This window comes from Agarivorans sp. QJM3NY_33 (assembly GCF_050870865.2).
Taxonomy (GTDB): Bacteria; Pseudomonadota; Gammaproteobacteria; order Enterobacterales; family Celerinatantimonadaceae; genus Agarivorans.
In genome coordinates, this window is record NZ_CP194039.2 from 2,970,655 (window position 1) to 3,432,027 (window position 461,373).

The 461,373-nt window shown below is 45.1% G+C and carries 410 protein-coding genes, 8 tRNA genes, 11 pseudogenes, 1 riboswitch and 1 other annotated feature (1 of these 431 only partly in view); of the genes and pseudogenes, 185 read left to right on the forward strand and 244 right to left on the reverse strand.

All coding sequences use genetic code 11. The features are described 5' to 3' along the window. On the forward strand, nt 1-940 hold the 3' portion of the coding sequence (locus ACRRSY_RS13365; protein ID WP_432452717.1) for a peptide ABC transporter ATP-binding protein. It extends 71 nt beyond the left edge of the window; 940 of the gene's 1,011 nt are visible here — the last part of the coding sequence; its start codon lies off the left edge, out of view; it ends in the stop codon at nt 938-940. Continuing rightward, nucleotides 933-1,727, forward strand: a complete 795-nt coding sequence (locus ACRRSY_RS13370; protein WP_432452716.1) for a peptide ABC transporter ATP-binding protein — start codon at nt 933-935, stop codon at nt 1,725-1,727. The genes ACRRSY_RS13365 and ACRRSY_RS13370 overlap by 8 nt, the downstream gene beginning before the upstream one ends. Nucleotides 1,728-1,766: 39 nt before the next feature. On the opposite strand, the gene ACRRSY_RS13375 is transcribed toward ACRRSY_RS13370, so the two are convergent. Together ACRRSY_RS13375 and cra are read right to left on the reverse strand one after the other, a co-directional pair. After that, complete coding sequence (locus ACRRSY_RS13375) at nt 1,767-2,630, reverse strand: PEP-CTERM/exosortase system-associated acyltransferase (protein ID WP_432452715.1); 864 nt, start codon at nt 2,628-2,630, stop codon at nt 1,767-1,769. 324 nt (nt 2,631-2,954) lie between these two features. Next, nucleotides 2,955-3,941, reverse strand: coding sequence for a catabolite repressor/activator (cra, locus tag ACRRSY_RS13380; protein WP_432452714.1), 987 nt, complete (start codon nt 3,939-3,941; stop codon nt 2,955-2,957). Nucleotides 3,942-4,197: 256 nt separating this feature from the next. Between cra and fruB the strand changes: the two genes are divergently transcribed. From fruB to fruA, 3 genes are read left to right on the forward strand one after another with little or no spacing between them, the layout of a single operon-like run. Next, nucleotides 4,198-5,337, forward strand: coding sequence for a fused PTS fructose transporter subunit IIA/HPr protein (gene fruB / locus ACRRSY_RS13385; RefSeq protein ID WP_432452713.1), 1,140 nt, complete (start codon nt 4,198-4,200; stop codon nt 5,335-5,337). Between the two features lies 1 nt (nt 5,338). Then, complete coding sequence (pfkB, locus tag ACRRSY_RS13390; protein ID WP_432452712.1) at nt 5,339-6,280, forward strand: 1-phosphofructokinase; 942 nt, start codon at nt 5,339-5,341, stop codon at nt 6,278-6,280. 19 nt (nt 6,281-6,299) lie between these two features. Next, on the forward strand, nt 6,300-8,036 hold the full coding sequence (gene fruA / locus ACRRSY_RS13395; RefSeq protein ID WP_432463395.1) for a PTS fructose transporter subunit IIBC: 1,737 nt from the start codon (nt 6,300-6,302) through the stop codon (nt 8,034-8,036). A 798-nt stretch (nt 8,037-8,834) separates the two neighbouring features. Here the strand turns inward: fruA and ACRRSY_RS13400 are convergent. Continuing rightward, entirely contained in the window at nt 8,835-10,463 is a 1,629-nt protein-coding gene (locus ACRRSY_RS13400; protein ID WP_432452709.1) for a methyl-accepting chemotaxis protein, read from the reverse strand. A gap of 856 nt (nt 10,464-11,319) precedes the next feature. Between ACRRSY_RS13400 and ACRRSY_RS13405 the strand changes: the two genes are divergently transcribed. Continuing rightward, the gene (locus ACRRSY_RS13405) at nt 11,320-12,726 is read left to right on the forward strand and encodes a glycoside hydrolase family 1 protein (protein ID WP_432463396.1); all 1,407 of its coding nucleotides are present in this window, start codon (nt 11,320-11,322) and stop codon (nt 12,724-12,726) included. A gap of 189 nt (nt 12,727-12,915) precedes the next feature. Here ACRRSY_RS13405 and ACRRSY_RS13410 read toward each other — a convergent pair whose 3' ends face one another. Together ACRRSY_RS13410 and ACRRSY_RS13415 are read right to left on the reverse strand one after the other, a co-directional pair. Then, the gene (locus ACRRSY_RS13410) at nt 12,916-13,455 is read right to left on the reverse strand and encodes a hypothetical protein (RefSeq protein WP_432459590.1); all 540 of its coding nucleotides are present in this window, start codon (nt 13,453-13,455) and stop codon (nt 12,916-12,918) included. 145 nt (nt 13,456-13,600) lie between these two features. Continuing rightward, a complete protein-coding gene (locus tag ACRRSY_RS13415) occupies nt 13,601-15,286 on the reverse strand; it encodes a sodium:solute symporter family protein (RefSeq protein ID WP_432452706.1) in 1,686 nt (561 codons plus the stop codon). A gap of 985 nt (nt 15,287-16,271) precedes the next feature. Between ACRRSY_RS13415 and ACRRSY_RS13420 the strand changes: the two genes are divergently transcribed. The 3 genes from ACRRSY_RS13420 to ACRRSY_RS13430 are packed head-to-tail and all read left to right on the forward strand — an operon-like array spanning nt 16,272 to nt 20,988. Beyond that, entirely contained in the window at nt 16,272-18,194 is a 1,923-nt protein-coding gene (locus ACRRSY_RS13420) for a PrkA family serine protein kinase (protein ID WP_432452705.1), read from the forward strand. 18 nt (nt 18,195-18,212) lie between these two features. Continuing rightward, on the forward strand, nt 18,213-19,481 hold the full coding sequence (locus ACRRSY_RS13425; RefSeq protein WP_432452704.1) for a YeaH/YhbH family protein: 1,269 nt from the start codon (nt 18,213-18,215) through the stop codon (nt 19,479-19,481). Nucleotides 19,482-19,488: 7 nt separating this feature from the next. Further along, nucleotides 19,489-20,988 carry a SpoVR family protein gene (locus ACRRSY_RS13430; protein WP_432463397.1) on the forward strand — a complete coding sequence of 500 codons (1,500 nt, stop codon included), beginning with the start codon at nt 19,489-19,491 and terminating at the stop codon, nt 20,986-20,988. Nucleotides 20,989-21,310: 322 nt separating this feature from the next. Here the strand turns inward: ACRRSY_RS13430 and nhaD are convergent, their stop codons facing one another. Both nhaD and ACRRSY_RS13440 read right to left on the reverse strand, forming a co-directional pair. Further along, entirely contained in the window at nt 21,311-22,726 is a 1,416-nt protein-coding gene (gene nhaD / locus ACRRSY_RS13435; protein ID WP_432459592.1) for a sodium:proton antiporter NhaD, read from the reverse strand. Between the two features lie 40 nt (nt 22,727-22,766). Then, on the reverse strand, nt 22,767-23,936 hold the full coding sequence (locus ACRRSY_RS13440; RefSeq protein WP_432463398.1) for a diguanylate cyclase domain-containing protein: 1,170 nt from the start codon (nt 23,934-23,936) through the stop codon (nt 22,767-22,769). Between the two features lie 107 nt (nt 23,937-24,043). Between ACRRSY_RS13440 and ACRRSY_RS13445 the strand changes: the two genes are divergently transcribed. Together ACRRSY_RS13445 and ACRRSY_RS13450 are read left to right on the forward strand one after the other, a co-directional pair. Next, nucleotides 24,044-25,258 (forward strand): aminotransferase class V-fold PLP-dependent enzyme, encoded by a 1,215-nt coding sequence (locus tag ACRRSY_RS13445; protein WP_432463400.1) that lies wholly within the window; start codon nt 24,044-24,046, stop codon nt 25,256-25,258. After that, nucleotides 25,251-25,658 (forward strand): SufE family protein, encoded by a 408-nt coding sequence (locus ACRRSY_RS13450; protein ID WP_432459595.1) that lies wholly within the window; start codon nt 25,251-25,253, stop codon nt 25,656-25,658. Before ACRRSY_RS13445 ends, ACRRSY_RS13450 begins: the two co-directional genes overlap by 8 nt. Nucleotides 25,659-25,662: 4 nt before the next feature. On the opposite strand, the gene ACRRSY_RS13455 is transcribed toward ACRRSY_RS13450, so the two are convergent. From ACRRSY_RS13455 to ACRRSY_RS13470, 4 genes are all read right to left on the reverse strand, one after another. Continuing rightward, on the reverse strand, nt 25,663-25,923 hold the full coding sequence (locus tag ACRRSY_RS13455; protein WP_432459596.1) for a hypothetical protein: 261 nt from the start codon (nt 25,921-25,923) through the stop codon (nt 25,663-25,665). 185 nt (nt 25,924-26,108) lie between these two features. Next, nucleotides 26,109-26,549, reverse strand: coding sequence for a hypothetical protein (locus tag ACRRSY_RS13460; protein WP_432452697.1), 441 nt, complete (start codon nt 26,547-26,549; stop codon nt 26,109-26,111). Nucleotides 26,550-26,840: 291 nt separating this feature from the next. Next, the gene (locus ACRRSY_RS13465; protein WP_432452696.1) at nt 26,841-28,577 is read right to left on the reverse strand and encodes a sodium:solute symporter family protein; all 1,737 of its coding nucleotides are present in this window, start codon (nt 28,575-28,577) and stop codon (nt 26,841-26,843) included. Further along, a complete protein-coding gene (locus tag ACRRSY_RS13470; RefSeq protein WP_432452695.1) occupies nt 28,578-28,829 on the reverse strand; it encodes a DUF4212 domain-containing protein in 252 nt (83 codons plus the stop codon). It abuts the gene before it with no gap. Between the two features lie 390 nt (nt 28,830-29,219). Between ACRRSY_RS13470 and ACRRSY_RS13475 the strand changes: the two genes are divergently transcribed. Both ACRRSY_RS13475 and ACRRSY_RS13480 read left to right on the forward strand, forming a co-directional pair. After that, nucleotides 29,220-29,903 (forward strand): tRNA (adenine(22)-N(1))-methyltransferase, encoded by a 684-nt coding sequence (locus ACRRSY_RS13475; protein ID WP_432452694.1) that lies wholly within the window; start codon nt 29,220-29,222, stop codon nt 29,901-29,903. Nucleotides 29,904-30,051: 148 nt separating this feature from the next. Then, on the forward strand, nt 30,052-31,353 hold the full coding sequence (locus ACRRSY_RS13480; protein ID WP_432452693.1) for an inosine/guanosine kinase: 1,302 nt from the start codon (nt 30,052-30,054) through the stop codon (nt 31,351-31,353). A gap of 20 nt (nt 31,354-31,373) precedes the next feature. Here ACRRSY_RS13480 and ACRRSY_RS13485 read toward each other — a convergent pair whose 3' ends face one another. From ACRRSY_RS13485 to ACRRSY_RS13500, 4 genes are all read right to left on the reverse strand, one after another. Further along, nucleotides 31,374-33,389: a putative bifunctional diguanylate cyclase/phosphodiesterase gene (locus ACRRSY_RS13485; RefSeq protein ID WP_432463401.1), complete on the reverse strand. Its 2,016-nt coding sequence runs from the start codon at nt 33,387-33,389 to the stop codon at nt 31,374-31,376. Between the two features lie 23 nt (nt 33,390-33,412). Next, on the reverse strand, nt 33,413-33,895 hold the full coding sequence (locus ACRRSY_RS13490; RefSeq protein ID WP_432463402.1) for a YfiR family protein: 483 nt from the start codon (nt 33,893-33,895) through the stop codon (nt 33,413-33,415). A 71-nt stretch (nt 33,896-33,966) separates the two neighbouring features. Then, nucleotides 33,967-36,021 (reverse strand): TonB-dependent receptor plug domain-containing protein, encoded by a 2,055-nt coding sequence (locus ACRRSY_RS13495; protein WP_432463403.1) that lies wholly within the window; start codon nt 36,019-36,021, stop codon nt 33,967-33,969. A gap of 349 nt (nt 36,022-36,370) precedes the next feature. After that, nucleotides 36,371-37,312, reverse strand: a complete 942-nt coding sequence (locus tag ACRRSY_RS13500) for an alpha/beta fold hydrolase (protein WP_432463404.1) — start codon at nt 37,310-37,312, stop codon at nt 36,371-36,373. Between the two features lie 152 nt (nt 37,313-37,464). On the opposite strand from ACRRSY_RS13500, the gene ACRRSY_RS13505 reads away from it, so the two are divergent. Then, nucleotides 37,465-37,833, forward strand: a complete 369-nt coding sequence (locus ACRRSY_RS13505) for an RNA-binding S4 domain-containing protein (protein ID WP_432463405.1) — start codon at nt 37,465-37,467, stop codon at nt 37,831-37,833. Between the two features lie 331 nt (nt 37,834-38,164). Here ACRRSY_RS13505 and fusA read toward each other — a convergent pair whose 3' ends face one another. Together fusA and ACRRSY_RS13515 are read right to left on the reverse strand one after the other, a co-directional pair. Then, a complete protein-coding gene (fusA, locus tag ACRRSY_RS13510) occupies nt 38,165-40,249 on the reverse strand; it encodes an elongation factor G (protein ID WP_432463406.1) in 2,085 nt (694 codons plus the stop codon). A 581-nt stretch (nt 40,250-40,830) separates the two neighbouring features. Next, nucleotides 40,831-41,172: a YajD family HNH nuclease gene (locus tag ACRRSY_RS13515; protein WP_432452686.1), complete on the reverse strand. Its 342-nt coding sequence runs from the start codon at nt 41,170-41,172 to the stop codon at nt 40,831-40,833. A 141-nt stretch (nt 41,173-41,313) separates the two neighbouring features. Between ACRRSY_RS13515 and ACRRSY_RS13520 the strand changes: the two genes are divergently transcribed. Next, nucleotides 41,314-41,898: a hypothetical protein gene (locus ACRRSY_RS13520; protein WP_432463408.1), complete on the forward strand. Its 585-nt coding sequence runs from the start codon at nt 41,314-41,316 to the stop codon at nt 41,896-41,898. A 40-nt stretch (nt 41,899-41,938) separates the two neighbouring features. Here ACRRSY_RS13520 and ACRRSY_RS13525 read toward each other — a convergent pair whose 3' ends face one another. The 6 genes from ACRRSY_RS13525 to ACRRSY_RS13550 form a co-directional block, all read right to left on the reverse strand. Continuing rightward, complete coding sequence (locus ACRRSY_RS13525) at nt 41,939-43,120, reverse strand: glycosyltransferase (RefSeq protein WP_432459605.1); 1,182 nt, start codon at nt 43,118-43,120, stop codon at nt 41,939-41,941. Beyond that, a complete protein-coding gene (locus ACRRSY_RS13530; RefSeq protein WP_432459606.1) occupies nt 43,117-43,842 on the reverse strand; it encodes an acyltransferase in 726 nt (241 codons plus the stop codon). The genes ACRRSY_RS13525 and ACRRSY_RS13530 overlap by 4 nt, the downstream gene beginning before the upstream one ends. A 291-nt stretch (nt 43,843-44,133) precedes the next feature. Further along, the gene (locus tag ACRRSY_RS13535) at nt 44,134-45,552 is read right to left on the reverse strand and encodes a lipopolysaccharide biosynthesis protein (protein WP_432463409.1); all 1,419 of its coding nucleotides are present in this window, start codon (nt 45,550-45,552) and stop codon (nt 44,134-44,136) included. After that, the gene (locus ACRRSY_RS13540) at nt 45,539-46,504 is read right to left on the reverse strand and encodes a glycosyltransferase family 2 protein (RefSeq protein WP_432452681.1); all 966 of its coding nucleotides are present in this window, start codon (nt 46,502-46,504) and stop codon (nt 45,539-45,541) included. The genes ACRRSY_RS13535 and ACRRSY_RS13540 overlap by 14 nt, the downstream gene beginning before the upstream one ends. Beyond that, on the reverse strand, nt 46,504-47,508 hold the full coding sequence (locus ACRRSY_RS13545) for a glycosyltransferase family 2 protein (RefSeq protein ID WP_432452680.1): 1,005 nt from the start codon (nt 47,506-47,508) through the stop codon (nt 46,504-46,506). The genes ACRRSY_RS13540 and ACRRSY_RS13545 overlap by 1 nt, the downstream gene beginning before the upstream one ends. Before the next feature lie 155 nt (nt 47,509-47,663). Continuing rightward, the gene (locus ACRRSY_RS13550; RefSeq protein ID WP_432463410.1) at nt 47,664-49,085 is read right to left on the reverse strand and encodes an O-antigen ligase family protein; all 1,422 of its coding nucleotides are present in this window, start codon (nt 49,083-49,085) and stop codon (nt 47,664-47,666) included. Between the two features lie 44 nt (nt 49,086-49,129). On the opposite strand from ACRRSY_RS13550, the gene ACRRSY_RS13555 reads away from it, so the two are divergent. Beyond that, on the forward strand, nt 49,130-50,092 hold the full coding sequence (locus tag ACRRSY_RS13555; protein ID WP_432463411.1) for a glycosyltransferase family 2 protein: 963 nt from the start codon (nt 49,130-49,132) through the stop codon (nt 50,090-50,092). Between the two features lie 151 nt (nt 50,093-50,243). On the opposite strand, the gene ACRRSY_RS13560 is transcribed toward ACRRSY_RS13555, so the two are convergent. Both ACRRSY_RS13560 and ACRRSY_RS13565 read right to left on the reverse strand, forming a co-directional pair. Further along, nucleotides 50,244-50,816 carry a histidine phosphatase family protein gene (locus tag ACRRSY_RS13560; protein WP_432463413.1) on the reverse strand — a complete coding sequence of 191 codons (573 nt, stop codon included), beginning with the start codon at nt 50,814-50,816 and terminating at the stop codon, nt 50,244-50,246. Nucleotides 50,817-50,890: 74 nt separating this feature from the next. Continuing rightward, nucleotides 50,891-51,823, reverse strand: coding sequence for a Gfo/Idh/MocA family protein (locus ACRRSY_RS13565; RefSeq protein ID WP_432452676.1), 933 nt, complete (start codon nt 51,821-51,823; stop codon nt 50,891-50,893). Between the two features lie 506 nt (nt 51,824-52,329). On the opposite strand from ACRRSY_RS13565, the gene ACRRSY_RS13570 reads away from it, so the two are divergent. Next, the gene (locus tag ACRRSY_RS13570) at nt 52,330-54,027 is read left to right on the forward strand and encodes a carboxylesterase/lipase family protein (protein ID WP_432463414.1); all 1,698 of its coding nucleotides are present in this window, start codon (nt 52,330-52,332) and stop codon (nt 54,025-54,027) included. A gap of 208 nt (nt 54,028-54,235) precedes the next feature. Here the strand turns inward: ACRRSY_RS13570 and ACRRSY_RS13575 are convergent, their stop codons facing one another. From ACRRSY_RS13575 to ACRRSY_RS13605, 7 genes are all read right to left on the reverse strand, one after another. Further along, a complete protein-coding gene (locus ACRRSY_RS13575; protein WP_432463415.1) occupies nt 54,236-54,370 on the reverse strand; it encodes a hypothetical protein in 135 nt (44 codons plus the stop codon). 748 nt (nt 54,371-55,118) lie between these two features. Continuing rightward, on the reverse strand, nt 55,119-56,126 hold the full coding sequence (locus tag ACRRSY_RS13580; protein ID WP_432463416.1) for a DUF2955 domain-containing protein: 1,008 nt from the start codon (nt 56,124-56,126) through the stop codon (nt 55,119-55,121). After that, nucleotides 56,104-57,168 carry an HlyD family secretion protein gene (locus ACRRSY_RS13585; protein ID WP_432463417.1) on the reverse strand — a complete coding sequence of 355 codons (1,065 nt, stop codon included), beginning with the start codon at nt 57,166-57,168 and terminating at the stop codon, nt 56,104-56,106. Before ACRRSY_RS13585 ends, ACRRSY_RS13580 begins: the two co-directional genes overlap by 23 nt. A 216-nt stretch (nt 57,169-57,384) precedes the next feature. Next, the gene (locus tag ACRRSY_RS13590) at nt 57,385-58,026 is read right to left on the reverse strand and encodes a glutathione S-transferase family protein (protein WP_432463418.1); all 642 of its coding nucleotides are present in this window, start codon (nt 58,024-58,026) and stop codon (nt 57,385-57,387) included. Between the two features lie 503 nt (nt 58,027-58,529). Further along, nucleotides 58,530-59,144, reverse strand: a complete 615-nt coding sequence (locus tag ACRRSY_RS13595; RefSeq protein ID WP_432463419.1) for a LysE family translocator — start codon at nt 59,142-59,144, stop codon at nt 58,530-58,532. A gap of 365 nt (nt 59,145-59,509) precedes the next feature. Further along, on the reverse strand, nt 59,510-59,704 hold the full coding sequence (locus ACRRSY_RS13600) for a hypothetical protein (protein ID WP_432463420.1): 195 nt from the start codon (nt 59,702-59,704) through the stop codon (nt 59,510-59,512). Then, nucleotides 59,698-59,955, reverse strand: coding sequence for a hypothetical protein (locus tag ACRRSY_RS13605; protein ID WP_432463422.1), 258 nt, complete (start codon nt 59,953-59,955; stop codon nt 59,698-59,700). Before ACRRSY_RS13605 ends, ACRRSY_RS13600 begins: the two co-directional genes overlap by 7 nt. A 94-nt stretch (nt 59,956-60,049) precedes the next feature. Here ACRRSY_RS13605 and ACRRSY_RS13610 point away from each other — a divergent pair, with 94 nt between their 5' ends. Beyond that, on the forward strand, nt 60,050-60,958 hold the full coding sequence (locus tag ACRRSY_RS13610) for a THxN family PEP-CTERM protein (protein ID WP_432463423.1): 909 nt from the start codon (nt 60,050-60,052) through the stop codon (nt 60,956-60,958). A gap of 192 nt (nt 60,959-61,150) precedes the next feature. Here the strand turns inward: ACRRSY_RS13610 and ACRRSY_RS13615 are convergent, their stop codons facing one another. Together ACRRSY_RS13615 and ACRRSY_RS13620 are read right to left on the reverse strand one after the other, a co-directional pair. After that, nucleotides 61,151-62,329: a hypothetical protein gene (locus ACRRSY_RS13615; protein WP_432463424.1), complete on the reverse strand. Its 1,179-nt coding sequence runs from the start codon at nt 62,327-62,329 to the stop codon at nt 61,151-61,153. Then, nucleotides 62,329-63,105: an outer membrane lipoprotein-sorting protein gene (locus tag ACRRSY_RS13620; protein ID WP_432463425.1), complete on the reverse strand. Its 777-nt coding sequence runs from the start codon at nt 63,103-63,105 to the stop codon at nt 62,329-62,331. The genes ACRRSY_RS13615 and ACRRSY_RS13620 overlap by 1 nt, the downstream gene beginning before the upstream one ends. A 196-nt stretch (nt 63,106-63,301) precedes the next feature. Between ACRRSY_RS13620 and ACRRSY_RS13625 the strand changes: the two genes are divergently transcribed. Genes ACRRSY_RS13625 through ACRRSY_RS13635 form a run of 3 tightly spaced genes read left to right on the forward strand, consistent with a single transcriptional unit; the run spans nt 63,302 to nt 67,351 of the window. After that, nucleotides 63,302-64,294: an AvrD family protein gene (locus ACRRSY_RS13625; RefSeq protein ID WP_432463426.1), complete on the forward strand. Its 993-nt coding sequence runs from the start codon at nt 63,302-63,304 to the stop codon at nt 64,292-64,294. Then, the gene (locus ACRRSY_RS13630; RefSeq protein ID WP_432452667.1) at nt 64,291-65,013 is read left to right on the forward strand and encodes an ATP/GTP-binding protein; all 723 of its coding nucleotides are present in this window, start codon (nt 64,291-64,293) and stop codon (nt 65,011-65,013) included. Before ACRRSY_RS13625 ends, ACRRSY_RS13630 begins: the two co-directional genes overlap by 4 nt. A gap of 16 nt (nt 65,014-65,029) precedes the next feature. Next, nucleotides 65,030-67,351 (forward strand): efflux RND transporter permease subunit, encoded by a 2,322-nt coding sequence (locus ACRRSY_RS13635; RefSeq protein ID WP_432463427.1) that lies wholly within the window; start codon nt 65,030-65,032, stop codon nt 67,349-67,351. 316 nt (nt 67,352-67,667) lie between these two features. On the opposite strand, the gene ACRRSY_RS13640 is transcribed toward ACRRSY_RS13635, so the two are convergent. Both ACRRSY_RS13640 and ACRRSY_RS13645 read right to left on the reverse strand, forming a co-directional pair. Further along, complete coding sequence (locus tag ACRRSY_RS13640) at nt 67,668-68,339, reverse strand: response regulator transcription factor (RefSeq protein WP_432452665.1); 672 nt, start codon at nt 68,337-68,339, stop codon at nt 67,668-67,670. A gap of 397 nt (nt 68,340-68,736) precedes the next feature. Then, nucleotides 68,737-69,651 carry a PhzF family phenazine biosynthesis protein gene (locus tag ACRRSY_RS13645; protein WP_432463428.1) on the reverse strand — a complete coding sequence of 305 codons (915 nt, stop codon included), beginning with the start codon at nt 69,649-69,651 and terminating at the stop codon, nt 68,737-68,739. Nucleotides 69,652-69,747: 96 nt separating this feature from the next. Here ACRRSY_RS13645 and ACRRSY_RS13650 point away from each other — a divergent pair, with 96 nt between their 5' ends. The 4 genes from ACRRSY_RS13650 to ACRRSY_RS13665 all read left to right on the forward strand — a co-directional run bounded on the left by ACRRSY_RS13650 (nt 69,748) and on the right by ACRRSY_RS13665 (nt 72,330). Then, a complete protein-coding gene (locus tag ACRRSY_RS13650) occupies nt 69,748-70,698 on the forward strand; it encodes a LysR family transcriptional regulator (protein ID WP_432463429.1) in 951 nt (316 codons plus the stop codon). A gap of 219 nt (nt 70,699-70,917) precedes the next feature. Further along, entirely contained in the window at nt 70,918-71,241 is a 324-nt protein-coding gene (locus ACRRSY_RS13655; protein WP_432463430.1) for an antibiotic biosynthesis monooxygenase family protein, read from the forward strand. Further along, on the forward strand, nt 71,234-71,623 hold the full coding sequence (locus tag ACRRSY_RS13660) for a hypothetical protein (protein WP_432452661.1): 390 nt from the start codon (nt 71,234-71,236) through the stop codon (nt 71,621-71,623). The genes ACRRSY_RS13655 and ACRRSY_RS13660 overlap by 8 nt, the downstream gene beginning before the upstream one ends. Next, entirely contained in the window at nt 71,605-72,330 is a 726-nt protein-coding gene (locus tag ACRRSY_RS13665; protein ID WP_432463431.1) for an ArsR/SmtB family transcription factor, read from the forward strand. Before ACRRSY_RS13660 ends, ACRRSY_RS13665 begins: the two co-directional genes overlap by 19 nt. A gap of 52 nt (nt 72,331-72,382) precedes the next feature. On the opposite strand, the gene ACRRSY_RS13670 is transcribed toward ACRRSY_RS13665, so the two are convergent. Next, nucleotides 72,383-73,321 carry a DMT family transporter gene (locus ACRRSY_RS13670; protein WP_432463432.1) on the reverse strand — a complete coding sequence of 313 codons (939 nt, stop codon included), beginning with the start codon at nt 73,319-73,321 and terminating at the stop codon, nt 72,383-72,385. Between the two features lie 138 nt (nt 73,322-73,459). On the opposite strand from ACRRSY_RS13670, the gene ACRRSY_RS13675 reads away from it, so the two are divergent. Then, nucleotides 73,460-73,924 carry an Lrp/AsnC family transcriptional regulator gene (locus tag ACRRSY_RS13675; RefSeq protein ID WP_432463433.1) on the forward strand — a complete coding sequence of 155 codons (465 nt, stop codon included), beginning with the start codon at nt 73,460-73,462 and terminating at the stop codon, nt 73,922-73,924. A gap of 92 nt (nt 73,925-74,016) precedes the next feature. Here ACRRSY_RS13675 and ACRRSY_RS13680 read toward each other — a convergent pair whose 3' ends face one another. Then, nucleotides 74,017-76,491 (reverse strand): molybdopterin oxidoreductase family protein, encoded by a 2,475-nt coding sequence (locus ACRRSY_RS13680; RefSeq protein ID WP_432463434.1) that lies wholly within the window; start codon nt 76,489-76,491, stop codon nt 74,017-74,019. Between the two features lie 386 nt (nt 76,492-76,877). Here ACRRSY_RS13680 and cobA (ACRRSY_RS13685) point away from each other — a divergent pair, with 386 nt between their 5' ends. The 7 genes from cobA (ACRRSY_RS13685) (at nt 76,878) to narL (ending at nt 86,579) form a co-directional block, all read left to right on the forward strand. Further along, nucleotides 76,878-77,687, forward strand: coding sequence for a uroporphyrinogen-III C-methyltransferase (gene cobA / locus ACRRSY_RS13685; RefSeq protein ID WP_432452656.1), 810 nt, complete (start codon nt 76,878-76,880; stop codon nt 77,685-77,687). 44 nt (nt 77,688-77,731) lie between these two features. Then, complete coding sequence (gene nirB / locus ACRRSY_RS13690) at nt 77,732-80,272, forward strand: nitrite reductase large subunit NirB (protein WP_432463435.1); 2,541 nt, start codon at nt 77,732-77,734, stop codon at nt 80,270-80,272. A gap of 27 nt (nt 80,273-80,299) precedes the next feature. Continuing rightward, on the forward strand, nt 80,300-80,626 hold the full coding sequence (gene nirD, locus ACRRSY_RS13695) for a nitrite reductase small subunit NirD (RefSeq protein ID WP_432463436.1): 327 nt from the start codon (nt 80,300-80,302) through the stop codon (nt 80,624-80,626). Between the two features lie 105 nt (nt 80,627-80,731). Continuing rightward, complete coding sequence (locus ACRRSY_RS13700) at nt 80,732-82,201, forward strand: NarK family nitrate/nitrite MFS transporter (protein ID WP_432463437.1); 1,470 nt, start codon at nt 80,732-80,734, stop codon at nt 82,199-82,201. Nucleotides 82,202-82,289: 88 nt separating this feature from the next. Continuing rightward, nucleotides 82,290-84,062 (forward strand): protein kinase domain-containing protein, encoded by a 1,773-nt coding sequence (locus ACRRSY_RS13705; protein WP_432463439.1) that lies wholly within the window; start codon nt 82,290-82,292, stop codon nt 84,060-84,062. A gap of 20 nt (nt 84,063-84,082) precedes the next feature. After that, on the forward strand, nt 84,083-85,882 hold the full coding sequence (locus ACRRSY_RS13710) for a type IV pili methyl-accepting chemotaxis transducer N-terminal domain-containing protein (RefSeq protein WP_432452651.1): 1,800 nt from the start codon (nt 84,083-84,085) through the stop codon (nt 85,880-85,882). A 49-nt stretch (nt 85,883-85,931) separates the two neighbouring features. Next, nucleotides 85,932-86,579, forward strand: coding sequence for a two-component system response regulator NarL (narL, locus tag ACRRSY_RS13715; RefSeq protein WP_432452650.1), 648 nt, complete (start codon nt 85,932-85,934; stop codon nt 86,577-86,579). 80 nt (nt 86,580-86,659) lie between these two features. Here the strand turns inward: narL and ACRRSY_RS13720 are convergent, their stop codons facing one another. Next, nucleotides 86,660-87,433, reverse strand: coding sequence for a substrate-binding periplasmic protein (locus tag ACRRSY_RS13720; RefSeq protein ID WP_432463440.1), 774 nt, complete (start codon nt 87,431-87,433; stop codon nt 86,660-86,662). A gap of 250 nt (nt 87,434-87,683) precedes the next feature. On the opposite strand from ACRRSY_RS13720, the gene ACRRSY_RS13725 reads away from it, so the two are divergent. Together ACRRSY_RS13725 and ACRRSY_RS13730 are read left to right on the forward strand one after the other, a co-directional pair. Further along, the gene (locus ACRRSY_RS13725; RefSeq protein WP_432463441.1) at nt 87,684-87,809 is read left to right on the forward strand and encodes a hypothetical protein; all 126 of its coding nucleotides are present in this window, start codon (nt 87,684-87,686) and stop codon (nt 87,807-87,809) included. 848 nt (nt 87,810-88,657) lie between these two features. Then, nucleotides 88,658-90,748, forward strand: coding sequence for an RICIN domain-containing protein (locus tag ACRRSY_RS13730; RefSeq protein ID WP_432463442.1), 2,091 nt, complete (start codon nt 88,658-88,660; stop codon nt 90,746-90,748). Nucleotides 90,749-90,942: 194 nt separating this feature from the next. Here ACRRSY_RS13730 and ACRRSY_RS13735 read toward each other — a convergent pair whose 3' ends face one another. From ACRRSY_RS13735 to ACRRSY_RS13770, 8 genes are all read right to left on the reverse strand, one after another. Beyond that, a complete protein-coding gene (locus ACRRSY_RS13735; protein ID WP_432463443.1) occupies nt 90,943-92,103 on the reverse strand; it encodes a PQQ-dependent sugar dehydrogenase in 1,161 nt (386 codons plus the stop codon). A 186-nt stretch (nt 92,104-92,289) separates the two neighbouring features. Beyond that, nucleotides 92,290-93,990 (reverse strand): ABC transporter ATP-binding protein, encoded by a 1,701-nt coding sequence (locus tag ACRRSY_RS13740; RefSeq protein WP_432452645.1) that lies wholly within the window; start codon nt 93,988-93,990, stop codon nt 92,290-92,292. A gap of 14 nt (nt 93,991-94,004) precedes the next feature. Then, the gene (locus ACRRSY_RS13745; RefSeq protein WP_432452644.1) at nt 94,005-95,081 is read right to left on the reverse strand and encodes an ABC transporter permease; all 1,077 of its coding nucleotides are present in this window, start codon (nt 95,079-95,081) and stop codon (nt 94,005-94,007) included. Between the two features lie 26 nt (nt 95,082-95,107). Further along, entirely contained in the window at nt 95,108-96,046 is a 939-nt protein-coding gene (locus tag ACRRSY_RS13750) for an ABC transporter permease (protein ID WP_432452643.1), read from the reverse strand. A gap of 81 nt (nt 96,047-96,127) precedes the next feature. Beyond that, nucleotides 96,128-97,912 carry an ABC transporter substrate-binding protein gene (locus ACRRSY_RS13755; protein WP_432463444.1) on the reverse strand — a complete coding sequence of 595 codons (1,785 nt, stop codon included), beginning with the start codon at nt 97,910-97,912 and terminating at the stop codon, nt 96,128-96,130. A gap of 576 nt (nt 97,913-98,488) precedes the next feature. After that, the gene (locus ACRRSY_RS13760; protein WP_432463445.1) at nt 98,489-98,698 is read right to left on the reverse strand and encodes a hypothetical protein; all 210 of its coding nucleotides are present in this window, start codon (nt 98,696-98,698) and stop codon (nt 98,489-98,491) included. 483 nt (nt 98,699-99,181) lie between these two features. After that, entirely contained in the window at nt 99,182-99,805 is a 624-nt protein-coding gene (locus ACRRSY_RS13765; protein ID WP_432463446.1) for a hypothetical protein, read from the reverse strand. Nucleotides 99,806-100,025: 220 nt separating this feature from the next. Further along, complete coding sequence (locus tag ACRRSY_RS13770) at nt 100,026-100,508, reverse strand: hypothetical protein (protein ID WP_432463447.1); 483 nt, start codon at nt 100,506-100,508, stop codon at nt 100,026-100,028. A gap of 1,044 nt (nt 100,509-101,552) precedes the next feature. Between ACRRSY_RS13770 and ACRRSY_RS13775 the strand changes: the two genes are divergently transcribed. Next, entirely contained in the window at nt 101,553-101,783 is a 231-nt protein-coding gene (locus tag ACRRSY_RS13775) for a DUF2798 domain-containing protein (RefSeq protein ID WP_432463448.1), read from the forward strand. A 92-nt stretch (nt 101,784-101,875) separates the two neighbouring features. Here ACRRSY_RS13775 and ACRRSY_RS13780 read toward each other — a convergent pair whose 3' ends face one another. The 13 genes from ACRRSY_RS13780 to ACRRSY_RS13840 all read right to left on the reverse strand — a co-directional run bounded on the left by ACRRSY_RS13780 (nt 101,876) and on the right by ACRRSY_RS13840 (nt 118,658). Continuing rightward, nucleotides 101,876-102,568 carry a hypothetical protein gene (locus ACRRSY_RS13780; RefSeq protein WP_432463449.1) on the reverse strand — a complete coding sequence of 231 codons (693 nt, stop codon included), beginning with the start codon at nt 102,566-102,568 and terminating at the stop codon, nt 101,876-101,878. Next, entirely contained in the window at nt 102,561-102,968 is a 408-nt protein-coding gene (locus tag ACRRSY_RS13785; RefSeq protein WP_432463450.1) for a hypothetical protein, read from the reverse strand. The genes ACRRSY_RS13780 and ACRRSY_RS13785 overlap by 8 nt, the downstream gene beginning before the upstream one ends. Nucleotides 102,969-102,971: 3 nt before the next feature. After that, nucleotides 102,972-103,787 carry a hypothetical protein gene (locus ACRRSY_RS13790; RefSeq protein WP_432463452.1) on the reverse strand — a complete coding sequence of 272 codons (816 nt, stop codon included), beginning with the start codon at nt 103,785-103,787 and terminating at the stop codon, nt 102,972-102,974. 519 nt (nt 103,788-104,306) lie between these two features. Beyond that, nucleotides 104,307-105,365 carry a glycosyltransferase family 4 protein gene (locus ACRRSY_RS13795; protein ID WP_432463453.1) on the reverse strand — a complete coding sequence of 353 codons (1,059 nt, stop codon included), beginning with the start codon at nt 105,363-105,365 and terminating at the stop codon, nt 104,307-104,309. Between the two features lie 13 nt (nt 105,366-105,378). Beyond that, entirely contained in the window at nt 105,379-105,930 is a 552-nt protein-coding gene (locus tag ACRRSY_RS13800; protein ID WP_432463454.1) for a hypothetical protein, read from the reverse strand. A 1-nt stretch (nt 105,931) separates the two neighbouring features. Beyond that, entirely contained in the window at nt 105,932-108,055 is a 2,124-nt protein-coding gene (locus ACRRSY_RS13805; RefSeq protein ID WP_432463455.1) for an LruC domain-containing protein, read from the reverse strand. A gap of 1,079 nt (nt 108,056-109,134) precedes the next feature. Further along, the gene (locus ACRRSY_RS13810; protein ID WP_432463456.1) at nt 109,135-110,544 is read right to left on the reverse strand and encodes a sigma-54-dependent transcriptional regulator; all 1,410 of its coding nucleotides are present in this window, start codon (nt 110,542-110,544) and stop codon (nt 109,135-109,137) included. A gap of 21 nt (nt 110,545-110,565) precedes the next feature. Beyond that, complete coding sequence (locus tag ACRRSY_RS13815; protein WP_432463457.1) at nt 110,566-113,649, reverse strand: PAS domain S-box protein; 3,084 nt, start codon at nt 113,647-113,649, stop codon at nt 110,566-110,568. 24 nt (nt 113,650-113,673) lie between these two features. Beyond that, nucleotides 113,674-114,612 (reverse strand): phosphate/phosphite/phosphonate ABC transporter substrate-binding protein, encoded by a 939-nt coding sequence (locus tag ACRRSY_RS13820; RefSeq protein WP_432463458.1) that lies wholly within the window; start codon nt 114,610-114,612, stop codon nt 113,674-113,676. Nucleotide 114,613: 1 nt separating this feature from the next. Continuing rightward, on the reverse strand, nt 114,614-115,312 hold the full coding sequence (locus ACRRSY_RS13825) for a hypothetical protein (protein WP_432452626.1): 699 nt from the start codon (nt 115,310-115,312) through the stop codon (nt 114,614-114,616). Further along, on the reverse strand, nt 115,309-117,438 hold the full coding sequence (locus ACRRSY_RS13830; protein WP_432463459.1) for an SLBB domain-containing protein: 2,130 nt from the start codon (nt 117,436-117,438) through the stop codon (nt 115,309-115,311). The genes ACRRSY_RS13825 and ACRRSY_RS13830 overlap by 4 nt, the downstream gene beginning before the upstream one ends. Nucleotides 117,439-117,449: 11 nt before the next feature. Beyond that, nucleotides 117,450-118,274: an OmpA family protein gene (locus tag ACRRSY_RS13835; RefSeq protein ID WP_432463461.1), complete on the reverse strand. Its 825-nt coding sequence runs from the start codon at nt 118,272-118,274 to the stop codon at nt 117,450-117,452. Nucleotides 118,275-118,295: 21 nt separating this feature from the next. After that, the gene (locus ACRRSY_RS13840) at nt 118,296-118,658 is read right to left on the reverse strand and encodes an STAS domain-containing protein (RefSeq protein ID WP_432463462.1); all 363 of its coding nucleotides are present in this window, start codon (nt 118,656-118,658) and stop codon (nt 118,296-118,298) included. A gap of 669 nt (nt 118,659-119,327) precedes the next feature. On the opposite strand from ACRRSY_RS13840, the gene ACRRSY_RS13845 reads away from it, so the two are divergent. The 8 genes from ACRRSY_RS13845 (at nt 119,328) to ACRRSY_RS13880 (ending at nt 128,749) form a co-directional block, all read left to right on the forward strand. Further along, nucleotides 119,328-120,764 carry an alanine/glycine:cation symporter family protein gene (locus tag ACRRSY_RS13845; RefSeq protein ID WP_432452622.1) on the forward strand — a complete coding sequence of 479 codons (1,437 nt, stop codon included), beginning with the start codon at nt 119,328-119,330 and terminating at the stop codon, nt 120,762-120,764. Nucleotides 120,765-121,436: 672 nt separating this feature from the next. Beyond that, entirely contained in the window at nt 121,437-122,243 is an 807-nt protein-coding gene (locus tag ACRRSY_RS13850) for a polysaccharide deacetylase family protein (RefSeq protein ID WP_432464721.1), read from the forward strand. A 226-nt stretch (nt 122,244-122,469) separates the two neighbouring features. After that, nucleotides 122,470-122,901, forward strand: coding sequence for an NAD-dependent epimerase/dehydratase family protein (locus ACRRSY_RS13855; RefSeq protein WP_439033325.1), 432 nt, complete (start codon nt 122,470-122,472; stop codon nt 122,899-122,901). Between the two features lie 200 nt (nt 122,902-123,101). Beyond that, entirely contained in the window at nt 123,102-124,064 is a 963-nt protein-coding gene (locus ACRRSY_RS13860) for a hypothetical protein (RefSeq protein ID WP_432463463.1), read from the forward strand. A gap of 39 nt (nt 124,065-124,103) precedes the next feature. Then, nucleotides 124,104-125,477 carry a hypothetical protein gene (locus ACRRSY_RS13865; protein ID WP_432463464.1) on the forward strand — a complete coding sequence of 458 codons (1,374 nt, stop codon included), beginning with the start codon at nt 124,104-124,106 and terminating at the stop codon, nt 125,475-125,477. A 55-nt stretch (nt 125,478-125,532) separates the two neighbouring features. Further along, a complete protein-coding gene (gene ribA, locus ACRRSY_RS13870) occupies nt 125,533-126,615 on the forward strand; it encodes a GTP cyclohydrolase II RibA (protein WP_432463465.1) in 1,083 nt (360 codons plus the stop codon). Then, entirely contained in the window at nt 126,603-128,051 is a 1,449-nt protein-coding gene (locus ACRRSY_RS13875; RefSeq protein WP_432463466.1) for an asparagine synthetase B family protein, read from the forward strand. The genes ribA and ACRRSY_RS13875 overlap by 13 nt, the downstream gene beginning before the upstream one ends. Continuing rightward, complete coding sequence (locus ACRRSY_RS13880) at nt 128,048-128,749, forward strand: arylamine N-acetyltransferase (protein WP_432463467.1); 702 nt, start codon at nt 128,048-128,050, stop codon at nt 128,747-128,749. Before ACRRSY_RS13875 ends, ACRRSY_RS13880 begins: the two co-directional genes overlap by 4 nt. A 45-nt stretch (nt 128,750-128,794) precedes the next feature. Here ACRRSY_RS13880 and ACRRSY_RS13885 read toward each other — a convergent pair. Next, nucleotides 128,795-129,081 (reverse strand): annotated as a pseudogene (locus ACRRSY_RS13885) (ISAs1 family transposase); the annotation flags it as partial. A 283-nt stretch (nt 129,082-129,364) separates the two neighbouring features. Here ACRRSY_RS13885 and ACRRSY_RS13890 point away from each other — a divergent pair. Next, nucleotides 129,365-130,449, forward strand: a protein-coding gene (locus ACRRSY_RS13890) for an IS3 family transposase (RefSeq protein ID WP_432462919.1) whose coding sequence is annotated in 2 segments (ribosomal slippage) — nt 129,365-129,614 and nt 129,614-130,449 — 1,086 coding nt in all. Because the reading frame shifts where the segments join, the coding sequence is not laid out codon by codon here. Nucleotides 130,450-130,491: 42 nt separating this feature from the next. Next, nucleotides 130,492-130,836: pseudogene (locus tag ACRRSY_RS13895) on the forward strand (transposase); the annotation flags it as partial. A gap of 137 nt (nt 130,837-130,973) precedes the next feature. On the opposite strand, the gene ACRRSY_RS13900 reads toward ACRRSY_RS13895, so the two are convergent. The 3 genes from ACRRSY_RS13900 to ACRRSY_RS13910 form a co-directional block, all read right to left on the reverse strand. Next, nucleotides 130,974-131,477, reverse strand: a complete 504-nt coding sequence (locus ACRRSY_RS13900) for a hypothetical protein (protein WP_432463468.1) — start codon at nt 131,475-131,477, stop codon at nt 130,974-130,976. After that, the gene (locus ACRRSY_RS13905; protein ID WP_432463469.1) at nt 131,455-131,745 is read right to left on the reverse strand and encodes a hypothetical protein; all 291 of its coding nucleotides are present in this window, start codon (nt 131,743-131,745) and stop codon (nt 131,455-131,457) included. The genes ACRRSY_RS13900 and ACRRSY_RS13905 overlap by 23 nt, the downstream gene beginning before the upstream one ends. An 87-nt stretch (nt 131,746-131,832) precedes the next feature. Further along, nucleotides 131,833-132,132 (reverse strand): phage integrase N-terminal SAM-like domain-containing protein, encoded by a 300-nt coding sequence (locus ACRRSY_RS13910; RefSeq protein WP_432463470.1) that lies wholly within the window; start codon nt 132,130-132,132, stop codon nt 131,833-131,835. Nucleotides 132,133-132,280: 148 nt separating this feature from the next. Between ACRRSY_RS13910 and ACRRSY_RS13915 the strand changes: the two genes are divergently transcribed. After that, a complete protein-coding gene (locus ACRRSY_RS13915) occupies nt 132,281-132,565 on the forward strand; it encodes a hypothetical protein (RefSeq protein WP_432463471.1) in 285 nt (94 codons plus the stop codon). 634 nt (nt 132,566-133,199) lie between these two features. Further along, the gene (locus ACRRSY_RS13920; RefSeq protein WP_432452620.1) at nt 133,200-133,448 is read left to right on the forward strand and encodes a DUF3297 family protein; all 249 of its coding nucleotides are present in this window, start codon (nt 133,200-133,202) and stop codon (nt 133,446-133,448) included. 558 nt (nt 133,449-134,006) lie between these two features. On the opposite strand, the gene ACRRSY_RS13925 is transcribed toward ACRRSY_RS13920, so the two are convergent. The 4 genes from ACRRSY_RS13925 to ACRRSY_RS13940 form a co-directional block, all read right to left on the reverse strand. Beyond that, nucleotides 134,007-135,818, reverse strand: a complete 1,812-nt coding sequence (locus tag ACRRSY_RS13925) for a sugar transferase (protein ID WP_432463472.1) — start codon at nt 135,816-135,818, stop codon at nt 134,007-134,009. A gap of 9 nt (nt 135,819-135,827) precedes the next feature. Continuing rightward, entirely contained in the window at nt 135,828-136,910 is a 1,083-nt protein-coding gene (locus ACRRSY_RS13930; protein ID WP_432463473.1) for a glycosyltransferase, read from the reverse strand. A gap of 29 nt (nt 136,911-136,939) precedes the next feature. Then, nucleotides 136,940-138,370 carry a Wzz/FepE/Etk N-terminal domain-containing protein gene (locus tag ACRRSY_RS13935; protein ID WP_432459630.1) on the reverse strand — a complete coding sequence of 477 codons (1,431 nt, stop codon included), beginning with the start codon at nt 138,368-138,370 and terminating at the stop codon, nt 136,940-136,942. Between the two features lie 183 nt (nt 138,371-138,553). After that, the gene (locus ACRRSY_RS13940; RefSeq protein ID WP_432463474.1) at nt 138,554-140,314 is read right to left on the reverse strand and encodes an IucA/IucC family protein; all 1,761 of its coding nucleotides are present in this window, start codon (nt 140,312-140,314) and stop codon (nt 138,554-138,556) included. A 94-nt stretch (nt 140,315-140,408) separates the two neighbouring features. Between ACRRSY_RS13940 and ACRRSY_RS13945 the strand changes: the two genes are divergently transcribed. Genes ACRRSY_RS13945 through ACRRSY_RS13980 form a run of 8 tightly spaced genes read left to right on the forward strand, consistent with a single transcriptional unit; the run spans nt 140,409 to nt 152,301 of the window. Next, entirely contained in the window at nt 140,409-141,671 is a 1,263-nt protein-coding gene (locus ACRRSY_RS13945; protein WP_432463475.1) for an MFS transporter, read from the forward strand. Between the two features lie 27 nt (nt 141,672-141,698). Then, nucleotides 141,699-143,918, forward strand: a complete 2,220-nt coding sequence (locus ACRRSY_RS13950; RefSeq protein WP_432463476.1) for a TonB-dependent receptor — start codon at nt 141,699-141,701, stop codon at nt 143,916-143,918. Between the two features lie 10 nt (nt 143,919-143,928). Beyond that, nucleotides 143,929-144,699: an ABC transporter ATP-binding protein gene (locus ACRRSY_RS13955; protein ID WP_432452612.1), complete on the forward strand. Its 771-nt coding sequence runs from the start codon at nt 143,929-143,931 to the stop codon at nt 144,697-144,699. Then, the gene (locus ACRRSY_RS13960; protein WP_432459634.1) at nt 144,696-145,658 is read left to right on the forward strand and encodes an ABC transporter substrate-binding protein; all 963 of its coding nucleotides are present in this window, start codon (nt 144,696-144,698) and stop codon (nt 145,656-145,658) included. Before ACRRSY_RS13955 ends, ACRRSY_RS13960 begins: the two co-directional genes overlap by 4 nt. Next, the gene (locus ACRRSY_RS13965; protein WP_432463477.1) at nt 145,651-147,585 is read left to right on the forward strand and encodes an iron ABC transporter permease; all 1,935 of its coding nucleotides are present in this window, start codon (nt 145,651-145,653) and stop codon (nt 147,583-147,585) included. The genes ACRRSY_RS13960 and ACRRSY_RS13965 overlap by 8 nt, the downstream gene beginning before the upstream one ends. After that, complete coding sequence (locus ACRRSY_RS13970; RefSeq protein ID WP_432452609.1) at nt 147,566-148,189, forward strand: nitroreductase family protein; 624 nt, start codon at nt 147,566-147,568, stop codon at nt 148,187-148,189. The genes ACRRSY_RS13965 and ACRRSY_RS13970 overlap by 20 nt, the downstream gene beginning before the upstream one ends. After that, entirely contained in the window at nt 148,186-150,960 is a 2,775-nt protein-coding gene (locus ACRRSY_RS13975) for a GNAT family N-acetyltransferase (protein WP_432463478.1), read from the forward strand. The genes ACRRSY_RS13970 and ACRRSY_RS13975 overlap by 4 nt, the downstream gene beginning before the upstream one ends. A gap of 9 nt (nt 150,961-150,969) precedes the next feature. Next, nucleotides 150,970-152,301 (forward strand): lysine N(6)-hydroxylase/L-ornithine N(5)-oxygenase family protein, encoded by a 1,332-nt coding sequence (locus ACRRSY_RS13980; protein ID WP_432463479.1) that lies wholly within the window; start codon nt 150,970-150,972, stop codon nt 152,299-152,301. Between the two features lie 505 nt (nt 152,302-152,806). Here the strand turns inward: ACRRSY_RS13980 and ACRRSY_RS13985 are convergent. Continuing rightward, on the reverse strand, nt 152,807-153,643 hold the full coding sequence (locus ACRRSY_RS13985) for an MBL fold metallo-hydrolase (RefSeq protein ID WP_432463480.1): 837 nt from the start codon (nt 153,641-153,643) through the stop codon (nt 152,807-152,809). 280 nt (nt 153,644-153,923) lie between these two features. On the opposite strand from ACRRSY_RS13985, the gene ACRRSY_RS13990 reads away from it, so the two are divergent. Both ACRRSY_RS13990 and ACRRSY_RS13995 read left to right on the forward strand, forming a co-directional pair. Continuing rightward, complete coding sequence (locus ACRRSY_RS13990) at nt 153,924-154,439, forward strand: hypothetical protein (RefSeq protein ID WP_432463481.1); 516 nt, start codon at nt 153,924-153,926, stop codon at nt 154,437-154,439. Nucleotides 154,440-154,528: 89 nt separating this feature from the next. After that, the gene (locus tag ACRRSY_RS13995) at nt 154,529-154,834 is read left to right on the forward strand and encodes an NIPSNAP family protein (RefSeq protein WP_432461120.1); all 306 of its coding nucleotides are present in this window, start codon (nt 154,529-154,531) and stop codon (nt 154,832-154,834) included. A 21-nt stretch (nt 154,835-154,855) separates the two neighbouring features. Here the strand turns inward: ACRRSY_RS13995 and ACRRSY_RS14000 are convergent, their stop codons facing one another. Continuing rightward, complete coding sequence (locus ACRRSY_RS14000) at nt 154,856-155,425, reverse strand: flavodoxin family protein (RefSeq protein ID WP_432463482.1); 570 nt, start codon at nt 155,423-155,425, stop codon at nt 154,856-154,858. A gap of 351 nt (nt 155,426-155,776) precedes the next feature. Between ACRRSY_RS14000 and ACRRSY_RS14005 the strand changes: the two genes are divergently transcribed. Then, nucleotides 155,777-156,253, forward strand: a complete 477-nt coding sequence (locus ACRRSY_RS14005; RefSeq protein ID WP_432463483.1) for a GNAT family N-acetyltransferase — start codon at nt 155,777-155,779, stop codon at nt 156,251-156,253. Nucleotides 156,254-156,397: 144 nt separating this feature from the next. Here the strand turns inward: ACRRSY_RS14005 and ACRRSY_RS14010 are convergent, their stop codons facing one another. The 3 genes from ACRRSY_RS14010 to ACRRSY_RS14020 form a co-directional block, all read right to left on the reverse strand. Beyond that, on the reverse strand, nt 156,398-156,853 hold the full coding sequence (locus ACRRSY_RS14010) for a GFA family protein (RefSeq protein ID WP_432463484.1): 456 nt from the start codon (nt 156,851-156,853) through the stop codon (nt 156,398-156,400). 41 nt (nt 156,854-156,894) lie between these two features. Continuing rightward, nucleotides 156,895-157,278 (reverse strand): VOC family protein, encoded by a 384-nt coding sequence (locus ACRRSY_RS14015; protein WP_432463485.1) that lies wholly within the window; start codon nt 157,276-157,278, stop codon nt 156,895-156,897. Nucleotides 157,279-158,335: 1,057 nt separating this feature from the next. Further along, nucleotides 158,336-159,271, reverse strand: a complete 936-nt coding sequence (locus tag ACRRSY_RS14020; protein ID WP_432463486.1) for an alpha/beta hydrolase — start codon at nt 159,269-159,271, stop codon at nt 158,336-158,338. Between the two features lie 31 nt (nt 159,272-159,302). On the opposite strand from ACRRSY_RS14020, the pseudogene ACRRSY_RS14025 reads away from it, so the two are divergent. The 4 genes and pseudogenes from ACRRSY_RS14025 to ACRRSY_RS14040 all read left to right on the forward strand — a co-directional run. Beyond that, a pseudogene (locus ACRRSY_RS14025) lies at nt 159,303-159,488 on the forward strand (hypothetical protein); the annotation flags it as partial. A gap of 303 nt (nt 159,489-159,791) precedes the next feature. Continuing rightward, complete coding sequence (locus ACRRSY_RS14030; RefSeq protein WP_432463487.1) at nt 159,792-160,115, forward strand: hypothetical protein; 324 nt, start codon at nt 159,792-159,794, stop codon at nt 160,113-160,115. A 173-nt stretch (nt 160,116-160,288) separates the two neighbouring features. Then, nucleotides 160,289-161,373 (forward strand): IS3 family transposase gene (locus tag ACRRSY_RS14035; protein WP_432463339.1). Its coding sequence is split into 2 segments (ribosomal slippage): nt 160,289-160,538 and nt 160,538-161,373, totalling 1,086 coding nucleotides; the frame shifts between segments, so codons are not numbered across the junction. A 13-nt stretch (nt 161,374-161,386) separates the two neighbouring features. After that, on the forward strand, nt 161,387-161,596 hold the full coding sequence (locus ACRRSY_RS14040) for a hypothetical protein (protein WP_439033326.1): 210 nt from the start codon (nt 161,387-161,389) through the stop codon (nt 161,594-161,596). Nucleotides 161,597-161,834: 238 nt separating this feature from the next. On the opposite strand, the gene ACRRSY_RS14045 is transcribed toward ACRRSY_RS14040, so the two are convergent. Next, the gene (locus ACRRSY_RS14045) at nt 161,835-162,329 is read right to left on the reverse strand and encodes an AAA family ATPase (RefSeq protein ID WP_432463489.1); all 495 of its coding nucleotides are present in this window, start codon (nt 162,327-162,329) and stop codon (nt 161,835-161,837) included. A gap of 105 nt (nt 162,330-162,434) precedes the next feature. Between ACRRSY_RS14045 and ACRRSY_RS14050 the strand changes: the two genes are divergently transcribed. Further along, nucleotides 162,435-162,653 carry a hypothetical protein gene (locus tag ACRRSY_RS14050; RefSeq protein ID WP_432463490.1) on the forward strand — a complete coding sequence of 73 codons (219 nt, stop codon included), beginning with the start codon at nt 162,435-162,437 and terminating at the stop codon, nt 162,651-162,653. Between the two features lie 265 nt (nt 162,654-162,918). Here the strand turns inward: ACRRSY_RS14050 and ACRRSY_RS14055 are convergent, their stop codons facing one another. From ACRRSY_RS14055 to ACRRSY_RS14070, 4 genes are all read right to left on the reverse strand, one after another. Next, nucleotides 162,919-163,380, reverse strand: a complete 462-nt coding sequence (locus tag ACRRSY_RS14055) for a DUF2867 domain-containing protein (RefSeq protein ID WP_432463491.1) — start codon at nt 163,378-163,380, stop codon at nt 162,919-162,921. A gap of 216 nt (nt 163,381-163,596) precedes the next feature. Beyond that, on the reverse strand, nt 163,597-163,911 hold the full coding sequence (locus ACRRSY_RS14060; RefSeq protein WP_432452593.1) for a helix-turn-helix domain-containing protein: 315 nt from the start codon (nt 163,909-163,911) through the stop codon (nt 163,597-163,599). Beyond that, on the reverse strand, nt 163,898-164,230 hold the full coding sequence (locus tag ACRRSY_RS14065) for a type II toxin-antitoxin system RelE/ParE family toxin (protein WP_432463492.1): 333 nt from the start codon (nt 164,228-164,230) through the stop codon (nt 163,898-163,900). The genes ACRRSY_RS14060 and ACRRSY_RS14065 overlap by 14 nt, the downstream gene beginning before the upstream one ends. A gap of 367 nt (nt 164,231-164,597) precedes the next feature. Beyond that, nucleotides 164,598-165,149 (reverse strand): hypothetical protein, encoded by a 552-nt coding sequence (locus ACRRSY_RS14070; RefSeq protein WP_432452591.1) that lies wholly within the window; start codon nt 165,147-165,149, stop codon nt 164,598-164,600. 258 nt (nt 165,150-165,407) lie between these two features. Between ACRRSY_RS14070 and ACRRSY_RS14075 the strand changes: the two genes are divergently transcribed. Together ACRRSY_RS14075 and ACRRSY_RS14080 are read left to right on the forward strand one after the other, a co-directional pair. After that, complete coding sequence (locus tag ACRRSY_RS14075) at nt 165,408-165,587, forward strand: hypothetical protein (RefSeq protein ID WP_432463493.1); 180 nt, start codon at nt 165,408-165,410, stop codon at nt 165,585-165,587. A gap of 152 nt (nt 165,588-165,739) precedes the next feature. Further along, a pseudogene (locus ACRRSY_RS14080) lies at nt 165,740-166,114 on the forward strand (group II intron maturase-specific domain-containing protein); the annotation flags it as partial. Between the two features lie 76 nt (nt 166,115-166,190). Here the strand turns inward: ACRRSY_RS14080 and ACRRSY_RS14085 are convergent. Further along, nucleotides 166,191-166,478 (reverse strand): hypothetical protein, encoded by a 288-nt coding sequence (locus ACRRSY_RS14085; RefSeq protein WP_432463494.1) that lies wholly within the window; start codon nt 166,476-166,478, stop codon nt 166,191-166,193. A 66-nt stretch (nt 166,479-166,544) separates the two neighbouring features. Next, nucleotides 166,545-167,774, reverse strand: coding sequence for an ISL3 family transposase (locus ACRRSY_RS14090; RefSeq protein ID WP_432463495.1), 1,230 nt, complete (start codon nt 167,772-167,774; stop codon nt 166,545-166,547). 756 nt (nt 167,775-168,530) lie between these two features. On the opposite strand from ACRRSY_RS14090, the pseudogene ltrA reads away from it, so the two are divergent. Then, a pseudogene (gene ltrA / locus ACRRSY_RS14095) lies at nt 168,531-169,861 on the forward strand (group II intron reverse transcriptase/maturase). A gap of 68 nt (nt 169,862-169,929) precedes the next feature. Here ltrA and ACRRSY_RS14100 read toward each other — a convergent pair. The 7 genes from ACRRSY_RS14100 to ACRRSY_RS14130 all read right to left on the reverse strand — a co-directional run bounded on the left by ACRRSY_RS14100 (nt 169,930) and on the right by ACRRSY_RS14130 (nt 176,153). Further along, complete coding sequence (locus ACRRSY_RS14100; RefSeq protein ID WP_432463496.1) at nt 169,930-170,223, reverse strand: putative quinol monooxygenase; 294 nt, start codon at nt 170,221-170,223, stop codon at nt 169,930-169,932. Nucleotides 170,224-170,649: 426 nt separating this feature from the next. Further along, nucleotides 170,650-170,898 carry a hypothetical protein gene (locus ACRRSY_RS14105; protein ID WP_432463497.1) on the reverse strand — a complete coding sequence of 83 codons (249 nt, stop codon included), beginning with the start codon at nt 170,896-170,898 and terminating at the stop codon, nt 170,650-170,652. Nucleotides 170,899-171,740: 842 nt separating this feature from the next. Beyond that, on the reverse strand, nt 171,741-172,436 hold the full coding sequence (locus ACRRSY_RS14110) for an SDR family NAD(P)-dependent oxidoreductase (protein ID WP_432463498.1): 696 nt from the start codon (nt 172,434-172,436) through the stop codon (nt 171,741-171,743). A gap of 217 nt (nt 172,437-172,653) precedes the next feature. After that, nucleotides 172,654-173,112 (reverse strand): transposase, encoded by a 459-nt coding sequence (locus tag ACRRSY_RS14115; protein WP_439033327.1) that lies wholly within the window; start codon nt 173,110-173,112, stop codon nt 172,654-172,656. Between the two features lie 717 nt (nt 173,113-173,829). Further along, nucleotides 173,830-174,186 (reverse strand): Imm8 family immunity protein, encoded by a 357-nt coding sequence (locus ACRRSY_RS14120; protein ID WP_432463499.1) that lies wholly within the window; start codon nt 174,184-174,186, stop codon nt 173,830-173,832. 20 nt (nt 174,187-174,206) lie between these two features. Then, entirely contained in the window at nt 174,207-174,677 is a 471-nt protein-coding gene (locus ACRRSY_RS14125) for a GNAT family N-acetyltransferase (protein WP_432463500.1), read from the reverse strand. A gap of 246 nt (nt 174,678-174,923) precedes the next feature. Continuing rightward, nucleotides 174,924-176,153 (reverse strand): ISL3 family transposase, encoded by a 1,230-nt coding sequence (locus ACRRSY_RS14130; RefSeq protein ID WP_432463495.1) that lies wholly within the window; start codon nt 176,151-176,153, stop codon nt 174,924-174,926. Nucleotides 176,154-176,267: 114 nt separating this feature from the next. Here ACRRSY_RS14130 and ACRRSY_RS14135 point away from each other — a divergent pair, with 114 nt between their 5' ends. Further along, a complete protein-coding gene (locus tag ACRRSY_RS14135; RefSeq protein ID WP_432463501.1) occupies nt 176,268-177,248 on the forward strand; it encodes an integron integrase in 981 nt (326 codons plus the stop codon). A gap of 215 nt (nt 177,249-177,463) precedes the next feature. Here the strand turns inward: ACRRSY_RS14135 and ACRRSY_RS14140 are convergent, their stop codons facing one another. Then, nucleotides 177,464-178,375 carry a DMT family transporter gene (locus ACRRSY_RS14140; RefSeq protein WP_432452589.1) on the reverse strand — a complete coding sequence of 304 codons (912 nt, stop codon included), beginning with the start codon at nt 178,373-178,375 and terminating at the stop codon, nt 177,464-177,466. Between the two features lie 698 nt (nt 178,376-179,073). Between ACRRSY_RS14140 and ACRRSY_RS14145 the strand changes: the two genes are divergently transcribed. Together ACRRSY_RS14145 and ACRRSY_RS14150 are read left to right on the forward strand one after the other, a co-directional pair. Beyond that, complete coding sequence (locus tag ACRRSY_RS14145) at nt 179,074-179,904, forward strand: hypothetical protein (protein WP_432463502.1); 831 nt, start codon at nt 179,074-179,076, stop codon at nt 179,902-179,904. 75 nt (nt 179,905-179,979) lie between these two features. Then, the gene (locus ACRRSY_RS14150; RefSeq protein ID WP_432463503.1) at nt 179,980-180,513 is read left to right on the forward strand and encodes an adenylate kinase; all 534 of its coding nucleotides are present in this window, start codon (nt 179,980-179,982) and stop codon (nt 180,511-180,513) included. A gap of 60 nt (nt 180,514-180,573) precedes the next feature. Here the strand turns inward: ACRRSY_RS14150 and ACRRSY_RS14155 are convergent, their stop codons facing one another. Then, nucleotides 180,574-181,476 carry a LysR family transcriptional regulator gene (locus ACRRSY_RS14155; RefSeq protein WP_432463504.1) on the reverse strand — a complete coding sequence of 301 codons (903 nt, stop codon included), beginning with the start codon at nt 181,474-181,476 and terminating at the stop codon, nt 180,574-180,576. Between the two features lie 181 nt (nt 181,477-181,657). Between ACRRSY_RS14155 and ACRRSY_RS14160 the strand changes: the two genes are divergently transcribed. The 9 genes from ACRRSY_RS14160 (at nt 181,658) to ACRRSY_RS14200 (ending at nt 190,082) form a co-directional block, all read left to right on the forward strand. Beyond that, nucleotides 181,658-182,983 (forward strand): aspartate aminotransferase family protein, encoded by a 1,326-nt coding sequence (locus ACRRSY_RS14160; protein WP_432463505.1) that lies wholly within the window; start codon nt 181,658-181,660, stop codon nt 182,981-182,983. Nucleotides 182,984-183,030: 47 nt separating this feature from the next. Beyond that, nucleotides 183,031-183,795: an ABC transporter substrate-binding protein gene (locus ACRRSY_RS14165; protein WP_432452584.1), complete on the forward strand. Its 765-nt coding sequence runs from the start codon at nt 183,031-183,033 to the stop codon at nt 183,793-183,795. Between the two features lie 11 nt (nt 183,796-183,806). After that, nucleotides 183,807-184,469 carry an amino acid ABC transporter permease gene (locus ACRRSY_RS14170; protein WP_432452583.1) on the forward strand — a complete coding sequence of 221 codons (663 nt, stop codon included), beginning with the start codon at nt 183,807-183,809 and terminating at the stop codon, nt 184,467-184,469. Nucleotides 184,470-184,484: 15 nt separating this feature from the next. Beyond that, on the forward strand, nt 184,485-185,231 hold the full coding sequence (locus tag ACRRSY_RS14175) for an amino acid ABC transporter ATP-binding protein (protein WP_432464723.1): 747 nt from the start codon (nt 184,485-184,487) through the stop codon (nt 185,229-185,231). Further along, entirely contained in the window at nt 185,228-185,923 is a 696-nt protein-coding gene (locus ACRRSY_RS14180; protein ID WP_432452582.1) for a CoA transferase subunit A, read from the forward strand. Before ACRRSY_RS14175 ends, ACRRSY_RS14180 begins: the two co-directional genes overlap by 4 nt. Continuing rightward, the gene (locus ACRRSY_RS14185) at nt 185,910-186,557 is read left to right on the forward strand and encodes a 3-oxoacid CoA-transferase subunit B (RefSeq protein WP_432459656.1); all 648 of its coding nucleotides are present in this window, start codon (nt 185,910-185,912) and stop codon (nt 186,555-186,557) included. Before ACRRSY_RS14180 ends, ACRRSY_RS14185 begins: the two co-directional genes overlap by 14 nt. Continuing rightward, entirely contained in the window at nt 186,554-187,828 is a 1,275-nt protein-coding gene (locus ACRRSY_RS14190) for an ArgE/DapE family deacylase (RefSeq protein WP_432459657.1), read from the forward strand. The genes ACRRSY_RS14185 and ACRRSY_RS14190 overlap by 4 nt, the downstream gene beginning before the upstream one ends. Beyond that, nucleotides 187,825-188,997 (forward strand): acetyl-CoA C-acyltransferase, encoded by a 1,173-nt coding sequence (locus ACRRSY_RS14195; protein ID WP_432459658.1) that lies wholly within the window; start codon nt 187,825-187,827, stop codon nt 188,995-188,997. The genes ACRRSY_RS14190 and ACRRSY_RS14195 overlap by 4 nt, the downstream gene beginning before the upstream one ends. Before the next feature lie 386 nt (nt 188,998-189,383). Further along, complete coding sequence (locus tag ACRRSY_RS14200) at nt 189,384-190,082, forward strand: TapB family protein (protein ID WP_432463506.1); 699 nt, start codon at nt 189,384-189,386, stop codon at nt 190,080-190,082. A gap of 201 nt (nt 190,083-190,283) precedes the next feature. On the opposite strand, the gene ACRRSY_RS14205 is transcribed toward ACRRSY_RS14200, so the two are convergent. From ACRRSY_RS14205 to ACRRSY_RS14235, 7 genes are all read right to left on the reverse strand, one after another. Next, nucleotides 190,284-190,838 (reverse strand): hypothetical protein, encoded by a 555-nt coding sequence (locus ACRRSY_RS14205; RefSeq protein ID WP_432463507.1) that lies wholly within the window; start codon nt 190,836-190,838, stop codon nt 190,284-190,286. Continuing rightward, on the reverse strand, nt 190,835-191,332 hold the full coding sequence (locus ACRRSY_RS14210) for a hypothetical protein (RefSeq protein WP_432463508.1): 498 nt from the start codon (nt 191,330-191,332) through the stop codon (nt 190,835-190,837). The genes ACRRSY_RS14205 and ACRRSY_RS14210 overlap by 4 nt, the downstream gene beginning before the upstream one ends. Before the next feature lie 456 nt (nt 191,333-191,788). After that, on the reverse strand, nt 191,789-192,910 hold the full coding sequence (locus ACRRSY_RS14215) for an SIP domain-containing protein (protein WP_432459662.1): 1,122 nt from the start codon (nt 192,908-192,910) through the stop codon (nt 191,789-191,791). A gap of 85 nt (nt 192,911-192,995) precedes the next feature. Further along, the gene (locus ACRRSY_RS14220; RefSeq protein WP_432463509.1) at nt 192,996-195,029 is read right to left on the reverse strand and encodes a TonB-dependent receptor; all 2,034 of its coding nucleotides are present in this window, start codon (nt 195,027-195,029) and stop codon (nt 192,996-192,998) included. A gap of 112 nt (nt 195,030-195,141) precedes the next feature. After that, nucleotides 195,142-196,374 (reverse strand): MFS transporter, encoded by a 1,233-nt coding sequence (locus ACRRSY_RS14225; RefSeq protein WP_432463510.1) that lies wholly within the window; start codon nt 196,372-196,374, stop codon nt 195,142-195,144. 210 nt (nt 196,375-196,584) lie between these two features. After that, on the reverse strand, nt 196,585-197,466 hold the full coding sequence (locus ACRRSY_RS14230; protein ID WP_432463511.1) for a helix-turn-helix transcriptional regulator: 882 nt from the start codon (nt 197,464-197,466) through the stop codon (nt 196,585-196,587). 591 nt (nt 197,467-198,057) lie between these two features. After that, the gene (locus tag ACRRSY_RS14235) at nt 198,058-199,047 is read right to left on the reverse strand and encodes a transposase (protein WP_432459666.1); all 990 of its coding nucleotides are present in this window, start codon (nt 199,045-199,047) and stop codon (nt 198,058-198,060) included. A 177-nt stretch (nt 199,048-199,224) separates the two neighbouring features. Between ACRRSY_RS14235 and ACRRSY_RS14240 the strand changes: the two genes are divergently transcribed. From ACRRSY_RS14240 to ACRRSY_RS14265, 6 genes are all read left to right on the forward strand, one after another. Continuing rightward, complete coding sequence (locus ACRRSY_RS14240; protein ID WP_432459667.1) at nt 199,225-199,794, forward strand: TetR/AcrR family transcriptional regulator; 570 nt, start codon at nt 199,225-199,227, stop codon at nt 199,792-199,794. A 114-nt stretch (nt 199,795-199,908) separates the two neighbouring features. Beyond that, complete coding sequence (locus ACRRSY_RS14245) at nt 199,909-201,270, forward strand: alpha-amylase family glycosyl hydrolase (RefSeq protein WP_432459668.1); 1,362 nt, start codon at nt 199,909-199,911, stop codon at nt 201,268-201,270. A 492-nt stretch (nt 201,271-201,762) separates the two neighbouring features. Beyond that, on the forward strand, nt 201,763-202,785 hold the full coding sequence (locus ACRRSY_RS14250; RefSeq protein WP_432463512.1) for a hypothetical protein: 1,023 nt from the start codon (nt 201,763-201,765) through the stop codon (nt 202,783-202,785). A 3-nt stretch (nt 202,786-202,788) separates the two neighbouring features. Next, complete coding sequence (locus tag ACRRSY_RS14255; protein WP_432463513.1) at nt 202,789-203,154, forward strand: hypothetical protein; 366 nt, start codon at nt 202,789-202,791, stop codon at nt 203,152-203,154. A 62-nt stretch (nt 203,155-203,216) separates the two neighbouring features. Then, nucleotides 203,217-203,567 carry a hypothetical protein gene (locus tag ACRRSY_RS14260; protein WP_432463514.1) on the forward strand — a complete coding sequence of 117 codons (351 nt, stop codon included), beginning with the start codon at nt 203,217-203,219 and terminating at the stop codon, nt 203,565-203,567. Between the two features lies 1 nt (nt 203,568). Next, nucleotides 203,569-203,931, forward strand: coding sequence for a hypothetical protein (locus ACRRSY_RS14265; protein ID WP_432463515.1), 363 nt, complete (start codon nt 203,569-203,571; stop codon nt 203,929-203,931). Nucleotides 203,932-204,246: 315 nt separating this feature from the next. Here ACRRSY_RS14265 and ACRRSY_RS14270 read toward each other — a convergent pair whose 3' ends face one another. Then, nucleotides 204,247-205,617, reverse strand: a complete 1,371-nt coding sequence (locus ACRRSY_RS14270) for a formimidoylglutamate deiminase (RefSeq protein ID WP_432463516.1) — start codon at nt 205,615-205,617, stop codon at nt 204,247-204,249. Nucleotides 205,618-205,774: 157 nt separating this feature from the next. On the opposite strand from ACRRSY_RS14270, the gene hutC reads away from it, so the two are divergent. From hutC to ACRRSY_RS14310, 8 genes are all read left to right on the forward strand, one after another. Next, nucleotides 205,775-206,530 (forward strand): histidine utilization repressor, encoded by a 756-nt coding sequence (gene hutC / locus ACRRSY_RS14275; RefSeq protein ID WP_432463517.1) that lies wholly within the window; start codon nt 205,775-205,777, stop codon nt 206,528-206,530. 544 nt (nt 206,531-207,074) lie between these two features. After that, nucleotides 207,075-208,622 carry a histidine ammonia-lyase gene (gene hutH / locus ACRRSY_RS14280; protein WP_432463518.1) on the forward strand — a complete coding sequence of 516 codons (1,548 nt, stop codon included), beginning with the start codon at nt 207,075-207,077 and terminating at the stop codon, nt 208,620-208,622. Between the two features lie 115 nt (nt 208,623-208,737). Beyond that, nucleotides 208,738-209,961, forward strand: a complete 1,224-nt coding sequence (gene hutI, locus ACRRSY_RS14285; protein ID WP_432463520.1) for an imidazolonepropionase — start codon at nt 208,738-208,740, stop codon at nt 209,959-209,961. After that, nucleotides 209,954-210,781, forward strand: a complete 828-nt coding sequence (gene hutG / locus ACRRSY_RS14290) for an N-formylglutamate deformylase (protein ID WP_432463521.1) — start codon at nt 209,954-209,956, stop codon at nt 210,779-210,781. Before hutI ends, hutG begins: the two co-directional genes overlap by 8 nt. 1 nt (nt 210,782) lies before the next feature. Next, nucleotides 210,783-212,789 (forward strand): urocanate hydratase, encoded by a 2,007-nt coding sequence (locus ACRRSY_RS14295; protein WP_432463523.1) that lies wholly within the window; start codon nt 210,783-210,785, stop codon nt 212,787-212,789. A gap of 16 nt (nt 212,790-212,805) precedes the next feature. After that, nucleotides 212,806-213,087, forward strand: a complete 282-nt coding sequence (locus ACRRSY_RS14300; RefSeq protein WP_432463524.1) for a hypothetical protein — start codon at nt 212,806-212,808, stop codon at nt 213,085-213,087. Between the two features lie 541 nt (nt 213,088-213,628). Further along, complete coding sequence (locus tag ACRRSY_RS14305) at nt 213,629-214,936, forward strand: YjiH family protein (RefSeq protein ID WP_432463526.1); 1,308 nt, start codon at nt 213,629-213,631, stop codon at nt 214,934-214,936. 281 nt (nt 214,937-215,217) lie between these two features. After that, entirely contained in the window at nt 215,218-216,102 is an 885-nt protein-coding gene (locus ACRRSY_RS14310; RefSeq protein WP_432463527.1) for an alpha/beta hydrolase, read from the forward strand. 158 nt (nt 216,103-216,260) lie between these two features. Here the strand turns inward: ACRRSY_RS14310 and ACRRSY_RS14315 are convergent, their stop codons facing one another. From ACRRSY_RS14315 to ACRRSY_RS14325, 3 genes are all read right to left on the reverse strand, one after another. Continuing rightward, nucleotides 216,261-216,743, reverse strand: coding sequence for a tetratricopeptide repeat protein (locus ACRRSY_RS14315; RefSeq protein ID WP_432452556.1), 483 nt, complete (start codon nt 216,741-216,743; stop codon nt 216,261-216,263). A gap of 115 nt (nt 216,744-216,858) precedes the next feature. Beyond that, nucleotides 216,859-217,257, reverse strand: a complete 399-nt coding sequence (locus tag ACRRSY_RS14320) for a GFA family protein (RefSeq protein WP_432452555.1) — start codon at nt 217,255-217,257, stop codon at nt 216,859-216,861. Between the two features lie 137 nt (nt 217,258-217,394). Then, on the reverse strand, nt 217,395-218,279 hold the full coding sequence (locus ACRRSY_RS14325) for a LysR family transcriptional regulator (protein ID WP_432463528.1): 885 nt from the start codon (nt 218,277-218,279) through the stop codon (nt 217,395-217,397). Between the two features lie 98 nt (nt 218,280-218,377). Here ACRRSY_RS14325 and ACRRSY_RS14330 point away from each other — a divergent pair, with 98 nt between their 5' ends. Further along, complete coding sequence (locus ACRRSY_RS14330) at nt 218,378-218,995, forward strand: LysE family translocator (protein WP_432463529.1); 618 nt, start codon at nt 218,378-218,380, stop codon at nt 218,993-218,995. A 190-nt stretch (nt 218,996-219,185) separates the two neighbouring features. Here ACRRSY_RS14330 and ACRRSY_RS14335 read toward each other — a convergent pair whose 3' ends face one another. Beyond that, nucleotides 219,186-220,613, reverse strand: a complete 1,428-nt coding sequence (locus ACRRSY_RS14335) for an esterase-like activity of phytase family protein (protein WP_432463530.1) — start codon at nt 220,611-220,613, stop codon at nt 219,186-219,188. 421 nt (nt 220,614-221,034) lie between these two features. On the opposite strand from ACRRSY_RS14335, the gene ACRRSY_RS14340 reads away from it, so the two are divergent. The 12 genes from ACRRSY_RS14340 to ACRRSY_RS14395 all read left to right on the forward strand — a co-directional run bounded on the left by ACRRSY_RS14340 (nt 221,035) and on the right by ACRRSY_RS14395 (nt 231,880). Further along, nucleotides 221,035-221,685, forward strand: a complete 651-nt coding sequence (locus ACRRSY_RS14340) for a CoA transferase subunit A (protein ID WP_432452551.1) — start codon at nt 221,035-221,037, stop codon at nt 221,683-221,685. Nucleotides 221,686-221,690: 5 nt separating this feature from the next. Continuing rightward, nucleotides 221,691-222,350, forward strand: a complete 660-nt coding sequence (locus ACRRSY_RS14345) for a 3-oxoacid CoA-transferase subunit B (RefSeq protein ID WP_432452550.1) — start codon at nt 221,691-221,693, stop codon at nt 222,348-222,350. After that, nucleotides 222,347-222,697 carry a cupin domain-containing protein gene (locus ACRRSY_RS14350; RefSeq protein ID WP_432452549.1) on the forward strand — a complete coding sequence of 117 codons (351 nt, stop codon included), beginning with the start codon at nt 222,347-222,349 and terminating at the stop codon, nt 222,695-222,697. The genes ACRRSY_RS14345 and ACRRSY_RS14350 overlap by 4 nt, the downstream gene beginning before the upstream one ends. A gap of 35 nt (nt 222,698-222,732) precedes the next feature. Next, nucleotides 222,733-223,548 carry an SDR family NAD(P)-dependent oxidoreductase gene (locus tag ACRRSY_RS14355; protein WP_432452548.1) on the forward strand — a complete coding sequence of 272 codons (816 nt, stop codon included), beginning with the start codon at nt 222,733-222,735 and terminating at the stop codon, nt 223,546-223,548. 23 nt (nt 223,549-223,571) lie between these two features. After that, nucleotides 223,572-224,522, forward strand: a complete 951-nt coding sequence (locus ACRRSY_RS14360) for a 3-hydroxyacyl-CoA dehydrogenase family protein (protein ID WP_432463531.1) — start codon at nt 223,572-223,574, stop codon at nt 224,520-224,522. A gap of 17 nt (nt 224,523-224,539) precedes the next feature. Further along, nucleotides 224,540-225,505: a cyclase family protein gene (locus ACRRSY_RS14365; RefSeq protein WP_432452546.1), complete on the forward strand. Its 966-nt coding sequence runs from the start codon at nt 224,540-224,542 to the stop codon at nt 225,503-225,505. A gap of 90 nt (nt 225,506-225,595) precedes the next feature. Next, the gene (locus tag ACRRSY_RS14370; protein ID WP_432452545.1) at nt 225,596-226,783 is read left to right on the forward strand and encodes an acetyl-CoA C-acetyltransferase; all 1,188 of its coding nucleotides are present in this window, start codon (nt 225,596-225,598) and stop codon (nt 226,781-226,783) included. A 93-nt stretch (nt 226,784-226,876) separates the two neighbouring features. Then, entirely contained in the window at nt 226,877-227,821 is a 945-nt protein-coding gene (locus tag ACRRSY_RS14375) for a 3-keto-5-aminohexanoate cleavage protein (protein ID WP_432452544.1), read from the forward strand. 149 nt (nt 227,822-227,970) lie between these two features. After that, complete coding sequence (locus ACRRSY_RS14380; RefSeq protein ID WP_432463532.1) at nt 227,971-228,945, forward strand: LysR family transcriptional regulator; 975 nt, start codon at nt 227,971-227,973, stop codon at nt 228,943-228,945. 135 nt (nt 228,946-229,080) lie between these two features. Beyond that, nucleotides 229,081-230,568 (forward strand): sodium:solute symporter family protein, encoded by a 1,488-nt coding sequence (locus tag ACRRSY_RS14385; RefSeq protein WP_432452542.1) that lies wholly within the window; start codon nt 229,081-229,083, stop codon nt 230,566-230,568. A 390-nt stretch (nt 230,569-230,958) separates the two neighbouring features. Next, nucleotides 230,959-231,381, forward strand: coding sequence for a VOC family protein (locus ACRRSY_RS14390; protein ID WP_432459683.1), 423 nt, complete (start codon nt 230,959-230,961; stop codon nt 231,379-231,381). A gap of 46 nt (nt 231,382-231,427) precedes the next feature. Then, nucleotides 231,428-231,880: a DUF1499 domain-containing protein gene (locus ACRRSY_RS14395; RefSeq protein WP_432463534.1), complete on the forward strand. Its 453-nt coding sequence runs from the start codon at nt 231,428-231,430 to the stop codon at nt 231,878-231,880. A 62-nt stretch (nt 231,881-231,942) separates the two neighbouring features. Here ACRRSY_RS14395 and ACRRSY_RS14400 read toward each other — a convergent pair whose 3' ends face one another. Further along, complete coding sequence (locus ACRRSY_RS14400; protein WP_432463535.1) at nt 231,943-233,319, reverse strand: PLP-dependent aminotransferase family protein; 1,377 nt, start codon at nt 233,317-233,319, stop codon at nt 231,943-231,945. A gap of 102 nt (nt 233,320-233,421) precedes the next feature. On the opposite strand from ACRRSY_RS14400, the gene ACRRSY_RS14405 reads away from it, so the two are divergent. Then, on the forward strand, nt 233,422-234,315 hold the full coding sequence (locus ACRRSY_RS14405; RefSeq protein WP_432463537.1) for an EamA family transporter: 894 nt from the start codon (nt 233,422-233,424) through the stop codon (nt 234,313-234,315). 360 nt (nt 234,316-234,675) lie between these two features. After that, entirely contained in the window at nt 234,676-234,993 is a 318-nt protein-coding gene (locus ACRRSY_RS14410) for a hypothetical protein (RefSeq protein WP_432452537.1), read from the forward strand. Between the two features lie 134 nt (nt 234,994-235,127). On the opposite strand, the gene ACRRSY_RS14415 is transcribed toward ACRRSY_RS14410, so the two are convergent. The 3 genes from ACRRSY_RS14415 to ACRRSY_RS14425 are packed head-to-tail and all read right to left on the reverse strand — an operon-like array spanning nt 235,128 to nt 238,030. After that, complete coding sequence (locus ACRRSY_RS14415) at nt 235,128-236,117, reverse strand: diguanylate cyclase (RefSeq protein WP_432452536.1); 990 nt, start codon at nt 236,115-236,117, stop codon at nt 235,128-235,130. A gap of 58 nt (nt 236,118-236,175) precedes the next feature. Next, entirely contained in the window at nt 236,176-237,360 is a 1,185-nt protein-coding gene (locus tag ACRRSY_RS14420) for an MFS transporter (protein ID WP_432452535.1), read from the reverse strand. Nucleotides 237,361-237,397: 37 nt separating this feature from the next. Beyond that, on the reverse strand, nt 237,398-238,030 hold the full coding sequence (locus tag ACRRSY_RS14425) for a LysE family translocator (RefSeq protein ID WP_432452534.1): 633 nt from the start codon (nt 238,028-238,030) through the stop codon (nt 237,398-237,400). Between the two features lie 1,212 nt (nt 238,031-239,242). On the opposite strand from ACRRSY_RS14425, the gene ACRRSY_RS14430 reads away from it, so the two are divergent. The 3 genes from ACRRSY_RS14430 (at nt 239,243) to ACRRSY_RS14440 (ending at nt 241,513) form a co-directional block, all read left to right on the forward strand. Then, a complete protein-coding gene (locus ACRRSY_RS14430; protein WP_432463538.1) occupies nt 239,243-240,199 on the forward strand; it encodes a helix-turn-helix transcriptional regulator in 957 nt (318 codons plus the stop codon). Nucleotides 240,200-240,314: 115 nt separating this feature from the next. Continuing rightward, on the forward strand, nt 240,315-240,548 hold the full coding sequence (locus ACRRSY_RS14435; RefSeq protein ID WP_432463539.1) for a hypothetical protein: 234 nt from the start codon (nt 240,315-240,317) through the stop codon (nt 240,546-240,548). Nucleotides 240,549-240,595: 47 nt separating this feature from the next. Then, nucleotides 240,596-241,513, forward strand: coding sequence for an MFS transporter (locus ACRRSY_RS14440; protein ID WP_432463540.1), 918 nt, complete (start codon nt 240,596-240,598; stop codon nt 241,511-241,513). A gap of 320 nt (nt 241,514-241,833) precedes the next feature. On the opposite strand, the gene ACRRSY_RS14445 is transcribed toward ACRRSY_RS14440, so the two are convergent. Together ACRRSY_RS14445 and ACRRSY_RS14450 are read right to left on the reverse strand one after the other, a co-directional pair. Continuing rightward, the gene (locus tag ACRRSY_RS14445; protein ID WP_432463541.1) at nt 241,834-242,070 is read right to left on the reverse strand and encodes a hypothetical protein; all 237 of its coding nucleotides are present in this window, start codon (nt 242,068-242,070) and stop codon (nt 241,834-241,836) included. A 237-nt stretch (nt 242,071-242,307) separates the two neighbouring features. Next, nucleotides 242,308-243,210 carry a LysR family transcriptional regulator gene (locus ACRRSY_RS14450; protein ID WP_432463542.1) on the reverse strand — a complete coding sequence of 301 codons (903 nt, stop codon included), beginning with the start codon at nt 243,208-243,210 and terminating at the stop codon, nt 242,308-242,310. Nucleotides 243,211-243,301: 91 nt separating this feature from the next. On the opposite strand from ACRRSY_RS14450, the gene ACRRSY_RS14455 reads away from it, so the two are divergent. Further along, nucleotides 243,302-244,285 (forward strand): NAD(P)H-binding protein, encoded by a 984-nt coding sequence (locus ACRRSY_RS14455; protein ID WP_432463543.1) that lies wholly within the window; start codon nt 243,302-243,304, stop codon nt 244,283-244,285. A 354-nt stretch (nt 244,286-244,639) separates the two neighbouring features. Here ACRRSY_RS14455 and ACRRSY_RS14460 read toward each other — a convergent pair whose 3' ends face one another. The 4 genes and pseudogenes from ACRRSY_RS14460 to dinB all read right to left on the reverse strand — a co-directional run bounded on the left by ACRRSY_RS14460 (nt 244,640) and on the right by dinB (nt 247,910). Next, nucleotides 244,640-245,629, reverse strand: coding sequence for a transposase (locus tag ACRRSY_RS14460; RefSeq protein WP_432463544.1), 990 nt, complete (start codon nt 245,627-245,629; stop codon nt 244,640-244,642). Nucleotides 245,630-245,712: 83 nt separating this feature from the next. Continuing rightward, nucleotides 245,713-245,892, reverse strand: a pseudogene (locus ACRRSY_RS14465) (transposase); the annotation flags it as partial. A 235-nt stretch (nt 245,893-246,127) separates the two neighbouring features. Then, nucleotides 246,128-246,436 (reverse strand): cupin domain-containing protein, encoded by a 309-nt coding sequence (locus ACRRSY_RS14470; protein ID WP_432452527.1) that lies wholly within the window; start codon nt 246,434-246,436, stop codon nt 246,128-246,130. A 406-nt stretch (nt 246,437-246,842) separates the two neighbouring features. Further along, a complete protein-coding gene (gene dinB, locus ACRRSY_RS14475) occupies nt 246,843-247,910 on the reverse strand; it encodes a DNA polymerase IV (protein WP_432459691.1) in 1,068 nt (355 codons plus the stop codon). A 179-nt stretch (nt 247,911-248,089) separates the two neighbouring features. On the opposite strand from dinB, the gene ACRRSY_RS14480 reads away from it, so the two are divergent. The 3 genes from ACRRSY_RS14480 (at nt 248,090) to ACRRSY_RS14490 (ending at nt 251,608) form a co-directional block, all read left to right on the forward strand. Then, nucleotides 248,090-249,964, forward strand: a complete 1,875-nt coding sequence (locus tag ACRRSY_RS14480; RefSeq protein ID WP_432459692.1) for an MOSC N-terminal beta barrel domain-containing protein — start codon at nt 248,090-248,092, stop codon at nt 249,962-249,964. A gap of 55 nt (nt 249,965-250,019) precedes the next feature. Next, nucleotides 250,020-250,475, forward strand: a complete 456-nt coding sequence (gene gloA / locus ACRRSY_RS14485; protein WP_432459693.1) for a lactoylglutathione lyase — start codon at nt 250,020-250,022, stop codon at nt 250,473-250,475. Between the two features lie 167 nt (nt 250,476-250,642). Beyond that, nucleotides 250,643-251,608, forward strand: a complete 966-nt coding sequence (locus ACRRSY_RS14490) for a sensor domain-containing diguanylate cyclase (RefSeq protein ID WP_432459694.1) — start codon at nt 250,643-250,645, stop codon at nt 251,606-251,608. Here the strand turns inward: ACRRSY_RS14490 and ACRRSY_RS14495 are convergent. The 6 genes from ACRRSY_RS14495 to ACRRSY_RS14520 all read right to left on the reverse strand — a co-directional run bounded on the left by ACRRSY_RS14495 (nt 251,592) and on the right by ACRRSY_RS14520 (nt 258,118). Beyond that, a complete protein-coding gene (locus tag ACRRSY_RS14495) occupies nt 251,592-252,221 on the reverse strand; it encodes a protein-methionine-sulfoxide reductase heme-binding subunit MsrQ (protein ID WP_432452522.1) in 630 nt (209 codons plus the stop codon). The genes ACRRSY_RS14490 and ACRRSY_RS14495 overlap by 17 nt on opposite strands. 10 nt (nt 252,222-252,231) lie before the next feature. Next, complete coding sequence (msrP, locus tag ACRRSY_RS14500) at nt 252,232-253,239, reverse strand: protein-methionine-sulfoxide reductase catalytic subunit MsrP (RefSeq protein ID WP_432452521.1); 1,008 nt, start codon at nt 253,237-253,239, stop codon at nt 252,232-252,234. Between the two features lie 53 nt (nt 253,240-253,292). Next, entirely contained in the window at nt 253,293-254,564 is a 1,272-nt protein-coding gene (locus ACRRSY_RS14505) for a CinA family nicotinamide mononucleotide deamidase-related protein (RefSeq protein WP_432463545.1), read from the reverse strand. Between the two features lie 14 nt (nt 254,565-254,578). Next, nucleotides 254,579-255,631 (reverse strand): low-specificity L-threonine aldolase, encoded by a 1,053-nt coding sequence (gene ltaE / locus ACRRSY_RS14510; RefSeq protein WP_432452519.1) that lies wholly within the window; start codon nt 255,629-255,631, stop codon nt 254,579-254,581. After that, a complete protein-coding gene (locus tag ACRRSY_RS14515; RefSeq protein ID WP_432452518.1) occupies nt 255,628-256,464 on the reverse strand; it encodes an SDR family oxidoreductase in 837 nt (278 codons plus the stop codon). The genes ltaE and ACRRSY_RS14515 overlap by 4 nt, the downstream gene beginning before the upstream one ends. 634 nt (nt 256,465-257,098) lie before the next feature. Continuing rightward, nucleotides 257,099-258,118 (reverse strand): LacI family DNA-binding transcriptional regulator, encoded by a 1,020-nt coding sequence (locus tag ACRRSY_RS14520; RefSeq protein ID WP_432452517.1) that lies wholly within the window; start codon nt 258,116-258,118, stop codon nt 257,099-257,101. A gap of 198 nt (nt 258,119-258,316) precedes the next feature. Here ACRRSY_RS14520 and pdxH point away from each other — a divergent pair, with 198 nt between their 5' ends. Next, nucleotides 258,317-258,970: a pyridoxamine 5'-phosphate oxidase gene (pdxH, locus tag ACRRSY_RS14525; RefSeq protein WP_432459700.1), complete on the forward strand. Its 654-nt coding sequence runs from the start codon at nt 258,317-258,319 to the stop codon at nt 258,968-258,970. Here pdxH and ACRRSY_RS14530 read toward each other — a convergent pair. The 6 genes from ACRRSY_RS14530 to ACRRSY_RS14555 all read right to left on the reverse strand — a co-directional run bounded on the left by ACRRSY_RS14530 (nt 258,960) and on the right by ACRRSY_RS14555 (nt 268,876). Next, nucleotides 258,960-260,900, reverse strand: a complete 1,941-nt coding sequence (locus ACRRSY_RS14530) for a transglycosylase SLT domain-containing protein (RefSeq protein ID WP_432463546.1) — start codon at nt 260,898-260,900, stop codon at nt 258,960-258,962. The genes pdxH and ACRRSY_RS14530 overlap by 11 nt on opposite strands. A gap of 35 nt (nt 260,901-260,935) precedes the next feature. After that, nucleotides 260,936-262,507: an ABC transporter ATP-binding protein gene (locus ACRRSY_RS14535; protein WP_432463547.1), complete on the reverse strand. Its 1,572-nt coding sequence runs from the start codon at nt 262,505-262,507 to the stop codon at nt 260,936-260,938. Between the two features lie 10 nt (nt 262,508-262,517). Next, nucleotides 262,518-263,570 (reverse strand): ABC transporter permease, encoded by a 1,053-nt coding sequence (locus ACRRSY_RS14540; protein WP_432463548.1) that lies wholly within the window; start codon nt 263,568-263,570, stop codon nt 262,518-262,520. 2 nt (nt 263,571-263,572) lie between these two features. Then, a complete protein-coding gene (locus tag ACRRSY_RS14545) occupies nt 263,573-264,664 on the reverse strand; it encodes a microcin C ABC transporter permease YejB (RefSeq protein WP_432459704.1) in 1,092 nt (363 codons plus the stop codon). 6 nt (nt 264,665-264,670) lie between these two features. Continuing rightward, the gene (locus tag ACRRSY_RS14550; protein ID WP_432463549.1) at nt 264,671-266,443 is read right to left on the reverse strand and encodes an extracellular solute-binding protein; all 1,773 of its coding nucleotides are present in this window, start codon (nt 266,441-266,443) and stop codon (nt 264,671-264,673) included. Nucleotides 266,444-266,668: 225 nt separating this feature from the next. Beyond that, nucleotides 266,669-268,876 carry a putative bifunctional diguanylate cyclase/phosphodiesterase gene (locus ACRRSY_RS14555; RefSeq protein WP_432452510.1) on the reverse strand — a complete coding sequence of 736 codons (2,208 nt, stop codon included), beginning with the start codon at nt 268,874-268,876 and terminating at the stop codon, nt 266,669-266,671. Nucleotides 268,877-269,147: 271 nt separating this feature from the next. Here ACRRSY_RS14555 and hpf point away from each other — a divergent pair, with 271 nt between their 5' ends. The 5 genes from hpf (at nt 269,148) to ACRRSY_RS14580 (ending at nt 276,208) form a co-directional block, all read left to right on the forward strand. Then, on the forward strand, nt 269,148-269,522 hold the full coding sequence (hpf, locus tag ACRRSY_RS14560) for a ribosome hibernation-promoting factor, HPF/YfiA family (RefSeq protein WP_432452509.1): 375 nt from the start codon (nt 269,148-269,150) through the stop codon (nt 269,520-269,522). Between the two features lie 86 nt (nt 269,523-269,608). Beyond that, nucleotides 269,609-269,735: a sequence feature (Phe leader region), on the forward strand. Between the two features lie 14 nt (nt 269,736-269,749). Continuing rightward, nucleotides 269,750-271,753, forward strand: coding sequence for a 3-deoxy-7-phosphoheptulonate synthase (aroF, locus tag ACRRSY_RS14565; protein ID WP_432452508.1), 2,004 nt, complete (start codon nt 269,750-269,752; stop codon nt 271,751-271,753). Between the two features lie 211 nt (nt 271,754-271,964). Then, nucleotides 271,965-272,951 (forward strand): thrombospondin type 3 repeat-containing protein, encoded by a 987-nt coding sequence (locus ACRRSY_RS14570; RefSeq protein ID WP_432463550.1) that lies wholly within the window; start codon nt 271,965-271,967, stop codon nt 272,949-272,951. Between the two features lie 26 nt (nt 272,952-272,977). Further along, nucleotides 272,978-274,285: a hypothetical protein gene (locus tag ACRRSY_RS14575; protein ID WP_432463551.1), complete on the forward strand. Its 1,308-nt coding sequence runs from the start codon at nt 272,978-272,980 to the stop codon at nt 274,283-274,285. A gap of 126 nt (nt 274,286-274,411) precedes the next feature. Continuing rightward, nucleotides 274,412-276,208: an alpha/beta fold hydrolase gene (locus ACRRSY_RS14580; RefSeq protein ID WP_432459710.1), complete on the forward strand. Its 1,797-nt coding sequence runs from the start codon at nt 274,412-274,414 to the stop codon at nt 276,206-276,208. A gap of 160 nt (nt 276,209-276,368) precedes the next feature. Here ACRRSY_RS14580 and ffh read toward each other — a convergent pair whose 3' ends face one another. Next, complete coding sequence (ffh, locus tag ACRRSY_RS14585; RefSeq protein ID WP_432452504.1) at nt 276,369-277,763, reverse strand: signal recognition particle protein; 1,395 nt, start codon at nt 277,761-277,763, stop codon at nt 276,369-276,371. 390 nt (nt 277,764-278,153) lie between these two features. Between ffh and ACRRSY_RS14590 the strand changes: the two genes are divergently transcribed. Together ACRRSY_RS14590 and ACRRSY_RS14595 are read left to right on the forward strand one after the other, a co-directional pair. Then, a complete protein-coding gene (locus tag ACRRSY_RS14590) occupies nt 278,154-278,948 on the forward strand; it encodes a cytochrome C assembly family protein (protein WP_432463552.1) in 795 nt (264 codons plus the stop codon). 68 nt (nt 278,949-279,016) lie between these two features. Next, nucleotides 279,017-280,297, forward strand: coding sequence for an HlyC/CorC family transporter (locus ACRRSY_RS14595; protein WP_432452502.1), 1,281 nt, complete (start codon nt 279,017-279,019; stop codon nt 280,295-280,297). Nucleotides 280,298-280,514: 217 nt separating this feature from the next. Here ACRRSY_RS14595 and luxS read toward each other — a convergent pair whose 3' ends face one another. The 23 genes from luxS to recA form a co-directional block, all read right to left on the reverse strand. Beyond that, complete coding sequence (gene luxS, locus ACRRSY_RS14600; protein WP_432452501.1) at nt 280,515-281,024, reverse strand: S-ribosylhomocysteine lyase; 510 nt, start codon at nt 281,022-281,024, stop codon at nt 280,515-280,517. 52 nt (nt 281,025-281,076) lie between these two features. After that, nucleotides 281,077-281,688: a hypothetical protein gene (locus ACRRSY_RS14605; protein ID WP_432456169.1), complete on the reverse strand. Its 612-nt coding sequence runs from the start codon at nt 281,686-281,688 to the stop codon at nt 281,077-281,079. A gap of 19 nt (nt 281,689-281,707) precedes the next feature. After that, nucleotides 281,708-283,285: a glutamate--cysteine ligase gene (gshA, locus tag ACRRSY_RS14610; RefSeq protein WP_432463553.1), complete on the reverse strand. Its 1,578-nt coding sequence runs from the start codon at nt 283,283-283,285 to the stop codon at nt 281,708-281,710. Between the two features lie 86 nt (nt 283,286-283,371). Continuing rightward, nucleotides 283,372-286,221, reverse strand: coding sequence for a M16 family metallopeptidase (locus tag ACRRSY_RS14615; RefSeq protein WP_432463554.1), 2,850 nt, complete (start codon nt 286,219-286,221; stop codon nt 283,372-283,374). 24 nt (nt 286,222-286,245) lie between these two features. Further along, a complete protein-coding gene (locus ACRRSY_RS14620; RefSeq protein ID WP_432452498.1) occupies nt 286,246-286,737 on the reverse strand; it encodes a YqaA family protein in 492 nt (163 codons plus the stop codon). A gap of 82 nt (nt 286,738-286,819) precedes the next feature. Next, a complete protein-coding gene (locus tag ACRRSY_RS14625; protein WP_432463555.1) occupies nt 286,820-287,626 on the reverse strand; it encodes a rhamnogalacturonan acetylesterase in 807 nt (268 codons plus the stop codon). 35 nt (nt 287,627-287,661) lie between these two features. Next, nucleotides 287,662-288,282: a beta-phosphoglucomutase family hydrolase gene (locus tag ACRRSY_RS14630; RefSeq protein WP_432452496.1), complete on the reverse strand. Its 621-nt coding sequence runs from the start codon at nt 288,280-288,282 to the stop codon at nt 287,662-287,664. A gap of 605 nt (nt 288,283-288,887) precedes the next feature. Beyond that, nucleotides 288,888-290,021, reverse strand: a complete 1,134-nt coding sequence (locus ACRRSY_RS14635) for a sodium ion-translocating decarboxylase subunit beta (protein WP_432452495.1) — start codon at nt 290,019-290,021, stop codon at nt 288,888-288,890. Between the two features lie 10 nt (nt 290,022-290,031). Continuing rightward, on the reverse strand, nt 290,032-291,807 hold the full coding sequence (oadA, locus tag ACRRSY_RS14640) for a sodium-extruding oxaloacetate decarboxylase subunit alpha (protein ID WP_432452494.1): 1,776 nt from the start codon (nt 291,805-291,807) through the stop codon (nt 290,032-290,034). A 19-nt stretch (nt 291,808-291,826) separates the two neighbouring features. Beyond that, nucleotides 291,827-292,069, reverse strand: coding sequence for an OadG family transporter subunit (locus ACRRSY_RS14645; protein WP_432452493.1), 243 nt, complete (start codon nt 292,067-292,069; stop codon nt 291,827-291,829). A 713-nt stretch (nt 292,070-292,782) separates the two neighbouring features. Beyond that, a tRNA-Arg gene (locus ACRRSY_RS14650) sits at nt 292,783-292,859 on the reverse strand. 52 nt (nt 292,860-292,911) lie between these two features. Beyond that, nucleotides 292,912-292,988, reverse strand: a tRNA-Arg gene (locus ACRRSY_RS14655). A gap of 11 nt (nt 292,989-292,999) precedes the next feature. Further along, a tRNA-Ser gene (locus ACRRSY_RS14660) sits at nt 293,000-293,092 on the reverse strand. Between the two features lie 47 nt (nt 293,093-293,139). Further along, nucleotides 293,140-293,216, reverse strand: a tRNA-Arg gene (locus ACRRSY_RS14665). A gap of 48 nt (nt 293,217-293,264) precedes the next feature. Further along, nucleotides 293,265-293,341, reverse strand: a tRNA-Arg gene (locus tag ACRRSY_RS14670). Nucleotides 293,342-293,394: 53 nt separating this feature from the next. Further along, nucleotides 293,395-293,471 (reverse strand) — tRNA-Arg (locus ACRRSY_RS14675). A gap of 50 nt (nt 293,472-293,521) precedes the next feature. After that, nucleotides 293,522-293,598: transfer RNA gene (locus ACRRSY_RS14680), tRNA-Arg, on the reverse strand. 11 nt (nt 293,599-293,609) lie between these two features. Next, nucleotides 293,610-293,702 (reverse strand) — tRNA-Ser (locus ACRRSY_RS14685). Between the two features lie 778 nt (nt 293,703-294,480). Beyond that, nucleotides 294,481-294,660: a carbon storage regulator CsrA gene (gene csrA / locus ACRRSY_RS14690; RefSeq protein ID WP_137671596.1), complete on the reverse strand. Its 180-nt coding sequence runs from the start codon at nt 294,658-294,660 to the stop codon at nt 294,481-294,483. 104 nt (nt 294,661-294,764) lie between these two features. Further along, nucleotides 294,765-295,979: an aspartate kinase gene (locus ACRRSY_RS14695; protein ID WP_432463556.1), complete on the reverse strand. Its 1,215-nt coding sequence runs from the start codon at nt 295,977-295,979 to the stop codon at nt 294,765-294,767. Nucleotides 295,980-296,017: 38 nt separating this feature from the next. Continuing rightward, nucleotides 296,018-298,639 carry an alanine--tRNA ligase gene (alaS, locus tag ACRRSY_RS14700; protein WP_432463557.1) on the reverse strand — a complete coding sequence of 874 codons (2,622 nt, stop codon included), beginning with the start codon at nt 298,637-298,639 and terminating at the stop codon, nt 296,018-296,020. 141 nt (nt 298,640-298,780) lie between these two features. Continuing rightward, nucleotides 298,781-299,230: a regulatory protein RecX gene (locus tag ACRRSY_RS14705; protein ID WP_432452490.1), complete on the reverse strand. Its 450-nt coding sequence runs from the start codon at nt 299,228-299,230 to the stop codon at nt 298,781-298,783. Between the two features lie 36 nt (nt 299,231-299,266). Next, the gene (recA, locus tag ACRRSY_RS14710; RefSeq protein ID WP_432463558.1) at nt 299,267-300,310 is read right to left on the reverse strand and encodes a recombinase RecA; all 1,044 of its coding nucleotides are present in this window, start codon (nt 300,308-300,310) and stop codon (nt 299,267-299,269) included. Nucleotides 300,311-300,474: 164 nt separating this feature from the next. Here recA and mutS point away from each other — a divergent pair, with 164 nt between their 5' ends. Then, nucleotides 300,475-303,057 (forward strand): DNA mismatch repair protein MutS, encoded by a 2,583-nt coding sequence (gene mutS / locus ACRRSY_RS14715; RefSeq protein ID WP_432463559.1) that lies wholly within the window; start codon nt 300,475-300,477, stop codon nt 303,055-303,057. Nucleotides 303,058-303,129: 72 nt separating this feature from the next. Here mutS and rpoS read toward each other — a convergent pair whose 3' ends face one another. From rpoS to rlmD, 14 genes are all read right to left on the reverse strand, one after another. Further along, complete coding sequence (rpoS, locus tag ACRRSY_RS14720; RefSeq protein WP_432456168.1) at nt 303,130-303,984, reverse strand: RNA polymerase sigma factor RpoS; 855 nt, start codon at nt 303,982-303,984, stop codon at nt 303,130-303,132. A 145-nt stretch (nt 303,985-304,129) separates the two neighbouring features. Beyond that, the gene (locus tag ACRRSY_RS14725) at nt 304,130-304,933 is read right to left on the reverse strand and encodes a peptidoglycan DD-metalloendopeptidase family protein (protein WP_432463560.1); all 804 of its coding nucleotides are present in this window, start codon (nt 304,931-304,933) and stop codon (nt 304,130-304,132) included. Nucleotides 304,934-304,937: 4 nt separating this feature from the next. Continuing rightward, on the reverse strand, nt 304,938-305,516 hold the full coding sequence (locus ACRRSY_RS14730) for a YqaA family protein (RefSeq protein ID WP_432452486.1): 579 nt from the start codon (nt 305,514-305,516) through the stop codon (nt 304,938-304,940). Beyond that, a complete protein-coding gene (locus tag ACRRSY_RS14735; protein WP_432452485.1) occupies nt 305,513-306,154 on the reverse strand; it encodes a protein-L-isoaspartate(D-aspartate) O-methyltransferase in 642 nt (213 codons plus the stop codon). The genes ACRRSY_RS14730 and ACRRSY_RS14735 overlap by 4 nt, the downstream gene beginning before the upstream one ends. After that, complete coding sequence (surE, locus tag ACRRSY_RS14740) at nt 306,154-306,912, reverse strand: 5'/3'-nucleotidase SurE (protein ID WP_432456167.1); 759 nt, start codon at nt 306,910-306,912, stop codon at nt 306,154-306,156. The genes ACRRSY_RS14735 and surE overlap by 1 nt, the downstream gene beginning before the upstream one ends. Next, nucleotides 306,890-307,945, reverse strand: coding sequence for a tRNA pseudouridine(13) synthase TruD (truD, locus tag ACRRSY_RS14745; RefSeq protein ID WP_432463561.1), 1,056 nt, complete (start codon nt 307,943-307,945; stop codon nt 306,890-306,892). Before truD ends, surE begins: the two co-directional genes overlap by 23 nt. Next, nucleotides 307,946-308,425, reverse strand: a complete 480-nt coding sequence (ispF, locus tag ACRRSY_RS14750) for a 2-C-methyl-D-erythritol 2,4-cyclodiphosphate synthase (protein ID WP_432463562.1) — start codon at nt 308,423-308,425, stop codon at nt 307,946-307,948. Beyond that, nucleotides 308,422-309,129, reverse strand: coding sequence for a 2-C-methyl-D-erythritol 4-phosphate cytidylyltransferase (gene ispD / locus ACRRSY_RS14755; protein WP_432463563.1), 708 nt, complete (start codon nt 309,127-309,129; stop codon nt 308,422-308,424). The genes ispF and ispD overlap by 4 nt, the downstream gene beginning before the upstream one ends. Before the next feature lie 26 nt (nt 309,130-309,155). Next, a complete protein-coding gene (gene ftsB / locus ACRRSY_RS14760; RefSeq protein ID WP_432452482.1) occupies nt 309,156-309,440 on the reverse strand; it encodes a cell division protein FtsB in 285 nt (94 codons plus the stop codon). 383 nt (nt 309,441-309,823) lie between these two features. Further along, on the reverse strand, nt 309,824-311,122 hold the full coding sequence (eno, locus tag ACRRSY_RS14765; protein WP_432452481.1) for a phosphopyruvate hydratase: 1,299 nt from the start codon (nt 311,120-311,122) through the stop codon (nt 309,824-309,826). A gap of 65 nt (nt 311,123-311,187) precedes the next feature. Further along, a complete protein-coding gene (locus tag ACRRSY_RS14770) occupies nt 311,188-312,819 on the reverse strand; it encodes a CTP synthase (RefSeq protein WP_432463564.1) in 1,632 nt (543 codons plus the stop codon). Between the two features lie 134 nt (nt 312,820-312,953). Continuing rightward, entirely contained in the window at nt 312,954-313,775 is an 822-nt protein-coding gene (mazG, locus tag ACRRSY_RS14775; protein WP_432463565.1) for a nucleoside triphosphate pyrophosphohydrolase, read from the reverse strand. 154 nt (nt 313,776-313,929) lie between these two features. Next, nucleotides 313,930-316,149: a GTP diphosphokinase gene (gene relA, locus ACRRSY_RS14780; protein WP_432463566.1), complete on the reverse strand. Its 2,220-nt coding sequence runs from the start codon at nt 316,147-316,149 to the stop codon at nt 313,930-313,932. Nucleotides 316,150-316,199: 50 nt separating this feature from the next. Beyond that, a complete protein-coding gene (gene rlmD / locus ACRRSY_RS14785) occupies nt 316,200-317,510 on the reverse strand; it encodes a 23S rRNA (uracil(1939)-C(5))-methyltransferase RlmD (RefSeq protein WP_432463567.1) in 1,311 nt (436 codons plus the stop codon). A gap of 94 nt (nt 317,511-317,604) precedes the next feature. Between rlmD and barA the strand changes: the two genes are divergently transcribed. Then, a complete protein-coding gene (gene barA / locus ACRRSY_RS14790; protein ID WP_432463568.1) occupies nt 317,605-320,382 on the forward strand; it encodes a two-component sensor histidine kinase BarA in 2,778 nt (925 codons plus the stop codon). Between the two features lie 55 nt (nt 320,383-320,437). Here barA and ACRRSY_RS14795 read toward each other — a convergent pair whose 3' ends face one another. From ACRRSY_RS14795 to lepA, 8 genes are read right to left on the reverse strand one after another with little or no spacing between them, the layout of a single operon-like run. Continuing rightward, the gene (locus tag ACRRSY_RS14795) at nt 320,438-320,737 is read right to left on the reverse strand and encodes a hypothetical protein (RefSeq protein WP_432452475.1); all 300 of its coding nucleotides are present in this window, start codon (nt 320,735-320,737) and stop codon (nt 320,438-320,440) included. A gap of 16 nt (nt 320,738-320,753) precedes the next feature. Beyond that, the gene (acpS, locus tag ACRRSY_RS14800; RefSeq protein WP_432452474.1) at nt 320,754-321,128 is read right to left on the reverse strand and encodes a holo-ACP synthase; all 375 of its coding nucleotides are present in this window, start codon (nt 321,126-321,128) and stop codon (nt 320,754-320,756) included. Nucleotides 321,129-321,131: 3 nt separating this feature from the next. Continuing rightward, on the reverse strand, nt 321,132-321,872 hold the full coding sequence (pdxJ, locus tag ACRRSY_RS14805; protein ID WP_432452473.1) for a pyridoxine 5'-phosphate synthase: 741 nt from the start codon (nt 321,870-321,872) through the stop codon (nt 321,132-321,134). Nucleotides 321,873-321,897: 25 nt separating this feature from the next. Continuing rightward, nucleotides 321,898-322,605: a DNA repair protein RecO gene (gene recO / locus ACRRSY_RS14810; protein WP_432452472.1), complete on the reverse strand. Its 708-nt coding sequence runs from the start codon at nt 322,603-322,605 to the stop codon at nt 321,898-321,900. Between the two features lie 3 nt (nt 322,606-322,608). Beyond that, on the reverse strand, nt 322,609-323,508 hold the full coding sequence (gene era, locus ACRRSY_RS14815; protein WP_432452471.1) for a GTPase Era: 900 nt from the start codon (nt 323,506-323,508) through the stop codon (nt 322,609-322,611). After that, nucleotides 323,505-324,179: a ribonuclease III gene (gene rnc / locus ACRRSY_RS14820; protein WP_432456165.1), complete on the reverse strand. Its 675-nt coding sequence runs from the start codon at nt 324,177-324,179 to the stop codon at nt 323,505-323,507. The genes era and rnc overlap by 4 nt, the downstream gene beginning before the upstream one ends. A 10-nt stretch (nt 324,180-324,189) precedes the next feature. Beyond that, on the reverse strand, nt 324,190-325,104 hold the full coding sequence (gene lepB / locus ACRRSY_RS14825) for a signal peptidase I (RefSeq protein ID WP_432452470.1): 915 nt from the start codon (nt 325,102-325,104) through the stop codon (nt 324,190-324,192). A 1-nt stretch (nt 325,105) separates the two neighbouring features. Beyond that, the gene (lepA, locus tag ACRRSY_RS14830; protein ID WP_432452469.1) at nt 325,106-326,905 is read right to left on the reverse strand and encodes a translation elongation factor 4; all 1,800 of its coding nucleotides are present in this window, start codon (nt 326,903-326,905) and stop codon (nt 325,106-325,108) included. A gap of 981 nt (nt 326,906-327,886) precedes the next feature. Here lepA and ACRRSY_RS14835 point away from each other — a divergent pair. Genes ACRRSY_RS14835 through ACRRSY_RS14855 form a run of 5 tightly spaced genes read left to right on the forward strand, consistent with a single transcriptional unit; the run spans nt 327,887 to nt 334,116 of the window. After that, entirely contained in the window at nt 327,887-329,443 is a 1,557-nt protein-coding gene (locus ACRRSY_RS14835) for a cytochrome ubiquinol oxidase subunit I (RefSeq protein ID WP_432452468.1), read from the forward strand. Between the two features lies 1 nt (nt 329,444). Next, nucleotides 329,445-330,581, forward strand: coding sequence for a cytochrome d ubiquinol oxidase subunit II (cydB, locus tag ACRRSY_RS14840; protein WP_432452467.1), 1,137 nt, complete (start codon nt 329,445-329,447; stop codon nt 330,579-330,581). Nucleotides 330,582-330,591: 10 nt separating this feature from the next. Further along, the gene (gene cydX, locus ACRRSY_RS14845) at nt 330,592-330,702 is read left to right on the forward strand and encodes a cytochrome bd-I oxidase subunit CydX (protein ID WP_432452466.1); all 111 of its coding nucleotides are present in this window, start codon (nt 330,592-330,594) and stop codon (nt 330,700-330,702) included. A gap of 28 nt (nt 330,703-330,730) precedes the next feature. Further along, on the forward strand, nt 330,731-332,446 hold the full coding sequence (gene cydD, locus ACRRSY_RS14850; protein ID WP_432463569.1) for a thiol reductant ABC exporter subunit CydD: 1,716 nt from the start codon (nt 330,731-330,733) through the stop codon (nt 332,444-332,446). Continuing rightward, nucleotides 332,443-334,116 carry an amino acid ABC transporter ATP-binding/permease protein gene (locus ACRRSY_RS14855; RefSeq protein WP_432463570.1) on the forward strand — a complete coding sequence of 558 codons (1,674 nt, stop codon included), beginning with the start codon at nt 332,443-332,445 and terminating at the stop codon, nt 334,114-334,116. The genes cydD and ACRRSY_RS14855 overlap by 4 nt, the downstream gene beginning before the upstream one ends. 180 nt (nt 334,117-334,296) lie before the next feature. On the opposite strand, the gene ACRRSY_RS14860 is transcribed toward ACRRSY_RS14855, so the two are convergent. Next, the gene (locus ACRRSY_RS14860; RefSeq protein WP_432469366.1) at nt 334,297-334,389 is read right to left on the reverse strand and encodes a hypothetical protein; all 93 of its coding nucleotides are present in this window, start codon (nt 334,387-334,389) and stop codon (nt 334,297-334,299) included. A gap of 331 nt (nt 334,390-334,720) precedes the next feature. On the opposite strand from ACRRSY_RS14860, the gene ACRRSY_RS14865 reads away from it, so the two are divergent. Then, nucleotides 334,721-336,379, forward strand: a complete 1,659-nt coding sequence (locus ACRRSY_RS14865; protein ID WP_432463571.1) for a SulP family inorganic anion transporter — start codon at nt 334,721-334,723, stop codon at nt 336,377-336,379. Here ACRRSY_RS14865 and ACRRSY_RS14870 read toward each other — a convergent pair. The 5 genes from ACRRSY_RS14870 to rpoE all read right to left on the reverse strand — a co-directional run bounded on the left by ACRRSY_RS14870 (nt 336,376) and on the right by rpoE (nt 339,458). Then, nucleotides 336,376-336,564 (reverse strand): CopG family transcriptional regulator, encoded by a 189-nt coding sequence (locus tag ACRRSY_RS14870; protein ID WP_432452462.1) that lies wholly within the window; start codon nt 336,562-336,564, stop codon nt 336,376-336,378. The two genes, ACRRSY_RS14865 and ACRRSY_RS14870, sit on opposite strands and share 4 nt — an antisense overlap. A gap of 260 nt (nt 336,565-336,824) precedes the next feature. Continuing rightward, nucleotides 336,825-337,292 carry a SoxR reducing system RseC family protein gene (locus tag ACRRSY_RS14875; protein ID WP_432463572.1) on the reverse strand — a complete coding sequence of 156 codons (468 nt, stop codon included), beginning with the start codon at nt 337,290-337,292 and terminating at the stop codon, nt 336,825-336,827. Next, nucleotides 337,276-338,286 carry a MucB/RseB C-terminal domain-containing protein gene (locus tag ACRRSY_RS14880; RefSeq protein WP_432463573.1) on the reverse strand — a complete coding sequence of 337 codons (1,011 nt, stop codon included), beginning with the start codon at nt 338,284-338,286 and terminating at the stop codon, nt 337,276-337,278. Before ACRRSY_RS14880 ends, ACRRSY_RS14875 begins: the two co-directional genes overlap by 17 nt. A 32-nt stretch (nt 338,287-338,318) precedes the next feature. Next, on the reverse strand, nt 338,319-338,858 hold the full coding sequence (locus tag ACRRSY_RS14885) for a sigma-E factor negative regulatory protein (protein WP_432452459.1): 540 nt from the start codon (nt 338,856-338,858) through the stop codon (nt 338,319-338,321). Nucleotides 338,859-338,879: 21 nt separating this feature from the next. Next, nucleotides 338,880-339,458 (reverse strand): RNA polymerase sigma factor RpoE, encoded by a 579-nt coding sequence (gene rpoE, locus ACRRSY_RS14890; RefSeq protein ID WP_432452458.1) that lies wholly within the window; start codon nt 339,456-339,458, stop codon nt 338,880-338,882. Between the two features lie 200 nt (nt 339,459-339,658). On the opposite strand from rpoE, the gene nadB reads away from it, so the two are divergent. After that, nucleotides 339,659-341,272: an L-aspartate oxidase gene (gene nadB / locus ACRRSY_RS14895; protein ID WP_432459727.1), complete on the forward strand. Its 1,614-nt coding sequence runs from the start codon at nt 339,659-339,661 to the stop codon at nt 341,270-341,272. Nucleotides 341,273-341,347: 75 nt separating this feature from the next. Here nadB and ACRRSY_RS14900 read toward each other — a convergent pair whose 3' ends face one another. Both ACRRSY_RS14900 and ACRRSY_RS14905 read right to left on the reverse strand, forming a co-directional pair. Next, nucleotides 341,348-341,761 carry a hypothetical protein gene (locus tag ACRRSY_RS14900; RefSeq protein ID WP_432463575.1) on the reverse strand — a complete coding sequence of 138 codons (414 nt, stop codon included), beginning with the start codon at nt 341,759-341,761 and terminating at the stop codon, nt 341,348-341,350. Next, nucleotides 341,733-341,978, reverse strand: coding sequence for a succinate dehydrogenase assembly factor 2 (locus ACRRSY_RS14905; RefSeq protein ID WP_432452455.1), 246 nt, complete (start codon nt 341,976-341,978; stop codon nt 341,733-341,735). Before ACRRSY_RS14905 ends, ACRRSY_RS14900 begins: the two co-directional genes overlap by 29 nt. Before the next feature lie 156 nt (nt 341,979-342,134). Here ACRRSY_RS14905 and ygfZ point away from each other — a divergent pair, with 156 nt between their 5' ends. After that, entirely contained in the window at nt 342,135-343,079 is a 945-nt protein-coding gene (gene ygfZ / locus ACRRSY_RS14910) for a tRNA-modifying protein YgfZ (RefSeq protein ID WP_432452454.1), read from the forward strand. A gap of 141 nt (nt 343,080-343,220) precedes the next feature. Further along, nucleotides 343,221-343,433: a DUF1289 domain-containing protein gene (locus ACRRSY_RS14915; protein ID WP_432452453.1), complete on the forward strand. Its 213-nt coding sequence runs from the start codon at nt 343,221-343,223 to the stop codon at nt 343,431-343,433. Nucleotides 343,434-343,489: 56 nt separating this feature from the next. On the opposite strand, the gene pstB is transcribed toward ACRRSY_RS14915, so the two are convergent. The 11 genes from pstB to ACRRSY_RS14970 all read right to left on the reverse strand — a co-directional run bounded on the left by pstB (nt 343,490) and on the right by ACRRSY_RS14970 (nt 354,172). Continuing rightward, nucleotides 343,490-344,239, reverse strand: coding sequence for a phosphate ABC transporter ATP-binding protein PstB (gene pstB / locus ACRRSY_RS14920; RefSeq protein ID WP_432463576.1), 750 nt, complete (start codon nt 344,237-344,239; stop codon nt 343,490-343,492). A 9-nt stretch (nt 344,240-344,248) separates the two neighbouring features. Next, nucleotides 344,249-345,091, reverse strand: coding sequence for a phosphate ABC transporter permease PstA (gene pstA / locus ACRRSY_RS14925; protein ID WP_432463577.1), 843 nt, complete (start codon nt 345,089-345,091; stop codon nt 344,249-344,251). Continuing rightward, complete coding sequence (gene pstC / locus ACRRSY_RS14930; RefSeq protein WP_432463578.1) at nt 345,091-346,020, reverse strand: phosphate ABC transporter permease subunit PstC; 930 nt, start codon at nt 346,018-346,020, stop codon at nt 345,091-345,093. Before pstC ends, pstA begins: the two co-directional genes overlap by 1 nt. Nucleotides 346,021-346,095: 75 nt before the next feature. After that, nucleotides 346,096-346,911 (reverse strand): phosphate ABC transporter substrate-binding protein, encoded by an 816-nt coding sequence (locus ACRRSY_RS14935; protein ID WP_432463579.1) that lies wholly within the window; start codon nt 346,909-346,911, stop codon nt 346,096-346,098. A 212-nt stretch (nt 346,912-347,123) separates the two neighbouring features. Continuing rightward, entirely contained in the window at nt 347,124-347,558 is a 435-nt protein-coding gene (locus ACRRSY_RS14940; RefSeq protein ID WP_439033328.1) for a YcbK family protein, read from the reverse strand. 297 nt (nt 347,559-347,855) lie between these two features. Further along, complete coding sequence (locus ACRRSY_RS14945; protein WP_432463580.1) at nt 347,856-349,580, reverse strand: L,D-transpeptidase family protein; 1,725 nt, start codon at nt 349,578-349,580, stop codon at nt 347,856-347,858. A gap of 109 nt (nt 349,581-349,689) precedes the next feature. Beyond that, nucleotides 349,690-350,229: a DUF924 family protein gene (locus tag ACRRSY_RS14950; RefSeq protein ID WP_432459733.1), complete on the reverse strand. Its 540-nt coding sequence runs from the start codon at nt 350,227-350,229 to the stop codon at nt 349,690-349,692. A 108-nt stretch (nt 350,230-350,337) separates the two neighbouring features. Next, entirely contained in the window at nt 350,338-350,790 is a 453-nt protein-coding gene (locus ACRRSY_RS14955; RefSeq protein WP_432463581.1) for a hypothetical protein, read from the reverse strand. Beyond that, complete coding sequence (locus ACRRSY_RS14960; protein ID WP_432452444.1) at nt 350,787-351,413, reverse strand: helix-turn-helix transcriptional regulator; 627 nt, start codon at nt 351,411-351,413, stop codon at nt 350,787-350,789. Before ACRRSY_RS14960 ends, ACRRSY_RS14955 begins: the two co-directional genes overlap by 4 nt. 518 nt (nt 351,414-351,931) lie before the next feature. Next, a complete protein-coding gene (locus tag ACRRSY_RS14965) occupies nt 351,932-352,921 on the reverse strand; it encodes a transposase (RefSeq protein ID WP_432459735.1) in 990 nt (329 codons plus the stop codon). Between the two features lie 270 nt (nt 352,922-353,191). Further along, nucleotides 353,192-354,172 carry a DMT family transporter gene (locus ACRRSY_RS14970; RefSeq protein WP_432459736.1) on the reverse strand — a complete coding sequence of 327 codons (981 nt, stop codon included), beginning with the start codon at nt 354,170-354,172 and terminating at the stop codon, nt 353,192-353,194. A 265-nt stretch (nt 354,173-354,437) separates the two neighbouring features. Here ACRRSY_RS14970 and ACRRSY_RS14975 point away from each other — a divergent pair, with 265 nt between their 5' ends. From ACRRSY_RS14975 to ACRRSY_RS15000, 6 genes are all read left to right on the forward strand, one after another. Then, complete coding sequence (locus ACRRSY_RS14975) at nt 354,438-355,331, forward strand: LysR family transcriptional regulator (protein ID WP_432463582.1); 894 nt, start codon at nt 354,438-354,440, stop codon at nt 355,329-355,331. Between the two features lie 225 nt (nt 355,332-355,556). Continuing rightward, complete coding sequence (locus ACRRSY_RS14980) at nt 355,557-356,534, forward strand: LysR family transcriptional regulator (protein WP_432452440.1); 978 nt, start codon at nt 355,557-355,559, stop codon at nt 356,532-356,534. 269 nt (nt 356,535-356,803) lie between these two features. After that, on the forward strand, nt 356,804-357,658 hold the full coding sequence (locus tag ACRRSY_RS14985; RefSeq protein ID WP_432463583.1) for an ABC transporter substrate-binding protein: 855 nt from the start codon (nt 356,804-356,806) through the stop codon (nt 357,656-357,658). 73 nt (nt 357,659-357,731) lie between these two features. Continuing rightward, a complete protein-coding gene (locus tag ACRRSY_RS14990) occupies nt 357,732-358,652 on the forward strand; it encodes an amino acid ABC transporter permease (RefSeq protein ID WP_432463584.1) in 921 nt (306 codons plus the stop codon). Nucleotides 358,653-358,699: 47 nt separating this feature from the next. Continuing rightward, complete coding sequence (locus ACRRSY_RS14995) at nt 358,700-359,452, forward strand: amino acid ABC transporter ATP-binding protein (protein WP_432464724.1); 753 nt, start codon at nt 358,700-358,702, stop codon at nt 359,450-359,452. Between the two features lie 35 nt (nt 359,453-359,487). Continuing rightward, nucleotides 359,488-360,723 (forward strand): MalY/PatB family protein, encoded by a 1,236-nt coding sequence (locus tag ACRRSY_RS15000; RefSeq protein ID WP_432463585.1) that lies wholly within the window; start codon nt 359,488-359,490, stop codon nt 360,721-360,723. 416 nt (nt 360,724-361,139) lie between these two features. Here the strand turns inward: ACRRSY_RS15000 and ACRRSY_RS15005 are convergent. Further along, a pseudogene (locus ACRRSY_RS15005) lies at nt 361,140-361,498 on the reverse strand (transposase); the annotation flags it as partial. Nucleotides 361,499-361,534: 36 nt separating this feature from the next. After that, nucleotides 361,535-362,764, reverse strand: a complete 1,230-nt coding sequence (locus ACRRSY_RS15010) for a hypothetical protein (protein WP_432463586.1) — start codon at nt 362,762-362,764, stop codon at nt 361,535-361,537. A gap of 779 nt (nt 362,765-363,543) precedes the next feature. Here ACRRSY_RS15010 and ACRRSY_RS15015 point away from each other — a divergent pair. The 4 genes from ACRRSY_RS15015 (at nt 363,544) to tatC (ending at nt 366,927) form a co-directional block, all read left to right on the forward strand. Beyond that, complete coding sequence (locus ACRRSY_RS15015; protein ID WP_432463587.1) at nt 363,544-365,586, forward strand: PhoX family protein; 2,043 nt, start codon at nt 363,544-363,546, stop codon at nt 365,584-365,586. A 74-nt stretch (nt 365,587-365,660) separates the two neighbouring features. Next, nucleotides 365,661-365,876 (forward strand): twin-arginine translocase TatA/TatE family subunit, encoded by a 216-nt coding sequence (gene tatA / locus ACRRSY_RS15020; RefSeq protein ID WP_432452432.1) that lies wholly within the window; start codon nt 365,661-365,663, stop codon nt 365,874-365,876. Nucleotides 365,877-365,878: 2 nt separating this feature from the next. Continuing rightward, nucleotides 365,879-366,187, forward strand: a complete 309-nt coding sequence (gene tatB / locus ACRRSY_RS15025) for a Sec-independent protein translocase protein TatB (RefSeq protein WP_432463588.1) — start codon at nt 365,879-365,881, stop codon at nt 366,185-366,187. Then, on the forward strand, nt 366,184-366,927 hold the full coding sequence (tatC, locus tag ACRRSY_RS15030) for a twin-arginine translocase subunit TatC (protein ID WP_432463590.1): 744 nt from the start codon (nt 366,184-366,186) through the stop codon (nt 366,925-366,927). The genes tatB and tatC overlap by 4 nt, the downstream gene beginning before the upstream one ends. Nucleotides 366,928-367,172: 245 nt before the next feature. Here the strand turns inward: tatC and ACRRSY_RS15035 are convergent. Together ACRRSY_RS15035 and ACRRSY_RS15040 are read right to left on the reverse strand one after the other, a co-directional pair. After that, nucleotides 367,173-368,202: pseudogene (locus ACRRSY_RS15035) on the reverse strand (transposase). A 359-nt stretch (nt 368,203-368,561) separates the two neighbouring features. After that, nucleotides 368,562-369,591 (reverse strand): annotated as a pseudogene (locus ACRRSY_RS15040) (transposase). A gap of 316 nt (nt 369,592-369,907) precedes the next feature. Here ACRRSY_RS15040 and ACRRSY_RS15045 point away from each other — a divergent pair. From ACRRSY_RS15045 to ACRRSY_RS15055, 3 genes are all read left to right on the forward strand, one after another. Further along, entirely contained in the window at nt 369,908-370,153 is a 246-nt protein-coding gene (locus tag ACRRSY_RS15045) for an alkaline phosphatase (RefSeq protein ID WP_432463591.1), read from the forward strand. A 10-nt stretch (nt 370,154-370,163) separates the two neighbouring features. After that, entirely contained in the window at nt 370,164-371,729 is a 1,566-nt protein-coding gene (locus ACRRSY_RS15050) for an alkaline phosphatase (RefSeq protein ID WP_432464725.1), read from the forward strand. A 63-nt stretch (nt 371,730-371,792) separates the two neighbouring features. Continuing rightward, nucleotides 371,793-372,512, forward strand: coding sequence for a hypothetical protein (locus ACRRSY_RS15055; RefSeq protein ID WP_432463592.1), 720 nt, complete (start codon nt 371,793-371,795; stop codon nt 372,510-372,512). A gap of 50 nt (nt 372,513-372,562) precedes the next feature. On the opposite strand, the gene ACRRSY_RS15060 is transcribed toward ACRRSY_RS15055, so the two are convergent. The 9 genes from ACRRSY_RS15060 to ACRRSY_RS15100 form a co-directional block, all read right to left on the reverse strand. Then, a complete protein-coding gene (locus tag ACRRSY_RS15060) occupies nt 372,563-373,225 on the reverse strand; it encodes a Vat family streptogramin A O-acetyltransferase (protein ID WP_432464727.1) in 663 nt (220 codons plus the stop codon). A gap of 115 nt (nt 373,226-373,340) precedes the next feature. Next, a complete protein-coding gene (locus ACRRSY_RS15065) occupies nt 373,341-373,799 on the reverse strand; it encodes an N-acetyltransferase (RefSeq protein ID WP_432463593.1) in 459 nt (152 codons plus the stop codon). Nucleotides 373,800-373,885: 86 nt separating this feature from the next. Then, nucleotides 373,886-374,389 carry a YgjV family protein gene (locus tag ACRRSY_RS15070; protein WP_432463594.1) on the reverse strand — a complete coding sequence of 168 codons (504 nt, stop codon included), beginning with the start codon at nt 374,387-374,389 and terminating at the stop codon, nt 373,886-373,888. Nucleotides 374,390-374,472: 83 nt separating this feature from the next. Continuing rightward, nucleotides 374,473-374,838, reverse strand: coding sequence for a cupin domain-containing protein (locus tag ACRRSY_RS15075; RefSeq protein ID WP_432463595.1), 366 nt, complete (start codon nt 374,836-374,838; stop codon nt 374,473-374,475). A gap of 132 nt (nt 374,839-374,970) precedes the next feature. After that, the gene (locus tag ACRRSY_RS15080; RefSeq protein ID WP_432463596.1) at nt 374,971-375,387 is read right to left on the reverse strand and encodes a lysozyme inhibitor LprI family protein; all 417 of its coding nucleotides are present in this window, start codon (nt 375,385-375,387) and stop codon (nt 374,971-374,973) included. A 250-nt stretch (nt 375,388-375,637) separates the two neighbouring features. After that, complete coding sequence (gene araC / locus ACRRSY_RS15085) at nt 375,638-376,525, reverse strand: arabinose operon transcriptional regulator AraC (RefSeq protein ID WP_432452421.1); 888 nt, start codon at nt 376,523-376,525, stop codon at nt 375,638-375,640. 81 nt (nt 376,526-376,606) lie between these two features. Beyond that, entirely contained in the window at nt 376,607-378,106 is a 1,500-nt protein-coding gene (gene araA / locus ACRRSY_RS15090) for an L-arabinose isomerase (RefSeq protein WP_432452420.1), read from the reverse strand. Between the two features lie 16 nt (nt 378,107-378,122). Next, nucleotides 378,123-378,848 (reverse strand): L-ribulose-5-phosphate 4-epimerase, encoded by a 726-nt coding sequence (locus ACRRSY_RS15095; protein WP_432452419.1) that lies wholly within the window; start codon nt 378,846-378,848, stop codon nt 378,123-378,125. After that, the gene (locus ACRRSY_RS15100) at nt 378,848-380,521 is read right to left on the reverse strand and encodes a ribulokinase (RefSeq protein WP_432459748.1); all 1,674 of its coding nucleotides are present in this window, start codon (nt 380,519-380,521) and stop codon (nt 378,848-378,850) included. Before ACRRSY_RS15100 ends, ACRRSY_RS15095 begins: the two co-directional genes overlap by 1 nt. 397 nt (nt 380,522-380,918) lie before the next feature. Between ACRRSY_RS15100 and chvE the strand changes: the two genes are divergently transcribed. The 3 genes from chvE to mmsB all read left to right on the forward strand — a co-directional run bounded on the left by chvE (nt 380,919) and on the right by mmsB (nt 384,791). After that, complete coding sequence (gene chvE / locus ACRRSY_RS15105) at nt 380,919-381,977, forward strand: multiple monosaccharide ABC transporter substrate-binding protein (protein WP_432452417.1); 1,059 nt, start codon at nt 380,919-380,921, stop codon at nt 381,975-381,977. Nucleotides 381,978-382,051: 74 nt separating this feature from the next. Next, nucleotides 382,052-383,584 carry a multiple monosaccharide ABC transporter ATP-binding protein gene (gene mmsA / locus ACRRSY_RS15110; RefSeq protein WP_432452416.1) on the forward strand — a complete coding sequence of 511 codons (1,533 nt, stop codon included), beginning with the start codon at nt 382,052-382,054 and terminating at the stop codon, nt 383,582-383,584. A 1-nt stretch (nt 383,585) separates the two neighbouring features. Then, entirely contained in the window at nt 383,586-384,791 is a 1,206-nt protein-coding gene (gene mmsB / locus ACRRSY_RS15115) for a multiple monosaccharide ABC transporter permease (protein WP_432459749.1), read from the forward strand. 93 nt (nt 384,792-384,884) lie between these two features. Here the strand turns inward: mmsB and ACRRSY_RS15120 are convergent, their stop codons facing one another. The 7 genes from ACRRSY_RS15120 to fucO form a co-directional block, all read right to left on the reverse strand. Next, a complete protein-coding gene (locus ACRRSY_RS15120; RefSeq protein WP_432463598.1) occupies nt 384,885-386,936 on the reverse strand; it encodes a methyl-accepting chemotaxis protein in 2,052 nt (683 codons plus the stop codon). A gap of 549 nt (nt 386,937-387,485) precedes the next feature. Next, the gene (locus ACRRSY_RS15125) at nt 387,486-388,289 is read right to left on the reverse strand and encodes a hypothetical protein (RefSeq protein ID WP_432463599.1); all 804 of its coding nucleotides are present in this window, start codon (nt 388,287-388,289) and stop codon (nt 387,486-387,488) included. Further along, nucleotides 388,282-388,866: a sigma-70 family RNA polymerase sigma factor gene (locus tag ACRRSY_RS15130; protein ID WP_432452412.1), complete on the reverse strand. Its 585-nt coding sequence runs from the start codon at nt 388,864-388,866 to the stop codon at nt 388,282-388,284. Before ACRRSY_RS15130 ends, ACRRSY_RS15125 begins: the two co-directional genes overlap by 8 nt. Beyond that, the gene (locus tag ACRRSY_RS15135; protein ID WP_432459752.1) at nt 388,850-390,670 is read right to left on the reverse strand and encodes a vWA domain-containing protein; all 1,821 of its coding nucleotides are present in this window, start codon (nt 390,668-390,670) and stop codon (nt 388,850-388,852) included. Before ACRRSY_RS15135 ends, ACRRSY_RS15130 begins: the two co-directional genes overlap by 17 nt. Nucleotides 390,671-390,777: 107 nt before the next feature. Continuing rightward, nucleotides 390,778-390,939 (reverse strand): hypothetical protein, encoded by a 162-nt coding sequence (locus tag ACRRSY_RS15140; RefSeq protein ID WP_432452410.1) that lies wholly within the window; start codon nt 390,937-390,939, stop codon nt 390,778-390,780. A 15-nt stretch (nt 390,940-390,954) separates the two neighbouring features. Next, nucleotides 390,955-391,131: a hypothetical protein gene (locus ACRRSY_RS15145; RefSeq protein WP_432459753.1), complete on the reverse strand. Its 177-nt coding sequence runs from the start codon at nt 391,129-391,131 to the stop codon at nt 390,955-390,957. A 66-nt stretch (nt 391,132-391,197) separates the two neighbouring features. Then, nucleotides 391,198-392,346 (reverse strand): lactaldehyde reductase, encoded by a 1,149-nt coding sequence (fucO, locus tag ACRRSY_RS15150; protein ID WP_432452409.1) that lies wholly within the window; start codon nt 392,344-392,346, stop codon nt 391,198-391,200. A gap of 328 nt (nt 392,347-392,674) precedes the next feature. On the opposite strand from fucO, the gene ACRRSY_RS15155 reads away from it, so the two are divergent. Further along, nucleotides 392,675-395,158: a cation:proton antiporter domain-containing protein gene (locus ACRRSY_RS15155; RefSeq protein WP_432463600.1), complete on the forward strand. Its 2,484-nt coding sequence runs from the start codon at nt 392,675-392,677 to the stop codon at nt 395,156-395,158. Between the two features lie 394 nt (nt 395,159-395,552). Next, nucleotides 395,553-396,356, forward strand: coding sequence for a substrate-binding periplasmic protein (locus tag ACRRSY_RS15160; protein WP_432459755.1), 804 nt, complete (start codon nt 395,553-395,555; stop codon nt 396,354-396,356). Nucleotides 396,357-396,422: 66 nt separating this feature from the next. On the opposite strand, the gene ACRRSY_RS15165 is transcribed toward ACRRSY_RS15160, so the two are convergent. Beyond that, on the reverse strand, nt 396,423-397,469 hold the full coding sequence (locus tag ACRRSY_RS15165) for an NAD(P)H-dependent flavin oxidoreductase (protein ID WP_432459756.1): 1,047 nt from the start codon (nt 397,467-397,469) through the stop codon (nt 396,423-396,425). An 842-nt stretch (nt 397,470-398,311) separates the two neighbouring features. Between ACRRSY_RS15165 and ACRRSY_RS15170 the strand changes: the two genes are divergently transcribed. After that, nucleotides 398,312-400,228 (forward strand): methyl-accepting chemotaxis protein, encoded by a 1,917-nt coding sequence (locus tag ACRRSY_RS15170; protein WP_432452405.1) that lies wholly within the window; start codon nt 398,312-398,314, stop codon nt 400,226-400,228. A gap of 255 nt (nt 400,229-400,483) precedes the next feature. On the opposite strand, the gene ACRRSY_RS15175 is transcribed toward ACRRSY_RS15170, so the two are convergent. After that, on the reverse strand, nt 400,484-401,257 hold the full coding sequence (locus tag ACRRSY_RS15175; protein ID WP_432452404.1) for a PEP-CTERM sorting domain-containing protein: 774 nt from the start codon (nt 401,255-401,257) through the stop codon (nt 400,484-400,486). Nucleotides 401,258-401,743: 486 nt separating this feature from the next. On the opposite strand from ACRRSY_RS15175, the gene ACRRSY_RS15180 reads away from it, so the two are divergent. From ACRRSY_RS15180 to yqfB, 4 genes are all read left to right on the forward strand, one after another. Continuing rightward, the gene (locus ACRRSY_RS15180) at nt 401,744-402,229 is read left to right on the forward strand and encodes a GNAT family N-acetyltransferase (RefSeq protein WP_432452403.1); all 486 of its coding nucleotides are present in this window, start codon (nt 401,744-401,746) and stop codon (nt 402,227-402,229) included. A gap of 259 nt (nt 402,230-402,488) precedes the next feature. Then, nucleotides 402,489-402,638: an NUDIX domain-containing protein gene (locus tag ACRRSY_RS15185; protein WP_439033329.1), complete on the forward strand. Its 150-nt coding sequence runs from the start codon at nt 402,489-402,491 to the stop codon at nt 402,636-402,638. Beyond that, nucleotides 402,623-402,802, forward strand: coding sequence for a hypothetical protein (locus ACRRSY_RS15190; protein WP_432459757.1), 180 nt, complete (start codon nt 402,623-402,625; stop codon nt 402,800-402,802). Before ACRRSY_RS15185 ends, ACRRSY_RS15190 begins: the two co-directional genes overlap by 16 nt. Nucleotides 402,803-402,963: 161 nt before the next feature. Next, a complete protein-coding gene (gene yqfB / locus ACRRSY_RS15195) occupies nt 402,964-403,293 on the forward strand; it encodes a N(4)-acetylcytidine aminohydrolase (protein WP_432459758.1) in 330 nt (109 codons plus the stop codon). A gap of 215 nt (nt 403,294-403,508) precedes the next feature. Here the strand turns inward: yqfB and ACRRSY_RS15200 are convergent, their stop codons facing one another. The 19 genes from ACRRSY_RS15200 to ACRRSY_RS15290 form a co-directional block, all read right to left on the reverse strand. Continuing rightward, nucleotides 403,509-404,279, reverse strand: coding sequence for an adenosylcobinamide-GDP ribazoletransferase (locus tag ACRRSY_RS15200; protein WP_432459759.1), 771 nt, complete (start codon nt 404,277-404,279; stop codon nt 403,509-403,511). Then, the gene (locus ACRRSY_RS15205) at nt 404,276-404,875 is read right to left on the reverse strand and encodes a histidine phosphatase family protein (protein WP_432459761.1); all 600 of its coding nucleotides are present in this window, start codon (nt 404,873-404,875) and stop codon (nt 404,276-404,278) included. Before ACRRSY_RS15205 ends, ACRRSY_RS15200 begins: the two co-directional genes overlap by 4 nt. Before the next feature lie 44 nt (nt 404,876-404,919). Continuing rightward, entirely contained in the window at nt 404,920-405,501 is a 582-nt protein-coding gene (locus tag ACRRSY_RS15210; RefSeq protein WP_432459762.1) for a histidine phosphatase family protein, read from the reverse strand. Next, complete coding sequence (locus ACRRSY_RS15215; protein ID WP_432459763.1) at nt 405,498-406,796, reverse strand: cobyrinate a,c-diamide synthase; 1,299 nt, start codon at nt 406,794-406,796, stop codon at nt 405,498-405,500. Before ACRRSY_RS15215 ends, ACRRSY_RS15210 begins: the two co-directional genes overlap by 4 nt. Continuing rightward, a complete protein-coding gene (locus ACRRSY_RS15220) occupies nt 406,789-408,306 on the reverse strand; it encodes a cobyric acid synthase (protein WP_432459764.1) in 1,518 nt (505 codons plus the stop codon). The genes ACRRSY_RS15215 and ACRRSY_RS15220 overlap by 8 nt, the downstream gene beginning before the upstream one ends. Beyond that, the gene (locus ACRRSY_RS15225) at nt 408,290-409,351 is read right to left on the reverse strand and encodes a hypothetical protein (protein ID WP_432459765.1); all 1,062 of its coding nucleotides are present in this window, start codon (nt 409,349-409,351) and stop codon (nt 408,290-408,292) included. Before ACRRSY_RS15225 ends, ACRRSY_RS15220 begins: the two co-directional genes overlap by 17 nt. 5 nt (nt 409,352-409,356) lie before the next feature. Then, on the reverse strand, nt 409,357-409,878 hold the full coding sequence (gene cobU / locus ACRRSY_RS15230) for a bifunctional adenosylcobinamide kinase/adenosylcobinamide-phosphate guanylyltransferase (protein ID WP_432452394.1): 522 nt from the start codon (nt 409,876-409,878) through the stop codon (nt 409,357-409,359). Next, a complete protein-coding gene (gene cobD, locus ACRRSY_RS15235; protein ID WP_432463601.1) occupies nt 409,862-410,917 on the reverse strand; it encodes a threonine-phosphate decarboxylase CobD in 1,056 nt (351 codons plus the stop codon). Before cobD ends, cobU begins: the two co-directional genes overlap by 17 nt. Before the next feature lie 115 nt (nt 410,918-411,032). Beyond that, on the reverse strand, nt 411,033-411,989 hold the full coding sequence (gene cbiB / locus ACRRSY_RS15240) for an adenosylcobinamide-phosphate synthase CbiB (RefSeq protein WP_432452392.1): 957 nt from the start codon (nt 411,987-411,989) through the stop codon (nt 411,033-411,035). Continuing rightward, entirely contained in the window at nt 411,979-413,346 is a 1,368-nt protein-coding gene (gene cobA / locus ACRRSY_RS15245; protein WP_432463602.1) for a uroporphyrinogen-III C-methyltransferase, read from the reverse strand. Before cobA (ACRRSY_RS15245) ends, cbiB begins: the two co-directional genes overlap by 11 nt. Then, on the reverse strand, nt 413,339-414,127 hold the full coding sequence (gene cobM, locus ACRRSY_RS15250) for a precorrin-4 C(11)-methyltransferase (RefSeq protein ID WP_432452390.1): 789 nt from the start codon (nt 414,125-414,127) through the stop codon (nt 413,339-413,341). Before cobM ends, cobA (ACRRSY_RS15245) begins: the two co-directional genes overlap by 8 nt. Further along, complete coding sequence (gene cobJ, locus ACRRSY_RS15255; protein WP_432452389.1) at nt 414,127-414,936, reverse strand: precorrin-3B C(17)-methyltransferase; 810 nt, start codon at nt 414,934-414,936, stop codon at nt 414,127-414,129. The genes cobM and cobJ overlap by 1 nt, the downstream gene beginning before the upstream one ends. Before the next feature lie 57 nt (nt 414,937-414,993). Next, the gene (locus ACRRSY_RS15260; RefSeq protein ID WP_432452388.1) at nt 414,994-416,619 is read right to left on the reverse strand and encodes a cobalamin biosynthesis protein; all 1,626 of its coding nucleotides are present in this window, start codon (nt 416,617-416,619) and stop codon (nt 414,994-414,996) included. A 6-nt stretch (nt 416,620-416,625) separates the two neighbouring features. Beyond that, complete coding sequence (cobI, locus tag ACRRSY_RS15265; RefSeq protein WP_432463603.1) at nt 416,626-417,417, reverse strand: precorrin-2 C(20)-methyltransferase; 792 nt, start codon at nt 417,415-417,417, stop codon at nt 416,626-416,628. Beyond that, complete coding sequence (cbiE, locus tag ACRRSY_RS15270) at nt 417,414-418,664, reverse strand: precorrin-6y C5,15-methyltransferase (decarboxylating) subunit CbiE (protein WP_439033330.1); 1,251 nt, start codon at nt 418,662-418,664, stop codon at nt 417,414-417,416. Before cbiE ends, cobI begins: the two co-directional genes overlap by 4 nt. Continuing rightward, a complete protein-coding gene (locus ACRRSY_RS15275) occupies nt 418,664-420,475 on the reverse strand; it encodes a cobalt-precorrin-5B (C(1))-methyltransferase (RefSeq protein WP_432459769.1) in 1,812 nt (603 codons plus the stop codon). Before ACRRSY_RS15275 ends, cbiE begins: the two co-directional genes overlap by 1 nt. Beyond that, entirely contained in the window at nt 420,468-420,614 is a 147-nt protein-coding gene (locus tag ACRRSY_RS15280) for a hypothetical protein (protein WP_432459770.1), read from the reverse strand. Before ACRRSY_RS15280 ends, ACRRSY_RS15275 begins: the two co-directional genes overlap by 8 nt. Before the next feature lie 148 nt (nt 420,615-420,762). Continuing rightward, nucleotides 420,763-420,896, reverse strand: a riboswitch (cobalamin riboswitch). Between the two features lie 27 nt (nt 420,897-420,923). Then, nucleotides 420,924-421,838, reverse strand: a complete 915-nt coding sequence (locus tag ACRRSY_RS15285) for a PocR ligand-binding domain-containing protein (protein WP_432452383.1) — start codon at nt 421,836-421,838, stop codon at nt 420,924-420,926. Between the two features lie 128 nt (nt 421,839-421,966). Continuing rightward, a complete protein-coding gene (locus ACRRSY_RS15290) occupies nt 421,967-422,785 on the reverse strand; it encodes an MIP/aquaporin family protein (protein WP_432452382.1) in 819 nt (272 codons plus the stop codon). A 583-nt stretch (nt 422,786-423,368) separates the two neighbouring features. Here ACRRSY_RS15290 and pduA point away from each other — a divergent pair. From pduA to ACRRSY_RS15385, 19 genes are read left to right on the forward strand one after another with little or no spacing between them, the layout of a single operon-like run. Next, complete coding sequence (pduA, locus tag ACRRSY_RS15295; RefSeq protein WP_432452381.1) at nt 423,369-423,650, forward strand: propanediol utilization microcompartment protein PduA; 282 nt, start codon at nt 423,369-423,371, stop codon at nt 423,648-423,650. Then, nucleotides 423,650-424,456: a propanediol utilization microcompartment protein PduB gene (pduB, locus tag ACRRSY_RS15300; RefSeq protein WP_432459771.1), complete on the forward strand. Its 807-nt coding sequence runs from the start codon at nt 423,650-423,652 to the stop codon at nt 424,454-424,456. The genes pduA and pduB overlap by 1 nt, the downstream gene beginning before the upstream one ends. Nucleotides 424,457-424,475: 19 nt before the next feature. Continuing rightward, nucleotides 424,476-426,140 (forward strand): propanediol dehydratase large subunit PduC, encoded by a 1,665-nt coding sequence (gene pduC / locus ACRRSY_RS15305; RefSeq protein WP_432452379.1) that lies wholly within the window; start codon nt 424,476-424,478, stop codon nt 426,138-426,140. An 11-nt stretch (nt 426,141-426,151) separates the two neighbouring features. Further along, nucleotides 426,152-426,805, forward strand: a complete 654-nt coding sequence (locus tag ACRRSY_RS15310) for a propanediol/glycerol family dehydratase medium subunit (protein WP_432452378.1) — start codon at nt 426,152-426,154, stop codon at nt 426,803-426,805. A gap of 13 nt (nt 426,806-426,818) precedes the next feature. Further along, nucleotides 426,819-427,337 (forward strand): propanediol dehydratase small subunit PduE, encoded by a 519-nt coding sequence (gene pduE / locus ACRRSY_RS15315; RefSeq protein ID WP_432452377.1) that lies wholly within the window; start codon nt 426,819-426,821, stop codon nt 427,335-427,337. Nucleotides 427,338-427,384: 47 nt separating this feature from the next. After that, the gene (locus tag ACRRSY_RS15320) at nt 427,385-429,223 is read left to right on the forward strand and encodes a diol dehydratase reactivase subunit alpha (protein ID WP_432459772.1); all 1,839 of its coding nucleotides are present in this window, start codon (nt 427,385-427,387) and stop codon (nt 429,221-429,223) included. After that, nucleotides 429,210-429,578 carry a glycerol dehydratase reactivase beta/small subunit family protein gene (locus ACRRSY_RS15325; protein WP_432459773.1) on the forward strand — a complete coding sequence of 123 codons (369 nt, stop codon included), beginning with the start codon at nt 429,210-429,212 and terminating at the stop codon, nt 429,576-429,578. Before ACRRSY_RS15320 ends, ACRRSY_RS15325 begins: the two co-directional genes overlap by 14 nt. Nucleotides 429,579-429,581: 3 nt before the next feature. Beyond that, nucleotides 429,582-430,280, forward strand: coding sequence for a BMC domain-containing protein (locus ACRRSY_RS15330; protein ID WP_432452374.1), 699 nt, complete (start codon nt 429,582-429,584; stop codon nt 430,278-430,280). Continuing rightward, nucleotides 430,277-430,906, forward strand: a complete 630-nt coding sequence (locus ACRRSY_RS15335; RefSeq protein ID WP_432452373.1) for a phosphate propanoyltransferase — start codon at nt 430,277-430,279, stop codon at nt 430,904-430,906. The genes ACRRSY_RS15330 and ACRRSY_RS15335 overlap by 4 nt, the downstream gene beginning before the upstream one ends. Before the next feature lie 14 nt (nt 430,907-430,920). Next, nucleotides 430,921-431,427, forward strand: coding sequence for a PduM family microcompartment protein (gene pduM / locus ACRRSY_RS15340; RefSeq protein WP_432463605.1), 507 nt, complete (start codon nt 430,921-430,923; stop codon nt 431,425-431,427). Nucleotides 431,428-431,430: 3 nt separating this feature from the next. Further along, nucleotides 431,431-431,718, forward strand: coding sequence for a EutN/CcmL family microcompartment protein (locus ACRRSY_RS15345; protein WP_432452371.1), 288 nt, complete (start codon nt 431,431-431,433; stop codon nt 431,716-431,718). 6 nt (nt 431,719-431,724) lie between these two features. Next, nucleotides 431,725-432,762, forward strand: coding sequence for a cob(I)yrinic acid a,c-diamide adenosyltransferase (locus ACRRSY_RS15350; RefSeq protein ID WP_432459774.1), 1,038 nt, complete (start codon nt 431,725-431,727; stop codon nt 432,760-432,762). Between the two features lie 2 nt (nt 432,763-432,764). Next, a complete protein-coding gene (locus ACRRSY_RS15355; protein ID WP_432452369.1) occupies nt 432,765-434,165 on the forward strand; it encodes an aldehyde dehydrogenase family protein in 1,401 nt (466 codons plus the stop codon). A gap of 21 nt (nt 434,166-434,186) precedes the next feature. After that, on the forward strand, nt 434,187-435,302 hold the full coding sequence (locus tag ACRRSY_RS15360; RefSeq protein WP_432459775.1) for a 1-propanol dehydrogenase PduQ: 1,116 nt from the start codon (nt 434,187-434,189) through the stop codon (nt 435,300-435,302). Further along, on the forward strand, nt 435,299-436,696 hold the full coding sequence (locus tag ACRRSY_RS15365; RefSeq protein WP_432463606.1) for a 4Fe-4S dicluster domain-containing protein: 1,398 nt from the start codon (nt 435,299-435,301) through the stop codon (nt 436,694-436,696). Before ACRRSY_RS15360 ends, ACRRSY_RS15365 begins: the two co-directional genes overlap by 4 nt. A 3-nt stretch (nt 436,697-436,699) precedes the next feature. Continuing rightward, nucleotides 436,700-437,248, forward strand: coding sequence for a BMC domain-containing protein (locus ACRRSY_RS15370; protein ID WP_432459778.1), 549 nt, complete (start codon nt 436,700-436,702; stop codon nt 437,246-437,248). Nucleotides 437,249-437,267: 19 nt separating this feature from the next. Continuing rightward, nucleotides 437,268-437,615, forward strand: coding sequence for an ethanolamine utilization microcompartment protein EutS (gene eutS, locus ACRRSY_RS15375; RefSeq protein WP_432452365.1), 348 nt, complete (start codon nt 437,268-437,270; stop codon nt 437,613-437,615). A gap of 1 nt (nt 437,616) precedes the next feature. Continuing rightward, entirely contained in the window at nt 437,617-438,054 is a 438-nt protein-coding gene (locus tag ACRRSY_RS15380) for a EutP/PduV family microcompartment system protein (RefSeq protein WP_432452364.1), read from the forward strand. 11 nt (nt 438,055-438,065) lie between these two features. After that, on the forward strand, nt 438,066-439,247 hold the full coding sequence (locus tag ACRRSY_RS15385) for an acetate/propionate family kinase (RefSeq protein WP_432463607.1): 1,182 nt from the start codon (nt 438,066-438,068) through the stop codon (nt 439,245-439,247). A gap of 281 nt (nt 439,248-439,528) precedes the next feature. Here the strand turns inward: ACRRSY_RS15385 and ACRRSY_RS15390 are convergent, their stop codons facing one another. From ACRRSY_RS15390 to ACRRSY_RS15420, 7 genes and pseudogenes are all read right to left on the reverse strand, one after another. Next, on the reverse strand, nt 439,529-440,053 hold the full coding sequence (locus ACRRSY_RS15390; RefSeq protein WP_432463608.1) for a phosphoribosyltransferase: 525 nt from the start codon (nt 440,051-440,053) through the stop codon (nt 439,529-439,531). Nucleotides 440,054-440,767: 714 nt separating this feature from the next. Further along, nucleotides 440,768-441,175, reverse strand: a complete 408-nt coding sequence (locus ACRRSY_RS15395; protein WP_432452361.1) for a GFA family protein — start codon at nt 441,173-441,175, stop codon at nt 440,768-440,770. 281 nt (nt 441,176-441,456) lie between these two features. After that, the gene (locus ACRRSY_RS15400) at nt 441,457-442,083 is read right to left on the reverse strand and encodes a DJ-1/PfpI family protein (RefSeq protein WP_432463609.1); all 627 of its coding nucleotides are present in this window, start codon (nt 442,081-442,083) and stop codon (nt 441,457-441,459) included. 344 nt (nt 442,084-442,427) lie between these two features. Further along, nucleotides 442,428-443,402 carry an alpha/beta hydrolase family protein gene (locus ACRRSY_RS15405; protein WP_432452359.1) on the reverse strand — a complete coding sequence of 325 codons (975 nt, stop codon included), beginning with the start codon at nt 443,400-443,402 and terminating at the stop codon, nt 442,428-442,430. Nucleotides 443,403-443,791: 389 nt separating this feature from the next. Then, nucleotides 443,792-444,784 (reverse strand): transposase, encoded by a 993-nt coding sequence (locus ACRRSY_RS15410; protein ID WP_432463610.1) that lies wholly within the window; start codon nt 444,782-444,784, stop codon nt 443,792-443,794. Nucleotides 444,785-444,869: 85 nt separating this feature from the next. Further along, nucleotides 444,870-445,601, reverse strand: a pseudogene (locus tag ACRRSY_RS15415) (transposase); the annotation flags it as partial. Nucleotides 445,602-445,865: 264 nt separating this feature from the next. After that, complete coding sequence (locus ACRRSY_RS15420; RefSeq protein ID WP_432463611.1) at nt 445,866-446,747, reverse strand: LysR family transcriptional regulator; 882 nt, start codon at nt 446,745-446,747, stop codon at nt 445,866-445,868. A 141-nt stretch (nt 446,748-446,888) separates the two neighbouring features. Between ACRRSY_RS15420 and ACRRSY_RS15425 the strand changes: the two genes are divergently transcribed. Continuing rightward, the gene (locus ACRRSY_RS15425) at nt 446,889-448,148 is read left to right on the forward strand and encodes an adenylosuccinate synthase (protein WP_432463612.1); all 1,260 of its coding nucleotides are present in this window, start codon (nt 446,889-446,891) and stop codon (nt 448,146-448,148) included. A 149-nt stretch (nt 448,149-448,297) separates the two neighbouring features. Beyond that, a pseudogene (locus tag ACRRSY_RS15430) lies at nt 448,298-448,648 on the forward strand (adenylosuccinate synthetase); the annotation flags it as partial. A gap of 219 nt (nt 448,649-448,867) precedes the next feature. On the opposite strand, the gene ACRRSY_RS15435 reads toward ACRRSY_RS15430, so the two are convergent. Beyond that, nucleotides 448,868-449,602 (reverse strand): hypothetical protein, encoded by a 735-nt coding sequence (locus ACRRSY_RS15435; RefSeq protein ID WP_432463613.1) that lies wholly within the window; start codon nt 449,600-449,602, stop codon nt 448,868-448,870. Between the two features lie 87 nt (nt 449,603-449,689). Continuing rightward, nucleotides 449,690-450,388 (reverse strand): hypothetical protein, encoded by a 699-nt coding sequence (locus ACRRSY_RS15440; RefSeq protein ID WP_432463614.1) that lies wholly within the window; start codon nt 450,386-450,388, stop codon nt 449,690-449,692. Between the two features lie 365 nt (nt 450,389-450,753). Between ACRRSY_RS15440 and ACRRSY_RS15445 the strand changes: the two genes are divergently transcribed. Then, nucleotides 450,754-450,999 (forward strand): phage integrase N-terminal SAM-like domain-containing protein, encoded by a 246-nt coding sequence (locus tag ACRRSY_RS15445; protein ID WP_432464729.1) that lies wholly within the window; start codon nt 450,754-450,756, stop codon nt 450,997-450,999. A 162-nt stretch (nt 451,000-451,161) separates the two neighbouring features. On the opposite strand, the gene ACRRSY_RS15450 is transcribed toward ACRRSY_RS15445, so the two are convergent. Next, nucleotides 451,162-451,701: a hypothetical protein gene (locus tag ACRRSY_RS15450; protein ID WP_432463615.1), complete on the reverse strand. Its 540-nt coding sequence runs from the start codon at nt 451,699-451,701 to the stop codon at nt 451,162-451,164. After that, the gene (locus tag ACRRSY_RS15455) at nt 451,698-452,054 is read right to left on the reverse strand and encodes a DUF805 domain-containing protein (RefSeq protein WP_432463616.1); all 357 of its coding nucleotides are present in this window, start codon (nt 452,052-452,054) and stop codon (nt 451,698-451,700) included. The genes ACRRSY_RS15450 and ACRRSY_RS15455 overlap by 4 nt, the downstream gene beginning before the upstream one ends. 218 nt (nt 452,055-452,272) lie before the next feature. Between ACRRSY_RS15455 and ACRRSY_RS15460 the strand changes: the two genes are divergently transcribed. Further along, entirely contained in the window at nt 452,273-453,328 is a 1,056-nt protein-coding gene (locus ACRRSY_RS15460) for a helix-turn-helix domain-containing protein (RefSeq protein ID WP_432463617.1), read from the forward strand. A 91-nt stretch (nt 453,329-453,419) separates the two neighbouring features. Here the strand turns inward: ACRRSY_RS15460 and ACRRSY_RS15465 are convergent, their stop codons facing one another. The 4 genes from ACRRSY_RS15465 to ACRRSY_RS15480 form a co-directional block, all read right to left on the reverse strand. After that, the gene (locus tag ACRRSY_RS15465) at nt 453,420-454,913 is read right to left on the reverse strand and encodes a sensor histidine kinase (protein WP_432463618.1); all 1,494 of its coding nucleotides are present in this window, start codon (nt 454,911-454,913) and stop codon (nt 453,420-453,422) included. Further along, a complete protein-coding gene (locus ACRRSY_RS15470; protein ID WP_432463619.1) occupies nt 454,903-455,604 on the reverse strand; it encodes a response regulator transcription factor in 702 nt (233 codons plus the stop codon). The genes ACRRSY_RS15465 and ACRRSY_RS15470 overlap by 11 nt, the downstream gene beginning before the upstream one ends. A gap of 62 nt (nt 455,605-455,666) precedes the next feature. Further along, the gene (locus ACRRSY_RS15475; protein WP_432463620.1) at nt 455,667-456,365 is read right to left on the reverse strand and encodes a spondin domain-containing protein; all 699 of its coding nucleotides are present in this window, start codon (nt 456,363-456,365) and stop codon (nt 455,667-455,669) included. Between the two features lie 9 nt (nt 456,366-456,374). Beyond that, nucleotides 456,375-457,073, reverse strand: coding sequence for a spondin domain-containing protein (locus ACRRSY_RS15480; protein WP_432459795.1), 699 nt, complete (start codon nt 457,071-457,073; stop codon nt 456,375-456,377). 469 nt (nt 457,074-457,542) lie between these two features. Between ACRRSY_RS15480 and ACRRSY_RS15485 the strand changes: the two genes are divergently transcribed. From ACRRSY_RS15485 to ACRRSY_RS15505, 5 genes are read left to right on the forward strand one after another with little or no spacing between them, the layout of a single operon-like run. Beyond that, nucleotides 457,543-458,328, forward strand: coding sequence for a transporter substrate-binding domain-containing protein (locus ACRRSY_RS15485; RefSeq protein ID WP_432452342.1), 786 nt, complete (start codon nt 457,543-457,545; stop codon nt 458,326-458,328). Nucleotides 458,329-458,341: 13 nt separating this feature from the next. After that, nucleotides 458,342-459,010 carry an amino acid ABC transporter permease gene (locus ACRRSY_RS15490; protein WP_432452341.1) on the forward strand — a complete coding sequence of 223 codons (669 nt, stop codon included), beginning with the start codon at nt 458,342-458,344 and terminating at the stop codon, nt 459,008-459,010. A gap of 11 nt (nt 459,011-459,021) precedes the next feature. Further along, the gene (locus tag ACRRSY_RS15495) at nt 459,022-459,672 is read left to right on the forward strand and encodes an amino acid ABC transporter permease (RefSeq protein ID WP_432452340.1); all 651 of its coding nucleotides are present in this window, start codon (nt 459,022-459,024) and stop codon (nt 459,670-459,672) included. After that, the gene (locus tag ACRRSY_RS15500; RefSeq protein ID WP_432456161.1) at nt 459,665-460,387 is read left to right on the forward strand and encodes an amino acid ABC transporter ATP-binding protein; all 723 of its coding nucleotides are present in this window, start codon (nt 459,665-459,667) and stop codon (nt 460,385-460,387) included. Before ACRRSY_RS15495 ends, ACRRSY_RS15500 begins: the two co-directional genes overlap by 8 nt. 39 nt (nt 460,388-460,426) lie before the next feature. Further along, entirely contained in the window at nt 460,427-461,254 is an 828-nt protein-coding gene (locus ACRRSY_RS15505) for a MurR/RpiR family transcriptional regulator (protein ID WP_432452339.1), read from the forward strand. The last annotated feature ends 119 nt before the right edge of the window (nt 461,255-461,373 follow it).

Below are 461,373 nucleotides of genomic sequence, written 5' to 3' on the forward strand. Positions count from 1 at the left end.
TCGAGTCAACTTAACCATTGCCGAGGGAGAGATCAAAGCTTTAGTTGGCGAATCCGGCTCAGGGAAAAGTCTGATTGCCAAGGCTTTACTTGGTGTGACCAAACCCAATTGGAAGATCAAGGCTGACCGGATGCACTTGGGCGATATCGACCTGTTATCGCTCAGTGCCCGCCAACGCAGAAAAGTACTCGGCAATGATATTGCAATGATTTTCCAAGAACCGAGCTCCTGCTTAGACCCTTCGGAAGAAGTCGGCAAACAGATCGAAGAAGCCATCCCTTGCCATAATATCAAAGGCGGCTTTTGGCGTCGTTTTCAATGGCGTAAAAAACAAGCGCACGCGCTACTCCATAAAGTGGGCGTAAAAGACCACCATAAAGTAATGCGTAGCTATCCTTACGAATTATCCGACGGCTTATGTCAAAAAGTGATGATAGCCATGGCCATTGCAGGTCAACCAAAACTACTGGTAGCAGACGAGCCTACCACCTCGATGGAAATTACCACCGCCAGCCAGATCCTGCGTTTACTCGACAAGCTCAATAAATTGAATAACACCGCGATTTTATTGATCAGTCATGATTTAACGACCTTAGCTGGCTTAGCCGATACCATTAGTGTGATTTATTGTGGCCAAATCGTTGAAGTGGGCAGCGCAGAGCAAGTTACCAATGATACTCGGCATCATTATACCTCGGCGTTATTAAACTCTGCGCCAAAATTTGACCATCCCTTCGAACACAAGAGCTTTTTACCTGGCTTACCAGGGTCGATCCCTGCGCTACAGCACCTGCCGATTGGTTGCCGACTTGGCCCTCGATGCCCTAAAGCACAACGAGAGTGTGTGATTCAACCTAAGTTGAAAAAGGTTAAAGGTCATCTATTTGCTTGCCACTACCCACTGAACATGGAACCAAAGGTCGTCTCTGATAATGGATAAATCAAAAATGGGGAACTTATTACAAGTTCGTCACTTATCACAACATGTTTATGTTCACAAAGGTTGGCTTAGTCGACAACGAGTATCTGCTATCGACGACATTAGCTTCGGCTTAAATATGGGCGAGAGTTTGGCGATTATTGGTGAAGCTGGCTCAGGAAAATCAAGCCTTGCCAAGGTATTGACCGGTATCAATAAACCGAGTCAAGGAGATATATTCATTCAGGGCGAAGCACTACAATTTGGTGATTATACACGTCGCTGTCGCTTAATTCGGATGATTTTTCAGGATCCCAGCAGCTCACTCAATCCACGTTCAAATATAGGACGCATTTTATCCGCCCCCTTAAGCTTAAATACCGAGCTTTCGGCTCAAGAGCAGCAACAAAAAGTAATGGCGACACTTCGATTAGTTGGGCTATTGGAAGAACATGCCGAATTCTATCCTAATATGTTATCCAGTGGGCAGAAGCAACGGGTTGGACTCGCAAGGGCTCTAATACTCAACCCTAAAATCATCGTGATTGACGAAAGCATTGCCGCACTTGATGTTTCAGTTCGCGCCCAAATAATCAACCTATTATTGGGCTTACAACGCCGTTTTGCCATCAGCTACATCTTTGTTTCAAACGACTTAGGCCTTGTACGCCACTTCAGTGACAAGGTACTGGTCATGCAACAAGGAAAAGCCGTTGAATTTAAAGACACCGAAGATTTTTTCACCCACCCAGAGCATGAATTAAGCCAACGCCTACTGTCGGCCTACCAAGATGCAATTCGCAAGTAAATCTTGGGCAGGTCTATAAAGCTCGGTCAGGGACTCACATTAGCGGTCGTTACGAAATAAAAGCCTTTCTTGAGCATCCATAATCCTTGTCATGGAAAGAGATTGCAGGACTTCTCTTTCAATCATGTCCATTAGAGGCTGGAGAGTAATTGGCAAGTCACTCCGTATCTTTTCCGCGGTAATATAATACGGCGCGCGCTGGCCATGGTATTCAACCACAGGTCCTATCTGTTGAAATTTAATGCCAAGTAAAGCCGTACTTCGAGCAAGACGAGGCTCCATCATGACATAAGCGTGCCGAACATGTTGTTGCTCAGCTAACACTGTTGCCGCTAAATACATGCTAGCCGTGATAAAAGGAAAACAACGTAATTCTTCTTCATACAATTCAGCAACGTTAATCCCGCCAATAGCTGAATCTTGAAACTTATCAGCCTTACGACGTCTAAAGGTTGAACGTAAGGCTAACCTTGATATTTCACAGATGTCTGCTCGGTCAAAGTTATCAGGATGCAACTTTTCATCGGTGATGGCACCTCGACAATACTTTTCTAGTGGTAACAATTGTGAACCAGAAGGGGCCACGACTCTCACCGTACTTGCATAACTATTGGAAGACAAATGACGAACTAAACAGTAATCAGAATATTCATCAAATTCGTCCCGCTCTTGCTTTAAGGCATTGACCGGCTCAAAATTTAGTTCCTCACAGTATACATCATGACGCAAACGATAAACTTGGTGCACATCTTCATCATTCAGCGCCACCATCGGCTTAAAGTAATTTTCGTAATGCCTGGCTATCTCAACGGCTTTTTTCTTCGCCATTTGCCGAGTCGCATTATTGCTGGGTAAACCGACGACTTTTCCTTTTATACTGGTCGCTAATATATTTTCTTTCAATGGCTAAATCCTTACTCCATTAAGTGATTTATGGTTTAAATAATTCAAACGCTTAGACATTGATACTACCTTACTTAATTGATGTATAGTTTTTTTTGACAACCAATAGGCTCAACTCAAATCGCTTCATCAATTGTTAAAAAACATAATAAATTGAACTTAATGTCAAGATAGGAACATCTAGTGAAGCACAGCCAATCTTTTAAAATGACTTTCCGGTGCTAACTTGAATCAAAAGAAAAAGGAACCGCTATTCGTCAACTAATCGACAACATCGCTTAATTGGAGTAACGGCTGGGGCGTAAATGAGAAAGGAGTGTTGGACTAGCTGCGTTTAACTAACTTGCGAGGAACGACTTCCACACCAGTTTGGTATTTCCCGCTGACCGCAGCAAAAGCCAGATATAAGATCTTTTCTGCAATGAGTTCGAGTTGTTGCGGCAACGATTGCACGCTAATGGTTAACATATCAAGTAAGGCGTGGTCACCAAAAGTCGCTAACTTAACCTTACTCGACAGCTCTGGATGGCTCACTAATACGTCCATCACACCTTCAAATAAAATATAAGACGTTGTCACAATACCTTCCGGTAATTGACCCTCTGCTAACCAACGATTAATAATGCTTCGGCCCTGTTCTCTGCTAAAACGATCACCATAACAGATCTGACTATCAACCTGAGGCTCGCTCTTAGTAATGGCAGCCAGAAAGCCCTGTTCCCGCTCTTTAGAAACGATTAAATCATACGATGCAGCCACTAAACCAACACTGTGACATCCTAATTCAATCAACGACCGAGTTAACGCTGCAGCACCGTCAAAATCTTCACTAATCACACTACAAAAGTGTTCATCGTTGAACATCCGGTCAACAGCAATAACTGGGACCCCTTGATTTTGTACGCTTAAGTAAAAATCATCAGAAGCGGGTAAACAGCTTGCGACAATCAGCACATCAATTCGCCGTCCAATCAAACTGCTCACCACAAGCCGTTCGTTATCTGCACTATCATCGCTACAACAAATAATAAAATGATAGCCTTGCTTTCGGGCATCTCGTTCAAGCAACTTAGCGAGTTTAGCGTAACTGCTGTTTTCCAAGTCAGGAACAATTAAACCGAAGGTTTTACTCGCCCCCCCTCTGAGTAGGCTCGCGGCATGGTTAGGCTGATAATCATGTTGCCGAACAATATCAAGTACCCGTTGTTGTGTCTTTAAACTAATCCGGTACTTATCTGCCTTACCATTAATGACGTAACTCGCCGTCGTTTTGGATACCCCTGCCAACGAAGCTATTTCATCTAGTTTCACACGTTTACCCTTTACCAATTTGCGAATAAAAAAGGATCGAGCGTGATCTTGATCTCTTTTTGTTAACAAATACTTTGAGAATAATTGCAACTCTAGCTGAATCGATTCAGTATGTCACCATTAGTTTGAATATAGCTCAATTAGCCAGTTCAAACTTTTTTTTAAAACAATGGGCTGAATCGGTTCAGCTGATTAGCTTGCTAACCTATACTAAGTAGACTAACTAGTAAGTACCAAGATCATAGGAGTGATTCTGATGTTAACGCTTTCCCTAGAAAATATATGCCTTAATCAACAGGCGCAAGATAAGCAAGCAGCGATAAAAAAAATCGCAGCTGCGCTACAAGCAGAAGGCTTTATTCAAGCCAAATATGTCGAAGGCATGTTACAACGTGAGCAAGTTAACTCTACTTATTTAGGTAATGGTATTGCCATTCCGCATGGCACCACCGATACCCGTGACCAAGTCATCCAAACTGGTGTCTCGGTGCATCACTTTCCCGAAGGTGTTGACTGGGGGGATGGCAACATCGTTTATTTGGCCATTGGTATTGCTGCTAAGTCAGGTGAACACCTGATGATCCTAAAGCAGCTTACCAAAGTGCTTTCGGTGGATGGGGCAGAAGAGCTAATCAAGAATGCTAAAGACAGTAGCACCATTATGAATCTAATTAATGGTGATACCCAGTTAGAAATTGAATTTGATGCCTCACTCATCTTAGAAGATTTTCCAGTCCAAAGCATGGTACAGCTCAATGCCGTTGCCGCCGGCACTCTTAAAAATAAAGATTTATTAAACCAACAAGGTATTGCGACTAGCCTTGAACAAGCAGCGACCTACTTAGGTAACGGATATTGGCTGAACTGTGTTGCCAAAGGAGCGTTACGCAGTGGTATATGTGTCATCAAGGTACAAGAGCAATTCCAACATCATAATAAACCAGTAAATGGCTTAATCATGATCAGCGCCGCCAATGCCTGCTATCTACCAGCACTCAAATTTTTAGGTCAACAAGTCTATCAAGATCAATTAGCTGCTGTCGCAAAACTAAGTAAAGTCGAACTCATCACCAGCCTTACCGAAAATAAACTTGCCGGAGCCAATCCAGCGCAAAGTGATGGAAATGTTGCGATATTCCAAATCGTTAACCCACACGGTTTACACGCTCGTCCCGGCGCGTTACTCGTGGCAGAAGCAAAAAAATTCAAATCCAATATCACGGTGGTGAACGTCGATAGCGAAGCGCCAGCAGTCAATGCTAAAAGTCTAATGAAAGTAATGACCCTTGGCGTTAAATATCAAAGTAAATTGCAGTTCACTGCCGAAGGTGAAGATGCTCAAGAAGCATTAAAAGCCATTGGCGAAGCTATCGCGGCAGGCTTAGGAGAACTCTAAAATGAGTCAAGCTAAAGCAGTGTTATGTATCACCCTTAACCCAGCATTAGACCTGACGGGTTCATTAGAGAACATGACCGTCGGCAGTGTCAATAATGTCACTGAAGCAAATCTGCACCCTGCGGGTAAAGGCGTAAATGTAGCGAAAGTACTTGCAGACCTAGGCGCACAAGTCTGTGTTAGCGGATTTTTAGGGAAAGATAATGCCGCAGCTTTCGAATGCTTATTCGAACAAAGCCAGATCCGCGACGAGTTTATTCGAGTCGCCGGTGAAACGCGTACCAATGTTAAAATGGTTGAAGCAAGTGGCCAAGTCACAGACTTAAACTTTCCAGGTTTTAGTGTGGATGCAGCGGATCTATTAGCTTTTGAGCAATCACTTGAGCAACTATGTGAACAATATTCTCATGTAGTATTTGCGGGAAGTTTAGCCAAGGGCATAGAACTCAGCGATTTTGAAGCGTGGATTAATCTCGCCAAAAGCAAGGGATGTACGGTCTTAATTGATACCTCAGGGGCTGCACTGAATACAGCCATTGCCACCGCTCCCAACATGGTAAAACCAAACCAAGATGAGTTAGAAGACTGGTGTGGAACAGCATTAAACAGTATTGATAAACTAAAAGAAAAAGGCCAAGAACTTGCTGATTTAGGGATTGAGCACGTGCTGATTTCTCGCGGCGAACATGGCTCATTATGGCTTAACCAAAACCACTGGATGCAAGCCACGCCTCCATCAATGAATGTAGTCAGTACCGTAGGAGCAGGCGATACTTTTGTTGCCAGTTTCTGCTGGGGCTTACTCAATCAATCCAGCGCGAAAGAATTACTTCGCTTCGCCAGTGCCATGTCGTCTCTCGCGGTCAGTCAAACGAACGTTGGTTTGCCTAGCCAAGAAGCATTGGACTCGGTTCTGCAACAAACTACTATTACGCAAATGTAAACAGACCAAGGAATTGTATATGAATACCATTATTGTGACCGCATGCCCCAGTGGCATTGCAAATAGCATAATTACAGCCGGTCTACTCGAGCAAGCCACGAGAGAGAAAGGTTGGAAAAGTGTAATTGAATGCCACTCAACGGTTCAAGATTGCCAGCGCTTAGCTCCGGCAGATATTGATAGTGCAGAATTAGTGATCATTGTTGCTGACCCGCAGTGTTACGCTGATTTAGACTTGGCGCGTTTCAATAACAAAAATGCTTATCTAGCGTCAGCAAGCGAAGTCATCGATAACCCTAAAGAATTCTTGAGTGCAGCACAAAGCAGAGCAACCGCTTTTGTTGCACCCAAAATAGAAGCACAGGCACCCGCGGCATCAAGCCAATTGAAAGTGGTTGGTATTACCGCTTGTCCCACTGGTGTTGCACATACTTTCATGGCTGCAGAAGCACTTGAAGACTTTGGTAAGAAACAAGGTTACCAAGTTAAAATTGAAACTAGAGGTTCAGTTGGTGCGAAGAACCAACTTAGCGAAGCTGAAATAGCTGAAGCTGATTTAGTTATTATCGCGGCCGATATTGAAGTTGATTTAGCGCGCTTTGACGGTAAAAAGTTACATAAAACGTCAACCGGAATCGCCCTGAAAAAAACCAAAGACTGCTATGCTACAGCCATCGCTGACGCTAAAGTTTACCAGCACTCAGCAAAATCAAGTAGCTCTGAAGGGACTGCTAAAGCTGAAAAAACCGGTGCCTACAAACACTTGATGACGGGTGTATCACATATGCTACCGGTTGTGGTAGCTGGTGGTCTTTGTATTGCGCTTTCGTTTATATTTGGTATCGAAGCATTTAAAGAAGAAGGCACCTTAGCCGCAGCCCTAATGACCATTGGTGGCGGTTCTGCTTTTGCATTAATGATCCCTGTATTAGCTGGTTATATCGCCTACTCAATTGCGGATAGACCCGGTTTAGCCCCTGGTTTAGTCGGTGGTATGTTAGCAAGTTCAACTGGCGCCGGTTTCTTAGGTGGTATTTTAGCTGGTTTCATTGCGGGTTATTTAGCGAAATGGCTCATCGAAAATATTAAATTGCCAAATTCGATGGAAGCACTCAAACCCATTTTGATTGTCCCCTTCCTTGCGACCTTAGCGGTTGGCCTTATCATGATCTACGTGATTGGTAGCCCAGTAGCAGCAGCAATGACCAGTTTGACTGATTTCTTGAACAACATGGGTTCAACTAATGCGGTATTACTCGGTATCATATTAGGTGCAATGATGTGCTTCGACTTAGGTGGCCCAGTCAACAAAGCGGCGTACACCTTTGGTGTAGGTCTATTATCAACTCAAACCTACGGTCCTATGGCAGCCATCATGGCAGCGGGTATGGTTCCAGCCTTAGGCATGGGTTTAGCCACCTTCCTTGCACGTAATAAATTTATTGAAAGTGAGCGAGAAGCAGGCAAAGCCTCATTTGTACTTGGCCTATGTTTCATCTCTGAAGGTGCTATTCCATTCGCAGCGAAAGATCCAATGCGAGTGATTCCAGCATGTATGATCGGCGGAGCGGTAACTGGTGCCTTATCGATGTTATTCGGTGCGCAACTATTAGCGCCTCATGGCGGATTATTTGTACTCTTTATTCCAAATGCTATTTCACCCGTATTTCTTTACCTAGCTGCTATTGCGGTCGGTACAGCAATTACCGGTTTCGGATACGCGTTTGTTAAAAAATCGGATACGGCAATCAGCTAATTCTAATTCAACATGATTAGAATCACTGAGTGAAATCTTAAAAACGGAAACCCACATTGGTTTCCGTTTTTTTATGCTTCTTACAACACTTCATATGACAATTCCCATTAACACTAAATCCAGCAGCTAATAGGCATCAAACCGTTAGCAATAGCTCTGGTATTAAGACAGGCGTATCGAAACAACTTCTGGGGCTAGTATTATTTTACTTCAGCGATGAGGTATGACTTTGTTACGATAACTTTTAATCGAGTTTAGCTTGAACCACGATAGATAATAACATCGTGATTTAAGCACCTAACGAACCCGTTCTGCGCAAATCATCACTGTATTAAGCAAAACGAATAGCGAAAATTACCTGGAAATTTCAGCTGGAAGTGTAGAGGAAAATTAGCACTCTTGGCTTTTTAAAAGAGAAATTGCTTCGGTAGACTTGACTGCCTTACAAGGTCTCACATGACCCGAACTCGGAATACTGAGCCCGTGAAGCGTGATAACCAGCAAATTCTATTCGTTATTTTTTCATCCGTGTATTTAAAGCCGACGCCAGATCAGTTGATAGAAAACAAGCTTAGGTTGAAAAGAATTTAGCTCAAAATAAAGCGAACCAGTTGCTCCAAGGCAGTCACCGTAAAATAGCTTAAGGTCTGAGCGACGACAACTGATAATGAGACCAATCATGACTAAAGATATGAAAGGTCTCGAGCCTCAACTGATTACGTAGTATGAGCTACTACATATGAGCCAGCGTGACGCTCCGCCTCTAAAACGCCTTAAATTGCAAAACAACGGTATCGCTTAACCACTGACCTTGAACCGGTTCATTTGCTGGCTTAACAAATTCGCTAATTCTAATGCGGAGTGGGCGTCTGCTTGTGACTCCGTCGAATTTTCTAAGTTTAGTTTAGTTTTATCTGCTAATTCTGTGAGGTTACGGTTAATATCTTCGGTCACATGGCTCTGCTGCTCTGTCGATGCAGCTGTAGAAGCAGATACCTCTGACACCTTAGACGTTGACTCAAGGATTTGCGTTAATGCTTGCTGGGTTTGTCCAGCAAGTTCAACCGTACCTTCAGCGTCAACCGCGCCCTTATTAATTGCTTCAACCGCTTGAGTCACGCCACTTTGCAAGGCTTCTATCATTTTTTGAATATCTTCAGTGGATTGTTGCGTTTTACTCGCCAAGCTTCTGACTTCGTCAGCGACCACCGCAAAACCTCTTCCTTGTTCTCCCGCTCGCGCAGCTTCAATCGCGGCATTCAGTGCCAACAGGTTAGTTTGCTCGGCAATTCCACGGATAACATCGAGTACCGAAGCAATACGATCAGAATCCTTGGAAAGAAGCTCAACCACATTAGCTGCGTCTTGAACAGATGTTGACAATAAGGTGATATGTTCAACAGATTGTTGAGTAATATTTTGTCCCTGCACTGTTTGCGCATTAACCGTATTAATTTCCTCCGCGGTGTGGCCCGCATTACTGGCCACCTCTCTGATGGCAGCGGCCATTTCTGTTACTGCCGTTGCAATCATTTCCACCGACTGGTTTTGCTCCAAACTCACTTCTGCTGTTTGCTGTGATTTATCATTTAGGCTGCTAATCGATGAACTTAAATCATTGGCCTGTGCTCTCACTGAACTGATCAATCTATCTAACAATTCGACAAATTGATTAAAACTATTCGCTAATCCCGCGATTTCATCGCGACCTTTAACCTCCAATCGTTGCGTCAAATCGCCCTCGCCTTGAGAGATATCCCGAATTCTTGATGTCACCACATTAATCGCGTCAACTAACATTTTAGGGCCAAAATAGGCTAGTAATACCGCCAAAATAACAGAAGAAATCCCCACAAAGCTCAATACATTCATGTTTGTATCTACAGCAACGTCCGAAGCTTGATTAATATCATCAGCAATCGCTTCAGCGGCTTCGGTCGCAACATTGTATAATTCCCGCAAATTTTGAAAATGCTCATAGCTGGCTTTCTGACTTAGAGCTTCCGCATCAGCCAGCTGATTTGCTTTCAGCAATGAGAAGACTTGCAAGCTAGTTTGTTTCCAAAGCTTATACCTTTGGTCAAAGTTCTGAAGCCCTTGATTCGCCTGAGGATAATCAGCTAATAAAGCTTGAAATTTGTGCATTCGATCTTCGGCTTGTTGCGCGTTTTCATTAAAATCATCTAAATATTGAGCAAGCTGATCACTTGACTTCATTGCTTCGAGTTCAGCTACCCGAGCCTGATATAGATCCCGATCAGCGTTAAGTACCGAAGACATAGCCGGGAGAATCTTTCCACCAAGAGCATCTAAACTTTCAGAAGTTTTTACACCCATATTCATACCAATTAGCCCAACAACAACCAGTAAAATGGCATTCACCACAAACACTAATGAGTATTTAAACCTTAAGCTTCCAAAATTCATTTCATTACCCCTTATCCACTCTCTTCCCTAATCTATGCTGAATAATATTTATTATTTTTTAACAAGATTATGATTAAAAGATTTAACTATCATCACATCCAACATCATAAGATAAAATTTGACGCCCACGCCTTACCCTCATTAAACCCTCGCTAATCTACTTCTAAGCATATGGTCATTTTTTAACAGATAAAAAGATGGATAAAATGTAGCTAACTAAATTATAGGCAATAACAAAAAGCTAGGATAAAAAGATAGTTTGATATCAGGATAGTTATCCATGAAAATCATGTGAAAAACCAAAATTTATGTTTAAATCCCTTCATTTTCAACAAACTAGCCTCCTGTATTGTTTGATTAGTTATTTTCAAAATAAACGGCTTAATTCACATTTTTTATTTAAAATAATTAGCATAATTCACTTCGAAACAATGAAGGTTATCCTTTGCATCATTTTAAAAATTAATTTTAGATGTCAAAATTTTAGGTAGAGAACAAACTCAACAATAATCATATTTATCTACAATTGAAATCATCAAAAGAGTCAAGGGAATTAACAGAGTTAATCAAGACATTTACAACTAAAGAAACCTTTCCTTCCGCCAATAAAACGCAACAACCAAGACCTTTTTTACTCGGCGCATGCTAGCTATCAAAGCGCTTCCGTCACCTATACAAAAATCGAAGAGCCTATTTGTGCTTCTCTTTAATTTGTAACGATTATCCGCAAAACCATTCATTAGCCAATCTAATCCATAAGGCGTTTAAATTAGGTTGTACCACTATTTGTTTATTTTTAAATTAGCGTATCTTATCCAGCATTCATGCATACCACCATTTAAGTAGGGAGAGAACCATGGCTTTTCGTTTTCCTGATACATTTCTATGGGGCGGAGCAACCGCAGCTAATCAAATTGAAGGCGCCTATAACGCCGATGGCAAAGGACTGTCAACATCAGACATCCAACCGTATGGCACCTTTGGTGAATTAAAGCCTCGAGTTGAGGGAGACTTCAACATAAAAGACAACGCCATTGATTTTTATCATCGCTATCCCGAAGACATCGCATTGTTTGCCGAGCTTGGTTTCAGCTGTTTTCGCTTATCCATAGCCTGGAGTCGGATCTTCCCCAAAGGCGACGAGCTAGAGCCAAACCAGCAGGGGCTCGAATACTACGACAAAATTTTTGATGAATTAGAAAAACACAACATCACTCCACTGGTAACCCTCTCCCATTATGAAATGCCTTTACATCTCGCTCAGCATTATCAGGGCTGGACCAACCGAAAACTCATTGAGTTCTTTGAACGTTATGCAAGCACTGTTTTCTCTCGATATGGTGATCGGGTTAAACATTGGCTAACCTTCAATGAAATTAATATCACGCTACATGAACCTTTCACTGGAGCCGGCATTCCGCGAGGAACAGATCCACAAAACCTTTATCAGGGGATCCACCATCAACTGGTCGCCAGCGCAAAAGCCGTGAAAGCCTGCCATCAACTGGTCCCCAATGGAAAAATTGGCAATATGATGTTAGGCGCAATTCAATACCCTCTCACCAGCCATCCAGATGATATCTTCGAAGCCTTACAACAAAATCGAGAATGGTTATTTTTTGGCGATGTCCAAAGCCGTGGTTATTACCCAAGCTACATTTGGCGAAAATTCAAACAAATGGGCGTAAAGCTAGACATAACCGAAGCTGATAAAGAAGCCTTAACTGAGACCATTGATTTCATTTCCTTTAGCTACTACATGACGGGATGTGTCAGTGTTCATCAAAGTGATATGGCCTTTACTGATGAAGATATACTCAAAATGGGCTGCAATCCTTATTTGGAATCTTCAGACTGGGGTTGGCAAATTGACCCCAAAGGGCTCCGCATCGTGCTAAACCTCCTCTATGACCGCTATCAAAAACCTCTATTCATTGTCGAAAATGGACTTGGCGCAGTTGATACGGTCAATGAAAATGGACAGATAGAAGACGACTATCGAATAGACTACTTAAACGACCACTTATATCAGGTGGGTGAAGCCTTACAGGACGGCGTGGAGATCATGGGTTACACCAGCTGGGCTCCAATTGACTTGGTGAGTGCCTCAACCGCACAAATGTCTAAACGTTATGGTTATATCTATGTCGATAGTGATGACCAAGGGCAAGGGAGTCTATTGAGAAAGCGCAAAAAAAGTTTCTTTTGGTATCAAGATGTAATCCAATCGAAAGGAGAAAACCTTACTCCCCCAACAAAATAACAAGCAAATCATCGCTTCAATGTGAGTCGCACTCACCATCACTCTATATAAACGACGCCAGATAATTATGACGTCGTTTTTTTTATTCACTGACTTGAGAAGCAGCATTCAGCAAACCAGTGACATCAAACCCGAAGGACCTCTGCCGCTCAAGAGCTAAGTTTTCCCCAAGCACACTGTTCCAGCAGCCTAATCTTTAAGGGTCAAATCAGCATTTAATTGTTCTGCGGACTCTCCCGCCAAATTGTACAATTCGCGTAACTCAATGAAGTTTTGATAGCCTCGATTCAGACTCAATTGCTCAGCCTTTGTTGATTGACCTGAATCCAACAAGTAAAATACCTCCGAACTACTTTGTTGCCAACGCGCGAAGTACGTTTCAAAAACCTCCAATCCTTGTAAAACTTCAGGAAAATCTCTTAGCAATATCAAAAAATTCAGCATTCCTTGTTTCGCTTGTTGGGCATGCTGATGATGAATATCCACATAATGTTGCTGCTGAGTACTTGCTAATGAAATCGCTTCTAACTCTGCAGTTCTCGCTTGATAAAGATGTCGGTCAGCATTTAAGATCTCCTGCATCGCTGGTAGCAATTTGGCCTCAAGTACATCTATCGACTTGCTATACCGAACGCCGATATGACTGAGGATTAACAACACCATGCTCACAAGCAAAACGTTGATCACCAAAACTAATCCATACTTGAATTTTTTAGCGTCTAAATCCATAGGGTGCAGCTCCTCTCATATTTGATAAGCCAAGTAGCGTCAACAGATAAGCTGAAAGGGGCCTATCCAGCTTGAGTTCGGTTGTTAAACGATAGCTAAATTTATCAAAAATAGACTCAAAACATTGAACCTTATCGTCAACAAACTAAGCTGGCGGTCGCCTTAGTTCCGCAACTAAACTCTGAACCGATTCAGGCGCATCCTGCGTACAATGATGCACCAAGAAAGCCACCGCAAAATTACTTAGCATTCCCAGTGCGCCAATTCCCTCTGGTGAGATCCCAAACCACCAGTACTCTGGAACATTAGCCGTCGGCTCAATAAATTTGAAGTAACTAATATAAGTAAGCGTCAAACTCATCCCAACCAACATACCGCTCAACGCACCCAGCCGATTCATCTTCTTAGAAAATATCCCCATAACCATAGCTGGAAAAATAGAACAGGCAGCTAAACCAAACGCATAAGCAATAACCTCTGCAACCAAAGCTGGTGGATTAACACCCAAATATCCAGCGGTTAAAATTGCCGCGCAAACACTCATTCGCGCCCACTTGAGCTCTTGCTTATCAGTTAAATCAGGTTTGATTATGTGTTTGCCGAGATCATGAGCAATGCTACTTGCAATAACCAGTAATAAACCTGCAGCAGTTGACAAAGAAGCTGCCAAACCTCCCGCTGCTACCAAGGCGATAACCCAATTGGGCAAACTCGCCAGCTCTGGGGAGGCTAATACCACCATATCTTGATTAAGATAAACTTCATTGCGCTCATCACCACTATAGAATAAATGCTCGTCACCATTAACGTCCTGCCATTCAACAAGCCCCGTTTGTAGCCAGTTATTCAACCACTGTGGTTCTTGCGAAACCTCAAGTTGCAGCGGCTTCTGGGGATTAATCGACTCGATGATATTTAACCTGGCAAAAGCAGCTACAGCGGGGATTGCAGTGTAAAGCAGCGCAATGAAAACCAGGGTATATCCCACAGATGAACGGACTTTTTTGACCCCAGAAACGGTAAAAAAACGGGTAATTATATGCGGTAAACCAGCAGTCCCCATCATTAAGGCCAGTGTAACAAAACCAATATCGATCAATGATTTATGACCACTGGTAAACGAAGCAAGACCGAGTTCAAGGGATAAAATATCTAGCCTATCCAGAACATACTGTTCTGGTTGTCCAAGTAAGTGGCTACCTAAACCCATTTGCGGTAGATACTGGCCAGTTAAACTAAATGAGGTGAGAAATGCGGGGACTAAAAAAGCAAAAATAAGTAAGCAGTACTGAGCAACTTGAGTATAAGTCACCCCTCGCATGCCTCCCCATACGGTGTAGATAAACATAATCACCATCCCGAGCAACACGCCAAGATTCATGTTTACATCTAAAAACCGAGAAAACACCAGACCAATACCCCGCATCTGTCCCGCGATATAGATAAATGAAATAAACACAATACAGATAACCGCCACCAGCCGAGCTATACGCGAGTAATAACGTTCGGCGATGAAATCCGCGATCGTTATTTTTGCAAATAGCCGTAGGTAGGGCACTAAACAGAGCGCTAATATGACATAGCCACCGGTCCACCCCATCAAATAAATACCGCCATCATAACCAGCAATAGAGATGAGCCCAGCCAAGGATAAAAACGAAGCCGCAGACATCCAACTGGCCGCCGTAGCAATACCATTAGTGACCGGATGAACCTGCGCACCAGCGAGGTAAAACTCGCGCGTCGTATTGGCCTTAGTCCAAATAGCAATGATCATATAAGAGGTAAAACTACAGCCTATAAATATAAAGACCCAAGTTTGAATACTCATTTTCGCCCAACAAGCCGTGTTCTACACGATGATTTTAAATTGGCAAACATGGTTTGATGTCTCACCAATAAAACACGGCATTCGTTAATAATTTGTTAAAAAATAGAGCTTAATCGAAGGCTTGAAACTTAGACTTTGGTATATTGTAGCTTAGCTTGCCCCATAGACCGCACAACTTGGAATAACAAAAAACACAACTCATTGTTTTTTATATCCAATTTATAAAATATAAGCTAACTAATTCTTTAGTCTAAATGCTTACTTCAACGGTTAATATTGGAGCGCCGCAATGCTTAGAGAAAGGTAAACTACATTTTCTTCTATTTATTTAAGGCATAAAAAAAGCTCTCGCAAAGCAAGAGCGAATGGAAACGTGCTTTTTGTAAACCTTCAACACTACTCCCCTCGATGCAGTGCTCGCCGACCAAAGCTGGAAGGTTTAAGCCACCCCCTAAAAATAACATAGCAAACGCTCATAGCAACATTTTATTTACAGTAATTTAACGTTATTTGAGCTATATAACATCGTGACTAAGTGAATCACCCGATCGATTTCATTGTTCACAGCGTATAAAACGTCAGTGAAAGGCACACATGAACTTGTCAAGAAAACGATGAAATTGTTGGTTTAAATTTAGTACAAGGTTTCTCTGGTTCAATCATATATGCAACATCATCCAGTAATATACCTTGCAACACACAAACAATAGGACTTAAATATCGGTTAAATCTTACGCTGTTAGTCGCCGTTGCTTCACCAGCGATGACATCAATAATGGCCGATTAGCTGGACTGTTTTTCATCTTCGTATGGTCTTAGCAGCAAACCTTGGTGCATTGAAACATCAGCGATTTGTTACAAAAAAATGCTTATTTTTTATTAATTTATTTTTGTCATGGTATAAACTTACTTTAACGCTTCATCAAATTTATTGTTTCTAAATACTATCTGTTATCAAGATAGCTTGTTTTAGGGGGCCTAGGCTATGAGTATTTTTGACCACTATCAACAGCGTTACGAGCAAGCTCAGGAAGAAGAGCTCACGCTCAATGAATTCTTAACTCTATGTAAAAATAATCCCAGCACTTACGCCAGCGCAGCAGAGCGTTTACTGATTGCCATTGGCGAACCCCAAATGGTAGATACTTCCAAAGATCCACACCTCAGTCGGTTATTTTCGAATCGAGTAATTGCTCGTTATCCAGCCTTTAAAGAGTTTTACGGCATGGAAGATAGCATTGAGCAAATCGTCTCTTACCTGAAGCACGCCTCTCAGGGATTAGAAGAACGTAAGCAAATACTCTACTTACTCGGTCCTGTTGGCGGGGGTAAGTCATCGCTTGCCGAAAAACTTAAAGCTTTAATGCAGCTCGTTCCCATTTATCGGATTAAAGGTTCTCCAGTAAACGATCATCCTTTCTGTTTATTTGATGCGAATGAAGATGGTGACATTTTACAGCGAGAATACGGGATTAATAAACGCCATTTAAAAACGATTATGTCACCTTGGGCCGCAAAACGCCTTCAGGAATATAACGGTGATATTAGCCAATTCACAGTGGTAAAAAGTTTCCCATCCATCCTTCAACAGGTGGCTATCGCTAAAACCGAACCAGGAGATGAAAATAACCAAGATATCTCATCCTTAGTGGGCAAAGTCGATATTCGTCAACTAGAACACTATGCGCAAAATGATCCCGATGCCTATAGCTTCTCCGGCGCTTTATGTCGAGCCAATCAAGGTTTGATGGAATTTGTTGAAATGTTTAAAGCCCCTATCAAGGTATTACATCCGTTGTTGACAGCAACCCAAGAGGGGAACTTTAATGGTACCGAAGGCCTATCGGCAATTCCATTTGAAGGCATTATCCTCGCTCACTCAAACGAATCAGAATGGCAAAGTTTTAGAAACAACCGCAACAATGAAGCATTTTTAGACCGTGTTTACATTGTGAAAGTGCCCTACTGTTTACGAGTCAGTGAAGAAATAAATATTTATCAAAAACTATTAGATAATAGTGAGTTAAATACCGCTAAATGTGCCCCTAGCACCTTAGAACTGTTAGCCCAGTTTTCAGTCTTATCGCGATTGAATGACCCCGAAAACTCTAGTATTTACTCTAAAATGCGGGTATACAACGGAGAAACTCTGAAAGACACCGATCCGAAAGCGAAGTCTTATCAAGAATACCGGGATTTTGCAGGGGTGAATGAGGGAATGGAAGGTCTATCGACGCGCTTTGCCTTTAAAATTTTGTCGCGCGTATTTAACTTTGACACCACCGAAGTTGCAGCAAATCCAGTCCATTTATTCTATGTCTTAGAACAACAAATTGAACGCGAGCAATTCAGTCAAGAGCTGGCCGATCGCTACCTCGAACATTTAAAAGGCTACTTAATTCCTAAATATGTAGACTTTATTGGCAAAGAAATTCAAACCGCTTATCTCGAATCTTATTCAGAATACGGGCAGAATATTTTTGACCGCTATGTCATTTATGCTGATTTTTGGATCCAAGATCAAGAATATCGAGACCCAGACACCGGACAGTTATTTGACCGAGCAGCCTTAAACGCCGAGCTTGAAAAAATTGAAAAACCCGCAGGGATTAGTAACCCTAAAGACTTCCGTAACGAAATCGTTAACTTTGTATTAAGGGCTCGAGCCAGCAATGATGGCAAAAATCCAAGTTGGACCAGTTATGAAAAACTGCGTACCGTCATTGAGAAAAAAATGTTCTCTAATACCGAGGACTTACTACCCGTTATTTCTTTCAATGCTAAAACCTCCGTTGATGACCAACAAAAACATGACGACTTTGTTGACCGTATGATGGAGAAAGGGTACACCCGGAAGCAAGTACGCTTGTTATCTGAGTGGTATTTACGCGTTCGTAAATCTTCATAGATTTGATGGAGGGCGTCAATGGCTCATTTTATCGATCGACGTTTGAATGGTAAAAATAAAAGCGCGGTGAACCGCCAGCGCTTTATTCGCCGCTATAAAAGTCAAATTAAGCGGGCGGTGAATGACGCCGTTAATCAACGTAGTATTCAAGACTTAGAGAACAGCGAAAGCATTAGTATTCCGCATAAAGATATTAGTGAACCATTTTTCCATCAAGGCGAAGGAGGCCATCGTCAGCGAACTTTACCAGGCAATGACCAGTTTGGAACCGGAGACAAAATAGACCGTCCAATGCAAGAGCAAGGCGGCGGTTCAGGTGATGGTGAAGCCAGTGATCAAGGCGAAGGCACTGAAGAATTTCAATTTACCATTTCCAAAGATGAATATTTAGATATTCTATTTGACGACTTGGAGCTCCCCAATCTGCAGGAGACCGATGTAGACAGCATTGTTGAATACCGAACTGCTCGCGCTGGCTATACCAATGACGGTGTGCCTGCCAATATCAATATTGTGCGATCCTTGCAAAACTCTTTGGCTCGAAGGATGGCTATGGGGGGGGATAAACGTAAGCAACTTAAACAGTTAGAACAAGAACTTGCAGAAAAAATTTTAGATCCACTCGTAAACCAAAGAGTAATAGAACAATTAAAACAAGATATCGCTAACTTAAAAAAACGTTTAGCAAAGATCCCTTTTATCGATACTTTTGATCTTAAATTCAACAATTTTGCGAAATACCCCGTACCGAGTACTCAAGCCGTTATGTTTTGTTTGATGGATGTTTCAGGTTCGATGGACCAAGCAACCAAAGACATCGCCAAACGATTCTATTTACTCCTATATCTATTCTTAACTCGTAGCTATAAAAAGATAGAAGTGGTGTTTATTCGCCACCACACTCAAGCAAAAGAAGTTGATGAACATGAGTTTTTCTACTCTCAAGAAACCGGAGGCACGATTGTTTCTAGTGCGCTGACTTTAATGGATGACATCATCAAAGCGCGTTACCCCAAAGAGCAGTGGAATATCTATGCGGCTCAGGCATCAGATGGCGATAATTGGGCCGACGATTCACCCAAGTGTCGAGAATTGTTGGAAAAAACGCTACTTCCACTCAGTCGCCACTATTCGTACATAGAAATCACCAATAGAGCCCATCAAAGCTTATGGCATCAGTATGAGCAACTCAGTGAAATCTTCCCAAACTTCTCTATTCGTCATGTAAAAACGGCCGAAGAAATTCTGCCAACCTTTAGAGATCTCTTTAAAAAAGCCACAGCGTGAGGCCCACATGAGCAAAACTAAGATGTTGCCCGATGGACCAGATTGGACCTTCGAGATGCTAGAAAGCTATCATCAAGAAATAGCCAAGGTAGCTGAACATTACCAACTAGAGACTTATCCAAATCAGATTGAAGTCATCACTGCCGAGCAAATGATGGATGCCTACTCCAGTGTCGGTATGCCAATCGGCTACCACCATTGGTCTTACGGCAAAAAATTCATTCAAACCGAACAAACCTATAAACGGGGACAAATGGGTTTAGCTTATGAGATTGTGATTAATTCCGATCCTTGTATTGCTTATTTAATGGAAGAAAACACCATGCCTATGCAGGCTTTAGTGATCGCTCACGCCTGTTTCGGTCATAATAGTTTTTTCAAAAATAACTATCTCTTTAAAACTTGGACCGATGCTAGCTCGATTATTGATTACTTAGTTTTCGCAAGAAACTACATTAGCAAATGCGAGGCTCGTCATGGCGTAAATGCGGTTGAAGATCTATTAGATTCCTGTCATGCATTAATGAACTATGGAGTTGACCGCTATAAACGCCCGAGCCCGATATCTATGGAAGAAGAAAAACTACGGCAGGATTCCAGAGCCGAGTATTTACAAAGTCAAATCAATGAGCTGTGGAAAACCATTCCAACGAAACAAAATAGTGATCCCCAAGCTAAAGGTCGTTTCCCGGTATCACCTGAAGAAAATATTTTGTACTTTGTGGAAAAACACGCACCTCTATTGGAAACGTGGCAACGAGAAATAGTTAGGATCGTGCGTAAAATTAGTCAATATTTTTATCCTCAGAAACAAACCCAAGTGATGAATGAGGGTTGGGCTACCTTCTGGCACTATACCATCACCAATCACTTGTTTGATCAAGGCTTAGTCAGTGAACGATTTATCTTAGAAATATTACATAGTCACACCAGCGTAATATTGCAACCCAACTATAACAGCCCATACTTTAATGGCATAAACCCCTACGCATTAGGCTTTGCCATGATGACTGATATTCGTCGGATCTGCGAGTCTCCAACAGAAGAAGATAAACGCTGGTTTCCAGATATTGCCGGGAAAGATTGGTTAACAACCTTACACTTTGCAATGCGCAACTTTAAAGATGAAAGTTTTATCAGTCAGTTTCTATCGCCTAAAGTCATTCGCGATTTAAAACTATTTACGCTTGATGACAATGAACATAAACCTTATTTAAAGGTAAAAGCAATACATGATGAGCAAGGCTACCAGCAAATTCGAGAAGCGCTCAGCTCACAATATAACCTAAGTAACATCGAACCAAATATTCAAGTATATAATGTTAACTTACGGGGTGACCGTTCACTAACCCTTCGCTACGTTCCTCATCAGGGCATTCCTTTAGCCAAAAGTAAACATGAGGTACTCAAGCATCTACATCGATTATGGGGCTTCGATGTAATACTTGAACAAGTTGATGAACAAGGAAAAGTAAAGCAAATTGCACGCTGCCCTAATCCAGAATAGCTGCCAAAGGAATGGGCGACATATATTCTAAGGGGAATTAGCTTCAGCAAAAATAAATTTATTTGCGACCTCACCAGCAATTAAGCTTTTAAGGTCTGTTTTTATTCAAGATAAAAATTTTAATCTCTACAAGCGGTATCAAGCAAAGCAAACAAATACCGCTTTAACAGAGTATACGGCCCTACTGGCAATGTATAAACGTATAAGCCCCCTACTCCCTAGAGTGCGTGACTGCGGTCAGTAGAAACCGAGAAACCGTTTGATGGCTAGAATTAAAAGATTAACAGGCTGAATAAAACTGGTATTTCAAGCAACAAGCCCCTCAAAATAACGAAGCATTAAGTAACAAATGGCAATAAATCGAGGCCACGTAACCCAGCGCAATCACCGGACTCCAGCGCAGGTGGCTAATAAAACTATAGTGACCACGGGCTTGCCCCATCAGCGCCACACCCGCAGCAGAACCGATAGATAATAAGCTTCCCCCAACCCCAGCAGTTAAGGTCACCAATAACCACTGTCCCAACACCATATTGGGCTCCATAGTGAGGACCGCAAACATTACTGGAATGTTATCCACAATTGCACTCAACACGCCAATCGCAATATTTGCGTGAGTTGGCTCCCATCGCTGATACATCAGAGAAGATGCCATCTCCAAATAACCAATAAATCCAAGCCCTCCGACGCAAATAACCACCCCATAAAAAAACAACAAGGTATCCCACTCGGCTCTAGCAACCCGGTTGAATATATCAAAAGGCACTACGCTACCAAGAGCTTTTAAGCGTGCATCATCTCGTTGAGCAATCGCATTCACCGCTTTTTTATGTAAGCTAGAAGCTAAGGTTTTACGTAAAAAGAAACCAAAGAACTGCAGATAACCGAGCCCCATCATCATGCCCAACACAGGCGGCATATGGAATAGACTATGACCTAATACAGCGGTAGCAATCGTCACCAAAAACAGCAGTACAATTCTTTTTGCGCCACGTTTTAGCTCTACCGTTTCATTTTCAGCTTCCACAGAGTCTGCTGAAACAAACACCGACATGATGATGGCAGGAATCAAAAAATTCACCATCGAAGGTAACAATAAGTCAAAAAACTGAGAAAAATGAACCAATCCTTTTTGCCACACCATCAGCGTTGTAATATCACCAAAGGGACTAAAAGCGCCTCCCGAATTGGCACCAATCACAATATTGATGCAGGCTAAATTAATGAATTTGCTATTGCCATTAGCCACCTTCATTACTACTGCGCACATTAACAAAGCCGTCGTCAGATTATCGGCGACCGGAGAGATCACGAAGGCCAAACTTCCCGTTAGCCAAAATAATTGACGATAACTGAGCTGCTTACGAACCAGCCAGGCTCGCAGTACATCAAACAGCCGCCGCTCTTCCATCGCATTGATATAGGTCATCGCCACCAACAAAAACAGCATCAACTCAGAAAACTCAAGTAAATTGTGCCTGAAAGCCTCAGTGACGAGGTGCTCTTGGCCAGAGCCTCGATAATAGATAGCAATTAAAAACCAAATTAAGCCTGCAGCAACCAATACTGGCTTAGATTTTCGTAAATGAATCACCTCTTCGCTCATCACCAATAAATAGGCAACAATAAAAATAACCAAGGCGCCATAACCTAACCATGAATCGACCAAATTACTATTTTCAGCGGCATTTACAGTTAAAGAAAAAACACATAATAGCAAGAATAAAGGGGCCCGCATCCAATCCAACTCCTAAGTGAAACCGAATATATTCAAAAACTTAACGGCCGTAGCTCAAAGCTACCGGACTACGATGGTTATTCATGGCATGTTCAGCTTTCATCAGTAATTGTTCAACAGTCATCACGGAACTATCGATACAAGCCACCCCAAATCTCGTTTCCAGTTGTAAGTCCTCAGCAAAACGACTCCAAAATTCTGTACTCAATGCAGTCTGCATACGTTCTGCGGTATCGAGCGCTTGATAAAGGCTTGTCTCAGGTAAACCAATAACAAACTTGTCTTGTTGATAACGAGCGATTAGGTCTACTTTTCTAATCTTAGGATGCAATAGATTTACCATGTTAATCAGAAGCTTATCGGCTTCTTCTTGCCCCAGCGTATCTTGGTAGTTAAAAAAATGATTAATTTTTATTAAGATGACAGAATAAGCATTTTGATAACGAGAGCTTCGTTCGATTTCTGTCTCGGAGAATCGTTTAAAACAGGTCTCATTTGCTAAGCCAGTTACAGGATCAACCTCTACTACTGGCGATAATGATTCATCATCCGCAGCTCTAGCGAAATACTGTTCGCTAAACAGTTGTAATCCCTGTTCAGCAATATATTGATTACGCCATAATTTATGCAATAAAAAGATCCCGACAACCAACAGCACATAAACTAAACCCATGGTTGAAAGTATCGAATATGCCCATTGGCCCAAGTGCAGGGAAGAGGCCTGAAAATCGATATATACCACAAATCCGCCAGCAATACTTATCATGCTATGTGCCAATACTATTGGTATATAAATAGTTGTGAGTAACACCGGTAAACTAAAAATCAACCAGAAAGGTAAAACAAGGACAGAATGGTTAAAGAGTAATAAGCAGAGCAACAGGCAGTGCTGGCAGAACATCGCAAGGACAAAAGCCGATACCTCTTTTACGCTAAGGATCTGCTGACCAAACCAGCCTAATATAACTTGAATAAACAACCAGCAAGCAAGGGCTCCAGTCGCCTGCCAATCTGCGACCACCCACCAAGCTTGTAATAAACCGGTTTGTGTAAAAAAAAACAACACACTCAATGCATATATCACTTGAATACCAGCCAGCCGACGACACTGTTGTAACCACTTCATCTCGCGAAATTGACTTTCCTGACTCGGCTGAGCAAAGCCAAAATAGACTTTTTGCCAAGTAACTAAGCTTGAAGACTGTGGCATCTTATCTGTAACTCCATTACTAAAATCAAAGATAACATCGATATAGGCTAGTGTAGAATCTCCGCTACCGATACAATAACCGCTTTATTTGCTATGGTAAGACAACTGTGACTTCAGCTAAACAGCATATCTATCGGCGGTATTTTCCGTCTTTAAACCGCGAAAACCAACAGCTTACCTATTTGGATAGTGCGGCATCGACACAAGTTCCTGAAGCCGTGCTCAACGCGATTCAAAACTACTACCAACACGGTCATGGAAACGTTCATAGAGCGAGTCATCAATTCGCTCGACAAGCCACCAATGCCTTCGAATCAGCCAGAAAGACCATTGCTGAATTTATTGGTAGCAAAGCTGACAACATCATTTGGACCAGCGGCACCACCCAAGGCTGTAATATGCTAGCGAATGGCTTAGCCTATAGCTTAACCGAGGGTGATGAAATTTGGGTGAGTGAATTAGAACATCACTCCAACCTCGTCCCTTGGCAACAATTAGCAGCCAGAACCCGTGCCACTCTTAAGTGTATACCTATATTAAATAATGGTGATATTGATATAGATAATTTTAAAGAACACTTTAGTGAAAAATGTAAAATTTTAGCGATCTCTCACGTCTCCAATAGCATTGGGGCGCTGTTGCCTATTCCAGAACTAGTCCGACACGCGCAACAATACGGCGCAAAAGTGATTGTTGATGGCGCTCAGGCGATCGCTCATCTAGATGTTAACGTTGAGCGTTTAGGCTGCGATTACTATCTTTTTTCTGGTCATAAAGTCTATGGTCCAACAGGTATTGGAGTACTTTATGGAAAAACGGAAGCCTTGGAAGCCTTACAACCAAGTATATTTGGCGGAGAAATGATCAGCCAAGTGAGCTGCGAAACAAGCACTTGGAATCGTCTGCCCTACCGATTAGAAGCGGGAACACCGAACATTGTGGGGGCCATCGGTTTAGCCGCAGCCCTAAAATTTTTAAAGCAGTTTCCGCTCAAAGAACGTTTAAATCACGAACGCAGCCTATTAAATTACGCACTAAAAAAGCTAAGAGAACACCCCAAGGTCGAGCTGATTGGGACGCCAATGATGCGTGTTGGTTTAATTTCCTTTGTTCTCAAAGGGATCCATCCTCAAGATGCTGCGACGCTGTTCGACCAGTATAATATAGCGCTACGATGTGGCCATCATTGTGCGATGCCTTTAAGTAAAAAACTCGCCAAACAAGGTAGTATTCGTCTGTCTCTAGGGCTCTATAATACTCAGCAAGAGATCGATAAACTCATCGAGGCAATAGACAATATCATGGAGCTATTTGATGAGTAATACACCGCAAATCGGTTTAACTTTAGAGCATATAGAGCAAATTTTTCAGCCATGCCAATCTTGGGAAGAACGTTACCGACAATTGCTATTATTAAGCAAACAGCTTCAACCGATAGATCCGCAATACCAGACCGAACAACACAAAGTTATTGGCTGCGAAAGCGACGTATGGCTGCATTACCATCAAGGTCAACTACAAATAGATAGTAACGCTCGAATCATCAAAGGCTTACTGGTGATCTTGCTGGCTTGCATTGCTGAATACCCTCAACAAACAGAACCAGCCAAAATCTTATTCCGTAAGACCTTAACCCAATTGGGTTTAGCTCAGCACCTCAGCGAATCGAGAAACAATGGCATTACTGCCATATGGCAGCAAATAAACACCAACGGTTGCTAATCAATTATTCTTCACTAGGAATGGTGTATTGGCGACGTTTTTTGGTTTTAATGATCACTTGTGGCTTAGAAGCACCTTCCTCAACCACCGCTCTATATTGACTTCTTGGAATAGACTCGGCTGTAATTTTTGGCTTAACTAAAACGTTTGGCTTAGCTGGCTCAGGAGGACGACCAGCAACAACATATTTAAAACCGCAATCACGGCATGCCATTAAAGCAGGTTTATGTCCACCACAAGATGGACATACTTGATTAGCACTCACGACTTAATCCTATAAAAATAATAGATAAAAGTAACAAACACCAATTGTATTGGATTGGCTGCATTTAATCACAACAAATTAATCATTTAATGATCTAGAAACCAGTTTTTGACATCAAAGAACCGAATGAATGCACTGCATCTTGTTGCACACCAAAGAAGTATATTCTCTCAATTAGGTGATATTTAACGCACGGTTTGACTGTAGAATTCGCTGATATATTTGCCACCTTTAATATTAGCGATGATACGTAGTTTATAGCTATTTCCCTGATTAGGGATCAAACTCCGCAATTCAGTGCTACGCTGCCAATAATAAGGGCTATCTTTCATTTCCATGGGATAAGCGGTAACCTGATCCGAACTATCAACCAAGAATAAAGTGGCTTGGTCTAAAGGAAAGGTTGAGTTCACTTCCGTGACTCCCGCTTGATCAGAGATATTTAAACGAAAATCACCCGATTGCAAAATACATTGTTGATTAATAATATCGCAATGACCATAAGTACTGAGCTGAATCACTCTATCCTTACCCGCGTCATGCTCTAAATAAATATCAGAAGCAATGTAGCCGCCGATAGCCAAAAATGGCATCACCAGTATCGCCAACTTAGTATGTTTGTTCATTTATACATCCTGTATTTGGAGCTTTAAAATTGGACACTCTGTAGCAAAACTGATTGTCTGGTTTTGAGTATTTGAAAACCATCACTACGTAAAAATGCCCAACAATTTTTAACACCTCATGATAGAACGGCGATTTGCCTCTGCTATCAACAATCATTGATCGTAAGTCATCTTAAACCTGAATAGACCTATCAGTATCTGGTTCTAAGGATTCATAATATGGTCATTTAAGATAAAGAAAGGCTCCAACTAGGGAGCCTTTTGCTTCACTAAGTTCAATCAATACTCGAATTAATGGTCGTGTGCCGCCCCCGCACCATGCGGTATACGGAAGTTTTCCACCATATCTTGAATATGTTGCGGCGCGGGTCCTGTGACCTTGCAAACTGCAAAAGCAACGGCAAAGTTAACTAAAGCCCCAACAACACCAAAGGCATTAGGCGAAATTCCCAAGAACCAATTGGGAGCCATATCACCCAAGAAAGAGGTACCCGGAATAAACATAATGCCCTTATGCTGGAATACGTACAGCATAGTCACGCCAATCCCCGAACACATGCCTGCAATCGCTGCTGTGCCACTCATTTTCTTGGCGAAAATACCCATCATCAACGCAGGGAAAATAGAAGACGCAGCTAAACCAAAGGCCAATGCCACCGTACCTGCGGCAAATCCAGGCGGATTTAAACCGAGATAACCCGAGACAAGAATGGCTAAGGTCATCACAATACGACCCGCTAGCAACTCATTTTTATCCGAGAGATTGGGCGTTAACACCCCCTTCATCAAGTCATGAGATATAGAGGAAGATATCGCCAATAATAGGCCCGCCGCCGTAGATAGAGCTGCAGCCAAACCACCCGCAGCAACTAAGGCGATCACCCAATTAGGCAAATTCGCAATGGCTGGATTAGCAAGCACCATAATATCACGGTCCACTTTCACCATCTCATTTGCGCCTTTATCGGCCACATACTGAATTTTGCCATCACCATTTTTATCTTCAAATTTTAGCAGCCCAGTTTGCTCCCAATCTTTAAACCACTGAGGACGCTCATCATATACCAGATTGTTATCCGCTGAAGGAACAATGGTATTCATCAAATTAAAGCGAGCCATGGCGCCTACTGCTGGTGCCACAGTGTAAAGAAGCGCAATAAATACTAAAGCATAACCTGCCGAAGAACGAGCCGCTTGCACCGTTGGTACGGTGAAGAAGCGCATAATCACATGCGGTAAGCCCGCAGTACCGATCATTAACGACATGGTGTAGGCAAACATATTCAGCGTGCCTCCCATATTATCAGTGGTATACTCTTTAAAGCCTAAATCAGTGACCACCATATCCAACTTATCCAACAGGTATACACCACTGCCATCAGCCAAAGTGCTCCCTAAACCAAGCTGCGGAATAGGATTACCCGTTAACTGCAAAGAAATGAATACTGCCGGAATCGTGTAAGCAAATATCAACACACAATATTGAGCAATTTGCGTATAAGTGATGCCTTTCATCCCACCTAACACCGCATAAACCCAAACGACCGCCATACCGATATATAAGCCGTTATCGTATTCCACTTCCAAGAAACGGGAAAAGGCCACACCCACCCCTTTCATTTGACCGATAATATAAGTTAGTGAAGCAATGATAAGACATATAACTGCAACAATTCGTGCCCCCCTAGAGTAATATCGATCAGAAATAAACTCCGGTACGGTAAATTTACCGTGTTTACGCATATAGGGTGCTAACAACATTGCCAATAATACGTAACCCCCGGTCCAACCCATTAAAAATACCGAGCCACCATATCCAAGGAAGGCAATCAAACCTGCCATAGAAATAAACGATGCGGCACTCATCCAGTCGGCGCCAATTGCCATCCCATTCTGGATCGGTGTTACCCCACCACCAGCCACATAAAAATCGCTAGTTGATGAGGCGCGAGCCCACCACGCAATAGCAAAATAAAGCCCAAATGAGCCAAATACGGCGATGTAGGTATAGAGTTTTAACTCGTCCATTTATGACTCCTTCACATGGTATTTTTTATCGAGCTTATTCATTTTGGCGGTATACCAAAAAATTAAAGCGACGAAGGTATAAATTGAGCCTTGTTGCGCAAACCAAAAACCTAATTTATATCCACCTAAACGGATCTCATTCAACGGTTCAACCAATAACAAGCCAAAACCAAATGAGACCACGAACCATATGACGAGACAGATAAATATCAAACGCAAGTTTTCTTGCCAATATGTAGTCTGTTCTTCCATGACATTTCTCCAAGCAATCTAGGTCACGCATTGCTGATTGTAGGGTGACTAATATGTTGCATTATTGTTAATGGCCAAATTTGATTTAAATCAACTTCTTTGCTGTAGCAATAGATCCGATATCAAATCAATTCAAGCCTACCGAATAAAAACTTAACAAATACTTAACAGGACAGGTATTAATCTTTAGTCTAAAGCTTTGCGAAATTGACTAAAAGTGAGAGCTCGTCGCACTCAAATAGGCCATATTTGGCACCAAAGATCACTTCAGATAACGAGGTTTAACCAAGCAAGCAATAGAGACTGGCTTCAAGCTAGGAGTGGTGGGCTAAAATAGTTGCCAATAAAGGCTAGAAATATACTATAGCGTGGTTTATTTAGGGGATTATCGTGAAACTCAACCGCCGCTTAGCATTTATTGACCAACTGATCACTCAGCACTACCGTGATATATGGGACTGCTGCTGCGATCACGGACAACTGGGAGCCCAATTACTACAACGGGAGATAGCCGGGACGGTGCACTTCGTCGATCAAGTTTCCACGATAAGCGCCCAACTAGAACAACAATTACAACGATTTTTCCCGTGCAACAAGTCTCATTCGAGTCCGAAGTGGTTAGTTCATTGTATTGATGCTGGCGAGCTCCCATTAAGCGCGGCTCATCCAAGCCAAACGGAGGAGCTGATTATCATTGCAGGTGTCGGCGGCGAATTGTGCATCCAGCTGATTGATAGCATTTTATCGAAACATCCACAGCGGCCGCTAGAATTCATTCTTTGCCCAGTCCATCACCAATACGAATTACGCGAATTTTTAGCCAAGAAGAAACTGGCATTACTCAGTGAACATCTAATTGAAGACAAACGGCGCTGTTACGAAGTGCTGCATGTGAGCACAACTGCAGGCCTTAACATTAGCCCAATCGGTCAGCAGATGTGGCAACTAACGAATCCCGAGCATCGACGTTATCTATTAAGGACTATTCAGCATTATCAGCGAATGAGCCAAGCCTCGGCACATCCTGCCTTAAGCCAGTATCAAGCTTTACTCGAGCCAGATGAACATCAATAAAAGGTGAAATCACCTCATTTTCATCGCAAAGAGGTGTATATCAATTCAAAAAGTCACATTTCATACAGCCTGTGGTAAAATCGCGGCCGCTCAACAAGGTAGCAGCTAAGCTGCTAAAACAAGCACTATTGAAACAAGCGACTTTTGCATGAAATTTCCTGGCCAACGTAAATCCAAACACTATTTTCCGGTAGAGTCTCGCGACCCTTTAACCAATTTGCTGGATCCGGTGCAACGCCCGCAACATACCCACATTACAGGCATCGATCAAACCTTAGTGGATATAGAGGCGCATGTTAGTGAAGACTTCATTCAACGCCATAACTTAGTGAAGGGAAATTCTTTGCTGATTGATGATGAGGCCGCGAGTCTTCTCTATCAGGAGCTACAAGACGCTCAGCTGATTAGCGCTGAATTTGCTGGTGGTACTATCGGTAATACACTGCACAACTATTCTACTTTAGCTGATGGTAGATCGGTGATGTTTGGCGTGATGAGCAAGAACATCACCATTGGAGATTACGCTTACCGCTACTTATGCAACACTTCTTCGCGCGTCGATCTTAATCATTTAGAACCAGTTGCCGGTCCTGTTGGGCGTTGTTTTACCCTCATCACTGAATGTGGTGAGCGAACTTTCGCCATCTCTAAAGGCGACATGGATAAGCTCAGTCCCCAGCACATTGATGAACAACTAATTAAATCTGGTGCCGCCTTAGCTTTAACCGCTTATTTAATGCGAGCCGGGAATGATCCGATCACTGATGCGGCAATGTTAGCGATTGAATATGCACATCAAGCCGAAGTCCCAGTGGTACTAACGCTCGGCACTCGCTTTTTAATTGAAGATGATCCTCAATGGTGGCAAAAATTTATCGCAGAGCATGTCACTGTATTGGCTATGAATGAAGAAGAAGCAGAAGCCTTAACTGGACACAGTGATATATTACAGGCTTGCGAAACCGCTTTAGAATGGTGTGATTTGATCCTTTGCACCGCTGGGTCCCGTGGTTTATTCATGGCCGGTTATACCGACGAAAATCATAAACGTAGCACCACACATACCCTGTTACCCGGCTCTATTCCAGAATTCAACCGCTATGAGTTTTCTCGGCCCATGTTGCGCCAACATTGCCAACAAGCAGTCAAAGTATATTCACACATAGCCCCATTTATGGGCGGTCCCGAAAAAATAACCAATACCAATGGTGCGGGTGATGGGGCGTTATCGGCACTACTACATGATATGGCGGCTAACGTTTTTCATCGTACAAATGTACAACAATCCAGTAAACACCGTTATCAAGCCTTAAGCTATTCCTCATTTGCGCAAATTTGTAAATACGCAAACCGAGTCAGCTATGAAGTATTGGCCCAAGATAGTCCTCGACTATCCCGTGGTTTACCGGAGCGTGAAGAAAGCCTAGAAGAGGCTTATTGGGAACGCTAAGCGCCCCAATATAGCGTTATCTACAAGGTTTTTGCTTGTAAATAACGCTCGTAAAAGGCCTGCTTAGGAAGCGGCCTTGACATAAAGTAACCTTGTCCATAATCGCAACCAACGTCAGCAATATATTGCCTTTGCAACTCTGATTCCACCCCTTCAGCAACCACTTTCAAGTCTAAATGGTGGGCCATCGTAATAATTCCCTTCACCAACGCTGCGCTATCTTTATTGTTCTCTAGATGCTGAATGAATGAACGGTCTATTTTTAATAAATCAATATCCAACTGCTGTAGATAAGCCAAAGAAGAATAGCCAACGCCAAAATCATCGATAGCCACATCGATGCCTTGTTGATGTAAAAGCGTCAGTTGCTGCTTAATCGAAGCGTTGGTTTTCATCAGCACATTTTCGGTGATTTCAATCATAATACTATGTTCTGGTAGCTCATAGGCTCTGACTTCCCGTAGCCAATCGTCAATCCAAATACCGCCGTCATCAAACTGCGATGGTGAGGTATTCACACTAATTTGTATTGGTAAATACCCTTGCTGACGCCAAAGGCTAATCGTTGCAACCGTTTCGTGCATCACCCATGCACTAAGTTCTCGGATCAAACCAGAATCTTCCGCAGCAGCAATAAATTCTCCAGGACTAATCAAACCTCTTTCAGGGTGATTCCAGCGTAATAAGGCCTCTGCTTTACTAACTCGCTCAGTGTTTCCAGTGGTGCTAACGGCAACAATCGGCTGAAAATATAACTCAAACTGCTGCTCGTTTATGCCTGTTCGTAATTCCTCTAACAACTTACGTTTTTGTTGCGCCTCAATTTGCATTTCTGAAGAGAAAAATTGATAACAATTGCGACCACGACTTTTAGACACATACATCGCTTGATCGGCGTGTTTCACTAATTGCTCTACACTATCGCCATCTTGCGGATAAAAAGTGATCCCAATACTACCGCTCACATAAACAGCTTCGTGTTTAATATTAAAACGTTTCGCTAAACCTTCTAATACCGTTTCTGCAATCCCTGTTATCCGTTCTTTATTACTGACCCCTTCAATAACAATAGTGAATTCATCTCCACCTAAACGAGCGACTGTATCCTGCTCGCGCACACAACGTAGTATTCGTTGCCCTGCTTGGCCCAACAAAATATCACCATAATCATGGCCCAAAGTATCGTTTATTTCCTTAAACCCATCTAAGTCGATGAATACAATAGAAAAACTCACATTGCTCTTGACTAAACCTTGAATTTTTTCATAAAAATATCGACGATTAGGTAAGCTAGTTAAACCATCGGTATAGGCATACTCCAAGAGTTGGTTGTTGACACTTTCCAACTCTTGAGTGCGTACCTTCACTTGAGTTTCTAACTTGCGGTCCCGAGCCTCAATCGTTTCTAACATACTGTTAAAGCATTCGGTCAAGTTGGCGACTTCATCCCCCGAGGATTGCTGCGCGCGTAAACTATAATCATTACTCGAAGTGACTCGCTCGGCAACATCGGTCAAATGTAATAAAGGCCGTAAAAATCCGCGCTGCAAAAATAATGAAAAAAACCAACTTAAACCAAAGGTGATAAGCAGCAGAACCACTAAAAATTGACCATAAAATATGATCCGTTGCTCGATATAACTCTGATTGGCCGAGAGGCTCAACTCTCCATAAATTTGTCCATCCATCACCAATAAACTAGAGGTTCGGATAATCGCACTGGGCTGCTGCTCTAAAGCAACAGAGTCTACAGGACTAACCACGCTCGCAATCAGCTGCTGCTGTGAATCAAATATTTCAGCTTTAACCACATCTTTGCGTAACAACAATGGTTTAATTAATTCGTGCATCGACTCTTGGTCATCAAACAGCAACGCTGCCGTCACGTTCGGCGCGATAATATTAGCCAAGTTTTGTAAGCCCTGCTGTTGCTCACGCTTAGCGCTGACCAACTCATAAGCACTAAAAACCCCAGCGACCATTAGAGTTGAGAATACTGCCATACTCATTAGAATAAATAGCAGTTTTTTACTCATTGTATTCATTAGAAAAAAAGCTCTCATTGAGCCCCCTCACTGATAACTCGACTGAGCCTCAATACTTTGGAACTCATCACAATACCAACCTCTTTGAGTGCATCAGGAGCGACTTCGAAGCGGATTTTACCGGATAGTAAAAAAAATCGGATATGTCCACCGTACTTAATAAAATCAGCGGTTTCTCCGACCAACATGGTATGTCGAAATAAATGCTTATCGAGTGCTTGCCATGGTGCTCGATAAGCTGCACTTACAAATAGCAAGTTACATTGGGACATCGCTTGATGAACCAATTCGACATGACTGACGGTAATAGGAAGACCATGTACAGTTTGCCCCGCCAAGACATCTTCAGCCACCGTTACAAAATGCAAATCAGGACTACATAGCTGAAACGAGCCGCGCAACGCAGCTTGACCCGACCATTCGCTATATCGGGCAAAGTTAAATGTAAAGCCAGCTTTCAATGCGATTTCTGTGTCACTGGCCTCAACCTGATTCATAAACAAAGTCAAGCCACAAAACAACAGCAAAGTGAGCAGGCAACGCTTACCCAGAACAGCAACCATCTAGATTAGAACTCAGCCGACAATCTGAGCACCACTGTTTTATCTATATAATGTGGTTGAGTGTATGTTTCAGAAGTATTTCTATATTCCAAGTGCTCTCCGGCTAATAAGTTTTTACCACTTAAAGATAACCCAGTCTGGGGGGAAAACTGCCAATGCCAAGTCACATCCAGCGCATCAAAATTATCGGTTCGATAGGCATCACTACACAGTGAACGAAATAAACCAAACAGTGAATGTTGCTTAAACAGCTGCCAACCCGCCTTTACAAAAAATTGTCGGCTGTCAGAATCAAAGCCAATCGCTTCACTCGTCCCCTCTTGCAAACGATAACGATATGCCATTTGACTATAACCAAATTCACTTCTAAAGCGCCTATTCGGCCGCCATGACAGTACCGCTTCTCCCCCTTTAGTATTCAAATCCGCATTAGACACAATATCAAGCTCTACCTGAGACTCAGTTAATAACTGCTGCGCCTCTGCAAATTGCCCACTAGCCAGTAAACTAGCAATACTGTCAATATCAATACTGTTAGTATTCGGAGTAACTGCAATCACATTTCTGGATTGGGTGTGGAACAAAGCTAAATCAAAGGACCAATTGTGTCTGCTAAACCGATATCCTAGCTCGTAAGACCGTGACTTTTCGGGTTGGACCGATTGATTACCATTGAGCACAGTGCGCACCATATATTGATCAATCGCATCAATACCAGTGGTAAAATAGTCTGCCACTCGACTACCGTTCACCGCAGAATCAGAATCGAATTCGGTTAAAGACGGGATCCGTACCGCTTTTGAAACTGCAGCCCAAACCACTTGCTGCTCGCTCGGCTGCCAAAGCAAACGAGCGGCAGGCTGATTCTCCCAACTGGTCAAGCTATTGTGCTCCAATTTATTGCCAAAAATCACCGTCAAGTGATTGGGCACTAAAGCATACTGAGCCTGAATGAAGGCTCCATAATAGCGTAAATTATCTATTCCTCGATCATTACTGATGAGCCAATTTTCTTCATAGGGCAAATCATTATTACGATAGTTCAAGCCCCAGTCTAATTGCAGATCACCAAAAGCAGAATTCATTTGGTAGTCAATATCGAGCGACTTAAAATGTTCATTCAAATAGAGTTGCTGACTATCTTGATGTCCCCAAGAGAGCTGTAACATTTGATTAGAGCGGGTCGACAAGCGATGCTCTAAACGAGCCATTAGGCGCAGATCATCACGTTTAAAACGATCTTGATAAAAGGTATTCTGGTTCACCTCTTGAGACAAAGCTTTTAGATTTTGTCCAATATTGGTGTGGGTATAACTAAACTGAGTCAAAATCGATAAATCATCACTTGGAGCAATGTCTAAGCGAAAACCAGCGGAGCCCTGCTGTGAATCATCATTCGCCGTGAGATCTAAACCACGCTTAGAAGTATCGGCATCGCGAATGCTGCCATAGACTCGATAACTCCCGTCATTACCAATGTCGTCACCATAACGCATATCAACATCATAATTTAATTGATCACCACGACTGACCTGAACCAAAGCCGTTCGTGTATCAATACTGTTTTTGGTAATGATATTAATCACGCCATTAACCGCGTTATTTCCCCACAATAAACCACCTTGACCACGAATAACTTCAATGCGCTCAATATCATACAGAGGGATATCCAACGCTTCCCAATATACGCCAGCGAACATCGGATTATAAACACTCTGGCCATCGACCATCACCAATAACTTACTGGTATAGCGGCCAGCAACACCACGGGCAGTAATCGCCCATTGATTACTATCTAACTGCCTTATTTGTATCCCCGGAACCAACTTTAGCGATTCCGCGACAGAAACCGCTCCGGAGGCTCTAATATCTTGCTTGCGAAGAACATAAATCGATGCAGCAGTGCTAAAAGCTGATTGAGCGCGCTTCATTGCAGACGTCACCTGTACGTCTGTGTCCATTAAAGATTCTAAGTCAAGACTTGAAAGAGAATTAGCCACAGCACTCACACTGGCCGTCAACAAACCAAGCACATAACATGCGCTATACTGTAACTTCAACGAGACAACTCCTAGTCATTTAAACTGTCCATAAGGGTCAACTTAGCGATTTATTGAGAACATTAAGAGTAAATGCCCACAAAAGTCTAATTTTTAATTTACAAAAAATTGATGATATTTACCTACCTAGAATTAAGCAAGCAATATGCGTGATTAATTACCGTTAAGTCAGGGCCGTACGTCTTTTAGGTGATTTTAAGGACTTAACCATTCATTTTCCGAGCGAAATCATAACATGACCTTTCACAACTAAGCCTCAGAAAGCGAGCGACAGACTTGGAGGCACAAATAAATCTTATTCATCGAAATAATCAGCTTATTTAACAGATGAACAATCCAAGGCGAATAATTAAGAGTGGCATTGTTCCAATTGTTGCGCTGCCAGCGCTAACACACATCGGCTTACCAGCGCCACTTGCTCAATCTGTAACAAGTGCCCCTGATCGGCTAAACGAAGTACTTTGCTGTACTTCGGATTTAAATGACTTTCGGCAAAATCAGCATTTTTGGGATCAACCAAATCATCTTTAGAACCCTGAACCACAATGGTAGGAATTTTTAAGTTCGCTAATAGGCGGTCTGAATGGCGTAAACCAGTTGCCAAGGCATACATATCCAAATTCGAATGGTTAAGCACTTGACCAAACTCAAAAAGGCCTAACAACGAGTGACCAACACCACTTCGTGCAAAACGATTATACCAACGCGGCTGAGTTAGTTCAGCACTAAGACCACCAGCCAATAACAACAATCCATCGACTTCAGCATTACTGCTAGCTAACAGAGGAGCCAAAGAGGCTCCCCAAGAATGTCCCACAACAATCAGCGGCAATTCAGGGTGTTGTTGCTTGAGTTGCTTTATCAGCGGACGAATATAATGAACTTGCTGTGAAAACTCAGAGATCGGCTTAGCCACATCCAAATATTGAGACTGCCCCCAACCCGGCCTATCAATACTGACCACCAATACTTTACTGAGCAAAGGAGATTGGCTAATAAAATAAGCACTATCTTCCCACGAACCAGGAGTGCCATGGATCCACAGCATAACCGCCTGTTGGGCGACACCATTACTATGAACACTCAAACTAAAGTTATCTTCCTTTAGCTGATAATGTTTGATGGCAGGATCGACTAATACCGTATTATCAATAAACTGTTGCTGCGTTTGCAGTGCTTTGGGCATCCAACCGCAGCCTTTCAGTGTAATGCTCATCAGCAAAAAAATAGGCCAATTTATCGCAACAGATAAACGACATCGACTAAATATGGCTAATAAATTTAGCTTCACGAGAGTCCCTTGTTTTAATTTATAAGAATCGGTCTATGAACTAGAAAGCTTAAGTTCAGGTTTTCTTTCAAAACACCGCCTTATCACTGCACTTGACCGTCGCAACTTGCATCGCCATACTTTGACGCAAAACCCTTAAGTGACAATAAAAGATGACCGAATCACGTATACCAACGGAAGAAATTGAAGTCGAAGCCCTTGAAGTCCTGATCAGCCAACAACCTATCGAGCTATACAAAGTATTGAAAATTGGGAATTTGGTCAATGGTGGTGGCGAAGCGAAGATGGTCATCGCTGAAGGGTATGTAGGACTAAACGGTGAATTAGAGCAACGTAAACGAAAAAAAGTCTACGCTGGAGACATCATTGAATTTAACGGTCAATATTTAGTGGTGGTCTGTGATGAGCAAGCTAAACCCTCAGAACAACAATCAAGTATTACCACACCAACTCCGCCGAAGCAAAACCAAACAGTTATTGCAACCAGTGCCAAAACCGGCCGCCGCTCAATTAAATTCTAAAAGCGATTATGCTGATTAATGCGCGCATGGTGAGGCAAGCGCATACGGCAACATTGCCAACAGAAATTCTTATGGTTATACCAATCTGATTGATCATATGAACAACTTGTTGCGCGAAATAAATCTGCCGATAACGAAGCATCAGACACAGTAACGAGTGGCTCTAATTACAAAATACATCACGCAGTTAGCGGTGATTTATACCAGCAAGAATGAACAGATTATTTATTAGATAAGTATTCTACAACAGTAACAATTTGGTCGTTCGTTATATTTATCTTAGACAAAAAAAAGCCGCTCTTTAAGAGCGGCTTAGTACTAAAAAGTTAGCTTACTTCTTAGCTTGTCTCTCTTTCTCTGCAGCAATTACAGTTTCAGCCACGTTTTGTGGTGTCGGTGCATAGTGCGAGAATTCCATTGAGAACTGACCACGACCAGAAGTCATGGTACGTAGTGAACCAATGTAACCAAACATTTCTGCAAGAGGAACATCTGCTTTAATCCGTACGCCAGTAACACCCGCTTCTTGGTCTTTGATCATGCCACGACGACGGTTCAAATCACCAATCACATCACCCACGTGATCTTCTGGAGAGAATACGTCAACTTTCATGATCGGCTCAAGTAATTGAGGACCCGCTTTTGGCACAGATTGACGGTAAGCGCCTTTCGCTGCAATTTCAAAAGCAATTGCTGATGAATCCACGGCGTGGAAAGCACCATCATAAAGCTCAACTTCCATATCAAGTAATGGGAAGCCAGCTAATGGGCCTGTTTCCATCATGCTTTGGAAACCTTTCTGAACTGCAGGCCAGAATTCTTTAGGAACGTTACCACCAACAACCGAAGAGGTGAAGGTGAAACCAGAACCAACTTCGCCAGGCTTAATACGGTAATCAATTTTACCAAATTGACCAGAACCACCAGACTGTTTCTTATGCGTATAGCTATCTTCAATTGCTTGAGTAATCGTTTCACGGTAAGCAACCTGTGGTTGACCAACAGATAGGTCTACACCGTAGGTACGCTTCAAGATATCAACTTTAATATCTAAGTGAAGTTCACCCATACCTTTAAGGATGGTCTCACCTGAATCTTCGTCAGTTTCAACTTGGAACGATGGATCTTCAGCAACCATTTTACCGATAGCAATACCCATTTTCTCAGTTGAACCTTTATCTTTCGGTGCAACCGCAATCGAAATCACAGGAACTGGGAATACCATAGGCTCTAAAGTACATGGGTCTTTAGGATCACATAAGGTATGACCCGTTTGAACATTTTTCATTCCCACGATGGCGATAATATCACCAGCTTGAGCTGAAGTAAGCTCATTACGGTCATCGGCTTGCATTTCAACCATACGACCAACACGTTCAGTTTTACCAGTGAACGAGTTAAGGATGGTGTCGCCTTTGTTTAATTTACCTGAGTAAATACGCACGAAGGTTAATGCACCAAAACGGTCATCCATAATTTTGAATGCCAAAGCTTTAAAGGTTTCATCAGCCGAAACAATTGCGTGATTGCCAGTTTCTTCGCCTTCTTCGTCCATCAAAGGTTGAGGATCAACTTCTGTTGGAGATGGTAAGTAATCAACAACCGCATCAAGAACTAACTGAATACCTTTGTTTTTGAAAGCGGAACCACAGTAAGTTGGGAAGAAGTCCATGGTACGCGTACCCTTGCGGATACACATCTTCAGTTGCTCAATAGTCGGCTCTTCACCTTCCATGTAAGCTTCCATTAGATCGTCATCTTGCTCAACCGCAGTTTCAACTAACATTTCACGATATTCTTCAACTTTCTCAAGCATGTCTTCTGGAATATCAGTGATTTCGTAGTTTTCTGGAAGACCAGTGTCATCCCAGATGTAAGCTTTACGGCTCAGTAGGTCAACAACACCAGTAAAGTCATCTTCAATACCGATCGGTAAAACCATGACTAACGGGTTCGCCGCAAGTACGTCTTGAGTTTGCTTAACAACACGGTAGAAGTCAGCACCCATACGGTCTAGTTTGTTCACGAAAATAATACGTGCAACTTCAGATTCGTTCGCATAACGCCAGTTAGTTTCTGACTGAGGTTCTACCCCACCAGAACCACAGAATACACCGATACCGCCATCAAGCACTTTAAGTGAACGGTATACTTCAACGGTGAAGTCAACGTGTCCAGGAGTGTCAATAACGTTGAAGCGGTGATCGTTCCAGAAACAACTTACTGCAGCAGACTGAATGGTAATACCACGCTCAGCTTCCTGTTCCATGAAGTCAGTGGTAGATTCACCATCATGCACTTCACCAGTTTTGTGGATCTGGCCAGTTAGTTTTAGGATACGCTCAGTTGTGGTAGTTTTACCCGCATCAACGTGAGCAAAGATACCAATATTTCTATATTTTGATAAATCAGCCATTGTTCAACTCTAATCAATTGTTTTTCAAATTCGGCGGGGAGTATACCACTACTGTCGCACAAGGCGAGAGGGTGAACTGTATTTGAGCGATTTATTGCGAAATTTCTTAAAAAAAAACTGACAAATTAAGCCTTAAAGCGACAAATGACTCCAGAACTATCATTTTCGCCCCCTTAAATACCGTATTTAGCCTATTTTCGTAATGTTTAACTCTCCGCTGCCCAATACTGAGCATAGCCGCCCTTATAGCCAACGCAAATTTGTTATCTAACCTAGCAATACCTCAACTTGAAGGGCAAACCAAGAGGCTTATGGTGATATATAACACCGTTAAACCAGCAATAATGCGCATTAGAAGCACTTTACAATCAAATGCAATTCAAAATTCTTATCTCAACATTCTATATAAAATTTTTATCAAGCTAAGCTGACCAAGCAAGCACCGATTATGATCCGAAAAGTTAACGCTAAGCAGGCCCTTAGGGCTTCATTCAGCGCGACGAATTATCTCAAATTTAGTTGGAAGCCATTGCTAGTTAAATTCGGAATGAACAGATCTGAGCATTCAATTCGCCTTAGCGCTACTTTTTCTGGTCCATCATGGCCTTTAAACTCGCGAAAGGATTACTGGTCGCCAAATCCTGTTTTAGATCACTGCCCGCTTCCACGCTAGAACCGTATTGTGCGGCTTCAGTGTATTTAGAATGCTCATGGTCATGGCAATATAAACATAACAACTCCCAATTTGAGCCATCGTTGGGATTATGAGTATGATCATGATCGATATGGTGAACGGTGAGCTCTCGTAAATTTGAATAAGGAAATTCGCGTGCACATCGTCCACAGACCCATGGGAACAATTTCAGTGCTTTCTCTCGATAACCCTGTTCTAGCTTCGCATAATTATTTGGAATATTGGCCATTTTCTCTCTCCAGCGTTTTTTGAAAATATTATAGCAATCCCCAGCCTCGAACAAACAAAGTCGCGAATTAATAGCTTATCGCTATTCCCAAAATTCAAAACTTAAACCACAATTAAAAATATCAATAAATTAGGAGGCTCAATGCCATTCGCTGTAACTCGTATTCAATGTAATCGCTGTGATTGCTGCACCCACTCAAAGGAAGTCAATGCTTGGCGAGTTTATTTACATCATGGTTTAGCGATACCTCTGCGAAAAACCCTAGGCTGGTGCCAACAGTGCAATCATTTAGTAAACGCCGAAAAGTTTCGAGATATTGATGCCATCGTTGAAGACATGGCGAGCCTGGTGCAGCAAGTCTCTATCTTAGAACAAACGCTAAAGACCAATTATTGGCAACGTCTCTTTAATAGGAAGTTACGTCAAACCAGAAGAAACCGTGTTGAAATGCTACTCACCCTAGCCGCCGAACTGGACATGTCAAAACAACACGCCTATCGAGCTAAATGTGAAAATTGTGGATCTTTAGATCTCAACACAATCTCTTCGTCAATCAATATTACAAAGCATTATTGGCTTCACCATGATGAGCCAGCCATTGCGACTGGACTTATCCACCCAGCTTGTGGCGGAGAGTTTATTGCGACCCCAGCGTTTACGTCTCGACTAAACATCAACTCCCCCCACAAAATCAGCAATAAGCAGTCAGGTATTGGATTCGTTTAACAAGCTCAAAGCCAGGCTGCTTCTACTCAGTTTTAGCAATTTAACAGGACAATAACTGATTCACCTGCTGAGCTCTTTCATACCAACTCTCGGAGCGTACATACATCCGCTGAAAAGAGGTACGTCGGCGCTGCAAAGCCATTGGCGTTTGTAAGCTATCTTCCAGTGCTCGCACAATTTGATGGACCTCCTTCGCTTGAGTCACCATCCCCAAGTAGGGCTTAAGTGCCGGGAAAGGCGTACTCACTATCGGCCGACCCGCCGCTAAATATTCACGCAATTTAAGCGGATCACAAGCAGCAATTTGCTTACAGTTGCGAAAGGGTAACCAAGAAACCTGCCAATGCTGGACATAACATGGCAACTGCTCATGTGGCACCGCTGCATGCACTTCAATATTGGGGAGCGCTTTAAAGGCCGATATATCGGTTTGCACATCGCCAATAAAGATGAAACGCCACTGTGGTAGGGCCTTGGCAACTTTTACAATCAGCTGTATATCTAACCAAGCTGCGATACTGCCATAAAATCCGGCAACTGGGCGCGCTTCTTTAACGAGCGCGGGTGCAGGGTTGGATGGATGTACAAATAATTGATAATCCACGCCGTGGGCCAGCATTCTCGTTTTTGCAGCAAACTTAGCGTCTTTTGAAAATTTGGCTCTGAGCATTTCGCTAGCCACCAATACATGATCCGCTTTAGCGACTAACTGTTGTTCGCAGCGACTCACATGCTGATGGTCAACCCCAGCTAAGGCGCTAAAGTCATCGCCACAATAATAAATAACTTGCTGCTCATTTAAGTGACCTAAGAGATCGACGGCAGTGGGCAGGGCCAGCCAAAGGTCGGGATGCTTGATCCCGATCCGCCTCACTTGCCGAGCGACCTGCGCCTTTAATAAACAGCGGTTAATCCAACGAAACAAAGTTGAACGAGGCGCTGGAAAAGCAATTGGCGACATCACATGAATGTTGGACGGTTTAACGACCCCCGTTGCAGCCTTGCCAAGCTGGCCCTGATGCTGAGAATAACGATTCCCCAGCATCGATTTAGCCTTCTCGAACAATCGTTTTAGATCTCGCCAGCTTAAACGAGGGCGACGTAAACCAATAGAATTAATCCACAAAATACGATGGTCTTTGGCCAGCTCCGTGATCACATGCTGACTGCTGCTTGGATGACGCTGCCAGTCTTCACCAAATACAATAAGGTCGCGTTTCATGATGAGTACTCCTCTAATGATTTAATCACTTTGGCAGGTACCCCTGCCGCAAGCACATTCGCTGGCAAACTCTTGGTCACCACACTCCCTGCTGCAACCACGGTACCGCGGCCAATACTCACCCCCGCCATGACCGAAACACCAGTGGCGAGCCAAACATCATCTTCCAAGATCACGTCGCCAACTTGACTGGCCTCTTCAGCCAAACCCTGAGCCCGCTTTTTAGCATTAAGCGGATGGCCCGGATAGCCCGCGATAAAACAACGTCCAGCGATCCGCACGTTATTACCCAAGCTCACAACTCTTCCAACCGCAATGGTGGTTTGCCATCCCACATCCACATTGTTAGCAATGATGAGTTGCGGCGTTTGTCCTGCAGTGCAACGCCCACTAAAGGTGCTGGCTCCCGAGATCCGACAATGATTGCCCAAACTCACCTGCAAACCTTCACTGAGCAGCGGCATTCCGCCATATAGATACAGCGCTTGAGACGGCCCCTGCGTTTTACTTCTAAATAGTGGTGTCCACCAACACACTCGAACACAAGCCTGCAACAGCGCGCTTAAGCTGGTATGCAGACGATATAAACCGCTAAATAGCAATGGCACTTTAGGCAATTGAAATAAACGGAAAGCCTTTAAGACTCGAAATAGCAGCCTCGCAACTGGCGATTCTCCTTGCTTGAGCCAAAGCTTGGTGCGTTGTATATAAGTCGTTGTCATGCTGTTTTCCCCATCGGCAATATTGCATTTTGCGTTTCTATAGATGGTTGTTGCAGCTACCATGCCAAAAAAATAAAACCTTTAGATACAGATGCTTATATGATTATTCTAGTGATTTTTGCAAAATGAAAATCCTCCTTTAAAGACCCGCGGAATTAGGCGGATGGGTGCACAAACCAGCGAGATCTCGCTCATCCCAAGCCCAAGCTTGCAAACCATCAGCAAAACGCGCTCAGGCGATAAAAATGTAGAATTCAATAACGAACATCAGCCACAAGAGGTCAAGAGCTTCTAATCACAAACCAAAGTCCTTGCACGTAGGCTTATTAGACGGGTACTGGCCACAAATAACCAGAATAAGGCCAAATGAGGTAACAGGTAAAACCATAGTGAGCCCGCGACAAATGGCAATAACACGAATACAACTAAAGGAGGTATAAAGCTAAACAATAAACGAGCTAAGGGATAAGCGAGCGGCTGTAAGCGTAAACTGACCCAAGTGAACAGGATGAATCGCGCGGCAAACACCAAATTGCTAGCAACCACTAGACCCCATACTCCCCAACGAGGGATCAAACAATAATACAGAACCAAGGCAAACACCGCGGCTAATGCATTAATGCGTGGTAACCAAACCGGACTATTCGGTAAATAACATCCGATATCGGTCACCGAGGTCGCAAGTTTAAAACCCAACGCCAGCAGCATTAACGGCAACCAAATCAGTCCCTGCAAATAATCGCTGGGTAAAACCCAGGGTAACAGCGGTGGAGCAAAAATCATGGCTAATAATAGCAAGCTGAAAATAATCAATAGCAAGCGCTGATGAATTTGTAATACTTGTTGCGGCCCATTTTGTTTCTTTAAAACCTTAAAACGACGGGGTAACCACCAACTTTCTACAATACCAAACCCGAGTGCGGTGGCCTCCACCACTTTAATCATAATCGCATAACGGGCTAAGGTCTCACTCCCTAGCCACTCGGCCAGTAATAAGCGATCTAGGCCATGCATCACAAACAGTGATAACGACGCACCAATTAAACACACTTGATAAGTTAGGGTTTGTTTCACCAAAAAAAAGTCTAATTTCAGTTTGAGCTGCGCTCGACAGCAGCCTAGCCCAATCGCTAAACCCAAAGCATTAGCGCAAGCACTGGCGATGAGCACCGAATCGATTCCCCAACCGTGTTTCAATCCCCAGAAGGTGATCAGCACTTGTGCAGCCGTTTGGCAAATAACTAAATAAAAGTAGCTCACGGCGCGCATTTCAATACGCAACCAAATCATCAGAGGCTGCAGTCCAATAGAAAAGGTAATGACTGCTGCAATCAAACACCACTGCGCCGTAACGAGTGTATCAAAAATAGCAAAGGGTAGATGAGCCAGCAGGCTCACGGTTAAACAGGCTAATACCAAGCCATAACAGAGGCTGAGTAGTACTGACGACGACAACAAACGTTGACGACCAGCATCATCCTCGCAATCTGGGTAAAAACGAGGCAATGCACCAGCGCTAATTTCCAACAAGGAGCATAAGGAAAAAATCACCACTAAGCTCTCTAACAAACCATACTCAGCCAAGCTCAAATAATGGGTAGTCACTGGTAACATCATCAGACCAGCTCCCTTTTGTAACAACATCAATAAGCCATAGATGCCCATTTCTTGAGTGGACTGTTTCAGCGCAAGCAATTTATTCCACAGCATAGTTGGCCTTCCCCGCTCGAAGACGCAACAACCACAAAGCCCATTCTCGCTTATGCCATTTGATATAACTGGCAACAAAATAATCTTTAGCCATTGGCTCAAAGGCGTTCATCAAGCGGTATTTATCGATCAAATGGCGGGTGAAGCGCCAGTAACACAGCAAATCACTCCAACTCACGTCGGTGCGCAGCTGTAAAAAAGCATGCCGACAGAGCATTTGTAAACAGAGCGGCGCAGCCACCGTAGTTAAGTTGGCCAGTTCGATCCGCTGCATAAAATCAGCAATGGAGCACATTCGCGCGTGCAACCTTTGTTTATCGGCACCCGGCTTGCGGCAGATCCCTTGAGGGTTATGTCGATAGTGGTAATGAGGCTGCTCAACATGACACACCTTGGTGGCTAATATTTCCGCCATATAAGAAAATATTTCATCTTCAAACCACTCTCCTACCGGAAATTCAAGCGCGTGTTGTAATACAAACTGACGCTTAAATAGCTTATTGCACACTGAAGTATTTTCAATAATTTCACGATGCTGGTACTGCTCTACATGTTGCTCAGAAAACTTAGTAAAACCACAGCTCACCCAGTCTGCATCCTGAGCCAAAGCCTGCTGTAATAAATCTGCATACATTGCTTTGGCAACAAAGTCATCGCTATCGACAAAAGCCAAATAACGACCTTGGGCATGTTTGATCCCAATATTTCTTGCTTGTGCCAATCCAACATTGCTTTTTAAATTAAGCAAGGTGATCGCCAATGAACTTTGCGCACTAAACTTTCGAACCAACTGATAGGAATCGTCAGGTGAGGCGTCAATCACCACTATCACTTCTATAGATTGGAGGATTTGTTCACTTAAACTATTTAAACATTGCCACAAATAAGCTTCGGTATTAAACACCGGAACAATCACCGATACCATCGGCGCAGAGCTGGTAAGTACTGGCATTATTTCACTCCCTGAGGCATAAATTGCGCAAGTTGTAAGCTATCGACAAAGTGCTGTTTTGCTTCGCGACTTTTCACCCAGTAACTCAGCAAAGCAATCCTCAAAGCAGAGCCTCGAAATTTTAAATAACGACTCACTTTGTAATCTTGCGGTATCGAAATACACAAACTCAGCAGCTTGTACTTCTCTACCAAATGGTCAATAAAACTGAAAAATCCCACCAGGTCGATCGCCGATATCTTATAGTACAAGGCACTGAGGGCATGGTTGGCTAAGCAACGCAGCAAATCCTCTGCGTGGCCGGCTATCGCCCCACGCCGCTCCATGTCGGCTAGAAATCTAGCCAACATCAACTGCTTATCATAAAGGTTAAAACGGCCATGGTTATCACCTCGGCACAAGCCTTGAGGACTCATCCGATAGTTATAGAGTGCTTGCTTCACCTGAGCGATATGCTCAGTGGCAAAGCGCGCGGTATATGCGAAGGGCTCATCTTCAAAAATTACATTGCTATAAAAGTTAATCTGTTTTGAAACAAGGTAAGCTCGTCGAAATAACTTATTAGTGACATAGGTATCGTCATAATATTCTTGGGTCGGTAATAGCTGGTAAAAGGTGTGGTTATCATTCACCTCAAAGCTGCGCATCTGGCAACTGACCACATCAGCCTGACTTTGCAAAGCCTTACAGAACATCAGTTCAAACATATTGGCCTCAACATAGTCGTCGCTATCGACAAAACCAATGAATTCACCTTGGGCTGATTGCATGGCAATATTTCGCGCCATCGATACCCCCACATTTTGCTCTAATACAATCTTTCGAAAGCGTTCTGGATACGCTAAGCAAAATTCACCAGCAATCGCGGCACAGTTATCTGGCGAGCCATCGATAACCACTATTACCTCAATGTGCGCCAAGCTTTGGTTGGCTAACGAGCTAAGACAGGTCGCCAAGTATTGTTCTGATTTATAGACAGGGACAATAATCGATACGTTATACATAAGCCTATCCTCTTTACCGCAGCGCCACCTTGCCCAGTCACTGCAGAAATAATCAACGGGTCATAACAAGGAATAGAGCAAAAGCCGGACCAATAACGTATTAGGCATTTAATTCAGTGAGTTAGGTTAGATAAATGTAGTCATAGGATTTGTCTCTAGCTGGATTTTGCATTCTGCAAAGCTTGTCTAAGTAATTGCGCCATGGCCACCACCAAGCCAGTGAAAATATACACAGGCCAGGTAAACCCTTGGGTTAAGAAAGTACCCGATACAATAGTGCCCAACAATCCGGCCAATACTCCTTCAGCACAAGCCTGCAAACCCAAGTTTCGCGGCTCAATACAGGCACTCAATTGCTGCAGATTACGCTGCGCCAAACGGCAGATCTTAAGGATGAGCGTACAAAAAACCGCAAATCCCAAGAAGCCCGTTTCGGCCAATACGCCAAACCAAGTGCTATGAACCGCATGATTTTTACCGTCCCAGTGATTTGAAAAGAAGTAATAATTAGCATAAAAATTATCAATCCCCACACCAGTGATCGGATTATACAGCGCCATCTTAAAGGCTGCTTGCCAGGCATAGATCCGCCCCATTGACGATTCATCAATCCCCGACTCCGCCGCGCCACCAGAACTTCGCTCAGACACCCCCGCCAATACAAATAAAATTGCCATCGCACATCCCCCCAAACACAGCAGCAACAGCTTATTCTTCACTCTACGCCAAGCAAATACAGCACTAATGGTTGCGATCCCCAGCAAGCCGCCACGACTCTGGGTGGCCAAGATTGCCATGATGAGCGCCAGCATGCTGGCAATAGCCAATAGCCGTAGCAGCCAATTTCCACGTTTTAAACTGAAAGCCATGGCAAAACCTAAAGGAAACAACAGCGTTAAGGCTAAATCATTGGGATCTCCCAGCACCGAGCCCATTGAGCGACCAATGGTAACGCGAGTCCCCTCCACCATTTCGATACCCGCGGCGGCATTTTGCAAAGCAACTATCGAGATCAACAAACCACAGCAGAAGAAGGCAATAGCCGCTTTGACGATGTCTTCAGGTCGACGTAACAACCAAGCAATCGCCACCGTCATCAAACCGATTTTACTAAAGACCCCATTAAAATAGGCCATCGCAACGGGTCGGCTACTGGCAAAAATAACCCCAATGGCACACAACAGTATAAAGGCTAATAACCAGCTCAATTCGCGACTCCAATAGATTTGCAATTTGCGAGACAAAGCTAAATGCCAAGCTAAACTGGCCAAAGAAGCAAGCGCTAAAAGCTGCGGAATGCGTAATGCGTAGAGCGCAGGAAAAGCCTCATGTAAGCGGAAAAAAGAGAAACAAACGAAGCCCAACACGACCCAAAATGGCTGGCGAATGACCACTACCACCGCCACAGGAATCAAAGATAATATTATGGGGATCAGTGGGTTAGAAAATTTTATCCATACCAAGCCCAGTAATAGGCAAACCATGCAACCAAGCAATAACTGGCTCACATGACGAGGACACGGGGTACGGCTTGGAGACTCTGAAAACATCACACTTCTCTCTATGGCATAAGTCATGCTTATACCAAGCTATAAGCAAACTCAGTACCAAGGACAACAACATGCCTTCAGCTAAGCACTTTGTTCAAGCCAATTTCGCGCAGCCTATATGTTCGGTGATCATTCCCAGCTACAACTGCTTAACCTATTTAAAACAGGCGCTCATCAGTGTTCAACTGCAAGCCATTGCAGATCTCGAGATCATCGTAGTGGATGACAACTCTAACGACGGCACCTGGCAGTGGTTGCAAAGCCAGCAAGCGACGCTCAGCAACTTAGTCTGTATTAAACAGCAGGGCAATGGCCCCGCTCATGCCAGAAACGTGGCCATTGATGCGGCGAAAGCACCACTAATTGCCTTTCTTGACGCGGATGATTGGTGGTTAGAAGGCAAGTTGCAACGTCAAATTGCTTTTCATCAGGCGCATCCAGAGTTAAGTTTTAGCTTTACCGATTATCGCCACATAGGGCCCAAAGGAGAAGACCGTGGCACCTGTTTCGAATTTTGGCCAAATTACCAAGATCAACGACAACAAACGCTAGGCTATCGCATTAAGAACGATGCCGCCGCAAGCCTATTTGCTGAGAATGTGGTGGGAACCTCCACAGTGATGGCCTCACGCTCAGCCTTACGCCGCTGTTTCGCTTTTGATGAACATTTACCTTCAGCCGAAGATTGGGATCTATGGTTAAAATTAGCCTTACATGGTCCAGTCGCGGTCAGTAATCACTGCGATTGCCATTACCTAATGCGCGATGGTTCAGAAAGTAGTAAAAGTGAGCAGCGCTTAAAAGCAATGAACATCATTTACCAACGTTATGCGGCCAACTTTGCAAGCAATACCCTTTCTGTTTTAAGTCAAGCCAAAGCGCGGATTGCCACCGCTGAAGCCGAACTTTATAACGATGAACAACAACGACTACTGGCCATCGGCGCTCGACTCAAGGCGCTCTATTATTCACCCAGCAAACGCCATTTGTTTGAAACGCTAGCCGATACCCGTAACTTGCTACTGATACGCTAACAAAATCGCAAACCTAATGGCAGCGTTACGCTCATCGTAAGCATCTAAATCTGCCCAAGAGGACAGTCAACAAAGCTGAACAGACAGAACCTCGCGGCACGCATTCGAAATAATGAGTCAAGCGATAAGCGTGCTTAAACGAGCCAAATTCTCACTGGTGATTTGCTCTGGCATCATTGGGAGCGGTTAAGCGACTCAGCCCCCAATGAGAAGAGCTGCTTGCCTGCAACTTCCAGCCGCGTTTAACCAGCTGCTTACGCATAAAAAATTGTAAGTAACCGTGACCAAACACTGCCACCTTTTGATGCTCTTCGGCTAAACATATGACCAACTCAGCGGCCAAACAAGCGCGCTGTTTCGCTTCGCTATAAGATTCGAAAGGCCCCTTCAACCCTATCGTCCATAACAAGCGGTTTAGATAAAGCCAATAATTTGCTTTGATTGTAAACGGCAGTTTATAGCGAGGAATTTCCATTTCCCTTAAGAGTTTATAGGTTTTGGGAGGTTGGTCTGTACAACGAATCGCCGATTCCACGGCTCGTTTAAGATCACTACCAACCACATAATGCGACTCAAGCTGTGACTTTAGCTGTTGTGGCGGCAGACTATCAACCAGCAATCCTGAGTGATGGTATTTTCTCACCCAAGCCACAAAGCCAGCCGCAGAGAGTTTCGGGTAAACTGCAGCGCTGGGTTTTCCATGACGAACCAATACTATTTCCAAGATTTAGCCTAATAAAGTTAACAGCAAGACCAATGACCAGAGCAAGGCCTTCCTTCAATGATGTTTAATTCGAATCAGTCACAGTTTTTAAGACTCAACTTTTCACACAAGCGATCCGCGAGACGGTGAGTCGCAATATTTCTTTCGATAATGGCAGAAGAAAGTTGCCCCTTGGCAACCACAGTCAACCAATCGTCGACCATCGCAGCAAAACCTTTACTCTCAAGCATTGGCACCCAGTCCTTTTGCATCAGTTTAGTCTCGATATTGTTTTGCCAATACTTGCCTTCGGTAAAGGAATTAAATTCGAATGCGCGATCTTCATAACAAGCGGTCAGCCGTTCCGAAGTTTGACCAAATTGGCGATTCATCGAAGCATGGAATAAACACGCCCCAGTTTGCCATTGCACATCAATCCGAGCTAACTGCTCGCCCTGCATTTGCCAAGTCAGATAGACATCATCCAGATCAGCCTTGGCGGCAAGGTTGACACTATCAAGCGGGTGAATGAAATCATCAAAAATGAAGCTGCGGATCTCGCCCGGTAGGTGATGACGATTTTTTTCCCAACGCAAGGCCTGCAAACTGCCAATATTAGCTTGAGCGAGTTCCGGAATATATTGGTTAAACAAAGGAACATGACGCCGATTAAACCCCAAATAAAGTGGCAGTCTCTTTTGGGCTGCTAGCTCATAGAGCTGTTCCACTTCGATGGCACTGTCACTCAATGGCTTATCAACGAAGGTTGGAATGCCCTGTTTTAAAAAAAAAGTCGCGATTTGAGCATGTGCCGGAGTCGCGGCATGGATCATTACCGCATCGACCTGAAAACGAGGCAACTCTCGATAATCCTGACAATACTCCGCCACCCGAAAGGTTTTTGACAACTGTTTGAGCGTGTCTGTATTACGGGTGCAGAATACTAAATCAAGCTTGGCTAATTGAGTTATAAACGGTAGGTAGGCTTTCTGGGCGATATCACCCAAACCAATCATCGCAACTTTCATGTTTATCCCTTTTAATCATTAACGCCAGAATTGACTAAGCGCGTCTTATTAAAAAGGAATTATGGTAACCGATAATTACAATCAAAGACACTCGCTATTTACCTGAATTTAAACAAAAAATAATCTGTTAGATAATTTTGAATAACATCCCTTGGCCGCCGTCAAGCCCCCACATGGCATCCAAAAAGAAAATAAATTGATGCGCCACAAATAGGTCCATACTGGTCACTAACGCGGCAAAGGCAAAGCTACAAAGAAGCAAAGAAGCAAAGAAGCAAAGAAGCAAAGAAGCAAAGAAGCAAAACATAGCCTTAAATAAACGGAGATGATACTCACGATTTATGGTAACACTTTGTAAGTTATCGTAACAATCACAGCCCCCTCACACTTCAACAAAGCCGCACCCTTTAACTAATTACTCGCACCATATTGTAAACACTTACCTCTTTTCGCCAGATATAGTCGAGCAAAACTAAAAACATAAACTCGACTGAATAGGACAAGTTATGAAACTCTGTGCACGCAAAATAATACACTTATGTGCCGCCTTACTCATCGCCATATTAATGGCAGGATGTAATGATGATCACTCGCAAACATTTCCTTACCAAGGTGTCGCACTACAAGAAACCCAATATGGTTTTGTGGAAGGTTTCGAAAGCCAAGAAAATAACACCATTGGCTGGCTAGGGCTCCCTTACGCTCAGCCCCCCATCGGTGAATTGCGCTGGAAAGCTCCGCAAAGCCCTGAAGCATGGCATGGCACTTTGCAGGCAAAAGCATTTAAAGATGGGTCAATACAAGGAGATAACTCCGAGAATGCGACAGGCAGTGAAGATAGCCTGTACCTGAATATTTGGCGTCCCAACACGGCAGACAAAGACTTACCAGTGTTGCTGTTTGTCCATGGCGGCGGCAATCGAAGCGGATCACCAAAAGAGTTTATTGGTGACAAGTTAGCTGAAGCGACAAACAGTATCGTGATATCAATCGATTATCGCTTAGGGGCCATAGGCTGGTTTAGACATCCGGCGTTAAAAAGTGGCGATCTGGCGAGTGATTCTGGCAACTTTGGTCTGCTTGATATTATTCAATCGCTGAAATGGGTGAATCAAAACATCAGTAGCTTCGGGGGCGATCCCGGTAACGTGACCCTAGCCGGTCAATCTGCTGGTGCGAGAGATACACTGGCACTGATGATCTCGCCCCTTGCCAGTGGATTATTCCATAAAATATTGGCACTCAGTGGCGGCATGACCACTTCCGAGACAAGTGCTGGTGACGCTATCGCACAACAAGCCGTGATCCAGCTAGTCATCAATAATGGCGAGGCAGATAACCAAGCAGATGCCATGATCTGGATAACTCAACACGAAGATTTTGCCGCTTACTTAAGAGCGCAAGAAGCAGATAAATTTCTCGCTTTATATGGCCCAGCACCGATCAAAATGGCACCTTTCCCACACTTGTTTAAAGATGGCTATGTACTCCCTGCTGAGGGTTTTGAAGTACTTAAAACCGGTCACTACAACAAAGTTCCGGTGATGCTGGGCAGCGCGCAACAAGAATTTGCTATTTTTGCGCTAACCGATCCTGAATTTGCCCCATTACTTAGAGGATCGCAAGATCCCGATTTACTGGACTCTTATGGCACCGCAATGCATTACGGCAGCAACATCTACGCGGCATTCAATGTGGAAAATGTGGCCGACCAACTGGTAGGGAATCCAGACCAGCCTCCGGTATTTGGTTACCGTTTTGCTTGGGGCACAAGGTCTGGCGTGGTGAAATCACCAGCAGACACGCTTGGTTTATCCGCGACTCACGGCGCTGACATGGACTTTATAACGGGTCAATGGAGTAGTGGTATGAATCAGTGGTTCAATAGCGCGTTCTATTTCGACGAAAACCAACCAGGACGTGATGCTCTAAGCGCTGCAATGATGGCATATATAGGCAACTTCCTGCATACCGACTCGCCGAATGGTGAAGACCTCACAGAGTGGCAAGCTTATAGCGTGCAGCATCAAATCATGCGTTTAGATGCAGATCTTGGCACTTCGATCATCGCAATGTCTGATGCTGTCTACGACAAAAATCAAGTTGATGCAGAAATGCAAACGGACTTAGCTTCCGATGAGTATCATTATTATATCGATAAGATTATTTCCGGACGTTTCTTCTGGGATCTTTGGATGGAGTAAACTTAAGCCGTATCCGCTATCGCAGTCAGCGAAAATTCAGCTGACTGTTGCGGGGCCAAAACTGACAGCATACACATCCGCCATTCACTTCGCCTATAGATAGTTTGCTGCGATCAGACTCATCTTCTTAAAATCATGTCCCCCTAGGAACTGCCAAGCGCTCCCAATTGAATTAGCTTTTTGTTTCGACAGCGAATTGCTTCGGTTGCTAAAAAAACAACGCTCCTCGACTCAAGCGATCACGACCTTGAAGATCGAGCACTGCATTTCGACAAGGAGGATGAGGACTATCGCGTTCATTATCTAACTCACCCAGCAAAATCGTCGGTTTTGTTGCAAGCACAGTATTCAATCGCCTAGCAGAAAAAGCTGAATACTATAAGGGCATTCTTGCTCAAATATCATCTGCGTATACCAGCCCGCATTCGCCGCGACGATGCGCCTCACTTTGAGTTGCTGAGCAAACAGAACAAAACGGTGAGCAGTTTGGCCACCAGCTGAGAGATCAAACTAGTCATAACTTTGAACGGTAAGCTGAAAATAAGACACCGCCTCATTTAAAATCCTATGAAAATTCATGCCGTTAATTCAAGCACCAAGCGGTCACTTTGTAACGCCAATTTTGACACATTCATAGTAATAGGCTTAAGCATACCAGCCAAATTGTAAGACCAAAAACTAGGGTAATCTCGCTTCGCGTAACGTGGTATTAGCACCAATAGATTATACCGCTGGGCGGCCACTGTCCAAGCATCACTATACCCTATCGCATTTCAAGCGGCGCCCGGCAGCACCTGCAACACCTTACTTGTCTCATCATAACCACGAGATAAATAGTATAAAATTCGATGCTATACTCATCTTTCCCCTGACCACCAGCGAGCCTAAATGAGCCTAAGGCTGCGGATAACTGAACCGCATCGGCTATCACCAACAACGAATAAAAAACCATTATCCGGGCGAAGATGTGTTTCAAATAAAGTCCTTATAGTGATAAACAATGGCCTATCTGCGCAACACAAACCACCTAGAGTTGAGAGACCGACCTCGGAATCTATATGCTATGTAGCCTTGATAAATAACTTAAGTCTTTAACAACGCTTACCGCTAAGCGGTCTGGCTAAATTTAAAATCAAAGCGCCAATAAAAATAGCGGTAGCAATAGCAAGCAAACGCATCAGTTCAGCGGATAATGACTCCACACCTTGATTTTTGATGATTTGATAAGTTAGCACCGTAAAATTTGTAAATAAGAGCTGGTAAATACTCAAGCGACATTGGCATCGAATCGCATAACAAGCCAGCTGAATACCACAGAACAGGCTAGCCGCTAAAACAAGCCAGTTGGGGAAATCAAGCATAAACAGTAACATTACTGGTACCGTAAACAATATACCTGTAGCCGTGGTCACCAACCTATTGTGACTAAAGGTTCTATGTTGTTCAGGGATTGGCATTTTAATCATGCTACTAATGGTAATCGCGATCAGCATCGATTGAGGGCTGCCTGTCCCAATTAAGGCCACTAATACCAAACTCATAGCGCTTGCTTTAAATACAATCAGAGCAAGGTGCACACTCACTGGTTCATCACTTTTCTGATCTGGTAAAATATCGCGCTGATCACCAGGAAAAATCACAAAACTGAGAAATGTCACCACAATTGCAATGCCAAGCCCTTCAAACATTAACCATGGCAGGACACTCACCGATAAACCCATCTGTTTACTCATCACCGCCATGATGATGACCACAATCAGAGTTAAGGTGGATAAAATATCTTTAGGATTTTGATGACTCCGATAATAGCTCCAAAAAACTAAAGACCAGCAGAACAACGCAAAACCGCTGGGTGAATCGAGCAAGGTCTCGCCGAGAAACACCACCACAAAACTAACAAAGAACAGCATTAAGAGTACTTTCAACAACAGGCTAAGCGGTGGCTTAGAAGGCATCAGTGTCAGAAAAATCACCACAAACATCGGTGCTAAAATCGGCAAATCGCCCCCCTGATACTGTAAGTAAAACAGTAATAATATAGGAGCAAATACTAAGCGAATGATCGGGTTAGCGGCACTACGAAACATAAGTCCATACACTCACAAGCACCATCCAAATACCAGCCAGCCATTCTGCAAACTTGTTTTGTCCAGTCAAGAAAGCAACCGTGGCCTGTGAACCATAGCGAATGTTGGATGGGACTTGATTGTCTGCAAAAATAATGTTCACCGGATAGCGCTGAGCACCTAAAGCGCTAATATCCGCGCTTAAAAAACCGGTGCTTTGGTCGATATTATTGCTCCCTCCAGTCCCCCAACCAATGCTATCAACTTGCCCCAATAAAACACGACCAGGTAATGCATCAAGTACAATTTCAACACTTTGGCCAACCGCTATATGCTCCAAGGAGTTTTCCCTCACCAGCGCTGAAATCCAGACACCGCGTGGATCAATAAAAGTAAGCATTGGAGAACCGACCGTCGCTTTTTGGCCAACGCTCAGCTGAAGATTGGTCACCACACCATGAGAAGGAGCAATCACTTTGGTTTTTTGTAAATCTAACTGCGCTTTTTCTAAGTTTGCCATGGCAGACAAAATTTGTGGATTGTTGCTCCCTTCAGGACCAAGGTTGTATCTGGCTTGAACCAAGGACGCTTCTGCTGCTTCAAGTGCGGCTTGACTACGATCCCTAGACTCTGTGGCATTATCTAAATCAGCTTTACTTAATACCCCTTTCCTAGCCAGTTCAAAGATACGGGCCGCTTGCTCTCGGGCATTATCACGAGCGGCTAAAGCATCCACAACTTTTGCTTGTGCAACTTCAACTGCCGCGGTATTCGCCCCAATATTTTGCCCTGCAATAGCTAAACTAGCTTGGGCGGCGTTGAGGTTAATTTCATAATTTCTGGGGTCAATCTCAAACAATACATCGCCCCCGTTCACGACCTGATTATTAGCCACCTTCACTTCAGTGACATTCCCCGATACTTCAGGAGAAATTCTCACTAAATAAGAATGCACTCTGGCGGAGCCTGTCATCGGAGTCACACGATCAGCCCATAGGCTGTATAGCCAAATAAACAGAATCAAACCAACAATATAGAAACTCAACTTTTGTGATGATTTTTCAGCAGCTGACATGCTTTAACTTCTCTAAGGATTAAAGTAATCATGCTAATTGAGCAGCTGCATTACATCAAGTGGTACGTATTGTCGGCGGTAAGGTCAATTCTATTATGCCTATCCACCATGCTATATCCTGATTGTTGATTGGCGGATGTCTTACGAACCTAATGGTAACCCTCGCTTAGTAGCGATTTAAGCGTTCAACCAGCGCCAGCTTAAATAAACTGAATTTTAATACGCTTCACGCGCTTTCAACTCGCTAAAATCACTCATGATCCATTTTTTATAACCACGCCGACATCTTAAGCGTTGATACCATTGTGTCACTTTGGGCGGGAGCGTTATCTCTAATCCTTGGGATGTTAAGCGATAAAGAATAGAGCCAACACAAATGTCGGCAAGTGAAAGCGATGAACCAGCTAAATACGGACTCTCATTGAGCCTTTGCTCAAGAATATTTAAACATGCCTCGCATTTTTGTAATTGATGATTAACCTCCACCATATTCCGTTGGTTTACTGGCATTCGATAATACCCCCAAAATGTTCCCATAAACGCGGGCTGGAAAAGTACCTGTGACCAGTCCATCCAGCGCTCGTATAAAGAACACTGATAAGGATCTTGAGAATGCCATTGAGGATAACCGTAACTCGCGGCCAAATACCGCAAAATACTGTGTGACTCCCAAATCACTTTATCACCATCAATCAGGACAGGAACTTTCTTCATCGGATTTAGTTTTGAAAATTCAGCGGCATCTAAACCACCAAATCGCCCCCCTAATTCAATATGCTGATAAGAATTGCCTAGCTCTTCAAGAAACCACAAAACTTTTTGAACATTAAATGATGTCGTTCTTCCGTAAATTTTCACCTAACCATCCATTAAAAAGAAGACCATAAGTAGATCTCTATCATCCAAAATCAGAGTCGATATAACTACGACATCCCCAATTCAAAGGAAACTAATCAAGATCCACTGACCCCTCTTAACTCACCATTTAAACTGCGCAGCGGTAGAGCTTGGCATGTTCTAGCAGAGACTCACCCGCTAAGCCAATAGCAACATCTTCGGCTTACAGCATTTCCTCAGGATTACCGTAAACGTAAACCAGACATACTTCGCGAGTGTCTTTACAAACAGCTTGAATTTCTAGTCTACGATAACCATCTGGCTGATGAACCCGCTCAAATCACTCCATTTCCGCCAAGGCTTAGTGGCTCGCTGTTTGCTGTCGCGCCACAAGTACATAGATGTTGACCAAGGGAGGCTCAGAGCGACTTCGACACTCACTAGATTGTAACCACAATGAATCGTCAGAGCATCGACCAGCTGCAAGTCTGAAGGTTTAATACCTTCAACCCGAGAATAAGGACTTAACGGCTACTTAAGGCGAGAGCCCCTGATGCGCCGACTAAAATACCACCACTAATTCGATTCACTACATTTAATTTTGCTTTTCCTGCACGCAAAACCTTATTTGCAGAGAAGGCATATAACATCACCATCGTAAAATCTAATAATGCCATAGTAGGACACATAATAGCCATTTGCGAAAACACTGGCTGAGTAGTATCAATAAATTGAGGAAAAAAGGCAGTAAAAAACACGATCGCTTTGGGATTGCCAGCTGCCACCATAAAACCCGACACGTAGAGTTTAGAATTTGAAACGTTTTCTAAATGATCATCCCTTTTGAGCTTACTTTCTGAAGCAAACAACATCTTCACCCCCATATAAAACAGGGTTGCCGCGCCCAACCACTTAATCACATCAAAGGCCGCTTCAGAATTAGCAATAATTACTCCCAAACCAATCGAAACCAAAATCATTTGAATGAAATTAGCGCTAATATCCCCAAGGGCGGTAAATATGGCTCTTCTCACACCGTAATTAATGGAATGAACGATACCAAGAAAAACACTTGGGCCCGGTGTCGCTGTCAGCACCAACGATGCAGCAACATATGCGAACCAAACATCAACACTCATAAAACATCCCGACTTCATTTTACTTACATCTCTAAGATGGTAACTCATTTAATGAAGTGAAGCACGAGCACTGTACGAGAATGCGTAAGTTCACGACGACTGTGTCAATGGTATTCGGCCCCGATTGCAGTGAACAGACAAGGCTAAAGCGATTCTATCAAAAACCAATCTCGACTAAACTCGCACGCATTGCTTCACCGGAACAGTCAGCCCATCGTCCACAACAAGAAGCTCAATGCATTTATTTACATACCTCTGGTCCAATGCAAGCCGGTAAACTTAAGGCCACATGACTTAAGCCATATTACCGTTTAAATGAACCGATATTGGTCATATGGTTTTACTATTGTCTAAAATGGCTTCCACTAAGGCATTATCACCGCGCCAATGACGAAGTTGGTGTATTCTTTACCTTCAATAATTTTATAAGCGGCTTGTTTTACTTCTAGAGCCAACCGCTCTATACGCTCAGCATCATAGTCAAGCCCAAACACCTCTTGATTGAGCAAGGCTAAACCCAATAGTCTCCGTAGACCAAGCCAACACTTTAGAGTCACCATCCAGGCTCCGCCTGATTCACCATCTGTACAATCTCAAGTGAGGTTTTTATCTGCGAGTGATAACCCCCTTGCAGCAACAGTAAAGTTTTATCTTCTTTCATTGAATAATGAAGAGGCAGGTCTGAGCCCAAGAAATAGATCCAACTTGAATTTTTAACCGATGCTTGGCCAACAACCATGATCAAAAGACTTTGATTTGAAGTGTCAGTAAATTTTACACCACGCTCACTAAAATGTAATACTATATACATAAAGCATTGTTTTTAAAGGGTTTAAAATGTTGGCCTCATATTTGCATTTACTGGAATCATATAAAACTCCTAAATGAACCAATAGATGAGCAACATGAATAAATTTAAATTAACTTGTATCGCATTAGGCTTAGGTTTTTCAAGCATTTCAGCAAACGCAGTTCTAATTACAGATTGGGATTACCTAAACGATGCTGGCTTCGGCACTGATTATACTTCAGAAGCTGGCGACGCAACAGGTGTGACTGCAACGGGTGCTACTTTAGACCAATTTGATCCACTTTTTAGTGGTGAACTCCCTAAAACATTGTCTTGGGGTCAACCTTATAAAGCGGTGAACCCAAACGAATTGCAAAGCTCTTTAGCAATTGACGATCCTAAAACTGGTTCAGTAACCACCAGTGTTGTAGATGGTGTTGGTGCCTTAGCTTTCTCTGAAGGTACAGGTTTAACCCATGAAAACTGGGGTGTAACGGGTGATACTTTGGTATCGGCAACCTTATTCGACGGTTTGTTTTTAGCCCCAACCGCGCCAGTGTCATTGCCTCCTACAGCTGCACCAGCTCTCCAATTTCAAATTCAATTTGAAGAAACCTACAACCACCCTACTGGCGGCACATGTGAATACGGTAGTACTCTAGACGGTGAAGTTGGTATCAATCAATCTGGTTGTGCCGATTTATTCACCATTATATTAGATGATGATGTTTCTTTCACTCAAGATGGTGATGCTATTTTCTTAAGTAATAGCTTCATTATCCCAGCAGACGGCTTAGACGACTACGAATATACCTTAACAACTCGTTTGCTCGGTCTAACATTTGTTGAAAATGTAGATTGTCCTGTAGGTAAAACCTGTATCGGTTTCTTAACTGAAGAAGATGATACCAATACCCTTGAAGCTGCATTTGCTATCTCAGCTAGAGAAGTGACAGAGCCTGGTACTTTAGCTATCTTTGGTTTAGGTTTATTAGGTTTGGCTGGCTTACGCCGCCGTGCTTAAGACCGAATAAAAATGATGCGAAGAATTTAGCATCATTAGTTAAGATGAAAAGCGCAGCCCCCTGTACTGCGCTTTTTTATTTTCAAATTTTATATGTAGAAGCTTTATTCGAAGCCAGTGGGCTGCTTTCGACAACAGCTGTTTGGCTCTGATGTTTATCAAGTGAGCCAAGACGAGAAAAGTTCGACGCGACTAAAAGTAATACTCGAGTCCCAGTGATAAGTAACTGTCTTTGCTCATGTAGAAAATCGGCTCAGTGGGTGACATGGCCGATAACCAGAACCCTTCTGCCACCCAACGAAAATGATTACTCACCCGACCTGACGCGGTTAATTGATATAGCTGCGAGTTTTTTTTAAGATCAAACAGGCCCGACAACAATAACTCCGTGTCACTGACATCGTTTGCCTGCCATCGAAGTCCTACAAACAAATCGTGATTATAAAGCGTTGGCGGTGCCTGAGTGTCCCGATTATCCCAAGTATACTCGGCAATCAATCCCAATTGTCCCGGGCTAAATTCAAAGCCGTATAGGGAATACTCCGCCCCAGTGACCAACGTCAAATAATTTTTACCTTCTCCATGTTTAGCAACACTTTCCCATTTCCACAACAGGTCATCTCTGGTCCACTGCAGGCCTAATCCGAGCTGAGTCATAGTGGCGTAAGACTGAAGTAGCTGAGCACCGTCATCGAGCAACATCGGCTCTCGGCTATTCCCATTGAATAAGCTAATCCCAAGATCTAGCTCGTCTCGCCAAAATGCCACTCTGGCCGCCAAATCCAGATTGCGCTTACCGTCAGAATAAACAATCTCTTCACCCACCGGCTTCCCCGGAGACAAACGTTGCTGCGGTTCGCGAAATGGTCTCACTTGATGAAACGGCAACAACAATAGCTGTGCTTCCCCCCACTGAGGCCAATACTGAAAGTGCAGCATCGGCTGACCAATCTTCTCGTCGTTACCTAACGCTATCCGCCCGTCATACTGATTTACGATATTGATTGGCTGATAGACTTCGGTAACCCCCCAGTAAACGGTATCAATACCGACCGTCACCGAATAACGCTGCGCATTATAAGCAATGTTCGCCTCACGCCAGTTCCCAAAAATCACATCAGCTTGTGGCTCATACCGTGAATAAGGTGCCAGCAGAACATTCCAGCCATCGTCATTCCACCACTTCAACTTAGGCGCTAAGGTAATTTTCGGATTAAAGCGATGGCAACACTGTTCTGCTGATAGCGGCGCTTCTGCGTATACTTCGCCTGCCAGACCCGCATAGCCTTCCAGCATCATCTCTGCCGAGACATCCCCGACATAAAAGGCCATCAATACACAAGCCAGACACCTCATGCTTTTAACCATCATCAATTATGCCTGTAAGCCCGCTGCAACTGTCTGGGGTCGAACTGACTTTCAGGGAGCGTTAATCCCAAGCGATAGTCCTGCCAGGTAAGCTCGGTGGTGCGTTTCGAAATTAAGTTCTCCATAAAGGCAATATGTGGACGCCAGTAGCGATCTTCATATTGCTTATACTCTCTCAGAGAAAGCTTCTTAAGTGGTGTTCCTTTGCGATCGAAATATTCAATCTTGCGTGGCTGGTAAATGGACTGATCGATCCAGGCAATCAATTTAGAGTAACCGGAATTCACATATTGTGGATAACAGGCCAGCAACCAGTAACGATGCTCACCTTGCACTGTTTCACCCACCAGTTGATAGCGATATTTATCCAACTCCCACGAACTCATATCTTCATAGGCAAATTCACTTCCCATAAATGGGCCGGAGCGATTATTCGACGAAATCCGCTTCACTCGCTTAATGGACGGCAAATACAGCCACTGATCATCCGCTTCAATCGCATGGCTAAAAGTCAGTAAACTGGTCCCGGCTATATCGCGAGGCGCTTTAAAATAGGTAATGATTTTATCACCCTCATCAGCCTGCTCTTTACCTTGCACCGTCAGTTGGCGCTGCACTGCGTCACCATTGGCGGCTGTAATCGTCATTTCAACCGTCGCAGTGTAAGACTGATAACCACTATCTCGATTCACCATCTCGGTTGCGATATCCAAACCAGTGGGTTCTTGGCCAAACGCCAGGCTCGATATCATTAATAGCAGCAGTATGCTTTTTATCATGTTTCCTCCTTGATGCCATATCCCCATATTCAACGTTGAAATATGAACAGGCAGTAAACATACATAAGTTGTTGAAAAACTTAACCTGTACGATCAGACAGGTTTATTCAGACAAGCGGACAGGATAAAAATATAAGCAAAGCAGCTAGCATGATTTTCTCAAATAACTGTTCGTATGTTAGGAGTAGAAACCGAAATGGAAGCTGAACCAATCTTAGAACAAGGATGTACACTCATTCCACATATCGATGATGCACTCGGCCCCGCCGCACAACGTTATTTTGGCGAGGGATATAAAAAAACCCAGTATCGGTGCAACGTCAAATACACCGCCAGCTTCGCCGAAGGGACCATCGCGATTGATTACCGAACCGACTGGTCACAAAAGAAAAAAGTCAGTAGCCGCCCGCCCCACCTGAGTACTATCGATGCGTTTCTGGTTGCGGGTCGAATTGCCTGTGAGCTGCTCAGACGAGAATTCAACTTAAGCGAACAACAGACATCCCAGGCATGGATCCGACACTTGTCCATCAAGGCTGGCAGTGAAGCTTTAGAGGATCTGGTTGCCGTTCCGCTCAGCACCCGGCTGATAAAATCGGTGACCGACAACAACAGTATGTTTGGGGTTCTCAGTCATTTCAAAACAGTCTTAAAAACAATGGAAGTTGAGATCATTATTGACCACCCGCCGGGTATTGACAGCCACACGGTGAATGCGGCTCCCTTAAACGCTGAAGAGTATTTCATCGATGAGTTCCGGGAAAGACACTGCGAACTATACAACAACAGCTTTAATGATAAATCCTGTGCAGTTTCTTGTGAACTCACCCTACAACGACCGGGAAAGCAATTCAGCGGGCTGATGGGCCATTATCCACATGCCCTGATGATTGTGGATTGGTTAACCAGCTTCGCTCAGCTTTCACAATTAGTGATGTATCGTTTAGATAATGTGCAACGAAACCAAACCAATAACCTGTGGATGCGTTCAGTCAAAATCACTGCCCCGTACCCAATTATTCCCCAGCAAAAACATACCCTTACTTTACGAAGTACGCGCAACTCGCTAATCAACAAAAATCACGAACAATGGCGTCTTGCTACCGTTTCAGGCTCTATTGCCAGCCATCCGGAATTCTCACTTAGCGCCAAGCTTTGCCACTCACTTCCCCAAGGAACAATCGCATGAAAATTGCCATATCAGGAACCTATTCAACCGGGAAAACAACCCTAACCGAAGCGCTCGCCATTGCAACTGAGATCCCCAGAACTCAGGCCAGAACGATGCGGGAAATCCTGCCGGATGCAGTTCCAGGAAAAACTCTGGAACAATGTAAACCCTTTGAGTTACTCACCCTTGGTTTAAGCAGACTAACCGAGCGGATGATTAACGAAGAACAGTTTGGTGATCGTTTTTTTTCCGACGGTTCTAGCCTTCACGAATGGGTATATGGTGCCGCCAGATTAGAAACCGGAATTAATCCATCTGAAAGTGACTTGCTGTTAGCCCTAAAACGTATCGCAGGCGCTCCTTATGCCTCACTTCACAAAGGCTATATTGAAGCATTTGGCAATGTCGCCAAACGCCATGCAAAAAAAACCTACAGCCAATTTGTCCATCTACCGATTGAATTTGATTTGGTCGCAGATGGTCACCGACCGGTCTCCGAAGTATTTCGTCAGCTCTCCAATGATCTGTTACTGAATACACTCAAAGAACTGAATATCCCGTACATTGTCGTCGGTGGTGAGCTGCGAGAACGTCTGCTCACCATTGCGCAACACTTTCACCTACCGCTACGCATGGATCCCGATGAGGCGATCGAAACCGCAGTCAATAAAGTCAAGGCGGAAGCGATCGAAATCGAAAATCATCGTCTGTCGGTCCTTGCCGCTCAACAAGCTTAAACATAGGATATAAATCATGATTAATTGGACTAAAAAGCGTGCCTGGCTGGCGATTTTTGCTTGGCTTGCCACCCTGGCGGTAGCCTTTATTGGCCTTGGTAAACTGACACTGAATAACGACTATAAGGTGTTCTTCAGTAAAGATAACCCCGATCTGGTTGCCTTCGAACAGATTGAAGATAAGTACAATAGCAATGACAGCGTATTAGTGGTACTCAGACCCAAATCTGGCGACATTTTTCAGCCCGATGTACTGCAAACCATCATCGAGCTCACCGAGCAAGGCTGGCAAACCCCCCATTCTTACCGAGTCGACTCCGTTAGCAACTATCAATATACCCGCGCCGTCGATGATGAACTGCTGGTCGAGGATTTCATCTCATCAGATGAACTTCAACAGCAAACTGTACTGGCGGATAAAAAGCAATATGCATTACAACAACCCGAGTTGCTCAATCGCTACCTCGCAGCCGATGCTAAATCGACAGCAATCAACGTACTGGTTCGGCTTTCAGTCGATGAACAGTCGGAAGAAGTGCGAGAAATAGCCCAATTCTGGCAAGATCTGATTGCTCAAACTCAAGAGCAACACCCAGAGATCGAATTTTACCTGACTGGTCAAGTGATGCAGAATGATGCCTTTGGCGAAGCCTCGCAGCGAGACATGGGCAGCCTCGTGCCCATCGCATTGTTACTGATCATTCTGGGTACCGGAATCTATCTGCGCAGCATCTGGAGTTCTGTCGTAATCACGCTAGCTATCTTATCCTCGATCTTTATAGCTCTTGGCGCAGCCGGCTGGCTGGGCATCGCCATTACCTCACCTTCGGCTTCCGCACCTATCATTATTTTGACCATGGCGGTCGCCGACTGCATCCATTTTCTGCAAGGCTTCAAAAAAGCCCAACTCGACGGCAAGGCAAAACCGGAAGCCATCGCTGATGCAATGGCCAAACACCGATTGCCCATCATACTCACCAGCTTAACAACTGCCGTTGGCTTCCTATCGATGAACTTCAGTGATTCACCACCGTTTAATGACCTTGGCAACATCACCGCCATGGGCGTTTTTGCCGCTATGCTGCTCACCCTGTACTTCGCCCCAGCCTTACTGGTCGTTCTCCCCTTGCGCAGGCCCCCAGCACATCAGCAACAATGGTTAAGCAGGCCCTTAACAAAACTGGCCCGCTGGACAATCAAAAATCCGGCATTAAAAATTGCAGCGGTGCTAATTTTCAGTTTAGTGATTGCCGCCAACCTGGTCCGCAATAAAATCGACGATACTCTGTTCGAGTACTTCGATGAGAGTTATGCGGTTCGACAAGCCAATGATTTCACCTACGCCAAGCTCACAGGCGTCGCCAGTATTCAATTTGCGCTCCGCCCCGAAGGCGGCGAAACGGTCACCTCACCCAACTTCTTGCAAAAACTGGATGCCTTTGTCACCTCGGCCCGTGATACTGATGGCGTCTATCACGTCCAGTCACTCACCGACATCATGAAACGGCTCAATAGCAGTCTGCATAATGATGATCCCAGTTACTATGTTTTGCCACAGGATCCGCAACTGTCTGCACAAACGCTGCTACTTTACGACATGTCGCTCCCTTACGGACTCAACCTGAGTAATCAGGTCGCATTAGATAAAAAAGAGTTACGGATCATCATCACGGCCAAAAAGATGTCTTCGAATCAACTGGTCGTGCTGGAATCCAATCTAAGAAAACAGCTCTTAGAACATTTTAATGCCACCAGTATCAGCCCGGGTGTTAGCGCAGACATCATGTTTGCCCATATTGGCTACCGCAATAATATCAGTATGCTCACTGCTTCTGTGGCCGCCTTAGTACTCATTTCCCTGCTGATCGGCATCATGCTGCGTTCGGTCCGACTCGGCCTTATCAGTATCTTACCGAATATTCTTCCCGCCTCGATTGCTTTTGGCGCCTGGGGAATGATGGTTGGAGAAGTTGGCTTGAGTTTATCGGTCATTGCCAGTATGACCTTGGGGATAGTGGTCGACGATACCATTCACCTCCTGTACCGCTACAATACACTCCGCAAGTCGGGATATTCAGAACAAGAAGCGATTCAATCCTCGGTCAAACATACCGGGCTCGCCATCATCGGCACCAGCCTGGTGCTGAGTCTTGGTTTCTTGGTCCTCGCCTGCAGCAGCTTCAAGATGAATGCAGATATGGGACTCATGACCGCCATTACCATCTTAATAGCATTGGTCCTCGATCTGCTGCTGGTCCCTGCAATGCTAAAAATAACCAGCGCTAAAAACCGGCCAATCGAGTCAAATGAGCAGGCAATCGGGCTACCTTTGGGATAGTACCGAACTAAAAAGTAAGGGCTCGCTCACCGAGCGGCCCGCTACTTTTGATGACATTGCTTGCAGCACCGATGATTCATTGAGACCAAGCCGCCTCGCCAGAATGCAAGCGACACAAACAATGGAGAAGCATAAAAAATCGACAATAAGAACTATCTAAAGCGTTCAGCGAAAGGCGGGGCGTAGTTTTTCCTTGCAACAATAATTGAGCAGAATTTGCGTCATTCTGAAAACGGCATACCGCACAGCATCATCAAACATGTTTATCTGGAAAAATAGACTGTCAGGATTCAAGCCACATTAGCAGCAGCTTATTTTATCCGTCACACCAGCCTTGCTCAATTGCCTTGGCAACCGCATGTGTCCGATTATGGGTACCCAGCTTTTTATAGATGTTCTGCAAATGATACTTTACCGTTCTCTCACTGATATTAAGTAATCGACTGATTTCCCAGTTACTCTTCCCCATTTTTAACCAAGGCAATAACTCCTGTTCTCGCTGAGTCATCAAGCTCGGCTTTGACGCCACTTCACGCGCCTTATTTTCGCAAATACTCTGGCGTACCATATTAAGATGCGGGCTTAACAGGTAAAGCGCATTTATTTCGTCACTCGATGGTTGCCGCTCACCAAATGACAATAAGAACATGCTGCTCTCTTTCCCTTGACGACCTGAGATAACCAAACGTTTACCATAATCAGGATGGACGATGGGATCCATCAATACCGAAATACTGCGCGAGTGAGTGCGTGCGGCAGAAAATAAGGGATCGCTGGCCAGTGACCGAGCGCTAAAGCAGCGAACAAAATGCTGCTGTGAAAAACCAAAGCAAACGGGCGCACTAGCGCTTTCCTTAGACAATGAACCTAATATACTAAAATCAAAAGATATTTCGTTTTTCAAAGCGCTAAACCAATCTTGAAAATCTTCATCCTTTTGTACTTCGGTTAACTGGTGTGATAATTCAAACAGTTTCTGCTTATCCATAAGCACTATTGATACCTACCGAGCCGAGTGACTTTAACAAGCTCAAATCTGTATAAGCATCTGAGTCATTGATGCTGGTATGTATACCCGCTCCTAGCTTTGCATTCAAGGCCTTATTGACAAACAAAGTATTATTGAAAATAAATCCATGACTCAAAGCCGCCACTTTAAATGCTAGCGATCCGGGAAAAATCGCTGTATGTCATATCTGTCGCTTACATATTTGAGCGTAGCATGCTCTTTTAGCGGACTTTTCTAGGATCTCCTGAACCCAAAATTTCAGCTTATTCAGAGCCAAGTCATCGACATTTTATTGATCTGGAGACAAGCCATTGGCTTGCCCCTTGATGCGAATACCGATGCAATCGCGCCAGTGGTCCCTGTAAATAAAATGTCACTATAACAAAACATCCACTTGCTTCATCAACTTGCCATAACCGCCAGCCATCAAGCCCTGGATTTGTCCATCCCTTGCAACAATAAGCTCTACTGAAATCTGACTCAGAGACGCAGGCTGCATGTACTTCCCTTGCTCGATGGTGATTGAAGATTGCTTAAGCCCGAGATAATCATGCAATAGACAAGCTAAAGGTCCCGCTGCCATTCCTGTTGCCGACTCTTCGTTAATCGCAAAGCGCGGCGCGAACATCCGGGTCGTCGCATCTTTAGTGGTGGCTGCAGCATCAGTGGTAAAAACATAATAACCAATAAGCTCAAGCCTCTCGCTAATCTCAGAAATTTTGGCAAAGTCTGGGCTTAGCCGAGCCAGTCTAGCTCCCTCTGACACCCCGACCATAGCAAAACTGTTGCCCGTATTCACAACCATAGGCTCAATACGCGGATCCAAATCGGCGGCATCCAAGCCCAATGAATCAAGAACGTCCTCAAGCGTCACCCCCTTAGGGTTCCAATCCCGATGGTTCAGATAAGTGGGTGCCACCTGTTCCATGTAGGCAGCCCCATTTTTGATCATAATCTTACGCGAACCATCCACGGTTTCTTTACTCGACTCTCCTTGCGTAATCCTGCCTGTTTCAGCTAAGTAAGAAAATGTTGCGATAGTTGCATGACCACAATGAGCAATACGGCGATTAGGCGTGAAAAAGTCAAGCTTGAACGCTGCAGTATTCGACTGAGAGACAAACGCGGTCTCAGACAAGCCGATTTGAGACGCAATATCTAACATGTCACGTTCACTCAAGCCATCGGCGTCCAGAACCAGCCCCGCAGGATTGCCACCACAGCCTTCAACGACAAAACCATTCACAATTTTTGCTGGTATTTTTCTAGCCATAACATGAGATCTATTCATATAAACATCCTGTTTTATCGTATCTATAAATTGTTAGCGCTTATAATAAAACCAAAGATATCCTTAAGAACACTCATAAAGACATGAGGCAAATTCATGAATAAATTCACGGACGAAACCGACAAAGAGACCGTCAATCGATTAAGCCAGGCGGCCCCCTTACTCGCGGCGATCGTTGACGAGCTAAACTTTACCAAGGCTGCCGAGCGGCTCAATGTACAACAGTCTGCAATCAGCCATAGAGTCCGGGCATTGGAAGAAAAACTTGGGCTCACCCTTTTCGAGCGCAGCACCAAAAATCTTCGTCTGACAGCTGCAGGAAAAATACTCTGTGAAGCAGCACGACAGTCCATGTCGGTCTGGCAACCCGCATTAGATAAGCTCGAAAAAAACCAAAGCGCTGACCAGATTAGACTTTCTTTACCTTCTTCTCTCGCCATGAAATGGGCGATCCCAATTTTGCCAAATGCAAGCTCAGAGGGACTATCAATATCGCTTGAAGTGAAAGACGATTTGACTGACTTTCGTCATGATGATACCGACGCAGCCATCAGATTCGGCGTCGGCCCCTACCCCGGCTTACATGCAATTCACCTGACTCACTGCAAAATACAAGCCGTGGTCAGTCCTCGCTTCCTCAACGGTGTCGTAGACCAAAGCGAACAAGCCTTACTCGAGCAAAAAATGTCACTATTGTCAGACCGACGAGGGGCCAAAGACAATACTGGTTATCACTGGCAAAACTACTTCGAAAAAACCGGCTCTCTCATCGAACCCTTCACCTGCAAACATCAATTTGATCGGGCCGACCTAATGATTCAGGCCGCGGTTAGTGGTATGGGGATTGGTCTGGGCAGAACATTACTGATAGAAAATGACCTGAAGGCGGGTTTTCTAAAAACACTTGGCCCTTCAGTGAACATCGAGTCCAGTTACTGGCTGGTTTGTTCGGCTAATTTTGCGCAAAGCAAACGCTTTAAGCTGCTGCAGCATTGGCTCAAAAAGGAAATTCAAGCGACGGTCAATCAATCTCATGCCATTCAATAAACATCGATATGCAAGCAAGGCGGAACACTATCCTTGCTTACGAATGACTCGGGGAGCAGGTCGCTTCATCGGCAAACATCCATCAATTTAGTGCCGCCCCCAAATCTGCCATCACCGCGACCCATGCATCCGGGCGTGCATATTTCGCTACCTAACGAAGCAAGCCTCGGCAAACCGATTATAGTACCCGGCATTCACACACAATTGATGAGCGACCCAATGATTGCCGTAATTTTTGAAGCCAAAGCCAAGCCAGAACAACAACAGCGTTACTTTCAGCTGTCGGCAGAGCTAAAACCCTTACTCTCTGATATAGATGGATTTATTTCTGTAGAGCGTTTCACCAGCCTCGCGGACCCAGAGAAATTTCTATCCCTATCCTGGTGGCGCGATGCAGAATCGATTCGCCAATGGAAAACAAATATGCAGCACCAATCGGCGCAAACCGAGGGCTATCAGTCGATTTTTTCTTTTTATCAGATCCAAGTTGCCGAAGTGATTAAAGATGATTCATCAAACACCAAAGGAAAGCACAATGTATGATATTCATGTCTGTTTAAAAAATCAGCCCGGACAACTGGCGGCATTAGCAAGTCTGCTTGGCAGCCATGGCGTGGGCCTTGAAGGCGGCGGGGTATTTTCCAGCGCGGGTCAAAGCCATGCTCATTTTCTGGTGGAAGATGGCGAGAAGGCAAAACAAGTATTACAAAGTCACGACTTGCAAGTCATCGGCGTTTGTAAACCACTGATCAGAAAACTAAAACAAGAGCGCCCCGGAGAGCTGGGTGAAATTGCAGCAAGCCTCGCCAATATTGGGGTAAATATTGTGACCCAGTACAGCGATCATGCCAACCGCTTGATCCTGATTACAGATAATTTTAAGCTGGCCGAACAAGCCACCAAACAATGGACCGTCAACGCTTGAGCAGCCACCCGCATCTTTCTCAGCAAAATGTTGAAGATAATATTCAACCCGTCTCAATGGCAGCACTTGCTGCTGCCCTATCGGATGTCTCCAGAGTCAAAATTATTTGCGCCTTAATGGATGGTCGGGCCTGGACCGCTACTGAGCTGAGCGTGATAGCAGATATTGCGCCCTCCACCACGAGTGCTCATCTTGCTCGACTGCTCAAGGAAGCATTGATTAGCTGCCTGTCTCAAGGGCGGCATCGCTATTACCGCCTCGCGGGTGCGGATGTCGCCAATCTGGTTGAAACGCTGATGGGCGTCTCCTGGAAAAGAATCGAACCGCCCAAAAGTCGAACGCCAATTGAATTAAAGCAGGCCAGAACCTGTTACGACCACCTCGCTGGTGAACTGGCGGTCAATATTTATGATGCGCTGCTCAGCAATCAGTGGCTAGAGAAAGATGGGCAACACTTAAGCCCCTTGGGAAAGCAAAAATTTGCAGATCTTGGGCTAAACCTCCAGCCAAAAACCAAGCGTAAATACTGTTGTCCTTGTTTAGACTGGAGCGAGAGGAAATACCACCTTGGCGGCCACCTGGGCGCAGAACTCTTCAGCTGCTTCGAGAATCGCGGCTGGCTGATTCGCGTCAGCGGATATCGAATGGTGAACATCTCGAAAACAGGCCGGCAAGCTTTTAAAAAATTATTTGCGATTACCGTCTAGCCAGCGAAGGCTAATGCAAATCTTCAGCGAACAATGATCAGCTGGGCAGGACTCACTGCCGCTTGCTAAAAATACCACTGGCAATCAGTACTCCAGCGCTCACCAATAGCAGCCCCACGATGGAATAAACCTCGATCATTTCGCCCAAAACAGGAACCGCTATCAAGGCCGCTAAAACAGGGGTAAAGGCACCAATCGCGGCCATGTTTTCGGCTCCCAAGCGTTGAATGGCAAAGCCATAACTAAAACCCGTGAGCAAACCGACCAATAAGCTTTGCACCAAAAACTGCCACGCTAACATCTGCCATGGCGTGTCCACTAACTGACTAGACACCAAACCAGTCGACCATAACAACAGCAAAACCAGCACCGAAACCAGTCCCATCAAAGCCGTAGAAACCAGCGGCGGCAGGCCAGCTATCCGTAAACTCACCGTATAAATCGCCCAAAAAAGACTCGCGGCAAGCAACAATAAGTCGCCAATCCAAGTTCCAGCAGGGGCCGTGAGCAAAGATAAGCTAAAGAGGACCACGACGCCCAGAGTCACTAGGCAGAGACCGATTTTACGTTGAATGCTCACCCTTTCTTGATAAAAAACCACCGCCAATAAAGTCACAAATAGCGGATAAGCCCCCAAAATTAATAAACCGGCATGGGAGGCTGGAGCGTACTTAAGACCGGTGGCGCTCAAATAGAAAAATGGCACGCCCGCACCGGCAACTATCCCCAATAACAGCGTTGGCGAAACACCTTTCAGTAAGGCTCTCGAGCGCCATAAAATAGGCAGCAGCAACAGCGCTGGCGGCGAATAACGCAACAAGCCAAGGTCAAAAAAGCCTAAAGAATTGGTCACCCCGGCCCGCATGCTCACCAGCCAGAAAGCCCAAATAGAAATACTCACCAGAGCGGTGAGTAAACCATAACGAAACGCCCCGCCAGTGGCATACTGTTTATAGTGGGGGGCGGTGTTGGAGCTGCAAGTATCAGACATAACGCTTTCCTTATGGCGTACCGAAAGTCTATTATCCAGCCAATATGGTGAGCATGTCCTTGCAATATCCAACCCAAATTTTGAATAAATTGCTATACTATGCCAAATTACCCTTCCTAATATTAATAGTATGCCAAAATGAACAAAACAGACATCGAGATCTTATCCCGACTGCAAGACGATGGACGCCTCACCAATGTCGCCCTCTCGGAGCAGATTTGTTTATCGCCCTCGCCGTGTCTGCGACGCGTAAAACAATTAGAGCAAAGTGGCGTGATTCAGGGCTACCACGCGCGCGTTGATCGGCAAAAAGCGGGCTTCTCGATGACTATTTTTGTAGAGGTACGACTGAACACCCATGAAGTTAGCGCCCATACGGCTTTTGAAACGGCGATGATCGACATGCAAGACATCGTTAGCGCCCATCTGGTTTCAGGCACCGCCGATTATAGTCTGGAAGTTGTGGCGATTGATTTAAATGATTACGAAGGTATTTTAAAACGCCTGCAAGGACTCCCCCATGTGAAGGATATCCAGAGTCACGTCGCGATCCGTTGTGTGAAATCAGCGGCCCCACTGCCGTTGACAAAGGTGAGCCGGTAACGGATAAAACGTGGCGGCTGCTGAAGTACTTTTGGCAAGCTTAACTTGTTGCAGCTTACGCAAATAGCACACCGCTGCGCTTCAGCGGCCACTCATTGAGCCAGTGCCATCATGTCTTGCTCAAGCTCCGCCAGCGGCTTGTCCTCGGCGAACCATGCCATCACCTGCTGCATGGTGGGTTCTGCGATCCCTTGATTGGCGGCCAGGTAAAGCCAGCTAAGCTGGTTGTTATCGATTGCCGCGCAGAGCCGATGGTTTGCGCTGGCCGCCTGAATGGTTCTGCTGCGCGCTGTCGTGAGCGCAAGATGAATGCGTTCATCGAGCCCTTGCAGGCTTTGTTGACTCTCGATTTGATACAGATAAGCACCTGTGGTTTTTCGTCTCACCCAATAGTCAATCTGGCCAAGTTCGACAGGCTCTCGAACCAACAACAGCGCAAAGCTGCTCATCGGACAGTCGGCAATTTTAACCGGCGTAAATTTAAACTCCGGCTGCCCCGACAAGCGATCCGCTCTTGCGTCAATCAAGCCCCCCGGCTTGCTGTTCGACGCGGTCAGTTCATTCCAGTGGATCGGCACAAAAACTTCATCGCGCCGCATCGATGTCGTTTCAATCACTCGGCTCATACAATCGCCATGGCGATTACTCACTTTTGCCAACAGCCCATGTGTTACTGCATATTTTTTCGCCGTATCGGGATGCACCAGCAGATAAGGCTCTGGCATATGTGTGGCCAGTCGCGCAGACAAACCGGTTCGAGTCATGGTATGCCAATGATCGCGAGTTCGTCCGGTATTCAAAATCAGCGGGAAATCTGCGCAGACTTGAATTGATGGCGCGCGATAAGTCACCGCTACAAAGTTAGCTTTTCGATTGGGAGTATAAAACCTGCCATCTTCAAACAGCCGCTGATGACTCACGGAGCGTTGCTGTTTCAACACCGGCCATTGTTGCGGCAGTAACTGCTGGTATTCGCTGCCGCTAAGATGACTCAAACCTGCCAGATTTAAGTCTCTTTCAAAACCTTGATTATCCAGCGCGGTGAGCGCCGCATGCTCTTTAAATACCGCCCCTTCATGGGCGTAGCTAAATTGTTCTTTAAACCCCATCCTCTGCGCCACCTGTGAAATAATCCACCAGTCGGGTTTGGCCTGCCCCGGGCTGGCTAATAAACGCCGCTGGCGAGAGATCCGACGTTCCGAGTTAGTGACCGTTCCCGACTTTTCACTCCAGCCCTGCGCCGGCAGTAATACATCGGCAAACTGCGTCGTTGCGGTTTTTTCGATGCAATCGGAGACGACGACAAAGGGGCATTTTTCAAGGGCCCGTTTAATTTTACTGCTATCGGGCAAACTCACCACTGGATTGGTCGCCATGATCCACAGCGCTTTGATTTTGCCGGCAGCGATGGCCTCAAACATATCCAGCGCTTTTAGTCCCGGCTCGGTGGCCATGTGCTCGGCCTGCCAAAAGCTGGCAACCCGCTCAATATCCTGCGGATTAAACTCCATATGCGCGGCTAAGGTATTGGCTAAAGCCCCAACTTCCCTGCCCCCCATGGCATTGGGCTGGCCAGTGATGGAAAACGGCCCGCAGCCGGGTTTACCAATTTTCCCGGTGGCTAAATGACAGTTAATAATACTATTAACTTTGTCAGAGCCCTGCGAAGACTGATTCACCCCTTGAGAATAAATGGTAAGCACCCGCTCGGTGCGAGCAAAAGCCTCAAAAAATGCCTGACATTCGGCTTCACTGAGGCCAATGTCATGCACCGCCTGAGCATCACTGCTGGCCGAGGCATAAGCCTGCTCAAAGTGCTGAGTATGTTGGGCAATAAAGTCCTGATCAAGCTCACCCTGCGCCGCCAGATAAGCCAATAATTGATTAAACAGTACCACATCGCTTCCCGGTGCAATCGCAAGATGCAGATCGGCAATATCGCAAGATTCGTTGTTGCGGGGATCGATCACAATGACTTGAAGCGCTGCATTGTTCTGTTTCGCCACAATTAATCGCTGAAATAACACCGGATGGCACCACGCCAGATTAGACCCAACTAAAATAACCAGCTCGGCTTGCTCGATATCCTGATAGCACACCGCAACCGTATCCATGCCAAATGCCCGTTTCTGCCCCACCACCGCCGAGGCCATACATAAACGGGAGTTACTATCGATATTTGCGGTTCCCAGAAAACCCTTGATCAGTTTATTCGCCACATAATAGTCTTCAGTTAATAGCTGCCCAGAGACGTAAAATGCCACGGCATCGGGGCCGTGCTCACCAATGATTTGGCTAAACTGCTCTGCAACCCGATTTAAGGCATGCTCCCAGTCGATGTCCACAAAGCCATCAGGCTGCTTCAGTTGCGGCGACATTAATCGCCCATCGTGAATCACCGTATCGCCAAGCGCGATGCCCTTGGTACACAATTTCCCAAAATTTGCCGGGTGCTGTTGGTCTCCTCTGATCTCTAAACGACCACTGGCGAGCACTCTTGCCTCTACACCACAACCCACACCACAATAGGCACAGGTGGTTTTTATCCATCCTTCCACGTCTCTCATAAGTAACCTCAAAGACCAACATTAGAGAGAATTAGAGCAAATACCATTCCAAATCAATGAAAACAACAAAAAACAAATTAAAGATGTTTTTAATCAGCATCTTGAATTAACAACTACCACTAAAGTGGTAGCTGCATAAGGACCTGCCATCTACCTATTTAGTTGTAGTTTGGTCGATTATAAATAATCATCGCACCTTAAATGCCCATAATCATTATTATTTGAAAAACCCAAGCTTCACACTCAAAGCTGAAAATTCAAAAGTAAATAATATAAATAATTGATAAACAACAATAAATATAAAGCAAAACGAACATATAGCTAGCCTTGGCACTCATATTGCGTTGAGTGAAATATGAATTTTATAAAACGCAGTGGTGGCCGCAATGCATGTCAATCAATCACTTTATGGTGTGGTTTCTTTAGTCGGCGCAGGCCCGGGCGATCCGGAGCTACTGACGCTAAAGGCACTCAAAACCATTCAGGCTGCCGATGTGATTGTCTATGACAAGCTGGTCAGTCAGGAAATACAAACGCTGTTCCCCGCTGGGGCAGAACAAATCTGCGTCGGCAAAGCCAAAGGCAAGCACAGCTATCAGCAGGATCAAATCAACCGTCTTCTCCGCGATTATGCCCAAAGAGGTTACCGGGTATGTCGCCTCAAAGGCGGAGATGCTTTGGTGTTTGGCCGCGGCAGTGAAGAAATGCTCTATCTTGCCAGACACGGTATTCAAGTGAATGTGGTGCCGGGCATTACCGCTGCTTCTGGCTGCTCAACTTACGCCAACATTCCCCTCACCCACCGAGGCCTTGCGCAAGGCTGCAGCTTTATAACTGCGCATGCCGAACAGTCACTCGATGTGAACTGGCAAGCGCTAGCACAATTGAAGCAAACCCTGGTTATCTATATGGGATTAAGCAAAGTCAGGCTGATCCAATCTCAATTAATGCGCTACGACATGGATCCGGCCACGCCGGTCGCCATCATTGAAAATGGCTGCACCGCCAAACAAAGACAGTTTATCGGTCAATTAGATGGCTTGGAAAACCTCGCCAGCAAACATCAGCTAAAGTCTCCTGCGCTGATTGTAATTGGCAAAGTGGTGACGCTTGCTTCGCAATTAGCAACTCTGGAACAAGACCATCTTCTCCAGTTTTCCAGCCCAGCAACACAACAACTCTCGTTAATCGCCTAAACCTCGGGTCAATGAGTCGATTTAATTAAAAAGGAATTTGCATCATGAATAAGCAAAAAATCATCGTGGTTGGCAACGGAATGGTTGGTCACAAATTTATTGATCTGCTGCTGCAAAGCCAAGCCGAAGATCTGGAGATCCTGACCTTCTCGGAAGAACCGCGCCTGGCTTACGACCGGGTCCAGTTAACCGCCTATTTTTCCGGAAAATCTGCGGAGGATCTGGCCTTAACCAGCGAAGGCTATTATCAACAGCACGGGGTCAATTATCTGCTGAATGAAAAAGTCACTGCGATTCACCCCGGCAATAAAACTATCCAAACCGCCTCGGGACGCGAAGAGTCCTACGACAAGCTGATATTGGCAACCGGCTCCTATCCGTTTGTACCGGCTATTCCCGGTCATGATCGGGAGCATTGTTATGTCTATCGTACTCTCGAAGACCTCGATGCCATCGCTTTGGCGAGTCAGTCCTGCAAGTCCGGCGTGATTATCGGCGGTGGATTGTTGGGACTGGAAGCCGCCAATGCCATCAAAAATCTGGCATTAGAGACTCACGTGGTAGAATTTGCCCCACGCTTGATGGCAGTACAACTCGATCAGGATGGGGGCGACTTACTGCGCCATAAAATCGAAGCATTGGGCGTGCAGGTACATACCGCTAAAGCCACCACCGAAATCGTTGACGGCGAACAGTCTCGCTACCGCATGAATTTTGCCGATGGCTCTTATCTCGAAACCGATATGATCGTATTCTCCGCGGGGATCCGTCCTCAAGATAGCTTAGCCAAAAATGCCGATATTCAGATTGGTCCCCGTGGCGGCATCGTGATTAACAATTTCTGCCAAACCAATTTCGAGGATATCTACGCCATTGGCGAATGTGCCCTATGGCAGCAGCGTATCTTTGGTCTGGTAGCACCCGGCTACCAAATGGCCAAGGTGGCGGCCCAACATCTGCTCGGTCAGCCCGAGCCCATGGAATTTACCGGTGCCGACATGAGCACCAAATTGAAGTTACTGGGGATCGATGTGGCCAGCATTGGCGAGGTGCATGGCGCAACGCAAGGGGCGCTCTCCTATACCTACAAAGACGATATTGAACAAGTCTACAAGCGACTGATTGTCTCGGCAGATAAACAAAAAATTATTGGCGCAGTGCTGGTTGGCGATACTCAAGCCTACGGCAATATTTTACAACTACAGCAAAATAACTTGGCACTGCCGGAAAATCCATCGGTACTGATCCTGCCCAACGTTGCCGAAGATCAGTCGCCAGGCTTAGGTGTTGATGCGCTGCCCGACAGTGCGGTGATTTGCTCCTGCTTCGACGTAAGCAAAGGCCACATCAAACAGGCGGTTGCTGCAGGCTGCAGTTCGATGGCCGCACTCAAAGAAATGACCAATGCCTCCACCGGATGTGGCGGCTGCAGCGCGCTGGCCAAGCAAGTCTTAGACAGCGAACTGGCAAAATCAGGAGTTGAAGTGAATAACCACATTTGCGAACACTTCGCCTATTCTCGCCAGGAACTGAGTGATCTGATTCGGGTCAATCAAATCAAAACCTTTGAGCAATTGCTCACAAGCTACGGTTCAGGCTTAGGTTGTGAGATCTGCAAACCCACGGCGGGCTCTATCCTCGCCTCCTACTGGAATGAGTATATTTTGCAGGATCAGCATATCGAGCTACAGGATACCAACGATATCTACCTGGGCAATATGCAAAAAGACGGGAGCTATTCAGTGGTGCCAAGAATACCTGGCGGAGAAATCACTCCCGAAAAACTAATTGTCATTGGTCAGGTGGCCTGCGAATTTCAGCTTTACACCAAAATTACCGGTGGCCAGCGCATCGATTTATTTGGCGCTCAACTCAACGACTTGCCGCAAATCTGGCAGCGTCTGGTGGATGCCGGTTTTGAAACGGGTCATGCCTATGGCAAATCCTTGCGGACGGTTAAATCTTGCGTGGGGAACAGCTGGTGTCGTTATGGTGTGCAAGATAGCCTGGGCTTCGCCATTGATCTGGAAAACCGTTATAAAGGCTTACGCTCTCCGCATAAATTAAAATTTGCCGTCTCGGGTTGCACCCGGGAATGTGCCGAAGCACAATCCAAAGACATTGGCATCATCGCCACAGACCAAGGCTGGAATTTATACGTCTGCGGCAACGGCGGCATGCGCCCCCGACATGCTGATCTTTTTGCGACTGATTTGGATGATGCCACGCTGATCCAATATGTCGATCGCCTGTTGATGTTCTACATACGCACCGCCGATCGACTCCAAAGAACCTCTGTCTGGTTAGAAAATCTAGAAGGCGGCATCGACTACCTCAAGCAAGTGATTATCGAAGATAAACTCGGCCTGAACGCCGAATTAGAACAGGCCATGGCCGCCACCATCAGTCAATATCAGTGTGAATGGAAAACCACCCTTGAGTCACCCGACAAATTAAAACGTTTTAATCACTTCATTAACAGCGACGAGCGGGATGAAAACCAGCGCTTTATCAGTATTCGCCAGCAGAAATGTCCTGATCTCAAGATAAACCAATTAGCAATTGACGTTGCCACCGTTAACTAATACCACCAGCCCTGAGGAGAATATGCCATGGATAACTGGCTCACTATTTGTAAGAGCGAAGATATTGCGCCCAACACCGGTGTATGCGCTAAAGTTGGCGATAATCAGGTTGCGATCTTTCTCAGCAGCCGAACCAACAGTGTACACGCGATTACCAACTTCGATCCCTTTGGGAAAGCTAACGTACTTTCCCGCGGCATCATTGGCACCATCAACGATCGCCTGTGTGTCGCGTCCCCCCTATACAAACAGCACTTTGATCTGCACACCGGAGAGTGTCTGGAACAACCAGAAATTCAACTACACACCTATCAAGTTCGAATCAATCAAGGTTCTATCGAAATCAAACAATAGACAAGACAGCCTCATCCCCCATAACGAACTGAACAAGCTGACCCAGGCTTCAGTTATGGGCGGGATGTCGCGTTCTAAAAAATACTAGTTATATAGGGAAATATTATGGATAGCACAAAAATTTCACTCCTTTCCTTTCAAGGAAAAATGAAAACCCTCCATCTCAGCTGGATGGCATTTTTTATTACTTTCGTAGTTTGGTTTAACTTTGCACCTTTACTGCAAGCGGTAAAAGTCTCGCTGGGATTATCAACGGAAGAAATCAAAACTTTACTGATTCTAAATGTAGCGTTAACCATCCCCGCCCGAGTCCTGATAGGCATGTTTACTGATCGATTTGGGCCTCGCATCGTTTATTCGGCCCTATTAGCCATTTGTTCCATCCCCTGCTTTATGTTTGCTTTTGCCGACTCATTTATTCAAGCGGCAATTGCTCGTTTCTTATTGGGCTTCATCGGTGCTGGATTTGTGATTGGGATCCGCCTTGTTTCTGAGTGGTTTCCTCACCACCAACTAGGGATGGCTGAAGGTATTTATGGGGGCTGGGGGAACTTCGGCTCTGCCGCTGCAGCGTTTACGTTGCCAACACTAGCGCTAATTTTTGGTGGAGATGACGGTTGGCGTTATGCCATTGCCATCACTGGTTTAATGAGTTTATTGTTCTCGTTTGTATTCTTCTTTAACGTTAGCGATACCCCTAAAGGGGCGACCTATTTCAAACCAAAACACCTATCGGCCATGGAAGTGACATCCAAAGGTGATTTCTTCCTGTTACTCGCCATGAAAGTACCGATGTATGCAGTGCTTGCTTTACTGGCATGGAAATTATCTCCGGGTGGTGTGGGAATGCTAGAGCAATGGGTCGTCAACTCAATCTATATGGGTTTAATTGGGCTTTATGTCCTCGATGCTCATCAGGTATGGAAAGTAAATAAATCGGTATTTGTGGAACCTGTTGAAGCGATCCATCAATACAAATTTAAACAAGTGGCAGTATTAAACTTACTATACTTCGCCACCTTTGGTTCTGAGCTTGCGGTGATTTCTATGTTGCCATTATTTTTCTCTGAAACCTTCGAACTGTCGCCAGTGGTCGCCGGGATGGTTGCCTCAGCGTATGCCTTCATGAATTTAATGTCGCGACCCGGCGGCGGCTTAATTTCCGATAAATTTGGTCGTAAGCTTACCCTGCTGATTTTAACCGCCGGATTAGCCGTGGGTTATTTTCTGATGGGAAATGTCAATGCCCAATGGCCTTTATGGTTAGCCGTTGCCGCTGCCATGGCGTGCTCATTCTTCGTACAAGCGGGTGAAGGCGCGGTATTTGCCACGGTGCCCTTGATTAAACGTCGTATGACTGGACAAATTGCAGGCATGACCGGGGCTTATGGTAATGTGGGAGCGGTAGTCTATTTAACCATTCTTTCGTTTGTGGAATATCAGACTTTCTTTTATGTCATCGCATGTACCGCGGTTGTCGGCTTTATCGCACTGATGTTTATGGAAGAGCCAAACGGTAAAATCGCTGAAGTAAACGATGATGGTAGTGTCACTTTAATCGATGTTTCCAACTAAATATCGCGACATCATCGCCAAGCGATTGATATAAAACACTCAAAGCTCGAATGGCAAGCCCATCGAGCTTTTATCTACGAGCCAATTTATGAACCAGAGTGAGTCAGGAATACAGCGAATGTTGGGCGCAGAAGGGGCGAATTGGATAAGTTTTTCCGGTCACTCCAGCCAAGGGGTCCGCGATCAAAACCAAGATGCATTTATCGTCAAATCGCCATTGAGCAGCGATGAACTCACCTATAAGGGCATTCTTGGATGCATCGCTGATGGCGTGAGCTGCAGTGAACAAGGGCAGCGTGCAAGCCATACTGCGGTCACTCAATTTGTCAGCGACTACTATTCAACACCGGTCAGTTGGAGTGTGAAACATGCGGTGATGAAAATTCTCAAACCTCTAAATTATTGGCTCTTTTCACAAGGAAAACCCCATCTGCAACACAATGGCATGATCACCACATTCAGCGCCATTATTTTTAAATCAAATACCGCCCACCTATTTCACGTAGGAGACAGCCGAATTTATCGATATAGAGATCAGCAACTAACCCTGCTGACTCGAGATCATCAACGGATTGGCATTGGCACAAACGGGGTATTAACACGCGCCTTGGGAATGGATGAGCACCTAGAAATCGACTATCAAAGCTGTTTACTTCAAGCAGGCGATCGATTTGTGCTAACCACCGATGGGGTTCACGAATTTATTCCAGATGAGCAATTACAGCCGTTACTTTGCCAGTCACTGCCAATAACCTGTCTCAGCGAGCAAATATGTCAGGCGGCGCTGGAACGAGGCAGCAGCGATAATACCAGCTGCATTGCTTTTGAAATACTCAACTTAAGCAAATATGATCTGTTAGAACACCAACAAATACTACTAGCTAGAAACATCCCACCAGCACTAAGCGAAGGGCATGTTATCGACCATTTTCAAGTACTGAAAGTGCTCTACGAAGGCAGTCGAAGCCATCTGTATCTGGCAATGGATAAGATTGCCAATCAAAAACGAGTCATTAAAGTCCCTTCACTGAATGCACAAGACGAGCGCGCGACCCTCCAGCGATTCGCCAACGAGTATTGGATTGCTTCTCAACTGCAAAACCCTCGCATCATGAAGATGTATCCTTGCCCCGCAACCAGCGACTATCTCTACCAGATCTGTGAATATATCGAAGGGGTGACGCTACGCCAGTGGATGCTTGATAACCCTTGTCCGTCCTTAAGAACCGTCAGAGAAATATTGAAAGAAGTGATTGCTGCTTTACGGGTTTTGCAGCGCGCCGATATGGTTCATCGAGATCTAAAACCAGAAAACATTATGCTGATGCACGGCAATTTGGTAAAAATTATAGATTTTGGCACGGTCGAGGTTAAAGGCGCCTTGGAAGCCTTGCCTGAAGTAAACCAAGCGCTCCCCTTGGGTTCGGTGAATTACACCGCACCAGAATACATAAATACAGGCCAAGCCACAATTTACTCGGATCTATTTTCCGTCGCCGTGATCGGCTATGAAATGTTATGTGGGAACCTGCCTTTTAAAAGCTCGTCACAACAAAATATCCAACACGCTAGACAAATAAAATGGGCCTATCGGCCAATACAACAGAGCCGTTCTGATATCCCATTATGGGTGGATTTAGCGTTTGCAAAAGCCACTTCCCCCCAGCCAAATCAGCGCTACTCAGCCTTGGGGGATTTTATCACTGATATTTATAGCCCTAATATGGCACTATCTAAACGAACAGAAAATAGACCTTTATTAAAACGAAATCCGTTGTTGTTTTGGAAATGTCTGGCCTTATTCGCTAGTGTGCTCTCGGTTATCGAAGGGCTTTTACTTTTATCACAGAGAATACAATAAACATTGCTATGGTTGCATTAGTGTTTCATAAATTTGGTCGCTCCGTTGTACTTCGAATTACGTCGATGATGATTAGCGTGATTTTAATGGCATTCATCAGCATTTTTTCTTCGATGTATATGTCTCAAATCAGCGAGAATGACGGAAAAGCCATCAACCTCTCGGGCTCGCTACGCATGATGAGCTACCGGATCACGACCCAAGCCGCCACCTTACAAAAGTCGCCCAATCAACAAAACCAGCAAAAAGTACAAGCTCTGATACAACGTTTCGAAACCTTATTTAGCGACCCGGTCCTTAAAAAGGATTTCATACGTTTTAACGAAATCGAACTACAACAAGAATACCAAGCCATTCGTCACAGCTGGCAAACCGTGATCAAGCCGCAATTAGCCAATGCCGATCAACATTTCGACTTAGAGCGATTTTTGCCCACCTTAGAATCCTTCGTCGAGAACATTGACCAGCTGGTTTACGGCTATCAACAAGTACTAGAAGAGCGCCTCGCTCTACTGAAGATAATTCAAACCGTAATGCTGTCGATTACTTTGCTGCTGATTGGTTTATCCTTGTATTCGATTCATCGACATATTGCACAACCACTCAAGGCATTAACTGCGGTTGCCGAAGCCTCATCCAAGGGAGATTGGAGTAAACGCTGTCATATTGAACGTGAAGACGAATTGGGGCTGTTGTCGCAAACCATCAATCAGGCTCACGACAGTATTCAAGCAATCCATCGAGACCTAGAACAACGGATCCACAATAAAACCATCCAGTTGAGTCGAAACAATGAAATTTTAACCTTTCTGTATAACGTGGCTCAGCAGGTAAATCAGTCGCATCTCGGCCAGCTTGCTTTTCGCGCTATTCTTGAGGAATTATGTTTAGTGAGCGAACGAAAAAAAATTGAGCTCAAACTATTCGCCAATGACTATCAGTTGCCCTATCAACATATTATTGTTGACCACCAAAGTCCTCCAGAGCAGCACTCTGAATCTACAGCGATCAGCACCTTTATCATCGAGCGGAACAATACCCAATTTGGCGAACTTATCGTAGCAGATGATCCCAGTGCTCCCTTAGAAGACTGGCAACAGAATTTATTACATTCCCTGGTCGATCAATTCGCAATCGCCTTAAGCTTAACCGAGCAACTCAATCAACAACGACGCATCGCCTTATTGGACGAACGGTCGATCATCGCCCGCGAGCTGCACGATTCATTAGCACAATCCTTGTCCTATTTAAAAATACAAGTCACCCGTATCGAAAAAGGCCTACAAGACGTTGATGTTCCAGAACAGGTGAGCAAACCGGTAGCAGAGCTTAAGGAAGGCCTCAGCTCAGCCTATCGACAATTGCGCGAGCTGCTCACGACATTTCGTTTGCAAATTGGCAATGGTGGCTTAAAGGCAGCACTGACCGATACCATCAAAACCCTCGCAGAGCGCAGTGACATCGATATTCGCCTTGACTACGACTGCACGCACGTACCTTTTGAGCCCAGTGAAGCCATTCATATTTTACAAATCACCAAAGAAGCCTTACAAAATGCCATCAAGCACTCCCATGGCTCGTTGGTCAGCATATCGTTGATTGAAAAGTCAAATAAATCAATTGAATTGTTGATCAAAGATAATGGAATTGGTATCAAAGAGATGGCGCTAAAATTAAACCATTATGGAACAGAAATTATGCAGGAGCGTTGTCATTCCTTACATGGCGAATTAACCATCCGCTCCCCTGATACGATGGGAACCGAAGTCGGTCTAACTTTCCTGCCAAATTATCTGAGTAAAGTCGAGAAAAATGCTTAATCTGCCTGAATAGCGTTAAGCCGAATGAACTTGTGACAAGGAGTGTAATGTGAGTACAAATGCAGCAACGGTGATGTTAGTCGATGATCACCCGCTATTTCGTAAAGGCTTACAGCAACTGATTGCCATGGAAGATGATCTGGTGGTACTGAGCGAGTATAACAATGGCTCGGACGCCATCATCGGGGCACTTCACGATGATCCTGATTTAATTATTTTAGACCTGAATATGCAAGGTATGGATGGCTTAGAAACCGTTCGTTTAATGCGTGAACAACACATCACCGCTCGCATTGTGATGTTAACTGTATCTGACGCCGAAGATGATGTATTAGCCGCCATTGAAAATGGAGCCGACGGTTACTTACTCAAAGATATGGAACCAGAAGACATTGTTGAAAACATTAAACAAGCGGTATTGGGAAAGCTGGCCCTATCTGATCGTCTGACTAAAGTTCTCGCCCAATCATGGCACAAACCCAAGCAACAGCCAGATGAAAACTTACTGGAAAGCTTAACTGGCCGAGAATCCCAAATTTTGATACTGATCGCCAAAGGCATGAGTAACAAACTGATTGCCCAAGAACTACGAATTACGGATGCCACCGTGAAAGTCCATGTAAAACACTTACTCAAGAAATTAAACTTACGCTCACGCTTAGAAGCTGCGGTTTGGCTGAAAGATCAGCAATTGTAAAAAACAGAAATAAACTAAAGCCTTAAACGAGATTTCGATTAGTAGCTCAAATTTGATCCCACTATTTCCGCTCAAAAGGCTTACTGGGGAATATTGTGTTTTTGCAGGATTTGCTTATACCGAGCACCCGATTTAAATTTTTTCAATTCATCAGAAAACTGCTTCACGAATGTTCGCTCAACATTTTGCTGATTAAACGCGATATAGAAATGCGTAGAGTCGATGGGATTAGCAGTAAGGGCAGCCACACGATCTTCAATGCCGAGAGTCTTGGCTAGAAACATCCCAGTGAGGTAGTCGCACACCGTGTAATCAATTCGCCCCGCGAACAATTTTTTCAAATTTAATTCCTCCCCGACGACCAGTTCATAATTATTTTCTTTTTTGACAAATTCCCAGAGGGCTTCACTATATTTGGTATCAAGCGCTAAACCAATCCGTTTCCCCTTCAAATCATCAAAGGAGTCAAATTTCAGTTTTCCAACATCAGCTCTACGGATAAAAAACACCCATCGGGCATCTAAGAGATGTTCATCCGGGTAATGAAAAAGCGCCTCTCTATCCTTGCTTTTCATAATCGTATAAAGGCTATCCGTTTGGCCAACTTTGAGCATACGCAAGGCTCTTGCCCACGGATAGATGGTATTCTTGTAATCAACGCCCATGTTCTGAAATACTTCAGCCACGATTTCCGAGACCACTCCCCCAACTTCTCCGTTTTCAAGCTTATAGACGTAAGGCGGAAACTCAGGGGAGGCAACTCTAAGCAAAGTCTGAGCTTGCGCCAACAAAGAAACAGGTAAAGTCAGCCAGCACATCAGCAAAAAAAAGAAAACAGATTTTGTCATATTCATTAACCCCCTTAATTCAAAACAACGAATAAGCTATCGGAAAAAACTGGGGCATCGGGTCACCAGCCACTTTTTCACACTGGGAAGACTTATCAAAATAACCATTCCATCATCAGACTACAGACCCGTTTAACTAAATATAATTCTAAGCCAAAACCATATGACCCGCACAAAATAGTTAAAAATGTGTACGATAATGTTAAAGATAAGATAATAAACGATTGGCAAGCAGTTAAAGATCAATGATGGTGAGATGAAACAGCAGCATGTTTTCATCGATGAAACCGAGCCTTACACGGTTAAATATAAGCGAGCTGAGCTGATGGCTCAGCGCCAACAAACTCTAGGGACGCGTATCGATGCTTCAACCATTGATTGAACAATAAACAGTGAGACTCCTTCGACAAAGCGTAAACAGCCAAGGTCCTACGTATTAATGGACAGCGCTTGTATAAAACAAACTAAGATCACACGAAATAATATAAAACAATCTTTATCCACTCATATCAAAGCCAAGCTTCAAGCAAAACAGCTATAAAAATCAAATAACTTAAAGTGACTACTAATAAATGCCCACTCATCAAGGGGGTTGTTAAATACTGTTCGCCTCCGCGCCCAGTTATTAGAGCAAATAGTCTAAACACCTTAGGGTTAACCCATATTCTATAAAACCAATAAGAATAAAAATTAATAATTTATGCGCAAGCTGTTACGTTTTAAAAAAAATAAAAACAAAAGACTACTGATTTCAAAAAATATAAAACGAATAAATCAATCACTTAAAGATTAACTCTTGGTAATTAGTAAGAAAATAAATAAAGAGGTAACACAAACAACCTGCCATAACACCAAGTGAGGTATAAAAATTTCTGGCAGAATCTATCCAGCGAGTTTCACCAACAACCAAGATCGATTATAAGTCATTGATTTTTATATTAAAAGATACGCCTAACAGGTAAAGTGAAAACTCACACCTGGTGTTCAAATGAACCCATTCACTTTGTCTTTCATTTATATGAACAAACAAGGTTGTTTGCTATTTATATAATAAGTATTTTCATACTATAAATAATAAAAAACCATGCATAAATCACACATGCTTACTCTTATATGCGTTCAAGATCTCAAAATAAAAGCTTGTATTTGATAAATTACTCACACCGAAAACATCACTTATAAATAAAAACTTCGGTTACACAATTGAACTTATAAATGGAGTATATAAACTTGAATAGATTACGAACCAAAAAAATAATATCAAGCCTCGTGACAGGTGTCAGCCTGTTCCCCTTAGCTCTACACATTCAAGCCGCAGAATACTGTAAAGACCAACCTGTTGACGGCGCTATATATAAAATAGTCAATGTTGGTTCTGAATTATTGCTTGCCGCAGAATCAGATTCAGAAAATGCAAATGTAGTAATTGAAAACAATGCAGGAAAAAACTCGCAACGCTTCTATTTAAACTACCAATCCAGCACTCATTATTGGACGATTCAAGCATCCAACACCGATTATGCGGCGAGCGTTAAAGATAGCTCGAGTAGCAACGGTGCAACGGTTCGACAAGAAGCATATGATTTTGGCGATAATCAACAATGGGAGCTCAAGCAAGCCACCTCAGGTGATTACATAGGTGCTTACAAAATTGTAAATAAAAAGTCGTCATTATCTTTAAGTGCTAACGGTACCAGTAACGGTTCAAATGTTCGCCAAGAAAACGACAGCAATACCGATACCCAACGTTGGTGGCTAGAGCCTGTAACCAGCAGTTGTTCTGGCTCAGCGGTGACCGAAAGCGTGGTGCTCAATGGCTCGGCTGGAGATGGCATCGTCAAATTAAGTTGGAATGACTCGAATACCAACTCAAATTACCAAATTTACCAAGATACCGACAGTGATCCTTCTGGTCGAACTCGCATTGCCAGCGTGTCGCCAAGCACCCTGAGTTACACAGCTTCCGGTCTACAAAACGGCAAAACCTATTACTTCTGGGTTAAATATACCAACAGTGATGGCGGCTACTCGAACTCATCGATGTTTAGTGCTACTCCCAAAGCTTCATCTTCTGGTGGCTCTAACGGCGATTCGTCCAGTTCTGCTGCTGCCCCAACGGCCGACGCAGCCAAATATGCAGGAGCCAACAGCGAGCCTAGAACCAACGGCTACCCTTCTTTTATTAAGAGTACCGTGAGCGGCGCAACCGTCGTATCTAGCTTAAGTAGTCTATTAAGTGCAATTGATAAAGCCAGCGCTGGTGATGTGATTTACATCCGTAGCGGCACTTATAAACCGTCTTCGCCAATTATTATCGACAACGATGGCTCCTCCTCTAAAACCATTGTGCTCAGTGCATACCCAGGGGATAACCGACCCGTCTTAGATTTTTCTGCAATGTCTGAAAGTGGTTCAAACCGCGGTATCGAAATGAAAGCCGATTACTGGCACATCTACGGCTTTGATATTAAAAAAGCCGGTGACAACGGTATGCATATGACTGGATCGCACAATACAGTTGAATTTATGGCTTTCTATGAAAATGCCGATACTGGCTTACAAATAGACAGCAATGCTGCGTACAACTTCATCAAAAATTCAGACTCTTACTACAATGCAGACTCTTCATTAGAAAATGCGGATGGTTTTGCGGCGAAGTTAGGTGTGGGTACCGGTAACTATTTCTACGGCTGCCGTGCTTGGCAGAACTTAGATGATGGTTTTGATGGATACTTGCGTGACAACGGCAGCAGCATCACCACAACCCATGAATATTCTTGGATGATCCGAAACGGTTATCAAAAGAATGGTTCAGAAGGTGTGGGCGACGGTAACGGTTTTAAAACGGGTGGTAGTGACAATAAAGATCTTGCCCACAACGGCATTTACATTAACACCATCTCTGCCGATAACACGGCTGACGGTTACGACCAAAACAGTAACCGTGGTGAAGTCACCATCTACAATGCGATATCCTACAAGAATGCACGCAACTATGGTTTAGGTGATGGCAGTAGTCGTCAACTTAAAAAACTCACCATCAAAAACAGTATTTCTTTAGATGGTGACAGTAGTGACAAACTTGACGCAGCATCAACAAGCATCAGTAAAAACGGCTGGCAAAATGTATCAACCTCTTCTTCTGACTTTGTAAGTTTGAACGTGGATGACCTACTGGCTGACCGTCAAGATGATGGTAGCCTGCCAGTGGTTGATTTCTTCCACCTGAAAAGTGACAGTGATTTAATTGATGCAGGGACCAATGTTGGTTTGAGCTACAACGGCTCAGCGCCCGATATCGGTGCTTTCGAATCGAACTAAGCATAACTGTTTAACACTGGCTTCATCTAAAGGGGACACATTGCTGTCCCCTTTTTCTATCTTTCTTGGATAACAGACTTCGAGACGGACTCACCCGTAACGAGTCTTTAAGCGTGCATAACAAGACACACAAAGAACTTCCCTTGATAATGCTCCGAACAGCGATCTCAAGTTAGAATGCTTATCGAGAACAACTACTTGGGATTTATTTTGTATAAATTGCCACTATCAGCGGTGAAGTAAAGATAACCTTGTGGATCCGCCGTTAAGGCTCTAATTCGCTCGCCCAAGTCTTCAAATAAACGTTCTTCTCCCACAGGCATGCCCTGTTGGTTCATAATGATGCGATTCAGATGTTGCAGTTTTAACGCCCCACTGAATAAATCTCCTTGCCAGGCTGGAAAGGCGGCGCCTGTATAACTGAGTAACGAACCGGGTGCAATAGAGGGAATATACACTTTAAGGGGCGAATTTATACCCGCTAGGGTTTCAGCCTCGCCCACCTTGAGCGGCCCCCAATACTCTTGACCATGCGAGGTAAGCGGCCAGCCGTAATTCCCTCCTGCTTCAATTAAATTAAGCTCATCGCCACCACGAGGGCCGTGTTCTATTGCCCACAAGCGATTGAACTTTCGGTCAAAAGCCAAGCCTTGCGGATTGCGATGACCATAACTATAAATGGCGTCGTCGACTTTGCTGTTCGCCACAAATGGATTATTGCTCGGCACGCTACCATCGAGGTTCAAGCGCAATATAGTCGCGGCGTGGTTCAGAGTATTTTGCCCGTTATCTCTGTTTCCGCGATCGCCAATAGAGAAGTAAATATGTTGCTGGGGATCAAATGCGATACGGCTACCATAATGGCGATTGGTAGCGCTCACAGAATCCGTGACCAACAAATCCTGCCAGTTAATCATCTGCACTTGGCCAAAGTCATTTATCACAATGTTGGCTTTGGCTAAGCTGGTGACCCCGCTATTGTTTTTTGGTTTGCTGTAGGTAAAGTAAAACCAGCCGTCGGGGCCTTTAACCACATCTAGTAAGCCACCTTGACCTTGCGCCCAAATGGCGGGCAAGCCCGATATTTTTTGCCACGCTTGCTGACCAGCCTGGGTTTTAGTGAGATCGACACTGAGTAACTCACCATGACGTAAGGTCACCAGTAAGGTCGACGAGTTTAACCAAGCCATTGCCCAGGGCGTACCGGGCAGCTGAACCAGCTTTTCCACTTGCAGTATATAGTCTTTGCTGGCCTGTAGTTGCAGTTTTTGAGCCGCCGAAACGCACCACGTAACGGCCCATAACAAACAAAGCATAACTTTAAACAACTGACTAAATACGGATGAGTTTGGCATAACACACCTCCTATAAAAGTGGCGCCCACTAAGCAGTTTGAATATGTCGCTTGATCATAGATCTAACGCAAAACTCAAATAGTGACAAGTCCTTGAACCATCCTCCCAATAATCAGCCCGCATTGCCCTTAAAACAAGCCGCCCCGCATTAACCTAAGGAGGCTTATTTTGGTTAAGAAGTGGCGGCTACGCAAATAAAGCCGCCTCTCTCATTGGGTCTTTAGGTATCGCAGAAATTAATTTTCGGGTGTATTCATGTTGTGGATCGGCATAAATACGGTCTGAATCACCAATCTCAACAACTTTGCCTTGTTGCATTACCATAATTTGATCGGAGATGTGTTTAACCACCGACAAGTCATGAGAAATAAACAAATAAGAAATTTGGAACTCGTCTTGTAAATCTTGGAGTAAATTCAAGACCTGCGACTGAACTGACACATCGAGGGCGGAAACCGATTCATCGCAAATCAGCACATCGGGTTTCAAGGTTAAACAGCGGGCTATCGCAATCCGTTGACGTTGACCTCCAGAAAATTCATGGGGATACTTGTTAAACGCACTTTTGGGCAGACTCACCCGCTCTAAAAGTGATTCAGCCATTTGTCTACGGTCTGCTTTATCCTGACCAATCCCATGCAGTAACATCGGTTCCATCAATATTTGGCCGACCGTGAATCTCGGATTTAGAGAAGCGTAAGGATTTTGGAAAATAATCTGTACCCGGCGTTTCAGCGGTTTAAACGCCTCATCGGACATTCCCAGAATTTCTTCTCCCTTAAAAAAAGCATCCCCAGACGTCGCATTAAGCAGACGCATAATGGTATGACCCACGGTAGATTTACCCGAACCAGACTCTCCTACGATGCCTAAGGTTTTACCACGTTGTAATTGAAAGGACACCCCATCCACAGCTTTTAATTGCTTGCGATGAAACAATCCTGTCTTAATATTAAAGTACTTACATAGGTTATTCACCTCAAGCACTACCTCTCCCGTTTCCTGATATCCTCGGGCTCGCTCTGAGGGAAGCTGATAGGGCTCGTCTTGCAGGAAGTCATCAATCACAGCCAGTCGCTCGGGCCTATAGTCAAGTGTTGGACGACAGTTCAAAAGGGCCTTGGTGTATGGGTGCTGCGGTTGCGTAAAAATAGACTTAATGTCTCCTTGCTCGCAAATCACACCATGGCGCATCACAATCACTTGATCGGCAAATTCAGCGACCACGCCAAGATCATGGGTGATAAATAACACCGACATCTTGTGCTTTTTTTGCATTTTGGCCAACAGATCCAGAATCTGTTTCTGAATCGTCACATCCAGCGCCGTGGTTGGTTCGTCGGCGATCAACAGCTTGGGTTCACAGGCAATCGCCATCGCGATCATAACCCGTTGTTGCTGGCCACCCGATAACTCATGTGGATAAGCATGAATACGATTTTCCGGATCGGGCAAGCCCACTTCGGTCAACAAATCAATCGCTTTGCGCTTCGCGGACTTTTTGCTAATGTCTTTGTGTTGCAACAAGGTTTCAATGATTTGGTTACCAATGGTGAACACTGGATTGAGCGAGCTCATCGGCTCCTGAAAAATCATCGCAACATCGCCACCGCGTAATTTACGTAAAGATTTTTTCGACATGCTTAACACGTCGCTGCCATCAAATTCTATCTCACTTTCAGAAGAAATTAAGGTATTGGAACTTGGTAATAATCCCATAAGCGCCATTGAAGTCACTGATTTTCCAGACCCTGATTCACCAACCAGCGCAACGGTCATATTTCTTGGGATCTCGAAATTAACCCTTTTTAGGGCGTGAAATAGACGACCATCTTCCAATCTAAAGTCGACGCTTAAGTTTTTAACATTGAGTAAGGAACTGTCCATTATATTCTCCACCGTTACTTCACTTTAGGGTCTAATGCGTCACGCAAGCTATCGGTCAATAAGCTAAATGCAGTCACCAGAATCGACATAAACACAGTAACGGTAATCATTTGCCACCAATAACCTTGTATCAACTCTGCTGGCACCTCCGCTAACATAGCCCCCCAACTGGTTTGGGTGATATCAACCCCAAATCCAAGGAAGGAAAGTACCACTTCCGATTTGATCATCCCCACCGTGAGAATGGAAAACTGTACCAATAACAAGTGACTCACATTGGGAAGAATATGCAAAAACATTTTGCGAACATGGCCCGCACCAATGGCATCCGCGGCTTGCACATACTCACGATGCTTATGTTTCATAAACTCGGCTCGCATCACACGAAATACCGATGTCCATGAAGTCACGGCAAAGATGATGATCAAGGTATCAATGCCTCGAGAAAACACCACCGCAAAAGATAACAGCAATAACATCTCGGGAATGGAAGTAAAGATGCTGTAAAACCACATCAGCAGATCATCAACCCACTTACCGAAATAACCCGCAATCGCGCCTAAAATAGTACCAATAATAATCGCGCAAAAAGAGCCAAACAGCGCCACAGTCACCGACACTGAAGTTCCTTTAATGGTTTTTTGTAAAATGTCGCGTCCACGACCATCCGCCCCTAAGATAAGAGAATGGGCTTTTTCTATGGTTTCGGTTTCATATTGCTCGGCATTCGAACTGGCTTCCGCCATCAATGCCGCCAAAGGGTCGTCGGCAGCATCGGCAATCTCATTTTGAGCGCTCGGAGATTCCGAATAACTAACAGCTTTGACTTCAGCGCCACGCGCTTCCCAAGTCGCAAAACTTGGCGGTGCATGGGGTAATGCAATTTCTTCGCGCCAATTTTCACCCGCAAGATTCATCCATCCAGCGAGTGATAACAATAAGTATAAACTGACAATCATCAAGCTAATATAACCGACTTTGTCGTTTTTTAGCCGTTGCCAGCCGAGCGTCCATAAACTTCGGGTATGGGCATCTTCTTGTTGCACCACATTTTCTAGTTCGATAGCAACATCGTTAGTTTGATATTTCACGGTCTATTCTTCCCTACCTTACATTCCTAATTTAATTGCACGCGTGGATCGACCAGCTTATAAATCAAGTCCGCAAGCAGATTAAAAATCATAATGGTAATCACGAGATAGATGGTAATGGCTTTAATCACAGGAAAATCACTGGCATTAACTGCTCTTAGTATTTCGTTGCCTAAACCGGGGATACCAAAAAACCGTTCGATCAACACCGACCCAGTGATCATATAAGGTAAGGAAGACATCACTCCCGTAACAATCGGAATCAGTGCATTACGCATCACATGTTTTAAAACAACGGTTCTCTCCGACAAACCCTTTGCTCTCGCAGTACGAACGTAATCGTTGTTCATCTCTTCAACAAAACAGGTACGATAAAAGCGCGTGTCTGGTGCAATGCTCACGGCAACCCCAATCAATAGCGGTAGCGGTATATAAATCAGGAAGTTTTGCCACATATCATTGCCCCAGCCGAACACTGGAAACCATTGCATTTTATAGGCAAGAAAGTATTGCCCGGCGATGATATACACCAAGATACTGATCGACATTGCAACCGTTGAAATAATAGTCACAGTACGGTCATAAGCGCTGCCGTTGTAGTAAGCGACAGATGCGGCAAACAGCAGTGAGAAAAACAGTGAACACATTTGCCAAGTCAACAACAGCATCACCGATGGACCAATGCGACTATTGATGATCTCAGAGACAGGCTGTTGGGTTGACCAAGAGGTGCCAAAGTCCATACTGATCACTTGCTTAACAAAAATCCAGAACTGTTCAGGCAGACTTTTATCCAAGCCTAATTGAGCATGAATGCTGGCCAGCATCTCATTACTCAGGCTTTTCCCTGCCAAAATATAAGATGGATCACCGCCAACCAGGGTGTACAGTGTAAACAGTAGCAACATCACCCCAAGCAAGGTGGGGATCATTTGCCAGCTGCGGCGAATAACATAAGAAAGCATGCAGTCTCCTCGAGCAAAAAAACATCAATACAACGCACCTCATGGTGAGTTGTATTGAATAATACAGATGAAATAGAACGGTTATTTGTCTACTTCTATGTAACGCCAAGGAGCTTGCATAATTGGATGGGTTTTATAGCCATGAACATTTTTGTGAGACACATAGCTACGTACCCGCGTGTCGCCAAAAATGTAGGGCTGGTACTGTACAACCAGTTTATTCATATGGTCATAAAGCTTCTGTCGCTTCTCTCCATTTGGCAGGCTTAACGCTTCTTCATAATCTTTATTAAAGGCGGGTAAGTTAAACGCTGCAAAATTAGAATCACCTTTATTGGGACCATAAAACATCTGCATGAAATTCTCGCCATCAGGGTAGTCGGCACTCCATGCCAATCCCCACATCTGCAATTTACCTTCACGGTTGGCTTTTGACAATTCAGGCCATTTACCGGGTTTGAACGAGAGTTTTATTTTAAGCGAATCAAAATCTTGCTGCCAAAATTCATTCCATTCACGGTCAACAGCAGAAGTGGTGGTTCCCATTTGAACCGATAATGGCGAACCATCCGGTAGGGTACGGTAACCGTCGTCACCGATTTTGTAACCCGCTGCATCCAATAATGCATTAGCTTTTGCTGGGTTATATTTCACTGAACTTTTTACTTTAGGATTATGGCCTGCAACCCCTTCTGGGATCGCATATTCTACAGGAACCGCCTGCCCACGACGAATTCTGGCAATCGTTTCATTAATCGGAAAACCCATGGCAATTGCACGGCGTAATGCAATGTTAGCAGGGGTATAGCCGCCAACAACGGGATCTTCCATATTAAAGAAGTAAAATACAATTTCGAGTATTTTACTACGTTGCAGGGTAATGCCTTCATCCACATATTTTTGTGCTAATTTCACATCCAGCGGGTCGTTAGGATTCATCACTAACGCTTCTTTCAGCGCGGGTTGGGGAATCATATTCAGATCAAGCTGATTATTTAAAAAAGCAAGCCAGGCGGGTTGTTCCTCTTCAATAATACTAATGTTGATGTGCTGCATTTGTGGCAAAGTTTTACCATGCATCTCTTGAGCAACCCGAACAGAAATTGGATCGCTCGGATCAGGCTGATAATTAAACACCGATTTACGGAAATTTGGGTTTGCGTCTAGGGTAATTTTACTGCCCGGTTTCCACTCTGTGAGCATGTATGGACCGGTTCCAACCGGATGCGCATTGGTATTTGCGGCATTGGCTTCAATCACTTCTCGTGCAACAGCGCCAAAAGTGGGCATTGCCAAAATAGTCGCAAAATTATAGTTCTTGCTGGTTAGGTTCAATTGTAAGGTATATTTATCTAACGCTTTAATACCTTCAATCTGCGTGTCGTAATTCAGCGCACCATTACCAGCTTGGGTGACCATTTCATCGGTACCAACAAACTTGCCATCAACCAGATAGCTCTGTGGCGAATTAATGGTTTTATCGAATATCCGTTTCAAGGAATAAACGTAATCAGCAGCAACCAGCTCTCTCTTTTTACCTTTAAACGCGGGGTCATCTGCAAAATAGATCCCCGATTTTATTTTAAAAGTATAGGTTTTTCCGTCATTCGTAATAGTTGGTAAGGCTTCAATGGTATTAGGAATAAGCTTAATCGGGCGAGCAAGGTAGTCATAGGTGAGTAAAGAGTCGTAAATATTTTCAATGACTTTACCGGAATAAATATCAGAAACTTTCGCAGGGTCAAAGCCCGTTGCTGCAAGTTCGAATGCAACATTGAGTGTACTTTTACTTTCTCCAGCATACAGCGAACAAGAAGCTAGCATCGCCGCAGAGAGCAGGCCTATCTTATAGAGTTTGTTCTTCATTCGATCCTCTTCATATTAAGTTGTTAGGTAACTAATTGATATGACATAGCAAATAACAAGCCATCTCCTTTTTTCTTTTCACAGACTCTTTAACTTATACAGTTTTGTTACATTTCCAACAGACTCATCACTCACCTTGTCCGAGTCTACCGGTACATGTATATACAACACGTTGTATTATATAGGTCTTTGCTATCGCCATACAGCCAATATCTTGTAAGGTTTTTGTTTAGACATATTTATGACGAGTCGCCCAAATTCGACATGTTCCGTTGAGTGTTTCACTGAATTGGCTCACAACACCCTGCAAATCGCACCAAGTTGGACGTTTCCAATTGAAAGCAACGCGATAGATAACCACCTTAAGAACCACTTATGTTCACCGCTTGCAAACTGCAATTTTTTCCATTGAGACAAAAGCTTAAAAAAATCCACATAGCAAAATAAACTGCCTCACTTACTGATAGCACCTTCTGGCTCAAAAGACCCAAACACTAAACCAGCTATTAGTTTCCTTCCATTTTTATCCCAAGCTCAAGCCAATGAAAGGCATTATTCAGTGCTGCGGCGTACCGCCTAAATATTATACTTATCAGTATCGATAACAAAAGCACCAGAAGCCAAAGCCGCTTCATAAAATTGCTCAAGCTGTTTTCGGCTATCAGCAGTAAAAGCAACATGTATAGGTGACTGTTGTAGGCGACCTTTCCCAAACCACAACTCTGGTTTTCCATTCTTTCCGAAACCTCTCGCGCCATCAAACGCCACTATCTTCTTAATGCCCAATGGAGTAAGCGCATTGGAGTAAAATTAATTACGCTTTGTTAAATCTGATACTGAAAATCCAATGTTCACAGTCATATCCTTTATGCTTCTGATGCCTAGCCATAATACTCTGCTAGTGAAAGTAGCGATATTCAGTATTTCAGACGGCTTCAACAAACTAGCTCGACACGCTTAGCTGCAATGCTTTCCAAAACAGAAGAATCATGACAAATGAAACTGACCAAAAATATAGCGGTTTAGACGACTGCTAAGGCAACTCGTGTCATTTCAAGAGTTGCCATGGATGTCTACCTAATTTTACGTCATGTTGTGATTTAAGAATTACTTTAACCATTGTCATTTAACAACCTACGATTTAACCCAGCGACATTCACAAGCCGTTAATTCAAAGCAGTTAATTCAAGTTAATTCAAGTTAATTCAGACAGCCATGATAAAAACCTACGGTTATTTACATTAACGGAGCCTTGAGGTGGATGTCTTGTTATATTTTATGTTCTACGAGTATACACCCAGCAAACCAAGCGCTTGCATCTTCAATCACAATGTCACTTATGTATAAAGTTGCTTTGAACTCATCGCCAACAATTACTTGAGCGTTATTCTGAATAGTTTCAATTCGTTGTTCCAATATCTCATGCGACCTTTTAGTAGACGAGTCATCAGCAGCAGAGTAAAAAGTAAATGCACCAAATTCCATTGAAGACTGCAACTTCTTTCGTTTTAGAACGCCAGTAATTCTTTTTAAATCTGATTCATATTGTGTCTTATTAAATACTCTGTTCTTTACTTCAATTACGGCTCTAGGAGCTCCTTTTGCCCACCAAAGTAGAAGATCAAAACGTCCGCCGGATCGTATATCTCTATGAATTCGACCTTTACCAACAGCTCCAGCATAGTCAAGAGCATCGTATGCACCGTTTTCAATCGTTACATACTTATTGCCTTTTGCTTGATGCAAACACCGCGCAACAGTTGTTGTTATAAAGTACTCAGGAGCCCAACAAACCCAGTCCCCGCCAGACATATCACAGTATTCGTTTTGTGCCAATACAACACCTTCAAGACATACATCTACTATTGTCAATCTTGATATTCGACCTTTCAAATTTTCTCCAAGTAATTAACAGCTTCTGATAAAAATTTAATTTAGACACCAATTAAATTTAGACACCCATGATAAAAACCTGCGGTTATTTACATTAACTGAGCCTTGAAGTGGGTATCTTGTTTTTTTGTTGTTGTTTCTTTGTTGTTTTTGACGAAAGCCAAAACCTGTTCAGACCATTGCAGCCATTTTGCGGCTTGGAATAAGCGACTCCGTAATTTTATTTCAGCCCCAACAAGCGCCAGAATGATTTTTTTGGACTCTCTGGTTGAGGGATCAGCCGACCGAATTCATTCAGTAATTCAGCATTTAGAGAAGCCGCAATTTCGAGCAATGCAGAGACTTCATTGGCTGTTGAATTAGTGATGGTAATTTCATTATTTTCAAAGTGAAGCTCAACAACATTGTCTTGATTTTCAAGCTTTAAAAAGAACAAGTGCTCTCGGCAAGCGTCCTCAACAAGTGACTCAAACTCACCTTTATCGTGAATGTCATTCATTTCATTTATTCGAGTGACCATTTCACCCACAGATTCCATAAACATGGGATCTGTGGCTCTGAATAGCTTTGCATTCAAGTCAGCTTCAAGCATGGCTTCATGCAAAGCTAAAGGCCCATCCAGTTCACATTGTTTGTTATTACGTTTTATCTTCAAAACTTTCTCCGTTAAATACAGTTTTAAAAGCGCAGTTAATTTAGACACCCATAATAAAAATCTATGATTATTTGCACGGTCAAATAGTTGAGACGACCATTTTATTATTTATAATTTTGACTACTGCTAAATTTCGAGGAATTGCTTCTACACATATTCTCATTTTTTAGCTATCCTTGCGCATAGCTATTATCTTTACTGTTTGTATTACGCAACTTTTCATAAACTCACCACGGAATGATTCCACATCTTTTTGCATTTTTTCCAACTCTAATGCTTTGATAGAATATTTATTAAGTGCATTTCTGTAAACGACCCTTAATTCATTTTATGAATTTTTTCCGATTGATTTATTATTAAATTTCTCCTTTAGCTTAACTTTATATAAAACATCATTGATAACTTCTTCTTCATTTTTCTTGAATAGATGAAAATCAACCAAAGCAGTCCATGTAACCATACAACCAAATTCAGCCTCAATAGTAATACTGTCCTTATTTTTACGACCAGTCGGGACATTTTCTCCAGTATTATTATTTGCTATTTGGTTCTGATGAGTAAATAAAGTTGGTTGTTCTATACGACATGTTTTATTCCAAGATATGCATGAGTTACCACAGGGCTGCCCCTTTTTACAAACCTTTGCGAAAGCGCTTGTCGAAAGTAAAATAAAAAATGTATTAAAATATTCATAAAACCTGCTGGGCTAGCTAACAGCTTCTCTGAAGAAAAAAAACCTTGTTATCATACGGGAGTCGACCTTATTTCATCCATTAATTGTTCAATAGCATATCACTACTTTTTAATAATTTCAGATAGTTAGCACATAAATTGATAGTAAAGTCATATTCAAGGATGCATTCATTGCTAGCAACAAGGCATTGCATAAACACAGCAAAAGCTTGACCCGGATCACCATTTTATTTAACATCCCGCGTCGAAAAAATTTTAGGTCGGTATGGTTATTCCGGCCCTCCCCCCTCGGTGAGATCTAGTCGCGATTGGCGAACCCACGGCACTAACCTTTAATTAGGATGGTGCAGCGGTGTATTTAATCATGTCCTAAGCATCATCCATGACTTGGATGAAACCATGCAAAACCCAAAAACCATTATTATTGCTCAGTTCCTCATTTCATTAATGATGGCGTTCTTAATGACCGGCATTTTCAGCTTTATCGAATTAGGCTTTAACGCACAATGGCTGAGTATCTGGCTCGAGCGTTTCCTACTGGCCTGGCCGATTGCCTTTTTACTTTCACTGGTGGTCAGTAAAGTTTCCTTTGGTATTGCCCTGAAACTCACGGCCTCGCGCGAAACCTGAGGCAGGCTACTCACAAGCCAGGACAACTGCGTTTTTGGCATGTCGGCAGGCGAATGAGATTGAACCAGCATCCGCCTGCTCAGAAGCTAAATTTAGTCCACGAGTTGCTGATAACGCTCGGCCAGGCGCTGTTTCAATGCATTTAGCATGCTGCGTTCTATTTCCTGTTCCAATTCGTCGCTGTCGTCATCCACCAACAAACTCTCGATGGTGGCCATCAGTGATAACAGCAAGTGATGATTTTCAGCATCCCAGTACCATTGGTCAGCGTCCTGCAACAGGCCAATTAACTGGGATCGCTGGTTGAGCAACTCACTCAGTTTCAGTTGACACTGCGTATGGTAAGCGGCGCGGTTGGCTAGCTGCTCGGCGAGCTCTGCTAACCAGACCGGATCCTGAGCTTCAAACATGTAAAAACAGCGTGACCAGTCATTTTTATCTTCAATCGCCTGTAATAGGCTCTCTAAGGAATAGAGCTGGTGATTTTGCGGCTGCTGAACCTGTACATGGCCGTGACCATCGCAGTGATAAACGGGCGCTAAAAACCGATACTGCTGTAAGTGGGCCACCGGATCTTCAATCTCGGCGGTGCTGGCAAACCGCGAGTCCATGGCCGAGCGCTGGGCTTGATGAAGCTCACTCAGCATTTGCTCGATCCGCCTGAATAAGGGCGCTCCCTCATTACAACCGGCAAACCGTAGCTCGGCTTTAAGGGTGGGAAGTAGCTCCAACAGCGCCGCGATTTGCGCACTGGCAGCGGCTTGCCCGAGGTTTTGCTCATTCATATTTTTTCACCCTTAAACGATATTCGGCATAGGGATGGGCCGATACCTGAATCCTGATCCAAGTGTGCGGCAGTTCCACCAGCACATGGTCTCCCGCCGCCTGTTGTTGAGCTTGGTAGCCCTCGCCTCCAAGCGAGTAGCCAGCGTCCCCCTCCAGTGAATCGATGGCAATCGAGAATTGATCGCCCGCAAAACCAAGGATGAAGTATTGATTTTCGTGCTCGCCCCCCACAATATCCTGAACCTGAAAGGGCTGGGCCGGCGACTCGATATTCAGGTAATAGTAATCTCGGCTCAGCCCTTGAACATGACGTAACAGCTGGGTATCGGCGGCCGACAACGGCCAGCTTGCCACGCTAAGTAAGGCCACCAGCAATCCACTGCATAAACCGGCGTTCATGATTTAACTCCCAAATAACACGTATTGTTGCGGCGTTTCAAAAAATTGCAGCGGATTATCACCATCCGGCTGCAGCTGCAGCGCATTGAGGATCCAGGTATCGATGGGTGGCATGTAGTTTTCATCCACGCTCAGCTTCAGCCCGTCCAGCCAAATGCCAACCTCGGGCTCGGAAGCATGTTGCAAGATATTTTCAAGCGCCACCGCGCTATGCCAATGGGTTTCATCCATAACCATCACCTCACTAATAATACTTTCGCGGAACTTCGCCAGACTGGGGATGACGATGCTGCAGATTAAAGCCTGCACATTATTCGGCTGAATTTGTTGCCAATCGAGTTGCTCGTTGTAGCGCAGATAGTGACAAAACAGCTGCACAAAGGCAGCCAGTGCCTGTGGCTCCCGAGTTTTACTCAGGATGAAAAAAAACGGTTTGCCGGCTTCGTAGATCAAGGGATTATAAATAAGCTCTTGCGCTTGACCTTGGCTCAGCTTGAGCATGATGTTTTCACATAATGCCGACTCCGCCAGCAACTGAGCCAGTGGTGCCTGCCAAAAGGCGTCTGGCTCCAAGCTATCGTCAATCGTGAGACTATCACTCAACTCGAAATGCTCGTCCGCTGCAGCATCGGCTTGCTCCGACCCGTATTGATGGCGAAAACACCCCACAGGCTGGCCATCTTTGAGCCATTGCAGCAGCTCGCGGATTGGCTTTAGTTTGGAAGAATATGGCGCACGAAAATGTAACTCGGCTTCAATATCTTTGAGCAGATATGCCGCTTGTTTGAGAAGATTTGCTTGGCTCTGTATCAGACTCACCGCGGTTCCTTATTCACTCACGCTCCATGAAACCCTGATTAGGGCTGACTGAGGCCAACGGCGGCCTCAAACACTAATCATAAAGACAGAGCACTAAGCTTGCATTGATTTGACCCCGCAAGCTGCTCAAACCAAGCATCACTGGCGGTTTTGGCTTTGCCAGAGTTGCCGATAGAGAGCTTCAAATTGCGGCAATACTGCCTCTGCAGAATAATGCTGTGCCACAGTTTGCCTCGCCCGAGCGCTCAACGCATGCTGTAGCTGAGTGCTATGCTGCCACTCCAGCAAACATTTGACCCCGCAAGCTGCTCAAACCAAACGTCACTGGCCGCTTTAGCTTTGCCAGAGTTGCCGATAGAGAGCTTCAAACTGCGGCAATACTGCCTCTGCAGAATAATGCTGTGCCACTACAGTTTGCCTCGCCCGAGCGCTCAACGCATGCTGTAGCTAAGTGCTATGCTGCCACTCCAGCAAACATTTGACCCCGCAAGCTGCTCACACCAAGCATCACTGGCGGTTTTAGCTTTGCCAGAGTTGCCGATAGAGAGCTTCAAATTGCGGCAATACTGCCTCTGCAGAATAATGCTGTGCCACGGTTTGCCTCGCCCGAGCGCTCAACGCATGCTGTAGCTGGGTGCTATGCTGCCACTCCAGCAAACAATCCCGCCATTGGCTGCGCTGAAATTGCTCAAATAGGAAACCATTCACCCGATGTTGGATTAACTGACCCAAGGCGCCCACATTAGTGGCCATCACCGGGATCCCCCGCGCCATGGCTTCCAGCGCCGCTAAGGGTAAACCTTCGTGGCGCGATGGCATGCACAATAAGTCGATATTCGCCCAATGATTGCTCATGGCAGATTTTCGGCCATGAAAGACGAGGTTCGCTAAAGGGGGGAGATTTGCCTGTTCAAACCAGTCGCCTTCCCCGTACACCGCAAAATCAAACTGCGGCAGCGCCTTGGCTAAGTCATAGAAACGATCGGGACCTTTCACCTGAGTTAAGCGCCCAACCAATGCGATGGTCGGGCTGCGATTCACGCTTGCCAGGCTGGCCCTTGCTGCGGGTAACTCAACAAAGTTATTGATGACTTGGCAAGACGCCGCCACCCGGCTGGCGATTGGCTGGCTCACCGCAATGCGTTGCTGCGACAGCCACGCGCTATAGCGATCCGCAAAATCATACAGTGCTAAACGACCCTGGCAGGCTTCACCCGCATGAAAGCTGGACACCAGCCTGATGGGCTGAAACAGACGCACCAAGCGGGCGACAATACTGGCCTTGTAGCCATGACTATGCACCACACAAGGCGAATAATCATTCAACGCTCGGCGCAGTGTTCGTATCGAACCATCCAGCACCAGCCAAGCCACCTGATGCTGATTAAGCTGGGCCAGCATCGGATGGTCTGGTTGATAGGCGCGCCACAATATCACACAAACCGGATGCCTGCGCTTGGCCAGAGCCTGAGCTAAATTGACCACGTGGCTTTCAATCCCGCCGACCGTTTGGCTGTCGATAAACAGCCAAATCGCCTGAGTTTGCGGGGGAGTATCACTGCTTCGATAAGTTTGCATCGGCGCTACTCAATTAAAAGTTAAAAGTCAGGGTTTGTGTCCCAAACTCAGCCAAGCTCAGCTGCTGCTGAACGCTGTTCACATTTCCCGAAGACAACTGCCATACTTCGGCAATTAACAGCGAAGCATGGGCCGGTACGGTCAATTGCAGCGCCATTTGCGAAGCACTGATTTGGCCTCGCCATAAACAAGAGCTGTATTCGATGCTGCCACTGTCGGCATTTTTCCAATGAGTGCAAATATTTAGATAAGCACGCTCGCCTTGCGAATAGGGGTAGCGAATGTTCAGCTGCCGCTGCTGCTGATTAACAAAACTAAAATTTTCGGCAACCTGGAGCTGCTCAAGGCTACTCACCACAGGCGCAGGTTCTGGGCTGGGCGCCGGTGGCTCGACGGTTGATGGCTGCTCTACTGGTGCAGGTTCAATCGGCGCTGCGGGCTGCTCGTTATTCTGATTATTTGCAGGGGCGCTGTCACTGCCACCACCACAGCCCACCATTAGTAAACTGGTCGCCAAGATTGAGCTATAAAACAGTCGGTTTGTGATTTGTGTAAAGCCAGTCATGTTACTTCCCCTCTTGTTGATAAATTAACTCGCTACGCGCATTTTCTAATAAGTACCAATCACCACTTTCTAAACCTTCGCTTTGTGCATATTGCAAAAACTGTGGATAGGCATCGGCAACGCTGACTCGCTCGAAGGGATACTGCCAGTTATAGGGCACAATAATCGCCCAGGGCAGGCCATTAGCAGTTTGGTAATAACTGCCCGAAGATGGATTTGAACTGTCATCGAAACTTCCCCAAAGGCTATCGCTGGCTTGGGTACTTGGGCTTTGATTTTTCACATGCACTTCTAAACCACGCGCTGGCGAGTCACTAAAATAGGGCTCGCGTGAATGTTCGGTAGCAAAAATAAAAGGGTCAAACGGCGCACTTGGCAGGCTCGCCAAATCAAGCCCTTCAAGCAAGGGTAAATGCACTTTAAAATGGAGCTGCCCCGCCCCTTCACAATCGCTTTGAGTTTTGTAAAAATCACATTGATTTTGCGGATTAATGTACTGGCGCACATCACTCGCAATAATCGCCACAATCTCATCACTGGCTTCGTCAATTACGCTGTGTGCTTGCAGCTCGCCATTGATTTCAAAACGGATGGTAGCCCTGTCGAGCAAACTTTTAGCGAGGCCCGGAATACGAATGGCAAAACCATTATGAAAGCTGGCACCCACCGCCCGCACCTCACCCTGCAACTCAATACGGGCGACCTCTGCATTGTTAAAGCTAAGCACTTTGGTTTGCAAATTCACCACTAAATCGTTCAGATCGTAGTCGCCCGCTGCGGGCCAGTTATCTTCAAAGGCAACCGTGGCATAGCCATCGGCACTGGGGTAGTAACTCACCTGAGTCGCCGCATCCCCCACATAAATTTGATAATCTTCCACCTCTCCGTCGGGCGCCCCGCCAGTGGCTTGCACCCCAGCGACCGAGCTAACTCTAAAGCGAGCCCAACGCTCGCCACTGGTATAGCCTTCGGGGATAGAGACCAACAAAGACTGAACACCGGGATCCACCGCTTGGTCATTCAAGATCTGCTCTTGAACGTCAAATACGCCGTTCCCATTGAGATCGATCCAGCCATTCAAATAGCCTTCGCCAGAACTATCTACTTGCAGTACAAAATCTAAACCCACCTGCAGAGCGGTGACAAAGGCGATACCGTCTTCATCATCCAACAAACGAGAACTGTCATCGCTGGCTGGATAAACATAGGCATCCATTTCCCCATCCACCCGCTGACCGAGGCGAATGCCCCCGGCCACCAACTGGTGTCTGGCGCCGTTTTCGGCCAAACGGGTGCCAAAACTTGACGGTGCATCGCCAAAGTCGATGTTGGCATCATCTTCCGCGACAATTGGTGCGATGGCGCAACGCGCACCATCGTTATTACTCGAAGCGGGGCCCTGGGCATATCGCAGTGCGGTAGGCTGTGCTGCACTAATGTCGATTTGAAAAATTAAACCATCACTATTACGGCTAATGTAGAGATTACCGTCTACATCAAAATACACTGCGCCAAAGGTGCCAGTTTGACCGACCGTTGCTAACGACTGGCTGCTACCATCGTTGGGATCAATCCGCCATAACACCCCCTTATTATCAACGCTATACAGCATGCCGTTGTCGGGATGAAAGGCCATATCAAAGATCCGCAGGTTTAGCGCGGCCCCATCAACGATCCGTTGCATACTCAAATAGTCAGCATCATTGGGGGCTAAAGACACCCGGTACAGACCGCGATCCACCCCACTGCGATACAAATAGTGGGCGTTTTCATCCACCGCCACATCTCCCACATAAAAACTCACCTGACTATCGATGCCATTCCAATTCAGACTGAGCGGCTGCAGCTGATAGTCGTCACCAATTTTGGCCAGCGTTTGATGTTGGTAACTCCAGGCGTAGAGGTGATCGTCATGCAGGTTAAAACCGATAGCGTTCAGTTTGCCGCTGGTCCCCATATCAGAAGAGAGGTTTTGGTAATGACCAGTGGCTAAATTCACACCAAAGAGCTGTGCAACGTTTTGCTGCACTAAAAATGCCTGCGTCGGGCAAGTTGAGAATGCCGCCCCATAGCTACTCATTGGTGAGCAGAGCAAGGCCAAGGCGAGAGGTTTCCAAGGTTTCATAATCCATCCTGTCTGTGCTGAGTTAGATACCGATAGCCCTTGGATAGCAAAAGCCAAGCCAGATCCATAATGAACTGATTTAACTAGATATTACTCGGATTTATAAAATAGTATTCAGTTAGCCTGAAGGTAGATTCGCAAACTGCAAAAACCAGCATAGCTTAAACTTGGTTGGTCATTTGGCGACGATTTAAGCGGAATTAAACAGCCAAACCAAGCTTAAGTCGAGTCCAAGCGTTAAGCCTTATAGACCCAAATTAACACTGAGGCCTTCCTTAAGCCTTAAGCGCTAGAAGCTAGAAGCTAGAAGTTAGAATTAAAAGTGGGGCTTCCCTGAACCCTAAACCTTAGGCCTTGGGCGCTGGCAACTAAAATAAAAGTGGGGACTCCTTAAGCCTGAGCCTTAAGCGCTAGAAGCTAGAAGTTAGAATTAAAAGTGGGGCTTCCCTGAACCCTAAACCTTAGGCCTTGGGCGCTGGCAACTAAAATAAAAGTGGGGACTCCTTGAGCCTGAGCCTTAAGCGCTAGAAGCTAGAAGTTAGAATTAAACGTGGGGCTTCCCTGAACCCTAAACCTTAGGCCTTGGGCGCTGGCAACTAAAATAAAAGTGGGGACTCCTTGAGCCTGAGCCTTAAGCGCTAGAAGCTAGAAGTTAGAATTAAACGTGGGGCTTCCCTGAACCCTAAACCTTAGGCCTTGGGCGCTGGCAACTAAAATAAAAGTGGGGACTCCTTGAGCCTGAGCCTTAAGCGCTAGAAGGTAGAATTAAAAATGGGGGCTTCCTTGGGCCTTAAACCTTAGACCTTAGGCGCTGGAAGCTAGAGTTGAGAATAGGACCTTAATACCAATCTAATTCATTATATGAGCAAGCTATGGCGCAGAATAAATCTGCCAATAACGAGCCATGAAGCGCAGTCACTCGTGGCTCTAATTACAATATACATCAAACGGTTAGCGGTTATTTAGGCGAGCAAGAATGAATAGATAATTCCTTAGATTGGTATAAGCCTTAGAAATTGCGGCCCCATGAGCGAGCCGCATAATTGAACCATCAATTTTCTAAAAAATACCATCGAGGCTTAAAGCTCGGTCTCATCCCAAGTCTGCTTTTTACGGTAAATGGTGGATGGACTCACATCTAACAGCTCTGCGGCCTTGGGGATATTGCCATCACAATGATCGATGGCATGCTCAATCGCCTCTTTCTCGGTGAGCCACAGCGGCTGTATTTGATACTGGCTACCATGATTGCTCGGCAATTCACTGGTCGCCACTTCCTCCGCATGGCGACCATCGGCACCAATCGCGCCTTCCGGAATTAATTGATTCAGCGGCGGCGGCAACTGGCTGGCTAACACTTCTTTACCATCGTGCAATACGCAAATATTGCGGATCACATTTTGTAGCTGCCGAACATTACCCGGCCAATCATAATTGCTGATGATGGTCGCGCTTAAGCTGGAAAAACGTCGAAATTGCTTGCCTTCTTCCTTGGCATAGCGGCGCAAAAACTGTTGCGCAATGGCTGGTACATCCAGACCCCGGTCACGCAGTGGCGGTAAGTGGATCGGCACCACATATAAACGGTAATACAAATCTTCCCGAAAGCGACCCGCTTGAACCTCTTCCCAGGGATCGCGATTGGTCGCGCACAAGAAGCGCACATCAACCTGCTCTTCTTGACTGCCACCCACTTTTTGAAAACGCCCAGTCTGCACAAATCGTAATAACTTGGTTTGCAGATCCATGTCCATTTCACCGATTTCATCGAGAAACAGGGTGCCACCATTAGCCTGCACAGCAGCCCCTTGCCGCGCCGAAGAGGCACCGGTAAAAGCACCTTTTACATGGCCGAAGATCTCGCTTTCCATGAGATCTTTAGGAATTGCACCGCAATTGAGGGCAATAAAAGGTTTATCGGCCCGCTGTCCCTGTTGATAAATCGCCTCGGCGCAAACTTCTTTACCTGTGCCACTTTCGCCAGTAATAAACACCGTTGCCTTACTGGCGGCCACAGCTTCAATCATTCGATAGACATTCTGCATCGCCAAGCTGCCACCAATAAAGCCATGGAAACGCTCACGCCCGGCGTCCGCCTGATAGTCCTCGACTAAGGATTTTAGTTTATGTAATTTAAGCGCATTGTTTACCGTTACCCGCAAGCGACTCGCGTCGAAGGGTTTTTCGATAAAGTCCACCACCCCCAAACGCATCGAATCAACCGCCACATCGACCGAGCCGTAGGCGGTAATAATAATCACCGAAGTTGGCAGGCTGCGCTCTACCATCCATTCTAAAACCTGCATGCCACTCATATCGGGAAGATTGAGGTCAAGTAACATGACCTGCACCGATTGCTTAGAAAGAAATTCGATAGCTGCGCCACCAGTGGCGACTCGTTGAAGTTTAAGCTCGTCTTTGCTGAGATAAGCCTGATAGGTAGCGGCCAGTGTGGCACTGTCTTCCACCAACAAAACCGAGGCTTTCATATCACTTCCCATGTACCGTCCTCAACTTGCTAAGTTTTGTTCATATTGTTTAATCGCATCCATGGTTGCGCCAAGCACCGCATCAAGCTCAGCGACAGGCGCTTTTAAACTTGCCGCATCGCCAGCCTTGGCAGCCAATTCAATGGCTAATGCTAACTGGCGTACTTTTTCTCCGCCAAAGGTTGCGAGGTTGCCCTTCATGGTATGTGCCGCCAGCGCCAACTGCTCAAACTGCTGTCCGGCAAACGCCTCTTTAATGGCAAGCGCCTGTTGCTCGGTTTCCTGATAGAGCAGCGACAACATCAGAGGCAAAGCCTCCATCCCCGCATCTTTAACTAGTTGATCCAAAACCTTAAAATCGATCATTGGTAAAATAGGATCGCTCTCAGGCTGAAGCGCAGTATCGCTTTTCTGGTCTTGATTTAATAATGCAAGGGGCTGATCCACCGTGCACGTAGAAGGCTTAACCTTGTCCGCTTCGAGCCTTGAAGCATGAAACCATTGGATTAGTTTAGCCCGAAGTAAGGCAATGTCGATAGGCTTAGTGATGAAATCATTCATACCTGCGCTAAAACAAGCTTGTTTGTCTTCGGCAAAGGCATTGGCGGTCATCGCAATAATCGGCGTATTTTGGTTGAGTCCAGCGTGATTACGAATCTCCCGCGTTGCACTAACACCATCCATCACCGGCATTGCCATATCCATTAAAATCACATCGAAGTGCTGCTGTTGGCATAGCTCTACCGCTAATTGACCATTTTCAGCACAATCAAGTTGCTGCACCACATCTTTGAGCACCTGGCTCACCACGGTGCGGTTCATCGCGCTATCTTCCACTAACAAGACTCTGGCGGTGAGTGCATCTAAATGCTGGTGCGGATCCAATACATCTTCGAGCTGAACCGCAGGCGCCGCGCGACCTTTGAAAGGAAACTCAACACAAAAAGTGGTGCCCTCCCCAAGCTGACTTTCCACGGAGATCTGCCCGCCCATTTTCTCGACCAACTGCAAGCTAATCGCCAAACCCAATCCAGTTCCCGAATAACGCTTGGTTGAACCACTCTCTACTTGATAAAACTCTTCAAACAAACGTGCTTTGTCTTCGTCACTAATCCCGATCCCGGTATCTTTTACCTGCAATACTAAGCCCTTATGCTGGCTGCAGTGTAAAGCCAGACTCACCCCACCTTGCTGGGTGAATTTGATCGCGTTACCCATTAAGTTAAATACAATTTGACGAAAACGGAGGGGTTCACCGAAGTATTCCGACATAACCTGCGAGTCAACATCGAGTTTAAAGCTAAGAGATTTTTGTGCCGCGGTGGTACTAAACAATTTAACGATGCTTTGCAGCACCTTCACCGGAGAAAACCATTCGTTATTGAAGTCTAATTGGCCCGCTTCAATTTTTGAGAAATCTAAGACATTGTTCACTAAGGCCATCAGGGTATGGCCAGCTTCATGACCAACATCCACGAAACTTTGCTGTTCCGCACTCAACTCTGTTTCCTTCAAGATCTGATACATATTGATAATAGCGTTCAAAGGAGTGCGAATTTCGTGACTCATGCTTGCTAAAAAACGGCTCTTGGCAAGGCTGGCAGCTTCGGCATCGTGTTTCGCTCTTTCCAGAGACTGTTCAACCGCTTTTTGTTCACTCAGATCGGTAAAATGTGCGACATAATGGCTTGGTTTTCCTTGGCTACCTTTGACTGAGGATATGCTTAACCACTCTGGTAATAATTCACCATTTTTACGTCGATTGACAATTTCACCAGACCACTCTCCCTGTTCGCGGATCCCCTGCCACATCTGTTCAAAGAAAGCCTTGTCATGCTGACCAGAGCTTAATAAAGAAGGTTGTTGTCCAATCGCTTCCTCGGCCGAATAACCGGTAATATGAGTAAAAGCTTTATTCACGCGAACAATCTTAGAGTACCGATCGGTCATAAATATCGCTTCATTAGCATCGAAAGCGCACGCGGCCAGTTGCAACTCTTGCTCAGTCCGTTTCTTGTCGGAAATATCTCGCATAAAGGCAGTAAAAATAGTGTTATCGCCCAGCTCCACCGCACTGATGGTCAACTCGGCCAAAAACTCATGTCCCTCTTTATGCAAAGCTGGCAACTCTAAACGCTGGCCAAGTACCGGCGCTTCGCCGCTTTCTCGAAAATGCTGCATACCCTTGCGATGCGCCTCACGAAAAGCCTTCGGTACAATAAATTCCGCCAGCTCTTGGCCAAGCATCTCATCACGGCTATAGCCAAACATCCGCTCGGCACTCTGGCTAAATTCCAGTACGTAACCATAGCGGTCGGTGGTGATCACTGCGTCCATCGCCGAGGCGATGGTCGCGCTTAGCATCGACTGATTTTTCTCTAATTCCAAAGCCAGTTGCTGCTGCACATTGATAGCTTGCTTAAACTCAAGATGAGATTGCTCCAAGGCTGCCGACATCTTATTGAAGGCACTGGCAACTTCAGAAATCTCATCATGACCTTTGACCGCCAATTGAAAACCTGGCCCCACCTGAGCAATGGTTTTTGCGGCATCCCGTAAGCCACCCAACTGGCGCGTTAAATAGGTCCCCAACAAAAAGGAAAATAGCGCCACTAACGCAATTTCCAATACCGCAATGCCAACCCCAAATGAACTCGCTTCACTAATCAAACCATGCAGACCATGATCATAAATGCCCACATCAATTTCACCGTATAAGTGATTGGCGGCGATGACTTCAATGTGAGTATTAAATACTTTGTGGACATGGTCTCCCAGCTCAGGATTATTGGCTGGGTCTTCATTGGGATCGGCCCCCGACTGAGCCAAAACGCGCTGCTGCTCATCGCGAATAATCACGTAGGCCACATCGCTCTGCGAAGCGAATTCTGAGGCAAGGCTATCGAGGGTGGCGATATCTGTGGTGATCAGCGCATTTTTAGTACTTGAGGCGAACAAAGTAGACATCATTCGCCCATGTTGTTCAACTTGCATCTCATTGGAGTCGTAGAGCCAACCAATGCTGCTATACACCAAAATCGCTAATAGCACTGATTCGATTAAGGCGACCCCTAATACGGTTTTTGCTTTAAAGCTCAATGCCATCGCAATTTTAATCCTCAAGTGACCCTATTTAGTGATCGGGGTTCCAATATTTAGTTGGCGTACGTCATCCCAATCTTGGTCCTTAGCACTGACAAAACCGTCGATATTCAATTCGGCGAGTAAGGGTTGGTCATCCGGTTGTTCAGCGAGCCCTATCAGCGCTTGCTGTACTGCAGAACTGACCGCCGGAGCCACTCGCGGATGAACTGCGATGGCGTGGGGAGTAAAACCAGCTGACGTCCAAAGGATCCTCAACTGTTTTGAAATTGCAGGATCGATGCTGGCAAAGGTTCGAGGAATACCGCCACCTGCCGGATATAAACCCGCAGCAACCGCCCGATAAACCGAATCGTGAGAGCCCACATACTTCGACTTAAAGTCTAATTGTTGTTGAGCTAAATAACCTCTTATCACCACACTAGCAGCGAAAGCTTGCGGTGCAGGGAAAGCCAAGGTGTCGCCCGATAATTGCGCAATATTTTGGATCTCACTATCGGCCCTCACCACCAGGATCCCCTGCAGCGTTTTATCCTTTGATTTAGCCAAGGCTTGATAACCAGGATTGGCTGAAAACACCTGATAATGGTAGGGATTCATATAAGCAAAATCATAGTCGCCGTTCGCTAAGCGTTGCTCAAATTCAGGAATGCTCGGCGCGGTTTTAAACGTTAAGGGATAGCCACTGGCAAGACTCACCGCATCCAGCAACGGCCCCCATTGCTCTACCAAACGAGTCGCTGATTGCTGCGGCACAATACCAAAAGAGTAAGTTTTTTGTACCGCTTGTGCATTTAAAGAAAACAGCACAACTAACAGCAGACACAGTAATAATAGGGTCGCTTTAAGCTGAACCTTACGTTGTGCCCAGTACCGTTTTCCCTTTAACACTAAGGGTTTTTCTGCTGGCTTTTGCTTGGTCAAGTTTTCCGTCACTCCATCGACGATTTGTATATTCGAAAACATATCACACCCTTATTGAAAGTAGTTGAGAATTAACAAGAAATCTTCTTAGATATTGACTAAATCGAGGGAATAATATGGTAATTCGTGAGGACTCTCTCAATAACTCGGCTTTTAAACTCGGATTAAAGCGATCGTTCATCACAACCCCCAATAAGCGCACATCTTCTAGCTTTAAATCGTTCACTGCGGTTTGAAATGCTGGCCGGGCGGTCACCCCAGCCAACACCGTTAAAATGCAGGCATCACTGGCCGCTAAAGCGCGTTGCGCCGAAACATTACCGCCGTTGTTTTGATTGATCGCCGAGGTGTCAATCAAGATCAATTGATAGTCTTGCTTCCAAGCTTCAATCTGTTGTTCGATATACCCCGGCTCTTTGAGTTTAAGTAATGAGGCCTTATCCAGAGGAGCTGGCAAATAATCCACCAGCGAAGATGGGTCTTTCACCACTCCTTTCACTTCACCTCGGTCCCAACCCAAGTCAAATAAGGGGCAATCGAAGCGCCGTGGATGATGTAAATTAAAGTCCACCACTAATACCGAACGCCCTGCGCCTGCGGCGCGTTTAGCGATGGCATCCACCAACGTTGATACGCCCTCTCCAGGTTGGGCAGCACTCACCCCGATGCAACTATTTTGATGATTCGGTAGTCGTTGATAGACCCGCTCTAGTTCTTGATAAGTTGAAGGTAATGCAATCATAGGAACCCCAATAATGCGCTTACAGAAATCAATCTAAAGACATCTTCTAGCCCTTGACGAGCTTTTACCCAGCCACTTTCGGCACGCGATGGAATATATACGGTGTCTCCTGCACGGATCACCGGTAACAGGCTGAAATCACCAGTTTTCGAAAATTCGAGCAAGTCAAAAGTTCGCGCCTGATCCTTACAACAAGATAGGTTCACCACGGTGATTTTTTGCGGATAGCCCTCACTATCAATCCCACCCGCTTCGGCTAACAGGTCTAATAAGGTCATCTCATCATTAAAGCGGTAACGACCCGGCTTACTAACGGAACCTAATACCCGTACTGTGCGCTCCTTCTTTTCAGACAACCAGTTGCGGTTTTTTTCTGGAATATAAATCGAATCACCGGGAACCACTTTGGGTAATATCGACTCATCGCCCGTTTCGAAGTACAAAGCTAAATCGAGTTTCGATACCGACGCATGTTTACCATTACGATGACTAATCCGTACATTACTAATATCAGCCTGCTCTGAAGGACCATCGGCGGCGGCAAGAATGTCTAAAAAGTGCATACTCGGGTCAAAACGATAGCGGCCAGGTGCCACCACTTGACCAAATACATAGATTGAATCTTCCGAACTTTGGCGCACCCACTGCGATTTATTATCACTTGGGTCATCGGGTAGTTGCGGCACCATAATAGTAGTGCCAGCCACGATCCGCGGCATCTGTTGATTGTTTATCTCGCCATTAAGGTAGGCGTTTAAATTAAAGTTAACCGAGCGGGTCGTGCCACCAGCATCACTGAATAATACGGTGATCTTGGCCATGTCTGCGTTTGGTTTTGGGCCGCCGGCATGCGCCAAAAGATCCATCAGATTCATTTCGTCAGCCCACTCAAAACGACCGGGCCGATTAACTTCGCCCATCACTTTTACCGCTTGGTTCGGTGACACCTTGGTCCATGATTTTTCATTTAAATCGGTTTTTTCGGGCACAAAAATCGCGTCACCCGCCATGATTCTAGGCAACTGAGCACTGCGACCTTCGGTAAAAGACTGCAAATCAAAACGTTCTACCGCGCCACTGCTACGAATAATTCGAATTTGTCGGGTTTCGGCAAAGCGACTCGGCCCACCGGCATTCGCTAATACATCTAAGAACCCCGCCGCTTGATTGCCTTCGTAGGCACCAGGTTTGAACACTTCCCCCATCACATACACCGTATTCGCGCCCGCTTTAATCTCCTCTTCCTGCTTCGGTACAAAAATGGTGGTGCCCGCAGTTAAGCTCAGCAACAAATCGTTATCGCCAGTATCCAGATAGCGTTTCAGATTAAATAACTTAGGTTCTCCGTCAATAATCACCCGAATTTGCTCTACGCTGGCATAACGAGTCACCCCGCCAGCGCGCATTAACATATCCACTAAATTAGCTGAACTTTTATAAGAAAAACTCCCTGGATTATAAACCTCGCCAAATACTTTAACCGCGGTGCGGTCTTCAGCGGCATCACCATTGTCGTTCAAACTATTCGGATCAAAATCCACCGCCACATTGCCAATTTTCGGCGATGCAGGAACAAATAATACATCGAGCGAATGCAAGCGAGGCAACGCAGCCAAATCGCCCGAATCGAGATATTGTTTGTAGTTAAATACCTGCGGCTGACTAAAACTAGCCCGGCGGAGTTGCAAGCGATCTAGCTGAGCACCAGCCCGTAAGCCACCAGCCGCTTGAATCGCCATCTGCACCCCAGCGCCTTCAGCAAGAACCACTTCACCTGGTTTATCAACAAAGCCCAATACACTAATCCGAATTCGACGCTCCTCTAGCAATACTCGCAAACCAGCCAAGTCTCGGTAAGCGTTGGACAATTCTCGCTTAATCTTTTGTTGCATTTGTGCTTCGGTAAAACCGGACACCATGATTGGTCCCACTTCAGGCAGTATCAACCGACCATTGCGATCCACTTCAAAACGTTTGTCTAGGGAGGTTTCGCCCGGGAGAACAATTCGAACCACATCGCCAGGTTGAACTTGAGGATTGGCAGCATTGGCTTCGAACATCATGAACATATTGATCACTAAACCAATGAGCATCCAAGCGGGAAGTGGAATTTTGCTAATTTTCATAATGCGATTCCTTATTCTGCGGCAGCAAAACGCGGCATGGCGTTGCTAGGATAGGAGTCAATCAGACTCACGGTGACACGTCGGTTAGAATGGCGAACCTCATCGCTATCGCCAGTAAAGTAGGGCTGAGAATCGGCGGCGGCTTGTAGCTTAATCAACGAATGCGGCATGCCTAACTCCACCATGTAGTCGGCCACTCGTTGCGCTCGTGCCAAAGACAAATCTTGCTTATAAGCCTGATCGCCCTTGCTATCACTGTGTCCGGTGATCATCAGCGATAACTTGCTAGCAACAATGATTGGCGTTAAACGGCTGAGCTGATCGCGATAAGCTGGTGTAAGTTCGCTGGAATCGAAGGCAAACTGGTTATTACTGTTTAGCGCATCACTAATGCTCACCATGAGCCGCGATGACTGAATCTGCCCAAAACTATCAGTTTGACAAGCGCCACTTTGTAAGACTCGGTCGAGCCGCTGCTCTAACATTGCGAGAAAATGCTGCTGTATTTCTAAGTCATTGGCGGCATCTAGGGTTAAACCACCTTCCAGTTCCCGAATGATCCGTTGTTGCTGACTGCGCGCCTGTGCCACTGAGGCTGGGAAACACAGTTCAGCACCTTCCAAAACCAGTAAGTCGAGCTGGTGTTTGGTCAGCACTGACTCAAACTGCAAGCCGTGTTCCGGACCAATTTCACTCTGCTGGAGACTGCCGCTACTGCCATCTAACCAAGCTAAAATACTCAACTGGTGCTCAGCAAAACCGCCTCGACCCTGCTTTGGCCAAGAACTACAACCCGAGCCAATCAATAACAACAGACCTATCACAATACAACGCATGGCAGACTCCTTGAGTTTCAATTAAGCAGCTATCGACGACAATGATTGGTGCACGCTGGCGCTTGACGGTAAGGTATCAAACATGGTGATAATTTGATTAACTCTTAGCATCATCAATAAATCGCGAGGTTGTTGCTGAGCACCACAAATAATCAAATGTCCGCCTGCGGCATGAATCCGCTTAAACATAAATACCAAGGCGCCAATACCAGAAGCATCCAATTGGCTGACTTGAGTCATATTCACCACAATGACCTTGTTGGCCGAACTCTGACAAAGATCTTCAAAGACATGTTTATATTGGCCACATGAGCTGGCGTCTAAGGCACCTACGATGGATGCGGTAATATCACCTTGAACGGAAGTTGTTAGTTGCATATTCATAATTAGCTCCACAAAACATTTGTTCTCGACGGATTTATTGCCAATATCATGCCAATGAATATATAGCTTTAAATATCAATTAATTACATAAAAACAGAGACCATAAACAAAGGGTTTTCAGAAGCAAAATCGCAGCTTTTGCAATATGCAAAAGCTGCGCTTAGGGATTCTTTGCTTGGAGCAAACACTGAGGGTTAATCTGGCTCAACAAACATGCCAAAGACCAGTGGAGATCATATTGCAACATCCAGCAGAGTTAAGCAGTGAACTTTTGTTTTGCTGGTAATTGTTGCGCACTAATAAAAGGGATGGCCGAATGCTAACCAAATAAAATACGGCTCGTGCCAAGAACGAATCAAAATAGCAATGCTGCTCTTGTTCGTACCTCTCGATTGTTTTTATATTTAATTTACCGCAGTTGTTATTTTATTGTTGTTTTTGTTATCCTTTTGTTTACTTCTGAACAAACTCACGATTCGAGCAAGCTGCTTCATCTCTCCCTGAGCAACGGCCTGTTTTTATTGGGTACACAGCTGCAATCACTAGTCGAAGAAAGATATAACTTTTAGCACAAATTGACTTCAAGTTATGGCATGCATTATGCTCTGCGAAATTTTTTGCGCGGTAGCTACTGGGTAATAAAGCTTATTTATTTTAGGAATCAACAAAATGGAATTAATAGAGTCATTTTTTGGGGTCATTGGTGACCTCACTTGGGGATGGGCACTTATCCCGTTTCTGGTAATCTTAGGTTTGTTTTTCACCTTGGTCACAGGATTTGTTCAATTTAGATTTTTTGGGCGGATGTTCCACGTTCTTTTAAACAAAAACCAAACCGCTGGCAAAAATGCGATTTCTGGTCGTGAAGCGCTACTACTCTCTGTGGGTGGCCGCGTGGGGGGTGGTAATATCGCTGGCGTTGCGGTTGCTATCACTTTAGGCGGACCGGGTGCGGTATTCTGGATGTGGGCCATTGCGCTGGTAGGAATGGCGACCAGTCTGATCGAATGTTCACTGGCTCAGCTTTACAAACGTAAAGAAGGCAACGCCTTTCGTGGCGGCCCCGCTCGCACCATCATTCATGGCCTTGGAGAGGATTACAAATGGCTGGCCTATGTTTATGCGGTTTGTTTGATCGCATCATTTGCAATCGGATTTAATGCCTTCCAAGGCAACACTGTGGCTGGTGCTGCGCAAGACAGTATGGGCATTGACCGTATGTGGAGTGGCATTGTTCTGGCTGTTATCACTGGTTTCATCGTTTACGGTGGGATTAAACGTATCGCAAAAGTAGCAGATGTGATTGTGCCTATCATGGCCGTTGGGTATGTGGCGATGGCACTGATTGTTATCCTGCTCAACATTACTGAAATTCCAAGTGTTATCTATTCAATTGTATCCAATGCTTTTGGTTTTGAAGAAGCGGTTGGTGGCGGTATGGGCGCAGCACTGGCACAAGGTCTACGCCGCGGTCTGTTCTCTAACGAAGCAGGTCTTGGTTCTGCACCAAACGTTGCCGCTACGGCCGATGTAACCCACCCGATCAGTCAGGGGATTACTCAATCACTTTCAGTATTTATTGATACGATATTAATCTGTAGTTGTACTGCATTCATCATCTTACTTGGTGATGTTTATGTACCTGGTGCTGCCAATATCGACGGAGTGGTGTTGACTCAGCAATCGCTAGTCTCTCATGTCGGTGAATGGGCCAAGTATTACCTAACCGCTGCGATTTTACTGTTTTCAATCAGTTCGATTATCTACAACTACTACCTTGGTGAGAACGCAATCACCTTTATGTCGAAGAGTAAAGCTGCGCTGCATTCACTACGTATGTTTGTGGTTGCGATGGTATTTCTCGGTGCCGTTGCGCCAGCAGCAACATCGGTGTTTTTCTTCTCCGATCCGATGATGGGTGTTTTGGCAATTGTGAATTTATTAGCGCTGCTGATGTTATTCCCGACCATTACCCGTTTATTAAATGACTACAAAGCACAATTAAAGGCAGGCATAGAACACCCTGTATTTGATCCTGCCAAGTTCTCAGACCTAGATATCGATCACAAAGCTTGGGATAAAGCCCGCTTGAAGACTGACGCTTAAACCCGAGAGTTGAAGCAAGGAAACGCTCAACTCGAGATATCGAGTCACAAACTTTCGGGAAAATACTATTTGGTGTTTTCATGGACATGGTTCATTTCGTCTGATGGCTATCTTCGATAGCTTTAAATGAACCATGTTCTGAAGCTTCAATTTCAAGATTAATGAGCGCAGTATCTCTAAAACCGCGCCGCTTGGAACTATCTGCGGACGATAAAGTTTACTCGTTTACAATGAATGTTGATCATTATTGCTTTAAACAAACTGTTGGGCATCCGTGATCTATCCCATTCGCGCCCCGTTCTGAGGTAGAATAAAAGCTCTACGACTAAGCTGACGATGTTTTTTGGCTTAGCTTTTCTAATGTATAAGGGTCGGACAATACACCTAAGGAGTTTAATGTTTGGAGACTCTTCTTTTAACTTCCTTCTTGAGGTGTCATGGTTCACTTTGCTAGCGGTTGTATTCACTTAACTCAGTGTTCAAAATTAGTGGTGCAGATCAAAACCTTGGCTAACCTGGACATTGAACAAGCACACTAACATTGGCAATGCCTGTTCGACACAGATAGAGATAGTGTATAATTAGCTACTTTGCCCAAAAATTACTGTGGCAGGGTTGGAGGCAATACCATTAATATTAGATATTGATAACGGAAAGAATCGAAAATTGGCAATGGTAAGAGATCAGTTTGAAAGCAATACTTGGTGGTCAAAAAACATACCTTGTCTTCACAGAGTTCATGATGAGCTACCTATCAAAGGAGCTCAAAGCATCCAAAACACGCTAGGAATGAGTATCTCCCTACCATTGTTAGATCAAAAAATACAACAGTTATTAAATGTTGTTTTGCAGTCAAATCAAAGAAATAACCTAAAGCAGAAGATACTATTAACATTCGATGATGGTCATAAAGACATATTACAAACCGTTCCCCTTTTACTACGCTATCCAAATATCCAACCCATATTATTTATTACTGGCAATCAGTTAAGAGGTGATACCCGACCATTACCTTTAACGGCCCTTTATACATGGTGCTTTGCTCATCATAAAGATCCAAATAGTTTAAAAGAAGAACTAGGGTTTGATCGCAGATCCTTAAAGTTACTTTCCGAGGAAAAGCAGCGGATAGTTTTAGATAAATCCGGAGTAGATTTAAATCCGGACGGAGAACAAATGGTGGATCACAAGGACCTTGATTTCTTGATTAATAACAATTGGTTAGTTGGTTATCACGGAAGTCATCATTGTGATCTTCGAATTCATCAACCTCATGAATTAAAATCACTTTTTAAAGAAGATTACAAATTACTCAGCAATTTAGATTATATGCCTTGGTTAGCGTGGCCAGAAGGACGCTGGAACAACCAGCTGTACACAATGGCCAAAGAGATAGGCTTTGATGTGCAATTTGGTCTTAAGGGAGAAAAAGGTATAGGGACAATACCTGAAATTATGGCCAGAGAAATTTGGAAATGACAAAAAAGTACTCATAACCGGAAGTGCCAGCTTTCTAGGTGAAAGTGTATGTCGAGAAATATCTGAAGCTGGGTATCAAACAAAGGAGTTTGATATTTGTCGTGGTGACGACATCATGAACTTTGACCAAGTATTAGATGCATTGAGAGACTGTGATATTTGCATTCATCTGGCCGCAGTGTCTGATTAGTATGAAGCTGATGCTAAGCCAAAACAATGTTATGAAGTGAATGTAAATGGCACTCGCAATATTGCACGCGTGTGTCTCAAGACAAATACCAGATTGCTTTACGCATCCACATGCTGTGCTTACGGCAATAACAATGTAGCCGTATCGGATGAAAATAGTCCGGTTGCGCCCACAGAGTTATATGCAGAAACAAAACTGCAAGGTGAAAAGGTCATTGCTAACATTAATTGCGAATATAATATATTACGTCTTGCAACATTTTATGGGCCTAAGATGCGAAACTCACTGGCAACATCCGTTTTTTTAAGCAGAACGCTGAGTGGGGAACCAATCGAAATTCATGGTGATGGGCATCAAACCAGATGTTATACGCATGTGGATGACATCGCTTCCAGGATTCGTGTTGTATTAGAAAGTCCTTATGCGCCTAAATCATCAATATTTCTGAAAAAATCTCATATTCGGTGAATCAGCTAATAAATGCGATATATAAAGTTACAGGAATAAAACCGATTACAAGAAATGTCGAAGACAGAGCAGGTCAAATAAAGTCGAGTGTTATCAAGTGTGAACGTCTTAAAGCATTAGATTGGCAGCCGAAATGGGATTTAATTTCTGGTTTAACTAATTGCATGAATGAAATTAAGTAGAAGAAAGATAGTAGACTAATGAAAGAAGAAGTATTTATTGTCACTGGTGGTTTTTTTGATGGATCTTCCGAAGGATATATAGGCAAAGTTATTTTGACTAAAGGGGAAGGAGACGTATTGCTGCGATTTGAAACATCAATGATAACGGAGCCTCCTACGCCTGCTCTAAGAGTTAAAAACAAAGGCTTTGCTGGAGGAAGTATTCATAAAAACTTGCTCTGGTTATGCAGTCCAAATCAAGTATTAGCTTATTCTCTGCCAGATCTGGAACTGAAGCAAGTTATTGATGATAATTTATTCAACGATTTACATTATGTTCTTGCTGAAGATGATGGCTTATATATTGTCAATACGGGCTTAGAATCGCTCGATCACTTTGGCTATGATGGAGCGTTGAAAGAGCGCAAACTTCTTACTAGCGATGAGAGAACAGTGCAACGGACAACCTCTGGCCCTGAGTTTAGAGTCATCGAATCTAAACCTCATTTTATGCACGCTAATTATTGTTTTAGAAGAGATGATGGCCATTTATTACTTACCTTTGTACGACAGAGAAGAATAGTTAATACCAGTGATTGGAGTTGGGCATCTTCCGAATATTCAGCACCTATTCACGAAGGTTTTATTGCTCGCTACTCGCCAATTGGTAAAGATTGTTTATGGGTTACAACGGTGCCTGGAGAAGTTATTGCTAGTGATCCAAAAAATGATGAACTAGTAAAAAAATGGGTTCTAAATGAAAATGATGTTCCACCCGGATGGACTAGAGGGCTTTGTATCCTTGAACATGGTTTTCTGGTTGGAACGACAAAAATTAGGGCCAGCAATGCAAAATATCACACTGGTTGGACTCAGAGTGCTATTGAAAGTAGCCGATCGACAATTTCGTATATTCCTTTCAATAATCATCATCGTACAGTTGTTGTGGATGTATTAAACGAACGAATTTCAAAAATTTTCTCAATCTTACCATTGGAATAATAATTAAGTGGCGTGATTTGTATCAGAAAGGAAAGTAAGTTGCAAACCTATAATTGTAATTCATTCTCTCTTATTATTGGTGTGATATGTGGTTCAACTACTCAAGTTGAACCACTTTTAAATGATATCAATAATCTAATAAAGCTTCCTTACTTGATTGATATTGAAGTACATATTCTCGCAAATGGAGAGAAATGCAAAGATATCAATTCATTGTTAAAAAGCATATTTAATGTATCTGAATCGCTAAAATTTAGAGTGCATGAAAGTGGACAAAACTCGATTTTACCTATCGGCCAGGCTCGTTCTAAATTACAGAAATTAGTAGGGACGAGAATGAAAAATAAGGAAAGTTCTTATGCATGGATTTTAGATGATGATATGAGAATCCCTGATAGAGCGAGTGCTTATTTGACTTGGCTACCTGCTTTTAAAGATAAGGGGGTTGATGTCTTAGTCGGCAATTTTAATGGCAGTTCTCCTAACCCTCCAGCGCATGGAATAAGGGTACAGCTTAATGATGTTATCCATAATTTAAAATGGCTGAATAGCTTGCCTGATGACACTAAGCTACTCAATAGAGAACATGAGAATAAACAATTCAGGCTTAAGTACTCCGATTATTATTATGACTTGAGTAGAAAACACCGTGAACATTTAGAAATTCCCTACTGGATAGTTCCTGAGTATGAAGGTGAAACCGTCGGTAATGCCAAGCAGAGAATAATAAAAAATGTAGGAAAAATTCTTACGGGCGAGCCATTTTTACGACCTCTTGATGTATCAGTGTCAGAAAACCCCCTTGAGGACTCTGAACCTTCATGTAATCGAGGGGGCAATACATTTATTTTAACCGCAGAAGCATTGACGAATACGCCAAATGCCATCATGTTAACCAATGGAGAAGAAAACCGCCGTTCTGACATGATATGGGCAGTTATCAATAAGTATTATCATAATTTCACGATTCATTCGATATCATTTCCTGTCTACCATCATCGCTATGTTAATGTAAGCCCTAGTTTTAGCCTCAGTAAGACAATATCTGAAATTAGAGGATCGGCGCTATACGCGGCTATGCTTTCTTTTTTCCAGTCTCACCAAAAGCCTAGTTGGGAACAATTAAAAAATAACGGGAGTAATGTATCAAAGTTGTACTTTAGATATATCAACAACCGCCTAAAATTGTATAAAGATAATTTCAAAGAAATAAATCTCCAGTTAGACATTATCGAATCAGAATATATCTCTGACGAAAAGGGTTTTAATAATGTAATAAATTCATTGAGAGATTGGATAAGTGAAGAAAATTTCGAAAAAATAAAAGCACCAGTGATTGAATCAAGCAACTCAATTGATATTGTAGAGTTTGTGAAATCACTTGACTATCAAATAGAATCTTTCAATGAATAGTATTTTGGGTCTCATATTGATATAAAAATTGGGATTAATTTAAAAAGTAGGTTTTATGCTTAAATCAATAAATAACTGGTGTGATTTACCCACGCCAATGGGTACATTTCGGATGTACGATAGTGGAGATGAAGGAATACGAATCATCAGCTATGGTGATATTTATTCATTAACAGAAGGATCATTGTTGCGAATGCATTCTTCGTGTCTCGCATCAGAAGTATTTGGCGCAATAGACTGCGACTGTGCAGATCAATTGAGAGAAGCAATGAAGCTGATGGCACATGAGCAAGGTGGTCTGATCGTACATTTGCATCAAGAAGGCCGTGGTCTGGGGTTAGCGCGGAAAATCAAAGCTGTTCATTTAATGCAGTATCAAGATTTAGATACACATGAGGCATTTGAAAAACTTAAATATGAACAAGATATACGAACTTACTTTCCAGTTGTTAAGTTATTAAAACACTTAGATGTTGGTCATGTTCGGCTATTATCGAATAATCCTAGAAAAATTGCATTTTTGCAGGAAAGTGGCCTAAAAGTTACTACATTAAATACTCACCCAAATATCCGCCCAGAGAATGCTGAATATTTAGCGACCAAAAATGACAAGCTCGGGCATATGTTACCGTTGGAAAAATTATCTAAGGGTAAAGTTGAATTTTACCATTCCGATCAGCCATGGGGAGAGTTATCTAACTTCTCCAAACATTCCATTTTCCTTAAGAACAAAATTTGGCCTACAGTTGAGCATTATTATCAAGCTCAAAAATTCTCAGATACAGAAAATGAAGAGCTGATTCGACGTGCAGCGACTCCAACATTAGCCAAACAGTTATCTCGAAATATCTCAGCGTCATTGATCCGACAGGGTTGGCCTAGTATTAAGCAAGAGATCATGCTTGAAGGGTTAAGAGCCAAGTTTTCACAACATCCTGACTTAAGAGAACTTTTATTGTCTTCTGGGGATCAGCTTATTGCTGAACATACTGAGAATGATCCCTATTGGGGCGATGCAGGTGATGGCTCTGGAGCAAACCATTTGGGAAGGTTACTCATGAAGCTGCGCATAGAGTTAAACGCTCAGGCTGGAAGCTTGCACAATACTGTCAATAGGAGGGAAATGTGTGTGGAATAGTTTTCCTCGATGGGCCAAATGCTGAGCATAGATTAGCGGCCTGCATTGATAAGATAAATCACCGAGGTCCAGACGAAATGAATATCTGGAAGCAATCAGATAAAGCTTTGGGGTTTACTCGGCTTGCGATTAATGGTCGGGGAGAAACTAGCAGGCAGCCATATTTTGATGGTGATTGGGTCGGTGCTGTTAATGGTGAAATCTATAATTACAAAGAACTAATCAGTGAATACGAGTTGCCTGTTTCGTACGACAATGACACGCAAGTGCTTTTGCCTCTTTATCAAAAATGTAATGCTTCTTTAATAAACATTCTTGATGGTTTTTATGCTGCGGTCTTATATGATCATGAAAATAAAAAGCTTATAGTTTTGAGGGACTATATAGGAAAGAAACCACTTTTTTACGGTTGCTCTGGAAGCGAATTCTTTATTACGAGTGAATTAAAAGCTATAAGCTCGATTTGTTATTTTAAGACAGTGCCAAAGGGACTTACTCGCTTCAATTTGCAAACTAGAGAAATTTCCGAAGTGGTTGAGCATCAGTTTCCTGACACGATATGCCAAGATGATGTGGAAACGATATTGCATGAAGCAGTAAGAAAGCGTCTTCCCGTAGCCCCCCAACAAGTCGGTCTTTTTTTAAGTGGAGGGTTGGATAGTTCAATCATTGCTGCTGAAGCTTCTAAATTACGAACAGATATTACGTACTTCACCCTTGGAAGCGAGGATAGTGAAGATAGCCTGATGGTAAAAGAGGTGGTTAAATCACTTGGATTAAAAAATGTTCGGTTTATTTCTACCCCCACAGATGATTTATTAGAACAATATATCGAAGAAGTGGTTCGTATTACTGAGAGCTTTAACCCATCCATCATTAGTAACGGTTTGGCGACATATATGCTAGCTCAGGCAGCAAGAACTGAGGGTATTAAGGTTGTGCTGACCGGAGAAGGGGCTGATGAGCTATTTGGCGGTTATTTCAATTATTTAGAACCAAATGAATTAGTCGTTCGTCGCAACCAATTGATATCTGATATGCATTACACAGAATTAAGACGTTTGGATCTCTGTACTATGGCACATAGTGTCGAAGCGAGATGCCCTTTCCTTGATAAATCAGTTATTAGCTTGAGTGACGGTTTACTATTTACTGATATTTATGCTGATGGATTTAACAAAGCGATATTACGAAAGACTTACCAAAACCAGTTGCCAAAATTGATCATTGAACGCCCAAAAGTTTCTTTTGATGTAGGTAGTGGAATTCGAAAATTAGTCGTTCAATTTTTAACGCGTAATGGAAGAAGCGAAAGAGAAGAACTTCAACAGATTTGGGCTAGATACTATGAGAATAAAGTGCTAGATAAATATTTTTATCGTTATCCAGCTTTTGATTCTGCAATTGATCGTAGAAGAGGAGATTCACATAGATGAAAATAAGATCGGCACATAATAATGATATTGTTGAATTAGAAGCATTGCTTCTCAAGCATTTTCGAGAAGAGCCTTTTCATAATTTGTATCTTCTTTATGGCAAAGAGCCGTTACCTCATAAATATGGTGGAACGTGTTCCGATAAAACACTCAGTTTTATTGATGCTGCTTGTGCTCTGGGTTTTGATGCAAAACTACATACTGGAGCCATTGGTGGAAAAGAAATTCACCGACTAGTCTGTGCTCAGATTGGGAATCGTACATTTTTTGCCGATGTTGGTAATGGTTGGCCATCATTAAAGTTATATCCCACCGATGAAGAAATCAGTTACTCATGTTTTGGTATGAAGTATCGTACATGCATAGCTGATAATAAAATTTCTGTATTTCATACACGAAACAGAAAAGAGTATTTGCAACTGGTTATAGATATACGCCCTCGAGAAGAAAAAGCAATTAAAGAAGATATTGATATACGATTTACTAGTGGTATTACTTATCCATTTAGCAATAGCCTTCGTTTTTCATTAATTGTTAACAATAAGTTCCTATTTTTAAGAGGTGATCGTTTAGAAATATATTCAGATAATGAGTTTCTAGAAGTTAGCGGGATTGAGAAAGAAAGCTTACCATGGCTATTAGAGGAAAAATTTGAATATAAATCATCTAATTTATTCGAATATCTTGTTAGTGTATAAGTATGGCTCTTCACCGAATGTAGTGCAGGGTGAGAGCGTGAGTGGTCACTTTTTGCTCTCACCCCGTGAGAACCCTGCCGATAGCACTTGTTCGGGGTAAGCAGTATTCATTGCCGCGATGTTCTGCTTACGCCTGATACTCGCCTTTTTACCTGTTTCCTGTCGCAGCAAGTTCAGCGCCATATGGCGGATAATCGCCAAAAGCTCTGCGGCGTTCTCTCAGTAGATTTGACAATTGTCTTCGCTAAACGACGTATCAAGCACCAGTGAAGGCTGTTTTCAATACCCCAATGGCCTCGCACTGCGTCAGCGAATTGCGCTTTGCTTAGCTCTGCGGTTATAAATTGGAGGATTACCTGCCGAGCTGATGTAGTAGCGGTGGGAATAAACTAGACACCCATTCTAAAAACAAAAACTTTCACACTCTCGATAGCCAAAAATTATTGAGACACCCACTCTAACTCGTGGGACAAAATCACATAGACAGCCATGACCATCAGCTATTGAAATGTTCAAGTGGCTGTCTTGTTTTCAGTCCTGGATGGGTAATCCCCCCGAAAATTAATCGCATGCAAAAGTAGAATTTTCTCGTATAGTAAATACAGGAGATTCAACATGAAAAAGTCACGTTACACGGACAGTCAGATCTTATCTATTCTCAAGCAGGCTGAGGCTGGTACACCTGTTCCTGAGCTCTGTCGTGAGCATGGAATGAGCAACGCAACCTTTTACAAGTGGCGTTCGAAATACGGTGGTATGGACGCATCCCTTATGGCGCGGATGAAAGAACTCGAAGATGAAAATCGACGGCTTAAAAAGATGTATGCGGAAGAACGCCTTAAAGCAGAGGTGATCTCAGAGGCGATGGCAAAAAAGTGGTGAAGCCCTGTGAGCGTCGATTGATGGCTCAGCGTTCGGTGGCGAACTATCACATCAGCATTAAAAGTGCATGCTATTGGTTTGGGATCAGCGAGACCTGCTATCGCTATAAATCGAAGCTTCAACCTGAGAATGAGTTGATAGCTCAAGAGTTAGTAACGCTGTGCAACAGTGAAGACTGCTCTGACTGGGGCTTTGGCCTGTGTTTTCACCATTTGCGGAACGTTAAAGGGTATACATGGAACCATAAGCGGGTTTATCGGATCTACTGCGAATTGGCTCTAAACTTACGTATTAGGCCAAAACGACGCCTGAATCGCCATACGCCAGAGCCTCTTAAAGAGCCGATTAAAACAAACCAAGTTTGGTCCGTGGACTTTATGCATGATCAGCTATCTGATGGCCGGAAGTACCGTTTATTCAATGTGATAGATGATTACAAACGTGAAGGTCTGGCGTCAGAACCTGATTTTTCAATGCCCACAGTACGAGTCACTCGGATCTTAGAGCAGCTCATCGAACAACGAACCAAACCTGTTGCGATCCGCTGCGACAATGGTCCTGAGTTCATTAGCCATGCGTTTATTAAATGGGCCAACAACCACGACATTCGAATCGATTATATTCAGCCAGGGAACCCACAACAAAACGCGTATATAGAAAGGTTCAACCGTACTATGAGGTTTGGCTTAGTGAGTAAGTATTTGTTTGACACACTTGAAGAGGTTCAAGATCGGGCGACCCAATGGTTATGGTTCTACAATCATCAACGACCACACCTTGCAAATGGAGGGTTCCCACCACTAAAAACGGCAGCATGAATTCTACGAATAAATGCGGTTAATAATGGGAGGATTACCGAAGCGCTTCTGGCCCTCGAACAATTTGGTGACCAGTGGGATGATAAATACCCACAGATAAGCCGCTCTTGGACAGCGCATTGGGATAATTTAAATACATTGTTCAGCTACCCTCAGGACATTCGTAAAGCCATTTACACGACGAATGCGATAGAGTCCTTGAACAGTGTGATACGCAAAGCGACAAAGAAGCGTAAGCTATTCCCCACGGATGAATCAGCGAGGAAAGTTGTCTATCTTGCAATTATGGATGCATCGAAACGCTGGTCGATGCCAATAAAAAACTGGCGACAGGCTCTCAATCGCTTTATGATTATGTTTGAAGACCGACTTACTGATTACTTGTAACCCAAAGCAGTTACACAGAATTATTTACAGGGTCCTAATTTATGCATAGCTGGTTCCTTTGCGATGGTTCTCTCTTGGTCGAAAGATCTGATCGCAGAACCAGCTTTTAGTTCCCTTCTTTTTATCCCGAGTTCAGGTTAAGTATTAATGTCACAATAGTTATTGATATCAAATGCTTTAAAAACAAGTTTTTTCTTACCCATCATCATAAAGTAACTCCCATTCATACCTAAATAAATGAATATTGTGTCTTCCTTCATACCTTTTAATTTCTGAAGCCTATATCCACAAAATTCAACATCTTCATTTAAGCTTGCAGCAATCTTGAAATTTTCAACCTCAACAAGTTTTTCAAATTCATCAACTGCATAATCTTTATCTAAATATTTGATTAAAGATACAGAGTACTCTTTAACATCGTCTATTGAACTGTCACGAGTATCCCAAACAGAGTACCAAACCTGGTTATATTCGGTACTATATGCATTCTGCTTTAAAACTAAATGGCTTTCATTATTCATCGTCAAAGGCGCTATTGATATAAAATTTAACTCTGTATCCCCTGAATGTGCTTTAACTATAAAAATAAAAACAACAACAATACAAAATAAAGTAGTTTTAATCACTCGTTGATAATTCATATGTCATATTTCCTATTTCTAATGCAAAGAGTGCCCTAGCTACAGCGCCCTCCACCGGTATCATGTTAGTTAAAACCATTGTAGTAATATCGGTTCCGGCAGACATTATTGAAACCCCTGTTTGGTGCCAAATTGCGTAATAATTGTTCAATTGTAAAACTGCCACTTTTTGAATCATTGGCTCTGGCATTCCTTTCAAGCTTGGTAGTAACAACTCTATCTGTTCCGCTGTCATATTAGGGAGCATATCTAACAGTTCATTTTGCATCTTTCCTACAGACAAAGCATCTCTAACTTTATTAACCGCGTTATAAATAGTTAGTAAGTCATTTCCTTTTGAAGCAAGCTCAATAAGTCAAACAAGACACCCACCCCAACTACTCAAACGCAGCCCCATGGAATACAAGACCAAGAAGAAGACTTGATAGCGGTCTAGCTTCACGGTGCTCCACGAATGGGAGCGAATGAGTTGGGCAAAATAGGCCTTTAAATCAGCGGTACTTAAGGTATCTGGGCAGCGGTCAAAGTGGGCAGAAATCCGACGTACCGCACGCGAGTACGCATCAATAGTAGCTGGTCGTTTCCCTTGTAAGGTTAAATTGGTAAGGTGTTGTTTATATAAAACATGATAACGATGTTGTTGGGTAGGGTTCATGCTGCATACTCCGGTTCATCACGACCGATTGACCGTGTAACATTGAGTATGAGATATCAGGTGTTATGCACTCTGCCGCAGAGCGGCTTCGTTCAACAAGTTAATCAACTACGCGCCTGCAGCGCCGGTTATTGAGGCGTTATATTTAATGAAAATTTATACCGTAGATACAGCTGGGTGGGCTGAAGCTCATGAAAGTGCTGAAAGCTTAGAGAACTCTATTGAATACATCGATATATCTAACAATGAATATATCGCAATAGATGATGCTGGTTTTCTGTATGAGTGGAATGAAAATTCGAATAGTCATTGTGGCTATGAGGTTAAACGCACAAGCAACAAGGATCTTTTGCTTCTAGCTAAGATACAAGGGAATATGTCTAATGATCCATTCAAAATACCCGAATTCAACTCCGAACTGCGACATTCTTAATTCTCAAGCCGCCTCCATTATTTCTTTGAAAAAGTAGAGATGGTGCTACTAGGCCTTATTTTATCTAGTGCGCGAAAGAATAAACTAGATAATAAACTAGACACCCATTCTAAAAACAAAAACCTTTCACACTCTCGATAGCCAAGATTACACTTTTAAATCCCATCATCTTCGCCGAGTAGCGCAAATGAACAAGGGAGCAAAGTTGAAGTCTGTTTGAGCGTAGTGTTTACTTCAACGCCCTTGAGAATGAGCAACGCAGGGTTTAAGAAGATGCAGGGCGAGCTTTCTTTTTGCTTAGCTAAGCTTTTACACAGAACGGGACAGAAACATGTTTGAATATGATCAACCTTTATTGTCATACTCCTACCTTTGACTCGCGTAATGTACCTGAAACGATCAAATTTTATTGTCCTCCAACAGGAACCAAGCTGATCCGCAAATCAAGTCAACATCGATAGGTGCTTCTAGCGAGTAAAGACACCAGAACCATGATCGACTATTCGTTATTTGTTCGCCTTTAGCTCGTTTCAAATTTTAGACAAATCGTTACTTTAACGATTTGTCTAAAATCTTGAGCGTCAGTCTCGCATTGTCTACAATAGGCCACTTTTATTTATTTCAGGTCATAAACATGAGCGACACAAACTCAAAGCCAGCCTTACCCGATCGCCTTGCAGGCAACCCTCGCAGCCCACATCATGTAGCAGAGTGTTTCGAACACGACATCGGTATTCGATTGAACGGTAAAGAGCGCAATAATGTTGAAGAATATTGCATTAGTGAAGGCTGGGTAAAAATACCATCACCTAAAGCCTTAGATCGTCGCGGCCAACCTATCCTCATCACGCTCAAAGGAACGGTTGAAGCCTTCTATATTTAAGCCTTTTATAAACCACGACTTGCTATCAATAGTTCAAGCTTGAAATAACTTAGCTTTTCAGTTGCATAGCTTGTCGAGCCCTTTGCTCTGCTTCACATCTTCGATGCTGGAATCATATTGCAGATCCACCAAAGCCAAGCCAGTAATATCCAGACTTACACCCACAGAGCGTTCTGCAATAAAATTGCCTTACTGGCCCTTCCCCGCAACGACCACCCATAAGGTTTTCACTAATACACTCAAGTCTTGATATAACCAACTGCTGCAAACTCTGGAATAAAGAAAGCGCATCATGCTGCGATCCGCAAGGCCTTACTGGCCCTTCCCCGCAACGACCACCCATAGAGTTTTAAGTAATACACTCAAGTCTTGATATAACCAACTGCTGCAAGCTCTGGAATAAAGAAAGCGCATCATGCTGCGATCCACAAGGTCTTACTGGCCCCTCCCCGCAACGAGCACTCATAAGATTTTAAGTAATACACTCAAGCCTTGATATAACCAACTGCTGCAAGCTCTGGAATAAAGAAAGCGCATCATGCTACGATCCACAAGGCCTTACTGGCCCTTCCCCGCAACGACCACCCATAAAGTTTTAAGTAATACACTCAAATCCTGATATAACCAACTACTGCACTGGCTTAAAGAAAGCGCGTAACGGTGATCATAAGCAAGTTTTTGCTTTACATCTTCGATACTGGAATCGTATTGCAGATTCACCTGAGCCAAACCAGTAATACCTGGCTTGAGACCCACGGTTCGTTCGCTATAAAACGGAATGGCCTGCTCCAGGGTTTGATAAAAGGCCGGACGTTCCGGCCGAGGCCCCACCAATGACATATCCCCTCGGATCACATTCCATAACTGCGGCAACTCATCGAGCCGAGTCTTGCGCAGCCAGCGCCCTACCCGCGTGATCCGGCTATCTTGTTTAGTAGCCCATACCGCGCCACTGGCTTGTTCGGCATCGGCGCGCATACTGCGAAATTTAATAATCGAGAATAGTACGGCCCGATCCTCGGCGATTAAACCCACTCGCGTTTGTTGATAAAACACCGGCCCCTTGCTATCAAGTTTGATGGCCAAGGCAATCAAAGGAAATAAGGGACTCACCAATAGCAACAATAAACTAGCCGCAAACATATCGAAGCCGCGTTTCAAGACCACCACCCAAGGATTTAGTAAGTGAGTAAAGTAGTGTTTCTTAATCTTCTTGTAGCCATAGTCAATACAACCCAACATGCTGGAAAAGTGTCCTTCAACGAGGTAATTCAAGCTGCCAATCGGCCCTGGAAACTTTAACATGGGTAACATCCTCGGCAGCGCAGCCAACAAATAAGCACTGAGCTGTAAGGCCAATAAAGCCATAAAAACCAGAGAATGTGAGGCGAGCAGCAGTGAGCCAAGCAAGCTGCTTAACATCAAAAATGGAATGGTCACCCGCAATGCCTTACCTGAAAAAAAGGTAAAAGCCACCCCTTTGAAACGTGGTAACAACATGTGGCGTAGCCGGATCAACTGTTGCAAATTGCCTGCGCCAATTCGTTTTCTACGGCTGCGATCCTGGCTGTCGGCCGCGTGTTCTAACTCTAAAGCGCGAATATTTGGCTCGTATACCGCTCGGTAGCCCTGCGCCACAATATCCATGGGGATCACAAAATCATCATTTATAGTATCTTCTGGCATCGCTCGAAATAAACGCTGCTTAATCAGATAAAAAGCGCCGTGAGCCCCCAGCGGTGCCCCCATGTCGGCTTCGCAACGTTTCACCTGCCGCTGATAATTCCAGTACGCTTGTTCGCCCACTGAGCCGGGGCTTAACAGGTGATAATAACCACACACCACTCCCACATCATCCTGAGCAAAGTGACTGGCAGCAATCAGCAGCGCATCCACCGAAATTAACGCCGAGACATCCGACAGCGCCACGATGTCGGCACCACTTTGGGCGATGTGTTGATTGAGCACCGCCACCTTACCGCTATTTTGCGGCTGCTCACAAACCTCGAAACTAAAATTACAAAATGCTAATTGTGCGATGGTTTCTCTAGCCACCGTCGCTGTTGCATCGCTGCAGCCATCACACACCACTTTAATGCTTAAGCGCTCATCGGGATAATCCAGAGTGGCCAAATTAATCAGTTTTGCCGCGACATAGTCTTGCTCGTTGTAGGCAGGGATCAGCAACTCAATGCTTGGCAATTGCTCATCGTTAAGCGAGCGATGATATTTTCGAACCACCGCCACTGGCTCCTGTGGTTCTGCCTTACCAGCCAACTGACTCAGTAACTTGAGCAACAAGGGATAAAGCGCATGGTGATAAACGACCAAGAACATCGATATCAGAGTCAAGTAAGTGAGAATGGTCATAGTAAGCTCCTATAAGTAACGATGACGTAAAGCTGCATAATTGCGGGCGGTGGTTCGTAAATCGCCCGCCTGTTTAACGAACTGGCGCGGATTGCCTGTCGCTTTCAGTGCCAATTGCTGCTCCAAGGCTTGCGCCATCGCAAAGGCTGAACCGGGCTCCACCAAAGTGCCAGTACGTGGACACAGGGCTTCGGTTGAAGCCCCAACATTGGTCACCACTGCCGGAATGCCGCAGGCTTGCGCTTCGAGGATCACCAACGACAAACCTTCAAAATAAGAAGGTAAACAAAACAAATCGAGCGCTTGATAAAACTGCGGCATTGATTCGATGGCGCCAAGAAAATGCACTCGCGCTTGTAATTTCAAAGCCATCACCAAACGTTGTAGCGCCTGGCGTTGGCTACCATCGCCGGCAAACACCAAATGTACGTCTTGGGGCAAACTATTGAGGGCTTCAATCAATACCGCCTGACCTTTTTCTGGCTCTAAACGACCCGCACAACCAATCAATCGAGCCTGTATTGGCAAACCTAGTAGCTGGCGAGCTAAGTGTTTGTCTCCCACCGCGAAGCTGTGAGTATCGACGCCGTTTTTAATCACTTGCACTTGTTCATCGTTAAAACCCAATGCCGACTTCAGCTCACTCGCCACCAAATTGGCATCGGCGACGATCATCGGCCGAACCCATTTCAGCGCGAAGGATTGCAGCATACGACGCCGCCGCTGGCGCAGATGCCAGGCGTCATGTTCTGTATGAATCACCACTTTAACCCCGGCTAAACGCGCTGCGATACCGCCGTAAATTAATGGCCCGATGTGGTGAGTATGCACCACGGGGACAGCCCAACGACGAAACAGCTTCACCAGCTTCCATAGGGTGCTAAGGCGAAATCCCGGCTGCTTATTTAAAAACATCAGGCGATTGGCATAGGGGCGCAGCCGCGGCCAGTCTTGCAAGGCCTGCTGCTTGGTGCCTTCCAAGGAAATAATCACCCCTTGCTCGTGCGCCTCTTCCATCCGTTGTAAATCGAGCGCCATGGTTTCGATGCCACCCGGCTGTAGGTGCTGTACCACTTGGATCCAAATACTCATAAGTTGTTCCTCTTAAGCACAATAGGCTGTTAATTCGAGTGAGACAGTGGTGGAATACGGCTAAGCACCGTCACTCCGGCGATATCTTCGATGTCTTTAATGGTGCGTAAACTGGGGTCGGCCAGTTCAGCCAATAGCGCTAAACTGAACCCCGTCACGATCCCAGCCACCAGCCCGGCAAGCACAAACAACCACATTGGCAGCGTAGAAGGCCCACTGGGAGTAAAAGCACGATCGATAATTTTAATCCGGTCGGATTGTTCAAATACCCCTAAAGCGCCCGTCACTTGAGCCATCTCGTAACGTGTCAGCATGTTTTCATACAGGCTACGTTTAACTTTAAGATTACGATTAAGGATCCGCAGTTGTTTCTCTTGCTCACCCACCGAGCCAATTTGCTGCTGCAGCGAGCGAGCTAAACTGCGTAATTGTGAGACTTCTTCGGCGAGGGCATCGACTCGCTGGCGAGCGATCATTAAGGCTTCAACTTGCACGATCAACATCTCCCCATTGGATTCGGTCAGGGAAATTTGTTGCTGTAATAAGGCCGAGCTATCCGTGTTCGAAATCGAGGACTGAGGTAAGGATAAGACTTGTTCACGCTCCTGTTCGAGATGGCGCAATACCCGTTGCAGCGCTTGTACCTTGGAGTGACCTTGGGTATAACGCGACATGAGGGTGGCCAGCTCGGCACGATTCATCACGATCTGCTCTTCGAGTCGAGTCAGGACCGGGTTGGTGCGAGAGAGTTGCTGATCAATACTACCTAAACTTTGTTTTGCACCAGCAAGTTCTGCTTCTCGCTCAATCAAACGTTGACGGATCTGCGACAAACGCTGGGTATTAGCCGCATGTTGCTCGGGTAAACCATCGGCATGCAGGGTGCGGTAATCCGCTAAGGCTTCTTCGGCCTCTTCTAAAGCAAAACTACTGGACATTAAATGCTCCCGCAGAAAACGTTCTGATTCTTTAATCGAAGAACGCTCTGGCGCGAGTAACTGCTCAATAAAATGTGAAGAGACGGTTTCCAGTAATTCACGCATCCCCTGCGGATGCGCTGAGCGATAATCAATCCGAATTAAGTCCTTGCCCACTTGACGCACTGTGAGCGCCGCCGATAAACGGTTAATCACCTGCTGCTTTTGCTGTGGACTGTCACTCTCGACCATCAAGCCTTGTTCAATGGCCACTTCAGTTAACACATGCCGACTATGTAATAAGGTCGTCAGGGCTTCCATCCGGCCCTCTAGATTTGCCGACACCGCTAAATCTTCCAGAAAAGGATTTAAACTAGCGGTTTCTTGCACCAACATACTGGTATGTGAAGCATACTGCTTCGCGGAGAACAACGAGACTAAGACACCACAAATGGGCATCAACAGGATCGGCATGACGATAAGATAACGTCGACGCCATAAGGCATCCACAATCAAATATAGTCTTGGTAATAATTCGCCCATGCCACTCTCCGTCTGAATTCAAGAGAGTTATAGCCAAAATCATGCCATTAATAATTACTTAAATAAAACAATGAATTAAAGACAAGAAATGATTTTTAATTAGGCGAGTTTGCAGATTGCGAAGCCGTAAAATAAACGCCCAGACCGATGGCTTTAAATCCGCTATCGGTCTGAGAAATTAAATTAAACACACAGCGGATTAGTGATCGGCTGACCAATTTCTGGCAATGGTCGTTGCTCACTATCGCCGTAGCCAATCTTAAAGCGCACTCGATTCACACATAGTTTCTCGATCTCGGGTTTCAATAAATCAAACATCTCAAACCGTTCCTGCAACTGCGGGTGTGCCGCTTGATAGCTGCGGATTTCATCGGCTAAATAGCGATAAAACTGTGTTTCATCAATCCCAAGGCTAATTAACTTGGGTGACACAAAACGCAATACCGTGACAAAATGGCCCGTTAATAAGTCGTGGATCAAGTAATGGGCGGGCAAGCGGGTCAAGTTCTGGCGGATCGCCTGCGGCAAGCGATTAAGTTCTGGGAAATCTTGGTCTATCAGACGTAAGTCGCCATGAAAATCTTTAATCAAGCAGCCAACGGGTTGATGGCCTTGCAAGGCCAAGGTAATATTTTGACCGTGCGCCACCAAGGCCACTCCATAGCGACACATCAAATGATATAACGGCACCACCACATGCTTAAACAGCTTTCTGAGCCAGGCTTCGGCGCTCAAGCCCGAGAGTTCGATCAAGGTAACAATCGCCGCCTTGCCTTGACTATCGGTTTGCATCAACGTGGCCATTGACATCGGACGCTGCTGCTCACTTAATACACTCTCGGCACGTTCACGCCAAATACAACCGAGCATTTCTTGATAACGATAACTCCCTCCTGCGACTTGTTGCTGATAAGGCTGCGGGCAAAATACCCCCGCAACTTCTTGCTGTACCCTCAGTCCCAGCTGAGCAAACAAGGGATCTTGAATGGTTAACTGGGCCAACCATGCCGACAGCTTGGGCCCCTGCACGATAAATTTGCCAGGAATACCGCGGTAACAGGAGGTATTTAAAATCGTTAATGCCGTTTTCACGTCATAACGGACCCTTGGGTCAACGGCGCTCAAGGTACGGATTGATTGCTGCGCCAGCCAATCACCAGTAACAGGACCCAAATCAATCGCGTCGCCATTGGCAAACCATTCGGCAAATTGCCCAACTAAAAAGCGCGACATTTGCCAGGGATGAACCGCCATAATCAAGAACTGATCGCGATTCTTCGCGGGCAATTTATTGATCAACGCCAGATACGCTTCACTCCCCAGCACCTCTTCAAGCAAGCGCTGTGGACTCAAACCTTCGGCAAAACCCACCTCACAATGTTGCTTGTTCAGCGCCAAATAATGGAGTTGAAATGCCCGACCTGATTCCGGCGAATACAGCGCTAACTCCGCAGCCCCCCAACCCAAGCGACCCTTATTGGCAATCGCCTTAGGGTGCGCGTCTAAATAACGTTGCCGAGAGGTTTCATCCATAGTCACCAGCGCATCACTGGCTAAGTTTCGCAGTTGAGTAATGCGCAACATATCGCTGTATAGCGTTTGTTGAATTTCTTCTAATAGGCCTGCGAGATTAATATCGTTAATTTGAATTTGCGACTGAATATCAATCAACAACTGACTTGCACTCGGCGCTAAACCGTCGCTGCATTGAATACTATCAGGCGTAATGATAAACATGCCCCAAATGCTTTGGCTCGCCTGAAAATCCCAGTGGCGCGAGGCAGTCACCAGACGCCAATTCGTCAGCTTGCTCGCCACAGCATGACCTTCGCACACAGCTGGCGACCGAGGTTCAAACGCTAAACGTTCCTCAAAATGTAACTCACTCAATATCTTAGCGACTAGTTGTTGACTCGCTAATTGCCAAGCACGGTGTTGTGTCATGGTGGTTCCCTACTCGCTTTTTTTTGAAATACACAATGAAATTTATTTGTTAAAAACATCATCAATATATTGACAAACTACCTTAAAATCAACAATGATAATACAAACCATTATCATTAAGATTAACAAGTTAATGCTGTATCGCTGTTTACTCATCGCTTTGGGATTAAACCAAACTCTGCTACTTGCCTTGTTGCCAAACATTGCAGCATTAAAGGGTTTGCAGGGATCGGAACAGGGTCTAGGACTGATTGCGGCGGTCGTGAATGTTAATTTAATTAGCTTTTGGTTGGGAAGCGGTCTTTGGGGCAAGTGGCTGCCAAAACTGGGGATCCGCTTCTGTTCACGCATCACCATCAGTGGCTTTATCCTTGCAAATCTGTTGTTTTACTTCGCCTTGCTTATACCAACAACGCCTTCGCTACCGGTAATGGCACTGGCACGCTTAGCGCTAGGGCTATTTAGCAGCGCTTTTATTATATTGGCGCAAACCCATTTGGCGATTACAAAACAAAATGGCTTAGGCCAACTCGCTAAAACCAGTGGCGCAATTACTCTCGGTCGCTTACTCGGCCCAAGCTTAGTATTACTGCCTTTTAGCATGCAGTACTTACTGCTAATCCCCCTGATTTTAGTGCTACCCTTACTAATCAAGCAACTGTGCGAAAAGGCTGAAAATCAGGTCGATTTTGCCAAAGATTTCCCCCTCCAGACATACTCAGGCAAGTCCCCTCGTGAACAAGCCAAAACCAGACGCCGCCCCAATCAGCTGAAACTAATTTTGCTCAGTGCGCTATTGATGACTGCCTTGGTGAGCACACTACAATTCTACCTGTTGCCACTATTGCTCGACTTAGGCTATCAAGGGGAACAGGCCTCAAGTTTATACGCCTCCATCTTGTTATACATCAGCATCACCTTACTGATCTCTCAGTTACTTTTAATCCCTTGGTGGTCAAAACAACAACGCCCACTGGCCCCCATTTTACTGCTGTGTTTAGCACTTGGGTGCCTGCTACTTAGCCTCTCGGTTGGCCTCAGCTCAAGCGGGGCACAACAACCATGGCTGATATTACTCGCAGGGCTAACCAGCCTGACCCTTGCAGTTTCTGGTTTCCCGGTTTGGTACAGCCAGTTAGCACTGTCCCAATCATCGAGTTTGAGCGAACGGAGTCGACGCAGTGGCTCTTTGTCGCGGGCTCATAGCAGTGGTTACTTAGTCGGTAGCGCCGTATCGAGCAGCTGTTTGTATTTCAGCATTCCCTTATTAACGCCCATTTGGGTATTCGCGCTTGGGCTGGTGGCCTGTGTATTGTGCCTCCAGCAATACCTGCGCCCTGCCACCCAAGTTATTTAATGATGTCACTTTAGTTCAAGGAATCGAATGAACAAATTAACGCCTTTAACAGCCAAGTTGAGCCCCATTGCATTATTGTTAATGGCTTCAAGTGCTCAAGCCGTCACCAACCTGGACACGATGGTGGTCACTGCCAGTCGGACCGATACCGCAATCGCCGATGTAGCAGCCACCATGTGGGTGATTGACCAGCAGCAAATTGAACGCCAAGTGAACGCTGGCGCCGATTTAAAAACCGCACTCGGTCGATTGATCCCAAGTTTTGACTTTGGCGGTGAGGGTCGAACCAATTACGGTCAAAACTTAAGGGGACGCTCGGCATTAGTGATGATCGATGGTGTGTCACTCAACTCAACTCGAGCCATTAGCCGCCAGTTAGACAGTATCGACCCTTTCAATATTGCTCATGTAGAAGTGCTCTCCGGCGCGACCGCGATTTACGGCGCGGGAGCCGCTGGCGGTATCATCAATATTATTACCAAGAAGGCCAGCGTCGGCCCTGCCGAAGTAGCGCTCAACTTAGCGGGTTCATCTGGGTTTAACAATAGTGATGACCAGAATAAAAAACTGGCACTCAGTGTGGCTGGCGGCTCAGAAAAACTGCGCGGCCGTTTATCTGCCGCCTACCAAGATAGCGGCGCAGCCTATGATGCCAACGGTCAGATGATTTTGCCAGATATCACCCAAACTGACTTACAGTTTAATCAAAGCATCGACATCATGGGCAATCTTGAATTTGAACCCGATAACCAGCAACTGCTGTCGTTAAGTGCGCAATATTACAACAGCGAACAAGATAGCGACTACGGCACCTATTTAGGACCAAATCTCGCCGGGATTTTTGGTCGGCCAGATCTAATTTCGGTGCAACAAGGCTTGTCCCTTGAAGAACAGCCATCCACCGAACGGGTCATGGTGAATGGTCAATATCAGCACCACAACATTCTGGGCCAAACGCTGATGGCGCAACTGTTTTACCGCAGTGAGTCGATGCAGTTTTTTCCTTTTCCTTCTATTTATCGGGTGACCGGCTCCCCCTTAGCTGGCAATAGCTATCCGATCTATGGTGCGTCTCTTCAAGAAACCGATGTATTTGGCGGCAAACTGGTATTGGTGAAAGACTTTGATCAGGTTCAGCTCACTTACGGCATCGATGCAGAATCAGAATCATTTTCCGCCAAACAGCGAATTTACGATGCCAATACCGCACTTGCTTCTGGCGGTCTCAACTTTAAACAGACCCAAAACCTGCAGCGCTACCCCGATATTGACACCCTCAATATCGCAGCATTTTCCCAAGCCAAGTGGGAAGTGAATAACGATTGGTCTCTGTCGGGTGGATTCCGCTATCAGCACATCGAACATGAAGTCGGTGACATTGTAGGCCTCTTACAGCAACACCTGTCAGCGATTGGGATGTATAACGATCCGGATGTGATTAAAGGAGGTAAAAGTGATTATAATGAATTGCTATTTAATCTCAGTGCCATCTATAAAATCGACCACCAGCAGCAAATTTGGGCTAACTTCAGCCAAGGTTTCAACTTGCCCGATCCCGCGAAGTATTACGGGAACGGTAACTACGATGGTACCTATGGCGATGGTCCAAACTTAATCAACAGCATTAATGTGGCCGACAATCGACTCAGCGGCGTAAAAACCAATGCCTTTGAACTTGGTTGGCGTAAAACCAGCAGTAACTATGATCTACAAGTTGCCAGCTACTATTCGATCTCCGACAAAACGACCTCCTACAACAAAAGTACCCTAGCCGTGGTGGTTAACGATGACCAACGCCGAATTTATGGTATTGAAAGTCAGGCAAACTACTACTTCGACAATAACTTCTACACCGGTCTGCAAGCACATTTAATCAAAAGCGAAACCCAAAGCAATGGTGCCTGGAACAAACTCGCGGCAGAAGAAGCGAGTCCTTCTAACGGTAGCTTAAACCTTGGTTATGACAACCAAGCTTACGGCGCTGAATTACAATGGCAAACCTTGGCCGACTACAGTGATGATCAAGGTAGCGAGCTTCATGGTTACTCACTGGCAAACCTAAACGGCTACTACGCACTGCAGCTGGGACAGGTTAACTTTGGGATCCAAAATCTGTTTAACAAAGATTACGAAACCCTATGGAGTCAGCGCGCACAGATCCTTTATAGCAGCTTGTCAGCCTCGGAGTTATTTACCTACAAGGGTAAAGGCACCACCTTCTCAGTTAGCTACAACGCCGTTTTCTAAGGATAACTCATTGTTAAGCTTCCATAACATTTCCCTCCAATTGGGGGGAACAACCATTCTTAATAGCATGAGTGGTGAAATCATCGAGGGCTCGATCACTGCGTTGATCGGACCCAATGGTTCAGGCAAAAGTAGTTTATTGTCGGTATTAAGCGGTTTAGTCCGTCCCTTACAGGGCGAAGTTGTATTGCAAGGACAGGCGCTACAATCCATTCCTCGCGCCCAATTGGCGAAACAGCTGGCACTGCTGCCACAACGTAATCCGGTTCCGGCCAGCCTAAGCGTCTCTGATCTGGTCACCTTTGGTCGTCACCCACATCGGCCGTGGTACCAACGCTTAAATGCCAGTGACAAGCAACTCATCGACTGGTCAATGCATGAAACCGGGATCGGTGACTACGCCCACCGCCAACTCACCGAATTATCGGGTGGTGAATTGCAACGCGCCTGGCTGGCCATGGTATTAGCCCAGGACACGCCAGTGGTGATGCTCGACGAACCCACCTCTTGGTTAGACATCTCCCATCAATTAGCCTTGCTTAAAATAGTGCAGCGACTCAATCGTCAATATAAAAAAACCATCGTTTGGGTATTACATGATCTCAACCAAGCGAGCCGTTATAGCGACCGAGCCATTCTCATCAACCAGGGCCGCATCGTTAGCCAGGGCCCGGTAGCTCAAGTGATCAATGCGACCTTGATCAGTCAAGTTTATCAAACGCCAGTACGGAGCCACCAAATCGGCCAGCAGCATGTCCTTTGGCCAGAGGAGCAGCTATGAGCCGCATATTCAAAGGCGCTTACCGAAGACAATTGAAGTGCTTACTGGTGCTCGGTGCATTACTTAGCAGCTCTAGCCAAGCGGCACCAGTGCAGCTGTGTTTAGCCAGCTGCATTCACTTAAACCACAGCGCCCAACGGGTGGTCGCCTTAAATTGGTCGGCCGCAGAGATGCTCTTAAGTTTAGGTGTCACACCAGTTGGCCTGACCCAAAATGCCGGCTACCGAAAGTGGCAAACCAACCACCCCGAGCTGCCTGAACAAGTGACCGAACTAGGGCGACGTCAAGAGCCAAATTTAGCAGCCATTGCACAACTAAAGCCCGACCTTATTATTGGTTACGAATTTCGCCATGCTCGCTTATTAAGCGCTTTGGAACAGATTGCTCCCACGCTCATCTATCAGCAATTTCCTCATCCACAGCAAGCAGATTTTAACTATTTCGAGCACTCGCAGCGAGTATTTCGCCACATCGCTCAAGCGCTTGGCAAAACCGAACAAGCCGTGCAACAACTCAAAGCGATGGATGAGCGTTTCATGCAGCTGAAACAACAACTCGCCACTGCCGGTTTAGCCAATTATTCAGTCAGCTATGCCAAATTTGTTGGCATGGGTTATGGCTTAAGAGTATTCACACGAGACAGCTTAGCTGGCGCGGTCGCGCTGCAACTAGGCTTACGCTATCAATGGCAAACTGGCTTACCGGGAAAAGACTTTACTCACTTGCAACTCGAGCAATTACCTCAGCTCAAGCATAGCCATTTAATTTTGGCGGGAAATCAGGCCGATGGCGAGCGAATGACCCTTTCCCCTGTTTGGTCTAAGCTGCCCTTTGTGCAAGCACAACGCTTTTCTAAGGTGACTCCTTTATGGAGCTTTGGCGGCCCAGAATCAGCTATCAGAATGGCAGAGGCTTTCACTCAATCACTGTTAGATTGGCAGGAGCAACAACATGGTTAAGCCACTACTATCAGTATCTTCACTGATGCTACTGAGCATCGCCGTCTATTTTCTAAGTCGCCCGAATATTGCCCCGGCTGATTTGGCTCAAGCCATGCTTGACTATGTGTGGCTGCCCACCGCTGCCATGGCCTTGCTCACCGGCGCGCTATTTGCCAGTTCTGGCTTATTCATTCAAACCACCTTAGATAACGATTTTGCTTCACCCTCAACCTTGGGTATTTCCGCCGGTGCCTTATTAGGTGCAGTGTTGGTGCGGGTACTGCTCCCCGAAGCCGGACTCAGCCTGTTATGGGGCGGCGCATTGCTCGGCGCAGCCTTATTATCCCTATTAGTCTTGACGGTCAGCCAGCTAATTGGTGGCGGTAAGCTGCCTGTGGTACTAATTGGTATGGCGCTGGGCCTAGGTGCTGGCGCGGTCTCTTCATTACTATTGTTGTATTTTGAAAACCAAACCGACGGCCTGTTCCTATGGGGCAGCGGTCAGGTCTTGCAAACCAATACCGAACTACTCAAACAAACGGCATTGCCTATCAGCCTTACTTTATTGATAGGTCTCCTAGCCTTACCACGACTGGCCTTATTTCTATTAGGCGATACCCACGCCAGCGCCTTAGGCTTAGCGGTGAAACGCTGGCGTTGGGCGATTTTATTGCTGGCGATCAGTCAGGCTGCCCTTGCCACCGCACTGGTGGGTATGGTTGGTTTTGTCGGTTTAATGGCACCCCACCTCGCCCGCTTAGTATTACGCGCCAGTCATACGCGCCAAGCGATGCTACTACAATGGCTGCTCACCATGATACTCGGAGCAGTATTAGTGCTGGCCGCCGAGTGGTGTTCACGTAGCCTGTTATTCTTAGGCTATCGTCTACCTACGGGGGCATTTACTGCGCTGCTCGGAGCCCCTTACTTTATTTACTTATTATTCCAAAAATCTGGCAGGGCCTTAGCGGCTACGGAAACCCAAACCATCGCCTTAAAACCACTAATCCATGCCCGCGCCCAATGGGTACTCGGTGGCTTAATACTGCTACTCTTGGCCACTTTAACGCTTTGCCTAAAAATGCCGGGAGAACTTGGCGCAAGCTGGGTAAACCAGCGGGTATTACTAGCAGGGCTAGGCGGTTTTGGCCTCGCCTGCGCCGGAACCTTACTGCAAACCCTATTTAAAAACCCGATGGCGAGTCCCGATATATCCGGCGTGAGCGCTTTTGCTGTCTTATTAATTGCCTGCGTATTAGTGATTTATCCCGGCGCCGGACAATTCAGCCTTACCATCGCAGCTTTAGTTGGTGCGGGCCTGGTGATTGGCTTGTTATCTTGGGGATTAAAGCAGCAGTTAAGTGTCTCGCAACTGGCCTTGTTTGGCATTGTAATCTCCGCCTTTGCCGGCACAGCCACCCATATTCTACTCACCTTTGGCAGCTCGACCGCTTCTGTCACCATGATGTGGTTAGCGGGCACCACCTATGGTGCATCGACTGATCGGATCTTACCCTTAGCGGTGGTTCTCCTACTCAGCCTCGGCAGTATTGTGCCATTCCTGCGCAGTTTAGATATTTTGCCGCTGGGCGAAATTATTCCCCGAGCCGTCGGGATCCCTTTGCAACATCAGCGACGCATCTTACTGATTGTATCGGCGCTACTCACTGCCATTTGTGTTTCCAGCATTGGCGCAATTAGCTTTGTTGGCTTACTGGCGCCGCATTGCGCCCGCCTTCTAGGATTATACCGTCATGTTCAGTTGCTCCCGGCCGCGGGCCTAACCGGAGCTATTTTACTAATTTGGGCCGATGGCTTAGGCCGCAGCCTATTGTCACCGAACGAAATCCCCGCTGGCTTAATGGTGTCCGTCATCGGCAGCCTGTACTTCTTATTATTGCTATTTATTGGATATCGAAAAAATAATGACCGAGCTACTCAATAGTCTGAATCGTCGGGTGTCTTATCATGTACATGAAATGGGCTTTCCCGCGCCCAATCCAAGCCAACTGCAACAAATCTTGCAGGCAGCCATGAGCACCCCCGATCACGGCAACTTGAACCCGTGGCACTTTTTAGTGATCGAACACCAACAGATCGGGGAATTAATCGAGCACTTACAGCAAGCTTGGCAGGATTCTGAACAAGACTTAGATCCGCAACGCGCCAAACGCCTCGCCAACTACTTAAAGCAGGCACCAAGCATGATATTGGTGTCGGCGGCACTCCAACCGCATAGCAAGATCTCCGAGCAGGATCAAATCTTGTCGGCCGCAGCCGCCTGCCAAATGATTCTGCTGGCAGCCGATGGGCTGGGTTTTGGTGGCGTATGGTACAGCACCGATGCGGTCTCACTCCCCAAAGTGAGACCGCTACTGGGCTTGCAACCACAGCATCACCCGGTAGGCTTTTTGATCTTAGGCACGCCGCTCAATCCTCGACAAAAAAAACGCAAAGATGCTCGAACTTACACCTTTCAATGGCAAGGGGCTGGCCAGCTCAGCCCTTGGCTAAATCACTCGTCCAGCAAACAGGAGGCAAATAAGTGAACACTCATCCGCTAGGCCAACAAGCTTTCTTCAATAGCCTACTTGTTGAAACCACTAACAAACACTTGGAGGGTAATTCGGTATTCCTGCCGCTTTGTCCAAGCCAGACCCTAGAGTTGAAGCTTAGCTATTGCTCCCCTGCGTGGCGTCATCGTTATACGGGCAAAATCATCTTACATCAGGCAGAGCAGCAGCAAATCATTGACTTTTCTCAAGCCCTAGATTTAGTGCTCGAGCAGCTCTATCCCGAGATTGACGAGCAGCGAAAACAAAACTTTCGGCAACGCATATGCGGATCGCAGCAATCAATTATAGAAGCGGAAGCAGCCCTCGCCGCCCGCTCAGAGGATTCGACCGAGCAATTTATTCATGCCGAGCAAAGTCTCACTGCTGGTCATAGCATGCATCCAGCGGCGAAAAGTTGTGAGCCTTTAAACGCCCAGCAACAACGCCAATATCTGCCAGAACATGCAGGCCAATTTGCCATAGAATGGTTTGCAGTCCATCAACAGCACTTCGTTGGCCAATGTTCACTCGGCCAACCAGAGCAAGACAGTACAGGTACAGCGCAAACCGAATTACAGCGTGTTCAGCAACAACTATTGGCCTTTTTTCAGGCCAGTTTTGCGCAGCAACCTGAGCTTGTGGCGCAAGCACAATTGGGCCAAGAGTGGTGGCCGCTGCCGATGCACCCCTTGCAGGCGCAGGCCTGGCGCAATAGCGATTCAGCCACACAACTGTCAGCGGTGGTGAAAGATCTGCAACTGAATTCGACAGGCTGGACCGCCACCTCATCAACACGTGCCATCTATCACCCTCAGCTCCCATGGATGCTCAAGGTCTCATTACCAGTCAAACTAACCAATTCATTGCGCCTACTATCCAGTACCGAGGCCGAGCGCGGCATTCAATTTAGTCGGCTGTTGCAAACTCGCAGCGGTCAAGAGTTGCAACAACGCTTAGCAACCACCTGTTTTATGGAAGAACCCCTGTGGGCTGCGATCGCCGATCAGCATGGCAATGTGCTCGACTTAAGTCTGAGCTGCTTACGGCAAAACCCTTTCTATCAAGCAAGCGATGAAGCGCAAACGCTCGACCCAGCTAATTACTATCTATTAGCCAGTGCCAATCAGACCAGCCTAGCGCAACCTTCGGCACAGACCTGTCGATGGATCCGAGGCTATGCTGAACAACAAAACTTAAGCCAGCAGAATGCGGCTCTAGTCTGGTTTTCGGCCTTCATGGACCAGGTGATTGCCCCGCTGTGTATTGCCCGCAGCGATTACGGAATCGTGTTGTTGGCGCATCAACAAAACATTGTTTTGCAAATTGAGAATAACCTGCCAGCAGGAATGGCCTACCGCGATTGCCAGGGCATCGGCCTAACCGATCTTGCCCTAAAACGCTTTAAAGAAGAGCTTAACCAGCAGTCGCCCGCCTATTTTATGCCAGCGCAACAGCTTAATCCCTTCCATGCTTATTACTTGATTGGCAACACCCTCCTCAACACCATTGCGGCAATTGGCGCCGAGGGCTTGATAAGCGAGCAACAATTATGGTCTCTCTGCTGCGATAAACTCTCGGCGCTACGCGCAGCTCGGCCAAAAGATAGCTCCTTCTATGACTATGTATTGGACTCACCCACGCTGCATTGGAAGCGTAATTTTTATTGCTTCTTGGCCGATCATAACGAAGCCACGCTCAGTGATCCCAGTCGAATCTATTGCGACATTGCCAATCCCTTACAGCTGAGCGCAGCACAACCACAAAGCCATAAAACCTTAGCAGGTGGCCGCCAGCTGTGTTTTACAGACGAGCAAACGAGTGCTGGTCGTCTTGAATTCAGCGTACGAGAATACGGCCAAACCACTGCTCAGGGCAAAGCACTGTTGCACCAACGGCAATGCCATCTGGATTTAAGGCTTGTTAGCGATGCACCACACAGTGATGATTTAGTTTGGTGGAGCGCCGCCGAGCATGCTTTTTACCAGCTCAAAGCAAGCCACTTACAAGCAGACTATTTCCCCGAGGCTGCCAGCGCTCATTTAGAAGCCTCCAGCCAAGGCGAAACGGGGCCCTGCTTGAGCCTGCATCAATTTTTACAAATTGCCCCGCTATGGCGAGAGCCACAAGCCGAGTTGCCACCCACTCAACACTTAACGGCTGCCAATGGCATTGAGCACCCACGGCGTCCCAACAAACCCACTGGCCAAGTATTCACCCGTTACTACTATCATTTGAAGCGACAACTAAGCTTTCGAGTGATCGATCAACAGCGCGACTTGAATAGCTTTCATCACTGGCACAACCACCCCATGATCGCCCCCGTTTGGGAATTAGCTGGCAGCCTTGAACAACATGCAAGCTATCTAGAACAGATGCGCTCAGATCCTCACCAATACGCGGTAATTGGCGAATTTGATGGCGTGCCCTTTGGTTACTTCGAGGTTTACTGGACCCCTGAAGACCGTTTAGGTCCCCATTATGCCTATCAGAATTATGACCGAGGAGTACACATTTTGGTGGGCAATTTCGATTTTCGCGGCGGTGTTTATTTTGATACCTGGGGCTGCGCAATTATTCAATATTGTTTTCTTGATGATCCGCGAACCCAGCGGGTGATGGGCGAACCACGCGCAGATAACCATCGCGTGGTTAAAATCACCGAGCGCTTAGGCTTAGAAAAGCAATTTGAGTTTGATTTTCCACACAAACGAGCCGCATTACTACAGTGCGAGCGAGAACGTTTCTTTAATCAGTTTGTAATCTAGAGGTTTCGCATGATGAATACACCAGCATATGATTTACTGGGCATTGGCATTGGCCCGTTCAACCTCAGCATTGCAGCGCTTGCCAGCAGCAAAGCGCAGCTCTCAACTTTATTTTTAGAAAAACAAGCCCGCTTTGCCTGGCATCCCGGCATGCTGCTAAGTGATGCAAAAATGCAAACCTCTTATTTGAAAGATTTAGTGACGAGTGTCGATCCCACCAATCCCTATAGCTTTCTTAACTATTTAGTGAGCCAACAAAAGCTCTACCCCTTCATTGCCTCGGGTCAGTCGGTTATTTCTCGTTTAGAGTTTTCCGACTATCTGTCATGGGCGGCGCAGGCACTGCCCAATACCCAATTTGATCATGAAGTTCAGTCGGTGAGCTTTGAGCAAGGTCGGTTTACCCTGGAAACCAAACAACAGCGCTTGCATAGTCGCCATTTGGTGATCGGCACTGGCACTCGCCCCAAGATGCCCGATTTCTGCCAAGCCTTAGTCAACGATACTTGTTTTCATGCCAGTGAATTGGGCCTTCGTAAACCCAACTTAAGCGGCAAACGAGTGGCGATTATTGGTGGCGGACAAAGCGGCGCCGATATATTTCAACATGTTTTTGATGGTGAGTTTGGCAAAGTCAGTCAATTAACCTGGGTATCGCGCAGACCAAACATCGAAGTTCTCGATGAAAGCTGCTTTACCGACCAATATTTTATGCCCGACTACGTTAATGGTTTCTACTCACTGCAACAAGACATCAAGAATAGCGAGGTAGCACGCCAAAAATTCACCAGCGATGGCATCACTAACGATTGCCTCTTGAGCATTTACCAGCGCCTTTATCATGACCGCTATGTACTTAGAAATCCGCCTTGGTGGTCGATTCAGCCAAATCGCAGCTTAACTTCACTCAGCGATCACAACACTGGCTATCAACTGCAGCTCAAGCATGGCCTGAACCAGAATACGACCCAACTGGACGCCGACGTGGTGATCCTCTGCACTGGCTACCAACGCGCCCTTCCTCCCTGCATCGCCGAGCTCAGCAAGTTATTTGAGCGCGATACGGCTGGTCAAATTCAGCTAAACGCCGATTTTGATGTGAACTGGCAGGGCCCCAGTAAAAACCGCATTTATATGGTGAATGCCGGACTGCATAGCCACGGGATCGCCGAACCACAACTAAGCTTAGCCAGTTGGCGAGCGGCCAAAATTCTCAACCATGCCAGCGAGCAAAGCTTATATAAGATCGAAGAAAAGCACAGTATGATCGACTGGGGCCTCAGCCCTTCAAGTCTAGCCAGCCGCCATCAAAGCGCCACGCTGTCGGCGATTAACGCTTAATCGAATCATAAAGCAATCGCTCAAGTCATTGAGCGATTGCACTTAAACGCGACGAACCCATGATAGCGATTTGACAGCCAAGGCATCAATTGGTGCCTTGGCTGCTAAACTGAACATTTTACCGTTATAGCGTATAGCCATGGGAAAATGAGCCCTTAACCGAATTTGTAGCATACTACCAATAGTCGCGGCTGCTTTTTGAGGAGTGTAAGGCTTGTGTACTACCAGTAGGATATAAATATTGATTGCGTACCATTGGGAATCACGAGCTATGGGCTTGGTTTTTCCGCCCGTATTTATAAATAGGAATGCCCCCCCTAGTAAAGCTGAGCAAGGCTTTGAACTTTGTAACAAAAGCCCAAACATTGCCAAGCCTAGCGGGTGATTGTTGATTGAAAGAAACTAAACAAGTGATTCACTGAAAATGCTCATCTTCATTTTATCTGCTCGCTGATTATTCTAAATGCGCCATTTTGTTATCAGTCGATACTTATCGCAAAACCATCTATGAGAAGTCAAGAGACAAACCAACACCAACATCTACCACATGGCTTGATTTAGACAAATTTATTTTATACTCCAAGCTTGTGCAATGACATGGGTGAATCGTTTCTATATTCTGCTCACTGAAGTATTTTAATGTGCCTACCGCTTGAAGTTCACTTGGATTCATAAGATGAAAACCGCCAATGACATCGATCACTCGCTCATCACCGCAAACCTTTTTTGCGTATTCGATAATATTACAAATCCCGGAATGAGAACATCCAGTAACAATCACTAGGCCCTGTGATGATTTATAGACGAGTGCGGAGTCATCCTTCACATAATCATCGACCATTGAGTCTAAGTGCTCACACCGACCAATTGGTTCGATATTTTCAAAATTATTCGCTCTTTCTATCTCACCTAAAAATACAATGTGCTCAGTAATCCATAATGGTTCAGTGACTAAACGTGTATTGAAATACCGAGCTAATCGCTTACGATCTAAACTTGAACCGATGTCATCACCTTCATATTCTTTATATGAAAAAGCATCTGGATGAGCGATAAGTGTTGGATGGGGATAGTTAAAATGTTCAGCTTTTGCTTCGGAGTAATATTTCACAAGAGGAACTAAACCACCAGTATGATCATTATGCCCGTGAGAAATAACCACATAATCAATATCCATAAGAGATTCATTCATTTTTTGAGCGTTTTTTATCAAAATATCTGAATATCCCACATCAAATAATATCTTGGTATCACCCTCGCGAATTAAATATGAAACAGCGGGCTCAGCCAAAAAATAACGATCAATGATGGTGTTGTTATCGACTAAAACTTTCAATTCCATAATTTAATTCTCAGCGACCATTTTGAGCTTGGAGTGTATCAACAAGATACACCTGAATATAAACAATATCGAACTTAACCTATCCTTCATTCGCTTTAATTTCACTTAAGTAATCATCAACATAAGTTGTTTGGCAAAGAAACAAAAATAAAGTAGTGTCTAGAGTATCAGCTAGTGATACTGACAGCGCAAAAAGATGACGAGGCACCATCAGTCATTCTAAAGAGAAACCATCGTCGCCATCGAAACTCAATCATCGAATTCAAAGTTAAGGATAAAGATGAAAAATTTACTCATATCATTCCAACTCATTTCTGTTTTTCTACTACTCGGCTGTGGTCAAGGAGATTCAGGCGACAGCAATCCAGTTGCTACGGCAGAACAAGCGCTACAAAACCACGTATGGCGTCTGTACTCTGAGCAAAAAGGAAATAAGCTGACCCTCTATCCCATTGAAAAAATACAAGATAAAGACAACGATGGAAGCGACGAGCTATTTTCCAGAGACTACTACTATCTTTTCCGAGACGGATGGGTATACCAAGCGACAGAGCTACATGTAATTCAAGACGACGGTTTCGATCAAGATTATATGGCTTCCATCGAAGGTAAACTCTATGCCTTGGGCGGTTCCTACTATGAGATAAACGAAAGCAAACTGACATCTTACGAACAAGATTGGAACTATAGCTTAGAGACAGATGGGTTTACCCTCACATTGGGAGACACCCAACAACGCTTTGTGTTAGATAAAAATTATACCACCCAAGCGATTATCGAAGCGCCGTCGCAATAAATTGCGATGAGACAAACATCGTCAACAATAAGTAAGTTGTTGCACAATATTTAGTTTTAAAAAACAATCTAAACTGGAGTTCAAAATTGATGATCACTTGCTATCTGAACTATGTAATTGACCCGAAAAAAGCAAAGGAATTCGAAAAATATGCAAAGATGTGGATCCCTTTGGTCGAAAGGTTTGGTGGTCAACACCATGGCTATTTCCTACCGTCGGAAGGCGCTAACAATATTGCCTTAGCCCTATTCAGCTTTCCCAGTCTAGCCATATATGAAGACTATCGGACTAAATCCTTGGCCGATCCAGAGTGTATTGCAGCCTTTCGATTTGCTGAAGAGACGGACTGTATTGTGAGTTACCAACGCAGTTTTTTCCGCCCTGTATTTAAATAAGCATCCCTATGAAACTTAGGCTTAACCGTCAACTTTATTCAATCGGAACAGCAAATTTGAAACTCTTTGTCCCAAATATTTCGCGGTTGCGAGATCAACGGGATTGACCTGATCGTGACGACTTTGCGCCACAAGCCCAAGCTGACAACCGAGTCGATTTAAGCCATCATTTCGATAACCATCAGCGGTATCTAAACCAAGCCAATACATCCCATGTTGGCTCGCCAGAATCGTTAAATATTGCAAGGTACTCGACTGATCACCATTTAAAGCGCTGCCACAAGTGAAGCCAGCTGCCAGCTTATTAGCCCACTGTTGCTCAGACCAATACTCACTGCTCGCATCGGCAAATGCTTTAAATTGTGCCGAGACCCCGCCCATATAAGTTGGCGTTCCCATGAGCAATGCATCACAACTCAGAATCGATTCAAATAATGGTTTATTCTGAAACCTGCCCGCTATGATTTCTTTCCCCGTAATACAATGCTCAAGCACCTCAATACAAGCTTGTGTTTTCAGTCCCTCAATAATCGCTTGCGCTAATTGTCGCGTGATATCAGTTTTGCTGTAATAAACAACGGCTACTTTCATCTTTTTTGCTCCTGAACAGTTAATATTCAGCAGCATAAAACCTCAAGTCAACTTAAGGTCAAGAGTTTTTGGAGCGAGTTAAGAGTTTAAAGCGCTATAGATACATAGTACGAAGGCAGATACATTTTGAACGAGCAGTCGTCCCTGTTTCCCAATGTTGCCAAACAAACAAGCCAGTTAAGATCGTGAGCCCGCTCTGCTTCGCTGTCCATAGAGCCATCTCATACAAATTTAAATGCTGGAGATTTTAGCGTGGACTCACTTTTATATTCACCCCAATCTTGTTAGGCTGAAGCCATGGCTTTACCAATATTTAACAAAGAGTTAAGTATCAATATATTCGAGGACTAGATGCCAATCATTGAAAAATATAGCGCCCAACGGGCGCAACAAGTGAGTGGCTTAAGTGTTAAACCTGAACAAGCCATATTTGCCATTGACAATGTCTCTGGGTTAATCGCAAAACTTGCAGCGCATGAACACCCGCACCTCGTCATCGTTGAAGATCAAGTGGTCGGATTTTTCATCCTGGATTTAGCGTATAGCGCAAGTTATGACTTTTGTCCGCCAGACTCATTAGGGATCCGCTCATTACTCATAGACCAGCACTCTCAGGGCAAAGGCATTGCAAAAAAAGTACTCTTACAACTCCCCAATTATATCGAGAAAGTTTACCCATCTTTTAGAGCGCTATATTTAACCGTGAACTGCCGAAATAAAGCAGCCTATCAATGTTACGCACAATGTGGTTTTCAAGACACCGGAGATTTGTATCGAGGAGGGCCTGCTGGGCCGCAGCACATCATGAGCTATAAAATGCTGGTGTAACACAGAAACGAGTTAAGCGTTGATGGTGTAACGTGGCGAGCAACGCCACCATCCTACCAAACCATTGTGACATAAACACTAAACCCAAAATAAGCCGGAAAATACCAAGCGTTGAATCGGTCTTAAACGCTTGTATGCGTGCGCTTACTCCGATAATTTCAACCATTCAGATTCCGAAGGCATTGTGGCAAACTTTTCGACGTTGTCGCAGATAAATGCCTCATCCCAGTTTGCTCGCGAATTAACGTAAACATGAGCCTTGATTGTCGTTGCTAAATCTTCAGACATCAAACCAACTGGTACCCAATATGTGTCTTTGCTAGAGCTTATGTTTGGTACAGGGCTTCCACAACATTGGCAAAACTCCGATTTAAAACCTGAACTTGAAACATAACGACTAATAGAATTTGTCCCCGAAAGCCATTTAAAACTATCAGCTCTGACGATTAAAGCTGAATTCGATGACGCCCCAGATACTTTGCGACAAAGCGAACAATGACACTGATAAATCGGAGGTAAGATACCAGATAATTCAAACGACACCTCGCCACACAAACAGTTACCTTTCAAACTCGATCTCCTTAATCGAAAAGTACGCATAACATCGCAAATCAGCCGTGCCGCTTTTTGCGTCGGCTGAATTAGCCTTGTGATGCTTTTCCCTCTTTTTTGTATTCAACATATTCTGCAATCAAACCGTCTGGATGCTTCACTCGCATGTTCTTCCCTGTTGGAACCGATTTTGGGTATTCCAAAATGGTTGAATCATATGCTGTAAGAAATTCCAAAAACTCATCTATTGAATCCACCAAGAACGTAACCTTCGTTTCTATAAATGGTTTCAGGCGGTCTGCAGATCCTGAAATCAACAAAATTGAACCAACCATTGCTAATTCAAGATCTTTTTCCGAATAGTTGAACTTCAGTTCACATTTTTTCCCGAAGAGTTTTTCATAGAAATGAATAGAATGTTCTAACTCTGCTGAGCCAACAAATATTCTTGTGAGAATTTTGTAAATCTGCATTTATATATATTCCTGTTGTTCGATTTCATAGCATAACGCCCGCATCTAGTGAATCCACTCATAATTTCCTTTCAAAACAATAAATAGACGCACATCGCCCTATCTGAACTAATGAATTTCGCCAAAAACACACCTTCACAGATAGATAAGAAAGAGATTCTTAGCGATGTGCGATATCCAAATTCTACAGCAAACACTGGCTAACCAGTGTCCAAATATTCACAAAAACAACTTAATTATCTGATACTTGCTACCGAATCCGTTCTCGACGGCGCTGAATTGACCCTGACCACAATTGGTCGTTCACTTGAAACAAATACTACCGTAAAACATTCAATTAAGCGCATCAACGGACTCCTCGGGAACCACGCCCTTCATCTAGAAAAAGACGCTATCTATAAATGGCATGCTCGGCAGATTTGCGGAGCTAATCCCATGCCTGTATGCTAGTCGATTGGACTGATGTACGAGAGCTACTACGTTACATGACTTTACGTGCGTCGATTGCTGTTAAGGGACGAGCGGTGACGGTATACAGCAAGCCTTCGAATATAAACAGTACAACTCACCCAACAGTCACCAACTCTTCTTGAACAAACTGCAAACCATACTCCCCGATGGGTGTGTTCCGATCATTGTTTCCGATGCTGGCTTTCGAAATACCTGGTTTCGACAAGTAGAAAGTAAAGGCTGGTTTTGGCTCGGCCGAGTCCGGGGCGAAGTCTCTATCAAACTTCCCAACCAACCCTGGTGTTGGAACAAAACTTTTTATTCTGAAGCTACCAACAAACCACACTTTATTGGCGAATGTGAGTTGGCAAAGCCCTCCCCACTTAAGTGTTCTGCTTACTTATACAAGGGCCACCCCAAAGGCAGGAACGGGAAGTGCGGAAGCATCGGCGCTACCACATTCGAGAGCAACAATATTGATGGGCAATCATAGAATATCAACGGTTAACGCACTTCTGTAGGATGACAGAATTATGAGGAGATCCGCCAGCACCCGAATAGGTGTCGGCTGTGCGACACCTATTCTTATTGTATGGTGATTTTTTAATTAGTTAAGTACAAAGTCACCAATCACTTTAACTAACTCTGGTTTTATAGGTAATTCAGGTTGATTGTATGTTTGAAAATTGGATTGCCTATCAAGAGTAGCCTCTTTGAAAATGTGATTCATTTTTTGAATTACAACTTTATCTGCATTTTTATTTGCTGCTGCAAGTTTATCAGCATCCATTAAGCTAACTTGAATATCTGTAGAGCCTTGAACAATTAATACAGGTTTATTAAGTTTAGCAATTTCTTTTTGTGGATCGTATTTAAGCCAAGAAATCATATAAGGCTGCAAGCGTTGACGAAACAAAGAGTTTAAAAATACAGGAACATTTTCAACTGTTTCACCTTGCGATAGTTTATCTAAGATAGATGTTGATTGCTCTATAACAACAGGCGATTGAGATTTTAACTGTTCTCGTATTATTTGATCTATTGGTTGTCCTGCACCTGCTATAGATATAAATTTATCTACATTATTTTTCTGTGAAGCAACCATACCGATTAAAGATCCCTCGCTATGACCAATAACAACTACTTTTTTAAAGTTTCTTAAATTATTCAGGTATTCAACCCAGCTATTAGCATCATGAATATAGTTTTCAAAACGTAATTCATTTTCCTTTAACCCTGAACTTTTACTTTCACCAACACCTCTTTTGTCATACCTTAACGATGAAATCCCTATTTTCGCAAGTTGAACAGCCAACATTTTTAAAGAGTTATTTATCATTGTTGGGTTATTGCCATCTCTATTGGTTGGTCCTGAACCTGCAATAATTAATACTACTGTTTTAGAATCTTTAAAATCGTTTGTCAGTAGAGTCCCCTCTAACTTACCCATACCTGTTTCAATGCTCACAATTTTTTCTATTGCAGTTGCGAATGAATTAAAACTAGTGAATAGCCAAAGTAATGTAATAAAAAATAATTTCATAATGCTCCTTATATTTAAAAACCCATAGTTTTATCAGGCGAATTCCATCCGTAAACGGGCGGTTTTATCTGTTGTAAGATGAGGAAAAGAAGTACGACGAAGATCTGAATATGTGATAACAGAGCCGCGAATACGCTGGGCAATTAACGAGTTTCGCTGGTTGAGTCACTCTGCGGGACTCAAAGATTTACGAGGGGAGCCTACAGCGCCTTGGTAAAGTTTAACCTACAATTACAGGATACTTTATGTCCTTTTCTTTAAAGAAATCCGCCAACATTAAGAACCAAAAACCCAAATTTTTTCAATTTTTAACTCATTACTCTGATTTTAATTTATCGCCAGTTTAAGCGGACTAAAATAGTTGGCTAAAATGTGGATCGAAGCGAAACTGAGCCAACTGTTTTAATTCCGTTTAAGTACCTTGTTGAACGAAGCCGCTCTGCGGCAGAGTGCATCACATCAGATATCTCATATTCAATGTTACGCGGCCAATCGGTCGTGATGAATCGGAGTATGCAGCATGAACCCTACCCAACAACATCGTTATCATGTTTTACATAAACAACACCTTACCAATTTAACCTTACAAGGGAAACGACCAGCCACCATTGATGCGTATTCGCGTGCGGTACGTCGGATTTCTGCTCACTTTGACCGCTCGCTCGATATCTTAAGCCCCGCACAAGTCGGCTTAGTGATAAGCATGACCCAGCAAGCCCGCTATCAAGTATTCTTCTTAGTATTGTATTCAATGGGACTGCGCTTGAGCGAGGCCTTACACTTAACCATTCATGATATTGACCGTCATAGTAGACACCCACCCCAAATAACGAAACGCTTGTAATAGCCTAAACTATCAATAGTGATTTATTTGGGGAATTATCATTATGCCTCAGTCAAGACGCTCGCAAGTGAGCTTATCGGTGACATCGACAGTGGCGAAAGTGGTAATCCCCCCGAAAATTAATCCCATGCAAAAGTAGAATTTTCTCGTATAGTAAATACAGGAGATTCAACATGAAAAAGTCACGTTACACGGACAGTCAGATCTTATCTATTCTCAAGCAGGCTGAGGCTGGTTCACCTGTTCCTGAGCTCTGTCGTGAGCATGGAATGAGCAACGCAACCTTTTACAAGTGGCGTTCGAAATACGGTGGTATGGACGCATCCCTTATGGCGCGGATGAAAGAACTCGAAGATGAAAATCGACGGCTTAAAAAGATGTATGCGGAAGAACGCCTTAAAGCAGAGGTGATCTCAGAGGCGATGGCAAAAAAGTGGTGAAGCCCTGTGAGCGTCGATTGATGGCTCAGCGTTCGGTGGCGAACTATCACATCAGCATTAAAAGTGCATGCTATTGGTTTGGGATCAGCGAGACCTGCTATCGCTATAAATCGAAGCTTCAACCTGAGAATGAGTTGATAGCTCAAGAGTTAGTAACGCTGTGCAACAGTGAAGACTGCTCTGACTGGGGCTTTGGCCTGTGTTTTCACCATTTGCGGAACGTTAAAGGGTATACATGGAACCATAAGCGGGTTTATCGGATCTACTGCGAATTGGCTCTAAACTTACGTATTAGGCCAAAACGACGCCTGAATCGCCATACGCCAGAGCCTCTTAAAGAGCCGATTAAAACAAACCAAGTTTGGTCCGTGGACTTTATGCATGATCAGCTATCTGATGGCCGGAAGTACCGTTTATTCAATGTGATAGATGATTACAAACGTGAAGGTCTGGCGTCAGAACCTGATTTTTCAATGCCCACAGTACGAGTCACTCGGATCTTAGAGCAGCTCATCGAACAACGAACCAAACCTGTTGCGATCCGCTGCGACAATGGTCCTGAGTTCATTAGCCATGCGTTTATTAAATGGGCCAACAACCACGACATTCGAATCGATTATATTCAGCCAGGGAACCCACAACAAAACGCGTATATAGAAAGGTTCAACCGTACTATGAGGTTTGGCTTAGTGAGTAAGTATTTGTTTGACACACTTGAAGAGGTTCAAGAGCGGGCGACCCAATGGTTATGGTTCTACAATCATCAACGACCACACCTTGCAAATGGAGGGTTCCCACCACTAAAAACGGCAGCATGAATTCTACGAATAAATGCGGTTAATAATGGGAGGATTACCAAGTTCCATCATCCAACGTTTAGGGATAAACGAAGCGCAGTGGCTGACTTTAAGCGGTGAGTTTGAACGGCACTTTTCTGGCGCAGTCGGTCAAGAAAGCTTGCTTAGGCAATACCATCAGCATATGGGGCATAAACGAACGGCCGGTTTAAGTTGCAGCAAACGTTTGTTAAATCGCGCTTAAGCGCGAGCTTGCTTTCGAACTATGTCTGAACCATCAGCTTTGCTGAGGCGTGTATTGGCCCAGAAATCATCAAGATGAGTGATTAATGGTGAATTCAGCCACCAATCAGCATGATTAACGCCTGAGAACTAAATGATTGCAGTGGTGTTCACTTCACTAATACTGTTACTGTCCTGTAGTTTTTATCATGGATGTCCTTGCTCTTCCCAGTGAGTGCATTTTCCGTAGCAGCGCCTTGTTATGCATTTTGTGTCACTTTTGTAGTATTGAAACCTTCCTCTGATGTTGGTGCCACAAAATATTTTGTAACCTGCTCAAACATATCTGGTGTATCAGTTGCTGCTCTTTCTGGCTGCTCTTTGCGTCTTTTTCCAATCTGTTTTAGGCAGACTTCATTTGGCAAGTCGATGTATATCAAATTATGTGGCGCTTCGATCTCGGAGAAAATACTCCGAAACCAATTTCTTTGCGAAAGAGTGTTTGCCGGAAAATCCATAACCACATTAGTTCCCGTAGACAATATGGATTGAACAAGTTTTTTAATCTGCGGCTTAAGTAGATTTGAATATTCAATATAATCATTTAGCGATGAAATTCTATTTGGATAAAGCGACGCAAGCCATTCATCTTCTGAAAGCAATACTGCGTTACTTTCCTGTGCGATTTCAGCAGCTCTTGTAGACTTTCCTGAACCCATTTTTCCACAGAAAAAAGTCAAAGATCCTTTGTTCATAGTTTCTCTCTATTTTAATGCATAGACATAATGATTCCCTGGTGAAAGTGTCGACCTCCTGCGTTTGTCGTGGGGATTACCGTCATAACAGAACAGGAGATCGACATGTCTAAATCTAGCACGTTTTTCATTGGACTAGACGTTCACAAAGAAACCACAGATGTCGCTTATTGTGTTGATAACTCGAGAGATGAGCCTATTTACCATGGCACCATCCCCACCAATATTCGCTCTTTCAACAAACTTATCAAAAAATACAAAGACTTGGCTACTCATCTTTGTATAGTTTATAAAGCAGGGACTGAAAACAAGACATCCATTTAAACATTTCAATTGCTGATAGGCATGGCTGCTTATGTGATTTTGTCCCACGAGTTAGAGTGGGTGTCTCAATAATGCCACACGAGTTAGAGTGGGTGTCTCAATAATTTGGTTGGGATGGGTGTCTTGTTTGACGCTCTCTTGTTTGACGCTCTTGGCCCCGCCGACACCAACACCGTTTTACTATAGAAAGGAGCATCGGGCTTGTTCAACACCCGAATAAGGTGTCGGCTGCGCAATACCTATTCTTATTTGTTGTATTTTACCTTTAACCACTGGCCAAACGAACACGAACTAAAGCATTACGAGCAATCAAAATATGAAATGGAAGAATGGTCTTAAGGTAAATTTTACCGCCTATATTATTTGTACGCACCCATGTAGATAAAAACACCCTTCCATTTTGAGATATTACGGACACTCTAAAATTTAAATGTTTATCGTTAAAACCAGCAATCAATTCTTGATTATTTTCAACTTCAACAGGAAAGAACCCTACTTTATCTTTTGCTTCGGGACCATCGCTTGAAAGACCAAAGGGAGAAGTTACCAAATTTCTAATACTAACTAGAAAGCGAGCCCAAACAGGAAAATCCGCGATGATTTCCGCCGCATGACGAGGCGTCAAATCAGACTTTACGGAAAAACAGTCTATAAAATCCGTAGCTCTAATTCGTTTACTCAGAAGACTGCTCAATGGAAGTTCAGTTGCAATAACTTTATTCATCATGTCCATTCTTAATTTTAATGTAAAACGTCCCAATAGAGGGGGGAATAGTTATACTTTACTTTTTTACTAACTCAAAAAACTGAGAGTGGTTTTGGTTGCCTTTAAAGCGAATAAACCACATGCGCCCAATTGCGCAGGTGCCAATTTAACCACCGAAAACACCGCCGCCGATTGATACCAAAACTGCTAAGGAATCGGGTCGAATGCTGCTGTTTGTTATAGCTCAGCGATATGTGACAAAGTTTCTGGGTGACTCTGAACCAGCTTTAGAAGGGTGACAGCTTGTCCGTTTGGAGCACTACGTCCTTGCTCCCAGTTTTCCAATGTTCGAGATGATGTATGCAGCAAACGAGCGAAAACACCACGTGACATATTAAACTGCTCACGAATACTCACAATTTCATCAGGTGAGATATTTAAATCGCTAATATCGTTAACTTGATGGGTTTTAAGGGTAAGCTTGCCCTCTGAGTGCTCTTTCGCTTCAACAAGAGCGGAACTTAATTCTGCAAATAGGTCACGATTGCTCATTGCGCCACGCCTCCATAAAAGACTTTAACTGTTTCTTTTGTTCTGCGGTCAAGTCTGACATTTCATTTTTGCCATAGATAGTTAGCAAGTAGAAACGCCGCTTATCATCGAGGAAGTAATAGATCACACGTGAGCCTCCACGCTTACCTTTGCCTTTACTTGCAACTCGAATCTTTCGCAAACCAACTGTACCTTGAATCGCATCCCCCTGCTTAGGGTTGGACATTAACTCAGCTTGAAAGAGTCTGAACTCTTCATCACTGAGGTATTCATTTCGGTACTTTTCAAAGATGGTTGATTCGACAAATACGCTTTTCATACAGAAAGTGTACGCAACTAGCGTAGAGAAGGCAAACTCTACGTATAACTCCCCAAATAAATCACTATTGATAGTTTAGGCTATAAAGGCGTTTCGTTAGTTGGGATGGGTGTCTTGTTTGACTGACTGCGAATTAAGGTGTCGGCTGCGTGACACCTATTCTTATCTGTTAGTTACAACTTGTTATTTTCCAGTTCAGATATCCTGTCTTTTAGCTTGTCTAACCTTCTTGAGTAAAGGAAAAAACCAATTTGAGAGAATATTATTGCAACATAGAATAGATTATCTTTGTGTTCAGCGGAAGAATCATTCCAAAGCCAAATCGCAAAAACAGTGACAGCTACATATGAAAGAACATTATAAATCATTAGTGTAACTCCGAAGTTAATAGCACACTACGATTCGCAAGTTCTCTATTCACTTTTTTAAGCTCTGACTTGTTAAAAGCAACAGCACCCCAAATCACTAACATAGCTAAGCCACTACGACCAAACTTTCCTTTTGCAAGGGACTTCTCATATAGATCTTTAATACCCAAACTGGATGCACCAATCCCAACATAACTAACGAATGTATCTAAAAACTCATGAAAGCTCTTGTCATTCTGTAGCTCTTTATTCGTCATGGACCACACTCCATACTGTGAATTCAAAAATGTCGCATCCAATGCCCCAGTGATAAGTTTCCCCATCAATGCTCGATTCGATACACTCCGAATAATTTTCATTGCATCGATTCGCTGTTTTTGACTTAGATGCCTATACAAAATCATAGAGCAAATTGCATCGGTTTCATTCTTTCCTCCTCCGACAAGTAACTCCGGTCGGAAACCGATAATTTTTGCAAGGGTTCTTAATTGCTCTCGCTCACTCGATGGTAAGTTGTAGGGCAGTTTACTGATTGAAATTACACTAGCCATTTATGCCTCCGTGCATATTTTTTGATATAAAACTTAAGGTCGCATATCTCTCCTACGATATACGACGTATATTTTTCGAATACTAACCCTGCTTTAAAGGGTAAATAGCACAGACTTCACGCCAAATTGCCACCTTTAGCACCAAAAACTAGACATCATGATCCCCTGGTGAAAGTGTCGACTTCCTGCGTTTATTGTGGGGTCGTCAAACTAGAGCCACACTGTTAAATGCAAGTCATAACAGAACAGGAGATCGACATGTCTAAATCCAGCTCGTTTTTCATTGGACTAGACATTCACAAAGAAACCACAGATGTCGCTTATTGTGTTGATAATTCAAGAGATGAGCCTGTATTCCATGCCACCATCCCCACCAATACTCGCTCTATCGATAAATCTATCAAAAATACAAAATCTTGGCTACTCATCTTTGTGTAGTTTATGAAGCAGGGACTAAAAACAAGACATCCACTTAACCGACTGAAAACAAGACAGCTACTTGAACATTTCAATAGCTGATGGTCATGGCTGTCTATGTGATTTTGTCCCACGAGTTAGAGTGGGTGCCTCAATAATTTGTCAATAATTTGCGTCTAACAAACCGTAACTGGGGCGTGTCGATGGGCTATCAGCTATTTAAAGTAAGCCAATACTTGCGAGGATGGATAAACTACTTTGGGATCGCGAATTGCTATCAACTGTGCGTAGATCTAGATCACTGGATAAGGCGCAGAGTGCGAATGGCCTACTGGCGACAGTGGCGAAAACCGAGAACCAAAGTAAGAAATCTGATGCGTAGAGGAGTACATGTTCAAGCCGCGGTAGCCTGTGGCATAACCAGTAAAGGCCCATGGAGAAGTTCAAAAACACCGGGGATCCAGCAGGCATTATCAAATGCTTACCTAGCATCCCAAGGTCTATTTGCGCTTCGAGATGGATGGATTAAGCTTCACCATTCCAAGTGAAACGCCCTGTGCGGAGCCGCATGCAGGGTGTTGTGGGGGCTGGAGGTTAGATTCCTCCGGCTACCCGATTATTTGTTTAAATAAACGAGCCTAAGAACGCTAAATTTAATATAAAAATAAACACCAACGTCACACGTATTGGCCATTTATAACGATTACCAATAATTAAATTAGTAGCGAAGAGTATGATAGAAGCAAAACCAAACACCAGAGAAGCTCCAATTATTACCCCACCACTATTGCCTCCTTTAAAAAACTCAAACAATGTAGGAGGTAAGTTTTGATAGTTGATTATAAGAAACCACATCCACAAACAACTCAAAACACCAACAATTAAACCAGATATTTCAATTTTAACCAGCATAATAAAAAGCCTATTTTATCTTTATCTAAATAATTAATTGAGGGCTAACTGTATAAAGATGGCTCTTCACCGTTCTTGGTGGAAAGTCATATCAAGCCCTCCAAAGTGAAATAAAATAGCTCGCTTAAAGCGTTCTTTATTTCTAAAACCCATCGAACGTATTTTTAGGCGCTGAATGTTTCCATTTATCGCTTCCGCTAAGCCATTTGATACCTTATAACGCATCGCATTGATGATGCCCTTTAAGTGCGTTTTCACGGTTTCTGCTGCTGTCATCATCGGCCTGATTTGACTGACCTTTATGAGTGCCAACCAATCATTCCAAGCCGCTTTGGCGTTAGCTGCATCGCCATACCAAATGGCTCTTGCTTGCTCTTTGAATATCCAGCTCAAGCCAGTATTTTGCATCATTTTGGCCAGCGCATTCACTCTTTCTCTCAATGTCCCATGTAGGTGGCTGTTTCGTTTTAACCATCCATACCGTGTTTGGTGGCACTCTCTTTTTAAATGCTGGGGCAACGCCATGAGTTCGCTTTTTCTCACTTCATTCACCGCTTTAGTGAGCACCTTTGCGATATGAAAATGGTCTATGGCTATCATTTGCTTAGCCCGCTCACCGAAGTAGTCATATGCTGCGTTTATATATGCTCTGCTCATGTCCATCGATATGGAACGTGTAACCATTGTTGACTCAGGGGGCAATGCCTTAAAGCAAGCTGATAAGCTCAGGCCTGTTCGACCGTCTTCAACCGATATCACCTGACCATCACGATTGGATAATACCGTGACATAGTCATGGCCTTTCTTAAATGCCGTTTCATCGACCAACAGGTCTTGGTAGTTCATGGTGGTTCTGGCTGTCAGACCGCGTTGAACGGCTCGTGCCATAATACGGTCGATGGCTCCCCAGCTAAGCCGATAGGTTTTACTCACCGCGTATAAGGAACTGACTTTAAGCATCTCTATAACGCGAGCCTCAAACAGCTCTGTGTAGCGACTGTTACTTGTCGCCCAAGGCACTTGAAGTGTTTGCACTCCATGCTCTGGGCAATCAGCTCGAGGGACTTCAGCCTCAATACGTGTTTCAAACTGACAGGTATCTAAATGTCGCCAAACCCGCCGCCGAGTATCGTGTCGACGAACAGCCTTACCGCAAGAGGGGCAAGCCGTTAATGAAGCTCGGTCATAGTCAACGCGTACGGTGATGGTTTGGGTTGACTCATTGAGTTCAACAGATGAAACAGCCCAAGGATGAGTTAATCCAAGAATGGATTGATAAAGCGTCGTGTCTTGCATGGTCGCGAGGTATTCATGAACGTTTACTTATTATCTCGCTCATTAATGTTTGTTGAAAGTGTTTCCACTACATTCGGTGAAGAGCCATAAAGATCTATCTAGTGAACTACTACAGCCAAAGACACATAACGCCAGCTTAAGCGGACTAAAATAGTTGGCTAAAATGTGGAGCGAAGCGAAACTGAGCCAACTGTTTTAGTTCCGTTTAAAGCCCTTGTGTACGCTCAGCATGGGCATGAACTAATGAGGTGAAAGTCCTCTGTAGGAAGGTCACCGTTTAATAACACTTTGATTATTAAACGCTAACTACTAGCGAATGGCAAGGGCGTTACCGTGAGGGAATGTCTGAAGGAAGCCGGACGCAAATCTGCGAGCTGATGAACAAAAACATCATATGAGGCGTAGGCTGGAGGCGAGTTGGCACAAGACAACGAAGCCATGTGATCTAACGGCCACCGTAAATGATGCAGCAGTGCAGAGAAAGAGAAAGTGCATGTTCTACTTCTTATAAACAAAGAGTGGGGAGATCTGCTTAACAAGCGATCGTATAACTCACTAGCTTGGCCGCTAGTTCAACAGGCCTGGCACTTAAATCTCATCAACTTAAGTGAGCAAATACGATGAACAACGATAGCGCTATTTGGGGTAACTCAAACGGTGATTAAGCAGAAGTCAGCAGACGGCATAGTAGCCCAACGCCCATCGTAATGGTTGGGACACGGTGAAGGCCTGAACACTTAGAATAAAGGAGGAGCCTTGTTAAACTTGAACACCCATTCGCCGTCCGGCGTAGATGCGATTCAGCGTAATAACTCGCAGCCAACCTTTAGCCAACATCTATTCGAACATATGCTAACGCGGCAGAATATTCAGCTCGCGTGGCAAGGTGTTCGAGCCAATAAAGGGGCTGCTGGAGTGGATAACATGTCCATTGATGCATTTCCTTCTTGGGCAAAACTACACTGGAAGCAGGTTGCTGCTGCGCTGCGTAATGGCCAGTATCAGCCTAAACCGGTTCGCCGTGTGGAGATTGACAAACCCGATGGCGGTAAACGCCAACTGGGGATCCCAACGGTGCTAGACCGTGTTATTCAACAGGCCATAGCTCAAGTGCTTACGCCCATTTTTGACCCTAGTTTCTCAGCTAATAGCTTTGGATTTAGGCCAAACAAGAATGGGCAGCAAGCGGTGAAGCAAGTTCAAGGCATCATCAAGCAAGGCCGACGTTTTGCGGTAGATGTGGATTTATCTAAATTCTTTGACCGAGTTAATCATGACTTATTGATGAGTAAACTGGGTCACCGAATGCAAGATAAGCGCTACTTACACTGATTGGAAAATACCTGAGAGCGGGTTTTATCCATAACCAGTGCTATCAGGAAAGTCGAGAAGGTGTACCGCAAGGGGGACCATTATCGCCCTTGCTGGCCAATATCATGCTCGATCCATTGGACAAAGAGCTGGAAAAGCGAGGGCACAAGTTTGCTCGTTACGCCGATGATTTTACCATTTTGCTGAGAAGTCAGCGTGCGGGTGAACGAGTGCTTACGAGCATTAGTAGCTTCTTGCAACGGCGCTTAAAACTTGTGGTTAATACAGCCAAAAGTCAGGTGGTTAAAACGGCGAAGAGTAAGTTCTTAGGGTTTACCTTTAAAGCGGGACGGCTGCAAATTCACGCCAAAACGTTACACCGTTTTAAACAACAAATTAGGCGTCTAACAAACCGTAACTGGGGCGTGTCGATGGGCTATCAGCTATTTAAAGTAAGCCAATACTTGCGAGGATGGATAAACTACTTTGGGATCGCGAATTGCTATCAACTGTGCGTAGATCTAGATCACTGGATAAGGCGCAGAGTGCGAATGGCCTACTGGCGACAGTGGCGAAAACCGAGAACCAAAGTAAGAAATCTGATGCGTAGAGGAGTACATGTTCAAGCCGCGGTAGCCTGTGGCATAACCAGTAAAGGCCCATGGAGAAGTTCAAAAACACCGGGGATCCAGCAGGCATTATCAAATGCTTACCTAGCATCCCAAGGTCTATTTGCGCTTCGAGATGGATGGATTAAGCTTCACCATTCTAAGTGAAACGCCCTGTGCGGAGCCGCATGCAGGGTGTTGTGGGGGCTGGAGGCTAGATACCTCCGGCTACCCGATTAGATCTTTTTCATGAATGAAACTTCTGTAGGTGAATCTAACCAATGTTCAAATTTGGCAGCAACTGCCTTAGTATGCTCTTGATTATGATGATTTTCTAAAGCTACTTTATTCAACCACTCTTCGTACAAATAAATGTAATTAGCGCACTCTGATTCATGAAGTTCAAATCTTATGCAACCCTCCTCACTACGCGTTGCTTCTAGCATACTCAAAAGTTCTGATTTTGCTGACTCAAAGAATTCTTTCTTCGGTGTGATTTTTGCAAATATAAATGTATTTCTGTTTGTCATGTTTTTCCTTAATTACAAATTAACGATGCTAGAGATCTAACAACTTTTTAGATAATTATTGATATTGGCCTGCTGCTTACACACTTAGCCTTTATTCATATTGTTTTAAACTTGAAATCACCAACCAATTTATTTAATAACAGTAACTTAGCAATCTATTGCCCCATTGTAAATAAAACGCTTCGATTCTTTAATTTAGTTATCACGGTAAATTTAGCTAACCTTTTTAGCACAAAGTGAAGCCTCTAAATTGTATTTTGAAATGACAATCAATGCAGCAACAGACCTGACATTTAAAACCGTACATATCCGAGCGAGGATCTAACGCCTAATTAACAGGCAAAAAGTAGTTGGCTAAAATAGGTGAACGGAGTGAACAAAAAGCCAACTGTTTTTTGTCCTTGTTTAATTTCTTGTTATGTGAATTTAAAGCCAAGGTAATTCCCCGTGTTTATCAGTGAAAGTATGAGCAATTGCATGGTATATAACAGGATCCTTTTCTTTCCAATGTCTCCAAGCAGCGGATACACCAGCGCCTAAACCACGATTGTTACCGTAATCACTGCCTTTATCTTTTAGGATTTCATTGAGTGAAGATAAAGATATTTGAATTTTTTTAGAATATAAAGCTATAGCTAGCTCGCCAATAAAATCATAAACTTCCGTTTTATTCATCTAATTTAATTCTCCGAGATTTGATGTGGACTATTCACATAACGCCGCACTAAGCGGACTAAAATAGTGGGTTAAAATGTGTAGCGAAGCGAAACGTAACCCACTGTTTTAGTTCCGTTTAAGTGCCTTGTGTACGCTCAGCATGGGCATGAACTAATGAGGTGAAAGTCCTCTGTAGGAAGGTCACCGTTTAATAACATTCTGATTATTAAACGCTAACTACTAGCGAATGGCAAGGGCATTGCCGCGAGGGAATGTCTGAAGGAAGCCGGACGCAAATCTGCGAGCTGATGAACAAGAACATCATATGAGGCGTAGGCTGGAGGCGAGTTGGCACAAGACAACGAAGCCATGTGATCTAACGGCCACCGTAAATGATGCAGCAGTGCAGAGACAGTGCATGTTCTTATCTGGGGAGGTCTGCTTAACAGGCGATCGTTAAACTCACTAGCTTGGCCGCTAGTTCAACAGGCCTGGCACTTAAGTCTCATCAACTTAAGTGAGCAAATACGATGAACAACGATAGCGCTATTTGGGGTAACTCAAACGGTGATTAAGCAGAAGTCAGCAGACGGCATAGTAGCCCAACGCCCATCGTAATGGTTGGGACATGGTGAAGGCCTGAACCTGAAAATCAATGAGGAGCCTGTGCAGCTCATTGTCTCCGTATCCGACCGGACTGAGGAGTCATGGCGCAAAAAAACAGAAGCCATCATTGGAATGCAAAGGAGCTAATCGGCCGTTGTATTTTAACCGTTTTCAGGAAACGCCCTGTGCGGAGCCGCATGCAGGGTGTTGTGGGGGCTGGAGGTTAGATACCTCCGGCTACCCGATTAAATTGCTTACCAAGGTAGCTCACCTGTATCCAAACTTATATAGTCTCGTGTTTTTAGTTTGTTGCATTTCACCATCGCCAGTAATTTTTTTGCTGATAATTCTGGTGTCATGTCAGCATCAGTTGAAGCCATTTTGGTTAATAGTCGTCCCGGGTGTATCGCAACAACTCGAATATTCAAATCTTCTAGATCATCAGCAAGGCAAAGTGTAAGCATATTCTGTGCGGCTTTACTTATGCGATAAGAATATGAGCATCCTGAACCTTTAGCTGCTAATTCAGACTGCATAGTTAATGAGCCTCTACGAGAACTGATATTGATTACAAGGGAATTATGCTTTCTTTTTAAAGCAACTAAAGCCCCCTTAACTGTCGCTAAGACACCTATACAATTAGTTTCAAATTCTTTACGCAAAAACTCAGATTTCGTAGATTCTAGCGTTGGGGCTTTTGTACCCGAACCAGCATTGTTGATAATAACATCTAAGGATATATCGCTTAACCACTCATTTAATAACACTTCATATTTATTAGTGGTCACGTCGCAAATTAAAACATTTGCGTTAGGTAACTCTTTAAGTAAATCAATTTTTGAAGATTCAGTACGTACTACTAAATACAATTCATAACCACAGGCAGAAAATTGTTGTGCTAATGCTAAACCTAACCCTCTATTTGCACCTGTTATTAATACAGAATTCATAATACTCCATTGCAATTTAACAGTATATTAATATGCAAATTCCCATCTTTCACGCATGCGAAGTTACCACCTATCACGCACCACAGAAATTCACATATCCTTTAATATTTAAATTTATCAACAGCATACCAGTCAATCATCATTTTGACCATGCGTGAAAGATGGTAATGCATTTGCAGAAAGATGGGAACCAAATTAACTGTATAAATATGGCTCTTCACCGTTCTTGGTGGAAAGTCATATCAAGCCCTCCAAAGTGAAATAAAATAGCTCGTTTAAAGCGTTCTTTATTTCTAAAACCCATCGAACGTATTTTTAGGCGCTGAATGTTTCCATTTATCGCTTCCGCTAAGCCATTTGATACCTTATAACGCATCGCATTGATGATGTCCTTTAAGTTCGTTTTCACGGTTTCTGCTGCTGTCATCATCGGCCTGATTTGACTGACCTTTATGAGTGCCAACCAATCATTCCAAGCTGCTTTGGCCTTACCTGCATGGCCATACCAAATGGCCCTTGCTTGCTCTTTGAATATCCAGCTCAAGCCAGTATTTTGCATCATTTTGGCCAGCGTATTCACTCTTTCTCTCAATGTCCCATGTAGGTGGCTGTTTCGTTTTAACCATCCATACCGTGTTTGGTGGCACTCTCTTTTTAAATGCTGGGGCAACGCCATGAGTTCGCTTTTTCTCACTTCATTAACCGCTTTAGTGAGGACCTTTGCGATATGGAACGTGTAACCATTATTGACTCAGAACCAGGGACTGAAAACAAGGCAGCCACTTGAACATTTCAATAGCTGATGGTCATGGCTGTCTATGTGATTTTGTCCCACGAGTTAGAGTGGGTGTCTCAATAATTATTTTTTTGCGATATGAAAATGGTCTATGGCTATCATCTGCTTAGCCCGCTCACCGAAGTAGTCATATGCTGCGTTTATATACGCTCTGCTCATGTCCATCGATATGGAACGTGTAACCATTATTGACTCAGAAGCAGGGACTGAAAACAAGACATCCACTTAACCGACTGAAAACAAGGCAGCCACTTAAACATTTCAATAGCTGATGGTCATGGCTGTCTATGTGATTTTGTCCCACGAGTTAGAGTAGGTGTCTCAATAATTATTTCTGTGACTTGAATAGTGCCATTTTAGGGTTAACCGATAAATGTCTAGTGCCCCTGACATTCCGAAGGACCGGATAGTCTCAGGCAGCGATAAGATCGCACTAAGAGAGCCTCTATATGTGTTTGCTGTAAACGATGATTTAACAGCTAACTGACAAACGAAGTAGATGCATTTGTTGATTGATTTTAATTTGACTGCAAGAGCAGTCAAATAAGTTAGGCTCGCCTATTGACTACCCGGAGGCTCATATGTGTTAGGGTTGCTTTACCACGGAAAGCAACTGAAACTTACAGGCCTTATTTGACCACTTAACTTTGTTGCTACCTCAGTCCATGATTTTGAACCATTAGCGTGAACAAGTAACTTTGATATTCGATTTTTTATAACATTCCAATCAAATTCTTCAAGGATTAAAGTCGGGGGTGAAAAACAATTTATTGGTCGATAACTTAAAGCACTAGGTGATGCAACATAAAACTCAAAAAACACACTGCCTGCTTGATGATTTTCAAAGCACAAATCTAATTCAATCAAGATATCGAAGTTTTCAAAATCTTCTGGGTAACCAGAATCAGAAGGCTCTAATTGATCACTTGATATGCCAAGTAGCTCGATATTCATAGGTAACCCTAACGCCGTAATCACGCGCTTGTCGCGTGCATTGCCTTGTTAAGTTTGAGCTCCATAGGCTGATAAACCAAGCCTGCTGATTCTCCCACTTCGCCACTGCACTCAAAACCATAATTTTCATAAGCGGTCACTGAAGATAGTGACGCGCTGACGGTAACAGTATCAACCTTCACATGATTTAGGGCGGATATAAGCAGCTTTCTTCCAATGCCGCTTTTCTGGGATTCGGGGCTAACAAAAAGCATCGCAACATGGCGTCCTTCCTTTAACTCGATGACACCTTTGATATTTTTGTTGTTCTCAGTAACCAGCATCAAGTTATCGCCTTTCATCCTATCGAGGAATGCATCGCGCGCAGCGATATTTGAAAAGGTTTTAATCCCCTCATCAGACAATGTGCCTGCAACTGACTGCAAAAAAGAGTCCATGCAAATTGTACTTACAGCTTCAAGGTCCTTCTCTTCCATCTTCCTGATAATCATCAATGTCTCCCAGAAACTTAACGCTAAGTAGGCCGCACGTGCGGTCTATCCCATTCAATGAGCGCGCGTCCTATCACAAAAAACATGATCTTCATCACGTTCGCTCATCAATTTATGATTTGATATTAACCCATTGTCTACCTTAGTTTTTTACTCGGAATCAATCAATCGTCGATCCATTTCTATCATTGATTACTTTGACAAATGACGCAAACGAAACAAAAAATACTGTATGTATATGGCTCTTCACCGTTCTTGGTGGAAAGTCATATCAAGCCCTCCAAAGTGAAATAAAATAGCTCGCTTAAAGCGTTCTTTATTTCTAAAACCCATCGAACGTATTTTTAGGCGCTGAATGTTTCCATTTATCGCTTCCGCTAAGCCATTTGATACCTTATAACGCATCGCATTGATGATGCCCTTTAAGTGCGTTTTCACGGTTTCTGCTGCTGTCATCATCGGCCTGATTTGACTGACCTTTATGAGTGCCAACCAATCATTCCAAGCCGCTTTGGCGTTAGCTGCATCGCCATACCAAATGGCTCTTGCTTGCTCTTTGAATATCCAGCTCAAGCCAGTATTTTGCATCATTTTGGCCAGCGCATTCACTCTTTCTCTCAATGTCCCATGTAGGTGGCTGTTTCGTTTTAACCATCCATACCGTGTTTGGTGGCACTCTCTTTTTAAATGCTGGGGCAACGCCATGAGTTCGCTTTTTCTCACTTCATTCACCGCTTTAGTGAGCACCTTTGCGATATGAAAATGGTCTATGGCTATCATTTGCTTAGCCCGCTCACCGAAGTAGTCATATGCTGCGTTTATATATGCTCTGCTCATGTCCATCGATATGGAACGTGTAACCATTGTTGACTCAGGGGGCAATGCCTTAAAGCAAGCTGATAAGCTCAGGCCTGTTCGACCGTCTTCAACCGATATCACCTGACCATCACGATTGGATAATACCGTGACATAGTCATGGCCTTTCTTAAATGCCGTTTCATCGACCAACAGGTCTTGGTAGTTCATGGTGGTTCTGGCTGTCAGACCGCGTTGAACGGCTCGTGCCATAATACGGTCGATGGCTCCCCAGCTAAGCCGATAGGTTTTACTCACCGCGTATAAGGAACTGACTTTAAGCATCTCTATAACGCGAGCCTCAAACAGCTCTGTGTAGCGACTGTTACTTGTCGCCCAAGGCACTTGAAGTGTTTGCACTCCATGCTCTGGGCAATCAGCTCGAGGGACTTCAGCCTCAATACGTGTTTCAAACTGACAGGTATCTAAATGTCGCCAAACCCGCCGCCGAGTATCGTGTCGACGAACAGCCTTACCGCAAGAGGGGCAAGCCGTTAATGAAGCTCGGTCATAGTCAACGCGTACGGTGATGGTTTGGGTTGACTCATTGAGTTCAACAGATGAAACAGCCCAAGGATGAGTTAATCCAAGAATGGATTGATAAAGCGTCGTGTCTTGCATGGTCGCGAGGTATTCATGAACGTTTACTTATTATCTCGCTCATTAATGTTTGTTGAAAGTGTTTCCACTACATTCGGTGAAGAGCCATGTATATACAGATAAAAAGTGCGCGACATGTCAAACACACCATTGCGGCTCCAGCAGCGATTTAGAAATACGATTTATCAGCACCATTACAGTATTCGCACCGAGCAAACCTATTGGTATTGGATAAAACGTTTTTTGTATTTTTATCACAAGCAGCACCCAGCAAAGCTCGGAGCTGCTGATATTGAACGATTTCTAACTCACCTAACGGTCGATAGGCAAGTCGCTCCGGCGACTCAAAACATCGCATTTAATGCCTTCATGTTTCTCTATAACAAAGTACTACGTATCGAAATGATTGGAATTCAGGCGAAACGCTCGAAAAAACAAGTCAACATTCCCGTAGTTTTTACTCGAGCTGAAGTGAGCCAAGTGATTGCGAATTTACCCGCGGATTATCAGATCATGGCTTCACTGCTTTACGGTTCGGGACTAAGACTCAGTGAATGCTTGAGATTACGGATTAAAGACTTAGATTTTGATCAAAATACAATCACCGTACGGCAAGGCAAAGGAAATAAAGATCGCGTAACTTTGTTACCCCCTAACTTGATCCCAAAGCTTCGCGATAACATTCTCCTGAGCAAAAGTGTTTTTGCTCACGATATGAGTCTACATTATGCTGGAACGACGATGTCTTACGCGTTAGCCCGTAAGTATCCACATTCTCAACGGTCGTTTTCTTGGCAGTTTTTGTTTCCTTCAACTCGCCTGTGTATCGACGCTAGAACAGGTGAGCTCAAACGCCATCATATTCATCATAGTGTGCTCCAAAAAGCCGTCACCAAAGCCGTGCATAATGCCGGAATAAATAAGCCTGCAAGTTGCCATACCTTTAGGCACAGTTTTGCCACCCACTTATTAGAACAAGGGACTGATTTAAGAACTATACAAGAACTACTTGGCCATCAAGATGTAACAACGATTGAGATTTACACGCATGTTATCGGTCGTTATACCACGGGCGTCAAAAGCCCTTTAGAGTGCTTGGTTCAAGTTGCAAAATAGATGACCGATGAAAAAGCATCAAGGCGCTTATGCATGAGAGGGTCGTTCGTAAGAAGACCTAACACGTTTTGGAACACCAACGAGTCAGTACGCCCTAAGCCACTTCGGGACAAGAGCGACACAACTGATATCCACTGCCCCTCAACAAACTTCGGATTAAAAATCACTGCACATATACGGCAGCGCAATAACTGTCGATAACAAGGGTGAAGTCATCATCCTGTCACTGCTGGCGGCACTTCTTTAGGTATTTTAGGCTTGCGCTCTTGGCTTAAATAAACACCAAAGAAAATAACCCCTACCGCAACCCACTGAGTCGTTTCCAAACGTTCGCCAAGCAGCAACATCGAAAAAATCAATGACAAAGCCGGCAATAGATTGGCGTAGCCTGCAGCGGTTGAAGCCTTTACATGAGTCAAAGAATAATTATATAAGCCATACGCACCTAATGTGACCACCAGCCCTAAATACACAATGGTGCCAACCGATGCCAATGACACCTGCTCAGGCCACTCAGAAACAAATGCTAAGGGGAAGAAAAATATAGCGCCGCAAAAACTTTGTAGTGCAGTTAATAAAAAAGCCGAGTAACGTTTGGTGAGATGTTTAACCAACAACGTGTAACCAACGGCAGTACACATTGCCAAAAATTCAAGGAAATTCCCCAATATCGCATTAGGTGCTTGCAGGCTATTTTCGCCAGTTACCGACATCCATACCACACCAACAACGGCGATCATAAAACCAGTCCATTGTTTAAGGGTATTCCTTTCCCCTAAAAAAAAGAACGCCGTGACCGCAACCATTAACGGTAACATGGCCGTAATCATGCCCGCTTGCCCGGCGCTAGTATAAATCAGCGCTTGAGACTCAAACAAAAAGTACAAACATGGTTCAAAAAACGCCATCCCCATGAGAAACTTCCAATCACCCGCTTGATACTTAAAGTCTTGCCTTAACCAAGGCCAAACGACCAAAAATGCAGTCGTTCCAATACTCATTCGCAAAAACACCACGATCATTGGTGCCATTTCATTAACTGCAACTTTCAAGGCAATAAAAGAACTGCCCCACAACACCATCGCGAGTAACAATGCCAAATGCGCACGCAAGGTGGATGTTTCCATAGCAACTCCTATCTAAAATGAAAGTAACCAAAAAAATGCGGCAATCGCCTAGCTTATACCGTTCGCATTTGTGGCACATAGTAAGGGAACCTGATATGCCTAATACACAAGTAAAAGTGATGTCTCTATTCAAGCTTTTCTTGCCCGAATATTATTTCAGAGTGATAGAGACTAGGTTAACAAAGATAAATTTGAGGCATCTTGGAAAATGCCAGTCGGCGAGTATACATTTTTATTGCATAAAAATTCAACTGTATAATTCGAAGCAATGCGCTTACTCAGCCTCATCCTTGAAACGAAATCAGCAATGGCTCGGTGACGAGCTAGCCAAGCTTGCATTTGAGTCAAGCAATTGAATATTAAAATTATTGTCAAAAATCCATAAGCCTTGGTTAATTTACTCTTAGCATTCGCAAATCATTCGCATTTAAGCATCAAACACTTATAAAATAGCTGTGACTTGTGTCATGCTGTTTACGAATGAATTTCTGGCAGTATCAAGGTTACCGCCAAGCCAAATAACAAAGATGTCGAATTTCTGCACACTCAAAACTGAGTGTTTGAATAACTATAAGAGGTGAATATTGAAAGCACATCGAATCAAAATTGCTCGGTTCATCACCGCAATCATTTTGCTCACTCCCATGATGTCTTGGGCTGGTCAGGCCTTAGTGCATGTTCCGGGCACCACTGTATCCATGACGCCTCCTGCAGGTTTTACGCTGTCTAACAGTTTTTCAGGCTTTGAAAATTTGACAACACATTCCAGCATTGTGATTGCCGAGCTCCCCGGAGACGCCTACGCTCAACTACAAATACTCTTCACTGATGCCGCGATTGCAAAAAAGGGCTTCGCCACAAAAGGGATCCAGATAAGCAAACGTCAAAACATCAAAGTTGGCGCCAACAGCATTCCATTGCTATCGGGAAATCAGCATATTAATGGCATAAATGTTGTTAAATATATAAGTCTACTCGATGGGAACTCAAGCGTTCTGATTAACTACAATCTTTTAAACCAGGAGCAGCTGAGCGAAAATGACGTCATAAAATCACTACAATCCATCTCACTTTCTGCAGCTGAACCGCTTGAAACAAAGTTGCAAAACTTACCCTTTAAATTTACAGCATTCTCTCCCTTTAAAGTCGTGGATGTACTGCTTGGCAGCTCCGCCTTACTCACCACTTTCGACGGTAGCGATCCAAGCGGCAATTTACCGATCATGGTCCTTGCAAGCTCACAAGCTCAACACAACATTGGTGATATTAAGCCTGCTGCAGAACAATTTTTGAAATCGACGACTGGTTTTCAGGATGCCCGCATTACCAACGCTCAGCCCGTTAAATTTGCGAACTTAGACGGATACAAAATACAAGCGACTGCTGGCGATAAAACAATTGTTCAATATCTAGCAATGAAAGAAGACGGAAGCTATCTGCGCCTCGTCTCAACAGGAGCCACGCAGAAGATAACAGAACTAGTAAATGCCATTCAATTAGTCGCCGATTCAATGACTTTGACCCCCTAAACGACTGAATAGAAGCAACAACGCAGGCGACTCGGTGTTGCTTCTACCAGAGATCGATCAGCTCAAGAGTTCACCATGCAACGTATCAATATTATAGGGACCAGCGGCAGCGGTAAAACTGCCTTTAGCAAACAATTAGCGAAAGCCTTGGCTTACCCGCATTATGAGATGGATGCGATGTTCTGGAAGTCCAATTGGACTAAATCCACCGATCCACAACTATTCGCAGCGATTACTGCCGTTACCGAGCAAGAAAACTGGGTTTTAGATGGCAACTATAATCGAACGATCCCAGTGAAATGGGCCCATGTTGATACCGTAATTTGGCTCGATTATTCACTCCGCAGAACCTTATTTCAGGCGGTAAGACGGGCGTTGAGCCGCAGCTTACATCGCCAAGAACTATGGCAGGGAACTGGCAATCGAGAAAGTTTTCGAAAAAACTTTATGAGCCGAGATTCGATAATACTTTGGACGCTAAGAACCTATCGAAGCAATCAGCGCTATTACCAACAACTGATGCATACCAACACCTACCAACATATCAAATTTATTCGCTTAAGCTGCCCTAAACAAACCTCAAAATTTATTGCAGAACTGAATCAATAGGCCGCAGTTTTATGTTGTTACATTTATGTCTCGCAGATCCGAACAGAGCCAAGCAGGGGATTACAGAGGTTTAGGGACCGCGGGTAGGTTTTCCTTTAATAGCTTAATAAACTGATTGCCTGACCAACTTCGCTTATACACTAAGCCAAAGCTGTAGTTCACTGCGGGTTTAAAAGGACGAATTGCGACTTTATCCAGATTAGCTAAGTCATAAGCGGTAATGGGGTTAATCAGGCTCATTCCCACATTGTGTGCAACCAAAGAACAAATCGCGGCAATATTTGCCTCGGTTTTCCCAGAAATTCGAATATTACTCTTAGCAATATGCATTAACAGCTGGTCCGCCGCTAAGTTAGGTTGATTGGGGATCACCAAATGTTGATCCTTAAAATCATCGGTAGATATTTGCGCCTTATTGGCAAGCGGATGTTTAATGGGGACCAAACAGACCGCCTCCACTTCACAAATTTTATCCACAATCAGCGTTTGACTACTAACAGGCAAGGTAACAAAACCGGCATCAAACTGCCCCGCCTCTACAGCCCGCACCACCTCTGAACTCGTCAAGATGTCGAAAGAGATATTATATCCAGAGTTAATGCCTAACACCGCCGCAATCACTTGTGGTACAAAAGCAAAACCCAAACCGGGCACCGCAGCTAAGCGGATCCTTGATGCACCAAACTCACGCAAAGCCACAATACTATGCTTCATCTCTTCAAGGTTACCCAGTAGGCCGAGTATTTCGCCATATAATTCATCGGCTTCCGGAGTGGTGATGAGACGCTTTTTATATCGAGTAAACAAAGGCATCCCTATGTTTTCTTCGAGTAAGGCCAAGGAACGGCTCACCCCAGATTGAGTAATGCCTAAATCTTTTGCAGTACGAGTCGCCGTTCCTGTTTCATAAAGCACTTTAAAAATAATCAGTGATTTCAACGAATTTAAATTAATTTGCGACATATCCTGCCCTTATTTTGGATGCGAATGCGGGATTTCAATACTAAATAGTATCACTCAACATATGACTAAAAGTCATCAATTAATGAAAAAACATTATAATTTACAATATTAAATTCCTTCTTATAATCGATCTTGTATTGCGGAAAACCAATATTTTTCAAACACGGATGTGAGGGGTGTAATGACAACAAATAATGCTTTGTTTTATCAAACTAGTGATGATGCGCCATTGATTGATCGTGCTGATGGTATCTATCTTTGGGACAATAACGGTAAACGCTACATTGATGGCTGTTCCGGCGCGATTACTTGTAATATGGGTCATAATCATCCAGCAATTAAAGCAGCGATGAAACAACAACTAGAGACGATAGCCTTCAGCTATCGCACCCAGTTTGAAAATCAGGCGGCGATTGATTTAGCCAATCAGTTGGTTGAAATAACCAATCATGACTTAGATAAAGTGTTCTTTGTCGGCAGCGGTTCAGAAGCCGTAGAAAGTGCGATTAAACTCGCTCGCCAGTACTTTTTTGCACTTGGGCAAACCCAACGTCAGCATTTCGTGTCACTGCGACCGTCCTATCACGGCAGCACCTTGGGAGCCTTAGGCTTAACCAGTTATCAACCGCTAGAGCAGCCCTTTAGCAGCATTATTAATTCGGCAATTAAAGTGCCCTCACCCGATCTTTACCGCTATCCACAAGCCTCACAGCAACTCCATATTGAAGCGGTATTGGGCGAAACTGAAGCGGCGATCAACGAGGTAGGCGGTGAAAACATTATAGCCATCGTACTCGAGCCCGTTGGCGGTGCCAGCACCGGTGCAAGAATGCTTACTCAGCAATATTATGATGGTATTCAACAACTTTGCCAGCGCTTCGGCTGCTTACTTATTCTTGATGAAGTGCTCTCAGGGATGGGGCGCACAGGCCAATGGTTAGCATATCAACACTGGGATATAAAACCCGATATTGTCGCCTTGGCGAAAGGCTTAGGTGCCGGTTACTACCCTATCGCAGCAATGCTGGCGAGACAAGAATTGGTCAGCCCCGTCCTTGATAGCGGCGGGTTTCAACATGGTCATACTTACGCAGGGAATCCATTAGCTTGCGCGACAGGTCGCGCCATTATTCAAGCAATGCATGACGAGCAAATCGTAGCCAATGCCGCCAAACAAGGAGCTTACTTGCGCGAGAAGCTCGATCAATTACAAGATTACCATCCGATGATTGGTCATGTTCGAGGGATTGGTTTACTACAAGGTGTTGAATTTGTTCAAAACCGACAAACTAAACAAGCATGGCCAGCCGAATTCAATATTTTTGCGCAGATTACCAATATTGCGAAACAAATGGGCTTATTAATCTATCCCCGTCGCAGTCTCAACGGAGTCGCAGGCGACCATATCCTGATTGCTCCTCCACTAACCGTCACAAGTGAAGAAATCGATTTAATTGTTTCGTTATTTAGTGATGCTTTACACAAGCTCGAACAGGCCTATTTATAGCAGCTGTATACGCCTTAATTTACATTCGATATTAAAAGGAAATTAATATGTTTTTAAGAATACTACTAAGTGCATGTCTAAGTTTGGGATTAACACTATCGGCTCACGCCGAGGATGGGATCGCCAAGGTAAAACAAGACAAACAACTCAGTTTTGCCCTAAGTGGGGCCTACCCGCCGTTCAACTATGTTGATGACAACGGTAAATTGGTTGGTTTTGATGTTGAAATTGGTCAAGAAATAGCGCGTCGGATTGGTGTTGAAGGTAAACCCGTTGCCACCGCCTGGGATGGGATTATTGCGGGTCTGTTGGCCAAGCGCTATACCACCATCATTGGCTCCATGGCCATTACCGAAGACCGCCTAAAAACTATCGACTTTTCGCAACCCTACTATCGCTCTGGCGCGCAACTATTTGTCAAAAAAGGCGCTAAAACAATGAACATAGAAGATCTCAAAGGCAAAAAAGTAGGGGTAACCCTAGGCACCACCTTCGAGGCGTGGTTACGTAAAAATGCTCCTGAAGTCGAAGTTCGTACCTATAAAGGCGTTCCGCAACTGATTATGGAAACTCAATCAGGCAGACTTGCTGGATTTGTCTCCGACCGAATGACGGGTTTAATGGCAATTAAACAGCATGATTTCAAGCTGCAGATGGCTGGAGAACTGCTCTACCCTGAATTGATTGGTATCGCCCTCAATAAAGGAAACCCAGAGTTGCTCAAGGCAATTAATAGCGCCATTACCGAAATGCAATCTGACGGTACTTATACCCAGATCAGCCAGAAGTACTTCGGTACCGATATTCGATAAGGAGTGAATTCATGTTTGACTGGGCTATCATCATAAAATATATGCCCGTGCTTTCTGAGGCGGCAATTCTCACCTTATATATCGCCATCGTGGCGCTTGCTTTAGGCTTAGCGTTTGGTTTGATTGCGGCATTGGCAAAGGTCTCTAATAATCTACTATTCAGAGCAATCGCCAACTTCTATATTTGGTTAATTCGCTCGACCCCATTATTAGTACAACTGTTTCTTATTTACTATGGATTGCCCCAGTTTGGACTTGATTTATCCCCCTTCTTGTCTGGTGTACTTGGTTTAGCGCTCAATGTGGGCGCTTACAATGCCGAAACCATAAGAGCTGGCATTCAATCGATTGGACAAGGCCAAACAGAAGCAGCCAAATCAATCGGAATGAATCATGCGCAAACCATGCGGCGCATTATTCTTCCGCAAGCGCTGCGCAATATTATTCCGCCTTTAGGAAACAATTTTATTATCTTAATCAAAGATACCTCTCTGGTTTCCACGATTACGCTGGTTGAACTCACCATGAAAACGCAACAATTAGTTGGAACCACCTATAAGCCATTTGAGCTCTACCTCGCGGCAACCATGCTGTACGCCGTCATGACTAGCGTCACCGCCGCCTTACTGCACAAATTAGAACGACACCTGCATCAAAAAACCACGAGGAGCTAAGGAATGGCCAACTCCATTGTAAAAATCAACGCCCTAAAGAAAAGCTATGGTCAACTAGAAGTGCTTCGTTCGGTCAACTTAGATGTAAACGCAGGGGAAGTGATTGTCATCATTGGTCCTAGCGGCTCAGGCAAGAGCACTCTGTTGCGTACCATGAACCATTTGGAGACCCCCAGCGGAGGTACCATTATCGTGAATAACACGCTCGTAAATGACGATAATCTCAGCGGGAAAATGCTCGAACATCATTTATGTAAAGTTCGGACTAACTTAGGCATGGTTTTCCAGCACTTCAACTTATTCCCGCACATGACGATCCTCGAAAATATAATTGAAGGCCCAACCATTGTGCTCAAACAAGCCCGCCAAGAAGCGACTCGTCGAGCCATCAAATTACTGGAAAGTGTCGGTTTAGCCGACAAACAAAATGCTTATCCAGACATGCTTTCTGGTGGTCAAAAGCAGCGCGTTGCGATTGTCCGAGCGTTAGCGATGAACCCAGCGGTTATGCTATTTGATGAACCCACATCGGCTCTCGATCCCGAACTGGTCGGCGAAGTACTGGCGGTTATAGAACAGTTGGCTCGCGATGGTATGACCATGCTGATTGTGACTCACGAAATGAGTTTTGCACAAAAAGTTGCTGACCGCGTGATATTTATGGACGGTGGTTACATCGTTGAAGACGGCACACCAGAGCAATTATTTGGCAATCCTCAGCATCAGCGAACCCAGCAATTTCTAGCGAGCATTCATTCATGAACAAACAACAAACATTGCAGCAAGCAATTGCAGTAATCCCCGAGGGTGCGACAGTTATGGTGGGCGGTTTTGGTTGCCCAGGAACCCCTTTCACCCTGATCAACGAATTATTACGCCAAGGGCAGCGTCATTTAACCTTAATCAAAAACGATGCCAACGAGAGTGGTATTGGGATCAGTAAACTTATCGAAAATGGTCAGGTCGATAAACTAATTACCACCCATCTAGGTTTAAATAAACCGGTGATCGACTTGATGAATAGCGGCCAATTAGAAGTTGAATTTCACCCGCAAGGCATTCTCGCCGAAAAGATCCGTACTGCCGGAGCTGGCAGCTTTGGCTTTTTATCTGATATTGGGCTCGATTCAGAAATCACCTTACCGGAACAGCTTTTGGAATGGCAAGGACAGCGCTATAAAGTTGAAATGGCGCAAAGCGCAGAGTTTGCCTTATTGCACGCAGCCCAAGCCGATCACTACGGCAACTTAATGTATCAGGGGTCGGCGATCAACTTCAGTCCCTTAATGGCGATGGCAGCAAACCATGTGATTGTAGAAACCGCTGATTGCCAAGAACCCGGGAGCCTTAATCCAAATCACATTCATACGCCATCGGTATTTGTGAGCAGTTTAGTGCCATTAGCCGCATTATCTGATGAATACGGAGCACTTTCTCACCATGTCAAATATTAGTCGAATCGTCGAACGAGCCGCGCGCGAGATACAAGCCGACACCGTCATCAATCTTGGGATTGGTTTACCAGCTAAAGTTGTCGAGTTTTTACCAAAGGAATTAAACATTTTAATCCATTGCGAAAATGGCGTGCTCGGCGCCGCCGAACAACCGAAACCGGAGGATATAGACCCCTTCGTGATAGACTCCGCCGGGAACTATATTTCAACTTGTCTCGGCAGTAGCTATTTCGATAGTGCTGTATCTTTTGCGATGATCCGACGTGCAAAACTGGATTTAACCATGATTGGGGCGTTTGAAGTGGACCAAGCCGGTAACTTAGCCAACTGGAAGATCCCGGGGCGTTTTTCGCCGGGCATCGGCGGCGCGATGGAGCTTGCACAAAAAACCCCGCGTATTGTGGTATTGATGACCCACTGTGACAAAAAAGGCCAGCCTAAAATTCTAAAGCAGTGCCGATTACCACTTACCGCAAGACACTGTGTATCGCGGATTATTACAGATAAGGCGGTGATGGATGTGACCCCGCAGGGTTTAGTGCTTAGAGAAAAAGCCAGAGACATAAGTCTACAGCAGCTGATTCACTTCACCGAAGCTGATCTTATCATTCCAGAACAAATAGGTGAGCTATGAGCTTTAATCAATGTGAACAAGCCATTCTCAATAGCTGCGAGCAACTCTTCGAAGATACCCTCTCTTTCACCGAAGACATGGTCCGACAATACGGTGTACTCAACCATGAGCAAGGTGTTCTAGATATTGTTGAAAGACAGCTCTGCGCCTTAAAACTTCCGGTGGAACGTGTCGCAATGAAGCATAGTGATATGTGCGGTCACGCCCTCTATGCCCCCGTGCCATGGGATCATGAGAATAAATACAACCTGGTAAGTCAACTCAACAAAGGCGCTCCAGGTAAAACGCTGGTACTGAATGGTCATCTCGATGTCGTGAGCGCAGACCCAGCAGACATGTGGACTCAGGCTCCTAATCAACCATGGCGAAAGGACGGTTGGTTATATGGTCGAGGCGCAGGTGATATGCAATCGGGCGTCGCCGCAATGATTTTTGCGGTACATGCCATTCAGCACGCCGGGTATGCAATTAAATCACCGTTAATTATTCAAGCCGTGGTCGAAGAAGAGTGCTCTGGAAATGGCGCTCTGGCATGTTTACAGCAAGGGTTTGGCGGCGACTTCGTGCTAATTCCAGAACCCTTCGGACCACAAATTTATGCCGCTCAAGTTGGTGTCTTATGGTTCAAACTGCTGGTCAGAGGTCGACCCGCCCATGTTTTAGATACATCAGCCGGCGACAATGCCATCGAGAAAATACAAAAATTAATTCCTTGGTTAAAATCGCTAGAAGCTGAACTTAATGAGCTCGAACGACCAGCACCCTATGATCAAATTGCGCAACCGTTTAACCTGAACATTGGTAAAATTAAAGGCGGTAATTGGGCTTCGAGTGTTCCTGCACATGCCGAAATGGAAGGACGGATCGGCTTTCCGCCTGGCATGAGTGCCAGTGATATCATGCAACGGGTAAACGATTGTATTGAACAAGCGGCCTTAAAAGATAAAGCCTTTGTGAGTCAAAAACCGATCCTGCGGTTTCATGGCTTTCGTTCTGAAGGACATATCGTGGATACTGGCCATGCAGGGGTCGGCTTGCTTGCTAACTGTCATCACACATTATTAGGAAAAGAACCTGAGCATTATTTATCCACTTGTACCACCGACTTACGCGCATTCCACTTCTATAGTCGAACCGCTGGAACCTGCTACGGGCCAATAGCAAAGAACATTCATGGCGTTGATGAGTGCGTCGATATCGAATCCATTCGCCACACCTTAAAAACCTACGCTCTCTTTATCAGCCGCTGGTGTCAACTGGAGAAAAAATGAAAGCTGTTTATCTAAGTCATTATCAACGAACTGCCTTTAGTCGAGCCCACCCTAAAAAATCCGAGGTTGACGCCTTAGCGCCAATACGTGGCGATACACTTTTGGCACAACTGATCGACCATGCGTTAATCGAAACCGCGGTTAATGCAGATAAGGTGGATGACCTATCGCTCGGCTGCGCACTCAGTGTTAAAGATCAGTGGAGTTTTGGTGGACGTTATCCGCTTTATCAAAGCCAATTAGGCGATCAGTGTGCCAGCAGAAGTATCGACCAGCAATGTGGTTCCGGGATCTCAGCAATCCGTTCCAGTGCATTAATTTTAGCTTCGGGGGCCGCCGATATCGCACTCGCCGGAGGCTATGAAAACATGACTCGGATCCCCATGGGCCCCTCGTTATTTCAGCAAGGTATTCTCACGATTCCAGAACATTACGCCGATCGTTATCAAATGGATGTCGTGATGAATATGGGCCTCACAGCAGAAGCCTTGATGAAAAAAACACAGTGCGACCGAAACACTATGGACGAATTCGCTTTAAGCTCACACCAACGTGCAGCCAATGCCCAAGCCAGTGGTTACTTAAGCCAAGAAATTCTGCCGATCCATACCAAGCATGACTCCGTATTTGAACAGGATGCCAACATTCGAAGCGATACCAGCCTCAGCCAACTCGCAGCGCTTAAACCGGTATTCACTGAAAACGGTCATATAACCGCTGGGAATAGCTCCCCCTTAACCAGTGGTGCGGCGCTGATGATGTTAATGACGGAGTCAGCTTTAGAGGAGCATCATGCTCAACCACTCGCTCGAATAGTTGCTTGCGCCGATCGAGGTACTCAACCAGAACTTATGGGACAAGGTGTGGTGCCCGCGATACAGCGAGTGCTGCAAATGGCGAAGCTAAAACCAGAGCAAATCGATTGCTGGGAAATTAACGAAGCATTTAGCATCGTACCACTTTATGCAATGGCACAATTGGGAATTAGCCATGAACAGCTAAATATAAACGGCGGAGCCATCGCCCTCGGCCATCCCCTTGGAGCCAGTGGTATTCGCTTAGTTGGCACACTTGCTCGAACTTTACACCAACAACAAGCTCGCTACGGTGTTGCTGCCGCTTGTATCGGAGGCGGTCAAGGGATCGCGATGTTAATCGAGCGAGTCTAAAATCCATATCATTGTTCATATACTCCCCATATCCATGTAACAGTTTGTTCCATGGATATGCAACCACCGTTACTTTCGAGTCATTCAGCAATGCTAAAAAACCTAGAGACAAATTACTAACGTTTTGTTCACATAGAACATTATAGAGCTGTAATCCTTTATAAATCAGGCGTATACTTCAATGCTTCTCGACTGGCTTACAGGTCGAGTCACTCTGAATATAAGAGTGACATTATGTCAAAGCCCTGCCGCAACGTGACTCTATTCACCCAGCACTTTCCAGCCAGAGAAATAACAATATGAGCACTGATTAGCCGCCCATCAAAGGTGCTCTCTTTTAATCAGCGGCATTGTGTAAAAAATATTGACTTATTAAGGGAATTAAAATGAAAGTTACAGTCATACCATTCTTTATGTTAGCGGTTTCAATCGGGGGTTGTGGTAGTAGTAATAGCGAGAGTGGAGATGTAAAAAACACCGATATCGAGAATGCCTCCATTTGTTTTAATGAAGATTTATATGAGGTCGGTGCAACACTGACTACCAGCATGGTCGCGCAAGATGGGTCCATTGAGACCCGTTTGACGAAAGTGATTGAAGAAACAACTTACCAGAGCCAGCCTGCATTGCTCGCTCAAACAACCGAAAATAACGTCACCGATAACGCCTATTTATTCATCGATGAAGGGAATAAAGAACAAATCATGTTGGGAGAAACTGATAATGCAAATGAAAACGAATTGAGCTATACGCCTGGTACCTCAATGCGATTTGACGTAGATAAAGGTGATATTCATCGTCAAACCATTACCATGATAGTAAACAACTCATCGGGGGTTGAGCAAGAATTTGTGATCAACATTAGTTCTGAATTTCAAGGCTTTGAAAACATCACGGTTCCTGCTGGTAGCTTCAAAACATGCAAATTTGAACAAAATTATTCAATGACATTACCTGACGGCTCTCCGGCTGATAGTAAGGCTATCATCTGGTATGCAGCAAACTACGGAGTGGAAGTTCAAGTATCAAATGATGGAACGATGAGCAAACTGATTGAAGCAGAGCTCAATGGCGTCAAAATGTAAATTCCAAATGGTGTTTACTTCAATATTTAAACGATAATACAGCTGGTTAAAAAATGGGGGAGAACAAGTCTCCTCGGCCCACCCGCACTAGCCATTAAAAACGCTGCCATCAGGCTCGGCCTAAAGGTAGCGTTTTAAACATCTCATCAAGCAAGCTCTAGCGCAACTTAAAGCTGCTCCGAGTAAGCCTTGAAAGTCAGCTCACAGTGCCACGCTGGTAAACCAGCTGACGACAACAATCAGCCCACTAATCAACAAGCCTTCGCCAAGACCAACCGCCATCACAATCTGTCGTCGCGGTAAACCGGCCAAGCGCGCGAGATAGACAATCAGCTCGGTAAATACCAAAGGGAAAAAAGCCCATCCGGCAATCGCCGCAACACCAAAAGAGCGAACCCAGCGTTGCGCACGTTGCACACTCTTGCTAGGCAAGGCTTCCAGTCGCTTTTGCATATCCATGTAATCAATCGCCAGACAAACCAAATAGGCGGAGCTACAAGATGCTACCAAAGTGAGAAGAAACATCAGCAGCGGATCGATACTACTTGCCATTAATAGAATCAAGGGCATGGTCGGGATAAAAAGCACCCCACGCAGAAAAATAACCAAAGTATAAGCCGGCAGAATATACCAATAATATACATCCACCATGGCCCGCATATCACTCAAGCTATAGTTGCTGCTTAAACCTTGCATCCCAACAATCGCCAACAAGGCTATCGCAATCCAAAGCACCAGTTTTAACTTTGCCTTCATTTGTCATGTCTCTTACGTTCAGGACAAATATGTTGGACTCGAGCCGCTTCACAACTGGCGTGACTGTTACAGCGCAGCCCTTCGACCTGCCAGCTTATATCGATACTCCGGTGCAGGCCGAAAATCATAAACTGACAAGGCTGCGGATAATCATGAACCACAAACATACGCGCAAAAAAAGTACTCTTATCGCGGCTCTCTGGCAAACCTTGTTTCAGCGCTTGTAACAGCGCATCATCATTAGAAAAAGAGGTACTCAGCTGCCAACGCTCAGCCAACTCAGATTTTGACTGCACCCTGTAGCTTACAAATTTGTGCTCTGGCAATAACTCTAAGCTGGTATTTAAGGCTACGGTAAATATGGGCGGAGTATAAACGATAAGCGCAATGCTCAGGGCGATGGAGAGACCCAGAGCGATCACGACTCGAAATAAAATTTTTTTCACCCTTTTAAAGCGAGTACCTGTTTTCAACCCCTTTTTGCCGCTTTTCATTCTCATCCCTCAAACACCTAAGCTTTCTTGTCTGACCACTTATGCTATTTTTAATCCAAGTTACAGGCCGATCCTTACCACGACTTCTAGACCCCCCAAGCTCACCGGATTATTTTACGGAGAGCGTTTTGTGTAAAAATGAAGCGCAGTGCATTTCATAAAAACGAGCGTAATAAAATAATTCCGAGTGCAGCTTTTTGTGTACAACCAGCATGGGCATGAACTCATGAAGTGAAAGTCCGCTGTTGGAAGGTCACCGCTTAATAAGACTTTGATTATTAAACGCTAAGGACTAGCGAATGGCAAGGGCATAACTGCGAAGGGATCTCCAAATAGAAATTATATATGTCTGATTATTACGCAAATACGGCGACAGCCAGGTGGCCTACCGTCAAAAATTAGCGGCATTTAAAGATGCCGCTGCAGGCAATGTAATGAGCCTTAAATAGTGAAACCTTATGACTTAAGCTTCCAATAAGCTTTGGTGTGATTATTTTTTCCCTTGATATGGCGCTGATTACGCAGGTAGTGTCGTACTTTTGTCGCTGAAGACGACTCTAGCGCAGCCCATACCGCATCGATGTTATCGAGACTGCGTAATATGCGTAACACTTCTGTGGCTTGCTCTTGTTCTGCACAAACCACTCGGTGAAGTTGAGCGCCGCGAGGAAGGCTGTCTTCAGAAAAATAGTTCTGCTGCTCTTTGTTGGCACTTAATATAATGACCACTGGCGGTAATGCATTACTCCAATGTTCAATAATACCCGCCGCCGCAGGATATGCCGTTTCATCAGCAATAATCAGAGCTTGACCATTGGCTAAATGGGGGTGTTGGTCTTGGGTTTGTGAACGACTCATAAATACATCACCGATACTCAAGCGCTCTGCCCACTGGCTCCCCGCGCTATTGCCATGCGTATAAATATCTATCTGCCCACGGTCGGGGAAAGGGGCGGAATCACTGCTTTTCCATGATTTACGTAAGGTGTAAAGCCGCACATTTTTATTGGCTTTATATAACAGTTTTTCACGATTCTTCGTTGAAAGGTGCTTCATTAACCAAATAAACAGATGGTCAGCTATACGCTTTAAGCAATGTTTTTGAGTACTTTGTTGGACCGAATTTGCCCGCTTTTTTTGCATGCCTTTTAACACCAAAGCATAGGCATAGCCTGGATAGTATTCTGGTAAAGGCATGTCACTTTTTACGGTCAAGCGAATGATATTGGCGGTGAGCCATTGTTTATCAAGCACTTCAAAAAACTGCTTACCATTGCCCGAAAAGTCAAGCCCCTGCTTTACAATACTCGCGTAAGCTAAATAGAGAATTCTTTCTTCTAAACTGCCCTCTATTTCAAAAGGTACAAGTATTGTGTGTTGAGCCGATTTAACTGCAAATGCGATATCAATTTGAATCCCCTCTTGAAAGATATCTTTAACCCTTGCCGATACAATTTGTTTATCCGACACATGGCTTTTAGCAATGGCTAATAACTCCTCGGGGTGGTCTTGATTAACGTGGTCAATAATGTCGACTTTATGGTCAACATCGCGAATGGGGGTTGGTGACTTGCTCATGAGTTTTTCGTACTTCTGCTGGGCTTAAACGAGCAGAGCTTAAAATAAAGCTCTGCGAAAAAACGAATCATTGTGACGAATCAATCTACATACGGTACATGGCACTCATGCCAATAGTGCGTGACTGACCAACCGAGGCAAGCGCGCCAGCACGATAGGAAACCGCATCGTCATTGGTGAGGTTTTTAATATAGGCATTAATGGTGAAGTCTCCTACTCGGTAACTCGCGCGAACATCAAGCAGAGCATAATCACCAGCGACAGATGTCTCGGTATTTTCTAAGTCTGAGTAGTACTCTCCGACATAAGTGGCGTTGGCACCCAAAGTCCAACGTTCATCGATATACACCGTGAAACCAAGGCTCGCATTCAGTTTTGGCGCATTGGTGAGCTGATTTCCCTGATATGACTCATCATCACTGATTTCACTGTCTAGCAAACCAATCGCCGTTGTTATTTCTAGATTGTTGGTCAACCAAGTGGAGCCCTCTAGCTCTAAACCGTAGGTATAAGATTTGCCGACATTCTCAATGGTAAAACCACTGGTTCCTGCTTGATAATTTTTGTAATCGTTATAAAACAAATTGGCATTTAATACGCTTCCACCGGCAAATATACTCTTGCTGCTTAACTCAAATGCCGATACCGTTTCACTGTCATAACTATATTCTTCGCCAAAAAAATTAATCCCTAAACCGGAAGGGCTGTAACCTTTGCTGGCTGTGGCTGCAAGAGTGGTTGAGTCGGCCAGGTCATAGAGTAAACTCAGCTTCGGCAGATAATAGGTTTCACTGTCGTTTTGACTATTATCGCCCCCAGAAAACGCTGTAGAACTAGTCTTATCTGCGTCTTCGTTTTCAACCCGTACGCCTGCCACTAGCCTGTATTTTGGCGAAAGTGAATATGTCCCCTCCCCATATAAGGCACTGGTTGTGGTTTGATATTCGGTTGCAATAGTAAAGTTAGAGGTAGCAAGAGAGGCATCTTTATGAGAAATAAAGATCCCAACAACCCCGGTTAGCGCCGACTCGTTTTCGCTGAGTAGCAGCCGATTCTCCAGGGCATAAGTTTCATTGTTAATATCGTAGGTATTACCTGTCGAATAGGCATCGTCATGGATATCAGAGCTACTGCGACTGATATGCAACGAGTTAGTCAGGCTATCATTGATTTGATAATCAATGTCTGCCGCAATAGAGTCCGCTTTAGAGTCTTGCAAACGCACTTCGTTAGAGCCGTTTAAGGAGAATGTCTTAGAGGCAATGCCCTCATCGGTATTACTGGCAAAGTTAGCATGCTCCCCTTGATTATTATGATAATTAAGGGTGAGCTTTGCAGACAAAGCAGGGATATGAGTAGGCAGCCACAGTAATTTTCCTCTAGCGTTAAGGTTATCTGACTCACTTAGATTCGGCGTATCATAACCATTAGTATCATAATTTAACCAGCCTTCTCCAGTGGTAGCATCAATCACCACTCGGTAGGCCAGTTCATCTTCAAGCAAGGGCCCCGATGACATAAGGCCAAGGTTATAATTCATATTGCCATTTTTATAATTTTCAAAACCACCTCTAAACGCGGCTTCGCGATTAAAAGTAGGGTCGTTGGTATTGATCACCAGCGCACCACCAATAGCACTAGAACCTTGACTGCTCGATTGAGGCCCTCGAAGCACTTCTAATTGTTCGATATCCCAAACAGAAACAGGGTTAAAGTTATAACCAGAGAAATCTTGGGTCACACCATCCACCACGCTCACCACTCTAGCGCGAGCCCCAGTTAAATATGCGAGTCCCCCGGTGGCCGCTCCACCGCCCGAAATACCCCGTATCGAGATATTATTAAACGAATCGGCGATAACATTAGGCGCCAATACCGCCGTCTCTTTGGCTTCTTTATATTCTCCAGACTCTAAGCGCTCGCCTGAGATAAGTGTGACACCAGTGGGGACATCCTTGATGTTTTTATCTCTTTTTTCACCCGTGACCACGTATGTTTCAAGCGATACCGGTTCCGCGCTCAATATTGAAGAATATGCCATGCTGCTAACAACACACGCCAATAAGCACCGAGAATAAAACAAACTGGCTCGAATATTTCTTTGGCAATGACTCATCATAAGACTTCCTTTCCAAATAAAATGAAATAAATTAAAAATTGTAATGAATGTTTTAACTTTGCATTTAGCAAAGCTATTAAAAATGAAAATGATCTCTATTATTCAAGGCTGGTTAGTTACATTGATTATCGAGTTGAAGACGGGTATCGGGACCTTGCCTGTATAATAAAATCCATACTAAACCGACAATAATAAGAGAAATAACCGCACCCAACAGGCTTGTCATGCCATAACCAAGCTGTTTAGCCACCGCCATACTTAACCACGAGTAAACAAAGCCCAGTAGCGACGCAAAACTGGCTTGCAGGGTGAAAAATGTAGCCTTACGGGAGGTAACCGAAGCGTTGTCCATAAATATGGTTGATGAAATAACAAGCAAAGCAGGGAAACTAACGAAATGAGTAACGATGGCAAGGTAAACCGTGACTTTATCGGTATAACCAAAGGCAGGTAAAATAATTAGGCACAAGCCTGCCATTTGTAAAACAAGGGCACTAATAAGTGCTTTTTGTCGACCGAGTTTCGTGATTAACGGGGCTGCCAACATAGCGGAGAACACGCCAACGATGGAGCCGAAAATTTTGATCGACGAACCTATCTCATCCAACGACCAAGCGCCATCAACAAGAATAGGATTAAGTAAAGCAAAGCCCCATGTAGACACAAAGGGATAAAGCGCTAAAACAACAAACCATGATTTATGCTTTACCATAAAGCCATTAATATCCTTGAACAGGTATTGATGATTCTCTTGGCTCACATTGTTGGTTGTTTTCGGTTCTTTAAATAAGCAAACTTGAATTAATGCGAGTGCGGTTAAGCCCGCCAATACCCCAAATGAACCTTGCCATCCTAACCACGGGTAAAAGATCAGTAATAGACCGCCACCAATAATATTACCGAGCAAGTTTCCCGAAAACTGCACACTACTCGCAAACTTTCGCTCGCTCATTGAAAATAACTTACAAGATAAACCGTCGACAGAAACATCTTGTAGGCTCATAAAAAAGACATATAAGCCAATCACTCCAAGTATGCCTAAAAAGCCCTGTGAGGCATCCATGGTTCCGATAATAAGCAACAGCAAGACCATGCCAAAGTTAGAAAGAATTAACCAACTACGGTACTTTCCTTGTAACGAGAGCTTATATTTATCAATCAGCGGTGCATAAAATATCTTGCCCACCATGGGTAAAACAGCGAGGTTAAGCAACGCTAACTTGTCGAGAGGAACACCTTGCTGGCGTAAAATTGCCATGGCCGCAGATAGTATGAAGGCAATACCAATATATTGAGTGATATATATGCTGGCGAGCATTATCCATGGGTGTTTAGTCTTAAGCATTGAATGGAACCAACTTCCTTTTGTGACATGACGGCTAATGCTGTTTTAGTGGGCAGCTAACCTTGGGTAACACGATGCTATTCTTCCAACCCAATCGTGTAATACGAATGAGTTGTATAACTAACACTGTTTACATTAAGCGGGTATTATAAAAGGTAGGTCGTTGAGCGCTTTCAAATGGGGTCATGTTTCTTTTGAAAACAGACAATTTTAAGCGCTTCTCTTTAACAATAGCGCCTGTCGATATTCACTGGGGCTTAGACCAAACTCACCTTTAAATAGGGTGGCAAGGTAGGCTTGGCTTTTGATGCCGATATCATCAGCGATCTGATGGATGGGAGCATCGCCAGACAATAGTTCAAGCGCGATGTTGAGCCGTTTTTTATTTAGCCATTTGCGAAAACTGGTTCCCACCAAACCTTTAATGTCTTGCTTAATATAGGTTTGATTACTCCCCGCAAGACGAGCCAGTGAAGACAAAGTCCAATCTTGGTCAAGGTTATCTTCAACATGATTAAGCGCTTCACGCAATTGTGACATGCGAGATGACATACCGTACTGGGAGTCTTCGCGCCGTTTATGAAGAAATAAAGACAACACTTCAAAAGCTTTTGCTCTGATAAACAACTGCCTTTCTAGTCCTTTAAATTCACACTGCCACACTGACTCACAACATCTCAGAATGTCACCAGAAATAGCGCCCAGTTCGGAGATCCTTGCTTCAGGTCTAAAGTGATGGGCAACCTCGGACACGGAACTAATACCATACTCATGAAGCTGGGCAAGAGGCAGCATAATCGACAGGGTTTGCCAAGTAGCGTTACTAGGAAACACTACACTGCTGGTGCAAGGTTCATCGGCTAATGCAACCGCATAGTGATAATTGTAGTTATCCAGTTTTTCTTGGGGGCTATTTGGCGTACTGTACTGACACTGACCAAGTAAGGTGATGTAAAGCCCTGGCAAATAGGCATTTTCAACTGTCGTATCCTCTGTAAAACAGTGGTTGATAGACCGTACCCAGCTTTGTGAATGAGCGTCCAATTCTAAGTGTTCGAATGTAGATACATTCCGAATAGAGAGATTTTCCAAAGTACTGCCCTCATATAAAGTCGTAGGTAACGCACAACAACCTTAACGGTAATAATTATCATTAGCATTTAATTACCAGATATATTGGATTTTCGCAACTAGAATTTATGCTAGGCCCAGCGCACATAATCGGCCAAGTGGCTAATATCGGTGAGTCTTCGCAGCCAATTAACTTAGGGTTTCCACCACCAAGCCCGGCTTAATCGTACTACTGTTTTGCGCACAATAAATGCGCGTTTTACACAAAGAAGCCTAGTTGGCGAATACCGATCAGATAAGAGCAGTTGACGACCTGTTTTAAAAGTTCAAATCGGATGTCATTACTGGCGGATTTTTGTGGTTTTGTCTGGCGTTCTAATAAAATAATAAAAAAAATAATAAAAAGACAGCCATTTTAAAATACTATTCAATCACTTCCATCAGGTAACAAGCATTACAACTCATCCAATAAGAAACAGCCAAACGTAGAAAAGAGCAGCTTTGAATTTATGTTTTTACGGCGAAAAGCCACTAAAAGCAAAGCAGCAAGCACAGCGATTCGAGAGAAGCTTAAATGCCGACTCAGAGGGAATGAAGTTAGGTTGTCAATATTTAGCCAACATCAAGCCAGCGCTTGGCGGCACCCATGCCTTTAATCCGTTGTTGCTGGTGTTGGCGCTTATAATGTCGCAGTGATTGCCCTGTCCCCACCGCGCTAGCAAAGTAGTTTTCTAAGCCAGTACTCAAAGCTAACCAGCTTTCTTCGTCAATTTGTAAGCGTTGCAGAATAGGCGCTTGCGCATCATCGATATAACCGTGTTTATCTTCTCTAATAACTCGACCAGTGAGTTCCACCAATTGCAGATAATCTTGTAGTTCAAAGGGTAAGCCTTTGAGCATGGTTTCACTGGGATTGCCAGCAAAGGGCATCAGCGCGTTAGGTTGTTGACCTTGCTTAGCTTGCCGAATACGCTGCTTAATACTGGTGTGGTCTGAGGTTTCTGACGTAGAGGCCATGTTTGAGCGAATGGGGTTTAAGTCCACATAAGCCATACAAGCTGCAAGCGCAGCTTCATCTAATAGTGCTTGTGATTTAAAGCGGCCTTCCCAAAAGCGACCTGTACACTTATCTTCTTTATTTGCTTCTCGAGCAATGTGTTCATTCAAATGGCGCATAAACCAACTTAAATCATAGAGGCGAGCGCGATACATATCCGCAGTATCTTTGATGGCTTGTAATTGAGCTTCATCAAGTCGTAAACGAACTTGAGGATTAAGGTACATTTGGGTCAGCAAGGTACCTTTGTGCAGAATGTGCCAGCGCTCTAGCACTTCATCCATCGACCACGCTTCGGCTTGCTCCTTATCAACATGCAACACCACATGACTGTGATTACTCATAACAGCATAAGCACAAACATCAATAGCGAACACCGCTGCCAGTTGTAGTAAATAGTCTTCTACCCATTGACGCCGGTGCTCATAACTCTTACCAGTGTGTTGGTCTTCACCACACAAAAAAGCACGACGAACACAGCGCGAAACGCAATGATAATAAAGTGTATCCGCTAAGCTCACTTGCGATTGTCTTGAACGAGGCATAACTAAAACTCCCAAAAAACATCTATTGACAGTTTAGATAATTAATAATGGGTTCGCTAGTTGGTATGGATGTCTCGCTTATTGTTCTTATTGTTCTTATTGTCTGGATGTTACAGAATTTCATCAATTCCATACTTTTTCCTTGACGCAGTGTATACCTATCGGTATATATGACACATGAATAAAAAAGACGAAATGTTATCAGCCGCTTTACGGTTATTTACGGCAAATGGATATGAAAATGTCGGGATCCAAAAAATCGTAGAGGCCGTGAGCGTGAAGAAACCCACACTGTACTATTATTTTGGCAGCAAACAAGGGTTACTTGTAACATTGCTAGAACAGTATTTTGACCCGTTTCTCGAAGGTCTGGCGCACAATGCGGTCTATTCTGGCGATATGACGCTCACCTTAGAGAATATTGTGAAAACATACTTCCGTTTTGCCACGAAATCACCAGATCTATATCGGTTCGCCTTATCACTGATGTATTCATCCGAACAAAGCGAAGCCCGAAAGACAATATTTCCTTTTGTTGAACAGCAATATGCGATCCTTGAAGACATCTTTCGCAGTGCTGAACAGGATCATGGAAATATGCGGGGCCGCAGCACGCGTTACGCTGTGACGTTTTTGGGGATGGTCAATGCCTATATCACTACAAATTTCTATGATCGTCAGATTACTTTAAATGACGAAAGAGCCCATATTGCCTGTCAGCAGTACATGTATGGGATCTTTTCATGATAAGTAAAACACTATTTAAACCGATGCTTTATTTGGGAGAAAACTGAACAAGGCATCCATTTTTTTTACCACTTTTATATACCTAACGGTACGTACTTAATAAGGAGAACAACCATGACTCATGCCTGGTATGAAGAGTCCGTGTTTTATCATATCTATCCACTCGGGTTTTGCGGAGCCCCTGAGCACAATGACTATCATTCGCAAAATAAAGAACGACTGTTTAAAATTTGTGAATGGATCCCCCATATGAAGGAATTGGGCATAAATGCCGTGTATCTGGGACCCATCTTTGAGTCAGAATCTCATGGGTACGATACCGTTAATTATTTTGAACTGGATCGTCGATTAGGTACAAACGAGACCTTAAAACAGCTTATTAAACACCTTCATCAACACGATATCCGAGTTGTGCTGGATGGCGTATTTAATCATGTCAGTCGTGATTTCTTTGCGTTTCAGGATCTTCAGCAACATCAACAACATTCAATCTTTACGGAGTGGTTTTGCGAGATCAATTTTCAGCAACGCAGTCCCTTCGGCGATCCGTTTTCCTATGAGGGTTGGAATGACCATTTCAATTTGGTCAAACTCAACGTCACCAATCCACAGGTAGAGGAACACCTCTTTAAGGCCGTACGTCTCTGGATAGAAGAGTTTGAAATTGACGGGTTGCGCTTAGATGTCGCTGACGTGTTAAATAAGCAGTTCATGAAACGCCTCGCCTCGTACACAAAAAAAATAAAGAAAGATTTTTGGTTAATGGGTGAAGTTATTCATGGTGATTACACGCAGTGGGCAAACCCAGATATGTTACATGCAACCACAAACTATGAATGTTATAAAGGACTATATTCTAGCCATAATGATCACAATTATTTTGAGATAGCCTATTCTCTGAACCGTCTTTTCAACCAAGAGCATGGCATTTACCGCGGTCTATACCTATATAATTTTGCCGATAATCATGATGTTAATCGTGTAGCCTCCACACTACATGATCCAGCGCATCTCTATCCCTTGTATATCTTGCTGTTTACTATTCCAGGAGTCCCATCACTATATTATGGGAGTGAATGGGGCTTAGAAGGAGAAAGACAACATAATAGCGACCACAACTTACGCCCAGAACTCCAATTGGAGTCCATGGGAACACAAAAGCACGCTGATTTACGAGCCGCTATTATTCATATCAGTTATCTCCGCCAACAATCTCCGGCGTTACAGCATGGGACCTACCAACAGTTGTTTGTGGCCTCGGAGCAATTTGCCTTTCTCCGGCAATATGAGCAGGAAAAGATAATCGTGGTTGTGAATACATGTCAGCAACCAGTAACAGTCCACATCCCGATCGCCGTACTAGGACAAACTGTGCTTGACCTGCTTAATCATAAGCAGTGTTTTCAGTGTCATCACGGCGAACTCTCTCTCGAAATTCCAGGATGTTGGGGACGTGTGCTCAAAGTCCTAGAATAATCGGGGGTTTAGAATTGTAACTTGGTTTCTATGGCAAAACTATGTGTGGTTTGATGCGGCGATCCCTAGCTGTACTTCTAGACACTTGGTTAAGTACTGGAATGGGTGTCTCCGTATCACAATTCGAGAGAAGCTTAAATACCAACTCAGAGGGAATGAAGTTAGGTTGTCAATATTTAGCTAACATCAAGCCAGCGCTTGGCGGCACCCATGCCTTTAATCCGTTGTTGCTGGTGTTGGCGCTTATAATGTCGCAGTGATTGCCCTACCCCCACTACGCTAGCAAAGGGATTTTGTCCAACGAGTTAGTGTGGGTGTCTCAATAATTGACCGTGTGGGTGTCTCAATAATTGACCCGAGTTAATGTGGGTGTCTCAATAATTGTATCTCAATAATTGTACTCTTCACACCACCTTTATTTACTTATTTATCAATTACTGTAGAGTGTCTTAAATTCTCTATAAAAATAGCCAACTATATAAAGGGTAGCCCGTGTCTTCACCAACTAGAGTTCATGACAAAGTTATACACATTGTTGAAAAATCGATGTCGATCGACCAACTAATTATGATTATGTATAACTCTCCGAATCAAATGGTTTATGACCACTTCAAGATGGTTAACGCCCACCTAAAAAACGATAAGGTGCAAGTTGGCCAAATTGTGTTGCTATCCCCTGCCAATAGTAATCAATGTACGCAAGAAGAAGCTGACTTTTTAGAAATTGCGCTCGCAGTTGATAAAACGCTATTAATGCTCGATAGTTCAGAACGAAAAATATTAGCCAAGAGATATGACTTTTTGTCGAATGTCGCAAGCTACAATGGCTTACTATTAGGCGTGAGCAATACCACATGGAATGCACACACTAACCAAGTAAAGGCTATATTAAAAGACTTAGAGCGTTCTTACGTGAGTAGCTACAACTCAACCGGTAACTTAAATAGCCAAGGTTTCTTTGCTAAAAGAAAAGTGCATTTTCAAAGGCTAAACACTGCTCTGAGTCGGTTTGGACAACCAACACTCGGTCGTCATTTAGTCGCTGGAGATATTCGTAGTAATTTAGGCTTAAGTAGTAAAAGTATTGTCCATCAGTGGCGTAAACAGCCCGGAAACGCAACCACTATTCCTAACTTTGCAAGAAACTATAAAACAGTTGCCAAAATGGCTCGTCACCTAAAACGTGTTGGCTACGTAGGAATTGCCTTAACCGGAGTTGATGCCGTTTCTAACATACAAAAAGCTTGCTCGCTTGCTAATGAGGCAACGTGCACTAAAGCTAAATATAAAAATACAATGAAAGCGGCAGGCAGTATTGCAGGGGGAGCCACAGGCGGAGCTATTAGTATCTGGGCTACTTGTTCTTTAGTTTTTGGTTTGCCATCAGGAGGAACAAGCTTTTTTTGGTGTTCTGTTGTTGCAGGTGCTGCTGGTGGTTATGCCAGTGGCAAAATAGCAGGTAACAAAGCCGAATCATTCGGCGAAGAATTATATAAATGGAATGGAATTAAGTAAATTATGAGTGAAATTACCCTTTTATCAAAAATTTCGCTTATTTGTTTTATGGCTGGCTGTTTTGGTGTTTTTTTCTGGCTTGGGTTGGTAGCCTACTTGAAGTCAAAATGGCTGATATATTTAGAAGATGAACTTGATGATGGAGTAAGATTTTACTCTTTAAACATGTTTTTCTCTGGGCAAGGCGTTTTACAATACGCCACTGTATTTTTAAGCTCTTTCCATGCGAAACGTTATGGGATGCTAGAAAAAAGAGACCATGTTCCAAAGCATATTCGTAATCTATTTGTTTTTGCTTTTTGTTGGTTCATCTTGAGTTTCGCTTTAATGGTGGCTGGCGGCGTAATTATGGAAATCTATGACATTTGAGGTCAGGCCGTCCACAATAAAGTAATAACATTGTAAAAACTTGCTGGCTCTAACTTGACAAAATGGCTCGTCACCTAAAACGTGTTGGCTACGTAGGAATCGCCTTAACCGGAGTTGATGCCGTTTCTAACATACAAAAAGCTTGCTCGCTTGCTAATGAGGCAACGTGCACTAAAGCTAAATATACCCAAACAGGAAAAGCAGGACTCGGTGTGGTGGGCGGCATTGGTAGTGGAATGGTCGCGACTTGGACAACTTGTACCTTAGTTTTTGGTTTGCCATCAGGAGGAACAAGCTTTTTTTGGTGTTCTGTTGTTGCAGGTGCTGCTGGTGGTTATGCTGGTAGTGAATTGGGAGGTGTTTTAGGCAACAAAGGAGGGGAATTATTGTACCGCACTAATTCCATTCAATAATATGCAGCTTCAGTTACCAGAAGTTGTTTTTTTAACCCTTTCACTTTTTGGTGGTATAGGGGTATTTATTTGGATCGGTATCGTTGCCTACTTGAAGTCAAAATGGCTGATATATTTAGAAGATGAACTTGATGATGGAGTAAGATTTTACTCTTTAAACATGTTTTTCTCTGGGCAAGGCGTTTTACAATACGCCACTGTATTTTTAAGCTCTTTCCATGCGAAACGTTATGGGATGCTAGAAAAAAGAGACCATGTTCCAAAGCATATTCGTAATCTATTTGTTTTTGCTTTTTGTTGGTTCATCTTGAGTTTCGCTTTAATGGTGGCTGGCGGCGTAATTATGGAAATCTATGACATTTGAGGTCAGGCCGTCCACAATAAAGTAATAACATTGTAAAAACTTGCTGGCTCTAACTTGACCCAGCGGGAATGAACCTATGTGTCTTGCTATTTGCTTATCTTGCCAATGAACGTTTACCGATTACCTCGCTTATTAATGTTTGTTGAAAGTCTTTCCACCACATTTGGTGAACAGCCATATAAGCTCTAGCCAAGGTGCGACATATGAGCGCTCCATCACTGGCGCTTCTTGAGGAAGCAACCGGCTTAAAACGCTTGGGAGATCCACACTCATGAACGGTGAGCGTGAGCATCTGCGGCTCACGCAGCCAAGGCTTTAAACTGCCTTAAATAAGCGGCTCAGCAAGGCGGTAAATTCCGTTCGTGCGGCTTGTTGTTGAGGATGTTGAAAATCGCAGATCACTGGTTTTCCAGCTACATAGACATGACGGATCAGGTTTTCATTACAGGCAAATAGCCAGCGATTGAGGATATCCTGGGGCTTGCTGGCGGCAATAAATGGATGCTGATGATCGAGCACCATAAAGTCGGCGCGATGACCTTCGGCCAAACCCAATTGTACCTGCGTCGCTTGGTTGCCTCCCAAACGAGCTTGCTCGAATAAAAAGTCGCCAACATGGTTTTGACTCTGACTATACAGCCGATTACGTTGCTGATCACGCAGTCGTTGGCCGTATTCCAAGCTGCGTAACTCTTCCACCAGCGACAGGCTTACATGGCTGTCGGAGCCGATGCCCCAACGTCCCTGCGCCCTTATATAGTCAGCGGCGGGGAAGATTCCATCGCCTAAATTCGCCTCGGTACTGGGGCATAAACCCGCCACCGCCTGGCTGCGTGCCAGCGTGAGCATTTCCTGCTCGCTTAAATGGGTGGCGTGCACCAAACACCAACGCTCATCTAAGCCAATTTCGTTGGCCAGCCATTGCACTGGACGCTGACCACTCCAGGCCAAACAGTCTGCGACTTCTTTTTGTTGCTCTGCAATATGAATATGGATCGGCATGGGGCTGCGAAGTGCTGCCATCACCCGCTTGATTTGCTCGGGACTAACCGCTCTCAGTGAATGAAAGCAGATCCCTAACTGATGTAAGGGCTTGCCCGCAATCGACTGCTCACAAGCTTGATGTAGCGCTAAGTATTGCTCGCTACCATTAATAAAACGGGCTTGCCCTGCATTGGGTAATTGACCGCCAAATCCAGAATAACTATATAACACGGGCAACAGGGTTAAACCAACACCGGCGGTATCGGCGGCGTCAAGCAACTGTTGGCTGATCTCGTTAAGCTGCGCATAAGCCTGACCATTTTGCTGATGATGCAAATAATTAAACTCTGCCACCTGGCTGTAACCCGCCTTGAGCAAATCAATGTACAACTGAGTGGCAATGATCCGCACATCATCCGGGCTCAACTGACCAACCATGCGATACATCAGCTCACGCCAACTCCAAAAACTATCGTTTGGCTTGAGGCTCACCTCGGCCATTCCGGCCATGGCACGTTGAAAGGCGTGCGAGTGAAGATTGGCCAGTGTCGGTAAGGTTGGCCCACTCAAAATCGTCGCAGCTTCGGCGCTGCTGTCTTGCTCAATCCACTGGATCACCCCATTCGAGACCTCAATACGAACATCCTGAGCCCAACCCTGATTAAGCAGGGCCTGCTCGGCAAAATAAACTTGGCTGCTCATCGCCTTCTCTCGTGATTCATTAGATGAATTTAGTGTAATAGAAAGCAGCTTGTCTATACAAGATTATTTTTTTACGACATCCGCACTGTGATGACAGGCGATTACTGGTTATAATCCAAAGCATTCGCTCCACGACCACCCATCACACAGGTACCCTATGGCCGAAACCGCCAGCAGCATTATGCACAGCTTATCTCAAGCGATTGAGGACTCACCTGCGCCGATATACGCTCGAGTAAAACAGGCCATTTGCCACAAAATAAGTAGCGGAGAGTGGCAGGCCGACCAGCGGGTGCCCTCAGAATCAGAGATGGTGAAGGCGCTCAATATCAGCCGCATGACGGTTAATCGCGCCCTACGAGAACTGACCGATGAAGGCATCCTGATTCGCCAACAAGGGGTTGGCACTTTTGTTGCGCAAAAAAAAGCCCATTCGGCGCTGTTCGAAGTACACAATATTGCCGACGAAATTTCCGCTCGCGGCCACCAGCACCGTGCTCAATTAATCGAAATTACCCGTACCAAAGCCACCATGGAAGAGGCGATGAATCTTGGGGTGCGAACCAGTCACAGCATTTTTCGAGCGACTATTTTACACTTCGAAAATGAGCAACCGATCCAACTAGAAGAACGAGTGGTAAACGCCAGCCTTGCGCCTGATTACGATAAACAAGATTTTCAATTGAATACCACCTATGACTATCTGATGAAGGTCGCCCCCATGACTGAGGGTGAACATTTGGTTGAGGCGGTGATGGCCAGCGCTGAGGAGTGTCAGTTATTGCAAATCGACCCCAGCGAACCCTGCTTACAAATTAAGCGTCGCACCTGGTCCAAGGAACAATTGGTGACTACTGCTCGCCTATTATCTCCCAGCTCAAGATTCCAACTATTTGGTCACTTTCATCGCTAGAGAGCACCGAGCTTTAGGGGATTTTTCAAGGCATTTTTATCGTATGCGCGGCTTATTGCTGAATCAAACCAGCAAGTCCCACTCACGACGCATTGCAAAGACCAAACAATAAGCGCATTGCAGCAAAAGCTTGCCGCCCTATTGATGAGTTATTTCCCTAGCCTTTCCTCAAAAATTGATGCACATGGCGAGCTTTCATCTAGATAACTTTGCCTCAATTCCGCACAAGTAGCCCACCACCTTGACCCGATTAGGTATACTCGCATCGGTTTTTCCACAGAAAATACTTGCGCTAAATCACATTTGATTTTATTGTTTAGCCAACTTGTATATACATGTTAAGCCAAGTGGCAAGAACCATGTTCATAATTTAGTATGAGTTGAGCAAGCAAAACCACTTCGATAGTGATACTAGCCGTGTGCAGTCATTACTATCAAACTGGCAATTACAACGACTAAACTAAGACAAGCTTTATAGCGAAGTTGAATTGCCACTGAGCTGGTTCACCTCATCAAACAGCAAACATTGCGGAGCAGATAATTCATGTTTGAATTGACAATCGTACCCGGAAAAATCAGCCTTAATCAGTTACGCCAAATCAGCCGTCGTAGCGTTAAATTATCCCTCGACCCCAGTGCAATTGCCGGCATCGATGCCAGCACTCAGGTTGTAAACGATGTCATCGCCGAAGACCGCACCGTATACGGGATTAACACCGGTTTTGGTTTGTTGGCCAATACCCGTATTGCCGCTGACGATCTGGAAGAATTACAACGCAGCATCGTGTTATCTCACGCGGCTGGTATTGGCGAGCTGATGAGTGATGCCACGGTAAAAATGGTAATGGCGCTGAAGGTAAACAGTCTGGCTCGCGGCTTCTCGGGGATCCGCTTCAGTGTCATTGAAGCTTTACTTACCCTGATTAATAAACAGGTATACCCCTGTATTCCACAAAAAGGTTCGGTGGGGGCTTCCGGTGATTTGGCCCCGCTGGCCCATATGAGCGCGGTACTGCTTGGCGAAGGTCAGGCTCGCTACAAGGGGGAAATCATTTCTGGACAAGCCGCGCTTGCCATCGCGGGCTTAGCGCCAATTACTCTGGCGCCCAAAGAAGGCTTGGCCTTGCTCAACGGCACTCAGGCCTCCACCGCCTTTGCCTTGGAAGGCCTATTTCATGCCGAAGATTTGTACGCTTCAGCAATTGTCTGTGGTTCTCTATCGGTAGAAGCTGCGCTCGGCAGCCGCCGTCCCTTTGATGCGCGTGTCCATGAAGTACGCGGTCATCAAACACAAATAGACGCCGCGGCCGCTTATCGTCATTTGCTTGGTGAGAGTAGTGACTTAGGCGAATCCCACGTGGGCTGCGAAAAAGTACAAGATCCCTACTCGCTGCGTTGCCAACCCCAGGTCATGGGCGCATGTTTAGATCAGATCCGAAATTCCGCCAAAACCCTATTAGTGGAAGCTAACGCCGTCTCCGACAATCCCTTAGTGTTTGCCGCCGAAGGCGATATTATTTCCGGCGGTAACTTCCATGCCGAACCGGTGGCCTTTGCCGCCGATAATCTAGCACTGGCAATTGCCGAAATAGGCAGTTTATCGGAGCGACGGATGGCGCTGCTCATCGACAGCAGCCTCAGCAAACTGCCGCCATTTTTGGTCGATAACGGTGGGGTAAACTCCGGCTTTATGATTGCGCAGGTAACCGCAGCCGCCCTGGCTAGCGAAAACAAAAGCTTTGCTCATCCGGCGTCAGTTGACAGCCTCCCCACTTCGGCCAACCAAGAAGACCATGTCTCCATGGCTACCTTTGCGGCGCGCCGCTTAAAAGACATGTCGGAGAATACCCGTGGGATCTTAGCCGTAGAGATGCTCGCCGCGGCGCAAGGTTTAGATTTTAGATCGCCTCTGAAGTCGACCGAGCGACTGGAGCAAGCCAAAGCCGAGCTTCGCGCCCGAGTACCGTTTTACGATAAAGATCGCTATTTCGCAGCGGATATCGAAAAGGCCAACCAGCTGCTGGCCGAAGCCCTGCATAACGAGTTGATGCCAGCGGGTTTGTTGCCCAGCCAAAGCGCAATGAAGGCATAAGCCTGGTTTCGGCGGCAAGCCTTAATCGCTCACCGTCGGTAGTTACCGCAGCGCCACAGCTGCAAACCAGCCGTGGCCTGACAATTTTAATCATCAAACAAGAAACGAGGCGCAGATGAGTCAAGTCATCAAATTTGATTCTCTTTGGCATGGTTTCCACCTCGCCAGCATGCAAGGTGGCCACTACCAAAGCATCGAAAACGCAGCCATTGGCGTCAGCCAACAGCACATTGTCTGGATTGGTGAATATGCACAGCTTCCGGCTTATCAGGCTGAGCAGGAACATGATTTGGGCGGCGGCTGGGTCACCCCCGGTTTAATTGATTGCCATACTCACCTGATTTTTGGTGGCAATCGCGCTAGCGAATTTGAGCAACGCCTCAATGGCATCAGCTATCAACAAATCGCCAAGGCAGGCGGTGGCATCGCCGCTTCAGTAAGAGACACTCGGGCGGCCAGTCAACAACAGTTGGCCGACTCCGCCAAACGCCGCTTAAGCGCGCTGCTAAAAGATGGGGTCACCACGGTAGAAATAAAATCGGGTTATGGCCTCACAAGCGCTGATGAAGCCAAAATGCTGCAAGTGGCTCGCGATTTAGCCAACGATTTTCCGGTGGACGTTCAAACCACGTGCCTCGCCGCGCATGCCCTGCCGCCAGAATTTAAGGGCCGCGCCGACGACTACATCGACTATTTGTGTGAACAACTACTGCCACAAATCGCCCATTTAGGCTTGGCCGATGCAGTGGATGCCTTTTGTGAAGGCATTGCTTTTAGTCCCGCACAAGTGGAACGCTACTTTAAAGTCGCGCAATCTTTAGGGCTACCGGTAAAATTACACGCCGAGCAGTTGTCGGCGCTTGGCGGCAGTTCTTTAGCCGCTCGCTACCAGGCTCTGTCAGCTGACCATCTGGAATATTTAACCGAGCAAGATGTTGCCGCCATGGCGCAATCGGGCACCGTCGCGGTGTTATTGCCCGGCGCCTTCTTCTGCTTGAAAGAAAGCCAAAGGCCACCAATTGCGCTATTACGCCAATACCGGGTGCCGATGGCGATTGCCAGCGATGCCAACCCCGGCACCTCACCCGTACTTTCGCTGCGACTGATGATGAACATGGCCTGTACCCTGTTTGGTTTAACGCCCGAAGAAGCACTGGCAGGCACCACCATTCATGCCGCCAAAGCCTTAGGTTTGGCCAAGACTCATGGCCAACTCAGCCTTGGCAAAATCGCCGATTTTGTCTGTTGGGACATCGACAGCCCAGGAGAGCTTAGTTATTGGCTGGGTGGGGATTTGTTAAAGGCTCGGGTCAAAGCAGGAGAACTCACAGATGTTTAAGTGCGAAAAACCATTTCAGTTTCATCAGGGCAATAGCCCACTCCTGGTCAGCATGCCACATAGTGGCCTGCAATTATTGCCCGGGATGCAAGCGCGCCTGAGCGAATCGGCCAGGCACTTGCCGGATACCGACTGGTATTTGCCTCAGTTATACGAGTTCTTAAGCGAGTTGGATGTATCCATCATCAGCGCCAACTATTCACGCTATGTCGTGGATTTAAATCGCCCGCAGGACGACCAAGCACTTTATGCCAGTAAAACCACCGGGTTATTTCCGGAGATATTATTTGATGAACGCCCGGTTTTTTTAACCGACAAGCAGCATAGCGCCCCTTTAAAAGCACAGATTAAGACTGAAATTTGGCAGCCCTATCACCAACAGATTGCCAGCGAACTGGCGCGGCTGAAAGCCCAATTTGGCTATGCCATCTTATTTGACGCGCATAGCATTGCCGCACAGGTGCCGATGTTATTTGCAGGAAAACTGCCCGATTTCAACTTCGGCAACAATGACGGCCTCGCCTGCGCGCCTGACTTACTCACTGACTTAGATAAGATTGTAGCTAGTAGCCACTATAGCCATGTTTGTAACGGACGCTTTAAGGGCGGCTACATCACCCGCCATTTTGGCCAGCCCCAACACAACATTCACGCGATTCAGCTCGAGCTCTCACAAGATACTTATCTAGCTGATTCTTCTAAAACTTATCAGCTGGATAGCGGCAAAATTGAGCCCCTTAAGCGGTTGTTACAGCAGCTCATCAGCTGTTTATTAGCGCCCGGCAAAGCAGCATACTTAAAGAATACAAACGAGGTTTAAAATGACTGAGCAAAGTTTCAAGGACATGATCTTAGAAGGTATCCCGAAGATCTTACCGGCCAAAAGAGCCAGAAATGAGAACTTAAGCCATGCGCCAAAAAGAAAAGATATTCTCACTAAGACCGAGAAAAAATTAGCCATAAAAAATGCCCTAAGATACTTTCCCGAAGCGCATCATCAGGAACTTGCTGAAGATTTTTATCAGGAGCTGGAAACCTACGGCCGCATTTACATGTATCGTTTCATGCCGAACTATCAGATTTCGGCAAGGTCTATCGATGAGTACCCGCACCAATCCAAGCAGGCCGCTGCCATTATGCTGATGCTGAGCAACAATCTAGATCATGCGATTGCCCAGCATCCTGAAGAACTGATTACCTATGGTGGCAACGGTTCGGTGTTCTCGAATTGGATCCAGTATCGCCTTACCATGAAGTACCTCGCAGAGATGAGCGATGAACAAACCTTAGTGTTGTATTCGGGTCATCCTATGGGTTTATATCCGTCACACAAAGATGCTCCTCGGGTGGTGGTGACCAATGGCATGATGATCCCCAACTATTCAAAGCCCGATGATTGGGAAAAATTTAACGCACTGGGGGTGACTCAATATGGTCAGATGACAGCGGGTTCATTCATGTATATTGGACCACAAGGGATTGTGCATGGCACCACACTGACCGTTTTAAATGCCACCCGAATGAAACCGGATCGCGATCCATCCAAACTACCGATATTTGTCACCTCTGGGCTGGGCGGAATGAGTGGCGCCCAACCCAAAGCAGCAGTCATCGCCAAAACCATCGGTATCGTGGCCGAGGTGAATCCTAAAGCGGCTTATAAACGCCATCAACAAGGCTGGGTTGATGAAATCTATGAAGATATCGAGCAACTCATGGCCCGAGTGAAACTCGCGCTGGAGCAAGGCAAGCCAGTCTCCTTGGCTTATCTTGGCAACATCGTTGACCTTTGGGAAAGGTTTGCTCAGGAAGATATTCAAGTGGATCTCGGCTCCGATCAAACCTCGCTGCATAATCCGTGGGCGGGTGGCTACTACCCGGTTGGTTACAGCTTTGAGGAGTCCAATGAGATGATGGCCAATCAAGCTGAAAAATTCAAAGCTGCGGTGCAACACTCCCTGAAAAGGCATGTTGATGCGATTAACCAGCTCACCGCCAAGGGCATGTATTTCTTTGATTATGGGAATGCTTTTCTGCTTGAGGCGAGTCGCGCCGGGGCCGATATTATGCAAGCCGACGGCTCTTTTAAATATCCTTCCTACGTACAGGATATTATGGGACCGATTTGTTTTGATTATGGTTTTGGACCGTTTCGCTGGGTATGCGCCTCGTCCAGTGAACAGGATCTGGATGTTACCGACCAAATTGCCGCGGAAGTACTGGAAGCCATGTATCTGGAGGCGCCAGAAGAAATTAAACAACAGATTGCCGATAACCTGCTTTGGATCCGAGAAGCCAAGGAAAACAAATTGGTGGTGGGCTCTCAAGCTAGAATTTTATATGCCGATGCCGAAGGACGGATCAAGATTGCGGATGCATTTAATCAGGCCATCAAGTCGGGCAGACTATCTGCACCAGTGATCCTGGGTCGCGATCATCATGATGTATCCGGCACCGACTCACCTTATCGAGAAACCTCAAATATCTACGACGGTTCTAGATTTACCGCCGATATGGCGATCCACAATGTGATTGGCGATTCATTCCGCGGGGCAACCTGGGTCAGTATTCACAATGGCGGTGGCGTTGGCTGGGGCGAAGTGATCAATGGCGGTTTCGGGATGCTGCTGGACGGCTCAGATGATTGTGCCAGACGCTTGAAGTCGATGCTGCATTGGGATGTAAATAACGGCATATCAAGAAGAAACTGGGCTCGAAATGAAGGCGCGGTGTTTGCCATCAAACGAGCCATGGCTGCCGAGCCGCGACTAAAAGTCACCATCCCCTCGGTGGCAGATGACGCGCTAATTGATCAATTAATTCAATAACTAAGTGGTACAGGCCTTGAGTGAGCATACACTCACTCAAGGCTTTGTTTGCGGATACTCGATGGATTGGCAATCGACAGGCCAGCTCAGAATGAAGCAAATTGATCAACAACTCCGTCCCCAACCCATTCCCCACATTCTCGCTCTCTATGCCACTCTTACTCACAAATTCTCACGATCGGGGAACTTATATCTGCAGCATTGCCATACCAATCAAGTTGGTGTTTCAATTTATCATGATGTGTTTAAATTCCTTTTCCCAGCTAATGCCGATGTGATTCAGTATATGATCCGCTGATTGCATAGAATAAATCTGCCGAGCACCAGGCATGAAGTGCTGTCACCAGTGGCTCTAATTACAACACACATAACGCGGTCGTGCTGATCCAGGCTAGCAAGAATGAACAGATAGTTAGCCTGGTATAAATAGGCATATACAAGCACTCATTTACCCGAGTCATTAGGCCGAACCGAGGCCTCTGTCATATGCACTGGAAACCCTTAAGGCAAAGACAAGATAATAACAACGCCCCCACAAAGTATTGAGCAAAAATAACTCACAACCAGAAAAATATCTCGTCCTCACTCGTAAAACCTTCAAGAAACCGACCCAAAAGCACTGAATAGGTGCGTTTATCGCCCCAAACTGGTGCAGAAACACCTGAAATGGGCGATACATCGATGCATCTTACTTGGCTGACGCTGTATTCATGAATGCTTATCACTTGGCATATAGATTGCTACTTATTGACTAGCCTTAGTTGTATATACATATATATAACTCACATCAAGCTTCGTCTTCGCGTCGCTAACAAATTGAATGTAAAATGGAGAGTGCAATGAGTCAGCTGGTCAAGTCGAGTACTTCACCAAGCTTGGTTTGGGCAAGATTGCTTGGACTAAGTAGTGTCGGTATCTTTATGTTTTTTATTCCAATCACGGTTGCTGGAAAACAAAGCATTCCTTTAGACCATATTGTCGCTTGGTTAAAAACAAGCCTTGGTGCTGGAACCGCTTGGTATGCGATGGCCATGATTTTGGCTGGTGCCATTTACCCCATCATCAGTAATGAATGGCGTAAAAGTTTCTCCAATAAAGTTTTTCTTGCGTTGAAATGGCTCGGTGTTATCGCAGCCATTCTCGCCATCAGTCAATCGGGGCCAGCGTTTTTACAAACTCCCGATATGCTGCCGTTTTTATTCAATAAGCTGGTCATATCGGTCGGTTTAATCGTACCAGTTGGATCAGTATTTCTCGCGTTTTTAGTCAGTTACGGTCTATTAGAAAGTATTGGCATCATTTTACAAAAATTAATGCAGCCAATTTGGCGCACGCCGGGGCGCTCTGCAATTGACGCGGTCGCCTCTTTTGTCGGCAGCTATTCCATCGGTTTACTGATCACCAACCGAGTCTACCTCTCGGGTCACTACTCGGCACGCGAAGCGGCGATTATCGCAACCGGCTTTTCAACGGTTTCTGCGACCTTTATGATTATCGTTGCAAAAACTTTAGATTTAATGGCGATTTGGAATCTTTACTTTTGGTTAACACTGTTGATTACTTTCATCGTCACCGCAATCACAGTCCGCCTCCCCCCATTAACAACAATCAATAACCACGCTAGCCATCGAGAGCCAAATTGCGAGCCAGGAAATAGACTCGCCAGCGCTCTTAAAAATGGCTTGGAAGTCGCAGAACACGCACCACCACTTGGTAAAAGTATTTTGGTCAATCTAAAAGATGGCTTACTGATGACGATTAGCATTTTGCCCTCAATTATGTCAGTCGGCTTAATCGGTTTATTGCTCGCCAAATACACGCCGCTGTTTGATTGGATTGGTTACCTGTTCTATCCGGTAATTTGGATATTTAATATCGATAATGCGATGGCGCTCTCTAAGGCCAGTGCCTCTGGGTTAGCCGAAATGTTTTTACCCGCTTTGTTGATGAAAGATGCCGATTTGGTTGCTCGCTTTTCAGCAGGAGTGGTTGCGATTTCATCCATCCTATTTTTCTCGGCATCCATCCCATGTATTCTTTCAACCAAAATCCCCTTAAGTGTTGCTAAATTAGTGGTGATTTGGTTTATTCGCACACTTTTAAGCTTGCTACTTGCGGTACCCACAGCACTCGTGCTTTTTAGTTAATCAATCACAAGCTCATAATCATTTGCTTATGAGCTTGTTCACCCTTGCTGACGACGGCGATTCCATCAGCCCCAAGCAAGCACTGACTATCTACGGCTTACCGTCTTGATATCACTAATCCAGACTTTTTGCTGTCTAGCAATCGCCTGCCAATCATAAAACTTAAGCTCAAAAACTTAAGCTCAAAAACTCAAGCTCAAAAACTAAGACATTCACGCACTCGCGCAGATGTTTCGCTTGCTATAATGCTGGCCTAAACCTTAACGCTTAAGCCATCATCCATGGACTTATTTTTACTCCTGACAGTCGTACTTGCCTGCCTGCTACTATGCTTTCCGCTGATCTTGCATCGGGTCTATCGCGCACCACGGATCATCGAACAATCGACCCCCGCAGCGCTGGGGATGAACTTCTCAGAGCAATGGCTCAGCAGCGTAAACGGTAAACAACTGTTTTCCTGGTTTCTGCCCGCCAACAACAGTCGATGTACTCTGGTCATCGTGCATGGTTGGGGGGCAAACGCCGAAATGATGCTACCACTGGCGCAACCCTTCTACGCTGCCGGAATGGATGTGCTACTTTATGATGCGCGCAATCATGGTCGCAGTGACCGAGACAGTTTTTCCTCACTGCCGCGCTTTGCTGAAGATCTTGGCTGCGCACTTGATTGGCTTCAACAGCGCTCCCCTGGCCATCAACTGGTGGTCCTAGGCCATTCGCTTGGCGCGGCGGCAGCTATTCTGAGTGCTTCCCGGCGCCATGACATCGATTTGGTAATAGGCCTGTCGGGCTTTGCACATCCCAACCTGCTAATGAAGCGCCATTTAGACAAACCCTGGTTGCCTCGCTTCATGCGTACGCAGATCTTAAACTACATTCAACATGTGATAGGATTTCGTTTCGAAGATATTGCCCCGATGAACCGAATCAGCGAGCTTCGCTGTCCAGTATTACTGGCCCACGGCACGGAAGATAAGGTGGTCCCGATCAGCGATATGCAACTGATTCAACAGAATGCTACAGACAAACAGTCGATGACAATTATGGCTGTTGAAGGGGCACAACATGACTCCATTGAACACTTCCACGATCAGTCCGACAAATTATTAGCCTTTATTCAGCAAAAACTTAGCATCACGCCTCTATCTTCAAAACATCGCGAGTGAACAGTAAGCCACTAGTCTTCCCCTAGAATAATCAAAGTACTGGCAGGTTCAGATGAAGCCAAGCTTGCTTCATCGTTGAACCCCAAGTGGTCAGTAGACACCAACTTTAACCACAAGCCATACTGGGTATGTCATTCCATTTTATGAGCAAATTGTGCTTACCAAATTTTGTCGAGGTCTTTGGCATATAACAAAATAGCCGCTTGGTATTCTTGAATGGATCCACTATTTGTGGTTGAAACCAAGAGCTCAAGCAGCAATGAAATGGCCTCCTTGTGGCGACCCACATTATACAAACACATGGCATAAAAAGGCTGAGCTTCAATTGACTCAGGATATTCATTCATAACTTGCTCAAAGTAAAGTAAAGCTTCGGCATAAGCACCGAGACTTCTATAAGTACTTGCGAGACCAAATAAGCAATCAAAGCATTCGGATGCAGAAAGTGGACCCAATAAGGCTAATTTATAATGCCGAATTGCCGCTTGTTCTTTGCCTTGATTGTCGTACGACCATGCAATTTGCAAGTGAGCTTTGGCCGCGAATGTCCGATCCTTAAGCAAACTTTCGAGCAAAGATCGAGATTCTTGGTACAGACCGTCCTTACGCAAAGCAATAGCCCGATTGATTACTGTTTCCATAAATACTTAAACACTTATAAGTTATCAAACAATGGCGCATAACAGACTCTGTTTGCGACCTTTGTTTTATACAAAAAGCCCCCTTACTACATACAATGCTGTAAGGGTGACAGCTTTAGCTAAATACAGGTTCATCATCATGTAATTTTAGCCACGCGGCTTTGTCGGTCGTGTACACTTGAATTTGCGGTGCCAGCGCTTCTGAATAGTGATCAATTGAGCCGAGAGGCAGCACAAAGTCTTCTGGGAAATGCTTACCATTAACCAAATATGCTGAACAACCGCAATTAGAACAAAATGCCTTACTGGATGACTCTGTGGCATTATATTTAGCGATATATTCATGACCTTTAATCACTTCGAACTGTGCCTGAGGCACAACAATCCATGTACTGTAATCAGAGCCCTGCAATTTCCGACAACTATTACAATGACATTTGACCACCGTTTTAATCGGTAATTCAAACGCCCATTGTACTGAATTACAATGACAACTACCGTTGATTTGACGCATTCAATACTCCAAAGTTTGTAAGCAGATATATTCAGGAAAAATACTTTCGAGAAGCGGTGATCAATTAAAGCACAAAACCACAATAGGGCAACGGCAAGAAGATCTCTCAATCTCAAACATCTTCGGTGGCCAATAAATCATATTCGCTTACCAGACAAACCTTCGGGACAAGATCGACGCATACAGTCCTGCAACCAGGCTAAAAACTGAGCCTCATCTTCTACAAGTTCATTGCGACAACTAAGTAAAATATAGTGATGCCCTGACAAGATAAAACCCAAAGGAGCAATTAAACGACCGCAAGCTAAATCATCGGCCACTAACGGATAAGAGCCCATTGCAGCCCCAAGACCATCTGCAGCAGCTTGCAAGCAAAAATAAAAATGTTCGAAGGTCTTTTCAAACGGATGTACTGGCAGTACATGGCAAGAGTGTTGTGACCAATCCTGCCATGCACTGGCTCTCGTTTCGGAGTGTAATAAAGTCATCTTGGTAAGATCTGCTTGAACTTTATCCCAGTAAGCCGCAGACATCACCGGCCCAACCCATTCCTCGACTAAGGGGTGAACACCATAATCTTCGGGGATATCAAAATCATCACGCCGGATCGCCATCGATAGGCCATTCTCATTTAAGGCAATAGCACCACCAGCGGTAGAGAGCCGGACATCAATCCCTGAGCTTTGGTGAAACTGCGATAGCCTCGGCATTAACCAACGCATGGTTAAGGTTGGCTCACAGGACACTTCAAGATGATGCTCATCCATATTAATCACTTGCTTGGCACCATTGTCAAGCGCATCAAACGCCACATCAGTATAGTGTTTCAGAACTTTTCCTTGCGCTGTTAGCTGCATTCGTCGCCCTTGCTTGATAAATAAAGGCTTTTGTAAATGCTGTTCCAACACTTTGATCTGTTTACTAATGGCACCATGGGTTAAGTAGAGTTTTTTAGCGGCTTCACTATAACTGCTCGACTGAGCGGCGATATGAAAAACATGAAACGCCTTTAAATGCCTCATGAGTGAGTATTTCTCACAGTTGTTGTGACGTATTTTCGATTATATATAAACTAAAAATAGATACAATAAATTCAAATCCTCAACCTATCAGGGAAGTTATGGAGTTTTTGAGTTTAGCAGTTTTTGGTTTTCTTATTGTTGTTAGTCCCGGTTCTGACTTTGTTTTAGTGCTTAAAAACAGCATGGCTAAGGGCCGAACTGCTGGCATGCTCACCGCGCTTGGCATAGCGCTCAGTATCTGCGTACATAGCAGCTATTCTATATTCGGGATTAGTCACCTAATCTCACAAAATATTTTTCTGTTTAACGCCATCAAATATATAGGCGCGCTCTATCTTATCTACTTGGGGATCTGTGGCTTATTCGCTTCAAAAACCCAAATCAGTGAGCAACATGTAAAACAACCCCATCAAACTGCTGGCAAATATGTGATGCAGGGGTTTTTATGTAACTTACTAAACCCAAAAACGATGCTGTTTTTTCTCAGTGTATTTAGCCAACTGCTCACTACAGACAACAGTACACTCGGCTTCGTTATCGTCTATGGCTTATACATTGCCCTGCTCCATGGGATTTGGTTTAGCTTGCTGTCGTTTGTTGTCACCAGCAAAGGGAGCTCAAATATTTTTCAACGCTTTGGGCAGCGGATCAATCAACTGTGCGGTGCTGGCTTAGTTTCTTTTGGCGCTGCACTGTTAGCCAGTAAACAGTTGTAACCGCATATTTTGGCAACAGGATAACAAAAAAATTTGTCTCATTTACTCTCTCGAGGGCGATTTGAATGCAAGCTAAAAACTTGAATAATCACCAGCAGTATCCACTGGGTGAGTCGAATATCGACCACCCAGTGCTACTTTATAAAGCAACAAAGTCAAATTATTTTCGCCGGATGCTGCAAGCAATCGGCTATTTTACGCCAAAAAGATCGGCCTTAATGATATACAAGTGGTTGTGATCAACCGTGTTGGCATCGAGATGTTTTTGTTCTAACTTCCCCTTCGTTGACCAAGTAGCGAAGTCATCATCATTCAGCACCCCCAGATGCTGTTGATCAATCACCCACAAGCCTTCCATCTTGTCGTGTGGATAGGCGACCGCTTGCACCATATCCACCACCAAGGTTTTCGTCACCGGCTTAATCCCATGTTCAGCCAGAGCATCCCAGCCATACTTTTCGCTGTATTGCTCCAGCGTTAAACCGTCAATCAGTAATCCAAGGCTGGGATCGCGGGTCACTGAAGCCGATAAAGGCACTTGAGAAAGCGGCGTCCCGCTGTGAAGATCGATGCGATACACTTGTTTCTGCACTTTGGGGTTGGCTTTACTAGCCCCCTTAGGCCCGCCCAGCAAAAAACCACCATCACGTTCTATCACTAGAAAATCATGGCTGGTCAAAGCCGCCAACTCAGAATTTGAGTTTTGTTTTTTCTGCTGACGATATAAATACTGTTCAGTTTTGCCATTAGCTAAGGCAATACTCACGATACGAGTCAAATCGCCTTTTTGTGCCGCTTTATCAGGATTTTTCATGGTGGACTGCATGATCCCCACCAAGGTGCTTTGGTCTGGCGTAATTGCTAAACCTTCCATACCTCGATTGGCACGTCGATGCTGAAACACCGCAGGCAAGTGGTAAGTCGCCCGCTTGTCGTTTTGAAACGCATTCATCCGTTCAAGTTCCACCCCATTGGCATCAAAATGAACCAGATGTGGGCCATATTCATCGCTCACCCAGAAAGTACCATCGCGCAAGGCTGCTAAACCTTCCCCATCTAAACCAAAATCATCCAGCTTAATTGGATTACGCTGCGCATCATAAGGCCGATTGTCATTCACCAACACTGGCTTGCCATTGGCATGATAAGGCGTTTCACCTGTCCCACCCAATGCCGAGCTATTGGGTAAACCTGAAATAAGGCTGCCATCTGGCCGTTTTAGCAAAATAGTTTTTAGGAGGCTGATCTCGCCATTCTCAGCCACTTCAAATAAGCCGATCCGCGGCGTGTAACTAGCCGTTGGAAAGCTCTTCCCTTTCCCGTAATCACCACTGTAATTCGCGTTCGGACCTCGGTCGGTCAGTGCGTAAAACTGATTCGCTTGATTTGGATTGCCGGTCATGGCCGAGCCAAAACCACCATTACGAATTTCCAAGGGTAAACTGGTTTTAGCGTCGATAAGATCATCTCGCAATACCGTGTAAGGCAGACGACTCCCCTGCTGAGGAAAACTATCTACAAAACCGGTCGCTGTAGTTGGCGCTGTAGTTGCTGAATGGGTACAAGCAACTAAAAGGCTCGCTGAAATGATTCCTGCTAAGCAGGCTTGATTGCTCATGGTCGTTCCCTTTACTGTTAAAACTGCCGTGTTTGGTGACTCTTTCCCTAGCCTAATCAACGGCTATGACATTTTAATGACCACTCAACGATGCCGTTGTGCGGAAACCTTTCGAAGCACCGCTGCTCTTGTTGTGACAAAAATACCTACCCAAGCTACAGCACGATAAAAATGGTTCATCAAAATCATCAAACTTTTGTATGAACTCACTCGGATAAAATTTGCATGAATGGAACCGCGAGTCCCATCAGCGCAAAAAAGACCGCAAAATGTGTGACCGCCAACCGCCAGAAAAGCAATGTGTGAGCTCAATCGTAGATCCGCTCCCAACAATGCAAGCCCCCTTCCCGCTGACGCTATTTGTTCCAATTCTCTTCGGCGTAAAGTCTGCCTCAAGTTCATTGCGACAGAGATAGAAGTCATGCTCAGTAAACAAACTCTTAGCCCCCAACAAGCCATCGCACATATCCAAGATGGGATGACGGTGATGGTTGGCGGGTTTATGACGGTTGGTACGCCAGAGAAGTTGATCGATGCCCTGGTAGAAAAAAATATCACCAATCTTACCGTTATTTGTAACGACGCAGGTCTACCAGACAAAGGCGTCGGCAAACTCATTAAAAATGGTCAAGTAAGTAAGTTAATTGCATCCCACATCGGCTTAAATCGAATTGCCGGTGAAAAAATGAATAGTGGAGAAATGCAGGTTGAGTTAATCCCACAAGGCACCTTAGCCGAGCAAATTCGCGCAGGGGGAGCTGGTCTTGGTGGAGTCTTAACCAAAACAGGGCTCAATACTCTGGTCGAAGACGCGAAACAACAAGTCACAGTGGCAGGTCAACGCTACCTAATTGAAGAACCACTTAAAGCAGATGTTTCACTAATTCGTACCCATCTGAGCGACCCATACGGCAACTCCAGCTTCAACAAAACCGCCGCCAATTTTAATCCTGTGATGGCAACCGCTGGCGAACTGGTTCTGGTAGAGCCTGAGCAAATCATCGATTACGACCATGTCGAACCAGCGTTATTTACCCTGCCGTCGGTTCTTGTCGATTTCATCGTGGAGTAAACAATATGTCAATTAAAAACCTTATCGCTAAACGCGTCGCTGAAGAACTCAATATTGGAGACCTGGTGAATCTTGGGATTGGCATGCCCACTCTGGTGGCAGATTTTGTGGCACCTGAAAAACACGTCATCTTTCAATCAGAGAATGGCATGGTCGGTCTGGATTCGACGGCTATAGCAGGGCAAGAAGACTGGGACCTCACAAATGCGGGCGGCCAAGCCGCGACGGCTTGCCACGGTGCGGCTTATTTTGATTCGAGCCTATCGTTTGCGCTGATCCGTGGAGGACACGTAGACGCAACCGTTCTTGGCGCCATGGAAGTCGACCGACATGGCAATCTCGCTAACTACATGATCCCCGGAAAAATGGTGGCCGGAATGGGCGGTGCAATGGATCTGGTGAACGGGGCCAAGAAAGTCATCATCATGATGACTCATTGCAATAAAAACGGTGAGCCCAAAATTCTTAATCAATGCACCCTGCCACTCACAGCAAGCCATTGTGTCGACCTCATCGTTACCGAACTAGCGGTGATTAAACCCACGAAAGCGGGCTTGTTACTACTAGAAATTGCCTATAACACCAGCGTTGAAGAAGTGATTCAAAAAACCGGAACCGAACTGGTGATCGCTGGATCTATCAAGCTATTTGGAGAAGAAAAATGAAGCTATCGCAATTGGAAACACTAAACCAATACCAACCGCCCAAGCATTTCAATGTGTCCTGTTTAAAAGTTCAGGGCGAAGACACAGGCCTCACAAAGTTCTGGCAAGGCTTGTCGACTTTTAAGGCCGATGGAGGAGCCGACTGGCAATACGGAGAAGGCACATTTGGCGCTGGCACCGAGAAAAGTTACTTCGTTATCGAGGGTCAAATTACCGTCGAAAATGAAGCTGGCCAGAGCTATGTAGTCAATCGTTTCGAATCCATTAGCTTGCAGCCAAATGAAAAACGAAAAATGTGGAATAGCAGCAATACCGATGCGGTGGTTTTAGTCACGGTCTCAGCATAAGTAAACGATTTAAATCAAATAACGAGGAAATAAAAATGGTGATGACATCAAGTTGGAGCGACGAATTCGCCCGTAAATGTTTTGACCTACAAGACAAAGTTGTGGTGATTACCGGCGGCAACGGCACCCTAGGGGCAGCCTATGCTCAGGCATTTGCACTACACGGTGCCAAAACAATCGTCACGGCACGTCGTATGGAAACTCTAGAAGAGACGGTGCGCAGTGTTGCTCAAGTGGGTGGGGAATGTACAGCGATTTGTGGCGATGTAACCAGTGTTGAGGCACAACAGGCAATTGTGAAACAAGTACATGAAACCTATGGCCGCATCGACATTCTGGTTAATAACGCTGGTATGGCCTTTCGTGCCCCGGCAGAAGAAATACCCGTCGACAAGTTTAACCAAGTATTAAACGTTAATGTCACTGGCACCTTAGTGCCCTGCCAAGTGTTTGGTCAATACTTCATGCAGCAAGGCCATGGCAAAATTGTGAATACCTCAAGTGTACGTGGATTCTGTGGCCACCCCGACGGTTATGCTGCCTATGCAGCATCCAAGGCAGCTGTTGATTCGCTGACCAAACAACTTGCTACCGAATGGGCAATCAAAGGCGCTAAACAAGACTTCTCCATCAATGTGAATGCAATAGCGCCCACCCTGATCAAATCACCACTCACCCAAGAAATTTGTGAAGATCCCGATCGCATCGCGCCATTTCTTGCTCGATTGCCTATGGGGCGTGTCGCCGAAACAAAAGACATGATCGGCTTGGTGTTATTCCTCTCTTCTGCTGGTGCGAATTTTATTAACGGCCAAATCATCTACGTCGATGGCGGCTGTACCGCAGGTTAAGCAATCAATAAGAGAAAACATAAATGAATAGTTTAGATATCAAAAACATCACCATTGTGGGTGGATCGGGAATGATGGGAGTGGGTATCGCTCAAATATTTTCCGGCGGTGGTCGTAACGTCACCATCAAAACCCGCAATGTTTCAAACTGTACCGCTATTGAGGATATGTCAGCTCAACTGGATATGTTTGTTCGCGAAGGCCTGCTCGATGAGAGCAAAAAAGATGGCATTCTCGATCGCGTATCAGTGACTGCTGATGCCATTGAAGCCTATGCAGATGCCGATTTAATCTTCGAATCGGTACCAGAGGTCATGGAAATCAAACATGCCACTTTTAAAGAGATGGAAGAGTACGCCAAGCCCGAATGTATTTTTGCCTCTGGCACCTCGGTCAAGTCAATCACCGAAATTGCCGCTGCCGTCGAAAAACGAGACCGGGTGATTGGTATGCACTTTTGGAATCCAGCGGTATTAATCCCACTGGTAGAGGTGATCCGTACTCAAGCAAGCCGCGATGATATTGTTAGTAGCGCGATGCATTTGTTGCAGGAGTGCGGTAAAGCCCCTGCCGAATGCAAAAAAGATGTTCCAGGATTTTTAGCCAATCGATTACAACACGCCCTATGGCGTGAAGCCTTCTACATGCTCGATCAAGGGATTGCCGATGCAAATACCATCGATGAGTGCATCAAAAATTCTTTCGGTTTTCGGCTGCCACAAATTGCACCGTTTGAAAACGCAGACATGGTCTCAACCAAACTCAGCTTGAATATTCACAACTATATCTTTGAACATCTGTATTCAGGACTTGAGCCAAGTACCAAGCTAAAGCAACTAGTTGCCGAAGGGAAACAAGGGTTCAAAACTGGAGAAGGCTTCCAGCACTGGAGCGAAGCCTCTGCTACAGAATCAAAGAATCGACTATTTCAATACCTGATTGATCAAACTAAATACAGACAACAAAACGCCTAATTTAACGGAGAAACAAGATGTCCAACCATAACTTTTTTAAGGGTAAAACCATTGTTGATTTGTCTCACCCAATTGGCAACCAATCACCACAGTGGCCTTATTTTCCTCAGCCAGAAGTCTCTCGAGCACACGGCTTGGCAAAATCAGGGGTTCTGACCCAGTATTTTAAAATGCCAATGCACTGCGGTACCCACGCAGACTCCCCCCGTCATGTGATTGAAACTGAGTTTGATGGTCGGCGAGCTCGCTATACCCATGAAATGGAACTCAGTGCCTATTGCGGCGACGCCGTATGCCTGGACCTTTCTCACCTTGAGCAATGGACCCTAATCAAAGCCGAACATCTAGATGAAGCATTGGCTAAGACCGGCGTCACGCATCAAGAGCTACAAGGAATGATTGTCATCATATATACCGGCATGGCTCAGAAATGGGACGACAGCAAACAATACTACCATTATGCCACTGGCGTCGGTGCATCAGTGGGCCACTGGTGTGTACGCCACGACATTAAAGCGCTGGGAGTTGACCAACAAGCCCTTGACCACCCACTGCATACCTCTATTGCAGAGAAGTGCGCCGGACATCTTTCAATGAATCTGGAAGGCTATTCCGGTTTACCACTCAAAGAAGAATATATTGCCAAATTTGGAATTGAGGAATACGCCCACTTTGATCGTGAGCTGTATAAAGAAATCCATGGCGAAGCTGCATACCAAGATCTGTATGGCTTAGTTGAATCGAAAGGCCTGTGCAACGGTGTATGGGAGCCCTGCCATAAATTATTACTAGGCAACGGTAAAGTTGGCTGGGAAAACGTTGGCGGTAATGTGGCAAAAATTGCAGGCAAACGCTGCACCATTATTGGCACACCGTTAAACCTTTACTGCGGTGACGGTTCGATGACTCGCCTGATGGCCATCATTGATGACAACCAAGTCAATCCAGTTGCCGATCGTGTCTATCCATTTGGCGATCACTAATATCGAGTTTGATCCCTCTGCTCAGGGGATGAGCAATGTGCTCTTGCCTAGAGTGAGGTAGCAGCGGGATCTTTTTTTGAGGTTACAAATATGAAAGATGTAGTCATTGTAAGTGCCAAACGCACTGCAATTGGTAGCTATCTCGGTGCATTTGTGAATGTATCGGCGATAGAACTTGGCACTGTCGCAGTCAAAGCGGCGATTGAAGCGGCAGGCATTCGACCTGAGCAAGTTGACCATGTGGTTTTAGGAAATGTGCTTTCTGCAGGCCTAGGACAAAATCCGGCTCGGCAAGTCGCCAAATTAGCTGGGATCCCCGATGAAAAAACTGCCAGTCTCGTGTCAATGGTCTGTGGTTCGGGTTTAAAAGCAGTGATGGAAGCAGCCAATCAAATTCGTACTGGTGAGGTCGATATAGTGGTTGCTGGTGGAATGGAGTCGATGTCGAATGCTGGTCACTTATTGCAATCCCATCGTATCGGCATCAAAGCGGGCCATGCAAAGTTAACCGATACCATGCTGTGTGATGGTTTAACCGACGCATTTGGCGGATTCCATATGGGCATCACTGCCGAGAACCTTGCCAAACAGTACGATATCTCACGTGCAGAGCAAGACCGCTTCGCCCTTCAGTCGCAAAACCGAGCAGAAGCGGCGATCACATCGGGACGATTTAAAGATGAAATCGCCCCAGTCGTGATCTCTTCACGTAAAGGCGATGTGGTGGTTGATAACGATGAATTTCCACGCTTTGATTCAAGCTTAGGCAGTATTTCGAAACCGAAACCGGCCTTTATCAAAGACGGTTCCGGTACGGTTACCGCTGCAAATTCCTCGGGCTTAAACGATGGCGCAGCGGCATTAGTTCTGATGAGTAAGCAAAAAGCAGCTGAACTAAAACTACAACCTTTGGTTGAAATTGTCGCCCAAGCTTCTGCCGGTGTCGATCCTCAAACCATGGGGTATGCCCCTGTTCCTGCGAGTTCAAAAGCGCTACAAAACGCGGGTTTAAACATTCGCGACATCCAATTAGTCGAAGCAAATGAGGCCTTCGCCTCCCAAGCGCTCGCCGTAACAAGAGGTCTTGATCTTGATCCAAGCATCACCAACGTCAACGGTGGTGCCATCGCACTTGGCCATCCAATTGGTGCTTCAGGTGCTCGCATCTTGGTAACGCTGGTCAATGAACTGGTCAAGCGTAAACAAGAGCATGGCCTTGCCACCTTATGTATCGGCGGTGGCCAGGGAGTTGCCGTTATTGTGAAACGACCTAACTAACACTCACTTCTCCACACCCAAAACAAGGTATACGAAATAGACAACATTGCTTGTTTGCTTCAGTGCACCTTGAATTTGGGTCAGGAGGACAAAATGAAGGGAAATTTAATCATGAGTTTACAAAACAAAAGAATATTAACCGTCGCGTGTACTGGTGCATGGCCGAAGAAAGAGATGTTTCCTGACGTCCCTGTGACACCACGTGAACAAGCCGACGAGATCATCGCTTGCCATGCTGCAGGGGCATCTATTGCGCATATTCATGTGCGTGATACACAGCAAAATGCATCGATGGATATCAATGCGTTTCGTGAAACCGTTCAATATATCCGAGAAGCTAAATGCGACATCGTCATCAACTTGACCACATCTGGAGGGCTGGGTCTTGAAGATGAAGTGCGTATGCTACCTTTCCAGGAATTACGCCCTGAAATCGCCACCTTTGATGCGGGTACCATGAATTGGGCTCACAGCTGTATTTTTGAAAATAATCCGGTTTTTCTAGGTAAACTCGCACAACAAATGCCTTTAGTTCAGGTCACCCCTGAAATAGAAATTTTCGACATTGGCATGATCCATAACGTGTTGTTTTATCGCAACAGCATCAACAAACAAAACCAAAAAGCCCAACAGGAAGGTCAACCGGAAGTACACAACCCATTTTTAACACCTCACTTTCAATTTGTGCTCGGAGCGCCTGGTGGCTCACCTGCCGAAGTGCACATCTTACTGCAAATGCTCGATGAAGTACGTCGTCACTGGGGAAGCAACTTCACTTGGGGCGGATTAGGTATTGGACGAGGCCATTTGCCAATTATCAACGCTTGTATTGCACTTGGCGGTCACATACGAGTCGGTATGGAAGACAACGTGTACTACCGTAAAGGCCAATTGGCAAAATCGAATGTTGAATTTGTTGAGCGCACTCAGCGCATGCTTGCCTGTAACGACTTACAAATTGCGACTCCTGATGAAGCGCGACAGATCCTTAAGTTAAACAAAGCTAACTTCCCAAGCTGGAAAAACTATTCGTCTTAAGTCACTCGATTTATACGATGCCTATTGGGGAGGTATTTTAATTAAACTCCCCATTTTTAGAGCTAGAGCTCAATAATGAACATGGATGATTAAGTACAACAGTTAAGTTCAATAAGATACGTCTAACCATTTAATAACTCGAGAACATTATGTTAGATGAAAACTTTAAAAAAGGCTGCACACACAACCAAGCAAATAACATTGACCCACAACAACTTGTAAGAATGTTATTTTTTATTGAACTGATAAATGCTGGTTCCATCACCAAAGCAGCTGAAACACTAAATATATCAACCAGTACCGGTTCGCGTTGGTTGAATGACTTAGAATTAGATCTAGGCATTAGTTTATACCAACGAAATAATCCCAATGAACGATTAACCGAAGCCGGCAATTTTCTATACAGTAAATTTTCTGAAATTACCGATGATATTAATTTAATGATCAACGAACTAACCCATTTCACCACCGAAACACGAGGCAATATACGTGTCTGTTGTACCCCAATTTATGCTGAAAATGTGGTGATGCCAATCGTCAGCGAATTTTTGGAAGATAACCCTTTGGTGAATGTGCAACTCACCGTCACGCCCCGCGGCATGGAACATTACAAAGATCACGATTTTATTATTTCGGCCATATCAGGCAACGCCAAAAGCAAAGATGCCGATCTTCTATTAGTTCGGCGAAACTTACTCACTCAAAAATTTATTACGGTAGCCTCGCCAGAGTATATTCGAAAAAATGGAGAACCATTGGTTCTTGACGAATTAAGAAATCACCGTTGCCTTTATTCTAAAGCACTGCAAAACCAAAACATTTGGATCTATAAAGACAATAATGAGGCGGTTCCAATAAAACTAGAAAAATATGTCGAATTGTCTGACGCAAAAATGATGCTGTCGGCCTGTCTACGCTCATCTGGGATTACCTACCTTCCCGAATTCATCGTCACCAGACACATTAATGAAGGACGCTTAGTTCGTTTACTCCCCGATTATGACACAGATGATTGGTTTTTAAACATTTATTATTTACCACAACGATTCATGACCCATTCAACTAAGTTATTTAAAGACTTCCTACTCTCTAGAAACAGAGAAAAAATAAATGAAATGAAGTAGCGATCGCCACCCATGAAAAAACAATTCCCATGGATGAAATAAAACAATTTTATAAAAGTGATCATCTTAAAAAACTATTTATACGAATAGTTGATAATAAAAAAAACATTATAAACGTGAAACAAGGGGTAAGAAATGAATACCGTTTTAATCATGGTAATAATCTACAATGTGGTCGTTATCGGTGGCATAGGATTATACCTGAATAAACAAGAAAGACAGTCTGGTGTGGTAATGGATATGGCAAACGGCGGACGAGATGCAAATCTTGCAATGTTTTCTATAACCTTGGCCATTACTTACTTGGGCTCGGCGCATGTCTACGGTTTAATGGAAATGTCGTTTAGCGTTGGGGCTGTAGCGCTGTGGTTCAGCTTTGCGCACACCATTCTGATGTGTGTAATCTGCCTTGGCACTGGCCGCTGGGTGCGTCGCCTAGGCTGCTCTACCATTCCCGAACTGATTGGTACCATGTACGGCAAACAACTACGAACGATTACCGCTTGTGTTGGAGCAATGGTGGTGTTTGGTTTGGTGACCTTAGAAACACAAACAATGGGCATAGGTATTTCCGCCATTAGTGGTTGGTCTCTCGGCTGGTCGGCGGTTGTTGGTGCGGCAATTGGCACAGCGTATGTGATGATGGGTGGCATCAAACAAACCATGTGGGTGAACTTAGTCAATGCGGTGATCATGTATGGCTCAATCATCTTAGCTGGCTGTTACCTTACATTTGCCCTTCCTGGGGGGTGGGAAGGCGTACAGCAATACTATGTAGAACACGGTGAAACATTTAAATTAAGCATCTTTGCGACCCCCGATCTATTGTTTGGCTTTGCTTTAGCCGCGATTTTCTCTGTGGTTTTCGCTCAATCGGTTAATCAGCAAGGGATGGCAGCGGCGATGTCGGCCAAAGATGAGCGTACCATTCGTCGCTCATTATGGATAGCCGCCCCCATTAACGGGTTATTTGGGGTGTTCCCTGTATTATGCGGTTTAGCTGCAGCCACCATTCCAGAGTTTTCCGAATTAGGACCTAAACTTGCGGGGGCAACCATGGTGGTAAAGTTACTGCCAACGTGGTTAGTGGTATTAGTACAAGCAGGATTTTTAGGAGCCTTATTATCCACCTTTGCCATGTCTGCGCTCGCACCCGCAACTATTTTTGCCAAAGATATTGTTGGTGCCAATAGTAAAAAACCACTGAGCCCGTTAAAAGAAAAGCAGATGATCCAAGCTATCATCCTGATTATTGGAATCATTTCTGCTGGACTCACTTTATTCAACCAACCCAATGTGATTAAGGCGATTACTTGGTTATTTGCTTGGTTAGTCCCGTTATTCTTTATTATCTTGGCCGGTTTGTTTTGGAAACGTAATGCTTCTGCAGCCTTTACCGTTGTCGTATGGTCTTGGGCGGTTAACTGCGCATGGTCTATTACACCGCTAAAAAACGCCATTGTTGAACTCTTCCCAGCAATGGGCGTTCTCGAAAATGCTCACCTGGTAGCCATTGTTGCCTCACTAAGCACCCTGATTTTATTTGGTTTAGTCAAACACAGCGACAAACCGCTCTTTGCCAAATCTGATGTCCCTACGATTATCGAAGGAGAAGTACTATGAATATCGCCACCACACTGACCTTAAACGCATTTTGCGTCATCATGATCATCGTGATTTGTTCGGTCACCATCACCAAAGTTTTTAACATGTTCAAGGGAGATTAAAGCATGGATCAAACGACCTATTGGATGTTAGGCGTTATCGCCGTTGGGCTTGTGTTTTACTGTTTTTCCGTCTATTTCGCCAATCAAGCTGAGTAGATTTTTCTCAAAGAGTAACCACCCGGTTACTCTTTTCTATGCCTGTCGCTCAGTTTGCCAATACTTTGAACATCTTCAGATTAATACACTTATGTTCTGTTATTTCAATTAGTTAAAAAGATAAATATTGAGCAGGACAGCACCAAATAAGCTATGCTTTGATATCTCTCCTAGCAGCACGGAATTCATTTTGAAGCAGAGTATCGTTCATATCGCCTTGGTCGTGAAAGACTATGACGAAGCCATCGATTTTTACGTCAACAAACTAAAATTTGAGTTACTCGAAGATAGCTATCAAGCCGAACAAGATAAACGTTGGGTGGTGGTTGCGCCGCCAAACTCTCAGGGAGTAAGTTTGTTACTGGCCAAAGCCTCAAAGCCGGAACAACAGGATTTTATCGGCAATCAGGCCGGTGGACGAGTATTCTTGTTTTTAAATACCGATGATTTTTGGCGAGATTATCAGCGTATGCTCGATGATGGTATTCAGTTTATACGTCAACCCAAGCAGCAAGATTATGGCTTAGTCGCTGTGTTTGAAGATCTATATGGAAACCGTTGGGATCTATTACAACTCAAACCAGATCATCCCATCGCAATACGAACCGCTTAATCGCATCGACTGGCAATGCTTTTGAGCTAAATAAAAGGGATCAGGGATGAAGAAACAAGTGTTCTGCCTACTGCCAAGCCTATGGCTACTCACTGCCTGCTCGGGTAGCGCACCAATGCTTGGCGTGCATCAACAACTGCTGCAAGCCTGTCCCGATTCGCCTAACTGCGTAATCAGCCAAGCGGCAAACGATGGCAACTATATTCAGCCTTTAGTTTACCAAGGAACGATGCTGCAGGCACAACAGCGTTTACTACAGATCCTCAAAGCCGAGAAGCGTAGCCATATAGTGACTCAACAAACCAACTACCTGCGAGTAGAATTTCACTCCGCATTATTTGGCTTTGTCGATGATCTTGAGTTCTATCTGCTTGCTCAACAAAACGAACACATCCTAATCCATGTTCGCTCCGCAGCGCGCCTCGGATATTATGATTTTGGAGTAAATCGCCAACGCATCGAACATATTCGCCGTGAATTAAGCAATCAAACAAAATAGACTGACAACAGCGTCATCATTACCGTGAAATCAACAGAATCCTTAAGTGGCTTGCAATTTAATTAGCAATGCACACTATGACCCATGATCGCCATCAATCTATCGAGTTGTTGCTTTAGGTTTTGATCAAGTGGCCAACCCATATTAAGCCTTAAACAGTCTTGATAACGTTGCGATGCAGTAAACAGCTGGCCGACACGAATATCCAATTGAGCACCTTGAGCAAGCTTTATTAGTTTCTGAGGATCTAACCCCGGGATCTGCAACCATAATACTAAGCCACCATCAGGAGCGGTGATGCGACTCGACGGAGGTAAGTGCTGAGTCAGGTAGGCAAGGTAGTGCTGTTTTTGTTGCTGAAGCTGATAACGTACTCGCTTCATATGTTTAGCGTAATCCCCTTTGTCAATGAAATCAGCTAACGCAAATTGGAGTATGGTCGACACCCCAAAACTTCGTTCGATAAACGCCTGTCGATAACGACCAGGACGGCACCATCCAACACGAAGACTGGCTGACAAGGTTTTTGAAACCGAACCACACCAGAGCATATAACCCGATTGATCATAATAGCTGGCTGGCAGTGGCATTTGAGTTTGGTGAGACAGCTCCAAGTATATGTCATCTTCAATCATAGGGGTTTTATAATCTGCAGCAAGCCTCGCCAAGCGTTGCTTCTGCTCAACAGACATGGTGATCCCCTGCGGGTTCATATGGCTAGTACAGAATAAACCCGCTTGCACTGTCCCCTGTTGTAAATGCGCTTCTAATTGGGCTAAATCAATCCCCTCTTTGAGCGAAGGAAGCTCAACAATTTGTAGCCCCAGCACTGACAATAAGTCCAGCAAGCCGTCATAACAGGGCGAGCTTATCGCCACCGAATCGCCCGGCTGAGTACAAACTTCCAAAGCTCGGCGCACCGCATCCATACAACCGTGCGTAATCACCAACTCTTCGGCCTTCAATAGCAAGCCATTTTGAGTAAAATGTCCGGCCAAAACCTGCCTTAACACCGGCTCACCTTGTCGCGCTGGATAATCACCAAACAACGCACTGGTTTGTCGAATCGCGGCTCGAAGGCTTTTATTTACCAATTGCAGCGTACTGTCATCTATCGCTAATTGCGCTCTTCCCAAAGGACCATCTGGCACCTGCGAGCGATGCGCTTGAACTTTAGGTTTAGCCACCTTGCTCGTAAACCGTTGCCAATCTGGTTGCCGCAAATTTTGGCTTCGGGCACTCACAAAAAAGCCAGCTTGGGGACGAGCAACTAACCAACCTAGAGCTTCCAGCTCTTGATAACAACTCACCGCGGTGGTCATACTAATGCTTTGCTGATTGGCCAACCGGCGTAGCGAGGGCATTTTCACTCCAGCGCTCAACTTGCCTGCTTCAATATCATCAATAAATTGTCGAGCGATTTGCTTATATTTTGCCATAGCCAGCCTAACTGTACCCTTTATATGATAAATAATTGTATCTGTACTTGTTTTATTCAACAAGTGACACTAGCGATAAATATCGATAAGGGATAAAGCCAGATGAAACTAAGGGATTTATTGTTAAGCCTAAGCGTGATGGCCATATGGGGATTTAATTTCTCAATGATCAAACTGGGGGTCAGCGAGATCGATCCGCTATTGGTTGCTGCAATGCGCTTCTTGTGTGCAACTTTCCCGCTGATTTTATTTATTAAAAGGCCTGAGGTTGCTTGGCGCCATTTAATCGCCTACGGCCTGGTTTTTGGCACCGGTGTCTGGGGTATGGCTTCTTGCGCCATCACCTTTGGCTTATCTTCAGGAATGGCCTCTGTGCTATTGCAAACCGATGTGCTGACTAGCGTATTCGCTGGCGTTTGGTTTTACAAAGAACGAATCTCTTCACGAATGAAGTTGGGCATTGGCATTTCCCTGCTCGGATTAATCGTATCGCTCCTCTACACCAATGGCAATGTCACACTACTCGGCATTCTATTGATCTCAATATCGGCTATTTGCTGGCCGCTCGCAGGAGTAATTATGAAACAATCGGGGACTACTGCACCTTTTGCGTTTAACATTTGGGGAATATTGTTTGCGCCACTACCACTACTCGCTTTAAGCGTGCTCATTAATGGGGTTGATGTGCTCGCAACCAGCTATCAACATTGGACCAGCAAGGCATGGTTATCGGTACTATTTCAAGCCTACCCCACTACCGTATTTGGTTATTGGGTCTGGAACAAAATGTTACTCAAATATCCTATGAGTCTTATGGCACCGTTTACGCTACTGGTCTCTGTATTTGCCTTATTTAGCGGCTACTTAGTCTATGGGGAACAACTTAATCCTACGCAATGGGTGGCTTGCAGCGCCTTCTTGCTTGGAATTGCTTTGGTGGTTTACCGCGGTCCCTTGGGTTTTACGATAAAATCAGCCTCAACCAAGCCATTATAAAACACAACAACATTGCCCCCCTTGTAAAAAGGGGGCCGGAACGGCACGCTAGATTCGACAAGTGGCTCTCAGCTTAACTATGATCTGGTATCAGTTTTCAGCTCCTTCATTAAATAGAAAAGTATAGGATATATAAGTCATTAGCTTATGATCACGCTAACAAATTAGTGGATTAGACATGTCATTTATCTGGTTAAAGACTACAATAACGTTTGTCATATCGCAGCTTTGTTCCGCAAGACTTATTGCGTGGTTGAGGGCACAGTACAATTAAGTTAAATTGGTAAAATTATCACTTAATTTAATTGCCAAGCGGTCGATAACTAAGTTGTTGAAAAGAATCGAAAGGAGAGTCAATTCATGTCGATAGCCCCTGTAGGCGGAGCCAATAACGCATATCTAGTGAATGCGGCCATGCAAGCAAAACAGAACAACAACATGGAATCTGCTAAACCACAGCTGTCAGTCGCCAACGATGGGCCAGCCAAGCTTGAACAAAATAAAGTTGAGACCAAGAGCAGCGATTCAGAACCTAGTACTATCACATCTTTTGGTTATGGCGTGTTAGGTATGGATAAACCTAACGAAGTAGAAGAGACAGAGGATGGTGCCTATACCGCTGGGCAAGTGCTGAAAGCCATCGGTACCGTCGGTAGCATTATCGCCATCTTGGTGTAGCAGATAAAGCATCGCGTATGAAGGCATAAAACCACTTAAGTTTTCTTAAATAGAGCACCAAGTTAAGCGAAGTATTAACGATTAAGAGTATGCGACGGCGGGACCTTAACCGCCATCAAGCACCAAAATCATATCTATTTCGCTTTTAAACAGAATTCTTGAATCACATATTTAGCATCTAAGTTCGCAAGATCAATCACTTCAATATTTTTGGTTAATTCTTCCACATCTAATATCACGGTGCAGTTTCTTCCAGCCCGTTTGGCCTCATATAAAGCCAAATCGGCACACTTAATCGAATCTTTAATATCATAATACGGGCTGAGCTGAGTCACTCCAAACGAGGCTGTCACCCCAAGCTCTCGCCCCTGATGTACAATCGACGACTCCGCCAATTTCAACCTAATTCTTTCAATCACTTGCGTCGCCTCTTCAAGCTTCATTTCAGGCATCATAAATAGAAACTCTTCACCACCAAATCGGGCGACGGTATCATGGCGTCGAATTGACTCGCGAAATAACGAAGCGGTATGTGCTAAAACCAAGTCACCAACATCATGTCCATAAGTGTCATTGAAATCTTTAAACTTATCGATATCGGCCAATACAATGCAACAATTTGAGCCGATGACACGTTGCATACGATGCTTTTCATTGGTCAGCACAATATCAAGAGTGCGTCGGTTCATTAGCTTGGTGGTGTCGTCAAACTGGTGCTTATGAATCACCGAAAACTCAAAAATCATCAGCACCATATCCACAAACTCGTTTTGAATTTGAAAGAAGCACTCTAGATCGGCAGGAGAAATTTCCCCTCGTTTAGCCAAATTACTCAACAATACTTTAGCGCAATCATGTAACTGTTGGTGAACGTCATCAATATTAAAAAATGCCTGTTGATGAAATTGCTCATCTTCCAAGACATGTTTCATCCAGCGACCAAAGGAACAATGTGAGTGCGCATCATCGGCGACAAAGTCTTGCTCGTGCATCGGTTGACGTAATACCAAGGCCATACCAATTTTATGGGACCATTTACGATGCTCTAACAGCGCATACTTAATGTCATGAGATAGAACCTCGAACTCTTCTTGGTTTATTCGTTCCAATAAGTGCTCTAGCATTATTTAGATCCCTATCAACTTTATTATCGACACCAACAACCCTAAGCTCACAATTGCGTTACTCACTAACCACTGAATGCTTCACTTTAGCAATCAGTAAGGTTTCGTATTCGGGTGTGGGATGGCGAGGCACCAATAAAGCAAACATCAGCGATAAAATCGCAATCACGGCACCACACCAAAACACCATAGAAGGTGAATATAACCAAATAAATCCTAACAAGGCGGGTAATACCACCGCTGCAATATGATTAATCGTAAAACTCACCCCAGCAGTACTCGCGATATCGGCGGGCGCTGCAATTTTTTGAAAATAACTTTTTATCGCAATCGCCATAGCAAAGAATAGATGGTCAATCACATATAACGTTGCGGCCCATTCGGCTTGCTCAACCAAGGCATAGCCTGCAAACACAAAGAATAACCCACTGTACTCTATGATGAGTGCTTTACGTTCGCCTACACGCCCAATTAAACGACCGATTTTCCCTGCAAAAAAGATATTTAAGACTTGATTGACCAAATACAACAGCGCGATATCGGATACCGAATAACCAAACTTTTCGACCATTAAAAAGCCCGCAAATACCACAAATATTTGGCGGCGTGCACCACTCAGAAACACCAAGGTATAAAACAGCCAGTAGCGAGAACGCAAAATCAGCGTTTTATGTTGTTCGTGCTCGGCGGTGTAATGTGGAAAACGTAAAGCAATCAATAAGATCGCCAAAATTGTAAGTCCACCAAACATGGCATATAAACTGGAATAGGCAAGGTCACTATATTCCAATAAACTCCATAATAGACTATAAGCAAGCACTGCCGCCGCGCCTCGCACCGCAATTGCTTTTCCCATGAATTCGGGGGTTTCAGATTTTGGGACCCATTGTAAGGTAAGTGATTGGTTCACTGTTTCGAAATAATGAAACCCGACCGACATCAGCACCGTGGTAAAGTACAAACCGTACACACTTGGGAAAAAGCCAGTTAAGCTAATCCCAATCGCCAAGATCAATAAACTTAACAAGGCAAAGGTTTGCTCTTTAAGTAACAACAAAACAAAGATGGCGGTAAAGGATAGGAAACCAGGTACTTCACGTAAGCTTTGTAAGATCCCAATTTCGCGTCCACTAAACTGAGCCACTTCAATCGCAAAATTATTCAGTAAAACCATCCAAATGGAAAAACTAAAAGGCATTAAAAATGCCATCATTAACAACAATTGCTTTTTAGAACGATGCATATACTTCCTTGAATACAAACCAAACGGCTTGCATTAACTAACTGATTTTAGCGAGCGCTAGACGGATCCCAAACCACATAAATAAACCGCCAAGGCAACGATTAAGCCAGTCTCTAAACTGGTCACTCACCCCTACCTTGTCACGAATCACCACACTGCACCAAGCCAGTAAATGACACCAAATCATTCCATTGAGATTGAACACTAAACCCAGAACCAAAAATGCCAAGGCTTTATTGTCGGCGTTAGAGGCAATAAACTGGGGGACAAAAGCCAAGAAAAACAAGGCCACTTTAGGGTTCAAACTGTTACTTAAAAAACCCATGCGGAAAATTTTCAAATAACCGCTGTCTGGTAACGCACATTCCTTGGTGACAATATTAGCTTTGGTGAAGATCATGGTTAAGCCCATCAACAATAGATAAAGACAACCAAGTATTTTTATCAGCGTAAAGGCTGTAGCTGAGCTGGCTAATATAGCAGACAAACCAAAAGCCGCAGCAAAAATGTGTACAAAAGTCCCACAACCAATTCCCAAGGCCGCCACTGATCCCGCTTTCAAGCCTTGGCTTGACGCTCGAGCCACAACATAAAGAGAATCCGGTCCGGGAAGCATATTTAGCAAAATCCCAGATCCCACAAACAACCAAAAATCGGTGATCCCTAACATGGTCGTAGAACTCTAATAGTCACCTGCACCTCAAAAAAAAATCAAGCGTAACATAACTGGTATGACAAGTGTTAATGTTAAATCTACCAGCAAAATGCGCAATTTAATTAACACGCGTAAAAACAAAGTATTATTTGAAAAAACATTTCATAAAAATTATCGAGAACCAGCTAAAACTGGAATAAAACAAATAATAAAATTGCTATATGTATCAATCTCATAGACTTAGATGTGATGTTTTATCGCTGTCGCTTATCGCTCCTCTCGTGAAGCTCGGCCATCAAGCAAGTAATATGTCTTGGCAAGCAATTGCACATCCGGCCACGCTTGAATCAAACAATTATTTAACAGCCAAAATTCAATAAGCTTTAAGCTCCGCAATCACGATGACAAGCAATGACAAATTGGCACTATCGAAGCGCATCAAAACCAAGCTGCCTTTACTTCATCTGACTCAAGTCTAACTCGACACCTTACTATACGTAGAAACGACTATACGTAGACACCCAAAAAACATAGGTTAACTATTTAAATAATTAAAGTTATTTCGCAGATAAGTATGGGGCCGACTTGTTAGTGAGCGACTATACGTAGACACCCAAAAAACATAGGTTAACTATTTAAATAATTAAAGTTATTTCGCAGATAAGTTTGGGGCCGACTTGTTAGTGAGCACTACATTCAGAAATGAAATCATCGCCGTAATCGACTTACTGGGAACAAGCATGTCAGAGCTGACTCACCAACAACTCAGTTTTTGCAGGCTCTTTTAGCAAAACCACGACAAGCGTTACGTGCTTAAAATACCATCCTCATATCAACATGACTCAAATCAGCACAAGCGGTAAAAAATTACCCAAGCGATTGAAAATTGAACTCATGATAGAATTTACGCGCAAAAACACCCAACTTTTATGTCCCCCAGCTAAACCAGACTCTTAACCGTTGATTTGCCTATAACCTGAGTTTAATCATCGCGTTTTAAAAGCTTGTAAGACTAAAAACCGCCATTTAGGAAGCGATGTAAGGCTTAACTGGGAGCATAGGAGCGGTGCTTGCAGTCATCGGTGTGTCCATACATCTGTTGTTTATTTCTATTATGTTTTAGGCATTAAACCTGAACGACACCCAAAACAAATAGAAATGAGAACTACTTTTGTTTGAGTCTATTTTGATGAATAATGAGATCCCCTTTTATCATGGGTTAACCAAGTGGAACGTATTGTCATTGGTCATCAAGATGTAGAACCATTATTTCATCATCAAAGTACTGGTTTAAAATTTAAGGTTTGTAATCCCGCTGGTGCCTTGAGTTTTTACTCTAAGCACTTGTCCGACGATGTCGCATTTAGTCGCAATCAGGTCTTTTTTAAGCAATTTGCTCGTATTGAAAGAAGCAGTCTGTTGGGGGCATTTTATGTGTCTATTTTCTTTATGCAAAAAGGAATATCACACTCTAAAATGCAGAGTTGGAAACACCCCGAACATTTTTTCGCGGGTAAATTTTGTTTAAGTTTTTCACCGGAATCATGTGGCTTTTCAGAGTATGCTGCTCATCAACTAAATCTCAGCTATGGGCTTCATATTAAACTACCTTATTGGCGTAATTTTGTTTTACAAGATGAGCGCTTAGGTTTACACAAGTTGTTTCAAAATATTCTTAACCCTAGCCCTGAACCAATATTGTTGTCTGGAACGATTAACTCACATATCACGCAATTACTCACTTATTGTAATCAAACTCAAGATCTTACTCGTGACCATGATGAACTGATTCAAGACTTGCTTAGTGCTGTATTAGATGAGATTGCAATTCGCTATTGTATCGATGAAAGTCGACTTGTGCTGAATTCACAGGACATACAAAAATTACAAATGGTGAAATACATATTAGAGCAAGAAATGCAGGAGCCACCTTCATTAAAAAACTTAGCTCATCGTGTTGGCTTAAATGACTTTAAACTTAAAAAAGGTTTCAAAACCATCACCCAACAAACGGTTGGTCAGTATTTACTTAGTCTGAGAATGCGCAAAGCAGCGCGCCTTATGCTCGAATCTAATCACCCCATTATTGATATCGCGGGACAAGTTGGATGCAACAATCATGGGCATTTTTCAGTGGCTTTTAAAAAATACTTTGGTCAAAGCCCTCGGTCTTATCGCGCTTAAACGTGGTCGATTGAGAATAGAGTATCATTCCCTCGCCGATAATCCCTTTTTGAGTAGTTCGGTCTTCAGCCCTTGTTTACCATTTAATTCGATTAAATCAATTTCGAGGTAGACTGTGAATAAACAAATCAAACTTTTCCCTTTATTGTTAGCTAGCATGCTATGCGCCGCGACCATGCAAATTTTTGCCGTGGTGATCGGCCCTATCAGTCGAGCGCTGTCTATGCCTGAATGGCAAAGCGGCCTGATGGTCACAATGGCCGGTTTTGTTTGGTTAATGACTTCGCGAGCATGGGGAATAAAAAGTGATCGTTTAGGCCGAAAGAAAATTCTACTCTGGGCTCTTTAGGTTTAACTCTAAGTTACCTTGGTTTGGCCATTTTTACGGAATATTCGTTGCAAAATCACAACGAAATTTGGGTGATGTTACTGATTTTTATTGTATTAAGAGGCATGATGGGGGGATTTTTTGCAGCCATTCCGGTTGCAAATAGCGCACTCATCGCCGATCACTATCAACCAGCAACTCGAGGGCCCAAAATGGCATTGTTGGGCGCATCCAACGGCTTTGGTTTGGTTCTTGGCCCACTCATGGCGAGTTTTATTGTTGGCGATGGTTTAACTCACCCCTTATTTCTCGGTGGGTTTCTAGCAATGTTAGCCTTACTCATCGTTTATTTTGGCCTCCCTCAGACACAAGTGATAAGCGCAGCCCCCAAAGCGACCGTTCGCTTGTTTGATCCTCGTTTACGCTTACCCATGTTAAGTGCATTTATTAGTATGAGTTGTGTGATCACTTGCCAAATCGTAGTGGGATTCTTTTGTCTTGATGTGTTGCACCTAGACAATCAATCTGCGGCTAAAGTATCGGCACAAGCGATGGCCTCTGTAGGAGTTGCACTTATATTCACCCAAATAGTCATTACAAAGTTAGTTTATATTCAGCCGAAAACGTGGTTAAGCACTGGGACATTAATCGCTGCGATAGCCATGGTATTGATGTTTTGGGTCTCGACTCCCATTCACCTTATGGCCGTGTATGCCCTTATTGCGGTGGGGCTAGGCATGGTATTTCCTTCTATACAAACTTTAGCGGCTAATGCAGTGACGAATTCAGAGCAAGGGGTTGCGGCAGGAAGCCTAGGTGCGGCGCAAGCGATGGGGACTTGCCTTGCGCCACTAGCTGCGACTCTTATTTATACACTCTCTCCTTCCCTGCCCTATTTGCTATTTGGCTTGAGCTTAGCGGTATTAAGTGTGTTTTCGTTCTATTCCGCAACAGATACTTCTGCAAAGGAGATGTTAGAAAATTAATGACGAATCGTTCATCCATCCCTTTCATTCGCTTTTCTTAGCGACTCAAAACGCAAGATGATGGCTATATTTTTAGTAAACCGTGCCAGCTGCTATACGCTGGCTTCGATTGACCAATGATACAGCCGACCAAATCCCTACTCGATGAGAACAGCCAGCGCTCACTAAATCAGGATGGATGATTCATGGTTTTACGATGCTGGGGAGAATCTAGCTTTCAAGCTATCTGAACAGGCATCATGAATTCTTAATAAAGAGGGTTTCGCTAATTGCCATATTGCGGCTCAGTTAATCTTCAATGACTCTGAATTATCGGGTGATTACTGAAACTCATCACCTTGGTTTGCGAGCGTTTTACGACCACACTTCTGGCAAACCAAATAACGGTCTATGAGATCCAGTGAAGCGCCAACAGGGCTGGCTTGGCCAGCAAAAAAACCTTCGATAAAGGCTTTTATTTGTTCTTTTTTAGTCGTGCCATATTTGGAAGGTTTTTGTTTAAGTAACTGTTGATGCTCAGTTTGTTCACCACATGTCTGACAAAATTGGGTTAACATCTATACACTCCTAGCAGCATATCCCCCCTTAAGCTATGAACGGACATTCATAGCAAAGGCGCAAACCACCGAGGGGAACCAATGATTAATTATGAATTAGAAGCTCATGACAGATATAAAGCAAGATAATACCTTTAATCATCAAATACATAGAATTTTTTATAAGTTTGCTCATCCCCTCAAGCGCAAGCAATAAGGCGCTCACATCACTAGAGTCATGCCAAGCTTAGCCACCGTTTAGTCAAATGATTGAAAATAAGTCCTAAATCCATCAGCCAGAGCCTCAAATACCCGCACACATGGCTGACTGTTACGCAGGTCTTCATGCATGGTGACCCATACATCCATCTTTAGCTGAAAGGCTTCGGCTAAAACAGGCACCAATTTATCATCACCTTTTGCCAAAATCGCCTGACAGATCCCGATGCCAGCTCCTGCACGAATCAACGCTAATTGTGCGAGATCACTGTCACAACTAAAAGCGAAGTTTTCTCGGTCAAGCTCTGGCGGTAAACTTTTAGTCAATTTACGAATAAAATCACTCAATGAATCAAAACCAATAATGGCATGTTGGGCGAGCGCCTCAACACTCTCCGGGTAGCCAAAGCGCTCAAGATAGGCAGGGCTTGCATGTAAAGCTAATACAGAGTGGCCCACTCTACGAGCAACCAGTTGAGTTTGCTTTGGTCGAAACATACGAATCGCAATATCAGCTTCGCGATGCAGTAAGTCTTGTGCTTGGCTCGATAATACCAACTCCAATTTTAAGCCTGGGTACTGCTGCTGTAGTGGTGTAATAATATCCGGCAATAAGGCAACCCCCACCACCTCACTGGCGGTAATTCGAACCACGCCACCTAGCTCCTGCTGTTGACCTGTAGCAACTCGCTCTATTGCTGCAGCGGTGCTCGCCATCACTTCCACCTGGCCGCGTAGTGCTTTGGCTGCATCGGTAGCCAATAATCCGCCCGGAGAACGGATAAACAAGCTAAGTTCCAGTGCCTTCTCAAGAGCGGCAATATGCCGACCGATGGTGGGTTGAGTGGAGTTTAACGCTCTCGCTGCTGCCGATAAGGAGCCCTGCTGTAATACAGCGAGAAATGAACGATAGAGTTCCCAGTCAATATTGCCACTATACATAAATGCATACCTGATCGTTTGTTTTGCTCAATTTCATTTAGCTAACAATAATACTATGCTCTCCCCATCAAATGAATAGAGGTTCAAAACAATGACAAATCAAGCAAAAGTATTAGTGCTCGGCGCAACCGGGGGGATTGGCGGGGAGCTCACTCGACAACTACTTCACGCCAACTGGCAAGTGTGTGCCATGACCAGAAACTTAAGCCGCGCCAAGCAATCACAAGCAGGGGTCCAGTGGATGAAAGGTGACGCACTGAATGCAAGCCAAGTCGAAGCTGCAGCCCAAGGCTGTGACGTGATCATTCATGCGGTAAACCCTCCTGGTTATAAAAACTGGGAAAAATGGGTACTCCCAATGTTAGACAATACCATTGCCGCAGCAAGAAAAGTTGGCGCAACCATCGTATTGCCCGGCACCGTTTATAATTTTGGCCCAGAAGTATCTTTACAAATTGATGAAAACACACCGCAGCACCCGCAAACGCGTAAGGGGCGGATCAGAGTCCAACTAGAACAGCGTTTATTCAACTATGCACAAAATGGCGGTCGAGTCATCATTGTACGCGCTGGAGATTTTTTTGGTGGCCAGCCGGGTAACAACTGGTTTTCCCAAGGACTCATCAAACCTGGCCAAGCGGTAAGCACAATCAATAATCCAAGCCAAAAGGGAACTGGCCATCAATGGTCTTATATACCTGATGTTGCCCAAGTGATGCGACAACTATTAGAACGTCGTCACCAACTTGAAGCCTTCGCGGTATATCATATGGCTGGACACTGGGACGCCAACGGCCGCCAAATGGTGGAGACCATTCGCGATGTAGTTCTTCAACATAGTGGTAAAACAGCCAATATCCGCAGCTTTCCTTGGGGAGTAGTCAAGCTTATTAGTCCTTTTAATGCCACCATGAGAGAACTACTAGAAATGCGCTATTTATGGCAACGGCCACTTCAGATGAATAATAGCAAACTGCTCGCAGAGCTCGGTGAAGAAGCTCATACACCACTAGCCTTAGCGGTAAAACAGACTCTCATTGGCCTACAATGTTTACCTGCCGCCGCTCCAACTTAAGGAATGTTCATTGAACAAGGCTGTCGAAGTTATTCGAGACGAAGTTATCTGAGACAGCCATCTTAACGAGACGAAGTTACGAAGTTACGAAGTTATTCGAGACAGCCATCTTAACGAGACGAAGTTATATAAGAGTCGAAGTTATCCGAGACAGCCATCTTAAGGCTTATATTCATCCGCCACCATCAAGCGATATAAATCATCTCTCATCCGCATAAAAGCAGCCTGATGCTGAAAATTGCAATCTTAATACACGTTTTTACGACGAAAATCTGCAACAAGCAAGACGGCAAGCGCTGCGATTCTAGATAACCTGAATCACTCGCAAGTTAATGAAATTTAACCTGTAAGTTCTTAACCTAGCTCCAGCCAGCGCTTGGCAGCTGCCATGCCTTTGATGCGAAGTTGATTGTGCTCACGCTTATAGCGTTCTAGTGAATGCCCTGCCCCAACCACGCTGGCAAAGTGATGCTCTAAACCTGTACTCAAGGCTAACCAGCTTTCTTCATCGATTTGTAAGCGCTGTAAAATGGGCGCTTGTGCATCATCGATATACCCACGTTTATCTTCTCTGATAACGCGGCCGGTGAGCTCTACCAGTTGCAGATAATCTTGGAGCTCAAAGGGTAAACCTTCGGGCATGGTTTCTCTGGGGTTACCGACAAAAGGCATTAGCGGCTTGGGTTGCTGACCTTGTTTGGCTTGCTGAATGCGCTGTTTGATACTGGTGTGGTCCGAGGTTTCAGGCGTACTTGCCATATTTGAGCGAACCGGGTTTAAATCCACATAGGCCATACAGGCGGCAAGTGCTGCTTCATCGAGTAAGGCTTGTGATTTAAAACGGCCTTCCCAAAAGCGCCCAGTGCATTGGTCTTCTTTATTGGCAGCTCGAGCAATATGTTCATTCAAATGGCGCATAAACCAGCTTAAATCAAAAAGGCGAGTCCGATACACTTCGGCGGTGGCGTGAATGGCCTGTAGTTGCACCTCACTTAACTTTGGACGTAACTCAGAATTGAGGTACATTTGAGTCAGTAAGGTGCCCTGATGCAGAATATGCCAGCGTTCTAAGACTTCATCCATGGACCAGGCTTCGGCTTTAGCCTTATCAATGTGCAATACCACATGGGTATGATTACTCATAACTGCATAAGCACAGACATCAATGGCAAAAACCGCAGTAAGTTGCAGCAAATAATCTTCCACCCACTGGCGGCGGTGCTCATAGCTCTTGCCCGTTTGCTTGTCTTCGCCACATAAAAAAGCCCGCCGAACACAGCGGGAAACACAGTGATAATAAGGTGTATCCGATAAGCTCACTTGCGACTGTCTTGACCGAGGCATGGCAATAACTCCAAAAAAACACTATTGATAGTTTAGACTATTACCGAGATCTGGCTAGTTGAGATGGCTGTCTAGTTATTTATAATGGCAAAAACCGCAGTAAGTTGCAGCAAATAGTCTTCCACCCACTGGCGACGGTGCTCATAGCTTTTACCACTTTGCTTGTCTTCGCCACATAAAAAAGCCCGCCGAACACAGCGGGAAACACAATGATAGTAAGGCGTATCCGATAAGCTCACTTGCGACTGTCTTGACCGAGGCATGGCAATAACTCCAAAAAAACACTATTGATAGTTTAGACTATTACCGAGTTCTGGCTAGTTGAGATGGCTGTCTAGTTATTTGTAGTTATTTGGTTGAGATGGCTGTCTAGTTATTTGTTGGTTATTTGAGTTATTTGCTCCGATCTCCGGATATATGTCAGCGAACCGATCTTCAATCAGGAGTTGCAAAACACGGGGTGTCCATAAATGTCTCAATAATTCTTTTAACTGGCTATTACTCAAGAACTTTTACGCCTTCCATTTGTGAAATAGTAATATATATGCTCGGCTCTAAAGCCAATACCGAATGATCTGTACTCGCGCTAATAAGAACAAAATCATTTGCGGCATAAATTTCTGAGTTGATTTGTAAACGGCCTTCAAGAACATATATTTGTTCCCAGCCAGGATGATTGTGCAACGGCAGCTCTGCATGAGCTTCAAATTTGAGTATTGCCGTTCTACCATTTTCAGTTTTCTCTGATAACCAAAAAAATTCAACACCAGAAAATGGAGTTTTTGACCATTTTATATTTTCGTTCATACGAGGGCATATCATATATTTTCCTTACATAATTATTAGTGGATATAAGAGGATGGTAAGACAGAAAAAATTCCTAGAATTTATAAAATTTGATTGCCTTTGAAGGCTTTGTAAGTTAACGCTGAATTCTAACGAACCCCTCATAATTTCTAGTAAATTCAATATAGTAGACGCACACCCGTTGTTTGATCTAATTAATTTCGTCAAAACAAATTCTATCTAAACCTACACGGAGGCAGTCAGGATGCACGAAATTCAAATCCTACACCAAATGCTTATTGAGCTAGGTCGGAATAGTGTGGTAACTCGATACAGCAGCCAACAAACGATGAGGCATTAGAGCAATCTGTCGGTTCGGTCCACAACCAGATGTAAGCACTGACAGGCTAAGTGCTGAGGAATCCACTTAATCACTAAAAGGCAAGCTCAACTGTGCCGACTCTGTTTGCTGCTCGTAAGCTAAACCAATATGTAAGCCAACTAAACGCACCGCTTTGCCCTTACCGCGCGCAAAGGCTTGATGAAACAGCTCCACTAAGGTTGATTCATCAATCTGTTGGCACTGCTGCTCCTTGGTAGTTTGCTGAAAATCGGCGAATTTTACTTTTACCCCTAACTTATTCATCTTGGCCTGTCGTAAATGTTGCTCGCTACGCCGCCGTAACTCGGGTAACAAAGCCAGTAAACGCTCAACGACTAAGCTTTTATCTCGCTCATCTTGGGCAAAAGTTCGTTCTACCGCCACCGACTTACGTTTACGGTCATTACTTACGGCTCGCTCATCGATCCCTTGACAACGCAACCATAACATCTCACCAAACTTACCAAACAAAGTCTGCAGTTTATCGCGTTTGGCACGACGAATATCTCCGCCAGTATATAAGCCATGGTGATGCAGCTTTTCAATACTCACCTTACCAACACCCGATATTTTCTCTAGGGCGAGTGTTTCAATAAATGCCGAAACCTGCTCGGGTTTAATCACATATAGTCCGTTAGGCTTATTCAGGTCGGACGCGATTTTTGCCAAAAATTTGACCGGCGCTACACCAGCCGAAGCGGTTAATCCGGTGCAGTTATAGATATCTTGGCGGATTTGCTCAGCAATTAGAGTCGCCGAACCATGACAAGCCTCACACGCACTCACATCAAGATAAGCTTCATCGAGGGATAAAGGTTCGATCACTTGAGTATAAGTGGCAAAAATAGCCTGTACTTGCCGGCTGACCTCTCGGTACAAACTCAGCCGCGGCGGCACTAAAACCAATTGGGGACACAGTTGTAGCGCTCTATGGGTTGGCATTGCAGAGCGAATACCATATTGACGGGCCAGATAATTACAGGTTGTTAATACGCCTCGACCGCTACTCAAACCACCTACGGCTAAAGGAAGGTTCGCGAATTCGGGTTGCTCACGCATTTCCACCGCAGCATAGAAACAATCCATATCCACATGAATGATTTTACGATTCATTAAAGTCATAAGTAAGCAAATACGCCACAACAACTGTATATAAAAACAGTATAGTTATGCGTTTACTAAATACAAGCCTTTCCTCATAAGAAATCGCTCATCAGGGTAATTTGAGCTAGCCTCGATGCACCACCTTAAGTAAGATTAAAATTATGAGCAAAGAATAATAAGGCATTATTGTGAGTCAAGCGCAGATCAGCCAGTTAAGCATTTACCCCATAAAATCAACCTTAGGGATTGATTTAAATCACGCTTACGTAGAAGAACATGGCCTAGCATTCGACCGACGTTTTGTGGTTTGCTTACCCGATGGCAAACAACTAACCGCCAGAACTCACCCCAAGTTAGCGCAAATCCACAGTGTTTTACGGCCTGAAGGCTTATATCTGGAAGCCCCTAACATGGCAGGGGTAAACATTAAATACACCGATTTTTCAGATCATTATATTCCAGTAAAGCTTTGGCAGGATACGGTTCAAGCACAACATTGCCATAATGATTACGATCATTGGTTTAGCCAATATTTAGGGGAAAACTGCCACCTAGTATTTTTTGGGGAACAATCTCAGCGTATGGTCAAAAAGCGGGATAGTCAGGTCGCTTTCGCCGACGCCTATCCCCTATTGTTAGTGTCTGAAGCCTCATTAGAAGATCTCAATTCACGCAGCCCAACGCAACATAATATGGCTCAATTTAGGCCCAACCTAGTGGTCACAAACACTGCTGCATTTGCCGAAGATGGCTGGAAACGTTTTCGTATTGGAGAAGTAGAATTTGAGGTGCAAAACCCTTGTTCGCGCTGTATTTTTACAACCCTCGATCAAGCCCGTGGAGAGTTTCATCCGCAAAAAGAACCACTATCAACACTCGCTAAGTATCGTAAGGGTAACGATGGAAACGTTTATTTCGGACAAAATGTGGTGGCACTCAATCATGGTAAGATCAGTCTATATGACACCATAGAAGTACTAGAAACCAAGACGCCAGAACATTATCCCGAGCAAATCAAAAAAACACAATCCAGCCCAACAGTGACTACAAATTGGCAAGCGGGACAAAGCCGCTTACTCAAGTGTATTGCAATACGCGAAGAAACTCATGATGTAAAAACTTTCATTTTGGAGGCTCCAGAGGGCAACATCTGCCATTATCAAGCAGGCCAATATATAGGCATTGAGCTGGAGATAGACGGCAGCCCAGTACACCGAAATTATACGCTGTCGAGTTCTCCTAGTCGCCCCTTAAGCTTAGCAATAACCGTTAAGCGGGTTTCCAACGGACTGGCATCAAATTGGTTACATGACTACTTGAAGCCAGGTATGCAACTCAAAGCCTTAGCCCCTGCGGGCGACTTTCATTTACCCGCCAGCCCAAGCAACAAATTATTACTGCTGTCAGCTGGCAGCGGCATCACCCCGATGCTGTCGATGCTGCGCTACCTGAGTGACATCAACAGCCAGCTAGATGTGGTGTTTCTACACAGTGCACATAGCGAACAAGATCTGATCGCTCGAGCCGAACTAGAAGTGCTCGCTCAACAAATGCCACACTGCAGTATTCGTTATAGTTTAAGCCAATCCGCTCAAAGCACTTGGCAAGGCTATCAGGGCAGACTCAATCGCGGGATGTTACTCGATATTGAAGATTTAGAACTACGCTCGGTATTTGTCTGTGGTCCACAGGGCTTTATGGACAGCGCAAAACAGCAGTTGCTCGCCTTAGGGGTGCATCCCGACGATTATTTTTCTGAAAGCTTTGGCCACCAGATCAGCGACTCGGTGGTGAGTAAGAGCATTAATATTCTGTTTGATAGTTGGGATAGTCACGTTCAAGGTAATAATCAACAAAGTATCTTAGAACAAGCGGAACAGGCCGGGCTAAATTTAAACTATTCCTGCCGCGGTGGATTTTGTGGTGCCTGTAAAGTCAAACTAGAAAGTGGTGAAGTCAGCATCCTCGAAGACAGTGGTTTAAACGATGAAGAGAAGCAACAAGGCTACATCCTGAGCTGTAGTTGTATTCCACAAACAGACTTATGTATTACCCAAGCGTAATGTTACGCTAGTTTAGATTTATTTAATTTGTAGTCATTAATAATAGGAAGAATAAATGAAGTTTCTACACACCATGGTAAGAGTAAAAGATCTCGATCAATCCATGAATTTTTACTGCAATTTATTGGGCATGAGCGAAGTCCGCCGTTATGAGAGTGACCAAGGCAGATTCAGTTTAATCTATCTCAGTTGTGATGAAGATATTGAACGAGTCAAAACCGAAGATTCCCCATGTTTGGAACTCACTTATAACTGGCCTGATGAAAATGGCCAATCAGAAACCTACACCGGCGGACGTAATTTCGGACACATTGCCGTATCGGTAGAAAATATCTATGCGCTATGCGACAAATTACAAAAAGCTGGCGTCATCATCAATCGTCCACCTCGTGATGGTCACATGGCCTTTGTCGTATCTCCCGATGGTATTTCAGTGGAGTTACTACAACAAGGTGAATCGCTAGCTGCGCAAGAACCTTGGGCTTCGATGGGCAATACCGGAAGCTGGTAAGCCTGCAAAAAAGTGAGTTTTTTACTCAACATATTTAGTGAGGGGAACGGCCATGCTAAGCCATTTCCCTCACTAAATTATTCAGCGAATAAATAAGCGATAGCTATAATGTACAAGGTGTTGATAAAATAAGCACAAATGGTTTACAAATTAATAAAACACTAACTATGGATGATAGTGACCCGAAAATTGTCGAATTACGTCGGCAAAACCAGCAATTGCGTGAGCAACTCAACGAGAACATCAATTTACTTAATATTGTATTGAACGATAGTGGCTTAGTGCTTTGGGAACAACACATTCCCAGTGGGCGGCTCAGTCTGTATAACTCCGAATACGGTAAAATTTGTGGTCTTTCCGCCAATGAGCAAAAAGCCTACTATAAAAATTGGCAATCCAACCTACATCCCGATGATAAAGATTTTGCGATCAAGGCTTTTGAAGCCTTGATCGCTGGCGAAACAGACGAATACGATGTCGAGTATAAAATGCTGCATAAAGACGGTTCAATTCGCTGGGTGAAAGATCGAGGAACCATTCAAGACTATGATGAAAACGGCCATCCCCTGCGTGTTCTGGGGACACACAGCGATATTACTCAACAACGAATCGCTCACCAACGCTTAGCCAAACTGGCCCATCATGATCCCTTAACCGGACTTCTCAATCGGCATGCCTTTCGAAATCAATTCGAACAATATTGTCAAAACATCGGAGCTGAAGGCGGCACTTTGATGTTCATTGATTTAGATAAGTTTAAACCGGTTAATGACCGCTATGGGCATACTGTCGGTGACCGGATCTTAAAATGCTGCGCCGAACGGATCCAACAACATTGCCCAGAACAAGGGCAATGTGGACGAATTGGAGGAGATGAATTTGCCCTATTGATCCCCTTCAGTGAAGTGAGCCAACTGAAACAATTATCTAAGCGTTTACTCGACGCTTTTACACCAGCCATTGGCTACCAACAGATCTCGGTCGCGGTGACCATCAGTATTGGAATGTGTCGCTTTCACCGCCACGATGAACAATTTGAACAAACCCTACATCGCGCCGACCAAGCCATGTATCAAGTCAAAGATGAGGGTAAAAACAACTTTCACTTATGGGGGTTTAATTCTGAGGCGTAAAGCTTTTTATCCATCGTCGTAAGGGAACCCTGCGCATAGACAACAAAACAAAGGTCAAACCTAAATATATAATGGGCTCAATCCATCCAGACTTCAAAGACCACCAAAAATGAATGATTATCGCCAATGTAACGGGATAGATAAATCCGTGAAGTTGCAACCAGACTCGGCCCAGTTTTTGTTGTATGCGCTTAAATGAAGTCAGGCTTTGAGCCAACAATAATATAAAGGCAAACATACCAAACCATATATAGGGCCGATCCAATACTTCTTGTCCAAACAAGGCCCAATCTAAGCCTAAGTCAAACACCAAATAAGCGAGCATGTGTAACAGCGAATAAAAGAATACATATAGGCCCACTAAACGCCTAAAAGCAAACAACACGGGTAAACGAAAACGCCGAGCAAAGGGGGCTAAACACAGCGTAATCAGGAGTATATTCAGCGCTACATTAGCCAAATAGTGGATCAGGGCTTTGACCGGATCGCCCCCCCACCAGCCATCACTAACCGCTAAAAAACAATAAAGCAGTGGGCTTAACAACAATAAATGTAATAGCACCCGCACTTGCCATTGATGCTTAGCTAAATACTGATTAATTTTTTTACTCACACGTCTCTCACTAAAAATACTTATTTAAGTCCATGCCTTGATAGAGATGAGCGACCTGCTCACTATAACCATTAAACATTTCTGTTTTTATTCGTTTACGCCCTAACAAGCCCGTTGAATCAATCCGCCGTTCTGAAGCTTGACTCCAGCGCGGGTGGTCGGCCAGCGGATTCACATTGGCATAAAAACCATACTCATGAGGTGCAAGTCGATTCCAAGTGGTTGGTGGTTGAGTCTCAAGTAAATGGATTTTAACAATCGACTTAATACTCTTAAAACCGTATTTCCATGGCACAACCAAACGTAATGGCGCACCATTTTGTGCGGGTAGGGTTTTGCCGTACATACCTACAGCCATAAACGTGAGTGGATTCGTCGCTTCGTCAATCCGCAAACCTTCAACGTAGGGATAACGGATCCCTCCGCCTGTAAACGAATTTTTCTGTCCCGGCATTTGCTCCGGATCATAAAGCGTTTCAAAGGCAACATAGCGAGCCGACGACAAGGGCTTCACCATTTTCAGCAGATCGGCCAACGAAAACCCCACCCAAGGGATGACCATCGACCAAGCTTCGACACAACGTAAGCGGTAAATCCGTTGTTCTAAAGCCATTTTTGCCATCAATTTATCTAAATCAAGCGTGAGTTCTTGCTCTACCTCTCCGGTAATTTTAATCGTCCATGGCGAAGGATTAAAGCTGCGGCTATTCTTCGCCGGATCATTTTTACCAGTACCAAACTCATAAAAATTATTATGGCTAGTGGCAGTCGACTCTGGGGTTAGCACATCTTGATGGATCGGTGGAATGTCAATTTTGTTCAATGCTCGACGAACCAATGCCACTGGCTCGGGGTCGTCAGCACTAAACCAAGATGCGCCTGCTACACTCGTAGGCAAGGCCGCACCAGCGCCAATAAAACCTAAACCTTTCATAATATTACGGCGCTGTTTAAATAAAGACTCGGGCGTCACCGCCGACTCTGCTTCTTCCCAATCACGCTTCATTTTAAACCACATAGCATCTCCTTTTTCTATCAGACCTCGCTTGCGGTAAAAAAATTTCACGAGGCTTAATTTTTACTGGCGATCCGCTTGATGTGCTGATATTCCCCGAACACGGGTAAATCAGTGAGGTAACGGCGCAACATGTCCATCGCAACCGCAGTCGCCATCACCCGCACCACCGAGCGACTCCGATTACTAAGCAATAGTTGCTGGCTAATACAACGGTCGCCCTCCGCGAGGCTAAAACAAACGGTACCGACCGGTTTTTGCTCACTACCACCATCCGGACCCGCGATCCCAGTAATTGATAAGGCAATATTGGCGGCACTATTGGCGAGCGCACCGAAAGCCATCGCTTGACTGGTTTCCATGGACACCGCGCCATATTGTTCAAGTAGTGCCTCGGGAACCCCAATGCTTTGTTGCTTCGCTAGATTGCTATAGGTCACAAAGCCACGATCTAAGTAAGCTGAACTCCCCGCTACAGCCACTAGTTCGGCAGCTAACATGCCACCTGTGCAAGATTCAGCTAAAACTAACTTTTTCCCCGCTGCAACCATCAATTGCTGAAGATGCAGGGCCCAATTGCCTTGATCTTCAGTAAAAATATGTGCTGCAAGTTGCGCTCGCAATAATTGGCTCAAGCGCTCAAATTCAGCGTCTTGGCGAGGATAAAACAGCTTCACCTCAATACTGGGTCGTGATGAACGGTAGCCTAAACGTGCTTCGGGCGGTAACTCTAGGGGATCAAAACGGTCACTCAATGAAGACTCTGATAAACCGAAAGTATAAAAACGTTTCACTTCACCATTCGATTCTGGCACCGCAGCTTGCAAACGCGGAAACCACTGCTGCTTGACCATTTTCTTGAATTCACTCGGCACGCCAGGTGTAAACAGCAACTGAGCACCAGCATGTTGTACGATAAAACCACAGGCGGTCCCAATGGGGTTATCGACTAATTCCGCCCCTTCCGGCAACATCGCTTGTTTAACATTACTTTCTGGCATCGCTATGTTTTGTAGTTGATACCACGCTTGCAACTGACTTAACCAGTGCTGATTTAACTGTAAGGGCTTACCGATCAGTTGCGCTGCAGCCTCGGCACTTAAATCGTCAGAAGTCGGTCCCAATCCCCCATTCACCAATACCCAATCACTGCGCAGGGCCGCCTGATGGAGGGCATCGACGATATCTTCAAGCTTATCCGCTACCGTTTGCCGACGGCTAAAACTCAAACCGATATCATTCAGCTCTTGACCACACCATGCAGCGTTAGTATCCGCGATATCGCCTTGGAGAACTTCATCGCCGGTACTGAGCATTTCTATTTTCATGATGACTTCCTTAATTAATTCATTGGCCTAGCGGTATTGTTGCTTATCACAGCCGCTGATTCAGCGTAAAAGGCTTTAATCGCGCCAATGAGTTGTTTTATATCTTGTTGATTCACATCAAGATGGGTCAAGAAACGGATCGGCGTCCCGGCGGTAACAAATATCCCCCGTTCGGCTAAATACTCTGCTAAGGCAAAGGATTGTTGGTGACGACAACGCGCATAAACCACATTGGTTTGCACCGAGTGTGCGTCACATTCTAATTCCTCAATTTGCGCCAGTTGTTCCGCCAACAATTGTGCATTAGCGTGATCCTCGGCTAAACGAGCGACATGATGCTCCAAAGCGTATTGGCCAGCGGCTGCAATAATGCCCGCTTGACGCATGCCACCCCCTAACATTTTTCGCAATCGCTTGGCGCGCTCGATTAAGCGTTTATCGCCAAGCAGTAACGAACCAATCGGCGCTCCCAAACCCTTCGATAAACAAATGGTAAAACTGTCGAAAGGCGCTACCAGCAGACGTTCATCGACACCGCTTTGAACCACGGCATTAAACAATCGAGCACCATCCAGGTGCAGCGCCAGCTGATGCTCTGCCACGAAGGAAGGTAAGCTAGCCAAATAATCCATCGGTAATACCCGCCCGCCAATGGTATTTTCCAAAGATAACAGGCGAGTTTGGGCAAAGTGAAAATCATCTTCTTTAATTGCCGCCTGAACCTTGTTGAGACACAGGCTTCCATCAGCACTATTTTCTATTGGCTGTGGCTGCACACTCCCAAGTACTGCGGCACCACCAGCTTCATATCTATAATTATGTGCACTCTGACCACAAATATACTCATCCCCTCGCTGGCAGTGCGCCATAATGGCTAACAGGTTGGCTTGAGTCCCCGAACTACAGAACAAGGCGGCTTCGGTTCCCATTCTCTCGGCAGCATAATCCTGCAAACGATTGACCGTAGGATCATCACCATATACGTCATCCCCCACTTCCGCTTGACTCATTAATAAACGCATTGCTTGCGTAGGACGGGTGACAGTATCACTTCTAAAATCACTCATGACTCAGCCTCTTGTTGATGTTCGATTAACCATTGCATCGGATCGGGGTAGCTAAATTGATAATTCAATACAGCCTTAATTCTATGGTTGTCGATCCGTTTATTACTGACTTCACCGGCGGTAAACGTGGGCGCAACCAGTCCCAACTGCTCAGCCGCTAGCTCATAAAACTCTTGTTTAGTTGGATGTAAATCACTACAGGCATTGAACTGCTCGCCCCAAATATCCCGCTGAATTAAAGCACCAATCAACGCGATACAGTCCTGACGATGGATCACATTCACCGGACTCTTTGCGCCACTCACAGTTTTCCCCGATAAAAATCGTCCAGGTTTACGCTGTCCGCCCAGTAAGCCAGAAAAACGCAGTACACTCGCTTGATAAGCGCGACTAGCGAATAACTTATCTTCAATATGGCTTAAGGCAATACCAGAACGGGTGGTCGGATGACGAGCCGTGTATTCATCTACGATTCCCTGTTGAGGCCCATAAACCGAAGTAGACGAGATAAAGAGGATCTTTTTAACGCCATGCTCTGTAGCGGCATCAAGTAACGCGGTGATTTGGGCGATATGGTAGTCTGCGGTATTTGTTTTACGCCCTGGAGGAATATTTACAATCAGCAAGTCACATGCAAGCAACGCTGCAATATTATTTGACTGTAACTGCGGCGCTAAATCCAACTGATATGCTTCTATGCCTAGATGACCAAGTGATTCCAGCTCTTCAAGCTTACGCCGAGACCCCAATACCCGATAGCCTTCGGCCAACAAAAACTGCGCTAAAGGTAAACCCAACCAACCGCAGCCCACTATACTAATTCGTTTGATCACTCACTGTCCTTTTAAGTTTAGCGGCAATTACACCCCATTCGCGAATGGAGGATCTATTTAGACCGAGGGGAAATAGATGAGAGCAAGCCGTTGATTGCTGGAATACTTTATTAAAAATAGAAAATAAACAACAAAACTAACATTCATTTTAACCAGCGTAAATCAATCGATAATGAATAGAGTTGCTATTCTATCAACCGAGCACAATATCTGAACAATCGATAGCGATTCAAATCATGTTAGACAAGGGGGATGATTGAGTGCGTTTATGCTAATTCTAAAGCAAAAACACTTAGGCCGAAGATTTCATTAAAATGGCCACGGAGTAAACTTGCGTCTTCGCTGTCATAAAAGTGATCTTGAGTTGTATTCGCCAACCGTAAAACGAAAGCAAAAAAAAACGACCCAAAAATTTAGGTCGTAACAGCAAGTTCTTAGAATTGTAGATAGCTAGAAATGCTAGTTAAATCAATCAATTCTATACAGCGGGAAAGTTTCAATTAAGTCATCTCAAACTCAATCTTCAAATGCGGCTAACAATTGCATCCGATGTGAAAACGATACCAGAAAAGCCTTTCATAGCAAAATAAAAAAAGGGCTAAGAACAGCCCTTGCTTAGAATGTTTGATTTAGATCACAGTTTATTGATTACGGAATCACGCACAATCAACTCTGGAATAAATTTAAGCCCGATAATATTAGGCTCAATTTCCTTGCCTTTCTTTTCCAAAATATCGATAGCTAACTGAGCGGCACGCTTGCCCATATCCTCAATAGGATAACGAACGGTGGTGAGCTTAGGATGAACAAAACGCGCATAGTGATTATCATCATAACCCACAACAGAGATTTGCCCGGGAATATCGAAGCCTTTATCACGTAAAGCCGATACGGCTCCAGCAACCATCGAGTCGTTATACCCCACGATGGCAGTAAAACTCATTCCTCGCTCTAATAATTGACTTACTGCTTGGCTCCCCCCAACTTCATCGGGGTAAGCTCGAGCAATCAGCTGCTCATCAATAGGTGCGGATATTTGTTCCATCGCTTGACGATAACCTGATAAACGCTCAACGCCATCGGTGAATGACAGATCATCGGTAGTAATAAAGGCAATATCTTTATGGCCTTTTTCTTGTAAATGGCGAGTCGACTTATACGTCCCCTCACTATTGTCCAAGTACACACAACGATTCTCGAAGCCCGGAACTAAACGGTTAATAAAAATAAACGGGGTCTTACAATCCGCAATTTCTCTTAACTCCTCATTACTTAATGCCATCGAATGAACAATAACTGCATCACACTGACGCTGTAATAATATATCGATCGCATGACGCTCTTTCTCTGCACTATGATGGCCCGACATAACAATGGTATATTTACCGGCCATATCAACAATTTCTTCTATACCCTTCATCATCTGCACAAAGAACGGGCCACCACCGAGATCACCCACCACTAAACCAATACAGTCGGAACGTTTGCTAACCAAGGCTTGGGCAAAACTATTTGGGCGATAATGAAGCTCTTCCATCGCTCGGAGAACGGCCTCTCGTTTCTCTGGTGCTACCTGAGCAGTATCGTTAATCACGCGAGATACGGTTGATATCGACACATTTGCCAACTGAGAAACATCTTTAATTGTGGCCAAATTACTTACCCTCTTATCGTCTGCAAAGCAGAATTAAACTTGAAAAACGATCTGGGTAAAACTATACCAAGACAGAGCAAAACTTGATAGTGAAACCGCGCCACAGAGTGTAAACTATAGTTTAAATTTAGATATCCGTTGCTGCTTCATGCAATGAGTTTTTTTACTTGTTGCATCAACTAATTAAGTAAGTTAATTATGTCATTTATTAGTAAGTTACGTTGTGCCTTAACCTTGGGTCAAGGAGTGTTGGTCTCGCTTCCTGAGCCGACTGGCAAAGAAGATCCCATAGAGCTATTTGGGGAATGGTTTAAACAAGCCAAAAAATCAGGAATTGTACTGCCTGAGTCAATGACAGTTTCGTCGGTAGGCGCTGATGGTCGTCCTTCGGCTAGAGTCGTATTGTTAAAAGAATTTGACGCAGAGGGCTTTGTTTTTTACACCAATTATTCGAGTAGAAAAGGACAGGAGTTAGAGCTTCATCCTCTCGCTTGTTTAACCTTTCATTGGAATATTTTACAACGCCAAGTTCGCATTGAAGGGCGTGTTGAAAGAGTCACTCAACAACAGTCCGAGCACTACTTCCATAGCCGCGGACGAGGCAGCCAAATTGGTGCTTGGGCCAGCCACCAAAGCCAAGTCATCGCAAACCGTAGTATTCTTGAAAAACAAGTCAGCAATTGCAAACAAGAGTTTGCAGATAAAGAGGTGCCACTGCCTGAGTTTTGGGGTGGCTACCGAGTCATTCCCGATACAATTGAGTTTTGGCAAGGTAAAGCCGATCGTCTGCATGACCGCTTCCGTTATAGTTGCGACGCCAAGGGCTGGAAAGCGGACCGCCTTAGCCCTTAGGCACACCATAGGAGTAACTTAACTCCTGTGGAGTAAGTAAAGATTGAAGCGGTTGCTTACGCCGATATTGATATACGACTTGATACGCCAATACGCTCTGTACGTAATGGCGTGTTTCTTTAAACGGAATCGACTCTATCCATACATCGGCAGGTACCTTGCCTGACTTGGCAAGCCAACGACTAACCCGTGTCGGGCCAGCATTATAAGCAGCGGCAGCCAAGATACGATTGCCTTGATAACGGTCAAGTAAACTGTCTAAATAGGCACTCCCCAAACGAATATTATCTTCCGGTTCAAATAGTTGACTTCGTGAACGATACTTAAAACCAATTTTTTTCGCGGTGTGTTTCGCAGTCGCTGGCATTAACTGCATCAAGCCACGTGCGCCAACCGAACTTTGTGCCAAAGGATACATCGCACTTTCTTGACGCGCTAAGGCGTACAATAAACTAGCTTCTACTTGGCGCTTATTCGCAAAATACTCAAACTCTTGAGCAAAACTCAAAGGAAAACGCATTTGCAGTTGATCCCATTGCTTTGCAATGATTGACGCCTGTACCGCCATGTCTTGCCAGTTATGACTAAGGGCCAGAGCCCCTAAATCTAACTGGCGCGATAACTTGGAGCGCCTTAATAAATGATCCCATTCGGAACGCGCCGAATAATACTCTTCTAGGGCCAATAGCTCTTTGACTTTGAGCACCACTGGATGCTGGTCGATTTGCTTAAGTTCAGCAGCGCTCATACGATGTTGCTGCTCTTGGAGTTGAAATGGCTTCTTTAAATATTGAGCAGCAAGAAAACCATGGTAACTTCGTTCTACGGAAAGTTTATCGAAGCTGGCCATAGCAAGCTCGGTTTGTCCCAAAGCAAGCATCGAGCGAGCCTGCCAGTAACGCCAACGCTCCTGCCGCTGAGTCGCTTCAGGTAATCGCGCTAACCATAGACTAATCTGCGCCCACTGTTGCTGCGCAATCGCTAAACGAACCCGCTGCTCAATACTATGGCTATCAGGATGTAAACGAAGCTGGCGGTCGGCCCACTTCAGCAAAACCGGAGTTGGCTGACCAATCACCTTGCGGACCAAACTTCGCTCACAGTTTAAATACAACTGATTTGACTGACTTAAGGGCTTCGCCCAACGCGTCAAATACCCCACCGCTGCAGCCAAATCACGCCTCGCCAACCTTTTTATTGCTAATAAGGCAATTTGCTGATGAGACCTCGATTGACTAATTTTAAGTTGTCCGGAGCTCAAAACAACAGCTGGCTGAGTATAGGCTTTCACCAATAACTTCACCTCTGGTTGATGTATTTTGGACTGAGATTTACCGAGATATTTTAATAAACTAATCTGCCGCGCTTGAAAAGCCAACAGCATCCGTTGCCAACGTAATTGATCGCTGATTTTAACCGCTTTTTGCCAATGGGTGAATAAAACGTCACAGGCCTTCGGTCTAGAGCGACCGTGCAACCACAGTTTTTTGGCACCTTGCCATGCTTGAGGAGCATCTCCGGTTTTGTATAAGGCATAATAATAATGACATTGTAAGTCGATGCTATTCGGCAACTGAGGGTAAAATTCTAAATAACTTTGCCATTCTCCCCTTCTGGCAAGCTCTAACATAAAACGACGCTGCATCGCATTACTTAAATAAGACAATGAATTCGCGCCGATAAATTGTTCTACTTCGGCGCGACTAACAGTGCGGATCTGTCCTCGTAGCTGGTAATAACGTAGGTAATCAAACAAGGGGTAGTCTTTAAGTTGATTTAAAGATTGCTCTGCTTGTGTCCACTTCGCTGCGCGTTGCAATTGCCGCACGTCTTTATAGGCTTGCTGCTGCGGCGTTAATTGCCCTGCCTGAGCGAAGCCTAAGCCACTACAGAGCAGAAAAACACATAGTTGCCAAAACCACTGTGGCATAGTCTGTCACGCCTAATTGTTGCTACCATCAATCTTTAGATTAACGCAGCATCAATTAATCGGCGAGTATATTCTTGCTGAGGTTGGCAAAAAACTGCTTCAGTTGCACCCTGCTCCACCACCTGCCCATATTGCATGACCATCACCCGATGACTTAGCGTACGAATAACCGCTAAGTCATGGCTAATAAATAAATAACTTAAATTGTATTTAAACTGTAACTGACGCAGCAATTCAAGCAATTGCTTTTGTACGGTTCGGTCGAGAGCAGATGTGGGTTCATCCAAAATTAGGACTTCTGGTTTCAGTACCAAAGCACGAGCCAAAGAAATACGTTGACGCTGCCCACCGGAAAATTCGTGAGGATAACGGTGCATCACATCTGGCGTGAGACCAACATCGAGCAACACTTCCGCAACGGCTTGCTTTAATTGCTGTTTGCTCAGGTCAAAATGCAAACTTAAACCTTCACCAATAATTTGCGCTACCGTCATTCGTGGACTCAAACTAGAGAACGGATCTTGAAAGACTATTTGCATAAAACGACGCAGCGGCTGCATCTGTTTAACACCATAAGCTTGAATGGCTTGCTGTTTGAAATAAATTTCACCTTGGCTGTCAATCAGACGCAGTACCGCCTGCGCTAAGGTACTTTTCCCTGAACCGCTTTCCCCAACAATACCTAAGGTTTCACCTCGCTTTAATTCAAAATCAACTAAGTTGACCGCTTTAATATGGTCGACGGTTCGCTGCCAAAAACCCTGTTTAATGGGAAACCATACCTTCAGCTGCACAACCTTCAGTAAAGTTTCCGCCTGTGCATCACAGAGGCTTTGGCGAACCGGCTCAGAATCGAGCAAAGTTTTAGTATAGGCATGCTGAGGCGCCGCAAACAGCGCCGCGCAATCATTCACTTCAACCAGTTGGCCAGCTTGCATTACCGCCACACGATCGGCGTAACCACGGACCACATTTAAATCATGAGTGATCAGTAAAATCGCCATCCCTAGCTGTTGTTGCAACTGTTTAAGCAAATTTAAAATTTGCTGCTGAATAGTGACATCTAAGGCTGTTGTCGGCTCATCAGCGATTAACAGTTTTGGCTCGGTGGCCAGGGCCATTGCAATCATCACCCGCTGACGTTGCCCTCCCGACAATTGATGAGGAAAGCTAGCCAAACGTTTTTCCGGTTGTTCGATCCCCACTAAGTCGAGTAACTCTAAGACGCGCTGCTGCGCCTGCTGCTTATCCATACCACGATGAACATAGAGTACTTCACTAATTTGCTTCTCTACGCTATGCAAGGGGTTGAGCGAGGTTAAAGGTTCCTGAAAAATCATCGCAATTTGGTTACCTCGCAGCGCTTGCAGCGTCTTGCTTGGTTGATTTAACAAGGCTTGCTGCTGCAACCAAATTTGACCACTCACTTTGGCATTCCCGCCCAGTAAAGACAGAATCGACAAGGCGGTTACCGATTTGCCCGAGCCACTCTCACCGACCAGAGCTAAAGTTTCACCCTGCATCAACTCCAAGCTGACATCTTTAACCACTGGGTCAGGCAAACCAAAGCACACCGATAGCTGGTTAATTTCTAATAGTTTTTTCACAAGCCGCTACCTAAATACGCTTTCTGGGATCGAAGGCGTCACGCGCCGCTTCGCCAATAAACACCAACAAAATTAAAATAATCGACATCGATAGGAAAGCAGTAATACCGAGCCAAGGTGCCTGTAGGTTGTTTTTACCTTGGGCAACCATCTCTCCCAATGAAGGGGAACCTGGCGGTAAACCAAAACCTAGATAATCTAAACCAGTTAAGGCTGTCAGACCTCCAATGAAAATAAAAGGTAAAAATGTCAAAGTTGCAATCATCGCATTAGGTAAAATATGCCGTGCCATAATCGCTGGATCGCTTACCCCTAAGGCTCGAGCAGCTTTCACATATTCGAGGTTACGACCTCGAAGAAATTCAGCTCGAACCACGTCAACCAGACTCATCCAGCTAAATAACAACAAGATTGTAAGTAGCCACCAAAAACTCGGTTGAATGATGCTCGATAAAATAATGAGTAAAAACAACTGCGGCATCCCCGACCATATTTCGATAAAACGTTGACCCCAAAGGTCAACCCGCCCACCAAAATAACCTTGTATGGCGCCAACCGCGACGCCAATCACAGAGCTAGTAACTGCCAATACCAGCGCAAATAATACCGACAAGCGAAAACCGTAAAGTAAGCGAGCAAATACATCGCGTCCTTGATCGTCGGTGCCTAACCAGTTGTCAAATGTAGGGGGTGAGGGGGAAGGCACCGTCAAATTAAAATTAATGCTGTCGTAAGAAAACTTCACTGGAGGCCATAGCAACCATCCCCCTTGCTGCTCGATTAAACCTTGAATATAAGGATCGGAGTAATCCGCCTCAATATCTAAGTCTCCGCCAAACTGCAGCTCGCTATATTCGGTGATGATCGGCATCATCCACTGTTGCTGATAGGAAATCAGCAACGGTTTATCATTGGCAATAAACTCGGCAAACAAACTAACGAAGAACAGCAACAAAAATAAATAAAAACTCCAATAACCACGTCGATTCGCTTTAAATTGCAACCAACGGCGTTGGGTAATTGGGCTGGCCTTTACTCGCAGCCACTGCGCGACTAAGCCCATGGTTAACGCCTCCCCTCGAAATTAATCCGTGGATCAATCATGGTATAGGTCACGTCGCTGATTAACTTGAGCAACAAAGCGATAAGGGTTGAGATATACAGAGTACCAAATACCACCGGGTAATCTCGATTAACTACCGACTCAAAACCCAACAGACCAAGACCATCTAAGGAGAAAATCACCTCTATCATGAAAGAACCCGTTAGAAAAATGCTAATCAAGGTCGCTGGTAAACTGGAAATCACCAACAACATCGCATTACGAAATACATGACCATACAACACGCGATTTTCGCTAAGCCCTTTGGCTCTTGCGGTTAATACATATTGCTTATTAATTTCATCAAGGAAGGAGTTTTTAGTCAACATGGTAAGAGTCGCAAAACTACTAATCACCATCGCGGTGACGGGCAAGGCCAGATGCCAAAAGTAATCGCCCACTTTAGCCAACCAGCTTAACTCCTGCCAATTAGCAGAGGTAAGCCCTCGCAGTGGAAACCAATCCCAATAACTGCCCCCTGCAAACAGTACGATCAACATAATCGCAAACAGGAAATTAGGTATAGCAAAACCAACCGTGACCACAGTTGAGCTCCACACATCGAAACGGCTACCGTGTTGCACTGCCTTACGGATCCCAAGCGGGATCGAAATCCCATAAACCAATAGCGAGGTCCACAAGCCTAAGGAGATCGACACCGGCATTTTTTCAATAATGAGGTCAACCACCGAGCTATCCCGATAGAAACTATCCCCAAAATCAAACCGCAAGTAATTCCCCAACATATCAAAATAACGTTCATACAAGGGTTTATCAAAACCGTAGAGCTGTTCTAACTCCGCCACCAGTTCTGGGGGTAAACCTTGCGCGCCACGATATGAACTAGAACTTGCACCAGCGTTAGATTGGATAACTTCGCTATCGACCCCCGAATCTACCCGACGAGTCGCTGAAGTATCAATCCCTTGGATCTTGGCGATAGCTTGCTCAACCGGACCACCGGGGGCTGACTGGATGATCACAAAATTAAGCGTCATAATCCCCAATAAAGTAGGGATCATCAGTAACAGGCGTCGCAGAATATAACTAGTCATGGTCGTTTATTCGACCCACCAAGTATCCAAACCAGGCGAGAATTTGGGGTTACGTGTCGGTCGCTTTAACTTATCCCAGTAGGCGATACGCCAAGTATTAAGGTGCCACTGAGGGACCACATAATAAGACCACAACAAAACCCGATCGAGAGCGCGAGTGGCATCCACCAACGCGGCTCGACTATCAGCAGCAATCACTGCACCAACCAACTCATCAATCACCGAACTTTTCACCCCAATGTAATTGCGTGAACCAAAATGATCGGCAGCTGCACTGCCCCAGTAACCACGCTGCTCATTACCCGGTGAAGAAGACTGTCCAAAACTACCCACTATCATATCAAAATCAAATTTCTGTACGCGGTTGATATATTGCGAAACATCCACCACCCGAACTTCAGTACTAATTCCAATTTTTTGTAAATTGCGTGTATAGGGCAAAACAATTCGCTCAAAATTCTTCTGATAAATCAAAATTTCGATATGCATTTGTTTACCATGAACATCCACTAACTTACCTTTGCTCAAAGTCCATCCAGCCTTTTTAAGCAAGGCTAAAGCTTCGCGCATTTGCGGGCGAATATTCCCATCGCCTCGGGTGCGTTCGAGCTGAAATGGCTGATTAAATACCTCTGGCGGAAGCTGCGCTTTAAATGGCGTCAGTAAGGCTAATTCGCCCCCTTTAGGTAACCCGGTTGCCGCCAATTCGGAAGCCGCAAAATAGCTCTCTGTACGGGTATAAGCGCCATAAAATAACTGCTCGTTAGTCCATTCAAAATCAAACAATAAACCAATAGCCTTGCGCACGCCTCGCTGACTAAACACACTTCGCCGAGTATTAAAGACAAAACCCTGCATCCCCTGCGGATTTTCATTTCTCAGATTATCGGTATGAATTTTACCTTCTGCGAACAACGGACCGTTGTATGCGGTGGCCCAATCTTTGGCGCTGGTTTCTAAGCGAAAATCAATCCGTCCCGATTTAAAGGCTTCTAAAGCCACCGAAGAGTCACGATAATATTCATATGCGATGGTTTGAATATTATGACGACCGCGATTAATCGCTAAGTCTTTGCCCCAATAATCATCGACCAAGCGGTAGCTCACCGCACGCCCAATATCAAACTTATCCAACTGATAAGGCCCGGAACCCAAAGGGGGGGTTAAATCGGCTTTACTAAAATCATGCTGCTGCCAATAATGCTTGGGTAACACTGGTAACTCACCAAGAATCAGCGGTAATTCGCGATTATTGCCATCAACAAAACTAAATTTCACACTCAGCGGAGACTCTGCCACCACATCTTTCACGCTGGCATAATAGGCCCGATAATGAGGCGCCCCCTTTTCCATCAGTAAATGAAAGGTAAAGACCACATCTTCCGCGGTGACTGGGTGACCATCGTGAAAACGAGCTTGTGGGCGTAAATTAAAGCGTACCCAAGAGCGATCGGCTGGTAAATCAACGGTTTCGGCGAGCAGACCATAGCGAGAAAATGCTTCATCATCGTTAGAGGCCATCAAGGTATCGTATATTTGACCAATCCCTGCGGCAGGATTTCCCTTCACAATAAAGGGATTGAAAGTATCAAAGGTTCCCAATGCATCGTAAGTGATACGCCCTTGTTTCGGAGCATCACTGTTCACATAAGGTAAATGAGAGAAATCAGCAGCTAAGGCTGGCTCGCCATGCATCACCAGCGCGTGAGAACGACTAAATTCCTCGGCGTGAGCAAAACCAATAAGCAAAATACAAAGTGCCGATAGCAGTCGTGTCATGATAAGCGCGTCCTCACAAATAAAAATAGAATGTTCAACTTAAGCAGAATCGGTTGAACTGTCCTGGTGAAATAGGCTCAAGTTCACCACAATACTCACTATAAAGGCCATGAATGCAACGAAAAACATCGTGACAAACTTAGCCTGTATAAAAATCCACCCCAGCTGGCAACAGACCCTATGGCTGTAGTTATAACCGACTAGAAACTAAAAGATAAAGAGCTTTTAAGCAAATTTACGCTGAAAACGTTGAATATATCGTTCCATCGCATCGGCAGGGATCGCTTTACTGGATAGAAAACCTTGATAAAAGGTGCAACCTTGTTGCTTCAGAAATTCTAATTGCTGACGCGTTTCCACGCCTTCAGCTGTCACCGTAAAACCAAGATGACGGGCAATTGCTAATACTGCATCAACGATCGCCATATCACGGCTATCACGAGGAATATCACGAATAAAGGAGCGGTCGATTTTCAGCTCATCCACAGGTAAGCGTTTCAGGTAACTTAATGAAGAATAGCCCGCGCCGAAATCATCGATAGCAAAACGCAGCCCTAATTCCTTTAGCTGTTCCATTCTACGAATCGTATCCTCGGCATGCCCGAGCACCACCGACTCGGTCACTTCCAAATTTAACATCGCATTATCGATATCATAACGCATCATCAAATCTTCAACTTTCTCAACAAATTCAGGATGATGGAATTGCTTGGCACTCACATTAACTGAAAGCTCTGGCAGCGTTAAGCCCATCGCTTGCCATTTAGCCATGTGTTTACAGCTTTGTTCAAGTACCCACATGCCAATATCGATTATCAAATCGGATTCTTCAGCGATGGGGATAAATTCGGTCGGCGACACCAAACTCTTCCCCAAAGGCTGCCAACGTACTAAGGCCTCCGCCCCAACTAACTCACCCGTAGCGACCATATGTTGTGGCTGGTAATAAACCAATAATTCTTCATTGGCTAAAGCGCTACGCAATGCATTGTGCATTTGCAAACGTTTATCCGCTTGCCGCTGCATACCATCTTCAAAAAAGATCACGGTACGTCGCCCCGCCGATTTCGCCTGATACATCGCTGTATCAGCTTGCTTGAGCAGATCCTCTGCTGTCTGCCCCTTTCCCGGAAATAAAGTAATCCCCACACTGGCACCAATATGCAACGATTGACCATCGAAGGGATAAGGTGCAGAGATGGTTTTAATAAGACGTTTTCCAACTAAGTGCGCTTGTTGTTCTGCATGAGGCGGACTTCCGCCGAGATCAGCCAGTAACAGGACAAACTCATCGCCACCTAAACGAGCCAATACATCGCCTTGGCGGATCAAACCTTGTAAACGTTGCGCGACCTGCTGTAATACCCAGTCGCCTGCGGCATGCCCTAAAGAATCATTAATATTTTTAAAATGATCTAAATCGATAAACAGCAAGGCTCCAATCACATGGCTCTTTTTAGCGCGGTTAAAACAACTGTCTAACTCTTCACGTAATTTTCGCCGATTTGGTAAACCCGTTAGCTCGTCAAAATAGGCTAAATGTTGAATTTGTTTTTCCGATGCAATATTGGCCGAGATATCTTGAATATTCACCACATAATGGCTCTGTCCCGTGTCGGCATTCGTTACCGCGGTAATGGTCTCTGATTGAGTATAACTTTGACCATTTTTTCTCAAGCGCTCGACTTCACCTTTACGCCGAACGGAACCATCCACAGCGTCAATAAACACTGGGTTTGGACTACCAAAAACCTCCGTCAACTCGGCACCTAATACTTCCGATTGGCGATAACCAGTAATTTGCGAGAACGCGGTGTTAACTTTCACGATGCGATAGTCTGCATCGGTAATCAATAAGCCGTCATTACTTTCAAACGCCACCGCTGAGAGCGCCAACGCTTCGCTCTCTTGTAACAAAGAGCATTCGGTCCCAATCCGCTCCATAAATGGCAAACAGAGTTGTTTAACAAATTCCGAATCAAATTCCGAAGCCACAAAAGTTAGCGCTAAATAAGCCACCAGCTTTGCATCATCAACAATTTGTAATGCTAAAAAGCCTGAGGGCTTACGCGCTAGCTCGGAGGGAAGGAAGGCATAATCGGGATACTGCTCTGCTAAATCGCTTGAGAGAGTCATAGCCTGATATCGAATATCAGCCAATAACTGAGGCGTGACAGGGCTTAAGGTTCTAGAAAACAATTGACCATCACGACAATAAGCAATACAGGGTACATTCGCCAAACGAGAATCAAAACGGGCAACATAAACTTCGCAAGCACCACAGCGCTCTGCCAATTGACGAACCAATTCAGAAAAGAAATGTTGACTGGGCTGACGAGCTAATACAAGAGCGAACTCAGATATTGAAACCGCTAACTCGGAAGGACCAGAAGATGAATTCAGCAAAGGTGTAGTATCTATGACGCCATCCATATCGATTAAAATTACAACGACTTTCTTTTTCGGTTACGAACTTAGCGTGACCGACGGGTTAACACCAACTGCTTGTTATCCCATCCAATGTGCCGAATTACCCAACAATATTCAAGCATTATTCAGCAATTTATAATACTTTTCACTAACAAGTCACAATCATACTCGAACAAATTCAAGCGCTAAAAAAATGTGACGAATGTCTGTTTTTTTATTTTTAAAGATCGTATGCTGAAAGTGAAATAATTACTAGATAGTCTTTGGGAGGCTTATGATTATTGATATTACCAGCAAAACAATCTCCATTACCCCAACCATTCGTGAGCATATTGCCACGCGCTTTGAAAAGTTAGAAAAAAACCAAATCCCATTAATCTCACCAAAAGTTATTATTATTAGCGATAACAAGAAGGTTAAGGTAGAAGCTAAAATTAACTTACCCAATGGACAACTATTTGCCAGTGATGAGCATCAGGACCTCATCACCGCCATCAATAATCTTGGACACAAGCTAGAGCGACAATTACATCGCTTCCAAGAGAAGCCAAATGCACATCGAGCGAGTCGCTCAGGAAAAGAATTCCTAAGAGAGCCTGCCGAGATTGATGATGGCGAGCCGAATAACGATGATGAAGAAGCCGCATAGGCTTTCGATAATACAGTAATACCAGGCATCAATTTGCTTGGTATTACTTGACTTTAAGATGATTGCTTTTTAGTCTGGTCGCATGAAAATATTTACAATCCGATTTTTGTTTGGTTTCTTTTTTACTCCACCCTTTTAGGGAGGCGGACGGAATTGGTGTAAAAACGAAAACACACAGATCCATAAAGCCTCCTACCGGGAGGCTTTTTTTTTACAGGGAATAATAAATGGCAGACTTAGAGCAGATCCGAACAAAAATCACCGAGCTCGACCAAAACTTATTAAGCTTATTGACTGAGCGTCGCCAACTCAGCGTTGAAGTGGCTAAAAGTAAAATTGAATCCCCAAAGGCGATTCGCGATCAAGAACGTGAACAACAACTACTGGTTAAACTGATCACCAAAGGGCGCGAACTTGGCCTTGATGCGCACTATGTCACCCAGCTTTATCACACCATCATCGAAGATTCGGTTCTGTCACAGCAAGCATTTCTGCAAGGGATAACCAACCCCGATAAACTTGCACCAGCGGTACGTGTCGCCTTCCTGGGCAACAAAGGCTCATATAGCAATATCGCCACCCATCAATACTTCTCTCGTTACAAAAAGCAAATTGTTGAATTTGGCTGTAGTGGTTTTCAGGATATTGTCGATACCGTCGAGTCTGGTCAAGCGGATTACGGCATGTTACCGATAGAGAACACCAGTTCTGGTAGTATTAACGAAGTTTATGATGTGCTGCAACACACGAGTCTCTCAATTGTTGGAGAACTATCGATTGCCATTGACCATTGTATTCTTGCAAACCCTGAGGCAAAGTTAGAACAGGTAACCACCTTGTATGCGCATCCCCAACCCTACCAGCAATGCAGTCTATACCTGCGAACACTGCCCGGAACCCGAGTTGATTTTGTCGATAGTTCCTCTAAAGCGATGGAAATGGTCGCCGCCAGTGATGATCTGAGTATCGGCGCGATCGGCAGTAAACTTGGTGGAGAGATGTATGGTCTGCGAGCCTTCAAAACAGATATTGCCAATCAACAACAAAACTATACTCGTTTTATCGTCGTTTCACGCAAGCCGATTGAAGTTGCAGATCAAGTCCCTGCTCGCACGACCTTTATTATGTCAACAGCCCAACAGCCAGGTTCACTGGTTGAAGCCTTGCTGGTATTGCGTGAGCACAGCATTAATATGAGTAAGTTAGAATCTCGCCCGGTACAAGGTAATCCATGGGAAGAAATGTTTTATGTCGATGTATCGGCCAACGTTAATTCCCCACAAATGCAAGCGGCTCTTGCAGAGTTAACCCGCCTAACCCGCTATATTAAGGTGTTAGGCTGTTATCCCAGCGAAAATGTTGATCCAACCCAGATCCCGCTGGCGATACTCGCTCACCAACAAAACTCAGGAACAGAAACACCGAGCTTAATTAAAACCATTCAGGCTGATGGCGCGCTTTCGAGTCGCAGTCATAAACAAGTGAATACCGTGGTACGAGTCGGTGATGTGAAAATAGGAGGGGGAGACTTTATTACTTTTGCTGGCCCCGGAGCAGTTGAGTCGGAGCAACAAATCATCAACTGTGCAGCAACGGTAAAAGAAACAGGAGCCGCTATTCTCGCCGCAGGTTGCTTTAAACCACGCAGTTCACCCTATAGCTTTCAGGGACTAGGAGAAGAAGGTTTAAATTATCTCAATACCGCAGGCAAAAAATATCGGCTCCCCATCATGACGGAAGTGAGTTACGTCGACCAAGTCGCCGCCCTTGCCGCTAAATCAGATATTTTGCATGTTCGTTCACGCCATATGAAAAACTTCCATTTGCTGAAGGAATTAGGCAAGTCGACTCGTCCAATTGTGTTGGAACGTAACAATATGTGCTCCCTAGAGGAATGGTTACATGCTGCTGACTATATTCTAGCGCAGGGCAATCAACAGGTGATTCTGTGTGAAGCCGGCGTTCGAACGCTAGAAGGCAAAACCAAGACCACCCTCGATTTAGGCGCCATCAGCCTGTTACGCGAAAAAACTCACTTACCCATCGTGGTCAATCCAGGAGAAGTAGTAGAGAACATCGAGTCTATCGCCCCCTTGGCCAAGGCCGCAAAATTACTTGGTGCAGACGGAGTAATTTTATGTACTCACCCGGCCCCTAGTGAAGCGAGTGTTGATACCGATAAATCACTGGATTTTAATCAATTCAAACAACTTATGGCGGAGCTTTATTAAACACTTCGCTGGTCATTTATCTTGCTTCAATCAAGCCAGCGCTAAGGCGCTGGCTAATTCAACTCTCCTTTCCAAAGACCAACCTCGCCCTTAGTTGACCCGTTATTTTCCTTCCTATCACCCATTTAGGTGATGCGTGAAAATGGCCTCTTTTATATCTTGAGGTCGCCAAATCTATCACTTTGGCAGATCAACTCATAAAGGGACAATCATGAAAAAACTACATCCTTTAGCCTTAGCAGTTGGGATGGCGATAAGCTTAAGTGGCTGCGGCGGAGGTGAAGATAAACCACCGATTGGCCAGTTAACACTCGAAGCGACCGCCATCGACGGCTATCTACAAAACGCTTCAGTTTGGCTGGATATCAATGGCGATTATATATGGAACAATCGAGAACCAATTGCGACATCAGGAGAAGGCGGCAAAGCGATTCTCATTGTTAGCGACTACCCCGATTACGCAAAATACCCCATTGTAGTCAAGGCAATTGCAGGACAAACTATCGACGAAGACGCGCCAGAGCAAACCATTAGTTTTAGTTATCTCATGGCTGCTCCGGCAGGACAAACCAAGATATCGCCGCTCTCAACCTTAGTGCATCTCGCAATGCAAAATGATAGCGAATTAAGCGTAGAACAAGCCAAGCAGGCAATTGCGAATGACTTGCATATTGATCCTGAAAGTATCCTCGGTGACTTTATCAGTCAACAAAACAGTGAAACAGCACGCTATGCGCAACTACTCGTTGAAGCGCAATTAATGCCGATTGATAGCCTGTCGGCGGGTGCGGCCAGTCAAATCGTCGAAAGCTATCAACAAAATAAACAATTGCTTGCAAGCGTCACTGAAGAGGAAACCATCATCATTAACAACGGTGAACTGGCAAAGGTGATTGACGACGACGATGACGATAACGATGGCGTATTAGATAAACAAGATCGTTATCCGAATAATGCCAATGAAATAAGCGATAGTGACAACGATGGCATCGGCGATAATGCTGATAAATTCCCCAACAATGCCAGTGAAACCCAAGATTCAGACAACGATGGTGTCGGTGACAACCATGATAATTGTAAAAATGTCGCCAATAGCCAGCAGACCGATAGCAACGACAACGGCATAGGGGATGCTTGTGAGCCCAAGCCAGCCGCAACTTTTGATAAGGCCGTATTTGACCAAGCTACATGGCAATAATTTAAAAATATCTAAAGGACCAGATAATGAAAAAGTTTAATAATTCACTCTCAATGCTCACCTGCTACATCGTACTAAGCACTGGAATAGCTGTCGCCGATACAAGCCCCACAACTTTAACCACGTTTAAAGCAGGAGAGACCATTAAAGCCAATGAGATGAACGGCAATTTTAGCTACCTAGAGCGCTTGGCAAACTCAAGTACCACCCCAAACAATCAGGCCATTACGCTCGATATTGACTGTGCTAGCAATGCCGATGCGCTCAACGATTACTTTGCCAACCCTGGCTCGGAGCGTTTTGTGAGTTTAACGCTAACAGGAACCTGCGGCGGTGATGGCAATGCTGAACTTGTGATCAGTCGTGACAACATTAAAATCACTGGTGGTAGCATTGATAGCTTAATCAAAGTCGTTGGTAAGCAGGATGTGAATATCATCGGCACCAGCATTTTAGGCAACACCGATAGTAATCGTGCAGCCTTCATCGATGCAGGAAGCGCCGTCTATTTTGAAAATAACACTTACCCTGCGGGCAGTGAATTACTGGCGACAGGAACGTCATCGATCGTATATAACGATGATGTCGACGGTTTAAAGTTTGTTGCAACTTTATCATCTCGTTTATTCTTTTTTTCTCCCGAAGGTAAAGCGCAACTGATCCTACTTGATACCGCAAGCAGCATGGAATATACCAATTTAAGCAGTGCTGAATTAACCGCAAGTAACGCATCTGGATTCAAGCACCTTGGCGAAGGTTCCTTGCTGGCTGATAACTTGCGAATACGCACCAATGCAGGCGGTACCGTATATAATGCCAGCATGGCAAACGAGTTAGACCTATTTAATAATGGTGGTCTATTAATCGAAGGCGATCTAAGAGCGGACACAGTTTATATCGGTAGCTCTTCCTCTTTGGGCGGAAACACAATGACTGCCAACAATATCGAATTGGAAGGTAATGCCTCGATCGACGTAGATGCTATCGGTACACTCAATGACCCCGTTGCAGAACTCACGCTTCGCTCAGGCTCTAGCCTATGGACCAAGCAAGTCTACGCAGACAAAGTGGAACTTCAATCTGCGAAAGTCGATGCCGCCAATTTCACCATAAACAGTGCTTTGTTTGTACGTAACGCTAGCGTCATTTCAAATGAAAGCTTTGTACTTGGTAGCACCGCGAGCAGCAATAGTGACTTCGGCGGATTTAGCTATTTTGAACTTGCCTACCCGATTGATGCTATGTGTAACAATTTTAACCGCTATGCCAATGTAGATGGCTGGTCATACGCCAGCAATAAAGGCTTTCCCAACGATTGTCCAAATATGAACTAAATCATGGTCAATTGATCTAGATGCTAACTTTTTACAGTTAGCATCTAATTTTGCTTTATCTTTGTCGTCGGTCTAGTTAACGTGATTTTCATTTCCTTAGACGAAAGCATCGAATGAAAGGGTATTATGCACAACACGGAGCCACTATCTGAACACCTTATCGCTAAGATTTATGATACCTCACTAAACCCTGCATTATGGCCTGAATTATTAGAACAAATTGTTGAACTACTGCCCCGATTATCATCTCAACAGCAAGTCAGCGAGCAGACAATGCTGAGTATGGGGGCTGGACAACTGCACACGATAAGCCCCATCTCACCAACTGCGTCATTCGAACACTTAGTCGACCACTTACAACGCAGTGCTCAAATTTGCCAACAACTAACCAAAGAACAAGATCAACAAGCCTTACAGCAACAACTATTTGAGCAACTTCCCTTACCCGCTTTGCTTTTATCCGCAGCGGGTGAAGTATTGCAACTCAATCAACAAGCGCGACATGCCTTAGAAAAAACCACCGCAATAAATTTATACAATAATCGACTGCAATTAGCCGAACACCATCTTCAGCGACAATTCAATCAAGCGATTGAGCAGCTATCCGCCGCCAACCCTCAACACCACTCATTAACTCTGCAACTCCGTGAAAGTTTCCAAGCGCAACCGATTAGCTTAAACCTCTCAAGAGTCATGGATAGATGGCAACAGACTGGACAAGTACTGGCATTAATCGCCTGCGCGGAAGCACAGGTGGAGCTTGATCTTGAAGGTTTTGCTTTAAGCTACAACATCAGTCCTGCGGAATTACGAATTGTGGCACTACTGCTTGAAGAACGCACTCTGCATCAAATTGCCGAAAAAAATAAAGTCTCAATCAATACCGTACGCAGCCAATTGAAAGCTATTTTTGCGAAAACTGGCTGCCATAGGCAAAGCGAACTGATCAAACTTGCGCTTACAAGTAGCGCCACCAACAAAACATCAGTATCCACTGTCACCAGTTTATTACAACAGCAACACCTGAACGCGCCTTGTTACCACCATCAACTGAAACTCGGCGAACGCCAGCTTGGCTATAGCGATATTGGTCGAAGCAGTGACCTGCCGCTTATCATGTTCCATCCGAGCACGGGTTCAAGGCTGCAACAACACCCCAATAAAAACTTGATATATGAGCAAGGGCTGCGATTAATCACTGCTGATCGCGCTGGGTTTGGCCTCACAACAGCAAGCGATAAACCTTGCTTGGAGCAATCGGCCCAAGACGCTCTACAACTCGCGGACCGATTAGAACTGGAAAAGTTTTGCGTCGCGGGGTTCTGCGGCGGCGGACCATTTGCTTTAGCTCTCACAGCACTGGCCCCTGAACGTATCATTCACACAACATTGATTAGTAGCGTGACGCCTTATCAACCAATCAAACTACTACATGGGGTAAAAACCAGTAATAAACTATTGGCTTATATCGCACTCAATGCCCCCAGTATTATCCACCCACTATTTACATTTATTGCGCGTAATGTAATGGACAATCCTGAACGTTACTTCGATCAAGTTTACCAATTTTTATGTGAAAGTGATGCCAATGCCCTTTCAGAGCCAGAGCTGATGAATAACTTTTTATTAGCTTTTCGAGAAGCGATGCGCCAAGGACCGACTGCATTTTCTCATGAACTTACTTTATTAAGTCAAGACTGGTCAATCGACTTTTCAGCCTTAGAAACCCCCATCAGCATGTGGCATGGTAGCCAAGACCAGCACGTCCCTGCTCAACTCGCTCGTTTATTGTGTAACGCGCTACCCAATACCAAACTATATGAATTGAAACCACATGGTCATCTGCTGATTTATCATTGCTGGGACAAAATACTCAAGCATATAAAAGAAAGCCACCACATGGCTGAGCAATGCGTCGTGTAGATAGTTCACCTAACGGTCTGCTAGGACAGATTCATTGCGACGTGACACGCCCCTGAATTTGCCTCTGCTATACATCTAGGTCGCACCTATATTTAACAAAAGCATCCGCTAAAAAGCAAAAACCCAGCAAGGCGCTGGGTTTTAGTCTCAAGGGTCACGACTAAAAACGACCGGGGCCTCTGCCACCGCCGAAGCCGCCCATCCCACCTGGAGGCATCATCCCTTTCATTTGGCCCATCATTTTACGCATGCCACCTTTACCCGACATCTTCTTCATCATTTTCTGCATTTGAGTAAACTGTTTTAATAACTTGTTTACATCTTGAATTTGAGTCCCAGAACCAGCAGCGATTCGACGCTTACGCGAGCCCTTAATGATCTCCGGTTGCTTACGCTCACCCGGTGTCATCGAGTTAATGATAGCTTCCATTTGATTGGTCAACTTATCATTCATTTGATCTTTCACGTTAGCGGGGACTTGTCCCATACCGGGCAACTTATCCAGCATGCCCATCATGCCGCCCATATTCTTCATTTGAACCAACTGCTCGCGGAAGTCTTCTAGATCAAACCCCTTACCCTTTTGTACTTTTTTGGCAAGTTTTTGCGCTTGATCTTTATCAACCTTACGCTCAACTTCTTCAATCAACGATAAAACATCACCCATCCCTAAAATACGTGACGCAATACGATCTGGATGGAAGGGTTCTAGAGCGTCGGTTTTTTCACCAACCCCCATAAATTTAATCGGCTTACCAGTGATATGACGGATCGACAGCGCCGCACCACCACGCGCATCACCATCGGTCTTGGTTAAGATCACACCAGTAAGCGGCAGTGCTTGATTAAAGGCTTGAGCCGTATTTGCAGCATCTTGGCCAGTCATCGCATCCACCACAAATAAGGTTTCGACTGGGTCAACCGCTTGATGCAAGGCCTTAATTTCGTCCATCATGTCTTCATCAACATGTAAACGACCAGCGGTATCGACGATTAATACGTCAGCAAACTGTTTTCTCGCTTCTACAATGGCTGCGTTGACAATATCCACCGGGTTTTGTTTTTCGTGACTCGGGTAGAAAATTGCGTCCACTTCTGTGGCGAGGGTTTCTAACTGTTTGATCGCCGCCGGACGATAAACGTCGGCACTGACCACCATCACTTTTTTCTTTTCACGTTCTTTCAGATACTTAGCAAGTTTGGCGACACTGGTGGTTTTACCCGCCCCTTGTAAACCCGCCATCATCACCACGGCTGGCGGTTGTACCGCCAAATTGAGGCTTTCGTTAGAATCCCCCATCGCCGCTTCAAGCTCTTGCTGTACGATTTTAACAAATACCTGGCCTGGGCTAAGGCTCTTGTTAACTTCTTGACCTAAGGCACGTTCTTTTACTTTTTTTACAAACTCACGAACCACAGGTAAAGCAACGTCGGCTTCCAATAAAGCCATCCGAACTTCGCGTAGCGTATCTTTGATATTGTCTTCGGTTAAACGGCCACGGCCACTAATATTTTTTAAGGTTTTCGAGAGTCGATCAGATAAGTTTTCAAACATGCTTTTTCCTGTTGATCATATAACGAGCATCGTTCAGCGCTGGCATTATACCCTAGGGCCTGTTTATCTTTCGAGATTATTTTTGCAGCTGTTTATCGGATCTTGCGAAAAGGTGGAGCCTACACCGCTGAGCCAGTCGACAAAAGCAAGCAATAGCGCGTCGAAAATGGTGAGAAATGCCGCATGGAGGCTTCAACCCAAAGCTTTCAATTAAATTTTTCTCGCTTTAAGGAGAACCTATCACCATGATTTAACGCCGTTTCTCACCGAAAAACACCAATCACCAAAGATCAATGGTTAGCAAGCAACATTTTCTAAACGCTAATTCTAGCTCTGATTGGATAGGCCGAGTATACTGATTTCAAACAATTAGTTAGTTAGCTTTAAATCATGAATGTATTGGTACTCCCTACCACCATATTTTATCTATTAGCATCCTATGTATGCATTTCTGGGCTGCTGAATAAACAGGCTGGCGCCAATAAGTGGCTGTGGCTAAGTGCCGCCTGTGGCATGGCTCTGCATGGCATATGGGAATTTCAGCATTTATTTTTAGCCCAAGGCCAAGACCTTAGTCTATTCAATGTCGCAGCCTTAGTGAGCCTATTAATTTCCTTGAGTGTCACCGTACTGGCGAAGCCCTTTAAACTTTGGTTTATCCTTCCAGTTGCTTACCTATTTTCGATTATCAGCATATTTTTAGCGGTATTAATTCCAAGTGATTATATTCTTCATCTAGAGCTAAAACCGCAGGTGCTGATCCATATTTGCGTCGCGCTTGCAACATTCACGGTGTTAATGATTGCCAGCCTTTATGCCCTGCAAATGGCCTACCTAGATTGGACGTTGAAGCGGCATAAGCCTGGCGCAATCCACCCTGCGTTACCTTCATTAATGAGAATTGAGAAACAACTATTTACTCTAATTCGACTAGGTTTTGTATTACTCAGTATCTCGCTACTCAGCGGCTTCATTTTCTTAAATCAGTTTTTTGCCCATGGGCAGGCTCATAAGGCACTGTTTAGCCTATTGGCCTGGATAATTTACGCTAGTTTATTATGGGGACAACATTATCGGGGATGGCGAGGTAAAACAGTGGTTGTGATGACTGTCAGTGGCTCAATCTTGCTCACTCTCGCCTATTTTGGCTCACGCTTTGTTAAAGAAATCATCATCGGCTCATAAACATCACTTGACAGCCCTTAAACTCAACATATAAATTAGTCCCTTATATTTACCAAGGATTTTCCTGTTTGAACGACATCTCAACGAGTAGCTTATTAATACTGCTCGTGTTCCTCATAGTTTGTTCTGCTTTTTTCTCTAGCTCCGAAACTGGCATGATGTCGCTTAATCGATATCGGCTTCGGCACTTAGTCAATACCAAACATAAAGCGGCAAAACGGGTCGACAAGCTATTACAGCGTCCTGATCGGCTGATCGGTTTGATCCTTATTGGCAATAACTTAGTTAATATTTTGGCATCAGCAATTGCCACCATTATTGGCTTACGCCTATTCGGCGATGTCGGTGTAGCGATCGCAACACTGGCACTAACCTTCGCCATTTTGATTTTTGCTGAAGTCACACCAAAAACCATGGCGGCACTCTACCCTGAACGGATTGCCTTTCCAGCCTCACTGTTACTTCGCCCACTCATGAAATTGCTATTCCCTGTGATTTGGGCCACCAATGCAGTGACGAATGGAATATTACGCCTGTTGGGTGTGAATCCGAATAGCAAGGGCGATGAGGCTTTAAATCCTGATGAATTACGCACCGTAGTCGATGAAGCGGGGACGATGATCCCGAAACGCCACCAAGACATGCTACTCAGTATTCTCGATCTAGAAAAAGTCACCGTTGATGACATTATGATCCCCCGCAACGAAATTGCAGCGATCGACATCAATGACGATTGGGATAGCATTCTTCGGCAACTCACTCAAAGTACGCATACTAAAATCTTGCTATTTCGCGACTCTATCGATGACTCGGTTGGTTTTGTCCACTCTAGGGATGCGCTGAGGCTGCTATCTCGTGAACAATTTGATAAGACCTCAATGTTACGCGCGGCCAAGGAAATTTATTTCATCCCAGAAGGCACCCCACTTAATGTACAGTTATTAAAGTTTCAACGCCGCAAAGAGCGGATTGGGCTAATTGTTGATGAGTATGGTGATATTCAAGGCTTGGTGACGCTTGAAGATATTCTGGAAGAAATTGTGGGTGACTTTACCACGAGCATGGCACCAGCCCCCAGCGATGAAATTCATCCACAAATTGATGGAAGCTACTTAATTGAAGGTACGGTTAACATTCGCGACCTCAATAAAGAAATGGCGTGGTCTTTTCCTATTGATGGTCCTAAAACCTTAAATGGTTTGATCATCGAATATTTAGAAGATATCCCTGAAGCCAACCTATGCTTGAGACTGAGTGGCTATCCCATAGAAATTGTTGAAATTGAAAATAATACGGTGAGCCTAGCGCGAGTTATGCCTGCTTTTTATAACAAACCCAAATCAAATTAAAGCAACTAAAAAGCCAGCATTTTGCTGGCTTTTTAGTTTTATAAGCGCCTATTGATACCAATCTAACTCATTAGCTATTCATTCTTACGGGTCTAAATCACCGCTAACTGCGTGATGTATCTTGTAATTAAAACCACGAGTTACTTCACTTCATAGCTTGTTATCAGCAGATTTATTCTGCGCAATAAGTTGATCATATAATGAATCAGATTTGGTATTAAAGGGTTCCCAAAATATCTTTAGATAAGGCTAATTGTTCGTTTTTGTTCACACTAATACCACGTTCAATGATCTGACTCGCGATAGCTTTGGCTTCATCCAAAGAGTGCATGGTATAAGTTCCACATTGATACTCATTTAGCTCAGGAATATCATTTTGATTTTTCACCGCCAATACATCATGCATCGAAGCTAACCAAGCTTCAGCCACCTGCTGCTCGGAAGGGCTTCCAATCAAGCTCATATAAAAACCAGTACGACAGCCCATAGGAGAAATGTCGATAATTTCAACCTGCTCAGAATTCAAATGCTCACGCATGAAGCCTGCATACAAGTGCTCTAGCGTGTGGATACCACGCTCTGACAATATCTCTTCATTAGGCACACAATAGCGAAGGTCAAAAACGGTAATCGTATCATTGCTAGGGGTAGCCATGGTTTTGGCGACTCGAACCGCAGGTGCATGCATACGGGTATGATCAACAGTAAAACTATCTAATAAAGGCATGATTATCTCTCTCGGATATACTCAGCTAAGCGGAGTTTAATTTATAGGGTATTCAAGCAAAAAATAGCCGCCATAGCCAGCTACTATCTAGATCTTCTTTACATTTACTATATTGTGCGGCATAACGCTTAGACCGTTGGTCAACCCGATTGGCAACCTTGACGAGCCACTGCTTTTGTTTATAAGAGCCCCGTTTATATCCCCCCCAACCTTCATGGTAGTTAAGATATTGATTGCGAGCATCCCACTTGGAAACACCATTAATTTTATGAGTCTTATAAGTAAACCAGCCCATAAAATCGATGGCATCATCAAAATTACTCCGCGAAGACCATGAGTTACCCGTTTCTCTAACATAGTCTTCCCAAGTCATAGTCTTTGCTTGGCTATAACCATAGGCCGAACTCGCACGCCCCACCGGAATAAAGCCAAACCAATACTCCATCGGTGGTCGAGCATTATGTTTAAAGCTCGACTCTTGGTACATCATTGCCAAAGGAACATGGACCGGCGTTCCCCACTTCTTATTCATTTTTTTGGCCGACTGATACCAATCACTTTTTTCCTCAAAAATACTACATATATTTTCGGGATCTCTCGGCGGGGCACTACTACACCCCGCCAGCATTGCCAGCCCAAGCGAGGCTAATAAACAGCGTGTCATCCGCGTCAGGTTTACAGGTTTATTGATTCGCATTTTCAAAATACTTTATTAAAAATTGGTCAAAATCCATATCATCCGCTGCTTCTATCGACTGCTGCTCGATAAAGCTCCGCTTAGCCATGGCCGCAAAATCTTTTTCTTGCCAGTTAGTCGGTTGATGATTCAGCATCTGTTGACGATATTCTGCCGCCCACCGCAAGCCCAAATGACTATTATCTGCAGCTTGTGTAGTTAACAAGCGTAAAAAATATGCTGAATAGCTATTATCGTTGCTCACATCTTGAATAGCTTCTGCTAAAGCCGTCGCAAAATCAGGCTGACTACGCTTGATATCGAGTAGCTCGGCAGCTTGTTTCATATAAAAAAACAGTTCTTCAATATGCTGCGGCAATGGCTGCTGTTTACCTGCAATATTGAGTTCAAGAGAAGGGTTACGCCCTTGAATAGCGACTTGGTTAAAGTTGTCTCGACAAGCTTGTAATTCGGCATGACTCATCGCCGGTGAGTCCATTAAGGTACAAGCCAATAACAAACAATCAATCACCCTCACTTGTGCTTCGGTGACACCAACCGCACTGTAGGGATTGACATCTAAAGCGCGAATTTCAATGTATTCAATACCGTCTGCTGCCAACGCTTGTGAAGGAGTTTGACCCGGTTTGGCCACTCTCTTAGCTCGGATAGGAGCATATAGCTCATTCTCAATTTGTAAGATATTCGCATTCAGCTGACGATATTCACCATCGACCTTTACCCCTATATCAGCAAAGCCATCAGAGTGAGTACTCACCGCTTCCCGAACACTATGCACGTATTCCTCAACGCTATTATAGTTAATCTCTAACTGGTTTTGATCCGCGCTGGTATAACCCAAATCACTCAAACGTAAGGAGGTTGCAAAGGGAAGGTACAAAGTACCTTTCCCCATGTGCTGAAAGTCTAACTGACTTTCAGCTGCATTCATGAAGGAACCACAAAGAGCTGGAGATGCACCATACAAATACGCAACCATCCAGCCAAAACGGTAGAAATTGCGGATTAATCCCATATAACGTTGCGAGATAAACGCCGATAAATCTTGGCTATCCCCTTCAACTTTTTGCAAAGCTTGCCAAAAACTCGAAGGCAACGAAAAGTTATAATGAAGCCCCGAGATCACCTGCATCGCACTCCCATAGCGATGACGTAATCCCTGTCGATAAACATGCTTCATTTTGCCGATATTTGACTGACCATAGTCAGCCAAAATGATATCTTGCTCATTCCCAATATAACAAGGCATGCTAAGCGGCCATAGACACTGTCCATCGAGTTTTTTTAATGCTTGATGATGTATATCAGTTAAACGCGATAACAACTGCTCTACACTATCAGAAACTGGGGTAATAAATTCCAGCAAGTTTTCAGCATAATCGGTGGTAATCAAAGGGTGAGTTAAAGCCGCACCAAGTTCCTTTGGATGACCATTGCTAGCCAACTTACCTTGCTCACCTATTCGCAAAGCTTCTCGCTCGATACCACGTTGAATACCCTGTACGCCGGTATCCGCCATTGCTGCGCTTAATTGCGCAAGCCGTCTAGAAAACTGTTGAGTCAAATTCAAACTCACTATTTGTTAAAGCGCTTGGTGCAGCAAAGCATAACGAGCTTAGCATCCTTTTACCACCCTAAGCGCGGGTCCATTTACAATGCAAGTTGTTGAACAGGCATACCTAATTTGTTTAACTGTGGCAACAACTGTTGCTTGTCACCCACCACAACGATGATCATCTGTTGTGGTGATAAATATTTTGACGCGAACTTTTTCAAGGTCTCACGACTAATTGTCGCGGCAATCTGATTCTGCTGGGCAACAAAGCTGGGATCCAGTTGATGTACCTGCATCTGCATCAAAAATGACGCTTTTTGGGAAGGCGTTGCGTAAGCCAGCGCTTCTTGTTGAGACACCGCACTACGCATATAGGCGAGTTCTTTATCTGTCGGCCCGGTGGTTGAGTAATGTTCCAGCTCGGCAAGTAATTCTTTAATTGCATCAGCGCTTGCATCTTGACGAACATCGGTAGAAATCACAAAACTACCGCCGTCTTCAAAACCGGAGAAGCCACTGCTCACCCCATAGGTGTAGCCCTTATCTTCGCGCAAATTCATATTGATCCGGCTGTTAAAATTGCCACCAAAGTTAAAATTCATTAAGTTGGCTTTGAAGTACTCACCCGTTGCATCATAGGGCATCGCCAAACGACCAATACGGATTACCGATTGCACCGCACCAGGCTTATCAATCAAATAAATCGTCGGCTTACTGACTGATTCGGTAATGCGAAGATGACCACTAGGACTCGCTTGACCACGCCATTTCTGTTGCAAGGGCTGTAAGGCTTGCTCCATTTGAGCTTGCCCCAAGTTACTCACCACAACCAATTGACTTCCCATCGGCTGGTAATGACGCTGCCAAAATTGCTTCACATCCTCGAGACTAAGCGCGCTAACACTCTGCCTCGTCCCGGCACTGGATGTTGCAAGCCGGCTGCTTTCACCAAAAATCAGGCCCTGACTCGCAATACTCGCCAACCAACTAGGTCGGTTATAATTCTGCTCAATGCTTTGCAAATGACGGGCTTTCTCACGTACAAACTCTTGCTCATCGAAGGCCGGCGTTAACAAACGTTGCTGTAAGATATCCAGCACTTGAGGCAGGGTTTCGGTCAGTGAACTCAAACTGATACTTTGACTATACAAACCAGAACCAAAACTAATTGAGGCCCCCAACTCATCTAATTGGTCTGCTAACTCTGCGGCGCTATGGCCTTGAGTGCTTTGCATTAACATTCTTGCGGTTAACTTGGCCAATCCTTCTTGACCAGGCGCTTCGGCGAGACTACCTCCGGGTAAGCGAAACTGTAAGGTGACCGTTGGTGTTGCTTGCGCAGAGGTGCCTAATAGCTGTAAACCATTACGGAGCTGACCGTGCCACAAGGGTGGCAATTTTACCGTTAGCGCCGGTCCCGCACTGGGTTCAATACTTCGGTCAAAACTATCGACGACTTTAGCCTGCTTCAATTGCTGTTCATCGATATGTTGATACACAGGCAGTTGGCGCGCTTTTGGCTGATAATTATCAGGCCCAGCCAATAACTGTCTTTGGCCCTTAGGAACCACACTCATCACGACCCGCGGTTTATCCAAAATATACTGCCGATATGCCTGTTGCACTTGTTGATCATCGACATGCTCAAATTGTTCTAGTACTTTGCTCACATAAAGCGGTTGGCCAAAAAAAGTTTCACCATAAGCCAATTGGCTGACCACATCAGAGACGCTTTCTAAGCTATAAATAGTAGAAGCCTTGAGTGAACCGCGAACTCTTTGTAAGTCAGCCGCATCCATCCCACGCGCAGCCACTTTACTAATGGCTCGGTCAACTTCTTGCTCTAGCTGAGCTAAGCTCAGACCCGCCTGCGGATTAGCCCGAACAGCGATCGACAAGGTACAAGCCATTTCTCGACAATAATGAGAACTATATGCCGATAGTGCTTTACCGCTTTCAACCAATGATTGATACAATAATGAACTTTTTCCACCGCCTAATATCTCAGAAAACATATCCAAGGCGACTTCGTCTTTTGCTCCCGCGAACACCGTTGGGTAGCTGATGTAGAGTAAAGGGATATGCACCCGATCTTCTAAAGAAATATAACGAGTCTCACTCAATTGAGCCGGCCGCGGTTTAATTTTAGGAACTTCTGGTCCGGTCGGGATCGTCGCAAAGTACTTATTAACCCAAGTCAGCGTTTGTTCAATGTTGATGTCACCACCAATACTAAGCACCGCGTTATTCGGACCATACCAACGTAAGAAAAAAGCTTTAAGATCGTTTACATCCACTCGATTTAAATCTTCGATATAACCAATTGGCTGCCAAGAATATGGATGATCTCGAGGATATAAGGCTTCATCGACCCGCTCCGACAATAAACCATAAGGCGCATTATCAACCCGTTGAGCGCGCTCATTTTTAACCGTAGCACGCTGGATTTCGAATTTCTTTTGACTGACCGCATCAAGTAAAAATCCCATCCGGTCGGCTTCCAACCACAACACTTTTTCAAGTTGATTCGCCGGCACGGTTTCATAATAATTAGTACGGTCTTTGGTGGTCGATCCATTCATCGTACCACCAGCCTCATTGATGATCCGAAAGTGCTCCTGATCTCCGACGTGTTTTGAGCCTTGGAACATCATGTGTTCAAAAAAATGAGCAAATCCTGATTTCCCGACCACTTCGCGATTCGAACCGACATGATAAGTCACATCAACATGTGCTAAAGGCGCGGAATCATCTTGATATAAAATGACGGTTAGACCGTTTGCCAAACGATATTTTTTATAGGCAATCTGGAGTGCTCCGTCACTTGCGGGCGAAGCTTCAACTAAGGTCACACCTGCTGGCAACGTTGGCAACTGTTGCGTGTCAAACTGCGAGCATCCAACAACTAAGTAAAGAATGCTAAAAACACTCAACCATCTAAGCACTATTGTTTCCTCATTTATAACAATTTAAATCGACGCGAGTGACGCGCCGAAGGCTAATATCAAACCGTAGCGAGCCGTTTTACCAATCAACATCGCGATCGCGCATTGCCAGACCGACAACTTAGCGGCCCCAGCCAATAAACACAAAAGATCACCCACCAGCGGCAACCAGCTCAACAGTAAGCTCCAAGGGCCGTATTTATTCAACCAGAATTTAACCTTCGCTTGCCGAGCTAAATTCGGAGGGCCAACCAAACGCCGTTTGAGCGAAGCCATTAAGCCCCACCCCATAGCGAAACTGAATAAGCTACCCAAGGTATTGCCAACACTCGCCACAACTAGCAGACTTAACCAACGCTGTGGATATTGTAACAACAATGTACTAAACAACAGTTCCGAGCTTCCTGGCAGCAAAGTCGCCGAACTAAAAGCGCTAAAAAACAGTAAACTTAACAAAATAATGACCGAGCAGCGACCGACTTTTTTTGGACGCCCCTGCAATTTCGTGGACAACACCGACTAGAGCTCTCGCCGCTTTCAGCAGGCAGAGCACTTAAGCAGGCGATGAAAACAGTACTTTCTGCAACCAACACCAATGCTATTGAGCCAACTTAGAGTGAGGCTGTAACTGTTTCAAGCCTTGCAAGACGAGAGCTGCGACAACTTTTGCACCTTCGGGTTGAAAATGAGTATTGTCACTTTTACCCTCTGGGTATGCTTGGTAAATCCCTGCAGGAAGATTCATAAAATAGTGTTCAGTGACATAATCACGCCCCTGCTGTGAAAAATATTTAGCCGAAGAGCTCGTCAAATCAATCAAATCTACCTGGAGTTGTTTCGCGACTTCCTTCATTGCTGCGGGATATGCTCCATGAGCACTCCCTAAAACTGCACCAGACCAAGGATAGTTACGGGTCACTGGGGTAACAAGGATTGGGACAGCCTGCTTTTGACGAGTTTGCGCAACAAATAAACGCAAAAACTGCTGATAACCCTGAATATTGACATAGCGCTCTGGCTTTTCAAGCGCAGCATCATTGTGACCAAATTGAATCAATACCAAATCATTCGGCTGCAAGGCATGGTATACCGCTTCCCAACGGCCTTCTTCAAAAAAAGTTCGACTACTGCGCCCCCCCTTGGCGCGATCATCCACCAGCGCTTGTTCACCAGAAATCAGCGCAATATCCGCCAAATTGTCTTTGGTCAACAAAGGTTGAAGAACTTGCCCCCAACCCGTTAAAGGATAACGATGACTCATATAAGCTGACTCAAGAGAATAGTCAGTCATCGTTGAGTCACCAACTAAATAAATCGTAATACTTGGCATATCCTGCTCTTTACTGCGTACTGAAAAACTAAGGGAGAGTAACATCGCGAGTAATATAGTGATGGTCTTATTCATAATCGTGGACTCTCTGGACAACTTGATAACCGCATTTACTCAAGTGTAAGATGCTGATCAAAGTACTTATTTGGCCACAGTGGTCGTACATCAACAACATCCATAGAAGCCGCCTTCGCCGCCATGATGCCAGCGTCAGCATCTTCAAACACCAAACAGCGCTGAGGCTCAACATTCATTAACTTCGCGCACAACAAGAAAGTATCCGGCGCGGGTTTATGAGCATCGACCAAATCAGCGCCAACAATGGCAACTAATTGCTCAGCGATGCCTAATTTATTGAGCAAGAACTCCGCTTCCTGCTGAGAAGCACCAGTGCCCACAGACATCGGTTTTTTGCCCTGAAAGTGATTAAATACAGTCAATAACGGCGTCGCCTGTATTTCTGCATGAACTAAGTCCTGATAGTGCTGATTTTTCGCTTCTACCACCGCATCCACTTTAATCCGTGTCATATTGGCCTGCGCTAGTAAATTTTCTACAGTTTGTTCCGCTGGCATACCACTCATCGCCAACATTTGCTGCGCGGTGTAAGGAATCGCAAAATGCTTTAATACTCGCTCCCAAGCAGCTTGATGCTGTTGCAACGAATCGATTAAAGTCCCATCCATATCAAAAATAAAAGCGTCATAATCTTGGTATTGTTGGATATTCATTGTCTACTCGAAATTATCTAGAACTAAACAGCAGCCCTTTCAGCCGATCATCATACCAACAAGCCTTCATAAAATAGACAAAAATAATTTGTAAATACCGCCGTACAGCTAAGGCAAACAACAAATCGCTAGCCAGTAGATGCCCACAGAAAGAGTCAACTGAAAAACACACAGTCGCTTTCCACGGGGATAAATTTAAAATGCCCAATGCAGAATCCTTGTCTTAAGCTCTGGTCACCTAAATTTCAAAGTCTTATCTGGGGTTAAGCAGCATGATGTAAAACCAACACGCGAGAAGCGTCTCGAAAATAACACGAAACTAGGTTGAGTTTATATTTTTAGGTTAAACTAACATTATTCAAACAGTTAAGAGTAATAATGGAAAAACTATGGTGCGTTTCTTCTTAGTTCCTTTGCTACTTACAATACTGTGGACGTTATTTTTGTTCCACTACGGTCTAAGTTTTAAACAAGGTCGAAAAGGATATTATTGGATCATCGCAATCAGCAGCCTACTCATTGGCTTTTTCGGCGTCATGATGTGGTTAACACGTTAAGCATAAAAAAAGCTTGCCTAAGCAAGCTTTTTTTAGATGGTTAGAGTATTAGCCACCAACTAAGGATAGTAATACCCCGGCGGCAACTGCGCTACCCAATACTCCGGCAACATTCGGTCCCATCGCATGCATTAATAAGAAGTTATGAGGATTAGCCTCTAAACCGACCTTATTGGCGACTCGGGCCGCCATTGGCACTGCCGATACACCAGCAGCCCCAATCAATGGGTTAATATTCCCCCCCCCGACACGATTCATCACTTTCGCCATCAACACCCCTGAAGCGGTACCAATAGCAAATGCGATCGCCCCAAGCCCCAAAATCCCTAAGGTTTCAACCGTTAAGAACTTGTCAGCTGACAACTTAGAACCAACGGCCAAACCAAGGAAAATGGTTACAATATTAATCAGTTCGTTTTGTGCAGTTTTGCTTAAACGATCAACCACGCCACTCTCACGCATTAAATTCCCCAGACAAAACATCCCAACCAAGGGCGTTGCCGCTGGTAAAAACAGAATCGTTAAGCCAAGCACTGCGATTGGAAAAATTATTTTCTCCCGCATGCTAACTGGGCGTAATTGTTCCATTTGAATTTCACGTTCTTGTTTAGTCGTCAACGCGCGCATAATAGGCGGTTGAATAATCGGAACCAAGGCCATGTAAGAATAAGCAGCTACCGCAATCGCGCCCAATAAATCAGGCGCCAATTTAGAAGCTAAAAAGATAGCCGTAGGTCCGTCGGCACCACCAATAATGGCAATCGCAGATGCGTCGGCAAGCGTAAAGTTAAAACCAGGCACCCAGTTTAAGGCTATCGCGCCAAATAAAGTCGCAAAAATCCCGAATTGAGCGGCGGCACCTAATAACAACATTTTGGGATTAGCAATTAATGCCCCAAAATCCGTTAAAGCCCCCACCCCCATAAAGATCAATAAAGGGAAAACGCCAGTTTCGATCCCCACATGATAAATGTAATACAGTAAACCACCCTCTTCAGTAAAACCTGCGTTAGGAATGTTTGCTAATACTGCACCAAAGCCAATGGGTAATAACAATAAGGGTTCAAATTTACGGACAATCGCCAAATATAGCAGTAATAAACCCACTGCCATCATGACCACCTGACCAAGCTCAAAATTGGCGATACCCGTTTCGAGCCAAAGCTTCATTAATCCTTCCACTGTCGCTCCTTTATGCGATGCTAAGCAGGATTTCGCCTACCGCTACCGCATCACCTTCTTTAACTAGAACCTCTGCAACCACCCCGGTTTTAGCGGAACGAATTTCGGTTTCCATTTTCATTGCTTCCATGATCAACAATACGTCACCTTCCTGAACTTGCACCCCAGGTTTGGCCAAGACTTTAAAAATATTTCCAGCTAATGGTGCCGGCAGTGCTTCACCGCCAGTTGGGACCGCCACAGGGCTTGCAGGCGCAGAAGAACTTACAGCCGCCACTCCATCAATGGAGCCTTCAGGACCGACATCAACGGTGTAAAGCTGCCCATCGACCCGTACCGAATAAGTCTCGACAGAACCTTGCTTAACAGCAACCGCGGGCGCGGGCTTAACGTCATCGGCGCTAGGCATCGGCTCAAAAGCGGATGCATCGCCACGATTCTCCAGAAATTTCAAGCCGATTTGTGGGAATAAGGCATAAGTTAAAGCGTCGTCAATCACCGCATCTGCCAGCTTAAAGCCTTTGTCTGCTGAATGTTGTTTTATTTCAGACTCTAAACGTTCCATTTCAGCTTCGAGTAAATCAGCTGGACGACAAGTAATGGCTTGTTCGCCATCAAGCACTCGTTTTTGTAGTTCACTATTGAGTTCGCCGGGAGCTTTACCGTAATGACCAGTTAAAATACCAGCCGTCTCTTTGGTAATGGTTTTATAGCGCTCCCCGGTAAGCACATTAATCACCGCTTGCGTGCCCACAATTTGTGAGGTTGGCGTGACTAGCGGGATATAACCTAAATCTTTACGAACTTTAGGGATCTCTGCCAGTACTTGGTCCATTTTATCGGCCGCACCCTGCTCTTTCAGTTGGCCTTCCATGTTCGTCAGCATCCCACCAGGCACTTGCGCAATCAGGATCCGAGAATCAACCCCCTTCAAGCTGCCCTCAAACTTCGCATACTTCTTACGAACTTCACGGAAGTAAGCGGCAATGGCTTCCAATTTCGTCAGATCTAAACCAGTGTCACGCTCAGTCCCTTCTAGCATCGCCACGATGGTTTCTGTTGGGCTATGTCCATAGGTACAGCTCATCGAAGAAATGGCAGTATCAATAATATCCACCCCGGCTTCAATGGCCTTCATATGAGTCGGTAGACTTAAACCCGTGGTCGCATGACAATGCAAAGCTATCTCTACGTCAGTATCGGCTTTCAGACGTTTAATTAATGCCTCAGCTTCATAAGGCTTAAGTAGGCCAGACATATCCTTAATTGCAATCGAATGACAACCAAGGTCTTCCAAACGCTTCGCCAAATCAACCCAGTTTTCGATAGAGTGAATCGGACTAGTGGTGTAAGAAATCGTTCCTTGGGCATGCGCCCCACAATCAAGCGCCGCTTTTACCGCCGTTTGAAAGTTACGAGGATCGTTCATCGCATCGAAGATACGAAAAACATCCATCCCATTTTTAACTGCGCGCTCTACAAAACGTTCGACCACATCGTCAGCATAATGCCGGTAACCCAATAAATTTTGTCCCCGTAGCAACATCTGTTGCTTGGTATTTGGCATGGCTTTTTTCAGTTCTCGCAGACGCTCCCATGGATCTTCACCCAGATAACGAATACAAGCATCGAAGGTCGCCCCACCCCATGTCTCCAGAGACCAATAACCAATTTGGTCTAATTGCTCAGCAATGGGCAACATATCTTCAATACGAAGACGGGTTGCTAGCAATGATTGGTGCGCATCACGTAGCACAACATCGGTTAAAGCAAGTGGTTTAGACATTGCGTTAAATCCCCTTTAGTTATTGAGCCTTCCGGTACTGTTGAACCGCTGCAGAGATCGCAGCAACAACGGCGGTATTATTGGCTTGTTTAGTCGAAGTAGAAGACGAGTGACTAGGCTTGGTTGGTTCGATCAATGGCGGAGCTAATTTGGCAAGACCTAAAACGGCTAAAATAAGCAACGATAGGAAAGCAAACACGGCGACCATCCCGATCCCCATAAGTGTGGCTGCTTCCAACAACAGCTCGGTCATATCTATCATATTATTAATCCACATCCTTTAAGATTGCCGTAAGAATTACATGCAAACTGACAAAAATCAAACTGGAATTTGAATAAATATTCAAAATATTAGTATTGTTAATTTTATTTTATCAATAGGAAAATTCATAATCTAGTGACGGCGAAACCTGACAAGGCTAAATAAGCTATATATTAACAAGCTGTTAACATTCATCGCGATACAGATTATTGTCCGATTTATAAGCTAATTTACCAGCTTAGCTAAACTAAAAGAAGCCTGCAGGATCACAACAGTTACAAAATGAAGCTGAATAAGAGATGAATACCAATTTCAACTAGAGATCCTAACTTCGTAATATAAAAATGTCCCCTATAAACCATCAAATTATTCACAAGCAGGTATCACTAAAGGCTAAAAAAATACCCTAATTTAAAAACCTTAGCGCGCTATCAATGATAGCTATGAAGCCAGCTTCGACAAATTAATATCAAATAATAGTGAGGGACTTGGCTTTTAAGCAAAACGCAACAAAAATGAATCAACTCATTGAAGAGGCCGCCGTCTGCGCGCAGATTCAAAGCTATCGATCAACCAATAACAATTCTAAATATCGATGTCATTCATCGAATGTCGATGATGATTAGCTGAGCGCAAATACAATATTTGTAAGAGCATAAGCGCATCGAAACCGCTTTAGAGCAGTAAACAAAAGAGAAGTCATAGAAAGGAGATGGCGCGCGTGGAAGGATTCGAACCTCCGACCGCCTGGTTCGTAGCCAGGTACTCTATCCAGCTGAGCTACACGCGCACAGATAACACTTGAATAAAAAACTCACATTAATGGTGAGCCTCTTAAAGAATGGCGCGCGTGGAAGGATTCGAACCTCCGACCGCCTGGTTCGTAGCCAGGTACTCTATCCAGCTGAGCTACACGCGCGTTGAAATCGATGGCGGTGAGGGAGGGATTCGAACCCTCGATAGGGCTACAAACCCTATACTCCCTTAGCAGGGGAGCGCCTTCGGCCACTCGGCCACCTCACCACGATTTCACTCCAACAAAATCAGCATAACACTGATTTTAAGAAGAATGGCGCGCGTGGAAGGATTCGAACCTCCGACCGCCTGGTTCGTAGCCAGGTACTCTATCCAGCTGAGCTACACGCGCGCAAAAACACTGCAATATAAGAATGATCACTCATTCTATTGTAAATAATGGCGCGCGTGGAAGGATTCGAACCTCCGACCGCCTGGTTCGTAGCCAGGTACTCTATCCAGCTGAGCTACACGCGCACAGAAACACTTGAATAAAAAAAGCTCACATGAACTATGAGCTTTTAAAATAATGGCGCGCGTGGAAGGATTCGAACCTCCGACCGCCTGGTTCGTAGCCAGGTACTCTATCCAGCTGAGCTACACGCGCACAAAAAAACTGTTTATATAAGAACGACCGAAATCATTCTACTTTAAATATGGCGCGCGTGGAAGGATTCGAACCTCCGACCGCCTGGTTCGTAGCCAGGTACTCTATCCAGCTGAGCTACACGCGCGTTGAAATCGATGGCGGTGAGGGAGGGATTCGAACCCTCGATAGGGCTACAAACCCTATACTCCCTTAGCAGGGGAGCGCCTTCGGCCACTCGGCCACCTCACCGCGATTTCGGATGCAGATATTACTGCTTCCAAAAATATAGTCAAACCTTTTTTGCCAGTTTTCTTTTGTTCGTACAGCTTTCGAACAGTTCGCTGTATTTTTGATAGATATACGTCCAAAAATGCAGCGAGCACAATTCTTTCTGAACCAGCAAGCGAACCGAAGAACACCGCATAAACAACACATCAGGCGATATATCTTGCTGCACTGTTTTCAATCAAATGGTCAAACCAAAGCCCCCGAGAACATCAGATGACACAATAAACTTCAAAACATCATTTACCAAACCCGACAAACCCGATCGAAGTGAAATCGATTGATGACGATGTGAGCATTACTCATACGCATTTAAATAGCTAAATCGCTAAAAACTAACCAAATACAAATCGCAAATAACGGTGCTTCAATGAGGTAGGTGTTCAAAGTAAGCAAAGGCTGATATCAATGTCTGTGCTTTGCGCTTACTTTAGATAAGCCACAGCAAGCAAATGTCACCGATAACATGATGCATCAACAAAGCCGTGACCAATCACCAGCGACTTGAGGTTCAACTTAAAAGCATTTTTGGAAGTAAACCGAATGGCATACCTTGCGACATCAATGATGGTTCATGAAAAATCAATCAAATGAAGATGAGACATGTTAAACAACAAACTGTTAAAGCTTTTAGGCGCCGACTGAAGGTCTACCTCAACGGCTTGGTTAGAGGGCGCTGCAGTCCCAAAAACACAAAAGGAAGCCTAAGCTTCCTTTTGTAAATTTGAGCACCAACGCGTGCTTATGCGCTGGCATTTTTCTCGGCTTGAATGCGCATATAAATTTCTTCACGGTGAACCGAAACTTCTTTCGGTGCATTAACACCGATACGTACTTGGTTTCCTTTCACACCCAATACGGTCACAGTCACTTCATCCCCAATCATCAAGGTTTCGCCTACACGACGAGTCAAAATTAGCATTTATATCTCCTTAAATTCGATTTCTTATTCTTTAGCGACTTAACAGACTATTATTTTCAATTATTCAGCCTATAGACTAGCCTGTTTAAGTCGCAGAGTCATTATTATTGGTCGAGCTTGTAGGCGCTATGCAACGCACGCACGCCCAGTTCCAAATATTTCTCATCAACCACTACCGATACTTTGATTTCAGAAGTTGAAATAAGTTGCATATTTATTCCTTCTGCACCAAAAGTCTCAAACATAGTTTTAGCGACACCGGGGTGGTTCATCATGCCAACGCCAACAATAGATATTTTTGCTAAAGAATCTTTACCTTGGACTGCTCGGGCACCCAATTTTTCGCAAGTTTGCTCTAGTAAGACTTTGGCGCGTTTATAATCATTACGATGTACCGTAAAAGTAAAGTCAGCTGTACCATCGCCCATTGAGTTTTGAATAATCATATCCACATCAATGTTCGCTTCCCCAATCGGAGTCAAAATTGCCGCTGCCACCGCAGGTTTATCTGGCACACCCAAAATCGTTAAGCTCGCTTCATCCCGATTAAAGGCAATACCAGAAATGACCGGTGATTCCATTTTATTTCCCTCATAGCTAATTAGAGTGCCATTACCTTCTGCAAAACTGGATAATACTCGCAGTGGCACATTATATTTCCCGGCAAATTCCACTGCACGAATTTGCAGAACCTTCGCTCCCAAGCTAGCCATTTCAAGCATTTCTTCAAAAGTAATACTCTCTAAACGGCGCGCCTTAGGCTCAACCCGCGGATCAGTGGTGTATACACCATCCACATCGGTGTAGATCTGGCACTCATCGGCCTTCAGCGCGGCTGCAATGGCAACAGCAGTGGTGTCTGAACCACCACGACCAAGCGTAGTAATATAGTTATCTGGGCTACGCCCCTGAAACCCAGCAATCACCACAACTTTATTCTTCGCTAAGTGAGCCTTGATGTTTTGATCGTCAATGCTAGTAATACGCGCTTTACCATGCGCATTATCAGTATGCATTTGGATCTGATCTCCCGTCATCGAAATCGCATCACAGCCCTTCTTCTGTAAAGCAATACTCAACAAGGCTATTGTCACCTGCTCGCCAGTTGATACCAGAACATCCTTTTCACGCTCACTGGCGTTTTCATCGATTTGATTCGCTAAGCCCAACAAGCGATTGGTTTCACCAGACATCGCTGAAAGCACCACAACTAAATCGTCACCCGTTTGTTTATGCTTAATCACTCGGTCAGCCACGGCTTCGATACGCTCTATCGTACCCACCGATGTACCGCCATATTTTTGAACAATTAGTGCCACTTGCTTTCCTTCTTTCTTAACACTGAATGTTGATATGTTTAAAGCTTTTCGCCTAGCCACTGTTTCACTTGTGCCAGCGCATTTGCTATACCATCGGGATTATTACCACCAGCTTGTGCCATATCAGGTCGACCGCCGCCTTTACCGCCAACGCATTGGGCTGCAATATTAACCATTTCACCCGCTTTAACACGGCTTGTTAAATCTTTAGTGACGCCCGCAATTAGACTGACTTTACCGTCGCTTACCGTGCCCAAGAGTACCACGCCACTTTCCAATTTAACTTTCAACTCGTCTACGATGCTGCGCAAGGCTTTGCCTTCAACACCATCGAGGAAGGCAATTAATACTTTCACACCGTTAATCGTTTGTACTTGATCTGCCACATCGTTACTGGCGACACTGGCCAATTTGTCTTTCAATTGGGAGATTTCTTTTTCCAACATCTTGTTTCGGTCAACCAGCTGCATCACTTTTTCACCGATGGTGAATTGATCACCTTTGACCAAGTTAGCTGCCGTTTGAACTTCTTCGGTTAATCGATGGATCAGATCAATCGCAAATTGCCCGGTAACCGCTTCGATACGACGAACGCCAGCTGCAATCCCTGCTTCGCTAGTCACTTTGAAAAAGCCAATATCACCAGTATGATTTACATGGGTACCACCACAAAGCTCTGTAGAGAAGTCACCCATGCTCACCACCCGCACGTCATCATCATATTTTTCACCAAATAGCGCCATTGCACCGGCTTGTTTGGCTTCTTCCAAGTTCATCACCTTGGTGAGTACTGGTAGGTTACGGCGAATTTGTTGATTGACTAAATGTTCGATCTGACTAATCGACTTCATCGAAATCGCTTCAAAATGAGAGAAATCAAAGCGTAAACGTTGCGCTTCAACTAACGAACCTTTTTGCGATACATGCTCGCCAAGTGTTTGTCGTAAAGCTGCATGTAATAAATGAGTCACCGAGTGATTAAGTGCCGTGTTCCAGCGGCGACGTGAATCTACTTTGGCCCTTAGTTGCTGTTGGGCAAGACTAGCCCCTTGAACATATCCCTTATGTAGAAAGGCTTTTCCTAACTTAATGGTGTCTTCAACGACAAAGCTACCGCCATCAAATTGAAGCTCACCAGCATCCCCAGCCTGACCGCCAGATTCAGCATAAAATGGGGTTTTATCAAGCACTAAAATGCCATGATCACCATTCTCTAACACCGACTGTTCCTCACCTTCTTTAAACATTGCAACAATGTTTACCTCGGCTTCTAGATGTTGATAACCTAAAAACTCGGTTTCGGCGTTAATTTGCAGATTATCGTTGTAGTCCGTATCGAAATGACTCGCTTTTTTAGCGCGTTCTCGTTGCGCTTGCATTGCTGCGGTAAACTCAGCCTCATCGACACTAAGCTCACGCTCTCGAGCAATATCGGCAGTTAAGTCAGCAGGGAATCCATAGGTATCATAGAGTTTAAAAACTAACTCACCCGGGATAACGGAGCCCTCTAAGCCCTGAAGCGCCTCATCTAAAATCATTAAGCCGCGATCTAAAGTCTTAGCAAATTGCTCTTCTTCTTGACGTAAGACTCGCTCAATAACAGGCTGCTGCTTGGCCAATTCTGGGTATGCATCCCCCATTTCGGTAATTAAGGCCGCTAACAGTTGATAAAAGAAACCTTCTTGCGCACCAAGCTTATTCCCGTGACGCACCGCTCGACGAATAATTCGACGCAATACATAGCCGCGGCCTTCATTAGCGGGCATAACACCGTCGGCAATCAAGAACCCACATGCTCGAATATGATCAGCAATGACCCGTAACGATTTATTTTCTAAATCATTGGTACCGATGATTTTTGCAGCTGCTGCAATCAAGTTTTGGAAAATATCAATTTCGTAGTTGGAGTGGACCCCTTGTAAAATCGCAGAGATCCGCTCAAGGCCCATGCCGGTATCAACGGATGGGTTTGGTAAAGGCTCCATATGCCCGTTAGCTTGGCGGTTAAACTGCATGAATACGACGTTCCATATCTCGATGAAACGATCTCCATCTTCTTCAGGGGATCCCGGAGGGCCACCCCAAATATGCTCGCCATGATCATAGAAAATTTCGGTACAAGGACCACAGGGTCCTGTGTCACCCATTTGCCAAAAGTTATCAGACTCAAACTTTTTCTCTGGTGACTTGTCACCAATACGAATAATCCGATCTTGTGGTACACCGATTTTATCGGCCCATATATTAAAAGCTTCATCATCCGAGTGATAAACCGTCACCAACAACTTTTCTTTAGGTAACTTAACCACTTCGGTTAAAAACTCCCATGCGTAAGCAATTGCATCTTCTTTGAAGTAATCACCAAAACTGAAGTTGCCTAGCATTTCGAAAAAAGTGTGGTGACGTGCAGTATAGCCAACATTTTCTAAATCATTGTGCTTACCGCCCGCCCGAACACAACGCTGTGAGGTTGTCGCTCGGGTATAACTACGCTTGTCAATTCCGAGAAATACATCTTTAAATTGATTCATACCCGCGTTAGTAAATAGTAAGGTTGGATCGTCATGTGGCACTAACGAACCACTTGCCACAACTTGGTGATTTTTGCTGTTAAAGAAGCTTAAAAACGCTTCTCTTACTTCAGCTGAAGTCATCTTCATGAAACTCTTTCCTGGGGGTTTGTAGCAACTCGACTTAGTGGTAAAGCTAGTATTACTCGTCGACAAGCGCTGAAAAAAATGAAACTCAAATTAATCGCGACAATATAGCACGCAGACCTTTATAGGCAAAGTGTTCGACACTTATTGCTGCTGCTCGCTAAACAAAAGATTGATCAGTTCAAAATCGAAGCCACGACGATATAGGTAAGCGCTGCATTTTTGCTGTAAAAGTCGTTCGGAGGGGAAGCCTTGACTGAATTTACGTGCAAACAGCTGCTGAAGGGCTTGATACCAGTCCCATTCAGGAAGAGCTAACACTTCTGTGACAATCGCCTTATCAATTCCTTTACTGAGCAAGTATTGATAGAGGTAATTACGTCCATAACCTTTAGCAAGGCGGGAGCGAGTTAATTGCATCGCATAATTAATATCATCCAACCAAGCATTCTGCTCAGCATAGTCAATGGCGTCAGCGATATCCGAGGGTGAATAACCCTTTTGTTGCAGTTTTTGCGATAATTGACGGCGACTATAGGCGCGCCGAGAAAGTAAATTGATGGCTGAGTTTAAAGCGCTACGCTGGTTCATCATTAATAAAAAGGAGCCTTACGGCTCCTCTAGATTGGCTTACGCTTCGCTATCGACTGGCAAGTCTTCAACTTTTACCGGCTCTTCCGCAACCACGGGATTAAGAAGGTTATTACGAATGGTCAATTCAATTTCTTGAGCGATTTCTGGATGCTCTTTTAAGTAATTTGAGGCATTCGCCTTACCTTGACCAATTTTTTTACCTTTATAAGAGAACCAAGCACCAGCTTTATCAACTAGTTTTTCAGCCACTCCAAGGTCAATTAATTCACCGTAGCGATTAAAGCCTTCACCATACAAAATCTGAAACTCAGCCTGCTTGAACGGAGCCGCTATTTTATTTTTAACAACTTTAACGCGCGTTTCGTTACCAACAATCTCATCACCGCTTTTCACTGCACCGATGCGACGAATATCTAAACGAACCGAAGCATAAAACTTCAAGGCATTACCACCCGAAGTGGTTTCAGGGTTACCAAACATCACGCCAATCTTCATCCGGATTTGGTTGATAAAGATACACATACAATTGGTTTGTTTTAAAGTACCCGTTAACTTACGTAAAGCTTGAGACATTAAGCGTGCTTGCAAGCCAACGTGGCTATCACCCATATCGCCTTCAATTTCGGCTTTTGGTGTCAGTGCGGCCACTGAGTCAATCACTATCATATCAACCGCGCCAGAACGGGCCAACATATCAGTGATTTCTAAGGCTTGCTCACCCGTATCAGGTTGAGAGATAAGTAGCTCATCAACATCGACGCCTAACTTTTTAGCATAGATAGGATCCAGAGCATGCTCAGCATCGACAAAAGCACAAACCTTACCGGCTTTTTGCGCCTGCGCAATGGCTTCTAGTGTTAAGGTTGTTTTACCAGAACTTTCAGGGCCATAGATCTCAATCACCCGGCCCATAGGTAAGCCACCAGCGCCTAAAGCGATATCCAAAGATAACGAACCGGTAGAAACCGTTTCAATATCCATAGTACGGTTATCGCCAAGTTTCATAATTGAACCTTTGCCAAATTGTTTTTCAATTTGACCTAAGGCCGCAGCCAGTGCCTTTTGTTTATTTTGATCCATATCGCCCTCATCAGGTGCTTTAAACAATCTTATTGTCCAGTAGTATACTGTTTATTCATACAGCATCAAGTTTATTCCACTATAAATTAGTAAAAGAGTTTTGCCTAATCCAGCCACAACTTTTATCCTTGCAGCTTCATTTAGCCAGTTCACTATGCAGTTCGATGACCGAAATGACCGATATCAATCTAGAAAAACATACACCGATGATGCGCCAATACCTTAGCTTAAAGGCACAGCACCCCGAAATTTTACTATTTTATCGGATGGGTGACTTCTATGAATTGTTCTATGAAGATGCCAAGCGTGCTTCTGAATTGATGGATATTTCCTTAACCAAACGAGGACAATCTGCGGGCAACCCAATACCAATGGCCGGGATCCCCTATCATGCCGTAGAAACGTACTTATCCCGTCTGGTGCAACTCGGTGAATCGGTCGCTATATGCGAACAGATCGGCGACCCGGCAACCAGTAAAGGTCCAGTAGAACGTAAAGTGGTTCGCATCATCACACCAGGCACAGTCAGCGATGAGGCTTTATTAGAAGAAAAGCAAGAAAACCTATTGGTAAGCGTTGTAAATCAACAGCTGCAGATTGGACTCGCCTATTTAGATATTGCCAGCGGCCGGTTTGTGATTAATCAATTCAGCGGTGAACAACAGCTTCAAGCTGAGTTGCAAAGACTTAAGCCCTCTGAGCTACTATACCCCGATAACTTTGAGTTTGTAGAGATCTTACAAGCGAATAAAGGCCTACGTCGGCGCGGAGAGTGGGAGTACGATCTTGCCAGCGCACAAAAAATATTAAACCTACAATTTGGTACCCGTCACCTAGATGGTTTTGGCGTTAGTGAATACCCATTAGCGATAGCTGCCGCAGGTTGCTTAATGCAATATGTTCAAGATACACAACGCACCGCCTTACCGCATATCAATACGATCATCATCGAAAAGCAAAATCAATTTATTCAACTCGATGCTGCTAGCCGTAAGAACCTTGAACTTACCCGTAATTTGTCTGGCGGGCAAGAACACACCCTCAGCGCAGTATTAGACCGCAGCGCAACCGCAATGGGGAGTCGGCTGCTAAATCGTTGGCTGCATCAGCCCTTAAGAGATCAGGCTCAAGTCCGTGTGCGTCAAGATTGCATTGCCGAATTAATCCAAGCAGATTTATACGGACAACTACAAACTCAGCTCAAAGCAATTGGAGATATTGAGCGAATTTTAGCGCGTTTGGCGCTGCGCTCAGCGAGGCCTCGAGATCTGGCCAGACTTCGCAATGCATTTAATATCTTGCCCGAATTACAAAGCAACTTACAACAAACTGTCGCTTTAGCACCATTGGCTAAAGACATTGCTGATTTTCCAGAACTACTGGAACTATTACAGCGAGCGCTGATCGATAATCCGCCAGTGTTAATTCGTGACGGTGGGGTAATAGCCGCAGGCTATAATCAGGAGCTTGATGAATGGCGAGATCTAAGTGACGGCGCCAATGACTACCTTCGTCAAATTGAACAACGAGAGCGAGAGCAAACCGGGATTGCCAACTTAAAAATTGGTTATAACCGAGTACACGGCTTCTATATTGAAGTCAGTCGCCTATATGCAGACCAAGTACCGGAGCACTATATTCGTCGTCAAACTTTGAAGAATATGGAGCGTTACATTATTGCCGAACTCAAAGAGCATGAAGAAAAAGTACTCTCCAGCCAAGGCAAAGCACTTGCTCTTGAAAAACAATTATATGACCAATTATTAGATCTACTGCTACCAAAAATCAGTGAATTACAGCGTAGTGCCCAAGCTTTGGCACAGTTGGATGTTCTTAGCTGCCTCGCTGAACGCGCCGAGTATTTAAACTACGTTCGCCCTAGTCTTGTCCAACAAGCTTGTATCAACATTCAAGGTGGGCGCCATCCAGTCGTTGAACAAGTTAACGAAACGCCATTTATTGCTAATCCCGTCCAACTTAATCCGCAACGTAAATTATTGATTGTGACTGGCCCTAACATGGGCGGGAAATCAACCTATATGCGACAAACCGCACTGATTAGTTTAATGGCCTATATTGGTAGCTATGTACCCGCGGATAGTGTCGAAATCGGCCCTATAGACCGAATTTTCACTCGAATTGGCGCATCTGATGACTTAGCGAGTGGGCGTTCTACATTTATGGTTGAAATGACCGAAACCGCTAATATCTTACACAATGCGACCCCCCATAGTCTGGTCCTCATGGATGAGATTGGTCGCGGAACTAGCACTTATGATGGAATGTCCTTAGCATGGGCTGTTGCCGAACAACTCGCCAACATAAGCTCTTTAACTTTATTCGCGACCCATTACTTCGAACTCACTCAATTACCGAAGCTCATCGACGCCGTCGCCAATGTTCACTTAGACGCTGTAGAGCATCATGACACCATTGCATTCATGCATCAGGTTCAAGAAGGTGCAGCCAGCAAAAGCTTTGGTTTACAAGTTGCAGCCTTGGCAGGGATCCCCCAATCGGTGATCTCAAAGGCCAAAATAAAGCTAACACAACTGGAAGCATCAGTGCCACACGATAGTCCGGCTCAGCCACAAGACCAAGCATTTGAACAGCAACTGAACATTGAGCTTCCCCTCCCCCAACAACATCCAGTCATTGAGCAACTTAAAATGCTAGATCCCAATGAACTGTCGCCACGAGCGGCCCTAGACTTGCTCTTTATGCTCAAGCAACAAACGAGTCACTAATCTTTAGCGCTCAAATAAAACTCAATCAAAAAAGGAAGCCGAAGCTTCCTTTTTTATTCAAACGATAAAATATTAGACTTTAAATAAAGCGTCTATCGACAAATTTTGTAATGACAAAATATCCCGTAAACGACGCAATGCCTCCACCTGAATTTGTCGAACCCGTTCCCGGGTAAGGCCAATTTCGCGTCCTACATCTTCTAAAGTCGATGCTTCATAGCCGAGTAAGCCAAAACGGCGCGCCAATACTTCACGCTGTTTACTATTCAGTTCACCTAACCAGCCAACAATGCTATTTTTCATATCATCGTCTTGGGTTCGATGCTCTGGACCGTGATCATTTTCATCAGAAATGATATCGAGCAAGGCTTTATCGTTATCTCCGCCAATTGGTGTATCCACAGAGCTAATACGTTCGTTCAAACGCAGCATCTTAGTCACATCTTCAACGGGACGGTCGAGAGTCTCGGCAATTTCTTCTGCGGTTGGTTCATGATCTAAACGATGAGCTAACTCACGAGCTGTACGTAAATAAACATTCAGTTCTTTTACCACGTGAATCGGCAAACGAATGGTACGAGTTTGATTCATGATGGCACGTTCAATGGTTTGACGGATCCACCAAGTTGCGTAAGTCGAGAAACGAAACCCGCGTTCCGGATCAAACTTTTCTACCGCTCGAATCAATCCCAGATTACCCTCTTCAATCAAGTCTAATAACGCTAAACCACGGTTATTATAACGGCGAGCAATTTTAACCACTAAACGTAAGTTACTTTCGATCATTCGTTTACGAGCGGCCTCATCACCACGCAGCGCTCGTCGTGCGTATAAAACTTCTTCCTCTGCAGTTAATAGTGGAGAGAAACCAATTTCACCAAGATAGAGCTGAGTTGCATCTAAACTCTTGGAGACATCGGCTTGCATGATGTCATCTTTTTCAGCGGTACGTTCAACCTTAGTATTACCTGTCGTTGAAACACTTTTTAGTTTTACAGCAGTTTTTGCTTGAGTCATAGCATAGCCTCCCTGAACAGACCTGATTGCTAATTATTATTGTGTGCAATCTAGGCTAGAGTGTCGGTAGAAACCTTGTTGGATCGACCGACTTTCCTTTGAAACGGATCTCAAAATGTAATCGCGTATCAGTTGTCCCTGTATCCCCCATATCAGCGATATGTTGTCCTACTACTACTTGCTGTTTTTCCTTCACTCTTAAACGACTGTTATGTGCATAAGCACTTAAGTAATCGTCATCGTGTTTTATAATTATAAGTTTTCCATAACCTCTTAACGCGCTCCCTGCATAAACCACTTTGCCTGACGCTGACGCTACTACTTTCTGACCTTGCTTGCCACCAATATCGAGCCCCTTATTACCATTGGCTTTAGTTGAGAAGCCTTTGATAATTCTACCCTTTGTAGGCCAAACCCAGCCTTTAGCAACTTTCGTTGGAGCCTTGGTTACACGCTTGGTCGAGTTTTTAGCGTATGCCTTTGTTGACGTTGATTCAAGTTTTTTTGACGATTCATTAACATATTTGACTTGCGCTTGCGCTGTTTTATGCTTGCTTGGTTTAGCCTTACCGGACTTAACTCCGTTAGATTTCAATTTAATAGTTTGACCTACAAAGATTGTATACGGAGCTGAGATATTGTTTCTTTTTGCTAAAACTTTGGGGTCAAGCCCAGCTCGCCATGCAATGGAGTAAAGAGTCTCTCCTTGCTTAACGGTATAGCGAGTAGAATTTAAGACCCCATGATTATCAGCATTGTAAATTCCAGCATCACTCACTGGCGCTGGCGCGCCCTCTCGACTACAGCCAAATAACAGGCTAAGCGAAATGAAGAAAATGAGATACTGCAATGTTTTCATCTAATTAACGTAATAGTAAATAGGCAACCACTGCTAACACAATAACCAACCAACCCAATAATTCAACGTATTTCCGCAGTTGTTCTTCCATTCTCTTGCCGCCCCACTTCATCAGCCCGGCCACCAAATAGAAGCGCATCCCACGGCCAATGAATGAAATAAGTAAGAATGGAACGAAAGCCATATTCAATATACCAGCTGTTAAAGTAAATACTTTATAGGGGATTGGCGTAAAACTAGCGACAAACACCACCAATACTCCCCAATGCTCAAACCAACGAAAAGCAACCTCCATTTTATCTTGGTAACCGACTGACTTCACCAACGGAGCGACCAGTGGTTCATAGAAAAACTGCCCTAAGCCGTAACCCAAAGCGGCTCCGAGTACTGAAAAGATAGTGGCCAATAAGGCAAAGCGCCAAGCCCTGTATGGTTGCGACAATGCCATCGGTGCTAACATCACATCCACCGGGATTGGCCAGAAAACTGATTCGATAAAGCTCATGCTACAAAGATAGCGAACTGCATGTTTATGCTCTGACCACAACATCACTCGGTCATATAAATGACTAAATATCTTCACGCTAATTCACCATTCACAAGAGGGACAAAACGTACTGGCTCTAAACAGCGCTCGCTGTAACCCTGTACCTGTTTTTCGATCAACAATAAAGTTTGCTGTTGCTGTTGCGCACCAACTGGAATAATCATCCGCCCGCCAACATTTAACTGCTCCACCAGTGCTTGTGGCACCTCGGTTGCTGCGGCCGTCACCAGAATCGCATCAAAAGGCCCCTTACTTGCCCACCCCAGCCAGCCATCACCATGCTTTGTCGCTACATTATGTAAATCGAGTAGTTTGAGACGACGCTTAGCTTGAAACTGTAAAGTTTTGATCCGTTCTACCGAATAAACTTGCTCAACCAGAGCAGCTAATACCGCGGTTTGATAGCCCGAGCCGGTCCCGATTTCCAATACTTTTTTCGGCTTTGCTTCTAGCAACAACTCGGTCATTTTCGCCACGATGTAAGGCTGAGATAAAGTTTGCCCTTGCCCAATTGGTAAAGCGGTATTGTCCCAAGCTTGATGAGCTAAAGCTTCATCGATAAAATACTGACGAGGGAGTTTGGCGATAGCGCTAAGCACCTCGCGATTACTAATGCCGTGTTGGCGAAGTTGATTCACTAACTTCAAACTATGAGGGCTTTCGCCAAATTGCATTACAGTGCCTCCCAATCCTTGATCCACATATCGAGTGAGTCCAAATATGCGTGTGCCGTCATGTCGATGGTAAGTGGGGTTATCGATACATAGCCTGCCGCAATGGCGGCAAAGTCGGTTCCCTCACCAGCATCCTGCATGGCTCCCGGAGGACCTAACCAATATATATCGTGCCCTCGCGGATCTTGTTGTTTAACCATCATTTCTGCACGGTGACGACTTCCTAAACGAGTTACTTTTATGCCCTTTATTTGACTTAAAGGCAAATCAGGAACATTAACATTTAAAATTTGATTACTGGGTAAACTCTGTTGACGGAGTTGTTTGACCAATTTCAAGCTGATTGCTGCAGCGCTCTCATAGTGCTTTCCTTCGCTACCAACCAATGAGACCGCAATCGCAGGCAAACCTAAATTGCGACCTTCCATGGCTGCCGCGACGGTCCCCGAATACAATACATCATCGCCCAGGTTTGCACCTTCATTTATCCCTGATACCACGAGCTCAGGCAACTCATCAACCAGCTCATTGATCGCGAAGTGCACACAATCGGTCGGCGTTCCCTTTACCGAAATAATATTATTTTCCAGCTCAACGATCCGTAAAGGATTTTCTAAGGTCAATGAGTTACTAGCACCACTGCAATTTCGATCTGGGGCAACCATCATCACTGGAGCGATACTTTGTAAGGCCTCTGCTAAACAATGGATCCCTGGAGCATATACACCATCATCATTACTCACTAATATGGTCATTATCATCGCCCTCGCAATTAACAATTTCTCGAAGAATACTTGTAGCGTAATTCCCCGCCGTTAAAAAAAAGCTCAGAACTAAATCGTTACCTTCAGCATGATAATTAAATTCTTTAGGCCGTAATGCTATAGCGCGACGTTCCATTTTCAAGCCTGCTTCAGCCAAACCCGCCACAATGTCTGGGTAGGCGGCAAGCACCGCGCTTTCAAATGCCAAAGCCTTATCTAAAGATACCAGCTCCCCTTTGCCAACCATGGGCGCCGATAACTCTATTTCCCCTTGCTGAAAACGCTCGACAATGCTTGACTCTGCTTGCTCAGCCACAAAATAAGCATTGCTCGTAGCAAACTTCATCACATCGCCATCGAGTATTTGATTAAATAACTGCTGCTCAATGCGTTGGCTAATCGCATGATTAAACACTAGACTGCGCGCCGCTGATAAATACATACTGCGTTTTTCACGGTTTTTAATCCGTTTGCCTGTAAACATCGCCAAAGCATTATCAATATTCCCAGCTCCCCGGCCGAAGCGCTGTGATCCAAAATAGTTTGGAACGCCCATCTTTGAGACTAACTTAGCCCGGGCCATAGCTTGCTCGATGTCGGAAACATCACGCAGACGGATCACAAAGTCATTCCCCGACAAAGCCCCCCGTTTCAGCTTACGATTATGACGAGCAATCGCGATAACTTTCACGCCCGAGCCCAGATCTTCGGCCAACTCAATATTGGATTTTCCAGGCAATTGGATACTAAACCATTGACGGGTAACCGCATGACGGTCCTTTAAACCCGCGTAGCTCACGTCTTTAGGGCTTACTTGGCAAGCTTCCGCGAGCATCTTAGCAACCCAAGCGGTGTTCTCTCCTGTTTTTTCGATTTGAACCAACATGTGCTCGCCATCACCGCTAAATTCAAACGGCAGCACCTCATCAACCCGAAAATCGACGGCTTGTTGCTTTAACAAACCAGTGCCAGTGGGTTGACCATGCAGAAAATTAAACTCAGAGATAACTTGTGAATAATTGCTCACTTAACAAGCCTCCAATAACACAACTGCATGACTAGAAATCCCTTCTTTTCGCCCTTCAAAACCGAGCTTTTCAGTGGTGGTGGCTTTTACATTCACGCGGTCAATATCCACATTTAGATCCTCGGCAATGTTTTGACGCATCATTTCAATGTGAGGCGCCATCTTAGGAGCTTGCGCAACAATTGTTAGGTCAAGATTACCGAGTTTATAAGCGCGCTGGCTCACCTCCGCCATCACTTGACGCAGTAAAATACGCGAGTCAATCCCTGCATAAGCGGGGTCATTATCGGGGAAATGATGGCCGATATCACCTAAGGCTAAAGCACCCAGTAATGCGTCGCAGAGAGCATGCAAAGCAACATCACCATCAGAGTGGGCGATAAAACCCTGTGGATAAGGAATGGCAACACCTGCAACCATCAATGGTCCTGGTCCACCAAATTTATGTACATCAAAGCCGTGCCCAATGCGGATACTCACGCGGTTTCCTCTTTATTAAGTTGTTGACTGACATACCACTCGGCTAACGCTAAATCTTCAGGGCAAGTCACTTTTATATTATCGCTTCGACCAACCACAATGCTCACCGGCTGACCCGCCCATTCCATGGCCGAAGCTTCATCAGTAATCTGCCCCCCAGCTTTTAAGGCTTGAGAGAGACATTGTTTTAATGGCGCGACTTGAAACATTTGTGGCGTTAATGCATGCCAAAGCTGCTCCCTGGAAACGGTATGCTCAACTTTACCTGAAGCGGCGCGTTTCATGGTATCGCGTACTGGAGTGGCTAAAATAGCGCCATCGGCGTGTAACTCTACGTGGCGAATTAACTTGCTAATATCTTGATGAGTAATACATGGCCGAGCGGCATCGTGTACCAAAACCCAAGCATTCTGATCGATAACCCCCAGCCCAGCCAATACCGAATCGGCTCTTTCTTCTCCACCAAACACCGTTAAAACCTTATCAGAAGCGGCTATAGCTAAGTGCTTAAACCATTGGTCCTCGGGGTGTAACACCACGACCACCCGCGCAATATCAGGGTGAGAAAGGAAAACACCAAGTGTGGTTTCTAAGATTGTTTGCTGACCAATCTTTAAGTATTGCTTGGGAATATCCGCCTGCATTCGCGAACCAATTCCCGCGGCAGGAAGCAATGCAATATATTGCTTCGATATAAAGTTCATTAATAGTAACTACTCAATGGCTGCGATTAGTTCCGTTCGGGGGAAGGAATGATTCGATAAAAGGTTTCACCTTGTTTTATCAGACCGAGTTCGTTTCGAGCGTGTTCCTCAACGGCATCTAAACCATTACGCAAATCCGCAATCTCCGCCTGCAATACAACGTTACGTTGGCTCAACTCCTGATTAGCGAGTAGCTGTTTCGAAACTTGTTCTCGCAAGCCGAAATAATCGTTAAGCGAATTTTTCCCAAACCATAGTTGGTACTGTAATAACATAACGAGCAGTATGAGCAGAATTTTAAACGAACGCATGATTCCTCCGTGAGCTAGATAATCCCATAAAGCCGATTGTTACTCCACTCTTAGTGCGTTGATTTAGCCAATTCAATGGCAAAAAAATCCCTAGTCGTAATTGCGACTAGGGATCCATGGAGGTTCGAGTCAAAGTTAATTTATAATTAAGCTTGAGCTTTAACTTCTTTAAGACCCTTAATATGGTGCTTTTGAAGCTAGTGCTTCTTCGATTCGTAGCAATTGCTTGCCCGTAGTTAACAAAGAGTAGCAACACGCTCAGAACGGCTCGCCGCTCTTCCACTTTAGCCTCGCCATCAACATTCATATAAAAAATCCCCGCCTAAGCGAGGATTTTATAATCAAAGTAGAATATTAGGCTTAACCGAAGTTAAGCCTTAATATTACTGACCTTTAACTTCTTTAAGACCATTGTAAGGTGCTTTTGAACCTAGTGCTTCTTCGATTCGTAGCAATTGGTTGTATTTAGCAACCCGATCAGAACGGCTCAATGAACCTGTTTTGATTTGGCCAGCAGCAGTACCAACCGCTAGATCAGCGATAGTTGCATCTTCAGTTTCGCCTGAACGGTGAGAGATAACGGCAGTGAAACCAGCATCTTTCGCCATTTTAATAGCAGCCAAAGTTTCGCTTAAAGAACCGATTTGGTTGAATTTAATCAGGATAGAGTTAGCAATACCATTGTCGATACCACGCTTAAGGATCTTAGTGTTAGTTACGAACAAATCGTCACCAACCAATTGGATTTTGTCGCCCAAAAGTTTAGTTTGGTGTGCAAAACCATCCCAATCAGACTCGTCAAGACCGTCTTCAATCGATACGATTGGGTACTGTTCAGTCAAATCTTTAAGGAAGAAGTTGAACTCTTCAGAAGTGAATTTTTTACCTTCGCCTTTAAGGTCGTAGATATTAGCTTCTTTGTCGTAGAACTCAGATGCAGCACAATCCATCGCTAGAGTGATGTCTTTACCTAGTTCGTAACCTGCATTTGCAACCGCAACTTTAATTGCTGCAAGTGCCGCTTCGTTTGAAGCCAAGTTAGGCGCAAAACCACCTTCATCACCAACTGCAGTTGAGTGACCATCAGCTTTAAGTACTTTAGCAAGGCTATGGAATACTTCAGCGCCCATACGTAGGCCTTCACGGAAGTTTGCAGCACCAACGGGTTGAATCATAAATTCTTGGATGTCTACGCTGTTATCTGCATGCTCACCACCATTGATGATGTTCATCATTGGAAGAGGCATAGAGTAAACACCAGGAGTACCATTTAAGTCAGCGATGTGAGCGTATAGTGGTACTTTTTTAGAAGCTGCTGCAGCTTTAGCAGCCGCTAAAGAAACCGCTAGAATAGCGTTTGCGCCAAACTTAGCTTTGTTTTCGGTGCCATCAAGATCGATCATGATTTGGTCAAGCTCAGCTTGAGCCAAAGCATCTTTACCAACTAATGCTTCAGCAATTGGGCCGTTTACAGCAGCAACAGCTTTTAATACACCTTTGCCTAAGTAACGAGCTTTATCGCCATCACGTAATTCTAGGGCTTCACGAGAACCAGTTGAAGCACCAGAAGGCGCAGCAGCCATACCGAAAGAACCATCAGCTAGATGAACTTCAGCTTCTACAGTAGGGTTACCGCGTGAATCCATGATTTCGCGACCAAGTACTTTTACGATATTAGACATTACTAATTTCCTCTATAAGTTAATAAACTACAAACTTTCTAAAAATCTCTACTCGCTAGTAGATACTAGCGAGCTTTATTAAATTCGCCAGCGGCTTTCACAAACCCGGCAAATAATGGGTGTCCATCACGCGGGGTAGATGTAAATTCAGGGTGAAACTGTGAAGCAACAAACCAAGGATGAGCAGGGTTTTCGATGATTTCCACTAGTTTCTTGTCTGCCGACAAGCCGGTCACTTTTAGACCTTTTTTGGTGATCTTTGGCAACAAGGTATTATTCACCTCATAACGATGGCGATGACGTTCATAAATTTCTAAACTACCGTACAATTCTGCAACTTTAGAGCCCTTAGTTAAATGGCAAAGCTGAGAGCCAAGGCGCATTGTACCACCTAAATCTGAATCAACATTCCGCGTTTCTCGTTTGCCATCTTCGTCGATCCACTCGGTAATAAGCCCAACCACGGGTGCCGATGATTCCGCATTAAACTCGGTAGAATGGGCTTCTGTCAAGCCAGCCACATTCCGCGCATATTCAATTAAAGCGACTTGCATCCCCAAACAAATACCAAGGTAAGGTACGTTATTTTCACGAGCATATTGCGCAGCTAAAATCTTACCTTCTACACCACGCTCACCAAAACCACCAGGCACTAAAATAGCATCTAAGTCTTTAAGGACCTCAGGTCCTTTTACTTCTAAATCTTGAGAATCGACATATTGAATCTTCACACTTAAGCGATTCTTAAGGCCAGCATGTTTCAAGGCCTCATTCACCGACTTATAGGCATCAGGTAATTCAACATATTTGCCAATCATGCCAATCACAATCTCATTCGTTGGATTCGCTTCTTCGTAAATGACTTGTTCCCATTCACTTAAGTCGGCTTCAGGACATTCAATACCAAAGCGATTGGTGACCAATGCATCTAAACCCTGAGACTTCAGCAAAGCGGGGATTTTGTAAATACTGTCGACGTCTTTCAGCGAGATAACCGCGCGATCGGGTACATTAGTGAACAAAGCGATTTTGGCGCGTTCGTTAGCTGGAATCGCTCGGTCACTCCGGCAAATCAAAATATCGGGTTGAATGCCGATAGAACGGAGTTCTTTCACGGAGTGTTGAGTCGGCTTCGTTTTTACTTCACCAGCCGCCCCCAAATAAGGCACTAAGGTCAAATGCATATACATCGCGCGTTCACGACCAATTTCAGTGCCTAACTGACGAATTGCTTCTAAAAACGGTTGTGACTCAATATCACCCACCGTTCCACCAATTTCCACAATAGCAACATCAACACCTTCACCACCTGCGACAATCCGTTCTTTAATCGCATTGGTAATATGTGGAATAACTTGGATGGTAGCACCTAGATAGTCGCCACGACGCTCTTTACGCAGGACGTCTTCATAGACGCGTCCCGTCGTGAAGTTATTACGCTTAGTCATTTTGGTACGAATAAAACGCTCATAATGACCTAAATCTAGATCGGTTTCGGCACCGTCTTCAGTCACAAATACTTCGCCGTGCTGGATCGGACTCATAGTACCGGGATCTACATTGATGTATGGGTCAAGCTTCATAATGGTCACTTTAAGACCACGAGCTTCTAAAATGGCAGCCAGCGATGCAGCGGCAATACCTTTACCCAAAGAGGACACTACGCCTCCGGTGACGAAAATGTATTTTGTTGTCATGTCGAACCTGAGAAGTTGGATGTGTTAAGGGCGTATCTGCGATACTTGGACGGGGGCATAGTATAGCAAAGCCTCTTTAACACCACAATCGATGTCACTCTATCAAGACTAAGTTTTAGTGTATTTGTTGTAAATCAATTTTTGTAATTTTCTTTCACTTTATCCCACAAGGCATCCATCTCTTGCAGGCTCATGCTGTCAAGTTGCCGCCCTTGGTTTCTTGCCAAAGCCTCTACACCACGAAATCTTCGACTAAATTTATGATTCGCTTGGCGTAACAGCGCTTCAGCATCAAAATCGCAAACCCGTGCCAAATTTACGCAAGAAAACAACAAATCGCCAATTTCTTCGGCAACATCCTGCCGCTGTTGTTCGTCGATAGCCTGTTCGACCTCCGCCAATTCTTCTTTAACCTTGTCGATCACCGGAGCGACGCTGGGCCAGTCGAACCCCACATGAGCACAGCGTTTTTGTAACTTTTGTGCTCGGCTCAAAGCTGGCAATGCTTGCGGCACATCATCTAACACGCTTGGTGCGTGATGATGAGACTTATTTGCCCGCTCTCGCACTTTCTCGGCTTCCCAGTTAACTTTTAGCTGGGCATCATCCAATTGGATTTTTTGTTGCTGATTAAAAACATGTGGATGACGGCGGATCAATTTTTCGCAGAGACCATCAACCACCTCAGCAAAGTCAAAGTCTCCTTGCTCTTGAGCAAACTGAGCGTAGTACACCACCTGAAACAGTAAATCACCAAGCTCTAACTTTACTTCAGCAAAATCACCAGAATCCAGCGCTTGGTGAATGGCTTCTACCACCTCGTAAGTCTCTTCTACAGTATGTGGCAAGATAGATTGCCAATCTTGTTTAAGATCCCAAGGACAACCACACTCGGGGTCACGTAATTTCGCCATAATGGCGAGTAAGGTATCAATACGATAAGGACGTTGCAGCATAGAGTTCAAAATTTCCTAAGGATTATTAGCCTTTCATTTTAAATTTTCGATAGCTTCAGATAACGCTGGCGATTCATCACTCTAGCACTTACATAAAGTTCTGGTTAATGAGGCTATTTTCAACATCCTACGATGCGAAAATAGCCCTCGATGATTAGCGTAAACGCCGCGCTTCAATAATATGATTAAGTTGATTTATTTTGGACAATACCCGAGACAGAGTATCGAGATTATAAATTTCAATTTCCATATCGATGGTTGCCGTCTGACTCTTGACGTCAGAGTGACTCTGCATCCCCATAACATTCACCTTATCATTCGCCAACACGGTAGTAATATCCCGCAACAACCCACTACGATCGTTCGCCACAATGCGAATTGTAAGGTTATAACCTCCCGAGTAATTTTCGCCCCATACCGCGTCAATCACACGTTCTGGTGTGCGACTATGCAATTCAGCAAGTTGTTCACAATCAACATTATGAATTGAAATTCCACGCCCCTGGGTAATAAAGCCTTTAATTGAGTCACCGGGTATCGGTTGACAGCAACGAGCAATATGAGTCATAAGATTCCCAACGCCATCCACCACGATGGAGTCTTTTGCCCGCTTCTTCTTCTGTCCATGGTGCTCGGCTTTCTTCGTGATAGTTTCCAGCGCTTGACGATCAAGTTCTTCCGCAGAAGGCTTATATAGCGTCGCTTGCAAATAATGAATCAATTGATTCAGTCGCACATCACCTGCACCAATAGCGGCTAATAAATCTTCTACAGTTTTCACATTGAAACGCTCAAGACAATGGTCGATATCACTCATTTTAAAACCGTGGCGATTGAGCTCTGCCTCAAGTAAATCTTTACCCGCCAAGAGGTTTTTATCTTTATCTTGCTTCTTAAACCAAGTGGCAATTTTATTACGCGCCCGAGAAGACTTTACAAAGCCTAGATTAGGATTGAGCCAATCACGGCTAGGGCTCGATTCCTTTTGGGTAATAATCTCAACTTGTTCACCTGTATGTAATTGATAGGTAAAAGGCACAATCCGCCCACCAATCTTAGCGCCAATACAACGATGACCGACTTGGCTATGCACGTAATAGGCAAAATCAAGCGGTGTTGAGCCAGCGGGCAAATCAATCACTTCACCACTAGGGGTAAAGACATAAACGCGGTCATCAAATACTTGTGAACGTAACTCTTCAAGCATCGCACCATTTTCAGCGATATCATCCTGCCAAGCCAGTAACTTACGTAACCAGGCAATCTTATCTTCGAAGTCGCTGCGCCCACCAGTTCCGCCTTCTTTATATTTCCAATGCGCCGCAACCCCGAGTTCAGAATCTTCATGCATCTGCCGAGTACGGATCTGTACTTCGATAGATTTACCTTCTGGACCAATGACCACCGTATGGATAGATTGATAACCATTCGGTTTAGGGTTGGCCACATAATCATCAAATTCGCTAGGAATATGATGCCAAGAAGTATGTACGATGCCTAAGATGGCATAACAATCTTGTAGCTTCTCAGCCACGATACGAATCGCCCGTACATCAAACAATTTGTCGAAAGACAAATCTTTCTTTTGCATCTTTCGCCAAATACTATAGATGTGTTTGGGTCGACCATACACCTCGGCATTAATACTGGAAGCTACGATATCCTGCTGTAATTTGGCAACAAAGTCTTCGATATATTGTGTGCGCGCAATCCGCTTTTCATCCAATTGTTTCGCGATTTGTTTATAGGTATCGGGATGCAGATAACGGAAGGTAAAGTCTTCAAGCTCCCATTTGAGTTGACCGATCCCTAAGCGATTTGCTAACGGAGCGTAAATATCTTTGCTTTCTTTTGCGGCCAATACACGAACTTCTTCCGATTCATTTTTAACTTCGCGTAAAAAACAGATCCGCTCTGCCAATTTAATCACGATGGCTCGCACATCGCCTACCATCGCGAGCAGCATTCGTCTCACGTTATCGATTTGTGTCGAAGATAAATTTTTATTTTGCCCGGTATGTAATACCTTCATCGCATCCATTTGGGCAGCATCAAATTGCAACTTAATCACTTCTTCAGAAAAATACTGCGGCAGTTGCTCTTTGCTTAATAGGCCGCTATCCACGAAAGGAAATAACAAAGCAGCTTCCAAGGTCGGTAAATCCATGTTGAGTGTTACAAGGATCTCAACCATCTCCTTGCCCTTCGTCAGACAGATATGGATCTGCTCTTTTTCGGCATCTAAAGCGCGATAAAAATTAGTGGAGCCAAATAAATGCTGCTGGTCTTCAAGCGCAATGCCAAGGCTTTCTACCCATTGATTTTCATCAAACAACAACTGTTGATTAAGATGCGTTTCTCTCACCGAGACCATAACACTACTGTTCCTTATTTTGGTCGCTGACCACTTTTATCTTGTTAAAGTTAACGTTCAAACAGAGCCATTGTCTCGATATGCTCTGTCTGAGGGAACATATCAACAACCGCGAGCTTAACCATTTTATAGCCAGCTTCTTTTAGCACCTTGGCATCTCTGGCCAAGGTTGCAGGATTACATGACACATATACTACGGTGCTTAGGCCAAGCTTGGCAACCTGAGTTATGGCCTGTTTTGCTCCCGCGCGGGCCGGATCAAGAAGTACTTTGGTGACTGCTCTCGATTGCCAAAACTTGGCTGTCTCGGGCTGTTCCAAATCCCCACAATAGGCACTGATATTCATTAAGCCATTACGCTTGGCGTTATCCATCACCCGCTGACTCATCGCAGGAACGCCCTCGATAGCAATCACTTGTTTCGCTCGTTGCGCCAAAGGCAAACTAAAATTCCCGATACCAGAGTATAGGTCGAGCACTACATCTTGTGGTTTAAGCTTTAGCCAAGCCAAGGCTTTATTAATCATCAGCTGATTGATAGTGACGTTCACCTGAATAAAATCACCGGGGTGAAAGGCTAAATCAAGCTGCTGGTCATGCAAAGTATAATAAGCTTGCTCGCCAGTGAGCCAAGTATGCTGCTCGGCTTCGGTAAGCAGCATCGCAAAATTAAAACGCTCAGCGATTGCCTGTAATTGAGTTTGCCACTTTGCAGCTAAAGGCTTCGTTAAGCGCACCCGACAAACCACCTTGGGTTCGCAATCAATCAACTCAACATGACCCAAGCCGACATTTTTGGGCCAGCCTTTAAGTAAAGCCTGTAAAGGCTCGAGTAAAACCGACAAGTTCTTACTCAATACCAAACAATCACTAATGGTCACCAATTGTTGACTGCCTTTTTGTCTAAAACCAAGCTGCCAACCAAGAGACTTATCATACCAAGTGCTCAGCCGAGTTACTCTGCGATAATGCCAATCATCGCCACTCAATAGTTCCAGCGCTGTCATCTCTGGGTAGCCCGACAATCGCGAAATCAACTGCGCCACCGCTCTTTGTTTATACTGCCGCTGTGTGGCCGCGTCCAAATGTTGGACACTACAACCACCGCATTGTTGATAAAACTGACAAATTGGCGAGATACGCTGTGCGCTGTCCTTGAGTCGTTTGATTAGCTTTGCTGGTCCAGACTTATGGCTCGGAAAAATATTGACTCGCTCACCGGGCAACGTATTGGGCACAAAGTAAGTTTGCCGCCCCGCTCTTACAATGCCGTGTAAGTGATGATCTAATTGCTCGACTTGACAATCATCGATCCTCTTGAGAGAGGTGGTCTTGGGTTTTGCTTTAAAAAATTGCGCCATAGAAGAGACTTATTTTACCAGTGAATACAAAAAGAGATGGGCTTATGTCATCATAGCCGATTGGAACCATGTCATTTTCCCATAAGAAACGTTTATGACCAAGTATGGCTTACGTGCCCGCGTATATATTCTTACCATTATCCCCACGCTTATTGTGGGAATTTTGCTTGCTAGCTACTTTACGTTTAATCGTAATCAGCAATTAGATAGCTTCGTGATTGAACAGGGAGTTAACGTTATTGAGCCCTTAGCTATCGCCAGCGAAGTGGGCTTAAGTCGTTATAATCGAGAGCGAGTAAAATCACTAATCAGCGTCACCCACCGAAAAATGTCGCCTTTAATTAAAAGCATCGCCGTTTACGATAAACATAACCAATTATTTGTTACCAGTAATTACCATCGTAATATTCGATTGTTGCAAAGCGATCCCGAACTGCCCTTGCCACAATCTACCCAAGTCGAAATTTATCCGGATAAAATCATCCTCCGGGCCCCAATTTGGGCCGAAGCTGAAGGCAGCTTCGCCGCCTTTGCCGATGGGAAACCCGAATTACTCGGTTATATCTCGATGCAATACAATAAAGACCGAGCATTATTGTTACAGTTTCGCGACACCACCGTCGCACTTTTCATCGTTCTGTTTGGCGTATTGATCAGTGTTTTATTTGCGTTCCAATTAAGTAAGCAAGTCACCCAGCCCATCACCAACATGGTGAATATTGTTGACCGGATCCGCCAAGGCCGTTTAGATGCGCGGGTTGAAGGAAGTTACACTGGTGAACTAGGTTTGCTCAAACACGGCATTAATTCGATGGCAAAATCACTTGCCGAATACCACGAGGAGATGCATCAAAGTATTGATCAAGCCACTAGCGATTTACGAGAAACCTTAGAACAAATTGAAATTCAAAATATTGAACTCGATATCGCGAAGAAAGAAGCGCAACAAGCCGCTAAAGCCAAATCGGAATTCCTCGCCAATATGAGTCATGAGCTACGAACCCCATTAAACGGAGTGATCGGTTTTGCCCGACAGTTGCTGAAAACATCTTTAAATCATAACCAAGCTGATTATCTACTCACCATTGAGAAATCAGCGAATAACCTATTGGCAATCATTAACGATATCCTTGATTTTTCTAAGCTTGAGGCTGGCAAATTAAAACTTGACCGTACCGAGTTTAATTTACACGATACGCTAAACGAAGTTTTAACATTGTTAGGGCCAAGCGCCCAAGACAAAAAGTTAGAACTAAATTTACTGATCGAGCCTAACGTCCCTGACGGCCTGCGTGGTGACCCATTACGTTTACAGCAGGTATTTACCAACTTACTGGGTAATGCCATTAAATTTACCCATAAAGGACAAATTACCGTTAGTGTTGGTTTGGCGAAACAACAAGGCCAGCAAGTGGTATTGCACGCCAGCGTTCGAGATAGTGGTATTGGGATCTCTAAGGAACAACAGTCACAATTATTCCAAGCCTTTAAACAAGCCGATACTAGTATTAACCGCGAATATGGCGGTACAGGTCTAGGTCTGGTGATTACTCAAAAACTAGTCCAACAAATGGGGGGCGATATCCGACTCAGCTCTGAACCAGAGCAAGGCTCGGAGTTCACCTTTAATATCCACCTAGAATTAACCGACATGGTATTAGGGGCACCGCTGCCGATGCAGGCTTTGGGGCAGCTATCAGTATTGCTTTATGAACCTCATCCGGTGAGCCAAGAAGTGATTCAAAGCTTGAGTCAACAATGGCAACTGTCATTCAATAAAGCCACCGATCAACCACAATGGCAGCAAGCCCTGCAACAACACTATGCCAGTATCTTGATTGGTCATAGTGATTGGCAAGACTTAAAACCACTTCTGAGCAAAATCAAGCAAGCTAAACAGCACTGCGACCAAGTCATTGTATTGATAAATAGCAGCGACCCCGATATTCATCAACGCATTACAGATGCAGGAGCCAAGCACTGTATCAGTAAGCCTGTGAACCACCGTAAATTAGCGCAGGCCCTAGTCGATCAACATACCGATCACCCGCCAATACTGGCCCCCATGCCTTCGCCATCACGCGCCAAATTGATACTAAGAGTATTAGCTGTAGACGATAACGCCGCCAACTTAAAACTCATTTCCGCAATGCTGCATGAACTCGTGACAGAGGTGGATACCTGCAGCAATGGCCTTGAAGCAATTACCCGTACCGAAACCCAGGCTTATGACTTGATCTTAATGGATATTCAGATGCCGATCCTCGATGGAATTAGCGCTACCCAAAAAATCCGTCAACAGAGTAAAAATCAAGAAACGCCAATTATTGCAGTTTCAGCCCACGCCTTAAATGGAGAAAAGGCCCAATTGCTGCGTCAAGGGATTGATGATTATCTGGCAAAGCCAATCGACGAATCGTCTTTAGAGCAAGTGATTCACCGTTGGCAACCCAACGCCAGAGTCATCACAGATAGACCCTTGGAATCCTCTAAACAGCTGAGCTCTACTGTTGAATTCGAACATGCGAGCCTTTCCTGGAAACTCGCCATGCAGCGATCGAATAATAATCAAGCTTTAGCCATCGATATGCTGAATATGTTGCAGCAAAGCTTTCCCGAAATGCAGAGTAACATCGAGCTAATTTTGGCACAGCAGATCAGTTGCAGTGAATTTATTGCGGTCATCCACCGCTTTCGCGGAGGATGTGCTTACAGTGGTTGTTTGCGTCTTGAAAACCTGAGTGCGACTATCGAAGAAAACTTACGCCAGCATAATGATGTTAAGCAAGTGGAACCTGAATTACTCGAATTAAATGATGAGATAGAGAAAGTCCAACAAGCTGCCGAACAACTGATGGCGGCATTCGCTTAAATCGATATTCAATATATAAAAAGCCGCAACTTACAAGATGCGGCTTTTTTGTTGGTTAAATATCGGTTTGACTTTGTTGATCTTTTAGGAAACGCCCGGTCAATATTTGGCCGCGATTCCGCTTACAATACCAATTGTAAAAAGGGTAACTCACCAGCCCAAAAATAGCCGTCACCAAAGCATTGCTAAAGGGAGAGATAATCATAGGAAGCAACACCTGAATTACATTCCCCCCTTGGCTTAAGGTGTAAATCACTAAGGCTAAACCAGCAATAATACCGACCCCAAAACCAACTAAGGCCATGAGTTTCATCAAACCGAATAAATCTAGCTGTACTCGATATCGCTCAATCAATTTTTTTCTCCAAAACTTAACGCTCCAAAATTACCGTCGCAACGGCGTACTCACGTTCATCACTAATACTAATAAATTGGCTGGTGACTCCTAACTGTTCAACTAACGCTAAGGCCGCCCCATAAAATTGCAGTACCGGTTTGCCTAAGGCATCGTTACTAACTTCAATCTGCTGGAAACCAACTCCGTTGGCAATCCCAGTCCCCAAAGCTTTTGCAGCGGCTTCTTTGGCTGCAAAACGTTTCGCCAAAAAGCGTTCTGCGGCATGCGTGTTTTCAAAACGTTGATACTCGGCAAGCGTGAGAATGCGCTTCGCTAAACCCGCCAACTGCTTGCTCTGCGCAATTCGAGCCACTTGCACAATATCGGTGCCCAAACCAACAATTGCCACTAATTAAGCTTCCGCTCTACGAGCTTGCACCATTAAGGCTTTCATTTCACGAACCGCTTCACTCATGCCGACTAACACCGCGCGAGCAATAATGGCGTGACCAATATTTAGCTCAATAACTTCAGGCATAGCGGCTATCGGCAATACGTTGTGATAATGCAAGCCATGACCTGCGTTCACTTTCAGGCCTTTATCACTGGCGTAACTCGCTGCCGCTGCAATTTTTTTAAGCTCCGCTTGCTGCGCCGACTCCGTTGCAGCATCGGCGTAGTGACCCGTATGCAGTTCAATAAAAGGTGCGCCTGAGGCAACAGCTGCATCAATCTGTTCATCATCGGCATCGATAAATAATGAAACGAGGATGCCTGCTTCTGTCAATTTTTCCACAGCGGCGGTAATTTTCTCAAGCTGGCCGACTATATCCAGCCCCCCTTCCGTGGTCAGTTCTTCACGTTTTTCAGGAACTAAGCAGACAAAATGCGGTTTATGCTGGCAGGCTATTTCAATCATTTCATCGGTCACAGCCATTTCTAAATTAAGTCGGGTTTGCACCGTTTGGCTCATGATCGCCACATCACGATCAATAATATGCCGGCGATCTTCTCTCAAGTGAATGGTGATCCCATCGGCGCCTGCGGTTTCAGCGATACCCGCTGCTAATACAGGATCGGGATAAGTGGTTCCACGGGCTTGACGTAAAGTAGCGATGTGGTCGACGTTAACGCCTAATAATATTTCACTCACGAGCTTTCCTTATTCAACAATGCGGTTAACGAACCGCTTTATTGGTTGTTTTAATTTGTTTAAATAATGCACGACTAGTCAATTCACGTCCATTAAGTAATTGTGCAATGACGATACGACAAAAGCGTTTAGCACAGGCCAAATGTTCTGCCTGCTGAGCATCAAAGCTCAGCAACATCAGCACTTCTTGATAACTAAATCCAGCGTTCACAGGAGCCAATGGGCTAGCAATAAATCCCTGCTCGAGACGATATTGATAACTTTGACCTTGAATAAAACCGCTTGGTTCACTTAAAGCAAAGCCGAGTTCGGCGATCAACTGTAATTCAAAGCGACGTAAACTCGCCTCCAAAGGTTGTTGCTTCGCCAATGCCAGTAAACTCTGCTGATATTGTTGATACAAACGAGGATAAGCAGTTTTTTCCTCCAGCAAGTAATATAACAACTCATTTAAGTACAAAGCGCTATATAGATGCTCACCAAATAATGGAAAAGCCAAGTTGGTCGCTTCCGCCTGAGTTAAATTAGCTAACTCCGTCTTTCCCGAAAACCCCACCAGTAAAGGAACTGCGGGTTGTAAGATAGCCCGCCAGCGAGAACGCTTTGCCCTCGCCCCTCTGGCCACCACACTAATTTTCCCTTGTTCCAGGGTAAACAACTGAACCAATAAACTGGTTTCACGGTAGGGTCGAGTATGCAGCACAAACGCGGGGCTAAGCGCTAACTCTGACAAAACTTAGTCGTCTCCGTAACCTAAACTACGCAAGGCTCGTTCGTCATCAGCCCAACCAGATTTAACCTTCACCCACATCTCAAGGAATACTTTGTTATCAAACAATTTTTCCATATCCAATCGCGCTTCTTTACCAATGGTTTTTAGCTTTTCGCCTTTATTCCCGATAATCATTCGTTTTTGGCTGGGCCGCTCAACCAAAATAAGTGCGTTAATTTGGTAAACCCCATTCTCTTGCATTTTAAACTGCTCAATCTCCACGGTAGTGGAATAGGGCAACTCTTGACCAGTAAACCGCATTAACTTCTCTCTCACAATTTCGGCAGCCATAAAACGCGAAGAGCGGTCCGTAATATAGTCTTCGGGAAAGAAGTGCACGTTTTCCGGTAATGTTTGCTGAGCCCACTCGCGCAGCTGCTCAACATTCTTGGCTTGTTTAGCAGAGATAGGCAAAATATGAGAAAACGAATATTTCTCACTCATCGCCTGCATATGTGGGAACAGCAATTCTTTATCTTGAACGTTATCCACCTTGTTAATCGCCAGCACGACAGGCACTTTTAAATGCCGCAATTTACCCAGAACTAATTCATCATCGGCGGTCCATTTAGTGCCTTCAACCACAAAAATCACCATCGACACATCCCCCAAAGAGCTGGTTGCGGCGCGGTTCATCAAGCGATTTATCGCGCGTTGCTCTTCGATATGTAAGCCTGGCGTATCTACAAAGATAGTTTGATAGATATCATGAGTATCGATACCTAAAATTCGATGCCGGGTGGTCTGAGGTTTTTTAGAGGTAATACTGACTTTCTGACCCAACAGGGTATTCAGCAAGGTTGATTTACCCACATTCGGTCGACCAACAATTGCCACAAAACCACAGCGCGTATCATAGTTCATCGTAAATGCTCCAATACCAACTCTGCGGCAACTTGTTCGGCCTTGCGTCGACTGGTACTGGTGCCAATAATCGGTTTATCTAAACCAGCCACGCTGCAGCTCACGGTAAATTGTTGGTTATGTGCTTCCCCCTTAATCTCAACCACTTGATAATCAGGTAAAGCTTGCTTACGAGATTGCAAAATTTCTTGCAAGCGCGTCTTCGGATCTTTTTGACTCAAACCCGGCTCTATTTTATTTAAACGAGGTTGGTACCAACTCAGGAGCAATTGCTTCACGGTTTGGGGGTCACTATCTAAATACACCGCACCAATGATCGCTTCAACTGCGTCGGCTAAAATCGATTCACGACGAAAGCCACCACTCTTTAATTCACCGGGGCCTAATTTAATATACTCGCCTAATTCAAAACTACGCGCTAACTCTGCGAGAGTTTTCCCCTTCACTAAAGTAGAGCGCATTGGACTCAGATCGCCTTCAGAAACCTTAGGAAAACGCTGATACAGTTCTTCGGCAATCACCCAACTTAATACCGCATCACCTAAAAATTCGAGACGTTCGTTGTGAATGCCTCCGGCACTGCGATGAGTCAAAGCCAACGTCAACAAATTAGCATCTTCAAATTGGTAACCAATGATGCGCTGCAGGCGTTCCTGATTGTTGCTATTCATCATGACCCTTTTACTTGATCGCGCCAATGCGATTAAATCGAACCCCAGTTGGGATCCATGTTGGCAAAAATGAATCTTTACCACGCTCAAACTCGAAACTAATCCAGATCGCGACCGCTTTACCTACTAAATTATGTTCTGGCACAAAGCCCCAGTAACGACTATCCATACTGTTGTCTCGGTTGTCTCCAAAAGCCAGATAGTGCCCTTCAGGTACGATCCACTCATCTTTAGCAGTCCCTGGCTGCTGGTAAAAGGAGTGCACTCGGTCAGGAGCCGCAGGGTTAATCAATATTTCGTGATTGACCTCGGCTAACTGCTCTCGATAATTTTCAAGTGGCATTAAGCCTTGCTTAAAGCGTCCAGAAACCTCAAAGTCTAAGGGTACAGGGCGCAACTCTGGGCAAGGCTCTTTTTCACATTTTTCTTGAATAAACAATTGTTTATTACGGTAAATGATACGATCGCCCGGTAAACCCACCACACGTTTGATATAGTCAACGCGGGGATCTTGAGGATATTTAAAGACCGCCACATCACCCCGTTCTGGATGACCGGTTGGTACTAAAGTGGTGCGAGTCACTGGATCTTTTAAACCGTAAGCAAACTTTTCAACCAAGATGAAATCCCCAACCAATAAGGTTGGCATCATCGAACCCGAGGGGATCTGAAAAGGTTCATAAATAAACGAGCGTAAGATCATCACCAAGGCGATCACCGGAAATACCGAGCTGCAATTTTCTATCCAGCTCGGCGCGTTACTAATCGTTTGCTCCGCATTGCTGGGTAACTCACCCCCAGCAGCAATTCGAGCATCTTGCAGCTTAAGCTGTCGCTGTTTTGCCCAATGAAACTTGTCTAAAGCCCAAACAACACCCGTTACAAATGTTGCGATAACTAAAATAAGCGGAAATATAGTGGCCATATTAGTCCTTTCCAATATGTAGAACAGCTAAGAATGCTTCTTGAGGTACTTCAACATTACCCACTTGTTTCATTCGTTTCTTACCTGCTTTTTGTTTAGCGAGTAGTTTTTTCTTACGACTTACATCTCCGCCATAACACTTCGCAATCACATTTTTACGTAACTGCTTAACCGTTGAACGAGCAATGATATGCATGCCTATCGAAGCCTGAATGGCAATATCAAACATTTGCCGAGGGATCAGCTCTTTCATCTTATCGACCACTTGCCGACCTCGAGACTCAGAGTGGTCTTTATGAGTGATAAGCGCTAGGGCGTCAACACGATCACCATTAATCATAATATCAACCCGCACCATACTCGCGGCCTGAAAATGTTTAAAGTTATAGTCCAGTGATGCATAACCGCGGCTGGTTGACTTAAGTTTATCGAAGAAATCGAGCACCACCTCCGCCATTGGAATTTCATAGGTTAATGCGACTTGCTTGCCGTGATAAGCCATATTAGTTTGTAAACCACGTTTTTCCACACATAGCGTAATCACGTTGCCAAGATAATCTTGCGGCACCAAGATATTCACTTCGGCAATCGGTTCGCGAATTTCAGCAATATTATTGGTTGGAGGTAACTTGGCTGGACTATCTACAAATAACTCTTCGCCATTATTCATCACCACTTGATAGACCACGGTCGGCGCGGTCGTGATCAAATCGAGATCATATTCCCGCTCTAAACGCTCTTGGATAATTTCCATGTGCAGCATCCCTAAGAAGCCACAACGGAAACCAAAACCTAAGGCAGTAGAATTCTCCGGTTCATAAAATAACGATGAATCATTTAAGCTTAACTTACCGAGCGCATCACGGAAGTTCTCGTATTCATCTGAACTGGTGGGAAATAAGCCCGCATAAACCTGAGGTTTAACCTTTTTAAAACCAGGTAATGCTTCAGTAGAACCATTTTTTAAGGTCGTAAGCGTATCTCCTACCGGCGCCCCCAAAATATCTTTAATACCCGCGACGATGTAACCCACTTCACCGGTTTTTAATACCCCGGTACTGGTTTGTTTCGGTTTGAAAATGCCCACTTCATTGACCACATGAGACTGACCTGTAGACATCACAAGCATCCGCTCGCCAGCTTTCATTTCACCATTAGTAATGCGAACTAACGAGACCACGCCTTGATAGTTATCAAACCAAGAGTCGATAATCAGCGCCTGCAAAGGCCCTTCACTATTACCGACTGGGGGCGGTACATCGCGAACAATCGTTTCCAATACATCTTCAATGCCTAAGCCAGTTTTAGCCGAGCATACGGTGGCATCAGTCGCGTCGATCCCAACAATATCTTCAATCTCTTCAGCAACCCGGTCTGGGTCAGCTTGCGGTAAATCGATTTTATTCAGAACTGGAATAACTTCCAGATCCATTTCCATCGCGGTATAACAGTTGGCGAGAGTTTGAGCCTCTACCCCTTGCGCTGCGTCAACCACCAATAAAGCACCTTCACAGGCCGCCAAAGAACGAGAGACTTCATAGGTGAAGTCGACGTGCCCTGGCGTATCAATAAAGTTGAGCTGATAAGTCTCACCGTCTTTAGCGATGTAATCTAAAGTGACACTTTGCGCTTTAATGGTGATTCCGCGTTCGCGCTCAAGATCCATAGAATCTAATACCTGAGCTTCCATCTCGCGCGCACTCAATCCACCACAGTGCTGAATTAAACGGTCAGATAGGGTCGATTTACCATGGTCAATATGGGCAATAATCGAAAAATTACGAATATTCTTATTTATCAAGGGGGTACCTATGTAAAATCATTGGCTAAAGAATCAAATCTTGCCTTTCTAAAAAATGCGGCAATCGCACATTATATCGTTGACGCGGATACTACCACAATCCATCAAGATCCAAAAAAAATGCGCGACTATTTCAAGGGGATCAGATCCCAGTGAAAGAGAGCGATTGCTCTCTGCTGTTGTAAATTGGTTCGAATTCCAGGCTTTTTAATCGCGGCGAAAAGCACATTAGCAAGAAGGCTAAGCCAATATCGCTCATTAAACAGTAAAAACGATTGAATACAATGCTTCGAAAAACGCTGTTAGCCATTCTACCAATCTAACTCACTATCTGTTCATTCTTGCGGGCCTAAATCACCACGAGCCGCGTGATATAACTTGTAATCAGAGGCACCAGTTACAGGATTATTCAGTCCTGTAACAACGATTGCGAATCGATCATTTTACACAAATCAACAACCAAGCTCGCTAAAACTAACACTAAAGATCATCCGACGAGTGCCCCCGCAAGCTTAAAGAACTTAAATTTGTATTTTACACCAAATAAATAACGATAAAACTTGAAAGCACAGTTAGCAAACGCTCGTAAATTGGGAAATAAAGCAAGCTAAGGATCATTACGCCACAGAAGTAGCTAGCTTAAACAAGTCAACAATAACCTTCACTTCCTCTAAAAAAGAAAAATAATCCGCGCATTTATATCGAACAAAAACTGTAATAAATACTTAACCTCAACGCATCATAATTCACAATTAATGACAAGAATAAAAACAACCAAAGAGATTTCTAGATAGCAGACTTAATGATATTTCCTTGATAAAAAACAGTTATTCAGTTCGAGTTTGCGAAAAAACATACAAAACATCAAACTAATTGATCTAAATCAACAAAATAGCCAATCCCCAGATAGCTAAATTTTGTCTAAATATGTAAATTAGACTGTCCTAATGTAGGACTACATTTAACCCTCGGAGTCGGTTTATGGATATTATTGAACTCTCACGATTGCAGTTTGCATTCACCGCGATGTACCACTTCTTATTTGTCCCACTCACCCTGGGTATGACCTTTTTACTTGCCATCATGGAATCTGTTTATGTGATGACAGGTAAACAGATTTACCGAGATATGACTAAGTTTTGGGGCAAACTATTTGGTATTAACTTTGCGCTGGGAGTAACGACTGGTTTAGCCATGGAATTCCAGTTTGGTACCAACTGGTCCTATTACTCACATTATGTGGGCGACATTTTTGGTGCGCCATTGGCAATTGAAGGCTTAATGGCCTTTTTCCTTGAATCAACTTTGGTTGGTTTATTCTTTTTTGGTTGGGATCGGCTGACTAAAGTTCAACACTTAGCGGTAACTTGGCTGGTTGCATTGGGCTCTAACTTATCGGCATTATGGATCTTAATCGCCAATGGTTGGATGCAAAACCCGGTCGGAGCAGAGTTTAACTACACCACCATGCGCATGGAAATGACCAGCTTTGCTGAAGTGGTATTTAATCCAGTCGCTCAAGTAAAATTCGTCCATACGGTATCTGCGGGTTATGTGACTGGCGCAATGTTTGTATTGGCCATTTCAGCTTGGTACATGCTTAAAGGCCGCGACTTAGCCTTTGCTCGCCGCAGTTTTGCCATTGCAGCTGCCTTTGGTCTTGCCTCTTCAGTGTCGGTGATTATCCTTGGCGATGAATCAGGTTATGAATTAGGCGATGTGCAACAAGTGAAGCTCGCCGCCGTTGAGGCCGAGTGGGAAACTCATCCAGCCCCCGCTGCATTTACTCTGTTTGGCCTGCCAAATAGTGAAACACAAACCACAGACTACGCAATAAAAATTCCCTATGCATTGGGCCTTATTGCGACACGCTCGGTTGATGAGCAGGTATTAGGTCTCAAAGACTTGAAAGAAATCCACCGCGAACGGATTGTCAACGGTAAAGAAGCCTATCGCTTATTACAATTACTAAGAGCCGGAGATACCACAGAACAAACCAAAGCCGCCTTTGAAGTAGTCAAACAGGATCTGGGGTACGGACTATTGTTAACGGCCTATACAGACAATCCAGCCAACGCAACCGATCAACAGGTACAATTAGCCGTAGACAACAGTATTCCCCAAATTGCGCCAATGTTTTGGTCCTTCCGCATCATGGTCGCCGCAGGCTTTTTGATGTTGTTGGTCTTTGCACTCGCCTTTTGGTTTAGTGCGAAACGGATTCAACACAAACCGAAATGGTTCTTAAAGATGGCTTTATTTAGTTTACCTTTGCCGTGGATTGCCTGTGAAGCTGGTTGGTTTGTCGCTGAATATGGTCGTCAACCTTGGGCCGTTGGTGAGGTACTACCAACGCATTTAGCCGCCTCATTACTTACACCGGCGGAAATTTGGATCAGTCTAGGTCTAATTACCACTTTATATAGCATATTCATTGTCATTGAAGTTTGGCTAATGCAACATTTTGCACGGAAAGGCCCCTCATCATTGCATACCGGTAAATACGCCTTAGAAACGGATCAACTTGGAGAGCTATAACATGGATTATGAATTTTTAAGATTTATCTGGTGGCTGTTAATCGGCGTACTACTGATTGGTTTTTCTGTTACCGATGGCTTTGATATGGGCGTCGGTGCCCTATTAAAAGTGGTTGGTAAAAACGATGAAGAAAGACGCGTCATGATTAACAGCGTTGCTCCCCATTGGGATGGCAACCAGGTCTGGCTGGTTACGGCTGGAGGAGCACTATTCGCCGCTTGGCCACCAGTTTATGCGACAGCATTTAGTGGTTTTTATTTGGCGATGATCTTGACTCTGGCCGCGCTATTTTTACGACCTATTGGATTCGATTATCGCTCCAAATTAGACAATACAAAATGGCGTAGTAATTGGGACTGGGCTCTCACCGTTGGTTCAGCTGTTCCGCCCATTATCTTCGGGGTCGCTTTTGGTAATTTATTACAAGGGGTTCCATTTCATTTTGACGAACTTCTACGGATCCATTACACAGGCTCATTCTTTGCGTTACTGAATCCCTTCGCCTTACTAGTTGGAGTTCTAAGTTTGCTGATGTTTGTCAGCCAAGGCGCTGCTTATCTGCAAATGAAAACCGAAGGTGTCATTTTGCAACGAAGCCAATCTATCGGCGTTATTGCTGGCTTTGGCGCAACGCTAATATTTGTGCTTGCAGGTCTTTGGTTACATATGGGGATCGATGGGTATACCCTTACCAGTACCATTGATACCAACGCGATTAATAATGTAGTGGCTAAAACTGTAGAGGTTCAGCCCGCAGCATGGCTCAGTAATTTTTCCAAGTACCCTATTTTATGGCTATTTCCAATTTTAGGTGTGGGCGCATTCTTATTCACCGGGCTATTTAGCAAGATGGGCAAAGGTGCCATTGCATTTGTTTGCTCCTCGCTCGGCCAAGCGGGTGTTATTATGACTTGTGGCATCGCGATGTTCCCATTCATTATGCCATCGAGCTCGCGACCCAATCATAGTCTAACCATGTGGGATGCAACGTCTAGCGAACTCACTCTCAAAATTATGTTTGTAGTCGCCTGTATTTTTGTTCCCATCGTATTGGCTTACACCATTTGGTGTTATGTCAAAATGTTTGGTCGCCTCAATGAACAAACTATTCGTGATAACTCTCATTCACTATATTAAGGAGCATTCTATGTGGTATTTTACTTGGATTTTAGGTGTACTACTGGCCTGTTCCTTTGGCATTATCAATGCTATGTGGCTAGAATTTAACGGATATTCGGACGACGAACCTGAACAATAATAATTCATCACGACTTCTTAGAAGTTGGTTGCGGCCAATCCGGCCGCAACTATTAATCGCAACCCTACTCGCGCTACTCAGTATCCCTTTGCTTATTCTGCAAATGTACTTTTTGGCGCTCATTTCTAACTCACTGATCCAACTAAACCAACCAGAGCCATTGCTCTGGTATGGTTTTGGTGGTGCATTTTTGATTCGATTAATACTCTTAAGTAGCAAAGACTTTATAGCCCAAGGTGCCAGCCGAAATTTACGTCAGCAATTGCGCAACCAAATTTGGCAAGGTTTATCACTATTAGGGCCCGCGAAGCTCAAATACGGTAGTGATGGCCAGCTATCCAGTTTATTAACTGAGCATATCGACGCACTCGATGGTTACATCTGTCGTTATTGGCCACAGCAATTTCTAGTATTAGTCGCACCACTAACAATCGCTATCGTAGTAAGTCAACACAGCCTATTGGCTAGTGCGTTATTATTATGTACCGCCCCCTTAGTGCCGCTATTTATGATCCTCGTTGGCAAAGAAGCGAGCAAAGCCAGTACCAAACAACTACAAGTACAAAGTCGAATGAGTGGTCGACTGTATGACTTTTTACTAGGTTTGAATATCTTAAAAAGACTCAATGCCAGTCATGTTGCTGAAGCACACCTTGCTAACGCAGCGGAAGGATATCAACGCAGTACCATGCAAGTCCTAAAACTGGCGTTTTTATCCACTGCCGTATTAGAGTTATTTAGCTCATTGGCAATCGCGTTGGTCGCCCTATATTTAGGCTTAGGTCTGTTAGGAGAACTCCCCTGGCTTAAACAGGTGGTTCCTGTAGATTATGCTTCAGCATTATTTATCCTGCTGCTTGCGCCCGAGTTTTATCAACCGCTTCGGCAACTGGGCAACGATTATCATGCCAAAGCACAAGCACAGTCGGCGAGCTTACTACTAGCACCATTATGGCGAGCCATCAGCGAAGCCGAGAGCCGCCAACAAAGGTCAGATTTAGCGACCCATGATTTACCAGAAAAATTACTGCAAGCGAAGCAGTTTTCACTGACACTCTCTCACATTGTGGTGGGACAAACCCAAACGCCTCGACTAGCACTAGAGCAACTAAACATTCCCGCTCAATCTCGACTCCTTATCACTGGCCCAAGTGGCAGCGGCAAGTCCACTCTATTGCAATTATTCGCTGGTTTTCTTCCTTTTCAAGGTAATTTAACGGTCAATGAAATTGATATATCTGCGAGTCAAATGCCCCGACTAAGGCAACACATTGCCTATTTAAACCAGCACGCCGAATTGATGCCCGGCAGCATTGCCGATAACTTGCAACTTGCAAAACGCAACGCCACTGAAACGGAAATGATTCAAGCCCTTACTTCAGTCGGCTTATGGACATGGTTAGCCACCACGCAACAAGGCTTGGACTATCCCATCGGTGAAAGCGGACTCGGGCTATCAGGTGGACAACAACAACGTTTGGCCCTCGCGCGCTTATTACTACAACCTAAAGCCATTTGGCTACTCGATGAACCCTTTGCCGAGCTGGACCAACAAAGTGTTCAACCACTCTGCGAAGTCCTCGCAGAAATAAGCCGAGGAAAAACGCTGCTCATCGCGAGCCATCAATGGCAGCACCTTCATTTTTTAGACGCTTGTATTTATCTGAGCGAAGGTAAAATGACTCATTCTGATGAGTTATCACCGCTGCCAAGCAGTTGCCATATACAAGAGCCGACACCATGAAATCATTAAAATTACGTCACTTATTAGTTTGGCAGTGGCGAGGCTGGAGCCTCAGTGGGCTGCTTGGTTTACTCACCGTTGCAGCCACCGTATTACTATTGGCCTATTCTGGTTGGTTTATTAGCGCCGCCGCGATGGCAGGGGTTGCAGCCATTCAAGCAGGCAGCTTCAATTACATGCGGCCGGGAGCCGTGATCAGGTTTTTAGCCATTACCCGAACGGCGGGGCGCTACGCAGAGCGTTTACAATCACACCATACGGTATTATCGCTGCTGAAAAATTTGCGGGTAAACACCTTTCATCGACTGAGTCATCAAAGCATTGCTGATTCTTTGCGATTTGAGCAGCCCGATAGCGCCGAAACCTTGCAACGTTTAATCAGTGACATTGACTTACTTGACCAATTTCCACTACGAGCTATCGCACCTTGGTTCTGGGCTATTGCCCTTGGCGGATTTTTTAGTTTAGCCATCGCCTACTATCTTCCCAGTGCACTGTTCAGCATCGTTTTGCTCCTGCTGATGCGACTTATACTACTCCCCCTTATGATGTTGCCTCTGGGTATTCATTTAGCCAAGCAAGAAGTCAATTGCAATGGCCAACGTCGACAAGTCACGCTCATTGGTTTGCAATTATTAACCACCCTTTTAACCTTTGGTCGCTGGCAAGACTATGCTCAAACCGTGGCAGACAATGAACAGACAATCAACCGTTTACAGCAACGACTCCAACTCTCTGTTCTCATCGCCGATAGCCTTGCCCAGCTGTTGCTTTTAGTCGGTATAATCTGTTTAGCGATGCCTGGAACATCGATGGTCCTCGAGCAAGCACTGCATCCGGCTATTTTAGTGGCTCTGCTCTTAGCTTGGTTAGGTTTATCTGAGGTCTTTCAAGCTTTATCCTCTCTCCACCTTGCCATCGGTTATAGCGTCGCAGCCAAAAATAGAACCAATCAACTGATCGCAAGCTCACCAAGTGCAAAGACAGAATCGGCAAGCAAAACGGTCGATATTCTTTCTCAAGCGGAGTTGAATTTTAGCATCGCAGATCTATGCTTTGGATTTAAACCACAAGCAATTCTCACTCACCAGCAAAACCAAACCTTTAAGGCTGGCGACGTGGTCTTATTAAGCGGTCCTTCAGGTATTGGCAAGAGTTGTTTATTGCAAACCCTTGCTGGCGATATACCGAAAATAGCAGGTTCGATTGCTCTAAACCAACAATTACAGCACCAGTTTAACGATAACACTTGGCATCAATATGTTGGCTACTTGCCGCAACGTCCGTTTATCTTCCAGCTAACCATCGCTGCCGACTTAAGACTCGCAAAACCCAAAGCAAGTGATACGGAGTTATCCGAAATATTATCATTAGTCGGCTTACAAGAATGGTTAGCCAAACAAAGTCACGGCCTACAAACCATTTTAGGTGAGTACGGTGTCGGCTTATCTGGCGGCGAACTACGTCGCTTCACCTTAGCTCGCCTATTGTTAGCCAAAACCCCAGTTTTACTACTCGATGAACCCTTTTCAGGTTTAGACCAAGCCTCTACAGAGCAACTACTGCAGGGTCTATTGCACTGGCAACGCGATGGTATTTTAATTATCGCGAGCCACCAACAATTAGAACATCCAGCATTTACGAAGCGTTGGCATTTAGGCGTTCAATAATTAAAACCAATCGTTGACGGTATAAGATCCGAGTCGAGCATCAAACAAACAAGCCGAGAGCAGTGAATCCTCTCGGCTTGTTTAATCGTTCGGTTCTTGGTGCACAGGCAACCAATAATCACTCTTCAGCAAATAGAAAAGTCCACGTAGGCTTTTTACAAGCTCAAATTTAAGCATCATTTAGCCAATATCATCGATATTGCGATCACCGTAGACTAGCTGATTAATTTTCACTGTAGTGCCAATTTTGGCCAACGATGACAATCCCTTCACCTTCAAAACCTTAATAATAGGGACAAAATCTCGAGCTTATAATGAGTTGCCGCTAACGTCTTGTACAACTAATGCCCCCGCATCAACTTCAGACCCGTTACCAGAGCATGCATGGCACCACTCAGGGCAAATGATAAGCATAGATAGATTCATCTTGAGGACAAGTCGCAATTGTATCGGTCATTCGCTCATCACATTAAACAAGCATACATTCGATGTTCTAGGCCACCCTTACTGTAATAAAGCTAGATAATAAAGCAAAGATGATTGCCGTTAATTATAATCGCATTATAATGTAATTGTAATATACCTTTCTAAATTGGAGCGATAAATGATTGCGATTAGCGAAGCGCTAAGAGCGGGATTACTCAAGCCTAAGAACTGGGTAAGTAATATTATTGCAGGCGTCATTGTTGGTGTTGTTGCTCTTCCTCTCGCGATGGCCTTCGCCATCGCCTCCGGCGCCAAACCAGAGCAAGGCTTATATACCGCAATTGTCGCAGGCTTTTTGGTCTCAATTTTTGGCGGTAGCCGGGTACAAATTGCCGGCCCGACCGGCGCCTTCATTGTGGTACTTTCAAGCATCACCGCCCAGCATGGTATTGAAGGATTACAAATAGCCACATTCATAGCTGGACTGATCTTAATGCTTTTGGGGATCACCAAACTAGGAAGTGTCATTAAATTTATTCCAGCGCCTGTTATCGTAGGTTTCACGGCAGGAATAGGGGTCATCATTTGGGTCGGCCAATGGAAGGATTTTTTTGGTTTACCTGAGGTCACTGGTCAGCATTTCCATAACAAGCTATATCATCTGATTAATGTTCTTCCACAATTTCATCTTAGCACTAGCATGCTAGCCATATTTGCCCTATTGCTGGTAATTTATAGTCCGAAAGTACCGCTATTAAAACGAGTCCCAGGCCCCTTAATTGCGCTCGTCCTCACCACCCTTATTCAAGTATTCTTTCAATTTGACGGCGTACGCACAATTGGCTCAGCTTTTGGCGAAATACCACAAGGCTTACCCGAGCTAAGCATTCCTTCACTAAGCTGGACGAAAGTAATAGAACTGATTGGCCCAGCCTTTACCATCGCCATGTTAGGCGCGATTGAATCCTTACTCTCAGCGGTGGTTGCCGATGGGATGGCGGGTACTCGTCATGACTCCAATCAAGAATTAATTGGTCAAGGACTGGCAAATATAGCAGCGCCATTATTTGGCGGTTTCGCGGCAACCGGGGCGATTGCTCGTACCGCAACCAACATTCGTAATGGTGGCAACAGTCCCTTAGCTGGTATTGTCCACTCAATCACTTTATTAGTCATATTGTTAGTGCTTGCCCCCCTAGCAAAACACATTCCTTTAGCGGCCCTTGCGGCCATCTTATTTGTTGTCGCTTGGAATATGAGTGAAGCGAAACACTTCATTAAAATGGTTCGCCGCGCACCACGAGCCGACGTGCTAATCCTATTAATTACCTTTGCTCTTACGGTATTTGCCGATCTCGTTGTAGCAGTCAATATTGGCGTAATATTAGCAACTTTGCATTTTTTACGACGTATGGCGAGCAGTGTTGAAGTGAAGCAATCTTCGGCACAAGAACTCGCCTTAGAGTTTGCAGAGAAAGGCTTAGGAGAATTACCAGAGAATATATTGGTATTTGCGGTTGAAGGTCCTTTCTTCTTCGGAGCAGTTGAAAATTTTGAACGAGCGCTAGCCTATACTCACAGCGATCCTGAACACCTTATCATTCGTTTAAAATGGGTCCCATTTATCGATATTACTGGGCTGCAAGCCTTAGAAGAAGTCATCAGCGGCTTACAGCGTCGTGGCGTGAATGTATTGCTATCTGGAGCCAATCAACGGGTCTCGGCCAAATTGAAGAAAGCAGGAATTATCGAGCTAGTTGGCCACGAGCATATGTTCCTGTTATTTGATGAAGCGGTTCGAGTTCTACTAGACCATAACTCAAAACAGCAGCGCTAACGTTTCACTTGTGGGTTATGGGTAGCACTGTCAGCATAACTCACATTATGTTGCTCAAGATATTCTCGGATCAATTGCCTAACGACTTGTGACGGCGTTAAGTCTTGAGAAGCACATAGCTTCTCAAATGCCTGCTTTTTACGCGGGTCCATCAGCACTGTAAAACGCGCGGTCTTGTTTTCCACTGGGGTGTACCTCACTAACATTATAATTTGATTATAACGTTAGTGTAATTAAGATCAGATTTTAATACTAGGGTCTGTTAATCTTTGCTTATTATTTTTGCAGTCGCTTGTCGTTATAGTTAGACAGGACAAACTCAATAAAGAGTCATCTCCACCATGGATCATACGGGAAGGCAGCATCACTAAACAAGCATCACCAACCGAAGGGCTCGGTTACAATTTATCGCTGAAACAGCAACTACCATCACCGTTCAATCCACTCAGCGGTGACGTCTCAGCATCTTAGGTCGATATTGAAGCTGTCGACTAACACGTTTAGCGAATAAACGAACGGATACAAAACCGAGCCCTAGACTCAGCAAGGCCATCAACACCACGCCCCATTCATTCGATGATTGCTGCGCAAACAAAAACTGCCCAAGACCCGCGCCAACAATTAAACACAACAAAGGCACTAAATAAATCAGTAAAGCACTTGTGAGCATGTTTTTAGCATTTAGGCCTAGGTCTATCTGTTCACCAACTTGCACCTCTTCGGTAAGTTTCACACTGAGCCGATGAACTCGATGAGGAAACGCCTTGGCGATAGAACTATTACCACAATGCTCAGCACTCCCACAGCTGCCACAAGCGCTTTTACTCACGCATTCAACGACTGCATATCCCTGCTCTAGCGCAACAACCTTGGCCGTTTCGATAATTAAATTGGAATTATTGGGCAGGTTCACTTGGCAGCTCCAGATAAGGGCCCAATTTCACAAAATCAGCAATTTTAGAGGCTGTGTCTGGAGGGATCTCTCCGACAACAGTAATTTCAACTCCCTGCCTGACAACCGTATGTAAACTGGTGGCCCCTTGGCGAACCAATTGTTCACGTAAGGGATTGGTTTTACCTATAGCATTTGCATAAACAGAGATATCAAATAAACCATCACTTAACTTGAGATAATCCACTGGCTCAGCTAACAATAATAATGAATGTCGTTCTTTTTGCGCAACTTTCATACCTTCCGGCTGCCAGCCTAAACGCCAATTAATTTTCTGCTTCGACTCATCAACGGGGAGCTTACCAACCACTGCTTTTGGTAAATCCAAACTAGCAAGTTCATGCATCCAGGCGGTGGGTTGTTCAAATTCGGCTAAATTGACAGCCATTTGCTGTTCAACAAGCTCGCCATCATGGTCAACGATATCTAATCGCAAGGGTAATTGCGTCGCGTAATCAATCCAAAAATACAGACCATAAAGATCGGAAGACTTAGGAACGATCCGCATCACTTGGGCAGGACGTCCAGCAACCCGACTCTTGCCCGCGATCACTAAATCATAATTCGTGGTTAAACCATCAATATCAATAGCCGCCAAATTACCAAACATGCCCGGTAAACGAGTAGAGGCTAAACTATAAGGTGTTTGTCCTGGTTCAAAAAAAGCCACAACACCTTGACGATAAACCCCTTCATTGGCAGGACCATTGAGATATACACGATGCGCAACTTCAACCCCATCGACAACACCATGAATTAACCGTTCTGGTTCAATATGACCTTGACGTACCGTGATAAAAGACAACTCGTAGTTACGTTGATGAAAGGCTTGTTGATATTCTTGTAATAAATTAATCGCGGGGCTAGTTTGGCTGACCTCACTAGGAGCGCTAGGGGGACTATCAGTACTCTCTGCCGAAACAGAAAAAGATGCCAGTAATATAATTACTGGCATCAAAAGTTGTTTAAAACGCATAAGTTATATAACTACTCTACTATTCTCTGTTGAAAACGATGATCCTGTAAATAAGCACTAATACGTTTACGTTGTTCAATCATTTCGGCTTCACTTAACTCGCGTGGCTGTGGGCTAGATTGTAAACTAACCGGAGCAACCGAACCACCGACAGGCACGGTATTAAATACCGGTAAAGGTTGCTCTGTATCACTTGCTACTTGTAAAGAATACTGTTGAACGCCAACAATAGCAGCCACCGCGACTGATGCCGCAATTGCATACTGTCCCGTATACTTGAAAAACCGCACCAACTTACCAGAAGATTCTTTTTCAGAAGAATGAGAAGGCCGAGGTGCGACAATGGCGGGCTCATCTTCTAAGGCCAACGCGATATTATCAGCAATATTCAAATTAATCTTCTTGGGGGTTTCCCCACGAAGCACATCGCCAATCAAATGGTAATTACTCCATTGCTGAGCACGCTCTGGCTCGTTGGCTAACAGCTCTAACAGTGATGCGTCGGTCGACTCGTTATCAACCAATGCGGATAACTGTTCTTGATTTGCCATATTAGTCACTCATCCCCAAAATTACCTGCTTAAAAGCGGTTGGATCCGCTTCTCTATTGCATCCCTTGCTCGGAATATCCGCGAACGGACAGTACCAACAGGACAATCCATCACACTTGCAATCTCTTCATAACTAAGACCATCTATCTCTCGAAGCGTAATTGCCGTACGTAAATCATCGGGTAGTCCTTCCATTGTAGCAAAAACTACCTCTTTTATTTCTTCAGATAGCAACAAGGTTTCTGGTGTATCAGCTTCTTTCAATGCTTCTGCACCATCGTAAAACTCGGCTTCATCTGCGTCTACATCATTTGCTGGAGGCCTTCTCCCCTGAGCAACAATGTAATTTTTCGCGGTATTCACGGCGATTCGATACAACCATGTATAAAATGCGCTCTCACCACGAAAATTAGGTAACGCTCGGTAAGCCTTAATAAATGCTTCCTGCGTTACATCGGCTACATCACCATGATTCACAATATATCGTGATACCAGGTTAGCCACCTTGTGTTGGTATTTTTGAACCAACAAATTAAATGCCGCCTTATCTCCGCGCTGAGTTCTTTCGACCAACGCTTGATCTGTCCACTGTTCTGACATCAGTAACTACCGACCTCCTAATGCTTGGGTGTCGGTAACTTCTCTGGCGGCACATCTCTTCAGACTACTTGTTTTCAAAAAAGTTCTCTTTTCATCAAATAAATTTTTGCGCCTCTGTGAGACAGTGCAAACTTGAGTAAGTTTCAGTTAAACTACGATATACTCAAATTTCCCTTTAACTTCATATAAGAGCGCATCTAATGGAATACACTAGCGATGTTCTAATAATAGGCAGTGGCGCTGCAGGCTTAACAATGGCGTTAAACTTGGCAGATTATGCCAAAGTCCACGTCCTGAGCAAAGGACCACTAAAAGAAGGCTCCACATATTATGCCCAAGGCGGCATCGCTGCCGTGTTCGATAAGAATGACAGCGTAGAAGAACATGTCAATGATACTCTTATCGCCGGTGATGGCTTATGTGAAGAAGCCACCGTTCGATTCACCGCAGAAAACAGTAAACGCTGTATCGACTGGCTCATCAACCTTGGGGTTCCCTTCGATCAAGAGACCACCAAAGATGGCGAGGCCCAGTATCATCTCACTCGTGAAGGCGGGCATAGTCGACGTCGCATTTTGCACGCTGCCGATGCGACAGGCAAGGCCGTTCAACAAACCTTGGTCAGAGCAGTATTAAGCCACCCTAATATCACGATTCTAGAGAGATTTAATGCGGTCGACTTAATTGTGAAAGAAGGTGACCCGAAAAAAACTGTTGTCGGTGCCTATGTATGGAATCGAAATACCGAACGAGTTGATGTAGTCAAAGCAAAATTTGTGGCGATGGCGACTGGCGGTGCAAGCAAGGTTTATCAGTACACCAGTAACCCTGATGTCAGTAGTGGCGATGGGGTTGCCATGGCTTGGCGCGCCGGCTGTCGAGTTGCGAACATGGAATTTAATCAATTTCATCCCACCTGTTTATACCACCCAGAAGCTCGAAACTTCTTGCTCACTGAGGCACTCCGAGGAGAGGGCGCGTTATTAAAACGTCCCGATGGGACTCGTTTCATGCCTGACTTTGATGCCAGAGAAGAATTAGCCCCTCGTGATGTCGTGGCCCGCGCCATCGATTTCGAAATGAAGCGCCTCGGTGCAGACTGTGTCTACTTAGACATCAGCCATCGCGATGATGAGTTTATCGAATTACACTTTCCCACTATTTTACAACGTTGCTTAGATCTCGGGATCGATATCCGTAAACAAGCGATACCGGTTGTACCAGCAGCCCATTATACTTGTGGCGGTGTAGTCACCAACTTGAATGGCGAAACGGATATTGCAAACTTATATGGCATTGGCGAAGTGGCATACACTGGTTTACATGGCGCCAACCGAATGGCCAGCAACTCTCTATTGGAATGCGTGGTGTTTGCTCATTCCGCTAGCCAGCATATAAAAGCACATCTAAACGAAGTGAGTATATGCAACCAAATTAAGCCTTGGGACGACAGCCAAGTGAGTAATTCAGATGAAGAAGTCATCATTACCCACAATTGGCACGAACTACGGTTATTTATGTGGGATTATGTTGGCATTGTGCGTACCAACAAGCGCTTACAACGTGCCATGCATCGAATCCATTTACTACAGCAAGAAATCTATGAATATTACTCAAACTTTAAAGTGGGGAATAATCTCTTAGAATTACGTAACTTGGTGCAAGTCGCCGAGTTAATCGTGGGCTGTGCCATGCGCCGTCATGAAAGTCGCGGTCTACATTATAATTTGGATTACCCAGATAAACTGGACATCGTGAAGCCGACTATCCTCGATCCAAACACCTTTTATCAAGAACCAGATAACGTAGACTAAATCGATGGATTTAAACAAGGCTTAGCTTAGCTAAGCCTTCATACTATTCACCACCGTTGCAACGATATTCCGCCCTTATGGTTGTTCAGACTCGATGGGAAAGTTAATTACAAAGCACATCCTACGATAAATATCATGCTCAATACTATCTGCAAAAATCACATTTAATTTTAAACGGTCTTGGCGAATACCAATAATAATGCAACAAGTAAAAGCCACGCGAGAGTTCGCTAACCATTGGTAAACCTCAGTTTTCCCACCTTGTTGGTAAGCAATCTGTTCCGCAGAAAAATAACCCTTAGGGCGATAGCACCACCAATGCCAATAGCACAGCACTATCGAAAAAAGACTCAGAGGGAGTAAAGGAAGTAAACGAGGGAAACAAAATAACAACAAGACTTGCGCCGCAGCCATCAGGCAGATCAGCGCAAAATAAGTCGACGAACGAGTCGCCCTAAATTCACACTTTGACGCGCTTGAGAATAACATTAACCATCGCAGCTAACTGTTGGTCTTCACAAGACTTGTGTCCCATAAACCAAGCAAATAAATCAGGATCATCACAGGCGAGTAAGCGTTTAAAGGTTTGTTTTTGCGCCTCACTCAAATCATCATAAGCTTCATCTACAAACGGCATAAACAATACATCAAGTTCCAACATCCCCCGACGACAAGCCCATTTTAAACGTGATTTATTTTCCTGCATGTTGTTCCTTGTATACATCAGTGACACTGGTAAACTCGGTATTAGCCACAGTTAATAACCAGTTAAAAAATGCTGCAAAAGTATTGACGACAATACCATTTCAGCAACAAAATTACACGCTAATAAGCTTGATCTAGCTCTCAACGGAAGCCGACTATGTCTCAACAAACCTTATGCACTCTCCCTCCGCTGTTAGTTCAGCCTCTGGACCAATGGCATTTAGTCAGGGTGAGTGGAATTGACGCCCAAAGCTATTTGCAAGGACAGCTTAGCTGTGACGTAAACAGTCTTGATCCGGGCCAACAAAGTCTGGCAGCGCACTGCGACCCCACAGGTAAAATGTGGTCAGTATTGCGACTGCTGCGTTTAAACGATGACTACTTATACCTGCAACCAAAATCGCTTGCCGACAGCCAATTAGCCCAGCTAAAGAAATATGCGGTATTTTCCAAAGTGGCCATCGAAACCGAAACCAAGCTACAGATTATCGCAGTACTTGGCAGTGAAGCCCCACATTACATCGCGGAACATTTTGGCGATGATATCGCCAGCTATGGTGGTTTAATCGATAGTGGCATTTGTGTGCACCTGGATGGTCCCAAACGCCGCTATTTAGTGATTACCGATCTCGCCAATTGGGGAGAAGATGCGCCAGCCAGCCCACTCGACGCCAATCAATTATGGCGCGCGTTACAGATTGTCTCCGGCCTCCCCATGCTGGAGCTGGCCACCAGCCAGCAATTCATTCCTCAAGCCTTAAACCTACAGTGTTTAAACGCCATTAGCTTTTCCAAAGGCTGTTATACCGGTCAGGAAACCATTGCACGCGCCAAGTATCGCGGCAACAACAAGCGAGCGACGCTGCGCTTTGCCGGACATGGCGATCTCTTACCCAAAGCTGGCGACCGTCTAGAACAAAAACTGGGTGAAAACTGGCGAGCCAAAGCCACCGTATTACAGGCCGTTCAGCTCGATCCTGGCTATATTGAACTATTAGCGGTGTTAAATAAAGATACGGATGCCACCGCAAAGTTTCGCTTAGAAGGGGATGAACAGAGTCTCTATACCATTGCTCAGCTACCTTACGGCTTAGAAGATTGAGACAAGGGCAAACACTGAGCGCCCCGCATCTATTCGCTGGTAGCTATACTGTACTTTAGATGCAAAGATCCGTGCATTGATGGTTTTTTTGGCACGCCATTGATCGCCGAAAAAACCGACAATTTAGACCAGGAAAACACAATGAGCGCTCCACAAGCTATCGCATCCCCTTGTATTCGGCATTGCACGTTGGATGACAAAGATCAGTGCGTCGGTTGTTTTCGGCAACTCGATGAAATCTGCGCCTGGAGTGGGCTGGATGAGCAAGCCAAACGGGAAGTTTTACAACGCTGTGAACAACGGCGTCAACAAGCGCCCACCTGGAAATTTAGCAAGCTCAACTCCCGCTTATAGGAATAAAAATGCCGAGTTTTCAAATCACGGCATTTTTATCAAGCCCTCAGCGAGCCTTAGCCGAAGTCTCCATTCACATACCCCTGGGTTCGCTGGTCCTTTGGCGCGCTAAATATTTGCTCAGTATCACCATGCTCCACCAATTCCCCCATCCAGAAGAAAGCGGTCTTATCTGAAATACGCTTCGCCTGCGCCATCGAGTGCGTGACAATCACAATGGTAAACTTTTTACGCAGCGCCTCCATCAACTCCTCAATTTTATGGGTGGCGATGGGATCCAGAGCACTAGTTGGTTCATCCATCAAAATCACATCAGGCTGTATTGCAATGGTCCGCGCGATACATAAACGTTGTTGCTGACCGCCCGACAAACCAAAAGCATGACTCTGTAAGCGATCGCTCACTTCATCCCACAGGGCGGCACTGCGCAAGGCATTTTCAACTACCTCATCGAGTGTCTGCTTATTGCGGATCCCCTGAGCGCGTAACCCATAAGCCACATTCTCGTAAATACTCATGGGAAAGGGATTGGCTTTTTGAAAAACCATTCCCACCTTCATCCGTAGCGCAGCCACATTACGCTCTTGATAAATGTCTTTCCCTTCTAAATACACACGCCCGGTAATACGCACATTTTCAATTAAATCATTCATCCGATTTAAAGTCCGTAACAGGGTTGATTTACCACAACCAGACGGACCAATAAGTGCCGTAACTTGTTTCTCCGGAATTTCTAAATCAATCGCCTTTAGTGCGTGCGTATCACCGTAATGTAAATCAAGTTGTTGAACATCAAACTTATTCATATCTATCTCTTAGTAAGCAGCTTTGTTGAATCGACTCGCGATCAATTTAGTCAGTAGGTTAATGGCTAAAACCAAGACAATCAGTACCGTGGCAGTTGCATACGCCTGATTCCATTCATGAACGGTGAACAATTCTTGAGTTAATTTATACAAGTGAACGGTTAAAGTTCGCCCTGAATCGAACACCGACTCCGGCAGTCTGGTAACCATACCCGCGGTTAAAAACACAGGGGCTGATTCGCCAATCACTCGCCCGGTACTTAAAATTACCGCGGTGACAATACCAGGCATCGCCGATGGAAGGATCACCCGCCAGATGGTATAGATCCGTGAACAGCCTAAGCCATAAGACGCTTCTCGGTATGCTTGTGGGACTGCAATCAGGGCTTCTTCAGTAGTGCGAATAATCACCGGTAAAATCAAAATGGCTAAGGTGAGCGCGCCCGACAGAATCGAAAAGCCCAAACCAAGAGTGACCACAAAAAAAGTCATCCCAAATAAACCATAAATAATCGATGGAATACCCGCTAAAGACTCCGTGCAAAAACCAATCACCTTGACAACTTTGCTCCCGGGCTTGGCATACTCGGTTAAGTAAAGTGCAGTCATAATGCCAATTGGGGCTGCGATGCCTATCGATAGCAGCACCATATATAAGGTGGCGACAATCATCGAGAAAATACCCGAGGTTTTACCAATCGTGGTGTAGCTTGAACTAATAAACTCCCAACTTACATGGCTTAAACCATTGCTTAAGATGTGCCATAACATCCACAGCAAAAATAAAATAGTCAAGCCAGCTCCGGCCCAAACGAGGCTTAAAGTAGCCAGATCTTCAATACGACGGCGCATTACTTAACCCTCTGACGATTCAAAATTAACAGCGTCCCATTTAACAACATCACAAAAACCAGCAACACAATCCCAGTTGAATACAATGAGCTGGCATGAATTCCACTTGCATAAGACATTTCCAGAGCGATGTTTGCGGTGAGGGAGCGAGCCGAGTCAAGCAGTGAGCCAGGCATCGCAGGGGAGTTTCCCATCACCATAATAATGGCCATGGTTTCGCCGACGGCACGTGCAATTCCGAGCACCACACCAGCTAAAATCCCTGAGCGGGCAGCCGGCAAGATCACCTTAAAAATGGTAAATATCGGCGAAGCTCCTAGCGCGTAAGATCCTTCTTTATAACTGCGAGGAATGGCGCGAATAGAAGTCTCAGCAATGGTAATCACCGTGGGTAAAATCATCACCGCCAACACAATAATGGCCGCTAAAATGGTGCTACCCGCGGGTACCTTAAACACCGATTCAATTGCCGGAACAATGATCACCAAGCCAAAAAAACCATAAACAACCGATGGGATCCCCGCCAGCAGCTCTACCGCCGGGCGGATCATATTGGCCAAGCGTTTCGGTGCAACTTCAGCTAAAAATACCGCCGTTAACAACGCAACCGGAACCCCAATGAGCACGGCTCCGAGGGCTGAAACAAGTGATGCCACAATCATCGCGCCGACACCAAATAAGGCCGGCGGATACCAATCAGTTCCGATCAGGAAATGACTTAAACCCGCAAACTGAATGGCTGGTAAGCCCTCAAGCACCAAAAAATAACCAATAATCGCGACCGACAGAACACCAATCAGTGCGCTCAGCAAAAAGAGTAGATTAAAAAAACGTCCAAGCCAGTCAACCTTTTCAGATGACTGCTTGAGCGCTGCAACTAATGCTGGGTTGTTAAACTCAGCCCCTGGCGTAATAATCGTTTGATTCATATGATTTTATTTCCACACCCAAGGCACAACAAAGAGGCATACTCATGCCCCTTTGTTAAGCTTTTAAAGGAAAACCTAGTTAACTTCGATGTAGCCGTGTTCAGCAACAATGGTTTGGCCGGCATCACTCATAATGTAATCAACAAACTGCTGAGCTTCTGGTGCGGGGTCTGTATTGACTAACAGAATAAAAGGACGGGCAATTTCGTAATGACCAGCTTGAATATTGGCTTTGTTTGCGGCGACACCTTCAATATTTAGGGCGGTAAGAGAATCATCAACCGAACCAAGAGAAATGAAACCTATAGCGTTGACGTTATTCGCCACTAAGGTTTTAATGGCACCATTGCCACTGGCCACTTGAGCGCGAGGGGAAATAGCGGTAACCGTTACCCCATTAATTTTTCGAGTGAGCCCCATAATATCTTCAAAGGCACCACGAGTTCCGGAACCCACTTCGCGAGTGACCGCAACTATCGCTTGATCGGCGCCACCGACTTCTTGCCAGTTTTTAATCTCACCAGAGTAGATTTTTTTAACTTGTTCAATGCTTAGATTTTGAACCGCATTGGCCTTGTTTACGGCCACTGCAATACCGTCCTGCGCCATCACAACTTTCTTAGTATCAGCATTGAGTTCGTCATCTTGTACTTCACGAGAAGACATACCAATCATGCTTGTCCCTTCTTTAACAGCACGGATCCCCGCCGAAGAGCCGGTACTTTGCACTTCAACCACATCATTGTGAGTGCTTTGGTAGTTTTCGGCCAATATTTCCATAATACCAGATACAGAAGTTGAACCTGACACCGTCACTGTATTACTGGCATAAGCATTGGTTGCCAATAGGCAAGATGCGATACTTAACGCTGTGATTAACTTATTTCTCATAATATTTCTCTTTGCATTTAAATAATGACAAACAACTTGTCTAAGGCGGATGCATTGAAGCAAGCAAAAGTGACAGAAATATTACAAACAGAATATTACACAGGAATTGTGCAGCTTAGGCGGTTTTATAAACTAAATAAGAAAGAAAAAATGAAATATAGATATATAATATATGCATGAGCGCAAACATTCATTCTTGCGCTCATCGCAAATTAAGAACCTCGCCAATGACGGACTCGACCAGTATCGATATGCACAAAACCACTATTTGGATAATAGCCAACCCCACCTAAACCCAACTCTAAAGCGGCGCTGTGAACCTTATGCAATGCGACATTTTTGACTCTCACATCAACAGCTTGTCCGGTCATATGAAAACTCTTTTTAGCGACGCCTGTGGTGCTATTGCGTAACATTTCATTGGTAGCAGGAGAGCGATAGCCAGAAATGATTTCAAATAAGACTTCCCCACCCAAACGTTCTTGTAACAAGGCCATCTGCATGTATAAAGATTTATCCATATTGATAATTTCGTTGCGCCTAAAATCACGCAATAAATTATCTAAACGTTTAACTTGTTTCTCTTGAAATTGACCATCTTTCCAGAAACAGACTTCACAACTTTCATTGGTATGTAAGTTGTTCATATTTAAAACGCGTGTTCCCGGAAGTTCTCTGGCAATACTAGAACTTGCATAGCTTTTTGGTATCCCAAGACCGATAAATCCAGCGCCCAACCCCAATAACAATGACCGCCTATTTAACTTTCGGTCTAACATTTACACTTACCTCAAACGGATTAAAAAAACATCAATTTGGTGTAAAATACCGACAACAACCAAAAAAAGCAAACAAATCACTACAATAAATGATTTTTTAGTGAGCTAAAGTTTAAGTAAAGGTAAGCTAACAAGCTGTTTAAAAAGATGTTTTCAGCGCTGTTATCAGCCTATCTGCGGGTCGAAATTATAAATATCTTTGCGATAATTCAAGCTACCTGAGCTATCAAACCAAGAAGTAAAGTACACCAAATAAACCGGAACTCGTTTTCGTAAAGGTAACCATTTAGGCTCACCTTTTGCCATGAGTGACTGCTTATAACGTTGGCTATAACCATCTTGCTTGAGTAGTTGTTCTGCCAATGATTCAGCAGCTTCAACCCGAACACAGCCAGAACTAAACGCGCGTTGTGACTCAGAAAACAGCTCAGGGGAAGACGTATCATGCAAATAAACCGCAAATTGGTTGGCAAAGTAAAATTTATAGTTCCCTAACGCATTTGCGGAGCCTGGCCGCTGACGCATTCGATAGGGAAATCTTCCGGTATCCTTAACCAGAGTCCAATCCACTTGCTCCGGTTCAACCGCCTGACCTTGATAGTCAAATAGTTCAAAGCCCAAGCGTTGCACATAGCTGGGATCGAGGCGCAGTTTAGGAATAATATCTTTACGGACGATGGTTCTGGGCACATTCCAATAGGGATGAATCACCACACTACTGATTTCACTCACTAATAATGGTGTCGCACGAGACGCTCTACCCACCACAACTTTAGAACGAAACAATTCGATATCTTGGTCGATATAGCTCATTTGATAGGCAGGCACATTTACCACGATCCGTTGTTGATTTGGAGGCATCACCAAAAAACGCTCCAAAAGCTGCTGCCTGAGTAAGTTTTTTGCAAGCATTTTTGAGCGCTCTAGCGGTTGAAAATTCAACCAATACAATGTGTCTTTACCCACAATACCGTCAGCTTTTAGGCCATGTTGCTGCTGAAAACGTTGCAAAGCATTGTAAGTTTCACTTTCGAATAATGGCAAATTCTGCTCAAGCAATTGATGATTAGAGTCAAATTCAATTAAACGCTCCCGGATCAAAGGAACCCGAGGATCGGAATCTCCTAAACGAATTAAAGGACCATTTGCAATACGGGTGTTTTCGGTACGCTGTTGAGCCACATTAAGCCAATACAACATTTGTTGGCGATAACGCAGCCGCTCAATGTCTAGTTCACCCCGTAAAGTCATGACTTGCTGATAAACTTGCTGCTGATTAAGATTTGCTATCCAGGCTTGATCGATAAACAATTGTAACGGCAATTCTGCGATATGATTCAAAGCCATACTTTGCGAATAATCCAAAGCCATCAACTGCTGATAACAGGCAATTACACCGAGAAATGCATCGGTGTATAAAGACTCCCATTGAGCATCACTACTATCGATAATGTTTAGCTGAACCAGCCATCGGCTTATTTGTTCTGGAGCACCCGCCAGGCTGAGCTCAAACAGCAACCATTGTAGTTGGTCTCGCGCCTTACGCGCTTGGGCATAACCATACCAAAGCGCCTGAGGATGATAAGCATAGATACGCTGTTGCAGCTGAGGATAGCGTAATTGATAATTATCAGCACGATTGGCTAACCATCTCTGCGATGCCCCACCAGCCTGAGGCCAATCTAAACGGCTGAGTAAACGTTGGCTTACCACATCATCGTCAACCTTAGTGGCAATCACTGCCGCCCCGCCTTTTAATTCAACCATCCCCGCTTGTTCAAGTGTATTTGACTGTACTACAGCTTGTTCTTCTGGCGCTAATAGGCTCACCGCGGCATATAAATGTAGGCTAAATAAATAGACTCCCAGTCCAATGACTACGCTTTTCACCCAACACTCCTGAATGAGATGATATTAATTAAGCATAGCGTGTAAGCCAGTCGCTATGCTTAAAAAATGCTATGCATTTCGCAAGCAGAAGCTTAAGTGCTTGAGAATCCTAAAAAGATGAATTAGGCCCTGCTAAAAATGCTAATTCAGCTGCGCTCGACTGCCGACCCAAAATTTGATTACGATGGGGGTAGCGTCCAAATTTCTCGAGAATGGTTTTATGCTTTAATTCAAATTGGTACTGTTGCTCCAAACCGGGTTGATGAAACAACTGTTCCGCCTGTTGGTGGATCACTAAAGATTCGCTATGCATATAGGGCATATATAAAAATGCACGCATCGTTGGTGTTAGCCGCTGATCAAATTGCTTCGCCACCGCATTTTGCGCCAAGGCTAATGCCAACGGATCGCAAGCAAAAGCTTGGGCAGAACCTCGGTGAATATGACGAGAGAATTGGTCTAATACAATGACTTCCGCAAGACTCCCCTTAGCACTATCACGCCAAGCCCATAGCTCCGCAAAACTAGCGCTTTGCAGTAGCCCACTATAACTTTCCGTTATTTGCAGATCAACGCTCGCTTCAATCACAAATCGCTGCTCTGCCTGTAAGTGTTCAAACCAAAACTCAAGGATCGCTTGATATTCCATCTAATCCTCTCTAGCTTAAAAAGCTGGCTTTGTCGGGTTTACCCGCTCATTTTAAAGATTGAGAAAAGTATCCAAACACTCAAACGCAGAGCTCAATCATCAGTGAGCCTAGCAGCCACAATCCCCTTGCACCAACCATTGACATTGCTGGTAATTGTCAGCCATGGCAAGTTGGCTCAAATAACCCAGAACTTCACAACCCGCTTCACCCCAAGTACAACCGCGACGAAGCTCGCTATAAAGCTTAATTGAGGTTGCCTGATAGCGAAATTTTTGTTCGCTAACCCAACCCGGCTGAGTGTATAAGGGACGCGCTTTAGCCCCCCACAACTCAACCAGCTGTCCTTCACGCATCATCCTTGGCTGTAGCCCATCCAATTGGGTTTGCAGCACAATCTTCGGTGGCAGTGGTGGTTTTGCAGGGAAGTAATAACTGCAACCGCAGCCCCGCTGCACTTGCGCTGGCGGAATTGCTTGTAATTCACAAGCTTGAGATAAAAAACTCACAATATATAGAGTGGCTCCAAGGCTGACCTTGGGTAGCTGCAGTGTAAAGGTCATTGTTCGCCTTCTATAGGGCTTAAGCGATAAGCACAACGACGAGCCCCCTCAACGATGTGCTCAATCCGCTCGACTTGGCAATTGCTGAACAACTTTGCCAGTAACGCTAACTCAGACTGGCACAAACCTTGGTTTTCACTAGCGGCAACACAAATAGGGCAATGATCTTCAATGAACAAGTAGTGCTCTCCCTCACGTTGCCAATTTGCCATATAACCCTCAGCGCCCCGCTTTTGACTCAAAGCTTCTAGCTTGTCTTCTAAACTGCGCTCACCTGCTAACAAAGTTTGGTAAATATTAAAGCTTTGCTGCTCGCGATGAGCCAGCAACTGTTCAATCGCCTGTTCACCAAATACTTGTTGTACCGCACCAAGCAGTTGCACGCTCAAGTCACTATGGCAATCGGGAAAACGACCATGTCCCCCCTCAGTCAATTGCCAATACCGAGTCGGCCGACCTACTTTCACTTTCTTATCAAAATGCTCGATCAAACCTTCTTTTTCTAGTGCTTGTAAATGCTGGCGCACCCCCATGGTTGTAATGTCTAGGTACTCAGCCAGCATTTTAACCGTTTGCACACCTCGACTTTTGATTCGATACAAGATGCTATCTGTGGTTTTCATAATGGGTCTCTGGCTATAACATCAACTGATTATTGTCATTCACCTAGAGTTTGTAAAGTTAAGGCTTTATAAAGCTCGAAAACAATCGAAATGCTTAAGCCTCCTAAAACGAGACTCTTCCAAAACAAGACAGCCATTTTAATAATCATACAAGATGCTATCTGTGGTTTTCATAATGGGTCTCTGGCTATAACATCAACTGATTATTGTCATTCGCCTAGAGTTTGTAAAGTTAAGGCTTTATAAAGCTCGAAAACAATCGAAATGCTTAAGCCTCCTAAAACGAGACTCTTCCAAAACAAGACAGCCATTTTAAAATCCACTCTTAAAGTCACTTTAACCGCCACCATTAAGCAATAAACATCACATTTCATCCATGTAAAGGCAGCTTGATGTTGAAAAGTTCAGTATTAATAAAGAGGGGGATAATAAAAACTGGCAATCAGCGAGACGGAAGACACAGCTAGCCTAGATAACCTGAATCACTCGCGAGTCAATGAAATTGAACCTGTAAGTTCTTAACCTAGATCCAGCCAGCGCTTGGCAGCTGCCATGCCTTTAATTCGTTGTTGATTGTGCTCACGCTTATAGCGTTCTAGTGAATGCCCTGCCCCAACCACGCTGGCAAAGTGATGCTCTAAACCCGTGCTTAAGGCTAACCAGCTTTCCTCATCGATTTGTAAGCGCTGTAAAATGGGCGCTTGTGCATCATCGATATAACCGCGTTTATCTTCTCTGATAACTCGACCGGTAAGTTCCACCAGTTGCAGGTAGTCTTGTAACGCGAAAGGCAAGCCTTTAGGCATGGTTTCTCTGGGGTTACCGACAAAGGGCATTAGCGGCTTGGGTTGCTGACCTTGTTTGGCTTGCTGAATGCGCTGTTTGATACTGGTGTGGTCCGAGGTTTCAGGCGTGCTCGCTATATTTGAGCGAACCGGGTTTAAATCCACATAGGCCATGCAAGCTGCGAGGGCTGCTTCATCTAAAAGCGCTTGAGATTTAAAACGCCCCTCCCAAAAACGACCGGTACATTGGTCTTCTTTATTGGCAGCTCGAGCAATATGTTCATTTAAATGGCGCATAAACCAGCTTAAATCAAAGAGGCGAGTCCGATACACTTCGGCGGTGGCGTGAATGGCCTGTAGTTGCACCTCACTTAACTTTGGACGTAACTCAGAATTGAGGTACATCTGAGTCAGTAAGGTGCCCTGATGCAGAATATGCCAGCGTTCTAAGACTTCATCCATGGACCAGGCTTCGGCTTTAGCCTTATCAATGTGCAATACCACATGGGTATGATTACTCATAACTGCATAAGCACAGACATCAATGGCAAAAACTGCAGTAAGTTGCAGCAAATAATCTTCCACCCACTGGCGGCGGTGCTCATAGCTTTTACCTGTGTGTTGGTCTTTACCGCACAAAAAAGCCCGCCGAACACAGCGGGAAACACAGTGATAATAAGGTGTATCCGATAAGCTCACTTGCGACTGTCTTGACCGAGGCATGGCAATAACTCCAAAAAACACTATTGATAGTTTAGACTATTACTGGCATTTGGCTAGTTGGGGTGGATGTCTAATTATTTCCATTTTGCTATTTGCTATTTGCTATTTGCTATTTGCTATTTGCTATTTGCAAAGAGTTAAAGTGGGTGTCTCAATAATTTGTCACGAAATGACTGATCGGAATGCACCGAAAATTCACAAAAAACTCCATAGTACTCTGATACTTGCCACTAAATATCTACTTGATAGGGCCGCCTGCTACTCACTGAATTAGGATGGCTGTTTACTTATCTCGCTGTTATTGCGAACCGAGAGCCTCGTATTTTTAGGTGTCACGCGATACCGAAGATAGAGATTATTAAGAATCAGTGCCGCTCCTGTGATACTGGCCCCAGCGATTTCAGGAAAGCCAGGGTTTATTCCCATCATCGCTGAGATAGAGAAAGCGGTAATAGGCACAATATCCATAAATAAAACACCATTAAGTGGCGTCAGAATCTTGTTACCAATATTCCAACATAGGATCCCGATGAAACTAGCCACAATAGCGGTATAAAAAACATGGGGAATCACATAAACAAAGGCACTAGTCGTCGGCACAGCAACCACACCGCTGGCATATAATATTCCATTTATCACCAATACGCTGGTCATCCCCAAACAAGTTGTCAATGCGGTATATTTAAGCGGTGACCAGCGAGGAAAAAACGAGGCCCCTACGGTATATATAACCCAACACAGTGCACCAAAAATAATGAAAGCATTGGCTTTATAGCTGGTGGGAGAATCAAACAAACTAGCGTAATGGCCTTTTGTAATCACGGTCATTACGCCAAAAAATGACATCATAATCAGCCCTATAGAAATCGTCGGAGGCACTACTTTTCGTAAGACACCATTCACCAAAATGCCCAACATTGGCATCGTTGCCATCATGATAGAGGTTGTTAATGCGCCAGTTTCTCCCGCCATTTTCTGACCTAAAAACACAAAAAAACCAAACCCCACAAAAGCGGCAGAGCCGAGTAACCAAGCCAACCCAATGCGCTCCCCTTTCAGATTCAGTCCCTGCTCACCTTCTCGTAGCCATAGTGCGATGGCTAACGCGATACCAGCAAAGCCATAGCGTAGCGTGGTAAATGTATAAGGATCAATGTGTATCAGTGCGCTGGTCATGATTGGAAATGTGGCTCCCCAAGAAAAGGTCGCGATAAGACAGCAGATTACGCCCATCGAATATGAATTTTTCATTTTATATCTCATTTCTCGCTTCAGGCATGTTCAGATGACTCACACCCAGTTGTTGATGAAGAATCGTGCAGAAACAATATTTCTACGTGATCGTTTGTTTAGCCAATACAACAACCATCTGTTGACTATCTGTGGTTTTGATCTGGACTAGCAATGAGTCACTCAGAAGCCACCCAATGGGTGATGAAAATTTATTATATTTAACTCCAAACCCATGATAAATACGTGTTAAGTTGATTGATTTAAAACCTGTAGGTTCTTAATCATGAGTGTACTTTCTGGGATGAAAATGTTTGTCAAAGTGGTGGAATGCGGAAATTTCACCGCCGCAGCCGCGGCTAGTAACGTGTCGCCAACCATGGTAGCCAAGCAGATCAGATTAGTGGAAGAACGGATCGGGGCTCGGTTATTACACCGAACCACTCGACGACAACATCTCACTGAAGTCGGTCAACTCTATTTTGAACGTTGCCTTCGAGTATTGGCTGAAGTTGAATATGCTGAGAATAGCGCAATAGAATTACAGTCGGCACCAAAAGGCCTAGTACGAATGGTTGCCCCGGTCAGTTTTGGTAGTCAATGTTTAGTGCCAGAGCTGAGCCTTTATATGGAACAAAATCCAGATGTGAACGTGATACTAAATCTGGATAATCGAATTTCAAACCTTAGTAATGACAATTACGAATTAGGCATTCAGATTGGCAAGATATGTGAACCCGGTGTGGTTGCACGCCCCTTACGCGCATATCGCAGGATACTGGCCGCGTCTCCAGCTTATATCCGTCAGCATGGTATGCCCGAGCATCCAAATCAGCTCAGTCATCACAGCTGTCTGGGCCTATCATACTGGCAACGTCAGGATCGCTGGGACTTAATAGGACCTAAAGATGAAACCTTTCAGGTGTATATTCATGGACGCTTTATGTCCAATCAGGGGGATGCTCTCAGAATGGCCGCGATCAATAACTGTGGTGTCGTGATGCAACCCGATTATGTTTTAATAAATGACATTGCTCAAGGCCATCTAGTCCAAGTATTGCCAGACTGGTCCTATAAGCCAACACCCTTGTACCTTACCTATCACCAAGATACTCGTCCGTCCGCTAAGTTGCGTAGTTTGATCGACTTTTTAGTCGAACGTCTGGGGAGCAAGCAATAAGAACATCCCAACCTTTTCTACCAAGTAAGCACTAGTTGGGATAGGTGGCCTTTTATGTCGCTTTAGATAACGACTATTGTTTTACTCGCTGGAGGGTTTTGAGGTGTCTTATGAAGTACCAACTATCCGGTGTTTTTGATAAAAGGCTTGCTTCACCTTGTAATATGCATAAATATAATCAGTATGACATCTTAAATAGAAATAGTGCATATTAGGTCACAAGTAATGACAGAATTTCCTCCAAGTGCCAGAAGTGAAGACGCTTTGAAGCAAATCGATCTCAATCTGCTCAGGGTCTTTGATGTCCTTATGCAAGAACGTAGCGTGACACTAGCGGCTGCCCGTCTAAATCGAACCCAACCGGCCATAAGCCACTCTCTGGCAAGGCTACGGCTATTATTAGACGATGAATTGTTCTCTCGAGAGTCTCGAGCCTTGTTACCAACACCGCGAGCAATGGAACTTTGGCCCGCAATTTCCCAAGCGATCTCGCAAATCCGCGCAGCGATAGACCAGCATTTACAATTTAAGCCAAGCAAAACACAGCGGAACTTCCGGATTGGCGTGAACGACTATACTGCCGTTACTTTCCTACCGGGCTTAATTGAGGCCTTTTCAATCGAAGCACCAAATGCAAGCCTAAACGCGATACATGAACGGGAAAATGACGCAGCATCTTCGTTAAGAAATAAGCAAGTCGACGGTATTATCATTGGCAACTCAACGATGAAAGATGGCATGTTTAGAGTGGTCGAATTGGCTCGCGATAAAATGGTCTGCGCCGGCTGGGCTGGCAATGAAAAGCTCGACCACCTGAATCTGGAAGGCTATCTTTCTGCTCAGCACTTACAAATATCGGCAGACGGAATCTCGCCAGGATTAGCCGATAATGCATTAAAAAATATGGGCAAGTCTCGAAATATCGTGGCAACTGTGCCGCATTACCTCGTCGCACCTTGGGTCATCAAGGGCTCAGACTTACTCACCACCTTTGGCGACGGCATCTTGCCTGTATTATCGCAGGAAAGCGAAATCCGCATCCTGCCCCCGCCGATTTCGTTACCCGACGTCACCCTGTCGCTTATCTATGAGCATGAGATGGAAAACGACCTTGGACATATTTGGTTCCGAAGCCTGCTGCGCTCCGTTGTAGAGAAGCAACGAGAAGGTAAGCAAGCCGCCTATCGTCGCTTTAAGCTTTAAGCTTTACATAATTCTTCAATCTAAGGGAAAGACTTAAAGGTTCACCGTAATTAGTTTTGCTTAAGCATCGTCTTTACGCCCTTCAAGGTGATTTCCATCCCTAGTTTACTTTTGCAAATTTTAGATAAAAATCAGTCACCAAAATTCCCATTATGTGATCAACTGCAAGCTTTATATGCATGGTTTGCATGAATGTCATTAAAATTATTTATTTGATTTATGTATTCGCTTGCTTGATAGTCAAATTAATCCAACGGAAGGAAAACCAAATGATCTCACTTAAACCTATCAGCCCCCTGCTCAGCGCCATCTTCATGGTCGCCATAACAAGTCAAGTCAGCGCTCAAGAAATTACCGTAATAAAAGACGTGAAACAGACGGGCAAATTCACCATCGCAAATACCCTGTCTTATGCTCCTTTTGAATATATCGACGAAAACGGCAAGGCCGCCGGCTTCGACATCGAACTTGCGACCGCCGCGGCCAAGTTGATGGAAGCCAAACTGGAAATTCAAACCATGCCTTTTTCCAACCAGATCCCAGCCTTAGTTGCGGGAAGGAACAAGGTAGCTTGGGCAACCTTCACCGTCACCGAAGAACGTTTAAAGCAGGTAGACTTTGTCTCATTCCTGCAATCTGGGGTCGTCGTGGTCACCACGCCTAACAAAGCCGCCGCATTTAAAATGGACAACGCCCTTTGCGGCAAAACGATTGCGCTGCAAACTGGCTCCGCTGCCGATTTTGTAGCAGACAAAGTTTCCGAAATCTGTACCGTAGCCGGTTTAGAAATTGTCAATAAGGCGCTCTATCCCGAACAAAAGGACACCATCCAAGCGGTCATCTCTGGTCGCGTAGACGCCAGGCTCGACGACTCGACGGCTGCCGGGTATTTTGAAAAAACCACCAACGGCAAACAAGTCGTGGTTGGAGACGCGATGCTGCCCTCGCCTCTGGGCGTTGCGATCCGCAAGGGCGATACCGAGACCGCCAATATGATGAAAGCTATTTTTGATAAGCTTATCGCTGACGGCACCTATGCCAATATCCTTCGTCGCTACAGTCTCACCAGCTCCGGCGTCGACACTTCAGTGATCTACACCAATGCCACTCAACTCGCCGATTAAGGTGATTCACAAGCACCCCGTCATCCTCATATGACGGGGTTAAGTTTCATCCTCCATCAGCCAGGAGACTGCCATGTCCGCCTCCCATACACCGAAACCAAAACTTGATCCCGAAAACCTGATGGTCGTTCCGCTGCGCCATCCTGTCCGGGTGATTGCCAGCATCTTAACTGTTCTCATCGTGGCCTTTCTGATTAATGGCGCTATCTCGAACCCTGAACTTCAATGGCCAGTTGTGAGCAAATACCTGTTTCACCCAATGATTGTGAAGGGTCTGTGGATGACCATCGTCCTAACCATTGTGATCATGCTCCTTGCCACCTCAATTGGCCTGATTGCAGCTCTGATGATGATGTCCTCCAGCAAATTGCTAACCATCCCCGCACGGATCTTTGTATGGTTCTTTCGCGGCACGCCGGCCCTAGTGCAACTGGTTCTGTGGTACAACCTAGCCATTCTCGTGAAAGAGTTTTCGCTTTGGCTCCCGGGGCTTGGCACCGTCTTTTCGGTGGCCACCAACGACATCATGACCCCGTTTGTCGCGGCGACGATAGCCTTGTCACTTCATGAGTCTGGCTATATGGCCGAGATCATTCGCAGCGGACTCAATTCAATAGACAAAGGACAGACCGAAGCCGCAGCCTGTCTGGGCATGACACCAAGCCTGCTGACCCGTCGTATCATTATCCCGCAAGCCATGCGAATGATTATTCCACCGACTGGAAATGAAACGATCAACCTGCTGAAAACCACCTCACTGGTGAGCATCATCGCTGTAGGTGACCTATTCTATTCTGCTCAGGCCATCTATGCTCGGACCTTTGAAACCATTCCCTTGCTGATCGTTGTCACCTTCTGGTACCTCCTCATCGTCTCGCTCATGTCGATGGGACAATCGTATCTAGAACGCTATTTCGGCCGTGAAGAGCGCAGCCACAGCAAGGGCTTCATAGCTCAGATCCTATCCTTACGAAGCAAGAGTAGCCAAATATGAAAGCTCCAACTAACCATAGAGAAACCTTCGGCGTACCAAGCAATACCATGGTGTACGCTGCGGGTATTCATAAATCCTACGGTAATCTTGAAGTACTAAAGGGCGTTGATATAAGCGTACCAACAGGCTCTGTTGCTTGCATTATTGGCCCATCAGGCTCTGGTAAAAGTACATTGCTGCGCTGCATCAATCACCTGGAAGAGATAAACGCCGGCCTCATGCTGGTTGATGGGGATTTTGTCGGCTACCGCTTTGATGGCAAAAAGCTACACGAACTCCCGCCTGCGGCAATCTGCCAGCGACGCGCAGAAATCGGCATGGTATTCCAGCAATTTAACCTGTTTCAACATATGACCGTGCTTGAAAACTTAATGGAGGCACCTGTACAGGTACGCCGCCAACCCATTGCCGACGCTCGGGCCCATGCCGAAGCCCTGCTCGCTCGCGTGGGCCTGGCAGAAAAGCGAGACGCTTTCCCGCGTCAGCTATCAGGCGGCCAACAACAGCGTGTCGCGATTGCTCGAGCCTTGGCAATGAATCCCAAGGTACTGCTTTTTGATGAGCCCACCTCGGCGCTCGACCCGGAGCTGGTGGGTGAAGTTCTAGATGTGATGAAGGATCTCGCTCGAGATGGGATCACCATGGTGGTTGTGACACACGAAATCGGTTTTGCTCGCGAAGTCGCAGACCAGTTAATTTTCATGGATGCCGGTGTCGTTGTCGAAAGCGGACAACCACGGGAAATGATAGACAAGCCACAATCACCTCGCACCCGTGAATTTCTCGCTAGAGTTCTCTAATTCGCATTTCCCTAAAGGTTTACTATAGGCTTAATATGACAAGCAAATTATCTAAAAATAATTTTCAGACCTCGGTGGACGACCCCTACGGTTTTGATACCCCGATAGACCGAACCTATCTCAGCACCAAAAAATGGGAGGCCGAGATAGCCAGAACCAACAATCCGGATCTGCTTTGCTTTGGTACCGCCGAGATGGATTTCGCAGCAGCGCCTGCCATCAACCAAGCGATGCAACGAGTCGTCGAAAACAAGCATTTTGGCTACCCAAGCAAGCGCGATAGCTATTTCGATGCCGTTATCGAATATTTCGAACGACATTTTGACTGGAGAATCGACAAGGATTGGATTTCAAGTAATGTAGGTGTCTATCCGGCGATGCAGTCATTGATCGAGGAACTCACGGAACCCGGCGACGAAATTCTGTACCAAACGCCAGTTCATCATGTTTTTGAAGAGCTGATCACCGCTAGCGGCCGCGTCGCCGTGCCGAACCAATTGCTAAAACGCAATGGGCATTACGAAATGAATTTCGAAGATCTTGCTCGCTGCGTCACACCCCGTAGCAAACTTTTTCTTTTGTGCAGTCCGCATAATCCTGTCGGTCGCGTGTGGCGCCGAGAAGAACTAGAACAACTCAATAGGTTTTGTCTGGCTCATGGCTTAATCGTTGTTACGGATGAGGTTTATTGCGGCCTTCTTTATAAGGGCGTGCCTTTCACCCCCTTTGCAAGCCTATCAGACGAGGCATCTCTCAATAGCGTCACTCTGGTCTCAGCAAGCAAATCATTCAATACCACCGGGCTTAAACATGCACTGATGATCGCCGAAAGCGAACACTTGCAAGCCGCCTATTCACGGGGCCTAAAACGCAGTAACCTGGGCTACGGCGGCAGTATCTTTGGAGAAGCCGCGACCGAAGCCGCCTTCCGAGACTGTGACCACTGGAGTGAGGCACTGATGCACTACATCGAGGGGAACTTTAAACGGCTCAAAAGTAAACTTGCTCAAGATCTGCCACTGGTAACCGCGACTCAACCGGAGGCCACCTACTTTGCCTGGCTGGACTTTAGCGCATTGGGACTAACAGATGCAGCGCTTCAGCGTTTTTTCGAAACCGAAGCACAAGTGAACCTGGTGACGGGAGCTTCCCTTGGCCCAGGGGGAGAAGGCCATGTTCGCTTCAACCTGGCAACCACTCGAGCCTGCCTCTCTGAGGGCTTAAATCGCATCTCTACAGCATGGCGACAGCGCCAGACCCATGATGCTTAAATAGCAATGAAACTGGATGTCCGGTTATCGTCGACTGAAAACAACGACTGAAAACAAGACATCCACTTAAACATTTCAATAAATGAGTTAGAATGGGTGTCTATGTGATTTTGTCCCTTTATGCGCTTTACTACGACTGAAAACAAGACATCCACTTAAACAATTCAATAGCTGATTGGCATGGCTGTCTATGCGCTTTACTCAGTCCCACGAGTTAGAGTGGGTGTCTTAATAATTCTGGTATTGAGCTGTGCCCGAATATTCACAAAAAACGCCTTAACTCTCTGATGGTTACCACTACATCACTATTAGATGGCGACAAATGGTCTCTCACTGAACTCGGGCGCAATATTGAAAACAAGACATCCACTTAAACATTTCAATAAATGAGTTAGAATGGGTGTCTCAATAATTCGTACGCACATGACTCGACATTGCAGCGCAACAGGGAACTGATTTGAGTGTTTTTTAATGAAGCGACATTTTACTTCATTTCTTTCGCAAAGAAGGCGCTTGCCTTTTTTAGTATTTCTTTCTCCATGCGTAATTCTTTGTTTTCTTTGCGTAATCGCTTGAGTTCATCACGCTCAGACTCTTCTAGGGTGATGCCTTGCCGTTGGACTTCGTACCTTTCTTTCCACTTGTAAAGCAGGCTAGTGCCAACCCCTAGAGATTTTGCAGCATCAGCAACACTGTAACCTTGCTCCAACACCATTAGTACCGCTTCATCTTTAAATTCTTGTGGATAACTCTTGTGTGATTTTTTCAAACTCATATAGACCTCTTAATTCATTAACATACTGTCTCAAAATTAAGTGTCCGATGGAATTAGACCAGAACATTTAACGTTAAACTCCACCAAATTGATATACTGTTCTATATCAATCACTTCTGTGGTCAAGTTTTCGCAAGCTGAACCTGCAACAGAAAACTTTGCGATACTTTCACCGCAATTACTCAAGTAATCAATTACCAACTCTTTTCTTTTTGTATCAAACCACAAAGGAACTAGAAATTGACTTGCATGAATCAACCTTTGTTGACTTGCCTCTTGTGTATCAACAATTTCAGCAGTCGCAGAATCGTCAGTCAAGTTTAGATTATTTAACTTAAAACCTTGGGTTGAAACAGCCGTGGTGAAAGAGAGTAATCGCGTTTCTTCTCTCATATTCAAGTCAGTAATAAGAGGTTTAATCTCCTTTAAATTATCAATAAAGAAAATTGTACGAGCTAACTTTATTGATCTAAAAATCGACATTATCTTCTGAGTTAAGTCACCCAACTTGTCCCTAGACAAAGTCACCTCATTACGATTTTGACCTTCCCCATAACTACAGACAATAGAATTTCTATCTATTTTAGTATTATGATGTTGTGCAATATTTCTCCATTGACTTAAACGAATTCCCCAAGGGTTTGGGGCCATTAATTCTTTTTTCTCAATAGTGTCATAAAGTTCCTGAACCATAACCCCTAATTTTGGAGACTCTATAATATTGAAATTTTTATTCCGACAAATTCTCTGTTGTCGCAATAAATCAAATAGAAAAGGTTTTAGGCAAGCCTCTATAACAGATCCAATAATTTTGAACATATCTTGTGTATATTCATGAAGGCCTAATTCAGATTTAGGTGTTTCCATCAAAAAAAGGCTCATATAATGAGATAAACCGTCATTAATTGCTTGCTCACTATCAGCACAAATTTGAAACGAGGAATCTTTATTTTTACTCTTTGCGTTTCTATAAATTCCAAGAACGTAATTCAATAAATGTTCATCATCTTGTAATCTTACATTGTACAAATTAATAACTTCAGGAGATAAAATCTCTACCGAAAGGTCTTTGACAACTTCAATATTTTCAAAGTATGGTGAAAGTTCTGATATGACAAAATCCTTAATTTCACTTGGTGACACACCTGCTTCTGCCATAGCTACAAATGGATTAATGTCACTTCCTGGATTTAAAACTTTTTTATTGAAATTCGTCATATATAAAAAACCTAACAGTATATTAATATGCAAATTCCCATCTTTCACGCATGCGAAGTTACCACCTATCACGCACCACAGAAATTCACATACCTTTTAATATTCAAATTTATCAACAGCATACCAGTCAATCACCATTTTGACCATGCGTGAAAGATGGTCATGCATTTGCGGAAAGATGGGATCCCACCAAACGGTATACTTACAGTGGAAATAAAAACAAGCAGCCACTTACAGCATTTTACTAGTGAATGGGAATGGCTGACTATGTGATTGTCACGAGACTTTATGAACAGCTAGCGTTCTTTAACTCGCTTGCAAAGAACACGGAGACTTCCTTTAAGATGCTTCTTTTGTTGTGTGCGTTTAGGCCCTTGCTACAGCCTAGCGACTTCACCCTGAAGATCTTGCTCCTGTAAACTATGTTTCGATGGTTTCGCGTAAATACGCATCCAGTGATACAGCGCCTTAGCGTTAACACCTCAACGTTCTGCCAATTCTGCGATGGCATAACCCTGAACAACAATTGAATGAACAGCTTCTTGCTTGAATTCCTGCCGAGTCGCACGTGCCTTTAGCCATAAATGTTAATTCTTATGCTTTAGTCACATTTTTTGCCTAAAAAGTGTCGGGCTCTCTTAGGCCTTGCCACTCATGTTGAAATAACTAAGCGAAACCACTAAAAACAAAGCAAACAATTAACAGCCTAAACACAGCGAAAACAATTTACTTCACATTTCGGTAAAGTTTTTGTCACACAGCTTTTCTATGTTACTCCGCACTCGTATGGATTAAACCAGCGTAAAACAACGACTCAGGAGAGAGAAATGAGCAAGGAAATATTTAACCCGACTCGCTTTAACAAAAGTGATAATCCAGATTTTGACCAAGTATTAGAAGCCCACTTAGCGCGTCGTAGCGTATTAAAAGGCGGTCTGGGTTTGGGGGCAATGGCCACTTTCGGCGCCTTTGGGTTAGCGGGTTGTAACTCCAGCAGCAGTAATACGGCTGCACCCGCAGTGTCTACAGCCAAGTTAGGCTTTAACTCCATTGCTGGTTCCAAAACCGATGCCGTGAGTGTGCCAGAAGGCTATAGCGCACAAGTGCTAGCGCCATGGGGCCAACCGCTTACCGACCGAGCCTCGGCTTGGCAAGCTGACGGCAGCAACAATGCCGTAGATCAAGAGAATGCCATGGGCATGCACCACGACGGCTTGCACTTCTTCCCCTTAAATGACTCTGGTAGCGACGGCCTGTTATGTGTTAACCACGAATACATCGACCAAAACGCTCTGCATCCTAATGGCAGCGATGCCGATGCTAACGGTGTTCGTAGCAGCGTTGATCAAGTGCGCAAAGAAATTAATGCCCACGGCGTTGCGGTAGTGCGAATTCAGCAGCAAGATAACGGCCAATGGATGGTGGTAGATAATGATCCACTTAACCGCCGTTACACTGGCGCCACCACCATGGATATTTCAGGCCCACTTGCTTACTCGGATAAATTGGCAACGCCATTTTCACCCGATGGCAGCCAAGCGCGTGGCACTTTAAACAACTGTGGTAACGGTTATACTCCTTGGGGCACTTACCTTACCTGTGAAGAAAACTGGCCGGGCTACTTCATCAACACCGGCACCACTAGCGCCGACCAAGAGCGCATTGGCATTACCACTGCAGGCACCGGTCGTTATGGCTGGGAAACCCTTGCGGGTAATGCAGCAGAGCGAGTCGATGAATTCTCTCGTTTTAACATCACACCAAGTGGTAACAGCGCCATGGATGACTACCGCAACGAAGCCAACGGCCACGGTTTCATTGTGGAAATTGACCCCTACACCGCAAACTCACGCGCAGTAAAACGTACGGCCTTAGGTCGTTTCCGCCACGAAGGCTGCACCTTTGGTCAGCTAAAAGCAGGCCAACCGATCAGCTTCTATTCTGGCCACGATTCGCGCTTCGAGTATATGTATAAGTTTGTTTCAGCCGCAGCTTGGGATCCAAGCGATGCGAACGCGAGCGACCGCTTAGCCATGGGTAACAAATACATGGACGAAGGAACACTGTATGTGGCTAAGTTTGACGCAGAGGGCGTCGGTAGCTGGCTGCCATTAAGTATGGATGGCGCAACCAAAGACGGTGCGAGCCTAAGCGATCATTTCAACAGCTTAGAAGACATTATCCTCAATACCGCGGGAGCCGCCGATTTAGTGGGTGCCACCCCAATGGACCGTCCAGAATGGTGTGCCGTAGACCCGATCACTGGCGCGGTTTATCTGTCACTCACCAACAACACCCGTCGTAACGAAACCACTGGCACCAACCCTGCTAATCCACGCCTAAACAACAAGTTTGGCCATGTGATCCGTTGGGACGAAGGTGAAACGGTGAGCGAATTTACATGGGATATTTTCGTGTTTGGCTCAGACGCCAACGGCGATGCGGCAACTAACTTGTCTGGTTTGAATGAGTTTAACCAATTTGCTAGCCCAGATGGTTTGAACTTCGATGAGCGAGGCATACTGTGGATCCAAACCGACAACGGTGCCAGTGAAGTCACTAACTATACTAACGACCAAATGTTAGCGGTAGTGCCTTCTAAGCTCACTGACAATGAAGGTAATCTGGATACCATTAACGCCGACAACCAAGGCGAATTACGTCGCTTCTTTGTTGGACCCAACGGCTGTGAAGTCACGGGTTTCACCATCACCCCCGACAACACCACCATGTTTGTTTCGATTCAACATCCAGGTAACTGGCCATACAGTAACAATGCTGCCGAAGCCACGCCGACCGGAGTAAACGTTCGCCCTCGCGCGGCTCTGGTTGCCATTCGCAAAAACGATGGCAGCCCACTAGGGGTTTAATCAGCCCATTTAGCGTCACTAGGCAGGCCTTATGGCCTGCCTATTTTAAACAACTCAAACCTTAAGGAAATAACATGGCAGGAATTAGTATTTGGCAGCTAGCCATCATCGCGGTAATCGTCGTATTGCTATTTGGCACCAAGCGCCTACGCGGACTAGGCGGCGATCTAGGCTCCACCATCAAAGGCTTTAAGCAAGCGATGGCTGAAGATAAAGACCAAGATTTGCTTAGCCAAACCAAGCAGACCACCGCAGAAAGCGCAGAGCTTAAACAACAGCAAGGTAGCTAAAAGTGTTTGATATCGGCTTTTGGGAACTTAGCCTTATTGCCGTTGTGAGCCTGGTAATCATTGGCCCGCAGCGCCTACCCGACACCCTGCGCAATGTGTTTTCAGGCTGGCGACGCGTCAAACAGATGATGAGTCAGCTGGGCGCAACACTAGAGTCTGAATTGGGTTTAGAAGAACTGAATCAGGGGATAAAGCAAGCGCAACAGCCGCTAGCCAGCCCCAAAGTGCGGCCTCGAAAAAGTGCAGCGAGCGAGAGCCAACCAAATCAAGCCCCCCCATCTTCTAATACTGCTATCAAGGAGCAGGCATGAGTCTCAACCGCGCCTTAGTGCAACACCTGGTAGAACTACGCAAGCGCCTATTGCTGGCGCTAGCATCGGTAATATTCTGCTTTGTGAGTTTAGTGTACTTTGCAAACCACATTTATCAGCTACTCGCCAGCCCCTTAATGCGCTACTTACCAGCAGGCACCAGTATGATCGCCACCGATGTGGCGACTCCTTTCTTTACCCCCATCAAGCTCACTTTGTTCTGCGCCGTCGCGTTGTCGGTACCGATGATCTTGTATCAACTTTGGCAATTTATTGCTCCAGGCTTAAAACGACAAGAGCGCAACTTGTTTGCCCCCATGTTGCTATCGGGATCCTTGTTATTTTACCTAGGCATCAGCTTTGCCTACATGGTCGTGCTGCCAGCAGCCTTTAGCTTCTTCACCGCCACTACGCCGCAAGGCGTTACTATGGCGACTGACATCAGTAGCTACCTCGACTTCGTACTGGCGCTGTTCATGGCCTTTGGGCTGGCCTTTGAAATTCCCATCCTTGTATTTCTGCTCTGTAAACTGGGGCTCTGCGAAGTCAGCGACTTAACTAAAGCAAGACCGCACGTGGTGGTAGCCAGTTTCGTATTGGGCATGCTACTTACTCCACCCGACATTATCTCGCAAACCTTGCTCGCAATACCGATGTGTTTGTTATTTGAACTAGGCATACTGGCTAGCCGCTGCTGGATTAACACCACGCCAGAGCACACGGCTAAACTAAGCATATAAGCGCTTAAACGCAGCCGGCAAGGGACAACACTAGGGCATGTTGCTCTTTCGTGAGTATTTTTTGAGCGACATGATAAGAAGTTATAATTTCTTTCGCCAAAAACAAACCACCGCTCCAAATCATGCCAAGCGGTGAACAAAACGAACCAAAAGACAGCAGATATTAAAATAGCAGTTTTAATATCTGCTGTTATGGCAAAAATCCACAATGTGCAAGCGGATAGCTACAGTGATTAGGGAGAAGCTTAAATACCGACTCCGAGAGAATGATATGAGGTTATCAATGTATAGCCAACATCAAACCAGCGTTTAGCTGCACCCATCCCTTTAATCCGTTGTGATTATGCTGGCGCTTATAATGTCGCAGTGATTGCCCTGCCCCTACTACGCTAGCAAAGTGATATTCTAAGCCCGTACTCAAAGCTAACCAGCTTTCTTCATCAATTTGTAAGCGTTGCAGAATAGGCGTTTGCACATCATCAATATAACCGCGTTTATCTTTTCTGATGACTCGACCTGTAAGCGCCACCAATTGCAGGTAATCTTGTAGTTCAAAGGGTAGGCCTTTAGGCATGGTTTCATTAGGGTGACCCGCAAAGGGCATCAGAACTTTGGACTATTGGCCTTGCTTGGCTTGCCGAATACGCCATTTGATACTGGTGTGGGCTGAGGTTTCTGGCGTTGCGGCGATACTTGAGCGAATTGGATTTAAGTCGACATAAGCCATGCAAGCCGCAAGCGCTGTTTCATCGAGTAGCGCTTGGGATTTAAAGCGGCCTTCCCAAAAACGTCCCGTACATTTATCTTCCTTATTTGCTTCTCGAGCAATATGTTCATTTAAATAGCGCATAAACCAGCTCAAGTCATAGAATCGAGCGCGATAGACTTCTGCAATGGTGTGAACGGCTTGCAGTTGCACTTCATCGAGCTTTGAGCGTAAGTCTGGATTAAGGGACATCTGAGCCAGTAAGGTGCCTTTATGCAAACGATGCCAGCGCTCTAGCACCTTATCTATCAACCACGCTTCGGCTTGAGCCTTATCAATATGCAACACCACATGGCTGTGATTGCTCATGACTGCATAACACAAACAACAATGGCAAACACCGCTGCGAGCTTAAGCAAATAATCTTCGACCCACTGGCGGCGGTGCTCTTAGCTTTTGCCGATTTGCTGGTCTTCGCCACACAGAAACGCCCGTCGAACACAACGCGAAACACAATGATAGTAAGGTGTATCCGATAAGCTCACTTGCGAGCGTCTTGGCCGAGGCATAATGATAACTCCCCAAATAAATGACTATTGATAGTTTAAACCATTGCAAACGTTTTGTTAGTTGGGTGGGTGTCTTGTTTGATGCTGGCTAAGCTAAGCACGTAAGCGCTTAAACGCAGTCTGCAAGGGGCATTCAAGTAAACACTAGGGCATGTTGCTCTTTCGTGAGTATTTTTTGAGCGACATGATAAGAAGTTATAATTTCTTTCGCCAAAAACAAACCACCGCTCCAAATCATGCCAAGCGGTGAACAAAACGAACCAAAAGACAGCAGATATTAAAATAGCAGTTTTAATATCTGCTGTTATGGCAAAAATCCACAATGTGCAAGCGGATAGCTACAGTGATTAGGGAGAAGCTTAAATACCGACTCCGAGAGAATGATATGAGGTTATCAATGTATAGCCAACATCAAACCAGCGTTTAGCTGCACCCATCCCTTTAATCCGTTGTGATTATGCTGGCGCTTATAATGTCGCAGTGATTGCCCTGCCCCTACTACGCTAGCAAAGTGATATTCTAAGCCCGTACTCAAAGCTAACCAGCTTTCTTCATCAATTTGTAAGCGTTGCAGAATAGGCGTTTGCACATCATCAATATAACCGCGTTTATCTTTTCTGATGACTCGACCTGTAAGCGCCACCAATTGCAGGTAATCTTGTAGTTCAAAGGGTAGGCCTTTAGGCATGGTTTCATTAGGGTGACCCGCAAAGGGCATCAGAACTTTGGACTATTGGCCTTGCTTGGCTTGCCGAATACGCCATTTGATACTGGTGTGGGCTGAGGTTTCTGGCGTTGCGGCGATACTTGAGCGAATTGGATTTAAGTCGACATAAGCCATGCAAGCCGCAAGCGCTGTTTCATCGAGTAGCGCTTGGGATTTAAAGCGGCCTTCCCAAAAACGTCCCGTACATTTATCTTCCTTATTTGCTTCTCGAGCAATATGTTCATTTAAATAGCGCATAAACCAGCTCAAGTCATAGAATCGAGCGCGATAGACTTCTGCAATGGTGTGAACGGCTTGCAGTTGCACTTCATCGAGCTTTGAGCGTAAGTCTGGATTAAGGGACATCTGAGCCAGTAAGGTGCCTTTATGCAAACGATGCCAGCGCTCTAGCACCTTATCTATCAACCACGCTTCGGCTTGAGCCTTATCAATATGCAACACCACATGGCTGTGATTGCTCATGACTGCATAACACAAACAACAATGGCAAACACCGCTGCGAGCTTAAGCAAATAATCTTCGACCCACTGGCGGCGGTGCTCTTAGCTTTTGCCGATTTGCTGGTCTTCGCCACACAGAAACGCCCGTCGAACACAACGCGAAACACAATGATAGTAAGGTGTATCCGATAAGCTCACTTGCGAGCGTCTTGGCCGAGGCATAATGATAACTCCCCAAATAAATGACTATTGATAGTTTAAACCATTGCAAACGTTTTGTTAGTTGGGTGGGTGTCTTGTTTGATGCTGTGTTTGATGTTGGCCAGTTTTCTAGTGGCATTTGAAGTCGGTTAAGAATGTTTTCAGTACTAGCAAATTAGAATGGGTGTCTCAATAATTCCTTAGAATTCTCAACTAAAAGTGTCCAGTTTGGGTTGACCAGTACAGTGGGTCTTGTTTGATGCTGTGTTTGATGTTGGCCAGCTTTCTAGTGGCATTTGAAGTCGGTTAAGAATGTTTTCAGTACTAGCAAATTAGAATGGGTGTCTCAATAATTCCAGGTGTTCGTAGCGATCTCAGCGCTATAGATACCACCTCCACCGACTTTATGCAGCAAGCGTTAATCCCCTCGGGGAGTGAAACCCATTCCGGTGAAGATGTCGCCGTATTTGCGATGGGACCTCAATCTTACCTGCTTCAAGGTGCGATTGAACAAAGTGTAATCTTTCACGCCATTAACCAAGCAGCGGCCTTGGGCGGCAACGCTTATATAGGTAAGGAGTAAGACCATGAAACTGAATTATTTAGCCTTATCCATTGCAGTCAGTTCGACACTTGTCCTCACAGCCTGTAATAACGACGATAACAACAGCGCTTCTGTACAGCGCAGCGAATGGGTTGCCCCTAGCAGCGAGAGCGCCAATCCAACAGCAATTAACAGCTGGTACAATGCTGGCGTTAAAGCCGTTGCCGAAGCGAAAATGGCTTGGCAAAAAGACACCGCAGTATCCGCTTTAAGCACCGCACAAGGCAAAGCCAAAAACGTAATTTTGTTCATCGGCGATGGCATGGGGATGTCTACAGTCACCGCTGCGCGGATCCTGCAAGGACAAATCAATAACCCGGCAGGTGGCGAAGAAAATAAACTTAGTTTTGAAACCTTCCCCTTCACCGGTTTATCTAAAACCTATAATACCGATGCTCAAACACCGGATTCTGCAGGCACCATGACTGCCATGATGACTGGCGTGAAAAGTTTTGCTGGCGGGATTAGCATCGCCGAAACCGCTACCCGCGGCGATTGTGCCAGCGCCCAAGGCAAAGAACTGACAACCGCCCTCGATCTGGCCAAAATGGCAGGTATGAAAGCTGGGATTGTTTCTACCGCACGAATTACCCATGCAACGCCTGCCGCCACCTACGCCAAAGTACCAGAACGCAACTGGGAAAATGATAACGAAGTGGTTGCGGGTTGTAGCGACATCGCCAAGCAACTGATTAACTACCAAGTAGGCACTGGTCTAGACGTGGTACTCGGCGGCGGTTTACGCAACTTTACCCTCACCACTGATGGTGGAAAACGCTCTGACCAAGACTTAACTCAAGCATGGCAGACCGCTCATCCAAATGGCAGTTTTGTGAGTAATCGTGATCAATTCATCACGGTTGACCCAAGCAATACCAGCCAATTACTGGGTCTATTTGGTAGTTCACATATGGACTATGAAGCCGACCGCGAAAAATATGGTAGTGCCAGCCAACCTTCACTCGCTGAAATGACCGAAAAAGCCATTGAAATGATGCAAGGCAACGAGCAAGGCTTCTTCCTAATGGTAGAAGCAGGCCGTATTGATCACGCGCACCACGCCGGTAATGCCAGTCGTGCACTGAAAGATACCATTGCCTTATCCGATGCCGTGGCAATGGCCGACAGTTTAACCAATGATGATGACACGCTAATCATTGTCACTGCCGACCACTCCCATGTATTCACTATCGCGGGCTACCCCCGCCGTGGTAATCCGATTTTGGGTCTAGTGGAAAATCAAGATGGCAGCATCGCCAAGGCTGGAGATGACAAACCCTACACCACCGTTGGATATACCAATGGCCCCGGTGCAGCGGGTTCATTTAGCGATGGCACGCGAGCGGACTTAAGCCAAGTTAAAGTACAAGACTTGGATTTCATGCAGCAAGCAGCCGTGCCCATGGGGAGCGAAACCCATGCCGGTGAAGATGTTCCGGTTTACGCCAAAGGACCAGCCGCAAGCCTGATCCGCTCTACCATGGAACAGAATGAAATTTTCCATGTCATGAACTTTGCCAGCAACTTGGTTGAACGCGCGAATGCCGTTGAATAAATTAATTGGCAGCACATTTTATTAGTACGATAAGGGGGCCTAGCCCCCTTTAAAGGATCATCAATGTCTCGACGCTACACCGCCTTTATTATTTTGTTGTTCAGCCTGCTGAGCAGCCATGTGATGGCTTTACCCGAAGTGACGGCCACCTATCAAAGCACCTCCAAACAAGGCTTTAATAAGAAAGTTTCAAACTTCACTTTCAGTCGCAATAATCAGCAAGTGGTGACCATCTATCCACAAAAAAATACAGCTGAATATTGGCAAAAAAGTGCCGATGGTCGCCACCAATTTTATCGTTTTTTTACCGCAAACCAATGCAGTGTCTATTACCCTAGCAGTGACTTACGCAGCCTTAACATTAATCGTAATTGGGATAGCATCGAGCAATTAGTACCCGCAATTTGGCTGACTCGCCTGAAAAAAATGCCCGCGAGCCAACAAGCAGATAGCAGCACTATCGAACACTATAAAGGCCAACTTGGTGAGCTATGGATTGAGCTGGACTGGCGCAGCGAACAGCAAATTCCGCAGCGCTTACTCACTAAAAAAGGCTATAAAAGCAAAGAGCTAATATTGCAGGACTTCAGTCTCGACACCAAGTCCATTGAACAACAGCTTGTCGGCTGGATGCGCTTTTCGTCGATTGATTATGCTGATGTTGGCGACAGTGAAGATGACCCTTTCCTTGCTCAAATGATCAATCAAGGTTTTATCGAACATGCCGCGTCTAGCGTCTATGATGCGAACGGCAAAATGATCAAAAGTGGCCACGTCCACTAAAGGAATGCAGCGAGGCCCACTTGGCTTCGCTTACATCGGGCAAACAACCATTAAGCTTGCTGCAACGCAGCTAAGTCGTGACCAACAATCGCGGCTAAATTTGCAGTGATTTTTTCCGCTGACCAATCCCACCATGCAATTCGAAGCAAAGCTTCAATAAGCGATGGCTCAAAGCGATTTTTAATAACTTGAGCAGGATTCCCCCCCACCACACTGTACGCGGGGACATCTTTGGTCACCACCGATTGACTAGCAATCACCGCACCGTGACCAACTTTAACCCCGGGCATAATGGTCGCTTGATAACCAATCCAAACATCGCTGCCAATTTCAGTATCACCTTTAAAGGGTAATTCTCCCGCTTGAGGCATGGCTTTTTGCCAACCTTGACCAAAGATCTGAAATGGGTAAGTCGAAAATCCTGAAACTTTATGATTGGCACCATTCATGATGAATTTCACATCTTTGGCTATTGCACAAAATTTGCCGATAAGCAGCTTATCGCCAATGAATGGAAAGTGATAAAGCACATTTTTTTCAAAGTTTTCAGGCCCATCGGGATCATCATAGTAGGTGTAATCCCCCACCAAAATAAATTCACTTTTAATAAAGTTTTTCAGGTAACCCACTTGGGGAAATCCCTTCATCGGTTGTTTATCATCAGGGTTGGGACCAAACAAAATTACCTCCTTACGGGAATACGAGTGAATCATTGCAGTTAATGCATTCATGATGCGCCGATAAACATTCAATGTTATACAGCGCAAGACTGTTGTTATCTCAGATGAATATTAATTGGTACTTAAAAACGCCTCTCCGTTCGTTTGGTTATCGCTTGGGAATCATTTCCGAGACGGTTTTAAGCGGCGAGCAATTCATTAACCATTCGCTGTGGCCAGTATGTATATCCGTCTGCTCTTGAACAAACGAAAATCCTTGCTGCAAATAAAACTGACAAGCGGGATGATTATTTTTATAAACAGTCAACATCAACTCATGACGCTTGCATTTCGCATCACCGATCAGCGCCTTACCAATCCCTTGACCTTGCAACGATGGCTTTACAAAGAGAGCTGCCAGCGTATTGCCATGCAGTGCGTAAAAACCACCAACGCTTGATTGCTGCTGGTAAACATAAACTTCCGAATTCGGTAAATAAACATCCCGCATAGTTGCAAGTTGAGCGTGCCAAAAGGAAGATTCAACAAAATCATGGGCGATGCGCGAAGCATCAAGCCAAATATTGAGAATTGAGTCCATATCATCAACTTGGAAAGGTCGGATCATAAACTACTCCAATCGGTCAAAACGAGAGATGGCTTTTAGCAAACTTAAAACTAAACAACAGTTTCCCACGCAATGTTTTGTAATTGTTATGCCACACTAGTATTTCTATAGTAATGGCGGTAATAGCCGATTAAGTTGCTGGTGATGAATAGCGCTTCCATTAATACTGCAGTTGGTGAACCGACCAGATAATTATGGGCCAGCCAAAAACAGGTGCCAACGATCATCAACTGCCTTAATCTTTGGTCATTGCTGTTGAACGCGGCGACCGTTTGAAAGACCGAGCCTAAGCAACTCAGCATACTAGCGACACCAGCATAAGTCAGCACCGTCGCCAATACAGAAGTGAAACAAAATAGATATTTAAGCTTAGCCGAGCTTGAAAAAATACTCACGAAGTATCGGATCGTAGCTATCCCCATGAGACTGGTGGCCGTCCACTGACCCAGCAGCGCAAAATGCAAAGAGATTAAAATCCCAGCACAAAACAAGCATGTCACTATTTTTGCTCTCTCCCGAAACTGAAACGACATAAAGTCGAAGCAAATAGCGACGGCAACGAATAATTGAGAGATTAGAAATAACGACATAAGGGCCTATTACATATTGATCATTATAGTGTAAATAACTGGGAGCTTATTCAGGCGAAACCGACCGGATTAAAGCTTTGCGACTAGATCCATTCTTGATCTGCATATGCCACTGTCATATCGCTTTTTAAGGCCCCGGTATGCGCGGTACTGGCAGGCTCTATCATCATGAAATGAGTGTCTGGCTCTGCACGAGGGCAATGCTCCACACCTTTTGGTACAACAAACATCTCCCCTACACCTAGCTCAATATCCTTATCTCTCAACTGAATCGTGAGATGGCCTTTAAAAACCATAAATAGCTCATCCTCGTGTTGATGTTGATGCCACACCAGTTCGCCACTACCTTTCGCAATTTTAACGAGTTGTCCGTTAGATTGAGCAATCACCTTAGGCGTCCACTCTTCGCTAAACAATTCAAATTTATGACTAATCGTAATCTTACTCATTTCATTCCTTCAGTTTTATTAGAAATAAAAACAGATAATAAGCAGCATATCTGAGCGAATATGGCCTAAATACATCATCGCTTAAATCATTAAAATATCATGGAAAGCTTGGCTAGAAAGCACCTTCAATCATTACAGTTTGGGTTCGGGCAAAACCGGAGGCGTGCTATCCATATAAGTTAAGAAATTTTCCCATAGCTGATGCGTCCGCAGTTTGGTCAGCTTGGTTTTACAAGACAGTGCCATCACGCCTCGAATCGATCCCTCCCGCCACTGGGTATACACAGAATCACAGTGCGATTCATAGTATTTTCGCCAATCTTGCTGCGCCAATTTAATCGCGTCAAGCAATTCAGGATCATCCTCATTGTGCTTTAAACTGGTCGCAAGATAGCGTTGCATTTGCTGTTCGGCCAAATCTAATTCGATTCCAGCACAGTAATTAATGTCGAGCGTCGAATAGGCTTTTTCACAATCTATGGTTTGTTCTGTTGCGGAAACTAAAAACACAAAACATAAGCCAAGCAAACACCAATAACGATTCATCATCTTCCTATTCACCAATTTCGAATTAAAAATTAGTTTAACAGTAAGTCGATTTAAACACTCACCTTTGATGGATGGCTGAAGATGCCGAATGCATCAAAACGTTCGGCAATTCAAGCACGAGAGATTGAAACACTTCTAATTTAAATGGTCGGGATAAAGGGGTTAATAATACGCCCGCTCATACAAGGCAAGTCGCACGTTGATGCATCATGATTCATCATTCTCCCGTATACATCACTGAGCTCAGCCTTTAATAAATCAAGCTAAATTGCTTACGATAACCTTTGGGGCTGATCCCATTTAGTTTTTTAAACACTCGAGAAAAATACAGAGGATCGTTATAACCCACCTGTAAGCTAATCCGGCTAATACTCACGTTATTGGTGATCAACAACTGCTTGGCGCGGCTAATTCGTTGATCGTCTCGCCATTGAGTAATGGTCATGCCCAGTTCATCACGGAATAAGTGACCCAGGCGAGAGCTCGATAAACAGACTGTTTCAGCGATCTCTTGGTATTGAAAGTCTCGCGTTAAATTGCGAGTCATAAAATTAATGGCGGTTTCGATACGTGGATCTAAAGCCTTGCTACGTACATCCGGTTGCATCTGTTTACAGCGCAGTAACAACTGCTCTAATAAATTCAAGGACAACTCTACATCGAAGGGATCGCCAGTTTTCGAATGACGTTCCACATCTTGAAATAGATGTTCTAGTTCAACTTGCTGTTCCACTCCCGGCTTGGGTGAGAAATAAACACCATTTTTGATTTGTGCCCACTGTAGCCAGTCTTGCCAAAAAGCACGCGGACGAAAATAGACCCAGCGATGTTTCCAAGTATCACTGTCAGCCTGTCGACGATAATAATGGGGTACTCCCGGTGGGAATAACAACAGATCGCCAGCACTTACATCAAATTGCTTATCCCCTTGAAAAACTGAACCTTGCCCTTCGCAGGTATAGTTGATGATAAATCCCTTCATCCCTTGAGGACGATCGATACAAAAATCTAAATCTTCACCTTTTGTAATTGGGGTTAAACCAGCGACTAAATGCGCATCAAAATTATAACCCGGCTTAAGAGGATCGTTTTGCATATGCTTTAAATAGGTTTTATTTGAAACAATTGTCGAAATCATAGCATTAGATTCTCAGTAGTTTGTGTTTGTTGGATCGCAGATATGAACAAGGGTTGCTTAGCAACCCTTGTTCGCGGGTGATTAACCCAAAGAGTTCAAACGATAATGCAGATTGTTATGGCGTAACTCCATTTGTAAAGAACGGACATCGGTCGAGTTGTCAATAATAATCAGTTCAATATCATGCACTTGTGCATAATCGATCACCGTTTCCATGCTCAGGGCTTGAGTATATACCGAGTGGTGAGCCCCACCCGCATGGATCCAACTCGCAGCGGCAACCGGTAAATTTGGTTGTGGCTGCCATAGCGCATGCGCAACCGGTAAGTTGGGCATGTCTTCGGGCAAATCAACCGTATCCACCGCATTAGCGATTAAACGGAAGCGATCCCCTAAATCAATTAACGACAAGTTAATTGCTGGTCCAGCCTTCGCCGAGAATTTAAGCCGCGGAATATCACACTTACAGCCAATGGTATGGCGAGCAATAATTAGTTCGGGTTTATTTTCACTAATACTTGGACAAACCTCTAACATATGCGCCCCGAGCACCTGATCAACCGCACCGAAGTCGTAGGTATAATCTTCCATAAAGGAGGTACCACCCGCTTCACCTTCAGTCATTGCCTTCACAATGCGAACCAAAGCTGCGGTTTTCCAATCACCTTCACCGCCATAACCATAACCTTTGGCCATCAAACGTTGGGTAGCGAGGCCTGGCAAGTTAGTCAAACCATGCAGATCTTCAAAGCAGTTGGTGAAGGCCATACAACCATGGTCGCTTAGGAAACGCTCCATACCAATTTCTAAACGGGCTTCGTTCACCAGTAACTGGTAACTTTCTGGATCACTCAATAAAGCTTGATCCACTACGTATGAAGCACAATATTCATCGATGAGGCTGGCACAATCATCGTCTGACACCTTGTCGACATAAACTTTAAGGTCACCGACCCCATAGGCATTGACTTCGTAGCCAAATTTAATTTGTGCCGACACCTTATTTCCATCCGTCACCGCCACCTGACGCATATTGTCACCAAAGCGCGCCACTTTTAGGCTTTCGGATTCATACACACCACGAGTTGCACGGGCCCATTGATCGACTTCTTCCAATACCCGAGGTTCTTGCCAATGCCCAACCACCACTTTACGTGGAACATTCATTCTGGTCACAACAAAGCCAAACTCTCGGCCGCCGTGAGCGCTTTGGTTAGTATTCATAAAGTTCATATCAATACTTTGCCAAGGCAGATTCGCATTAAATTGGGTATGTAAATGCAGCATCGGCTTATTGAGCTGACCTAAACCAGCTATCCACATCTTGGCGGGAGAAAAAGTATGCATCCATAACATGATCCCAGCACAGCTTTCATCGCTATTCGCGCGACGCATCAGTCGACTGATTTCTGCGGCATCGGTGACCACCCCTTGGTCTACAATATTCAGCGAAATCTCTCCGCTGTCATTTAAACCCTGAACAAGCTGATTGCTGTCATTGGCCACTTCTTCGAGCACTTTAGGCCCATACAAGTGTTGCGAACCAGTTACAAACCACAGTGATAGAGTTGAATTAGTCATATAAAAATTTCCTTAATTAACGCGAACCTTTTTGACCGTAATAGGCATTTTTACCGTGCTTACGTAAATAGTGTTTATCAAGCAGCCCCTGATTAAGTGAGCCGACCTGCGGATTCAGTTGACGGGTATACAGCGCCATTTTTGCCACTTCTTCTAAAACCACTGCGTTATGTACAGCATTCTCGGGACTGGTTCCCCAACTAAACGGACCATGTTCGCTCACCACGATACCTGGCATAGCAAGTGGCGGAGTATCGGCCAGCGTTTCGATAATCACTAAACCGGTATTGGCTTCATAATCGACGTCAATCTCAGACTGAGTGAGTGGCCGAGTACATGGGATATCGCCATAGAAATAGTCAGCATGAGTGGTTCCAAGTGCAGGGATAGCTAAACCCGCTTGTGCCCAGGCACAAGCAAAGGGGGAATGGGTATGTACGATGCCTGCGATCTCTGGGTATTGCTGATACAGAGCCAGATGAGTGGCGGTATCAGAGGAAGGTCGAAGCTCTCCTTCTACGACTTCACCAGCCAAATTGACCACCGCCATATTCTCGGGGCTCAGCTGTTCATAGGCCACGCCACTGGGCTTAATCACCACTAAACCGCGCTGACGGTCGATACCGGAAACATTTCCCCAAGTAAAAGTCACCAACTTGTGCGTTTGCAGCGCCATATTGGCTAAATACACCTGCTCCCGAAGCTGGGCCAGCGTCACCGCGGTATTATCTCGATCAGCCATCAATTTTTCTCCCCTTGCTGAGCGACCAAGCTTTCGACACTCTCACCAAGCTGACGATATTGCAGATGTCGCTGTTGATAGAAAGCTACCCGCTCAGGATTAGGTTGATAGGTTAAATGAACCGCACTAGCCATTGCTTGCTGAGCACTCGCGGTATTGGCATATACTCCAGCAGCCACCGCCGCAAAAATACCAGCGCCAAGGGCGCAACATTGTTCGCTGTCCATGACCAACAGCTCGCAATTCATCACATCCGCACAAGTTTGCATGACTAAAGGCGATTTTTTGGCAATACCACCAATCGCAATCACCCGCTTCACTTCCACTTGTTGATTCACAAAACAGTCCATGATCGCCTTGGCACCGTGCGCCGTCGCTTCGACCAAGCTATTAAAGATCATTGGCGCACTAGAGCCCAAGTTCAGCCCAGCCACTGTGCCCGTGAGGCGCTGATTAGCGAAGGGGGTCCGACGACCGTTATGCCAATCCATTGCGACCGGATCGGCTAAGCTTTGTGCCTGACAATGGTCGCTAAGCAACGGAATTAAACTTTGTTCAAGCTGTTTGAGGGCTGCCGCCGCTTCGGGACTTTGGCCGGCAATTTGCTGCAGCGGCCACAATAGCACTCGCTTATACCAGGCATATAAATCACCAAAAGCCGATTGACCGGCTTCTAAGGCCACCAACTCTGGCATCGCGCTGCCTAATACCTGACCACAGATCCCTTCAATAGTACGCTCGCCCAGCTCGGCCGGATCGACCATCAAAATATCGCAGGTTGAAGTCCCCATCACTTTCACTAAGTCATGAGCGCCCGCGCCAGCCCCGACCGCGCCCATGTGACAGTCAAATTCACCAACGGCTACCGCAATACCTGCCGGTAAACCGAGTTTATCGGCCCACTGTTCGCTCAAATAACCCGCCACTTGATCGGCGGTGAACACCTGTTGATACATGCGTTCACGCATCCCATCTAAGCTCGGAGAAATAGCACTTAAAAACTGTTGATCAGGCAAGCCGCCCCAAGACTCATGCCAAAGGGCTTTGTGCCCTCCAGCACAGATCCCCCTTTTGATACTATCTGGCGCCAAATTATCGGCCAGTAGCGCGGGAACCCAATCGGCAAGTTCCACCCATGCGTAAATTGATTTCGCCAGTTCGGGATCCTGCTCTGCAACCCAAGCGGCCTTCGCCCAAAACCATTCGCTGGAATAAACACCTCCCACATAACGGGTGTAATCTTCAAATTCTCCACCATGAGCAAGCTGATTAATTAACTCAGCTTTCGTTACACTGGTATGGTCTTTCCATAGAATGAACATTGCATTGGGGTTATCTTTATGTTCATCGAGTAATGCTAATACTCTCCCCTGCGCATCAATCGGTGCGGGAGTTGAGCCGGTGCTATCAACACCAATCCCAACAATATTACCTCGAACGTCTGCACTACAGCCGTCCAGCGCCTGCATAATGGCGGCGCTCATCGCATCGATATAGTCCTGAGGATGATGTCTAAATTGAGAAACTTCGGCCTTGGAATATAAACCTTTCATCCATCGAGGGTATTCACTAACACTGGTACCGACTTCTTGACCATCGTCGGTTCCAATAATTAGAGCCCGTACTGAATCTGATCCAAAATCGAGCCCGATCACATAACGCTGCTTATCCACCCGCCACTCTCCTGATAATTGCTACATTATCAATATAGTGGTCGTTGCTTGGTAAACCTGCCATAAACGATAACGCTATTGTCATGGATATTATCGTTACTTAGAAAATTATCAATCATGGGTCAAAATATTGAGAATCGCTATGAAAAGCCTTTCTTATAGCAAAAATCACGTTTTTTCACGGCAAATATGTACAAATTTGTCAATTCACATACTGGCAACATGTCAATAACAGCTAAATATATGGATAAGAACGCTGTCATGCCAAACTTGTCGTTTTGTTAGCGACTTATTTTTAAAAGATGATGAATACTTGTCCCAGTTAAACGAGAGACGCAATTAGCTCGACCCTTAACTTGGTGAAAGATTAGCTAAATATTTTACACGGAGCGAAAAAATGAAGCTTTATAAAACCCTCATAAGTGCAGCAATGGTGAGCCTGTTGGCGCTTGCGCCATCAATCGCTAGCGCAAAGAAAACCGTTGGTATTGCGATGCCAACCAAATCATCGGCCCGTTGGATCGGTGATGGTAATAATATGAAAGCATTATTTGAAAAAAGTGGATATAGAGTTGTATTGCAATATGCCGGTGATGATATTCCTAATCAATTGGCGCAAATAGAAAACATGGTAGTACGTGGTGTCGACGCGCTGGTGATTGCCTCTATCGATGGGACAACCCTATCGAAGGTACTAGAACAAGCCGCAGAAAGTGATATTCCAGTGGTAGCTTACGATCGCCTCATTAAAGGCTCACCTCACGTGAGTTACTACGCCACCTTTGATAACTTCCAAGTCGGCGTATTACAAGCACAAACCATCGAAAAAGCGCTCGATCTCGCGAACGGCGCTGGACCTTTTAATATTGAGTTATTTGGCGGTTCCCCCGATGATAACAATGCCTACTTCTTCTATAACGGCGCAATCTCTGTACTACAGCCTTACCTTGATAGCGGTAAGTTAGTGATCCGTAGTGGTCAAACTGGCATGGAAAAAGTGTCAACCTTACGTTGGGATGGTGCAACCGCACAAGCACGGATGGATAACCTACTCAGTGCCTACTACACCGACGAACCTATTGATGCTGTCTTGTCTCCCTACGATGGCATCAGTATTGGGATCTTATCTTCATTGAAAGGGGTTGGTTACGGTAGTGGCGACTTAAAAATGCCTTATGTCACCGGACAAGACGCTGAACTGCAGTCAATTAAATCAATTATTGCCAACGAGCAGGGCTCTACTATTTTCAAAGATACCCGTGAACTTGCCAAGGTTACAGTTGGCATGGTTGAAGCGTTGTTAAGTGGCTCCGAGCCACAAATCAACGACACTAAAACCTATGACAATGGCTATAAAGTTGTCCCTTCCTTCCTACTCAAACCAGTTCCAGTAGATAAATCAAACTGGGAAGAAATACTTATTGGTAGTGGCTACTACAGTAAAGACCAGCTGTAGTGTCGATTTGAGACCTTTTGATCCATGTGTCAAAAGGTCTCGCTTATTCGATCCTTGATTTTCCTGAGGGAACTATGAATACCATTTTAGAAATGCGCAATATCACCAAAACCTTCCCTGGTGTAAAAGCGCTAAACAACGTCAGCCTCAGTTTAGACAATGCTGAAATTCACGCACTAGTGGGCGAAAATGGCGCGGGTAAATCCACGCTGATGAAAGTTCTCAGTGGCGTATATCCACATAGTAGTTTTGATGGTGAGATTGTTTATCGGGGCCAAAAACAACAATTTAATACCATTTCAGATAGTGAACACAAAGGCATCATCATCATTCACCAAGAGCTCGCCTTGGTTCCGATGTTATCGATTGCCGAAAATGTATTTTTAGGGAACGAAATCGAAGACAAAGGTGTCATCGATTGGCCACAAACCTTCCTTAAAACCCAAAAAGTCTTGGCCAAAGTTGGCTTAGGCAATGAAAATCCGCAGACAAAAATTCAGAATTTAGGCGTGGGCAAACAACAATTGGTTGAAATTGCCAAGGCACTTTCCAAAGACGTGGAAGTACTTATCTTAGACGAGCCAACCGCCAGCTTAAACGAAACCGATAGTGATGCCCTGCTCGAATTACTGTTAGAGTTTAAACGCCAAGGCATTGCTTCAATCCTGATTTCCCACAAATTGAATGAAGTGGCCAAAGTCGCCGACAAAATTACGGTGATCCGCGATGGCGGAGCGGTGAGCACCATGGATTGTCGCACCCAGCAGATCAGTGAAGATGACATTATTCGCGATATGGTTGGCCGCGAATTACAAGACCGTTATCCACACCGTAAAGCCACCATTAGTGAAGAAATTCTCAGCGTGAATAACTGGGAAGTTTATCACCCACTACACAGTGAACGGCGAATCATTCATAACATTGATTTTGCGGTAAAACGTGGACAGGTGGTTGGTATCGCTGGACTAATGGGAGCTGGTCGAACCGAATTAGCCCGCAGTATTTTTGGTCACTCTTATGGGCAAAAAATATCGGGCGAATTAAAATTACATGGCAAACCAGTCAAGCTCAATACCATAGAAAAAGCCATTGAAGCAGGTTTAGCCTACGTGACCGAAGACCGGAAGGACTATGGTCTGGTGTTAATCGACAGCATTTTGCACAATATTCCTTTGGCAAATTTGTCGGCTATCTCAAATCATACGGTCATTAATAACGCGCAAGAAACCATGCTTGGCAATGACTACAAGAATAAGATGAACATTCGCTGCTCATCACTCAGCCAGCATACCGATAACTTATCGGGTGGTAATCAGCAAAAAGTAGTGCTTGCCAAATGGTTGTTTGCCGATCCAGAAGTCCTAATCCTCGATGAACCCACTCGGGGCATCGATGTGGGCGCAAAATATGAAATATACACACTGATTAATCACCTCGCAGAGCAAGGAAAAGGCATCGTCATCATCTCTTCTGAAATGCCAGAGCTATTAGGCATGTGTGACCACATCTACGTGATGAATGAAGGGGAGTTCGTGGGTGAACTCACTGCCGAACAGGCATCTCAGGAAAAAATTATGCAATTGATCATTCAATCGGGGAGAGAATGAAATGAGTACCAAAGTTGTAAACAATGCTAAAGATAGCGACAACTCGGTGAGTGGATTTGGCGCTGTCACTCGTCATCTGAGAGAATATGGCATTTTATTAGCCCTGATTGTGATTATGGGATTCTTTCAGATTATTACCGAAGGCACCCTACTCAAACCGGTTAACCTTACCAACTTATTTTTACAAAACTCCTATATCATTATTATGGCCTTAGGCATGTTACTGGTGATTGTTGCAGGTCATATCGACTTATCGGTCGGTTCTGTCTGTGGCTTTGTCGGCGCGCTGGCTGCGGTGTTAATGGTTAACTTTGACTTTAACTGGTTTGTTACGGTGATCATTTGTTTAGCCGCAGGTTTCGTGATTGGAGCAATGCAGGGCTACTGGATCGCTTATCATAAGATCCCAGCGTTTATTGTGACTCTAGCGGGCATGTTAGTCTTTAAAGGTTTAACCATTGCGCTGCTACAAGGGCAATCGGTAGGGCCATTCCCTAGTGAATTTCAGGCTTTAAGTTCGGGGTTCATTGGCGATATCTTTGATATGCACAAATTTAACCTCACTTCTTTCATCTTAGGAATTATTTTAGTCTCAGCTTTTATCGGCTTTAACTTACGCAGTCGCCTCAAACAACAGCAGTTGATGCCCAGCGAAGAACCCACCAATGTATTTTTACTCAGAATTGGTTTCATCTCCGCGGCGCTACTCTACTTGGTCTATTTATTGTCTACCTATAAAGGTATTCCCAATATTTTAATGGTAATGGCCCTGCTCATTTCACTGTATGTATTTATTACCAATAACACCACTATCGGACGACGCATCTATGCCATTGGTGGTAACGAAAAAGCGGCCTTGATGTCAGGAATTAATACCAAAAAAATCACCTTCTTAACTTTTGCCAATATGGGAATGTTAGCTGCGCTGGCAGGTTTGGTATTTGCGGCTCGACTTAATACGGCTACACCAAAAGCGGGTTTATCTTTCGAACTGGATGTGATTGCGGCGGTATTTATTGGTGGCGCCTCGGTACATGGCGGCGTTGGTAAAATCATGGGTGCGGTGATTGGTGCATTCATCATGGGCGTGATGAATAACGGTATGTCAATCATGGGCGTTGGCATCGACTGGCAACAAGTCATTAAAGGTTTGGTATTACTGGCTGCGGTTATTTTCGATGTTTACAGCAAAAAACGCAGTGCATAAATTTGAATGCTTAAGCCGAAGGACTTAAGCCTATAAAAAAGAGATTAAGTCCCGACTTAATCTCTTTTTTTTATGACCGATACAGCTCGCCCCTTAGTGAAACACCGATACTTGCTGCTGCAGTGCATCAGCCATGGATTGTAATTGCGTGGCACTGTCGGCGCTTTTCGCCGCGGTATTGCGGCCATCGGCATTTGCCTCACTGAGTTTGGCGGCATTGGCGGCAATCTCTTGAGACACCTGCGCCTGCTGTTCAGTCGTGGCGGCGATAGTCTCCGATTGACTGGCAATTAAACTGACTTGCTCAGTAATCTTGCTCAGAGCCTCACCGGTATTAGCGGCATGCTCGGTAAACAACTCACCCCGTTGTTGGCTCTCACTCATCATGCTCACCGCATTGCCAGTACTGGCTTGCAGTTTCCCAACAATGGCTTCCACTTCTTTCACCGAATCTTGGGTTCGTTTGGCTAAGGTTCGAACTTCATCGGCGACCACCGCAAAACCACGACCTTGTTCACCCGCCCTCGCAGCCTCAATTGCCGCGTTCAAGGCAAGTAAATTGGTTTGGTCTGCAATTTCGTTGATCATTCGTGTTACATCTTGAATATTACGGCTCTCTTCTCCCGCCAAAGCTATCGCTTCAGAAGACTGCTTCAGCTGTTGATTCAGCAAGCCAATCTCTGAAATCATCTGCTCAACTAAATGAGAGCCATGTTGGCTACTGCTATCGGCTAAACGCACACTGCCGGCGATATCTTCGACTTGATGCGCCACCGAATTTGCCGATGCAGCCAGTTCTTCTATCGCCGCAGCGACCTGATCCACCTGAAGCTGCTGGCCATCGAGCTGTTGCAAACTATTTTCAGAATCGGTAAATACACTGCTCGCCTGCTGTTGCACACGATTACTAGTGTCTCGAATATGAGTAATCAATTGATTGAGCTCTCTCGCCATTTGGTGCACGCCTGCATTTAAGCGCTCAATCTCGTTATCGGCTTCGGCGTTACCCTCGCCCATCTGTAGGCTCATTTCGCCAGCACCCATGCGTTCAATATTTCCGGTTAAGCTGAGCAAGGGTTTAGTAAAGCGACGCACAAATAAACTGAGCGACACAAAACTCAAAATTGCAGCGAATACAGCAATCATGATCACAATATGCAGTAAATCGCGACTGGCTTCGGTGACTTCCTCCACCAAGGTTCCGCCTAATAGCTTCCAATTCCACCCAGGGACTTCGGCATAAACCAAATACTGTTCAGCAACCTTACCTTGATGCTCAGCAGTAAAGCTAATCACCCCCGAAGCTTGCTCAAAAATCTGTTTAAATAGTTTATGTCCTTGCGCATCGACCCGGTCGATGATCGAAGCTCCATCCTTAATATAGGGATGATAAAGATAGTTCCCTAAGGCCTCACTTGGGCTATTATCCACGACAATACTGTGTCCGGTTTTACCCCAATTAATTTGCGACAAATTAGCGAAAATACGCTGGGTCGGTTCTTCAATGGGGATCCCAATAAAGCTTAAACCCATGACTTTTCCTTGAGGTGTTTTCAAGGGATAGTAATAGGTCAAATAGTCATGACCAAACAATTTGACCTTGGCGTAATAATCTTGACCGTTCATCAGACGTTGATAACCCGGATGTTGCTTGCCCAAGCGACTCCCAAGTACCCGTTGACCATCTTGGTTGGTTAATGAGGTGCTCACCCGAATAAAATCATCACCACTGGCAGAAAACAAAGTGGCGACCGCACCAGTATCCTGAGTAAAGCGATCTATTTGACTAAAATCCCCTAACAACGACTGGCCGTTAAGAACAATCTCATAGACCTTAAACTGTTGGTAATTAACCGACTGAGCCAATACTTGAAAGCCGTCGAGATAACCATTTCGAAAGGTTCGCTCCAACACTTTTGCTTGTTTTAAATAATCGTCAAACTCACCAGCGATATTCTCAGCTAAAGCTTCTACTTTAGATCGATGATCGTACATGGTTTGTTCAAACAAAGCTGCAGCGGCTTTTTCATAAACCAGAGAGCTAATCGCACCAAACGCAATCACGATCAATAAACCCACAAATAATTGTAGTTGTAAGCCAATTCGGCGATGGCCAAAACCGTTTAAAATGCAAAATGCTTGCATAAATTTGTAACCTAAAAAAATGTGAATGCGGATGCTACAAAAATGGAAAATTTAAGTAAACACGAGTCACCAACAAATTGCGTTTCTTTTGCTATCGATCAATATCAGCCAAAAAAAGCATAAGATACCGCACTTGTGAATTTATATTTTTAAAAAAGAATAGAAGGCAATGATTTAAACTGAATTATACAAAGTATTTAAAATTAAAGGTTTAATGTAAATAAAACAGACAGTCATTAAACTAAACATCTAAGGAAAGCGCTGGCTTCATCTCAAAACACACTTAAGTTTCGGTCGGCGGCCACAGTGAAACATCCCTTGCTCGCACCAGCAGTAAGCATTTATTCAACTTCGTTATATTTGCAATAGACTGGCGACGTAGACCCGTATGAAAAAAAACTGAGCGATTGCTTTTAATCCGAAGTACCAGTGAGTGTTTCGAATACCAATATGGAATACTCACAATCACCAAAACGTGTCATGAATTGTTCTTAAGGCCTCCAAATTCCTGAGGAAATACAGCAATAGAGAGCTCCTGTTAACGATTCTCTATTGAGCGATATTTTGACAATGATGACGCAGCTTGTCAGGGAAGATATAGACAAATGTAGACTCAAGATTGACACTCTGCGGAACTAACCACCAAGATGGATCGAAGGGGAGTAAATACCAAGCTTGTTGTTGCCAGTGCAACGCTAAATTGGGCTTAATTTTAGTTGCCGCGAGAGTGATAGCTTGCTGCTGCGACAAGCTTAGATCTTGAATCGCAATGCGCGCCAGCTGCTCCGGACGCAAATCAGCTAAAGCATCGCGAATGCAATGACGCTGCTCATCTGACAAGGCGCTTGCCGCTTCAAATACCGAAAGAGAAGGTGTTTTTATCGCAGGCTCCCCCCCCATATCACTGGCGATACTTTGCTTAGCGACTGCTCGCGCTGATTCTTGTAATATTCGAGCTTGGCTTGTCGACTGTTGAGCTTCCGCCCGTTGCAGCTCGTGGTCTCGCCGCTCCACTCCTCCTACAGAAGACGGACTTGCAACGGAACGAAGGGCTTCGTTTTGATAGCTCAATTCGCTGGGTGTTGCCAGACTTGGATCGTGCATCACGCTCTGCCACAACCACCAGCCCAATACGCCAACACAGCCAATCGAAGCGGCGCTGGCCCATAACGGAGCCCCCGCCCAACTTTTGCGACGAACCAAAGGCACTACTTTAGCTTGTTTAGTCTGCTGCTCGGCCAAATTTAAGATCTGCTGATCCAACTCGGGCGAAGGTTGCAGTGGGTCGATGGCTTGCTGAAATGCTTGATCGATTTGCGCGTCACTCGGGGGATTATCAGTATGCTCAGCCATGGTGTTTCTCCCAACATTCACGTAATTGCTGATAAGCAGTGCGTATTCGGCTTTTCACCGCATCGAAGGAGGCATCCAATACCACACTAATTTCGGCAACTGCCAAGCCATTTTGTTTCAACATAAAAACATCCTGCTGCTTTCTCGGCAAGCGCGATACACAGAGCAGAATCACCTGCTTGGCTTGTGCCTGTTGATGACTTAACTCTGGATTTGTGGTCGCCAAAAGCCCCGCTAAGGCCTGTTCATCTTGCTCACCTTGACCACCTTGGCGACGCCAATGATCGGCAATACGGCGACGAGCAATAGTATAAAGGAAGGCCCGAAACTTACCTTCACAGCCCGCATAGACAGAGACCCCCGCCTCACTGGTAACCATCAGGTGGAAACTACTCGCTTGGCTTATCAGCGACTCCCAAATATCCTGAAACACTTCATTAGCAGCTGTTTCAGGCATTTTTTGTCGAACAAAGGCAAATAACGCTTTACGATAACGTTGATACAAGCACTCAAAGGCCGCGAGATCGCCACGCTGTCCATAGTCGAGCATCAGTTGCTCATCACTGGCTAAGCTCATAAGTTTGGGCTTGATTCCTTGCTGGTAAAATACGACCTGGCGGCTGAGAAATGAGGCTTGAGTGGGAATCAAGCAAGGCCGCATTCTGCTGCGCTAAGCTAAACGTTAATCTGACCAATTTAACAAACTCTGCACGATATCCAAAGTTATCCTTACCTTTAGCCTGATTTGCCCAATCAATAATTTGCTGATAGCTAACATCACCAAGGTAGGGAGCGGCAGTTAATTTTTGGCCAAAAGCAGCCACCGCTAACGCAAACCTATCGTCATCTGATATTTTTGAAAGTGCAATAAAGTCAGCTTTGTGGACTCTTTGAAGCCGCTTCGCAGAAACTTTAGAGTGAGCAGTTTTATAACGTAGCCTCAGTTCAGCAATCGCAGGACTAGTTTCTGCCGAGGCTTGCTTCGCTTGCGACGCAGACTGAAATACCAGCGGGTCGATTAAACCTTGATCACCGACTAAGGTGAGTTCATATATGGCGGTCACACTATGGCCGGCACCGATATCGCCAGCATCCTTTTGATCGTTATTAAAATCGGCACGCTCGAGTTGGCGATTCTGATAACCAAGTAAACGATATTCTAAGACCTGCGCTGGATTAAATTCCACTTGAAATTTTACATCATGAGCGACGGTGTACAGGCTACTCCCCAACTGATCCACCAACACCTTCTGCGCTTCATGAAGGGTATCAATATATGCGGAGACGCCGTTGCCAGTATCGGCCAGTTGTTCCATTAAGTAATCGTTATAATTTCCCTGACCAAAACCAAGTGTCGAAAATTGAACCCCCGCCTTACGCCGCTCGCCAATCAAATGTTTGAGCGCATCCACATCACTCACCCCAACATTTAAATCGCCATCCGAGATCAAGTAAACTTGATTGATACCGCCGGAGATAAAGCCTTGCTGTGCTTGCTGGTAGGCTAAAGCAATACCCGCTTCACCATTGGTGGCTCCACCAGCCCTTAAACTATCAATCGCTCTTTCGATCGTCAGTCGGCTACTCGCTTTGGTTGCGGGCAGTGCCACACTGGTGCCACTGGCATAGGTGACAATTGCCACACTATCATCGGCTTTAAGTTGGCTCAGCATCAACGACATCGACTGCTTGGCTAGCGTGAGCTTATCACTGGATTGCATCGAACCCGAGACATCCACTAAAAATACTAAGTTAGCTGCAGGACGTTGCTGTATGTCCGGTTGGTAACTATTAATACCAATCCGCAGTAAATGATTATTGGGGTTCCAAGGTGACGCGGTAAGCAATGTATTCGCAGCAATTGGCTGCGCTTCAGTCAGAGAATGCGGCATCAGATAATCATAGGAAAAGTAGTTAAGCAGCTCTTCAACCCGCACAGCGGCTTTAGGTGGCATTTGCCCCTGATTAATGAAACGTCGAACATTGGCATAACTAGCCGTATCTACATCAGCGCTAAAAGTAGACACCGGCTGCTCACTCACCAAGTGCACAGTTGAGTCTTCAAGCACTTGATAGTTTTCCTGATTGCTTACTTTAGGCAATGATTGTATCTGTGAAACATAACGAAGGTCTGCTTGTGACGAAAGTTTGGCGTGGCGAGTCAATTGCTGAACCGCCGCGGCTTGCTCTAACCTTTGCCGGGGAATAGCAGCGTCTTCGGCTAAAATCAGCGGCTCGGCGGTTGGAGCTACTGGCGCTTTAGACTGCTCTGCTTGCGTATCGCTGTATTGACCACAGGCGACCAAAGCTGATACAGCTAGCACCAAACCCACAGCGCGCGCCACCGGAGAAAAAGTAGAAACAGAAGAAAATTGCATCATCGATTACCTTATTTAAGAAAGTCTCAACTTAGTAATCGTTGCAAGTCCAAAAACGAGGCTAAAAAAATGAAAAATATTAATCAGGGCCAATTTCTCGTGGCATTTGGCTAAGGCAGTTTGCGGTTTAAGAACACAAAAAATTTCACCTCGATAGTAAGTAGAATAAATACTAAGGTTAAACGAATCAGTACATGAAGCAACACGGGCTCGCTCGTTTCACTGCCCTCTATTGCTGCCATAATCAGTGCATAAATAGATGAAAGATCCATGTTAACTCCCAAGTGTTATGATCCATGTTCGGCCATGTAATAATCAGCGTCGGTCAACTCTGCAGCATCAGTGAAGCTGAGATTTAGCGGTTTAAACAACGCTTTGAGATCATTGCTTGATTGACAATCAACATAAATCAACACGACAAAAACCATCAACACAATCAACTTTACCAACACAACAGTTTTCATTTGCTATCAATTATTCATCTAAAAGTTGCCCCCAAAACCAGAGATTTCGAGGGCACTAAGGTCTATTTATAAGGCTTGTTTATAAAGCTGCATCACTTGATCAGGGCTGGGTTGGCGAGGGTTCCCCGGTAAACAAGGGTCCTGCATCGCTTTATCAATCCATTGACCAAAATCAGTCTCGCGGATCCCTAACTCAGCAAAGCCTGACGGAATTTCAACTGTCGCCGACAACTGACGAACCAAAGCGACCGCGAGGGCTGCCGCGTCTTTATCATTGAGATCAAAGGTTCTACCGCCCATTGCCTCGGCAACCGCGCGAAACGGCTCAGGGCAGGTTTCAGCGTTAAATTCACACACTTCCGGCAGCAAAATTGCGTTGCATACACCATGCGGTAGATTATGCGTCGCACCGGGTTGGTGAGCCATCGCATGCACTAAACCAAGACCTGCGCTATTAAACGCCATCCCCGCCAAAAACTGAGCACATGCTAAGTTATCACGTGCCTCAAAGTTTTGGCCCTCTGCAACAGCCACTGGCAACCATTTGCTAATTAAGCGGATCGCCTCTAAGGCTGTCGGCCGGGTTAAAATATGCGCCCCCGGCGTCACGTAGGCTTCAATCGCATGAGTGAGAGCGTCCATACCAGTAGCAGCCGTGGTTGCCGCTGGTAAACCAAGCATCAAGCTGGGATCATTCACCGCAATATCCGGGATTTGTTTGGCATCGATAATCACCATTTTGACTTGGTTTTCTTCATCGGTAATCACCGAATTAGAAGTCATCTCTGCAGCCGTACCTGCGGTGGTATTAATGGCAACAAAATATGCCCCTGAGTGAGTCACCTTGCCGACGCCATTAAAATCACAAATATCACCGTCGTTAGAGGCCATAATACGAATGGCTTTAGCACAATCGACTGGGCTGCCCCCACCCACTGCGATAAAACAATCACACTCGGCTTTTTGATATACCGCAAGACCCCGCCGCACCAGAGATGCAGTAGGATTTGGTAAGACTTCATCGAACATCTCATAAGCAATCGAATAGCTATCTAGGGCACTCAACAAAGTATCTAACAAACCTAATTTAACTAAATTAGTATCCGTGACAATCAAGGCTTTTTTTACAAATTGCTGACTCAGTACCGTCACCGCATCTTCAACGGCCCCGCTACCCGCTAAACTTAACTTTGGAAGATTCAATGCAAATGCCATGGCTATTCCCTCTCATAATTTACAATTAAGTAACACCAATAGTTACGCTAGGCACATTGTATGTAGCAAGCGAGGGGGAGTTTGTGCTCGGTTTTTCAAAACTACCGACTAGCCAATATATTGTTACAAGTCGACAATTTTGTACTATTCAACTCGCATCTCTTCAGGCGGCAAGTCTCGCGTCAATCAAAGCTTTCACGACTTAAAAAATAAGTCCAAAAATCCAACACAGACACGCTTTACAAACTATTCTTTGAGTGGTCGGTCAAGTGACTACCCGCAGCAAACTGTTGTTACTGCAAGTTGATATCGACAAGGAGCGCTAGCCATGGTTAGCAGCGATACAGGTATCTTCTTTATTTTATTCGCAATTGTGGCTCTCTTGCTGGGGGCCCTACTGCGTTCTGTATTAAAGAAAAGTATTCTGCCCTACAGCGTTGCCCTGCTGCTGCTTGGTTTGGCGGCGGGTCTGGTACTGCGTTCTTTCAACTTCAAGCTTGAAGGTTTATCAGAGGCCTTAATTACCGTGACCTCTATCGACCCACATCTGATCCTATTTATGTTTTTACCCACCTTGATCTTTGAGTCCGCCTTCGCCATGGAAACCCATTTGTTTCGACGGATCTTCAGCCAAATTGCACTACTCGCAGTTCCCGGATTAATGCTCGCGATGCTCGCAACCGCTGGGCTGGTCCACGCTGTATTACCTCTGGATTGGAGTTGGGCGCTGTGTTTACTGTTTGGCGCTTTAATCAGCGCCACCGACCCGGTAGCGGTGGTGGCCCTGCTTAAAGAAGTCAGCTCTAGAAAACGCTTGGAAACCCTAATCGAAGGTGAATCACTACTCAACGACGGAACTGCCATTGTACTGTTCTCGCTGTTTCTTGGTTTACTGAGTCATACTGAATCACTTACCTTTTTCGAAGGCGTGAATGAATTTTTTCGAGTGGTACTGGCGGGCTTACTGCTTGGCTTAACCATTGGTTATCTCGCGCTGTTATGGATGGACCGACTATTTAATAATCCAATGGTCGAAATCAGTATCAGCATTGCCAGTGCCTATTTGGTTTACTTTATAGCTGAAAATGTGTTGCATGTTTCCGGTGTGGTGGCTGTAGTCACCATGGCAATCCTATTTGCAGGCCCCGGTCGCACTCGAATATCCGTTCAAAGCGCCGATTTTCTGCACTCATTTTGGCAAATGATGGCTTATATCGCCAATACGCTAATTTTTTTACTGGTCGGATTAATCGTTGCTCTTAAGGTGCGTTTGGATTTACTTGAGTGGTGGTGGACCTTAGCCGCATTATACCTCGGGGTAATGCTCATACGAGCCCTCTCAATCGCCATTTTAATGCCGATATTAGGTCGAATTAGTATTGGACTCTCTTGGCAAAAGGCCTGCGTATTAACTTGGGGGGGACTACGCGGTGCGGTTTCTCTGGCACTGGCACTGACTTTAGTCAACCACCCACAAATCGAGCCACTTGTTGGTCAACAGATCCTATTCATGACCGCAGGAATCGTGGTACTGACAATTGTGATCAACGGCAGCAGCATGGGCTGGCTGCTAAATAAGTTGCAGCTAAGTGGCTTACCCCACTCAAAGCAGGTCACCGTAAATAAGGCCCAACACCTTATCTACCGCGAGCTGAATCAGGAAATCAAAGTATTAAAACAAGACCCTCTCACCATTCGTGCTGACTGGACAAAAATAGCCAAAGGGCTCCAGCTCAGTGAAAACGACCTCGATGACAGCTTAGGCGGCGATGCCGAGTCGGGTGAACTCAGCATTGCTTATCAACGGCGCTTACTGGAAACCGAACGTCAATTTTACTGGAAACTCTATCGCAGCGGCGGTCTTGAAAGACTCGCGGTAAGTAAGCTGGTCGATGGCGTAGATCGCGCCCTCGATGGCGCGCCTTCCATCGGTCCAAGAGAAGTCTTGTTCCACTACTGGAAAACACCACTATTGGTGAAATTACTTGGGCGTATCTCCTGGCTTAGCCGACTCTCGCTTAGTCTGTCTTTCAACCAAATGGCCTTAGGTTATGAAGTGGCTCGCGGGTATATTTTGGCCCAAGATCATATCCTACAGATCGCCACCGAGTTAGCACCCACCCCGCAAATAGCAGACGTATTCACCCAGCAAATTGCCCATAATAAAACCAAAGTCTTAGAGATGATCTGGCAATTACAAGAAAGCTTTCCGGAAGTAGCCTACAGCTTAGAAACCCAAACGGCCAGCCGCCAACTGCATAATAAAGAGCGCTTTTTAATCACTCAGCTGGTCGAAGAAGCACAGCTGGAGCAGGCCGAAGCCCAGAAAATGTTAGATGACGTAGAACGGCGTTTAATGGCACTGCGTAATATGCCCAGATTCACCACTCCCAGTGATTTTTGTAGCATACTCAAACAGGTGACTTGGCTTGCGCAGGCCAAGGAGCGCTCTCTATTAAGCTTAAGTCGTCACGCCTGGCGACGGATCTACCCGCAAGGCGAGTTACTCCAGAGAAGGGGCGAGCAAGCCGATGCAATCGCCATTTTATGTCGTGGAAAAATCCAGCAACACCAGCAAAAAATCGACACTTTAGGCAGCTGTTTAGGACTGGAAGCACTACTGACAGGCCATTTTCAACAGGATATCTACAGCGAAGGTCCCTGTGATCTTATCTGGATAGATTTAAACGTATTAAGAAGCGTATCTAGTGAAGACCCCAAACTGGCGGAACGATTAAGTGTAGAGCTACAACAACAACTATCGCAGCAGCAAGCTGTCACCTCACCTGAGCCTATAAATCCAAACCAGTAAAAAACGCTCACCAGCCAGTAGTGCCCCAAAGCCCGCAGAAATTAAGTGGATTGAGGACAAAGCGCATGACTCATGTTGACCTTAAAGGCTTTCACTTCCTTAAGTTTGCTTACCATTCTTCTCGATAACTTTGTAAACTAACGGTGCTGAAGAGGGGACATATTGCGCCGAGTAAACGACTTGCTTGGAATTCGAGTCATCACAAGCATACTCCCAGATACAACTTAACTCATAATGAGCGCCAGTCTGTTATTATCGACACGCATCATAAAATGGCTATCAATATCGAGGCTTGCTAAGCTAAATACACTCGGTAAATTATTTGATGAGCTTAAAACCAACTGTAATCGCTAGTGATCACATAAAGCCTTGCTCGGATTATTGAAGGTGAAACATGATAAAAACCATCTCATGGATAACTGTAGCAATCACTCTCTTTTCAAGCCAGTTAACGGCCCAAGAGATGCTTGGCTACACCATCCATGCTCCCCCACTAAACTTTGTGCTTACCCCAAAACAAGGAGAGCCAGGCGAGCCTGAAATAACAGGTTTCACCACCGACGTGATTAAGGAAATCTTCCATCGAACCAGAGATATAGTAAACATTGAAATCATCCCCTGGGCACGCGCTTATCGTAACGCGAAAACCATCAACAATAATTTCATTTTTAGTATTGCCCGAACCGCTAAACGTGAAGCGCAATTTAAATGGGTAGGCCCTATCGCACGTAAAAAAGCACGCCTGTTTGCTAAAAGCGATAGTCTAATTTCGATAAATAGTTTAGCCGACGCCAAAAAGGTTGCGAGCATAGGGACCATGCGCGAAGACTCAAAAGAACAATACTTGAAACAACAAGGCTTTACTAATCTGCAAAGCACCACCCATTGGGAACAGGGATTAGGGAAATTATTATTAGGGCGAACCACCTTATTTGCAGCCACCGATCTCGATATCCAAGCCATTTCACGAGAAGCTCAAATCAATCCTCATCTCATGAAAGCAGTGTTTACCATGTATGGTTACAATATTTATATCGGCTTTTCTCAACTCACCTCAGATAGGCTGATTGCTCGCTGGCAAGCGGCCTTAGATGACATGAAAAACGATGGCTCTTTTCAAAAGCTCGTCGACAAATGGGCCGCTTATTACCAAGCACCTAACTGGGAGGTAAAAGATGGCATGTTACAAGTCGAATAAGCACCTCGGCAAACGAGCCCCAAGCATTCATTAGCGGTTACACATCCATTCCAAAAATCAAGGCCCCTAGTCTTGAGCAGCAAGTTGCAACGTTAAGGCTCTGGCAGAAATATTTTTACATCCAGTGGTATTTTGCCCACACCACAGTGGAGAAAAAGCATCAGAATTTAACTTTTCAGCTTCGCCACGGAGTTGGGTCATTTCAATTGAAGCATAAGGAAAGCTTGGTGCCAGCGGATGCATATAACCGAGCTCTTTCATCACTCGATTCACGATGCCACGAGCAGGCCTGCCAGAGAACACATTGGTTAACGCCGTATGCTGTGATTTACGACTCTTTATCGCAGCACGATGTAAGCGAGACGTTTTAGCTTCAGAGCAAAGTAAATAAGTGGTGCCAATCAATACTGCTCCCGCCCCCAGCTGCAAAGCGGCTTGAACACCTTGGCTATCAGCGATGCCACCCGCGGCAATTACTGGCACGCTAACTTTATTTACAATTTGAGGGACCAGCGCAGACATCCCCATTTGGGTCGAAATATCGTCTGACAGGAACATCCCTCGATGTCCCCCCGCTTCCAAGCCTTGAGCAATAATCCCATCAACACCTTTAGATTCCAGCCACAATGCCTCTTTGATAGTGGTCGCTGAAGATACAATCTTGGTTCCCCATCCTTTTATCCGAGCCAGCAATGACTGCTCGGGCAGACCAAAATGAAAACTTATAAATTCCGGCTTAAATGGCTCTATCGCATCAGCAATATCATGATTAAATGGAGTTCTATTAACATAATGAGGCAAACTTTCGCTGTGGATCGCCAATTCTTCAAAATATGGCTTTAACTTTTCTCGCCACAACATATGCTGATATTCAGCATATGCCTGCATCTTATGGCAGAAAAAATTAAGATTATAAGGTTTATCGGTGGCCTGTTTAATGAAACCTATTTCGCTAACGATTTGTTCTATGCTTAACATGCCACAGGGCAAAGAACCTAAACCCCCTGCCTCACTTACCGCGATAGTTAACGCGCTATCTTGAACGCCTGCCATCGGCGACTGAATAATTGGTAATTGAGTCCCCAGTAGTGCTCTCATATTTGCTTTATACATATTCGCTCTCCATAACGTCGCCCCTTTTATCAGCCACTTTATCACCAGCGTCACGCATATTTAAAGCGCTCGCTTTTGAAACCATCACCCCAAATATTCGTCACCTTCAGCGTTTCAAGAGCTCTGTGTATTCAATGGAACAGTTGCCCTTGATGGCAAGACCTTGCGCGACTCTTATAACAGAGACGACAAACAAAGCACTATCCATATGGTGAATATCCACGTCAGCGCCAAACAGTTGGTCTACGGCCAACTAAAAACCGATAATAAAAGCAATAAAATCAACACGATATAGGCGCTGATTCAAACGCTCGACTTGCATGACTCCATCGCGACAATTGCTGCCATCACCTGTCAGACCCAAATTGCCAAGGCAATCACCCGTAAGGTGGCTGATGACTTATTAGCAGTGAGGGGTAAACAGAGCAAGTGAACCGCAGCCCAGCAGACCGCCTTTCCCCCACACCGCGGCGCCCCGCTTGACAAAAGCACTGGTCAAATTGAAACGCTAAAAAGCCGGGATAAAGCCCCATCAGCCATAAACTGAATGCCAGTGAGCTGGGCACTCACCTCCACTTGGAGCAGGTTGAGCAGCTGTGTAATCGTCGAAAACTATCCAGCGGTAAAAGGCGCAAGAAATTCAAGCCACCGATCTAAACCCTTATCAAGACAAGTCGCTTCGTAATATATTCTTGGTGTTCAGATATATTTACATTATAAACAATAATGAATTCATTCACTTTTATAAGATAATTGCTTTGCATTAATTTGACTACTAATCTGGCGGCTTACCAAATAAACAACCTATTGTTTGTTTTTTTAAGAAGTTCAAGAGGTAGCAAATGATATTTACCATAAAGAGAAAACTTTTATTTATACTAAGTATATTCGTTCTAATTATTATCGTATTAGGAACATTAACAACCGTTCAAATCCAACAACAAGCATATCAAACTAAGATCGTACGAGAATTAAACCAAGCAGATACTTCACTTTATCTTGCTCGCCTAGCACAAGCCGACTACATGATTTCAGAAAAATCTAAATTTAAAGAGAATGCTTATATACAAACCGAGAAAACACGGTCAATTCTCAACCAAGTTAAATCGATGATGGAAGTAGTTTCCAGTAAAAAAGAAGTTGAAAATATAACCAACAGCGTTGAAGATTTCATTGACGCATTTAGTCATTTTTCAACATCAAAACAAAATGCAATCAAAGCTCGCGGAGAATTTAGCCAAGCAGCGGCCAGTATCTCTTCGAACATCGATAACACACTGCTCTCCATTGATGATTTTTACTCGAAGAATCAGCATCTTTTTGATGAATTTGGACGATACAAGCGAGCCAAAGAATTAAAAGACAAATTCAACGATCTTAGAGTGAACATTTGGACTTACAATGCAAAATATAATCAAGAATCAGAAGGTAAAATCATCAATGAAATTGAAAACCTAAACACTCAAGCATCAGAAATAAAAAATGTCATGTTATCTGATGATACAAAAAACACTATTTCTCTCTTAGAAAGAAACTTACAAAACTATTTAGCATTATTTAAAAGGATCAAAACGGAAAATAGCAACTTAAACCAAGCCACGGATTCTATGTTAAGTTCAGCCATGATGGCGTCAAAAAAAATGACTCAACTAGTATCGATAGAACTTGGAATCGCTGAACAAAAACGCCAACAAGCAATCACCTTAATTGTCTTGGCGATTGGAATATCTATTGTGGCTGCTATTAGTATGGGATATTGGTTAATTCGTTCAATTATGAGCCCATTAAATCAATCTATATATTTTGCTCAAAGAATATCATCAGGGGATTTAACAAAAGATATCGAAATTGCCGTAAATGATGAGTTTGGTTCATTAAATACAGCCCTAAATGAATCGGCTTTGGCATTACGTAAAATTATTTCACGCTTGTCCGACTTAACAAATATTATTTCGGAATCCAGTACCATCATCAGCGGCTCAGCCAAAAAATCAACCGAATCAGTCCAAATTCAGTTATCTCAAACAGATATGCTCGCCTCCGCTATACATGAAATGGCAATGTCGACAAACGATATCTCTGAGAATGCACAAAATGCTTCAGATCAAAGCCAAACTGCAGAAAACGAGGCCAAAAGTGGTATTGATAAAGTCAAACAAACATTAGGTGCGATCAATCATCTATCTCAGGAAATGACATCATCAACGACCTTAGTAAGCAAGCTAAGTGACGACAGTCATAACATTGCCAGCATACTCAATGTTATCCGCAGTATTGCCGATCAAACCAACTTGTTAGCGCTGAATGCTGCTATTGAAGCCGCCAGAGCAGGAGAGCAAGGAAGAGGTTTTTCCGTCGTAGCCGATGAAGTGCGTAGCTTAGCTCAGAAAACTCAAAATTCTATCGCAGAAATAACAAACATTATTAATACTATTCAAGTCGGTGCAAAAAATGTCGTGCAAGCCATTTCTTCATCATCAGAGAGTACCAAAGAAGTGGTCGGCTTAATGGAGCTATCTGGTTCAGCCTATGATTCGATTGTAAATGCAATTGATGAAGTATCGCAGATGAATACCCAAGTATCTGTTGCAACAGAAGAGCAAACATCCGTCGCTAAAGAAATCAGTATGAATGTAGAACAGATCAAAACACTTTTAGAAGATAATGTGCAGACGCTCACCGAGATCGAAACACAAATAATCAAACAGCATCAGCAATCAGATGATTTGGTCAATTTGGTCTCATTTTTTAAATTATAAACTGTTGGGCCTGATACGATAATGCCCATAAATAGGATCGAGTGTCATTTCGAAAAACATACGGAATGACACCCCACAGTTCAGCAATAATTAGAGGCTACAAAGAGCTACGCCTCCGGCTTTCCGCTTTTACAAACAAGTACTCTATGTTCTTCGTTCCTACAGAGTAAGCATTGATGGAATATTTAGGTCATTAACCACCAATGCTTGTTCGCCCGTTGAGAAGATCTCTAGACATGTATAACGGCAGTGACACTAGAATATATGGGGATTAGTTAGGGTCTTCCGTCGGTTCATCATCAATCCGATGAGTCCAAGTGATAATAGAAATATTGAGCTTGGTTCAGGGACCTGAACATCGTTAGGAATATCTGAAGCTACAATTAGAAGGTTGTCTATCGCTGCATAACCGCCCCCTAACAAATCAATTCTCAATGTAACATTGCCGTTGGTATTACCATCCGTTTCAAGAGGAAGCAAAACGCTACTCCAGTCAAAAGTATCGACGTCAGAAGCCGTTCCTGATGCAACACCACTATCGAGAACCTTCCCTGAACCAGTGCCATTCACACCCGTCGGATTGTCAAACAGAGTGAACTCAAATATAGGAGTACCTATAACACCATGAGGCCCCCAAGAGCTAAGCTCAATGCTTGATATATCAGCCATAAAATTTAGAAAATCGTAATGACCAACATTAAATGACAAACCAATTAAATCGTTTTGCGGGCTATTCTGCATCCCCAAGGCATAATTCCCACCTTGGCGAGACGAGTCTAAATACCCTGTACCATAGGCTTCGTTCCCCGATATATATAGCGTTTCGACCGTCTTTTTTTGAGCGAAAGAAAAACCTGTGGGTTGATCACCATACAAGGCATTAACAGACTGCAGACTCGCATCGCCATTCCCATTAATATAACCCGTCGGATTTTCGAAATCTTGTTCGTATAAAACAACATTTGAAAATGCGCTAACTGAAATGATGCTTAATAATAAAGATAAAATTGATAGCATAATTATTTTCATTTCTACTCCATATAATAGTTTTGATTTTCCATAAGAGCGATTTAAATAGATCGCTCTCCCAAGATCTCTATACACGAACCGCAAAAAAAATCAACAAAAACAAGTGGTTATATATTGATTAATTCAACGCTAACATGCTAGGCTGAAATGAAATAAAACTGAAATATTGATTTAATCATCCCGAAGAATAGAAATATAAAAACCACAACATTCCCACTAGCAATCAAACCAACAAAATGAGAACATTTATATATATTCCTTAACAAAGAATAATGTAAGTTCGTTATTTATAAGGCTGAATGAGGGTCATTCCAATCAAGAAAATAAACGCTGACATTGAAAAAAGTGAAAAAATATCAAAGTAGACAATCAGTTAAAGCAAGAGCATCAGTACATGAACAACTTTGTGCTAATACGACTACTCTTTCCGTGGTAGGAAGCTGAATTTTCTATTTCCTGTTATACAGCAATATTTAGAGTTCGAAGATGTCTATAAAGCCAATAAATGAAGCCACTTGGTCAGAAATTTTAAAGCTTCAAGCCGAAGCTTATGCTCTGGTCGATCCGGAAAGTTTGGAAGTTCTGAAAAGTAAGTGGTTGTGTTCTCCAGAATGTTGCTTCGTGTATGAAAAAGCAGGCAACGTAATTGGATACTTGTTGGCTCATTCATGGAATAAGGATACCCCACCAAAGCTCTTTCAAGCTCTGCCAGTTGGCTCAGAGGGAACAATTCTTTTTTTACATGATTTGGCTATTTCGAGTACTGCTGCAGGTCACGGCCTAGGCAAAAAGATGGTGGGGAATTTGCTAAACATTGCGAAAAATTCCGGTTTTCAGCAGATTCGCTTGGTTGCAGTGCAAGACTCTTCTGAGTTCTGGAAAAAGCAAGGCTTTTCATCTTTAGGAAGCCAAGCGGTAGACCCCAGTTACGGTGTAGGTGCTCAGCTTATGCTTCATGAACTTTCGACATAACAATGCCAAGCACAACCAAAGCTGCTTTGTTGCGACTTCGCTTTCACCACAAAGCAGCGCGTTTGGTTAACCTGACCAAATATGCGTAGCGGCTGCCAGCGTTATGTCTATTAGTTGCGAGCGTGTTATGTCTAATAATAGCTATAAATCAGGAAATATGAATGAAAAAGTCAGCTGGAATCATCATTGAAAATAAGTCTTTATTGGTTTTGCGCTCCAAAGGGAACGATACTTTTTTGCCCCAGGAGGAAAGCCTGATATGGGAGAGTCTCCAGAAGACGCCTTAGTGAGAGAGTTAAAAGAAGAAGTTGGAATCACCATAAAAAAGGGCGACTTTTCATTTTTAACTCATATAAAGCGCCAGCTTCAGCTATTGAAAAAATTGAGCTCGAGATGGATGTTTATGTAGTCCATTCATATCAAGGTAAGCTGAAAGAAGCAGCTGAAATTGCTGAGCTAAAGTGGATCAATACCTCCAATATCAAGCAAGTTCAGGTTAGTTCAATATTCGAAACCAAGGTATTTCCAATGCTTGTTGAAAAAAATTGGTATCCTAGTCAAAAATACCCATAACAAAATTATAAAGACAGTTACTGCAACTCGTTTAATTGATGCTTTAAAATCGCTGTCTTTAACAAAAATGCGGGAAAGATGGAACATCTCCTTGTTATCACAAGGAAATTTTCTTCATAACAACCCTTATCTGTTTATATATTGCAAAGTGAAAATAAACAATGACTGATGTTCCAGATAAAATTACGTTTTATGAATTTCTTACGCCATTGATTACATCAGGTAAAAAGACAATCACGATCCGAGACAAATCTGAAAGCCATTATATTGTCGGCTCTCAAGTCGAAGTTTTCACCTTGGAAACCGATCAAAAAGTTTGCGATATAGAAATTGAATCTGTAGCACCAATAAAGTTTGATGAGATCAATGAATTCCATGCTCAACAAGAGTTTTTGGAATTACCAAGACTTAAAGAGCTCATCAAAGAAATCTACCCAGATACCAATGAATTGTTTGTGATTACATATCAGTTACGGCCAAACAACGCATAACAACTTGCGCCACGCAGGGAAAAAAATGCCCCGGGGCGGCCTTCTTTTCAGCAACTAAACTTTGGCTGAGCAAATAAAAATAGCGGTACCGTCAAAGCAAAACAGCAATCAACAGCATTCGCCAAACGAAACAATATTGAAACAAGTATTCGCCAGGGAGCGAAGTGCTGCTGATGAAGGGGCATAAAAGCCACCCCACCCCCACCGCATCGCCTTTAACTCAACCAATATAATAAAAACAGATAACAGAGCAGTTCTGATAACTGCTGAATCGCACCCAGCGCATCACCGGTATAGCCCCCGATCTGTACATGCAACCAACGGCCGAAACCAAACCGCGCCAGTAACAATACACCAACTAAAGCCACCGCTAGGCCCAAGCTTGGCAACAAGCTTAACGACAGCAGACTAATCAACAACAATACCAGGCGATCATTGTTACGACTTGGGCTGTGAGCAATGTTTAACTTCGACTGTTCACTTTGGCGCACATAACCATGGCTGTAGATAAAACTCACCGCAACACAGCGGCTTAAGGTATGAGCAATCATCAAGGCTAAGGGCACTTGATGCAACTCACTGAGACTGACATATTTGAGCAATAGTACCAACACCATGCCTATCAGCGCGTAAGCGCCCACCCGCGAATCCTTCATAATTTCCAGCTTGCGGAGCGGAGTAAAACCACCGCCAAAGCCATCGCAAGTATCGGCAAAGCCATCTTCATGAAAAGCACCGGTCATATAAATACTGGCAATCATCGATAACACCACCGCCACACTTTGCGGCCACAGCTGGGCGCTGAGCGAATACACCAAAGCGCTTAAACAACCCACCAGCAAGCCCACTAGGGGGCTGAATTTATAAGACTCGTTCTTGCGATCTTCGCTATAAGGCAGATCCGCAGGAACTGGCAAACGGGTAAAAATAGAAATCGCCAGTAGCAGAACCTGCCATTGATAGGTGATTTTAGAAGCAATTGTCATGTAAAACTTACCTGAGGCCAAAGTTGGCCATCTGAATCGTGAAAAACCGAAATGGAGATCCTTGCTGCATAGCCAATCTCCAAGCGTTGCAAGTAACTGGCGGTTCTTGGCAGCTGCAAGACGTAACGCAAAATTTGTTTAATCACCCCGCCATGGGTGACTAACAACACGCGCTTACCTCGATGTTGTTTGAGTAGCGCCTTCCAGGCACTCACAATCCGCTGTTCATAGGCCAATAAACTCTCGCCGCCGGGCGGTGTCACATGCCAGGGATCGGCCCAAAAGGCACTCAAGACTTGCTGCTCTCGCTCCCAAACCTGCTGCTTGGGCAGACCGTCCCAGTCGCCAAAATCAATTTCCATGAATTGTTTGGCCTGCAGCAGTTCTAATTGATGCTGCTGCGCGTATTGCTCGGCAAAATCACGGCAACGACGGAGCGGCGAACTCACCAATCGCTCAGCCACGGGGGCATGTTGCATGGCGGCAAACATTTGCGCCATCCCCTCTTCGGTTAAGGCAAAATCGCTATGGCCGCGAAAGCAGTCTGCCCCTTTGGGTAAACCATGGCGCAGTAAATCAATGCTGGTAGTGCTCATCTAAATCATTCTTATGTTATAGGTAAATGCGCCAATCGCTCCATTCAAGCACTGCATTGCAGTCCCGAGTGCTGTATTGGAAAGTCCAGCCTTTGGACGATCCCATTGCTACCAATGCCTTGACCTTCTGCCCAGGAGCATTGCCCACGCAGAATATTGCTCAAGGCACGTAACCATTCGCCGTGACCGACGATGATAATGTCGTGTTGCTCAGCGAAAGGGGCCAGAGAGATTAAGAAAGAATGAATTCTCGCCGCAAAATCAGCTTCCGACTCGAGCCCGGCCACACCCTGCATTTGTCGTTGATAACGTTGCTGGTAGACTCGCCACTGCTCACTTAAGTGCTGATTTTGATCGATCACCTCACCCTGTAGTTCACCAAAACAGCGTTCGCGAAGCCGCACATCAACGCTTGGTTTCAAGCCTAAACGCTTTCCCAATAGCTGAGCGCTGTGATAAGCGCGAGCTAAATCGCTGCAAAACAACAACGGCAGATGACAAGCGGGCAAAGGCAGCGTAAGCAATTGCTGCAGCGCTTGCTCGGTTAAGGGGCTATCCAGCCAGCCTTGGATGCGCCGCTGCGCATTCCACTGCGTTTGACCGTGGCGGATCAATATAAGGCTCACAACTCCCCCTTAAAGATACTGGCAACTAACTGAGGATTATAGGGAAAGTACCAATGAATATAAGAGGCTATCAACTTTTCTTGCTGCCACACCGGATCCATCTCGCGGCCCGATTGGGCAATCGGCGTGCATAATACCCACTGCTGCGACTGGGTTTTAGAATAATGAAAACTGTGACCGCGCAGTTTTTGACCGGAAAAATCAGCTTCCACCAGACCCAAGGCGCATAGCCTATCCTGCATTTGCGCCGTGGCATCCAGCACCCCACAGAGCTCGGCGCTCACCCCATCGACATCACTTAGACTTCGATTGAGATAAAGCATACCGCCGCATTCTGCCAAAATCGGCTTGCTCTGGGCATGCAGTCTGATCTGCTGCATCAATACTTGGTTGGCCTGTAAGGCTTGCAGATGTAACTCAGGATAACCGCCGGGCAAATACAGCGCATCGCAGAGTGGGAGTTCATCACCTGCAATGGGCGAGAAAAATACTAAGTGAGCGCCCAGTTTCTGCAATACATCTAAATTCGCCTGATAGATGAAACTAAAAGCCTTATCGCGAGCAATCGCGATGGTGCAGTTGGCCAACAAGAGGGGCAGAGGTTCTGCCTGGGGGGCCAGTAAGGCGACTGGGGGAGGCAACTTGAGCTTGGCGGTTTCGGCGAGCATCGCAGCCGCTAAATCCAATCGTTGATCGAGATCGGCCAACTCTTCGGCTTGCACTAAACCTAAATGACGCTCTGGCAAGGTAAGCCCTGAATTTTTTTGCAGATAACCACAAAATGTCAATGAATCGGCCAAGGCATCTTTAAGCATTTGTGCATGAGCCGCAGAACCAACCCGATTGGCAAACACGCCATACATTGCAACATCCTGACGATAATGACTCAGACCAAAGGCGATCGCCGCAAAGGTTTGTGCCATGGCGGCGGCGTCGATTACCGCCAGTACCGGGATCCCCAACACCGCTGCAATATCGGCGCTGGAACATTGGCCATCAAACATGCCCATCACCCCTTCAATCAGGATCAAATCTGCCTGTTGCGCAGCCTCGGCCACCAGAGCTTTACAGTGGGCTTCACCGCACATCCAAAAATCCAACTGATACACTGGCTGCCCGCTGGCAAAGGCCAAAAAGTTAGGATCAATAAAATCGGGGCCAGTTTTAAATACTCGTACAGTTTTACCCAAGTTAGTAAAATACCGGGCGATGGCCGCAACCACCGTGGTTTTACCACTGCCCGAACTAGGCGCGGCGACCACTAAGGCCGGACATAGGTGTTGTTGCTTAGGCAATGTTAACTCCAGTGGCTTGTGGAACGCTGGGAGCGGCTGGAGATGAAAAATCAAACTCTGGCCACAACTTTTGTAAATCGAGATGCTGTTCTATGGCATCAGCCACCCGGTTAATGCCCTGCTCGCGCAGCGCCTCAAAATCCAGCCCCTTGGCATCGCTTAAACCAGCCCAGCGTAAAATGGCGGCACAGGCTTCGCTGGATTCAAAGATGCCATGTAAATAAGTTGCAAACACCTGTTGCTCCATTCCAAATGCACCGTCGGGGCCAGAGTCTAAACTCAGCGGTGCCTGAGGACCAATCCCCGAGGTGCGGCCAGCATGGATTTCATATCCAAATACTGCTACGGATTCGGCCCCTGGCATCGTCAGAATACCCTTGCTACGCCGCAGCTGCTTGTTGTTCTGCAATTCAGTTTGTAAAGGCAAATATCCCAAACCTTCGCTTTCACCCGCAACGCCCTCGATACCGAGAGGATCCGCAATCACTTCCCCCAACATCTGCAAACCACCACAAATTCCCATCAACTTACCGCCAAACCGCAAATGCCGCTCGATTTGCTTATCCCAGCCTTGGTCGCGTAAAAATGCCAAATCACTGCGAACACTCTTCGAACCGGGCAAGATAATTAAATCCGCAGCTGGCAATGGTTGATGTTTAGCGACAAACACCAGATCCACATTGGGGTGTAAGCGCAATGGATCAAAGTCAGTGTGATTGCTAATGCGCGGTAAAATCGGCACCACTACCTTCAAGGGATGTTCCGCCTGTTTCAGCTGATTCACATTAATTGCATCTTCAGCTTCCAGCATCAAACCATGTAAATAAGGCAATACGCCTAATACTGGCTTGCCCGTTGTCTGCTCCAGCCATTGTAAACCGCTCTCCAATAAGGCTTTATCACCGCGAAAGCGATTAATCACAAAGCCCACCACCTGCGCCTGTTCCGCCTCGGTGAGTAATGCAAGAGTACCGTACAAATGCGCAAATACCCCGCCGCGATCGATATCAGCCACAATAATCACCGGCACATTGGCGGCTTGAGCAAAGCCCATATTGGCAATGTCATGCTCACGCAAGTTGATCTCGGCTGGGCTTCCCGCGCCTTCAATGAGTACGCTTTGATATTTCGCCTGTAAACGAGCAAAAGACTCCAACACATACTTCATCGCCTTAGGTTTATAGGCATGATAAGACACTGCATCCATCTCCGCATGCGCCTTACCATGAATAATCACCTGCGCCCCCACATCAGTATTGGGCTTCAGTAAAATCGGATTCATATCGGTGCTTGGCTCAATACCGCAAGCATAAGCCTGTACCGCTTGGGCGCGGCCTATTTCGCCATGGTCGATGGTAACCGCACTATTCAAAGCCATATTCTGTGGCTTAAAAGGCGCAACCTGAACGCCCCTGCGTGCCAGTACGCGACACAAACCGGCCACCAGCACCGATTTACCCGCATCTGAAGTCGTGCCTTGAACCATCAGGGCTTTAGTGCATGCTTGCATGAGCGGATCCTTGTTGCTGTTGTTGCTGTTGTTGCGGTTTCAACCATGGCGTCACCGCACTATCGAGGCTGGCGAGTAGCTGTTGTGGCTTAATTGCCTGCTGCTCGGCAAATACCAAACAAGCGCCTAAACCACAGCCTTCAATCACGTAGCCTCTTTCATACATTTGCAATGCCTTAAACTTCGAGCCATCAAAACGTAGTTCGGGAGTCAATACACGACAATTCGCAGGCAGTGCCGCGGCGATAATTTGCGAATCACCGGAGGCCATCACCCAGCGCGTAGTGGCAATGCTCAATTGTTTATCACGAAGTTGATGTTGCATGGCAATCACTGGTGCAAACATCATCACGCCTCCGGCAAAGTCGAGACGAACTAACTCCGAGTCGAGTAGTGCACAACAGGCTCGCTGAATGGGATCCGACCATTGTAAACTAGCCACATAAGGCTCCACCGCCAGCGGCAGTTGTGCGGTCTGACTCAGCAGAGATTCAATCAATTGTTCTTTTACTCGCAACTTTTCCGGATCTTTGGTACTCCCAGCAAAACTCAAGACTTGACCCAACCAACGTCGTAACCAAAGGCTGGCAAAGCTAGTGCCTCCTATTCCCGACTCGGCGATCAGATGCCGCTCGCCCGCTGCCGCCTGACGTTTCAACTCAGGAATCAACTGTTGTTGCATCAGCTGTTGCTCTGCACCCAGCGCACAGTGATGCACCACTAGGTGATCAACCATGCTGCCATTAAAATCAGGTTCATGCTCCAGGCCTAATTGATAACAATGCAGTCGAATTTTATAACCTTTGGCCTGCAGCGCGCGAAATATTCCATGAACCAAAATCGCCGGAGTCACCGAGCCGTTGGCCAATTCCGGAGAAGGCAAAAATTGGCCATCCAGTAAGGTATTCGCCTGACCACAGGCAATCAACTCGGTATCGCGCGAGGGGTGCAATTGCATCAGCCCGTCACCTGCGCCCGCGTCACTAATCTGATGTAGGTTTGGGATCGGAGCAACCGAGTTTAAAGTTATAAAATTCAACCACATAATATTCATCCTTTGAGATGCATGGGAAGGCCAGCGGTGACCAACGTCACCTTGTTTACTTGGGCTGCAATCGCTTGATGTAGCCAGCCAGCTTGATCTACAAAACGACGCGATGACTCACCCATCGGCACTATGCCACAACCCACTTCGTTGCTAACTAAAATCACTTGTCCAGGAAGTTGGGCCAAGCTGGTCAGTAAACTTTGCTTACGCTCGGGCCATTGCACCTGGTCAAACTCAAACAGGCAATTGCTCAACCACAGGGTTAAACAATCCACCAAAATGCAATTATCGGCGCGGCTATGGGCGAGTAATGCCTCGGACAATGCAACTGGCTCTTCAATCACTTGCCAGTGGGCTGGACGCTGCTGTTGATGCATTGCCACCCGCTGCGCCATCTCGGGATCACGCACCTGAGAGGTGGCAAGATAAATCACGCTTTTGCCCGATAGCTGCGCCTGTTGCTCGGCGTAAGCACTTTTCCCGGAACGGGCACCACCCAAAACTAGTTCAATCCGATTCGCCATCGCTGGTCTCCTTGATGGCGCGGCTTAACTGTTGCAACACCTTGGTTAATTTTGTCCAATCAGCCTCACTGGCGGGTAAACCAAAGCGCAGCGCATCCCCTTCGTCACATAAACGGGTGTAAATTTGGGCTTCACAGAGTTGCCTATGCCAGTCACTTGCTTGCACCAGATAAGCGCTGGTAAATAGCTGGCTGCCCGCCAGCCGACAGTTTAAATATTTCGCTAATAATTGATTAAGGCGCTGCGAGGCTGCGCCTAACGCACGCTTGGTTTGCTGCTGCCAGGGTTTATCGAGCAGTGCCTGTTGTACTACCCAGCGACAAGGACCTGCCACCGTCCAAGGACCCAGCCGATGCGCCAACGCTACCTGCATGGCCAGCTCGGCAAATACAAAACCAACCCGCGCCCCAGCTAAACCAAAAAATTTACCTACCGAGCGCAGCACCACCAGATGCGATAAATCCAGCTCAGGGTGCAATAAAGAGCACTGCGGTGTGCAATCCATAAAGGCTTCGTCCACCAGTAAATACCCGCCTCTGGCAGCCAGATGCTGGCGCAACTCAAGCAGTTGCTGCACCGAATAGCGCTCCCCGCTTGGGTTATTGGGATGAATCACCACCAGTACATCGCTGCGAGCCACCAGCTGCGGGCTAGGGAAATCATCATAAAACAGCAACTCGCACCCGCCGCACTGTTGCCAAGCATGTTGGTGCTCTTTATAGCCAACTCTAGGCAACGCCACCACGGCCTTCGAACACTCGAGACGCGCCAAAATAATACTCGGCAAGGCCATAATCGCCGCCTGAGAGCCAGCCACCGCCAGCGGTTTAAACGGCGCATTATAATAACGAAGAGCGGCCTGTTCTAAACCGTCATCGATTTGCGGCAAATGCTGCCAAACCTCGGCAGGCAGGCTGCCCACCGGATAGGCAAAAGGGCTCACCCCAGTGGAAAGATCCAGCCAGTCGGTCAATGCTCCGCCGTAACGAGCCACCTGCTCACGCAAATTCCCACCATGCTGTGGCGCGACTGCCTTCATTCTCTGCTCCTCAATCAAGTCATCCCCTCAAACTTCCGTTCACCAAAAACTCAATCAACTCAAGCAATCGACTCACTCAATCAACTCATCAATTAACCAACGCCAAGCCCAAAGCTCAGCAGGCCAATAGCCAAATCAACCACACCAGCGCTAAGCCAATGCAGCCCCTTTCAACCAAGGCAATAGCCCTTGGAATTGCCTGTGGCGGTGATAAAGGCCCATGCCCCATCGGCGGCTTTTGGTGCAGCACGCCATGATAATAGGTGGGCCCACCAATACTGATCCCCAAAGCGCCAGCTCCGCTGGTCATGGTGACGCCTCCATTGGGGCTGGCACAATGCCGAGCCTGCTGTTGCCAGCACTGTAGCGCCAATTTGAAATCGCCCTGAACCGCATAGCTCAGCGCAGTGAGCCGTGCGGGCAGCCATGCCAGTAGATCATCGAGTCTGGCACTAACATAACCAAACTCTAAATACTGAGAGGTTTTATAGCCCCACATCGCATCCAAGGTATTGGCTAAGCGAAATAACAACGCACCAGGTGCGCCCAAGAGCACAAACCAAAGCATCGGTGCGATCACCGCATCATTCCCATTTTCCAGCACCGATTCGATGGTCGATGAGCTAATCGCAGTGGCATCCATACGCTCGGTATCACGACTCACGATTTGCGCCAACTGATACCGCGCCTGCGCCATATCGCCCTGCTGTAAAGGCCGATAAATCTGTTGGGCATGTTCACTTAAGCTACGGCCACCCATACTTAAATAGAGGATCAGGCTGCTGGCGACAAACCACGCCAAAGGCGAGCGCACCAACAGCCAATGACAAGCGCCAAAGCATAGCAATACCGGCGGCAGCACCGCGAAGCTCCAAGCCAAAGCACCTTGTTGTTTTTCACTCAAGCAAACCATCGCGCGACAGCGCCGCTCAATGTATTGCGCCAAATTGCCAAACACGACCAAAGGATGACAACGGCTAGGCTCGCCTAGGGCTTTATCTAAACCCAGCGCCAGCAGTAAGGCCAATGCGCTGGCTAAACTTCGATCGGCGAGGAGCGCTTCAAGCCACATCGGCGGCCTCGTATACCAAGGCCTCGGGTAAATCAAACAGGCTCAGCGCTTCGGCTTCACCAAGTACATGGCCTTGCTGAGTAGCCCAATCCCGGACCCGCTCATTCAAGGCGATCAACTTGGCTCCTTGCAGGGCCTCGGCATGATGTTTATAGAGCGAGGCGGCAATCGCACTATCTTCCACCAATAACCAGTCAACCGACGGCAATGGATAAGCCAAGGCTTGACTCAATCGCTGACCAATATTGTGGTAACGACTGTTAGGATCTCGCTCCAAGGCATCCAGCGTTAAGATCAATGCATGTTCCGACAGTACTGCAGGGGCAATCCCCAACGCTTCTAAAGCCCGACAAACCGCTGGATCATCACTCCCCATTGGCATCCTAAATTGACGAATATCCCGCTGCTGCTGTTTTAAGCTCTGCCACCACAGTTTAAAACTACTTAGATCGGCAAATCCCAGCTCCACTTGATTGGCAAAAAATCGCCAATCTTCAGCATGAATGCTCGACTCGCAAGGTAAACTATCCACCTGAATCACCTCAGCCCCAAGCTCGGAAATCGCCTGCTGTTGTGGGTAGTAACCACACAGCAGCACTCTTAAGCCAAACAAGGGCAAACGAGCACACCAGTCAAATTCCTTGGCTTGGGCAACCACTTCTCCAACAATCACTAAAGCAGGGCCAGCCTGTTGTAAGCCTGCGACTTTATCGGCGATACTCGCCAGCGTCGCCACAACACAGTGATGGTCGGCACTAGTCGCCGAAAATATCAGCGCGATCGGCGTCTCTGGCGAGCGTCCCTGACGAATAAAATTCTGCACATGTTTGGCCAATTGTTTAGCCCCCATATACAACACCAGAGTGCCGCCGTCTTGTCCAAGCGCACCCCAAGAAGCAATGCTATCACTAGATTTATGACCACTCACAAAGGTCACACTCGAAGCGATCCCGCCACTGGTTAAAGGAAAGCCAGAATAGGCAGCAGCACCTAAGGCAGCGGTGATGCCGGGCACTAACTCGTAGTCAATCTGATGAGCTTCCAAATCGCGGCATTCTTCGGTCATTCGACCAAAAATACAAGGGTCGCCCGCTTTTAAACGCGCCACTCGTTTACCTGAATGGGCGAAAGCCAATACATCGGGATGCATCCCGTAATCAATATGACAGCCCTGATAGCCACGATAGCCCACCTGATAGAGCTGCACATGCGCAGGCACCACCGATAATATGGCGGCACTCACCAGTTTGTCGTAGCACACCACATCACAATCACTGAGTAGTTGTTTGGCGCGACAGGTGAGTAGGCCGGGATCGCCGGGACCCGCACCAATTAGATAAACTTTACCCTTACTCATCGAAAGCCTCCTCGCTTAACGGCGCAATGCTTGCCTGACGGCAGGCGTGGGAAAAACTGGGGTCATATAACTTTGAATCGACAAAATCATCGATGGCCAAAACCTTGCTCACGATGATCATCGCTGTGGAACGGATCTTCGCCTGATGCATCTTGTCGGCAATATCGGCCAGCGTACCCCGAATGATCCGTTGCTCTGGATGTGAGGCCTTTTCAACCACCGCCACTGGCCAGCTCAAGGGATAAACTTCACTCAATTCACGGACCACCTTACGGATCAAAGTTGCGCTGAGAAACAAACACAGGGTGGCTTCGTGCTGCGCCAAAGATTTAAGGTTTTCCTTCTCCGGCACCGGAGTGCGCCCCGACATGCGACTTAGAATAATGGTTTGGCACTGCTCAGGCAGGGTCAGTTCCTGACCGAGCGCAGCGGCGGATGCTTGAAACGAAGACACTCCCGGCACCACCTGCCAATCAATCTCCAGCGCATCCAAACGGCGAACCTGCTCGGCCAGCGAAGAATAAATCGATAGGTCGCCAGTTTGCACTCTGGCCACATCCTTGCCTTGCTGCTTCGCCTCAAGGTAAACCTGAGTGATAGCATCCAGATCCATATCTGCAGAATTCAAAACTAAAGCGTCGACGCGCGCACGCTCAATCACCGCTTTGGGCACTAAACTGCCGGTATACAGCACCACTGGACAAGTCTCGACCAACTTCGCGCCTTTCACCGTAATCAGATCCGGGTCACCGGGCCCCGCACCAATAAAAAATACCGTCATCACTGTTCCTCTTGTCGCTGCTGTAGTGCCCGCCCGGGCGTTTGTCCGTCTCGGGTTTCACCATCTTGCAAGGTATATTTGTTGTCGTAACCACGCGGGGTTACGATCCAATCTTTAAAACGAAAACTGCTATTATTGCCAACAATCACCGCAGCGTTCATGGCAAACTCTAAGTCAGTAAATTTGTCCAAAGTCGATAATTGCACCGACTGCTCTGGGCGATAAGCCGCATTCACAATCGCCACCGGGGTTTTGGGGTGACGGTGTTGCAGCAAAATTTGCTGTGCTTCAACAATCTGTTGCTGGCGCTTACGTGAACGTGGGTTATAAAAAGTAATCGCAAAGTCGGCAAGTGCCGCCGCTTCAATGCGCTTCACAATGACTGGCCAGGGGGTGAGTAAGTCCGATAAGGAAATAGTGCAACTATCGTGGCCCAATGGGGCTCCGACTAAAGAAGCGCAGGCATTGGCGGCGGTAATTCCGGGCACAATTTCCAGCTCAATATTAAGATCGTTGGTGCTCACTAACTCGAGGATCAGCGGCGCCATGGCGTACATCCCCGCGTCACCCGAACAAACCATCGCCACATTGTGACCTAACTGCACTTGCGATATCGCGGCATCGGCACGTTGCCACTCTTTAGTCATACCACTGCGTACAATGGTTTGCTGACCCAATAAGGGCTGGATCAATTTGATGTACAAGCCGTAACCCACCACCACGTCAACCGACCGAATCACCTGCTGGGCCTTCACCGACATCAAATCTAAACTGCCAGGGCCTAAACCCACTAAATATAACTTAGCCAAAAGCTTGCTCCTGCTTTGCCAACTTCATTTGAAGTGGTCTTTTGAACCCATATTTGATTAACATGCAGCGACTCCCGATTGTCGCTCAAGGATATCTTCAACGGCGGCAAAATGTTCCACGGAAAATAACGCCCGCAAAGGCCGATCCTCGGCCAGCGCTTGAAATAGCGTTTTCCATTGCGCCTCAGAAAACTGTTCAATATTTTTTAACCATAAAGCGTGATTGGCCTGACTGGCCGGATCCACATGGCGTTGATAAATCACCATAGTGGCACGCTGTCGACAAGCACCAACGCAATGGCTACGACTGATTTTGATCCGCTGTTCACCACTGGCCAAACCCATCGTCTTCAGAATAGCGCGCAAGTCGTGGGCTAAAGATTGACTGCCGGCCTTGGCGCAACGACTACCTTCACATAAAAAGATATGTTGACGGTGATGCAACATTGGACGATTTAAGTCGACATGCTCAGGCTTGCAGCGGCAGCCTTCAACAACCGGATTACCATGCGCGTTCAGTTTAGGCTCTGCGCCATGGCGCGCTTGGCCAAACCAATTTTTCCGTTGTTGTTGCTTAAGCGGTTCACTAAAGCGCAAGCGGCAACAGGCTAAGGTAAGATTATATCCCTGCTGAGTGAACACCCACTTACTTACAAGTAGCTGCTCACTGTGGGCCTGGCGTAATGCCGCAGCTTCGGCGACCGAATCACTCCCGGTGATTTTTTTCACATAGGTTGAAGGATTTTCCACCCCAGCTAAACCATCAAGCTGGGGAGCCGGATAAGTCACAAACGGCCACTGTCGCTTAGCCGATAAGGCGAGCAAGGCCGACTCATCGGCTTTGAGGTCGATGCTGGCAAATCCCACCACCGAATCCAGACTCAGATGAAACTGTTGGCTAAACTGCGCAAGCCCGGCCTCAATGACCGCCAATGGCGTGTTTCGGTCACAACCAATGCCCAAGACCAGCGACTTTGGCCGCCATAACACCAGCTTATCTTGCCAACCCGCAGCGATAGGGCTTAAGTCATCACTGATTAACACTGCCCCGTGAAAGTCCGCTGCCGACAAATCGTCAAGTTTGCTGTGACAAATCAAATGAGCAGGCATCCGTTTCTCGAAGGTCCACCAGCGTTTATCACCCGCTTGTTGCACGATTGCCACCGGCTGCTGATTCACCACCGCCGCAGAAACGCGAGTGATTGACGCCTCGCATGTCGGGTCGAGCTGCCAAGCAAAGGGCGCACCCAACATATCCACCGCAAGGGTTTCAGACACATCGGAGGCGGTGGTTAATACTGGCTGCGCCTTCAGTACATAAGCAATACGTTCGGCCAGTTGATTGGCCCCTCCTCGATGCCCCGATAACAGCGGGATCACAAAATTGGCCTGCTCATCAATACACAGCACCGCAGGATCGTGGCGTTTATCCTGGATCAAAGGTGCAATCACTCGGCTTACAATGCCGGTCGCACAAATGAAAATATGTCCATCATAGTCTGCAAAACGTTCACTGAGCGCTTGGCTCAAGGGAAACGACAAGGGGTTCACCCGCTCTGGCGTGGCGTCAAACAGCTCTAAACCCACCGCGGAGATAAATAGCTCGGCGAAGGGTAAGTGCTTGGCAAGCCGACGGGCTTGCTTGGCGCCGTTTAAGGTAATGGCGTAAATGGCTAGTTTCATCGGGATTTAGGCCACCGCAATATGTTTCGAAGCGCCATCCGCGTGGCGCAATACGCCACGGCGCGAACGAATAGAAATCTGTACCATCGAGAAGTAGCGATGCTCGGTGGGGACCTCATCGAGTCGATGATAAATTTCTTGCTGCTCACTACTGGCATGAGACACGTAGGTGGCTGCATCCTCCAAACCCAGCAGTTTTAACTTGGCTGATAACTGGCTAATCATTCGTCCCGCTTTAATCAGAATAATCGTGTCGAATTCTTCTACTAAGCTGGCTAAACACTCGATGCCATAGGTGGCGGGAACCACACAAAAACGCTCTTGACCATCGGCCAAAGGAATTTTGGTGGCTGCGGGCACCGCAGTAATCGAGGTAATCCCGGGCACAATCACCGGTTCCAAGCTCGGGGCAAGCTCCGCCAGCTCTTCCTGAATGTAGGCCCAGGTGCTATACACCGATGGGTCGCCTTCGGTGACAAAAACCACCGACTTGCCCTGCTGCAAGTACCCAAGAATTTGCTCGGCCGCCGCTTGCCAGGCAGGCACATTTTGCAAGGGGTCACGGGTCATCGGAAAATGTAAAAAGCAGGCTTCACCATGGAGTTCGTCTTCACTGACCGCGCCACCGACAATTTGCCAGGCGAAGGAGTCAGCCTTACCCTTGGTTTTTTCTGGGATGGCAATGATATCCGCCTGTTTGATTAAACGAACCGCCTTCAAGGTGAGTAACTCACTGTCGCCTGTACCCACGCCAACGGCATAGAGTTGGCCGTAATGCTGATGTTTTGCTTGATTCACAATAGGTCTCCTGACACTGGTTTGCTAATCGAAAATAAATGAATAGGATTTTCCGCCTGATAGCGCTGATAGTTAGCCAGCGGCTGCGTTTGCGCCACGTTCACCAACTGCACCTGAAACCTCAGATTTTGCTGTTTTCCCCACTGGTAAAGTTCTGCCACGGTGTCCAAGGTAACCGCCGAAATCAGTAGTCGACCCTGTGGCTTCAGCACCTGCCAACAATGGTCGAGGATCAACTGCATTTGACCACGACTGCCACCAATAAAAATCGCATCGGGTGGGGCTAAATCTTGCAGCGCTTGCGGTGCTTTGGCTTGCACCAAACAAACATTATCGGTGCTATGAGCGTGTATATTGTGTTCAATGCCGGCATAACATTCGGGATTAGATTCAATCGCAAATACCTGGCCCTGCCAGCAAAATTTTGCCGCTTCGATAGCGATAGAACCGGAGCCTGCACCGATATCCCAGACCGTATCTGCGGGACGAATTCTCATTGCGGCCAGCGCCAAATGACGCACTGGCTGTTTACTAATCAAACCGTGTTGTGGGCTCCGTTTGCTAAAACAACTATCTTCAGAAAACTGGCCATAGCCGCCCCAGACCAGTTCACTTTGCCGCAGCGCGATAATCAGGTTTAAGGGGGAAAACGGCTCGGGGTGGGCGGCTAATTGCGCCACACTAAACTCACTGATCTGTTCATTTACATCCGCTAACTGCTCACACACGCTTAAGCGCCAGTCCGCTTGATTAAACTTGGCTAAGTGCTGAGCAATCACCTGAGGGGTATTTTTATCATCGGTCAAAATCGCAAACAAACTGGCTTGCTGCATTTGACTCACCAAGCCTGCCAGAGCTCGGCCATGGCAGGAAATGAACTGAGCCTGCGACCAAGGCAGTGCCAACTTGGCAAAGGCCAATTGGACCGAGCTTAAGGCCGGAATAAATGCCAATTCTTCGCGCTTCACTCGTTTGAGTAGCGCATGACCAATCCCGTAAAATAAGGGGTCGCCAGAAGCTAGAATCACCACTGCGCCCTCTTCGCTCTCATCAATTAACTCGTTCAACCATTCACTAAAACCCTGGCTCATATCGAGAAATAGCCCGTCAAATTGCGGAAACCATGCCATATGACGCGGATGCCCCGCCACCACCCGGGCCTGTGCTATCGCATTCACTGCGCGACTGGAAAGGCTAATGCAACCGTCTTCGTTCACCCCGACTACCGTAATGTTATTCATCATCATTACACCGACTGATATAACAAGGCGTGAACCGCAGACACCACAATCGGGCTGCCGCCTTTACGGCCCACACTGGCAATATAAGGCACTTGGTCTTGCTCGATCAGTGCCTGCTTAGATTCCGCCGCCTTCACAAATCCCACCGGGATCCCAATCACCAGCGCAGGCTTTATTTCGCCTTTCTCCACCAAATCAAGCACTTCAAACAGTGCCGTTGGCGCATTCCCAATGGCGATAATGGCACCATCCAATAAACCCAAATCCCGAGCCTTACGCATCGCCCAGACGGCACGGGTATCGCCATGTTGTTTGGCGCTGGTAATCACCCCTTTGTCGCTAATAAAGCAATACATTTGATTTTGATAAACCGATAAACGTTGCTCACTAATTCCCGAGCTAATCATCGATACATCACTAACAATTGGGCAACCTTGTTTGAGCGCATTCACCCCCGAGACAATGGCATCAGCGCTAAACTTAAACAATTGAGCAAACTCAAAATCTCCAGTGGTATGGATGGCACGCCGCACCACTGGCCACTGGCTGTCGCTGAAGGAATGTCCGCCATGAATTTGGGCGATTTCGCGATCGATAATCGCGAACGAGTCATTCTCTATTTCATGACCACGAGCGGTCATCTGTTGCATTCTATCCATCGGCCGAGATTCCTTTACTACTTTAAATTTTTTAAACGGTTCGGTATGACCCAGTGGGCGACCATCAAAATCAATCAGCATCAGCTCGATGCGCAATTGTTGAGCGGTATATCGTTGGGCATGCTGCTGCGCCTGCTGACACATTCTTAGAAAAAAGGGCAGCTTGAGAAATTGTTGTGGGTACTCGTCGCGGATCAACTCGAGCATTTGCCTTGCAGTATTAGCTTTGGCTATCTGCTCAGACAGTGCCAATTTCAAGCCCGATTGCTTGGCCAATTCACTCAAGCTCTCAAAATCGATCGCATGGCCAGAGACATGGGTCATCATCCGACCCGAGACCAACTTGGCCATTTTGCCAATCATCGCAACAATGGTGACTTTTTTGACCCGATAGCGTTTTGCCGCCCGTAAACCAACCCCAATGAAATCCCCCGCTTGGATAAAAGCCAGGCTAGCTAAATCAGGAAATTGCTGCATCGCTGCCTGTTCAGAGCGACTGCCTGTGGTCAAAATTACATGTGCCGCCTGATGAGTTTTCGCTAACTGAATGGCTTGTCGAACTGAGGCCGCAAAAGCAGAGGTTGAAAAGGGTTTAACCGTGCCACGGGTGCCTAAAATAGAAATACCACCTATCAAACCGAGACGTTGATTAATGGTTTGTTTGGCAGCTTGTTCACCGCCCGGTACCGATATCGTCAACTCTAAACCCAAGGAACCCTGCTGCGCCGCAGCTGAGGGTTGCCATTCCAGCATCGCCATATCGATAATATTTTGCCGGGGTACCGGATTAATTGCCGGTTCACCCACAGCAAGCTCCAAGCCTTCCAGAGTGACTGTTGCAACGCCACTGCCGCCCCGGACTTGGATCCCCGGTTGACCCGATAAACTCGCGGTACACTGAATTTCTAAACCATGAGTACAGTCGGGATCATCCCCCGCATCCTTAATCACTCCAGCGGTAACATGACTAGAACCACTGAGACTGGCGATGGCAAAACTGACAAATTCACGATTCGGGAGCTGGATTTCGATTTCTGAAACCGGCTGTTGACTGAGTAAACACCTCACCGCAGCGCGTGCGGCGGCTGCCGCACAGGCACCGGTGGTATATCCACCTCTCAGTTCTTTATTACTGGCAGAACGCTTTAATCTAGCCACGGGAGCCCCCCGCAGGATCAACAATAAGCGCCAAATAGTGGTCGTCTCGACCGCAAAAGTAATGGTCGGTGTGATATTGATGGCTTTTTAGGACAAGACTAGCCGATACAACGGCGAACACCGCGTTTAGCATAGACACAAGTATTCCTTCCTCGTTTAACAACCAAGTAAATCGTCATCGATAAATGACGGACACTTAAAAAACAAACAGCACGGAAGGAACTCATGAGAATAATCGTTCACTGAGAAATCCCGCCCAGAATCTTTGAAATACATTTACACCAACTTTTATCATTGAATACTTAGCAGGTTCTGGCTTGTGATCACGAGATCACTTACAGTTGCGGGAACAGCTTAGGAATTGAACCTAATTCACTTTTAACCAAATAAGGACACTGGCACTAAGTATTTTTAAAACATCCGTTAAGACATATAACCCTCAACAAAACTAAACATTAACAAGCGTTTCACCCTCATGATTTAAACTATTTCTAAATTCTTGAGGGGTTATATTGTAAGCATTTCTAAAAACCTTACAGAAATAGCTAGAGCAGGAGTAACCCAAATTGTGAGCAATCCTAGAAATAGACCAATCGCTATACTGTAGCATTTTTTTAGCACCAATTAGACGCTGCTGATTCACGTATGAATTAAACCCCACACCCATTTCTTTCTTAAATAACTTACTAAAGTAATGTGGACTTAAATAAACATAATCAGCAATATCCTCTAAAGATATATCTTCAAAATAATGAGCTTCAATATAACGAACCGCTTTCTTTATTTTACTATCGTAAGAATGATTTGAATCATGCGATTTAAATATATTTTTTATATCATACTTGTCATTAATGACCACAAAATCCAAATGTTTCTTAATTGAATCATCGACCAAAGTTTTTAATAAATCTGCTGCAGAAAATAACTTGGGATAATCTACCGTGATGATTTTTTCATAATCTTCAACTAACTCGGCATTTTGCATCCATTTTTTATCCACTGGTTGAATATCACCCAAAGATACAAAGTTATTCACCCGAACCTGACCACAAAGCACAAAGCCAACCAAGTGCCCATTCACCTCCAGTGGGATTGAAAAATCAGTCAAACCCGCATGACAACGGTAAACACAAGGTTTATTCACCTTAGAAGCTTCCAACCCACCGCAGCGGTCACTATTCTTACAACGAGCATATAAATCGGGATCTTGGCGGATCCGTTGACAAAAATCAGTAAAGTTAAAACTGGCAGACACTTCACGTCCATCAATATCCACCAATACCACCGCCAAGCCCGTTGCATTGGCAAAATCTTGCAGTATTTTATTAATACCTTGAGATTCTAAAAAACTGTCCGGTTTCATTGTCTAAGCAACTCCCTGTTTATTTAGAATGATCATCCATTACAACATCACAAACTTTACAATATTAAACATTTATAACTTTGATTTAGCGCTGATTTAAGTCATCGGATGCTCAAATATTTATCACGCTAAACGCTTTCTACGACACTCTCTTTTTCAGTCTCGGTATCATCGGCCAAATGACGGGTAATAAAGTAGCGATATCCAGCACCACCCAGACAAGCACCAATCAGCGGAGCCACAATTGGAATAATAAAATAGGGAAGCTCACGCGCTCCGGTAAAGCTCACTTTTCCCCAACCCGCCACAAAGGCAAATACTTTAGGACCAAAATCACGCGCAGGATTCATCGCAAAGCCAGTTAAAGGGCCTGTTGCAGCGCCAATCACCGCCACCAAGATCCCAATCAATAACGGCGCTAGCGGCCCTTTGGGAACACCATTGCCATCATCAGTTAAGGCCAAAATTAAACCCATTAAAGTCGCAGAAATAATCACTTCTACAGCGGCTGCACGCCAAGTCGGAAGATCGGGATGTGGATAAGTACTAAAAATACTCGCAAGATACAGGCTTTCATCACTACCGCGTAGCATATTATGGCTTTGTTCAAACACCGTAAACAGGTCCGCATAGATGAAATAGCACACGGCAACCCCAAAAAATGCACCAGCGACCTGGGCGAGAATGTAAGGTACAACTTTTTGTTTATCAAAGTTGGCAAACAACCATAAACCCACGGTCACCGCAGGATTAAGATGCGCCCCAGAAATTCCCGCAGTTAAGTAAACCGCAAGTGCAATCCCCAAGCCCCATACAATACAAATTTCCCATAAACCAAATTGCGCGCCTGCCAATTTGACTGCGCATAAACAAGCCGCGCCAAAGAACAAAAATAAGCCAGTGCCTAAAAACTCCGCGATACATTGGCCTTTCAATGAATCCTTCATAGCTATTCCTTCACTTCGTATTCTCAGTAAACTTTAATTTGCACCACCATAAATTAATCGCTTTGGTTATTTATATTGTTTCAGCAACAAATGGATGGTACCCAATAATCACGCTGCTAATGTTAATCCTGAATAATTTTATGTCATGCTAATAAATTGTCATCTATACACTAAGTAAATGTAACTCTGCGCCTTAGGAATGCTAAAAAATTGGTTTAAATACACCTCATTCTAACTTTTATCTTTTATATTCATGGAGATAATGCAAAACCATCAATGCTAATTTTTTGTCATAAACAAATTCTTTAATTGTCGTATAGCTCATGTTTTCGCTATTTATTTAACCAATGTCTCGATTTCAACAAGTCGGCCTGAGTGATTTATTCGCCTATCCGAATGACGAGCAAAGCCTTTATATTCCGCCTAAGCCTGTAAGTTGATGACAAATTTTTATTGTCGGCACCGCAGATTATTTCCATTCCACACCTTCAAATGGACAATTTTTTTGCTTAAACAAAGGCTAGATTAATGCCGAGAGTTTTACTGTCTGTTCACACATAGCAAATATAAATAGAGGTTTATTATGCAACAAGAAGCATTAGGAATGGTTGAAACCAAAGGGCTAACCGCCGCAATTGAAGCCGCTGACACCATGGTTAAATCAGCTAACGTCGATTTAGTCGGTTACGAAAAAATTGGCTCAGGCTTAGTCACTGTGATTGTTCGTGGCGATGTGGGTGCTGTGAAAGCTGCCGTTGACGCAGGCTCATCTGCAGCGGCCAATGTTGGTGAAATCGTCGCCACTCATGTGATTCCTCGTCCCCATACTGACGTAGAAAAAATTCTACCAAAAGGACTTGAATAATGAACAGCAACCTGGTCGATACCGTCATGGCTCAGGTGATGGCGAAAGTAAATGATCAAACGGATGTAGCTCCTCCACAACCCAACCAGCAACGAGGCGAAAAAATGGTCGAGAAAACCTGTGGTTTAACAGAATTTGTCGGTACGGCAATTGGCGACACCATTGGCTTAGTCATTGCGAATGTCGATAACGAAGTACTCGACGCGATGAAGCTAGAGAAACGTTATCGCTCTATCGGTATTTTAGGTGCCCGCACCGGTGCAGGCCCGCACATTATGGCTGCCGATGAAGCGGTAAAAAGTACCAACACTGAAGTCGTCAGCATTGAACTACCGCGCGATACCAAAGGTGGCGCAGGTCATGGTTCTTTAATCGTATTTGGCGGCGAAGATGTATCTGACGTAAGACGCGCAATCGAAGTCGCACTTAAAGAACTCGACCGCACCTTTGGCGATGTATATGCCAATGAGGCCGGTCATATTGAGTTGCAATACAGCGCTCGCGCCAGTTACGCCTTAGAAAAAGCTTTTGGAGCCCCACTCGGAAAAGCCTGCGGCATCATTGTTGGCGCCCCTGCGGCTGTTGGCGTATTGATGGCCGATACAGCGGTGAAATCAGCCAATGTTGAAACTGTCGCTTATAGCTCCCCAGCCAACGGAACCAGCTTTAGTAATGAAGCCATCTTAGTGGTTTCTGGTGACTCAGGCGCAGTTCGTCAAGCGGTGATTTCAGCTCGTGAAGTTGGCAAAACCCTACTTGCAACAATGGGTGACGAGCCAAGCAACGATCGTCCGTCTTACATCTAAGCCACGCAGAGGTTGTTCCATGAAATCAAAACGATTTGAAGCATTAGCAAAACGCCCGGTCAACCAGGATGGTTTTGTGAAAGAGTGGATCGAAGAAGGGTTTATCGCAATGGATAGCCCGAATGATCCAAAACCATCGATTAAAATAGTCAATGGTGACGTGGTTGAGCTCGATGGCAAAACCAAAGCCGACTTCGATTTAATCGACCATTTTATCGCCCGCTACGGCATTAACTTGGCCAACGCTGAAAAAGTGATGGCAATGGATTCGGTGAAACTCGCCAATATGCTGTGCGATCCAAATGTGCCACGCAAAGAAATTGTGCCACTGACTACCGCGATGACACCCGCCAAGATTGTCCAGGTAATGTCACATATGAATGTAGTTGAGATGATGATGTCGATGCAGAAAATGCGCGCCAGAAAATCACCTTCTCAACAAGCTCACGTCACCAACATCAAAGACAACCCAGTACAAATTGCTGCGGATGCTGCCGAAGGTGCATTACGTGGCTTTGATGAACAAGAAACCACCGTGGCGGTTGCCCGTTACGCGCCGTTTAACGCCATTGCCTTACTCGTCGGTTCACAAGTTGGCCGTCCAGGGGTATTGACTCAATGTTCATTGGAAGAAGCCACCGAATTGAAGCTCGGCATGTTAGGCCATACCTGTTACGCCGAAACTATTTCAGTTTATGGTACAGAACCGGTATTTACTGACGGCGATGATACACCTTGGTCGAAGGGTTTTCTTGCCTCTTCTTATGCCTCTCGTGGCCTAAAAATGCGTTTTACCTCTGGCAGTGGCTCAGAAGTTCAAATGGGGTATGCCGAAGGCAAATCGATGCTATATCTGGAAGCGCGGTGTATCTACATCACCAAAGCAGCCGGGGTTCAAGGCTTACAAAATGGCTCTGTGAGCTGTATTGGAGTTCCTTCAGCGGTCCCTTCAGGTATTCGTGCGGTATTGGCCGAAAACTTAATTTGTTCAGCGCTAGATTTAGAGTGTGCGTCTAGTAATGACCAAACCTTTACCCACTCAGATATGCGCCGTACCGCTCGCTTATTGATGCAGTTTCTGCCTGGAACTGACTTTATTTCTTCTGGTTATTCAGCAACGCCAAACTACGACAACATGTTTGCCGGTTCTAACGAAGATGCCGAAGATTTCGATGATTACAACGTAATTCAACGCGACTTAAAAGTTGACGGCGGATTAAACCCAGTGCGTGAAGAAGATGTGGTGGCGACTCGTAACAAAGCTGCCCGCGCCTTACAAGCCATCTTCAAAGGCATGGGTCTACCAGCCATCACCGATGAAGAAGTGACGGCAGCTACTTACGCTCACGGCTCTAAAGATATGCCAGAACGCAACATGGTTGAAGACATTAAAGCAGCACAAGAAATCATTGATCAAAACCGGACGGGTTTAGAAGTAGTGCAAGCCTTGGCAAAAGGTGGTTTCGAAGATATCGCGCAAAATATGTTGGATATCCAAAAAGCTAAACTAAGCGGCGATTACTTGCATACCTCAGCCATCATCGTTGGCGACAACCAAGTCCTTTCTGCAGTCAATCATCTCAATGACTATGCCGGACCCGGTACCGGTTATCAACTTGAAGGTGAGCGTTGGGAACTGTTGAAGAACATTCCAAATGCCTTAGACCCGAATGAGTTTAATTAAGGAAGCTGACTATGGAAATCAATGAAAAACTATTGCGTCAGATTATTGAAGACGTAATCGGCAACATGCAAACGCAGCCGCAAGCGGTGTCGTTTGATAGCACGCCGAATCAGCGTGCAAGCTCAGGCTTTTTACAAGACATGGGCGAAGCAAAAATCAGTACCAAACGTGATGAAGTTGTCATTGCGGTTGGTCCAGCCTTTGGCTTATCACAAACCGAAAGCATTGTTGGCGTGCCGCACCAAGCGATTTTACGCGAAATGATTGCAGGTATTGAAGAAGAAGGTCTCAGTGCGCGCGTGGTACGTTGCTTTAAATCATCGGATGTGGCCTTTGTTGCCGTGGAAGGTGAAGAGTTATGTGGTTCTGGTATTTGCGTGGGGATCCAATCTAAGGGCACCACCGTGATTCACCAAAAAGGCTTGCCACCACTTTCTAACTTAGAGCTATTTCCACAGGCACCTTTGCTCACCCAGGAAACCTATCGCCACATAGGTAAAAACGCCGCCAAATATGCAAAAGGTGAAACACCACAACCGGTGCCTACCATGAACGATCAGATGGCGCGACCTAAGTATCAAGCCAAATCTGCGGTCTTACATATCAAAGAAACCAAACATGTGGTGACTGGTAAAAAAGCCGTCGAACTGAAAGTTGCCGTTTAATAAGGATGATGAAATGAATTCAGAAGCGATTGAATCAATGGTTCGAGACGTGCTGGAAAAAATGACCAACCAGCAAGCCTCGATACCGAGTGCCAGTGCAACACCGAAGAGTTCCGGCGGTGTCACAGTGGATGATTACCCTTTAGTCACCAAACATCCTGACTGGATCAAAACCCCAACTGGTAAAACCGCCGAAGACATCACGCTTGCCAACGTGTTAAACGGCTCGGTAACCAATCAGGACATGCGGATCACCCCTGAAATTTTAAGAATTCAGGCTGAGGTCGCAAGAGATGCTGGGCGTGATCGACTCGCGCTCAACTTCGAGCGTGCCGCTGAACTCACCGCGGTACCCGATGACAAGGTATTAGATATTTACAATGCCCTGCGTCCTTACCGCTCAAGCAAGCAAGAGCTAATGGACATTGCTCAAGAGTTAGAGAGCAAGTACCAAGCAAAAATCTGTGCCGATTTTGTTAGAGAAGCAGCAGAACTCTACGTACCGAGAAAGAAACTGAAAGGCGACAACTAATTTCTTTTTCATTCGACAGATTATTTGAAAATAAAAACGGAAAGATTATGAGCTACATTGTTGGTGTTGATATTGGCAACTCATCCACAGAAGTCACTTTAGCAAAACAAAGTGAGGGTAATGAGGTGCAGTTCATCTGTGCTTCGATTACCGAAACGACTGGGATCAAAGGCACTAAACAAAACCTCATGGGGATTTATAAAGCGCTAAATCAATTAGTCGCCAAAGCTGGGATCGCCCTCGAGGATCTTAATCTTATCCGTATTAACGAAGCCACGCCGGTGATCGGTGATGTTGCCATGGAGATGATTACCGAAACCATCATCACCGAGTCAACCATGATCGGCCACAACCCTAAAACGCCTGGCGGTTTAGGGGTTGGCGTAGGCATCACGATTACCTTTGATGAATTATTAAAGCGCGACAGTTCAGAACCTTATCTGCTGGTAGTGCCAAAAAATATCGACTTTGCCGATGCCGCCCAGATGATCAATGCCGCCAGTCAAGCGGGTTACCAGATTGTCGGTGCAATTCTACAAAATGACGATGGCGTGTTGGTCAATAACCGCCTCGACAAAGTGATTCCAATCGTTGACGAGGTCAGCTTCATTGAGAAAATCCCGATGGGGATGCGCGCCGCAATTGAAGTTGCCCAGCAAGGCCAAGTGATTAAAACTCTGGCCAATCCTTATGGAATTGCCACCCTATTTTCACTCAGTGCCGAAGAGACCAAAAGCGTGGTGCCGGTAGCGCGCGCCTTAATTGGTACGCGTTCGGCGGTGGTGGTTAAAACGCCCAAAGGCGATGTGAAAGCGCGGACCATTCCCGCTGGACAACTTTCCTTATTTAGTCGCGGTCGTAGTCTCAATATTGATATTACCCAAGGTAGCGAAGCGATCATGGACGCTGTTACCTCATTTGAACACTTAGATAATGCTTCCGGTGAAGCTGGCACCAACATTGGTGGCATGTTAGAGAATGTTCGCCAAACCATGGCCGAACTCACCAATAAACCCAGCAACGAAGTATTTATTCAAGACTTACTGGCGGTTGATACCTTTGTCCCCATGAATGTACAAGGCGGTCTGGCTGGTGAATTTTCCTTAGAGCATGCCGTGGGTATCGCCTCCATGGTGAAATCAGATCATCTACAGATGGCCCGCATCGCTGAAGAGATCCATCACACCCTAAACATCGAGGTACAAATTGGAGGGGCCGAAGCCGAAGCAGCTATTTTAGGTGCACTCACTACCCCTGGTACCGATAAACCGATGGCGATCCTCGACTTAGGCGCGGGTTCTACCGATGCCTCCATCATAAATGGCAAAGGCGACATCATTGCCATCCACTTAGCGGGTGCTGGTGAAATGGTCACCATGATCATTGCCGCTGAATTGGATTTACAAGACCGCTACTTAGCCGAAGACATCAAACGTTATCCGCTCGCGAAAGTCGAAAGCCTATTCCATATTCGTCACGAAGATGGCTCAGTTCAATTCTTCGATAAAGCGCTGCCTTCGGAAGTTTTTGCCCGAGTGGTGGTGGTCAAAGAAGACAACTTTATCCCGCTTGATGGTGAACTCACCTTAGAAAAAGTGAAGGCCATCCGGCAAAGCGCTAAATCTCGGGTTTTTGTCACTAATTCTCTGCGCGCTCTCAAGTCCGTGAGCCCTACGGGCAACATTCGCGATATACCTTTCGTGGTTTTGGTCGGCGGCTCTTCACTCGACTTCGAAGTGCCACAATTGGTGACCGACGCCCTTGCCCATTACCAACTGGTTGCAGGCCAAGGCAATGTTCGTGGCTGTGAAGGGCCACGCAACGCGGTTGCCACGGGTTTAATTTTGTCTTTAGCTAAAAGAGACCCCACCAATGACATTGAATAACAAGCCCAGCATCTTGATATGTAGTTCGGAAATTGACTTTCCAGAAACATGGCAACAAGTACTTTTAGGGATTGAAGAAGAAGGGATCCCCTACCAAATTCGCCAAGATGATGAACCGCAAATAAACCATCGAGCCTATCGTGCTGCACAAGCATCAGCGCTGGCGGTGGGCATTGCCTGCTCATCACAGGAATTGATCGTACATCATCGTAACTTACCCGAACAGCAACCTTTGTTTCGAGCGCAATTAACGCCCACACCGCCACCAAGTCAACTCAGAGATTTGGGGAGCAATGCGGCACGCTTAGTCAAAGGTATTCCGTTTAAGAACACGCTTTACCAGCAAGGAGAATAACAGGTGAAAGTCTCTCTCGGTTTATTAGAAGTGAAAGGATTAGCGCTCGCCATCAATACCGCCGATGCCATGGCCAAATCGGCAGCTATTCGCATCGCTGATGTAGAAAGCAGCAAGGGCTCTGGCTGGACATTGATCAAAATTACCGGTGATGTTGCAGCAGTACAAGCAGCCATTAGCACTGGCGCAGCCCTCGCTGAAAAATGTGGTGGTTTAGTCTCGAAAAAAGTTTTGTCTCGCCCAGACGTGAAGCTGCTGGCGATGACATTACCCACTCCCGCTAAGCCAAAAGCCGCGCCAGCTGCCAATAAAGTGAAAGCGAGTCGTGTGACCAAAGCCGCAAGCCCTACCGCTGCAATCATTGACCAGCCAGAACCAACAGTGGAACCAACCGCTGTCGTCACAGAATTGCCGGAGCAACATGCGGAGCCGGTCACTGCAAGCACAGAGCTGCCTGAGCAAACAACGGAGCCAGTCACTGCAAGCACAGAGCCGCTTGAGCCAACAGCAGAGCCAGCCGCTACAAACACTGAACAGCCTGAACAAGCGCCAGAATTAGCAGCAACGGAACTCGATACCGAACAAAATCAACAAGCCGAGTCGGCACAAGTCGCCAGCTGTAACTTATGTCACGACATCGCTTGTCCAAGAAAAAAAGGCGAGCCAAGACGAGACTGTATTAATGGAGGAAAAGTGAAATGATTGACGAAATACTCGTCAGAAAAACCATTGAAAATGTGATGCTTGAAATGCGCAATCGGCCAATTCCGGTCGGTATTTCTAACCGTCATATTCATCTTGCAGCAGCCGATTTTCAACAACTATTTCCTGGCCGTGATTTAACGGTCAAAAAGATGTTACTGCAACCCGGTCAGTATGCCGCCGAAGAAATCGTCACCCTTTGCGGTCCTAAAGGCTGCATTGAAAGGGTACGAGTACTCGGCCCATTGCGCAGTAAAACTCAAGTGGAATTATCGGCCACCGATGCCCGTAGCATTGGGGTAAAAGCGCCCTTGCGTTTATCTGGGCAGCTCAAAGACACGCCTGGCGTCAAACTGGTCAGTGAATTCGGCGAAGTAATGCTGGAACAAGGTGTCATTGTGGCCCTACGCCACATCCATATGTCGCCAGTCGATGCCCTGCTCTATCAAGTAGAAGACGGCGATTCTGTGAAAATTGCCATTGAAGGCACCCAGCGCAAAGCCATCTTTGATGATGTAGCCATTCGCGTTTCTCCCGATATGAAGCTTGAAATGCATATCGATACCGATGAGGCCAATGCCGCCGATGTTGGCAGTGGTTCCGCCTTCGCGATTTTGCTCAAGTAAGCATGGAGTCTAGTGTGAGTACTCAAGCCTTAAACATAAGCTACTTGGTCGATGCCGTGCTGCAACAACTTCAGCAAAGGGAAGGCTCAATCTATCAAGTCGACCTCGATATCTTAGCCAAGGGCCTATCGGCGTCTACTTATGCTTGTCACAGCCATTTAGCCTTGTGCTTAGCCGATTTACAGTTTTTGCAACAACTGGCATCCGCGGGCAAACGCCAAGTGACGCCAGCAGCCGTGATGACTCTGTTAGATGCCTTTGCCTATGGCATCAAACTCAACATTAGCGTGCATCAACAGCTGCTCCCAGCACTGCCGATCCAAGGCTTAAGTGTATTGCCAGTTGCGCTGAGTGATCAGCACGGCGCAACCATTCATCTAGACACTCGGGCACTAATTAGTTACCAGCATGTCGCGCAACTCAACGGAAAATGGCTGATCACGCCCAAGCTGAGTTTAGTCACGCAGTTAGCCAAGGACTACTTGGTTCAACGTCATATTCAACTGATTAAAACGGAGTAAATCATGCAATTAGCAAAAGTCGTCGGTTCCGTTGTTTCGACTCAAAAATCACCGTCTTTAGTGGGTAAGAAGTTGCTAATCGTACGCCGAGTGAATGGTGACCAACAACAGCGAGCGAATCCCGAATGGTCAGATGAAATCGCCGTGGATTGTGTTGGTGCAGGCGAAGGTGAATTGGTATTTGTCACCCGCAGTTCATCCGCCAGAATGATTGTGGATGGTGCCAACGAAGCGGTTGATTTAGCCGTTTGCGGCATCGTCGACTCCCTCAGTTATCAACAAGGAGCCTAGCCTGCGATGAGTATTTACACCAAAAAAGGCGATGCTGGTTCAACTTCATTAGTGGGCGGCGTGCGAGTGCATAAATCAGACATCAGAGTCGATGCCTACGGCACCGTAGACGAACTGAATGCGAGCCTGAGCCTGGCCAGCAAAGCGATGCGAGATGCCAGTAACATCCAGCTGATAGAAGCGATTGAACACCAACTATTTTACTTAGGTGCCGAAGTTGCTAGTGCCGATAACAGTCCAATAAAAGCCAATCAACGCTTGCTGGAGGCCGAACATATCACGGCCATGGAACAAGCCATTGACCGCTGTATGTCTGCCCTCCCCCCAGTCAACAGTTTCGTATTGCCCGGTAGCTCTGAAGCAGGTAGTCGACTTCATGTTAGCCGAACCATTGCACGCCGCGCCGAACGACGTTTGGTTGAGCTTGCCCAATTCACCGAGCTACGACCACTGTTGCTGAAATACATCAATCGCTTGTCTGATCTGTTGTATGCCATCGCTCGCTTCGAAGATCAGCAAGTTTTATATAGTGAAGTGGTTGAACGAGTGATTGCTGAATACCTCAAGGCCAGTACCAACACATCAACCCCCGACACTCTGCCAGAAAATGCATCGGTTAAGCTGGCTGAACATTCTCTAGGGTTTGTTACCGTGCATCGCATCATGCAACAAGCCGTTGCTGCAGCCTTGAAACATCAAGTACCGATCGTGATTGCCGTTGTGGATCAACACGGCAATATGATCATGAGCTACCGGATGCCTGACGCCCTATTGGTGAGCAGCGAATTGGCACCAAAGAAAGCCTATAGTGCGATCGCCCTAAAAAGCCCAACCCATCAGCTTTCCGCCCTAGTTCAACCGGGCCAAGATTTGTATCAATTGGAAACCATTTGCGATGGCAAAATCGTCACCTTTGGCGGTGGTTTCCCTTTGTATCAAGCACACCAATTAATCGGTGCCATCGGCATTAGCGGTGGCAGCGTCACACAAGACATAGATATCGCTCTCGCAGCGATCCGTGGTTTAGATTTAGAGGATAAATAACAATGGACACAATGGAATTAGAAAACATCGTTCGCAGTATTATCAGCGAAAAATTTGCGCAAGCGCCAAGCCCAGAATCGAACGACAGCGGAAGCATCGCGCTATTTGATGATGTTGACTGTGCCATTCAAGCAACAAGTCAAGCTTACAAGCGCTACCAACAATGCCCGCTAAAAACCCGTAGTGCGATCATCGATGCCTTTCGCAAAGAGCTTGCACCGCTGATCCCTAAACTATCTGCTGATGCGGCGGCCGAAACCGGCATGGGTTGCAGCGAACACAAGATCCTAAAGAATCAAGCAGCCTTAGATAATACCCCTGGGGTGGAAGATTTAACAACTCAAGCGCTCACTGGTGACGGCGGTATGGTGCTATTTGAATACTCACCTTTCGGTGTCATTGGCTCTATTTCTCCCAGTACCAACCCTACCGAAACCATTATCAATAACTGTATTAGCATGCTGGCAGCGGGCAATACCGTGTACTTCTCGCCTCACCCCGGAGCCAAACAAGTATCACTGTGGTTAATTCAAAAAATGGAAGCGATTGCCTTTAAAGCTTGTGGTATTCGCAATCTGGTGGTGACCACCAAACAGCCGAGCATTGAAGCGACTCAAGCCATGATGGCCCACCCCGATATCGCCTTATTAGCAGTCACTGGTGGCCCAGCGATTGTCGCCTCAGCCATGAAAACTGGTAAAAAAGTGATTGGTGCAGGTGCCGGTAACCCTCCTTGTTTGGTAGACGAAACCGCAGAAATTATTAATGCGGCTCAAAGTATCGTAGCGGGCGCTTCTCTGGACTACAACCTGCCTTGTATTGCAGAAAAATCGGTGGTGGTGGTCGACAGTGTTGCCGACCAATTGATCCAACAAATGCAGGCCTTTGGCGCTTACTTGGTGAGCAAGCCTGAAGATATTCAGCGTTTGCACGATACCTGTTTTAAAGGGACCACCGTGAATAAAGCGTTTGTTGGTAAAAGCCCTGCAGCTATTTTGCAGGCTGCCGGTATTCATTGCCCCGAAAAAGAACCAGAACTGGTAATTTTTGAAGCCGAAGCAAATGACTTATTTGTGCTGGAAGAACAGTTAATGCCAGTGATGCCAGTAGTTCGTGTGAAAGACTTTGAAGCGGGCTTAGCGCTTTCTCTGCGCATTGAAAACAACTTACATCATACCGCGATCATGCATTCACAAAATGTCTCTCGCTTAAACAAAGTTGCCCAGATGATGCAAACCTCTATTTTCGTTAAAAATGGTCCTTCTTACGGCGGGATTGGAGTCGGCGCAGAGGGTTTCACCACCTTTACGATTGCCACTCCAACGGGTGAAGGAACCACTTCGGCAAGAAGCTTTGCTCGCAGTCGTCGTTGTGTGTTGCATAACGGATTTTCCATTCGCTAATTGATGTTAAGAGATAGGCTCATGAAAAAGTTTTCGGTTAAAACTCGGGTATACAGTGGCATTGGCAGCCTCGAATATCTAAAGCGTTTCAAAGATAAAAAGATCTGGATTGTCTGTGATGGCTTTTTAGCCACCAGCCCTTTGTATACACGTTTAGCCGGGTTGTTGGAGCAGCATAATCAGCTCTTTCTATTTTCAGAGATCACTGCCGATCCGGATATCTCGACCATCGTCAAGGGGATCGCTGAACTACAGAAAATACAACCTCAAATCATTATTGGCTTTGGTGGCGGCTCGGCGATTGACGCCGCCAAAGCGATCCGCTTTTTTGTGGAACAAAGCCAGAGCCTGCCTTTGGAAGCTTGCATCGCGATCCCAACGACTAGTGGCACGGGCTCGGAGGTGACTTCGGCAACCGTGATTAGCGACAAGCAAAAAGGGATAAAATATCCACTATTTCATCCCAGTATTTTCCCAACCATTGCGATCCTCGATCCCGAATTGGTGCTAACCGTCCCCGCTGAGATCACCGCCAATACCGGCATGGATGTACTCACTCACGCCATTGAAGCCTATGTATCTAAAGATGCCAACGATTTTGCCGATGCCTTGGCTGAGAAAGCAGTACAAACCATCTTTCAATACTTACCAACGGCCTATGTGAACGGCCAATGCATCGCCACTCGGAACAAGGTGCATAACGCCTCTAGCATGGCTGGTATGGCATTTAGTCAGGCCGGACTGGGACTGAACCATGCTATTGCTCACCAATTGGGAGGTCAGTTTAAGCTGGCGCATGGTTTAGCCAACGCAATTTTACTGCCGCATGTGATCCGGCATAACGCCAAGGACATTCGTGCCCGTAAGCGCTACGCCAGACTGGCGAAACATTGCCAACTCAGCCCCAAATCACTGAACGATATGGCAGCCGTCAATCAGTTGATTTTTCATATAAATCAACTTCTTCAACAGCTTAAAATAAAATCGTCGCTGCGCAAGTTGGGGATCTATGAAAGCAAAGTGAAGGAAAAACTAGCCACCATCATTAGTGCCACCCATGCCGATAGTACACTCAGTACTAATCCTTGTGCGGTGAGCGATAAAGACATTCGACATATTGTAGAGGCGATCTTATGAGTAATGCTTCCACTACGATTGCTGAAATGACCGACACCAATCAGCAGATCGTCGAAAAAACGCTTGCTCAAACTAATTCAGAGCAGATGCTAAAACAAGTTCGTCAAGCAGGTATCGTGGGCGCCGGCGGCGCGGGCTTTCCAACTTACGTGAAGCTACAAGCCAAGGCAGAGATCTTCTTAGTGAATGCGGCAGAATGTGAGCCGATGTTAAAAGTAGATCAACAATTAATGGCACAACACCCAGACAAGCTGATCCGAGGCCTGCTCTACGGGATGTTTCTGACTGGCGCCAAACAGGGCATTATCGCTCTCAAACAGAAGTATCAAGCTGCCATTAATGCACTCACACCGCAACTGCCGGACAACATTCGGATCCACATCTTGCCCGATGTTTATCCCGCAGGGGATGAAGTGATTACCATCTGGTTTGCTACCGGACGGCGAGTGCCACCTGCGGCATTGCCAATTAGCGTTGGGGTATTGGTGAATAATGTGCAAACCCTGATGCAAGTCGCGGATGCCTTGGAACAAGATAAAACCGTGACTCAACGTACTTTAACCGTGAATGGCGCCGTAAACAAAGCACTCACGGTGACCGTGCCGATTGGGATTAGTTTGGCCGAAGTGCTCAATTTGGCTGGAGGCACGAGCATCGCCAATCCAGCTTACATTGTTGGCGGCCCAATGATGGGCAAAATGATTGAAGATCTCAATCAACCAGTCACTAAAACCACTGGTGGCCTGCTAGTACTACCGCAAGATCATATTCTCATCCAACGCCAAACCCGGTCTTTAGACGCCATTATGAATATGGCTCGAAATGTATGTGAGCAATGCCGGATGTGTACCGAGCTTTGCCCAAGACACTTGGTGGGCCATGAATTATCACCTAGCGAAATCGTTAAAGCCGTGTGTTATGAAAAAGTGGCGCAACCTTCGGTCTTATTATCTGCATTGACCTGTTCTGAATGTGGTATTTGCGAAGCCTATGCCTGCCCGGTTGAGATTTCACCAATGCGAGTCAATCGGATGCTCAAGCAGCAATTTAGACAACAGGGGATGAAATATGAGGGCGAACTTCACCCAGCAGACCCAATGATTGACTATCGTTTTGTGCCGATTAAACGTTTGGTCTCACGATTAAACTTAGAGGCCTACAATCACGACGCGCCACTGCAGCCTTTAAACTGGCAGCCTAAGCAAGTCATCATCCCAGTGCAACAACATATTGGGCAACCTTCAACCCCCATTGTTCAGGTTGGCGATAGTGTCAGCCAGGGCCAATGCATCGCCATGCCTGATGAGCAAGCCTTAGGCGTCGCCATTCATGCCAGCCTAGCGGGTACCGTTCGTCAGGTTTCGACCAGCAGCATTCACATCGTAGGGGAGTAACACATGTATCACGCAATTGGCTTAGTTGAACTCAGTAGTATCGCCAAAGGCATAGAAGCCAGCGACCTTATGCTAAAAAGTGCCAATGTTGAATTATTGTTGGCCAAAACCATCTGCCCCGGCAAATACATCGTATTGGTGGGCGGGGAAATTGGCGCAGTCAAACAAGCGGTAGAAAACGGCAAACATGCCAGTGGCCATCTTTGTGTCGATAGCTTTGTGATCGCTAACGTACACGCTTCGGTCTTGCCCGCCCTGAGTGGGGTGAGTGAAGTGAATCATAAAAAAGCCGTGGGAGTGGTTGAAACCTACAGTGTTGCAGCCTGTATCACCGCCGCCGACAGTGCGGTGAAATCGGCCAATGTACAACTGGTAAGGATCCATATGGCCTTTGGTATTGGCGGAAAGTGCTACATGGTGCTCAACGGCGAAATTGCCGATGTAAAAACCGCAGTGACCTCGGCTTCCCAAGATGCCGGCAGTCAGGGTTTACTGGTACAAAACTGCGTTATACCTAAGCCCGATAAAGCCCTATGGCAAAGCTTGCTGTAAACGCAAAAGGATTTCCATCATGCAAAACGATAGCAAAGAGCGCGTCATTCAAGAGTATGTACCGGGTAAACAAATCACCCTGGTGCACCTCATCGCGAACCCCAATAAAATGCTTTATAAAAAATTGGGCTTAAACAATCAGTCTAATGCCATTGGTATTATGACCATCACGCCCAGTGAGGCCGCCATTATCGCAGGAGACATCGCCACAAAATCTGGGGCCATCGAGCTCGGCTTTGTCGACCGATTCACCGGTTCGGTGGTGATCACTGGTGATGTCTCATCAGTAGAGTATGCCTTAAAACAAGTCATATACACCCTTGGTGACATGATGAAATTCAGTGCTTGCCAACTCACGCGGACTTAAAATGATGCCGAAACGATTGATGTTAATCGGCCAAAGTGAATGTGGCAAAACCACGTTGATCCAAAGCTTACAGCAACAACCACTGCACTATCAAAAGACTCAAACCTTAGACTTTGTGTCGAGTGCCATCGATACGCCCGGTGAATACTTGGAGAACCCACGCCTCTATAGCGCCTTAATCAATGCTTCTTACGATGCTGATGTGATTGCCTTTGTCCAAAGCGCCAGCAACCCCTACAGTATTTTTGCGCCCCAATTTGCCTCCGCTTTTAATAAGCCGGTGATAGGCGTGGTGACTAAAGTTGACACCTTAGCGACCTCTGCCACTGAAGCAGCCCAACAACAACTGGAAAATGCCGGTGTTAGCTGCCTATTTAAAACATCCTCTTACCAGCATGTTGGTATTCACCAACTTCGCCAATACCTCAACTGGAGTTAACGGAAAGAACCATGAAGCACAACATAATCGCGATTAATGCGGGTAGCTCAACCCTAAAGTTTCAACTTTATTCAATGCCAGAAGAGCGGATCATCGCCAAAGGCATGATTGATAAAATAGGCAAAGAAGATGCGCTATTTGTCATGGAATACCATCAACAAAAACTTGAAGCGAACAATATCCAACTCGACGATGCTCAACAAGCCATCGACTATTTACTGGAACAACTATTAAGTCTCAAAATATTGACCGGTTTAGATGACATTGATGGGGTTGGCCATCGAGTTGCGCATGGCGGAGACCATTTCAAGCAATCGGTACGTATCGATCAAGAAGTAATCGCAAAACTCACTGACTTATGTGAGCTAGCGCCGCTACATAATCCAGTAAACCTTGCTTTTATTAAAGCGATGCGCCTGCGTTTGCCCAATTGTAAACAAGTGGCAGTATTTGATACTTCCTTTCATCAAACCATGGCAAAACCGCAATACTTGTATGCGCTGCCTTATCGCTTCTACCAAGAAGACCAAATCCGCCGCTATGGTTTTCATGGCACCAGCCATCACTACGTGAGCCAAGAGTGTGCCAAACAACTGCAACGCCCAGTTGAGCAACTTAAAATTATCAGCTGTCATTTAGGTAGCGGCGCTAGCATTTGCGCCATCGAAAATGGTCAATCGGTAAATACTTCAATGGGCTTTACACCACTAGCGGGGCTTGCCATGGGGACGCGCTGCGGTGACATAGACCCGTCCATTCTGCTTTATATTGCTAAAAAGCATCAACTTAGTCTGGATGAGGTGAATCACATCATGAATAGTGAGTCCGGCTTATTAGGGATCTCTGGGGTGTCCAATGACTGTCGCAGCGTTCAACAAGCTGGGGCGCAGGGCAATCAACGCGCCCAGCTAGCCATCGATATTTTTGTACAGCGGATCCGTGATTTTATTGGGGCTTACATGATTCAGATGGGGGGCGTGGATGTGATCTTATTTACTGGTGGCATCGGCGAAAACTCGGCATCAATACGCCAAGCCGTGTGTCAAAACCTGCAAGCCCTCGGAATGAAGCTAGACCCAGAAAAAAATGCCAGTAGCCAACGCTTTATCCATCAGGCTGATTCAAAGGTTGCCTTAGCCGTGATCAATACCAATGAAGAACTGATGATGGCGCGACAAACCATGGCCTTATAAGAACCTAAGATCTTAATACCAGCCAGCCTTTTGGGGCTGGCTGCCAACCTTCACACATCGCTTGAGAGTACGTTTGGCGCTCTGACTTTTTTGCTCACAAAACTTCAACAACAGCGTTTAGGTAAACAGGCATACCTTCCAGCGCCTTGGCATAGCGATAAATCGCAAAAATAACCATGGGGTTTTAGCCTGTTTTGATGAAAGCATGGCACTTACGACCCAACCGTCGATTCAGCTCCCAGACATTATCAGCACAGTCCACTAAGCCCTAGCAGATAGCTTTAGTGTCCTTTCACCAACTTGGACAAATAAGGCACATTTCTTAATTTATCTTGCCAAGGCAAGCCGTATCCAACCAGTAAATCATCATTTGGCATTTCATAAGCAAAATATTGCGGCACCGCGATAGTTTCTCGACCCGGTTTAACAAACAGCGTAGCGATGGATAAGGACTTCGCTTTATAGTGATCCGATAAATGCTGGATCAAGCGTTTCATGGTACCGCCAGATTCAATCGCATCATCGATAACAATTACATGCTTGCCTTCAATACGAATATTCTGATGATAAACAATTTTTGAGGCATTACTGCGATCACCGGGTGTATGCGGGCAAGAAATATAATCCATACTCAGCTCAAACATTAACTGCCGCACTAAATCAGCCGTAAATAAAATGCCGCCCGGAACAACGCTGATTATCACCGCATCTTGAAATTGAGCATTGAGTTTACTCGCCACAATTTTAACGCCGTCTTGGATCTGAGCCTCGTTTAATACCAACTCTCCAATATGTTCGCTTTTCATCTGAAGTACGCTCTCTGTTTTGTTAGACAGAACTGCAACAATAGCGTTAGGGTTTAGCCCTATGTTATACCTGTCTAACTCATTATCTGTTGATTATTACTGACCTAAATCAGCGCTAACTGGGTGATGTATCTTGTCATTAGAGCCACTAGTTACAGCACTTCATGCCTCGTTATCTACAGATTTATTCTGCGCAGCAAGTTGATCATATAATGAATCAGATTGCTATTACCTGAGTAAATTGCTGGGTAAATTCAAATCAGCATCATACAGAAGTAGCCCTCCCATTGATTTTGGAATTGAGTGAGCTATTGATTCGAGAACTTCGCAGGTAATCAATGGAATATGCTCACAGCTCAATCCTTTTGAGTCAATCAACTCAGCTAGAATAGCTTGATGCTCGTTAAATATGTTATGGAAATATACGCCTAATAGTAAAACGTGCTGGCAATAGTCTCTGTTAGATGCAAGTTTGCTAGCCTCGGCAAACCGTCGAGTAATATGCGCCAATCCATGCATACTGTCTTTATTATCATAGAAGTCTTTTACAGACTTTGAAGTGCAACTCGATCAAACATGATACTCCTATAAAATTAACGCTCAACGTCAGGTCATCACAAAGGAACAAAGAAAAAGCAGCCATGGTAAGCTGTATCCAAACCGCTCACTTAAGATTGTCTTATGCTAGGTATCGTTAATCTTTTAGCTACATTTTTATGAGAAATAAGCCATTATTTCAGCGGTTGTCATTTCTTTAGTTTCATTTGAAAAACAGTAGTAACTCGGCCGCATATCACTAAAGTACTGCATATCCATTTCCAGCCCTTCCAATTCAGAGAACAAACCTAGTGACATATTGTATTCACCAGTTTCTTTAAATTTGTAGAACAAGTGAGTACCACACTCAGTACAAAAACCCCGAGATGCCCAAGAGGACGACGCATACATTTTTACTTTATCTTCCCCTTCAATTTTAACTTTCGTACCGCACTTAACAGCAAAGAACGGAGCCCCACCCCAAGTTCGGCATGATTGGCAATGACACACCGTGAATTTAGGATTGATTTCCTCCGCGGTAATTTTTACAGCACCACAAAGACAGCTAGTTTCTGAATGCGACATTTTGATATCTCTAATCAACCAAAGAAAAGGCAGTAATATTAGCAGTAATATAAATAACCCACCATTTACGATGACTATATACGCAGCAGTGGCTCACTTTAAAACCAATCGCTCTGCTGCGAGATGTAGGACACCTCAACGTGTTATGTAGACAAAAATGCCACCCTAAAAATATCGCTCAAACTTTTGATCTGTTTTATAAGCGGGCATAAACACCTCATCTTATTTGAATGAGGTGTCTACTCAACCGGAGCTACGACCAAGTCCGAATTAGCCATTTGTTAGTTTTTTCTTAGATATCCGGGCGCTTTTTCGTGGTTCTCAAACCCCCCGTACTTGACCGAAGAGGGGTAATATTCTGCGGCAAACTGTATTTGTCCCGCGGTGGTTTCACCAGCGACATTTGCGATGAAAGCCAGCATTAAATCTGTGCCAGCGGAAACCCCCGCAGAAGACCAGACATTACCGTCTTGCACGTAGCGCTGTTCAACCACGGTAACATCACCAAGTGCCCGTAAACGTTCCAATGATTGCCAATGAGTGGTTGCCTTTTTGCCAGACAAAAGCCCCGCGGCATGCAGCACAAAAGATCCTGTGCAAACCGATAAAACCGCCTTGCAGTTCTTTGCTTGATTGGCAACGAAATCGATTAGCACCGGGTTATCAACTTCAGTTCGTGTACCTTCACCTCCAGGAATAAGTAAATAATCAAGCGGCGGGCAAGATGAAAATGAAGCATGTGGGTTGATCGACAAACCCTTTGCACAAGTAACGGGGTCAAGCGTTTCATTCACAATGATGCAATTTTCTGGACCGTTGGCATTTTTTCGCCACATCGTGAGCATTTCCCACGGTCCGACAAAATCGAGTTCTTCTACCTGATCAAATACAAGAATGCCAAAATTCATAATTATCTCCTATACATCTAGACATAATGCCCGCTCGAGGTGCTAGCCTCCATATTCGGGGGTTTAGTTTGAAGCCAGAGCCATGACTCGTGTGCAAACGACTAATCATGTAGGCAATCTGAACAACGATACCATGATTTTCATAGGCTTAGATACGCGCAAGAGCTTTATTCAAGTTGCTGAATGACTGAAGCATAGCAGTTCACAAGCTCAGATCTTCGACCGTATTAAATCCAACAAGGCAGGGTTTTAGTCACTACGAAAGTGACGTTCACCAGTTAGAAGCTGAGTATTATTTAGTTATATATGCACTTAGAGGGCTTGGTCGTTTTTCCAAACATGAGTTACGGGACTTTAATTAGATTTTTACGAAAAAAATAAATCATATCGGTGTTAAATTTTTTGTGAAAAGCGGCTCGGTCAAAATTTGGTTTGTCTATACAAAGCTCTGGTAATGTTTTAGCTAACTTGGGGGGACATGTGGTCAAAAAAGAGAAATGGCCTGCATTGGGAACAAGATGGAAAGTTGGCTTCATGGGCAGATTATGCGCGATAGCGGGAACATCTTTTGGGGACACACCATGCCCCCCTTCTTGAGATGCCCAGAGCTCGATTGGCTTAGTGATATGTTTCAAACTGTCTGATGTTGCAAAGATATTGCTCAAAGGATCGGCAATCACATAAGCCATGATCCGAGGATCGCTGCTGGGGGGTAACATAGGTAATTGCTTTATGTTTGCATGGTCACACGTTGCGCCGGTCCTGTCGGAACATGGAATGAGTAGTTTCTCAAAATCAGGAACCGCCCCTGCTAGGACAAGACCGGTATAACCACCACGTGAAAAGCCAAAAAAACCAATAGAATTTGGGTTTATTGATGCTGCGTCTGGTGATGAGGTTAGCATGAAGTTAATGAGCCGTTTGACATCCATCGGGCGAGTAATCAAAGCTTTAAGATTATGAAATCTTGTTTTATTTGTAGATGTATCATCAGGATGGTTGAGTGACACCACTATAAAGCCTGCATTAGCGAGAGCTGTTGCTGTGTCATGATGGCTGAGGCTCGACCCGCCAAACCCATGTGAAATAATAATGAGAGGCAAGTGTTCTCCAGCAACGGGACAATCACGAACCCCAAGAAGAACAAACGGTCCGGCCAGTATTTCACCTGAGGCGCTAGAGCATGGTGACCATTGCACGGCGTTTATTGCAGGGCCTTTGTTATCAGCAGGAACTACTATTTTTTTTATACCAACGGAATGCGCGATGGATGCTGTAAAACAGAGTACAACAGCGAGGAGCATCATTGTAAATTGCATTGTTCTTTCCTAAAGACGATATCCAACCAAGCGAAGTATGGACATCCAAAAGAGCGAAGTATGGACATCCATGATAAAAACTATAGGACAGTAACAGTATTAGTGAAGTGAACACAACTGCAATCATTTAGTCCTCAGGCGTTAATCATGCTGATTGGTGGCTGAATTCAAGCGAAGCATGAAGCGAAGCATGGACATCCATGATAAAAAACACAAAGACAGTAACAACGTTAATGAACTGAACACCACTGCAATCATTTAGTCCTCAGGCCGTTGTCATGCCAATTAACGGGTAAGTTTGCAAAAATGGCTCATTTCGATGATTTTTGAACCAATGCACGCCTCAGCAAGGCTGATGGAGAATGAATGGTTCGAAAGTAAGCTCGCACTTAAGTGCGATTTAGCAAACGTTTGCTGCAACTTAAACCGGCCGTTCGTTTATGCCCCATATGCTGATGGTATTGTCTGAGCAAGCGCTCTTTACCGACTGCGCCAGAAAAGTGCCGTTCAAACTCACCGCTTAAAATCAGCCACTGCGCTTCATTTATCCCTAAGCGTTGGATGATGGAACTTTCGCTACTGTCGATGTCACCCCGTTTATCCTCTCTTACCGTGCGTCCGGTCATATCAACCAACTCAAGATAGTCTTTCAGCTCAAAGGGTAAGCCTTGGGGCATCGGCTCTCTTGGGTTACCCACAAAGGGAAACAGGTTTGTTGCCTGGGCTTGTTTTAGCTGAGCGGCTTTTGCTCGTCGCTGTACGCTGGTATGAGCGGAGCCCTCTGGTGTACTCGCCATCTTGGCTCTGATGGGGTTTAGGTCTACGTAAGCCATACACGCCATGAGTGCGGCTTCATCCAAAAGCGCTTGGGATTTAAAGCGTCCTTCCCAAAATCGACCGGTACATTGGTCTTCTTGATTGGCGGCTCGCGCAATGTGTTCGTTTAAATGGCGCATAAACCAGCTTAAGTCATACAGGCGAGTCCGATACACTTCGGCGGTGGCGCGAATGGCCTGCAGTTGCACCTCACTTAACTGCGGACGTAGCTCAAGATTGAGATACATCTGAGTCAGTAAGGTCCCCTGATGCAAGCTATGCCAGCGTTCTAAGACTTCATCCATTGACCAAGCTTCTGCTTGCGGCTGATTAACATGTAGCACGAGGTGGGTATGATTACTCATGACAGCATAAGCACAGACATCAATGGCGAACACCGACGCTAATTTGAGCAGATAATCCTCGACCCACTGGCGGCGGTGCTCATAGCTTTTACCAGTTTGTTGGTCTTCGCCACACAGAAACGCCCGTCGAACACAACGGGAAACACAATGATAGTAGGGGGTATCCGATAAGCTCACTTGCGAGCGTCTTGACCGAGGCATAATGTTAACTCCCCCAAATAAATCACTATTGATAGTTTAGACTATTATGTGGCGTTTCGTTAGTTAGGGTGGGTGTCATAGTTATTACCCCAAAGGGTAAGCCTTGGGGCATCGGCTCTCTTGGGTTACCCACAAAGGGAAACAGGTTTGTTGCCTGGGCTTGTTTTAGCTGAGCGGCTTTTGCTCGTCGCTGTACGCTGGTATGGGCCGAGTCCTCTGGTGTACTTGCCATCTTGGCTCTGATGGGGTTTAGGTCTACGTAAGCCATACACGCCATGAGTGCGGCTTCATCCAAAAGCGCTTGGGATTTAAAGCGTCCTTCCCAAAATCGACCGGTACATTGGTCTTCTTGATTGGCGGCTCGCGCAATGTGTTCGTTTAAATGGCGCATAAACCAGCTTAAATCGAAGAGTCGAGCCCGATAGACTTCGGCGGTGGCGCGAATGGCTTGTAGTTGCACCTCACTTAACTGCGAACGTAACTCAAGGTTGAGATACATCTGAGTCAGTAAGGTGCCCTGATGCAAACGATGCCAGCGTTCTAACACTTCATCCATTGACCAGACTTCTGCTTGCTGCGGATTAACATGTAGCACGAGGTGGGTATGATTACTCATGACAGCATAAGCACAAACATCAATGGCGAACACTGACGCTAATTTGAGTAAATAATCCTCGACCCACTGGCGGCGGTGCTCATAGCTTTTACCGGTTTGTTGGTCTTCGCCACACAGAAACGCCCGTCGAACACAACGCGAAACACAATGATAGTAGGGTGTATCCGATAAGCTCACTTGCGAGCGTCTTGACCGAGGCATAATGTTAACTCCCCCAAATAAATCACTATTGACAGTTTAGACTATTAAAAGCGTTTCGTTAGTTGAGGTGGGTGTCATGATTATTTTTGAGTTGGGGTGGGTGTCATGATTATTTTTGATGATTATGATTACTGAGATTGAACCTTCTAGCCTTTCCGCGATCAGATCGTTAAACCGCAATAATCAGGTAATGCTGAAATGGATGTCATATTTATTATAGTTATTATAATACTGCAATGGGTGTCATAGTTATTAATATAGTTATTAATATTCGTTTCGATTCTCTTGCAACAAAGTAATCCCTTGATTCACCCAATGAAGAAGTTGCTTGATGGCTTTCGATAAAATCTGGTTTTGCCGAACAATGTAACCTAGCTCTGTCGTAGGAAAATCAGCTAAAGGTGTGACTAATGACTTGAGATAACGCGGCGTTGACAGTGCAAACTCTGGAACAATAGCCACTCCGAACCCCGCTTCTGCCCAATCAATTTGCGCATCTACGCTGCCAACCTCCATCACTCTATAATTAGTTAAATTGAGCGTAGGTAATGCGTTATCAATGAGATCTCTGGTACGGGTATCATGACCGAGCAAGATCAAGGTTAACTCTTTGTCTTGCTCTGTACCTCGTTCAAACCCAAAGCCTAATGCAACCCACTTTACCTGCTGTAATTCAACAAAATGCAATGGTTGCGTCTGTTTTTGGGAGATAACAAACCCTAGGTCAGCCTCAGCATTTCTAACAAGTTCAGAAGCTTGCGATGACGTGGTATTTAATAACACGATATCGATTCCTGGGTACTCACCTTTAAACAACTTAAACGCTTCAATGAGTAACATACGAGAGATAATGTCGCTGGCCGCGATAGTAATCGTACCTTTATTCAGATCATTAAGAGCATTAAGATCAGCTTGGCAAACCTGTAATTCTTGTAACGTTCGTTGGCTACTTTCAAGTAAGCGTTCACCCGCTTGAGTTAAGTGGAATGGGCTACGTTCAATGAGCTTAACGCTAGTAGCTTGCTCTAATTGTTTAAGGTGTAAACTGACATTTGGTTGAGTCATATGCAATGCAATTGCAGCTTTGCCAAAATGCTTGCATTCCGCCAACGTAACAAAAGTTTTAAGCCAATGGATATCCAGCATCGTTTCACCTTTTATGTGGGCTAAGCTAAGCGATATAAATATTAATCATATGAAATTATTATCAAGTTAATCACTATGATTAATTTCTCTTATTAGATCGACAAGTTTAAGATGATTTCACAATCAAATCGGAGATATATTATGTCGTCTATTGTCGTTGTGGGTGCCAATTGGGGAGATGAAGGTAAAGGCCGTATTGTTGACTTTTTAGCATCAGATGCTTCTGCCAGTATTCGTTTTCAAGGTGGCAATAATGCCGGACATACCGTTGTTAATGACTTCGGCACGTTCAAACTGCACCAGCTGCCAAGCGGAATTTTCAATCCGAACTGTATTGCTGTTCTTGGCCCTGGCATGGTGATTAGCCCAGCGGCACTAACTGAAGAGATTGAAGAAGTTAAGGCAACGGGAGTGGATGTGAATTTGTGTATCTCCGATCGTGCTACCTTGTGTCTACCTCTACATGCACTTGAAGATACATTAGAAGAACAAAGACTCGGTGATGCAGCCTACGGCTCTACTCGTCAGGGTATTGCACCGGCTTACGGCGATCGTGTAATGAAGAAAGGCATTTTAGTTGGTTGGTTGAATCAGCCAGACGTACTAGAGCAGCGAATTCAATTTATGCTAGATTGGAAAATTCCTCAGTTAAAAGCCTTATACCCAGATTGCGATTACTCGCAAAGTGCAGCAGAACTTACGGCATGGTTATTAGACATAACGAAATCTTGGCGTCCATTTATTTGTAACGTCACCGAGCCTCTTAAAGCGCTGCAAGCAACCAAAGCACAGCTATTATTTGAAGCTCAATTGGGTGCTGGCCGTGATCTCGTTTATGGGGAGTACCCTTGGACAACGTCATCAAATGTGACCGCTGCCTATGCCGGTATTGGCAGTGGTTTACCAGCATTGAGGCCAGAGCGTGTTATCGCTGTCGCTAAGTCGTTTAGTTCATCAGTGGGTACAGGAACCTTAGTTACAGCGATGGAAGAACAAGATAACTTCCGAGAAAGTTCGAATGAGTACGGCGCGGTTACAGGCCGCCCACGAGATATGGGGTACTTTGATGCGGTGGCGACTCGAAATGGGGTTGAACTGCAAGCCGCAACTGAGATTGCATTAACTAAAATAGACTGCTTAAGCGGTATGAAGGACCTTAGAATCTGTATTGCTTACAATGGCGAACACAGTGAAAATCCAATTTGGCCTCAAACTGCAGAGCTGCAACCTGTTTATGAAAAAATGCAGGGATGGGATGAAGATATCACCGCTTGCCGTACTTTCGAGAGCCTTCCTCAAAGCGCGCAGGATTATATAACTCGCATCGAGGCGTTAATGGGAGTTCCGATCGTCATGGTTTCGGTTGGACCAGAACGAGAGCAAATGATCGTTCGTAGATAACGGTTTATTTAGCTAAGCCATTCAATAAAAATCTAAGCTAGAACTAGCGATAGTAGCTTAGATTTTTATCTTCTTAGTATTACGACGACTTTAAAACACACTTCTGAATATAAATGAGTTTGGACAGGAACAAATACCGCTAGTTAACGATGGGTGTCTTAGATATATTAGTGGCGACTCGAAATGGGGTTGAACTGCAAGCCGCAACTGAGATTGCATTAACTAAAATAGACTGCTTAAGCGGTATGAAGGACCTTAGAATCTGTATTGCTTACAATGGCGAACACAGTGAAAATCCAATTTGGCCTCAAACTGCAGAGCTGCAACCTGTTTATGAAAAAATGCAGGGATGGGATGAAGATATCACCGCTTGCCGTACTTTCGAGAGCCTTCCTCAAAGCGCGCAGGATTATATAACTCGCATCGAGGCGTTAATGGGAGTTCCGATCGTCATGGTTTCGGTTGGACCAGAACGAGAGCAAATGATCGTTCGTAGATAACGGTTTATTTAGCTAAGCCATTCAATAAAAATCTAAGCTAGAACTAGCGATAGTAGCTTAGATTTTTATCTTCTTAGTATTACGACGACTTTAAAACACACTTCTGAATATAAATGAGTTTGGACAGGAACAAATACCGCTAGTTAACGATGGGTGTCTTAGATATATTATGGGATGCAAAAATAATTTAATCTAACTTATTGACACCATAGTCGTTTGTTATGTTCGTGCTTTCGCGTACAACTGTTCTAACGAAGTTTCAGCGAATACCGACTTCTTCAGCACCTCACCTTTGCTAGTGACAATCTGGCATACTTTCTTGTCTACGTGCTCAATTAATTTAAGGCACTGTTCATAGTATTCAACATCCATTGTTGATGTGTGTTGAGCAATAGTGGTCAATACTGGGGGTATTCCCGCATTTTGGGCTGGGTGAAGCACTAAAATAGCTTGGGCTTTTTCATGTAAAGTAACACCTGCATGAGCAACGTACTGGTGACGCTGCTCCATTAACTCAAGATGTAATTCCTTAAGTACTGTGTCTTCTTTTTTAAACATTTCACTAAGCTCTAATTTAACTTTACGTCCTTTAGCTTGAGTAAAACATTTTCCATAAGTTACAACGAGCGAGATATACAATGATTTCAAGATATCAGCCTCGGTATCAAATTCATCTCGAACAAAAGATTGCGAACCTTCAGGGAAGTACTTTCTTGCATAATCAAGCGCCAATTTCAGCAACTTGATACAAAACTTTAAGTCTTTACGTACAAGTGAGTAGCCGGAAAAAACTTTAGCTTGGGCAGATGTCAGTTTTATAGAAGGGCAAGTTATACCGCCAGTTTTATAGTCAACAATGGTCTCATTTGTATCTGGGTCATAATAGACTTCAGACGTGATTGCCGGACTATCCTGCCCATTTAGGTCTAACAGTCTTCGGTTTAACTTATTCATATATTCTCCAGAGAACATAACGCCGCGCTTTGCGGTAAATTTGGAACGCAGCGGAAAATTTGTCCGACAACAGCGCCTTGTTAACCATTACTGCTGCTTCCACTCGATAGTCTCACCTAAGTTTTTCTTGATGTTCGTGAATGCTGCGATCCTTGATGAGCTTGGGAAACTTTGAATGAATAGGTCAATTTGCTTTTTAGCCATTGGTACATTCTGACGATACAGATATAGGAATACATACCCAGCCTCTACTTCGTGATTAAGTTTAGGGCTATAGTGATTTTTTAAAACAGATAAGCTTTTCTCTGCTTTATCTAAATATGCAGCGCCAATAGAGAGATAAAAGTATGACGCTGAAAAATTGCATGGTATTGAATGTTCGTTAGCGAGCAAACACGAATCTAGGTTACTTAGTGCCTTCTCTGCACTACCTGACACATCCATATTATGACCTTGACGATACAGCTCAGATAGTAAATAAAGCGATTTTTCGGTGTTGGAATCTACTCTATTATAAGCTTCTGCCTCAGATACCAATGTAAGCCAATTTTTATAAACTAACTCACGCTCGTTTTCATTAGTAAAACGAGGCGGGTAACTACCTATATACTTATTAAGAGCTCCAATCTCCTTTTCAAGTGATTCAAAATTCATAGTGGGTGCGTCGAGCTGTGCTGGGCTTAGCTCAAATACCTTTTCGTTAATATCTGTGCCGGGAGTTTTTGATTGTTGAGAAGCACAAGAAGCTAAAAATATTCCTGCGATTAATGTCAAAATATATTTCAATGCTCGATTCCTCAAGATGGTTAACAGTATATTAATATGCAAATTCCCATCTTTCACGCATGCGAAGTTACCACCTATCACGCACCATAGAAGCTCACACACCCTTTAATATTCAATTTTATCAACAGCATATCAGTGAATCACCATTTTGACCATGCATGAAAGATGGTAATGCATTTGCAGAAAGATGGGAACCCACTTAACTGTATATAATCACAGTACAAAGGTCGACATATGAGCCCATCATATCTCGCGTTTATCGAGGATAAAAATACGTTTAATACGCTTGAAAAAAAACAGTCCGAAGGGACTTAGCATGGATATAGCGCTTTATTTTATTCAACCCAAAACGCCATCCCAAAGACATACACAACCGAGAGGCTGAGCATTTTTTGAGCGATCTCGCTAACCAAAGGGAGCTCGCACCACAAAGTCAGGCCCTTGCCTTAAATGCACTGGTATTTTTGAGCCTGTCATTTGCCAGCCAGCTATTGCAAAGCCCATCTATAGCAACGCCCATCTATTGCAACGAGGCTCCGACATTAGAACCATTCAAGCGCAACTGGGGCGTAGCGATATCCGACCCACCCAAATCTATACTCATCTATTAAATACCGGGTCGATGACCTCGCTAGCCCCTGAGACTCGATTTAAATCGGCTTTAGCTCAAATGAAAACGAGCGCAGTCCCGTATGACTGCGCCGATGCGATGCCAACAAACTAAGCCGGTTTATTTGCCAGTCGCCACTGCCGCGGTAAAATGCGCTGCCACCTTACAAATGCGCTGCCGCCTTACAGCTCGCTTGACGCCAACGGCTGCTAAACCACGAGCTCCAAAACTTTCGCGGATGTAAGATAAAACCCTGTTGCAAACTTAGCCCTGACTCGATCCCAATATCGCCTCGCACAGCACTATTGGGCTGGCTCAGGACCCAATCTTCACTAACCACTTGCTCGCCAGCTTTCAAGCGCTCAGATACCGCTTTACTGTAAACCACCAAGCGGATCGGCTTGGCTTTGGCAATCTCGATCCCCTGACCATCAAAGCCACCCGCAATCACTGGAAATGATGGGATCACGCACACTTCGCCGGGCTCGCCTTTGGCCACATAGATCCCTTTGCCACTGATCCCATGCAAGTACAACAACTGTCCTTCGCTGGCATTTTCAACATAAACCACACCCTGTGCGCCAGCAGGAATGCTTGGCAAGTCGACTTCTTTCGCCACAATAAAGGGAATATGCGTTAATAAATAAATCAAGCTGAATAGCAACGATAAGTTCACTCCAACATTCATCAATTTGTGATTCATAAATGGCTCCCTTGTAACGGAAATTGATCAAATGCATGGCGACCCGGTAATCCGGGCTGGGCCAAAAGAAACAATAGCAACAAGGGCCCAACCAGCGGAATCACCATCAATAACAAGTACCATCCCGAACGCCCAGTATCATGTAAACGTCGAACAGTTAGCGCAAGCATCGGGAGAAAACAGCTCAAACTATACACAATATCGACCCAAGCGGTCGTCACTCCAGTGAGCTCCAAAATCAGTACGCTTAGCCCCACCAACAGGTTTACCGCAAAAAACATCCAAAATGCTTCTCTGGAACTTCGCCCACTAAACACCAACGCATATTTCCATGCTTGCCAATACCATTTCATGATTCATTCTCCACAATTAAACGCTAAGCGATACGCAGCAAAGATGCTGCAGAACCACGCTAGAATGCGGTAATTGGGGGAATGAAGCGTCCTAGAACAGGTTCGAGGACGCCCTAAAACGGGTTTAAGGACGCGGGGCGCTTCTCCCCACCGCTGAAGCTAGGTATGCTTGCCTAATGAAAATGACAACTTAGCCTTGAAAGGAAAATGGAATTATTATGTTGGCTATCCCCTTACCCATGGTGGTATCTCTGTTATTGGTGATGCTGGCGCTGAGCCTGATGGTGCAAAACCCCGAGCAAGCAAAAAATGGTGGCTTATTTTTACTGCTGTGTGCTTTAACCACTGCGGTGGTTGGCTTACGTTGGACAGTTGATGCGACGATTTTGCATTTCCTAGCCCCCATTTTGGCGTCTTTGATCCCGGTTGCCGCTTGGTATTGTTTTAGCAAAGCCCATCACGCCAAAGGTTTATCACGATTACATGCCTTGGGCCCAATACTGGTGACCCTCGCCTGGTTTATTCATAGCTGGCTCCCCCTATTAGATATCGCCTTAACCACACTTTACCTGGCTTATGGGCTTGCATTGCTGCGAAGCTCCCTAGCCAAGGATGAACTGCCGGAACAAGTACAATTATCGGCGATTGAATGGGCAAGAAAGTCAGAGCGCATCGCCGGGCTGATGTTGTTATTTTCGGCGATGATCGATACCAGTATTTCCTTAGATTTTGCCTGGTACCAAGGACAACATGCTCGCTATATTCTGAGCCTTGGGCACGCATTTTTGTTACCGATGCTGTCGTTGGCGGTGGTTTTTGTGAGCCTGAGTACCCGCGCCAGTGACCAGCAAACTGGTGCAGCAGTGCTTAAGCCCAGCGATTTGCAAAGCGCGGCTAAAGACCAAAACGCGCCTCCCTTAAGCCAGCAACAAGCCCAGCAAATAGTGCAACAGCTCGATCAACTGATGCTAAATAAACAAGCCTTTCTCGACCCCGATTTAACCCTTGATCGCTTATCTCGTAAACTGGGGATCCCGGCGCGAAAAATATCGATTGCAGTAAATCAAATATACGGCCGCAACGTGTCCAAGGTGGTTAACGAATACCGTATCACCCAAGCCAAAAACTTAATGGCGAATAGCCATGACACCCTCACTCAAATTTACCTGAATGCCGGTTTTCAAACTAAATCTAACTTTAATCGTGAATTTAAACGGGTAACTGGCCAAAGCCCCAGTCAGTTTCGAGACTCACTCAATCACGCCAAGCCTTAAACCGCTAGTTTCCAAGTCCCCCGCCAAGCTTAACTTTGGGCACCGTGCTTAACAGTGCTTAACAGTGCTTCGCCATCTGGCCGAGCCCCAGTTAAGCCGGTTTATCCAGCGCAAAGCTAAATTGGCTTCCCTCACCTAAACAAGAATCAACGGTAATGCTGGCGTGATGTAATTGCACAATCCGCTTCGCAATGGCCAGACCCAGGCCACCGTGAGCGCTGCGATCCTGAGTTCGGTTTTCCGCCCGATAATGGGCATCAAAAATATACGGTAGATCATCGGCGGGAATGCCTGAGCCGGTGTCACTCACCACAATATTGAGTTTGTGTGGCTCTTGGTGTTGCTGAATGCGCACGCTAATTCGATCGCCGATACTGCAATGACGAATGGCGTTTTCCAGCAGGTTAGTAAATACCCGCTCGATCCGTTGAATATCGGCGTTTACCATTAACGATGGATCTTGAGGCTCTACCTGCATCAGCAGCTGCTTGGCTTGCGCAGCTAAATGTAATTTTTGCATCACATCTTGCGCCAATTCGGCAATCGCCACCGGCTCCTGATTGAGCGTCGCCGACTCGCTGTCCAGATGGGCAAGTTCAAACAACTGCTCCACTAAGGCACTGGTTTTACGGGCACTGCTTAGTGCCACCTGAATCAACTTTTCGCCTTCGTCGATGCTTAAATCGCGATGTTTCAATTGCCAGGTTTCTAGGTATCCCTGCAAGGATGCCAGCGGAGTTCTTAAATCATGCGATACATAAGAGACTAGCTCACGGCGCAATTGGTCGGTATCCTTCACCTTTTGATATTGACCTTGAATGGTGGTGGCCATATGACTAAAGGCCGCACCCAGCTTTTGCACCTCGTCGTAGGAGTTATTTTGCCAATGCTCGGCAATGTTGGCGTTTTTCTCTAAACCCTCTTGTTGGAATTGATCGATATCTTTGGCGAGGCGACGCAATGGCTTGGTGAGCAGCCCAAATACCAACACCACCACCAACAAACTAAAGCCCAAAATGAAAAACAAACCAATCAGGCTGAGCTTCATAATATGACTACTTTGTAAAAGCTCGGCCACGCTGTCGTAGATCTCGCCACCAATAATGATATATAGGTAAGCTTTTAGCCCGCTTGCATCGCGTATTTCTGCCGCCGAAAATATTTTACTCCGGCTGTTAGAACGAGGATCTTGACCAACAATTGGCACCACATGCCCCCCCTGAATGAAAGCCCGGATCGGGCTTAAGTCAATTTGGGTGCGTTTAATTTTTTGCGGGTCGGCTGAATAAGTCAGCACCTTACCTTGCGGATCCAGAATATAAAATTCGAAACTTGGCCCCAGGATCATCATCGAATGAAAAGCTGCCTCAATCGCCTTGGGATCGAGCTGACCATCTTGAAATAACTGCTGATCATTCACCAGGTATTCAGCCAACTTTAGGTGTAACTTCTGCTCGATTTCATTTTGATACTGTTGTGAGCTTTGATGGGCCAAGCCAAGCAGCAAGATCCCCGCCAAGATAAAACAAGCCACAACCGCCAACACTAATTTGCTATAGAAAGAGCTGAGCAAGCTAAACATCATTAAATTTATACCCCACGCCCCATACGGTGAGAACATACTGAGGATGAGAGGGATCGCTTTCCAACTTCGTGCGTAAGCGATTGATGTGCGAATTCACCGTGTGCTCATAGCCGCTGTGTTGATAACCCCACACTTCATCTAATAATTGAGTGCGGCTAAACACTAAACCCGGCGATTTAGCCAGATAATAAAGCAAGTCAAACTCGGTGGAAGTAAGCTCCACCACATGCTGAGCCACCGAGACCTGACGCCGCGCCACGTCGATGCTTAAGTCTTGGCGCTGCATTAACTGCGGTTCGGGGTGATTCTGAGATTGCTGCAACAGGTCAACTCGGCGCAGCATTGCCTTCACCCGCGCCTGTAACTCACGCACACTAAAAGGTTTGGTAAGATAGTCATCGGCCCCCATTTCTAAACCCACCACCCGATCGGCTTCTGAATCCCGTGCGGTTAACATTAATATCGGGGTATTAACCTGCCGAGCCCGTAATTGCTGACAAATATCCAGGCCATTCATCCCCGGCAACATCAGATCTAATACAATTAAATCGAAGGCTTGTTGGCTGGCTTGGATAAAACCTTGGCCCCCATGATCACAACTTTCCACCTGATACAGCAGGTCACCGAGGTTCATAACGATTAAATTATTGATATCGTGGTCATCTTCAATCACCAAGATCCGTGCTGACATAAATGCTCCATAGCAGCTTAAATAGGTACGTCCGCAACTTTGCGGACGTCCCCATGGGGTGCTTAATCGATACGAGTGATCACCACCCGACCGACCTGATTCGATAAACGATGTTGGGGCATTAATACCGATGCAGCATCGTCTGCTTGAGTCACTAGACCGGGATGACGGGAAACTTTATTCATCACATCGTCACGAATTGCCGAAAATCCCTCACCGCCGTCGGCTGGACCGGGAATGGTGCCAGCCGCTTCGCTATTGGCTTCGGTGCCAGCATCATAGGCGGGCAAAGGATAAGTCAGGGTTTCACCCACCATCACCTTGGAGAGATCCAAAGCATTCAATCCGCTAAAGGCATCATTGCTGTTCACCAACATACTTGCCAATGACAAACGCATATCGTGGCGCGCCGCTGCAGTAATCATCAAACTATCTGTGTCGCCGGGGCCAACCGCCCCAGCGCCAAGCATGGCGACATCCTTGCCATTAAACGTGGCCACTAAAGCACTTGCATCACCGCCTTCAGCCAAGGTTTCTAAAGCCAAACTTGCCGGTGCACCAATGCTCCACAGCTGTATCGCGCTATCGTGGATCGCTAACATAACTGGCGATAAAGCCTGCGCTGCGGTATCGTTGTATATGGTAACTTGATAACTTTGCATCGCAGCGCTGCTGCTTACATCGTCAGTGCCGCAGGCGCTTAAGCCTGCTGCCAGCAGCCCGATGGTCAAGGCTCGCTGAGTAAATTTTAAGATAGCCATCATTGCTCCTTACTTCACGGTAACCTGTACTTTAGCTACTGGGTTTAACCAGCGATGAATACGGCTATCTACATCACTGATGCCGCCGCTGGCATCACTATCGCCCACATTACCGGGGTGAATATGAATATTGCTGTTGCTAGAAACAGTCGTCACGCCGCTAGCCCCCGTTCCGCCATGCATTCCCGGATCGGCCGGAATTCCCGGAGTCCCCGGTGCGCCGCCGCCATTAATGATTTCATCGTTAGCTTCGGTTCCCGCATCATAAGCGTTCATATAAAAGGTATAGGTTCCCGCTTCGCTGGGAATTTGCCAGCTGTCGATGCCAACAAAACCATCATTGGTCGGCAACATCATCGCCACAATGCTCAACTGAGTATTGGCACCTGTATCCATATCGCTCAGCATGGCTTGGCTAGTTGGCGCTAATAAACCGCTGGCCGGATTTTGCACCGATACCGCAGCAATACCATCGGCAATGCTAACTAAGCCGGAAATATCTCCGCCTTCGGCCATCGCTTGCAGTGCACTTGAAGCCGCTTGACCCACCTCAAACAGATGGCTATCGGCAGCGTGTGCGGTCACGAGTAATGGGGTGAAGTAAATGCCTTGTGTTAGGTTAGTAATTTTTACATCGAGCATTGCGGCGTGGCTTAAGCTGCTTACCGCAAGCAGTGGCAGTGCCAATAAAGATGACTTGAGATCCATGATTCGCTCCTTTTGTGGTCCTAAATTAACAGTCGCACTCAGCTTAAACAGCAGCTATCCCAAGCAGCTCACGAACTTATCACGTTTTTATCACAGGCCATAAAATCCTTATTTAACAATCAATTAAAGATAAAAGTAATTGACTCACCTCACTTAAAACCTACCCTCTGCCCAATATTAGTCACGCTCAACGCTTCATTAGGCGTTTCGTTAATCGCTTGATGCGCTAACAGAGCTGCACCGAAGTGCAACATTTGCCCTCAAAATGTGCAATTCGTCATACAAACCAAGCTAAAAATCTCCGCGAGCGACCGTTTCCGTCTCATCAACACCGAATTAAGCCCTTGTAATCTATTACGAATTAAAATTTTAAATGGATATTTTGGTGACTGGCTCAGTTGTTGCAAAAACAAACCCACAAGATTCAATCGTTTCAACTTTATTTCAATACACTCGCAAAGGAAGCACTATGTTTAAAATTAAATCTCTACTCGCTGGCGCCGCAATTGCGCTTAGCATGTTCAGCTCAACTTTGGTTCAAGCCAATCAGCTTGACACTTTAACCCAGCGCGGCGTACTAAAAGTGGCGGTTCCACAAGATTTTCCGCCATTTGGCTCGGTAGGTAGTGACCTGCAACCTCAGGGCTATGATATCGATATGGCCAGTTATCTTGCGAAAGAACTGGGGGTGAAATTAGAGCTTGTGCCCGTCACCAGCGCGAACCGCATTCCTTACTTACAAACGCGTAAAGTTGATTTGGTTATTTCGAGTCTGGGTAAAAACCCAGAACGCCAAAAAGCCATCGACTTTAGTGATGCTTATGCGCCATTTTTCTTGGGTGTATTTGGTAGCGAAGACGTGAAAGTGACCAGCGCCGCTGATCTCGCTGGAAAAACCATTGGGGTAACCCGAGGTGCAGTAGAGGATATTGAACTAAGCAAGTTAGTCGATAGCTCGACCACCATTAAGCGCTTTGAAGATAATAACACCACCTTATCGGCCTACTTATCCGGTCAAGTCGAGCTAATCGCTACCGGTAACCTAGTGGCTACCGAAATTGCCAAACGCGTCCCAGATCGTAAACCGATGACCAAATTCATGCTGAAGAATTCGCCTTGTTATGTGGGTGTAATGAAGGGTGAAGACGCCTTAGTTGCCAAGGTGAACAGCCTGATAGCCAAAGCTAAAAGCCAAGGTGAACTAGAAAAACTATCACTAACTTGGTTTAAAACCTCCCTTCCTGCAGGCCTTTAAATCGGAGAGACTAATGAGCTACCAGCTGGATTTTGCGGGCCTAGTGCCCTATTTACCGGAGTTAAGCAAAGGTTTACTCACCACCGCCGAGCTCACCTTATATTCCACTGTTGCCGGTATTTTACTTGGCACCGCTGGGGCTGCTGGCCGTGTGAGTCAGAAACCTTGGCTGCGGTGGCTCATTAGCAGCTACGTTGAAGTAATTCGTAATACTCCATTTATTGTGCAGTTGTTTTTTATTTTCTTTGGTTTGCCCGCACTGGGTTTTAAGCTAAGTGCTTGGCAAGCGGGTTGTTTAGCGATGGTGATCAACCTGGGTGCCTACCTGACCGAAATTATTCGAGCAGGCATAGAAGCCACTCCCAAAGGTCAGTGGGAAGCTGGTAAAACGCTCGGGCTAAGCCATTGGCAAATTTTTAGCCGAGTCGTCTTACCTACGGCTTTTCAACGGATTTATCCGGCGCTGGTCAGCCAATGCATTATTGTGATGTTGGGATCGGCTGTGGTGTCGCAAATCTCGGTTGAAGAACTCACTTTTTCCGCCAACTTTATTCAGTCTCGAAACTTTTTAAGCTTCGAATCGTATTTGGTCACCGCACTGATCTATTTGCTGCTAGCTATTGCAATGCGTCAGTTATTCGAACTCGGTGCTCGACGCATGTTCAAAAATCCAAGCTTATAGGAAGCCCAATAATGACGCAATTTACCGATTGGGACATTTTACGTAACTTATTATTGGCAGCACGCTGGACCCTTTTATTATCGCTAATAGCCTTTGCCAGCGGTGGTTTAGTGGCCCTGCTGCTTACCTTTATGCGGGTCAGCCGTAACCCAGTATTGGGGGCAATTGTAAGAGGCTACGTAGAACTCTTTCAAGGGACGCCTCTGCTGATGCAGTTATTCCTGATCTTTTTTGGTTTGTCCCTAGTCGGAGTCGATGTGAACGCTTGGACGGCGGCCATTATTGGCTTAACCCTGTTTACCAGCGCCTTTTTATGCGAAATATGGCGTGGTTGTATTGAGTCGCTCAACAAAGGTCAGTGGGAAGCGGCTCGCACTCTGGGTTTAAGCTTCTTACAAACCATGCGCTATATTATTCTACCGCAAGCGCTCAAAGTGGCCGTGGCGCCAACCGTTGGCTTCTCGGTACAAGTGGTTAAGGGCACCGCCCTCACTTCCATTATCGGCTTTGTTGAACTGACCAAAGCAGGCACCATGCTGAACAATGCCACCTTTCAACCCTTTAAGGTATTTGCCTTAGTCGCCGCCCTATATTTCCTACTGTGTTTTCCACTGTCGCTGTACAGCAAGTATCTGGAGAAAAAACTCAATGTCGCTGGTTAGTATTGAAAAAATTCATAAATATTACGGTCAACACCACGTTTTAAAAGGCGTCGACTTAAAAGTGAAGGCCGGAGAGGTCATTTCGATCATCGGTCGTAGTGGCTCTGGTAAAAGCACACTATTGCGCTGTATTAATGGCTTGGAGCCTTTTCAAGGTGGCGCTATTATTGTCGACAAACAAGCCGTGAGCGATGATGAAAGACAGCTGCGTTTACTGAGTCGTAGTGTGGGCATGGTGTTCCAAAACTTTAATTTATTCCCCCATATGACTACCGGGGAAAACATCATGTTAGCGCCGAAATTGGTATTAAAGAAAAGTGAGGCCGAATGCCGCGCCCTGGCCGAGTCGGTATTAGCCAAAGTTGGCCTGGCCGATAAGTTTGACCAATACCCCACCAGCATGTCGGGTGGTCAGCAACAACGTGTGGCAATTGCCCGCTCGCTGGCAATGTCGCCCAAGGTGCTGTTGTGTGACGAGATCACCTCAGCGCTTGACCCGGAGCTGGTCGGAGAAGTTCTCAAAGTGCTGGAGCAGCTCGCCGCCGAGGGCATGACCCTTATTTTGGTGACCCACGAAATGAACTTTGCCCGTGATGTGGGTGATAGAGTGGTATTTATGCACCAAGGCAAAGTATGGGAAACAGGCGAGAGTAAGGCCGTTTTTGCCAATCCTCAGACCAGCGAATTACAAAGCTTTATTTCGGCGGTGCTGTAATCGCATCAAGCCATAGCGAAACCAAGGAGTGAGTGGCCAATGAGTAAATCGGTTTGTCCGTTTAATCAACGAATTGTAGAGCATTACCAACAGCTATCTGGCACCGCCCGAGTGGTGGCCGATTACCTACAGCACCACCCAGACAAGGTTCTCATTTTATCCACCGCAGAAATTGCTCAGGCCTGTAAAGTTTCAAAAGCCAGCGTTAGTCGATTTTTTCGCCAGCTCGGTTATCAAGACCATCAGCAAGTTTGCGATGAACTGCGCCAGCAGCGCGAATGGGGCCAACCGCTGCTCACCAATCAGCCGGGCAGCCATGGCGATAAAGAGGATATTCAGAGCATCAATCAGCTCTATCAACAACTAGAGCCTCTCGATTTCCATTTACTAGTCGAACAAATTAGTCACGCCAAAGCGATCACCATTATTGGCTACCGCAATAGCTACCCTTTAGCGATGCACCTGCGCGAACAACTCACCCAATGTCGGCCAAACGTGAATTTGCTGCCGCTGCCAGGGCAAAGTATTGGTGAAGATCTCAGCCAGCTTAGGGCTGATGACTTAGTCATCGTGATTGGGATCCGCCGTCGCCCCAAATTGTTCTCCGCGCTAATTGAGCAAATTAGTCACTGTAATAGTGTGCTGATCACTGACCAATCGGGACAACGCTATGCCAAAGACGTAAAACACCTATTAGTTTGTCCGATGAGCAACCATACAGCACTCGACAGTTATGCGGCACCGATGAGTTTATTGGCACACTTAAGTAATAAAATTTACGACTATTTGGGCACTGCTGCGCAGCAACGTAGTGCCGCAATCAGCAAGCAATATCAGTTGCTGGATGAACTAGAGCATTATAACTAAGGCAAGTTTTACTCAATCTAGACATCAGGCCTATGCGCCGATGTCATATTAGTGATCAAACTTGGAACTGCTTAACATCGACCATGAAACGATTGCCTCTAGTTATGCTAAATTAGATG

Bases quoted from the DNA above. Each gene is read 5' to 3' on its own strand.
- ACRRSY_RS13370 (WP_432452716.1), top strand. From the start codon at position 933: ATGGATAAATCAAAAATGGGGAACTTATTACAAGTTCGTCACTTATCA.
- fruB (WP_432452713.1), top strand. From the start codon at position 4,198: ATGTTAACGCTTTCCCTAGAAAATATATGCCTTAATCAACAGGCGCAA.
- pfkB (WP_432452712.1), top strand. From the start codon at position 5,339: ATGAGTCAAGCTAAAGCAGTGTTATGTATCACCCTTAACCCAGCATTA.
- fruA (WP_432463395.1), top strand. From the start codon at position 6,300: ATGAATACCATTATTGTGACCGCATGCCCCAGTGGCATTGCAAATAGC.
- ACRRSY_RS13400 (WP_432452709.1), bottom strand. From the start codon at position 10,463: ATGAATTTTGGAAGCTTAAGGTTTAAATACTCATTAGTGTTTGTGGTG.
- ACRRSY_RS13405 (WP_432463396.1), top strand. From the start codon at position 11,320: ATGGCTTTTCGTTTTCCTGATACATTTCTATGGGGCGGAGCAACCGCA.
- ACRRSY_RS13410 (WP_432459590.1), bottom strand. From the start codon at position 13,455: ATGGATTTAGACGCTAAAAAATTCAAGTATGGATTAGTTTTGGTGATC.
- ACRRSY_RS13415 (WP_432452706.1), bottom strand. From the start codon at position 15,286: ATGAGTATTCAAACTTGGGTCTTTATATTTATAGGCTGTAGTTTTACC.
- ACRRSY_RS13420 (WP_432452705.1), top strand. From the start codon at position 16,272: ATGAGTATTTTTGACCACTATCAACAGCGTTACGAGCAAGCTCAGGAA.
- ACRRSY_RS13425 (WP_432452704.1), top strand. From the start codon at position 18,213: ATGGCTCATTTTATCGATCGACGTTTGAATGGTAAAAATAAAAGCGCG.
- ACRRSY_RS13430 (WP_432463397.1), top strand. From the start codon at position 19,489: ATGAGCAAAACTAAGATGTTGCCCGATGGACCAGATTGGACCTTCGAG.
- nhaD (WP_432459592.1), bottom strand. From the start codon at position 22,726: ATGCGGGCCCCTTTATTCTTGCTATTATGTGTTTTTTCTTTAACTGTA.
- ACRRSY_RS13440 (WP_432463398.1), bottom strand. From the start codon at position 23,936: ATGCCACAGTCTTCAAGCTTAGTTACTTGGCAAAAAGTCTATTTTGGC.
- ACRRSY_RS13450 (WP_432459595.1), top strand. From the start codon at position 25,251: ATGAGTAATACACCGCAAATCGGTTTAACTTTAGAGCATATAGAGCAA.
- ACRRSY_RS13460 (WP_432452697.1), bottom strand. From the start codon at position 26,549: ATGAACAAACATACTAAGTTGGCGATACTGGTGATGCCATTTTTGGCT.
- ACRRSY_RS13465 (WP_432452696.1), bottom strand. From the start codon at position 28,577: ATGGACGAGTTAAAACTCTATACCTACATCGCCGTATTTGGCTCATTT.
- ACRRSY_RS13470 (WP_432452695.1), bottom strand. From the start codon at position 28,829: ATGGAAGAACAGACTACATATTGGCAAGAAAACTTGCGTTTGATATTT.
- ACRRSY_RS13480 (WP_432452693.1), top strand. From the start codon at position 30,052: ATGAAATTTCCTGGCCAACGTAAATCCAAACACTATTTTCCGGTAGAG.
- ACRRSY_RS13485 (WP_432463401.1), bottom strand. From the start codon at position 33,389: ATGAGTAAAAAACTGCTATTTATTCTAATGAGTATGGCAGTATTCTCA.
- ACRRSY_RS13490 (WP_432463402.1), bottom strand. From the start codon at position 33,895: ATGAATCAGGTTGAGGCCAGTGACACAGAAATCGCATTGAAAGCTGGC.
- ACRRSY_RS13505 (WP_432463405.1), top strand. From the start codon at position 37,465: ATGACCGAATCACGTATACCAACGGAAGAAATTGAAGTCGAAGCCCTT.
- fusA (WP_432463406.1), bottom strand. From the start codon at position 40,249: ATGGCTGATTTATCAAAATATAGAAATATTGGTATCTTTGCTCACGTT.
- ACRRSY_RS13515 (WP_432452686.1), bottom strand. From the start codon at position 41,172: ATGGCCAATATTCCAAATAATTATGCGAAGCTAGAACAGGGTTATCGA.
- ACRRSY_RS13520 (WP_432463408.1), top strand. From the start codon at position 41,314: ATGCCATTCGCTGTAACTCGTATTCAATGTAATCGCTGTGATTGCTGC.
- ACRRSY_RS13525 (WP_432459605.1), bottom strand. From the start codon at position 43,120: ATGAAACGCGACCTTATTGTATTTGGTGAAGACTGGCAGCGTCATCCA.
- ACRRSY_RS13530 (WP_432459606.1), bottom strand. From the start codon at position 43,842: ATGACAACGACTTATATACAACGCACCAAGCTTTGGCTCAAGCAAGGA.
- ACRRSY_RS13535 (WP_432463409.1), bottom strand. From the start codon at position 45,552: ATGCTGTGGAATAAATTGCTTGCGCTGAAACAGTCCACTCAAGAAATG.
- ACRRSY_RS13540 (WP_432452681.1), bottom strand. From the start codon at position 46,504: ATGCCAGTACTTACCAGCTCTGCGCCGATGGTATCGGTGATTGTTCCG.
- ACRRSY_RS13545 (WP_432452680.1), bottom strand. From the start codon at position 47,508: ATGTATAACGTATCGATTATTGTCCCTGTCTATAAATCAGAACAATAC.
- ACRRSY_RS13550 (WP_432463410.1), bottom strand. From the start codon at position 49,085: ATGACTTATGCCATAGAGAGAAGTGTGATGTTTTCAGAGTCTCCAAGC.
- ACRRSY_RS13555 (WP_432463411.1), top strand. From the start codon at position 49,130: ATGCCTTCAGCTAAGCACTTTGTTCAAGCCAATTTCGCGCAGCCTATA.
- ACRRSY_RS13565 (WP_432452676.1), bottom strand. From the start codon at position 51,823: ATGAAAGTTGCGATGATTGGTTTGGGTGATATCGCCCAGAAAGCCTAC.
- ACRRSY_RS13570 (WP_432463414.1), top strand. From the start codon at position 52,330: ATGAAACTCTGTGCACGCAAAATAATACACTTATGTGCCGCCTTACTC.
- ACRRSY_RS13585 (WP_432463417.1), bottom strand. From the start codon at position 57,168: ATGTCAGCTGCTGAAAAATCATCACAAAAGTTGAGTTTCTATATTGTT.
- ACRRSY_RS13595 (WP_432463419.1), bottom strand. From the start codon at position 59,144: ATGAGTGTTGATGTTTGGTTCGCATATGTTGCTGCATCGTTGGTGCTG.
- ACRRSY_RS13600 (WP_432463420.1), bottom strand. From the start codon at position 59,704: ATGGTGACTCTAAAGTGTTGGCTTGGTCTACGGAGACTATTGGGTTTA.
- ACRRSY_RS13605 (WP_432463422.1), bottom strand. From the start codon at position 59,955: ATGTATATAGTATTACATTTTAGTGAGCGTGGTGTAAAATTTACTGAC.
- ACRRSY_RS13610 (WP_432463423.1), top strand. From the start codon at position 60,050: ATGAATAAATTTAAATTAACTTGTATCGCATTAGGCTTAGGTTTTTCA.
- ACRRSY_RS13615 (WP_432463424.1), bottom strand. From the start codon at position 62,329: ATGATGGTTAAAAGCATGAGGTGTCTGGCTTGTGTATTGATGGCCTTT.
- ACRRSY_RS13620 (WP_432463425.1), bottom strand. From the start codon at position 63,105: ATGATAAAAAGCATACTGCTGCTATTAATGATATCGAGCCTGGCGTTT.
- ACRRSY_RS13625 (WP_432463426.1), top strand. From the start codon at position 63,302: ATGGAAGCTGAACCAATCTTAGAACAAGGATGTACACTCATTCCACAT.
- ACRRSY_RS13630 (WP_432452667.1), top strand. From the start codon at position 64,291: ATGAAAATTGCCATATCAGGAACCTATTCAACCGGGAAAACAACCCTA.
- ACRRSY_RS13635 (WP_432463427.1), top strand. From the start codon at position 65,030: ATGATTAATTGGACTAAAAAGCGTGCCTGGCTGGCGATTTTTGCTTGG.
- ACRRSY_RS13640 (WP_432452665.1), bottom strand. From the start codon at position 68,339: ATGGATAAGCAGAAACTGTTTGAATTATCACACCAGTTAACCGAAGTA.
- ACRRSY_RS13645 (WP_432463428.1), bottom strand. From the start codon at position 69,651: ATGAATAGATCTCATGTTATGGCTAGAAAAATACCAGCAAAAATTGTG.
- ACRRSY_RS13650 (WP_432463429.1), top strand. From the start codon at position 69,748: ATGAATAAATTCACGGACGAAACCGACAAAGAGACCGTCAATCGATTA.
- ACRRSY_RS13655 (WP_432463430.1), top strand. From the start codon at position 70,918: ATGATTGCCGTAATTTTTGAAGCCAAAGCCAAGCCAGAACAACAACAG.
- ACRRSY_RS13660 (WP_432452661.1), top strand. From the start codon at position 71,234: ATGTATGATATTCATGTCTGTTTAAAAAATCAGCCCGGACAACTGGCG.
- ACRRSY_RS13665 (WP_432463431.1), top strand. From the start codon at position 71,605: ATGGACCGTCAACGCTTGAGCAGCCACCCGCATCTTTCTCAGCAAAAT.
- ACRRSY_RS13670 (WP_432463432.1), bottom strand. From the start codon at position 73,321: ATGTCTGATACTTGCAGCTCCAACACCGCCCCCCACTATAAACAGTAT.
- ACRRSY_RS13675 (WP_432463433.1), top strand. From the start codon at position 73,460: ATGAACAAAACAGACATCGAGATCTTATCCCGACTGCAAGACGATGGA.
- ACRRSY_RS13680 (WP_432463434.1), bottom strand. From the start codon at position 76,491: ATGAGAGACGTGGAAGGATGGATAAAAACCACCTGTGCCTATTGTGGT.
- cobA (WP_432452656.1), top strand. From the start codon at position 76,878: ATGCATGTCAATCAATCACTTTATGGTGTGGTTTCTTTAGTCGGCGCA.
- nirB (WP_432463435.1), top strand. From the start codon at position 77,732: ATGAATAAGCAAAAAATCATCGTGGTTGGCAACGGAATGGTTGGTCAC.
- nirD (WP_432463436.1), top strand. From the start codon at position 80,300: ATGGATAACTGGCTCACTATTTGTAAGAGCGAAGATATTGCGCCCAAC.
- ACRRSY_RS13700 (WP_432463437.1), top strand. From the start codon at position 80,732: ATGGATAGCACAAAAATTTCACTCCTTTCCTTTCAAGGAAAAATGAAA.
- ACRRSY_RS13705 (WP_432463439.1), top strand. From the start codon at position 82,290: ATGAACCAGAGTGAGTCAGGAATACAGCGAATGTTGGGCGCAGAAGGG.
- ACRRSY_RS13720 (WP_432463440.1), bottom strand. From the start codon at position 87,433: ATGAATATGACAAAATCTGTTTTCTTTTTTTTGCTGATGTGCTGGCTG.
- ACRRSY_RS13725 (WP_432463441.1), top strand. From the start codon at position 87,684: ATGAAACAGCAGCATGTTTTCATCGATGAAACCGAGCCTTACACGGTT.
- ACRRSY_RS13735 (WP_432463443.1), bottom strand. From the start codon at position 92,103: ATGCCAAACTCATCCGTATTTAGTCAGTTGTTTAAAGTTATGCTTTGT.
- ACRRSY_RS13740 (WP_432452645.1), bottom strand. From the start codon at position 93,990: ATGGACAGTTCCTTACTCAATGTTAAAAACTTAAGCGTCGACTTTAGA.
- ACRRSY_RS13750 (WP_432452643.1), bottom strand. From the start codon at position 96,046: ATGCTTTCTTATGTTATTCGCCGCAGCTGGCAAATGATCCCCACCTTG.
- ACRRSY_RS13755 (WP_432463444.1), bottom strand. From the start codon at position 97,912: ATGAAGAACAAACTCTATAAGATAGGCCTGCTCTCTGCGGCGATGCTA.
- ACRRSY_RS13775 (WP_432463448.1), top strand. From the start codon at position 101,553: ATGCAAAACCCAAAAACCATTATTATTGCTCAGTTCCTCATTTCATTA.
- ACRRSY_RS13780 (WP_432463449.1), bottom strand. From the start codon at position 102,568: ATGAATGAGCAAAACCTCGGGCAAGCCGCTGCCAGTGCGCAAATCGCG.
- ACRRSY_RS13785 (WP_432463450.1), bottom strand. From the start codon at position 102,968: ATGAACGCCGGTTTATGCAGTGGATTGCTGGTGGCCTTACTTAGCGTG.
- ACRRSY_RS13795 (WP_432463453.1), bottom strand. From the start codon at position 105,365: ATGCAAACTTATCGAAGCAGTGATACTCCCCCGCAAACTCAGGCGATT.
- ACRRSY_RS13800 (WP_432463454.1), bottom strand. From the start codon at position 105,930: ATGACTGGCTTTACACAAATCACAAACCGACTGTTTTATAGCTCAATC.
- ACRRSY_RS13805 (WP_432463455.1), bottom strand. From the start codon at position 108,055: ATGAAACCTTGGAAACCTCTCGCCTTGGCCTTGCTCTGCTCACCAATG.
- ACRRSY_RS13810 (WP_432463456.1), bottom strand. From the start codon at position 110,544: ATGAAAGCCTCGGTTTTGTTGGTGGAAGACAGTGCCACACTGGCCGCT.
- ACRRSY_RS13815 (WP_432463457.1), bottom strand. From the start codon at position 113,649: ATGGCATTGAGCTTTAAAGCAAAAACCGTATTAGGGGTCGCCTTAATC.
- ACRRSY_RS13820 (WP_432463458.1), bottom strand. From the start codon at position 114,612: ATGTTTTCGAATATACAAATCGTCGATGGAGTGACGGAAAACTTGACC.
- ACRRSY_RS13825 (WP_432452626.1), bottom strand. From the start codon at position 115,312: ATGATTGCATTACCTTCAACTTATCAAGAACTAGAGCGGGTCTATCAA.
- ACRRSY_RS13830 (WP_432463459.1), bottom strand. From the start codon at position 117,438: ATGAAAATTAGCAAAATTCCACTTCCCGCTTGGATGCTCATTGGTTTA.
- ACRRSY_RS13835 (WP_432463461.1), bottom strand. From the start codon at position 118,274: ATGCGTTGTATTGTGATAGGTCTGTTGTTATTGATTGGCTCGGGTTGT.
- ACRRSY_RS13840 (WP_432463462.1), bottom strand. From the start codon at position 118,658: ATGAATATGCAACTAACAACTTCCGTTCAAGGTGATATTACCGCATCC.
- ACRRSY_RS13845 (WP_432452622.1), top strand. From the start codon at position 119,328: ATGGAATTAATAGAGTCATTTTTTGGGGTCATTGGTGACCTCACTTGG.
- ACRRSY_RS13850 (WP_432464721.1), top strand. From the start codon at position 121,437: ATGGTAAGAGATCAGTTTGAAAGCAATACTTGGTGGTCAAAAAACATA.
- ACRRSY_RS13860 (WP_432463463.1), top strand. From the start codon at position 123,102: ATGAAAGAAGAAGTATTTATTGTCACTGGTGGTTTTTTTGATGGATCT.
- ribA (WP_432463465.1), top strand. From the start codon at position 125,533: ATGCTTAAATCAATAAATAACTGGTGTGATTTACCCACGCCAATGGGT.
- ACRRSY_RS13880 (WP_432463467.1), top strand. From the start codon at position 128,048: ATGAAAATAAGATCGGCACATAATAATGATATTGTTGAATTAGAAGCA.
- ACRRSY_RS13900 (WP_432463468.1), bottom strand. From the start codon at position 131,477: ATGAATTATCAACGAGTGATTAAAACTACTTTATTTTGTATTGTTGTT.
- ACRRSY_RS13905 (WP_432463469.1), bottom strand. From the start codon at position 131,745: ATGCAAAATGAACTGTTAGATATGCTCCCTAATATGACAGCGGAACAG.
- ACRRSY_RS13910 (WP_432463470.1), bottom strand. From the start codon at position 132,132: ATGAACCCTACCCAACAACATCGTTATCATGTTTTATATAAACAACAC.
- ACRRSY_RS13915 (WP_432463471.1), top strand. From the start codon at position 132,281: ATGAAAATTTATACCGTAGATACAGCTGGGTGGGCTGAAGCTCATGAA.
- ACRRSY_RS13920 (WP_432452620.1), top strand. From the start codon at position 133,200: ATGAGCGACACAAACTCAAAGCCAGCCTTACCCGATCGCCTTGCAGGC.
- ACRRSY_RS13925 (WP_432463472.1), bottom strand. From the start codon at position 135,818: ATGACCATTCTCACTTACTTGACTCTGATATCGATGTTCTTGGTCGTT.
- ACRRSY_RS13930 (WP_432463473.1), bottom strand. From the start codon at position 136,910: ATGAGTATTTGGATCCAAGTGGTACAGCACCTACAGCCGGGTGGCATC.
- ACRRSY_RS13935 (WP_432459630.1), bottom strand. From the start codon at position 138,370: ATGGGCGAATTATTACCAAGACTATATTTGATTGTGGATGCCTTATGG.
- ACRRSY_RS13940 (WP_432463474.1), bottom strand. From the start codon at position 140,314: ATGACACAACACCGTGCTTGGCAATTAGCGAGTCAACAACTAGTCGCT.
- ACRRSY_RS13945 (WP_432463475.1), top strand. From the start codon at position 140,409: ATGATAATACAAACCATTATCATTAAGATTAACAAGTTAATGCTGTAT.
- ACRRSY_RS13950 (WP_432463476.1), top strand. From the start codon at position 141,699: ATGAACAAATTAACGCCTTTAACAGCCAAGTTGAGCCCCATTGCATTA.
- ACRRSY_RS13960 (WP_432459634.1), top strand. From the start codon at position 144,696: ATGAGCCGCATATTCAAAGGCGCTTACCGAAGACAATTGAAGTGCTTA.
- ACRRSY_RS13965 (WP_432463477.1), top strand. From the start codon at position 145,651: ATGGTTAAGCCACTACTATCAGTATCTTCACTGATGCTACTGAGCATC.
- ACRRSY_RS13970 (WP_432452609.1), top strand. From the start codon at position 147,566: ATGACCGAGCTACTCAATAGTCTGAATCGTCGGGTGTCTTATCATGTA.
- ACRRSY_RS13980 (WP_432463479.1), top strand. From the start codon at position 150,970: ATGATGAATACACCAGCATATGATTTACTGGGCATTGGCATTGGCCCG.
- ACRRSY_RS13985 (WP_432463480.1), bottom strand. From the start codon at position 153,643: ATGGAATTGAAAGTTTTAGTCGATAACAACACCATCATTGATCGTTAT.
- ACRRSY_RS13990 (WP_432463481.1), top strand. From the start codon at position 153,924: ATGAAAAATTTACTCATATCATTCCAACTCATTTCTGTTTTTCTACTA.
- ACRRSY_RS13995 (WP_432461120.1), top strand. From the start codon at position 154,529: ATGATCACTTGCTATCTGAACTATGTAATTGACCCGAAAAAAGCAAAG.
- ACRRSY_RS14000 (WP_432463482.1), bottom strand. From the start codon at position 155,425: ATGAAAGTAGCCGTTGTTTATTACAGCAAAACTGATATCACGCGACAA.
- ACRRSY_RS14005 (WP_432463483.1), top strand. From the start codon at position 155,777: ATGCCAATCATTGAAAAATATAGCGCCCAACGGGCGCAACAAGTGAGT.
- ACRRSY_RS14010 (WP_432463484.1), bottom strand. From the start codon at position 156,853: ATGCGTACTTTTCGATTAAGGAGATCGAGTTTGAAAGGTAACTGTTTG.
- ACRRSY_RS14015 (WP_432463485.1), bottom strand. From the start codon at position 157,278: ATGCAGATTTACAAAATTCTCACAAGAATATTTGTTGGCTCAGCAGAG.
- ACRRSY_RS14020 (WP_432463486.1), bottom strand. From the start codon at position 159,271: ATGAAATTATTTTTTATTACATTACTTTGGCTATTCACTAGTTTTAAT.
- ACRRSY_RS14030 (WP_432463487.1), top strand. From the start codon at position 159,792: ATGAACCCTACCCAACAACATCGTTATCATGTTTTACATAAACAACAC.
- ACRRSY_RS14040 (WP_439033326.1), top strand. From the start codon at position 161,387: ATGCGGTTAATAATGGGAGGATTACCAAGTTCCATCATCCAACGTTTA.
- ACRRSY_RS14045 (WP_432463489.1), bottom strand. From the start codon at position 162,329: ATGAACAAAGGATCTTTGACTTTTTTCTGTGGAAAAATGGGTTCAGGA.
- ACRRSY_RS14050 (WP_432463490.1), top strand. From the start codon at position 162,435: ATGTCTAAATCTAGCACGTTTTTCATTGGACTAGACGTTCACAAAGAA.
- ACRRSY_RS14055 (WP_432463491.1), bottom strand. From the start codon at position 163,380: ATGATGAATAAAGTTATTGCAACTGAACTTCCATTGAGCAGTCTTCTG.
- ACRRSY_RS14060 (WP_432452593.1), bottom strand. From the start codon at position 163,911: ATGAGCAATCGTGACCTATTTGCAGAATTAAGTTCCGCTCTTGTTGAA.
- ACRRSY_RS14065 (WP_432463492.1), bottom strand. From the start codon at position 164,230: ATGAAAAGCGTATTTGTCGAATCAACCATCTTTGAAAAGTACCGAAAT.
- ACRRSY_RS14070 (WP_432452591.1), bottom strand. From the start codon at position 165,149: ATGGCTAGTGTAATTTCAATCAGTAAACTGCCCTACAACTTACCATCG.
- ACRRSY_RS14075 (WP_432463493.1), top strand. From the start codon at position 165,408: ATGTCTAAATCCAGCTCGTTTTTCATTGGACTAGACATTCACAAAGAA.
- ACRRSY_RS14085 (WP_432463494.1), bottom strand. From the start codon at position 166,478: ATGCTGGTTAAAATTGAAATATCTGGTTTAATTGTTGGTGTTTTGAGT.
- ACRRSY_RS14090 (WP_432463495.1), bottom strand. From the start codon at position 167,774: ATGCAAGACACGACGCTTTATCAATCCATTCTTGGATTAACTCATCCT.
- ACRRSY_RS14100 (WP_432463496.1), bottom strand. From the start codon at position 170,223: ATGACAAACAGAAATACATTTATATTTGCAAAAATCACACCGAAGAAA.
- ACRRSY_RS14105 (WP_432463497.1), bottom strand. From the start codon at position 170,898: ATGAATAAAACGGAAGTTTATGATTTTATTGGCGAGCTAGCTATAGCT.
- ACRRSY_RS14110 (WP_432463498.1), bottom strand. From the start codon at position 172,436: ATGAATTCTGTATTAATAACAGGTGCAAATAGAGGGTTAGGTTTAGCA.
- ACRRSY_RS14115 (WP_439033327.1), bottom strand. From the start codon at position 173,112: ATGGCGTTGCCCCAGCATTTAAAAAGAGAGTGCCACCAAACACGGTAT.
- ACRRSY_RS14120 (WP_432463499.1), bottom strand. From the start codon at position 174,186: ATGAATATCGAGCTACTTGGCATATCAAGTGATCAATTAGAGCCTTCT.
- ACRRSY_RS14125 (WP_432463500.1), bottom strand. From the start codon at position 174,677: ATGATTATCAGGAAGATGGAAGAGAAGGACCTTGAAGCTGTAAGTACA.
- ACRRSY_RS14130 (WP_432463495.1), bottom strand. From the start codon at position 176,153: ATGCAAGACACGACGCTTTATCAATCCATTCTTGGATTAACTCATCCT.
- ACRRSY_RS14135 (WP_432463501.1), top strand. From the start codon at position 176,268: ATGTCAAACACACCATTGCGGCTCCAGCAGCGATTTAGAAATACGATT.
- ACRRSY_RS14140 (WP_432452589.1), bottom strand. From the start codon at position 178,375: ATGGAAACATCCACCTTGCGTGCGCATTTGGCATTGTTACTCGCGATG.
- ACRRSY_RS14145 (WP_432463502.1), top strand. From the start codon at position 179,074: ATGACGCCTCCTGCAGGTTTTACGCTGTCTAACAGTTTTTCAGGCTTT.
- ACRRSY_RS14150 (WP_432463503.1), top strand. From the start codon at position 179,980: ATGCAACGTATCAATATTATAGGGACCAGCGGCAGCGGTAAAACTGCC.
- ACRRSY_RS14155 (WP_432463504.1), bottom strand. From the start codon at position 181,476: ATGTCGCAAATTAATTTAAATTCGTTGAAATCACTGATTATTTTTAAA.
- ACRRSY_RS14160 (WP_432463505.1), top strand. From the start codon at position 181,658: ATGACAACAAATAATGCTTTGTTTTATCAAACTAGTGATGATGCGCCA.
- ACRRSY_RS14165 (WP_432452584.1), top strand. From the start codon at position 183,031: ATGTTTTTAAGAATACTACTAAGTGCATGTCTAAGTTTGGGATTAACA.
- ACRRSY_RS14170 (WP_432452583.1), top strand. From the start codon at position 183,807: ATGTTTGACTGGGCTATCATCATAAAATATATGCCCGTGCTTTCTGAG.
- ACRRSY_RS14180 (WP_432452582.1), top strand. From the start codon at position 185,228: ATGAACAAACAACAAACATTGCAGCAAGCAATTGCAGTAATCCCCGAG.
- ACRRSY_RS14185 (WP_432459656.1), top strand. From the start codon at position 185,910: ATGTCAAATATTAGTCGAATCGTCGAACGAGCCGCGCGCGAGATACAA.
- ACRRSY_RS14190 (WP_432459657.1), top strand. From the start codon at position 186,554: ATGAGCTTTAATCAATGTGAACAAGCCATTCTCAATAGCTGCGAGCAA.
- ACRRSY_RS14195 (WP_432459658.1), top strand. From the start codon at position 187,825: ATGAAAGCTGTTTATCTAAGTCATTATCAACGAACTGCCTTTAGTCGA.
- ACRRSY_RS14200 (WP_432463506.1), top strand. From the start codon at position 189,384: ATGAAAGTTACAGTCATACCATTCTTTATGTTAGCGGTTTCAATCGGG.
- ACRRSY_RS14205 (WP_432463507.1), bottom strand. From the start codon at position 190,838: ATGAAGGCAAAGTTAAAACTGGTGCTTTGGATTGCGATAGCCTTGTTG.
- ACRRSY_RS14210 (WP_432463508.1), bottom strand. From the start codon at position 191,332: ATGAAAAGCGGCAAAAAGGGGTTGAAAACAGGTACTCGCTTTAAAAGG.
- ACRRSY_RS14215 (WP_432459662.1), bottom strand. From the start codon at position 192,910: ATGAGCAAGTCACCAACCCCCATTCGCGATGTTGACCATAAAGTCGAC.
- ACRRSY_RS14220 (WP_432463509.1), bottom strand. From the start codon at position 195,029: ATGATGAGTCATTGCCAAAGAAATATTCGAGCCAGTTTGTTTTATTCT.
- ACRRSY_RS14225 (WP_432463510.1), bottom strand. From the start codon at position 196,374: ATGCTTAAGACTAAACACCCATGGATAATGCTCGCCAGCATATATATC.
- ACRRSY_RS14235 (WP_432459666.1), bottom strand. From the start codon at position 199,047: ATGCCTCGTTCAAGACAATCGCAAGTGAGCTTAGCGGATACACTTTAT.
- ACRRSY_RS14240 (WP_432459667.1), top strand. From the start codon at position 199,225: ATGAATAAAAAAGACGAAATGTTATCAGCCGCTTTACGGTTATTTACG.
- ACRRSY_RS14245 (WP_432459668.1), top strand. From the start codon at position 199,909: ATGACTCATGCCTGGTATGAAGAGTCCGTGTTTTATCATATCTATCCA.
- ACRRSY_RS14255 (WP_432463513.1), top strand. From the start codon at position 202,789: ATGAGTGAAATTACCCTTTTATCAAAAATTTCGCTTATTTGTTTTATG.
- ACRRSY_RS14260 (WP_432463514.1), top strand. From the start codon at position 203,217: ATGGCTCGTCACCTAAAACGTGTTGGCTACGTAGGAATCGCCTTAACC.
- ACRRSY_RS14265 (WP_432463515.1), top strand. From the start codon at position 203,569: ATGCAGCTTCAGTTACCAGAAGTTGTTTTTTTAACCCTTTCACTTTTT.
- ACRRSY_RS14270 (WP_432463516.1), bottom strand. From the start codon at position 205,617: ATGAGCAGCCAAGTTTATTTTGCCGAGCAGGCCCTGCTTAATCAGGGT.
- hutC (WP_432463517.1), top strand. From the start codon at position 205,775: ATGGCCGAAACCGCCAGCAGCATTATGCACAGCTTATCTCAAGCGATT.
- hutH (WP_432463518.1), top strand. From the start codon at position 207,075: ATGTTTGAATTGACAATCGTACCCGGAAAAATCAGCCTTAATCAGTTA.
- hutI (WP_432463520.1), top strand. From the start codon at position 208,738: ATGAGTCAAGTCATCAAATTTGATTCTCTTTGGCATGGTTTCCACCTC.
- hutG (WP_432463521.1), top strand. From the start codon at position 209,954: ATGTTTAAGTGCGAAAAACCATTTCAGTTTCATCAGGGCAATAGCCCA.
- ACRRSY_RS14295 (WP_432463523.1), top strand. From the start codon at position 210,783: ATGACTGAGCAAAGTTTCAAGGACATGATCTTAGAAGGTATCCCGAAG.
- ACRRSY_RS14305 (WP_432463526.1), top strand. From the start codon at position 213,629: ATGAGTCAGCTGGTCAAGTCGAGTACTTCACCAAGCTTGGTTTGGGCA.
- ACRRSY_RS14310 (WP_432463527.1), top strand. From the start codon at position 215,218: ATGGACTTATTTTTACTCCTGACAGTCGTACTTGCCTGCCTGCTACTA.
- ACRRSY_RS14315 (WP_432452556.1), bottom strand. From the start codon at position 216,743: ATGGAAACAGTAATCAATCGGGCTATTGCTTTGCGTAAGGACGGTCTG.
- ACRRSY_RS14320 (WP_432452555.1), bottom strand. From the start codon at position 217,257: ATGCGTCAAATCAACGGTAGTTGTCATTGTAATTCAGTACAATGGGCG.
- ACRRSY_RS14325 (WP_432463528.1), bottom strand. From the start codon at position 218,279: ATGAGGCATTTAAAGGCGTTTCATGTTTTTCATATCGCCGCTCAGTCG.
- ACRRSY_RS14330 (WP_432463529.1), top strand. From the start codon at position 218,378: ATGGAGTTTTTGAGTTTAGCAGTTTTTGGTTTTCTTATTGTTGTTAGT.
- ACRRSY_RS14335 (WP_432463530.1), bottom strand. From the start codon at position 220,613: ATGAGCAATCAAGCCTGCTTAGCAGGAATCATTTCAGCGAGCCTTTTA.
- ACRRSY_RS14340 (WP_432452551.1), top strand. From the start codon at position 221,035: ATGCTCAGTAAACAAACTCTTAGCCCCCAACAAGCCATCGCACATATC.
- ACRRSY_RS14345 (WP_432452550.1), top strand. From the start codon at position 221,691: ATGTCAATTAAAAACCTTATCGCTAAACGCGTCGCTGAAGAACTCAAT.
- ACRRSY_RS14350 (WP_432452549.1), top strand. From the start codon at position 222,347: ATGAAGCTATCGCAATTGGAAACACTAAACCAATACCAACCGCCCAAG.
- ACRRSY_RS14355 (WP_432452548.1), top strand. From the start codon at position 222,733: ATGGTGATGACATCAAGTTGGAGCGACGAATTCGCCCGTAAATGTTTT.
- ACRRSY_RS14360 (WP_432463531.1), top strand. From the start codon at position 223,572: ATGAATAGTTTAGATATCAAAAACATCACCATTGTGGGTGGATCGGGA.
- ACRRSY_RS14365 (WP_432452546.1), top strand. From the start codon at position 224,540: ATGTCCAACCATAACTTTTTTAAGGGTAAAACCATTGTTGATTTGTCT.
- ACRRSY_RS14370 (WP_432452545.1), top strand. From the start codon at position 225,596: ATGAAAGATGTAGTCATTGTAAGTGCCAAACGCACTGCAATTGGTAGC.
- ACRRSY_RS14375 (WP_432452544.1), top strand. From the start codon at position 226,877: ATGAAGGGAAATTTAATCATGAGTTTACAAAACAAAAGAATATTAACC.
- ACRRSY_RS14380 (WP_432463532.1), top strand. From the start codon at position 227,971: ATGTTAGATGAAAACTTTAAAAAAGGCTGCACACACAACCAAGCAAAT.
- ACRRSY_RS14385 (WP_432452542.1), top strand. From the start codon at position 229,081: ATGAATACCGTTTTAATCATGGTAATAATCTACAATGTGGTCGTTATC.
- ACRRSY_RS14395 (WP_432463534.1), top strand. From the start codon at position 231,428: ATGAAGAAACAAGTGTTCTGCCTACTGCCAAGCCTATGGCTACTCACT.
- ACRRSY_RS14400 (WP_432463535.1), bottom strand. From the start codon at position 233,319: ATGGCAAAATATAAGCAAATCGCTCGACAATTTATTGATGATATTGAA.
- ACRRSY_RS14405 (WP_432463537.1), top strand. From the start codon at position 233,422: ATGAAACTAAGGGATTTATTGTTAAGCCTAAGCGTGATGGCCATATGG.
- ACRRSY_RS14410 (WP_432452537.1), top strand. From the start codon at position 234,676: ATGTCGATAGCCCCTGTAGGCGGAGCCAATAACGCATATCTAGTGAAT.
- ACRRSY_RS14415 (WP_432452536.1), bottom strand. From the start codon at position 236,117: ATGCTAGAGCACTTATTGGAACGAATAAACCAAGAAGAGTTCGAGGTT.
- ACRRSY_RS14420 (WP_432452535.1), bottom strand. From the start codon at position 237,360: ATGCATCGTTCTAAAAAGCAATTGTTGTTAATGATGGCATTTTTAATG.
- ACRRSY_RS14425 (WP_432452534.1), bottom strand. From the start codon at position 238,030: ATGTTAGGGATCACCGATTTTTGGTTGTTTGTGGGATCTGGGATTTTG.
- ACRRSY_RS14445 (WP_432463541.1), bottom strand. From the start codon at position 242,070: ATGTTAACCCAATTTTGTCAGACATGTGGTGAACAAACTGAGCATCAA.
- ACRRSY_RS14450 (WP_432463542.1), bottom strand. From the start codon at position 243,210: ATGTATAGTGGCAATATTGACTGGGAACTCTATCGTTCATTTCTCGCT.
- ACRRSY_RS14455 (WP_432463543.1), top strand. From the start codon at position 243,302: ATGACAAATCAAGCAAAAGTATTAGTGCTCGGCGCAACCGGGGGGATT.
- ACRRSY_RS14460 (WP_432463544.1), bottom strand. From the start codon at position 245,629: ATGCCTCGGTCAAGACAGTCGCAAGTGAGCTTATCGGATACACCTTAT.
- ACRRSY_RS14470 (WP_432452527.1), bottom strand. From the start codon at position 246,436: ATGAACGAAAATATAAAATGGTCAAAAACTCCATTTTCTGGTGTTGAA.
- dinB (WP_432459691.1), bottom strand. From the start codon at position 247,910: ATGAATCGTAAAATCATTCATGTGGATATGGATTGTTTCTATGCTGCG.
- gloA (WP_432459693.1), top strand. From the start codon at position 250,020: ATGAAGTTTCTACACACCATGGTAAGAGTAAAAGATCTCGATCAATCC.
- ACRRSY_RS14490 (WP_432459694.1), top strand. From the start codon at position 250,643: ATGGATGATAGTGACCCGAAAATTGTCGAATTACGTCGGCAAAACCAG.
- msrP (WP_432452521.1), bottom strand. From the start codon at position 253,239: ATGTGGTTTAAAATGAAGCGTGATTGGGAAGAAGCAGAGTCGGCGGTG.
- ACRRSY_RS14505 (WP_432463545.1), bottom strand. From the start codon at position 254,564: ATGAAAATAGAAATGCTCAGTACCGGCGATGAAGTTCTCCAAGGCGAT.
- ltaE (WP_432452519.1), bottom strand. From the start codon at position 255,631: ATGAGTGATTTTAGAAGTGATACTGTCACCCGTCCTACGCAAGCAATG.
- pdxH (WP_432459700.1), top strand. From the start codon at position 258,317: ATGTCATTTATTAGTAAGTTACGTTGTGCCTTAACCTTGGGTCAAGGA.
- ACRRSY_RS14530 (WP_432463546.1), bottom strand. From the start codon at position 260,900: ATGCCACAGTGGTTTTGGCAACTATGTGTTTTTCTGCTCTGTAGTGGC.
- ACRRSY_RS14540 (WP_432463548.1), bottom strand. From the start codon at position 263,570: ATGGGCTTAGTCGCGCAGTGGCTGCGAGTAAAGGCCAGCCCAATTACC.
- ACRRSY_RS14545 (WP_432459704.1), bottom strand. From the start codon at position 264,664: ATGACTAGTTATATTCTGCGACGCCTGTTACTGATGATCCCTACTTTA.
- ACRRSY_RS14550 (WP_432463549.1), bottom strand. From the start codon at position 266,443: ATGACACGACTGCTATCGGCACTTTGTATTTTGCTTATTGGTTTTGCT.
- ACRRSY_RS14555 (WP_432452510.1), bottom strand. From the start codon at position 268,876: ATGGATGGCGTCATAGATACTACACCTTTGCTGAATTCATCTTCTGGT.
- hpf (WP_432452509.1), top strand. From the start codon at position 269,148: ATGATTATTGATATTACCAGCAAAACAATCTCCATTACCCCAACCATT.
- aroF (WP_432452508.1), top strand. From the start codon at position 269,750: ATGGCAGACTTAGAGCAGATCCGAACAAAAATCACCGAGCTCGACCAA.
- ACRRSY_RS14570 (WP_432463550.1), top strand. From the start codon at position 271,965: ATGAAAAAACTACATCCTTTAGCCTTAGCAGTTGGGATGGCGATAAGC.
- ACRRSY_RS14575 (WP_432463551.1), top strand. From the start codon at position 272,978: ATGAAAAAGTTTAATAATTCACTCTCAATGCTCACCTGCTACATCGTA.
- ACRRSY_RS14580 (WP_432459710.1), top strand. From the start codon at position 274,412: ATGCACAACACGGAGCCACTATCTGAACACCTTATCGCTAAGATTTAT.
- ffh (WP_432452504.1), bottom strand. From the start codon at position 277,763: ATGTTTGAAAACTTATCTGATCGACTCTCGAAAACCTTAAAAAATATT.
- ACRRSY_RS14590 (WP_432463552.1), top strand. From the start codon at position 278,154: ATGAATGTATTGGTACTCCCTACCACCATATTTTATCTATTAGCATCC.
- luxS (WP_432452501.1), bottom strand. From the start codon at position 281,024: ATGCCTTTATTAGATAGTTTTACTGTTGATCATACCCGTATGCATGCA.
- ACRRSY_RS14605 (WP_432456169.1), bottom strand. From the start codon at position 281,688: ATGACACGCTGTTTATTAGCCTCGCTTGGGCTGGCAATGCTGGCGGGG.
- ACRRSY_RS14625 (WP_432463555.1), bottom strand. From the start codon at position 287,626: ATGAATAAGACCATCACTATATTACTCGCGATGTTACTCTCCCTTAGT.
- ACRRSY_RS14630 (WP_432452496.1), bottom strand. From the start codon at position 288,282: ATGAATATCCAACAATACCAAGATTATGACGCTTTTATTTTTGATATG.
- oadA (WP_432452494.1), bottom strand. From the start codon at position 291,807: ATGTCTAAACCACTTGCTTTAACCGATGTTGTGCTACGTGATGCGCAC.
- ACRRSY_RS14645 (WP_432452493.1), bottom strand. From the start codon at position 292,069: ATGATAGATATGACCGAGCTGTTGTTGGAAGCAGCCACACTTATGGGG.
- csrA (WP_137671596.1), bottom strand. From the start codon at position 294,660: ATGCTAATTTTGACTCGTCGTGTAGGCGAAACCTTGATGATTGGGGAT.
- alaS (WP_432463557.1), bottom strand. From the start codon at position 298,639: ATGAAGATGACTTCAGCTGAAGTAAGAGAAGCGTTTTTAAGCTTCTTT.
- ACRRSY_RS14705 (WP_432452490.1), bottom strand. From the start codon at position 299,230: ATGATGAACCAGCGTAGCGCTTTAAACTCAGCCATCAATTTACTTTCT.
- recA (WP_432463558.1), bottom strand. From the start codon at position 300,310: ATGGATCAAAATAAACAAAAGGCACTGGCTGCGGCCTTAGGTCAAATT.
- mutS (WP_432463559.1), top strand. From the start codon at position 300,475: ATGACCGAAATGACCGATATCAATCTAGAAAAACATACACCGATGATG.
- rpoS (WP_432456168.1), bottom strand. From the start codon at position 303,984: ATGCAAGCCGATGTCTCCAAGAGTTTAGATGCAACTCAGCTCTATCTT.
- ACRRSY_RS14725 (WP_432463560.1), bottom strand. From the start codon at position 304,933: ATGAAAACATTGCAGTATCTCATTTTCTTCATTTCGCTTAGCCTGTTA.
- ACRRSY_RS14735 (WP_432452485.1), bottom strand. From the start codon at position 306,154: ATGCAATTTGGCGAAAGCCCTCATAGTTTGAAGTTAGTGAATCAACTT.
- ispD (WP_432463563.1), bottom strand. From the start codon at position 309,129: ATGAACTTTATATCGAAGCAATATATTGCATTGCTTCCTGCCGCGGGA.
- ftsB (WP_432452482.1), bottom strand. From the start codon at position 309,440: ATGCGTTCGTTTAAAATTCTGCTCATACTGCTCGTTATGTTATTACAG.
- eno (WP_432452481.1), bottom strand. From the start codon at position 311,122: ATGTCTAATATCGTAAAAGTACTTGGTCGCGAAATCATGGATTCACGC.
- ACRRSY_RS14770 (WP_432463564.1), bottom strand. From the start codon at position 312,819: ATGACAACAAAATACATTTTCGTCACCGGAGGCGTAGTGTCCTCTTTG.
- mazG (WP_432463565.1), bottom strand. From the start codon at position 313,775: ATGCTGCAACGTCCTTATCGTATTGATACCTTACTCGCCATTATGGCG.
- relA (WP_432463566.1), bottom strand. From the start codon at position 316,149: ATGGTCTCGGTGAGAGAAACGCATCTTAATCAACAGTTGTTGTTTGAT.
- rlmD (WP_432463567.1), bottom strand. From the start codon at position 317,510: ATGGCGCAATTTTTTAAAGCAAAACCCAAGACCACCTCTCTCAAGAGG.
- barA (WP_432463568.1), top strand. From the start codon at position 317,605: ATGACCAAGTATGGCTTACGTGCCCGCGTATATATTCTTACCATTATC.
- era (WP_432452471.1), bottom strand. From the start codon at position 323,508: ATGAACTATGATACGCGCTGTGGTTTTGTGGCAATTGTTGGTCGACCG.
- rnc (WP_432456165.1), bottom strand. From the start codon at position 324,179: ATGAATAGCAACAATCAGGAACGCCTGCAGCGCATCATTGGTTACCAA.
- lepB (WP_432452470.1), bottom strand. From the start codon at position 325,104: ATGGCCACTATATTTCCGCTTATTTTAGTTATCGCAACATTTGTAACG.
- ACRRSY_RS14835 (WP_432452468.1), top strand. From the start codon at position 327,887: ATGGATATTATTGAACTCTCACGATTGCAGTTTGCATTCACCGCGATG.
- cydB (WP_432452467.1), top strand. From the start codon at position 329,445: ATGGATTATGAATTTTTAAGATTTATCTGGTGGCTGTTAATCGGCGTA.
- cydX (WP_432452466.1), top strand. From the start codon at position 330,592: ATGTGGTATTTTACTTGGATTTTAGGTGTACTACTGGCCTGTTCCTTT.
- ACRRSY_RS14855 (WP_432463570.1), top strand. From the start codon at position 332,443: ATGAAATCATTAAAATTACGTCACTTATTAGTTTGGCAGTGGCGAGGC.
- ACRRSY_RS14865 (WP_432463571.1), top strand. From the start codon at position 334,721: ATGATTGCGATTAGCGAAGCGCTAAGAGCGGGATTACTCAAGCCTAAG.
- ACRRSY_RS14880 (WP_432463573.1), bottom strand. From the start codon at position 338,286: ATGCCAGTAATTATATTACTGGCATCTTTTTCTGTTTCGGCAGAGAGT.
- ACRRSY_RS14885 (WP_432452459.1), bottom strand. From the start codon at position 338,858: ATGGCAAATCAAGAACAGTTATCCGCATTGGTTGATAACGAGTCGACC.
- rpoE (WP_432452458.1), bottom strand. From the start codon at position 339,458: ATGTCAGAACAGTGGACAGATCAAGCGTTGGTCGAAAGAACTCAGCGC.
- nadB (WP_432459727.1), top strand. From the start codon at position 339,659: ATGGAATACACTAGCGATGTTCTAATAATAGGCAGTGGCGCTGCAGGC.
- ACRRSY_RS14900 (WP_432463575.1), bottom strand. From the start codon at position 341,761: ATGTTATTCTCAAGCGCGTCAAAGTGTGAATTTAGGGCGACTCGTTCG.
- ACRRSY_RS14905 (WP_432452455.1), bottom strand. From the start codon at position 341,978: ATGCAGGAAAATAAATCACGTTTAAAATGGGCTTGTCGTCGGGGGATG.
- ygfZ (WP_432452454.1), top strand. From the start codon at position 342,135: ATGTCTCAACAAACCTTATGCACTCTCCCTCCGCTGTTAGTTCAGCCT.
- ACRRSY_RS14915 (WP_432452453.1), top strand. From the start codon at position 343,221: ATGAGCGCTCCACAAGCTATCGCATCCCCTTGTATTCGGCATTGCACG.
- pstB (WP_432463576.1), bottom strand. From the start codon at position 344,239: ATGAATAAGTTTGATGTTCAACAACTTGATTTACATTACGGTGATACG.
- pstA (WP_432463577.1), bottom strand. From the start codon at position 345,091: ATGCGCCGTCGTATTGAAGATCTGGCTACTTTAAGCCTCGTTTGGGCC.
- pstC (WP_432463578.1), bottom strand. From the start codon at position 346,020: ATGAATCAAACGATTATTACGCCAGGGGCTGAGTTTAACAACCCAGCA.
- ACRRSY_RS14935 (WP_432463579.1), bottom strand. From the start codon at position 346,911: ATGAGAAATAAGTTAATCACAGCGTTAAGTATCGCATCTTGCCTATTG.
- ACRRSY_RS14940 (WP_439033328.1), bottom strand. From the start codon at position 347,558: ATGAACAACTTACATACCAATGAAAGTTGTGAAGTCTGTTTCTGGAAA.
- ACRRSY_RS14950 (WP_432459733.1), bottom strand. From the start codon at position 350,229: ATGGAATATCAAGCGATCCTTGAGTTTTGGTTTGAACACTTACAGGCA.
- ACRRSY_RS14955 (WP_432463581.1), bottom strand. From the start codon at position 350,790: ATGACCTTTACACTGCAGCTACCCAAGGTCAGCCTTGGAGCCACTCTA.
- ACRRSY_RS14960 (WP_432452444.1), bottom strand. From the start codon at position 351,413: ATGAAAACCACAGATAGCATCTTGTATCGAATCAAAAGTCGAGGTGTG.
- ACRRSY_RS14965 (WP_432459735.1), bottom strand. From the start codon at position 352,921: ATGCCTCGGTCAAGACAGTCGCAAGTGAGCTTATCGGATACACCTTAT.
- ACRRSY_RS14970 (WP_432459736.1), bottom strand. From the start codon at position 354,172: ATGAAAAATTCATATTCGATGGGCGTAATCTGCTGTCTTATCGCGACC.
- ACRRSY_RS14975 (WP_432463582.1), top strand. From the start codon at position 354,438: ATGAGTGTACTTTCTGGGATGAAAATGTTTGTCAAAGTGGTGGAATGC.
- ACRRSY_RS14980 (WP_432452440.1), top strand. From the start codon at position 355,557: ATGACAGAATTTCCTCCAAGTGCCAGAAGTGAAGACGCTTTGAAGCAA.
- ACRRSY_RS14985 (WP_432463583.1), top strand. From the start codon at position 356,804: ATGATCTCACTTAAACCTATCAGCCCCCTGCTCAGCGCCATCTTCATG.
- ACRRSY_RS14990 (WP_432463584.1), top strand. From the start codon at position 357,732: ATGTCCGCCTCCCATACACCGAAACCAAAACTTGATCCCGAAAACCTG.
- ACRRSY_RS14995 (WP_432464724.1), top strand. From the start codon at position 358,700: ATGGTGTACGCTGCGGGTATTCATAAATCCTACGGTAATCTTGAAGTA.
- ACRRSY_RS15000 (WP_432463585.1), top strand. From the start codon at position 359,488: ATGACAAGCAAATTATCTAAAAATAATTTTCAGACCTCGGTGGACGAC.
- ACRRSY_RS15015 (WP_432463587.1), top strand. From the start codon at position 363,544: ATGAGCAAGGAAATATTTAACCCGACTCGCTTTAACAAAAGTGATAAT.
- tatA (WP_432452432.1), top strand. From the start codon at position 365,661: ATGGCAGGAATTAGTATTTGGCAGCTAGCCATCATCGCGGTAATCGTC.
- tatC (WP_432463590.1), top strand. From the start codon at position 366,184: ATGAGTCTCAACCGCGCCTTAGTGCAACACCTGGTAGAACTACGCAAG.
- ACRRSY_RS15045 (WP_432463591.1), top strand. From the start codon at position 369,908: ATGGGTGTCTCAATAATTCCAGGTGTTCGTAGCGATCTCAGCGCTATA.
- ACRRSY_RS15055 (WP_432463592.1), top strand. From the start codon at position 371,793: ATGTCTCGACGCTACACCGCCTTTATTATTTTGTTGTTCAGCCTGCTG.
- ACRRSY_RS15060 (WP_432464727.1), bottom strand. From the start codon at position 373,225: ATGATTCACTCGTATTCCCGTAAGGAGGTAATTTTGTTTGGTCCCAAC.
- ACRRSY_RS15065 (WP_432463593.1), bottom strand. From the start codon at position 373,799: ATGATCCGACCTTTCCAAGTTGATGATATGGACTCAATTCTCAATATT.
- ACRRSY_RS15070 (WP_432463594.1), bottom strand. From the start codon at position 374,389: ATGTCGTTATTTCTAATCTCTCAATTATTCGTTGCCGTCGCTATTTGC.
- ACRRSY_RS15075 (WP_432463595.1), bottom strand. From the start codon at position 374,838: ATGAGTAAGATTACGATTAGTCATAAATTTGAATTGTTTAGCGAAGAG.
- ACRRSY_RS15080 (WP_432463596.1), bottom strand. From the start codon at position 375,387: ATGATGAATCGTTATTGGTGTTTGCTTGGCTTATGTTTTGTGTTTTTA.
- araC (WP_432452421.1), bottom strand. From the start codon at position 376,525: ATGATTTCGACAATTGTTTCAAATAAAACCTATTTAAAGCATATGCAA.
- araA (WP_432452420.1), bottom strand. From the start codon at position 378,106: ATGACTAATTCAACTCTATCACTGTGGTTTGTAACTGGTTCGCAACAC.
- ACRRSY_RS15095 (WP_432452419.1), bottom strand. From the start codon at position 378,848: ATGGCTGATCGAGATAATACCGCGGTGACGCTGGCCCAGCTTCGGGAG.
- chvE (WP_432452417.1), top strand. From the start codon at position 380,919: ATGAAGCTTTATAAAACCCTCATAAGTGCAGCAATGGTGAGCCTGTTG.
- mmsA (WP_432452416.1), top strand. From the start codon at position 382,052: ATGAATACCATTTTAGAAATGCGCAATATCACCAAAACCTTCCCTGGT.
- mmsB (WP_432459749.1), top strand. From the start codon at position 383,586: ATGAGTACCAAAGTTGTAAACAATGCTAAAGATAGCGACAACTCGGTG.
- ACRRSY_RS15120 (WP_432463598.1), bottom strand. From the start codon at position 386,936: ATGCAAGCATTTTGCATTTTAAACGGTTTTGGCCATCGCCGAATTGGC.
- ACRRSY_RS15125 (WP_432463599.1), bottom strand. From the start codon at position 388,289: ATGGCTGAGCATACTGATAATCCCCCGAGTGACGCGCAAATCGATCAA.
- ACRRSY_RS15130 (WP_432452412.1), bottom strand. From the start codon at position 388,866: ATGAGCTTAGCCAGTGATGAGCAACTGATGCTCGACTATGGACAGCGT.
- ACRRSY_RS15135 (WP_432459752.1), bottom strand. From the start codon at position 390,670: ATGATGCAATTTTCTTCTGTTTCTACTTTTTCTCCGGTGGCGCGCGCT.
- ACRRSY_RS15140 (WP_432452410.1), bottom strand. From the start codon at position 390,939: ATGGATCTTTCATCTATTTATGCACTGATTATGGCAGCAATAGAGGGC.
- ACRRSY_RS15145 (WP_432459753.1), bottom strand. From the start codon at position 391,131: ATGAAAACTGTTGTGTTGGTAAAGTTGATTGTGTTGATGGTTTTTGTC.
- fucO (WP_432452409.1), bottom strand. From the start codon at position 392,346: ATGGCATTTGCATTGAATCTTCCAAAGTTAAGTTTAGCGGGTAGCGGG.
- ACRRSY_RS15155 (WP_432463600.1), top strand. From the start codon at position 392,675: ATGGTTAGCAGCGATACAGGTATCTTCTTTATTTTATTCGCAATTGTG.
- ACRRSY_RS15160 (WP_432459755.1), top strand. From the start codon at position 395,553: ATGATAAAAACCATCTCATGGATAACTGTAGCAATCACTCTCTTTTCA.
- ACRRSY_RS15165 (WP_432459756.1), bottom strand. From the start codon at position 397,469: ATGTATAAAGCAAATATGAGAGCACTACTGGGGACTCAATTACCAATT.
- ACRRSY_RS15170 (WP_432452405.1), top strand. From the start codon at position 398,312: ATGATATTTACCATAAAGAGAAAACTTTTATTTATACTAAGTATATTC.
- ACRRSY_RS15175 (WP_432452404.1), bottom strand. From the start codon at position 401,257: ATGAAAATAATTATGCTATCAATTTTATCTTTATTATTAAGCATCATT.
- ACRRSY_RS15180 (WP_432452403.1), top strand. From the start codon at position 401,744: ATGTCTATAAAGCCAATAAATGAAGCCACTTGGTCAGAAATTTTAAAG.
- ACRRSY_RS15185 (WP_439033329.1), top strand. From the start codon at position 402,489: ATGGGAGAGTCTCCAGAAGACGCCTTAGTGAGAGAGTTAAAAGAAGAA.
- ACRRSY_RS15190 (WP_432459757.1), top strand. From the start codon at position 402,623: ATGGATGTTTATGTAGTCCATTCATATCAAGGTAAGCTGAAAGAAGCA.
- yqfB (WP_432459758.1), top strand. From the start codon at position 402,964: ATGACTGATGTTCCAGATAAAATTACGTTTTATGAATTTCTTACGCCA.
- ACRRSY_RS15200 (WP_432459759.1), bottom strand. From the start codon at position 404,279: ATGACAATTGCTTCTAAAATCACCTATCAATGGCAGGTTCTGCTACTG.
- ACRRSY_RS15205 (WP_432459761.1), bottom strand. From the start codon at position 404,875: ATGAGCACTACCAGCATTGATTTACTGCGCCATGGTTTACCCAAAGGG.
- ACRRSY_RS15220 (WP_432459764.1), bottom strand. From the start codon at position 408,306: ATGCAAGCATGCACTAAAGCCCTGATGGTTCAAGGCACGACTTCAGAT.
- ACRRSY_RS15225 (WP_432459765.1), bottom strand. From the start codon at position 409,351: ATGTGGTTGAATTTTATAACTTTAAACTCGGTTGCTCCGATCCCAAAC.
- cobU (WP_432452394.1), bottom strand. From the start codon at position 409,878: ATGGCGAATCGGATTGAACTAGTTTTGGGTGGTGCCCGTTCCGGGAAA.
- cobD (WP_432463601.1), bottom strand. From the start codon at position 410,917: ATGAAGGCAGTCGCGCCACAGCATGGTGGGAATTTGCGTGAGCAGGTG.
- cbiB (WP_432452392.1), bottom strand. From the start codon at position 411,989: ATGTGGCTTGAAGCGCTCCTCGCCGATCGAAGTTTAGCCAGCGCATTG.
- cobA (WP_432463602.1), bottom strand. From the start codon at position 413,346: ATGAGTAAGGGTAAAGTTTATCTAATTGGTGCGGGTCCCGGCGATCCC.
- cobM (WP_432452390.1), bottom strand. From the start codon at position 414,127: ATGACGGTATTTTTTATTGGTGCGGGGCCCGGTGACCCGGATCTGATT.
- ACRRSY_RS15260 (WP_432452388.1), bottom strand. From the start codon at position 416,619: ATGAAACTAGCCATTTACGCCATTACCTTAAACGGCGCCAAGCAAGCC.
- cbiE (WP_439033330.1), bottom strand. From the start codon at position 418,664: ATGATGATGAATAACATTACGGTAGTCGGGGTGAACGAAGACGGTTGC.
- ACRRSY_RS15285 (WP_432452383.1), bottom strand. From the start codon at position 421,838: ATGAAACCGGACAGTTTTTTAGAATCTCAAGGTATTAATAAAATACTG.
- ACRRSY_RS15290 (WP_432452382.1), bottom strand. From the start codon at position 422,785: ATGAAGGATTCATTGAAAGGCCAATGTATCGCGGAGTTTTTAGGCACT.
- pduA (WP_432452381.1), top strand. From the start codon at position 423,369: ATGCAACAAGAAGCATTAGGAATGGTTGAAACCAAAGGGCTAACCGCC.
- pduB (WP_432459771.1), top strand. From the start codon at position 423,650: ATGAACAGCAACCTGGTCGATACCGTCATGGCTCAGGTGATGGCGAAA.
- pduC (WP_432452379.1), top strand. From the start codon at position 424,476: ATGAAATCAAAACGATTTGAAGCATTAGCAAAACGCCCGGTCAACCAG.
- ACRRSY_RS15310 (WP_432452378.1), top strand. From the start codon at position 426,152: ATGGAAATCAATGAAAAACTATTGCGTCAGATTATTGAAGACGTAATC.
- pduE (WP_432452377.1), top strand. From the start codon at position 426,819: ATGAATTCAGAAGCGATTGAATCAATGGTTCGAGACGTGCTGGAAAAA.
- ACRRSY_RS15320 (WP_432459772.1), top strand. From the start codon at position 427,385: ATGAGCTACATTGTTGGTGTTGATATTGGCAACTCATCCACAGAAGTC.
- ACRRSY_RS15325 (WP_432459773.1), top strand. From the start codon at position 429,210: ATGACATTGAATAACAAGCCCAGCATCTTGATATGTAGTTCGGAAATT.
- ACRRSY_RS15335 (WP_432452373.1), top strand. From the start codon at position 430,277: ATGATTGACGAAATACTCGTCAGAAAAACCATTGAAAATGTGATGCTT.
- ACRRSY_RS15345 (WP_432452371.1), top strand. From the start codon at position 431,431: ATGCAATTAGCAAAAGTCGTCGGTTCCGTTGTTTCGACTCAAAAATCA.
- ACRRSY_RS15350 (WP_432459774.1), top strand. From the start codon at position 431,725: ATGAGTATTTACACCAAAAAAGGCGATGCTGGTTCAACTTCATTAGTG.
- ACRRSY_RS15355 (WP_432452369.1), top strand. From the start codon at position 432,765: ATGGACACAATGGAATTAGAAAACATCGTTCGCAGTATTATCAGCGAA.
- ACRRSY_RS15360 (WP_432459775.1), top strand. From the start codon at position 434,187: ATGAAAAAGTTTTCGGTTAAAACTCGGGTATACAGTGGCATTGGCAGC.
- ACRRSY_RS15365 (WP_432463606.1), top strand. From the start codon at position 435,299: ATGAGTAATGCTTCCACTACGATTGCTGAAATGACCGACACCAATCAG.
- ACRRSY_RS15370 (WP_432459778.1), top strand. From the start codon at position 436,700: ATGTATCACGCAATTGGCTTAGTTGAACTCAGTAGTATCGCCAAAGGC.
- eutS (WP_432452365.1), top strand. From the start codon at position 437,268: ATGCAAAACGATAGCAAAGAGCGCGTCATTCAAGAGTATGTACCGGGT.
- ACRRSY_RS15380 (WP_432452364.1), top strand. From the start codon at position 437,617: ATGATGCCGAAACGATTGATGTTAATCGGCCAAAGTGAATGTGGCAAA.
- ACRRSY_RS15385 (WP_432463607.1), top strand. From the start codon at position 438,066: ATGAAGCACAACATAATCGCGATTAATGCGGGTAGCTCAACCCTAAAG.
- ACRRSY_RS15390 (WP_432463608.1), bottom strand. From the start codon at position 440,053: ATGAAAAGCGAACATATTGGAGAGTTGGTATTAAACGAGGCTCAGATC.
- ACRRSY_RS15395 (WP_432452361.1), bottom strand. From the start codon at position 441,175: ATGTCGCATTCAGAAACTAGCTGTCTTTGTGGTGCTGTAAAAATTACC.
- ACRRSY_RS15400 (WP_432463609.1), bottom strand. From the start codon at position 442,083: ATGAATTTTGGCATTCTTGTATTTGATCAGGTAGAAGAACTCGATTTT.
- ACRRSY_RS15405 (WP_432452359.1), bottom strand. From the start codon at position 443,402: ATGCAATTTACAATGATGCTCCTCGCTGTTGTACTCTGTTTTACAGCA.
- ACRRSY_RS15410 (WP_432463610.1), bottom strand. From the start codon at position 444,784: ATGCCTCGGTCAAGACGCTCGCAAGTGAGCTTATCGGATACCCCCTAC.
- ACRRSY_RS15420 (WP_432463611.1), bottom strand. From the start codon at position 446,747: ATGCTGGATATCCATTGGCTTAAAACTTTTGTTACGTTGGCGGAATGC.
- ACRRSY_RS15425 (WP_432463612.1), top strand. From the start codon at position 446,889: ATGTCGTCTATTGTCGTTGTGGGTGCCAATTGGGGAGATGAAGGTAAA.
- ACRRSY_RS15435 (WP_432463613.1), bottom strand. From the start codon at position 449,602: ATGAATAAGTTAAACCGAAGACTGTTAGACCTAAATGGGCAGGATAGT.
- ACRRSY_RS15450 (WP_432463615.1), bottom strand. From the start codon at position 451,701: ATGAATCACAAATTGATGAATGTTGGAGTGAACTTATCGTTGCTATTC.
- ACRRSY_RS15455 (WP_432463616.1), bottom strand. From the start codon at position 452,054: ATGAAATGGTATTGGCAAGCATGGAAATATGCGTTGGTGTTTAGTGGG.
- ACRRSY_RS15460 (WP_432463617.1), top strand. From the start codon at position 452,273: ATGTTGGCTATCCCCTTACCCATGGTGGTATCTCTGTTATTGGTGATG.
- ACRRSY_RS15465 (WP_432463618.1), bottom strand. From the start codon at position 454,913: ATGATGTTTAGCTTGCTCAGCTCTTTCTATAGCAAATTAGTGTTGGCG.
- ACRRSY_RS15470 (WP_432463619.1), bottom strand. From the start codon at position 455,604: ATGTCAGCACGGATCTTGGTGATTGAAGATGACCACGATATCAATAAT.
- ACRRSY_RS15475 (WP_432463620.1), bottom strand. From the start codon at position 456,365: ATGGCTATCTTAAAATTTACTCAGCGAGCCTTGACCATCGGGCTGCTG.
- ACRRSY_RS15480 (WP_432459795.1), bottom strand. From the start codon at position 457,073: ATGGATCTCAAGTCATCTTTATTGGCACTGCCACTGCTTGCGGTAAGC.
- ACRRSY_RS15485 (WP_432452342.1), top strand. From the start codon at position 457,543: ATGTTTAAAATTAAATCTCTACTCGCTGGCGCCGCAATTGCGCTTAGC.
- ACRRSY_RS15490 (WP_432452341.1), top strand. From the start codon at position 458,342: ATGAGCTACCAGCTGGATTTTGCGGGCCTAGTGCCCTATTTACCGGAG.
- ACRRSY_RS15495 (WP_432452340.1), top strand. From the start codon at position 459,022: ATGACGCAATTTACCGATTGGGACATTTTACGTAACTTATTATTGGCA.
- ACRRSY_RS15505 (WP_432452339.1), top strand. From the start codon at position 460,427: ATGAGTAAATCGGTTTGTCCGTTTAATCAACGAATTGTAGAGCATTAC.